General features: G+C 60.0%; 399 protein-coding genes, 5 tRNA genes, 3 rRNA genes and 10 pseudogenes (1 of these 417 only partly in view). 221 read left to right on the top strand and 196 right to left on the bottom strand.

What is annotated here, in order from left to right:
- The 4 genes from QCL65_RS04045 to dksA all read right to left on the bottom strand — a co-directional run.
- Positions 1–1,219 carry the 5' end (the start) of a sensor histidine kinase gene (locus tag QCL65_RS04045; protein ID WP_407315012.1) on the bottom strand. It extends 1,730 nt beyond the left edge of the window, so the window shows 1,219 of its 2,949 coding nt (coding positions 1–1,219); the start codon lies at positions 1,217–1,219; its stop codon lies off the left edge, out of view.
- A complete protein-coding gene (locus QCL65_RS04050) occupies positions 1,209–1,385 on the bottom strand; it encodes a hypothetical protein (RefSeq protein ID WP_226507069.1) in 177 nt (58 codons plus the stop codon). The genes QCL65_RS04045 and QCL65_RS04050 overlap by 11 nt, the downstream gene beginning before the upstream one ends.
- Positions 1,386–1,483: 98 nt before the next feature.
- Positions 1,484–2,380 (bottom strand): tRNA glutamyl-Q(34) synthetase GluQRS, encoded by an 897-nt coding sequence (gene gluQRS, locus QCL65_RS04055; RefSeq protein ID WP_407315013.1) that lies wholly within the window; start codon positions 2,378–2,380, stop codon positions 1,484–1,486.
- 68 nt (positions 2,381–2,448) lie between these two features.
- Positions 2,449–2,889, bottom strand: a complete 441-nt coding sequence (gene dksA, locus QCL65_RS04060) for an RNA polymerase-binding protein DksA (protein ID WP_407315014.1) — start codon at positions 2,887–2,889, stop codon at positions 2,449–2,451.
- A 255-nt stretch (positions 2,890–3,144) separates the two neighbouring features.
- Between dksA and QCL65_RS04065 the strand changes: the two genes are divergently transcribed.
- Together QCL65_RS04065 and sfsA are read left to right on the top strand one after the other, a co-directional pair.
- Positions 3,145–4,320 carry a pyridoxal phosphate-dependent aminotransferase gene (locus QCL65_RS04065; RefSeq protein WP_407315015.1) on the top strand — a complete coding sequence of 392 codons (1,176 nt, stop codon included), beginning with the start codon at positions 3,145–3,147 and terminating at the stop codon, positions 4,318–4,320.
- The gene (sfsA, locus tag QCL65_RS04070; RefSeq protein WP_407315016.1) at positions 4,317–5,030 is read left to right on the top strand and encodes a DNA/RNA nuclease SfsA; all 714 of its coding nucleotides are present in this window, start codon (positions 4,317–4,319) and stop codon (positions 5,028–5,030) included. Before QCL65_RS04065 ends, sfsA begins: the two co-directional genes overlap by 4 nt.
- On the opposite strand, the gene QCL65_RS04075 is transcribed toward sfsA, so the two are convergent.
- The 5 genes from QCL65_RS04075 to QCL65_RS04095 all read right to left on the bottom strand — a co-directional run bounded on the left by QCL65_RS04075 (position 4,996) and on the right by QCL65_RS04095 (position 8,836).
- A complete protein-coding gene (locus QCL65_RS04075; protein ID WP_407315017.1) occupies positions 4,996–5,346 on the bottom strand; it encodes a Rieske (2Fe-2S) protein in 351 nt (116 codons plus the stop codon). The two genes, sfsA and QCL65_RS04075, sit on opposite strands and share 35 nt — an antisense overlap.
- Positions 5,347–5,605: 259 nt before the next feature.
- The gene (locus QCL65_RS04080) at positions 5,606–6,400 is read right to left on the bottom strand and encodes a Crp/Fnr family transcriptional regulator (RefSeq protein WP_407315018.1); all 795 of its coding nucleotides are present in this window, start codon (positions 6,398–6,400) and stop codon (positions 5,606–5,608) included.
- Between the two features lie 39 nt (positions 6,401–6,439).
- A complete protein-coding gene (locus tag QCL65_RS04085) occupies positions 6,440–6,712 on the bottom strand; it encodes a TfoX/Sxy family protein (protein WP_407315019.1) in 273 nt (90 codons plus the stop codon).
- A 133-nt stretch (positions 6,713–6,845) separates the two neighbouring features.
- Positions 6,846–7,190 (bottom strand): pentapeptide repeat-containing protein, encoded by a 345-nt coding sequence (locus tag QCL65_RS04090; protein ID WP_407315020.1) that lies wholly within the window; start codon positions 7,188–7,190, stop codon positions 6,846–6,848.
- Positions 7,191–7,282: 92 nt separating this feature from the next.
- A complete protein-coding gene (locus tag QCL65_RS04095) occupies positions 7,283–8,836 on the bottom strand; it encodes an AAA family ATPase (RefSeq protein ID WP_407315021.1) in 1,554 nt (517 codons plus the stop codon).
- A 117-nt stretch (positions 8,837–8,953) separates the two neighbouring features.
- Here QCL65_RS04095 and mrcB point away from each other — a divergent pair, with 117 nt between their 5' ends.
- Genes mrcB through QCL65_RS04110 form a run of 3 tightly spaced genes read left to right on the top strand, consistent with a single transcriptional unit; the run spans position 8,954 to position 12,377 of the window.
- Entirely contained in the window at positions 8,954–11,278 is a 2,325-nt protein-coding gene (mrcB, locus tag QCL65_RS04100) for a penicillin-binding protein 1B (protein ID WP_407315022.1), read from the top strand.
- Between the two features lie 11 nt (positions 11,279–11,289).
- Entirely contained in the window at positions 11,290–12,048 is a 759-nt protein-coding gene (locus tag QCL65_RS04105; protein WP_407315023.1) for a tetratricopeptide repeat protein, read from the top strand.
- Positions 12,048–12,377, top strand: a complete 330-nt coding sequence (locus QCL65_RS04110) for a YqcC family protein (RefSeq protein WP_407315024.1) — start codon at positions 12,048–12,050, stop codon at positions 12,375–12,377. Before QCL65_RS04105 ends, QCL65_RS04110 begins: the two co-directional genes overlap by 1 nt.
- A gap of 8 nt (positions 12,378–12,385) precedes the next feature.
- Here QCL65_RS04110 and QCL65_RS04115 read toward each other — a convergent pair whose 3' ends face one another.
- Positions 12,386–12,832, bottom strand: a complete 447-nt coding sequence (locus QCL65_RS04115) for a DUF4124 domain-containing protein (RefSeq protein ID WP_407315025.1) — start codon at positions 12,830–12,832, stop codon at positions 12,386–12,388.
- A 391-nt stretch (positions 12,833–13,223) separates the two neighbouring features.
- Here QCL65_RS04115 and QCL65_RS04120 point away from each other — a divergent pair, with 391 nt between their 5' ends.
- The 14 genes from QCL65_RS04120 to QCL65_RS04185 all read left to right on the top strand — a co-directional run bounded on the left by QCL65_RS04120 (position 13,224) and on the right by QCL65_RS04185 (position 28,661).
- Positions 13,224–14,948 carry an acetolactate synthase 3 large subunit gene (locus QCL65_RS04120; RefSeq protein WP_407315026.1) on the top strand — a complete coding sequence of 575 codons (1,725 nt, stop codon included), beginning with the start codon at positions 13,224–13,226 and terminating at the stop codon, positions 14,946–14,948.
- A 2-nt stretch (positions 14,949–14,950) separates the two neighbouring features.
- A complete protein-coding gene (gene ilvN, locus QCL65_RS04125; RefSeq protein WP_057008762.1) occupies positions 14,951–15,442 on the top strand; it encodes an acetolactate synthase small subunit in 492 nt (163 codons plus the stop codon).
- A 51-nt stretch (positions 15,443–15,493) separates the two neighbouring features.
- Positions 15,494–16,510 (top strand): ketol-acid reductoisomerase, encoded by a 1,017-nt coding sequence (gene ilvC, locus QCL65_RS04130; RefSeq protein WP_407315027.1) that lies wholly within the window; start codon positions 15,494–15,496, stop codon positions 16,508–16,510.
- Between the two features lie 145 nt (positions 16,511–16,655).
- Entirely contained in the window at positions 16,656–17,525 is an 870-nt protein-coding gene (gene pssA, locus QCL65_RS04135) for a CDP-diacylglycerol--serine O-phosphatidyltransferase (protein WP_407315028.1), read from the top strand.
- 67 nt (positions 17,526–17,592) lie between these two features.
- The gene (msrP, locus tag QCL65_RS04140; protein WP_407315029.1) at positions 17,593–18,606 is read left to right on the top strand and encodes a protein-methionine-sulfoxide reductase catalytic subunit MsrP; all 1,014 of its coding nucleotides are present in this window, start codon (positions 17,593–17,595) and stop codon (positions 18,604–18,606) included.
- Positions 18,606–19,220 carry a protein-methionine-sulfoxide reductase heme-binding subunit MsrQ gene (gene msrQ, locus QCL65_RS04145; protein WP_407315030.1) on the top strand — a complete coding sequence of 205 codons (615 nt, stop codon included), beginning with the start codon at positions 18,606–18,608 and terminating at the stop codon, positions 19,218–19,220. Before msrP ends, msrQ begins: the two co-directional genes overlap by 1 nt.
- A gap of 523 nt (positions 19,221–19,743) precedes the next feature.
- Positions 19,744–21,280, top strand: a 16S ribosomal RNA gene (locus QCL65_RS04150).
- Positions 21,281–21,387: 107 nt separating this feature from the next.
- Positions 21,388–21,464 (top strand) — tRNA-Ile (locus QCL65_RS04155).
- 30 nt (positions 21,465–21,494) lie between these two features.
- A tRNA-Ala gene (locus QCL65_RS04160) sits at positions 21,495–21,570 on the top strand.
- A 245-nt stretch (positions 21,571–21,815) separates the two neighbouring features.
- Positions 21,816–24,708: ribosomal RNA gene (locus QCL65_RS04165) — 23S ribosomal RNA — on the top strand.
- 139 nt (positions 24,709–24,847) lie between these two features.
- A 5S ribosomal RNA gene (gene rrf, locus QCL65_RS04170) occupies positions 24,848–24,963 on the top strand.
- The 16S, 23S and 5S rRNA genes sit together here with 2 tRNA genes alongside, the layout of an rRNA operon.
- Positions 24,964–25,089: 126 nt before the next feature.
- Complete coding sequence (locus QCL65_RS04175; RefSeq protein ID WP_407315031.1) at positions 25,090–25,749, top strand: paraquat-inducible protein A; 660 nt, start codon at positions 25,090–25,092, stop codon at positions 25,747–25,749.
- Complete coding sequence (locus tag QCL65_RS04180) at positions 25,736–26,359, top strand: paraquat-inducible protein A (RefSeq protein ID WP_407315032.1); 624 nt, start codon at positions 25,736–25,738, stop codon at positions 26,357–26,359. Before QCL65_RS04175 ends, QCL65_RS04180 begins: the two co-directional genes overlap by 14 nt.
- On the top strand, positions 26,352–28,661 hold the full coding sequence (locus QCL65_RS04185) for an MlaD family protein (protein WP_407315033.1): 2,310 nt from the start codon (positions 26,352–26,354) through the stop codon (positions 28,659–28,661). The genes QCL65_RS04180 and QCL65_RS04185 overlap by 8 nt, the downstream gene beginning before the upstream one ends.
- A gap of 76 nt (positions 28,662–28,737) precedes the next feature.
- On the opposite strand, the gene mksF is transcribed toward QCL65_RS04185, so the two are convergent.
- From mksF to mksB, 3 genes are read right to left on the bottom strand one after another with little or no spacing between them, the layout of a single operon-like run.
- Positions 28,738–31,560, bottom strand: coding sequence for an Mks condensin complex protein MksF (gene mksF / locus QCL65_RS04190; RefSeq protein ID WP_407315034.1), 2,823 nt, complete (start codon positions 31,558–31,560; stop codon positions 28,738–28,740).
- Positions 31,557–32,270, bottom strand: a complete 714-nt coding sequence (mksE, locus tag QCL65_RS04195) for an Mks condensin complex protein MksE (RefSeq protein ID WP_407315035.1) — start codon at positions 32,268–32,270, stop codon at positions 31,557–31,559. Before mksE ends, mksF begins: the two co-directional genes overlap by 4 nt.
- Positions 32,260–33,549, bottom strand: a complete 1,290-nt coding sequence (gene mksB / locus QCL65_RS04200) for an Mks condensin complex protein MksB (protein WP_407315036.1) — start codon at positions 33,547–33,549, stop codon at positions 32,260–32,262. The genes mksE and mksB overlap by 11 nt, the downstream gene beginning before the upstream one ends.
- 156 nt (positions 33,550–33,705) lie before the next feature.
- On the opposite strand from mksB, the gene QCL65_RS04205 reads away from it, so the two are divergent.
- Positions 33,706–34,488, top strand: coding sequence for an energy transducer TonB (locus QCL65_RS04205; protein ID WP_407315037.1), 783 nt, complete (start codon positions 33,706–33,708; stop codon positions 34,486–34,488).
- Entirely contained in the window at positions 34,481–34,933 is a 453-nt protein-coding gene (gene rimI, locus QCL65_RS04210) for a ribosomal protein S18-alanine N-acetyltransferase (RefSeq protein WP_407315038.1), read from the top strand. Before QCL65_RS04205 ends, rimI begins: the two co-directional genes overlap by 8 nt.
- 85 nt (positions 34,934–35,018) lie before the next feature.
- Here rimI and QCL65_RS04215 read toward each other — a convergent pair whose 3' ends face one another.
- Positions 35,019–35,423 (bottom strand): serine kinase/phosphatase, encoded by a 405-nt coding sequence (locus QCL65_RS04215; protein ID WP_407315039.1) that lies wholly within the window; start codon positions 35,421–35,423, stop codon positions 35,019–35,021.
- A gap of 139 nt (positions 35,424–35,562) precedes the next feature.
- Between QCL65_RS04215 and can the strand changes: the two genes are divergently transcribed.
- Together can and sodC are read left to right on the top strand one after the other, a co-directional pair.
- A complete protein-coding gene (gene can, locus QCL65_RS04220) occupies positions 35,563–36,201 on the top strand; it encodes a carbonate dehydratase (RefSeq protein WP_407315040.1) in 639 nt (212 codons plus the stop codon).
- 136 nt (positions 36,202–36,337) lie between these two features.
- Positions 36,338–36,862, top strand: coding sequence for a superoxide dismutase [Cu-Zn] SodC (sodC, locus tag QCL65_RS04225; protein ID WP_407315041.1), 525 nt, complete (start codon positions 36,338–36,340; stop codon positions 36,860–36,862).
- A 123-nt stretch (positions 36,863–36,985) separates the two neighbouring features.
- Here the strand turns inward: sodC and QCL65_RS04230 are convergent, their stop codons facing one another.
- From QCL65_RS04230 to QCL65_RS04250, 5 genes are all read right to left on the bottom strand, one after another.
- The gene (locus QCL65_RS04230; protein ID WP_407315042.1) at positions 36,986–38,119 is read right to left on the bottom strand and encodes a hypothetical protein; all 1,134 of its coding nucleotides are present in this window, start codon (positions 38,117–38,119) and stop codon (positions 36,986–36,988) included.
- A gap of 116 nt (positions 38,120–38,235) precedes the next feature.
- Positions 38,236–39,174 carry a 2-hydroxyacid dehydrogenase gene (locus QCL65_RS04235; protein ID WP_407315043.1) on the bottom strand — a complete coding sequence of 313 codons (939 nt, stop codon included), beginning with the start codon at positions 39,172–39,174 and terminating at the stop codon, positions 38,236–38,238.
- Positions 39,175–39,240: 66 nt separating this feature from the next.
- Positions 39,241–47,364 (bottom strand): M10 family metallopeptidase C-terminal domain-containing protein, encoded by an 8,124-nt coding sequence (locus QCL65_RS04240; protein WP_407315044.1) that lies wholly within the window; start codon positions 47,362–47,364, stop codon positions 39,241–39,243.
- Between the two features lie 175 nt (positions 47,365–47,539).
- Complete coding sequence (locus QCL65_RS04245; RefSeq protein ID WP_407315045.1) at positions 47,540–48,586, bottom strand: DUF1176 domain-containing protein; 1,047 nt, start codon at positions 48,584–48,586, stop codon at positions 47,540–47,542.
- 152 nt (positions 48,587–48,738) lie between these two features.
- Positions 48,739–48,815: transfer RNA gene (locus QCL65_RS04250), tRNA-Met, on the bottom strand.
- 414 nt (positions 48,816–49,229) lie between these two features.
- Here QCL65_RS04250 and QCL65_RS04255 point away from each other — a divergent pair.
- Positions 49,230–51,287: a methyl-accepting chemotaxis protein gene (locus QCL65_RS04255; RefSeq protein WP_407315046.1), complete on the top strand. Its 2,058-nt coding sequence runs from the start codon at positions 49,230–49,232 to the stop codon at positions 51,285–51,287.
- Between the two features lie 71 nt (positions 51,288–51,358).
- On the opposite strand, the gene zapE is transcribed toward QCL65_RS04255, so the two are convergent.
- A complete protein-coding gene (gene zapE / locus QCL65_RS04260) occupies positions 51,359–52,402 on the bottom strand; it encodes a cell division protein ZapE (RefSeq protein ID WP_407315047.1) in 1,044 nt (347 codons plus the stop codon).
- Positions 52,403–52,508: 106 nt separating this feature from the next.
- Between zapE and QCL65_RS04265 the strand changes: the two genes are divergently transcribed.
- Positions 52,509–52,949, top strand: a complete 441-nt coding sequence (locus QCL65_RS04265; protein WP_407315048.1) for a YqaA family protein — start codon at positions 52,509–52,511, stop codon at positions 52,947–52,949.
- 342 nt (positions 52,950–53,291) lie between these two features.
- On the opposite strand, the gene uraH is transcribed toward QCL65_RS04265, so the two are convergent.
- Together uraH and QCL65_RS04275 are read right to left on the bottom strand one after the other, a co-directional pair.
- Positions 53,292–53,702, bottom strand: coding sequence for a hydroxyisourate hydrolase (gene uraH, locus QCL65_RS04270; protein WP_407315049.1), 411 nt, complete (start codon positions 53,700–53,702; stop codon positions 53,292–53,294).
- A gap of 10 nt (positions 53,703–53,712) precedes the next feature.
- Complete coding sequence (locus QCL65_RS04275) at positions 53,713–54,216, bottom strand: GlcG/HbpS family heme-binding protein (RefSeq protein WP_407315050.1); 504 nt, start codon at positions 54,214–54,216, stop codon at positions 53,713–53,715.
- Between the two features lie 149 nt (positions 54,217–54,365).
- Here QCL65_RS04275 and QCL65_RS04280 point away from each other — a divergent pair, with 149 nt between their 5' ends.
- Positions 54,366–55,037 (top strand): heavy metal response regulator transcription factor, encoded by a 672-nt coding sequence (locus QCL65_RS04280; protein ID WP_407315051.1) that lies wholly within the window; start codon positions 54,366–54,368, stop codon positions 55,035–55,037.
- Positions 55,034–56,407 carry a heavy metal sensor histidine kinase gene (locus QCL65_RS04285; protein ID WP_407315052.1) on the top strand — a complete coding sequence of 458 codons (1,374 nt, stop codon included), beginning with the start codon at positions 55,034–55,036 and terminating at the stop codon, positions 56,405–56,407. The genes QCL65_RS04280 and QCL65_RS04285 overlap by 4 nt, the downstream gene beginning before the upstream one ends.
- 107 nt (positions 56,408–56,514) lie before the next feature.
- Here the strand turns inward: QCL65_RS04285 and ychF are convergent, their stop codons facing one another.
- The 8 genes from ychF to QCL65_RS04325 all read right to left on the bottom strand — a co-directional run bounded on the left by ychF (position 56,515) and on the right by QCL65_RS04325 (position 63,346).
- Positions 56,515–57,615 (bottom strand): redox-regulated ATPase YchF, encoded by a 1,101-nt coding sequence (ychF, locus tag QCL65_RS04290; RefSeq protein ID WP_407315053.1) that lies wholly within the window; start codon positions 57,613–57,615, stop codon positions 56,515–56,517.
- Between the two features lie 21 nt (positions 57,616–57,636).
- A complete protein-coding gene (gene pth / locus QCL65_RS04295; RefSeq protein WP_407315054.1) occupies positions 57,637–58,221 on the bottom strand; it encodes an aminoacyl-tRNA hydrolase in 585 nt (194 codons plus the stop codon).
- Between the two features lie 76 nt (positions 58,222–58,297).
- On the bottom strand, positions 58,298–58,909 hold the full coding sequence (locus QCL65_RS04300; RefSeq protein WP_407315055.1) for a 50S ribosomal protein L25/general stress protein Ctc: 612 nt from the start codon (positions 58,907–58,909) through the stop codon (positions 58,298–58,300).
- A 140-nt stretch (positions 58,910–59,049) separates the two neighbouring features.
- Positions 59,050–59,991, bottom strand: coding sequence for a ribose-phosphate pyrophosphokinase (locus QCL65_RS04305; RefSeq protein ID WP_407315056.1), 942 nt, complete (start codon positions 59,989–59,991; stop codon positions 59,050–59,052).
- A 47-nt stretch (positions 59,992–60,038) separates the two neighbouring features.
- Positions 60,039–60,113 (bottom strand) — tRNA-Gln (locus QCL65_RS04310).
- 36 nt (positions 60,114–60,149) lie between these two features.
- The gene (gene ispE, locus QCL65_RS04315; protein WP_407315057.1) at positions 60,150–61,001 is read right to left on the bottom strand and encodes a 4-(cytidine 5'-diphospho)-2-C-methyl-D-erythritol kinase; all 852 of its coding nucleotides are present in this window, start codon (positions 60,999–61,001) and stop codon (positions 60,150–60,152) included.
- Position 61,002: 1 nt separating this feature from the next.
- Positions 61,003–61,620 (bottom strand): lipoprotein insertase outer membrane protein LolB, encoded by a 618-nt coding sequence (lolB, locus tag QCL65_RS04320; protein WP_407315058.1) that lies wholly within the window; start codon positions 61,618–61,620, stop codon positions 61,003–61,005.
- 4 nt (positions 61,621–61,624) lie between these two features.
- Positions 61,625–63,346, bottom strand: coding sequence for a tetratricopeptide repeat protein (locus QCL65_RS04325; protein ID WP_407315059.1), 1,722 nt, complete (start codon positions 63,344–63,346; stop codon positions 61,625–61,627).
- 163 nt (positions 63,347–63,509) lie between these two features.
- Between QCL65_RS04325 and hemA the strand changes: the two genes are divergently transcribed.
- The 6 genes from hemA to QCL65_RS04355 all read left to right on the top strand — a co-directional run bounded on the left by hemA (position 63,510) and on the right by QCL65_RS04355 (position 68,875).
- Entirely contained in the window at positions 63,510–64,787 is a 1,278-nt protein-coding gene (hemA, locus tag QCL65_RS04330) for a glutamyl-tRNA reductase (RefSeq protein ID WP_407315060.1), read from the top strand.
- On the top strand, positions 64,784–65,866 hold the full coding sequence (gene prfA, locus QCL65_RS04335; RefSeq protein WP_407315061.1) for a peptide chain release factor 1: 1,083 nt from the start codon (positions 64,784–64,786) through the stop codon (positions 65,864–65,866). The genes hemA and prfA overlap by 4 nt, the downstream gene beginning before the upstream one ends.
- A 3-nt stretch (positions 65,867–65,869) precedes the next feature.
- Positions 65,870–66,700, top strand: coding sequence for a peptide chain release factor N(5)-glutamine methyltransferase (gene prmC, locus QCL65_RS04340; protein WP_407315062.1), 831 nt, complete (start codon positions 65,870–65,872; stop codon positions 66,698–66,700).
- Complete coding sequence (locus tag QCL65_RS04345) at positions 66,694–67,449, top strand: molybdopterin-synthase adenylyltransferase MoeB (protein ID WP_407315063.1); 756 nt, start codon at positions 66,694–66,696, stop codon at positions 67,447–67,449. Before prmC ends, QCL65_RS04345 begins: the two co-directional genes overlap by 7 nt.
- Positions 67,442–68,242 (top strand): glutamate racemase, encoded by an 801-nt coding sequence (murI, locus tag QCL65_RS04350; protein ID WP_407315064.1) that lies wholly within the window; start codon positions 67,442–67,444, stop codon positions 68,240–68,242. The genes QCL65_RS04345 and murI overlap by 8 nt, the downstream gene beginning before the upstream one ends.
- 114 nt (positions 68,243–68,356) lie before the next feature.
- Positions 68,357–68,875: an acyloxyacyl hydrolase gene (locus tag QCL65_RS04355; RefSeq protein WP_407315065.1), complete on the top strand. Its 519-nt coding sequence runs from the start codon at positions 68,357–68,359 to the stop codon at positions 68,873–68,875.
- 80 nt (positions 68,876–68,955) lie between these two features.
- Here the strand turns inward: QCL65_RS04355 and phrB are convergent, their stop codons facing one another.
- The 5 genes from phrB to QCL65_RS04380 form a co-directional block, all read right to left on the bottom strand.
- Entirely contained in the window at positions 68,956–70,380 is a 1,425-nt protein-coding gene (gene phrB, locus QCL65_RS04360) for a deoxyribodipyrimidine photo-lyase (protein ID WP_407315066.1), read from the bottom strand.
- A 34-nt stretch (positions 70,381–70,414) separates the two neighbouring features.
- Complete coding sequence (locus QCL65_RS04365; RefSeq protein WP_407315067.1) at positions 70,415–71,326, bottom strand: MerR family transcriptional regulator; 912 nt, start codon at positions 71,324–71,326, stop codon at positions 70,415–70,417.
- The gene (locus QCL65_RS04370; protein WP_407315068.1) at positions 71,316–72,284 is read right to left on the bottom strand and encodes a YbgA family protein; all 969 of its coding nucleotides are present in this window, start codon (positions 72,282–72,284) and stop codon (positions 71,316–71,318) included. Before QCL65_RS04370 ends, QCL65_RS04365 begins: the two co-directional genes overlap by 11 nt.
- A 109-nt stretch (positions 72,285–72,393) precedes the next feature.
- On the bottom strand, positions 72,394–72,621 hold the full coding sequence (locus tag QCL65_RS04375) for a TIGR02450 family Trp-rich protein (protein WP_407315069.1): 228 nt from the start codon (positions 72,619–72,621) through the stop codon (positions 72,394–72,396).
- Complete coding sequence (locus tag QCL65_RS04380; RefSeq protein WP_407315070.1) at positions 72,618–73,604, bottom strand: NAD(P)/FAD-dependent oxidoreductase; 987 nt, start codon at positions 73,602–73,604, stop codon at positions 72,618–72,620. The genes QCL65_RS04375 and QCL65_RS04380 overlap by 4 nt, the downstream gene beginning before the upstream one ends.
- Before the next feature lie 382 nt (positions 73,605–73,986).
- On the opposite strand from QCL65_RS04380, the gene QCL65_RS04385 reads away from it, so the two are divergent.
- On the top strand, positions 73,987–74,889 hold the full coding sequence (locus QCL65_RS04385; protein WP_407315071.1) for a TIGR01777 family oxidoreductase: 903 nt from the start codon (positions 73,987–73,989) through the stop codon (positions 74,887–74,889).
- A gap of 27 nt (positions 74,890–74,916) precedes the next feature.
- Positions 74,917–75,942 carry a ferrochelatase gene (gene hemH, locus QCL65_RS04390; RefSeq protein WP_407315072.1) on the top strand — a complete coding sequence of 342 codons (1,026 nt, stop codon included), beginning with the start codon at positions 74,917–74,919 and terminating at the stop codon, positions 75,940–75,942.
- A gap of 40 nt (positions 75,943–75,982) precedes the next feature.
- Here the strand turns inward: hemH and QCL65_RS04395 are convergent, their stop codons facing one another.
- Together QCL65_RS04395 and upp are read right to left on the bottom strand one after the other, a co-directional pair.
- Positions 75,983–77,245, bottom strand: coding sequence for a uracil-xanthine permease family protein (locus QCL65_RS04395; RefSeq protein WP_407315073.1), 1,263 nt, complete (start codon positions 77,243–77,245; stop codon positions 75,983–75,985).
- A 2-nt stretch (positions 77,246–77,247) separates the two neighbouring features.
- A complete protein-coding gene (gene upp / locus QCL65_RS04400) occupies positions 77,248–77,886 on the bottom strand; it encodes a uracil phosphoribosyltransferase (RefSeq protein WP_407315074.1) in 639 nt (212 codons plus the stop codon).
- 158 nt (positions 77,887–78,044) lie between these two features.
- Between upp and QCL65_RS04405 the strand changes: the two genes are divergently transcribed.
- The 4 genes from QCL65_RS04405 (at position 78,045) to QCL65_RS04420 (ending at position 81,310) form a co-directional block, all read left to right on the top strand.
- Positions 78,045–78,602, top strand: a complete 558-nt coding sequence (locus QCL65_RS04405) for a hypoxanthine-guanine phosphoribosyltransferase (RefSeq protein ID WP_407315075.1) — start codon at positions 78,045–78,047, stop codon at positions 78,600–78,602.
- 86 nt (positions 78,603–78,688) lie between these two features.
- Complete coding sequence (locus QCL65_RS04410; RefSeq protein ID WP_407315076.1) at positions 78,689–79,159, top strand: hypothetical protein; 471 nt, start codon at positions 78,689–78,691, stop codon at positions 79,157–79,159.
- Positions 79,160–79,225: 66 nt separating this feature from the next.
- Positions 79,226–79,513, top strand: a complete 288-nt coding sequence (locus QCL65_RS04415) for a PA4642 family protein (RefSeq protein WP_407315077.1) — start codon at positions 79,226–79,228, stop codon at positions 79,511–79,513.
- A 168-nt stretch (positions 79,514–79,681) separates the two neighbouring features.
- Positions 79,682–81,310 (top strand): methyl-accepting chemotaxis protein, encoded by a 1,629-nt coding sequence (locus QCL65_RS04420; protein ID WP_407315078.1) that lies wholly within the window; start codon positions 79,682–79,684, stop codon positions 81,308–81,310.
- 85 nt (positions 81,311–81,395) lie between these two features.
- Here QCL65_RS04420 and mqo read toward each other — a convergent pair whose 3' ends face one another.
- Positions 81,396–82,913 (bottom strand): malate dehydrogenase (quinone), encoded by a 1,518-nt coding sequence (gene mqo, locus QCL65_RS04425; RefSeq protein ID WP_407315079.1) that lies wholly within the window; start codon positions 82,911–82,913, stop codon positions 81,396–81,398.
- Positions 82,914–83,520: 607 nt separating this feature from the next.
- Positions 83,521–83,754 carry a hypothetical protein gene (locus QCL65_RS04430; RefSeq protein WP_407315080.1) on the bottom strand — a complete coding sequence of 78 codons (234 nt, stop codon included), beginning with the start codon at positions 83,752–83,754 and terminating at the stop codon, positions 83,521–83,523.
- A gap of 166 nt (positions 83,755–83,920) precedes the next feature.
- Between QCL65_RS04430 and QCL65_RS04435 the strand changes: the two genes are divergently transcribed.
- Positions 83,921–84,505 (top strand): YajG family lipoprotein, encoded by a 585-nt coding sequence (locus QCL65_RS04435; RefSeq protein ID WP_407315081.1) that lies wholly within the window; start codon positions 83,921–83,923, stop codon positions 84,503–84,505.
- 48 nt (positions 84,506–84,553) lie between these two features.
- Here QCL65_RS04435 and QCL65_RS04440 read toward each other — a convergent pair whose 3' ends face one another.
- The 4 genes from QCL65_RS04440 to QCL65_RS04455 form a co-directional block, all read right to left on the bottom strand.
- The gene (locus QCL65_RS04440; protein WP_407315082.1) at positions 84,554–85,414 is read right to left on the bottom strand and encodes a shikimate dehydrogenase; all 861 of its coding nucleotides are present in this window, start codon (positions 85,412–85,414) and stop codon (positions 84,554–84,556) included.
- Positions 85,415–85,515: 101 nt separating this feature from the next.
- Entirely contained in the window at positions 85,516–86,934 is a 1,419-nt protein-coding gene (locus QCL65_RS04445) for an MFS transporter (RefSeq protein ID WP_407315083.1), read from the bottom strand.
- Positions 86,935–86,991: 57 nt separating this feature from the next.
- A complete protein-coding gene (gene trmA, locus QCL65_RS04450) occupies positions 86,992–88,086 on the bottom strand; it encodes a tRNA (uridine(54)-C5)-methyltransferase TrmA (RefSeq protein WP_407315084.1) in 1,095 nt (364 codons plus the stop codon).
- On the bottom strand, positions 88,083–89,378 hold the full coding sequence (locus tag QCL65_RS04455) for an NCS2 family permease (RefSeq protein ID WP_407315085.1): 1,296 nt from the start codon (positions 89,376–89,378) through the stop codon (positions 88,083–88,085). Before QCL65_RS04455 ends, trmA begins: the two co-directional genes overlap by 4 nt.
- A gap of 342 nt (positions 89,379–89,720) precedes the next feature.
- Between QCL65_RS04455 and QCL65_RS04460 the strand changes: the two genes are divergently transcribed.
- Complete coding sequence (locus tag QCL65_RS04460) at positions 89,721–90,020, top strand: response regulator transcription factor (RefSeq protein ID WP_407315086.1); 300 nt, start codon at positions 89,721–89,723, stop codon at positions 90,018–90,020.
- 210 nt (positions 90,021–90,230) lie between these two features.
- On the opposite strand, the gene QCL65_RS04465 is transcribed toward QCL65_RS04460, so the two are convergent.
- Complete coding sequence (locus QCL65_RS04465; RefSeq protein ID WP_407315087.1) at positions 90,231–90,359, bottom strand: hypothetical protein; 129 nt, start codon at positions 90,357–90,359, stop codon at positions 90,231–90,233.
- Between the two features lie 402 nt (positions 90,360–90,761).
- Here QCL65_RS04465 and QCL65_RS04470 point away from each other — a divergent pair, with 402 nt between their 5' ends.
- The 6 genes from QCL65_RS04470 (at position 90,762) to QCL65_RS04495 (ending at position 96,449) form a co-directional block, all read left to right on the top strand.
- The gene (locus QCL65_RS04470) at positions 90,762–92,198 is read left to right on the top strand and encodes a cytochrome ubiquinol oxidase subunit I (protein ID WP_407315088.1); all 1,437 of its coding nucleotides are present in this window, start codon (positions 90,762–90,764) and stop codon (positions 92,196–92,198) included.
- Positions 92,199–92,201: 3 nt separating this feature from the next.
- The gene (gene cydB / locus QCL65_RS04475) at positions 92,202–93,209 is read left to right on the top strand and encodes a cytochrome d ubiquinol oxidase subunit II (RefSeq protein WP_407315089.1); all 1,008 of its coding nucleotides are present in this window, start codon (positions 92,202–92,204) and stop codon (positions 93,207–93,209) included.
- 20 nt (positions 93,210–93,229) lie between these two features.
- Positions 93,230–93,391 (top strand): DUF2474 domain-containing protein, encoded by a 162-nt coding sequence (locus QCL65_RS04480; RefSeq protein WP_407315090.1) that lies wholly within the window; start codon positions 93,230–93,232, stop codon positions 93,389–93,391.
- 216 nt (positions 93,392–93,607) lie between these two features.
- Positions 93,608–94,552: a nucleoside-specific channel-forming protein Tsx gene (locus tag QCL65_RS04485; protein ID WP_407315092.1), complete on the top strand. Its 945-nt coding sequence runs from the start codon at positions 93,608–93,610 to the stop codon at positions 94,550–94,552.
- A 26-nt stretch (positions 94,553–94,578) separates the two neighbouring features.
- Positions 94,579–95,616 (top strand): purine-nucleoside phosphorylase, encoded by a 1,038-nt coding sequence (locus QCL65_RS04490; protein ID WP_407315093.1) that lies wholly within the window; start codon positions 94,579–94,581, stop codon positions 95,614–95,616.
- A 128-nt stretch (positions 95,617–95,744) separates the two neighbouring features.
- Positions 95,745–96,449, top strand: a complete 705-nt coding sequence (locus QCL65_RS04495) for an OmpA family protein (protein WP_407315094.1) — start codon at positions 95,745–95,747, stop codon at positions 96,447–96,449.
- Between the two features lie 209 nt (positions 96,450–96,658).
- On the opposite strand, the gene QCL65_RS04500 is transcribed toward QCL65_RS04495, so the two are convergent.
- The 3 genes and pseudogenes from QCL65_RS04500 to QCL65_RS04510 all read right to left on the bottom strand — a co-directional run.
- Positions 96,659–97,570, bottom strand: coding sequence for an acyltransferase (locus QCL65_RS04500; protein ID WP_407315095.1), 912 nt, complete (start codon positions 97,568–97,570; stop codon positions 96,659–96,661).
- Between the two features lie 3 nt (positions 97,571–97,573).
- Positions 97,574–99,670 carry a phosphate acetyltransferase gene (gene pta, locus QCL65_RS04505; protein ID WP_407315097.1) on the bottom strand — a complete coding sequence of 699 codons (2,097 nt, stop codon included), beginning with the start codon at positions 99,668–99,670 and terminating at the stop codon, positions 97,574–97,576.
- A 153-nt stretch (positions 99,671–99,823) separates the two neighbouring features.
- Positions 99,824–99,940: pseudogene (locus tag QCL65_RS04510) on the bottom strand (DUF3565 domain-containing protein); the annotation flags it as partial.
- Here QCL65_RS04510 and QCL65_RS04515 point away from each other — a divergent pair.
- The gene (locus tag QCL65_RS04515; RefSeq protein ID WP_407315098.1) at positions 99,909–100,394 is read left to right on the top strand and encodes a peptidylprolyl isomerase; all 486 of its coding nucleotides are present in this window, start codon (positions 99,909–99,911) and stop codon (positions 100,392–100,394) included. The pseudogene QCL65_RS04510 and the gene QCL65_RS04515 overlap by 32 nt on opposite strands.
- 143 nt (positions 100,395–100,537) lie before the next feature.
- Complete coding sequence (locus tag QCL65_RS04520) at positions 100,538–101,020, top strand: glutathione peroxidase (protein WP_407315099.1); 483 nt, start codon at positions 100,538–100,540, stop codon at positions 101,018–101,020.
- Between the two features lie 10 nt (positions 101,021–101,030).
- On the opposite strand, the gene QCL65_RS04525 is transcribed toward QCL65_RS04520, so the two are convergent.
- On the bottom strand, positions 101,031–102,227 hold the full coding sequence (locus QCL65_RS04525; protein WP_407315100.1) for a glycosyltransferase family 4 protein: 1,197 nt from the start codon (positions 102,225–102,227) through the stop codon (positions 101,031–101,033).
- A gap of 78 nt (positions 102,228–102,305) precedes the next feature.
- The gene (cysZ, locus tag QCL65_RS04530) at positions 102,306–103,034 is read right to left on the bottom strand and encodes a sulfate transporter CysZ (protein ID WP_407315101.1); all 729 of its coding nucleotides are present in this window, start codon (positions 103,032–103,034) and stop codon (positions 102,306–102,308) included.
- Between the two features lie 240 nt (positions 103,035–103,274).
- On the opposite strand from cysZ, the gene QCL65_RS04535 reads away from it, so the two are divergent.
- Both QCL65_RS04535 and trxB read left to right on the top strand, forming a co-directional pair.
- On the top strand, positions 103,275–103,874 hold the full coding sequence (locus tag QCL65_RS04535) for a peroxiredoxin (RefSeq protein WP_407315102.1): 600 nt from the start codon (positions 103,275–103,277) through the stop codon (positions 103,872–103,874).
- 21 nt (positions 103,875–103,895) lie between these two features.
- On the top strand, positions 103,896–104,858 hold the full coding sequence (trxB, locus tag QCL65_RS04540; RefSeq protein ID WP_407315103.1) for a thioredoxin-disulfide reductase: 963 nt from the start codon (positions 103,896–103,898) through the stop codon (positions 104,856–104,858).
- Positions 104,859–104,903: 45 nt separating this feature from the next.
- Here trxB and QCL65_RS04545 read toward each other — a convergent pair whose 3' ends face one another.
- From QCL65_RS04545 to QCL65_RS04570, 6 genes are all read right to left on the bottom strand, one after another.
- Complete coding sequence (locus tag QCL65_RS04545; RefSeq protein ID WP_407315104.1) at positions 104,904–105,242, bottom strand: HopJ type III effector protein; 339 nt, start codon at positions 105,240–105,242, stop codon at positions 104,904–104,906.
- Complete coding sequence (locus QCL65_RS04550) at positions 105,235–105,531, bottom strand: DUF1244 domain-containing protein (RefSeq protein ID WP_407315105.1); 297 nt, start codon at positions 105,529–105,531, stop codon at positions 105,235–105,237. Before QCL65_RS04550 ends, QCL65_RS04545 begins: the two co-directional genes overlap by 8 nt.
- A gap of 18 nt (positions 105,532–105,549) precedes the next feature.
- Positions 105,550–105,921 (bottom strand): dihydroneopterin triphosphate 2'-epimerase, encoded by a 372-nt coding sequence (gene folX / locus QCL65_RS04555; RefSeq protein WP_407315106.1) that lies wholly within the window; start codon positions 105,919–105,921, stop codon positions 105,550–105,552.
- A gap of 76 nt (positions 105,922–105,997) precedes the next feature.
- A complete protein-coding gene (gene folM / locus QCL65_RS04560) occupies positions 105,998–106,705 on the bottom strand; it encodes a dihydromonapterin reductase (RefSeq protein WP_407315107.1) in 708 nt (235 codons plus the stop codon).
- A gap of 59 nt (positions 106,706–106,764) precedes the next feature.
- On the bottom strand, positions 106,765–107,337 hold the full coding sequence (locus QCL65_RS04565; protein WP_407315108.1) for an antibiotic biosynthesis monooxygenase: 573 nt from the start codon (positions 107,335–107,337) through the stop codon (positions 106,765–106,767).
- Positions 107,338–107,636: 299 nt separating this feature from the next.
- Positions 107,637–108,242, bottom strand: a complete 606-nt coding sequence (locus QCL65_RS04570) for a hypothetical protein (protein ID WP_407315110.1) — start codon at positions 108,240–108,242, stop codon at positions 107,637–107,639.
- 173 nt (positions 108,243–108,415) lie between these two features.
- Here QCL65_RS04570 and QCL65_RS04575 point away from each other — a divergent pair, with 173 nt between their 5' ends.
- Positions 108,416–108,877 carry a flavodoxin gene (locus QCL65_RS04575; RefSeq protein WP_407315111.1) on the top strand — a complete coding sequence of 154 codons (462 nt, stop codon included), beginning with the start codon at positions 108,416–108,418 and terminating at the stop codon, positions 108,875–108,877.
- A 19-nt stretch (positions 108,878–108,896) separates the two neighbouring features.
- Here the strand turns inward: QCL65_RS04575 and QCL65_RS04580 are convergent, their stop codons facing one another.
- On the bottom strand, positions 108,897–109,649 hold the full coding sequence (locus tag QCL65_RS04580) for an IclR family transcriptional regulator (RefSeq protein ID WP_407315112.1): 753 nt from the start codon (positions 109,647–109,649) through the stop codon (positions 108,897–108,899).
- Between the two features lie 141 nt (positions 109,650–109,790).
- Between QCL65_RS04580 and hmgA the strand changes: the two genes are divergently transcribed.
- Both hmgA and fahA read left to right on the top strand, forming a co-directional pair.
- On the top strand, positions 109,791–111,080 hold the full coding sequence (hmgA, locus tag QCL65_RS04585; protein WP_407315113.1) for a homogentisate 1,2-dioxygenase: 1,290 nt from the start codon (positions 109,791–109,793) through the stop codon (positions 111,078–111,080).
- Positions 111,077–112,369 carry a fumarylacetoacetase gene (gene fahA, locus QCL65_RS04590; RefSeq protein ID WP_407315114.1) on the top strand — a complete coding sequence of 431 codons (1,293 nt, stop codon included), beginning with the start codon at positions 111,077–111,079 and terminating at the stop codon, positions 112,367–112,369. The genes hmgA and fahA overlap by 4 nt, the downstream gene beginning before the upstream one ends.
- Before the next feature lie 7 nt (positions 112,370–112,376).
- Here the strand turns inward: fahA and QCL65_RS04595 are convergent, their stop codons facing one another.
- Complete coding sequence (locus QCL65_RS04595; RefSeq protein ID WP_407315115.1) at positions 112,377–113,183, bottom strand: transglutaminase family protein; 807 nt, start codon at positions 113,181–113,183, stop codon at positions 112,377–112,379.
- A gap of 135 nt (positions 113,184–113,318) precedes the next feature.
- Here QCL65_RS04595 and QCL65_RS04600 point away from each other — a divergent pair, with 135 nt between their 5' ends.
- Positions 113,319–114,338 carry a Leu/Phe/Val dehydrogenase gene (locus tag QCL65_RS04600; RefSeq protein ID WP_407315116.1) on the top strand — a complete coding sequence of 340 codons (1,020 nt, stop codon included), beginning with the start codon at positions 113,319–113,321 and terminating at the stop codon, positions 114,336–114,338.
- Here the strand turns inward: QCL65_RS04600 and QCL65_RS04605 are convergent.
- Positions 114,335–114,601: a YebG family protein gene (locus QCL65_RS04605; RefSeq protein ID WP_407315117.1), complete on the bottom strand. Its 267-nt coding sequence runs from the start codon at positions 114,599–114,601 to the stop codon at positions 114,335–114,337. The genes QCL65_RS04600 and QCL65_RS04605 overlap by 4 nt on opposite strands.
- Before the next feature lie 275 nt (positions 114,602–114,876).
- Between QCL65_RS04605 and QCL65_RS04610 the strand changes: the two genes are divergently transcribed.
- Entirely contained in the window at positions 114,877–115,350 is a 474-nt protein-coding gene (locus QCL65_RS04610; protein ID WP_407315118.1) for a phosphate-starvation-inducible protein PsiE, read from the top strand.
- Positions 115,351–115,366: 16 nt separating this feature from the next.
- Here QCL65_RS04610 and QCL65_RS04615 read toward each other — a convergent pair whose 3' ends face one another.
- The 11 genes from QCL65_RS04615 to QCL65_RS04665 form a co-directional block, all read right to left on the bottom strand.
- A complete protein-coding gene (locus tag QCL65_RS04615) occupies positions 115,367–115,687 on the bottom strand; it encodes a DUF3509 domain-containing protein (RefSeq protein ID WP_407315119.1) in 321 nt (106 codons plus the stop codon).
- A 223-nt stretch (positions 115,688–115,910) separates the two neighbouring features.
- Positions 115,911–116,321 carry an HPF/RaiA family ribosome-associated protein gene (locus tag QCL65_RS04620; RefSeq protein ID WP_407315120.1) on the bottom strand — a complete coding sequence of 137 codons (411 nt, stop codon included), beginning with the start codon at positions 116,319–116,321 and terminating at the stop codon, positions 115,911–115,913.
- A 203-nt stretch (positions 116,322–116,524) separates the two neighbouring features.
- Positions 116,525–118,870 carry a TonB-dependent Fe(3+) dicitrate receptor FecA gene (gene fecA / locus QCL65_RS04625; protein ID WP_407315121.1) on the bottom strand — a complete coding sequence of 782 codons (2,346 nt, stop codon included), beginning with the start codon at positions 118,868–118,870 and terminating at the stop codon, positions 116,525–116,527.
- 102 nt (positions 118,871–118,972) lie between these two features.
- Entirely contained in the window at positions 118,973–119,953 is a 981-nt protein-coding gene (locus QCL65_RS04630) for a DUF4880 domain-containing protein (RefSeq protein WP_407315122.1), read from the bottom strand.
- Positions 119,950–120,456 carry a sigma-70 family RNA polymerase sigma factor gene (locus tag QCL65_RS04635; protein ID WP_407315123.1) on the bottom strand — a complete coding sequence of 169 codons (507 nt, stop codon included), beginning with the start codon at positions 120,454–120,456 and terminating at the stop codon, positions 119,950–119,952. Before QCL65_RS04635 ends, QCL65_RS04630 begins: the two co-directional genes overlap by 4 nt.
- 181 nt (positions 120,457–120,637) lie before the next feature.
- On the bottom strand, positions 120,638–121,612 hold the full coding sequence (locus tag QCL65_RS04640; RefSeq protein ID WP_407315124.1) for a 2-hydroxyacid dehydrogenase: 975 nt from the start codon (positions 121,610–121,612) through the stop codon (positions 120,638–120,640).
- Positions 121,613–121,700: 88 nt separating this feature from the next.
- Entirely contained in the window at positions 121,701–122,633 is a 933-nt protein-coding gene (locus tag QCL65_RS04645; RefSeq protein ID WP_407315125.1) for a LysR family transcriptional regulator, read from the bottom strand.
- A 114-nt stretch (positions 122,634–122,747) separates the two neighbouring features.
- Positions 122,748–123,212 (bottom strand): multidrug transporter, encoded by a 465-nt coding sequence (locus tag QCL65_RS04650; RefSeq protein ID WP_407315126.1) that lies wholly within the window; start codon positions 123,210–123,212, stop codon positions 122,748–122,750.
- Positions 123,213–123,395: 183 nt separating this feature from the next.
- Positions 123,396–124,847 carry a mannose-1-phosphate guanylyltransferase/mannose-6-phosphate isomerase gene (locus QCL65_RS04655; protein ID WP_407315127.1) on the bottom strand — a complete coding sequence of 484 codons (1,452 nt, stop codon included), beginning with the start codon at positions 124,845–124,847 and terminating at the stop codon, positions 123,396–123,398.
- A gap of 102 nt (positions 124,848–124,949) precedes the next feature.
- The gene (locus QCL65_RS04660; protein ID WP_407315128.1) at positions 124,950–125,618 is read right to left on the bottom strand and encodes an alginate O-acetyltransferase AlgF; all 669 of its coding nucleotides are present in this window, start codon (positions 125,616–125,618) and stop codon (positions 124,950–124,952) included.
- 36 nt (positions 125,619–125,654) lie between these two features.
- Positions 125,655–126,800 carry an alginate O-acetyltransferase gene (locus QCL65_RS04665; protein WP_407315129.1) on the bottom strand — a complete coding sequence of 382 codons (1,146 nt, stop codon included), beginning with the start codon at positions 126,798–126,800 and terminating at the stop codon, positions 125,655–125,657.
- A gap of 246 nt (positions 126,801–127,046) precedes the next feature.
- On the opposite strand from QCL65_RS04665, the pseudogene QCL65_RS04670 reads away from it, so the two are divergent.
- A pseudogene (locus QCL65_RS04670) lies at positions 127,047–127,118 on the top strand (hypothetical protein); the annotation flags it as partial.
- 179 nt (positions 127,119–127,297) lie between these two features.
- Here QCL65_RS04670 and QCL65_RS04675 read toward each other — a convergent pair.
- The 10 genes and pseudogenes from QCL65_RS04675 to yaaA all read right to left on the bottom strand — a co-directional run.
- Positions 127,298–128,362, bottom strand: a pseudogene (locus tag QCL65_RS04675) (MBOAT family O-acyltransferase); the annotation flags it as partial.
- Between the two features lie 140 nt (positions 128,363–128,502).
- The gene (locus QCL65_RS04680; protein WP_407315130.1) at positions 128,503–129,624 is read right to left on the bottom strand and encodes a mannuronate-specific alginate lyase; all 1,122 of its coding nucleotides are present in this window, start codon (positions 129,622–129,624) and stop codon (positions 128,503–128,505) included.
- Positions 129,625–129,632: 8 nt separating this feature from the next.
- The gene (locus tag QCL65_RS04685; protein ID WP_407315131.1) at positions 129,633–131,087 is read right to left on the bottom strand and encodes an alginate O-acetyltransferase; all 1,455 of its coding nucleotides are present in this window, start codon (positions 131,085–131,087) and stop codon (positions 129,633–129,635) included.
- A gap of 11 nt (positions 131,088–131,098) precedes the next feature.
- Entirely contained in the window at positions 131,099–132,697 is a 1,599-nt protein-coding gene (gene algG / locus QCL65_RS04690) for a mannuronan 5-epimerase AlgG (protein WP_407315132.1), read from the bottom strand.
- 27 nt (positions 132,698–132,724) lie between these two features.
- Positions 132,725–134,194 (bottom strand): alginate export family protein, encoded by a 1,470-nt coding sequence (locus QCL65_RS04695; RefSeq protein WP_407315133.1) that lies wholly within the window; start codon positions 134,192–134,194, stop codon positions 132,725–132,727.
- Entirely contained in the window at positions 134,191–135,594 is a 1,404-nt protein-coding gene (gene algK / locus QCL65_RS04700) for an alginate biosynthesis TPR repeat lipoprotein AlgK (protein ID WP_407315134.1), read from the bottom strand. Before algK ends, QCL65_RS04695 begins: the two co-directional genes overlap by 4 nt.
- Before the next feature lie 46 nt (positions 135,595–135,640).
- Complete coding sequence (locus tag QCL65_RS04705) at positions 135,641–136,804, bottom strand: PilZ domain-containing protein (RefSeq protein ID WP_407315135.1); 1,164 nt, start codon at positions 136,802–136,804, stop codon at positions 135,641–135,643.
- A gap of 36 nt (positions 136,805–136,840) precedes the next feature.
- On the bottom strand, positions 136,841–138,322 hold the full coding sequence (gene alg8 / locus QCL65_RS04710; protein ID WP_407315136.1) for a mannuronan synthase: 1,482 nt from the start codon (positions 138,320–138,322) through the stop codon (positions 136,841–136,843).
- A gap of 112 nt (positions 138,323–138,434) precedes the next feature.
- On the bottom strand, positions 138,435–139,751 hold the full coding sequence (locus tag QCL65_RS04715) for a nucleotide sugar dehydrogenase (RefSeq protein ID WP_407315137.1): 1,317 nt from the start codon (positions 139,749–139,751) through the stop codon (positions 138,435–138,437).
- Between the two features lie 818 nt (positions 139,752–140,569).
- Positions 140,570–141,349, bottom strand: coding sequence for a peroxide stress protein YaaA (yaaA, locus tag QCL65_RS04720; RefSeq protein ID WP_407315138.1), 780 nt, complete (start codon positions 141,347–141,349; stop codon positions 140,570–140,572).
- 243 nt (positions 141,350–141,592) lie between these two features.
- On the opposite strand from yaaA, the gene QCL65_RS04725 reads away from it, so the two are divergent.
- Both QCL65_RS04725 and QCL65_RS04730 read left to right on the top strand, forming a co-directional pair.
- Positions 141,593–142,738 (top strand): polysaccharide deacetylase family protein, encoded by a 1,146-nt coding sequence (locus tag QCL65_RS04725; RefSeq protein ID WP_407315139.1) that lies wholly within the window; start codon positions 141,593–141,595, stop codon positions 142,736–142,738.
- Positions 142,739–143,052: 314 nt separating this feature from the next.
- A complete protein-coding gene (locus QCL65_RS04730) occupies positions 143,053–144,447 on the top strand; it encodes a PhoH family protein (protein WP_407315140.1) in 1,395 nt (464 codons plus the stop codon).
- An 82-nt stretch (positions 144,448–144,529) separates the two neighbouring features.
- On the opposite strand, the gene QCL65_RS04735 is transcribed toward QCL65_RS04730, so the two are convergent.
- A complete protein-coding gene (locus QCL65_RS04735) occupies positions 144,530–144,763 on the bottom strand; it encodes a hypothetical protein (RefSeq protein WP_407315141.1) in 234 nt (77 codons plus the stop codon).
- Positions 144,764–144,947: 184 nt separating this feature from the next.
- Between QCL65_RS04735 and moaC the strand changes: the two genes are divergently transcribed.
- The 3 genes from moaC to moaE are packed head-to-tail and all read left to right on the top strand — an operon-like array spanning position 144,948 to position 146,111.
- Entirely contained in the window at positions 144,948–145,418 is a 471-nt protein-coding gene (moaC, locus tag QCL65_RS04740) for a cyclic pyranopterin monophosphate synthase MoaC (protein ID WP_407315142.1), read from the top strand.
- Positions 145,418–145,660, top strand: a complete 243-nt coding sequence (locus QCL65_RS04745) for a MoaD/ThiS family protein (protein WP_407316661.1) — start codon at positions 145,418–145,420, stop codon at positions 145,658–145,660. Before moaC ends, QCL65_RS04745 begins: the two co-directional genes overlap by 1 nt.
- A 1-nt stretch (position 145,661) precedes the next feature.
- Positions 145,662–146,111, top strand: a complete 450-nt coding sequence (gene moaE, locus QCL65_RS04750; RefSeq protein WP_407315143.1) for a molybdopterin synthase catalytic subunit MoaE — start codon at positions 145,662–145,664, stop codon at positions 146,109–146,111.
- A gap of 121 nt (positions 146,112–146,232) precedes the next feature.
- Here moaE and rhlB read toward each other — a convergent pair whose 3' ends face one another.
- Together rhlB and QCL65_RS04760 are read right to left on the bottom strand one after the other, a co-directional pair.
- On the bottom strand, positions 146,233–147,660 hold the full coding sequence (rhlB, locus tag QCL65_RS04755; RefSeq protein WP_407315144.1) for an ATP-dependent RNA helicase RhlB: 1,428 nt from the start codon (positions 147,658–147,660) through the stop codon (positions 146,233–146,235).
- A gap of 119 nt (positions 147,661–147,779) precedes the next feature.
- Positions 147,780–148,451 (bottom strand): alpha/beta hydrolase, encoded by a 672-nt coding sequence (locus QCL65_RS04760; RefSeq protein WP_407315145.1) that lies wholly within the window; start codon positions 148,449–148,451, stop codon positions 147,780–147,782.
- Between the two features lie 470 nt (positions 148,452–148,921).
- Here QCL65_RS04760 and QCL65_RS04765 point away from each other — a divergent pair, with 470 nt between their 5' ends.
- The 6 genes from QCL65_RS04765 (at position 148,922) to QCL65_RS04790 (ending at position 154,924) form a co-directional block, all read left to right on the top strand.
- On the top strand, positions 148,922–149,950 hold the full coding sequence (locus QCL65_RS04765; protein WP_407315146.1) for an amino acid ABC transporter substrate-binding protein: 1,029 nt from the start codon (positions 148,922–148,924) through the stop codon (positions 149,948–149,950).
- Positions 149,951–150,015: 65 nt separating this feature from the next.
- On the top strand, positions 150,016–151,197 hold the full coding sequence (locus QCL65_RS04770; protein ID WP_407315147.1) for an amino acid ABC transporter permease: 1,182 nt from the start codon (positions 150,016–150,018) through the stop codon (positions 151,195–151,197).
- Positions 151,198–151,207: 10 nt separating this feature from the next.
- Positions 151,208–152,305, top strand: a complete 1,098-nt coding sequence (locus QCL65_RS04775) for an amino acid ABC transporter permease (protein WP_407315148.1) — start codon at positions 151,208–151,210, stop codon at positions 152,303–152,305.
- A 10-nt stretch (positions 152,306–152,315) separates the two neighbouring features.
- Entirely contained in the window at positions 152,316–153,080 is a 765-nt protein-coding gene (locus QCL65_RS04780) for an amino acid ABC transporter ATP-binding protein (protein WP_407315149.1), read from the top strand.
- Positions 153,081–153,192: 112 nt separating this feature from the next.
- A complete protein-coding gene (locus QCL65_RS04785) occupies positions 153,193–154,401 on the top strand; it encodes a CynX/NimT family MFS transporter (protein WP_407315150.1) in 1,209 nt (402 codons plus the stop codon).
- 43 nt (positions 154,402–154,444) lie between these two features.
- The gene (locus QCL65_RS04790; protein WP_407315151.1) at positions 154,445–154,924 is read left to right on the top strand and encodes a nuclear transport factor 2 family protein; all 480 of its coding nucleotides are present in this window, start codon (positions 154,445–154,447) and stop codon (positions 154,922–154,924) included.
- On the opposite strand, the gene QCL65_RS04795 is transcribed toward QCL65_RS04790, so the two are convergent.
- Positions 154,900–155,775, bottom strand: a complete 876-nt coding sequence (locus QCL65_RS04795) for a halovibrin HvnA (RefSeq protein ID WP_407315152.1) — start codon at positions 155,773–155,775, stop codon at positions 154,900–154,902. The genes QCL65_RS04790 and QCL65_RS04795 overlap by 25 nt on opposite strands.
- Before the next feature lie 161 nt (positions 155,776–155,936).
- On the opposite strand from QCL65_RS04795, the gene QCL65_RS04800 reads away from it, so the two are divergent.
- Together QCL65_RS04800 and QCL65_RS04805 are read left to right on the top strand one after the other, a co-directional pair.
- On the top strand, positions 155,937–156,260 hold the full coding sequence (locus tag QCL65_RS04800; RefSeq protein ID WP_407316663.1) for a GIY-YIG nuclease family protein: 324 nt from the start codon (positions 155,937–155,939) through the stop codon (positions 156,258–156,260).
- 69 nt (positions 156,261–156,329) lie between these two features.
- The gene (locus tag QCL65_RS04805; protein WP_407315153.1) at positions 156,330–157,265 is read left to right on the top strand and encodes a glutathione S-transferase family protein; all 936 of its coding nucleotides are present in this window, start codon (positions 156,330–156,332) and stop codon (positions 157,263–157,265) included.
- Between the two features lie 9 nt (positions 157,266–157,274).
- Here QCL65_RS04805 and yejK read toward each other — a convergent pair whose 3' ends face one another.
- Positions 157,275–158,282: a nucleoid-associated protein YejK gene (yejK, locus tag QCL65_RS04810; protein WP_407315155.1), complete on the bottom strand. Its 1,008-nt coding sequence runs from the start codon at positions 158,280–158,282 to the stop codon at positions 157,275–157,277.
- A gap of 399 nt (positions 158,283–158,681) precedes the next feature.
- Between yejK and QCL65_RS04815 the strand changes: the two genes are divergently transcribed.
- Positions 158,682–158,963: an HU family DNA-binding protein gene (locus QCL65_RS04815; RefSeq protein ID WP_226503026.1), complete on the top strand. Its 282-nt coding sequence runs from the start codon at positions 158,682–158,684 to the stop codon at positions 158,961–158,963.
- 71 nt (positions 158,964–159,034) lie between these two features.
- Here the strand turns inward: QCL65_RS04815 and rlmF are convergent, their stop codons facing one another.
- The 5 genes from rlmF to QCL65_RS04840 form a co-directional block, all read right to left on the bottom strand.
- Positions 159,035–159,958, bottom strand: coding sequence for a 23S rRNA (adenine(1618)-N(6))-methyltransferase RlmF (rlmF, locus tag QCL65_RS04820; RefSeq protein ID WP_407315156.1), 924 nt, complete (start codon positions 159,956–159,958; stop codon positions 159,035–159,037).
- A gap of 76 nt (positions 159,959–160,034) precedes the next feature.
- The gene (locus QCL65_RS04825) at positions 160,035–162,881 is read right to left on the bottom strand and encodes a valine--tRNA ligase (protein WP_407315157.1); all 2,847 of its coding nucleotides are present in this window, start codon (positions 162,879–162,881) and stop codon (positions 160,035–160,037) included.
- A gap of 101 nt (positions 162,882–162,982) precedes the next feature.
- Positions 162,983–163,327 (bottom strand): DNA polymerase III subunit chi, encoded by a 345-nt coding sequence (locus QCL65_RS04830; protein ID WP_407315158.1) that lies wholly within the window; start codon positions 163,325–163,327, stop codon positions 162,983–162,985.
- An 8-nt stretch (positions 163,328–163,335) separates the two neighbouring features.
- Positions 163,336–163,764 carry a DNA polymerase III subunit chi gene (locus QCL65_RS04835; protein WP_407315159.1) on the bottom strand — a complete coding sequence of 143 codons (429 nt, stop codon included), beginning with the start codon at positions 163,762–163,764 and terminating at the stop codon, positions 163,336–163,338.
- 63 nt (positions 163,765–163,827) lie between these two features.
- On the bottom strand, positions 163,828–165,318 hold the full coding sequence (locus QCL65_RS04840; RefSeq protein WP_407315160.1) for a leucyl aminopeptidase: 1,491 nt from the start codon (positions 165,316–165,318) through the stop codon (positions 163,828–163,830).
- A 253-nt stretch (positions 165,319–165,571) separates the two neighbouring features.
- Between QCL65_RS04840 and lptF the strand changes: the two genes are divergently transcribed.
- Both lptF and lptG read left to right on the top strand, forming a co-directional pair.
- On the top strand, positions 165,572–166,690 hold the full coding sequence (gene lptF / locus QCL65_RS04845) for an LPS export ABC transporter permease LptF (RefSeq protein WP_407315161.1): 1,119 nt from the start codon (positions 165,572–165,574) through the stop codon (positions 166,688–166,690).
- A complete protein-coding gene (lptG, locus tag QCL65_RS04850; protein ID WP_407315162.1) occupies positions 166,683–167,744 on the top strand; it encodes an LPS export ABC transporter permease LptG in 1,062 nt (353 codons plus the stop codon). Before lptF ends, lptG begins: the two co-directional genes overlap by 8 nt.
- A gap of 87 nt (positions 167,745–167,831) precedes the next feature.
- Here lptG and QCL65_RS04855 read toward each other — a convergent pair whose 3' ends face one another.
- From QCL65_RS04855 to gap, 9 genes are all read right to left on the bottom strand, one after another.
- The gene (locus tag QCL65_RS04855) at positions 167,832–168,044 is read right to left on the bottom strand and encodes a cold-shock protein (protein WP_407315163.1); all 213 of its coding nucleotides are present in this window, start codon (positions 168,042–168,044) and stop codon (positions 167,832–167,834) included.
- A 377-nt stretch (positions 168,045–168,421) separates the two neighbouring features.
- Positions 168,422–169,546 (bottom strand): glycine cleavage system aminomethyltransferase GcvT, encoded by a 1,125-nt coding sequence (gene gcvT / locus QCL65_RS04860; protein WP_407315164.1) that lies wholly within the window; start codon positions 169,544–169,546, stop codon positions 168,422–168,424.
- Between the two features lie 23 nt (positions 169,547–169,569).
- Positions 169,570–170,946, bottom strand: a complete 1,377-nt coding sequence (locus QCL65_RS04865; RefSeq protein ID WP_407315165.1) for an L-serine ammonia-lyase — start codon at positions 170,944–170,946, stop codon at positions 169,570–169,572.
- 131 nt (positions 170,947–171,077) lie between these two features.
- A complete protein-coding gene (gcvP, locus tag QCL65_RS04870; RefSeq protein ID WP_407315166.1) occupies positions 171,078–173,933 on the bottom strand; it encodes an aminomethyl-transferring glycine dehydrogenase in 2,856 nt (951 codons plus the stop codon).
- Positions 173,934–173,941: 8 nt separating this feature from the next.
- Entirely contained in the window at positions 173,942–174,319 is a 378-nt protein-coding gene (gene gcvH, locus QCL65_RS04875; RefSeq protein ID WP_407315167.1) for a glycine cleavage system protein GcvH, read from the bottom strand.
- Positions 174,320–174,587: 268 nt separating this feature from the next.
- Positions 174,588–176,105, bottom strand: a complete 1,518-nt coding sequence (locus tag QCL65_RS04880; protein ID WP_407315168.1) for a sigma-54-dependent transcriptional regulator — start codon at positions 176,103–176,105, stop codon at positions 174,588–174,590.
- Positions 176,106–176,192: 87 nt separating this feature from the next.
- Complete coding sequence (locus QCL65_RS04885) at positions 176,193–176,591, bottom strand: YbaN family protein (protein ID WP_407316665.1); 399 nt, start codon at positions 176,589–176,591, stop codon at positions 176,193–176,195.
- Between the two features lie 20 nt (positions 176,592–176,611).
- Positions 176,612–177,220: a biliverdin-producing heme oxygenase gene (locus QCL65_RS04890; RefSeq protein ID WP_407315169.1), complete on the bottom strand. Its 609-nt coding sequence runs from the start codon at positions 177,218–177,220 to the stop codon at positions 176,612–176,614.
- A 238-nt stretch (positions 177,221–177,458) separates the two neighbouring features.
- A complete protein-coding gene (gap, locus tag QCL65_RS04895) occupies positions 177,459–178,460 on the bottom strand; it encodes a type I glyceraldehyde-3-phosphate dehydrogenase (RefSeq protein WP_407315170.1) in 1,002 nt (333 codons plus the stop codon).
- Positions 178,461–178,732: 272 nt separating this feature from the next.
- Between gap and edd the strand changes: the two genes are divergently transcribed.
- The 9 genes from edd (at position 178,733) to QCL65_RS04940 (ending at position 189,690) form a co-directional block, all read left to right on the top strand.
- On the top strand, positions 178,733–180,559 hold the full coding sequence (gene edd, locus QCL65_RS04900; RefSeq protein ID WP_407315171.1) for a phosphogluconate dehydratase: 1,827 nt from the start codon (positions 178,733–178,735) through the stop codon (positions 180,557–180,559).
- The gene (locus QCL65_RS04905; protein ID WP_407315172.1) at positions 180,556–181,512 is read left to right on the top strand and encodes a glucokinase; all 957 of its coding nucleotides are present in this window, start codon (positions 180,556–180,558) and stop codon (positions 181,510–181,512) included. Before edd ends, QCL65_RS04905 begins: the two co-directional genes overlap by 4 nt.
- 66 nt (positions 181,513–181,578) lie before the next feature.
- Entirely contained in the window at positions 181,579–182,304 is a 726-nt protein-coding gene (locus QCL65_RS04910; RefSeq protein ID WP_407315173.1) for a response regulator, read from the top strand.
- Positions 182,305–182,326: 22 nt separating this feature from the next.
- The gene (locus QCL65_RS04915; protein ID WP_407316667.1) at positions 182,327–183,730 is read left to right on the top strand and encodes an ATP-binding protein; all 1,404 of its coding nucleotides are present in this window, start codon (positions 182,327–182,329) and stop codon (positions 183,728–183,730) included.
- Between the two features lie 149 nt (positions 183,731–183,879).
- Positions 183,880–185,172, top strand: coding sequence for an ABC transporter substrate-binding protein (locus QCL65_RS04920; RefSeq protein WP_407315174.1), 1,293 nt, complete (start codon positions 183,880–183,882; stop codon positions 185,170–185,172).
- A gap of 126 nt (positions 185,173–185,298) precedes the next feature.
- The gene (locus QCL65_RS04925; RefSeq protein ID WP_407315175.1) at positions 185,299–186,207 is read left to right on the top strand and encodes a carbohydrate ABC transporter permease; all 909 of its coding nucleotides are present in this window, start codon (positions 185,299–185,301) and stop codon (positions 186,205–186,207) included.
- Positions 186,200–187,045, top strand: coding sequence for a carbohydrate ABC transporter permease (locus tag QCL65_RS04930; RefSeq protein WP_407315176.1), 846 nt, complete (start codon positions 186,200–186,202; stop codon positions 187,043–187,045). The genes QCL65_RS04925 and QCL65_RS04930 overlap by 8 nt, the downstream gene beginning before the upstream one ends.
- A gap of 4 nt (positions 187,046–187,049) precedes the next feature.
- A complete protein-coding gene (locus QCL65_RS04935) occupies positions 187,050–188,207 on the top strand; it encodes an ABC transporter ATP-binding protein (RefSeq protein ID WP_407315177.1) in 1,158 nt (385 codons plus the stop codon).
- Between the two features lie 121 nt (positions 188,208–188,328).
- Positions 188,329–189,690, top strand: a complete 1,362-nt coding sequence (locus QCL65_RS04940) for a carbohydrate porin (protein WP_407315178.1) — start codon at positions 188,329–188,331, stop codon at positions 189,688–189,690.
- 121 nt (positions 189,691–189,811) lie between these two features.
- Here QCL65_RS04940 and hexR read toward each other — a convergent pair whose 3' ends face one another.
- The gene (gene hexR, locus QCL65_RS04945; RefSeq protein WP_407316669.1) at positions 189,812–190,672 is read right to left on the bottom strand and encodes a DNA-binding transcriptional regulator HexR; all 861 of its coding nucleotides are present in this window, start codon (positions 190,670–190,672) and stop codon (positions 189,812–189,814) included.
- 211 nt (positions 190,673–190,883) lie between these two features.
- On the opposite strand from hexR, the gene zwf reads away from it, so the two are divergent.
- Genes zwf through QCL65_RS04960 form a run of 3 tightly spaced genes read left to right on the top strand, consistent with a single transcriptional unit; the run spans position 190,884 to position 193,744 of the window.
- Positions 190,884–192,353 (top strand): glucose-6-phosphate dehydrogenase, encoded by a 1,470-nt coding sequence (gene zwf / locus QCL65_RS04950; protein WP_407315179.1) that lies wholly within the window; start codon positions 190,884–190,886, stop codon positions 192,351–192,353.
- The gene (gene pgl / locus QCL65_RS04955; RefSeq protein WP_407315180.1) at positions 192,340–193,053 is read left to right on the top strand and encodes a 6-phosphogluconolactonase; all 714 of its coding nucleotides are present in this window, start codon (positions 192,340–192,342) and stop codon (positions 193,051–193,053) included. The genes zwf and pgl overlap by 14 nt, the downstream gene beginning before the upstream one ends.
- 16 nt (positions 193,054–193,069) lie before the next feature.
- Positions 193,070–193,744 carry a bifunctional 4-hydroxy-2-oxoglutarate aldolase/2-dehydro-3-deoxy-phosphogluconate aldolase gene (locus QCL65_RS04960; protein WP_407315181.1) on the top strand — a complete coding sequence of 225 codons (675 nt, stop codon included), beginning with the start codon at positions 193,070–193,072 and terminating at the stop codon, positions 193,742–193,744.
- A 79-nt stretch (positions 193,745–193,823) separates the two neighbouring features.
- Here the strand turns inward: QCL65_RS04960 and QCL65_RS04965 are convergent, their stop codons facing one another.
- Positions 193,824–194,042, bottom strand: a complete 219-nt coding sequence (locus QCL65_RS04965; RefSeq protein ID WP_407315182.1) for a DUF3820 family protein — start codon at positions 194,040–194,042, stop codon at positions 193,824–193,826.
- 205 nt (positions 194,043–194,247) lie between these two features.
- Here QCL65_RS04965 and QCL65_RS04970 point away from each other — a divergent pair, with 205 nt between their 5' ends.
- Positions 194,248–194,703, top strand: a complete 456-nt coding sequence (locus QCL65_RS04970; protein WP_407315183.1) for a ferritin-like domain-containing protein — start codon at positions 194,248–194,250, stop codon at positions 194,701–194,703.
- A gap of 46 nt (positions 194,704–194,749) precedes the next feature.
- Here QCL65_RS04970 and QCL65_RS04975 read toward each other — a convergent pair whose 3' ends face one another.
- The 3 genes from QCL65_RS04975 to QCL65_RS04985 form a co-directional block, all read right to left on the bottom strand.
- A complete protein-coding gene (locus QCL65_RS04975) occupies positions 194,750–196,249 on the bottom strand; it encodes a sensor domain-containing diguanylate cyclase (protein WP_407315184.1) in 1,500 nt (499 codons plus the stop codon).
- Positions 196,250–196,481: 232 nt separating this feature from the next.
- On the bottom strand, positions 196,482–199,583 hold the full coding sequence (locus QCL65_RS04980; RefSeq protein WP_407315185.1) for a multidrug efflux RND transporter permease subunit: 3,102 nt from the start codon (positions 199,581–199,583) through the stop codon (positions 196,482–196,484).
- Positions 199,580–200,722 (bottom strand): efflux RND transporter periplasmic adaptor subunit, encoded by a 1,143-nt coding sequence (locus QCL65_RS04985; RefSeq protein ID WP_407315186.1) that lies wholly within the window; start codon positions 200,720–200,722, stop codon positions 199,580–199,582. Before QCL65_RS04985 ends, QCL65_RS04980 begins: the two co-directional genes overlap by 4 nt.
- 282 nt (positions 200,723–201,004) lie before the next feature.
- On the opposite strand from QCL65_RS04985, the gene QCL65_RS04990 reads away from it, so the two are divergent.
- Positions 201,005–201,292 (top strand): hypothetical protein, encoded by a 288-nt coding sequence (locus QCL65_RS04990; protein ID WP_407315187.1) that lies wholly within the window; start codon positions 201,005–201,007, stop codon positions 201,290–201,292.
- 27 nt (positions 201,293–201,319) lie between these two features.
- On the opposite strand, the gene QCL65_RS04995 is transcribed toward QCL65_RS04990, so the two are convergent.
- The 3 genes from QCL65_RS04995 to norR all read right to left on the bottom strand — a co-directional run bounded on the left by QCL65_RS04995 (position 201,320) and on the right by norR (position 204,383).
- Positions 201,320–201,826 carry a GNAT family N-acetyltransferase gene (locus QCL65_RS04995; protein WP_407315188.1) on the bottom strand — a complete coding sequence of 169 codons (507 nt, stop codon included), beginning with the start codon at positions 201,824–201,826 and terminating at the stop codon, positions 201,320–201,322.
- A gap of 6 nt (positions 201,827–201,832) precedes the next feature.
- A complete protein-coding gene (locus QCL65_RS05000) occupies positions 201,833–202,732 on the bottom strand; it encodes a chemotaxis protein (protein WP_407315189.1) in 900 nt (299 codons plus the stop codon).
- Positions 202,733–202,826: 94 nt separating this feature from the next.
- A complete protein-coding gene (gene norR / locus QCL65_RS05005; RefSeq protein WP_407315190.1) occupies positions 202,827–204,383 on the bottom strand; it encodes a nitric oxide reductase transcriptional regulator NorR in 1,557 nt (518 codons plus the stop codon).
- A gap of 146 nt (positions 204,384–204,529) precedes the next feature.
- Here norR and hmpA point away from each other — a divergent pair, with 146 nt between their 5' ends.
- The 8 genes from hmpA (at position 204,530) to alaC (ending at position 213,221) form a co-directional block, all read left to right on the top strand.
- Positions 204,530–205,684 (top strand): NO-inducible flavohemoprotein, encoded by a 1,155-nt coding sequence (gene hmpA, locus QCL65_RS05010; RefSeq protein WP_407315191.1) that lies wholly within the window; start codon positions 204,530–204,532, stop codon positions 205,682–205,684.
- Between the two features lie 144 nt (positions 205,685–205,828).
- Positions 205,829–206,341, top strand: a complete 513-nt coding sequence (locus tag QCL65_RS05015; protein ID WP_407315192.1) for a disulfide bond formation protein B — start codon at positions 205,829–205,831, stop codon at positions 206,339–206,341.
- Between the two features lie 555 nt (positions 206,342–206,896).
- Positions 206,897–207,835: a ubiquinol oxidase subunit II gene (gene cyoA / locus QCL65_RS05020; RefSeq protein ID WP_407315193.1), complete on the top strand. Its 939-nt coding sequence runs from the start codon at positions 206,897–206,899 to the stop codon at positions 207,833–207,835.
- 3 nt (positions 207,836–207,838) lie between these two features.
- Entirely contained in the window at positions 207,839–209,854 is a 2,016-nt protein-coding gene (gene cyoB / locus QCL65_RS05025) for a cytochrome o ubiquinol oxidase subunit I (RefSeq protein WP_407315194.1), read from the top strand.
- A gap of 3 nt (positions 209,855–209,857) precedes the next feature.
- Positions 209,858–210,481: a cytochrome o ubiquinol oxidase subunit III gene (locus tag QCL65_RS05030; protein WP_407315195.1), complete on the top strand. Its 624-nt coding sequence runs from the start codon at positions 209,858–209,860 to the stop codon at positions 210,479–210,481.
- Positions 210,481–210,813 carry a cytochrome o ubiquinol oxidase subunit IV gene (cyoD, locus tag QCL65_RS05035; RefSeq protein ID WP_407315196.1) on the top strand — a complete coding sequence of 111 codons (333 nt, stop codon included), beginning with the start codon at positions 210,481–210,483 and terminating at the stop codon, positions 210,811–210,813. Before QCL65_RS05030 ends, cyoD begins: the two co-directional genes overlap by 1 nt.
- 11 nt (positions 210,814–210,824) lie before the next feature.
- On the top strand, positions 210,825–211,712 hold the full coding sequence (gene cyoE, locus QCL65_RS05040; protein WP_407315197.1) for a heme o synthase: 888 nt from the start codon (positions 210,825–210,827) through the stop codon (positions 211,710–211,712).
- 261 nt (positions 211,713–211,973) lie between these two features.
- Entirely contained in the window at positions 211,974–213,221 is a 1,248-nt protein-coding gene (alaC, locus tag QCL65_RS05045) for an alanine transaminase (RefSeq protein ID WP_407315198.1), read from the top strand.
- A gap of 10 nt (positions 213,222–213,231) precedes the next feature.
- On the opposite strand, the gene QCL65_RS05050 is transcribed toward alaC, so the two are convergent.
- The gene (locus QCL65_RS05050) at positions 213,232–213,915 is read right to left on the bottom strand and encodes a hypothetical protein (protein WP_407315200.1); all 684 of its coding nucleotides are present in this window, start codon (positions 213,913–213,915) and stop codon (positions 213,232–213,234) included.
- Positions 213,916–214,270: 355 nt separating this feature from the next.
- Between QCL65_RS05050 and QCL65_RS05055 the strand changes: the two are divergent.
- Both QCL65_RS05055 and QCL65_RS05060 read left to right on the top strand, forming a co-directional pair.
- Positions 214,271–214,957 (top strand): annotated as a pseudogene (locus tag QCL65_RS05055) (PAS domain-containing protein); the annotation flags it as partial.
- A 105-nt stretch (positions 214,958–215,062) separates the two neighbouring features.
- Positions 215,063–215,494, top strand: a pseudogene (locus tag QCL65_RS05060) (methyl-accepting chemotaxis protein); the annotation flags it as partial.
- 11 nt (positions 215,495–215,505) lie between these two features.
- Here the strand turns inward: QCL65_RS05060 and QCL65_RS05065 are convergent.
- Genes QCL65_RS05065 through QCL65_RS05095 form a run of 7 tightly spaced genes read right to left on the bottom strand, consistent with a single transcriptional unit; the run spans position 215,506 to position 222,024 of the window.
- The gene (locus QCL65_RS05065) at positions 215,506–216,546 is read right to left on the bottom strand and encodes an ABC transporter substrate-binding protein (RefSeq protein ID WP_407315201.1); all 1,041 of its coding nucleotides are present in this window, start codon (positions 216,544–216,546) and stop codon (positions 215,506–215,508) included.
- 15 nt (positions 216,547–216,561) lie between these two features.
- On the bottom strand, positions 216,562–217,695 hold the full coding sequence (locus QCL65_RS05070) for an NAD(P)/FAD-dependent oxidoreductase (protein ID WP_407316671.1): 1,134 nt from the start codon (positions 217,693–217,695) through the stop codon (positions 216,562–216,564).
- Positions 217,696–217,697: 2 nt separating this feature from the next.
- Positions 217,698–219,059, bottom strand: a complete 1,362-nt coding sequence (locus QCL65_RS05075; RefSeq protein ID WP_407315202.1) for an FAD-dependent oxidoreductase — start codon at positions 219,057–219,059, stop codon at positions 217,698–217,700.
- Complete coding sequence (locus tag QCL65_RS05080; RefSeq protein ID WP_407315203.1) at positions 219,056–219,346, bottom strand: (2Fe-2S)-binding protein; 291 nt, start codon at positions 219,344–219,346, stop codon at positions 219,056–219,058. The genes QCL65_RS05075 and QCL65_RS05080 overlap by 4 nt, the downstream gene beginning before the upstream one ends.
- Positions 219,347–220,141 carry an ABC transporter permease gene (locus QCL65_RS05085; RefSeq protein WP_407315204.1) on the bottom strand — a complete coding sequence of 265 codons (795 nt, stop codon included), beginning with the start codon at positions 220,139–220,141 and terminating at the stop codon, positions 219,347–219,349. It abuts the gene before it with no gap.
- A gap of 3 nt (positions 220,142–220,144) precedes the next feature.
- Entirely contained in the window at positions 220,145–220,999 is an 855-nt protein-coding gene (locus QCL65_RS05090) for an ABC transporter permease (protein ID WP_407315205.1), read from the bottom strand.
- On the bottom strand, positions 220,996–222,024 hold the full coding sequence (locus QCL65_RS05095) for an ABC transporter ATP-binding protein (protein WP_407315206.1): 1,029 nt from the start codon (positions 222,022–222,024) through the stop codon (positions 220,996–220,998). Before QCL65_RS05095 ends, QCL65_RS05090 begins: the two co-directional genes overlap by 4 nt.
- Positions 222,025–222,255: 231 nt before the next feature.
- Between QCL65_RS05095 and QCL65_RS05100 the strand changes: the two genes are divergently transcribed.
- Positions 222,256–223,086, top strand: coding sequence for an IclR family transcriptional regulator (locus QCL65_RS05100; protein ID WP_407315207.1), 831 nt, complete (start codon positions 222,256–222,258; stop codon positions 223,084–223,086).
- Between the two features lie 69 nt (positions 223,087–223,155).
- Positions 223,156–223,833 (top strand): type 1 glutamine amidotransferase domain-containing protein, encoded by a 678-nt coding sequence (locus QCL65_RS05105; protein ID WP_407315208.1) that lies wholly within the window; start codon positions 223,156–223,158, stop codon positions 223,831–223,833.
- A gap of 15 nt (positions 223,834–223,848) precedes the next feature.
- Here QCL65_RS05105 and QCL65_RS05110 read toward each other — a convergent pair whose 3' ends face one another.
- Together QCL65_RS05110 and QCL65_RS05115 are read right to left on the bottom strand one after the other, a co-directional pair.
- Positions 223,849–224,154: an ArsR/SmtB family transcription factor gene (locus tag QCL65_RS05110; protein ID WP_407315209.1), complete on the bottom strand. Its 306-nt coding sequence runs from the start codon at positions 224,152–224,154 to the stop codon at positions 223,849–223,851.
- 76 nt (positions 224,155–224,230) lie between these two features.
- The gene (locus QCL65_RS05115; protein WP_407315210.1) at positions 224,231–225,355 is read right to left on the bottom strand and encodes an alkene reductase; all 1,125 of its coding nucleotides are present in this window, start codon (positions 225,353–225,355) and stop codon (positions 224,231–224,233) included.
- Positions 225,356–225,537: 182 nt separating this feature from the next.
- On the opposite strand from QCL65_RS05115, the pseudogene QCL65_RS05120 reads away from it, so the two are divergent.
- From QCL65_RS05120 to QCL65_RS05135, 4 genes and pseudogenes are all read left to right on the top strand, one after another.
- A pseudogene (locus tag QCL65_RS05120) lies at positions 225,538–226,305 on the top strand (MCP four helix bundle domain-containing protein); the annotation flags it as partial.
- A gap of 129 nt (positions 226,306–226,434) precedes the next feature.
- A complete protein-coding gene (locus QCL65_RS05125; RefSeq protein WP_407316673.1) occupies positions 226,435–227,163 on the top strand; it encodes a methyl-accepting chemotaxis protein in 729 nt (242 codons plus the stop codon).
- Positions 227,164–227,252: 89 nt separating this feature from the next.
- On the top strand, positions 227,253–227,873 hold the full coding sequence (locus tag QCL65_RS05130) for a LysE family translocator (RefSeq protein WP_407315211.1): 621 nt from the start codon (positions 227,253–227,255) through the stop codon (positions 227,871–227,873).
- Positions 227,874–227,907: 34 nt separating this feature from the next.
- Entirely contained in the window at positions 227,908–228,612 is a 705-nt protein-coding gene (locus tag QCL65_RS05135; RefSeq protein ID WP_407315212.1) for a tRNA (adenine(22)-N(1))-methyltransferase, read from the top strand.
- Here the strand turns inward: QCL65_RS05135 and QCL65_RS05140 are convergent.
- Positions 228,609–228,815, bottom strand: coding sequence for a hypothetical protein (locus QCL65_RS05140; protein ID WP_407315213.1), 207 nt, complete (start codon positions 228,813–228,815; stop codon positions 228,609–228,611). The two genes, QCL65_RS05135 and QCL65_RS05140, sit on opposite strands and share 4 nt — an antisense overlap.
- Before the next feature lie 72 nt (positions 228,816–228,887).
- Here QCL65_RS05140 and QCL65_RS05145 point away from each other — a divergent pair.
- Positions 228,888–229,913: pseudogene (locus tag QCL65_RS05145) on the top strand (methyl-accepting chemotaxis protein); the annotation flags it as partial.
- A 141-nt stretch (positions 229,914–230,054) separates the two neighbouring features.
- Positions 230,055–230,768: a methyl-accepting chemotaxis protein gene (locus tag QCL65_RS05150; RefSeq protein WP_407316675.1), complete on the top strand. Its 714-nt coding sequence runs from the start codon at positions 230,055–230,057 to the stop codon at positions 230,766–230,768.
- Positions 230,769–231,234: 466 nt separating this feature from the next.
- On the opposite strand, the gene QCL65_RS05155 is transcribed toward QCL65_RS05150, so the two are convergent.
- Both QCL65_RS05155 and QCL65_RS05160 read right to left on the bottom strand, forming a co-directional pair.
- Positions 231,235–232,479, bottom strand: a complete 1,245-nt coding sequence (locus QCL65_RS05155; RefSeq protein WP_407315214.1) for a hypothetical protein — start codon at positions 232,477–232,479, stop codon at positions 231,235–231,237.
- Between the two features lie 280 nt (positions 232,480–232,759).
- Positions 232,760–232,844 (bottom strand) — tRNA-Leu (locus QCL65_RS05160).
- Positions 232,845–232,953: 109 nt separating this feature from the next.
- On the opposite strand from QCL65_RS05160, the gene queA reads away from it, so the two are divergent.
- The 6 genes from queA to QCL65_RS05190 all read left to right on the top strand — a co-directional run bounded on the left by queA (position 232,954) and on the right by QCL65_RS05190 (position 239,040).
- On the top strand, positions 232,954–234,018 hold the full coding sequence (gene queA / locus QCL65_RS05165; RefSeq protein ID WP_407315215.1) for a tRNA preQ1(34) S-adenosylmethionine ribosyltransferase-isomerase QueA: 1,065 nt from the start codon (positions 232,954–232,956) through the stop codon (positions 234,016–234,018).
- A gap of 14 nt (positions 234,019–234,032) precedes the next feature.
- On the top strand, positions 234,033–235,148 hold the full coding sequence (gene tgt / locus QCL65_RS05170) for a tRNA guanosine(34) transglycosylase Tgt (RefSeq protein ID WP_407316677.1): 1,116 nt from the start codon (positions 234,033–234,035) through the stop codon (positions 235,146–235,148).
- Positions 235,149–235,194: 46 nt separating this feature from the next.
- Positions 235,195–235,530, top strand: a complete 336-nt coding sequence (yajC, locus tag QCL65_RS05175; RefSeq protein ID WP_407315216.1) for a preprotein translocase subunit YajC — start codon at positions 235,195–235,197, stop codon at positions 235,528–235,530.
- Between the two features lie 62 nt (positions 235,531–235,592).
- Positions 235,593–237,461 (top strand): protein translocase subunit SecD, encoded by a 1,869-nt coding sequence (secD, locus tag QCL65_RS05180; protein WP_407315217.1) that lies wholly within the window; start codon positions 235,593–235,595, stop codon positions 237,459–237,461.
- A gap of 9 nt (positions 237,462–237,470) precedes the next feature.
- On the top strand, positions 237,471–238,382 hold the full coding sequence (gene secF / locus QCL65_RS05185; protein ID WP_407315218.1) for a protein translocase subunit SecF: 912 nt from the start codon (positions 237,471–237,473) through the stop codon (positions 238,380–238,382).
- 121 nt (positions 238,383–238,503) lie between these two features.
- Complete coding sequence (locus QCL65_RS05190; RefSeq protein WP_407315219.1) at positions 238,504–239,040, top strand: glycine zipper 2TM domain-containing protein; 537 nt, start codon at positions 238,504–238,506, stop codon at positions 239,038–239,040.
- A gap of 65 nt (positions 239,041–239,105) precedes the next feature.
- Here QCL65_RS05190 and suhB read toward each other — a convergent pair whose 3' ends face one another.
- Positions 239,106–239,921, bottom strand: coding sequence for an inositol-phosphate phosphatase (gene suhB / locus QCL65_RS05195; RefSeq protein ID WP_407315220.1), 816 nt, complete (start codon positions 239,919–239,921; stop codon positions 239,106–239,108).
- 145 nt (positions 239,922–240,066) lie between these two features.
- Here suhB and trmJ point away from each other — a divergent pair, with 145 nt between their 5' ends.
- The 20 genes from trmJ to QCL65_RS05295 all read left to right on the top strand — a co-directional run bounded on the left by trmJ (position 240,067) and on the right by QCL65_RS05295 (position 257,871).
- On the top strand, positions 240,067–240,840 hold the full coding sequence (gene trmJ / locus QCL65_RS05200) for a tRNA (cytosine(32)/uridine(32)-2'-O)-methyltransferase TrmJ (RefSeq protein WP_407315221.1): 774 nt from the start codon (positions 240,067–240,069) through the stop codon (positions 240,838–240,840).
- Positions 240,841–241,641, top strand: a complete 801-nt coding sequence (cysE, locus tag QCL65_RS05205; RefSeq protein ID WP_407315222.1) for a serine O-acetyltransferase — start codon at positions 240,841–240,843, stop codon at positions 241,639–241,641. It abuts the gene before it with no gap.
- Positions 241,642–241,805: 164 nt separating this feature from the next.
- Complete coding sequence (gene iscR / locus QCL65_RS05210; RefSeq protein WP_407315223.1) at positions 241,806–242,300, top strand: Fe-S cluster assembly transcriptional regulator IscR; 495 nt, start codon at positions 241,806–241,808, stop codon at positions 242,298–242,300.
- Between the two features lie 36 nt (positions 242,301–242,336).
- Positions 242,337–243,551: an IscS subfamily cysteine desulfurase gene (locus QCL65_RS05215; protein ID WP_407315224.1), complete on the top strand. Its 1,215-nt coding sequence runs from the start codon at positions 242,337–242,339 to the stop codon at positions 243,549–243,551.
- 47 nt (positions 243,552–243,598) lie between these two features.
- Positions 243,599–243,985, top strand: coding sequence for a Fe-S cluster assembly scaffold IscU (gene iscU, locus QCL65_RS05220; protein ID WP_043186545.1), 387 nt, complete (start codon positions 243,599–243,601; stop codon positions 243,983–243,985).
- 33 nt (positions 243,986–244,018) lie between these two features.
- The gene (gene iscA / locus QCL65_RS05225; protein WP_407315225.1) at positions 244,019–244,342 is read left to right on the top strand and encodes an iron-sulfur cluster assembly protein IscA; all 324 of its coding nucleotides are present in this window, start codon (positions 244,019–244,021) and stop codon (positions 244,340–244,342) included.
- An 8-nt stretch (positions 244,343–244,350) separates the two neighbouring features.
- Complete coding sequence (gene hscB, locus QCL65_RS05230) at positions 244,351–244,872, top strand: co-chaperone HscB (protein ID WP_407315226.1); 522 nt, start codon at positions 244,351–244,353, stop codon at positions 244,870–244,872.
- A 41-nt stretch (positions 244,873–244,913) separates the two neighbouring features.
- Complete coding sequence (hscA, locus tag QCL65_RS05235; protein ID WP_407315227.1) at positions 244,914–246,776, top strand: Fe-S protein assembly chaperone HscA; 1,863 nt, start codon at positions 244,914–244,916, stop codon at positions 246,774–246,776.
- A 3-nt stretch (positions 246,777–246,779) separates the two neighbouring features.
- Positions 246,780–247,121, top strand: coding sequence for an ISC system 2Fe-2S type ferredoxin (gene fdx / locus QCL65_RS05240; protein ID WP_407315228.1), 342 nt, complete (start codon positions 246,780–246,782; stop codon positions 247,119–247,121).
- 15 nt (positions 247,122–247,136) lie between these two features.
- Positions 247,137–247,337 carry a Fe-S cluster assembly protein IscX gene (gene iscX / locus QCL65_RS05245; protein WP_407315229.1) on the top strand — a complete coding sequence of 67 codons (201 nt, stop codon included), beginning with the start codon at positions 247,137–247,139 and terminating at the stop codon, positions 247,335–247,337.
- Between the two features lie 89 nt (positions 247,338–247,426).
- Complete coding sequence (gene ndk / locus QCL65_RS05250) at positions 247,427–247,858, top strand: nucleoside-diphosphate kinase (RefSeq protein WP_407315230.1); 432 nt, start codon at positions 247,427–247,429, stop codon at positions 247,856–247,858.
- A gap of 23 nt (positions 247,859–247,881) precedes the next feature.
- Positions 247,882–249,030, top strand: coding sequence for a 23S rRNA (adenine(2503)-C(2))-methyltransferase RlmN (rlmN, locus tag QCL65_RS05255; protein ID WP_407315231.1), 1,149 nt, complete (start codon positions 247,882–247,884; stop codon positions 249,028–249,030).
- 16 nt (positions 249,031–249,046) lie between these two features.
- Positions 249,047–249,802 carry a type IV pilus biogenesis/stability protein PilW gene (pilW, locus tag QCL65_RS05260; RefSeq protein ID WP_407315232.1) on the top strand — a complete coding sequence of 252 codons (756 nt, stop codon included), beginning with the start codon at positions 249,047–249,049 and terminating at the stop codon, positions 249,800–249,802.
- Positions 249,802–250,806 carry a RodZ domain-containing protein gene (locus QCL65_RS05265; protein WP_407315233.1) on the top strand — a complete coding sequence of 335 codons (1,005 nt, stop codon included), beginning with the start codon at positions 249,802–249,804 and terminating at the stop codon, positions 250,804–250,806. The genes pilW and QCL65_RS05265 overlap by 1 nt, the downstream gene beginning before the upstream one ends.
- Positions 250,807–250,809: 3 nt before the next feature.
- Positions 250,810–251,919 carry a flavodoxin-dependent (E)-4-hydroxy-3-methylbut-2-enyl-diphosphate synthase gene (gene ispG / locus QCL65_RS05270; RefSeq protein WP_407315235.1) on the top strand — a complete coding sequence of 370 codons (1,110 nt, stop codon included), beginning with the start codon at positions 250,810–250,812 and terminating at the stop codon, positions 251,917–251,919.
- A 19-nt stretch (positions 251,920–251,938) separates the two neighbouring features.
- Entirely contained in the window at positions 251,939–253,228 is a 1,290-nt protein-coding gene (gene hisS / locus QCL65_RS05275; protein ID WP_407315236.1) for a histidine--tRNA ligase, read from the top strand.
- A gap of 31 nt (positions 253,229–253,259) precedes the next feature.
- The gene (locus QCL65_RS05280) at positions 253,260–253,901 is read left to right on the top strand and encodes a YfgM family protein (RefSeq protein WP_407315237.1); all 642 of its coding nucleotides are present in this window, start codon (positions 253,260–253,262) and stop codon (positions 253,899–253,901) included.
- Positions 253,894–255,045 carry an outer membrane protein assembly factor BamB gene (bamB, locus tag QCL65_RS05285; protein ID WP_407315238.1) on the top strand — a complete coding sequence of 384 codons (1,152 nt, stop codon included), beginning with the start codon at positions 253,894–253,896 and terminating at the stop codon, positions 255,043–255,045. Before QCL65_RS05280 ends, bamB begins: the two co-directional genes overlap by 8 nt.
- Positions 255,046–255,164: 119 nt before the next feature.
- Positions 255,165–256,625, top strand: coding sequence for a ribosome biogenesis GTPase Der (der, locus tag QCL65_RS05290; RefSeq protein ID WP_407315239.1), 1,461 nt, complete (start codon positions 255,165–255,167; stop codon positions 256,623–256,625).
- 97 nt (positions 256,626–256,722) lie between these two features.
- The gene (locus QCL65_RS05295; protein WP_407315240.1) at positions 256,723–257,871 is read left to right on the top strand and encodes a pyridoxal phosphate-dependent aminotransferase; all 1,149 of its coding nucleotides are present in this window, start codon (positions 256,723–256,725) and stop codon (positions 257,869–257,871) included.
- 124 nt (positions 257,872–257,995) lie between these two features.
- On the opposite strand, the gene leuA is transcribed toward QCL65_RS05295, so the two are convergent.
- The 3 genes from leuA to xseA form a co-directional block, all read right to left on the bottom strand.
- Positions 257,996–259,666 carry a 2-isopropylmalate synthase gene (gene leuA, locus QCL65_RS05300; RefSeq protein WP_407315241.1) on the bottom strand — a complete coding sequence of 557 codons (1,671 nt, stop codon included), beginning with the start codon at positions 259,664–259,666 and terminating at the stop codon, positions 257,996–257,998.
- 365 nt (positions 259,667–260,031) lie between these two features.
- Complete coding sequence (locus QCL65_RS05305) at positions 260,032–260,853, bottom strand: peptidoglycan DD-metalloendopeptidase family protein (RefSeq protein ID WP_407315242.1); 822 nt, start codon at positions 260,851–260,853, stop codon at positions 260,032–260,034.
- 3 nt (positions 260,854–260,856) lie between these two features.
- Entirely contained in the window at positions 260,857–262,236 is a 1,380-nt protein-coding gene (xseA, locus tag QCL65_RS05310) for an exodeoxyribonuclease VII large subunit (protein ID WP_407315243.1), read from the bottom strand.
- Positions 262,237–262,344: 108 nt separating this feature from the next.
- Between xseA and QCL65_RS05315 the strand changes: the two genes are divergently transcribed.
- From QCL65_RS05315 to QCL65_RS05335, 5 genes and pseudogenes are all read left to right on the top strand, one after another.
- On the top strand, positions 262,345–262,896 hold the full coding sequence (locus tag QCL65_RS05315) for a sugar ABC transporter ATPase (RefSeq protein WP_407315244.1): 552 nt from the start codon (positions 262,345–262,347) through the stop codon (positions 262,894–262,896).
- A gap of 93 nt (positions 262,897–262,989) precedes the next feature.
- Complete coding sequence (guaB, locus tag QCL65_RS05320; protein WP_407315245.1) at positions 262,990–264,459, top strand: IMP dehydrogenase; 1,470 nt, start codon at positions 262,990–262,992, stop codon at positions 264,457–264,459.
- Between the two features lie 108 nt (positions 264,460–264,567).
- Positions 264,568–266,145: a glutamine-hydrolyzing GMP synthase gene (guaA, locus tag QCL65_RS05325; RefSeq protein ID WP_407315246.1), complete on the top strand. Its 1,578-nt coding sequence runs from the start codon at positions 264,568–264,570 to the stop codon at positions 266,143–266,145.
- Between the two features lie 298 nt (positions 266,146–266,443).
- A pseudogene (locus tag QCL65_RS05330) lies at positions 266,444–267,587 on the top strand (tyrosine-type recombinase/integrase).
- A 329-nt stretch (positions 267,588–267,916) separates the two neighbouring features.
- The gene (locus QCL65_RS05335; RefSeq protein ID WP_407315247.1) at positions 267,917–268,822 is read left to right on the top strand and encodes a hypothetical protein; all 906 of its coding nucleotides are present in this window, start codon (positions 267,917–267,919) and stop codon (positions 268,820–268,822) included.
- Positions 268,823–269,104: 282 nt separating this feature from the next.
- On the opposite strand, the gene QCL65_RS05340 is transcribed toward QCL65_RS05335, so the two are convergent.
- The 5 genes from QCL65_RS05340 to QCL65_RS05360 form a co-directional block, all read right to left on the bottom strand.
- On the bottom strand, positions 269,105–269,827 hold the full coding sequence (locus QCL65_RS05340) for a hypothetical protein (protein WP_407315248.1): 723 nt from the start codon (positions 269,825–269,827) through the stop codon (positions 269,105–269,107).
- Complete coding sequence (locus tag QCL65_RS05345) at positions 269,827–270,945, bottom strand: AAA family ATPase (protein ID WP_407315249.1); 1,119 nt, start codon at positions 270,943–270,945, stop codon at positions 269,827–269,829. Before QCL65_RS05345 ends, QCL65_RS05340 begins: the two co-directional genes overlap by 1 nt.
- A gap of 1,395 nt (positions 270,946–272,340) precedes the next feature.
- The gene (locus QCL65_RS05350) at positions 272,341–276,117 is read right to left on the bottom strand and encodes a hypothetical protein (RefSeq protein ID WP_407315250.1); all 3,777 of its coding nucleotides are present in this window, start codon (positions 276,115–276,117) and stop codon (positions 272,341–272,343) included.
- Between the two features lie 718 nt (positions 276,118–276,835).
- Entirely contained in the window at positions 276,836–277,219 is a 384-nt protein-coding gene (locus QCL65_RS05355) for a cupin domain-containing protein (RefSeq protein WP_407315251.1), read from the bottom strand.
- Positions 277,220–277,223: 4 nt separating this feature from the next.
- Positions 277,224–277,814 carry a LysE family translocator gene (locus QCL65_RS05360; protein ID WP_407315252.1) on the bottom strand — a complete coding sequence of 197 codons (591 nt, stop codon included), beginning with the start codon at positions 277,812–277,814 and terminating at the stop codon, positions 277,224–277,226.
- Positions 277,815–277,929: 115 nt separating this feature from the next.
- On the opposite strand from QCL65_RS05360, the gene QCL65_RS05365 reads away from it, so the two are divergent.
- Entirely contained in the window at positions 277,930–278,769 is an 840-nt protein-coding gene (locus tag QCL65_RS05365) for a LysR substrate-binding domain-containing protein (RefSeq protein WP_407315253.1), read from the top strand.
- Between the two features lie 91 nt (positions 278,770–278,860).
- Here QCL65_RS05365 and QCL65_RS05370 read toward each other — a convergent pair whose 3' ends face one another.
- Complete coding sequence (locus tag QCL65_RS05370; RefSeq protein ID WP_407315254.1) at positions 278,861–281,758, bottom strand: dermonecrotic toxin domain-containing protein; 2,898 nt, start codon at positions 281,756–281,758, stop codon at positions 278,861–278,863.
- A 179-nt stretch (positions 281,759–281,937) separates the two neighbouring features.
- Here QCL65_RS05370 and QCL65_RS05375 point away from each other — a divergent pair, with 179 nt between their 5' ends.
- Positions 281,938–283,311, top strand: coding sequence for a multicopper oxidase family protein (locus tag QCL65_RS05375; protein ID WP_407315255.1), 1,374 nt, complete (start codon positions 281,938–281,940; stop codon positions 283,309–283,311).
- 2 nt (positions 283,312–283,313) lie between these two features.
- Positions 283,314–283,811, top strand: coding sequence for a tRNA adenosine(34) deaminase TadA (tadA, locus tag QCL65_RS05380; protein ID WP_407315256.1), 498 nt, complete (start codon positions 283,314–283,316; stop codon positions 283,809–283,811).
- A gap of 8 nt (positions 283,812–283,819) precedes the next feature.
- Here tadA and mltF read toward each other — a convergent pair whose 3' ends face one another.
- Positions 283,820–285,280 (bottom strand): membrane-bound lytic murein transglycosylase MltF, encoded by a 1,461-nt coding sequence (gene mltF / locus QCL65_RS05385; RefSeq protein WP_407315257.1) that lies wholly within the window; start codon positions 285,278–285,280, stop codon positions 283,820–283,822.
- A gap of 163 nt (positions 285,281–285,443) precedes the next feature.
- Here mltF and purL point away from each other — a divergent pair, with 163 nt between their 5' ends.
- Together purL and QCL65_RS05395 are read left to right on the top strand one after the other, a co-directional pair.
- Entirely contained in the window at positions 285,444–289,343 is a 3,900-nt protein-coding gene (purL, locus tag QCL65_RS05390; protein ID WP_407315258.1) for a phosphoribosylformylglycinamidine synthase, read from the top strand.
- 18 nt (positions 289,344–289,361) lie between these two features.
- A pseudogene (locus tag QCL65_RS05395) lies at positions 289,362–289,674 on the top strand (NGG1p interacting factor NIF3).
- Between the two features lie 5 nt (positions 289,675–289,679).
- Here the strand turns inward: QCL65_RS05395 and QCL65_RS05400 are convergent.
- From QCL65_RS05400 to QCL65_RS05415, 4 genes are all read right to left on the bottom strand, one after another.
- Positions 289,680–294,248: a hemagglutinin repeat-containing protein gene (locus QCL65_RS05400; protein ID WP_407315259.1), complete on the bottom strand. Its 4,569-nt coding sequence runs from the start codon at positions 294,246–294,248 to the stop codon at positions 289,680–289,682.
- 26 nt (positions 294,249–294,274) lie between these two features.
- Positions 294,275–295,945 carry a ShlB/FhaC/HecB family hemolysin secretion/activation protein gene (locus QCL65_RS05405; protein WP_407315260.1) on the bottom strand — a complete coding sequence of 557 codons (1,671 nt, stop codon included), beginning with the start codon at positions 295,943–295,945 and terminating at the stop codon, positions 294,275–294,277.
- A gap of 135 nt (positions 295,946–296,080) precedes the next feature.
- Positions 296,081–296,608: a murein L,D-transpeptidase family protein gene (locus QCL65_RS05410; RefSeq protein ID WP_407315261.1), complete on the bottom strand. Its 528-nt coding sequence runs from the start codon at positions 296,606–296,608 to the stop codon at positions 296,081–296,083.
- 19 nt (positions 296,609–296,627) lie between these two features.
- A complete protein-coding gene (locus QCL65_RS05415) occupies positions 296,628–297,188 on the bottom strand; it encodes an NUDIX hydrolase (RefSeq protein ID WP_407315262.1) in 561 nt (186 codons plus the stop codon).
- Positions 297,189–297,353: 165 nt separating this feature from the next.
- Here QCL65_RS05415 and QCL65_RS05420 point away from each other — a divergent pair, with 165 nt between their 5' ends.
- The 5 genes from QCL65_RS05420 (at position 297,354) to purT (ending at position 300,468) form a co-directional block, all read left to right on the top strand.
- Entirely contained in the window at positions 297,354–297,950 is a 597-nt protein-coding gene (locus QCL65_RS05420; protein WP_407315263.1) for a CoA pyrophosphatase, read from the top strand.
- Positions 297,951–297,962: 12 nt separating this feature from the next.
- Positions 297,963–298,487, top strand: a complete 525-nt coding sequence (locus QCL65_RS05425) for a gamma carbonic anhydrase family protein (RefSeq protein ID WP_407315265.1) — start codon at positions 297,963–297,965, stop codon at positions 298,485–298,487.
- The gene (locus QCL65_RS05430) at positions 298,484–298,687 is read left to right on the top strand and encodes a DUF1289 domain-containing protein (protein WP_407315266.1); all 204 of its coding nucleotides are present in this window, start codon (positions 298,484–298,486) and stop codon (positions 298,685–298,687) included. The genes QCL65_RS05425 and QCL65_RS05430 overlap by 4 nt, the downstream gene beginning before the upstream one ends.
- Positions 298,688–298,747: 60 nt before the next feature.
- Positions 298,748–299,215, top strand: coding sequence for a preQ0 transporter (locus QCL65_RS05435; RefSeq protein ID WP_407315268.1), 468 nt, complete (start codon positions 298,748–298,750; stop codon positions 299,213–299,215).
- 71 nt (positions 299,216–299,286) lie between these two features.
- Positions 299,287–300,468: a formate-dependent phosphoribosylglycinamide formyltransferase gene (gene purT / locus QCL65_RS05440; protein WP_407315269.1), complete on the top strand. Its 1,182-nt coding sequence runs from the start codon at positions 299,287–299,289 to the stop codon at positions 300,466–300,468.
- 17 nt (positions 300,469–300,485) lie between these two features.
- Here the strand turns inward: purT and QCL65_RS05445 are convergent, their stop codons facing one another.
- The gene (locus tag QCL65_RS05445) at positions 300,486–301,700 is read right to left on the bottom strand and encodes a transporter associated domain-containing protein (RefSeq protein ID WP_407315270.1); all 1,215 of its coding nucleotides are present in this window, start codon (positions 301,698–301,700) and stop codon (positions 300,486–300,488) included.
- Between the two features lie 12 nt (positions 301,701–301,712).
- Complete coding sequence (locus QCL65_RS05450; RefSeq protein ID WP_407315271.1) at positions 301,713–302,525, bottom strand: inner membrane protein YpjD; 813 nt, start codon at positions 302,523–302,525, stop codon at positions 301,713–301,715.
- A 166-nt stretch (positions 302,526–302,691) separates the two neighbouring features.
- Between QCL65_RS05450 and ffh the strand changes: the two genes are divergently transcribed.
- The 12 genes from ffh to QCL65_RS05510 all read left to right on the top strand — a co-directional run bounded on the left by ffh (position 302,692) and on the right by QCL65_RS05510 (position 314,404).
- A complete protein-coding gene (gene ffh / locus QCL65_RS05455) occupies positions 302,692–304,074 on the top strand; it encodes a signal recognition particle protein (RefSeq protein ID WP_407315272.1) in 1,383 nt (460 codons plus the stop codon).
- A gap of 241 nt (positions 304,075–304,315) precedes the next feature.
- A complete protein-coding gene (gene rpsP / locus QCL65_RS05460; RefSeq protein ID WP_407315273.1) occupies positions 304,316–304,567 on the top strand; it encodes a 30S ribosomal protein S16 in 252 nt (83 codons plus the stop codon).
- A 5-nt stretch (positions 304,568–304,572) separates the two neighbouring features.
- The gene (rimM, locus tag QCL65_RS05465) at positions 304,573–305,109 is read left to right on the top strand and encodes a ribosome maturation factor RimM (protein ID WP_407315274.1); all 537 of its coding nucleotides are present in this window, start codon (positions 304,573–304,575) and stop codon (positions 305,107–305,109) included.
- Between the two features lie 3 nt (positions 305,110–305,112).
- Positions 305,113–305,862, top strand: a complete 750-nt coding sequence (gene trmD, locus QCL65_RS05470) for a tRNA (guanosine(37)-N1)-methyltransferase TrmD (protein WP_407315275.1) — start codon at positions 305,113–305,115, stop codon at positions 305,860–305,862.
- A gap of 42 nt (positions 305,863–305,904) precedes the next feature.
- Positions 305,905–306,255, top strand: coding sequence for a 50S ribosomal protein L19 (gene rplS, locus QCL65_RS05475; protein WP_407315276.1), 351 nt, complete (start codon positions 305,905–305,907; stop codon positions 306,253–306,255).
- Positions 306,256–306,528: 273 nt separating this feature from the next.
- On the top strand, positions 306,529–307,812 hold the full coding sequence (locus QCL65_RS05480; protein WP_407315277.1) for a sugar MFS transporter: 1,284 nt from the start codon (positions 306,529–306,531) through the stop codon (positions 307,810–307,812).
- Positions 307,813–307,917: 105 nt separating this feature from the next.
- Positions 307,918–308,814, top strand: a complete 897-nt coding sequence (xerD, locus tag QCL65_RS05485; RefSeq protein WP_407315278.1) for a site-specific tyrosine recombinase XerD — start codon at positions 307,918–307,920, stop codon at positions 308,812–308,814.
- Between the two features lie 143 nt (positions 308,815–308,957).
- Positions 308,958–309,692 carry a disulfide isomerase DsbC N-terminal domain-containing protein gene (locus tag QCL65_RS05490; protein WP_407315279.1) on the top strand — a complete coding sequence of 245 codons (735 nt, stop codon included), beginning with the start codon at positions 308,958–308,960 and terminating at the stop codon, positions 309,690–309,692.
- 116 nt (positions 309,693–309,808) lie between these two features.
- Positions 309,809–311,113: a homoserine dehydrogenase gene (locus QCL65_RS05495; RefSeq protein ID WP_407315280.1), complete on the top strand. Its 1,305-nt coding sequence runs from the start codon at positions 309,809–309,811 to the stop codon at positions 311,111–311,113.
- A gap of 57 nt (positions 311,114–311,170) precedes the next feature.
- Positions 311,171–312,580, top strand: a complete 1,410-nt coding sequence (gene thrC / locus QCL65_RS05500) for a threonine synthase (protein WP_407315281.1) — start codon at positions 311,171–311,173, stop codon at positions 312,578–312,580.
- A gap of 181 nt (positions 312,581–312,761) precedes the next feature.
- Positions 312,762–313,982, top strand: coding sequence for an EAL domain-containing protein (locus QCL65_RS05505; protein WP_407315282.1), 1,221 nt, complete (start codon positions 312,762–312,764; stop codon positions 313,980–313,982).
- Between the two features lie 131 nt (positions 313,983–314,113).
- Complete coding sequence (locus QCL65_RS05510; RefSeq protein WP_407315283.1) at positions 314,114–314,404, top strand: DUF3509 domain-containing protein; 291 nt, start codon at positions 314,114–314,116, stop codon at positions 314,402–314,404.
- Between the two features lie 155 nt (positions 314,405–314,559).
- Here QCL65_RS05510 and QCL65_RS05515 read toward each other — a convergent pair whose 3' ends face one another.
- Positions 314,560–315,354, bottom strand: coding sequence for a TIGR02285 family protein (locus QCL65_RS05515; protein WP_407315284.1), 795 nt, complete (start codon positions 315,352–315,354; stop codon positions 314,560–314,562).
- A gap of 182 nt (positions 315,355–315,536) precedes the next feature.
- Between QCL65_RS05515 and QCL65_RS05520 the strand changes: the two genes are divergently transcribed.
- From QCL65_RS05520 to QCL65_RS05530, 3 genes are all read left to right on the top strand, one after another.
- Positions 315,537–316,079 carry a YaeQ family protein gene (locus QCL65_RS05520; RefSeq protein ID WP_407315285.1) on the top strand — a complete coding sequence of 181 codons (543 nt, stop codon included), beginning with the start codon at positions 315,537–315,539 and terminating at the stop codon, positions 316,077–316,079.
- Between the two features lie 44 nt (positions 316,080–316,123).
- A complete protein-coding gene (gene recJ / locus QCL65_RS05525) occupies positions 316,124–317,833 on the top strand; it encodes a single-stranded-DNA-specific exonuclease RecJ (RefSeq protein WP_407315286.1) in 1,710 nt (569 codons plus the stop codon).
- Positions 317,834–317,974: 141 nt separating this feature from the next.
- Complete coding sequence (locus QCL65_RS05530) at positions 317,975–319,081, top strand: NADH:flavin oxidoreductase/NADH oxidase (protein WP_407315287.1); 1,107 nt, start codon at positions 317,975–317,977, stop codon at positions 319,079–319,081.
- 68 nt (positions 319,082–319,149) lie between these two features.
- On the opposite strand, the gene QCL65_RS05535 is transcribed toward QCL65_RS05530, so the two are convergent.
- The 3 genes from QCL65_RS05535 to oxlT form a co-directional block, all read right to left on the bottom strand.
- Positions 319,150–320,766 (bottom strand): glucan biosynthesis protein D, encoded by a 1,617-nt coding sequence (locus QCL65_RS05535; RefSeq protein WP_407315288.1) that lies wholly within the window; start codon positions 320,764–320,766, stop codon positions 319,150–319,152.
- A gap of 197 nt (positions 320,767–320,963) precedes the next feature.
- Positions 320,964–322,553: a gamma-glutamyltransferase family protein gene (locus tag QCL65_RS05540; protein ID WP_407315289.1), complete on the bottom strand. Its 1,590-nt coding sequence runs from the start codon at positions 322,551–322,553 to the stop codon at positions 320,964–320,966.
- 11 nt (positions 322,554–322,564) lie between these two features.
- Entirely contained in the window at positions 322,565–323,839 is a 1,275-nt protein-coding gene (gene oxlT, locus QCL65_RS05545) for an oxalate/formate MFS antiporter (RefSeq protein ID WP_407315290.1), read from the bottom strand.
- A gap of 306 nt (positions 323,840–324,145) precedes the next feature.
- On the opposite strand from oxlT, the gene QCL65_RS05550 reads away from it, so the two are divergent.
- The 10 genes from QCL65_RS05550 (at position 324,146) to lysS (ending at position 336,208) form a co-directional block, all read left to right on the top strand.
- Positions 324,146–324,871, top strand: a complete 726-nt coding sequence (locus QCL65_RS05550) for a tellurite resistance TerB family protein (RefSeq protein WP_407315291.1) — start codon at positions 324,146–324,148, stop codon at positions 324,869–324,871.
- 111 nt (positions 324,872–324,982) lie between these two features.
- Positions 324,983–326,605, top strand: a complete 1,623-nt coding sequence (locus QCL65_RS05555) for a methyl-accepting chemotaxis protein (protein ID WP_407315292.1) — start codon at positions 324,983–324,985, stop codon at positions 326,603–326,605.
- A gap of 23 nt (positions 326,606–326,628) precedes the next feature.
- Entirely contained in the window at positions 326,629–327,126 is a 498-nt protein-coding gene (locus tag QCL65_RS05560) for a chemotaxis protein CheW (RefSeq protein ID WP_407315293.1), read from the top strand.
- A complete protein-coding gene (locus QCL65_RS05565) occupies positions 327,123–328,400 on the top strand; it encodes a CheR family methyltransferase (RefSeq protein ID WP_407315294.1) in 1,278 nt (425 codons plus the stop codon). Before QCL65_RS05560 ends, QCL65_RS05565 begins: the two co-directional genes overlap by 4 nt.
- On the top strand, positions 328,397–329,080 hold the full coding sequence (locus QCL65_RS05570) for a chemotaxis protein CheW (RefSeq protein WP_407315295.1): 684 nt from the start codon (positions 328,397–328,399) through the stop codon (positions 329,078–329,080). The genes QCL65_RS05565 and QCL65_RS05570 overlap by 4 nt, the downstream gene beginning before the upstream one ends.
- Complete coding sequence (locus QCL65_RS05575; protein ID WP_407315296.1) at positions 329,077–331,359, top strand: hybrid sensor histidine kinase/response regulator; 2,283 nt, start codon at positions 329,077–329,079, stop codon at positions 331,357–331,359. Before QCL65_RS05570 ends, QCL65_RS05575 begins: the two co-directional genes overlap by 4 nt.
- Positions 331,356–332,414 carry a chemotaxis response regulator protein-glutamate methylesterase gene (locus QCL65_RS05580; protein ID WP_407315297.1) on the top strand — a complete coding sequence of 353 codons (1,059 nt, stop codon included), beginning with the start codon at positions 331,356–331,358 and terminating at the stop codon, positions 332,412–332,414. The genes QCL65_RS05575 and QCL65_RS05580 overlap by 4 nt, the downstream gene beginning before the upstream one ends.
- A complete protein-coding gene (locus tag QCL65_RS05585) occupies positions 332,411–333,436 on the top strand; it encodes a diguanylate cyclase (protein ID WP_407315298.1) in 1,026 nt (341 codons plus the stop codon). Before QCL65_RS05580 ends, QCL65_RS05585 begins: the two co-directional genes overlap by 4 nt.
- Before the next feature lie 114 nt (positions 333,437–333,550).
- Positions 333,551–334,646 (top strand): peptide chain release factor 2 gene (gene prfB / locus QCL65_RS05590; RefSeq protein ID WP_407315299.1). Its coding sequence is split into 2 segments (ribosomal slippage): positions 333,551–333,622 and positions 333,624–334,646, totalling 1,095 coding nucleotides; the frame shifts between segments, so codons are not numbered across the junction.
- A 59-nt stretch (positions 334,647–334,705) separates the two neighbouring features.
- A complete protein-coding gene (lysS, locus tag QCL65_RS05595) occupies positions 334,706–336,208 on the top strand; it encodes a lysine--tRNA ligase (protein ID WP_407315300.1) in 1,503 nt (500 codons plus the stop codon).
- A gap of 75 nt (positions 336,209–336,283) precedes the next feature.
- Here the strand turns inward: lysS and QCL65_RS05600 are convergent, their stop codons facing one another.
- Positions 336,284–337,366 carry an aminotransferase class I/II-fold pyridoxal phosphate-dependent enzyme gene (locus QCL65_RS05600; RefSeq protein ID WP_407315301.1) on the bottom strand — a complete coding sequence of 361 codons (1,083 nt, stop codon included), beginning with the start codon at positions 337,364–337,366 and terminating at the stop codon, positions 336,284–336,286.
- A 268-nt stretch (positions 337,367–337,634) separates the two neighbouring features.
- On the opposite strand from QCL65_RS05600, the gene QCL65_RS05605 reads away from it, so the two are divergent.
- Genes QCL65_RS05605 through QCL65_RS05625 form a run of 5 tightly spaced genes read left to right on the top strand, consistent with a single transcriptional unit; the run spans position 337,635 to position 341,426 of the window.
- On the top strand, positions 337,635–338,348 hold the full coding sequence (locus QCL65_RS05605) for a TetR/AcrR family transcriptional regulator (protein ID WP_407315302.1): 714 nt from the start codon (positions 337,635–337,637) through the stop codon (positions 338,346–338,348).
- A 33-nt stretch (positions 338,349–338,381) separates the two neighbouring features.
- Positions 338,382–338,951: a hypothetical protein gene (locus tag QCL65_RS05610; RefSeq protein ID WP_407315303.1), complete on the top strand. Its 570-nt coding sequence runs from the start codon at positions 338,382–338,384 to the stop codon at positions 338,949–338,951.
- Between the two features lie 19 nt (positions 338,952–338,970).
- A complete protein-coding gene (locus QCL65_RS05615) occupies positions 338,971–340,248 on the top strand; it encodes a flavohemoglobin expression-modulating QEGLA motif protein (RefSeq protein WP_407315304.1) in 1,278 nt (425 codons plus the stop codon).
- Entirely contained in the window at positions 340,220–341,131 is a 912-nt protein-coding gene (locus tag QCL65_RS05620; protein ID WP_407315305.1) for an alpha/beta hydrolase, read from the top strand. Before QCL65_RS05615 ends, QCL65_RS05620 begins: the two co-directional genes overlap by 29 nt.
- Positions 341,124–341,426 (top strand): hypothetical protein, encoded by a 303-nt coding sequence (locus QCL65_RS05625; protein WP_407315306.1) that lies wholly within the window; start codon positions 341,124–341,126, stop codon positions 341,424–341,426. The genes QCL65_RS05620 and QCL65_RS05625 overlap by 8 nt, the downstream gene beginning before the upstream one ends.
- A 65-nt stretch (positions 341,427–341,491) precedes the next feature.
- Here the strand turns inward: QCL65_RS05625 and QCL65_RS05630 are convergent, their stop codons facing one another.
- The 3 genes from QCL65_RS05630 to QCL65_RS05640 form a co-directional block, all read right to left on the bottom strand.
- Positions 341,492–342,277, bottom strand: coding sequence for an OmpA family protein (locus QCL65_RS05630; protein WP_407315307.1), 786 nt, complete (start codon positions 342,275–342,277; stop codon positions 341,492–341,494).
- Positions 342,278–342,336: 59 nt separating this feature from the next.
- The gene (locus tag QCL65_RS05635; RefSeq protein WP_407316679.1) at positions 342,337–342,750 is read right to left on the bottom strand and encodes a DUF4398 domain-containing protein; all 414 of its coding nucleotides are present in this window, start codon (positions 342,748–342,750) and stop codon (positions 342,337–342,339) included.
- A gap of 204 nt (positions 342,751–342,954) precedes the next feature.
- The gene (locus tag QCL65_RS05640; RefSeq protein ID WP_407315308.1) at positions 342,955–343,302 is read right to left on the bottom strand and encodes a pilin assembly protein; all 348 of its coding nucleotides are present in this window, start codon (positions 343,300–343,302) and stop codon (positions 342,955–342,957) included.
- Between the two features lie 152 nt (positions 343,303–343,454).
- On the opposite strand from QCL65_RS05640, the gene ppc reads away from it, so the two are divergent.
- From ppc to QCL65_RS05670, 6 genes are all read left to right on the top strand, one after another.
- Positions 343,455–346,094, top strand: coding sequence for a phosphoenolpyruvate carboxylase (gene ppc, locus QCL65_RS05645; protein WP_407315309.1), 2,640 nt, complete (start codon positions 343,455–343,457; stop codon positions 346,092–346,094).
- A gap of 286 nt (positions 346,095–346,380) precedes the next feature.
- Positions 346,381–347,028, top strand: coding sequence for an adenylate kinase (gene adk, locus QCL65_RS05650; RefSeq protein ID WP_407315310.1), 648 nt, complete (start codon positions 346,381–346,383; stop codon positions 347,026–347,028).
- A 78-nt stretch (positions 347,029–347,106) separates the two neighbouring features.
- Complete coding sequence (tsaB, locus tag QCL65_RS05655) at positions 347,107–347,778, top strand: tRNA (adenosine(37)-N6)-threonylcarbamoyltransferase complex dimerization subunit type 1 TsaB (RefSeq protein WP_407315311.1); 672 nt, start codon at positions 347,107–347,109, stop codon at positions 347,776–347,778.
- A 165-nt stretch (positions 347,779–347,943) separates the two neighbouring features.
- Positions 347,944–348,234: a hypothetical protein gene (locus tag QCL65_RS05660; protein ID WP_407315312.1), complete on the top strand. Its 291-nt coding sequence runs from the start codon at positions 347,944–347,946 to the stop codon at positions 348,232–348,234.
- Between the two features lies 1 nt (position 348,235).
- Positions 348,236–349,108 (top strand): DUF72 domain-containing protein, encoded by an 873-nt coding sequence (locus QCL65_RS05665; protein ID WP_407315313.1) that lies wholly within the window; start codon positions 348,236–348,238, stop codon positions 349,106–349,108.
- 84 nt (positions 349,109–349,192) lie between these two features.
- Positions 349,193–349,888: an extensin family protein gene (locus QCL65_RS05670; RefSeq protein WP_407315314.1), complete on the top strand. Its 696-nt coding sequence runs from the start codon at positions 349,193–349,195 to the stop codon at positions 349,886–349,888.
- Here the strand turns inward: QCL65_RS05670 and QCL65_RS05675 are convergent.
- Positions 349,885–350,496, bottom strand: coding sequence for an energy transducer TonB (locus QCL65_RS05675; RefSeq protein ID WP_407315315.1), 612 nt, complete (start codon positions 350,494–350,496; stop codon positions 349,885–349,887). The two genes, QCL65_RS05670 and QCL65_RS05675, sit on opposite strands and share 4 nt — an antisense overlap.
- A gap of 97 nt (positions 350,497–350,593) precedes the next feature.
- Between QCL65_RS05675 and QCL65_RS05680 the strand changes: the two genes are divergently transcribed.
- Positions 350,594–351,373 (top strand): class I SAM-dependent methyltransferase, encoded by a 780-nt coding sequence (locus tag QCL65_RS05680; protein WP_407315316.1) that lies wholly within the window; start codon positions 350,594–350,596, stop codon positions 351,371–351,373.
- A gap of 110 nt (positions 351,374–351,483) precedes the next feature.
- On the opposite strand, the gene QCL65_RS05685 is transcribed toward QCL65_RS05680, so the two are convergent.
- The 4 genes from QCL65_RS05685 to QCL65_RS05700 form a co-directional block, all read right to left on the bottom strand.
- Positions 351,484–352,719: an OprD family porin gene (locus QCL65_RS05685; protein WP_407316681.1), complete on the bottom strand. Its 1,236-nt coding sequence runs from the start codon at positions 352,717–352,719 to the stop codon at positions 351,484–351,486.
- A gap of 252 nt (positions 352,720–352,971) precedes the next feature.
- A complete protein-coding gene (locus QCL65_RS05690) occupies positions 352,972–354,420 on the bottom strand; it encodes an AdeC/AdeK/OprM family multidrug efflux complex outer membrane factor (protein WP_407315317.1) in 1,449 nt (482 codons plus the stop codon).
- Positions 354,417–357,566, bottom strand: a complete 3,150-nt coding sequence (locus QCL65_RS05695; RefSeq protein ID WP_407315319.1) for an efflux RND transporter permease subunit — start codon at positions 357,564–357,566, stop codon at positions 354,417–354,419. The genes QCL65_RS05690 and QCL65_RS05695 overlap by 4 nt, the downstream gene beginning before the upstream one ends.
- Before the next feature lie 3 nt (positions 357,567–357,569).
- Positions 357,570–358,721, bottom strand: a complete 1,152-nt coding sequence (locus QCL65_RS05700) for an efflux RND transporter periplasmic adaptor subunit (protein WP_407315320.1) — start codon at positions 358,719–358,721, stop codon at positions 357,570–357,572.
- 251 nt (positions 358,722–358,972) lie between these two features.
- Between QCL65_RS05700 and QCL65_RS05705 the strand changes: the two genes are divergently transcribed.
- Together QCL65_RS05705 and QCL65_RS05710 are read left to right on the top strand one after the other, a co-directional pair.
- Positions 358,973–359,605, top strand: a complete 633-nt coding sequence (locus QCL65_RS05705; RefSeq protein WP_407315321.1) for a TetR family transcriptional regulator — start codon at positions 358,973–358,975, stop codon at positions 359,603–359,605.
- Between the two features lie 115 nt (positions 359,606–359,720).
- Positions 359,721–360,605: a DMT family transporter gene (locus QCL65_RS05710; RefSeq protein ID WP_407315322.1), complete on the top strand. Its 885-nt coding sequence runs from the start codon at positions 359,721–359,723 to the stop codon at positions 360,603–360,605.
- Here the strand turns inward: QCL65_RS05710 and QCL65_RS05715 are convergent, their stop codons facing one another.
- Positions 360,606–362,057 carry an MDR family MFS transporter gene (locus QCL65_RS05715; RefSeq protein ID WP_407316683.1) on the bottom strand — a complete coding sequence of 484 codons (1,452 nt, stop codon included), beginning with the start codon at positions 362,055–362,057 and terminating at the stop codon, positions 360,606–360,608.
- A gap of 114 nt (positions 362,058–362,171) precedes the next feature.
- A complete protein-coding gene (pobA, locus tag QCL65_RS05720; protein WP_407315323.1) occupies positions 362,172–363,356 on the bottom strand; it encodes a 4-hydroxybenzoate 3-monooxygenase in 1,185 nt (394 codons plus the stop codon).
- A 178-nt stretch (positions 363,357–363,534) separates the two neighbouring features.
- On the opposite strand from pobA, the gene QCL65_RS05725 reads away from it, so the two are divergent.
- Positions 363,535–364,455 (top strand): helix-turn-helix domain-containing protein, encoded by a 921-nt coding sequence (locus tag QCL65_RS05725; RefSeq protein ID WP_407315324.1) that lies wholly within the window; start codon positions 363,535–363,537, stop codon positions 364,453–364,455.
- A gap of 222 nt (positions 364,456–364,677) precedes the next feature.
- Here the strand turns inward: QCL65_RS05725 and QCL65_RS05730 are convergent, their stop codons facing one another.
- On the bottom strand, positions 364,678–365,589 hold the full coding sequence (locus QCL65_RS05730) for an AraC family transcriptional regulator N-terminal domain-containing protein (RefSeq protein WP_407315325.1): 912 nt from the start codon (positions 365,587–365,589) through the stop codon (positions 364,678–364,680).
- A gap of 295 nt (positions 365,590–365,884) precedes the next feature.
- On the opposite strand from QCL65_RS05730, the gene QCL65_RS05735 reads away from it, so the two are divergent.
- Together QCL65_RS05735 and QCL65_RS05740 are read left to right on the top strand one after the other, a co-directional pair.
- The gene (locus tag QCL65_RS05735; protein ID WP_407315326.1) at positions 365,885–366,199 is read left to right on the top strand and encodes a putative quinol monooxygenase; all 315 of its coding nucleotides are present in this window, start codon (positions 365,885–365,887) and stop codon (positions 366,197–366,199) included.
- Between the two features lie 36 nt (positions 366,200–366,235).
- Complete coding sequence (locus QCL65_RS05740; protein WP_407315327.1) at positions 366,236–366,466, top strand: hypothetical protein; 231 nt, start codon at positions 366,236–366,238, stop codon at positions 366,464–366,466.
- Between the two features lie 13 nt (positions 366,467–366,479).
- On the opposite strand, the gene QCL65_RS05745 is transcribed toward QCL65_RS05740, so the two are convergent.
- From QCL65_RS05745 to bglX, 6 genes are all read right to left on the bottom strand, one after another.
- A complete protein-coding gene (locus tag QCL65_RS05745) occupies positions 366,480–367,103 on the bottom strand; it encodes a flavin reductase family protein (protein ID WP_407315329.1) in 624 nt (207 codons plus the stop codon).
- Between the two features lie 117 nt (positions 367,104–367,220).
- The gene (locus QCL65_RS05750) at positions 367,221–368,540 is read right to left on the bottom strand and encodes an MFS transporter (protein WP_407315330.1); all 1,320 of its coding nucleotides are present in this window, start codon (positions 368,538–368,540) and stop codon (positions 367,221–367,223) included.
- A gap of 175 nt (positions 368,541–368,715) precedes the next feature.
- Positions 368,716–370,704: a methyl-accepting chemotaxis protein gene (locus QCL65_RS05755; protein WP_407315331.1), complete on the bottom strand. Its 1,989-nt coding sequence runs from the start codon at positions 370,702–370,704 to the stop codon at positions 368,716–368,718.
- A 106-nt stretch (positions 370,705–370,810) separates the two neighbouring features.
- A complete protein-coding gene (locus QCL65_RS05760) occupies positions 370,811–372,148 on the bottom strand; it encodes a sigma-54-dependent transcriptional regulator (protein ID WP_407315332.1) in 1,338 nt (445 codons plus the stop codon).
- Positions 372,149–372,151: 3 nt separating this feature from the next.
- The gene (locus QCL65_RS05765) at positions 372,152–373,891 is read right to left on the bottom strand and encodes an ATP-binding protein (RefSeq protein WP_407315333.1); all 1,740 of its coding nucleotides are present in this window, start codon (positions 373,889–373,891) and stop codon (positions 372,152–372,154) included.
- A gap of 71 nt (positions 373,892–373,962) precedes the next feature.
- On the bottom strand, positions 373,963–376,260 hold the full coding sequence (gene bglX / locus QCL65_RS05770) for a beta-glucosidase BglX (RefSeq protein WP_407315334.1): 2,298 nt from the start codon (positions 376,258–376,260) through the stop codon (positions 373,963–373,965).
- Between the two features lie 256 nt (positions 376,261–376,516).
- On the opposite strand from bglX, the gene QCL65_RS05775 reads away from it, so the two are divergent.
- Complete coding sequence (locus tag QCL65_RS05775) at positions 376,517–377,731, top strand: class I SAM-dependent methyltransferase (RefSeq protein WP_407315335.1); 1,215 nt, start codon at positions 376,517–376,519, stop codon at positions 377,729–377,731.
- On the opposite strand, the gene QCL65_RS05780 is transcribed toward QCL65_RS05775, so the two are convergent.
- A complete protein-coding gene (locus QCL65_RS05780; RefSeq protein WP_407315336.1) occupies positions 377,728–378,735 on the bottom strand; it encodes a DUF4917 family protein in 1,008 nt (335 codons plus the stop codon). The genes QCL65_RS05775 and QCL65_RS05780 overlap by 4 nt on opposite strands.
- 117 nt (positions 378,736–378,852) lie before the next feature.
- Here QCL65_RS05780 and QCL65_RS05785 point away from each other — a divergent pair, with 117 nt between their 5' ends.
- The 4 genes from QCL65_RS05785 (at position 378,853) to QCL65_RS05800 (ending at position 381,954) form a co-directional block, all read left to right on the top strand.
- Positions 378,853–379,932 (top strand): glycerophosphodiester phosphodiesterase, encoded by a 1,080-nt coding sequence (locus QCL65_RS05785; RefSeq protein WP_407315337.1) that lies wholly within the window; start codon positions 378,853–378,855, stop codon positions 379,930–379,932.
- Positions 379,933–380,096: 164 nt separating this feature from the next.
- On the top strand, positions 380,097–380,627 hold the full coding sequence (locus QCL65_RS05790; RefSeq protein ID WP_407315338.1) for a DUF3455 domain-containing protein: 531 nt from the start codon (positions 380,097–380,099) through the stop codon (positions 380,625–380,627).
- A gap of 65 nt (positions 380,628–380,692) precedes the next feature.
- Entirely contained in the window at positions 380,693–381,253 is a 561-nt protein-coding gene (locus tag QCL65_RS05795) for a sigma-70 family RNA polymerase sigma factor (RefSeq protein ID WP_407315339.1), read from the top strand.
- Positions 381,250–381,954 (top strand): anti-sigma factor domain-containing protein, encoded by a 705-nt coding sequence (locus QCL65_RS05800; RefSeq protein ID WP_407315340.1) that lies wholly within the window; start codon positions 381,250–381,252, stop codon positions 381,952–381,954. Before QCL65_RS05795 ends, QCL65_RS05800 begins: the two co-directional genes overlap by 4 nt.
- Here QCL65_RS05800 and QCL65_RS05805 read toward each other — a convergent pair.
- The 11 genes from QCL65_RS05805 to QCL65_RS05855 form a co-directional block, all read right to left on the bottom strand.
- Positions 381,941–382,159, bottom strand: a complete 219-nt coding sequence (locus tag QCL65_RS05805) for a hypothetical protein (protein WP_407315341.1) — start codon at positions 382,157–382,159, stop codon at positions 381,941–381,943. The genes QCL65_RS05800 and QCL65_RS05805 overlap by 14 nt on opposite strands.
- A 63-nt stretch (positions 382,160–382,222) precedes the next feature.
- On the bottom strand, positions 382,223–384,046 hold the full coding sequence (locus tag QCL65_RS05810) for a carbamoyltransferase (RefSeq protein ID WP_407315342.1): 1,824 nt from the start codon (positions 384,044–384,046) through the stop codon (positions 382,223–382,225).
- A gap of 12 nt (positions 384,047–384,058) precedes the next feature.
- Positions 384,059–385,303, bottom strand: coding sequence for an MFS transporter (locus QCL65_RS05815; RefSeq protein WP_407315343.1), 1,245 nt, complete (start codon positions 385,301–385,303; stop codon positions 384,059–384,061).
- A gap of 100 nt (positions 385,304–385,403) precedes the next feature.
- Positions 385,404–386,441 carry a ketoacyl-ACP synthase III family protein gene (locus QCL65_RS05820; protein WP_407315344.1) on the bottom strand — a complete coding sequence of 346 codons (1,038 nt, stop codon included), beginning with the start codon at positions 386,439–386,441 and terminating at the stop codon, positions 385,404–385,406.
- Complete coding sequence (locus tag QCL65_RS05825; protein ID WP_407315345.1) at positions 386,438–387,763, bottom strand: trans-sulfuration enzyme family protein; 1,326 nt, start codon at positions 387,761–387,763, stop codon at positions 386,438–386,440. Before QCL65_RS05825 ends, QCL65_RS05820 begins: the two co-directional genes overlap by 4 nt.
- Positions 387,756–389,093 carry a SidA/IucD/PvdA family monooxygenase gene (locus QCL65_RS05830; protein WP_407315346.1) on the bottom strand — a complete coding sequence of 446 codons (1,338 nt, stop codon included), beginning with the start codon at positions 389,091–389,093 and terminating at the stop codon, positions 387,756–387,758. The genes QCL65_RS05825 and QCL65_RS05830 overlap by 8 nt, the downstream gene beginning before the upstream one ends.
- Before the next feature lie 63 nt (positions 389,094–389,156).
- A complete protein-coding gene (locus tag QCL65_RS05835; RefSeq protein ID WP_407315347.1) occupies positions 389,157–390,527 on the bottom strand; it encodes a diaminobutyrate--2-oxoglutarate transaminase family protein in 1,371 nt (456 codons plus the stop codon).
- Entirely contained in the window at positions 390,524–391,249 is a 726-nt protein-coding gene (locus QCL65_RS05840; protein ID WP_407315348.1) for a glutathione S-transferase family protein, read from the bottom strand. The genes QCL65_RS05835 and QCL65_RS05840 overlap by 4 nt, the downstream gene beginning before the upstream one ends.
- Before the next feature lie 64 nt (positions 391,250–391,313).
- Positions 391,314–392,360 (bottom strand): GlxA family transcriptional regulator, encoded by a 1,047-nt coding sequence (locus QCL65_RS05845; protein ID WP_407315349.1) that lies wholly within the window; start codon positions 392,358–392,360, stop codon positions 391,314–391,316.
- Between the two features lie 333 nt (positions 392,361–392,693).
- Complete coding sequence (locus QCL65_RS05850) at positions 392,694–394,193, bottom strand: diguanylate cyclase (RefSeq protein ID WP_407315350.1); 1,500 nt, start codon at positions 394,191–394,193, stop codon at positions 392,694–392,696.
- A gap of 63 nt (positions 394,194–394,256) precedes the next feature.
- Positions 394,257–396,521, bottom strand: a complete 2,265-nt coding sequence (locus QCL65_RS05855; RefSeq protein ID WP_407315351.1) for a putative bifunctional diguanylate cyclase/phosphodiesterase — start codon at positions 396,519–396,521, stop codon at positions 394,257–394,259.
- Positions 396,522–396,858: 337 nt separating this feature from the next.
- Here QCL65_RS05855 and QCL65_RS05860 point away from each other — a divergent pair, with 337 nt between their 5' ends.
- Positions 396,859–397,872 carry a GlxA family transcriptional regulator gene (locus QCL65_RS05860; RefSeq protein ID WP_407315352.1) on the top strand — a complete coding sequence of 338 codons (1,014 nt, stop codon included), beginning with the start codon at positions 396,859–396,861 and terminating at the stop codon, positions 397,870–397,872.
- Positions 397,873–397,905: 33 nt separating this feature from the next.
- Here QCL65_RS05860 and QCL65_RS05865 read toward each other — a convergent pair whose 3' ends face one another.
- The 7 genes from QCL65_RS05865 to QCL65_RS05895 all read right to left on the bottom strand — a co-directional run bounded on the left by QCL65_RS05865 (position 397,906) and on the right by QCL65_RS05895 (position 404,877).
- Complete coding sequence (locus QCL65_RS05865) at positions 397,906–398,727, bottom strand: ABC transporter permease (protein WP_407315353.1); 822 nt, start codon at positions 398,725–398,727, stop codon at positions 397,906–397,908.
- On the bottom strand, positions 398,724–399,584 hold the full coding sequence (locus tag QCL65_RS05870) for an ABC transporter permease (protein ID WP_407315354.1): 861 nt from the start codon (positions 399,582–399,584) through the stop codon (positions 398,724–398,726). The genes QCL65_RS05865 and QCL65_RS05870 overlap by 4 nt, the downstream gene beginning before the upstream one ends.
- 441 nt (positions 399,585–400,025) lie before the next feature.
- Positions 400,026–401,642, bottom strand: coding sequence for an ATP-binding protein (locus QCL65_RS05875; protein ID WP_407316685.1), 1,617 nt, complete (start codon positions 401,640–401,642; stop codon positions 400,026–400,028).
- A gap of 223 nt (positions 401,643–401,865) precedes the next feature.
- Complete coding sequence (locus QCL65_RS05880) at positions 401,866–402,489, bottom strand: response regulator (protein WP_407315355.1); 624 nt, start codon at positions 402,487–402,489, stop codon at positions 401,866–401,868.
- A 272-nt stretch (positions 402,490–402,761) separates the two neighbouring features.
- Positions 402,762–403,883, bottom strand: a complete 1,122-nt coding sequence (locus tag QCL65_RS05885; protein ID WP_407315356.1) for a hypothetical protein — start codon at positions 403,881–403,883, stop codon at positions 402,762–402,764.
- 1 nt (position 403,884) lies between these two features.
- A complete protein-coding gene (locus QCL65_RS05890; protein WP_407315357.1) occupies positions 403,885–404,262 on the bottom strand; it encodes a hypothetical protein in 378 nt (125 codons plus the stop codon).
- 72 nt (positions 404,263–404,334) lie between these two features.
- On the bottom strand, positions 404,335–404,877 hold the full coding sequence (locus tag QCL65_RS05895) for a DUF4189 domain-containing protein (RefSeq protein ID WP_407315358.1): 543 nt from the start codon (positions 404,875–404,877) through the stop codon (positions 404,335–404,337).
- A 292-nt stretch (positions 404,878–405,169) separates the two neighbouring features.
- Here QCL65_RS05895 and QCL65_RS05900 point away from each other — a divergent pair, with 292 nt between their 5' ends.
- The 10 genes from QCL65_RS05900 (at position 405,170) to QCL65_RS05945 (ending at position 418,019) form a co-directional block, all read left to right on the top strand.
- The gene (locus tag QCL65_RS05900) at positions 405,170–405,535 is read left to right on the top strand and encodes a hypothetical protein (protein ID WP_407315360.1); all 366 of its coding nucleotides are present in this window, start codon (positions 405,170–405,172) and stop codon (positions 405,533–405,535) included.
- Positions 405,536–405,867: 332 nt separating this feature from the next.
- Positions 405,868–406,650: a YfaP family protein gene (locus QCL65_RS05905; RefSeq protein ID WP_407316687.1), complete on the top strand. Its 783-nt coding sequence runs from the start codon at positions 405,868–405,870 to the stop codon at positions 406,648–406,650.
- 36 nt (positions 406,651–406,686) lie between these two features.
- A complete protein-coding gene (locus QCL65_RS05910; protein ID WP_407315361.1) occupies positions 406,687–408,462 on the top strand; it encodes a DUF2138 domain-containing protein in 1,776 nt (591 codons plus the stop codon).
- Positions 408,459–409,097, top strand: coding sequence for a DUF1175 domain-containing protein (locus QCL65_RS05915; protein WP_407316689.1), 639 nt, complete (start codon positions 408,459–408,461; stop codon positions 409,095–409,097). The genes QCL65_RS05910 and QCL65_RS05915 overlap by 4 nt, the downstream gene beginning before the upstream one ends.
- Complete coding sequence (locus QCL65_RS05920) at positions 409,094–413,668, top strand: alpha-2-macroglobulin family protein (RefSeq protein ID WP_407316691.1); 4,575 nt, start codon at positions 409,094–409,096, stop codon at positions 413,666–413,668. The genes QCL65_RS05915 and QCL65_RS05920 overlap by 4 nt, the downstream gene beginning before the upstream one ends.
- Before the next feature lie 82 nt (positions 413,669–413,750).
- A complete protein-coding gene (locus tag QCL65_RS05925; RefSeq protein ID WP_407315362.1) occupies positions 413,751–415,289 on the top strand; it encodes a DUF2300 domain-containing protein in 1,539 nt (512 codons plus the stop codon).
- Between the two features lie 156 nt (positions 415,290–415,445).
- Positions 415,446–415,970: a hypothetical protein gene (locus QCL65_RS05930; protein WP_407315363.1), complete on the top strand. Its 525-nt coding sequence runs from the start codon at positions 415,446–415,448 to the stop codon at positions 415,968–415,970.
- A gap of 53 nt (positions 415,971–416,023) precedes the next feature.
- Entirely contained in the window at positions 416,024–416,416 is a 393-nt protein-coding gene (locus QCL65_RS05935; RefSeq protein ID WP_407315364.1) for a hypothetical protein, read from the top strand.
- A gap of 6 nt (positions 416,417–416,422) precedes the next feature.
- Positions 416,423–416,893, top strand: a complete 471-nt coding sequence (locus QCL65_RS05940; protein WP_407315365.1) for a DUF192 domain-containing protein — start codon at positions 416,423–416,425, stop codon at positions 416,891–416,893.
- Positions 416,894–417,038: 145 nt separating this feature from the next.
- The gene (locus QCL65_RS05945) at positions 417,039–418,019 is read left to right on the top strand and encodes a hypothetical protein (RefSeq protein ID WP_407315366.1); all 981 of its coding nucleotides are present in this window, start codon (positions 417,039–417,041) and stop codon (positions 418,017–418,019) included.
- A 571-nt stretch (positions 418,020–418,590) separates the two neighbouring features.
- Here the strand turns inward: QCL65_RS05945 and QCL65_RS05950 are convergent.
- The 6 genes and pseudogenes from QCL65_RS05950 to QCL65_RS05975 form a co-directional block, all read right to left on the bottom strand.
- Positions 418,591–419,067: a hypothetical protein gene (locus QCL65_RS05950; RefSeq protein WP_407315367.1), complete on the bottom strand. Its 477-nt coding sequence runs from the start codon at positions 419,065–419,067 to the stop codon at positions 418,591–418,593.
- Positions 419,067–419,468: a hypothetical protein gene (locus tag QCL65_RS05955; RefSeq protein ID WP_407315368.1), complete on the bottom strand. Its 402-nt coding sequence runs from the start codon at positions 419,466–419,468 to the stop codon at positions 419,067–419,069. The genes QCL65_RS05950 and QCL65_RS05955 overlap by 1 nt, the downstream gene beginning before the upstream one ends.
- Positions 419,465–420,199: a hypothetical protein gene (locus QCL65_RS05960; protein WP_407315369.1), complete on the bottom strand. Its 735-nt coding sequence runs from the start codon at positions 420,197–420,199 to the stop codon at positions 419,465–419,467. Before QCL65_RS05960 ends, QCL65_RS05955 begins: the two co-directional genes overlap by 4 nt.
- 92 nt (positions 420,200–420,291) lie before the next feature.
- The gene (locus QCL65_RS05965) at positions 420,292–421,092 is read right to left on the bottom strand and encodes a hypothetical protein (RefSeq protein ID WP_407315370.1); all 801 of its coding nucleotides are present in this window, start codon (positions 421,090–421,092) and stop codon (positions 420,292–420,294) included.
- 652 nt (positions 421,093–421,744) lie between these two features.
- A pseudogene (locus QCL65_RS05970) lies at positions 421,745–423,112 on the bottom strand (DUF3999 domain-containing protein); the annotation flags it as partial.
- Complete coding sequence (locus tag QCL65_RS05975) at positions 423,109–425,895, bottom strand: DUF2339 domain-containing protein (protein ID WP_407315371.1); 2,787 nt, start codon at positions 425,893–425,895, stop codon at positions 423,109–423,111. The gene QCL65_RS05975 and the pseudogene QCL65_RS05970, both read right to left, overlap by 4 nt.
- Positions 425,896–426,156: 261 nt before the next feature.
- Here QCL65_RS05975 and QCL65_RS05980 point away from each other — a divergent pair, with 261 nt between their 5' ends.
- The 7 genes from QCL65_RS05980 to QCL65_RS06010 are packed head-to-tail and all read left to right on the top strand — an operon-like array spanning position 426,157 to position 433,658.
- On the top strand, positions 426,157–427,173 hold the full coding sequence (locus tag QCL65_RS05980; RefSeq protein WP_407315372.1) for a 3-oxoacyl-[acyl-carrier-protein] synthase III C-terminal domain-containing protein: 1,017 nt from the start codon (positions 426,157–426,159) through the stop codon (positions 427,171–427,173).
- Entirely contained in the window at positions 427,173–428,180 is a 1,008-nt protein-coding gene (locus tag QCL65_RS05985) for an NAD-dependent epimerase/dehydratase family protein (protein ID WP_407315373.1), read from the top strand. The genes QCL65_RS05980 and QCL65_RS05985 overlap by 1 nt, the downstream gene beginning before the upstream one ends.
- Positions 428,177–429,031, top strand: a complete 855-nt coding sequence (locus QCL65_RS05990) for an MBL fold metallo-hydrolase (protein ID WP_407315374.1) — start codon at positions 428,177–428,179, stop codon at positions 429,029–429,031. The genes QCL65_RS05985 and QCL65_RS05990 overlap by 4 nt, the downstream gene beginning before the upstream one ends.
- Positions 429,021–430,379 (top strand): F390 synthetase-related protein, encoded by a 1,359-nt coding sequence (locus QCL65_RS05995; protein ID WP_407315375.1) that lies wholly within the window; start codon positions 429,021–429,023, stop codon positions 430,377–430,379. The genes QCL65_RS05990 and QCL65_RS05995 overlap by 11 nt, the downstream gene beginning before the upstream one ends.
- A complete protein-coding gene (locus tag QCL65_RS06000; protein WP_407315376.1) occupies positions 430,367–431,521 on the top strand; it encodes an ATP-grasp domain-containing protein in 1,155 nt (384 codons plus the stop codon). The genes QCL65_RS05995 and QCL65_RS06000 overlap by 13 nt, the downstream gene beginning before the upstream one ends.
- Positions 431,518–432,660, top strand: coding sequence for a hypothetical protein (locus QCL65_RS06005; protein ID WP_407315377.1), 1,143 nt, complete (start codon positions 431,518–431,520; stop codon positions 432,658–432,660). The genes QCL65_RS06000 and QCL65_RS06005 overlap by 4 nt, the downstream gene beginning before the upstream one ends.
- The gene (locus QCL65_RS06010; protein ID WP_407315378.1) at positions 432,657–433,658 is read left to right on the top strand and encodes a Rieske 2Fe-2S domain-containing protein; all 1,002 of its coding nucleotides are present in this window, start codon (positions 432,657–432,659) and stop codon (positions 433,656–433,658) included. Before QCL65_RS06005 ends, QCL65_RS06010 begins: the two co-directional genes overlap by 4 nt.
- 60 nt (positions 433,659–433,718) lie before the next feature.
- On the opposite strand, the gene QCL65_RS06015 is transcribed toward QCL65_RS06010, so the two are convergent.
- From QCL65_RS06015 to QCL65_RS06030, 4 genes are all read right to left on the bottom strand, one after another.
- Positions 433,719–435,503 (bottom strand): DUF4344 domain-containing metallopeptidase, encoded by a 1,785-nt coding sequence (locus QCL65_RS06015; protein ID WP_407315379.1) that lies wholly within the window; start codon positions 435,501–435,503, stop codon positions 433,719–433,721.
- A gap of 56 nt (positions 435,504–435,559) precedes the next feature.
- On the bottom strand, positions 435,560–435,946 hold the full coding sequence (locus QCL65_RS06020; RefSeq protein WP_407315380.1) for a hypothetical protein: 387 nt from the start codon (positions 435,944–435,946) through the stop codon (positions 435,560–435,562).
- Between the two features lie 262 nt (positions 435,947–436,208).
- Entirely contained in the window at positions 436,209–436,913 is a 705-nt protein-coding gene (locus tag QCL65_RS06025) for a DUF3142 domain-containing protein (RefSeq protein WP_407315381.1), read from the bottom strand.
- A gap of 12 nt (positions 436,914–436,925) precedes the next feature.
- Positions 436,926–439,100: an outer membrane assembly lipoprotein YfiO gene (locus QCL65_RS06030; protein ID WP_407315382.1), complete on the bottom strand. Its 2,175-nt coding sequence runs from the start codon at positions 439,098–439,100 to the stop codon at positions 436,926–436,928.
- 221 nt (positions 439,101–439,321) lie between these two features.
- Between QCL65_RS06030 and QCL65_RS06035 the strand changes: the two genes are divergently transcribed.
- The 3 genes from QCL65_RS06035 to QCL65_RS06045 all read left to right on the top strand — a co-directional run bounded on the left by QCL65_RS06035 (position 439,322) and on the right by QCL65_RS06045 (position 441,870).
- The gene (locus QCL65_RS06035; RefSeq protein ID WP_407315383.1) at positions 439,322–439,726 is read left to right on the top strand and encodes a hypothetical protein; all 405 of its coding nucleotides are present in this window, start codon (positions 439,322–439,324) and stop codon (positions 439,724–439,726) included.
- 71 nt (positions 439,727–439,797) lie between these two features.
- The gene (locus QCL65_RS06040) at positions 439,798–440,310 is read left to right on the top strand and encodes a DUF6393 family protein (protein WP_407315384.1); all 513 of its coding nucleotides are present in this window, start codon (positions 439,798–439,800) and stop codon (positions 440,308–440,310) included.
- A gap of 291 nt (positions 440,311–440,601) precedes the next feature.
- On the top strand, positions 440,602–441,870 hold the full coding sequence (locus QCL65_RS06045; RefSeq protein ID WP_407316693.1) for an OmpP1/FadL family transporter: 1,269 nt from the start codon (positions 440,602–440,604) through the stop codon (positions 441,868–441,870).
- A gap of 77 nt (positions 441,871–441,947) precedes the next feature.
- Here QCL65_RS06045 and QCL65_RS06050 read toward each other — a convergent pair whose 3' ends face one another.
- Positions 441,948–442,457, bottom strand: coding sequence for a hypothetical protein (locus QCL65_RS06050; RefSeq protein ID WP_407315385.1), 510 nt, complete (start codon positions 442,455–442,457; stop codon positions 441,948–441,950).
- 391 nt (positions 442,458–442,848) lie between these two features.
- On the opposite strand from QCL65_RS06050, the gene QCL65_RS06055 reads away from it, so the two are divergent.
- From QCL65_RS06055 to QCL65_RS06075, 5 genes are all read left to right on the top strand, one after another.
- On the top strand, positions 442,849–443,325 hold the full coding sequence (locus QCL65_RS06055) for a hypothetical protein (protein ID WP_407315386.1): 477 nt from the start codon (positions 442,849–442,851) through the stop codon (positions 443,323–443,325).
- A 15-nt stretch (positions 443,326–443,340) separates the two neighbouring features.
- Entirely contained in the window at positions 443,341–444,954 is a 1,614-nt protein-coding gene (locus QCL65_RS06060) for a hybrid sensor histidine kinase/response regulator (RefSeq protein ID WP_407315387.1), read from the top strand.
- 47 nt (positions 444,955–445,001) lie between these two features.
- A complete protein-coding gene (locus QCL65_RS06065; protein ID WP_407315388.1) occupies positions 445,002–446,129 on the top strand; it encodes a saccharopine dehydrogenase family protein in 1,128 nt (375 codons plus the stop codon).
- 3 nt (positions 446,130–446,132) lie between these two features.
- Positions 446,133–446,627 carry a DUF2269 family protein gene (locus QCL65_RS06070; RefSeq protein WP_407315389.1) on the top strand — a complete coding sequence of 165 codons (495 nt, stop codon included), beginning with the start codon at positions 446,133–446,135 and terminating at the stop codon, positions 446,625–446,627.
- A 148-nt stretch (positions 446,628–446,775) separates the two neighbouring features.
- Positions 446,776–447,294, top strand: a complete 519-nt coding sequence (locus tag QCL65_RS06075) for a hypothetical protein (protein ID WP_407315390.1) — start codon at positions 446,776–446,778, stop codon at positions 447,292–447,294.
- 10 nt (positions 447,295–447,304) lie between these two features.
- Here the strand turns inward: QCL65_RS06075 and QCL65_RS06080 are convergent, their stop codons facing one another.
- From QCL65_RS06080 to QCL65_RS06095, 4 genes are all read right to left on the bottom strand, one after another.
- Positions 447,305–447,607, bottom strand: coding sequence for a hypothetical protein (locus QCL65_RS06080; RefSeq protein ID WP_407315391.1), 303 nt, complete (start codon positions 447,605–447,607; stop codon positions 447,305–447,307).
- A complete protein-coding gene (locus QCL65_RS06085) occupies positions 447,604–448,221 on the bottom strand; it encodes a hypothetical protein (RefSeq protein WP_407315392.1) in 618 nt (205 codons plus the stop codon). The genes QCL65_RS06080 and QCL65_RS06085 overlap by 4 nt, the downstream gene beginning before the upstream one ends.
- A 121-nt stretch (positions 448,222–448,342) precedes the next feature.
- Positions 448,343–448,828: a DUF4189 domain-containing protein gene (locus tag QCL65_RS06090; protein WP_407315393.1), complete on the bottom strand. Its 486-nt coding sequence runs from the start codon at positions 448,826–448,828 to the stop codon at positions 448,343–448,345.
- Positions 448,829–449,136: 308 nt separating this feature from the next.
- Entirely contained in the window at positions 449,137–450,501 is a 1,365-nt protein-coding gene (locus tag QCL65_RS06095) for a DUF1963 domain-containing protein (RefSeq protein ID WP_407315394.1), read from the bottom strand.
- A gap of 252 nt (positions 450,502–450,753) precedes the next feature.
- Here QCL65_RS06095 and QCL65_RS06100 point away from each other — a divergent pair, with 252 nt between their 5' ends.
- Complete coding sequence (locus QCL65_RS06100) at positions 450,754–451,416, top strand: hypothetical protein (protein WP_407315395.1); 663 nt, start codon at positions 450,754–450,756, stop codon at positions 451,414–451,416.
- A gap of 183 nt (positions 451,417–451,599) precedes the next feature.
- On the opposite strand, the gene QCL65_RS06105 is transcribed toward QCL65_RS06100, so the two are convergent.
- A complete protein-coding gene (locus QCL65_RS06105; protein ID WP_407315396.1) occupies positions 451,600–452,697 on the bottom strand; it encodes an NADH:flavin oxidoreductase in 1,098 nt (365 codons plus the stop codon).
- 229 nt (positions 452,698–452,926) lie between these two features.
- Between QCL65_RS06105 and QCL65_RS06110 the strand changes: the two genes are divergently transcribed.
- Positions 452,927–453,277, top strand: coding sequence for a winged helix-turn-helix transcriptional regulator (locus QCL65_RS06110; RefSeq protein ID WP_407315397.1), 351 nt, complete (start codon positions 452,927–452,929; stop codon positions 453,275–453,277).
- An 82-nt stretch (positions 453,278–453,359) separates the two neighbouring features.
- Here the strand turns inward: QCL65_RS06110 and QCL65_RS06115 are convergent, their stop codons facing one another.
- The 3 genes from QCL65_RS06115 to QCL65_RS06125 all read right to left on the bottom strand — a co-directional run bounded on the left by QCL65_RS06115 (position 453,360) and on the right by QCL65_RS06125 (position 456,193).
- Entirely contained in the window at positions 453,360–454,286 is a 927-nt protein-coding gene (locus tag QCL65_RS06115; protein WP_407315398.1) for a sugar ABC transporter substrate-binding protein, read from the bottom strand.
- Positions 454,287–454,385: 99 nt separating this feature from the next.
- A complete protein-coding gene (locus QCL65_RS06120; RefSeq protein ID WP_407315399.1) occupies positions 454,386–455,174 on the bottom strand; it encodes a TIM barrel protein in 789 nt (262 codons plus the stop codon).
- Positions 455,171–456,193 (bottom strand): Gfo/Idh/MocA family oxidoreductase, encoded by a 1,023-nt coding sequence (locus QCL65_RS06125; RefSeq protein WP_407315400.1) that lies wholly within the window; start codon positions 456,191–456,193, stop codon positions 455,171–455,173. Before QCL65_RS06125 ends, QCL65_RS06120 begins: the two co-directional genes overlap by 4 nt.
- Positions 456,194–456,241 lie beyond the last annotated feature (48 nt).

Genomic DNA, 456,241 nt, shown 5'->3' on the forward strand with positions numbered 1-456,241 from the left:
TGGCGACAAAGGCGACAATACCCAGGCTCGCCAGGCTTTTACGATCACCCAGCACCAGGTAGAAGGTGTAGCCGGCCAGGATGATCGCCACGATCAACGCGCGGCGCGTCCATTTCAGCCAGCGGTAGATATTGCCCTCCGCAGGTGGCTGATACAGCGGCAGCACCAGGTGGTTGAGCATCATCCCCGAGAGCGCCAGGGTCGTGACGATCACCAGCCCGCTGGACGCTGAAAGCCCGCCCACATACGCCAACAGCGCCAGTAGCGGCTGATTGGCCGCCATGCCCAGGCCCAGGGTGAAATATTCGGGGCTAGTGCTGACCCCCAGGCGCAAGCCCGCCCACAGCACCAGGGGGACCGCCAGGCTCATGAGCAGCAGCACCAGCGGCAGCCCCCAGCTGGCGCTCACCAAGGCACGGGGGTTGAGGTTTTCGGTGAACACCATGTGGTACATGTGTGGCATGACAATCGCCGAGGCGAAGAACACCAGTAACAGAGTGCGCCAGGGGCCTTCTTGCAGGGGGGTATGCAGGTTGGCCAGTGCCGCCTGGTTTTGCATTAGCCAGACTTCGAGGTCATGGGGGCCATCGAACACCCCGTACAGCGCATAGAGGCCGACACCGCCCAGGGCTACCAGCTTGATGACGGATTCGAACGCGATCGCAAACACCAGACCTTCGTGCTTTTCCCGCGTTGCGATATGCCGCGAGCCAAAGAAGATCGTAAACAGGGTGATCAGTGCGCAGAAGGCCAACGCAACCCGGTTGAGTACTGGCTCACCAGTGAGTATGCCAATCGACTCAGCCACAGCCTGGATCTGCAGAGCCAGCAGCGGTAGCACGCCGACCAGCATAAACAAGGTGGTCAAGGCGCCTGCCCAGGTACTGCGGAAACGGAAGGCGAACAGATCGGCCAGGGACGACAGTTGATAAGTGCGAGTGATTTTGAGGATGGGGTACAGCAGCACCGGGGCGAGCAGGAAGGCCCCCGACACCCCAAGGTAGCAGGCCAGAAAGCCATACCCATACTGATAGGCCAAACCCACCGTGCCGTAGAACGCCCAGGCACTGGCATAGACGCCGAGGGACAGGGTGTAGGTCAACGGGTGGCGAATGATTGCACGCGGGATCATCCCCCGCTCGCTTACCCAGGCGACGCCGAATAGTACGGTCAGGTACCCGGCGCTGATCAGGATCATCTGGGTGAGGCTAAAGCTCATCGGCGTCTCGCTGGCTCTGCAGAATAAAAGTCACGACGATCAGGATCAGCCACAGCAGATAAGGGCGATACCAGGCACCGCTGGGTTCTATCCACCAATCCATAATGGCGGGGGAGAACAGGTAGATGCCGACGACCAGCAGCAGAACCAATCGGTAGATGTACATGCGGACCTCTCGCGTGAACCGCGGCGTCGCCGAGTGGCAGTGAGCAGGGGTAAAAAAGAGCTGCGATGGTAACGGATTTTACGACCAGTCGCTGCCCCTCAGGCGGGTTTGCGCAACTGCGCTTCGGCCAGCGCGCGCACCTTGGGGATGGCCTCCGGTGCCCAGTGAGCAATTGCCCAACGCATGACGTCGGCAGGGCTAGCTTGCGCCAGGTGCGGGTCGATGCTTTGGCCCAGGGCTAGCAACGCTCTGACCAGCAGGGGCGCGGCCTGGTCGGCGGGCAGTGGCGGGGAACGGTAGCTTTTGCCAAGCTTGTTGCCATCGGGTTGGATGATCAATGGCACGTGCAAGTAGCGCGGTGCCGGCAAACCCAGCAGTTCCAGCAGGTAGAGTTGCCGTGGCGTGGAGTCCAGCAGGTCGGCGCCGCGCACGATATCGGTCACGCCCTGCCAACTGTCATCCAGTACTACCGCCAGTTGGTAGGCGTAGAGGCCATCGCGGCGTTGGATCACGAAATCGCCTGCGTCCTTACCCAAGTGCTGTTCCACGTGGCCCTGGACGCGGTCGCTGAAGGAATACTTGAGCTCTGGCACGCGCAGACGAATGGCGGCATCACGGCGTTCGTGGCCCAGGTTCCGGCACAAGCCTGGGTAGACGCCTTCGTAGGGTTCCAGCTGCTTGCGCGAACAGGTACAGGCGTAGGCCAGCCCCTGTTGGAACCAACGCTCGATCACGCTGGCGTAGGCGTCGTGGCGCTGGCTTTGGTAAACCACGGGGCCATCCCACTCAAAACCGTAAGCTTCCAATGCTTGCAGTATGGCGGCCTGGGCGCCCGGGGGTTCGCGTGGGGGGTCGAGGTCTTCCATGCGCACGAGCCACTGGCCGCCCACGGCCCGAGCGTCCAGATAAGACGCCAAGGCAGCCACCAATGAGCCGAAGTGCAAAAAGCCACTGGGCGTGGGTGCAAAGCGGCCTATGTAGGCAGGTGAGTTCATCAGGGCGGGGCTGTGTGAGGAGGGCGAAAAGGACAGCGGGGCGTGTAGGCCGCTCCGCTGCAGGCCGGTTACTTGCCGACCTGTTTTTCCTTGATTTCTGCCAGCGTCTTGCAGTCTACGCACATGTCGGCGGTGGGACGGGCTTCGAGGCGGCGAATGCCGATCTCCACACCACACGACTCGCACCAGCCGTACTCTTCGTCTTCGATCAATTGCAGCGTTTTGTCGATCTTTTTGATCAACTTACGCTCACGGTCGCGGGCGCGCAGTTCGAGGCTGAATTCTTCTTCCTGGCTGGCACGGTCTGCCGGGTCCGGGAAGTTAGCCGCTTCGTCCTTCATATGATCGACGGTGCGGTCGACCTCCTGCATCAAGTCCTGTTTCCACTTGTTGAGGATCTTAGTGAAGTGCATGCGCATGGGCTTGCCCATGTATTCCTCACCCTGGGCTTCTTTATAGGGTTCGAAACCGCTGATGGGCTGCGTTTTTTTAACTTCATTGGTGGGCATGAATTGACCGCCTCTCGCTCTTCTAATCCATTGCGCAGAATGATCCGTCTCCGACACCTGTCGGCCTGCGACTGCAAGCCGGCGAACTTATCAGAACAATTCAACGCGCGCTACTCCCGGTTGTCGAGCCCGGATGGGCGTGGCCTTTATATCGCCATCCGCACATTGCCAGTAGCTGGCAACGTTGCCAGGGCAGGGGCGCGCAATTGGCCGGGGTTCGGTAGACTCACACGCTTTGCCCGTTCAGGAATCATCATGGCCCAGCCTTACAGCGCGCGCAGCCGCGCGATCGAACCTTTTCATGTGATGGCGCTGCTGGCCCGCGCGAATGAATTGCAGGCAGCCGGCCATGATGTGATCCACCTGGAGATCGGCGAGCCGGACTTCACCACGGCGGCTCCTATTGTGGCTGCTGGCCAGGCCGCCCTGGCGGCCGGGCACACCCATTACACGGCGGCGCGCGGCTTGCCTGCCCTGCGCGAGGCTATCGCCGGGTTCTATCAGCAGCGCTACGGGGTGGCCGTCGATCCGCAACGAATCCTGGTCACCCCCGGCGGCTCCGGGGCGCTGCTGTTGACCAGCAGCCTGTTGGTCGACCCCGGTAAACACTGGCTATTGGCCGACCCGGGCTACCCGTGCAATCGGCACTTTTTGCGCTTGGTCGAAGGCGAAGCGAAGTTGGTGCCCGTAGGCCCGAACGAACGTTACCAACTGACCGCGCCGCTGGTGGCCGAGCATTGGGACGAACACAGTGTCGGCGCGCTGGTTGCCTCGCCAGCCAACCCCACCGGGACCTTACTGGCCCGTCACGAGCTAGCCGAGCTGTCGGCGGCAGTCAAAACGCGCCAAGGTCACTTAGTGGTGGACGAGATTTACCACGGTCTGACCTATGGGCAGGACGCCGCGAGCGTACTGGAAGTGGACGACCAAGCGTTCGTCCTTAATAGTTTCTCAAAATATTTCGGAATGACCGGCTGGCGCCTGGGCTGGATGGTTGCTCCCAGCGAAGCGGTCGGTGAATTGGAGAAACTGGCGCAAAACCTCTACATCAGTGCCTCCAGCATGGCGCAACATGCGGCGCTGGCCTGCTTCGAGCCCGCCACCCTGGCTATTCTTGAGACGCGCCGTGAAGCATTCCGCCAGCGTCGCGATTTTCTCCTGCCCGCGCTGCGGGAACTGGGCTTTTCCATAGCCCTGGAGCCCGAAGGCGCTTTCTATCTTTATGCCGATATCAGCGCGTTCAGCGACGACGCTTTCGCCTTCTGCCGGCACTTTCTGGAAGTGGAGCACGTGGCCTTTACCCCAGGCTTGGATTTCGGCCGGCATGGGGCGGGCCATCACGTGCGCTTCGCTTATACCCAGAGCCTGCCGCGCCTGCATGAGGCCGTGGAGCGCATCGCCCGTGGCCTGCGGCGCTGGAGCGGGCAATGATCTTCCAACCGGCGCTGGAAGAAGGGCGCCTGTTGCAGCGTTACAAGCGCTTTCTCGCGGACGTCGAGTTGGCCAGCGGCGAGCGCCTGACCATTCACTGCCCCAACACCGGCTCCATGCTCAACTGCATGGCGCCGGGAGGGCGGGTTTGGTTCAGCCGTAACCATGATCCCAAGCGTAAGTTACCGGGCACTTGGGAAATCAGTGAAACCCCGCAAGGGCGCCTGGCGTGTGTCAACACCGGGCGTGCCAATACCCTGGTCGAGGAAGCGTTGCGGGCGGGGATCATCACCGAGCTGGCCGGTTTTGTCGGTCTCAAACGCGAGGTGGCTTACGGCGAAGAGCGCAGCCGTATCGATTTTCGCCTGCAATACCCTGCCGGCATGGCCTTTGTCGAGGTCAAGAGCGTCACCCTGGGTTACCCCGACAGCTCGGTGGCGGCCTTCCCCGATGCCGTGACCCAGCGCGGCGCCAAGCACTTGCGCGAATTGGCGAGCCTGGCCCGGCAAGGTGTGAGGGCCGTGCAATTGTATTGCGTGAACCTGACTGGCATCGAGGCGGTGCGGCCTGCCAAAGAAATCGATGCAGCCTATGCTCAGGCGCTGCAAGTGGCCGCTGAGGCGGGGGTCGAGGTGCTTGCCTATGGCGTTGAACTGGACGCCCAGGGCGTACGGATCAATCGGCGTCTGCCGGTGCTTCTGGGCGGGTGATGGGTAACAGCCAGACGCCTTGGTGGTCTTCGTGACAGGCCAGCGCCTGCAACTGCTCCCCTGCACAAGGGCCTGCCACGCACTCGCCACTTTCCACCAGAAACAAGGCCCCATGGCGTGCGCAGCGGATCAGGCTGGCGCTGTCATCGAGGAATTGGTCGGGCTGCCACTCCAGAGAGATGCCTCGGTGGGGGCAGCGATTGCGGTAGGCATACACGCGGCCGTCACGGCGTACCGCCAGTAGATGCAGCCCGGCCACGTTAAAGCCAAGGCTTTGCGCCTCGCCAAGTCGATGTGATTCACAGAGCCAGTGCATGGTCAGCCTTGATGGGGGGATGTGCCCAAGGCTACAGGGAGATAGGGGCTTTCCTCCAGGCAAAAAAAGACCCGGCAAAAAGCCGGGTCAAAAACCGTGATTAGCCTGATGAGGAGATAATTTGAAAGTCCGAACCAAGGGCCTTTCAATTACCGGCTGATCTCGCGACCAGTTGTGATAATCATAACGATTCTCATTTAATAGTCAACCCATCCAGTTAGTTTTTTCAATGGGGGCGATTAAAACGGCCGCGGCGTGGTCAGCCTTCATTGCGTTGTTGGGTGACTTGCCGGTTGAGTGACTCAATGCGCCTGGCCATGCTTTCGATCAGGCTATGGGCTATGCGCGGGTTACTCTGGGTGAGGCTCAGGAATTGATCCTTGGGGATCAGCATGACGGTGCAGGGCACGCTGGCTATCACCGTCGCGCTACGTTTCTCTGAGGTGAATACGGCCATGGCGCCGAAGATTTCGTCCTTCGGCACGTCGCCCACCTTGTGCCCATCGACAAAGGCTTCAGCGTGCCCGTCGGTAATGATGAAGACGTGGTCGGCGTCATCGCCCTGGGCGATCAAGGTTTCACCCGCGGCGACCCGCTTGAAACCGTTCGAGCTACGGAACTCCGGTTGTTTCAGGCGGGTGATGGCGTCGCACAGCAGCAGGGTTTGCCCTTGCAGGTACTCGATCAATAGCGCCTGCCGCTCGGCGCTGGCGCTCAGGTGCGCCAACAGCTCGGCACGGGCGTAGGGCACCAGTGACACGGGCGCCTCAGCGCTCAAGCGGGGTTTCGCGTAAAGCTCGTGACCCTGGTTCAGCCCCAGCAGGTCGCCGTCTTGCAGGTAGAACAACGCGCGTTCGTTCAGGCTGGCTTTGATCAGCCCACTCTCGACCCAATAAACGCAGGCTTCGTCGAGCAGTTGCGCTAGGTCGTCCCCGGGTTCGAGTTCACGCTTGGGCAGGCACTGGGGCAAGTCTTGCAGCAGTTGCCCAGCGATGCTCTGAAGCCGATTGACCCACGCGTCGGCATAGGCGGGTTGCTCCCCTAGTAAATACATTGTTCGGATCTCTCGGCGACCTGGCTGGAATATGAACGATCAGTTCTTCTGGCGTGAAGATATCGTTTCCAGATGTTTATTCAAGGCCTCTTTGCGCTCGTCGGGCACATCGTTCCAATGAATATCCGCTAGTGCGCCCTCTATGGCGTAGAGCAACACTTTGGAGGCACGGAAGCCGCGCGCCTTTACTGCCCGATAGGCATCCACTGCGCCCAAGCGGCGTAAATCCGACTCAGTATGAATGCCCACTGCATGCAACCACTGCACGAACGTCTTACCCAGATTCTTCAGCTGTAGGAGCTCATCGTTCATCGGGCCTCCTGGCACTGGCTAAACGCTGGGGGCGCATGAAGGAAGTGTAGCGGCACTTTGAGAATGTGCGCGCAATTGCCGCGACCGTGCCCGCGGCCCCGTGCACACCAGGGCCGCCGCAAGGGATGCCAGATTAACGGGTGCGGTAGCGCAGGCGCGTACCGAAGTTAACCGACATGAGTATTTCGTCGGCACTCAGCTCTGGGGGGAAGTAGGCCCCGGAGATTTGTGCATGGGCCAGGCTGGCGCCTTCCATTTTACTTTCGCGCAGATCCAGGCCGCGCAGGTCGGCGGCGCGGAAGTAGGCGTCGGTGAAATCGATGCCGCTCGCATTCAGCAAGCGCAGGTCGAGGCCGCGAAAATCACCGCCACGGAAGTCGATCTGACTGTCTTGCGGGCGTTCGTTGTTGAAGCCACGGACGTTTTCGCCGTGCACGAGTGCGTAGAGCGGCGAGTCGAGTTGTTTGGGCTGGCTCATGGAACCGACTCCTTTTGGTAAAGTGGCGCCACTATAGTGCCACTATTTCATGAGATTAAACTGTGCGCTAATTCACGGACCTGAGTTTTCCTTCAAAGGCCTGGCAGGCGTTGCCGGATCTGCTCCACCAGCTGGTCAAGGCTACCGCTTTCGTTGGTTTCAACCCGTTTGACATGCAACGCTTCGGCCGCGCTCAGCGCCTCACGCTGCGCTTGCTGCGCCTCGATCACCTCAAGCGTAGCATCTGAGGGGTCATTGTTTGCGCTCTGACGCTGTTGCAACCAACTGGTAATCACTGCCATGGGGGCATTGCAGTCCAGAATCAGGAAGGGGACGCCGGTGGCTTCGGCCACCTGAGCGGCGCTGTGGCGTTGCGCGCTTTTCAGGTATGTAGCGTCGATGACCACCGGAAAACCCGCTTGCAGGACTTGGCTGGCTAGCTCATTAAGGCGCGCGTAAGTGTCGGCGCTGGCGGTTTCGCTATAAATCCCTTCGCCCACCCCCTGAGTGGACTCTGCACCGAACAGGCGCTTGCGTTCGACGTCCGAGCGCAGGCGCACGGCGCCCAAGGCTTCGACCAAGCGCATCGCCACCTGGCTTTTGCCGACGGCAGACACGCCGCTGGTGATGGCCAGAAAGCGCGACGGGATGGCGCTGTAGCTCTCGGCGAGGTTCGCGTAGTTGCGATATTGCTTCAGGGCTGTGGCGCGCTGGATGCCCGTCGCCTCGGCCGGCATGCTGAACAGTGCGATCTTGCCCCGCACCATTGCGCGGTAGGCCTTGTAGAAGTTCAGTAACTGCAGGCCTTGGTAGTCGCCGGTCAGTTCCAGGTATTGGCTGATAAAGCGCCGAGCCAGGGATTTCAGACCGCGGTCTTCCAGGTCCATGGCCAGGAAGCCGGCGTCGGCGTAGACGTCGGTGAAGCGGAACGGTTCGTTGAATTCGATGCAGTCGAACACCACCACCTGGTCATCGATAACGGTGGCATTGCCCAGGTGAATATCACCATGGCACTCGCGGATAAAACCGTTGGCTTTGCGTTGCTCCAACAACGGCTTGAGGCGTTCGAAGCTGGCGTTGGCCCACGCTTGCAAGGCGTCTAGCTGAATCAGGTCGGCTTTATCGGAGAGAAACGGGCGGATCTGCTCGAAGTTCTGCGTGACCGGTTCCATCACCGCCTCGGGGGTGCCCTGGTGATGGTCCTGGGGCACATGCGGTGCATTGAGATGGAAGTGCGATATCTGCTGGGCCAGGCTATCAATGTGGCTACTTCCCAGTTCCCCGTTGGCCTGCAGGGTGCTCAGCAGTTGGCTTTGCGGGAACTGACGCATCTTTAATACGTACTCGATGGGCTCCCCTGGCCCGCCCAGTACCGGCGCTTGCAGGCTACCGGTGATCGGCAGCACTTCAAGGTAGAGGTCCTGGGTCAGGCGCTGATTCAAACGCAGCTCTTCAGCGCAGAAATGCCCACGTGACGCCAGCTCGGAAAAATCCAAAAAACCAAAATTGACCGGCTTTTTGATTTTGTAGGCAAACGGGCCCGTGAGCAGCACCCACGAGATGTGCGTTTCGATAACCTGGAAATCGTCAACCGCGTGCGGGTACAAGGCTGGATTTTGCAGGGCGGCGATCAGGGTTTGGCTCACGGGTGATCCTTCAAATGGAAGTGATTGCTAAGGGGCTATTATGGTCATTGAGGGCTGCGATGCAAACCGCTGAAGCGTGTCTGCCCAGGTCAAATAAAGTGCGTATAATCCGCCGCCATGACTCGTACCCGATCTTCTCGCAAACCCTCAAAACGTCCCTCATCCGGGCTGCGCCCCTGGCTTGGCTGGGCCCTTAAACTGGGCCTGGTGGGCCTGGTCGTGCTGGTCGGCTTTGCCGTCTATCTGGACGCTATTGTCCAGGAGAAATTTTCAGGCAAGCGCTGGACGATCCCCGCCAAGGTCTATGCCCGGCCGCTGGAGCTGTTCGTTGGGCAAAAGTTGGCCAAGAGCGACTTTCTCACCGAGTTGGACGCCTTGGGCTACCGCCGCCAGACATCGGTCAACGGCCCTGGCACTGCCTCGGTGAATGGCAACGCGGTGGAGTTGAACACCCGGGGCTTTCAGTTTTATGAAGGGGTCGAGCAGGCGCAACCGGTCAGAGTGCGGTTCTCGGGGGACTATGTCTCCGAACTTACCTCTGCCCAAGGTGCGAAGGTCTCGGTGGTGCGCCTTGAGCCTTTGCTCATTGGCGGCCTTTACCCGAAAAACCTGGAAGATCGCATCCTGATCAAACTCGATCAGGTGCCGCCTTACCTGCTCGATACCCTGATTACCGTCGAAGACCGGGATTTCTACCACCACTTTGGTGTGTCGCCCAAATCCATCGCCCGAGCGTTTTGGGTCAACGCGTCTTCCGGTTCGATGCGCCAGGGCGGTAGTACTCTGACCCAGCAGTTGGTCAAAAATTTCTACCTGACCAACGAGCGTCGTTTAAGCCGCAAGTTGACTGAAGCGATGATGGCGGTGCTGCTGGAGCTGCATTACGACAAGCAGGAAATTCTCGAGGCTTACCTGAACGAAGTCTTCATCGGTCAAGACGGTCAGCGCGCGGTGCATGGTTTCGGCCTGGCCAGCCAGTTCTTCTTCAGTCAGCCGCTGTCGGAGCTCAAGCTGCACCAAGTGGCGCTGCTAGTCGGCATGGTCAAAGGGCCTTCTTCCTATAACCCTCGGCGTAACCCAGAGCGGGCGCTCGAGCGGCGTAACCTGGTACTTGACCTCTTGGCCCAGCAAGGCGTGGCGACCCAGGAAGCAGTGGACGCCGCGAAGAAAATGCCCCTGGGGGTGACGGCGCGTGGCAGCCTGGCGGACAGCTCTTTCCCAGGCTTCCTCGACCTGGTCAAACGCCAGTTGCGCGAAGACTATCGCGATGAAGACTTGACCGAAGAAGGCCTGCGGATCTTCACCAGTTTCGACCCGATCCTGCAAATGAAGGCCGAAACTGCAGTGACGGAAACGTTTAAACGCCTGGCCGGCCGCAAGGGCGCCGACGAGGTGGAGGCCGGCATGGTGGTCACGAACCCGGAAAGCGGGGAAGTGCAAGCCGTGGTCGGCAGTAAGGTGCCGGGCTTTGCGGGCTTTAACCGTGCTTTGGATGCGGTGCGGCCGATCGGCTCGTTGATCAAACCGGCGGTCTACCTAACGGCGCTTGAGCAGCCGAGCAAGTACACGCTTACCAGTTGGATACAGGACGAGCCCTTCTCGGTCAAAGGCGCCGACGGGCAGATCTGGAAGCCGCAGAACTACGAACGCACGGCCAATGGCACGGTGTTCTTGTACCAGGGGCTGGCACATTCTTATAACTTGTCGACGGCCCGCTTGGGCTTGGACGTGGGCGTACCGAATGTGCTGAAAACCTTGGGTAGGCTAGGGGTTGAGGTCGACTGGCCGGCGTATCCGGCCATGCTGCTGGGGGCCGGCGGCCTTTCGCCCATGCAGGTTGCGACGATGTATCAGACCCTCGCCAATGGCGGCTTCAACACGCCAATGCGGGGTATTCGCAGCGTGTTGACCGCCGAAGGCGAACCGCTCAAGCGCTATCCCTTCCAGGTTCAGCAGCGCTTCGACCCGGCGTCTATTTATTTGATTCAGAATGCGATGCAGCGGGTCATGCGCGAGGGGACCGGGCGCTCGGTGTACAACGTGCTGCCTTCCTCGCTGAACCTGGCGGGTAAGACCGGCACCAGCAATGATTCGCGTGACAGCTGGTTTGCAGGCTTTAGCCAGGACATCCTGGCGGTAGTCTGGCTAGGCCGCGACGATAATGGCAAGACGCCGTTTACCGGTGCCACGGGGGCGTTGCAGGTGTGGACCCAGTTTATGAGCAAGGCCGACCCATTGCCGTTGGACATGCCTCAGCCCGACAACATCGTACAAGCCTGGATCGATGCTAAGACCGGCCAGGGCTCCGATCAGGGTTGCCCTAATGCCGTGCAGATGCCGTATATTCGTGGCAGTGAGCCGCCACCCGGCGCCGCCTGTGGGGGTAGTCAGGCCCCGGGAGGCGCGGTGATGGACTGGGTTAAAGGCTGGTTGAACGAGTGAGAGGGTACTAAGTGAACAAGTGGTTGTTTCCTGCATTGACGGCGCTGGCGCTGCTCAGTGGCTGTGCCAGCGTCCAGCGTGGCTCGATCCCGGTGGTGGACTCTGGGTCTGCGGTGTCCAACGGCGAGCGCGTATCGCGCACTGGCGGCGGCTATCGCCAGCCCGTGCCAGTACAGCAGCAGGCGCAAAGCCTGCCTGAAGACTCTGGCGTCGTGGTGATGATTCCTGGCGGCGGCGGTTCCCAGCCGATCCAAAGCTACCCGGCCGGCGCTGGCAGCAGCATGCCGATTACCCCTGGCCCTGTTTCCTCCGAGCCGATTACACCAGGCCCGAGCAGCTCGGCGGGCGCTTACGCGAGTGCGCCGTCCACTAGCTATTCAATGCCTCCCTCCAGTGCGCCGAGTGGTATTCCTTCGGCCGGCGGCGGCTTGGCGGCTGACGAACAACTGGACGGTCCAGTGCTGTCTCTGTTGACCACCGCCCAGCAACAGCAAAGCGGCGGTGACCTCAACGGCGCGTCCTCGAGCCTCGAGCGTGCACAGCGCATTGCGCCACGTGAGCCGCAAGTGCTTTATCGCCTGGCTCAGGTGCGTTTGGCCCAAGGCGATGCCGCCCAGGCTGAGCAGCTCGCGCGTCGAGCTTTGACCTACGCCAACGGCCGTCCAGACCTGCAGTCAAGCCTGTGGAATACCATTGCCCAAGCTCGCGACCGCCAGGGTGACGCGGCCGGCGCTGCGCTGGCGCGTCAGAAAGCTAAGGTTAGCGGTTGATGGATAAACGTTTTCCCGAGTTGGCCGAGCAGTTGTTGCTCATCGAGCGTGAGTTGCGCCAGCAGGGCTGGTGGCAGGAAACTCCACCCAGTCCGCAGGCGCTGGCCAGTGTCGAGCCGTTCAGCATCGATACGCTGGACTTCGATCAGTGGCTGCAATGGGTGTTCCTGCCGCGTATGAAGCTAATTCTGGAGCAGGACCTACCCTTGCCCAATGCTTCGGGCGTACTGGCAATGGCTGAAATGGTTTATGCCAACGACGCCAAGCGCAGCCAGGGCCTACGGGCGCTGTTGGCGCGCTTCGACGAGTTGATCACTCAGGCCGGTTGAGTCAGGGCCTAAGGTTTCGGCGCGCCAAGCCCCTTACAGTTGTTATCGATCAGGGCTTGCACCTCATCGATCTTGGTTTGGCGTTCTTCCTGGGTAAGGAACTTGTATTCGCCGTCCACCTCCATGCGGATCCTCGGGTTGTTTTTCAGCGTAGCCAGATTGGTGCGCACGCCTGTGCAGAATTTGCGGTCCCTGGCGGTGTTCTCGGCCACTTGGCGTTTGACCTTGGCGTCGATAGCGCGCTGCTCCACGTCACCGTCGCTGTCGCCGACGGCCGGCGCGCCTGGTGGCGGCACCGGCTTGGCGGGCTGTACGGTGGTCGCCGGGCGCCCAACGGGCGGTTGGGCGTCGAAATGGGTCACCCCTTGGGCATCGACCCATTTATAAATCTGGCCCGCCATCAGCGTGGGGCTCACGGCAAGCATCAGGCTTGCCAGCAGGGTTGTGCAGCGCATGTTCGATCCTTAGTGGTCCTGGCCGAGAAATTACCACATTCGTCGCCAGGCGAACCTTTTGTCATGGTTCTAGCGGCTATCTGTGCAATAAAACGCACGGATGACTTGACTTGTCGCTGGCTAATCAGAACAATTCAAAGTCCGCTGTAATGGGATTGCCAGAAGCAGGCCCATTCAGCAGAGCACAGGCGCACACCCGCGCCGACCTGTTACACCCGCAACGCGTTACCTCGCGCTGGGTGGGAAAACCCCGCAACATTTGGGGCATCCCAATACTTGCTCAGTCAGTGCTGACGTAGTCGGCGACCACCGTCGCTCATGCTCTGCTGGCAGTAAACCTAAAAGACCCGCTCCCCTTGAGCGGTATTCTGGCGTTTTAGAGGTGAACAACGTGGAGCTTTTATCTGGCGCTGAGATGATCGTCCGCTTTTTGCGCGACGAAGGCGTTAAGCACATCTATGGGTACCCCGGCGGTGCCCTTCTGCATGTTTACGATGCCTTGTTCAAAGAGCCTGAAGTGGAGCACATCCTGGTGCGTCACGAGCAGGCTGCTACGCATATGGCCGATGGCTATGCGCGCGCGACAGGTAAAGCCGGGGTGGTTCTGGTGACTTCCGGCCCGGGGGCGACCAACGCCATTACCGGTATCGCCACCGCCTACATGGACTCCATTCCCATGGTGATTCTGTCCGGCCAGGTCGCGAGCACCCTAGTGGGTACCGATGCATTCCAGGAAACCGACATGATCGGTATTTCCAGGCCTATCGTGAAGCATAGCTTCATGATCAAGCATGCTTCGGAAATCCCTGAAGTCCTGAAAAAAGCCTTTTATCTGGCTCAGTCCGGTCGGCCAGGCCCAGTGGTCGTGGACATTCCCAAGGACATGACCAACCCGGCTGAGAAATTCGAATACCTGTACCCCAAGAAAGCCAAGCTGCGCTCCTATAGCCCAGCGGTCCGCGGCCATTCCGGGCAGATCCGCAAGGCCGCCGAAATGCTCCTGGCCGCCAAGCGGCCGGTGATGTATGCCGGTGGCGGGGTGATCCTGGGCGGCGCGTCGGCGCATTTGACCGAGTTGGCGCAAATGCTCAACCTGCCGGTGACCAATACTCTGATGGGGCTCGGCGCTTACCCTGGTATGGATCGGCAGTTCGTCGGCATGCTGGGCATGCATGGCAGCTACACCGCCAACCTGGCGATGCACCACGCCGACGTGATCCTGGCCGTGGGCGCGCGTTTTGACGACCGCGTGATCAACGGTGCGAGCAAGTTCTGCCCGAACGCCAAGATTATCCACATCGACATCGACCCAGCTTCTATTTCCAAAACCATCAAGGCCGACGTGCCGATCGTGGGGCCGGTGGAGAGCGTGTTGAGCGAGATGGTCGCGATCCTCAAGGAAATCGACCAGGCGCCTAACAAAGAAGCCGTTGCCAGCTGGTGGAAGCAGGTGGACGAGTGGCGCGGTGACCGCGGCCTGTTCCCCTACGACAAGGGCGACGGGTCGATCATCAAGCCGCAGACCGTTATCGAGACCCTGTGTGAAGTGACCGAAGGCGAGGCCTACGTGACCTCCGATGTTGGCCAGCACCAGATGTTCGCTGCCCAGTATTATCGGTTCAACAAGCCTAACCGTTGGATCAACTCCGGCGGCCTGGGCACCATGGGTTTTGGCTTTCCAGCCGCCATGGGCGTGAAGATGAGTTTCCCAGAGGCGCACGTTGCCTGTGTCACTGGTGAAGGCAGTATCCAGATGAACATCCAGGAGCTGTCGACCTGCCTGCAATATGGGCTGCCGGTGAAAATCATCCTGCTCAACAACGGCGTACTGGGCATGGTCCGCCAGTGGCAAGACATGAGCTACGGTGGGCGCCACTCGCACTCCTATGTGGAGTCGCTGCCAGATTTCGTCAAGCTGGTCGAGGCCTACGGCCACGTGGGCATTCGTATTACCGACCTCAAAGATCTCAAGCCGAAAATGGAGGAGGCGTTCGCTATGACGGACCGCCTGGTTTTCCTTGATATCCAGGTCGACACCAGTGAGCACGTCTACCCGATGCAGATCAAAGATGGGGCGATGCGCGACATGTGGCTGAGCAAGACGGAGCGTACCTAACCATGCGGCACATTATTTCCTTATTGCTGGAAAACGAACCGGGCGCGCTGTCCCGGGTCGTTGGGTTGTTTTCGCAACGCAACTACAACATCGAAAGCCTGACCGTTGCGCCGACCGAAGACCCGACCCTGTCGCGTCTGACGTTGACCACTGTGGGCCATGATGAGGTGATCGAGCAGATCACCAAGAACCTCAACAAGTTGATCGAAGTGGTCAAGTTGGTGGACCTGTCGGAAAGCGCCCATATCGAACGCGAACTGATGCTGGTCAAAGTGAAGGCCACGGGGGCTCAGCGGGCGGAAATCAAGCGCACCACTGATATCTATCGTGGGCAGATCGTCGACGTCAGCGCCAGTGTCTACACCGTTCAATTGACCGGTACCAGCGACAAGCTGGACAGCTTCATTCAGTCCATCGGCACTGCCTCGATTCTCGAAACCGTGCGCAGCGGCGTCACCGGGATTGCCCGTGGCGACAAAGTGCTGAGCGTTTAACCAATCAATTTCTACGGCCCTTAGCGGGCCTGCTAACTGGGGATATATTTCATGAAAGTTTATTACGATAAAGACTGCGACCTCTCCATCATCCAAGGCAAGAAAGTCGCCATCATCGGTTACGGTTCCCAGGGCCACGCCCAAGCGTGCAACCTGAAAGACTCCGGCGTAGACGTCACTGTTGGTCTGCGTAAAGGTTCGGCCACTGTCGCCAAGGCCGAGGCCCATGGTTTGAAAGTCGCTGATGTCGCCACCGCCGTTGCCGGCGCTGACCTGGTCATGATCCTGACCCCGGACGAGTTCCAGTCCCAGCTGTACAAGAACGAAGTCGAGCCAAACATCAAGCAAGGCGCGACACTGGCGTTCTCCCACGGTTTTGCGATCCACTACAACCAAGTCGTACCGCGCGCCGACCTCGACGTCATCATGATCGCGCCTAAGGCCCCTGGCCACACAGTGCGCACCGAGTTCGTCAAAGGTGGTGGTATCCCTGACCTGGTCGCGGTTTACCAGGACGCTTCGGGCAATGCCAAGAACGTTGCCTTGTCTTACGCTTCGGGCGTGGGCGGCGGCCGCACCGGTATCATCGAAACCACCTTCAAGGACGAGACCGAAACCGACCTGTTCGGTGAGCAGGCCGTACTGTGCGGCGGTACCGTTGAACTGGTCAAAGCCGGTTTCGAAACGCTGGTAGAAGCGGGCTACGCGCCAGAAATGGCCTACTTCGAATGCCTGCACGAGCTGAAGCTGATCGTTGACCTCATGTACGAAGGCGGCATCGCCAACATGAACTACTCGATCTCCAACAACGCCGAGTACGGCGAGTACGTGACGGGCCCGGAAGTGATCAACGCCGAATCCCGCCAGGCCATGCGCAATGCTCTCAAGCGTATCCAGGACGGCGAGTACGCCAAAATGTTCATCAGCGAGGGCGCCACTGGCTACCCATCGATGACCGCCAAGCGTCGCAATAACGCTAACCACGGTATCGAAGTGATTGGCGAGAAGCTGCGCTCGATGATGCCTTGGATCGCGGCGAACAAAATCGTCGACAAAGCCAAGAACTGATACAGATTCTTGGTGTGAAAACGCGGCCTTGGCCGCGTTTTTTCGTTATGGTGTTCAGCTTCTGGTATAACGCTGCAACGTTTGCAGACGAACCCTCGGCGCAGACGTTTGTCGAAACTTTCCACACCGTTGCAAGGTACTGTCCATGACCGAACGTCCCGAAGAGCCCAACAAGGCTTCTGACGCCGAAAGCCTACTGCCAATCGATGAGCATGTCGAAGAAGGGCATGACGCTGAAGGGCGCAAAGTCCGGCATCGCGGCATCTATCTGCTGCCTAACCTGTTCACCACGGCCAACCTGTTTGCAGGTTTTTACTCGATCATCAACTCGATCAGCGCCCAGAGCGCCCTGAGCGCAGGCAACCCGCTGGAGGCCAGCAAGTATTTCGCGTTTGCCGCGATCGCGATTTTCGTTGCTATGGTGCTCGACGGCCTGGATGGGCGTGTCGCTCGCATGACCAATACCCAAAGTGCCTTCGGTGCGGAATATGACTCGCTGTCCGATATGGTCGCCTTTGGCTTGGCGCCTGCGATCCTGGCCTTTGGCTGGGCGTTGAGTGATATGGGTAAGGTCGGCTGGATGGTCGCCTTTATCTACGTGGCCGGTGCGGCTTTGCGTTTGGCTCGGTTCAACACCCAAGTGGGCAAGGCCGACAAACGTTATTTCATCGGTTTGGCCAGCCCGGCTGCTGCAGGCGTAGTGGCGGGCACCGTATGGGCGTTCAGCGACTACGGCGTTCAGGGCGTGAAGATGACCTTCTTCGTGTCTTTCATGGTGGCTGTGCTGGTAGCGGCGGCAGGCATGCTGATGGTCAGCAACATCAAGTACAACAGCTTCAAGGAGCTGGACCTAAAAGGGCGTGTGCCGTTCGTGGCCATCCTGGCGGTGGTACTGGTGTTTGCAGTGATCTTCAGCGACCCGCCACGCATCCTGCTGCTTATCTTCCTGGGTTATGCGGCGTCCGGTCCGATTCAGTATTTGTTACGTATGCGCCGGCATAAAAGCGTGGAATAGTCCGTAATTTCGCGCACACTCCGTAGTCTATTGATGAATCCCAACTCGTCAGTAACACGGAGTGGTCATGCTCATAAAGCTTCCCAAAGCCTCAGACTGCAACGAGTCTGAGGTTACCCCCCAATCTGTTTATCTGTCCCGGCGGGCTTTGCTCGGTGGCTCAGCCGCTGCGTTAGCCGTGGCTGGTCTGCCACGCTGGGCGAACGCAGCTACCGCATCCCAATATGCCGAGGTTACGCCAAGCGCCGCGCCCGCGTGGCTCAGTGACAAGATCGCTGCGGCCCAGTGGCAAGCCATGACGGTGCCAGGCGAAGCGATTACGCCTTTCAAGGACGCCACCCACTACAACAACTTTTACGAGTTCGGTACCGACAAGGGCGACCCGGCGGCGAACGCTGGCAGCCTGAAGACCGAGCCTTGGTCGGTGGTGATTGACGGGGAGGTCGGTAAGCCTGGGCGTTATGCGCTGGAAGACTTCATGCAGCCCTACGCACTGCAAGAGCGTATTTACCGCCTGCGCTGTGTGGAGGCTTGGTCCATGGTCATTCCTTGGCTAGGCTTTCCCATCTCCGCGCTGCTCAAGCAGGTGGAGCCCACCAGCAAAGCCAAATACATTCGTTTCGAAACCCTGAAAGACCCGCAAAGCATGCCCGGCCAGCGCTCGAATTTCGCGCTGATCGACTGGCCTTATGTGGAGGGGCTGCGTTTGGATGAGGCGATGAACCCGCTGGCCATTCTGGCCGTGGGTATGTATGGGCGCGAACTGCCTAACCAAAACGGCGCGCCCTTGCGCTTGGTGGTGCCGTGGAAGTATGGCTTCAAGAGCGTGAAGTCCATCGTGCGTATCTCCCTGACCAGTGAGCAGCCCAAGACCACTTGGCAAAGCATCGCGGCCAACGAGTATGGCTTCTATGCCAACGTTAACCCGGCGGTGGACCACCCGCGCTGGACCCAGGCTCGTGAGCGGCGCTTGCCCAACACCCTGTTCAAACCGAACGTACGTGAAACCTTGCCTTTCAATGGCTATGGCGATGAGGTCGCTGCGCTTTATCAGGGCATGGACTTACGGAAGGACTATTAATGCGTTATCCGTTGTGGCGCTTCGGCGTGTTCCTAATTATTGCTGTTTGGCCACTGTGGTGGTTGTACCAGGCATGGATATTTGCCTTGGGGCCAGACCCAGGCAAGGTATTGGTCGATCGGTTAGGCCTGGGAGTGTTGGTGCTGTTGCTGATCAGCCTATGCATGACGCCGTTGCAAAAGCTGAGCGGGTGGCCAGGATGGATCGCCGTGCGGCGGCAATTGGGCTTATGGTGCTTCGCCTATGCCTGCCTGCATCTGGCGGGCTATTTGTTTTTCATCCTTGGCTTGGATTGGGCGCAGTTAGGTGTGGAGTTGCGTCACCGGCCCTACATCATCGTCGGCGCGCTGGCATGGTTGTGCCTGCTGGCTTTGGCGGTCACCTCTAATCGCTACAGTCAGCGGCGGCTGGGCAGCCGCTGGAAGAAACTGCATCGGCTGAGTTACTGCATTCTCGGGCTAGGCCTGCTGCATTTTCTGTGGATTGTGAGGGCAGACCTGGAGGAGTGGTTTGTCTACGCCTTTATCGGAGGGCTGCTGCTTATAGTGCGCTTGCCTTTCATTCAGCGCCGTATCCCACGCTTAACTAGGCCTAAGGCTGGAATTTCAAAATAGGTGAGTATTAGGGCTTGACGGCAAATCCAAACGCTCTATAATTCGCCCCACTTCCGGCGCAGTCGAAACGGAAAACTCCTTGAGAATCAATGCTTTATCTCAAGTAGAGTGGTAATAAGCTGTGCTACGAAGGGTTTCGATGAGTTGATCGAAAGCGGTTTAAAAAGGTGGTTGACAGCGGTTTTAAACGCTGTAAAATTCGCCTCCCGCTAACGAGTGATCGAAGCGGTCAAGTGGTTGAAGTTGCTAGAGATTCTCTGGAAAGACTTCAAAATAAACGCTTGACAAGATGCAAGGCTAGCGTAGAATGCGCGCCTCGGTTGAGACGAAAGAATCAACCCACCGCTCTTTAACAACTGAATCAAGCAATTCGTGTGGGTGCTTGTGAGCTCAGACTGATGTCAACTAGATTATCAGCATCACAAGAACTCCACGAGAAATCAAAGAGTTACCTCGATCCTTCGGGTTCGAGTTTGCGATTGCTGAGCCAAGTTTAGGGTTTTTACAAAACCCATGCAGTATTGAACTGAAGAGTTTGATCATGGCTCAGATTGAACGCTGGCGGCAGGCCTAACACATGCAAGTCGAGCGGTTGAAGGGAGCTTGCTCCCTGATTCAGCGGCGGACGGGTGAGTAATGCCTAGGAATCTGCCTGGTAGTGGGGGACAACGTTTCGAAAGGAACGCTAATACCGCATACGTCCTACGGGAGAAAGCAGGGGACCTTCGGGCCTTGCGCTATCAGATGAGCCTAGGTCGGATTAGCTAGTTGGTGGGGTAATGGCTCACCAAGGCGACGATCCGTAACTGGTCTGAGAGGATGATCAGTCACACTGGAACTGAGACACGGTCCAGACTCCTACGGGAGGCAGCAGTGGGGAATATTGGACAATGGGCGAAAGCCTGATCCAGCCATGCCGCGTGTGTGAAGAAGGTCTTCGGATTGTAAAGCACTTTAAGTTGGGAGGAAGGGCATTAACCTAATACGTTAGTGTTTTGACGTTACCGACAGAATAAGCACCGGCTAACTCTGTGCCAGCAGCCGCGGTAATACAGAGGGTGCAAGCGTTAATCGGAATTACTGGGCGTAAAGCGCGCGTAGGTGGTGTGTTAAGTTGAATGTGAAATCCCCGGGCTCAACCTGGGAACTGCATCCAAAACTGGCACGCTAGAGTATGGTAGAGGGTGGTGGAATTTCCTGTGTAGCGGTGAAATGCGTAGATATAGGAAGGAACACCAGTGGCGAAGGCGACCACCTGGACTGATACTGACACTGAGGTGCGAAAGCGTGGGGAGCAAACAGGATTAGATACCCTGGTAGTCCACGCCGTAAACGATGTCAACTAGCCGTTGGGAGCCTTGAGCTCTTAGTGGCGCAGCTAACGCATTAAGTTGACCGCCTGGGGAGTACGGCCGCAAGGTTAAAACTCAAATGAATTGACGGGGGCCCGCACAAGCGGTGGAGCATGTGGTTTAATTCGAAGCAACGCGAAGAACCTTACCAGGCCTTGACATCCAATGAACTTTCTAGAGATAGATTGGTGCCTTCGGGAACATTGAGACAGGTGCTGCATGGCTGTCGTCAGCTCGTGTCGTGAGATGTTGGGTTAAGTCCCGTAACGAGCGCAACCCTTGTCCTTAGTTACCAGCACGTTATGGTGGGCACTCTAAGGAGACTGCCGGTGACAAACCGGAGGAAGGTGGGGATGACGTCAAGTCATCATGGCCCTTACGGCCTGGGCTACACACGTGCTACAATGGTCGGTACAGAGGGTTGCCAAGCCGCGAGGTGGAGCTAATCTCACAAAACCGATCGTAGTCCGGATCGCAGTCTGCAACTCGACTGCGTGAAGTCGGAATCGCTAGTAATCGCGAATCAGAATGTCGCGGTGAATACGTTCCCGGGCCTTGTACACACCGCCCGTCACACCATGGGAGTGGGTTGCACCAGAAGTAGCTAGTCTAACCTTCGGGAGGACGGTTACCACGGTGTGATTCATGACTGGGGTGAAGTCGTAACAAGGTAGCCGTAGGGGAACCTGCGGCTGGATCACCTCCTTAATCGACAGACTCAGCTGTTTCATGAGCACCCACACGAATTGCTTGATTCATTGAAGAAGACGATAGAAGCAGCTTTAAGCCTGGCTCAAAGCTACAAGCTCGAAATTGGGTCTGTAGCTCAGTTGGTTAGAGCGCACCCCTGATAAGGGTGAGGTCGGCAGTTCGAATCTGCCCAGACCCACCAATTTTGTGTGGGAAATGCCTGTAGTTATACGGGGCCATAGCTCAGCTGGGAGAGCGCCTGCCTTGCACGCAGGAGGTCAGCGGTTCGATCCCGCTTGGCTCCACCATTACTGCTTCGTGTTATAGAGCTTAGAAATGAGCATTCCACCAAACCGGTGCTTGAATGTTGATTTCTAGTCTTTGGCTAGATCGTTCTTTAAAAATTTAGGTGTGTGATAGAAGTATAGACTGAAGGCCACTTTCACTGGTGGTGTTCAGGCTAAGGTAAAATTTGTGAGTTGCTCTCAGGAGCAAGTGCGAATTTTCGGCGAATGTCGTCTTCACAGTATAACCAGATTGCTTGGGGTTATATGGTCAAGTGAAGAAGCGCATACGGTGGATGCCTTGGCAGTCAGAGGCGATGAAAGACGTGGTAGCCTGCGAAAAGCTTCGGGGAGTCGGCAAACAGACTGTGATCCGGAGATGTCTGAATGGGGGAACCCAGCCATCATAAGATGGTTATCTTGTACTGAATACATAGGTACAAGAGGCGAACCAGGGGAACTGAAACATCTAAGTACCCTGAGGAAAAGAAATCAACCGAGATTCCCTTAGTAGTGGCGAGCGAACGGGGACCAGCCCTTAAGTTGGTTTGAGATTAGCGGAACGTTCTGGAAAGTACGGCCATAGTGGGTGATAGCCCTGTACGCGAAAATCTCTTATCAATGAAATCGAGTAGGACGGAGCACGAGAAACTTTGTCTGAATATGGGGGGACCATCCTCCAAGGCTAAATACTACTGACTGACCGATAGTGAACTAGTACCGTGAGGGAAAGGCGAAAAGAACCCCGGAGAGGGGAGTGAAATAGATCCTGAAACCGTATGCGTACAAGCAGTGGGAGCAGACTTGTTCTGTGACTGCGTACCTTTTGTATAATGGGTCAGCGACTTATATTCAGTGGCGAGCTTAACCGAATAGGGGAGGCGTAGCGAAAGCGAGTCTTAATAGGGCGTTTAGTCGCTGGGTATAGACCCGAAACCGGGCGATCTATCCATGGGCAGGTTGAAGGTTGGGTAACACTAACTGGAGGACCGAACCGACTACCGTTGAAAAGTTAGCGGATGACCTGTGGATCGGAGTGAAAGGCTAATCAAGCTCGGAGATAGCTGGTTCTCCTCGAAAGCTATTTAGGTAGCGCCTCATGTATCACTGTAGGGGGTAGAGCACTGTTTCGGCTAGGGGGTCATCCCGACTTACCAAACCGATGCAAACTCCGAATACCTACAAGTGCCGAGCATGGGAGACACACGGCGGGTGCTAACGTCCGTCGTGAAAAGGGAAACAACCCAGACCGTCAGCTAAGGTCCCAAAATCCTGGTTAAGTGGGAAACGATGTGGGAAGGCTTAGACAGCTAGGAGGTTGGCTTAGAAGCAGCCACCCTTTAAAGAAAGCGTAATAGCTCACTAGTCGAGTCGGCCTGCGCGGAAGATGTAACGGGGCTCAAACCAGGTACCGAAGCTACGGGTATCATCTTAGGATGATGCGGTAGAGGAGCGTTCTGTAAGCCTGTGAAGGTCAGTTGAGAAGCTGGCTGGAGGTATCAGAAGTGCGAATGCTGACATGAGTAACGACAATGGGTGTGAAAAACACCCACGCCGAAAGACCAAGGTTTCCTGCGCAACGTTAATCGACGCAGGGTTAGTCGGTCCCTAAGGCGAGGCTGAAAAGCGTAGTCGATGGAAAACAGGTTAATATTCCTGTACTTCTGGTTACTGCGATGGAGGGACGGAGAAGGCTAGGCCAGCTTGGCGTTGGTTGTCCAAGTTTAAGGTGGTAGGCTGAGATCTTAGGTAAATCCGGGATCTTAAGGCCGAGAGCTGATGACGAGTGTTCTTTTAGAACACGAAGTGGTTGATGCCATGCTTCCAAGAAAAGCTTCTAAGCTTCAGGTAACCAGGAACCGTACCCCAAACCGACACAGGTGGTTGGGTAGAGAATACCAAGGCGCTTGAGAGAACTCGGGTGAAGGAACTAGGCAAAATGGCACCGTAACTTCGGGAGAAGGTGCGCCGGTGAGGGTGAAGGACTTGCTCCGTAAGCTCATGCCGGTCGAAGATACCAGGCCGCTGCGACTGTTTATTAAAAACACAGCACTCTGCAAACACGAAAGTGGACGTATAGGGTGTGACGCCTGCCCGGTGCCGGAAGGTTAATTGATGGGGTTAGCGCAAGCGAAGCTCTTGATCGAAGCCCCGGTAAACGGCGGCCGTAACTATAACGGTCCTAAGGTAGCGAAATTCCTTGTCGGGTAAGTTCCGACCTGCACGAATGGCGTAACGATGGCGGCGCTGTCTCCACCCGAGACTCAGTGAAATTGAAATCGCTGTGAAGATGCAGTGTATCCGCGGCTAGACGGAAAGACCCCGTGAACCTTTACTATAGCTTTGCACTGGACTTTGAATTTGCTTGTGTAGGATAGGTGGGAGGCTTTGAAGCGTGGACGCCAGTCTGCGTGGAGCCAACCTTGAAATACCACCCTGGCAACTTTGAGGTTCTAACTCAGGTCCGTTATCCGGATCGAGGACAGTGTATGGTGGGTAGTTTGACTGGGGCGGTCTCCTCCTAAAGAGTAACGGAGGAGTACGAAGGTGCGCTCAGACCGGTCGGAAATCGGTCGTAGAGTATAAAGGCAAAAGCGCGCTTGACTGCGAGACAGACACGTCGAGCAGGTACGAAAGTAGGTCTTAGTGATCCGGTGGTTCTGTATGGAAGGGCCATCGCTCAACGGATAAAAGGTACTCCGGGGATAACAGGCTGATACCGCCCAAGAGTTCATATCGACGGCGGTGTTTGGCACCTCGATGTCGGCTCATCACATCCTGGGGCTGAAGCCGGTCCCAAGGGTATGGCTGTTCGCCATTTAAAGTGGTACGCGAGCTGGGTTTAGAACGTCGTGAGACAGTTCGGTCCCTATCTGCCGTGGACGTTTGAGATTTGAGAGGGGCTGCTCCTAGTACGAGAGGACCGGAGTGGACGAACCTCTGGTGTTCCGGTTGTCACGCCAGTGGCATTGCCGGGTAGCTATGTTCGGGAAAGATAACCGCTGAAAGCATCTAAGCGGGAAACTTGCCTCAAGATGAGATCTCACTGGAACCTTGAGTTCCCTAAAGGGCCGTCGAAGACTACGACGTTGATAGGTGGGGTGTGTAAGCGCTGTGAGGCGTTGAGCTAACCCATACTAATTGCCCGTGAGGCTTGACCATATAACACCCAAGCAATTTGACTCGAGAGAGCGGATTGCGGTGTTGTGAAGACTGCAGAGTCCGAAAATTTGCACTCACAAACCACCGATATCACACACCTGATTTGCCGAGACGCGTAAGCGCATCGGTACCCGAATTTCTTGACGACCATAGAGCCTTGGAACCACCTGATCCCATCCCGAACTCAGTAGTGAAACGATGCATCGCCGATGGTAGTGTGGGGTTTCCCCATGTGAGAGTAGGTCATCGTCAAGATTAAATTCCGAAACCCCCATCTGCGTAGGCAGGTGGGGGTTTTGTTTTTTCTGCTAAAACCTTAGCGATACGTTTGTGCTTCGCAGCTGATAGGATACTTCGATCTTGTCTCTGCCAGATCACTCCATGCCTGATCCTGCTGGTATGTCTCGCCTCGCTGCCCTGCCACTCGATAAACTCATCGCCTGCCACGACTGCGACCTGCTTTTGTCGCCCCCCGCATTGTCTTCCGGGGAGAAGGCGGTGTGCCCGCAGTGCGGCCACGAGCTTCACGTGCAGCGCCATAATGTTGTGATGCGTAGCCTGGCCCTGGTCATTGCCGCCTTGGCGCTGTACATCCCGGCCAATTTCCTGCCCATCATGCATCTGAACCTGTGGGGGCAAAGCTCCAACGAAACTCTCTGGAGCGGCGTGCTGGGCCTGTATAACAGTGGCATGCAGGGGGTGGCCCTGGTGGTCTTCCTTTGCAGCATGGCCATTCCCTTGGTCAAGTTGCTGTGTCAGCTAGTGGTGCTACTGAGTATTCGCCTGAACTGCGGCCGCTCGCTGGGTGTGCGGCTCTATCGGTATTACCACCACCTGCGTGACTGGGGCATGCTCGAGGTCTACCTCATGGGCGTATTGGTGGCTATCGTCAAGCTGGCCGATATGGCTCAGTTGAGTCTGGGCATTGGCCTGGCCTGCTTTGTCGGGTTGTTGCTAACCCAAGTGTGGTTAGAGGTTTGTATGTCGCCGCAGCAGATATGGGGCGCACTGTCACACCAGGGGGCCTATGCGGGCGATTGATGCCGGTATCCTGATCTGCCTGGACTGCCATCAACTCAACCGGCAGGCACCCGGTCCCGATGGGCAGCCCTGTAGCCGCTGCGGCGCCCCAGTGTATCGCCGCCGGCCCAACAGCCTGGCGCGTACCTGGGCGCTGTTGATCACCGCCGCTATCCTATATCTACCGGCTAACCTGCTGCCCATCATGACGGTGAGTTCGCTCGGGCAGGGCAAGCCGGACACCATCATGTCTGGGGTCATCACGCTGATGCAGCACGGCATGCTGCCGATTGCCGCTGTCGTGTTCATCGCCAGTATTCTGGTCCCCACGTTCAAATTGGTGGGGCTGGGTTTACTGTTGTACTCGGTGCAACGCCGCCAGCCCCTTTCCGCCCGCCAGCGCGTGGTGATGTACCGCTTTATCGAATTCATTGGGCGTTGGTCGATGCTGGATATATTCGTCATTGCCATTCTGGTGGCGGTGGTCAATTTTGGCCGAATCGCCAGTGTCGAGGCCAATCTCGGGGCGGTGGCTTTTGCCAGTGTGGTCATCTTGACCATGCTGGCCGCTGTTACTTTTGACCCACGGCTAATTTGGGATAACACGGAGTCGGACCACGATCATGAATGATCTGCCTAATGCCAATATTCGCCCGGCGTCCAATTGGTCGGCTATTTGGGTTCTACCGATCATTGCCCTGATCATCGGCGGCTGGCTCGGCTGGCGTGCCTACAGCCAGAGTGGCATCGAAGTCCAAGTGCGCTTTCTCAGTGGTGAGGGGATTCAGGTCAACAAGACCCAAGTCATCTACAAAGGTATGTCGGTGGGCAAGGTCACCGCGCTGGAGCTAGACGAAGCTGCAGGCAATACCGGGGTCATTGCCACCCTGGAGATGGCCAAGGCGGCTGAACCCCATTTGCTGGCTGGCACGCGCTTTTGGCTGGTCAAGCCCAGCGTGACCCTGGCGGGTATTACCGGCCTCGAAACCCTAGTGTCGGGTAACTACATCGCCATAAGCCCTGGCGAAGGGGAGCCCGCACGGTCTTTCAAAGCCCTGTCTGAAGCGCCCCCGCTGTCCGACCGAACGCCGGGCTTGCACATTACCCTCAAGGCAGAGCGGCTGGGCTCGCTAAACCGCGACAGCCCGGTGTTCTATAAACAGATCCAGGTTGGCCAAGTCAAAAGCTACACGCTGTCTGAAGACCACAATACGGTGGAGGTGAAGATCTTCATTCAGCCGCCTTACGCCAGCCTGGTGCGCAAACATACGCGTTTCTGGAACGCCAGCGGCATCAGCGTCGATGCCAGCCTTTCGGGTTTGAAGATCCGTAGTGAGTCCCTGGCCAGTATCGCGGCGGGCGGTATTTCTTTTGCCACCCCTGAGCATCGTAAAGACAGCCCGCCCACCGACCCTAGCCTGCCGTTCCGGCTCTACGAGGACTACGACGCGGCCCAGGCCGGCATTAAAGCCAAGGTTAAGCTTAGTGAGTTCGAGGGCCTGCAGGCAGGGCGTACGCCTGTTATGTACAAAGGTATCCAAGTGGGTTCATTGAAGGACCTAAAAGTCGATGCCGACATGTCCAGTGCCATGGCCGAACTCACCCTAGACCCCCTAGCCGAAGATTACCTAGTGGAGGGCACGCAGTTCTGGCTGGTCAAACCTTCTCTGTCACTGGCGGGCATCACCGGCCTGGAAGCCTTGGTCAAGGGTAATTACATCGCAATACGCCCCGGCGATAAAGGCGCCAAACCGCTGCGCGAATTCGAGGCGCTGGCTAAGGCTCCCCCGCTCGACTTGCGCTCGCCGGGCCTCCACATGGTGTTGCTCAGTGACACCCTCGGTTCGCTCGACGTGGGCAGCCCGATTCTTTACCGCCAGGTCAAAGTCGGGACGGTGCAGAGCTACCAGTTTTCGCGCACGCGCCAGCAATTGGTCATAGGTGTCCATATCGAGCAGGAGTACGCCAGCCTGGTGAACGGTTCGACGCGTTTCTGGAATGCCAGTGGCGTTACATTGAGTGGAGGCTTGACCACTGGCTTGCAGATCAAGAGTGAGTCGTTGTCCAGCCTGATGGCCGGGGGCATCGCATTCGACACGCCGCAAGCGAATGTCGCCCTGAAAGAACGCATTCCCCAATTCCGCCTTTTTGCCAACCGCGAAGCAGCGCAGCAGTCTGGTACGGCCATCACGATCAAGGTCGAGCGCGCCGATGGTATCCAGGCAGGCACGCCGATTCGTTTCAAAGGGCTGGAGGTCGGCAAGGTCGAAGCGGTCGATTTGAGTGCTGACCTGCAGTCTGTAGTCCTCAAAGCCCGTATCAGCGAAGTGTCCGAGCGTATTGCCCGAGCCGGCAGCCAGTTTTGGGTCGTGCGGCCTGAGCTGGGTATCAGCAAAACCGCCAATCTGGAGACCCTGGTGACGGGTCCATATTTGCAAGTGATCCCTGCCGGCAAAGGCGCGGCGCGTCAGTCCGAATTTACCGCCCTGGCTCAGGCGCCCGACCTCGCCGCCCGCGAGCCCGGCCTGAGCTTGGTACTGAGCACACCACGCCGCGGTTCCATCAAGCCAGGCGTGCCCGTGACCTACCGTGAAGTGCCAGTTGGCAAAGTGACTGGGGTTGAATTGGGGCAAAACGCCGATCGGGTATTGGTCCATGTGCTCATCCAGCCGCGCTATGTGCCGCTGGTGCGCAGCGGCAGTCGGTTCTGGAGCAGTAGCGGGGTGGCGGTGGATTTCGGCTTGTTCAAAGGCCTTTCGGTCAATACCGAGTCACTCGAAACGTTGGTCAGTGGCGGTATCGCCTTTGCTACCCCTGAGGGCGAGCGGATGGGGGCGGTCGCTAAATCACAGCAAACCTTCGCCTTATTCGATAAACCTGAAGAGGAGTGGCAGCAATGGGCGCCGAAAATCCCCTTGGGCAGTGCGCCTTGAGGGGTTAGAGCTTTCCGTCAGGGCCGCCCAGCCCCAATAACGCCCCTGAGGCCGCGAACGGCCCAGGGGCGCCTACTCAAGCGTTTTCGGTGGCAGGGTTGGTGGCTTTCGCCTCATCGTGGCGGCGGATGTACTTCCAGTCGGCTTCGTCAATGTAGATCCCATTGGGGCCGCTACCGCCTTCCAGGTCAATCGCTACCCGTGCCGACACCTGCGGTTTCACACTGGCCAGGATGGGCACGAAGCCCAACTGCAAACTGGTCTCCAGCAACGCCGCCTGGTTGCGTTCATCGATGTCTGCCGCTTCGTCGAGGTAGTACGGTAGGCGAACGCGCCCGGCCAGGTCGCGGTCCATCAAATGCAGCAACAAGTACATGTTGGTCAGTGCCTTGATGGTCATGGTCGTGCCATTGGAGGCGGCACCGTCGATGTCGGTATGGATCACTGGCTGGCCGTTGACTTTGGTGATTTCGAATGCCAGTTCGAACAAGTCCTTCAAGCCCAGCTGGTTGTGGTTGGCGGCCACCAGGCGCGCCAGGTACTCCTTGGCTTCCTCGTTTTTGTTGTCCTGCTCGGCGCTCTGGCTCAGGTCGAATACCGACAGGGTTTCGCCCTCTTCGTACTGGCCTGCGCTATGGATGATCTGGTCGATATGTTTGAGCGCTTCCTTGTTCGGCGCCAGGACGATCCGAAAGCTTTTCAGGTTGGAGACTTGGCGTTTGTTGATCTCCCGGTTGAACAGCGCCAATTGGTGTTCCAGGCTGTCGTAGTCGCTGCGGATGTTACGCAAGGTGCGCGCAATGTCGGTCACGGCGGCACGGCGCGCTTTGCCCAGGGTCAGCGCTTCGTCCTGGCGGTGGGCGTAGGCATTGATCAGCAACTGCAGGCGACGCTCGACGTCGTCCTCGCTGTCGAACTTCGCCACCCCTTTCAGACGTACTTGGGCATATAGCGCTTCGATCTGCCCATCGACGCGCAACAGGCTCTGCCAGCTGTCCTGGTAGTCGTTAAGCAACGGCAGCAGGTTGTCCATCGAGTCGTCCACCGGCTCCATGAACGGCGTTCCGAACGGCAAGTCCGCTGGCAGCAATTGACGCCGCCGTAGGGCGTCATCGAGAGTGCGCTGCTTGGCTTCCATATCGGCAATCTGGCGGCCGACCAGTTGCAGCTTGGCCGACAATTGCTGGACCCGCTCGGTGAAGGCATCGCTGGAGCGCTTGAGTTCGTCTTGCGCTGCTTCCAGTTGCGCCAATTGCTCGAGTTTGTCTCCCTCTTCGGCACTTAGGGTCTGGCTGCGGCGGTAGTCTTCCAACGCTTTTTGCGCATCCAGTACCTGCTGGTACAAGGCTTCAGTCTGGGTTTTGCTGGCCGCGCGATCGGCGGCCACCGCTTGCTGGGTCTTGAGCTGCTTGAGTTCTTTTTCCAGGCGTTCTTTCTGATCACGCAAGGCAGCGCGGTCAGCCAGCGCTTGAAGCGCCGGAGGCTCGATATGGGTGAGGTCGATGGCAATGCCCGGCGCTTCGAAGCGCTCACCTTTGAAACCATCCAGAATGGCTTCCAGGGATTTAACCCAGGCGTCGCTGTCATCCAGGGCAATACCCTGTTCGCCCAAGGGCAAGCTGAACAGCGCGCTGTTGAATAGGCGCATCAGGCGTTCGACGTCTTGTTGCGAGAATTCTTCGCGCAAACGGGCGTAGCTGTTGTTGTCGGCGTGGTCGAGTTGCTGCTTGACCGACTTCAAGCGTTTTTCCAGGTCGCGCAGACGTTCCTCCAAGTCCTCAGCGGTGAACTGGCGTGACTGCGCCAACGCACCCGCCAACTCGTCGTGGGCATCTTTGGCGACCAGCAGTTGCTGCTCCAGCACCCGCACGTCATCGACCAGGGCAAAGCGCTGCTTGAGCACCGCAAGCTCACCGATCCAGCGCTGAATCCCACTGACTTCGCGCTCCAGGCGCATCAATTCTTGGGTACCACCGCGTTGGTCCTGTTGCAGCGAATCCTGTTCGTGGCGGTAGTGTTCGGCCTGTATCGTCAGTTCTTCCTTGCGCGCGCCGGCGTAGTCTTGCCAGGTGCCCAGCAGCGAGTCGAGCAACGGCGAGATACGGTGCAGTTTGCCGCGCAGCAGGTCGCGTTGATGCACGCCATTGGCCAAGGCTTCGACCAACGGCCCGGCAGCCACCAGCGCTTGGTAATCCTGTTCCATGCGCCTAACGTCGCGGAAGGCTTCTTCGCAGGCGGCGATGTAGTCGACGCTGCCCGACCGCAAGCTGTGTTCGAAGGCGTCGAGAAACAGCTGTTTAAGCTTGGCGGCGGTGATCTCGCGCATATGCAGCAGGTTGATGAACAGCGCGCGGAAGGTCTTCAGGCTTTGCTCGCTGGTGGACCGCAGCGGGATCAGCGTGAGGTCCAGCGGGATGGAGGTGTGGCCCCCCACGAGCAGCCGCCGCAGTTCATCGGGTTTGAGCTCGTAGGCTTTCAGGCCGTTGCGTTCGAGGTTGCTGAACAGCTCTTTCTGCCGCAGGCAGGTATCGTCTTTTTGATAATGCGCCAGGTCCAACTCACCTGCATAAGCGAAGAACTGGTGGCCGAAACCGCCGCCAGGGCCGCGCCCGACCACGCCGATGACGTGGCGGCCGTGGGGCAGCGCCACCTCGCACAAGATGTAGCTGGTGTCCGTGGCGAAGTAGAAACGGCGTGACTGTTCCAGGCTGTATTTGCCGAAGCTCATGTCCGACATGCGCGCGAGAATCGGGAACTGTAGCGCGTTGATCGAAGCACTCTTGCCCAGGTTATTGGCGCCGTACACCGACAGCGGGTGCTCCAGCGGGAAAAGCCCCAGGCTGTAGCCTGCTGTGTTCAGCAGCGCGAAGCGGCGGATGCCATAGCGTTCCTGGCTCATACGTCGATCTCCTGGCGGCGTTCTTCGGCAATGGCCCGGGCCAGCGCGTCTTCTTCGGTTTCGTCGGCTTCCTCGAATGGGCTCAGGTCGAGGGGGTCATCGGTTTCCAGCAATTTTTCGTCGCTGTCGTCATCCACCAAAATGGGCGCAGGCAGGGGCAGGGCACTGTGTACGCTGGCGGCTAGGTCGCGGTCTTGTTGGACCGACAGGCAGACGTCGAGGAATCGATGCATGGGCGGTAGAAACCGGTAGATACCGTTTTCTTCGCTGGCAAAACCCAGTTGGGTCATGCGGCGCATGATTTTTTCTTCCAGTTCGTCCTGGGTCTGTACTTCGGCCTGGAGAAACAGGTCGCGGTATTTGTCCAGCATCGACGGCAATTCGTCGCGGCCCAGGCTGCCGCCGTCGAGCACGGCCATAGGGTCGCGACCCTGGTCGGCCAGGTGCTCGACCAGAATGAAGGTGAACAGCGAGAGGCGCTGGGCGGTCTTGTTGACCTGCGCGGCGGCCAATTCAGGGACGAAATAATAAAAACCGCGGGTGTCGCAGACCAGTTCGAAGCCCAGGGCTTTGAACAAGCCGCGGTAGGCGTCCTGGCAGTTCGACAGTTGCGCGTAGAGCTCGGGGTCACGGCGGCTGATGTGAAAGCCCTTGAACAGCTCGCGGAAGATCGGCGCCAGTTGGCTCAGTTCGGATAAATCAAGATGCATGTGGGGTGCTCGCAGAGGGTTCCAGCGGTGCGGCAGTGGCCGCCTCGGCGCTGGAAAGCAGGGCGAAGGAGCGCAGGCTGACCTGATGCTCGTGGGTGGAGTAGTCGCGCCGGGCCAAGCGCTGGCGGGTGAAGCGTTTGTCCCGCGAGAGGCGGGAAAACCAGTAGAGCAGCTCATCGGTCGCGCCATTGGGCTCTTGCTCCAGCAGCCAGACCATGAGGTCTGGCAGGGGCAGGGCGTCTTCGCAGCGTTCGAGCATTTCTTTGACCGTGCGCGGTGCCCGGGGCGTTTCGCCCTTTTGGGTCTTGTGGGCGCGCGGAAACTGCGCCGGCTTGGCCTCGAAACGGGCCAAGGCATAGACATAGGCTTCGACTTGGCTGGCGCTGCCCAGGAACGTACTCTGCGGCCGGGTGAACAAAGGCATGGCTGCCTGGGGTACGGCATCGAGCCCCTTGCGACGGATGGCCGACAAGGCCAACGCGGCGCCGCGGGTCACGGCATTGTGCCGGCGCGCCTCTTCACGCAGCGGCAGCAGCAGTTCGCGCGCATGGCGCAGGGTGAGCTGGGCGCTGGTCTGCATTTCCAGGATCCGCGCATGGGTGCGCAGCAGCATGTCGTCATCCACCAGGTGGCCCAGGCGTTGTTGCTCACTGAGCAGACGCAGCAGGACATTCTCCACTTTGCGCACGCCCTGCTCGAAAGCACCGTCGGCATTGACCAACTGAATCATGGGTTCGACGTATTCGTCCCACGTGGCCAAGACCTCGGCGTAACGCTGGCGCAGCGGAATCTGGCGATCGCTGGTTTTGGCCCGCTCGGCCACCGCGACCAGAGCCTGCTCGTCGTTGGCGAGTTTTTTCAGTACGTCGCGCACGCGCATGTCGAGCAAGCGCAACTGGCGGGCCAGGTCGGCGCCGTCGCGAATATCGAATGCGTCCTGAATGTGCCCGGCCAGGCGCTCCAGGTGGCGTAAATAGGCTTCGATCTCCAGGCACAAACCCAGCCGGTGCTCGCGGCGCAGGTAGGCCAGGAAGTCGTGGATCTGGGCGTTCAGCTCAAACCGGTTTGGGCTTTTTGCCACAGGGACCAAAATGTCCAGGCGTATCCACACATCCAATAGATGGGTGATGTCCTGGGGGGTACTGTCCAATTGCTGGGCGGCCAATTGCAGGCGCAGTTCGCTCAGGCTCAGGGTGCCTTGGTCAAAGTGCTCGCACAGGGGCTCGAGCAGCGCCCAGTGTTCGGCGAGGGCGCGCAAGACGCGCTTGGGTTCGATCATTGGCTGGTCGACTCATTGCCAGGTAAAAGGGGCAATTGTACTGCATCGGCGCCTTGTCGATTGAGCCCTGATCGACGAGTTGAGTGATCGGGGGCGGCGCGCACCGTCGAACAGCGGTAGAATCGCCAGCTTTACTCCTGCACAGATGGCTGACCTTTGTTGAACGAGCCCCGCCGCCGCGCCTATCTCGATGCCATGCAAGTGGTGCATTGGCTACCGCGTGCCGAATTGCCCTTTGCGGCCCCTTCGCGGCCCGAGTTGTTGCAACCGCTGGCCCCCGTGATTGCCCCCCAGGTGCAGCCAGAGGTACAGCCGGCGGCCGCTGCGGAGCCGGTCGCGCGCTTGCCAGCACGGCCAAAGGTCGAGGTGCCCCGGCCTGCGGCGTTGGCGCGGCCAGCCCCCAAGCCGGTAGTCGCAGAAGAGGCACCAGAGCCCGCCGCCAAGCCCGCGCCGGTACCGTTACCCCGGTTTTCCCTGCAACTGTTGCGTGCTGGCCATTGCCTGTTGCTGGTCGAGTTGCCCACCGGCGAGCCGTTCCAGAGCCGCGACCCGGCCTATCTCCTGCTCAAAGATATGTTGCGTGCCGCAGGCCTGCCCGATAGCCCGCAGATTATCGGTGAGCCCGTGCGCTGGCCGTTATTGCAGCGCGGTAATATGGAGCAGGGGCCGGAGGCCGCCCGCGATTTCGTGCAGGGTTTCATCCTGGCCCGGCTGGAAGAGGCGCCCTGTGCGTGCCTGTGGTTGATCGGCCGTAACGCCGTGCGCTATGCCGGCGAGGCGGACGAACTAGCGTTCAACCGCGAATTGCAAGTTGAAGGCCTGGGCAGCGCCTGGGCCCTGCCGGGTTTGGAATTGTTGATGGACGAGCCCGAGCGCAAAGCGCTTGTGTGGCAAGCCATGCGCCGGCTGATGACGCGCTGGAAGCCTGCCAATGAGTGATGCAATCAGTTTCCGCCGGATGACCGAGGCAGACCTCGACGCCGTATTGAAGATCGAGTACGCCGCGTACAGTCATCCCTGGACCCGCGGTATCTTCCTCGACGGCCTGAAGTCCTATGAAATCTGGCTGATGTTCGAGGGTGCTCAGCAGGTGGGGCATGGTGTGATCAACGTGATCATCGACGAAGCCCATTTGCTCAACATTACGATCAAACCGCAGAGCCAGGGCCGCGGCCTGGGCCTACTGCTGCTTGAGCGTTTGATGAAGCGGGCCTATGAAATGAATGGCCGCGAGTGTTTTCTCGAGGTGCGTTCCAGTAACACGTCGGCCTACCGGCTGTATGAACGCTACGGGTTCAACGAGATTGGTCGCCGCCGGGATTACTACCCCAGTGCAGGGGGGCGCGAGGACGCGCTGGTGATGGCTTGCACGTTGTTCGATTAAAGGATCGGGGGCGAGCCCCCTCATACGTTGACCGTGGGGGCTTGCCCCCGATCTTTTAATACAAACGCCCCGCGAATGCTTGCGCCTAAGGCTTGCCATCCAGCGGATCGATCAGCGCCAGTTCCTCTTCGTCCAAGCCATCCCCGCCGCCGACTTCATCTTCGTCCACCACGCTGAAGTCCTGGTCCGCTGGCTTGCCAGCGCCGGGCTCGCTAGGTGAGCGGGCACCGTCTTCGTGAATCAGTGTCTCGGGGCTGAGGTCATCGTCGGTGGAGTGGTGGTCGGCGGTGGATGCGCCGGTCATGCCCGCTTCGCGAGCCCGCTGTGGCGACAGTGCCTGCTCACGTTCATCCTGCGGCAGTTCGTCTCCGGTGCGGCCGTTGCGCTCGTCTTCGTCGAAATCCAGCTCTTGCATCGAGCCCATGCGGTCTTGGATATCGTCAATCTCTTCCGGTTGGGGGGCGTCGATCGGGCGGCGTGAATCTGTCATGGTAAATCCTCATGGTTGGGGCCTTAATAAGGTGGACCCGCTGTGGCGCTGAAGATTCAAGCGCGCTATCTGCGCCACCGGCGTGACCCCAACCGCGCATCGCCAGTCAAAGCTGCGCACCGTACTTGAGGCTTGAATAATGAACGATCTACAAGAACTGATTGATAACAACGCACGTTGGGCCGAAGCGATCAAACAGGAAGATCCCGAATTCTTTGCCAAGCTGGCACGCCAGCAAACCCCAGAGTATCTCTGGATCGGTTGCTCGGACGCACGCGTGCCGGCCAATGAAATCGTCGGCATGTTGCCCGGCGATCTGTTCGTCCACCGCAACGTCGCCAACGTGGTGCTGCATACCGATTTGAACTGCCTGTCGGTCATTCAGTACGCAGTGGATGTGCTTAAGGTCAAGCATATCCTGGTCACCGGCCATTACGGTTGCGGCGGCGTGCGCGCGGCCATGCAGGACCGCCAGCTGGGCTTGATCGACGGCTGGCTGCGCACCATCCGCGACCTGTACTACGAGCGTCGTGATGAGTTGGCGCTGTTGCCCACCGAAGAAGAGCGGGTCGACCGTATGTGCGAACTCAACGTGATCCAACAGGTGGCCAACGTGGGTCACACCAGCATCGTGCAGAACGCTTGGCACCGTGGGCAGAGCTTGTCCATTCACGGTTGCATCTATGGCATCAAGGATGGTCGCTGGAAAAGCCTCAACACCACCATCAGTGGCTTCGAGCAATTGCCGCCCCAATACCGTCTGCGGCCTGCGGGTTGATAAAGCGCGTAATAGTTGCTCACCGGGAATAAGGAACAGATCGCTATTCATCCTGTCCGCTATAGGTAAGGTCGCTCGCCACACCAGTGGCGGCTACCCCCCTTATAACGCTCAGTCCAAGGCTCAAGGAGACACGATGAAATCTTATGGCTGGTTAGCGCTCATGGCAGTATTTGCCGTCGGCAGTGCACAGGCGGCATCCAAGGAAGTTTCGATCAACCTGGTCAGCGCCGAAGGCGCGCCCAAGCCAATCGGCCAGATCAAAATCGAAGAGAGCGAATATGGCCTGATCTTCACCCCTGACCTGAAATCCCTGCCAGCGGGCGTGCATGGTTTCCATGTGCACCAGAACGGCAGCTGCGACGCCGCCATGAAGGATGGCAAGCTATCGGCGGCGGAAGCAGCCGGTGGCCACTTCGACCCGAAGAAAACCGGCAAGCACTTGGGGCCTTACGATGATAAAGGCCACTTGGGCGACCTCCCGGCGATCTATGTGAATGCTGACGGCACGGCAACCTACCCGGTGCTGGCACCGCGCCTGAAGAAAATTTCCGAGATCAGCGGACACGCCCTAATGGTGCATGCGGGCGGAGACAACCATGCCGACACACCCATGCCGCTGGGCGGCGGTGCCGCGCGGATGGCGTGCGGGGTAATCTGAGCCCATAAGGATCTGTGTAGGAGCGAGCTTGCTCGCGAAGAACTCACAGGCGCTGCGTTCGTGCAGAACACCGCGTTACCGTTGAAGTTTTTCGCGAGCAAGCTCGCTCCTACACAAAGCGGCTTAACCGCGCAGTTCGCGTAGCGCGCGGGTGGTGGGGCCGGTGTTGCATTTAGTCTTGGCCTGGGCATCGGTGTATTTGCGCACCGACGTGTAGAACAGCTCGCAGGTCTGCTTACTCGCCGTTACCTGCCATTTCTGCGTGCAGCTGGCCAACGTGGCCTTGGCATCCGCTGCAGGCTTCTGGCCCATACCCGCCTGCCAGCAGGCGGCGCTAAGATCTTGGCCCATGACCTTCAGGCCTGCCTGGTCGGCCTTGTCCTGGTCCCCGCCGTAGTTACTTTTGTCAGCCGCATACCAAATATAGCTCGGGTGGTTGGAGCCCAGTACGTTCACAGCTTTACCCGCGCCGGGTTGGATACTTGCCAGACCTAGGACGTCGACGGTGGCGCCGTACTGTTGTTTGAGCCAATTGCGCACCGGAGCGCCGAAGGCGACCATCGGCAACGCAGAGCCGTCGCTGCCGATGCTGATTTCCTTGACCATACGCGTCTGGTAATCGTTGAAATAACCGTAGACCCCCTCCAACTGGCTACCCGCATTGGCGGGGGCGGCGATGGGTGCGATATCGATGATGGTCTGGTAAGCCGGTGTCTGGTCGTTAGGCACGCCATTGACGGTCAGTAGTGTCGCCCAGCGATCAGTGGTGGCCGAGCGCAAGTAGTCCTGCGCCTGAGTGAGGGAATAGTCGGGTGGGAAATGCAGCAGCTCGACGCTACGGCGGTTGTCCAGCGCCATGCCCAGAGGCAAGAAGAGGTACCAGTTGTAGGCCCACTTGCCGTCGGCGTTGAGCTTGCTGGCACCGTTGTACGCCAGGTCACCGCTATCGAGCAGTTGGCTCAAAGGTTTGCCGTAGCCGTCAGGTACGCCGCTGATCGCCGCTGATAGCTGATCGCCACTGCGGCTGACCTGCACTTTGGCGCTGGCGTAGCCATCACGTTGCACGCTTTGCGTAAGGTAGTGCTGGACCGTTTGCTCCAGAGTCCAGTCGCGAAAACAGATGACATTGCAATTATTGGGGTAGGCAAACAGACGCGTTACCCGCTGGGCATCGCCAAGCGGGATTTGAACATCGGCCTGGGCGCCGTTGGCCAGTGCCAGGGCGGCGAGGGTGATGGAAAGCGAGGCTTTGAGCATGGGCAACTCCTTGTCATCGTCGAAGCGTGATCATGGAGTATTAGGCGCAGCTGCGGGAGAGCGGGAGCAGGTGTTTTGCGATATTTTTCTGCCGTCCATGGCAGGGCGTATTTCGATCACTGCAAGACCGGCGTTAGCACAGCCAGCCCGGCGCAGTGGGCCTGCAGGTTCTGTGCGACCAACCGCACTGTGCCTTCACTGGCTTCAGGCGAAAGGCCGGCCACGTGGGGCGTCAACACCACGTTGCTAAGCGCTTTGAGGGCATCGGGTACGTTCGGCTCGTCGTCGAATACATCCAGGGCGGCCCCGGCGATGCCCTGCTGCTTTAGGGCGTCGAGTAGTGCTTGGGTGTCTACCACGCTGGCGCGGGCGATATTAACCAGAAACCCGGTGGGCCCAAGGGCACGTAACTCGGTTTCGCCGATCATGGCCTGAGTGCCTGCGCCGCCGGGGGTCGCGATTATCAGAAAATCACTGGCTGCGGCCAGTTCGGCTGCGCTATGGCAATAGGCGTAGGGCACGTCCTCACGGGCGCGACGGTTGTGGTAACTCACGCTCATGGCAAAGCCCAGCGCTGCACGTTGAGCAATCGCCAGGCCAACGGCGCCCAGGCCAAGTATCCCCAGGCGTTTACCGGCCAGGGACGGACGCATCGCCTTACGCCACTCGCCGCGCCGCACCGAGGCATCGGCCCCAGGAATATCGCGAACCAGCGCCAGCAGCAGGGCCATGGCGTGGTCTGCCACCGAGGCAGCATTGGCTCCCGCGCCATTGGTCACGGTCAAGCCGCGGGCAATGGCCGCCGGCACGTCGACGCGCTCGTAGCCAGCGCCGATCACGCAAATGATCTGCAGGTTGGGCAGAGCGTCCATATCATGCGCCTGCAAGCCAACCGGGCCGCGGGTCAGCACCGCCGTTATCGACTCGGCGTGCTCACGCAGCGCGGCCTCGCGAAGGGCTGGGGTATTGCCAAGAATAAGGCGAAAGCCCTGTTCTTCGAGAATATGCAGGTAGTCGCCGACCGTCTCGACCAACACCAGAACAGTTGCCGTCATGGGAACCTCCAAGGCTATATTGGAGGTTAGCTTACAACTGCCTGGTGTATTTTCCGACAGGGATAATTAAGCGATCAGTTGGCTGGCGTTGAAAGTGCTGACACCGAGCAATTGGATCTCGAAGTCGGCATCCAGGTTGCCGTTGACGTTGCCGTACAGCACATTCTCGAAAAACCGCAGTTGGCCCGCCGCCGTGAAAGCGTCGCTGCCGATAAAGCTAAACGCATCGAATGGCCGCGTCAGTACGTTGGCATCGAGCCGTGAGAAGTCCAACTTGTCGCCCGCCAGGCCGTCGAAGTCGGTGATCACGTCACGCTGGTCGCCTTTACCCATTTCGGCCAGGGCGTTGAAGACGAAACGATCAGCGCCCGTGCCGCCGGTGAGCATATCTCGGCCTAAGCCGCCGATTAGCGTGTCATCACCGCCGCCGCCGCTGAGTGTGTCGTTACCCACGCCGCCGCTCAGGGTATTGCTCGCGTCATTGCCCACCAGTTCGTTGGCCAGGGCGTTGCCAGTACCGTTGATGGCCTCGTTGCCCGTTAGGGTCAAGTTTTCAAGGTTGGCGCCCAACGTCCAGCTCACCGAGGCCTGAACGCTATCGATTTCGGATGCCAAGGTACTGCGCTCAACTATCGTATCTTTGAGGTTATCCACCACATAGATATCGTTGCCCAGACCACCGACTAGGGTGTCGGCACCTGCGCCACCGTCTAGCAGGTTATTACCGGCGTTGCCGGTGATCAGGTTGGCCAATGCGTTGCCGCGCCCGTCTAGGTTCCCAAGGCCGGTCAGCGTTAGGTTTTCCAGGTTGGCACTGAGCTCGTAGCTGGCCGATGCCAATACTGTGTCAATTTCCCTGGCCAGCGTGCTGGTCTCGATAATGACGTCGTTGCTGTCGTCCACTACGTAGGTGTCGTTGCCCAGGCCGCCGATCAGTGTATCGATCCCGGCGCCGCCGTTGAGGATGTTGGCACCGGCGTTGCCAGTCAGCGTGTTGGCCAGCGCGTTACCGGTAAGGCTTAGAGCCCCAGCGCCCAGTAACAGGCCGTTTTCGACGTTGTCGGTCAGTGTGTAGCTGATCGCCGTGCGTACTAGATCGGTGCCTTCGCTGTCCGCTTCGATCACACGGTCACCGGCGTTCTCGATCAGATAAATATCGTCGCCGGTACCGCCGATCAAGGTATCAGCCCCGGCACCGCCATCAAGCAAGTCATCGCCCGCGCCGCCATCGAGGGTGTTGACCGAGGCGTTGCCGGTCAGGGTGTTGGCGAGATTATTGCCAACGACATTGAACAGGCCTGCACCCAGCAAGGTGACGTTTTCAAGGTTGCGCAACGAGGCGTCGTTGAGGTCGACAGTATTGGCGGTAGTGCGAGAAGGGTTGGCGTAGGTGATCCGTAACGTATCGTTGCCTTCGTCACTCAGCTCGGTGAGCAGAGCGAGTTCTTCGGCGCGGTCAACGATATAGGTGTCATCGCCCAAGCCACCGGCGAAGGTGTCGATACCGGCTTTGCCATCAAGTATGTTGTTGCCGTCGTTGCCGGTCAGGATGTTGGCCAGGGCATTGCCGGTGGCGTTGAGGTTGTCGCTACCAGTGAGTGTGAGGTTTTCTAAGTTGGCGCCGAGCGTCCAATTGACCGATGCCCTGACGAGATCGATTTCGCTGGCCAACGTGTTGGTCTCACTCACGATGTCGCGTACGTCATCGACCACATAGGTGTCATTGCCCAGGCCGCCGATCAGGGTGTCGATACCCGTGCCGCCATCCAACACGTTATTGCCCGCGTTGCCAGTGATGCGGTTGGCCAGGGCATTGCCGGTGCCGTCCAAGTTGTTGCTACCGGTCAGGGTCAGGTTTTCCAGATTACTGCCCAGGGTCCATGACACGGACGCCATGACGGTGTCCACTTCCCGAAGCAATGCGCTGTCTTCGATGATCACGTCATCGGCGTTATCGACTACATAAGTATCGTTACCCAGGCCGCCGATCAGTGTATCGATCCCGGCGCCGCCGTTGAGGATGTTGGCAGCGGCGTTGCCAGTCAGCGTGTTGGCCAGCGCATTACCGTTCAGGTTTAGAGCTCCAGCGCCCAGTAACAGGCCGTTTTCGACGTTGTCGGTCAGTGTGTAGCTGATCGCCGTGCGTACTAGATCGGTGCCTTCGCTGTCCGCTTCGATCACACGGTCACCGGCGTTCTCGATCAGATAAATATCGTCCCCTGCGCCGCCGATCAAGGTGTCCGCTCCGGCACCGCCGTCGAGCAAGTCATCGCCTGCGCCCCCATCAAGGGTGTTGGCTGAGGCGTTGCCGGTCAGGGTGTTGGCGAGGTCGTTGCCAACCACATTGAACAGACCGGCACCCAGCAAGGTGACGTTTTCGATGTTACGCAACGAGGCGTCGTTGAGGTCGACACTGTTGGCGGTGGTACGGGAGGCGTTGGCGTAGGTGATACGTAGCGTATCGGTACCTTCGTCGCTCAGCTCGGTGAGCAGAGCGAGTTCTTCGGCGCGGTCAACGATATAGGTGTCATCGCCCAAGCCACCGGCGAGGGTGTCGATACCGGCTTTGCCATCGAGGGTGTTATTGCCGTCGTTGCCGGTCAGGATGTTGGCCAGGGCATTGCCGGTGGCGTTGAGGTTGTCGCTACCAGTGAGGGTGAGGTTTTCAAGGTTGGCGCCCAGGGTCCAGCTTAGAGATGCCTGTACTGTGTCGATTTCACTGGCCAATGCACTGCTTTCGACGATCACATCCCGTAGGTTGTCGACTACGTAGGTGTCATTGCCCAGGCCGCCGATCAGGGTGTCGATACCCGCACCGCCGTCCAGCACGTTATTACCCGCGTTGCCAGTGATGCGGTTGGCCAGGGCATTGCCGGTGCCGTCCAAGTTGTTGCTACCGGTCAGGGTCAGGTTTTCCAGATTACTGCCCAGGGTCCATGACACGGACGCCATGACGGTGTCCACTTCCCGAAGCAATGCGCTGTCTTCGACAATCACATCGTTGATGTCATCCACTACGTAGGTGTCGTTGCCAAGGCCACCGATTAAAGTGTCGGCACCTGCCGCACCATTCAACGTATTGGCAGCGGCGTTGCCAGTCAGCGTGTTGGCCAGCGCATTACCGGTCAGGTTTAGAGCCCCAGCGCCCAGTAACAGGCCGTTTTCGACGTTGTCGGCCAACGTGTAGCTGATCGCAGTGCGTACTAGATCGGTGCCTTCGCTGTCCGCTTCGATCACACGGTCACCGGCGTTCTCGATTAGATAAATATCGTCCCCTGCGCCGCCGATCAAGGTGTCCGCTCCGGCACCGCCGTCGAGCAAGTCATCGCCTGCGCCCCCATCGAGGGTGTTAGCCGAGGCGTTGCCGGTCAGGGTGTTGGCGAGGTCGTTGCCAACCACATTGAACAGGCCGGCACCCAGCAAGGTGACGTTTTCAAGGTTGCGCAACGAAGCGTCGTTCAGATCGACAGTGTTGGCGGTGGTACGGGATGCGTTGGCGTAGGTGATACGTAGTGTGTCGGTACCTTCGCCGCTCAGCTCGGTGAGCAGAGCAAGTTCTTCTGCGCGATCGACGATATAAGTGTCATCGCCCAAGCCACCGGCGAGGGTGTCGATACCGGCTTTGCCGTCGAGGGTGTTATTGCCGTCGTTGCCGGTCAGGATGTTGGCCAAGGCATTGCCGGTGGCGTTGAGGTTGTCGCTACCGGTGAGGGTAAGGTTTTCCAGGTTGGCGCCCAGAGACCAGCTTAGAGATGCCCGTACTGTATCGATTTCACCGGCCAATGCACTGCTTTCGACGATCACATCCCGTAGGTTGTCGACTACGTAGGTGTCATTGCCCAGGCCGCCGATCAGGGTGTCGATACCCGCACCGCCGTCCAACACGTTATTGCCCGTGTTGCCAGTGATGCGGTTGGCCAGGGCATTGCCGGTGCCATCGATACTGGTGGTACCGGTCAGGGTAAGGTTTTCCAGATTACTGCCCAGGGTCCATGACACGGACGCCATGACGGTGTCCACTTCTCGAGCCAACGCGCTGTCTTCGATGATCACGTCATCGGCGTTATCGACTACATAAGTATCGTTACCCAGGCCGCCGATCAGTGTATCGATCCCGGCGCCGCCGTTGAGGATGTTGGCAGCGGCGTTGCCAGTCAGCGTGTTGGCCAGCGCATTACCGGTCAGGTTTAGAGCCCCAGCGCCCAGTAACAGGCCGTTTTCGACGTTGTCGGCCAACGTGTAGCTGATCGCTGTGCGTACTAGATCGGTGCCTTCGCTGTCCGCTTCGATCACACGGTCACCGGCGTTCTCGATCAGATAAATATCGTCGCCCGTACCGCCGATCAAGGTATCAGCCCCGGCACCGCCATCAAGCAGGTCATCGCCTGCGCCGCCATCGAGGGTGTTAGCCGAGGCGTTGCCGGTCAGGGTGTTGGCGAGGTCGTTGCCAACCACATTGAACAGGCCGGCACCCAGCAAGGTGACGTTTTCGACGTTACGCAACGAGGCGTCGTTAAGGTCGACAGTATTGGCAGTAGTGCGAGAAGGGTTGGCGTAGGTGATACGTAGCGTATCGGTACCTTCGTCGCTCAGCTCGGTGAGCAGAGCGAGTTCTTCGGCGCGGTCAACGATATAGGTGTCATCGCCCAAGCCACCAGCGAGGGTGTCGATACCGGCTTTGCCATCGAGGGTGTTATTGCCGTCGTTGCCGACTAGGATGTTGGCCAAGGCATTGCCGGTGGCGTTAAGGTTGTCGCTACCAGTGAGGGTGAGGTTTTCAAGGTTGGCGCCCAGGGTCCAGCTTAGAGATGCCTGTACTGTGTCGATTTCACTGGCCAATGCACTGCTTTCGACGATCACATCCCGTAGGTTGTCGACTACGTAGGTGTCATTGCCCAGGCCGCCGATCAGGGTGTCGATACCCGCACCGCCGTCCAGCACGTTATTACCCGCGTTGCCAGTGATGCGGTTGGCCAGGGCATTGCCGGTGCCATCGATACTGGTGGTACCGGTCAGGGTGAGGTTTTCCAGGTTTGCGCTTAATCCATAGCTGGCTGAAGCCAGTACGTTATCTATTTCGTTAGCAAGTGTGCTGCTTTCAATAATGACGTCTGCGCTGTTATCCACAATATAGGTGTCATTGCCCGCACCGCCGATCAGTGTGTCAGCACCCGCGCCGCCATCCAGTGTATTGGCGGCACTGTTACCGGTCAGGGTATTGGCCAAGGCATTGCCGGTCAGGGCCAGTGCGCCAGGGCCCGTCAGGGTCGCATTTTCGATGTTGTTGCCCAGGGTGTAACTGAAGCCGGTACGCACCTCGTCGATGCCCGCATTGAATTCTTCGAGCACCGTGTCATTGGCGCTATCGAGCACGTAAGTGTCATCGCCCAACCCGCCAGCCAGGGTGTCATTACCTTTGCCGCCGTCCAGCCAGTTGTTGCCAGCGTTGCCGATGATCAAATTGTTCAGCGCGTTGCCGGTACCCGTCAGATCATCGCTACCGGTGAGGGTCAGATTTTCCAGGTTGGCGCCCAGGGTCCAGTTGAGCGAGGCCCTTACGGTGTCGTTCTCGCTGGCCAGCGTGCTGGTCTCGATGATGACGTCGCCGACGTTATCAACGACGTAGGTATCATTGCCCAGGCCGCCGATCAGGGTGTCAGCGCCGCGGCCACCGTCCAGAACGTTGGCGGCGGCGTTGCCGGTCAGTGTGTTGGCCAGGTCGTTGCCTGTCAGATTGATGGCCGAAGCGCCGAGCAGTACGGCATTTTCCAGATGGTTGCCTAGGGTGTAGCTCACGGAGCTGCGGACCAGGTCAGTGCCCTCGTCGGCGAGCTCGACGATCACGTCATTTGACTGGTCGACCACGTAGGTGTCGTTGCCTTTGCCGCCGGCCATGCTATCGGCGCCCAGTCCACCGTCGAGAATGTTGTTCCCGACATTGCCGGTTAGGCTATTGGCCAAGTTATTACCAGTGGCCTTAAGGTTGTCGCTACCTGTGAGCGTGAGATTCTCCAGGTTGGCGGCCAGGGTCCAGTCCAGTGAAGCCATGACCGTGTCATTACCTTCCTGCGCGTTCTCCTGGATAATGTCCCAGATCGAATTGACGATGTAAGTGTCATTACCCGCGCCGCCAATCAGCGTGTCACTGCCCCACCCACCATCGAGTATGTTGTCACCCGCATTACCTGTAATCCGGTTGCTCGCGGAGTTGCCAGTCCCGTTGATATGACCGCTGCCGGTCAGAATCAGGTTCTCGACTCTCTCCGCCAGGGTGTAGCTGATCGAGGCTTTAACCGTGTCGACTTCTCTGTAATTAAAGTCCGTTTCAATTACGACATCGCCCACGTCGTCGACGATATACGTATCGTTGCCGTCGCCGCCTACCATCCGGTCGGCCCCAGTGCCACCGTCCAGAACGTTGGCGCCGGCATTACCGGTCAATACGTTGGCGAGCGAATTGCCGGTCAGCGTCAGGGCTTGGTTGCCCAGTAGCAGGCCATTCTCGACATTGCCCGCCAGGGTGTAATTGATCGTAGCGCGGACGAGGTCGGTGCCTTCGCCCTCGTTTTCGACGATCTCGTCTGCTGCGTCATCGACTACGTAAGTGTCGTCGCCCATACCGCCGATCAAACGGTCAGCCCCCGCTGCGCCGTCCAGCACGTCGTTGCCCAGGCCGCCTTGAAGAACGTTGGCCGCAGTGTTGCCAACCAGACTATTGTCCAGATCGTTACCGGTCAGGTTCAGGGCCTGATCGCCCAGTAGCAGGCCGTTTTCGAAGTGGTCAGCCAAGGTGTAGTCAAAGGCTACGCGTACTTCGTCAATGCCTTCGTCAGCCAGTTCTATCAGTGTGTCCAGTTCGTCGATAATGTAGATATCGTTGCCAACACCGCCCACCAGATTATCGGCACCGCCGCCGCCGTCTAATCGGTCGTTACCGGCTCCCCCGCTGAGGGTGTTGCTGGAGGCATTGCCGGTCAGGGTATTGTCGCCGCGGTTGCCCACGACATCGAACAGGCCGGTGCCAAGGACGGTCAGGTTTTCCACGTTGACTGGCAAGCTCGAGGCCAAGTCGAAAACTATCGCGGTATCAGCGGTGTTGCTGTAACCAATAGCTAAGGTATCGCTACCTTCGTTCACCAGTTCCTTGATCAAAGCGATTTCATCGACCTGGTCAACGATATAGGTATCATCGCCGCGGCCACCGATCAGCGTATCCCTGCCAGCACCACCGTCCAGTACGTTGTTTAAGGCGTTGCCGATCAAGATGTCAGCGAATGCCGAGCCTATGGCGTTTTCGATTTTAGCGCCGTAGGCGATGGCCAGGCCTGAATCCATGACGCTCGGGTTGCTTCTTGACGTGTTGTAGTTGAGAAATGTTTGGCCGATCTTGCTGAATTCACCCTCATTGAGGTTGATCCGCACCGACGCCGCTTGATTGCTCGCATCGATAGTGTCGTTGCCGCCACCGTCCCAGATCGTCTCGAACACCGACTTTTCAGGGGCCCAGCTGTACGAGGTATCCCCAGCGTTGTACGCCATATTGGCGCCATATAAATACTGGATAGCCTGGATATCCAGCAACATCGGCGTGGTCGGCGAATAGCTGTAATCGTTGGTGTAGCTCATCAGGGTATAGCGAGCGTCGTCGTACGGGTCGCGCAAAATCGACCGGTTCAACCACGAGGTTTCAAAGGGGTGCTTTAACCCTAGCGCATGGCCGATCTCATGAACGAAGGTCATGTAGTCGTAAGAGCCGGCGCTCGGCGTATCCACATTGGTATTGGGACCAATCCATACGTCGCCGGCACTTGGCCCGCTCCCGGGCATGTAGGCCCAGGCGGCGGAATCGAGGTCCATGAAATAGTAGCCACCAAAGCGCAGATCGCCCGCGGTGGTCGTTGAGTCAGTCACTTGCGTGAACTGCAGATTTGCCACCGCGCTCCAGGACGCCAAGGCACTGACTGCCGCGCTTTCCTGCCCTGCAGTTAATGTGTAGCTATAGTCTGGCTCGTCATCCGCGCTGTAGTCGCGGGCAAAATAGGAGTTGTCGGACAGAAAGCTGTAAGTCAGTTGGGTAGTGCCCGAGCCGCTTGGACTCCAATAGATGCCGTACAGCAGGGAAGAAAAATTCTCTCGGCTGGAGAAACTGTACGCATAGCTGTAGGGCGTGGTGCTGAGCGGGCCGGACATGGTGTTTTCCGAAACTGGGCTGCGGACCTCCTTGTGTGTCCGCAAGGACACATAAATAATGCCTTATTAATGACGTCAGTTCTATGGCGAAACATCCGGCCCCACATTTCTCCGGATGACTGGTCGCAGGATCGCTACTCAGTGGTGGCTCTCGCCATAACGCACCTACCTTCCCTTATTCCTGACTGCGCCACATCGTCGGCCAATACTGCGACGGCGTACCACTACAGGTTGCCATCATTTCCATGGACCTGAGCTCGAACGCTTTGCCATTGAACCGCCAGGTCTGATGAGTACCGCAATCGCCAATTCCGCGGCCTTTGTCGAAACTTTCCAGCACACCTGTTAGCGGGTCGTAGCTGACCGAGCCGCTCACCGCGCTGTCGCTGCCCTGCCAGGGTAGCGGCTGGATAGTGGGAGGCTGCGGTTTGACGGGCAACGCCCGCGGCGTTTGGTACAGGGCATAAGCGCAATTGTAGGCGCCGCACGAAGTGCGGATCAGCACCAACGCCGTTTTGCTGTCCAATGCATACACACTGGCTTCGGGCGGTTGTTGTTCTTCGAGCTCCTGGTCCCATTCATGCTGGGTCGCCTTGATCACCAGGCCGCCCAGTTTTTGCGCTTCCTCAGCCCCCATGGCCTGGGTTTTCGGAAACGGCGCCAACTTGGGCGCAGCCACTGCGGCAGGTACGCTTTTTTCTTCACGCTTGCCTTTCTCGGCCAGCGCGCCAGGCGTGCCGACCCGGCCTTGCACCGAGTCCATCAACAGCAGCGCCGCGTTCAGCCCTTGTAGGGACGCGCTAACGGGGCCATCGGCGAGCGGCATCGACAGACGGGTGCCATTGCGAACCTCGCCTAGCCAGGCCTGGGCATTGGCCCCTGAAGTTTGGTATTGGCCCTCGCGGTTTTTTTGCAATGCACTATTGATCGGCTGGCCGTCCAGTTGTGGCGCGCCTGTGGGGGCGACATTCGCGGCCAGGGTGACTTGTAGGGCGCCGTCAATACCGGCCTCGCGGGTCACTTGAACAATCAGCCCGGCCCCTTCGGTTTGCTCCTCGGCAGCCAGGGCGGTGCAGCGGCGGGTGTTGTCGCAACCCACCGCCCAGTCGTCGAAGGTTTGGTAGAGGGGGGCATCTTCAGGCTCGGCAGCGAGCACTGCGCTCGGTACGGCCAGGGCTAGCGCTGTCAGTGCATAGGTGGGGAAGTGTAAGAGAGCACGCATCGCAGGTGAGCCTCGGGGCTGGAAAGCCCTGATGCTAACCGAATGACTGACGGGATGCGTAGAGTGGTGACGCGCAGAAACAAGAAAGCCCGCACAAGGCGGGCTTCTTGATTTGATTCACAGATTGCTACAGACATCTGTGAATCGGTACTTGGTGGCTACACAGGGACTTGAACCCCGGACCCCAGCATTATGAATGCTATGCTCTAACCAACTGAGCTATGTAGCCAAGTGGCGCGCATTATTCGTGGATATCGAAAATGTGTCAACCCTTAACCCCAAAAAAATTCTCCATGTGATCAATTGCTTAGCTTTTCCCTGGCTTCGGCCGTCGAAACACCATCGCCCATTATCGCTTCAGTCTGCCGCTGGTCGGCCGATGCCCTATGCACGCCCGTACCACCGGACTCTGTCGTTTCCATCAGTGACGCTTAATAGTGCAGGGTCGCGCCCTGTTGTGGGTCTCGTGCACTGCGTTGGAACGCTGATGCCCCGGTATGGCGGCTGCGCGACGCTTTTGCTATTAGGCAACCGGACGCAGGTCTAAATCTTGCTTGCACAATGGCATATTGCCGGTATCGGCACCTTAGGGTCGATCCTGTACAACGGGCGACCCTCGAAGTGTTCAGAGGAGTAGTTGAACATGCATGGCCTTTTATCCCCAGGAATCCGTCTGCTCGGCCAGTTTGGCTTTGCGCGCAAGTTCCAGCTGCTGTTTCTGTTGTTTATGCTGCCACTGGCGGCCAGCTTGTGGATGCTGGGTGATCATTTTCGCGAAACGTTGGTGGTGATTGCCAAAGAGCGCTCCGGTGTGCAGCAATTGCTGGCGCTGGATCGGGTCGACTCACTGGTGTCTGCTCAGCGCAACCTGGCCGCGCGTTGGAAGGCTGTGGATATCTTGCGCGCCCCTGGCCCCGAGGCGTTGCAGGCCATCGCAGCGCTGGAAGCGTCGGCGCCGGTGCTGACTAAAGCGATCGACGACTTGGCCGCGCAACTGCGTGAGGCCAACGCTGCCGCCGAGGTGCAGGCCCGGGTGCAAGATTTACAAGCGGCGGTGCCAAGCTTGCAATTGGCCAACCTGCGCACTGTGGGTTGGTGGCCAGATGGTTTTGATCGATTCACTGCGGTGCTCGGCTTGTTGCAGGGCCTGCGTGAGCAGATCGCAATGGACAGCGGGTTGACGGTGGACCCATCGAAGGAAGGCTATTTGCTGATGCAAATCGCCACCCAGCAAGCGCCGGATCTGATCGAGCGGGTAGGGCGCCTGGCCAGTGTGGGCGAGTCTTCCGTGGCGGCGGGGCAGTTCAGCATGCAGAGCCGCCTGCAGATGCGTGACCTGCGCGGCCGTATCAATGATGCCCGCGACCAAATGAATAAAGCCGGCTCGGCCCTGCAAGCGAAACTTGCGCCGGAGTTGGCCGGTTGGGCCAGCGAATATGCCAGCGCTCAACAAAAATTGGACAGCGACCTTAAGGTGCTGGACGACGGCGTGTTCGGCGGCAGCATCACCCTCAAGTCGGCCGATTTCCAGCGCACCATCGACGGCCTTTTGCAGACCTTGGCTGATTTACGCGAGCAGTCGCTGGGCTCGCTGGATACGCGCCTGGGCTATTACCACGATCATGCGATCCGCCAGGCGGTGCCGGTGATCGCCATGTTCACCCTGTTGTTACTGGCCGCGCTGTACCTGTTCGTTTGCCTGCAAAACTCCATCCGGCGCAGTACGCGGGGCATCACCACCCTGGCCCAGTCATTGCGCGACGGCAACCTGCGGGTAGAGGTCGAGGTGCAGGGGCGAGATGAGCTGGCAACCATCAGCACCGCGCTGAATGCGGCCGTGGTGCAGCTGCGCGCCAGCCTGTTGGGCGTCAACCAGGAAACCGTGAAACTGAGCGAAGCGGTGATCACGCTAAACGCGCACTCCAACGACACCCTCGGTGAAGTTGAAGCCCAGCAACACCAGATAAGCCAGATTGCCACAGCCGCCACGGAGCTGGCAGCCACTTCACAGGGGGTGTCGAAAAGCTGCGAATCCGCTTCGGCCAGCGTGCGCCAGACGCGTTCTATCGCTGAGGTCAGCCAGCGAGACAGCGAACGCACCACCAGCAGCATTCAAGCCCTCAATCGGCGCCTGGGCGAGACGGCAGCCGCGTTGGGGCGGGTCAGCGAGCAGGGGCAACAGATCCAGTCGGTCGTGGATGTGATTCGTGGCATCGCCGAGCAGACCAACCTGTTGGCCCTCAATGCCGCCATTGAGGCCGCCCGCGCGGGCGAACAGGGGCGCGGGTTTGCCGTGGTGGCCGATGAAGTGCGCAGCTTGTCCCAGCGTACCCAAGCCTCGACTGCGCAGATCGCCGGGACCGTCGAAAGCCTACGCACGACCCTGAGCGATGCCGTGGAACTGATGGAGGCCGCCTGTGGCCAAGCGCAAAACGATGCGACCGCCGTCACCGGGCTCGGCCTGAGCCTGGTGGAGATCGCCACCGCTGTGCAGGGGGTTAGTGACACGTTGGCGCATATCGCCACGGCGGTGCAAGAGCAGGCGGCGACGGCGGATGAGGTGAGCAGCAATATCCAGCAGGTCGACCAGGCCGCGATGCGCCTACTGGACGGCGCTCGCGCGGTCAATCAGGCGGCGGATCAGCTCAGTTCCGGCAGCCAGGCGCTGAATGACAATACCTCACGGTTCCGCCTAGCGTAGGAGGGGCCTGGGCCCCGATCTCTTGATCTTCGCCGCGCACCGCCTAATTACCAAGGCCCAGGGTGGCCGCGTTATGCACAGATCTGGCGCAGCTGAGAAAGCCGGCTGCGAGTGCGCACGATATCGGCGATATCGCTACGGTCGATGGCACCGTCCAGCGGCCATTGGCTGATCATGAACAGCGTGCAGCGGTTGTCATAGAGCACGTCGACCAAATTCAAAAAGCGCTGCTGGGCTGCCACCGTGGTGGTTGAAATGGGTGGAACCGCGTCGATGATCCAACGCGAGCAGGTTTGCACCAGCGCTAGATAGTCCATGGTTGCCGTAGGCGCGTCGCAGATGTCGGCGAAGCTCACGTGCACGGTGCCCTGGCCAATGGAGCCCACTTGTAGCTGCCGATGATTGAGCGTAATGGCCATGCCGTGGGTTGGGTACTCGGGGATGCCCACCTGTTGGCGCTGCTCGGGGCTACCGGGGGAAATAAAGGCGCCCTGGTTGAACGGTTCGCCATTGCTATTGGCCAGTTGCCGGTAATCCGTATCTCCCGCAATGGCCAGCACGTCCATATGGGCTTCGATCAAGCGAATGGTCGGCAGAAACCGTTCATGGTAAAGCGGGTTGGGCAGCAGTTCGGCGGGGGGGTAGTTGGAGGTTGTCACGAGCACGCAGTCGCGGGCGAATAGCGCTTTGAACACGCGGCTAATTAGCATGGCGTCGCCGATGTCGTGCAAATGAAACTCGTCGAAACACAATAGTCGGCAGCCCCCCAGTAAGGCCTGCAGCGCATCCTCCATGGAGGTTCGGCTACCGGCACGGCGGAAAATTTCTTCATGCAATTGGCGAAAAAACGCGTGGAAATGCACCCGTTGCTTGGCCTTGATGGGCACCGATTCAAAGAAAGTGTCCAGGACAAAACTCTTGCCGCGCCCCACAGGGCCCCACAGGTAAAGACTCCGCGGTTGGCCGCGACGAAACAGACGGCGTTGGGTCAGGTCTTCGGCCAGTTGGCCGAGGCGCTCGATGGCTACCCTTTGCTGAGCGTCCAGGGTGTAGCCGCGCGCTTGAGCTTTGGCCTGCATCGTGTCGCCGAGGTCGTTCGCAAAAAAGCGCGGCATGCATTGATCTCTGGTGGGGTCGGTGCTCTCTATAGCAAAATCGGTGGGGTGGCGTCGAGGTGGCGATTGGCTGCGCATCCGTCATTCAGTCAGGGGCAGTGCGCGAGTGTTCGAGTTTTCTAGCTACTTGGGGCTGTTCTTCGCGGCGTTTGGCGCCGCAAGCTTGCTGCCCCTGCAATCCGAGGCTGTGTTGGTGGCCATGCTGCTATCACACGCGTATAGCGTCGGTGCGCTGTTGCTGGTCGCCACGCTAGGTAACGTGCTGGGCTCTGTGCTCAACTGGGCGCTGGGCGGCGCGGTAGAGCGTTTTCGCCACAAACGCTGGTTTCCCGTGAGCGAGGCGCGGCTTGAGCGAGCCAAAGGGGCCTACCAGCGCTACGGCCGCTGGTCGTTGCTGCTCAGTTGGGTACCGATTTTAGGCGATCCCCTGACCCTGGTGGCCGGCATCATGGGCGAGCCGCTGTGGCGGTTTGTGCTTATCGTTACCCTGGCCAAAGGGGCCAGGTATCTGCTTCTGGCCGGTATCACGCTGGGCTGGGCCGGCTGATTCCGGCCCAGGTAGTAACCGTTTGTCGGCCGTGAGATTGCCGCTGAGGCATTCTACTGGTACTGTTTATTCATACAGTATATCGCCAGGGAAGTACTCGCTATGTCCATGCTCGCCTTCCAACAACATTCGACAACCTCGCGTCCTGTGGCTGACCCACACTGGATGGCTCGGGAAGACTACCTCGCGCTGGTCAGGCGGCTGCGGCAGCTGCCCGTGCCTCCCCTGGAGGGCAGCACGATGTCTGTCCATGAGCAGCGCATGACTCGAACAATGGCTGTGGAGCAATCCCTGGGTTGCCCCGTCCCGATCTAAGTGCGGCTGTTAGTACGCGCTAGCCCATCAATTACCGCGGTAAGTGGAAAACCCGTACGGGCTTAGCAGCAAGGGGATGTGATAGTGGGCAACAGTGCCGTCCACTTCGAAAATCACAGGCACTTCCGGAAAAAAGCTTGCGACTTTATGGGTCTTGAACCATTCGCCGGTTTTGAAGGTGACCCGGTAGATGCCTTTTTCGAGCGTCTTGCCCTGTGGATAAAACTCGGGGATGCGGCCTTGTTCGTTGGTCGTTGCGCTGTTGAGTAGGCTCCAGTCGCTACCGTGCTGTTCTTCCAGAGTTACTTTCACATCCGATGAAGGCAAACCGTCCTGTAGATTCAGTACGTGCACGCTTAACGGATTACCTGTGGCCAGTGCCAGCGAAGAAATAGCGCTCAATACAGCGCCAACAAACAAACTTTTCAATGCAGTCATAACAGCTTCCTTATTTAGTGGTGGGTAAAACCTGTTCGATAGCTTTAAGCGCGCAACCCTCATCGTTCGCAGCACCGCCTGAGCCCGCGACGCCGATTGCGCCGATTGTTTCTCCCCCGACCATCAAAGGTACGCCGCCGCCCAGCAGCAATAGCTCATTGAGGGTGTTGAGGTTCTCTGCATCTGGTGTGGTACGAGCACGTTCGGCCAGCAATCTGCTCGGCGTCTTGGTCGAAAGAGAGGTGTAGGCTTTACGTTGGGCCGCCAGCGTGTTGTGCGGGCCAACATTGTCATCGCGTTGTAGAGCGACCAGATTGCCGCCACGATCGACCACTGCTGCAACAGCCGTTCTGCCGTCAGCATGACAGGCTGCCAACGTGGCATTGAGCAGATCATTGGCCATTGCCAGTGTTACATCGCTTCGTTTGGCAACTTGGGTGTGAGTTGCTGCGATTGCGATTGCAGGGCCCATCGCCAATATGATCAGCAATGACGCAGTGCGGGTCATGAGCATATCTTTTCCTCCGGATGAACTTGGCTGAACAATTACGACGCATGCTCTCGCAATCAACCCGTCAGAAAGATTGCCTATTGATTACCAATTTGTAATGTCAGCGCGCGGCAGGGCGGTTTAGCCTATACCCCCGGATTTGGAGGAAAACCATGCGTATCCTGGTCGTTGAAGATGAGCCGAAAACTGCAGACTACTTGTCCAAAGCCTTGAGTGAGTCGGGGTATCTGGTTGAGGTCTCGCTCAATGGTCTGGATGGTCAGCATTGGGTGCAGGAGAGTGAGTTCGACCTGATCATTCTCGACGTCATGCTGCCGGGGCTGGATGGTTGGCAACTGCTGAAGATTATCCGACGCAAGTGGCAAACCCCTGTGCTGTTTCTGACCGCACGGGACTCCATAGACGATCGGGTCAAAGGGTTGGAGTTGGGCGCCGACGATTATTTAGTCAAACCCTTTTCCTATGCGGAGCTGTTGGCGCGCGTACGTACATTATTGCGACGGGGGCCACCACGGGAGGTCGAGCAGTTTTCAGTGGCTGATCTAAGTGTCGATTTGTTAAGGCGCAAGGTCACTCGCAATGGCGAGCGCCTCACCCTGACCAATAAAGAGTTTGCCTTGTTGCACCTGCTGGTCAGTCGTGAGGGCGAAGTGTTGTCGCGCTCTCTAATCGCATCACAGATCTGGCAGATGAACTTTGACAGCGACACCAACGTCGTTGACGTTGCTGTACGCCGTCTGCGAGCCAAGGTCGATGATCCTTACCAGTGCAAATTGATACACACGGTTCGAGGTATCGGTTACCTGCTCGAGGTGCAGCCTTGAACATTATTCCACGGTCCCTGAGCCTGCGCCTCGCGGCCATGTTCGCTTTGGTCAGCGTGCTGCTATTGGGGGCTATTGGCTTTTATTTGTATCAGTCCTTGGAGCACGAGATTGCATTTCGCGATGACCAGGCTCTGCTCGGACGCGTGCAGCGTATGCAAGCCTTGATCGGCGATGGCGAAAGTATTGAGGCCCTTCGCGCCCGGCCCACACTCTACGAAAACATGTTGGGCAATCGCGATAATCTGCTGTGGATCGTCGACGGCGCCGGCCAGGTGCTGATCCAAATAAACCCTGCGCAATTGCCGTTGCCCAGCTTGCCAGCCTCCACTGAAGCCCGCTTGGTGGACGGTGAATATGCACAGCCTGTGCGCCTGGCTTGGCAGGATGTAAGCCAAGAAGGCAGAGCATTGACGCTGATTGCCGGGAAGTTGCTGAGTGAGCGCGAACAGATGTTGGGGGATTATCGACTCAAGCTATGGATGGCCCTGTCGGTCGCCGCCCTGCTCGCTTTTGTGCTGGGTGGGTGGGTGAGCCAGCGCGGGTTGCGTCCGGTCCGGCTGCTGGCAGCGCGCGCCGCGAGGATCGATGTGCAGCATTTGCATGAGCGCTTGGATGAATTCAAAGAGCTACGCGAGCTCCAAGTGCTCAGCCATGCGCTCAATCACATGCTGGCCCGGCTCGAAGATGGGTTTGCCCAGTTATCGCGTTTCTCTGAAGACCTCGCCCACGAGATGCGCACGCCGCTGAGTAACCTGATGGGGCATACCCAGCAAAGCCTGAGTCGCACTCGTACTGTCGCGCAGTATCAGAATCTGCTGGTGTCCAACCAGGAAGAATATGAACGCCTGGCTCGAATGATCGACAGCATGTTGTTTCTTGCTCGCACAGAACAGTCCCACATTTCTATCAACATTGAGCAGATCGACCTCCGCGAACTGGCCGAGCAGCTATGCGACTATTTCGAAGGCCTGGCACAGGATTACAACGTTCAACTCATCAATCAGGCGAGCCATACGGTGGTGGCCGATGCTGTTTTGTTACGCCGGGCACTGGCCAACCTTCTGGCTAACGCATTGCGCTACGCCACCCCAGGTAGCGACGTGAATATCCGCAGCGCGACAGCCGGCGAGTGGTTGCTACTGAGCGTACATAATCGCGGTGAGCCAATTGCTGCGCAGCACCTACCGCGAATATTTGAGCGATTTTACCGGTGCGATCCCTCGCGCAATCAGCCAGATGATTCGGGTGGCTTGGGCCTGGCAATCGTTCGTTCGATTATGCAAACCCACGGCGGCCGTGTGAGTGTGGAAAGCTCGGAAAGGGGGACTGAATTCCGTTTGGAGTTTCCTATTGAGAGTCTCAGGTAACACCGAAGGACATCATGAAACGAAAAGGCCGCGAGAGTACGCGGCCTTTAAGGGGTTTTGCAATTTCCGTGGCGTTTGATGAAACGCCACGAAAGCCGCTAGTTCAATCAGACGTTAAACCGGAAGTGCATCACATCGCCGTCTTTAACGATGTACTCCTTGCCTTCCAAACGCCATTTCCCCGCTTCCTTCGCTCCCGCTTCACCCTTGTACTGAATGAAGTCTGCATAGGCGATCACTTCAGCACGAATAAAGCCTTTTTCGAAGTCAGTGTGAATCACGCCTGCGCCCTGGGGGGCCGTAGCGCCGACTTTAACGGTCCATGCGCGGACTTCTTCTACGCCGGCGGTGAAGTAGGTTTGCAGGTTGAGCAATTCATAGCCGGCGCGGATTACCCGGTTCAGGCCAGGCTCTTCGAGGCCGAGGGCTTCGAGGAACATGTCCTTTTCTTCACCGTCGTCGAGCTCGGCGATTTCGGCTTCGATCTTATTGCACACTGGCACCACCGGGGCGCCTTCTTCGTCAGCGATAGCACGGACGATGTCGAGCAACGGGTTATTGTCGAAGCCGTCTTCGGCGACGTTAGCGATGTACATCACCGGCTTAGTGGTGAGCAGATGAAAGCCACGGATCACGGCCTTTTCATCGTTACCCATGGTGCGCATCAGGCTGCGCGCCGGCTTGCCTTCAGTGAAGTGGGCGATGAGTTTTTCCAGCAGGCCTTTTTGCGTCACCGCGTCTTTGTCGCCGCCCTTGGCGTTGCGGGTGACTTTCTGCAGTTGCTTCTCGCAGCTGTCGAGGTCGGCGAAAATCAGCTCCAAATCGATGATTTCGATATCGCGCTTGGGGTTGACGCTATTGGCGACGTGAATCACGTTCTCGTCTTCGAAGCAGCGCACCACGTGGGCAATGGCGTCCGTCTCGCGGATGTTGGCGAGGAACTTGTTGCCCAGGCCTTCGCCCTTGGAGGCGCCTTCGACCAAACCCGCGATGTCGACGAACTCCATGGTGGTCGGCAGGATGCGTTTAGGCTTGACGATGGCTGCCAGTGCTTCCAGGCGCTCATCGGGCATCGGCACGATGCCGCTGTTCGGCTCGATGGTGCAGAACGGGAAGTTTTCCGCCGCGATACCGGATTTGGTCAAGGCGTTGAACAAGGTGGACTTGCCGACGTTAGGCAGGCCGACGATACCGCAGTTGAATCCCATGGTGCATCCCTCTTTGAAGAGTCAGGCCTTTTGGCTGTGCAGGTTTTTCATCGCGCGATTCCACTCGCCGGCGAAGATATCCGGCAGCACACCAAGGGCAAAATCGATACTGCTATCCAGTTTTTCTTGTTCGGCGCGCGGGGCGCGGCCAAGGACGAAATTGGACACCAGCTTGCTGTCACCCGGGTGGCCGATGCCAAGCCGCAGGCGGTGAAAATTGTTGTTGTTGCCTAGCTGCGCGATGATGTCGCGCAAGCCGTTATGCCCGCCGTGGCCGCCACCCTGTTTGAGTTTGGCAACCCCAGGGGGGAGATCGAGTTCGTCGTGGGCTACCAGGATCGCTTCGGGCGCGATGCGAAAGAAGTTCGCCAGCGCCGCTACGGCTTGGCCGCTACGGTTCATGTAGGTGGTAGGCACGAGCAAGCGCACGTCGTGGCCCTGATGGCTGATACGCGCCGTCAGGCCAAAATATTTACGATCGGCTACCAGGCTGGTGCGATGTGCCTGGGCGATGCGTTCAACGAAAAGAGCCCCTGCGTTATGCCGGGTCTGTTCGTATTCGGGGCCGGGGTTACCCAGGCCAACGATCAGTTGTATGGCGGTCACGTCAGGGGCTCTTCCTTTTGAGTTGGGGGGTTCTATCGCGGGCGATAGTACCCCCAACTCGGCGCGCGAGTAAAAGTTACTCGGCAGCGCCTTCTTCGGTGGTGTCGTCTTCGTCGGCAACGATACGCGGAGCGTGAACGTTGGCGATTGCCAGATCTTTACCGTGTGCCAGTGCGACGAACTCAACGCCTTTCGGCGCCTTGACGTCGGACAGGTGAACGATGGTGCCGATTTCAGCGTCGATCAGGTCGACTTCGATGAACTCAGGCAGATCTTTCGGCAGGCAAGTCACTTCCAGCTCGGTCTCGGTGTGCGAGATCTCGCCGCCTTTCTTGACTGCAGGCTCTTGGTTCATGAAGTGCAGCGGCACGATAGCGGTCAGTTTCTGGCCGGCAATGACGCGGACGAAGTCAGCGTGCAGCACGTGGCCTTTAGCTGGGTGACGTTGCAGCGCCTTGATCAGGACGTTCTGCTTGGTACCGCCAACGTTCAGCTCGATCACGTGGCTGAAGGCAGCCTCGTTTTCCAGCAGTTTGGTAACTTCCTTGGCCAGCATGCTGATGGACTCAGGGGCTTTGTCGCCACCGTAGACTACAGCTGGAACCAGGGAGGCGAGACGACGCAGGCGGCGGCTCGCACCTTTCCCCAGGTCGGAACGCACTTCAGCATTCAGGGTAAATTCGTTCATGTGTTTCTCCAAAATAACCATGCCCGCCCCAGCGTTTGCGACCAGCGCTAAAGGCGGTATGGGCAAAAAAGCCCCGCCCCGACAGTGTGTGCCGGGGCGGGGCGCTTTTCGTCAGTGCGTGTTCCAGAAGGGCAGGGCCCTTAACGGAACATCGCGCTGATCGATTCTTCGTTGCTGATGCGGCGAACCGCCTCGGCGACTACCGGTGCGATATCCAATTGACGGATACGGTCACAGGCTTGTGCTGCAGCGGACAGCGGAATGGTGTTAGTGACCACCAGCTCGTCCAGCACGGAATTTTCGATGTTCTCGATTGCACGGCCCGACAGTACCGGGTGTGTGCAATAGGCAAATACCTTGGCGGCACCATGCTCTTTCAGGGCCTTGGCGGCGTGGCACAGAGTGCCAGCCGTATCGACCATGTCGTCGACCAGGATACAGGTACGCCCTTCGACGTCGCCGATGATATGCATCACTTCGGAGTGATTGGCTTTCTCACGGCGTTTGTCGATGATCCCGAGGTCGACGCCCAGCGATTTGGCAACGGCTCGTGCACGCACGACGCCGCCGATATCGGGGGATACGATCATCAGGTTTTCGAAGCGTTGGTCTTCGATGTCATCCACCAGTACGGGGGAGCCGTAGATGTTATCTACTGGGATATCGAAGAAACCCTGAATCTGGTCCGCATGCAGATCGACCGTCAGAACCCGGTCGATGCCTACGACAGTCAGCATGTCAGCCACCACTTTAGCGCTAATTGCCACACGGGCAGAGCGCGGACGGCGGTCTTGACGAGCGTAACCGAAGTAAGGAATTACAGCAGTGATTCGGGATGCTGACGAACGGCGGAAGGCATCAGCCATCACTACCAGTTCCATCAGGTTATCGTTGGTCGGCGCGCATGTTGGCTGAATAATGAATACGTCTTTACCGCGGACGTTTTCATTGATCTCAGTGCTGATTTCACCGTCGGAGAATTTACCGACAGAGACGTCACCCAGTGGGATATGCAGCTGACGTACAACACGCCGAGCCAGATCGGGGTTGGCGTTCCCCGTAAAGACCATCATCTTGGACACGCGCAGTACCTGCCGGCTGAGGGTATACCTGGATGAGTATAGGAAAATGGCAGGGGCGGCTGGATTCGAACCAACGCATGGCAGGATCAAAACCTGCTGCCTTACCGCTTGGCGACGCCCCTGTAGATGTAGCAAATCAAGTGCCGAGCACTTGGTTCCTAGAACAGATTTTGTAGCTTGCGATGCAACATCGAGACGTTGCTTCCCTTGGCTACGAACCCTGTAAGGGTCTCTGCAAGAAGGTGCGAAACTCTATCAGCTTCCGCTTTGTTTGGGAAGGCCCCAAACACACAACTTCCAGTTCCGGTGAGTCTAGCATCAGTAAATTTGCTAAGCAAATTCAAAGCGTTACGTACAGCTGGGTAACGACGCTCTACCACTGGTTGGCAGTCATTTCGACTGTTTCCCTTGAGAACGGGGCGCACTTTAATGGGAGGAGAGTCACGTGTCAACAGCGGATCTGAAAAAATTTCTGCTGTACTTACAGATACTTGCGGGACAAGCACTAAATACCAGGGTTCTTCCGGTTCTACGGGGGTCAGTTTTTCTCCCACGCCCTCGGCGAAGGCCGCGTGGCCACGGACGAAAACCGGTACATCGGCGCCCAGGGCAAGGCCCAGTTCGGCCAGTTGGTCCAGGCTGTAGCCCAGTTGCCACAGGTGGTTCAAAGCCAGCAGGGTGGTCGCGGCATCCGAGCTACCACCGCCTATACCGCCGCCCATGGGCAGGACTTTGCGTAGCCAGATGTCGATCCCCAGGGTGGCGCCCGAATCGCTTTGCAGTTTTCGTGCGGCCTTGACGATCAGGTTGGTCTCGGGCGGCACCCCAGGGATATCGGCATGCAGATGGACCTCACCGTCGGTGCGCAGCTGGAAATCCAGTTCATCGCCGTAGTCGAGAAACTGGAAGACCGTTTGCAACTCGTGATAACCGTCTGCCCGTCGACCGAGAATGTGCAGCATCAAATTGAGCTTGGCAGGGGCGGGCAAGGTCAAGCGTGCTAGGGTCATGTCACTGCCCCAGTTGCCGCGGTTGCCACTCTTTGAGTACCAGGGTCACGTCCAGCTGTTGCCCGTGCAGCTTCATGCGCTCGGGCAGCCAGTAGCCGTTTTGCTGGGTATAACTCAAGTATTCGATGGTCCAGCCATCCTGGGCCAGGCCCGAAAGGCGACTGTCGGTGTCCAGGGTCAGCTCACTTTTGCTGTCGGGGGCCGGCAGGCCGCGCACCCACCAGACCAAATGGGACACGGGCAGTTTCCAGCCCAGTTGTTCTTCGAGCAGTTCTTCGGGGCTCTGCGCCTCGTAGCGACCCTGGTTCGCCACTTCCAGGCTGACATGGCCAGGCCGGCCAGTCAGCCGTGCGGCGCCACGGCCGAGGGGGCCTGAGAGGCGGATATCGTAGTAGTCCTGGCGTTGCAGCCAGAACAGCGTGCCGCTGCCGGAATCCTTAGGGGCGCGAATGCCGACCTTGCCGTTGATCTGCCAGCCATCGAGTTGGCTCAGTTGCTCTTTGTGCTGGCGCCATTGCTGCGGGTCGCCCTGGCCCTGAACGGATTCCCGGCTGCTGAAACCGGCGCAGCCGGCGAGAAGGGCGATGAGGCTAAAAGCGATGACATGGCGCATAAACATGGAATTAGAGGGTCTCGGATCCGGTCAGGCGCAGCAAGGTGCTACGCAGAATTGGGCTGTCGGGTTGATCTTTGAGGGCCTTGGCCCACACCTCGCGGGCCTCGCGCTGCTTGCCATTGGCCCACAACACTTCGCCCAGGTGCGCGGCGACTTCGTGGTCTGGAAAGCGCTCGAGGGCCTTGCGCAGGTAGCGTTCGGCGTCATCCAACTGGCCCAGGCGATAGTTGACCCAGCCGAGGCTGTCGAGCACGGCCGGGTCTTCCGGGTTGATGCGGTGGGCTTTTTCGATCAGCGCCTTGGCTTCGGCGTAGCGCGTGGTGCGGTCGGAAAGCGTATAGCCCAGCGCATTGAGCGCCATAGCGTTGTCAGGCTCGCGCTGGATGATGGCCCGCAGGTCGGTTTCCATTTGCGCCAGGTCGTTACGTTTTTCCGCAAGCATGGCGCGGCTGTATAGCAGGTTGAGGTCGTCCGGGAACTGCTTCAACGCCTGTTGCAGCACTTGCCAGGCTTGATCCTGACGATTGTTGTTGATCAGGCTCTCGGATTCGATCAGGTACAGCTGAATGGCGTAGTCGGGCTGGCTGTCGCGTGCCGCTGCCAGGCGCCGCGAGGCTTCGTCGGTGCGCCCGTTGGCCATGAGGATGTCGGCCTGGCGCAATTGAGCTGGCAGGTAGTCGTTGCCTGCACCCACCTGAGCGTATTCGTCCAGCGCGCCCTGCGGGTCGTTGCGCTCTTCTGCCACACGGCCCAGGTTGAGGTGGGCCGAGTCGACATGGCTACCCCGTTCGACCAATTGCTCTAAGTAGGTGGATGCTTCATCCCAAGCCTGGGCTTCCAGGCTGACCAACGCCAGGGAGTAACGCAGTTCGTCGTCTTCAGGGTATTGCTGCACCAGGCTGGCGAACTGCACCTTGGCGTCGTCCATGCGGTTCTGTTCCACCAGCATGCGTGCGTAGGTCAGGCGCAAGCGCTTGTCGTCCGGGTACTGACGCATGCTTTTTTCCAGCAGCGGCAGGGCATCGGCGCCGCGCCCGACAATTTGCAGCAAGCGTGCACGCAATAGCAGGGGGGCTATTTCGCCCTCTTGCGGCGGGTTGTCTTCCAGCAACGTCAAGGCGGCCTGTGGGTCGCCGTCTTGCTGCAGCAGCAAGGCCTTGCCGAAAATCAGCTGGCCGTTGGTGGGGTACTTGGCCAGCAAGCGGTCGAAGCTTTTCAGCAGGCCGGTGCGGGTTTCTTGGTCGGTGTCGGCTGCCGACAGGGCGAGAAAGTCGAAATGAGTGTCGCCTTTGCCCTGCAAGACCTTTTCCATGTAAACCATGGACTCGTCATAGCGTTCGTTGCGCGCCAGTTGAATGGCGGCCGCTCGCTGAGCATCGAGGTTTTGCCCATCGTACTTGGCCCAGGTCAGGGCAGCGTCAAGGCTGGCCTGGTCGTCGCCAACGTATTCGGCGATGCGGAACGCACGTTCCGCGACCCCAGGGTCGCGGGTCTTAGCGGCCTGGTCGGCGTAGTTGGCCATGGCGATGTCGAAGCGATTGCGTTGGCCCGCCAGCTCGGCGGTCAGCAGGCTGTAGACCGTTTCTTCGCTGAATGAGCCGTAAACCTGAGGCTTGCTCTGGGCAGCAGGCGGCGCGGCAGGGGGTGTCGCGTCCGGCTTGGCGGGGGGCCAGGTTTGGCACCCGTTGAGCAAGACAAAGGCGAAGAGCAACGCGGACGATCTATTCATATAGGCGATTTGGCGACTAACCTGCGGTCCGATCATGATGACACAAGCCACAGGGCAAACCCATAACTCGGCGCGGACTATTAGGACAATAGAGAACGGTGGTTGTTCTGAATCTGTCGAAGTAGGACAATTGGCGGCTCAACGAAATCACCAGCGATCATGAATGGCCTTCCTTGCCCTCGGTATCAACCATAAGACTGCTTCGGTCGACGTTCGCGAGCGCGTGGCGTTTACCCCCGAGCAGCTGGTAGAGGCCCTGCAGCAGCTGTGTCGGCTGACCGACAGCCGTGAAGCAGCGATCCTTTCGACCTGCAACCGCAGCGAGCTGTACATCGAACAGGACCACCTGGCCGCTGACGCCGTACTGCGTTGGCTGGCCGACTACCACCGTTTGAGTGTCGATGAGCTGCGCGCGAGCGCTTATGTGCATGAAGAAGATGCGGCCGTTCGTCACATGATGCGGGTTGCCTCGGGGCTGGATTCGCTGGTGCTGGGCGAGCCACAGATTCTCGGCCAGATGAAATCGGCCTACGCCGTAGCGCGTGAGGCCGGCACCATCGGCCCACTGCTGGGGCGCTTGTTCCAGGCCACGTTCAGTGCGGCGAAACATGTGCGTACCGACACGGCCATTGGCGAAAACCCGGTTTCGGTGGCGTTCGCCGCCGTGAGCCTGGCGAAACAGATTTTCAGCGACCTGCAGCGCAGCCAGGCCCTGCTGATCGGTGCCGGTGAGACCATCACGCTGGTGGCCCGGCACCTGCACGAGCAGGGTGTCAAGCGGATCGTAGTGGCTAACCGTACCCTGGAACGCGCCAGTACCCTGGCGACGCAGTTCGGCGCCCATGCCGTGTTGCTGTCCGACATCCCCCAAGAACTGGTCAACAGCGATATCGTGATCAGCTCCACCGCCAGCCAACTGCCGATTTTGGGCAAAGGCGCGGTGGAAAGCGCGCTGAAGTTGCGCAAGCACAAACCAATCTTTATGGTCGACATCGCAGTGCCGCGCGATATCGAGCCCGAAGTGGGCGAACTGGACGACGTTTACCTGTATACCGTGGATGATCTCCACGAAGTCGTTGCGGAAAACCTTAAAAGCCGCCAAGGCGCTGCCCAGGCGGCCGAAGAGCTGGTCTCGCTGGGGGCCAGCGATTTCATGCTGCGCTTGCGTGAATTGGCCGCAGTCGACGTATTAAAGGCCTACCGCCAGCAAAGCGAGCGCCTGCGTGACGAAGAACTGCAAAAAGCTCTGCGCCTGCTCGCCAACGGCAGCAATGCCGAAGAGGTGATGGTGCAACTGGCCCGCGGCCTGACTAACAAATTGCTGCATGCGCCCAGCGTACAGCTGAAAAAGCTGTCCGCCGAAGGTCGCCTAGATGCGTTGGCCATGGCCCAGGAACTCTTCGCCCTCGGTGAGGGCCCCACGGATAAATCGCCGCAATGAAAGCGTCACTGTTGAATAAACTGGACATTATCCAGGACCGTTTCGAAGAACTGACCGCCCTGCTGGGCGACGCTGAAGTCATTTCCGACCAGACCCGTTTTCGCGGCTACTCCAAAGAGTATGCCGAGCTTGAGTCGATCGTGGCCGCCTATCAGCAATGGCTGAAGGTGCAGGTCGATCTGGAGGGTGCCCAGGCGTTGCTCAAGGACAACGACCCGGACATGCGCGAAATGGCCGTCGAGGAAGTGCGCGAGGCGAAAGAACAGTTGACCGAGTTGGAAAGCAACCTGCAGCGCATGTTGTTACCCCGCGACCCCAACGACGGGCGCAATGTGTTTCTGGAAATCCGCGCCGGTACGGGCGGCGACGAGGCGGCAATCTTTTCCGGCGACTTGTTCCGCATGTACTCGCGCTACGCCGAGCGGCGCGGCTGGCGGGTCGAGATCCTCTCCGAGAACGAAGGCGAGCACGGCGGTTACAAAGAAGTCATCGCTCGGGTCGAGGGCGACAACGTCTACGCCAAGCTCAAGTTCGAGTCCGGCGCGCACCGCGTGCAGCGCGTGCCGGAAACCGAATCCCAGGGCCGTATCCATACCTCGGCGTGCACCGTGGCCGTGCTGCCCGAGCCCGACGAGCAAGTGGCGATCGAGATCAACCCCGCCGACCTGCGGGTCGACACCTATCGTTCCTCCGGCGCTGGTGGCCAGCACGTCAACAAGACCGACTCGGCCATTCGGATTACCCACTTGCCCAGCGGCATCGTGGTGGAATGCCAAGAAGAGCGCTCCCAGCACAAGAACCGCGCACGGGCCATGTCTTGGCTGTCGGCCAAGCTCAATGATGTGCAAACCAGCGCCGCGCAGAACGCTATTGCCAGTGAGCGCAAGCTACTGGTGGGTTCTGGCGACCGTTCCGAGCGTATCCGTACTTACAATTTCCCCCAGGGGCGGGTGACCGATCATCGGGTTAACCTAACCTTGTATTCCCTGGATGAAGTGCTCGCCGGCGGGGTCGATGCGGTGATCGAGCCGTTGCTTGCCGAGTATCAGGCTGACCAACTGGCGGCCTTGGGTGAATAGAACATGACCATCATTGCCAGTCTGCTGCGTTCGGCGCAGTTACCCGAGTCGCCCACCGCGCGTTTGGACGCCGAGCTGTTGCTGGCTGCCGCGTTGGGCAAGTCCCGCAGCTTCCTCCATACCTGGCCTGAGCGCATTGTCAGCAGCGAGGCGGCGCGCACCTTTGCCGATTACCTGCAGCGCCGGCAAAACGGCGAGCCGGTGGCCTATATCCTCGGGCAACAGGGTTTCTGGAAACTGGATCTGGAAGTGGCGGCGCATACCCTGATTCCCCGCCCGGACACCGAACTATTGGTGGAGACCGCTCTGGCCCTAGTGCCGGCCGAGCCGACGCGAGTGCTGGACCTGGGCACCGGCACCGGCGCGATTGCCCTGGCCCTGGCCAGCGAGCGCCCGGCGTGGCAGGTCACGGCGGTCGATCGCGTGGCCGAAGCCGTGCAACTGGCCGAACGCAATCGCCAGCGCTTGCGGCTGAACAACGCCAAGGTCGAGCTGAGCCATTGGTTCAGCGCCCTGGCGGGCAATACCTATGGGCTGATCGTCAGTAACCCGCCCTACATTGCCGCCGCTGACCCGCACCTGGCTGAAGGGGATGTGCGTTTCGAGCCCGCCAGTGCGTTGGTCTCCGGGGCCGACGGCCTGGACGACCTGCGCGCGATCATCGCTGCGGCCCCCGAGCACCTGGATGCCGGTGGCTGGCTGCTGCTCGAGCACGGTTATGATCAGGCCGCCGCCGTTGGCGAGTGTCTGCTGGCACGCGGTTTCGACGCCGTGCAGAGCCGTAAGGACCTGGGTGGCCACGAGCGTATCAGCCTGGGGCGCTGGCCGTGCTGAATGACAGCGAATTGCTGCGCTACAGCCGCCAGGTGTTGTTAAGCCAGGTCGACATCGACGGGCAATTACGCCTCAAAGGCAGCCGTGCGTTAATCGTCGGCTTGGGCGGCCTCGGCTCGCCGGTTGCCCTGTATCTCGCGGCGGCAGGGGTGGGCGCCTTGCACCTGGCGGATTTCGATACGGTGGAGTTGAGCAACCTGCAGCGCCAGGTGCTACACGACACTTCCGGCATCGGCTCGACCAAGGTCGACTCGGCCTTGCAACGGCTCGCGGCGATCAACCCGGACATCGAGCTGGTCGCACATCGCCAAGCCCTCGACGCCGACAGCCTGGCCAGTGCCGTAGCCGCGGTAGACCTGGTGCTCGACTGCTCAGACAACTTCAGCACCCGCGAGGCGGTCAACGCGGCTTGTTTCGCCCACGCTAAGCCGTTAGTCAGTGGCGCGGCTATTCGCCTGGAAGGGCAGCTGTCGGTGTTCGACCCGCGGGTGCCTACCAGCCCTTGCTATCACTGCTTATACGGCCATGGTAGCGAGGCCGAACTGACATGCAGTGAAGCGGGCGTATTGGGCCCGGTGGTCGGCCTGGTGGGGAACTTGCAGGCACTGGAAGCGCTCAAATTGCTGGCTGGTTTCGGCGAGCCGTTGGTGGGCCGCTTGCTGTTGGTCGATGCGCTGACCACGCGCTTTCGCGAGTTGCGCGTCAAGCGGGACCCCGCCTGCGCCGTGTGCGCTTGCCGACATGCCTGAAGCGGGCAGTGCGCCAGTCGGCGTATTCGACTCCGGGGTCGGCGGGCTGTCAGTGTTGGCTGAAATCGAGCGCTTGCTGCCGGCTGAATCGCTTTTGTATGTGGCCGACGCCGGTCATATTCCCTACGGCGAAAAGAGCCCGGAATTCATTCGTGAACGCTGCATTCTGGTGGCCGAATTCTTTCGGGCCCAGGGAGCTAAGGCCTTAGTGGTGGCGTGTAACACCGCCACCGTGGCGGCGGTCGCCGACTTACGCCAGCGCTACCCTGCGTGGCCTATTGTCGGTATGGAGCCTGCCGTAAAGCCGGCCGCTGCCGCCACGCGCAGCGGCGTGGTAGGGGTGCTGGCCACCACCGGCACCTTGCAAAGTGCCAAGTTCGCGGCCCTGCTTGACCGGTTCGCCAGCGATGTCCGGGTCGTCACTCAGCCTTGCCCCGGGTTGGTGGAGTTGATCGAGACCGGAGACTTGCACAGTGACACGCTGCGCGAGCTGCTGTCGGGTTATGTCGCGCCGCTGTTGGCGGCAGGGTGTGACACGATCATTCTGGGCTGCACCCACTATCCGTTCCTCAAACCAATGCTCGCCACCCTGCTGCCGCCAGAGGTGGTGCTGATCGACACGGGGGCGGCGGTGGCTCGGCAACTGCAACGTTTGCTTACACAACATGACCTGCTTGCCAGTGGTCCGGCTGGCCAAGTGCAGTTTTGGACGAGTGCTTGTCCGAAAAGCCTGCGAAACATCCTACCTAAGCTATGGAAAAATTCTGAGAGTGTGCGAAGCTTCGAGATGTAAAAAAAGTGTGAAAAACATTTTGTATCTCTGAACTTACACTGATTCGCTGATTTCTATAGCTAGAGTGTTGAGTTGTATAAAAATCTTACAATTGCTAATGAATGGGATGTTCTCATGCAGAGACTGCTCACTTTGGCCGCGCTTGCGGCTGTTACCCTGGGGCAAGCGTTTACCGCACAGGCGGCCGACGTATCGCTTTCAGTCGGCCAGACGGGCGACTCCACGATGGTTTACCGCTTGGGCCTGCAGTCGAACTGGGACAAGAGCTGGATGCAAACCAGCGTCGGTCGTGTCACCGGCTATTGGGATGGCGCTTACACGTATTGGGACGGCGACACTACGTCGAGCAACCATAGCCTGTCGTTTAGCCCAGTGTTCGTTTATGAATTTGCCGGTGGCTCGGTGAAGCCGTTCATCGAAGCCGGTATCGGTGTTGCGGCGTTCGCCCACACCCAGCTTGAAAGCAACAACCTGGGCTCTTCGTTCAACTTCGAAGACCGTCTGGGCTTCGGCTTGCGCTTCGCCGGTGGGCATGAGTTGAGTGTACGTGCCATTCACTACTCCAACGCTGGCATCAAGCAGCCGAACGACGGGGTTGAGTCTTATTCGCTGAACTACCGTATGGCGCTTTAAAAGATCAAGAGCTCGGGGCCGAGGCCCCTCCTACGTTCACCCTCCCGTAGGAGGGGCCTCGGCCCCGAGCTTTTTGCATTCTAAACATGCCGCGGCAAATTCTTGAAAGCCGTCAATGCGCGCTGGCGGCTCTTGCCTAAATCGACGATCGGCGGTGGATAATCCACGGTTGCAAATAATCCGCCCTGTAGCGGTGGGTTGTGGATATCTTTGGCGCTGAGCTTGGCCAATTCCGGCACCCATTGTTTGAGAAAGACCCCCTGCGGGTCGAACTTCGCCGACTGGCTGACCGGGTTGAATACACGGAAATAGGGCACCGAATCGGTCCCGCTGGACGCGCTCCACTGCCAGCCACCGTTGTTGGCAGCCAGGTCGCCATCGATCAGATGCTGCATGAAAAAGCGCTCGCCCTCGCGCCAGTCGATCAGCAAGTTCTTGCTCAAAAACATCGCCGTAAGCATGCGTAGGCGGTTATGCATCCAGCCGATCTCCACCAGCTGGCGCATGGCGGCATCGATGATAGGTATGCCGGTACGCCCTTCTTTCCACGCTTGCAGGTCTTCGGGCGCATCACGCCATGGTACGGCTTCGTATTCGGGGCGAAAGGCGCGGTGTTTGGAGACCCGTGGGTAGCCCACCAGAATGTGTTTGTAGAACTCGCGCCAGATCAATTCGCTGACCCAGGTCACCGCGCCCACGCTGCCACTCTCGAATTCGCCACGGTTGCTGGCCACGGCGGCATGCAGACACTGGCGCACCGAAATCACCCCGGCGGCCAAGTACGCCGATAGCTGGCTGGTGCCAGGCCGGGCTGGCAGATCGCGTTCGGTTTTGTAGTCATCGATGCGTTGGTCGGTGAACTGCTCGAGCCGCTCCTGAGCCTCCGCTTCGCCGGCAGGCCACAGCGCCTGCAGCGCCGACGTTGGTGGGGTATAGCCGGTGACGCCAGTGGGCACCGGGTCGGCGGTGATGCGCAGGGGCTTTTGCAGCGCCGGTTTCTGCACCAGGGCGGGCAGCGAATGGTGCAAGCGTTCATAGCACACCCGGCGAAACTGGCTGAATACCTGGAAATAGGTACCGCTCTTGGTCAATACCGAGCCGGGCTTGAATAACAATTGGTCCAAGTGTGCCGTGAACCCGATACCGGCCTCGGCCAAGGCATCTGCAACCGCCGCGTCGCGGGCACTCTCGTTCACGCCATACTCTTCATTGCAGTGCAGCTGTTCTATGCCGTGCTTCTGGCACAGCTCGAGCAGCACCTGCGGCGCGTCGGCCCAGGTGGCGCTGTCGCGGATCAACAAGGGAATATGCAGGGCCTTGAGCGCCTGGCTCAGCTCCTTGAGGTTGCGTAACCAGAAGTCGACTTTGCTCGGCGCATCATCATGGCTGAGCCACTGCTGCGGGCTAAGCAAATAGACCGCCACGGTAGGACCTTGGGCGCAGGCGGCGGCCAGGGCGGTATTGTCGTGCAGGCGCAAGTCGCTGCGAAACCAGATCAATTGCATGGGCTTACCCGGGTCAGAATTCATAAGGGCAGGGCTAGAGCAGCCCCGCCTGTTGCAAGGCTTGCAAGGCGGCCAGTGGTGTTGGCGCCAAGCTCAGGCCGGCCATGTCGTCGCCCGCCGGGCCCGCCTCGTTACGATGCAGCACCACTGCCGGGCCGACCAACCAAGCCGGGCTGCTGCAACTGCTCGCCAGCCGTGCCAGCACGCCCGGGCCGACCACCTTGCGCGAATAGAACAGCACCGCGCGGGCCTTCAGGCGTTCGCTGGCCAGGGCGAGTTCGCTGGGCGGCAAAGGCCAATCGAGGACGGTCACCGGGCAGTTGGCGCTGCTGACCAGCCAGGCCGTCAGCCATAGGTGCGGTTCCAGCGGCAGGTCGGATTGGTTGATCAGCAGCACGGGGGCGCCACTGAGCTGGCGGTTGTTGTGATACAGGCGGGCGCCGAACTTGCTGCGCAGCCAAGTGAAGAAGAACACCCGTTCCATTTGCGCGCCAAACTGGCTCTGCCAGCGCTGCTCCAGTGCTTCAAGCAGCGGCAGTAACAACTGCTCGCAGAGGGTGACCGGCGGGTAGATGGCCATGGCCTGGTTGAACAGGTCGTCGACCCGGCGTTCGGCCAGCGCCGCGATGGCTTCAATCAGTTGCTCGCGCAGTGGCAACCACTCGCTTTCGATAGGCTCGCCTTTGAGCGATTGCGGCGCATCCAGCAACGCTTTGACCTGGCTGACGGACACCCCGCGGCTAAGCCAGGTCACCACCAGTTGCACCCGGCGCACGTGCTCGGCATCGTAAAGGCGATGCCCCTTGGCCGTGCGGTGCGGCACGATCAGCCCGTAACGCCGTTCCCAGGCGCGCAGAGTGACAGGGTTAACCCCGGTTTGGCGCGCCACTTCACGGATGGGCAGCCAATGGCCCCCAGCCGGTTCGACAGTCGGGTCAGATTGCATTGCGCAGGCTCAAGTTCTCGGGATGGGGTTGCAAATACACCTGGCGCGCAATGTACGGATCGGGATACAGGCGGAACAGGTGCTTGAGTAGGGTCAAGGGCACCACAAGGGGCACAATGCCTTCGCGGTACTGGGTAATCAGGTGCAGCAACTCGCGTTTGTCTTCGGTGCTGATGGATTGCTTCAGGTAACCGCTGATGTGGAGCAGCACATTGGCATGGGTACCACGGGTGGCGCAGCGCTTGAGCGCGGCCATTAGCTTGCTGAAATACGCAGGGCCAACCCGCGCGGCGTCTTCGCTGCCCATGTTGCCCAGGCGCTTGCCCAGCGCCTTGTACTGCAGCGGGTTGTTGGCCATCAGCTGGTACTTATAGCGGGCGTGAAATTCCGTCAGGCTGCGCCGGGTCAGCCCTTCGGCCAGCAGGCGTTGCCAGTCGGCATAGGCATAGACCCGCACCAGAAAGTTTTCCCGCAACACGGCGTCGCACAGGCGGCCTTCTTCTTCCACCGGAAGGTCGGGATGGCGCTCACAGAAAGCCTGCGCATAAATGCCGCGGCCGCCGTCGCGTTGGGGCACGCCATTGGCGCCGTACACCTTGACCCTTTCCAGCCCACAAGACGGAGACTTCTGCATAAAAATATAGCCGCAGATATCCCCCAGTTCACCGGCCATTTTTTCGCCGTAGGCGGCTAACGGTGCGGTGACATTAAGCTCGGGGTGGACCGTGCCTACCGCTTCGGGCCGCTGGCTTTCGCCGACCAGCCGGATGGGCTCGCGGGGGATGCCCAAGCCAATGGCGACCTCTGGGCATACGGCAACGAAATCGAAGTGCTCATTGAGTTGCCGGCTGCACAGGCGTGACTCTTTATGGCCGGCATTGAAGCGCACTTCCTGGCCCAGCAGGCACGCGCTGATGGCGAGCTTGGGTTTGGCGGAAATAGGGGTTGAGTCTGGCAACGCCGACCTCCAGCAGAGAAATTCTTGTACAGGCCAATTTGCCTGTACAACATGATTTCATCATAGGAGCTAACCTGTACAAGTCAATTCATTTGTACAGCTTTGCGATTTACTTCCAGCCCATCAACCAACTGTCGGCGTCGCGCAGGGCTTGCCAGGGCAGGCGCTGCACGCGCTGGTTGAGCACCGCTTGCAGCTCGACCTCAAGGACCGTGCCGTCTTCGTCGGTGACGAGTTGGGTCACCAGGAAGTGTTTTTCCCGATTGAGCGGCCGGGTTGCCGTCCATTTCGACAGCAACAGCTTGCGCGGGTTGAGGCGATGACCGGCGGCGCTCACTGCAAGTGCTCCAATAAGCGCCGAGCGGCATCGTGGCCGCTTAGCCAAGCGCCTTCAACCCGCCCTGACATGCACCAGTCGCCACATGCATACAGCCCCAGGTGGGCATCGGCCAGCGCGCCGAGATCGCGGCCACCGGCGGGGCGGGCGTAGAGCCAGCGGTGGGCCTGGCTGAACGAGGGTGCCGGCATGGCGCAGTCGAGGATCTCGGCGAAGGCGCCGTGCAGGTGGTCGATTACGGCCTCCTTGGGCAGGTCCAGGTGTTCTTTGCTCCAGGCGCTGGTGGCGTGCAGTACCCAGGTATCGCGGGCATCATCACGCCCTGGCTTACTGCGGTTGCGGGCCACCCAGTCAAGCGCGCTGTCTTGCACGAAGCAGCCCTGCATCGCGGTGTTCAAGGCCTCGTCGAAGGCCAACGCGACCGCCCAGGTGGGCTCCATCTGCACCCCGGCGGTGACGGCGGCAAGTTTCGGCGCGGTGGCCAGCAGCGCCGTGGCCTGGGCCGGTGGTACGGCAATGACCACGTGGCTAAAGGGGCCGTGTTGGTTGCCTTCGGCGTCGAGTAAATGCCAAAGGCTGGCGCCGTGGAACACCTCGGTGATGCGGCAACTAAAGGTGCTGGGCAGCTCATCGAGCATGGCCCTGGCGATTGCGCCCATGCGCGGCGTACCGACCCAGCGGGTCTGTTCGTCGGGCGAAGGGCTAAGTTGCCCGCCTTTGCAGTTGTACAGGGCCGGTTTCCATTCGGCGACGTGGCCGGCCTCTTTCCATTGCTGCACTTGGGACACGAAGCGGCGGTCACGGGCGGTGAAGTATTGCGCGCCGAGGTCGAGGGCGCCGGCTTCGCTGCGTTTGCTCGACACACGCCCGCCAGGGCCGCGTGCCTTGTCGAAAAGCTGGACCGCATGGCCAGCCTGGTGCAGCGCCTGGGCTGCGGAGAGTCCGGCGATACCGGTACCGATAATAGCGATAGGTACTGTCATAGTGGCCTCGTTACGTCTGGCCGAAGCATGCGGATCACACCTGCGATGCACACTCACGGCCCGCTGTTCACAGACTACGCTCTAGAACAAACCTGTACAATGTACACTTTTCGTATAACTTGGGCGTTGCGCCACGCCAGGTTGTCCTATGATCTATGTATAAGGGGGCCTAGGTTCTGTACGTAAAGTCGCCGAGCGGCGATCAGGCAAGGCAAAAACGGGCGAGGAAGCGGAGTTGACTGGTTGTCAATGAGCATTCCGAGCCTGTTTTTAACGCAGCATGGTCGACGCGCAGGCACTTTACGTACAGAACCTAAAGAAACCCCTTGCTGTACTAGGTAAGACTAGCCAATCACTGCCAACGCCACACGAGGAACGAGTCATGCACATATTGCTGACCGGCGGTACCGGTTTGATCGGGCGCGAGCTCTGCAAACTATGGCTCACCCAGGGCCACCGTTTGACGGTTTGGAGCCGACGGCCGGCCGACGTTTCGCGTTTGTGCGGCGCCGGGGTCAAGGGCATTGCCCGGCTTGAAGAGTTGGGTGACGAACCCCTGGACGCCGTGGTCAACCTGGCCGGGGCGCCTATCGCGGATCGGCCTTGGACTGGCAAGCGCCGCGCCCTGTTGTGGGCCAGCCGCATCGGCCTGACCGAGCAGTTGCTAACGTGGTTGCAAGGCCGCACGCAAAAGCCTGCGGTATTTATCTCGGGTTCGGCAGTGGGTTGGTACGGCGATGGTGGCGAACGTGAGCTGAACGAAACCTCGCCGCCGGTCAAAGAAGATTTCGCCAGCCGCTTGTGCATCGCCTGGGAAGAAACCGCCCAGCGCGCCGAGGCTATGGGCATGCGCGTCGTACTGGTACGCACCGGGCTGGTGCTGTCCAGCGAAGGCGGTTTCCTCAAACGCCTGCTGCTGCCCTTCAAGCTTGGCCTGGGTGGCCCGATCGGCGACGGGCGGCAATGGATGCCGTGGATTCATGTGGCAGATCAAATCGCCCTGATCAATTTTCTCTTGCACCATACCGAAGCCGGCGGCCCCTATAATGCCTGCGCGCCTGGGGTGGTCCGTAACCGTGAATTTGCCCGGCGCCTGGGCAAAACCCTGCACCGCCCGGCGGTGATGCCGCTGCCGGCGTTTGTCTTGCGCACAGGGCTCGGCGAGTTGTCCGGGCTCTTGCTCGGCGGCCAGCGCGCGCGCCCGGTGCGCCTGAGCGAAGCAGGCTTTGTATTTCGCTACACCGATCTGCAAATGGCCTTGGATGAATTATCCAGCCGTTTGTAAACACTGGTTTCGCTAATAGGACTGTGCATGAACGATCATGCTTTGCTGCTGGTCAACCTCGGCTCACCGGCCTCCACTTCGGTGGCCGACGTGCGCCGCTACCTCAACCAGTTTTTGATGGACCCCTACGTCATTGACTTGCCCTGGCCCGTGCGCCGGTTGCTGGTGGGCTTGATCCTGATCAAGCGGCCCGAACAGTCAGCCCATGCCTACGCTTCCATCTGGTGGGACGAAGGCTCGCCGTTGGTGGTGCTTAGCCGGCGCTTGCAGCAGGCCATGACCCGCGAATGGACGCAGGGCCCGGTGGAGCTGGCGATGCGTTACGGCGAGCCCTCCCTCGACACCGTTTTGCAACGCCTCACCGCCCAGGGGATACGGCGCGTGACCTTGGCCCCGCTGTATCCGCAGTTCGCCGACAGTACGGTGACCACGGTTGTCGAAGAAGCTCGCCGGGTCGTGCGCACCCGCAAGCTCGATGTCGAGTTCTCCCTGGTGCAGCCCTTCTACGACCAACCCGAATACATCGAGGCGCTGGTGGCCAGCAGCGCGCCGCATCTGCAGCAAGGCTTCGACCATCTGCTGTTGAGCTTCCATGGTTTGCCTGAGCGCCATTTGACCAAGCTAGACCCCACCGGCCAGCATTGCTTGCAGAACGCCGACTGCTGCCGTACGGCACCGCCAGAAGTCCTCGCGGTGTGTTACCGCGCCCAATGCTTGCGCAGCGCTGAAGCGTTCGCCAAGCAGATGGGGTTGGCCGAAGGGCAGTGGTCGGTGTCGTTCCAGTCGCGCCTGGGCAAAGCCAAGTGGATCGAACCCTACACCGAGGCCACGCTGGACGCCCTGGCTCAACAGGGGGTGAAAAAACTGCTGGTGATGTGCCCCGCGTTCGTCGCCGACTGCATCGAAACCCTGGAAGAGATCGGCGACCGCGGCCGCGAGCAGTTTTGCGCTGCGGGGGGCGAGGAGCTGGTGCTGGTGCCATGCCTGAACGACGATGCCCATTGGGCACAGGCGCTCAATACCTTGTGCGAGCGTGCGCCAGCCCTGGCCTGACACCGGCGCCTGAGCAAGCCCCAGGACGGGGCTTGCGGGTTTATTCCTGGAGGTTTTTCTTCCAGTCGCCATGCCCTGGCAACAACAGGTTCAAGGCAATCGCTACCACGGCACACAGGGCGATGCCTTTGAGGCCGAAATCATCTGGGCCGGTACCGGTGCCGATCAGTACTCCGCCAATGCCAAACACCAGGGTCACCGAAACGATCACCAGATTGCGCGCTTCGCCCAGGTCAATCTTGTGGCGAATCAGCGTGTTCATGCCCACTGCCGCGATCGAGCCAAACAACAGGCAGAGAATCCCGCCCATGACTGGCACCGGTATGCTCTGCAGCAGCGCACCGAACTTGCCGATAAAAGCCAGGCTGATGGCGAATATCGCCGCCCAGGTCATGATCTTCGGGTTGTAGTTTTTGGTCAGCATCACCGCACCGGTCACCTCGGCGTAGGTGGTATTGGGTGGGCCACCGAACAGGCCGGCGGCCGTGGTGGCGATGCCGTCGCCCAGCAAGGTACGGTGCAGGCCTGGTTTTTTCAGGTAGTCACGACCGGTGACGCCGCCCACGGCGATCACCCCGCCAATGTGTTCGATGGCCGGCGCCAGTGCCACCGGTACGATGAACAAAATCGCCTGCCAGTTGAACGCTGGCGCGGTGAAGTGGGGCAGGGCCAGCCACGGCGCGGCGGCGATCTTGGCGGTGTCGACTACGCCAAAAGCGAACGCCAGGGCAAACCCCACCAGCACACCGGCGATGATCGGCACCAGGCGGAAAATCCCCCGACCATAGACCGCTACGACTAACGTGGTCAGCAAGGCGGGCATGGAGATCCACATGGCGGTGGCGTAGTGGATCAACTCACTGCCGTCAGCGGCTTTGCCCATGGCCATGTTCGCCGCGATGGGGGCCATGGCCAAGCCGATGGAAATGATCACCGGGCCGATCACCACCGGCGGCAGAAGGCGGTCGATAAAGCCGCTGCCTTTGATCTTTACCGCCAGCCCCAGGAAGGTATAGACAAAACCGGCCGCCATTACCCCGCCCATGGTCTCGGCCAGGCCGAACTGGCCCTTGGCGAGGATGATCGGGGTAATAAAGGCAAAGCTGGAAGCCAGGAACACCGGCACCTGGCGGCCGGTCACCAGTTGGAACAGGAGAGTCCCGAGGCCTGCGGTAAACAACGCGACATTAGGGTCCAGCCCTGTGATCAGCGGCATCAAGACCAGTGCGCCGAACGCCACGAACAGCATCTGCGCACCGGACAATACCTGGCGCCAGAGCGGCTCGTTGAAGTCGTCCTGCATGCTCAGGCGTCCTTTTGCTTGGTGCCGAAGATCTTGTCCCCGGCATCGCCCAGGCCCGGAATGATGTAACCCTGTTCGTTCAGGCGCTGGTCGATGGACGCGGTGTAGATCTGCACGTCCGGGTGGGCTTTTTCGACCACAGCGATGCCTTCGGGCGCTGCCACCAGTACCATGGCGCGGATGTCTTTACAGCCGGCTTTTTTCAGCAGGTCGATGGTCGCTACCATTGAGCCACCGGTGGCCAGCATGGGGTCAATGATCATCGCCAGGCGCTCGTCGATTTCCGAGGCGAGCTTTTCCAGGTAGGTGTGGGCCTTGAGGGTTTCCTCGTTGCGGGCCACACCCACGGCGCTCACTTTGGCCCCGGGGATCAGGCTGAGCACGCCTTCGAGCATGCCGATACCCGCACGCAGGATGGGCACGACGGTGATTTTCTTGCCGGCGATTTTTTCCACTTGAACCGTACCGGCCCAGCCTTGGATGTCGTAGCTTTCCAGGGGCAGGTCTTTGGTCGCTTCGTAGGTCAGCAGGGCGCCCACTTCCTGAGCGAGCTCGCGGAAGTTCTTGGTGCTGATGTCGGCGCGGCGCATAAGGCCGAGCTTGTGGCGGATCAGCGGGTGGCGGATCTCACGGATGGGCATGGGGATAACTCCGGCGGGCAAAAAAACGGGGCTAGATTAATCTATTCGTGGTGGCTGTCCTATAGACAGACTGCACGGTAGTCCAAAATGCTTGATCTGTTCCCGGCGGGTGCGTACCTTTGCCGGCTTTTCTGCAACCACCCCTATTGGAGCGCGCTATGTCCGCTGATCTCGAGCACATCCGTCAAGTCATGCGAGAGGCTGACTGCCTTTACCTCGAAGCGACCGTCGAGGCGGCCATTGCGCGTGTGGGCGAGCAGATCAATGCGCAACTGGCCGAGCGTAACCCGGTGGTGTTTTGTGTCATGAATGGCGGGCTGATTTTCGCCGGCAAACTGCTGACGCACCTGAACTTCCCTTTGGAAGCGTCCTACCTGCACGCCACCCGCTACCGTAACGAAACCCGCGGTGGCGACCTGTTCTGGAAAGCCAAGCCGGAAATATCCTTTATCGACCGCGATGTGTTGATCATCGACGATATCCTCGATGAAGGGCACACCCTCAGCGCGATCATCGATTTCTGCAAGCATGCTGGCGCCAGTGCGGTGCACACCGCTGTGTTGATCGATAAAGAACACGATCGTAAAGCCAGCCCAGACCTCAAGGCCGATTTCGTTGGCTTGCCCTGCGTCGACCGCTACATCTTTGGCTACGGTATGGACTACAAGGGTTACTGGCGCAATGCTGCAGGCATCTACGCCGTCAAAGGTTTGTAATATCTGCGGGCAGGCCAGCCGTTCGCGCGGTTGACTGTTCCCCTGGGTTGCCGGAGAGTGCTCGCCTGCCTATTTCGGAGCCTGCCATGCGCCTTCCCGTTACTGCCCTCGCCCTTGTGCTTAGCCTGCCGTTGGCCGCCGCGCCGATGCATGGGCAGTTCCTGCCGCCCGATGAGGCGGCGCTGCGCGAGGCGGCGCCTGAGCAGCAACAACTGTTGCAGGTGACCGAGTTTACCGCGGTCATGGGCAACCAGCGGCTCTCCAACCAGCAGCCGATCCCGGTTACCGCACCGTTATCGTTGTTACTCAAAGGCAAGCCGCTGAACAAGGGGGCTACCTTGAACCAGGTGTTCATCACCTTCGATGCCGAAAGCAAAAGCCTGAAAAAGCCCGTTTACGACGCGGCCAGCAAGACGTTGACCCTCAATTACCCGCTGGTGCAGTACCGAGTGATCCTCGACCTACTGCGCAATGACACGGTATACGTGCAGTTTCTGACCTACGCCAATGGGCATGTCTGGGCTGACCTACACACCGGTGCTGTACGCGCGCGTTGAGCCCGGCGCCTTGCCAGGGGTAAACTGCCCGCCCCGTGATATCGCCATTGCCAGTTGGAAACCGCCATGCGTAAAGATAAAAAACAGTTGATTGGTGACGAGATCGGCGACGCCCAGATCAAATTGTTTCTGGACTTCGAACCGGTAGACGCCACCTCGCCGTCGCTGCACAAGTTGATCAAAGCCTACCGCGGCCTGCGCGTGGACGATTTCGAGCGCTTCCTGGTTTTCTTCAAGGAGGCCGGCTACGACCTCGACGGTCGTGACGAGCAAGGCAACGACTTCGTTGCCCTAGTCCGCGATCAGCGTAATGCGCCTGAGTACATTGAGCTCATCGAGAAAGCTCGCGTCTGATATACCCGCCCTGGCTAGCCTGAACAATGCACCCCAGGGTGATCCGGATCCGGTGGGGGCTGGAAAAAGACCTTTCGTCCGTCTATTAAAGTGCCCACATCACGCGTTCAGGCGCGGAGCCGATAGCGATCTCAGTAGATGCCATAATTCCTCCTGAGATTCGCCATCATGAGCTTACGTAAACTCAACCTTGCGCCCCGTTCTGCCCTATGCTTCGGTTTTTTTTGTGCCTTGATCGTCGCATTGGGCGCTTTTGCCGTACGGCAAGCGTCGGTGCTGAATGAGGCTGAGAAAAAAGTCGAGACCAATATCGTTCCCAGTTTCAAGGTGCTGGGGGTGTTGGATCGGGAGTTTGTCAGCGTGCGTAACAGCAATAGCAAGTTGCGCAACGCCAGCGAAAGTGACGCCATCAGGGCTCAGAGTGAAGAAGACGCGCGCAAATCCCAAGCCCTGATCAAGCAGAACCTCGATGAGCTGTCCGGGTTGATTGTGACCCCGCAGGGGCGAGTGGCATTCGATGCGATGAAAGAAGCGGTCAGTGCTTTCGATGTGGTGCAGGCCAAGTACGTAGCATTGATCGTGGCCAAGGATTTTCCTGCTGCCATGGCGTACTCGGACCAGAGTGTCAGGGCGGCGTCCACGCAGGTGGCTGCCAATATCCAGAAACTCAAAGAGATCAATGACGCCAAGGCCAAAGCCGCTGGCGAAGACGCTGATCTGGCCTACAGTCAGACGCTCACCCTGGTTGTGGTGTTCGTGGCTATCGCGCTGCTCGCGACCCTGCTGGTGGCGTGGCTGTACACAAACAGTGTGATGGCCCCCATGCGTCACTCCCTCACGATTGCCGAGCGTATTGCCGCCAACGACTTCAGCCACGACGTCAAGCCTGATGCCGGTGATGAGATGGGCCGTTTGATTGGTGCTTTGGCCACGATGCAAAGCAACCTGCGCAGTACCATCATCCAGATCAGCGACTCTTCCACTCAACTGGCGGCCACCTCGGAAGAAATGCACGCCGTGACCGAGGACGCTTCTAAAGGTCTGCTGCGGCAGAACGACGAAATTGAAATGGCCGCTACGGCCGTCAACGAGATGAGTTCGGCGGTCGATGAGGTGGCCAGTAATGCCGCAGGGGCGTCGACCGCCGCTGCACAAACCAGCAAAACGGCAATGGCCGGGCGTGGCAAGGTGGATGAAACGGTCAGCGCGATCAACCTGATGGTCAGCAATGTGGAGTCTACCTCCACCAGCGTGCGCGGCTTGGCTGGTATGGCCACCGATATCAGCAAGGTGCTCGACGTGATCCGCGCGATCGCCCAGCAGACCAACTTATTGGCGCTGAACGCGGCCATCGAAGCGGCCCGTGCTGGTGAGGCAGGCCGTGGTTTCGCGGTGGTAGCGGACGAAGTACGGGCGTTGGCCCATCGCACTCAGCAGTCGACCAGCGAGATCGAGCAGATGATCTCAACCATCCAGACCGGTTCTAACGAAGCGGTGACCTCTATGGATCAGACCAGTCAACAAGCGGGCAAGACACTGGCCCTGGCACAATCGGCAGGCCTGGCCCTGCTCGAAATTACTGAGTCGATTGGGCATATCAACGACCGCAACGTACAGATCGCTACGGCTGCAGAAGAGCAATCTCAAGTGGCCAGGCAGGTCGATCGCAGCCTGGTGAGCATTCGCGACTTGTCCACACAGTCGGCAGCGGGCTCGCATCAGACGTCGGTGGCCAGCGGTGAATTGTCGAAGTTGGCGGTGGACCTGAACCATTTGGTGAAACGGTTTAAGGTTTGACGGGAACGTTAGAAGCTCGGGGGCAAACCCCCTCCTACGATTGTGCGTGACGTAGGAGGGGGCTTGCCCCCGATCTCTTCAACGATTAAACCGGCTCGAAGCGCGTAGCCTCGCTGTGCTGCTCGACCAGTTCCAGCCCTTCATCGCTCTTGGTGCGCACGCGATGGTATAGCTCGGCATCGGTCTCTAGCGCTTTTTCCCGCGCAGGGAAGATCTCTGCCAGTTTTGCTGTCCAGGCTTCGCTACGGTAGCGCTCGGGGAAGCAGCGTTCGAGCAGTTCGAGCATGATCGATACGGTGACCGATGCCCCCGGAGAGGCACCCAGCAGAGCGGCCAACGAACCATCGCGGGACGCCACCAGCTCGGTACCGAATTGCAGCACGCCGCCTTTCTTTGGGTCTTTCTTGATGATTTGCACGCGCTGGCCTGCAATCTCTAAACGCCAGTCCTCAGCCTTCGCCCCTGGGTAGAAACGCCGCAGCGATTCCAGGCGTTGCTCCATGGATTGGCGCACTTCGCTCATCAGGTACTTGGTGAGGTCCATGTTGTCACGGGCCACCGCCAGCATTGGGCCAATGTTGGCCGCGCGTACCGACAGCGGAAGATCCAGGAACGAACCATGCTTGAGAAACTTAGTGGTAAAGCCGGCGTAGGGCCCGAACAGCAAAGACTTCTTGCCATCGACCACACGGGTGTCCAAGTGCGGCACCGACATGGGCGGCGAACCCACGGCCGCCTGGCTATAAACCTTGGCTTGGTGCTGCTTGACGATCTCTGGGTTGTCGCAACGCAGCCACTGGCCACTGACCGGGAAGCCGCCGAAGCCTTTACCTTCTTCGATACCCGACAACTGCAACAAGGGCAGGGCGGCACCGCCAGCGCCGAGGAAGACGAAACGTGAGTCGATTTCACGGCTGTGGCCGCTGTCGACGTCTTTGATCGTCACCGACCAGCCGCTGCCCTTGCGAGCCAGGCCAGTCACCTTGTTACGGTATTTGACTTGAACGTCAGGGGCGCTGCTCAAGTGGGCGAGCAGTTTGTTGGTCAAGGCGCCGAAGTTGACGTCGGTACCGCCCATGATGCGAGTAGCCGCCAGCCGTTGATCTGCTGGCCGGCCAGGCATCATCAGGGGCATCCACTCGTTCATCACGGCTTTGTCTTCGGTGTATTGCATGTCGGCGAAGGCGTGATGATGCTTGAGTGCTTCGTAGCGTTTTTTCAGGAAGGCTATGCCTTTGTCGCCCTCGACGTAGCTCAAGTGCGGCACAGGGCAGATGAACGAGCGCGACGAACCGAAGGTGCCTTTTTGGCTCAGGTACGCCCAGAACTGCTTGGATACCTCGAACTGCGCATTGATATGCACAGCTTTCTGAATATCGATGGAGCCATCGGCTGCCTGGGGGGTGTAGTTCAGTTCGCACAGCCCGGCATGGCCGGTGCCCGCGTTATTCCACGGGTTGGAGCTTTCTGCGGCCCCCGAATCCATGAGCTCGACCACTTCCACGCGGATCGCTGGATCGAGCTCTTTGAGCAGTACGGCCAGGGTGGCACTCATGATGCCTGCGCCTACCAGTACTACGTCGACTGCTTCGTTTTGCGCCATGTTAACGCGTCTCCAAAATCTTCAGCATCCAATTGACAGCATAGAACCCAGTACGTTGTGCAGGCTGGGGATCACTATGTCCGACGCTTCGCTATGTGTTGCGGCAGCGGGCGGCTTGAGATAACAGGCATCAACTCACTTTTCTGCCTGCCTGGCCATTCGACCATGGTCAATACGCCCACTTCCCGGTGTCAAACCGAGCTAGCCGCCCGTGTACATACGCTCAGATATCGAGGCGTGAAGAATTCTTTGCAGGTCGATGGTGCCTGTTTCGCTACGGAACTGTTCATTTGCTCGCCACACTCTTGTGAAGTAGTGAAAACCCGTTTTTCACGCTCTTTTGGAGTCGTAAACCTCAAAGGCTCTACCAGTGAGACACCGGCAGCGCGGTCAGATTCAGCGAAGCGGTAATGTGCCGGCAACAGCGAGGCACCGCGACTTCACAGGCTCTGTGTGGGCGGCTCTCTGTGGGCAATGCGGGGGTCAGTACAGCGCACTGACGGCGATGCGAGGCCCGATCAGGAGACGTCCTTATAATCGGGGGGTGAGTATAGCGATGAAACGAGAGGAATTGATCTTAATTAATGGACTTTTGTTGGCCTTGCATTTATGCGGACAGTGCGTGTGCCCTGCGACATTCGCGCGCAGGCTGGCTAACCCGGGCATTGGCAGGCAGGCTATGGCCCAGCCAGCCCAAGCGCATTTCGCTGACTTCTACCCAACCCGGTGCGGCCGGCGGCTGCGCGCATTGCTTGAAGGCCTGGCAATGGCCATTGGCATCTAGGTGGGCGAAGGTGCGCAGGGGGCTGGGTTTGAAAAGCCAGCGCAGCAGTGGGGGCATGGCGAGTGAACTCTGCAGAAGGTATGTAGGCAGTGTGCGTGGAAAGCGTTACAAGGGCATGACAGGAACCGCCCGGGCTTGCCCCAGTCAAAGCTGAACTGGTTCGGCGCGGCCCCGGCCCGCTATACTGCTGGCCACTGATGCCTATTTCCTGGAGATGATGAGCATGCTGCAACGCTTGGTGTTCGCTATGATCGCTGTGACTGGCCTGGCCCTGGCCGGCTGCGCCAATAGCCCGCAACAACTCAGCCCGCAACCTAAGCTGACCTCGCAACTGGCCGCCGTGGGGCGTGGCCAGCCGGTGGTGGTGCGGGTGGTCGATGGGCGCCCATCGCCGACCTTGGGCACCCGTGGTGGCCTATACCCTGAGACCAGCGGCGTTAGCGTCGCCGCCAATGATATCGTGCCCAAGCTGCAGGCTCAGGCTGAAGCCGCCGTGCGTTTGCTTGGCTTTACGCCAACCGCCAATGCGTTCAACGCCCCGCAGTTGACCATCACCCTGGCCGACCTGAAGTACCAGTCGCCCAAGGACAAGATGTACGTGACTCAGGCGACCATCAGCGCCAACTTCCGCGCCGACGTCGCGAACGCCAGCCAGCGTTACACCGGCCGCTACGGCGCTTCCCTGGATCAGCGCTTCGGCATGGCGCCGAACCAGGAAACCAACACCAAATTGGTCAGCGATGTGCTCAGTGACGCGCTGACTCGGGTCTTCAAAGACGCCACCATCGGCCAGACCCTGAATCAGTAATGGGCAAAGGGGGCGGCCTTGCGCTGCCCCCTGAACTTCCGCCCGCTATCAGGCTGTCATCTCGGCAAAATGCGCCATCATGCGTTGAGCGTCCGCCTCCACGCCGCTGAATAATTCGAACGCTTTAACCGCCTGGAACACGGCCATGATGCCGCCGTCCAGCGTTTGGCAGCCGAGTGCGCGAGCGTTACGCAGCAGTTCGGTTTCCAACGGGAAGTAGACAATCTCAGCCACCCATAAAGCCGGCCGGAGCAATTCCAGCGGCACCGGCATGCCCGGCAGCTTGGCCATGCCCATGGGGGTGGTGTTGACCAGGCCGTCCGCCTCGGCCATGGCGCTCGGGAGGTCGCTGCCGACCTTGGCCCGGTCACCCGGGAAATGCTGGTTGAGGTTATCGGCCAGGGCCTGGGCGCGGCTGGCGTCGACGTCGAAAATACTCAGTTGCTGCACGCCTTCGATCAGTAGCGCGTGGGCCACTGCCGCCCCCGCACCCCCGGCCCCCATTTGCACGACCCGCGCGCGCGGTACGTCGGCCATGCCACGGCGAAAGCCTTCGGCGAACCCCAGGCAGTCGGTGTTGTGGCCCACGCGTTTGCCGTCTTTGAGGACCACGGTATTGACCGCGCCGATGCCACGGGCTTCGGCCGACAGCTCATCGAGTAGCGGGATGATTGCCTGTTTGCTCGGAAAAGTAATGTTCAGCCCGGTGAAGCTCATGCGTTCGGCGGCGGTCAGTAGCTCGGGCAGAGCGGCGTTGTCGAGTTGCAGTTTGTCCAGGTCGATCAACCGATACAGGTAGCCGAGGCCTTGGGCGGCACCCTCATGCTCATGCAGTGCCGGCGTACGTGAGGCCTGAATGCCCGCGCCGATCAGGCCGGCCAGGATGCTGGGGTGGGATTGCTGGAGCATGGAAATCACCTTGTTATTGTTGGAATGAAGCCACGGGGCTCATGCCTAATAAATTGTACCAACCGGTTAATTTGGTCAAATGGTTTTCGTCAGATGGCCGCTCAGGGGGCTTTGGGCAAGATATGGCCCGAGACGTGCGCGCCCGCTTCGCGGGGTAGGCGGCGCAGGTCTAGCATCGACGCCAGGGTCAATACGCCCACCAGGGCAAAGGCCACGTGGTAGGCAGCCAGGTCGTTGGCGGCAGCGCCCAGCAGTGCCTCGCTGGCGCGCAAAAAGATCACCGCCAGCGCAATGCCCAGGCCGAACGCCAACTGTTGGGTCATGCTGAACAGCGTGTTGGCCGAGGCCATCAAGGGTTTAGGCATGTCGGCGAAGGCCAGGCTGCTGTAGGCGGTAAAGCCCATCGAGCGGGCCATGCCGGACACCAGCAACACCGGTAGAAGCACGGCCCAGGGCGTGTCGGGTGTCATGGTGGCGCAAGCGAAGGTGCAGAGGGTCAGCACCGAGCCGCTGCCAATCAAGGTATTGCGAAAACCATAGCGGCGCAGCACCCAGCCGGTCATGGGTTTCATGCCGATGTTGCCGGCGAACAGCGTGAGCACCATCAACCCCGCCGTGACCGCGTCGTAGCCAAACCCCAACTGGAACATCAATGGCAGCAAGAAGGGGTGGGCGCTGACCATGGCCCTAAACAGTGAGCCGCCCTTGAACGTAACCGCGTAGGTCGGGATGTTCAGCGCATCGAGCCTCAGCAGGGGCGCGGGGTGGCGGCGCAAGTGCCGCGCCAGTAGCAGGACCAGCCCGGCGCTGGCCGCAAGCAACAGGTAGGCCGGCCATTCGCGTGGCGCTTGGCCGAGGTGTTCAAGGCCGTAGAGCAACCCCCCACACGCCAGGGCACTGAGCACGAAGCCTCGACGGTCAAAAGCCCCTGGCGCTTGCTCGGCCGCGCGCTCGGGCATCAGCTTCCAGGCAAAAGCCAGGGCCAGCAGACCTAAGGGCACGTTGAGCAGGAATATCCAATGCCAAGAGGCATAGGTGGTGACAAACCCTCCTAGCGGCGGGCCCAGCACGGGCGCCACCAGGCCAGGCCAAGTGATCAGCGCGATGGCTTTGAGCAGGTCGGATTTTTCCGTATTACGCAGCACCACCAGGCGCCCCACCGGCACCATCATGGCGCCGCCGATGCCTTGGAGTACGCGAGCCGCCACAAACTGCCAGAGTGTCTGCGAGATGCCACACAGAATTGAAGCCAGAATAAACACCGCCAGCGCGGCCATGAACACCCGGCGATGCCCCCAGCGTTCGGCGACCCAGCCACTGGCTGGAATAAATACTGCGAGTGTCAGCACATACGCCGTGATGCCGATATTCACGTCGACCGCCGCGGCATTGAACGAGCGCGCCATGTCGGGCAGGGCGGTCACGATGACCGTGGCGTCGAGGTTTTCCATGAAGAAGGCGCCTGCCACCAGCAACGCGATGTAGCGCGAGCGGGCGGCGGGCAAGGTGGCGGCGGTCAAAGCGAATCTCCAGGGCGCGGGCGTGTGCCTTCACGTTAGCCCAGTGCGGCGCTGGCGTCAGCCGTCGCGGCGCACCAACAGCACCCCAGACTCCATATGGTGGGTGTAGGGGAACTGGTCGAACAGTGCGCAGCGCTCGATGCGATGGGTATCGTGCAGTTGTGCGATGTTTGCCGCGAGCGTTTCCGGGTTGCAGGAGATATACAGAATATTGTCGAAGCGCCGGGTCAGCTCACAGGTGTCAGGGTCCATGCCGGCCCGCGGCGGGTCGACGAATACGCTGCCAAATTGATAGCTCTTGAGGTCGATGCCTTGCAGGCGACGGAAAGGCCGCACTTCATTGAGCGCTTCGGTCAACTCCTCGGCTGACAGCCGCACCAGCGTCACGTTGTCGACGCCATTGTCCGCCAGGTTATTCAGCGCTGCCGCCACGGAGGTCTTGCTGATCTCGGTGGCCAGCACTTTGCGCACCCGGGTGGCCAGCGGCAGGGTGAAGTTGCCATTGCCGCAGTACAGCTCAAGCAAATCATCTTCACGCGGGCCCAGGGCGTCGTAAGCCCAGTTAAGCATCTTCTGGTTGACCGTACCGTTGGGCTGGGTGAACGCCCCTTCGGGCTGCTGATAGCGGAACGTGCGGCCCGCCACGCTCAATGCTTCCTGGGCGTAGTCCCGCCCGATCACCACCCGCTTGCCTTTGGAGCGACCGATCACGCTCACCTGTAGATCCTCGGCCAGTTGCTCGGCGGCGGCCTGCCAATCGGCGTCTAGAGGGCGGTGGTAACACAGAGTGACCATGGCATCGCCGGCCAGGGTGGTGAGGAACTCCACTTGAAACAGCTTATGGCTAAGGGCCGAGCTGGCCTGCCAGGCGGCTTTTAACTGCGGCATCAAGGCATTGATGCGGGCACTGGCGATGGGGAATGAGTCGATCAGGATCGGCACATGCTTCTCGCCAGGGGCGAACATGGCGTAGTGACGCTGGTTGTCTTCGCGCCACAGGCGGAACTCGGCGCGCAGCCGGTAGTGCTCGCGGGGCGAGTCGAACACCTGCGCCGGCGGTGCGTCGAACGGCGCTAGCAGCTCACGCAGACGCGCTGCTTTTTCATCCAACTGGTGGGTGTAGCCCTGGGGGTCGAAAGCGACGGCGCTCATGCGTTGAACCAGCCCAATTTGATCACGAACAGAATGGAAAGAATCACCAGCGCCGAATTCAACTCATGGCGCCGGCCAGACAGCAGTTTGATCGCGGTCCAGGCAATGAAACCGAAGGCGATACCATTGGCGATGGAGTAAGTCAGCGGCATGGCCAGCGCGGTGATCAGCACCGGGGCGGCTTCGGTGATGTCATCCCAATTGATCTCGGCCAGGCCGCTGGCCATTAGCACGGCGACGAACAGCAGCGCGGGGGCCGTGGCATACGCCGGCACGCTGCCAGCCAGTGGCGCGAAAAACAACGCCAGCAGAAACAACAGCGCCACCACGATGGCGGTGAGCCCGGTACGGCCACCGGCACTGACACCCGCCGCAGATTCAATGTAGCTGGTGGTGGTGGACGTACCCAGCAGCGAACCGGCCATGGCGGCGGTGCTGTCGGCGATCAGCGCACGGCCCATCTTCGGCATGTGCCCGTCTTTGCTCATTAGGCCCGCCCTTTTGGCCACACCGATGAGGGTGCCGGAGTTGTCGAACAGGTCCACGAACAGAAAGGCGAAGATCACGCTGACCAGGCCCACATCCAGCGCGCCTTTGATGTCCAACTGCAGGAACGTCGGCGCCAGGGAGGGCGGCATCGACACCAGGCCGCCGAATGGGCTAAAGCCCAGCAGGATCGAAGCCAGGGTCACCACCAGAATACCGATCAGCACCGCGCCGCGAATTTTCAAGGCTTCCAGCGCGATGATCAGAAAGAACCCCAGGGTCGCCAGAATCGGCGCCGGTTGCTTGAGGTCGCCGAGGCTGACCAGCGTGACCGGGTGGCCCACGACGATTTTGGCGTTTTGCAGGGCGATCAGCGCCAGGAACAGGCCGATACCCGCCGCGATCCCCGAACGCAGGGGCAGGGGGATGCTGTTGACGATCCACTCACGGATACGCAACACCGAGAGCAGGAAGAACAGCACCGCAGAAATGAACACCGCCCCCAAGGCCACCTGCCAGGTGTGGCCCATGTGCAGCACCACGGTGTAGGTGAAGAAGGCGTTCAGGCCCATCCCGGGGGCGAGGGCGATCGGGTAGTTGGCGATCAGGCCCATGGTCGCCGAGCCAATGGCGGCGGCCAGGCAGGTGGCGACGAACAGCGCACCTTTATCCATGCCTGTTTCGCCGAGGATGCTCGGGTTGACGAACAGGATATAGGCCATGGCCAAAAACGTGGTGACACCCGCGAGTATCTCGGTGCGCACGTTGGTGTTGTGTGCTTTGAGTTGAAACAACCGTTCCAGCATGCCCAGTCCCCGTGGCGCGCGGTGGCGCCTTGTTGAAGTGTCGACCCGAATAGCAAAGCACATTCGCGCCGTAAAAAAAGCCGCGCATCATACCAGTCGGGCCGCTGGGGGTGAATGCGCAATGCGCGACGGCCGACATACTGTTCTGGAGCATGGTCGCGAAAGCCACGAGGCAGGATGCGCAAGGGATCAATGAGCGAAGCAAATAAAGAAACTTCCTACAGCATTTTGGGATCGCTCAAGGTTGACCTGCGTCTCAGGCGGCGCGCTAAAGTGGCTTCGTTACATTTAGCTCGCCATCCGTCCGTATTTGCCCACAACGCATCGACCAAGGGGTCGCCTATGTACAAGCCCGAGGGCCCAGGATGGGCAGCTCCCTCCACAGGGTGTGAACGCAATATTGCCACCCATGAACTTTCACGCCGTGAACTTGAAGTCTTACACCTGGCCAGCCTTGGTAATACCTACAAGGAACTGGCCCTGGTCATGGGCATCAGCCCCAATACCGTGAAGTTTCATATGAAAAACATATTGCTCAAGCTTCACTGCACCAATAGCCGCCTGGCGGTGGCCAAAGGGTTGCAACTGGGCTTGGTCAAGCTGGACGCCCCACAACAAGCCCCGACCTACCCATCGGGGTAGTTGTAGTGCCACTAACGGCAGGCCACTATTTAGTTGCCCAGCCCCTCTAGTACTGGGTAATCCGTTACAGACACTCTGTTGAAGTGTTTGCGCCTGCCCAGGGATGGGCACCTTACTTTCCATCCGCGTTGCCGCGCCCCTTTATCATTTGCGCTCTCTTGCAAGGGACGCTTGTCTACGATTGCTCCAATGGCCGCATCCACCTACCCATCAGGGTAGTTGTCCGCCCTTGGCAAACGCCCGATGATTGAGTTGCCCGCTGCTGCCGAGTAGCGGGCGGGGCCGATGCGGCTCCTGGGCATAGTGGCCGGCATCGGTAATGGAAGTCTTATTGCCCATGGACGGGCCCCCCTCTCCCCATCCAATCCCCAGCGGCCAATAAACAGGCGGCCCTTACGCCTGGTGCCGCTGGCTGCCCAAGCTTGCTGCAAAGCGGTGCGCCCTGTGGCATGGTTTTCAGTACAGCTTGCCTTCGCAAACGCCGTAGCAGGCAAAAGTAAAGCGGGTGAGGCAACAGGTCGCGCGGCACTAAGCCACACGGCTGTTGTCGCTGAATAGGTCTACTCTTTTACTGAACCTTGATCCATGTCAATCCGTCACGGTACGACATGGTGGCCACCCGGCCATTTGCCACGCGAAACCACTGCCTACAGAACGGAATCTACCCGTCATACGCCCTGACTTCGCGGGGTCCATGGTGCCCGCCACGGGTGCCACTCCCACCTGATTAGAGGAAACCCTATGTTCGGCTTAGAGGCACTAGATCTCGCCCGAATTCAGTTCGCGTTTACGGTGTCGTTCCATATTCTGTTTCCTGCCATCACCATCGGCCTGGCCAGTTACCTGGCAGTGCTCGAAGGCTTGTGGTTGCGCAGCGGCAATAACACCTACAAAGATCTGTACCATTTCTGGTCGAAGATCTTCGCGGTCAACTTTGGCATGGGCGTGGTCTCGGGCTTGGTCATGGCCTATCAGTTCGGCACCAACTGGAGCCGGTTCTCCGACTTCGCGGGCGCCGTGACGGGCCCGTTGCTGACCTACGAAGTGCTCACCGCGTTCTTCCTGGAAGCAGGGTTTTTGGGCGTCATGCTCTTTGGCTGGAACCGGGTGGGCCGTGGCCTGCACTTTTTCGCCACGGTGATGGTGGCCATCGGCACCTTGATTTCGACCTTCTGGATCTTGGCCTCCAACAGCTGGATGCAAACGCCCCAAGGCTACGAAATCCTCGATGGCCGAGTGATTCCCGTGGACTGGTTCGCCGTGGTGTTCAACCCCTCGTTCCCGTACCGCCTGATGCACATGTCGATCGCCGCCTTCGTGGCCACGGCATTCTTCGTCGGCGCCTCGGCGGCCTGGCACCTGCTGCGCGGGCGCGACAACCCGGCCGTGCGCAAAATGTTCTCCATGGCCATGTGGATGGCACTGGTCGTGGCGCCGGTGCAGGCCTTTGTCGGTGATATGCATGGCCTCAATACCCTGGAGCATCAGCCGGCGAAAATCGCCGCGATCGAAGGGCACTGGGAAAACCATGGCGACGAGCCCACCCCGCTGATCCTATTCGGCTGGCCCGACATGGAAGCGGAAAAGACCCGTTTCGCGGTCGAAATCCCTTACCTGGGTAGCCTGATCCTGACTCATAGCCTGGACCGGCAAATCCCCGCGCTGAAGTCGTTCCCGCCGGAAGATCGACCCAACTCGACTATCGTCTTCTGGTCGTTCCGGGTGATGGCTGGCCTGGGCATGTTGATGATCTTCGTCGGCTTGTGGAGCGTATGGCTGCGCAAGCGCCAGACCCTTTACACCTGCAAGCCGTTCCTCTACCTGACCCTGTGGATGGGGCCGTCTGGGCTGATCGCGATTCTGGCTGGCTGGTTCACCACTGAAATCGGTCGTCAGCCGTGGGTGGTGTACGGCTTGATGCGCACCGCCGACGCATCCTCGAACCACAGTGTGGTGCAGATGAGCATCACCCTGGTGATGTTCGTCGTGGTGTATTTCTCGCTGTTTGGCGTGGGCCTGGGCTACATGATGCGCCTGGTTCGTAAAGGCCCTGTGCCCCATGTCGACCATGGTCACGACGGTGGACCTGGGCAGAAACGTACGCCGGCACGCCCGCTTTCGGCAGCCGACGACGACAATGACGTACGTTTTCAAGACAGCTTGAGCAAGGGGAACTGAGCCATGGGTATCGATCTTTCACTCATCTGGGCCATCATCATTATCTTCGGCATCATGATGTATGTGGTCATGGACGGGTTTGACCTGGGCATTGGCATCCTCTTTCCGTTCATGAAAGACGAAGGCGACCGCGACGTGATGATGAACACCGTCGCGCCGGTATGGGACGGCAACGAAACCTGGTTGGTGCTCGGCGGGGCGGCGCTGTTCGGCGCCTTCCCGCTGGCCTATGCCGTGGTGCTGTCTGCCTTGTACCTGCCGCTGATCTTTATGCTGGTTGGCCTAATCTTCCGCGGTGTTGCTTTCGAGTTCCGCTTCAAGGCCCGCCCTGAGAAACGCCATATCTGGGACAAAGCCTTCATCGGCGGTTCTCTGGCCGCGACCTTCTTCCAAGGTGTGGCGTTGGGCGCCTACATCGATGGCATTCCCGTGGTCGACCGCAGCTACGCCGGGGGCGGCATGGACTGGCTGACACCGTTCAGCGTGTTCTGTGGCCTGGCGTTGATCGTGGCCTATGCGTTGCTTGGTTGCACCTGGTTGATCATGAAAACCGAAGGCAGCCTGCAGAAAGCCATGCATCGCTTGGCCCGCCCATTGACCCTGCTGCTGCTGGTGGTCACCGGTATCGTCAGCCTCTGGACGCCATTGGCCCATGACGATATCGCCACACGCTGGTTCAGCACGCCCAACCTGTTCTACTTCTTGCCGGTGCCGATTCTGGTGCTGGTGACGGTGGTCGGCCTGATCCGGGCAGTCGCGCGCAAGGCCCACTACACGCCGTTCCTGTTGACCCTGCTTCTGGTGTTCCTGGGCTACAGCGGATTGGGGATTAGCCTGTGGCCCAATATCGTGCCACCGGCCATCAGCATCTGGGACGCCGCGTCCCCGCCGCAAAGCCAGGGCTTTATCCTGGTTGGCACCCTGTTCATCATCCCGATCATTCTGGTGTACACCTTCTGGAGCTACTACGTGTTCCGCGGCAAGGTGACCCATGAAGACGGTTACCACTAGTGGCTACGGAGGAACCGAGCATGAGCGGTAGAAGCCCATTGCCCAGTGAAGGTGAGAAAAAGCCGCTGTGGAAGCGCCTTGGGTGGCTTGTCGTGATCTACGCGGGCAGCATCGTGGCGTTGGGTATCTTCGCCATGTTGATCCGGCTGTTCATGACGGCCGCAGGTATGAAGTCCCACTGACGGCAGGGAATTGATCGGGCGCTGCGCAAGGTAGCCCCGATCTGCCTCGCTACCTGTTCTGGCACTTGCTGTTACCGGACGCACACTATCTGTGCGTTTTTCTGTCTGTTCCGTCATGTTTTTCGCAAAAAACTTTAATCTTTCAAAGGTTTGAAATTCCTGGTACGGCTTGTGCAAACGTTTGCGCTGGGCCCCTACCTTAGAAAAGGAGTTTCAATGCCTGCGACCTCGAAAACCCGCTCCGCTCGGTTATTGCCGTTGCTGTTTGCCGCGACCTCCATGGCTTGCGCTGCAGCCCCGGCTCAACCGGCCTCGCCGACTGACTCTGCGCAAGGCGAAAGTTTAAGTCCGCCTGCCGAGCCAACGTCCAGTAAAAGCGCGTACTTCTCCGACTGGTTCAACCAAGACCTGACCTTGATCGGCAGCAAAGACATCAGTTTCGGCCCGCAGCCGGTCGACGATGTTTATCTGGAGTACGAGTACTTCGGCCGCAAGGGGCCATTCGAGTTGTACGGCTATGTCGATGTGCCGAAAATTCTCGACATCGGTAACCGTAATGACAAAGGGGTATGGGACCACGGTTCGCCCTTGTTCATGGAACACGAACCGCGCGTATCCATCGACTACCTGGCAGGCCGTAGCCTGGCGGTGGGGCCTTTTAAAGAGTGGTACCTGGCCTTTGACTGGATCTACGACCACGGCAGCAACTCGGCCAACCGTGCCAATACCCTATACAGCGGTTTTGGCACCGACATCGACACCCATTCGCGGGTCAACTTGTCGGCCAACCTCTACGCCCGTTACCAGTGGGACAACTACGGGGCCAGTAACGAGTATTCGTGGGACGGTTACCGGGCCCAACTCAAATACGTGGTGCCGATCGCCAGTTTCGACAACGGCGCATCGCTGACTTATATCGGGTTTACCAACTTCGATTTCGGTTCCGACCTCAAAGAAGATCCGGCCCGCACCGCCAACTCCACAGTCGCCACCAACGTGTTGCTGTATGCCTTCACGCACCTGCGCTTCACCTTGGTTGGGCGTTACTTCCACAACGGCGGCAACTGGCAGGACGGCAGCGAGCTGAACTTTGGCGACGGTAACTTCCGGGCCCGCTCGGACGGCTGGGGTTACTACGCCGGTATTGGCTACCAGTTCTGATCTTTATTTTTCCTACAGGAGTTTCCATGAAAAACACCACCCGTACCGCCGTCTGTGCCGCCCTGGCGCTGCTATGCCCAGGCGTTTGGGCCGCTACTGCGCCCGCCGCCGCACCGATAACCCCAAAAGTCATGCTGATCGCGATGTTCGCCCCCGAGGCGCAACATTGGATCGACCGTTTGAAGCTGACCAAAGAAGTGGCCGTGCCTGGCCTTTCGGCCGAATACCCGAACATCCGTTGTAATACACAGGACACCTGCCTGCTGGTCACCGGCATGGGCCAGACCAACGCGGCGGCCTCGACCTTGGCGCTGGCCTTGTCGCCCCAATTCGACCTGCGCCATACCTATTTCCTGGTAGCGGGTATCGCCGGCATCAACCCGCACCATGGCACCCTGGGTACCACGGCGTGGGCGCATTATCTGGTGGAGTTCGGAACCCAGTGGGAGCTGGATTCGCGGGATGTGCCGAAAGATTGGCCGACCGGCTACCTCGGCATCAACACCAAAGGGCCTAACGAAAAGCCACCACTGGACTACAAGACCGAGGTCTTCGAGCTCAACCCTAAACTTCAGGCCAAGGCGTTCGCGCTGTCGCAAAAAGCGACCCTGAGCGAAAGCAAAGAGTCCGCCGCCTGGCGCGTAAAGTACCCCTACGCCCCGGCCAATCAGCCGCCCCAGGTGACCCAATGCGACACCCTGGCGGGCAACACGTGGTTCTCGGGGACGCGCTTGAGCGAGCGGGCGGAAGTCTGGACGCGCCTGCTCACCGACAACAAAGGCGTGTATTGCACCACCCAGCAGGAAGACAACTCCACTTACGAGGCGCTGCTGCGGGCGAGTAAAGCAGGCAAGGTCGACATCAACCGCCTGGCCGTGGTGCGTGCGGGCTCCGACTTCGACCGGCCGTACCCCGGCTACAGCGAAGTGGATAACTTGCTCAAGTACGCCGATCAGGGCGCCTTCGTCCCCGCCTTGGAGAACCTCTACCGCACGGGCTATCCGTTGGTTCAGGCCATTCTGAGTGACTGGAAAAATTGGGAGAAAGGCGTCCCGCCGTTGTAACAGCGTATGTGCAGGCTCCCTCGGCCGAGCGTAAATGAGCGAGACTTCCCCTCAGTGCATAGCGGGAATCTTTGTGCCCCTCTATGCTCAAAAGTCGAACTCGTATCAAAGTAGTAGGAGCCTGCCCCATGTTTACATCCCGTCGCCTGATCATCGCTGCCACCGCCGTCGCTCTGTTGTCTGGCTGTGCTACGCAGCAGAACCCCTATGACAATCAGGGCCAGGCACAGAATACGTCCGGTGGCATGAGCAAGACCGCCAAATACGGTGGTATCGGCGCACTGGCCGGTGCCCTGGCCGGCGCTGCCATCGACCACAACCACCGCGGTAAAGGTGCGCTGATCGGCGCCGCCGTGGCCGGTGCGGCGTCGGCGGGGTATGGTTACTATGCGGACAAGCAAGAAGCCGCGCTGCGCGAGAGCATGGCCAATACCGGCGTGGAAGTGCAGCGCCAAGGCGATCAGATCAAACTGATCATGCCCGGTAACATCACCTTTGCTACGGATTCCTCGGCAATTTCCAGCAGCTTCTACTCGCCGCTGAATAACCTGGCCTCATCGTTCAAGCAGTTCAATGAGAACACCATCGAAATCGTCGGCTATACCGACAGCACCGGTGCGCGTCAGCACAACATGGACCTCTCCCTGCAACGCGCCCAGGCCGTGAGTACTTACCTGACCTCCCAGGGTGTGGACGCAACGCGAGTTTCAGTGCGCGGCGCCGGCCCCGACCAGCCCATCGCCAGCAACGCCGACGCCAACGGCCGCGCGCAAAACCGCCGGGTAGAAGTGAACCTCAAACCGATCCCGGGCCAGCAATATCCACAACAGTAACCTCTGCGGGTTTTTCTGAACGCGCCAAGGCACTGCTGCCGCCGGGGCGCGCTGACAATTTGGGTTTGTAGGGGCAAAAGATCGGCGACGTATGCAATATCCGATAAGCCGCCGCCCGTAGGAGGGGGTCTTGCCCCCGAGCTCTTGATCTCCGGCGAGCGCCTTGCAGCTGGAGAGCTCGGGGGCAAGCCCCCTCCTACGAGCCCCTCCTACGAGTGGGCTTGGTATTGTTTGTGCAGCTGCTCTAGCAGATGGTCCTTCTGTGCCCATAATTCATTGACCCACTGCTGAAACCGCGCGCGGTAGGCCTCGTCCTGATCGTAGCTTTTGCCGATGAAATCGGCGGGGATAGGCAGCTCTTCGAAGTGCACTACGATGTCGTGCACTCGGCCGCAGAGCAGGTCCCAGAAGCCGGGGTTGCCCCCTGGGTAGTGAATGGTCACGTTGATGATCGATTCAAGTTGCTCGCCCATGGCGTCCAGCACGAAGGCGATGCCGCCGGCCTTGGGTTTAAGCAGGTAACGAAAGGGCGATTGCTGCTCGCGGTGTTTGCCCGGGGTGAAGCGGGTGCCTTCGGCGAAGTTGAAAATACCGGTGGGCTTGCCGCGAAACTTGGCGCAAGTGCGGCGGGTGGTGGCCAGGTCCTTGCCTTTCTTCTCCGGGTGTTTGGCCAGGTAGGCTTTGCTGTAGCGCTTCATGAAGGGGAAGCCCAGCGCCCACCAGGCCAGGCCGATCACGGGCACCCAGATCAGCTGTTGCTTGAGAAAAAATTTCAGCGGCCGGATGCGTCGGTTGAGCACGTACTGCAGAACCAGAATGTCGACCCAGCTTTGGTGGTTACTGGTCACCAGATACGAGTGCTGATAGTCCAGCCCCTGCAGGCCGCTGACGTGCCAGCGCGAACGGGCCAGGTGGTCGATCCATAGGTTGTTGAGGCTGATCCAGCGTTCATGGATACGCCGCAACAGGTCGTCGGCGACACGCTGGGCGCTTGCAAACGGCAGGCACAGTTTGAGCAGGGCAATGATAAACAGCGGTATGCAGCAGGCTATGGTATTCACGCCCAGCAGCAGGGCGGCGATAACCCCGCGCAACGGGGCCGGGAGGGGTGAGGGCGACATGGTTTAGAGGTCCACTGTTCGGTTGGCTTGGATGGCCGTGATCGCGATGGTGTAGACGATGTCGTCCACCTGGGCGCCACGGGGCAAGTCGTTGACCGGTTTGCGCAGGCCCTGCAGCATCGGCCCCAGGCTGACGCAATCGGCGCTGCGCTGTACGGCCTTGTAGGTGGTGTTGCCGGTGTTCAAATCGGGGAATACGAACACCGTGGCGCGGCCGGCCACTGGGCTGTCGGGGGCCAGTTGGCGGGCGACGTTCTCGTTGGCGGCGGCATCGTATTGCAAGGGGCCATCGATCAGCAGGTCGCGTTGGCTTTCCTGGGCCAGTTGCGTGGCAGCACGGACTTTTTCCACTTCTTCGCCACTGGCCGAGTTGCCGCTGGAGTAGCTGATCATCGCCACTCGGGGTGCAATGCCGAATGCCTGCGCCGAATCAGCGCTTTGCAGGGCGATTTCTGCCAGTTCTGCGGCGCTGGGGTGGGGGTTCATTACGCAATCGCCATACACCAGCACCTGGTCTGGAAACAGCATAAAAAATACTGAAGACACCAGGGTGCAGCCCGGTGCGGTCTTGATCAATTGCAGGGCCGGGCGGATGGTGTTGGCGGTCGAGTGAATGACCCCGGACACCAGGCCGTCCACCTCGTCCAGCGCGAGCATCATGGTGCCCAGTACCACACTGTCTTCGAGCTGCTGCTCAGCCATGGGGGCGTTCAGGCTTTTGCTTTTACGCAAAGCCACCATGGGCTCGACGTAGCGTTCACGGATCAGCTCAGGGTCGAGGATTTCCAGGCCCCCGGGCAGTTCGATGCCCTGGGCACGGGCCACTGCGTGCACCGCCTCGGGCCGTGCCAGCAGCACACAACGGGCGATCCCGCGGGCCTGGCAGATCGCGGCTGCCTGGATGGTCAACGGGTCGTCGCCTTCGGGCAGAACGATGCGCTTGTTGGCCTGTTGCGCACGTTGGATCAACTGATACCGGAACACCGCCGGCGACAAACGCAATTCGCGCGGGGTGCCGCAGCGCTGGTGCAGCCACTGGGCGTCCAAATGCGTGGCGACGAAGTCGGTGATGATCTCCGCGCGCTCACGGTCGTCGATGGGGATCTCTTTGTTCAGTTGATGCAACTGGGTGGCGGTGTCGTAAGAGCCGGTACTGACTGATAGCACGGGCAGCCCAGCCTCCAGCGCACCCCGGCATAGCTCGAGAATCCGCGGGTCGGGCACGCTGTCGCTGGTCAGCAGCAAGCCGGCCAGTGGCACACCATTGAGGGCTGCCAGGCTCACGGCGAGGATAATGTCGTCACGGTCGCCAGGGGTCACCACCAGCACCCCGGCCTTGAGCAAGGGTAGGGTGTTGAGCACGGTTCGGGCGCAAATGATGATCTTGCTCATGCGCCGCTGCTCGTAATCACCGGCATTGATGACGTTGGCGCCCAGCAGGTCGGCGACGTCTCGCGTACGCGGGGCGTTCAGCTCGGCCTGGTAAGGGATGCAACCGAGCAGGCGAAAGTCGCCGCTGCGCAGCAGCGGTGAATGTTCACGCACGCGGCTGGCATAGGCCTCGATGCTCTCCTCGGTACGCACCTTGTTCAGAATGACCCCGAGCACTTTCGGGTCCCGTGGCCCGCCGAACAGCTGTGCTTGCAACTCGACGCGGCCCGATAGCTCGCCGAGCACTTCGTTATCGGCAGCCGAGACCAGAATCACGTCAGCGTCCAGGCTTTTCGCCAGGTGCTGGTTGACCCGTGCGGCATAGCTGGCGTGGCGGGTGGGCACCATGCCTTCGACGATCACCACGTCTTTGCCCACGCAGGCTTGCTGGTACAGGGTGATGATTTCTTCCAGCAGTTCGTCCAGTTGGCCGTCGCCCAGCATCCGTTCTACATGGGCCAGGCCCAAGGGTTTGGGTGGGGTCAGGCCGTGGGTGCGGGCAATCAGTTCGCTGGAGCGTTCTGGGCCCTGGTCGCCAGGGTGCGGCTGGGCGATGGGTTTGAAAAAGCCCACTTGCAGGCCGGCACGTTCGAGAACGCGTACCAGCCCCAGGCTGATGGAGGTCAGGCCTACGCCAAAATCGGTCGGCGCGATAAAAAATGTTTGCATGTGAGCTTCTCAGGTGAGCTTTGCAAAAATGCGCGGCGGCTTTGCCTCGGGCGCAATCTGGCGCCAAGGGTATCCTTATCCGGCCCCTGGGCGCACGTGCCGACGGTAAAGCTTTAGGGAATATTTCGCGGTGGTATAGAACACCAGAGTGGGCCGTCCGTCTGGGTTGCGTTCGCTTTCGGTCCAGCCCTTGGTTACACTTACTCGTTCTACATTCTTTTGCAAAAGGTCTTGCCTCATGCTGATCGCCGCCAACAAGGCTGTCTCCATCGACTATACGCTCACCAACGACGCGGGTGAGGTCATCGACAGCTCCGCCGGCGGCGCGCCGCTGGTCTACCTGCACGGCGCAGGTAATATCATCCCAGGCCTGGAAAAGGCCCTGGAAGGCAAACAAAGCGGTGACGAGCTGTCCGTTGCCGTGGAACCTGAAGATGCCTATGGCGAGTACTCGGCCGAACTGGTCAGCACCCTGAGCCGCAGCATGTTCGAAGGTGTCGACGAGCTGGAAGTCGGCATGCAGTTCCATGCCTCCGCGCCTGATGGGCAAATGCAGATCGTGACCATTCGCGATCTGGATGGCGACGACGTGACTGTCGATGGCAACCACCCCCTGGCAGGCCAGCGCCTGAATTTCCAGGTGAAGGTCGTCGAGATTCGCGATGCCAGCCAGGAAGAAGTTGCCCATGGCCACGTGCATGGCGAAGGCGGCCACCACCACTGACAGCTGCAGCTACGCTCAGATAGCCAATGAGGCGTCCGGGCAGGTGGGGTGTTGGCTTCCTGCAAGTCATGCCAACCTGCACGGGCGCCTTTGTCGTTTGTGGGCGATGGCCAGCGAAGATGAATTTGTAACCGGAGTACGTCATGAGTGCCTTTCACGACATAAAGCTTGCGGCCCTAAACGGTGAGGAGCTGTCTTTGGCTCCCTACAAGGGCAAGGTAGTACTTGTAGTCAATGTGGCGTCCAAGTGTGGGTTAACCCCTCAATACGCGGCGCTCGAGAACCTCTACCAGCAGTACAAGGGCCAGGGTTTTAGCGTGCTGGGGTTGCCATGCAATCAGTTCGCCGGGCAAGAACCGGGCAGCGAGGCTGAAATTCAGTCGTTCTGCAGCCTCAATTACGGGGTGACTTTCCCATTGGGGGCCAAGCTCGAAGTGAATGGCCCGCAACGGCACTCTCTGTATCGTTTGCTGGCCGGTGAAGGCGCAGAGTTTCCCGGCGACATCACCTGGAATTTCGAAAAGTTCCTGGTGGGTAAAGACGGCCGCGTACTCGCCCGATTTTCCCCGCGTACGGCACCGGATGATCCCACCGTATTGCAGGCGATCGACAAAGCTCTGGCCTGACCCGCCAGGCTTATCGCGTCGTTGAGCCCGATTTGAGCGCCAGCGGCGCCGCGCTGCTGGGCTGTGCGGCCGTCTGGCGAGCGTTGTACAGATGTTCTTCAAAGGCCGCGACGATGGGCGCCCAGCCCTGATGGCAAGCGTGGTGGCGCGCATTCAAGCGCGCCCGCCGCAGGGCCTCCGGGTCGTCGAGCAACCATCCGGTTGCTTCAATGAACGCGTGTTCGTCACCCGACATGGCCAGGGCGCCGCTGTGACCGTGCTGGATATGCTGGGCCGCCGCCGCTTCGTCGTAAGCCACCACGGCCAGCCCTGAGGCCATGGCCTCAAGTACGACGATACCGAATGTTTCGGTGAGGCTCGGGAACAGAAAGATATCGCCACTGGCGTAATGGCTGGCAAGAATTTCACCTTGCTGCGCGCCGCAAAATATCGCCTCGGGCAATTCACGCTCTAACGTAGCCCGCTCCGGCCCGTCCCCCACCACAATCAACTTAAATGTTCGCGACGGTTGCTTGGCTTGCAGCGTTTCGAAGGTGCGGCGCAGCAGGCCCAGGTTTTTTTCCGGGGCCAGGCGGCCGACGTGGATCAAGGCGATGTCATCGGCCTGCAAGCCCCAGTGTTCACGCAAGGCGCTCGACCGCCGGGCGGGGTTGAACAGCTGGCTGTCGACACCCCGTTCAAGCAAGGCCAGCCGTTCGAAACCGCGCCTTTGCAGGGCGGTGCGCTGGCTCAGGCTCGGCACCAGAGTGAGCTGGGTGCGGTTGTGAAACCAGCGTAGGTAAACCGTGGTCAGGCGCTCCATCAACCCCAGCCCATACTGGCTGGCGTAGGCCTGATAATTGGTATGGAAGCAGCTGACGACCGGGATCTTCAAGCGCCGTGCGGCGCGCAAAGCGCTTAGGCCAAGGGGCCCCTCGGTGGCGATGTAAATGACATCCGGACGCTCTTGCCGCCAGCGCCGCAGCAGCTTGTGCACCGAGGCTTGCCCCCACTGCAGGCCAGGATAGCCTGGGATGGGCCAGCCGCGGCACAGCAGCAAGTCGGCTTGCGTAGAGTGGCGCGGGTCTTGCGGCTGGCGCGGGCGGATCACCGCCACGCGATGGCCGCGTTGGCGCAGACCGCTGCTCAGGTGGCCGAGGGTGTGGGCCACGCCGTTGATTTCAGGGGCGAAGGTTTCGGTGATCAGGGCAATGTGCAGTGTGTTCATGCTCACCAGTATCCGGCGACCCGATTGCGCCGCCGTGAACACTTGGTGATGGATTGATGACAGGCCCCAAGGGCCGCCTCAACCGCGCTCGCGCACCCAGAACAATGTAGCGCCGGCCACCGCAGCCGGCATCATCAGCAGGTTGAGCACGGGGATCAACAACACCGCATAGACGATGCCGCCGAAACCCAAACTCTGCCAGCGCTTTTGCCGCAGCCAGGTGAGCATGTCTTGCCAGCTCATTTTGTGGTTGTCGGCGGGGTAGTCGATGTATTGGATAGCCATCATCCAGACGCCGAACAATAACCACAGGGGCGCGGCGACGATGTTCACCACCGGGATCAGCGACAACACGAACAGGCCCAGGGCCCTGGGCAGGAAATAGCTGAGCTTGCGCATTTCCCTGCCGAGTGTGCGCGGCACCATGGCCAATAATTCGGCCCAGCTAAAGGGGGGGAAGTCGTCGGTGCCGCGTACCACTACTTCGACTTTCTCCGAAAGAAAGCCGTTGAACGGTGCAGCCACGATGTTGGCCAGCATGGTGAAGGTGAAGAACACCATCAGCCCCACCAATACCACGAACAGCGGCCAGAGGATGTAGGTGAGAAAGCTCAGCCAGCTCGGCAGGCTGGGCATCAAGTGGTCGACCCACAGGCTGAACTGATGACCGGCGAAGTAGATCAAGGCGCAGAACAGGATCAGGTTGATACCCAAAGGGAGCAGAACGAACAGGCGCAAACCAGGGCTCAAGACTAGCTTGAGCCCCTCGCGCAGGTATTGTGGGCCGGACAGTACGGGGGCGCTCATGCAAGGCTCCGAATAGGGGACAAGCCGCTGACATTACCGGCTTTGACGCCCAGGCGATAGTACGCAGAGGCGGGTGACACAGGGCGTAACCAATACAGCCAAGTGCCGTCCTTGGTAGTCGTATAGAGCATTGCTATGGTCCGGATTGCGAATGGGCATTTCCTTTCTGCCAAGCACCTCGCTAAGCTTGGCTCCATTAATTTTTAACCCTTCCTACCCTTAAGACTGCAAGGAGCCATTATGAGCATTCTGGTCAACAAATCTGCCCCTGACTTCGACGCTGCCGCCGTTCTGGGCGACGGTTCGATTGTCGACAGCTTCAAGCTGTCGTCCCTGCGCGGCAAATACGTGGTCCTGTTCTTCTGGCCACTGGACTTCACCTTCGTTTGCCCATCGGAAATCATCGCCCACAACAACCGCATCGGTAAATTCCGTGAGCTGGGCGTTGAGGTCGTGGGCGTGTCGATCGACTCGCAGTTCACCCACCACGCCTGGCGCAGCACGCCGGTCGAGAAAGGCGGCATCGGCGCAGTCGAGTTCACCATGGTGGCCGACGTCAAGCACGAGATCACCCGTGCCTATGGCATCGAGCACGAAGACGGCGTGGCGCTGCGGGCCTCTTTCTTGATCGACCAACAAGGCGTGGTGCAGCACCAAGTGGTCAACAACCTGCCCCTGGGCCGCGAAGTGGACGAAATGGTACGCCTGGTCGAGGCACTGCAATTCACCGAGCAGCATGGCGAAGTCTGCCCTGCCGGCTGGCGCCCAGGGCAAAAAGGCATGAAGGCAGACGCTAAAGGCGTGGCCGACTACCTGGCCGAAAACGCCAAAAGCCTGTAACCCCCATTTTAGGAGTCTGTCATGTCTGAAGTCCGTCATTCCCGCGTGATCATCTTGGGCTCTGGCCCTGCGGGTTACAGCGCTGCGGTGTACGCCGCCCGCGCTAACCTCAAACCGCTGCTGATCACCGGCATGCAGTCCGGTGGCCAGTTGACCACCACCACCGAAGTCGACAACTGGCCGGGCGACCCCCATGGCCTGACTGGTCCGGCGTTGATGGACCGGATGCGCGAGCATGCCGAGCGTTTCGAGACTGAGATCGTTTTTGACCACATCAATGCGGTCGACCTCGCGGCCAAGCCTTTCACCTTGACCGGCGATAGCGGCACCTTCACTTGCGACGCACTGATCATCGCAACCGGCGCCAGCGCCCGTTACCTGGGGCTGCCTTCGGAAGAAGCATTCATGGGTAAAGGCGTGTCCGCTTGTGCCACCTGCGATGGCTTTTTCTATCACAACCGCGAAGTGGCCGTGGTGGGGGGCGGTAATACCGCAGTCGAAGAGGCGTTGTACCTGGCCAACATCGCCAGTAAGGTGACCTTGGTCCACCGTCGCGAGACCTTCCGTGCGGAGAAGATCCTCATCGACAAACTGCACGCCCGCGTGGCCGAAGGCAAGATCGAGCTTAAGCTCAACGCCACCCTCGACGAAGTGCTGGGTGACAACATGGGCGTCACCGGTGCCCGTTTGAAAAACAACGACGGCAGCAGCGACGAGCTGAAAGTCGACGGCGTATTCATCGCCATTGGCCACACCCCCAACACCTCGCTGTTCGAAGGCCAGTTAGCCTTGAAAGACGGCTACATGGTGGTGGCCGGTGGTCGTGAAGGCAATGCCACGGCCACCAGCGTCGAGGGGGTGTTTGCCGCGGGCGACGTGGCCGACCACGTCTACCGCCAGGCAATTACCTCGGCCGGTGCGGGCTGCATGGCCGCTTTGGACGTCGAACGTTACCTCGACGGTTTGGCTGACGCTTCGTTCTGATCGCTACAAAGGCCAGGAGCTCGTTCAGAGCCCCTGGCTTTACGCCTATTTACGCCGCAATGGCTCCCCGCTGAACTTCACACCCGCTAGCCCGTGTTCGATCAGGTTGCGAATATTCCCATGGTCAGTGCCTTGGGGCGTTGCCAGCACCGCACGGTAATGCTCGCCAAACGCCAACAATGCCTGCTCATCCGTAAAGCCCTCCAGCAAAGCCAGGCCTAAGGTCTTGCACGAGCCTTCGTTCTGACCGGCCAGGTTTTCCAAGCTGCCATTACGAAAGGCCTGGGGCTGATAGTCATAGTGCTGGGCAATAAACGCCAGGGTGTCCGCGAACAGATGGCTACCGCTATCGAGGCTGGCACGCAGGGTATTCAAGTCACTCATTGGGTTTTCCTTTGGCGAACGCCGCCTGTTGTTCGGCGCTGGCTTCTTGCTGGTACTGGGCTTTCCACTCGGCGTAAGGCATGCCGTAGACCGCTTCACGGGCATCATCCAGGCTGATGTCTACCTGCTGCTCGTCGGCGGCGGCTTTGTACCACTTGGACAGGCAGTTGCGGCAGAACCCTGCCAGGTTCATCAGGTCGATGTTTTGCACGTCTTTGCGTGCATCCAAATGCGCCACCAGGCGGCGAAAGGCCGCCGCTTCGAGTTCGAGGCGTTGTTGATCGTTCATAGGGGCTCCGATTGTGCGTCAGCGGCGGTTGGCCAGGGTGATCGAGACCGATTCGGCAAAACGCAGGGCATGGGGTTTGTCGACTTCGACTTCGGCATACAGCACGGCGGGGTGGCTCATGACTAAGTCGAGCAACTCCTGGGTCAGGCGCTCGAGCAAGGCAAACCGGTTACCCTCGACATGCTGGATCACAGCCTTGGTGATGGTGCGGTAATTGAGCGCGTGATCGATGTCGTTATCGCGCACGGCATCTTGGGCGGCGTACAACACGGTCAGGTTGATCAGCACGTCCTGTTTGTTGAGGATTTCATCCTCGTTGATTCCGATGAATGTGCGCAGGCGCAGGTCTTTGACCCGAATGCGCGCCATTCCAGGTTCCAGCTGTGACATCGCTACTTGCTCCATCCGCTCATTGGCATCTGGGCAATATACGCCAAGCGACCCGGTTCAATGAAGCGCCACGGGGTCACTTGAGGTGGCGCCCACCGTTGACCGCCAGGGTTGTACCCGTGACATAGGGGTTGTCGAGCAAGTAGCGCAGGCTCTGGTAGACCACCTCGGCGCCAGGCTCGATACCCAGGGCGGACTTGGCCAGGGTCTGTTCGCGGTATTGGGCGTCGTCCCCAGGGTTGAACAGGATGAGCGCAGGCGCGATGCCATTGACTTTGATAGCCGGGGCGAAGCGAGCGGCGAACGACAGGGTCAGGCTCTCCAGGCCGGCCTTACTGGCGCAGTAGGCCAGATGCTTAGCACTGCCGCGGCGGGTCGCGTCGTCGCTGATGTGTACGATGTCCGCCGGGGTACTGGCCCGCAGCAGCGCTTCGCAGTGCAGGTTGATCAAGTAGGGTGCCAGCATGTGGACGTTGACCATCTGCGTAAAGGTTGCTGAGTGGTCGTCACCTTGCTCGGCGAGCCAGGTCGAAGCGTTATGGACGATGGCCCGTAGCTCGGTGGTATGGGCTTTTAATGCATCGATAAAAGCCAGGATGCCGGCTTCCTGGCTGAAGTCGGCGAACAGCAGGGTGGCGCCCAGCTCGCGCAGCTGTGCCAGCCCCGGGCGCTCGCTGCGGTAAGTGACGATCACCTGGTGGCCGTCGGCGATCAGGCGTTGTGCGCAGTGCAGGCCGAGCCGTTGGCTGGCACCGGTGATCAGGATGGGGGCGCTATGGGGCATGGCAAGGCTCAGCTTCGGCGGTCGTGGGCGGTTTATATCACAGCCACGGGCGCGCCGGCTTAGCGCGCCTGCACCGCGGCCTTGCCCGGCACACGTTTAACGGGCGAAGGGTGCAGCCAGTTATGCAGCCAGCGAGTAGACAAGGGAATAAAGAAAAACACCATCAGCGGCGTCAGCACTAGCGTGCTCAGGGCGATACGCGGTAGCAGTGTGAGCTCGGCGAGCCATGGCCCGAACAGAAAATTAAAGGCCAGGGATACCGGAAAGAATGCCAGCCAGATAGCCACTGACTGTTTCCAGCGGGGCGGGCGTTGCTGGCCGGTGTCACCGAACCAGCCATCGATTCCGCGTACGCGATGCTCGTGGGGCTGGGCAAACAGGCCACTGCCGCGGGACAACCAGGCGGCTCTGGAAGCAGAGTGCTCCCATGCGTCCATGGTGGCTTCATCGGCAAAGCGGAAAATAATCTGAAATTCATCGTCGCCGGGCGGCGGCGCCAGCACCCCTGAACCCAGGTAGCCGGGAAAATCGGTGGCGAGCTGTTCGCCTTCATGCAGCCAAGCGATCAGGTCGTGATAACGGCCATGGGCAACACGCCGAGCGACCATCAGAGTGACGGGTGAGGTAGACATTGTATATCTCCAAACATGATGAGCGCGCCGGGTAGGGGGCTCATGGGGCGCAGCGCCGGGGTGGTGGCGGGCGTCTTTATGGCAAGCAAGGATTATTCCTGATTCAGCGCACCCCCGCCAATGCTGGGTGCGGGAAACCGACGACAGGCCCTCGGGAGCGCACTTCATCTTCGGGCCAGAATTAGGTGAATGCCAAAAGATCGGGGGCACGCCGATTGTAGGAGGGGCCTTGGCCCCGATCTTTTGTTCCAATGCCGGCCGAAGATTGAAATGGTGCCCCTTGGCAGGGCACAAAGTGCTCAAGTGTGCAGATTAGGGTGCGCCAGGCGATGCTGCTGCAAGAGGTATTGGCGCAGGCGCTCGGTTTCCGAGGCGTTGGCTTCACTGAGGCGGTAGGCCGCATGGCCGGCCTGGTTCATGCGCTCGAAGCTGCCCTGCAGGGCGATGGGGTCGTGCCCGGGGGGGTGGAACATAAGGGCGAAGTGCGCGGGGGCTGCAGCGTGCTCGCGTAGTTCAAGGAGTACGCCTTTGAATGACAGCTCGATTACCCACAGGTCAGTACTGTTGCCGTCGTGGTCGAGCAGCGCTAAGGGTACCTCCAGCGCCATGCGCCATGGCCGCACCATGGGGCCGTCCTCGAAAATACTGGGCGCGCCCACATGCAGGTGCACGGCATGGAATTCGTCTTCTACCAGCTCCAGCGGAAAGCTCATCTGCTGGTTCTCGAACTGCGCCTGGATGGTCACGTGTTCGTTGGCCATTAACCGAGTGAGGAGGTCTTTGACCTGCGCGCCGCTGTCTACGGTCATGCTCGACTGAACTTCGAGCGGATTCGCAGGCGCGTTCTGCTGCATGTTACGGATGAAGTCGAGTTCATCCTGGGTGAGCAGTGCATCAGGTGGCATGGTCGAGCTCTAGCATCCGTTTGGCGAGTAAAGTCGAAGTTATCGAAGAATTATAGCGGGTTGTGATTTTTCCGCTGTTCATTTTTTAACCTCATGTTGCATGCAGCCCGGTCCGAGTGGGGCTCGGGCGCAGATTTGTTAGTATTCGCGTTTTCACCTGCCAGGGACTCCCCATGAAAATCGCCATCTTGTCTGCCACCGTGTATGGCAGCGCTGAAGAAGTTGCCCGCCACGGCGCGGCCCGTTTAGAGCAGCAAGGCCATGTCATTCATCACTTTCCTCGCGCCACGTTGGAGCAACTGCTCAAGTTTGCCCCTGAAGCCTTGCTGGTCGTGACCTCGACCACTGGCATGGGCGAGCTGCCCGACGACATCCAACCGCTATACAGCGAGGTTCGTGACCAATTGCCGGCGGCTTGGCGCGGCTTGCCAGGTGGGGTGATTGCCTTGGGCGACGCCAGTTACGGCGATACCTTCTGCGGCGCTGGCGAGCAGATACGCGAGCTGTTCGCGGAGCTGGGGGTGCTCGAAGTCCAGCCCATGCTGCGCCTGGACGCCAGTGAGTCCGTCACCCCGGAAACCGACGCCGAGCCTTGGCTCGATACTTTTGCCGCCGAGCTGGCGAGCCGGCAGTGATCAGCCGACTTCGCGTTTTTCAGGCGTCATAGCCCATTCGATGGCTGATGTCTGCAACCGTCGCCTTCAAGCGCTGTGCTGCTGGCCCGGCTTCATCGGCGTGAAACGACGAAGCCGCGCCGACCACCGTCATCACTGCGGCGAGTTTGCCGCTGGCATCGAAGATGGGCGCCGACAGGGCGTCCACGCCGGGCATCAACAGCCCGTGCACTGAGTACACGCCGTTGGCCCGGATCTGCTCCAACAAGTCGTTTGGCAGTGGTTGCGGGCCTAGCTCGGCGGTTGCCCGGGCAGGCAAGTAGGCGTTGAAGACCCGGCCCGTAGACGAGCCCTGTAGGGGCAGCACCGAGCCAATTTGGGTCACCAGGGTGACCGCGCCCATGGCCGGCTCTACGTTAACCACCGTGGGCCCATGATTGCCCCACACCGCCAGGAAGCATGTGACGTTGAGTTCGTCGCGCAGTTGCGCCAGGGGCCCGGCGGCGAGTTTCAGCACGTCGATACTGCCCAGGGCGGCCAGGCCTACCCGTAAAGCCTCACGGCCCAGCCCATAATGCTGGGTGCTCGCATTTTGCACAGCGAAACCGCTGGCGATCAACGCTTGCAGGTAGCGGTGGACTTTGCTCGCCGGCATTTGCATATGCTCGGCCAAACGCGACAGGCTGGTCGCTGGGGTTAGTTCAGCCAGGGCCTTGAGCACATCGGTACCGACTTCAGCCGAACGCACCTTCTGGCGAGGGGCGGCCTCTGGCGGGGGGAGGGGGTGGGTCATGGATCTGGCTATCCGCTGCGCGAGTGGGCACCCTTTATAGCTTGACGCTGTAGGGGGGATCAAATTACGTTAATCGTAACTGAGTTACGTATAACAATAATACTTCAGCGCCCGCTCTGCCCGCGGCGCTCAGGAGGCTCGATGAGCAATGAGTTGGGTTATCAGTCCGGCTTCGGTAACCAATTTTGTAGCGAGGCGTTGCCTGGGGCGCTGCCTGCCATGCAGAACTCCCCGCAAGCAGTCCCCTATGGCTTATACGCCGAGTTATTCTCGGGCACTGCATTTACGGTGCCCCGCGCAGAAGCCCGGCGCACCTGGCTGTACCGTATCTGCCCTTCGGCGCGGCACCCGCCCTTCAAGCGCCTGGCCCGCCAACTCAACCCCGCAGGCCTGGCAGCGCCGACCCCCAACCGCCTGCGCTGGGGCCCGCTGCCTGAACTGATGGAGCCCACGGATTTTATCGACGGTTTGCAGGCACTGGCCTGCAGCGCCGAGCCGGACAAGGCCGAGGGCGTCAGTGTGTACCTGTACGCCGCCAATCGTTCGATGCAGCGGGTGTTCTTCAACGCCGACGGCGAGCTACTGGTGGTGCCACAAGAGGGGCGGCTGCGGGTCTGTACCGAGCTGGGTGTGCTGGAGGTCGGGCCGTTGGAGATCCTCGTGCTGCCTCGCGGCATGAAGTTTCGCCTGGAGTTGCTCGATGCCCAGGCCCGGGGCTACGTGGCCGAGAACCATGGGGCGGCTTTGCGTTTGCCTGAGTTAGGCCCGATTGGCAGCAATGGGCTGGCCAACCCACGGGATTTTCAGGCGCCCGTGGCATGCTATGAAGACACCCAAAAACCGGTGCAATTGGTGCAGAAATTTCTCGGCGAGCTGTGGGGCTGCGAACTGCCCCGTTCGCCCCTGGATGTCGTGGCCTGGCATGGTAACAACGTGCCTTACAAATATGACCTGCGCCGTTTCAACGCCTTTGGCAGCGTCAGCTACGACCACCCCGACCCTTGCATTTTTACCGTATTGACGGCACCAACGGCAGAGCCGGGGGTGGCCAATATCGACTTGGTTGTGTTCCCGCCGCGCTGGCAGGTGGCCGAGCACACGTTCCGGCCGCCGTGGTTTCACCGCAACCTGATGAACGAATTCATGGGCTTGATCGAAGGCCGTTACGATGGCAAAGCCGAGGGTTTCGTTCCGGGTGGCGCCTCGCTGCACAGTTGCATGAGTGCCCACGGCCCGGATGCGGACACCTACGCCCGCGCGTTGCTTGCGCCCTCGCAACCGGCCAGGCTGGAAGGCGCAATGGCCTTTATGTTTGAAACCCGTGCAGTGTTGCGCCCCACCCACTATGCGCTGCAATGCCCTGAACTGCAGACCCGCTATGATGATTGCTGGGCCTCGCTGCCTATAGCATTCGATCCGGAGCGCCTATGAAACCCGCTACACCTTCTCGCAGCTGGGTAGAGTCTGCCCATGAGCACCCTGACTTTCCTCTGCACAACTTGCCCCTGGGCATTTTCAGCCAGGCGGGCAGTGTGCCCCGGGTAGGTGTCGCCATCGGCGATTGCGTTCTGGATATGGCCGAGGCCTTGGCGCGCGGGCTGTTGCAGGGGCTGCCTGAGGAGGTTCTGGAGAGTGTGTCGCAGGGTTCGCTGAACGCTTTCTTCGCCTGCGCTGCCGACGCGCGGTCGGCGTTTCGCCAACGGTTGTTGCACATGCTGGGTAAGGACGCGCCGTCACGCGTTGAGGTGCGCGCCTGCCTGCATCAGGCGCGCCACTGCGACATGCACCTGCCCGCAAAGGTAGGGGATTACACCGATTTCTACGCCGGTATCGAACACGCCACCCGGGTGGGTAAGCATTTAAGGCCAGACGCCCCGTTGCTACCCAACTATAAATATGTGCCGATCGGCTACCACGGCCGCGCTTCGACTTTACGCCCTTCCGGCGTACCGGTGCGGCGCCCCAAAGGGCAGATGCGGCCGTCGGGGCAGCATGAGCCGATAGTTGGCCCCACCCAGAAGTTGGATTTCGAACTTGAACTGGGCATCTGGATTGGCCAGGGCAACCCCTTGGGTGAGGCGATCCCCATAGGCCAGGCAGCAGAGCATGTGGCCGGGTTCTGTTTGCTTAACGACTGGTCGGCGCGGGACATCCAGGGTTGGGAGTACCAGCCGTTAGGGCCGTTTCTGTCCAAGAGTTTTATGACCACACTGTCGCCGTGGGTCGTCACCGCGCAGGCCCTGGCGCCATTTCGCTGCGCCCAGGCACCTCGCCCGCCTGGGGACCCGCAGCCATTGGCGTACCTTTGGGACGATCACGACCAAGCCACCGGTGCTTTGGATATCGAGCTGGAGGCCCTGCTGCTCACCGAACACATGCGCACCCGTGGCCTGCCCGCCGAACGCCTGGCGGTGAGCAATAGCCGTTGTATGTATTGGACGGTGGCGCAGTTGGTGAGCCACCACAGCGTCAATGGCTGCCAGTTGCACAGCGGTGACCTGTTCGGCTCGGGCACGCTTTCAGGGCCGGGCGCGGACCAATGCGGCAGTCTGTTGGAAATTACCCAGGGCGGCTCTCAACCACTGTTACTGGCGTCTGGGGAGACCCGGCAATTTCTGGCTGACGGCGATGAGATTATTTTGCGGGGCCGCTGCCATGCCAACGGCATTGGCTCGATCGGTTTCGGCGAATGTCGTGGGCGGGTGCTACCGGCGCTGTAAACGCGGTTCAGTGCACCGAAGGTGACAAAGGCGGCAGTAACTGCAAGCGCTTGGCCAAGCGTAATTGCTGGAGGGGGTCATCGCTGAGCATAAGTGCATGCTGCAGGTCGAAGCGTTCTGCCTGGGGGCAACCCAGGCGCTGATACAGCCCGGCACGGGCCAGGTAATCGCTGGCCACTGGCTGGCCCAGTTCGAGTACCCGTTCGGCATCCTTCAAGGCGCCCATCTCATCGCCCTGGCTGGTATGCAACTCACGTAAATTACGCGAAAGCCGCTGCAGCATCTGCCGCGGTGAGGCCTCATTCAGGTGTTGTGCCGCCAGTGGCAGTTTGGGACCAAATTGCCGCGTCAGCAGTTCGCGGCAGTCGGCGGGGTACAGGCGGCGCCCGCCACAGGGGTCGAGTTGGTGATCGGCCCCGGGTACGCGCAGCAAAAAGTGCCCCGGAAAATTGACCCCGACCAGTGGAATATCCAGACGCCGAGCCAGCTCCAGGGCCAGCAAGGCCAGGCTCAGCGGCTGCCCGCGCTTGCGCTCCAAGACCTTGTCGAGCAAGGCCACTTGAGGCCGTAGGGGAATGAATTCTTCCTGCTGGAAGCCCAAGGTGTTCAAACGGCGCAGCAGCGGTTGGGCGAGTTCAGCGGCAGGCAGCAGGGGCATCCCCAGGCTGACCTCCATTTGCAGTTCGCGCAGTTGGCTCAGGGAGATCGCCGGTTGCACGGAGGGGTCGTGTTCGGCCGCGATCCATAATGCTGCCTCGAAGGTCGCCGCAGGGCGCTGTTCGAGGCAGGCAAGGCAGGCTTGGCGTGGGTCCATGGCAATCTCCGCGTGAGCCCCATGTTTTAGCCCTGTCAGTGGTATTCGTCCAGTCCCTGTTTGTGTATCAGCAAATGTCAGCATGTTCGGGATGAGCTGCTACGCTCAGAGAACTCATAATCGCGGAGCGTTGCGATGTTTGCGCTCATGCAAAGCACTGGTACCGAAGCCCTGCACTTAGTGGTCGACCGCGACAGTGGGTTGCGCGCGGTGATCGCCATCCACAATCGCCAGGCCGGCCCGGCCCTGGGCGGCTGTCGCTTCCTGTCTTACCCCGATGACGCCAGCGCCATGGCCGATGCCATCCGCCTCGCCCGCGGCATGAGCTATAAGGCGGCCCTGGCTGGCCTGCCGTTTGGTGGCGGCAAGGCCGTGGTGATCAGGCCCGCTCATGTGGCCAACCGCGCGCCTTTGTTCGAGGCCCTAGGGCGCTTTATTCAAAGCCTGGACGGTCGCTATATCACGGCGATCGAGAGTGGCACCTGTACGGCCGACATGGACTGCATCGCCCGGCATACCGAGCATGTCACAAGCACCACCGCGGTGGGTGACCCGGCCCCGCATACCGCGCTCGGGGTGTTCTCCGGCATCCGCAGTACGGCCATGGCGCGCTTGGGCAGTGATAACCTGGAAGGGTTGCGCATTGCCATCCAGGGGCTCGGCCATGTTGGCTATGCATTAGCCGAACATTTGAGGGCGGCGGGGGCTGAGCTGCTGGTCAGCGATTTGAACCCGATAAACGTGCAGCGCGCCATGGAGCAGTTGCAGGCCCGGCCCGTGGCTTGCGAGGCGTTGGCCGCAACGCCGTGCGATATTTTCGTTCCCTGCGGCCTGGGGGCGGTGCTCAATAGCCAAAGTGTCGCCCAGTTGCGCTGCGCGGCCGTGGCGGGAGCCGCCAATAACCAACTCAGCAGCTTGGACGTGGCCGACCAGTTGGAAGCCCGAGGTATCTTGTACGCCCCCGATTATGTGATCAACTCGGGTGGTTTGATCCACGCAGCCCTTAGCTACCAAGGCCAATCGGCTGAGGCGATCCACGCCCACCTGGGGCGTATTGGCCGGCGCCTGACCGAAGTCTACGCCCATGCCCAGGCAGAAAAGCGTTCCCCTGCCAAGGTCGCCGAGCTGTTAGCCGAGCGGATACTCAAGCCTTAGCTTTCTTCGGCGGGCGCTTGAGTCAGTTCGGCCAGGGCGCTGGCATTGCTCTTGAACGCTGCCGCGAATACGGCGCGGTTTTTCGCCATGTAGATGCTGGCATCTTCGGCGTGCTTCTCGCTCAAGCCTTTGACGTTTTTCAGCAAGACCTCGGTCAGGGACTCGGCGAGTTCGAGCATCTGGTCATGGGCGTCAGCAAGTTTACGGTCCACGAAGGTCGTCTCCATGTCGCGGGTACTGCGATATAGGGTTTCAACAGCCATGTTCGGCCTCGTCGTCAGGTGCAGTAGTGGATGGCTATAAGCAATCACTGGATATTCATACAGCTAGATAATAGGGCAAAATCTCCTCCTTGCAAACCCTTTCCTGAGGTCGCGTCCCTTAACCTCGCTCACAAGAGCGGCGCTACCCGCTAGGCTGCGACGTCATGCCACCCTGGCAAATCAGGCGCTGGCCTTTTTTCTGCATGCAACACAGCCATAATGTCGCTTTGGCATGATCTGCCGCGTGCCCATCCATCGTGTCGAGGAGTAGACAAATGCAAACCAAATGGCCAGACAAATTGCGCAGGACGCTGCACGCGCAGGCCGACTCAGTGGGCAACTTGTGTGTGGAGGCTTTCCATTACTTGGCGCTGTTCGGGATCGGCGCGATCACCGCGTGGGCTGCGGTGGTGGCGTTTCTAGGGATGGTCGAGAAGGGCAGTGTGAGTGTCGACGATATTCTGCTGCTGTTTATCTACCTGGAGCTGGGGGCGATGGTGGGGATTTATTTCAAAACCAACCACATGCCGATCCGCTTCCTGCTCTACGTCGCAATCACCGCGCTCACGCGCCTATTGATCGGTGATGTGTCGCACCACAACGCCCCTGACCTGGGCATTATCTACCTGTGCGGCGGGATATTGCTGCTGGCGCTGGCCATTCTAGTGGTGCGTTATGCATCTTCCCGGTTTCCGTCGGTGAAGATTTCTGACTTCACCATCGATTCCAAAGAAAGCAGCGAACGCTAGGGCCAGTGGGCCTCGATTAGAGGCCTGCGCTTGGGCTTGGCCAGGTGCTGGTGGGCTGCGTCAGCAGCACCTTGGGGTTGTCGCTGTCGGTCATGGCCGCGAGCAGTTTTATGGCGCTGTCGCCACGTTCGATGGCAATGCCGAACTTGATGCTCTCGATCAGGCGTTTGAGGCGCTTGGGGTCGTTGCGCTGGGCGGCGCTGAGCATGCGCTTGGCGACCACGCCCGTGTGGTTGGACAAGGTCAGCATGATGCTGCCGTCCAGGCGCTGAATGCTCAGGTTCACGCGGTAGTCCGGTTGAAACGCTTCGCTGATGGTTTGAAAGGGGTTATCCATGGCGCGTACCTGGCTGTTAAGACGTGCATACAATTGACTGGGCGTGACTGCAATTAGTTCGCCGCTCCAGACCACTGGCGGTCTTTGGCTTCTTCCTGAACATGTTGGGTTGCCACCCGATTGTCCGTAGCAAGGGCCATGCCGAAAACCAAATTTTTTGGCGCCAATGAAAAAGGCGAGCCGCTTGGCTCGCCTTTATAGGGGTCATGGTGTAACACCGGTGTTACTTGGTGGCGGACAACGCCTGCTCGTTTTCCAGGAATTCTTCTTCCAGCAGCGCATCGGCGCTGCCTCCTGCTTCATTCTGGTTCGTTCCCGCGCGTTTACTGCGCAGCTTGCCGAACATGTGTTCCAGCGCATTGTTCAATTTGGTCGCGGCGCCTTCGACGGCCTGATCCAGGGTGTCAGCTTTGTGCGTGACAGAAATCGGTTGATGGCCTTTTGGCCGTGCTTCCATTTGGCAGCGCATATCGTGAGGGCCTGGCTTGTCGCCATTTTCGTCGCGTAAATGAACTTCGACCCGGGTGATGTCTTCCTCGAAGTGATCGAGCGAGGATTCAACGGTGGTACGGACCCAATCCTCCAGACGTATGCTGCTTTCAATGTGGTTATCGGTGTTGACTTGAATTTGCATAGTCCATCCCTTATTCGGCTAGCTCGCAAAAGAGTCGTTGGCTAGGAAACCACGCCCTCTTGACTACAAGGTCAGGCACTTGGCCGGACAATTCAAGCCCTGATTGAATAAAAATATCCCGACACATTGCTGAGGGGAAATTCATGCCATCAGGGGAACAATATCGCCGCCAAACGTACGGCGGCGAAGGGGGTTGATGGCTATCAGAATGCCACGCTGGTCTGCACGTAGACGGTGCGGGGCTGCCCGGCATATTTGCCGCGATTGTTGTCGTCAAACGAGCGGGTGAAGTACTCATGATTGAAGATATTTTTCACCCCCACTGCCACGTTCAGGTTTGACAACTGGGGGCCGAAGTCATAGGCCGCGCGGCTGCTGAACAGCATGTAGCCGGGTATCCGCCCAGTGCTGCCATTGGCGCTCTCGGCGCGGGTGTTGGCGTTGTCGGCGAACTGGTCGCTTTGGTACGAGCTGTCCAGGTTGAGCTTCCATGCGCCTTGGGTATAGCCCACACCTAACGTGCCTTTGTGTTTCGACGAAAACGGCACCCGGTTGCCCTTGTTCGGGCCATCTTCACGAATGGTGGCGTCGACGAATGCATAGGTGGCGTACACGTCAAAGCCCGCCAGGGCCGGGTCCAGCCCCTCAAGGGCGTACTTGACGCTGGTTTCCAGGCCCTGGTGGCGGGTTTCGCCACGGGCAATGACGGTGTCGTTGGTTTGATTGCTGTCGTACTGGTTATCGAAGTTGATCAGGAAGGCGCCGATCTCTGCCTGGAGGTCGCCGTTATCGTAGCGAGTGCCGACTTCCCAGGTTCGCGCCTTCTCTGGTTTCACTTCGTCGCCACTCACGCGGTTGGGCATCTGGCTGTACTGCACGCTGCCAAAGGAGCCCTCGGTGTTGGCATACAGGTTCCAGTTGTCGGTCAGGTGGTACAACACGTTCAATGCTGGCAACGCGGTGGTGTAGTCGCCCTGATACTTGTCTTGGGTCAGGTTGTTGTTCTGTTGCGTGTCGATCATCTCGTAACGTATGCCGGGGGTGATCGTCCAGCGGCCGATGTCGATGCGGTCATCGATGAAAAACGCGTGGGCCTCGGTGGCGCCACGGGTGTCTCGGTCATTTCGGCTGTCGCTGGTGGGGAACTGATTATTGGCGATCGGTTCGCGGTAGCGCAGCTCGTGCCCGGCTTCGTTGACGTAGCGGTAACCTACGCCCACTTCGTGGCGACTGTCACCCAACGCAAAACCTTGGGAGAAACGCGTTTCAACCCCGCGCACCCAATATTCCCGTGGGGACAGGGAAAGAAAAGTGCCCTGGTCGAGAAAGCCACTGCGTAGGGTCTTGGTGAAAAAGCTGTTCACCGTGAACTCGCGGGCGTCCTCTTGATAACGGTAGCCGACGTTGAACAGGGTGCGCCGGCCCCAAAAGCTGTCCTTTTGCCGCGTCGATTGAAAGCGGTCGGCGTTGTAGTCAGCCACGCTCAGGCCACCCGGCATATCGGCTTCGCCTTCGTAATACTGGGCTTGCGCGGTCAGACTGTTGGCATCGTCGATCTGATATTTGCCCTTGAGGATCAGGTCGTCGATCTGGCTGTCGCTGTGTTCGCGCCAATCGCCACCGCGGCTGCCGGAGTACAGCAGCGCCCCACCCAGGCCATTGGCGGCAGTGCCACCAGCCAGCAGGTTGGCGCTTTTCTTGAAGCCATCCTGGCTCGATGAAGGCGCGACTTCGGTTTGGAAACCGCCTTTGACGGTCGGCTCATCGGGGATAGCGCGGGTTACGAAGTTAACGATACCACCGACGTTCTGCGGGCCGTAGCGTACGGCCCCGCCGCCGCGCACTACGTCCACGGCATCCATATTGCCCATGCTGATGGGCGCAAACGACAGCTGCGGTTGGCCATAGGGAGCGAATGGGACGGGGATGCCGTCCATCAACACGGTCGAGCGCGAAGCCAGGCGCGGATTGAGCCCACGAATGCCGAAGTTCATCGCCATGTCGTGGCTGCCGGTGCCATTGTTCTCCGGCGCATTGACCCCCGGTATGCGGTTGAGCACCTCACGGGCACTGGTGGCACCGGTGCGCTCGAACTCTTCGCGGCGGATCACATCGCGGGCACCGGCGTGGTCGAATACCCGCGTTTGATCGGCAGTGCCGAGCCAGTCGCCGACCACGGTGGACGTGCCCAGCTCGATCGGCCCCTGGGCGGCCACTGGAGCCGGTTGCAGGCTGTAGGCGTTCGCGCCTTCGGCCCGGGCTTGCAGGCCGGTGCCTTCGAGCAACGCGGCCAGGCCCTGCTCGGCGGTGTATTGACCCTGCAGGCCGCGGCTCTGGACGCCGCTGGTGACCTGGGAGCCGAACGAGATCATCACCCCGGCTTCGCGCCCGAACTGGTTCAAAGCGCTCTCCAGCGACGCTGGTGCGATGTGGTAGACGCGCGGGAGGGCGTCGTCGGCCACTGCCAGCGGTATGGCGCTTAGGCTAAGGCTGGCGCCGAGCAAAAGGCAGCGCAGTGAACGGGCGAGTGGGGTGAGTTGGGGTGACATTGGCGGGTTGTCCTGTCGCAGAGTCAAGGTGAGTTAACTCTCTGTCACCCGAGCTATGCAAAACGGCTCACTTTTTTTTGCCGAGTGCGCCAGTCGATGGGATCAGCTCGCGGCCCGGGGTTCGAACTTGACCCAATAGCGGGTCAAGCGGCGAGCCTTGACGGGCAACGCAACTTCCAGCAGGTCGAGGATCTTATCCGTATCGCCCAACGGGTAGCTGCCTGAAAGCAGCAGCCCGGCCACGGCTGGGTCGCAGTTCAGCTGGCCCCGCCGGTAGCGCGCGACCTCTTGCAGAAATTCGCCCAGGGGCATGTGGGCGGCCACGAGCATACCGTCCACCCAGGCGCTGCGGTTGGGGTCCAGGGCTGTGGGTTGTGCCCAGTGGCCGCGGCTAAACTCCATCTGCTGGCCGGCTTTGAGAAGCAACGGATAGCCGCGCAAATGTTGCGGGCGTATGTCAGCTTCCCCAGCGATCAAGCCCACCTGCGTCAGGGCTGCCATTTGCCGGACATTCAGCCGAGCCTGGCCCTGGGCCTCAATGGCGCCTTGCGCGGTGACCAGTTGCAGCGGTCGCGGGTCAGGGGCGAGGGTGAGTTGCAGTTCGCCTTCGAGCAGGCGAATCCGCCGGCGTTGGGCATCGAATTGGACGTCTACCGCCGTGCCCGTATTAAGGCGTAGCTGGCTGCCGTCGTTGAGCTGGTGGACCTGGCGTTCGCCCACGGAGCTGCGGTAGTCGGCCAACAAGGGGGTGAACACCGCCTGGCGTTGCCAGCCCAGGCCAAGCACCGAGCCCGCGCCGAGCACCAACAAGGTTTTTAAGACGCGACGACGGCCTGGCCCTCGTGGCGCTTCCAGGGTGCCATGGGCCAGGGCCGGGGACAGCCCGCGCAAGCGCTGATTAACCCGCTGAATGTGCTCCCAGGCGCGCTGATGCTCAGGGTGTGCGTTGAGCCAGTGCTGCCAGTCTTGATGCTGACGCGCACTCAGTGCGCCACCTTGCATCTCGACCAGCCAATGCACGGCCTGCTCAGCCACTTGGTTGGAAAAACCTGGCCCATTGAGGGGCTGCGCCGAGCTGTTCACAGGGCGAAGTAACAGCGTAAGGCTGCTTTGTTCAGGTGGCGCTTGACCGTCGCCACAGAGATCCCCAATTCCTGGGCGATCTGGCCGTAGCTGAGGCCATCCACCTGGGCTAGCAAAAACGCGCGCTTGACCTTGACCGGCAAGCCGTCGAGCAAGCGGTCGAGCTCCATCAGCGTTTGCAAAATGATCGCCCGGTGCTCTTCCGACGGGACCAGCGGTTCCGGCAGTTGCGCCAAGGCCTCCAAGTAAGCCCGTTCCAGGTCTTGGCGGCGATAATGGTTGAACAGGACGCGTTTGGCGACGGTGGTCAGGAACGCCCGTGGCTCGTGCACCTGGGCGGGCGTTTCGCGGGCGCTGAGCAGGCGCATGAAGGTATCTTGGGCCAGGTCAGCCGCGCTATGGGGGCAGCCGAGTTTGCTGCGCAGCCAGGCGGTCAGCCAATTGCGATGGTCTAGGTAGAGGCCCTCGACAAGGCGCGAGGCTTCAAGGCTGGCATGTGGCACCGCGAACGCTCCGGCGCCATGGAATGCGCAACAGAATAAGAATTGTTCGCATTATAGGGGCGGCGTGGGTTGTCGGCAATCTTCTTGTATCCGTTTGTATGCATTAAAAAGATCGGGGCCAAGGCCTAAAGAGATCGGGGCCAAGGCCCCTCCTACGGGGCAGGGGTCTTGGCCGAGCTTTTTAGGCCTTATAAACCTGCGGGTTGACCAGGTCTTGTGGGCGCTCGCCGCGCAGGGCGCTGGTGAGGTTCTGGATGGCACGGTTGGCCATGGCTTCGCGGGTTTGCGTGGTGGCTGAACCGATGTGCGGCAGGGTCACGGCGTTGGGGAGTTGGAACAGCGGCGAATCGGCCAGGGGTTCCTTTTCGTAAACGTCTAACCCGGCGCCGCGAATGGTGCCGGCGCGCAGTGCCTCGATCAGTGCGGCCTCATCCACTACCGGGCCTCGGGAGATATTGATCAGGAACGCGCTGGGTTTCATCTGGCGTAGCTGTTCGGCGCCGATCAGGTGCTTGGTTTTTTCGCTCAATGGCACCACCAGGCAGACGAAATCGGCTTCAGCGAGCAGTTCCGGCAGGCTGCGAAAGCGTGCGTCCAATTCGGCTTCCAGGTCAGCCTTGCGGCTGTTGCCGCTGTACAGAATCGGCATATTGAAGCCCAAGTGGCCGCGGCGGGCGATGGCCGCGCCGATATTGCCCATGCCCACGATGCCCAAGGTTTTGCCATGCACGTCGCTGCCGAACAGGGCAGGGGGGATGCTGGCTTTCCATTGGCCTGCTTTGGTCCAGGCATCCAGCTCGGCAATGCGGCGGGCGCTGCTCATGATCAATGAAAAACCCAGGTCGGCGGTGCTTTCCGTGAGCACGTCGGGGGTATTGGTGAGCATGATGCCGCGCTCATTGAAGTAGTCCACAGCGTAGTTGTCGTAACCCACCGAAACGCTGGAAACCACCTGCAACTGCGTGGCCGCGGCCAGTTGTTCCCGGCCCAGGGGGCGGCCGGCGCCGATCAGGCCATGGGCACGTGGTAGCGCTTCATCGAACTGTTGGGCGACATCACCGTGTTTGGGGTCTGGCACGATGACTTCGAATTCCCCCTGCAATTGCTCGACCATGGCAGGGGTGATGCGGCTAAAAGCGAGTACAGTTTTTTTCATTGGAAGGTGCTCGACGGTTCGCAGGGAATGTAAGCACGCTATCATTCTCAGCCGCGAGGCACAAACCAGGCGATGAACAACCCTGGGGCTACTGGGTTTTGCCCAGGTCCACCTCATGGGCGGCCAGCAGGTCCGGTAGTGAGCCGCGCAGGTATTCCACCCATGTTTTGATCTTTGCATCCAGGTATTGCCGAGAAGGGTAGATCGCATACAGGTTCAGCTCCTGTAGACGGTACTCCGGCAACACCCGCACCAATGTGCCGTTGCGCAGGCCATCGATGGCGGCGTAGATCGGTAGCACGCCAATGCCCATGCCGCTGCGGATGGCGGTCTTCATGGCATCGGCGGAATTGACCTGAAAGGGCGCCTCCTGGATGTTGACGGTCTCCGGCCCATTGGGCCCATCGAACGTCCATTTCTCCAATTGCACCACTGGGCTGACCAACCGCAGGCAGGCATGCTGCAGCAGTTCAGCGGGGCGGCGCGCCAGGCCGTTGGCGTTGACGTATTCGGGCGAGGCGCAAACGATGCTGTAGGTGATCCCCAGGCGCTGGGACACGAAACCGGAGTCGGGCAATTCAGTGGCCAGCACGATCGACACGTCATAGCCTTCGTCGAGCATGTCTGGCACGCGGTTGGCCAGGGTCAGGTCGAAGGTCACGTCGGGGTGGCTCTTGCGGTAGCGGGCGATGGCATCGATCACGAAATGCTGGCCGATGCCGGTCATGGTGTGCACTTTCAACTGCCCTGAGGGCCGCGCGTGGGCATCGCTGGCCTCGGCCTCGGCCTCTTCGACATAGGCCAGGATCTGCGCGCAGCGCAGCAAATAGCGCTTACCCGCTTCTGTCAGGGCAATGCGCCGGGTGGTGCGGTTGAGCAAACGGGTTTGCAAATGGGCTTCAAGGTTGGACACCGCCCGCGATACGTTAGCTGTGGTGGTGTCGAGCTGCGCAGCGGCGGCGGTAAAGCTACCCGCTTCGGCCACGCAACTGAAAGCGCGCATGTTTTGCAGAGTGTCCATGGGCATTCTCGAGATAGATGCAAAATTGTCGCATGAAGCGACAATGCCGTCTGCGCTGGACGGGGGATTCTCTCAGGTTTTGTAATGAAGATTCATGATGCGCGCCAACCTCCCTCACCCCGAAAAACTCCCCTGCACCCGTTCCGCGCGAAAATCCAGGGTTTGCGGCCGGTAACCTGGGCGCAGGCTGGGCAGGGGCACGCACTCCTGCCAGCTGGCGCCGGGTTGCAGCACACCGGGGCCGCGGTAGCGTGGGGCAGAGTAGAGGTCTTGGGAGAGGTTGGCGGTAGCGCCTGGGGCGTAGGCAGCGACCTGCCATTGCAGTTCGGTAAGGGGCACAGGGTTGCCGTTTTTCAAGGTGACGCTCAGCGGGCGGTCGGCCGGGCAGGTTTGCGGCTGGTAGGTCAGGCGCAGTTCCAGGCGGGCCAGTTGCTGATTTTCGCGGGTATCCATCCAGGCCACCCACAGGCCCACGAGGCCTAGGCCAAGCAGCGCGGCCAGGGAAATGGGCAGGGCTTTGGCGGGGTAGCGGATGAGCAGGACCAGCCAGGTCAGGACAAGCAGTACGCCGACGAACATCGCACCAGACTCTTGGAGAAAGTGAGCCTCCATCCTAACCAATGGTGCGGTTTGGCACCCAGGCTTTTCGTTTCACCTTATCGGTTGCCAAAAAAAAGGCCCCTGGCCAACCCACCGCGGATAGGGGACGCGGTGGGCAAGCCTTGAGGCCTTGCAAAACCTTGCGGTTATTGCGTTACCGACTTACTGAGCGATGGTCTTCACCGACACGCCACGTTCGACCGGGGTCGAGCGGCCGTAGATGTCTTCGAAGCGCTCGATATCGTCTTCACCGAGGTAGCTGCCAGACTGAACTTCGATGATTTCCAACGGGATCTTGCCTGGGTTGCGCAAGCGGTGGACCGAGGCGATCGGGATGTAGGTCGACTGGTTCTCGGTGAGCAGGAACACGTTCTCGTCACAGGTCACCTCGGCGGTGCCCGATACCACGATCCAGTGCTCGGCACGGTGGTGGTGCATCTGCAGCGACAGGCAGGCGCCCGGTTTGACCGAGATGTGTTTGACCTGGAAGCGGCCACCCATGTCGACGGAGTCATAAGAACCCCAAGGACGGTAAACTTCACAGTGAGTCTGGGTTTCGCTACGGCCTTGTTCGTTCAAGGTGGCGACCATCTGCTTGACGCCCTGCACCTTGTCTTTGTGGGCAATCATCATGGCGTCTTTGGTTTCGACCACAACGATGTTGTCCAGACCGATCACCGAGACCAGCTTGCCGTTGCCATGGATCATGCAGTTGCGGCTGTCTTGAATCACCACGTCGCCTTTGGCCACGTTGCCGTTGGCATCTTTGGCGTGCACGTCCCACAGCGAAGCCCAGCAACCGACGTCGCTCCAGCCAGCGCTCAACGGCACGACGCAGGCGCGTTGGGTTTTTTCCATCACGGCGTAGTCGATGGAGTTGTCTGGGCAGCAGGCGAAAGTGGCTTCGTCGATTTCAATGGCATCGCCATCGTGCTTGCTGCGCTCGAGGGTCAGCATGCAGTTGTCGTAGATGTCCGGATCGTGCTTTTTCAGCTCTTCCAGGAAGCGGCTGGCGCGGAACAGGAACATGCCGCTGTTCCAGAAGTAACCGCCGGCATCGACGAATTCGGCAGCGCGTTTTTCGTCAGGTTTTTCGACGAAATGCGAAACGCGGCTCACGCCTTCAGGCAGCAAGGCATCGTTGGTCGACTTGATGTAGCCGTAGCCGGTTTCTGGACGGGTCGCCGGAATACCGAACAGCACCATCTCGCCACGCTCGGCGGCCACGGTGGCCAGGGCCAGGGCGCGCTGCAGGGCTTTCTGGTCTTCGATCACGTGGTCGGCGGGCAGCACCAGCATCAGGTCGTCGCGGCCTTCATTGACCAGCTTCATAGCGGCCAGGGCGACGGCTGGGGCGGTGTTGCGGCCGAAGGGTTCCATCAGGATGCCCTGGCATTCCAGTTTCAGGTTGGCCAGTTGCTCGTTGACGATAAAACGGTGGTCTTTGTTGCAGACCACGATCGGTTGGTCCATGCCTTCGAACACCAAGCGCTTGAGCGTTTGCTGGAAGAGGGTGTGTTCGCCGGTCAGGGCGAGGAATTGCTTAGGGAATTGCTTGCGCGAAAGCGGCCACAGACGTGAGCCACTACCACCTGACAAGATCACCGGAATCATGTTGTTTCTCCAAGATTTCTAAAATGGGTTGACTGCTGTTATTGCCGTTTCTGTCTTGTTCTTATTCCATGTCGGCCGCCCGAAGGCGGCCGAGCCCAGTTCTTAGCGCGTCGACACAGGGCGCTTGACCCACACTGGCGAGAGGCTGCTGCCTTCACCGGTGACGTACAGCACAGCGGCTTCACCGCGCTCAAGCGCAACGGGTTTCAGGTCGCTGACTTTCTTGTCGCCCTGGTACAACGCCAGGCTCACTTTCACGGGGTTGATTTCGCGCTCGCCACGGCCCTTGGCCGCAACCTCTTTGACCACGTCGGTTTTACCGTCGGCAGTTTTCAGGGTCAGCGCTTTGTCGCTCAGGTTCTGTACGCGGACCAGCGACTTTTGCTTGTTCTTGAACGGCGGCTCTTCCACCAGTTGTGGCTGGCCAGCGGTGTTGTTGACCAGGGTGTAGTAGTGGTCCGAAGCCAGCTTCACCGGTACGGTCTTGCTGCCCAGCTTGGCGCTGTAGTCGCCCTGGGGCATGAAGCTGAAGTCGCTGCTGCCCATCGGAGCGATTTCGGCCATGTTGGTGTTACCCACGCTGGCGCTGATTTCCTGGTTGGAGGCGTTGTACACGCGCACGAAGGTCGAGCCTTTCGGGGCGGTTGGGCCGTACAGGGCAGCGTCGCCGGCGAAGGCCGGGACCGACAGCAGGCTCATGCCAGCGGCCAGGGCGCAGGCTTTGGCGAGACGGGTGGCAGCAGTACGGCGAAGGTTCATCATCGAAGTCATTATTTAGTTTCCTCTCTGTTTCCGTCCGAAGACGTATCAGTGGTTTTGGCCAACGGCCAGGTTCTGTTGATTGCTGGAATTCTTCAGTTGCGAAATCCAGGTTGGGTCGAATTCGCTCAGATCGTTTTTCATCGGCAGGTAGCGTTCCGGGAACTCCCAGATCAGCACCTGCGGCGCGCTATTCTTGAACGCGTCGGTTTGCAGATACTTGAGCATTGGCACGATCGGACCGTGTCCATCTTCTGCGTAGTTAACGACATCGCTATGCAGCGCTTGTTGCAAGGCACCGACAAAATTCCAGTGCGGGTTGGCGCTATAACTGGTGCCGACCAAGGCCACCGGGATCTCGCTGTCGGCGAACAACGCATCGCCACCTTCACCGTCAGCCTGGGCTGCGGTGGTGGTGCGCTGTTGCAGTTGATCCGGCTGTGGCAGCAGGTTAGTGAACAGCGGGTCCAGCGGCAGGAAGGTGGTCAGGTCGCCTTTGTAGGGCTCCGCCGGTTTGGCTTCAGTCACGTACTTCTGTGGCTCACCGCTGAGCGGGGTTTTTTCGGCAATGGTCTTGCCCAGGTTCTGCGCGACCACTTCGGCGCCCATGGGCGTCCAGTGGGTGTCGGTGCGCAGGAACATCTGGGCAGCGTTCTTGCCCTGCTGCATGGGCGCTAGCAGGTCTGGCGCGATAATCCCGGCCTGTTGCACCTGGGCATGGAACTGCTGGTAGAGGTCAGCGTGCAGGCTGGCAGGCGCTTCTTCACCGATATGCTCAGGGTAGAGTCGGGCCTTGGCCGGCAGGATCGCCAGCACCAGTTGCACGCCTTGTTTCTTCAGCTGTTCCTGGACGCCTTTGATGATCGCCAGGTTTTCCGCTTCGTACTGCTCGCTCTTGGCGATGGGGTTGAATTCCTCATCGCTGAACAGCCACTGGTCGCGGCCGAGCACGACGCCCGGGCGGCCTTCGTTGAACAGCTTGTAGTCCAGGGCGGCCCAGAGGTTAGTACCCAGGCGTTTGATCGGAAACTCATCGTCGTAATGGGTTTCTACCGCCTTGGCCAGCTTGCCGTTGAGCACGGTCATCTGCTCGGTACGGCTGAAGCTGCCGAAGCTGCCCAGCGACCACAGGCCCAGGCACAACAGCAGGGCCAGGAAGATCGCGATGTAGAAGATGCGTAATGTTCGGGTCATGGTCGGCTCGCTCAGAACTGGAAGTAAAGGAATGGCGAGAAGCTTTGTGCCGAGAGCTTCAGAATCGAAGCCACGAACAGCAGCAGAACCAGGGCACGCATCACATAACGCGACCAATCGACCGTCCAGTACGAGGCTTGCACCTGGTGACCCTGGGCGTGGGCCGCCAACACATTAGGCTGGTCACCGGGCGTTGCGCGGTACAGGCCAGGTTGTGCGGTCGCAGGGCCATCGGCTTCTGCCACTTCGGTTTTGGCCTTGGGCTTGGGTGGGTTGGTGTACAAGTCACGCAGGCCAAAGAAGGCCAGGGTGGCATAGGCAACGACCAGGGTCGCCACTTGCAGGCCAGTGAGGTTGGCGCGGTTGAGTTCCGACAGGCCCCATTCACCGAAGCTGAACATGGCGCCGTACATACGACCGGCAACGTGCAGGTTTTCTGCGCGGAAAATCACCCAGCCCATCACCACCAGAAGGAACGTCAGCGCCCAGCGAATCGGGTTCAGCGCCCGTGGCGTGGTGTTGATGCCCAGGGCTTTTTCGATGGCCAGCCAGGCACCATGCCAGGCACCCCAGATGATGTAGGTCCAGTTAGCACCGTGCCACAGGCCGCCGAGCAGCATGGTCAGGAACAGGTTGCGGTAGGTCTTGAGGGTGCCGCCGCGGTTGCCGCCCAGGGTGATGTACAGGTAGTCACGCAACCAGGTCGACAGGCTGATGTGCCAGCGCCGCCAGAACTCGGTGATCGACTGGCTGATGTACGGCTGCTTGAAGTTCTCCATGAAGCGGAAGCCCATCATCAGGCCCAAACCGATGGCCATGTCGCTATAGCCGGAGAAGTCGAAGTACAACTGTGCGGTGTAGGCCAATGCACCCAGCCAGGCGTCCCCGGTGGTGGGGTTCTCCAGGGCGAAGCAGTGGTCGGCGACCACGGCGAGGGTGTCGGCGATAAACACCTTCTTGATGAAGCCTTGCATAAACCGGGTGGCACCCTCGGAGAATTTGTCCAAGGTATGCGTACGGTTGTTGAACTGATCAGCGAGGTCTTTGAAGCGCAGCACGGGGCCGGCAATCAAGTGGGGGAAGATCGCCACGAACGCTGCAAAGTCGATCAGGTTGCGGGTCGCGGGGGTATCACCACGGTACACGTCGATGATGTAGCTGATGGACTCGAACACGTAGAACGAGATACCGATCGGCAGCAGAATATGGGTGAGGATGAACGGTTCGAGACCGTACGACGTCATGATCGCGTTGATGCTGTCGACGCCGAAGTTGGCGTACTTGAAGTAACCCAGGATGCACAGGTCGACCACCACCCCAAGCAACAGCCAACGCTGCGCCGGTTTGGTCCGCACGCCGGCGGCACCCACCTTCAGGCCGATCCAGTAGTTCCACACGGTGACGCCCGCGAACAGCGCGAGGAAGTCCACACGCCACCAGGCGTAGAACACATAACTTGCAATCAGCAACAGCAGGTTGCGATAACGGTTTCCGCTCAGGTAGTACAAGCCGAGAAAGATCGGCAAGAACAAGAACAAAAACACATTGGATGAGAAAACCATCCCGATCTCTCCGTGTTAAAACTTCAGTCCAGGGGCCAAGCCCCCCCCAACCCCCCCATTGAAATGGGGTGGTTTCATCACATCCAACGTTCCAGCTTCAAGCGTTGGCAGGCGCCCGTAGCCACCTGCCAGGCTCGTTCTTAGCTACCGCCTTTGTCATGGGCGGGGTCAAATACTCGGGTCAAGTCGCCACCGAGGCGGAACGTCTTGAACGGCTGGCCTTCACGCTTGCGCTCGACCACGTCGGGCGGGCAGGTGTAGAGCTGGCAGTAGGGTTCCAGCCACGCCCATTTGCTCTCCACTTCCAGGTCATCCATGTTCTGCTTCTCGCCGTTACGGTCCTTGACGATCTCAGGGTCCTTGGCGCCCTTGAGCACCATCTGGCCAAGGCGTTGCAAGGCGCCGTTGTTTTCCGGGCGCACATCCACGCCGTTGACCTGGGCGAAGCTGGCAATCATCGTCAGCGGCGGCAGGGCATAGTTGTGGTAAGCCAGCGCGCGTTGCTTACGCTTCATTTCGTTGGGCAGGAAACCCTGCGCATCGATCTGGTTGGCCGCTACGCGGTATTCCTTGATCGCCCAATCGAACAGGTCGCGACGGTCGGTGACCACGGCCGTGGCCATGACCGACCAAGCTGCCCAGTACGAGTGGTTGTTGATTTTTTCCAGCGGCAGGTTGCTCCAGTCGCTGACGGTCTGGTCGGCGAGTTTGCTGAACCATCCCTCGATGCGCTGGGCTTGCTCAGGATGTTGGGCCAATGCCTGGCCCGCGCCGAACTTCAAGCGCAGGTAGGCGGAAGACATACTGCCCAACGCCCATTTACGCATCGACTTACCGGTGTGGTTGAAGTCGGTAGACTCCAGCGCCCCGGCCTGAGCCCACGTGTCCATCCAGTTCAGCGCACAATCGATCTGCTCTGGGCGACCGTCACGCATGTACTGCATGACCATCTTGCTGATGCCACGCTCCATCGTGGTGATGTCTTTAGTGGCATCGCGGAACGCTTGTTCGGATTTAACGTTCAGCGTGGCCCGGGCTTTATCAGAACCCTCATATTTACTGCGAAATTGCAGACTGTCGGTGTACGGCTTCGGTACGGCCTCGCAGGTGAAATTGTTTTCACCGGTTTTGACCTTTTCCACGCCGGCGGTATAGCCCGGTGGGGGTACCAGGCCCGCTGCCTGCGCGGCCGGGCCGAACATGGCCAGGGCGAGCAGGGTAGGGGCTAGCATTTGTCGAACGGTTTTGCCTGAAGTCTGCATGATTAGCCTCATAGCCCGGCTTGCGCGGTGTGCTGCGTGACGCCGGGGAAAACGTTGCGTTTGCATACTTTCGCTTCGACTTTCTGTGGCGCGGTGCCCGCTTCAGGACCTTGAATCTCCATGGCCAGCAGGGTTTGCCCTGCCCAGTCCTGGTCATCGCGCAACTCAAAGGCGAAACGCCCGTCAGTATCTGATGTTTCCGGTTTCTCGATTTTCAGGTCCTCGTGGCGCCCGTTGAGGTACCAGAGGGTGGCTTGCAGGGTCTTGACCGATTTATCTTCGAATTGCACATCGATCTGATGGTTGCCGTTACGCAGGTCTTTCAGACCATTGCGACCATTGACCAGCACTTCGTTCTTGCCCGGTTTGAGCGATGTCTGGGCGCTCAGCTCGGCGGTCTTGCCCTCACAGCCGTTGTCCAGCAGCGCCATCATCTGGCGGAAAATGGTTTCCTGGTCCAAGCGGTACAGCGGGGAGAACTCCCAAACCAGGATCTTCGGCGGGCTCTTTTGGAATTCCTCACTGCCCAGATACTGGATCATGGCGCCTTCCAAACCACCGCCGGGGAACGCTACGTTGAGAATGTCCGCCCCCATGTACTGTTGCAGGAAGCCGGCGAAGTTGTAGTTCTTACCACTGTGACTGGTACCGACCAGGGTGATTTCCGGGTTACCGGATTCACCGAACAGGTCGCCGTCACCGGCCACGCCCTTAGGCTCGGTGGTGAACTGGTCCATGTACTGGATCGCATAGCTGGTCCCGCACAACTGACCGGCCATATTGTGTAATGTTCCGGTCTTACCCATCCGTCCGGATACTTTGGTCTCGTATTCTTGTTTCGGGATGTTTGCAAATTCAGGCAGGGTCTTGATCTTCGCCGCTACGATGCGCGCTGCACGCTCGGCGCCGTAAGGCGTCCAGTGCTGGTCACCGCGGAAGTAGAAATCATGGCCTTTCTGATCGGCCGGCAGTTTCTCGTCGGTCAATGGCGAGAGGTCGGCGACCGAATAACCCATTTTCTCGAAACGGCCGAGCATCGCTTTGTAATTACGCAGGGCTTTGTCGTAATCGTACGAGGCCTTTTCTTCCGGGCTGAGCATCTCGCGGTTTACCAGGCCACGGGTCGGCTGGTACACCACAACCAGTTCAACGCCCTTGCTCTTGAACGCATCGTGCAGTTGCTTCATGCGCCGATAGCCTTCGGGGGTAGTGTCGAACTCGGTACGCAAGTCTTCCTGGGTACGGAACAGCCAATCGCCCTGGGCCTGTACCAGGGTCGTGAAGTTCTGCTGGTAGCGGCTGACGTAGTTTTTTGCATCGGCAGCGGCGGGGCACAGGTTGCAGCACGGCTGCGCAGTGAACGTCGGCGCTTGTACGTCAGCGGCGCGGGCAGTGCCGCTGGCGGCGAGGATCGCTGCGGCCAAACCGGACAGGCTGAGTAGTTTGATCAATTTCGGGTGCATGAATATGGTCCTCAGTCCTTCATTTCGACTTGGCTTTCGACAGGGTCGATCAACACGGCTTTCTGCTGGCGCACCAGCAAGTCGAGGATTTCTTCCTGACGGTCGCCGAGCACACCGTTGAAGGTAATGCCGCTGCTCTTGGTCGGTGCCAGCATCGATACGCGATACAACTCAACGCTCAAGGGTGAGTCGATGGACAGCGGGCCCGTGCCGTTGCCGGCCAGTTCACCGCCGACCACGATCATCGACACTTCGGCGTCGAAGGGGTCCAGCTCGATGTTGCGGTCGGTATCGCTCAGGTCTTTGATGTGCCCGTACAAACCGGTCAGGCCGTTGGCCATCGAGACGTTCTCGTACAGCCGAATGTTCACGCTGTTGCGAATACGAATGCCGTGGCGCTGGTTGCTGATCACCTTGTTGCCCCAGATCAGGTTATCGCCGCTTTCGTACAGGGTGATGCCGTCGGTGTGGTTGCGATAAATCTCGTTGTAGGCGATCAGGTTGTTAACGCTGTTACGGTCGATGACCACGCCGGACAACTTGTTGTCATGGCTGCGGTTATTGATGATCCAGCTGTCGTTCACCTCACGGGAAACAATGATCCCGTGTTTTTTCTTGGTCCCGTACACGTCGTTGTCGGCGATGATCAGCCGGTGCGAGCGGTCGTGGGGGTCGATGCCGTAAATGATGTTGTCGCGGTAGGTATTGCTCTTAACCACGAAGTCGCTGGTTTCATAGCAATAGAAGCCGTACCACATGTCCGAGAACTCCGAACCGATGATCCAGCCAGTGGGCTCGGAGCGGCCCATCTGCTTGGTCATGTTCGGCGTGTACTGGGAAATACTCACGCCGTATGACTTACTCTGGTTGTAGCCAAAGCTCGCCATCTTGGTGTTGACGATGTAAGTCTCGGTGCCACCCCAGGACAGCAGGAACGGGCGGAATTCGTTGGGCGTCTTGAACGTCGACGGGCCGTTGCTCGCCTCACGCCAGCCGGTCACTTTGGTATCGGTGACGAACAGCTTGTTATCGTTGACGATAAACGAACCGCTTTCCTGGGACAGGCGCAGCTCTTTGGTTTGTTTATCGATCTCCAGGATACCTTTGCGCCCCACCACGATGGGCAGTTTGGCCAGATAGACGCCTGGCTCCACTTCCCGCAGGTACTTGGGCTGAGCCTTGGCGACTTCCTTGAGGTTGACATGGCCGTCGTCGACGAAGATGGCTTGCGGGATACCGCGCTGGCGCACGACCCATTCGGCCATGCGGTTGTTACCGCCGATAAATTCCTTCAGCACGTCTTCCTGCAGCATGCGCCGTACCGAGACCTTGCCGTGTTGACGGCGGTCGATCTTGGTTTGCACGGCCGCAGCGGTATAGCCGCTGAGGTCGGGCAGTTTCGGCGCTTCCAGGTTCAGCGGCTCGATGGGGGCGCTGGTGACCGTGTAGGTCTGGGCCTTCTGCAGGCCCTTGGCAACGGTCGGCGCTTTTTCGCTAGCCGCCGGTGCCGGAGCAGTATTGGCCAGGGCCATGCCGCTGGCCAACAGCAAAGCGCTGGCCAGGGCGGCGAGGCCCGGAAACTTATGCCCATTGCTCAGTAGATTACTCATCTCATCGCACTCCATTGGCGGCTTGCATCAAAAACGCCAGATCACGTCGACGAAGGCGCGGTGCATCAACGAATCCACCTGGTTGCCGTAAGCGTCACCGGGCTTGAATACGCCGGCACGCAAGCGCACCAGAGCCGAAGGTTCGTCGATCGACTGGCTCAGTGCCGCTGGCAACAAGCCCTGTTTGAAGTACTTGGTGACCACCAGGTCGAGTTCCTGGCCGAGGTCTTTTTCACCGTCGAGCAAGGGCAGCGAGGTGCTGGTCAGCACAGCGCCGGTACCGTCGGTAGTATTTTGAGCGGCGTTAATGCCGCTGCTGCCGATGCGCTCGTTGCCATCTACGCGCCAGAAACGGTGGTAGATCAGGCTGGCATCGTATTCGTCGCGCAGCTGCCACGAGGTGAACAGCGAAGCGGTTTGTACGTTAGCCATTTCTGCTTGGAAGGCTTCACCGAAGCGATGCACGCGGCTGCGGGTACCGGTCCAGTTCGAGCGGTTGCTTTCCAGGCCATTCTGTTCGTAGTCCTTGCTGGCACGGGCATAAGCAGCGCCCACTTGCCACGCCTGATCGAGGCGCACGCGCAGGCCGAAGTCAGTGGCCCAGGCATTGACGTTTTCACTTTGTTTGGCCGCAGCCAGGCCATTGGCGTCAGAGCTGACCGTGTCACGGTCGCCGTTGAGCCAAGTCAGGCTGCCCCAGTAGTTGATCTGGTTGAGGTTGCGGTGGTTGTACGCATCGCTGTTGGCTTGCAGGCCCAACCAGGTCAGGTCGCCGTTGCTGGTCTTGTCCATCTCGTCGATGGCCACACCCTGGCGGGCCAGCTTGCCGTCGTCATGGGTGTGGTGAGCGCGAACACCGGCCCATTGCCCAGGCATCCACTGGTACTCGGCGTCGCCGTACACGTGCAGGCGATCTTCATCGTCCGGTGCCAGCTCGGTGAGGTCCGTGCGGTATTCGCTGAAACGTTCGGCGGTACCGACATTGGCGCGCAACAGCGTGGTGTCGAAGGTCCAGTTGATGGCTTCGATATTGGCATCGCGCCATTGGCCGTCGTCATTGCGCAGGCGCTGCCGACCGACCTTGAAAATCTCGCCAGGGTAGGGCGTGAAGCCGCTGTAACCGACCCAGAATTCGCGCATGGCCAGGTAGTTCTTATCGGGCTCGCGGGCATCGCTGGAACTGGTGTTGGTGTTAATATCACTGGCCTGTTGCAGTGTATCGGTCTGGATAATGTCGGTGGACACTACCGCCTGGCCCATGGCATAGGCGCTCCAGTTACCCCACTCGCCGTACGCCCATGGGCGCACGTCCAGGCCCAGGCCGCTGACGTCGCCACCCCCACGGGTGCCCAGGTCGCGGTCATCCTCGGACTGGTAAGTGCCTTTGACTTCGAGGCCGAAGTTTTGCTCGGCGGTCAACGCCGCCAGCGTCGGGCACGACCACAACGCAGCACAGCCCAAGCCGATACCGGCCTTCATCCAATGGTTCAGCTTCATAGCGATTCGTCCTCACCGACTTCTTCTTCTGGCAGGGCATGCATGGCCAGGTTATTGGTCTGGGCCATCGCTCCACGCGCTTGTTGTTCCTGCAGGGCCAGCTTTTGAGCCTGGGCGCGCTGTTCAGGGGTCAGTTGTGCTTCCAATGTGGTTGCCAGTTCCTGCACCTGGGGTGCGGGCTCTGGTTGCAGCTTGGCCAGTTGAATGAACGCGTAGGCGTTCACCGGGTTGGGCATCGTGCCGCGCCCGCCCGAGTACAACTGGGCCAGGGCGTAGTCGGCGCTGGCCTGACCGCTGCGCGCGGCGATCAGCAATTCGTTGACCGCATCTTGCGGATAAACCTGGCCCAGGTAGCCACGGCGATAAATCTGACCCATGTAGTAATGGGCGCTGATCTCGCCACCGGCCGCGGCTTTCTTCAAATGCTCGAGGGCTTTGCCGGCATCCGGGATGACCAGCTTGCCTTCGTAATAAACCTTACCCAGCAGCAGCTCGGCGCGCGGTTGCGCGGCTTCGCGGCCTTTGTCCAGGTACTCCATCATTTTGTCGACGTCACCCAACTCGGGGAAGTCGTACAGCAACTGCGCCAGGCTGACCCACGCCGCCGGGTAGCCCGGGGCGATGTTCTCCAGCAAGCTCTGGGCGGTCTTCTCGTCGGTCTGGCCCAGGGTCGAGTCGCTCAGCACCCGCGCGACGCTGTCGACCCGGTTGGGGGTGACCGCGCCGCTGCTGTAGCCGCTCTTCAACTGCTCGATCAACGCCGCTTGTTGCTCGGTCTGGCCGCGCTTCTGGTAGACAGTGGCCAGCTCGACATAGCAGACGTCGGTGGTGGCCAGGGCCGCCTTACAAATGCGTTCGACGTCGTCCAAGTGTTGGTCATAGGTGTTCTGGGTGCGATACAGCAGCACCTGCGCCAGGCCAGCTTCGGGGTAACCCTGGGCTTGCCATTGGCTGATCTTCTCTTGCGCGTTCACCGAAGGGAAACTCTGCGGGTATTGCAGGTAGAGCATCGCCAGCGGGATCAATGTATTGCCTTCACCGTTGGCGAAGGACTTCTTCAGCAAGCCTTCGGCCTCATGGCGTTCGGCTTCGGTCGAATTCGGTTTGGCCACCAACAGGCGGCCAAGGCGGGACTGAGCCCGTGGAGAAACAGCCGCCGCGGCCCGGTAAGTGGCCTCGGCTTTTTTCATTTGTTCAGGGTCACGCGTTTCAACCTGGATATCGGCCAGGCCGACCTGGGCTTCGCTGTAGCCCAAGTTAGCCAATTGCTGATAGTTCTGCTGAGCCAGCTGCGTGTCACCGCGCTTGAGCGCTTCATTGGCCAAACGCTGGTCGGGCAGGCCGGCGCAACCGGCCAGGCCGATTGCGATGGCCAGGCCCAATAGCGCGGGTCTGTTCATGGTTGTCGTGGGGCTAGGCACAGTCGGTGTCCTCCAGGTCTTCAACTTAGAGGCCGTGGGCCATGGCTTTATTGATGAACCAGTTCATCGACGGGCCGCGATCGCTGTTCACTTCTACCGGACGGCCAGCCAGGCTGCTGGACAGAGGCTCGTCAGGCTTGATCTGCACGCGCAGGTCAGACGACAGGTCGGCGCTGCTCAGGCTAGTGCTGCTGATGATTTCGCCTTGGCGAATCTGGTCTTCACCGGCCACCTGGAAGTTAACGCGGGTGCCTGGGCGAACCTGGCCGAACTGGCGGTAGCTGAAGCGCGCTTCGATCGAAGCCTGGCTGTTGCGTGGCACCAGTTGGAAGATCACGTCGCCTTTGCTGGCGTACTGGCCGTCAGAAACCAGTTGCTGAGCCACCACGCAATCGCAAGGCGAGGTCAGGGTACCGGTCATTTGCTTGCCAAACAGCTCGGTGACTTTTTCTGGGGACAGTTGATCTTCGTCCAAGTGACCTTTGAGCACGTCCAGCATGCTGGTGCTAAAGCTGGCAATCGGAGCGCCTTTAGGAGCGTCGCCATTGGCGCCCAGCAGGCTTTGTACGGTGCCGTCACGGGGCATGGTCACGTTCATGCCCGGTACGCTGACCAGGCCGGCTTCGGCGTGGCTGACGAAGTACAGGCCGTAGACCGACTTGAGAACAAACCCAAAGGCGGCCAGGCCGACGATGAAGATACCCAAGCTGAAGGTCACTGCACGCAGGCGGCCCAGCGCGCTCATGCCACCGGTGCCGTCTTTGCGCTTGCGTGCTTTGGTGAAGTTGTCGCGTTGCAGGGTGCCCAGCACATCACCCATGTTGACCAACTCACCGGAGAGGTGAGAAGTGATCAGGTGACGCAAGGTCGCGATGTCCTGCTGTTCCAGGTTCTGGAACTGGCAGCCGACACGGCCGTCGCCTTCGATCGAGCGCACCTGAAACTCGACGTCCATGGCCAGGCCAAGGTTGTCGATCACGAACATCAGGCGGCCTTTGTAGACTTCGCCTTGCTTGAGCGGCTGCTTGGCGTGGAAGGCGAAGCCCCCTGCCGACAGATCTTCGATGCGCGCTTCGGTGGTTTCACGGTTCGGCCCCAGGTAGCGCAACTTGGCCGGGATCTTGACCCGGGCGTGTTGGCGTTGGGCTTCGGATTCATGCACAACATTGACATTCACGGCGTTATTCATGGCGATTCTTCCTACTTAATCTATTCGGGTTCCGGCTCAGACCATCACAAACAGCACAGCAACGAAGATGCTGGCGGCTGAGAAGGTCATGGTCCGGGACGACCAGGTGTTGAACCATTGTTGAAAACTGGCGAGGTCACGTTTCAGCGTGGTGGGCTGGCGTGTCCAAGACTGCTTGTCGAGGCGGAAGAAGACGTAGATCTTCATCATTGCCCCCACGATCTGGTTGTAATAGAGGATCGCCGGGTACGCCGGGCCGATGGAGTGGCCCGAGCACATCAGCATGATGGTCAGGATCAACCGCGTAATGCCGATCCACAGCAGGTAAACCATGAGGAAACCGATGCCGAACTTGAAGCTGGCGATGATCGAGGCGGTCAGGCCGAGCAGGCTGGTCCACATCGAAACACGCTGATCGAACAACACCAGGCTGGTGAACGCCCCCAGGCGGCCTAGGCCCAGGCCCAGTGCGCGGGAGTTCTGCCGCAGGTTGTTGCCGTACCAGCGGTACATAAGCTTACGGCTGGCCTTGAGGAAGCTCTTCTCGGGCGGATGCTCTACGGTGTTGATCGCCGCATCCGGCACGTAAAAAGTGTCGTAGCCCAGGCGCATCAGGCTGAACCAGCTGGACTTGTCGTCGCCGGTCAAGAACTTGAAACGGCCCAAACGCCAGTGTTCCAGCGAATCGCTTTCAACGTCGGCGATGAAGTCCGGGTTGGTCACCACGGAAGCGCGGAATACCGACATCCGCCCGGTCATGGTCAATACGCGCTTGGACAGAGCCATGGAGCACATGTTGATGTGACGCTGGGCGAAGCGCAGTTTGTGCCACTCGCTCATGATGTAGCCGCCACGTACCTCGCAAAACTCGTTGGTGGTCAGGCCGCCGACATTGCCGAACAGCCTGAACCAAGGCACGGTTTTGCGCACAACGCCTTCGCCAAGCACGGTGTCGCCGTCAACCACGGCCACTACTGCGTTTTCGTCGGGCATGTGGCGCGAGATAGCACGGAAGCCATAGGCCAGGCCGTCACGCTTACCAGTGCCGGCAATGCGTACGAAGTCGAGGCTGACGCGGTCAGGCGGGGCCATCTTGGCCCACAGGCTTTTCACCAACATCTCATCGGACATTTCCACCAGCGAGCACACCACGGTGGTCGGGAAGCCACAATCGATGGCCTCACGGATGACCGAGCTGTACACCTGGGCGGTGGTCAGAGCGTCGATACGGAAGCTGGTGACCATCAGGAAGACGTGGGAAGGGTCTGCATCGGTGCCCAGCTTGCGCACTTTGCGGCGCAGGTGTGGGTAAACGATGTAGAGGAAGATCATGCCGCGCACGAAATGCGTTGCACCCATCGAGTAGCGCCAGATACCAATGGCACCAATCAGGAATATGAAGTCTTTCGAGTTGGAATCGAAAATCGTTGTTGGCAGCATCATGGCGAGCGCCATCAACAAGGTCAGGTAAAACAGCCAACCGGCGGCCTGGAGGAGGCCATTTCTTAGCCTGTGCATGATCTGCATCCGTCCTGTTATCGGGCACGTAGAAACGGGTCACGAAGCCCGAAGTTTGTTAAGGCAGGCAGTAAAACCCGCAAGAGGCGCGAACCTCTTGCGGGCGGGGCTGTTACCAGCAGATGCCTTCGTTGCGGTCTTCTACACTCGTGGTGCGTGGCATGAAGCCAACCAGGTCAAGCACTTGCTTGCCCTGAGGTACAGCGTCGACCAGGGCGCGGAACTTCTCGTCGCGGTTGCCCACGATGATGATGTCCGAGTGGCCGATCACGGCGTCGAAGTCCGAATCCAGCAGGGAGGAGACGTGCGGGATCTTCGACTCGATGTAGTCCTTGTTAGCGCCGTGAACACGTGCGTATTCGACGTTGCTATCGTAGATCTTCAGGTCGAAGCCTTTACCGATCAGCATTTCAGCCAGCTCGACCAGCGGGCTTTCACGCAGGTCGTCGGTGCCTGCCTTGAAGCTCAGGCCCAGCAGGGACACTTTGCGCTTGTCGTAGCCGGAGATGATGTCGAACGCGTTCTGTACCTGGGTCACGTTGCTGCGCATCAGCGAGTTCAGCAGCGGAGCTTCCACGTCCAGGGAACCTGCACGGTAGGTCAGGGCGCGTACGTCTTTGGGCAGGCACGAGCCGCCGAAAGCGAAACCTGGGCGCATGTAGTACTGGGACAGGTTGAGGGTCTTGTCCTGGCATACAACGTCCATGACTTCACGGCCATCGACGCCGCAAGCTTTGGCAATGTTGCCGATTTCGTTGGCGAAAGTGACCTTGGTCGCGTGCCATACGTTGCAGGTGTACTTGATCATCTCGGCGACTTCGATGTCCTTGCGGATGATCGGCGCGTCGAGTTCTTCGTACAGCGACTGCAGGGCGTCGCCCGACAGGTCGTCGAATTGACCGATCACGGTCATCGGCGGGTGGTCGTAGTCTTTGATCGCGGTGCTTTCACGCAGGAACTCTGGGTTCACCGCAACGCCGAAGTCTTTACCGGCCTTTTTGCCAGAGCAGTCTTCAAGAATTGGGATGACCACGTTTTTCACGGTGCCTGGCAGAACGGTGCTGCGCACGACAACGGTATGGCGAGTGCTCTTGTCACGCAGGACCAGGCCGATCTCGCGGCAAACCGACTCAATGTAGTTGAGTTCCAGGTCGCCGTTCTTCTTGCTCGGGGTACCGACGCAGATCATCGACAGGTCGGTGTCGCGGATGGCTTCCGAGAAATCGGTAGTGCCGCGCAGCTTGCCGGTTTTGATCCCTTGGTCGAGCAACTCACCCAGGCCAGGTTCGACAATCGGCGATTTGCCGCTGTTGATCAGGTCGATTTTGGCTTTGGAAACGTCCACGCCAATAACATCGTGGCCACGTGCAGACAGGCAACCGGCACAGACTGCACCGACATAGCCCAAACCGAAAATGCTGATACGCATGCATTCACCTCATGTGTTTACGCGCCGGCTATCGAGTATCGAAGCCAACAAGGGTTAATTAACTCGCTGCACTCAGGCGCCAAGACAGGCGGCAATAACTGCCGAACTGACCGTGCGCAGGCATATATGTATGGAGTGCACTAGCGTGTGCACTCAAGTTGGGCGCTACTTGGACGTGTATTAAACAGTCGCCCTGAAATGTAGCCGGCCTTTATTACAAAACGACTCTACAGCTGGACAGTACCTATTGTGGCTATTGGAGTTATATCCATTCAATCAAGTACTAAGCCGCCTTGCACACGCACCCAGTGGGTACCATGGCCTGGCTGTTATATGTGCTGTTGGTGCTGCTCTCCCTGAGATCGGCCGCTGTGTACGCTACGTACCAACGGGCCGGATATGCCTGGACAACCACCAGGCCCTTCTGCATTCCATTTGTAGGTCATCTCTCACACTGCGATGAGAATCGCTACGGGTGGTATGAGCCACTGATCTCCCGATTAGTTCCTGGGCGGCGGGCGCCCCATGAAAAATTTTTTAGGCTGATGAATAGGATGATCGCCATCATTTTCGCCACTGAACGCCGGTTTACCCTTGCAGGTAAAGGACTTGCTTGAAGCTGTTGGCTTATTGCCATCATTGGAATTTTTTTGAAAAATTTCGAAAAAAAATGCTGAACGGTCGAACTTGGTTTTTACCCAACTAGGGCAAACGACATAACTATGACGCTATAAAAATGTCACTGGCTAGTGTGGCGACTTATCGGGAACTGCTTAAACAGGCAGCGGTCGTTGCAACCGCTGCACTGGACGGGCGCATTATTGGTCTTGCGGCTCGCGTATAAACACCAGGTGATCGGCCTTAGAGCGGTCGCTGTCATAGCGGTAGCCGTCAAGCTCGAAACCCTTGAGTTTTTCTGGTTGTTCGATGCGTTCTTGAATAACAAAACGGCTCATGAGGCCGCGTGCACGCTTTGCATAGAAGCTGATGATCTTATATTGGCCATTCTTTAGATCGCGGAACTCGGTATTAATCACTCGCGCCTTAAGCGTCGAATGTTTGACGGCGGAAAAGTATTCGTTGGATGCCAGGTTCAGTAGGATGTCGTCACCCTGTGCCTGGAGCGCCTCGTTGAGCCATTGGCTAATGTGCTCGCCCCAAAATGCGTACAGGTCTTTGCCACGAGCGTTAGCCAATTTCGTGCCCATCTCCAGCCGATAGGGTTGGATCAGGTCGAGTGGGCGCAATAAACCGTAAAGCCCGGATAACACCCGCAGGTGTTTTTGCGCAAAATCGAAGTCGCGCGCGCCTAGGGTGTCGGCATCGAGCCCGGTGTACACATCACCGCGGAAGGCCAGTAACGCCTGCTTGGCGTTGTCCTGGGTGAAGGGTGGCTGCCAACTGCCAAAGCGTGCGGCGTTGAGGCCAGCCAACTTGTCCGACAAATGCATGAGTTCGCTGATTTGCGCAGGAGTGAACTCACGCAATAGGCTCATCAATTCTTCGGAGTGCTGCAAATATGCAGGTTGGGTAAACTTTTTAGTGACGGGGGGATTTTCAAAGTCCAGGGTCTTGGCCGGCGATATCACCATGAGCATAAGCGCGTCTCCTAGGTACTGTAGGTAAAGTGCCTGCGCGGCGACCGGGCAGCGTTAAACAGGCTAGGCCGCACAGTTTACGGGTTGTCCAGATGCCTGCCGAGCCGTTTTCGCAGCGGTGTTCTGCGGGCGGCCGCGTACGCGGTGCATGGGTGATAGCGCCCAGTGAATAGCTCTATACTCGCCAGGCATTTTTGCGGGGGCGCGCGGTAGGGCGGTCTCGTGCTGACTAGGAGGTTACCCTTGCGCTTTGCTCTACTGCTCGCTTTAGCGTTAGCTGCGCCGTTGGCTCAGGCGGCAGCGCCGGTGCCGGCGACGGTCGACCGCAGCCAGTGGCCCGAACAGTTGAACAGCCCGGTGCTGTTCGATGTGGCTTCGCGAGCGGAGATCCTGGGGTTTGCCCGTGCGCTGCGCGACAGCGAGCGGCTGGCTGAGGCCGAATTAGCCCTGCGCCTGGGCTTGCGCCAGATCAACCTGGCGTCGATCAACACACTGCGTGAACGGCTGTGGCAGCGCCTGGCGCAGAACTATGCCGCGGCCAGCCAAAGTTGCAGCCAAGACGCTTCGTTCTGCTATGCCATCGAGGACCTCGCTGGCCTTCGCGAGCAAGCCGGCGAGTATGCGATCGGGGCTGACTCGTTCTATGCCCAGTGGGCAGCGCCCAGCGCGATGTTCCACCAGCGCTACCTGGACGAGCTGCTGCACATGGCTGCGTTGTTCCCGCAGATCAGCAGCGAAATCGAACGTTTTTCGGGGCTGGAGCGAAACGGCGATGAGTTAAAGGATCGGGTGTTTCTACTGACCTTCGAGGGTGGCCCAGCATTAGCCAGTGGCAACACTGAATGGCTGGCCGATTACCTGCGCCGGCAACAGCTGCGGGCGACGTTTTTCGTGCTGGGCAACAATTTGCAAAAGCGCCGCGATGGCAGCCAGGGCGGGGACCTGCGCGCCATTTACCGTGACCAGTGCGTAGGCGTCCAAGGCTGGGAGTACCGTTCCCATAGCCAATGGCTGGACTGGCAGAGTTCGGTGCTGCGCAGCCTGGCCCTGGTTCAGAATGAACTGCCGCGCAGCTACGTGGCGCAGTTCCGGCCACCCTACGGGCAGCGGCGCTCGGACAGCCAGGAATTCTTCGCCAGCCAAAGGGTGCAAGTGGTGCTGTGGGACATCGACTCGCTGGATGGCGACCCGCGCGTCAGTGCCGACCAATCGGCGCAACGGGTGCTGACGCTGATGCTGCTGTGGCGCAAAGGGATCATCAGCTTTCACGACAGCGAAGCCAAAGCCCAGGCCGCAGTGCCTTGGTTACTGCAGCGCACGGCGCAAAGTGGGATCGCTTGGGAAGATTGCCGAGATTTCGACGAGATGCCCGGTTTTGCTGGGCATTGAGGCTGGAGGGGGGAAAATTTGGCGCGCTGGCGGGGCCGGTTGACTTCCGACTGTAACGGCGCGGGGCGAGCGCGCCAAGCGTTATTCGTCACACAGAAAAATAAACTTCAAAAAACTGTCAAAGTACTTTTTTCGGTAATGGGTTTTGCGGTATTACGAACACAGACCGCCGAACCCTGCGACACAGGTGGCGTCCTGACACGGCCCATTTTCTGTCTGCAGTCCCTGCTCCCCGGTGCGGGTTTTGGCGGTCACTTCGCGGCGCAGCACCGCTCAGGTATTGCGTCGACAGGCTCCCACAAAGGTGACCGAGTATGGATGAAAATGGACGCAGCCCCTCTTCCCACCAGCCAATCCTTTACGTGCTCGATACCAATGTTCTGATCCACGATCCCAACGCATTGCTGAATTTCGAAGAACATCACGTTGCTATTCCCATGACCGTTCTGGAGGAACTGGACAAACTCAAGGCCGGCAAGCACTCAGTGGCGGCCGAATGTCGCCAGGCCATTCGCCTGATCGATAAAACCCTGGGCGATGCGTCCCCGGCCGATGTCGAGCGGGGCGTGCCGATCAGCCGAGGCAAGGGCGAGCCCAAGGGCTTTTTATCGATTCTGATGGACAAGCGCGGCGAGCCGTCCGCGTTGCTTCCAGCGCATTTGAACGACAACATCATCATCAACCAGTTGATTGACCTACATGCGCGCAACCCGGCGCTCAGCGTCATTCTGGTGACCAAAGACATCAACATGCGCCTGAAGGCGCGCGCCTGCGGTATTGAAGCCGAGGACTATAGTACCGACCAGTTGGTGGACGACGTTTCCCTGTTGTCCCGTGGCTATCACACCCTGACCGGCTCGTTCTGGGACCGCGTGAGCAAGGTCGACACCCGCCAAGACCATGGCCGTACCTGGCACCGCGTACAGCTCGCGGAAATGCTGCCGGCCGTGCACATGAACGAGTTTATCGTCGACGAGCAGGGCTTCGTCGGCTGGATCAAAGGTATCAAAGACGGCGAGCTGATGATCCTCGACTTGCATCAGGAGCCGTTACTGCATCAGGAGGCCTGGGGGCTCAAGCCTCGGGACATTTACCAGGGGCTGGCCCTGTTTGCCTTGCTCGACCCCGATATCCATCTGGTCAACCTGTCGGGCGCCGCAGGCTCTGGCAAGACTATTCTTGCCCTGGCAGCGGCGATCGAGCAGACCATGGTCAGCAAGCGCTACCGCCGGATCATCGCCACCCGCAGCGTGCAGGGGCTGGATCAGGAGATCGGCTTTCTGCCGGGCACCGAGGCGGAAAAAATGGAGCCCTGGCTGGGGGCTATCACCGATAACCTGGAGGCTCTGCACATGGATGATGAAAACACCCATGGCAGCGTCGACTACATTCTCAGTAAAGTGCCGTTGCAGTTCAAATCCCTCAACTACATTCGCGGCCGCAGTTTCCAGCAGAGCCTGATTCTGATCGATGAATGCCAGAACCTTACCCCGCACCAGATGAAAACCATCATCACCCGTGCCGGTACCGGGTCTAAAGTGATCTGCCTGGGCAACCTGGCGCAGATCGACACGCCTTACCTGTCCGCCACCAGCTCGGGCCTCACCTACCTTACCGAGCGCTTCAAGGATTTCCCCAACGGCGTGCACATCACCCTGCAAGGGGTGCCACGGTCGATCCTGGCTGAATACGCCGAAACCCACCTATAGCCCAGAACCCGCAAACACCAAGGCCAGGCTCGTGAGAACCTGGCCTTGGTGTTTGCCCCGCGAGTGCGGGATAGCCTCAGCTTTACTTGAAGGTATCTTCAGTGGGGCGCACGATGATGCTAATGATTTTCTGGTGCTCATCCAACATCAGCAATGCTCTTGTGTCACCGTAGTGACCTACGAAGCCGGCTTTTATACCATCGACCCGCAACATGCCGCTTTTCTCTTCAATCTGCTCGCCCAGCGTTTGGGTGAAGGTCTGGCCGATATAAGCTTTGCAAACCGTCACGGCTTTTTCGTATTCGTCTTTGGTCATGATTGAATTCCTGTTCTGATCATGGGTTACGTACCTTCTTGGCACCGGGTAAGGATCTGCTTATTCCATTGGGCCCGTGCACTACACTGTTACTGAGTTGAGCTGAGCTGCTGCCTTGGCTCGGCTGATCGCCTTGGCGCGTGCTGCAGGTTTACAATGCCGTATTCGAAACAGGAGCAAGTCTGTGCTGACGCATCTCGATTCCCAAGGCCGTGCCAATATGGTCGATGTCACCGATAAAGCTGTGACCTCCCGCGAAGCGCTGGCCCAGGCGCGTATTCGCATGCTGCCAGCGACGCTGCGCATGATCGTCGACGGCGAGCACCCCAAGGGTGATGTGTTTGCGGTGGCACGTATCGCGGGTATTCAGGCCGCGAAGAAAACCTCCGATCTAATCCCTTTGTGCCATCCGCTGATGCTCACCAGCGTCAAGGTCGAGCTGCAGGCCGAGGGTGATGACGCAGTTGTGATTAACGCCCGCTGCAAGCTGGCAGGGCAGACTGGCGTGGAAATGGAGGCCCTCACCGCCGCCAGCGTCGCCGCCCTGACGATTTACGACATGTGCAAGGCGGTGGACCGCGGCATGGTGATCGAAAACGTGCGCTTGCTCGAAAAGCTGGGTGGTAAGAGCGGCCATTTCCAGGCAGGTGAATGATGAAGTTCAAGGTGCTGTATTTCGCCCGCTACCGCGAGGCGCTAGGGCTGGATCAGGAGAGCGTGGAAGGTGAGTTCGCCACAGTAGATGCCTTGCGCCAATTCCTGATCATGCGCGGTGACCGTTCAGTGCTTACCGAACAGACCCTGATGTGTGCACGCAACGAAGAGCTGTGTTCGCTCGATGAGCCGTTGTTCGACGGTGATGAGTTGGCATTTTTTCCCCAAGTCACAGGAGGTTGAAATGAACATCCGCGTGCAGACCGCAGCGTTCGACCCTGGCGCCGAGTTGAATGCTCTGCATTTGGCCAACACGGGCGTAGGCGCGGTGGTGGGTTTCGTCGGCTATGTGCGCGATTTCAACGACGGCCGCGATGTGGCAGGCATGTTCCTGGAACATTACCCGGGGATGACCGAAAAAGCGTTGGCCAAAATCACCTTTGAAGCCGCTCAGCGCTGGCCGCTGTTACGCCTGGAAGTGCTGCATCGAGTCGGCGCCCTGGCGCCGGGTGAGCCTATCGTGTTCGTCGGAGTGGCCAGCGCCCATCGGCAGGCCGCGTTCGAGGCCTGCGACTTTGTGATGGACTATCTGAAAACCCGCGCGCCGTTCTGGAAGAAAGAAACCACCGAAGACGGCCCACGCTGGGTCGAGGGCCGCGACAGCGACCAGCTCGCGGCCCAACGCTGGGTCTGACCTGCGTCATACCGGCCGCTGGCGCAAAAGATCGGGGGCAAGACCCCCTCCTACAACAATGTGAAACATTGTAGGAGGGGGCCGGGCGGCGCTCCGCTTGCCCCCGAGCTTTTTGCCCTTGTTACACCGGCCGCTTGCGCTGAACAGGCTTGAGCAATTCAGCTGATGGCATTTCGAAATTGATCTTCCGGCCCAGCAACGCCTCGATCGACGGCAGTTGATAAGAGTCGTCCTCGCCCGCGAAACTGATCGACACGCCGCTCATGCCCGCACGCCCAGTACGGCCGATGCGATGCACATAGTCGTCAGGCACTTCAGGCAGGGTGAAGTTGATCACATGGCTGATGCCGTCGATGTGAATCCCGCGCCCGGCCACGTCGGTGGCCACCAGCACGCGTACCTTGCCTTCACGGAAGTTCTCTAGGGTCTTGATACGTTTATGCTGAGGCACGTCACCTGACAGCTGCGCGGCGTTGACGCCGTCACGCACCAGGCGCTCTTCGATGCGGCGTACTTCGTCCTTGCGGTTGGCGAAGACCATGACCCGTTCCCAGTCATTGGTGGTCACCAGATTGTAGAGCAGCGTGTATTTGTCAGCCCCGGCGACCGCATACACATGCTGTTCCACCGTATCGCTGGCAACGTTCTCGGCGTCGATTTCAACGATGGCGGGGTCTGTGGTCCACTGTTTGGCCAGGTTCATCACGTCGTCGGTGAATGTGGCGGAGAACAGTAAAGTCTGACGTTCATTCTTCGGCGGGGTCTGGCGGATAATCTGACGGACCTGCGGAATAAAGCCCATATCTAACATGCGGTCGGCTTCGTCGAGCACCATCACCTCGACCATGTCCAGGTGCACTTCGCCCCGTTGGTTGAAGTCGAGCAGGCGCCCCGGGGTCGCTACCAAGATGTCGCAATGCCGCGCTTCAAGCTGCTTGAGTTGCTTGTCGAAGTCCATACCACCGACGAACGTCATGACGTTCAGGTTGGTGTATTTGGTCAGGTTGGCGGCGTCCTTGGCGATCTGCACCACCAGCTCGCGGGTGGGCGCGATGATCAGCGCCCGCGGCTCGCCCATGTAGCGCTCTTTGGGCGCGGGGGTTTGCTGCAGTTGGGTGATGATTGAAATCAGAAACGCGGCGGTCTTGCCGGTGCCGGTCTGCGCGCGGCCGATGGCGTCCTGGCCTTTGAGGGTAAAACCCAAGACCTGCGCCTGGATCGGCGTGCAATAGGGGAAGCCGAGGTCGTGGATGGCGTGCATCAGGTCGGCCGACAGCTTGAAGTCGTGGAAACGAGTTTTGCCTTCTTGGGGCGCAACTTCGAAATCTTCCAGGCGCCAGGGCGCTGCCACTGGCTTGACGCGGGGCGCAGGGCGCGGCGGTTCGGGCCTGGCCACAGACGCTGAGACTGGCTCGGCAATGGCGGCGATCTCAGGCAGGCTCTGGGCAGGGTAGCCAGTAGGCTCCAGGCTGGCTACGGGAGTAGGGGTTTCGGCTGCGAGCGGCTCAGCCTCGCTTTTTCCGAAAATCTTCTTGAGTGCTTTGAGCACGGTCATCTCATTAGTGGGTTAAGGAATGTACAGCGGGCAGTGTAATGCAAGAATCGGGCGCGGCGTAGTGTCCTGGCAAAAGGGCTACAGGAAAAGCGCCTGTGGCCCTGTGCCAGAGGTTACGCTGCGGCTGCAGTCAGGCGCTTAGCTAGCCAATCGCCGATATCTTGGATCTCTTCAAGCGTCACTTCATGGGCCATATCGTACTCGCGCCATTGGCAGGTTACGCCCCACTGTTCAAGGTGGTCGTAGGCGGCGCGCCCCATGGGTTTAGGCACCACCGCGTCGCGCTGCCCATGCAGACACAAGGCGGGGATCCGCTGTTGGCTGGCAGACAATTGCACGTCCTGGCTAAAGGTTGGCGCATAAGTCGACAGTGCAAGTACCCCACCCAGGGCGCCTTCCCAAGCCAGGTAGGCGGTGTGCAGAACTACGGCGCCGCCTTGGGAGAACCCGGCGATAACGATCCGCAAGGGGTCAATGCCCTTGGCTTTTTCGCCCTCGATCAATTGCATCACCATGGTGGCTGAGGCCTCCAACTGCGCGCGGTCGATAGCGCGGGCTTCGGACGTCAGCTGGAGGATGTCATACCAGCTGGGCATGGACATGCCGCCGTTGATGGTCACCGACTGATCTGGGGCCTGGGGCAGCACGAACCGAGTAGTGGTCAGGGTCTTCTGCAGCATCTGCGCAACGGGTTGGAAGTCGTCTTGGCCTGCACCCAGACCGTGCAGCCAAATGACGCATGCGTCAGCGGGAGTGTGGGGCTCTAGCACGAGAGGTTGGGTCATATATGCTCCATTGAAGGGCGCTCGCTCTGAATGAGTGCATCTAAAAAGGGCGATGTAAGCGGCGCATAGGTGAATGTAGGAAGAAGATGTCGCAAGGCTACAAGTTTTCCTCTTGACGTGCACTGAAACGCTTCCGTTAGCCACTCTGGTACGCGCTTTGCTATACAAGTGGATACTGCGGGCGTGTTCTCCGGGCGGTAACACTTTAACGTGTTTACTGGGTGGGGGAGGGCAATCACCCGTCCCGCAGGCAGGTTCACCGATGACTGATGGGGGGGAGGCGGTTAAAGTGCCACCATTCGTTCAGGGAAAGGGAAACCGTCCGTTTTAGCCCTGCCTGGCGCACACCGGGCAGGATCATGACTTGCCACGCCGCTTGACCCAAAAAAAAGCCAGCACGGGTCGAGGTCGCCTCATAAGGGTGCGGCGCTGTTCAAGCACAGACACAACAAGAGCACTGGAGGTTTTGAATGAAGATGTTGAAATCCACCCTGGCCGTACTGACTGCAGCCACTGTTCTAGGCGTTAGCGGGTTTGCCCAGGCAGGCGCCACTCTGGATGCGATTCAGAAGAAGGGTTTTGTGCAATGTGGCGTCAGCGACGGGCTGCCAGGCTTCTCGGTGCCTGATGCCAAGGGCAAGATCCTCGGTATCGACGCCGACGTTTGCCGCGCGGTAGCCGCTGCCGTATTCGGCGACGCGAACAAGGTCAAATTCAGCCAGTTGAACGCTAAAGAGCGTTTCACCGCTTTGCAATCCGGTGAAATCGACGTGCTGTCGCGTAACACCACCTGGACCAGCTCCCGTGACTCGGGCATGGGCCTGGTGTTCACCGGCGTGACCTACTACGACGGCATCGGCTTTCTGGTAAACAACAAGCTGGGCGTCAAAAGCGCCAAGGAACTGGACGGTGCGACCATCTGCATCCAGGCCGGTACCACCACCGAGCTGAACGTTTCCGACTACTTCCGCGGCAACGGCCTGAAGTACACCCCGATCACCTTCGACACCTCCGATGAAAGCGCCAAGTCGCTGGAATCCGGCCGTTGCGACGTACTGACCTCGGACAAATCGCAGCTCTACGCACAGCGCAGCAAGCTGGCCGCGCCGAACGACTATGTCGTACTGCCGGAAACCATCTCCAAGGAGCCCCTGGGCCCTGTCGTACGTAAGGGCGACGAAGAATGGTTCAGCATCGTTAAGTGGACCTTGTTCGCCATGCTCAACGCTGAAGAAGCGGGCGTGACGTCGAAGAACGTCGAAGCCGAAGCCAAATCCACGAAAAACCCTGACGTCGCTCGTTTGCTGGGCGCTGATGGCGAATACGGCAAAGACCTGAAATTGCCGAAAGACTGGGTCGTGCAGATCGTCAAGCAGGTCGGTAACTACGGTGAGATGTTCGAGCGCAACCTCGGCAAAGACACCCCGTTGAAGATCGACCGTGGCCAGAACGCTCTGTGGAACGCTGGCGGCATTCAATACGCACCACCCGTGCGCTGATGGACCTGTCACCCGGCGGGTAAGCCGCCGGGTGATGTTCTGTTCCATTCTTCCTGGGGCAATTCATGCAAAATCATATCGGCGCACCTAAGCAGAGGCTGTCCCTCAGCGATCCACGAGTGCGTGCGTGGCTATTTCAGATCATCACGGTTGTCGCGGTGGTCTCGCTGGGCTGGTTCCTGTTCGACAACACTCAAACCAACCTTCAGCACCGGGGCATTACCTCCGGCTTCGACTTTCTGGAGCGCAGTGCCGGTTTCGGCATCGCTCAGCATCTTATCGATTACACCGAGGCAGACAGCTACGCCAGGGTCTTCCTGATCGGCTTGCTGAACACCCTATTGGTGTCGTTCATTGGTATCGTGCTGGCCACGATCCTGGGGTTCATCATCGGCGTGGCGCGGCTTTCGCAAAACTGGATGGTCAGCAAAATGGCCACCGTTTATATCGAAGTGTTCCGCAATATTCCGCCGCTGCTGCAAATCCTCTTCTGGTACTTCGCGGTGTTCCTGACCCTGCCGGGGCCACGGGCGGCCCATGGCTTCCTGGACATGTTCTATGTCAGTAGCCGCGGCCTGAATATGCCGGCGGCCTTGGTAGCCCCCGGCCTCACCGCGTTCGCCATCGCCGTGGTCGTGGCGATCGTGGCTGTGGTGCTGCTGTGCCGCTGGGCCAACAAGCGCTTTGAAGCCACTGGCCAGCCATTCCACAAGTTCTGGGCCAGCCTGGCGATCTTGTTGGTAGTGCCGGCCCTCAGCGCATTACTGTTCGGCACCCCAGTGCACTGGGAAATGCCCGAGCTGCGTGGCTTCAACTTCGTCGGTGGCTGGGTGATGATTCCCGAGCTGCTGGCCTTGACCCTGGCGTTGACGGTGTACACCGCTGCGTTCATTGCCGAAATCGTGCGCTCCGGGATCAAATCTGTCAGCCACGGCCAGACCGAAGCCGCCCGCTCGCTGGGGCTGCGCAATGGCCCAACACTGCGCAAGGTGATCATCCCCCAGGCCATGCGGGTGATCATTCCGCCGCTGACCAGCCAATACCTCAACCTGGCCAAGAACTCCTCGCTGGCAGCCGGTATCGGCTACCCAGAAATGGTTTCGCTGTTCGCCGGCACCGTGCTCAACCAGACGGGGCAGGCGATCGAAGTGATTGCGATCACCATGAGCGTGTACCTGGCGATCAGTATCAGCATTTCCCTGCTGATGAACTGGTACAACAAGCGCATTGCGCTGATCGAGCGGTGAGGATACGCGCATGAGTACTCATACTTTTAAACCCGATATGCCGCCACCGAGCAAAGTCTTTGGCCCGATGGCGTGGATGCGGCAGAACCTGTTCAACGGGTGGTTGAACACCCTGCTGACCCTGTTCGCCGTCTACCTGATCTGGCTGATCGTGCCGCCGTTGCTCAACTGGTCGATTTTCGATGCCAACTGGGTCGGTACCGAACGCGCCGACTGCACCAAGGCAGGCGCCTGCTGGGTGTTCATCGAGCAGCGCCTGGGCCAGTTCATGTACGGTTACTATCCGACCGAGCTGCGCTGGCGGGTAGACATGACCGTGTGGCTGGCGGTCATCGGCATCGCGCCGTTGTTCTTCGCCAAATTCAAACCCAAGGCGGTGTATGGGCTGAGCTTTATCGTGCTGTACCCCATCATTGCCTACTGCCTGCTGCATGGCGGGGTATTCGGCCTGGACACTGTGCCCACCAGTCAATGGGGTGGCTTGATGCTGACCCTGGTGATCGCCACGGTGGGTATCGCCGGGGCCTTGCCGCTGGGCATCGTGCTGGCGCTGGGGCGGCGTTCGAACATGCCGGCGGTGAAGGTGGTCTGCGTCACCTTCATCGAGTTCTGGCGTGGCGTACCACTGATTACCGTGCTGTTCATGTCGTCGGTGATGCTGCCGTTGTTCCTGCCTGAAGGCATGAACTTCGACAAACTGCTGCGCGCACTGATCGGGGTGATCCTGTTCCAGTCCGCCTATATCGCCGAAGTGGTTCGGGGCGGTATGCAGGCCATCCCTAAAGGCCAGTATGAAGCGGCCGCCGCGATGGGCTTGGGTTACTGGCGCAGCATGGGCCTGGTGATCCTGCCCCAGGCGCTGAAGATGGTTATCCCCGGTATCGTCAACACGTTCATTGCTCTGTTCAAGGACACCAGCCTGGTGATCATCATTGGCCTGTTCGACCTGCTAAACAGTGTCAAACAAGCCGCTGCCGACCCGAAATGGTTGGGCATGGCCACCGAAGGCTACGTGTTCGCCGCCCTGGTTTTCTGGATTTTCTGTTTTGGTATGTCCCGCTACTCCATGCATCTGGAGCGCAAGCTGGACACCGGCCACAAGCATTAGGAGTTTTCCCATGAGTGAAGCGATAAAACAGCCGGTGGGCGCCGAAGGCATTATTCAGATGCAGGCCGTGAACAAATGGTATGGCCAGTTCCACGTGCTCAAGGACATCAACCTGAACGTGAAGCAGGGCGAGCGTATCGTGCTGTGCGGGCCATCGGGCTCGGGCAAGTCCACTACCATCCGTTGCCTGAACCGTTTGGAAGAGCACCAGAAGGGCACCATCATTGTCGATGGCGTGGAATTGACCAGCGACCTCAAGCAGATCGAAGCGATCCGCCGTGAAGTCGGCATGGTGTTCCAGCACTTCAACCTGTTCCCGCACCTGACCATCCTGCAGAACTGCACCCTGGCCCCTATGTGGGTACGCAAGATGCCCAAGCGCCAGGCCGAGGAAATCGCCATGCATTACCTGGAGCGCGTGCGCATCCCGGAGCAGGCGCACAAGTTCCCTGGCCAGCTCTCGGGCGGTCAGCAGCAGCGTGTGGCTATTGCCCGTGCGTTGTGCATGAAGCCCAAAATCATGCTGTTCGACGAACCCACCTCGGCACTTGACCCGGAAATGGTCAAGGAGGTACTCGACACCATGATCGGCCTGGCGGAAGACGGCATGACCATGCTCTGCGTCACTCACGAAATGGGCTTTGCCCGCACCGTGGCCAACCGGGTGATCTTCATGGACAAAGGTGAAATCGTCGAGCAGGCTTCGCCCAACGACTTCTTCGATAACCCGCAAAGCGACCGTACCAAGATGTTCCTCAGCCAGATCCTGCACTAGGTTCTGTAAGACCAAGGGCTCGCGCCATCGCTCGAGCCCTTGGTCTTTTCCATTTGCCACCCCGCCATCCCGGGCAGTACTCTTGCCGGCCGCCTTCGCGACCGAAAAGCCCATGTCTGTGCTCAAATCCGCTACCGTTCCCCGCGCCTGGCTGCTGCTGGTTGGCTTAGTGCTGGTCGCGCTGAATCTGCGCCCAGCGTTGTCCAGCATGGCGCCGTTATTGGCCGACGTTTCCCACAGCCTGGGTCTGTCCGCGGCCAGCGCAGGGCTGCTGACGACGTTGCCGGTACTCTGTCTCGGCTTATTCGCGCCCCTGGCGCCGATGCTGGCTCGGCGCTTCGGCAGTGAGCGGGTGGTGTTCGGCATTCTCTGGCTACTGGCGCTGGGTATTCTTCTGCGTAGCCAGCTGGGTGTACTGGGTCTGTTCACTGGCAGCCTGTTGGCGGGGGCCAGTATCGGCATCATTGGGGTGCTGTTGCCGGGGATCGTCAAGCGCGATTTTCCCAAACAGGCGGGCACCATGACCGGTGTTTACAGCATGGCCCTGTGTCTAGGCGCGGCGCTGGCGGCGGGGGCCAGTGTGCCCCTTAGCCATTATTTTGATGACCGCTGGGCCTGGGGCCTGGGGTTTTGGTGCATAACCGCGGTGCTGGCTGCTCTGGTTTGGTGGCCGCAGACGCGCCAAACGCACGCTACCCGCCCGCCGGCCGTGCGCGTGCGGGGCCTGTGGCGCGACCCACTGGCCTGGCAAGTCACCTTATTCATGGGCCTGCAATCATCTTTGGCTTACATCGTGTTTGGCTGGCTGCCGTCGATCTTGATGGGGCGCGGGCTTTCCGCGGTCGAGGCCGGGCTAGTGATGTCAGGCTCGATCATCGTGCAATTGCCCAGCGCCCTGTTGGCACCCTGGCTCGCCACCCGTGGGCGTGATCAACGCCTGGCGGTGTTGCTGGCGATGGCGTTGAGCCTGATGGGTTTGATGGGTTGCCTCTACGCGCCCCTAGGTGGGCTATGGGCCTGGGCGGTGATATTGGGCCTGGGCCAGGGTGGGGCGTTCGCCCTGGCGCTGACCCTGATCGTGCTGCGCTCACGGGATGCCCACGTCGCCGCCAATCTTTCCAGCATGGCCCAGGGCGTGGGCTATACCGTGGCGTCCATGGGGCCGCTGGCGGTGGGCCTGGTGCACGGTTGGACCGGTAGTTGGGGGCCGGTGGGCTGGATCTTCGCCGTGGTTGGCGTGGCCGCAACGGTGGCTGGCCTGGGCGCTGGACGTACCCTGTATGTGCAGGCAAGCAGCCAAAAACTTGGTCAAGTGGCCTGAGGCCAGCTATCTTAGCGGCTCCCAAATCCCAGGTGGCCTGGCCATGAGCGAACTCAACACTGCCTTGATCAATCGTTTCTATCAGGCATTCCAGCGCTTGGACGGCCCTGCGATGGCCGCCTGTTATGCCCCTGATGTGGTGTTCAGTGACCCGGGTTTCGGCACCCTGCGCGGACGCGATGCTGGCGACATGTGGTGCATGCTCACCGCCAGGGCCAAGGCCCTGTCCGTGCGCGTCGACTCGGTGCGCGCCGACGCGCACAGCGGCGCCGCTCACTGGGTGGCCACATACGCCTTTGGCCCTAGCGAGCGCACTGTGGTCAACCGGGTACAAGCCCGGTTCGTGTTTCGCGATGGCCTGATCCGCGAACATCATGACCATTTCGACGCCTGGGCCTGGTCACGCCAAGCCCTGGGCCCGGCCGGCGTGCTGTTCGGGTGGTCGCCTTGGTTGCGTAACAAGATTCGCCGGCAAGCCCTGTTGGGGTTGAAAAAGTATCAAGACGGTTCGGGTACCGCCTGATCATCGGCGCGATAGCGGAACTCTGCGTCTTGCTCGCCCTGGGGTAAGGTGATTTCAATGATCGGCACGAATTTGCCCGTGGTCTCGTACCAGTCGCGCTGATCGTGCTGGGCCTGTTGCAGTCCGCCATAAAGGCCGCTGATATGGAAAAACGACTGCACGGGTAAGTCCGATGAGCGTGATTCGTCCCAGGTCTGAAGAATAATTTCGTTCCAGGGGAAAGGCGGGTTAGGCAGCAGGTTCATGGCCCTGAGTGCCTCGTTGAAAGCCACAACCGCAGCCTCTCCTTGGGTTTTAGCCACATCGAAGGCGCATTGAGCGAAATACTTTTTGTTCTCGGGCCCAGGCGTGGCTTGGTAATGGGCGATCCATTGTTCGGCAGTGTCGATGCCTTGTTGATGGCATCGCTGCTCAATGGTGTCGGTCTGCGAGTTGTCGCCGCAGCCCGCCTCGTCGCGGGTCCAGCTGTCGCCGTCGGTGGGGTAGGCGCAGAGTACCTGGTAGGCCAGTTCCCCCGTTGCGCGCTGCTGTACCGGCTTGAGCGTATAGCCGCTTCTGGCGTCCTCGGCCAGGCCGCTGATGCGCGCGTCGGCGCGTAGATAGGAAAAGGCCACGCCGCCTTTCTTGCGGCTGTTGGGGCTGTTGTTCCAGGTGTGGTAGTGGGGCGAGGGTCGGGTTGTTCGTAGCAGTATCCCGGAGCAAGCGAACGCTGGGGCGTCTGCGCAGCTTTGCGCGGTGGACTGGTACAGCTCGGCCATGTGGCGGGCCGTTTCGTCGCCGATACTTGCGAAAGCGCCACTGGCGAACGCCAGCGATAATAAAGACAGCGCGAATCGATGGGGGGTGGTCATGTCAGTGCCTCCTGGCTTGATAAGAGCCCCCACCGTATTTATTTCAGGTTTTTGCGTCTGTCGTCGCCAGTGTTGATTGCGCTGGAAAACTCGCCGCGACAGGTCAGAACTTGGCCGCTTATCCGCCGCTTGGTATGATCGCCAGTCTCCTCGAAACTGGTATTGCTGGCGTGACCGAACCCCTGGCCGAGCTTGGCGATGCGCTAGCCAAACCCTGGTATGTCTACCTGGTGCGGGCCGCCAACGGCGCGCTTTATTGCGGCATCAGCGACAACCCCGAGCGCCGTTTCGCTAAACATCAAAGCGGCAAGGGCGCGCGTTTTTTTGCCTCCAGCCCCGCGGTCGCTCTGGTGTACACAGAGCGCTGGGCAGACAAGCGCGAAGCCTTGCGCCATGAGCGGCTGATCAAGCAATTGCGCAAGTCGGCGAAAGAGCGGCTGGTGGCGGCGTATCGGCCGCAGCCGGCGCCGCTGGCGCCAGCATAGGTCCGCCTGGGTAGGTCTTTGTCGCCCCTGGGGGTAAGCTAAGGGTTCATTTCCTGCGAGGCCTCGCCGATGTCCGAACTCATCTTGCATCACTACCCGACTTCGCCTTTCGCTGAAAAAGCCCGCCTGATGCTGGGTTTCAAGGGGCTGTCCTGGCGCTCGGTATTGATCCCGCCGATGATGCCCAAGCCCGACCTGACGGCCTTGACCGGCGGCTATCGGCGCACCCCCGTGCTGCAGGTCGGCGCCGATATCTACTGCGACACGGCATTGATCGCGCGGCGTTTGGAGCAGGATAAAAGCGGCCCAGCCTTTTTCCCTGTGGGCCAGGAATTGACTGTCGCCAGTTTCGCCGCGTGGGCCGACTCGGTGGTGTTCCAGCACGCAGTTAGCCTGGTGTTCCAGCCACAATCAGTGGCCGCGCGCTTCGCCCGCCTGACCCCCGAGCAGGTCAAGGCCTTCGTGGCCGACCGTGCCGCGCTGTTCTCCGGGGGCTCGGCGACTCGTTTACCCATTGAGGTTGTGCGCCACCAATGGCCAGTCTTTATGACGCGTCTGGAGCAGCAATTGCAAAGCGGCCAGGGCGACTACCTATTTGGTGATGCCAGCATTGCCGATTTCTCCCTCGCCCACCCGCTGTGGTTCCTCAAGGGCACACCGGTGACTTCCCCGTTGGTCGACAGCTACCCGGCGATCCATGCCTGGTTAGGCCGGGTGTTGGGGTTCGGCCACGGGACGCCCAGCGACCTGAGTGCCGAACAAGCGCTGCAGATCGCCAACAGCAGCGCCCCGGCCGACCTGCCCGACGAAGACTTCGCCGAGCCCAGCGGTTTCAAGCCCGGTGATCGGGTGGCGATTTCGGCCATCGATTATGGGGTCGACCCGGTGCACGGCGAATTGCTGTTCGCCGGCGTCGAGGAGCTGATCCTCAAACGCGTCGATGACCGCGCCGGCGAGGTGCATGTGCACTTTCCGCGGCTGGGGTTCCAGATCACCGCTGCTTGAGGGTAGGGCTCAGTCCTTGCGGCGTTTCAACTGGTCGGTCAACTGAGTAGGCAAGCCCTTGATGATCAAGGTGCCAGCCTGCTCGTCGTACTCGATTTTAGAGCCCAGCAAGTGCGCCTCGAAACTGATCGACAGCCCTTCGGCGCGGCCCGTGAAACGGCGAAACTGGTTTAAAGTGCGTTTGTCGGCGGGGATCTCTGGGGACAGCCCATAATCCTTGTTGCGGATATGGTCGTAGAACGCCCGTGGACGGTCTTCGTCGATCAACCCTGAGAGCTCCTGCAGGGTCACGGGCTCACCCATCTTGCTCTGGCTGGTGGCGTAGTCGACCAGGGTCTGGGTTTTCTCCCTGGCGGCCTCTTCGGGCAGGTCTTCGCTCTCGACGAAGTCACTGAAGGCTTTGAGTAGCGTACGTGTTTCACCTGGCCCGTCGACGCCTTCCTGGCAGCCGATAAAGTCGCGGAAATACTCGGACACCTTTTTGCCGTTCTTGCCCTTGATGAACGAGATGTACTGCTTGGACTGCTGGTTGTTTTTCCACTCGGACATATTGATCCGTGCGGCAAGGTGCAGCTGGCCCAGGTCTAGGTGACGAGAAGGGGTCACGTCCAGGTCAGAGGTCACCGCCACGCCTTCGCTGTGGTGCAGCAGGGCAATGGCCAGGTAGTCGGTCATGCCTTGCTGATAGTGGGCGAACAGCACGTGGCCGCCTACCGACAAGTTCGACTCTTCCATCAGCTTTTGCAGGTGTTCCACGGCTACCCGGCTGAAGGCCGTGAAGTCACTGCCGCCGTCGAAGTATTCCTTCAACCAGCCGCTGAACGGGTGCGCACCCGACTCGGCGTGAAAGAAACCCCAGGCTTTGCCTTGCTTGGCGTTGTAGCTGTCATTGAGGTCACCGAGCAGGTTCTCGATGGCGGTGGACTCACTGAGTTCGGAGTCGCGGGCGTGCAGGACGGCAGGGGTGCCATCGGGTTTCTTGTCGATCAAATGGACGATGCAGTGACGAATCGGCATGGGCTTCTCGGCGGTTCGAAAATGGGCGGCCGCAGGCTGGCCTGCAAAGGCGCCCAGTGTAACGTAACTGGCCAGCGCAGCAGCTCTGAGCAGCGGTGCAGAGGTGATTGGATTTGGGGTTTTGTCTGTTTTTCGACCAAACGGACAATAAACCCTAATAAATACGGGCACAGGGGCGGATATTTATGCGGCGCTGTGCTAGTTTTGCCCCGTCTTGCGGCCCACGAGGCTGTAAAGCCCGCCGTTGGCAGCTGTCAGGTCGAACCAAAGCGCATTTCATGCATCTACATACGCGAATGGCTCGATTGCGAGGCGAGTGCCGGATACCCGCCGATTGGCCTCGAACACTGACGTTGCGAACTGCAATCCAACTGTATTTGATAGGGAAGGAACACCACCATGGCATTAACCAAAGACCAACTGATCGCCGACATCGCCGAAGCTATCGACGCGCCAAAAACTACCGCGCGCAATGCTCTCGAGCAACTGGGCCAGATCGTGGCTGATCAGTTGGAAAATGGCAGCGAAATCACTCTGCCAGGTATCGGTAAACTGAAAATCACCGAGCGCCCTGCGCGCACCGGCCGTAACCCTTCGACCGGCGCTGCCATCGAAATCGCTGCCAAGAAAGTCGTTAAGTTCGTGCCAGCTAAAGTGCTGACTGACTCCGTTAACAAGTAATTGTAAACGCGTCGAAAGAAAAGCCGCGCCTCGATCAACCGAGGCGCGGCTTTTTTATGCCCGTTAGCACGCTAAGGGCGCCAGTGTTGGCGGGCCGCAGTGTCCATGTAACTCCAGGCCACGAAGCGGCTTTGTTTCTGGCCCTGGCCCATCTCCCCGACCCGCACCTCCAGCGCTCCGGCTTTCTTCAGCGCCGTGTGGATGGCTGGCAGGTTGCTCGCCTTGGACACCAGCGTGCTGAACCACAGCACCTGCTGCGCCCACTCGCTGCTCTCGCTGATCAGTTGGGTGACGAAACGAATCTCCCCGCCTTCGCACCACAGCTCGTTGTTTTGCCCACCAAAGTTAAGCACCGGTAGTTTGCGTTTGGGGTCGGCTTTGCCCAGGGCGCGCCATTTACGCTGGCTACCGCGGGTGGCTTCGTCGAGAGAAGCGTGAAATGGCGGGTTGCACAGTGTCAGGTGCAACCGGTCCTGCGCGTTCAGCACGCCCTTGAGGATATGCCGGGGGTTCGCTTGCAGGCGCAGGGTAATAGCCTTGTCGAGCTTGTTGGCCTGGACGATCGCCTTGGCTGCTGCGAGCGCCTTGGGGTCGATATCCGAGCCAATGAACTGCCAGCGATAGTCGCTGTGCCCCAGCAGCGGGTAGATCACGTTAGCACCTACCCCTATGTCTAGCACACGTACGGCCGGGCCGCGCGCAATCTCACCGGCGTGGTCGCTGGCCAACAGGTCGGCCAGGCTGTGCACATAGTCCGCCCGCCCCGGAATGGGCGGGCACAGGTAGTCCGCCGGAATGTCCCAAAACGCGATGCCATAGTGGGCCTTGAGCAAGGCCCGGTTGAACACGCGCACCGCTGCCGGGTCGGCGAAATCGATGCTGGGCTTGCCGTAGGGGTTGGTGATCATGAAGGCGCCCAGTTCAGGACTGCTGGCGATCAGTTGGTGGAAGTCGTAGCGGCCTTGGTGGCGGTTGCGCGGGTGAAAGGTGAGCATGGTAGGGTCCGCTGGACGAGATCGGGGCCCAGGCCCCTCGCAGCGTCGCGAGGGGCCTGGGCCCCGATCTTATAGGTCAAAGGCTGGAGATACGGGCGTGCTGCTCAGCCAGCTTGGCCAAGGCCTGCTCGGCTTCTGCCAGTTTCGCGCGTTCTTTGTCGATGACCGCCGGGGGGGCTTTGTCGACGAACGCCGCGTTGGCCAATTTGCCGCCGACGCGCTGTACTTCGCCTTGCAGGCGCTGGATCTCTTTGTCGAGGCGGGCCAGTTCCGCGCCCTTGTCGATAAGCCCGGCCATCGGCACCAGCACTTCCATTTCCCCGACCAGGGCGGTAGCGCTCAACGGCGCTTCGGCGCCTTGTTCCAGCACCGTAATGGCTTCGAGCTTGGCGAGCTTTTTCAGCAGGCTGTCGTTCTCGCTCAAGCGGCGCTGGTCTTCGCTGCCGGTGTTGCGCAAGAACAATTGCAGGGGCTTGCCCGGGCCGATGTTCATCTCGGCGCGAATGTTGCGCACGCCCAGCATCAGGCCCTTGAGCCATTCGATGTCCTGTTCGGCCAAGGGGTCGATGCGGCTGTCATTGGCCTGCGGCCAGGGCTGCAGCATGATGGTCGGGCCTTGGGCACCGGCCAGTGGCGCCAGGCGCTGCCAGATTTCTTCGGTGATAAACGGCATGAACGGATGCGCCAGGCGCAGCGCTACTTCAAGCACGCGCACCAGGGTACGGCGGGTGCCGCGCTGGCGTTCGACGGGCGCATTTTCGTCCCACAGTACGGGCTTGGACAGTTCCAGGTACCAGTCGCAGTATTGGTTCCAGATAAACTCGTACAGAGCCTGAGCGGCCAGGTCGAAACGGAACTGGTCGAGTTGGCGGGTCACTTCGGCTTCGGTGCGTTGTAGCTGCGAGATGATCCAGCGGTCGGCCAGCGACAGTTCGTAGGCTTCGCCGTTCTGGCCGCAATCTTCGCCTTTGTCGAGAACGTAGCGAGCCGCGTTCCAGATTTTGTTGCAGAAGTTGCGATAGCCTTCGACGCGGCCCATGTCGAACTTGATGTCACGGCCGGTGGAGGCCAACGAACAAAAAGTGAAGCGCAGGGCGTCGGTGCCATAGCTGGCGATGCCTTCGGCGAACTCGGCGCGGGTCTGCTTTTCGATGCTCTTTTGCAGTTTAGGCTGCATCAGGCCGCTGGTGCGTTTTTGGACCAGGGCTTCGAGCTCGATGCCGTCGATGATGTCCAGCGGGTCAAGCACATTACCCTTGGACTTGGACATTTTCTGCCCTTGGCCGTCACGCACCAAGCCATGCACGTAGACCGTCTTGAACGGCACCTGCGGGCTGCCGTCGGGGTTCTTCAACAAGTGCATGGTGAGCATGATCATCCGGGCGACCCAGAAGAAAATGATGTCGAAGCCGGTCACCAATACGTCGGTGGGGTGGAACGTCTTGAGGAATTCGGTTTGCTGGGGCCAGCCGAGGGTGGAGAAGGTCCACAGCCCGGAGCTGAACCAGGTGTCGAGCACGTCGTTGTCCTGGTTGAGCACTACGTCGTCAGCCAAACCGTGCTTGCTGCGCACTTCTGCTTCGTCGCGGCCGACGTAGACCTTACCAGCCTCGTCGTACCAGGCCGGAATGCGGTGGCCCCACCACAGCTGCCGGCTGATGCACCAGTCCTGGATATCGCGCATCCAAGAGAAGTACATATTCTCGTACTGTTTGGGCACGAACTGGATGCGGCCATCTTCTACTGCAGCGATCGCCGGTTCCGCCAACGGCGTGGTGGACACGTACCACTGGTCAGTCAGCCAAGGCTCGATGACGGTACCGGAGCGGTCGCCCTTGGGCACTTTCAGCGCGTGGTCATCGACACTCACCAGCAAGCCGGCGGCATCGAAGGCGGCAACGATCTGCTTGCGTGCTTCGAAACGGTCCAAGCCGGCGTATTCGCTGGGCAGACGCCCGTCGACCGCTTCGTTGAGGGTGCCGTCGAGGTTGAACACTTGAGCCGTCGCCAGCACTGCAGCGTTCTTGTCGAAGATGTTGATCAGGGGCAACTGGTGGCGCTTGCCGACTTCATAGTCGTTGAAGTCGTGGGCTGGGGTGATCTTCACACAGCCAGTGCCGAACTCGGGGTCGCAGTAATCATCGGCAATGATCGGAATACGCCGGCCAACCAAAGGCAGCTCGACAAACTGGCCGATCAGCGCCTGGTAGCGTTCATCATTGGGGTTAACCGCCACTGCCGCGTCGCCCAGCATGGTCTCGGGGCGCGTGGTGGCGACCACCAGGTAGCTCAGCCCTTCGGCTGTTTTCGCGCCGTCGGCCAAGGGGTAGCGCAGGTTCCACAGGAAGCCCTTGTCGTCGTGGTTTTCCACTTCGAGGTCGGAGATTGCCGTGTGCAGTTTGGTGTCCCAGTTGACCAGGCGTTTGCCGCGGTAGATCAGGCCATCTTCGTGCAGGCGCACGAAGGCTTCCTTGACCGCTTCCGACAGGCCGTCGTCCATGGTGAAGCGTTCGCGGCTCCAGTCCACCGACGAGCCGAGGCGGCGAATCTGCCGGCTGATGTTGCCGCCGGACTGTTCTTTCCATTCCCAGATTTTGTCGAGGAACTGCTCGCGGCCCAGGTCATGGCGGCTCTGGCCTTGCGCTTCTATCTGACGCTCTACCAGCATCTGCGTAGCGATCCCGGCGTGGTCGGTGCCCGGCTGCCACAGCGTGTTGCGGCCCTGCATGCGGCGGAAACGGATCAAGGCATCCATGATCGCGTTATTGAAACCGTGGCCCATGTGCAGGCTGCCGGTGACGTTCGGCGGCGGGATCATGATGGTGTAGGCGTCGCCCGCGCCTTGCGGGGCGAAATAGTTCGAAGACTCCCAGGTCTGGTACCAGGAAGTTTCGATAGCGTGCGGCTGGTAGGTCTTATCCATGCGCGGCGGGACCCTTAGAGGCATTTATTCAGGAAAGCCGGTAAGTATAACGGTAGGAGGGGCGTTGCGCACAGCCGTCGCTAGGCGCCGAAGGTAAAGTGCTAGGCCTTGACCAGCAGCCGCTCAAGCCGAGCTTCGAGCCTTCGCTTGATTTCGGTTTCGATATGCGGGGTGAAGTCGTCGATGACGTCTTGCATGATCAACTGAGCGGCGGCGCGCAGTTCTTTGTCCAGGTGCAGCAGGGTGTCCTGGCGGTTCTGCTCCGGCGTTGCGCTAGGCGCAGGCGTGGCCGCGGCGGGTTCGAGCAGAAGCGGGATCTGGTCTTCGCCGGCAACGGTATCGGTCAGCAGCGGCGGGTTCAGTTGCTCATCGCCCAGCAGTTGGCGGATCGACTCCAGGTCGTCCAGCAGGTGGGCGGATTTGGGGCGGGAAGCAGGCGTGTCCATTGGGGGGCTCAGAGTCGCTGTAGACGGTGGTCTTGCAAAGGATAGCCGTGTTCACGGTAGAAACGAAAACTCTCCCGTGCGGCCTGTCGGATTGCCGGTTCTTCGACCACGACCTCGGCCACACGGGCGAAGTCTTTGAAGAAGGGCGGTACGCTTAGTGCCAGGTTGACCAACAGGTCATCGTGGCCGCTGCAACTGTCACCCAGGCCCAAGGCCACCGGTGCATCGCGGTCGTCCTCGGCGCTGCCGTGGGGCACAAAGCTTTCACCTTTGAAACTCCACAAGCGGGCATCCAGGGCTTCGCGCTGGCTGGCATCAGTGCAGTGCACGTACACACGGTGGCCCAGGCGCCAGGCTTTTTCCGTGAGTTTGCAGGCGAAGTCCAGGCGTGCCTCGGGGGAGGCGCTGGGCAAGATATAGAAATCGATTTTAGTCATGGCTGTTTTTCAGGGGCGCCCCTTCGCGACAGGCTTGGCCCGGCGCGAAGGGGATCAGCCGCTTTATACCGCAGCGCGGTCGATCAAGTATTGAGTGAGCAGGGGCACCGGCCGCCCACTGGCGCCTTTGTCTTTGCCACCGCTGACCCACGCAGTGCCTGCGATGTCCAGGTGCGCCCAGTGGTAGGCCTTGGTGAAGCGTGACAGGAAGCAACCGGCGGTGATGGTCCCGGCCTTCGGCCCACCGATGTTGGCGATGTCTGCGAATGGGCTGTCCAGCTGTTCCTGGTATTCGTCGAACAGGGGCAATTCCCAGGCGCGGTCGTCGGCTTGCTTACCGGCGCTGAGCAGTTGCCCCACCAACTGATCGTTGTTACCCATCAGGCCCGACGTATGGGCGCCCAGGGCGACCACGCAGGCGCCGGTCAAGGTGGCGATATCGATCACAGCTTGGGGTTTGAAACGCTCGGCGTAGGTCAGGGCATCACACAGCACCAGGCGGCCTTCGGCGTCGGTGTTGAGGATCTCCACGGTCTGCCCGCTCATGGTTTCGACGATGTCGCCAGGGCGAGTGGCGCCACCGCTGGGCATGTTCTCGGCGCAGGCCATCAGGCACACCAGGTTGATCGGCAGTTCCAGCTCGACCACGGCACGCAGGGTGCCGAACACGCTGGCGGCGCCGCACATGTCGTACTTCATCTCGTCCATGCCGGCGGCCGGCTTGATGCTGATACCACCGGTGTCAAAGGTGATGCCTTTACCCACCAATACGTAAGGCGCGTCGGATTTTTTACCGCCCTGGTAGTGCAGCTCGATCAAGCGCGGCGGCTGGTCGCTGCCCTGAGCCACGGCGAGGAATGAGCCCATGCCCAGTTCCTTGAGTTTTTTCTCGTCGTGAATACTGACCTTGAGGTTCTTATGGGCCTTGCTCAGGCTCTTCGCCGCGTCCGCCAGAAAGGTTGGGTGGCACAGGTTTGGCGGCAGGTTGCCCAGGTCACGGGTGAAGCTCATGCCACCGGCGATGGCCTTGGCCTGGGCCACGGCGCGCTCGGCCAGGGCCGTGTTGGCTTTGCTGGTGATCAGGGTGATTTTCTGCAGGGCCCGGGGCTCGGCTTTTTTACTTTTGAAGCGGTCGAAGACGTACAGGCCATCCAATAGCGTTTCAGCCAGCAGGCGAGTTTTACCGGCGGTGTCGCGGCCTTTCACAATAAGGTCGTCGAAGGCCAATACGGCATCGGCGCCGCCCAGGTTTTTAAGGGCGTTCAACGTCGCGCTGGCCAGTTTGCGCCAAGGGCGGTCGCCCAGTTCGGCGTCGCTGCCGCTACCGACCAGCAATAGCCGTTCGGCCTTTAGGTTGGGCAGGCCGGTGAGCAGAAGGGCCTGGCCCGCTTTGCCGGTCAGGTCGCCGCGCTTGAGGGCAGCGCTCAGGGCACCACCACTGAGGGTGTCGAGCTTGCTAGCCAGGGCGCCCAGTGGGCGGTTTTCACCAATGGCGACGACCAGGGTCGCGGTTTTCAAGGTTTCGGCGTTGACGCTCTTTACAACCAGTTCCATTTTCCGGGTCCCCTCATGATCGATCGCTGCGCATACTAAAGCCGCCTCGCGAAAGCCCCCAGTTTGACCCTACCTGTGCGAGCCTGACAACCCTCCTCTGGTGCGGGGTTGAGCGTGCCAAGTGACAGGCAGGCGCAATCACAGGATAATGCGCCAACTTTTTCGCGCGTTCGCCGGCGCGAGCCGGCCCTTGTCGTGGCAGTTGTACCCCATTGTTCGGCTTTCTGAGCCCGGCAACCCTGGAGTGTCTGGTTTGATCGTTTTCCGTTATTTGTCCCGTGAGGTCATGATCACCCTGAGCGCCGTCAGCGCGGTGCTGCTCGTGATCATCATGAGCGGGCGCTTCATCAAGTACCTGGCCCAGGCCGCCTCGGGCGCGCTGGACCCCAGTGTTCTGTTCCTGATCATGGGCTTTCGCCTGCCGGGCTTTTTGCAACTGATCCTGCCCCTTGGGCTGTTCCTTGGCATTCTCCTGGCCTACGGGCGGCTGTACCTCGAAAGTGAAATGACCGTGCTGTCGGCCACGGGCATGAGCCAGCAGCGCCTGCTGGCCATCACCATGGCGCCTGCGGCGGTGGTGGCTTTGGTGGTCGCCTGGTTGAGCCTGAGCCTGGCGCCCCAGGGCGTCGCGCAAGTGGCGCAGATCATCAACCAGCAAGACGCCATGACCGAATTCGACACCCTGGTACCGGGGCGTTTCCAAACGCTGCGCGACGGCACCCGAGTGACCTACACCGAAAGCCTGTCGGAAAACCGCGTCGACCTCGGCGGTGTGTTCATTTCCGAAAAGCGTTTGTCCCAGGACAAATCCAAGGATCGCGGCATTTCCGTACTGGTCGCCGAGAAAGGGCGGCAAGAAATCCGCCCCGATGGTAACCGTTATCTGATCCTCGAAAACGGCTTCCGTTATGACGGTAACCCAGGGTCGGCCGATTACCGTGCCATTGCGTACGACACCTACGGGGTGTTGTTGCCCAAGCCTGAGGTCAGTGAAGACATCTCTGACCGCGAAGCCATCCCCACTCGCGATTTGTGGGGCAGCACTGACCCGCGGCCGCGGGCCGAGCTGCAATGGCGCCTGTCATTACCGCTGCTGGTCTTTATCGTGACCCTCATGGCGGTGCCGCTGTCGCGGGTCAACCCGCGCCAGGGTCGTTTCCTCAAATTGTTACCGGCGATCCTTCTGTATATGGCTTATCTGACCATCCTGATTGCCGCCCGCAGCGCCATGGAAAAAGGCAAGTTGCCGGCTTCCCTGGGGCTGTGGTGGGTGCATCTGCTGTTCCTCGCAATTGGTCTGGGCCTGATGTACTGGGAGCCGCTGCGGCGGCGCCAGGCAGCACGCCGTGCCCAGGGGGTGAGCCATGCGTAAGCTCGATCGCTACATCAGCCGCAGTGTGGTCATCGCGATTCTGGCAGTGCTCGGGATCATCCTCGGGTTGGCGTCGTTGTTCGCCTTCATCGATGAAATGAACGACATCAGCGAAACCTATACGTTACTAGACGCCTGCTCCTACGTGCTGCTCACCGCGCCTCGGCGGCTCTACGACATGCTGCCCATGGCCGCTTTGATCGGTTGTCTGATCGGCCTCGGCAGCCTGGCCAGTGCCAGTGAGCTGACCATCATGCGCGCCGCCGGGGTGTCCATTGGGCGCATCACCTGGGCGGTAATGAAACCCATGCTGGTGCTGATGATCGTGGGCGTGCTGATCGGCGAGTACGTGGCCCCGGCCAGTGAGAATCAGGCCCAGGCCAATCGGTCCCTGGCCCAGGGCGGCGGCGATGCGCAAAGTGGTAAGCATGGCCTGTGGCACCGCCAGGGCGATGAGTTCATCCATATCAACACGGTCCAGCCCAACGGCTTGTTGTATGGCGTGACCCGTTACCGTTTCGACGATCAGCGCAACATGCTCAGCGCAAGTTTTGCGCGCAAGGCCACCTACGACCAAGGTCAATGGCAGCTCGCTGAAGTGACCACCACCTTGTTCCATGGCGACCGCACCGAGGTGGTCAAGGCTGACAACGAGCAATGGGGCGTATCGCTCACACCCCAGTTGCTCAGCACGGTGGTATTGGCGCCGGAGTCGCTGTCCATCAGCGGCCTGTGGAGCTATATCCATTACTTAGCGGATCAAGGCCTGAACAACGGTAAATACTGGCTGGCGTTCTGGACCAAGGTGCTGCAGCCGCTGGTGACCGCGGCGCTGGTGCTGATGGCCATCTCCTTTATCTTTGGCCCGCTGCGCTCGGTGACCCTGGGCCAACGGGTGTTCACCGGTGTGCTGGTGGGGTTCACCTTCCGCATCATCCAAGACCTGCTGGGGCCGTCCAGCCTGGTGTTCGGCTTCTCGCCGTTGTTCGCCGTGTTGGTGCCTGCGGCGGTGTGCGCGGTGGCGGGTGCCTGGTTGCTGCGCCGAGCTGGGTGATCGTTTGCAGGGGCCGCCTGACCCTAAACAAACAGGCACAAAAAAGCCCCTGCCGTTAACGGTAGGGGCTTTTTTTATCGTGGGGGATCAGCCCTCCGCGATGACCTCGTCTGCCTGCAGGCCTTTCTGGCCTTGCACGGAAACGAAAGTGACTTTCTGGCCTTCTTTCAGGCTCTTGAAGCCGTTGCCCTGAATGGCGCGGAAGTGCACGAATAGATCCGGGCCGCTCTCAGGCGTAATGAAACCAAAACCTTTCTCGTCGTTGAACCACTTCACTGTACCGCTCTGACGTGTAGACATAGCTTATTTCCCTTGAAACTTGGAATTGATGACCGGCTCTTTCAAATGAAAGATCACTGGGCTGGGTTGCAGGAAAGTAAGAGACGTCGAACGGGTTGTAGCGAAACGCAAGCTACTGCCCAGGTCACGAACCATAGCGACCCATGCAAACACAGTGGGGAAACTCTACGCCAACTCTGCGGAGAAAAACAAGCCCCGAAACTGTAGCCTTTTATGCCTTTTTAGGGTTGTTTTCGGGGCTTTTGGCCACCGTTGATCCACGATCGTGCACAAAAGATTTTTCGACCCGATATGGAGCGATTTCCCGCTATAAGTTAGAGCGACAGCGTGACGATGCCATGACCTTTGTGCTGCCAGGCCATGACGTCGTCGCGTGCTCAACCGCGGTAGTAGCGCTGGTCAACGAAGGGCGTTTTGCTGACTTTCATCGCGACAGGTTTGCCGCGCACCATGGCCCACAGAGGCGTGTCCACCGCTACGAACGCGCTGTCCACATAACCCATGGCCACCGGGGCATTCAGGGTAGGGCCGAAGCCGCCACTGCAAACCTGGCCCACCACGTTGTTATCGGCATCGATAATTTCTGCACCTTCACGTACGGGCGTACGCTCCAGAGGCAACAAACCCACGCGTTTGCGCTGCACGCCCGCCTGTTGCTGGTCGAAGATCACCTGCGCACCCGGGAAACCACCGGCGCGGTTGCCACCTGGGCGACGCGCCTTGGAGATCGCCCACAACAGGCTGGCCTCGATCGGGCTGGTCTGGCTGTCCATATCGTGGCCGTATAGGCACAAGCCGGCTTCCAAGCGCAGGGAATCCCGGGCACCGAGGCCGATGGGTTGCACTTCGGGTTCGGCCAGTAGTCGGCGCGCCAAGGCTTCGGCAGTGGCAGCCGGTACAGAAATTTCAAAGCCGTCTTCGCCCGTGTAGCCCGAGCGGCTGACGTAGCAGTCGACCCCCATCAGCGACACTTCGGCAAATTGCATAAAGGTCATGCTCGCCACCTGCGGCGCCAGGCGTGCCAGCACCTGAACCGCAGCCGGGCCTTGCAAGGCGAGCAGGGCACGCTCTTCGAACAGCGGCTGGAGCTGACAGTGAGCATCCAGGTATTGGCTCAAGTGGGCCAGATCCTGGTGCTTGCACGCGGCGTTAACCACCAACAACAGAGTGTCGTTGCCCAGGTTGGCAACCATCAGGTCGTCGAGGATACCGCCCTCTTGGTTGGTAAACATGGCGTAGCGCTGCATGCCCACGGGCAGATCGACGATGTCCACCGGCACCAGGGCTTCCAGCGCTTGTGCCGCGCCGGCACCCGCCACGCGGATCTGGCCCATATGGGAGACATCGAACAGCCCGGCCTGGGCGCGGGTGTGCAGGTGTTCTTTCATCACGCCCAAGGGGTACTGCACGGGCATCTCGTAACCGGCGAAAGGCACCATGCGCGCACCGAGTTCAAGGTGCAGCGCGTGCAGCGGAGTTTTGCGTAGGCTTTCAGTAGACATTGAGGGCTCCTGGAAAAAGGTGGTCAACATTCAATGATGTTGACGGCCAGACCGCCGCGAGCGGTCTCTTTGTATTTGCTTTTCATGTCGGCGCCGGTCTGGCGCATGGTGCGGATGACTTTATCCAGCGAGACGAAGTGCTGGCCGTCACCGCGTAAGGCCATCCGCACTGCGTTGATCGCTTTGACTGAGCCCATGGCATTGCGCTCGATGCAGGGCACCTGGACTAATCCGCCGATGGGGTCACAAGTCAGCCCGAGGTTGTGTTCCATGCCGATTTCGGCGGCGTTCTCGACCTGCTGGACGCTGCCGCCCATCACTTTGCACAACGCCCCGGCGGCCATGGAGCAGGCCACGCCTACTTCGCCTTGGCAGCCCACCTCGGCGCCGGAAATTGATGCGTTTTCCTTGTACAAGATGCCAATGGCCGCGGCTGTGAGCAGAAAGCGCACCACGCCGTCTTCGTTGGCGCCGGGCACAAAGCGCATGTAGTAATGCAGCACCGCTGGGACGATCCCCGCTGCGCCATTGGTGGGCGCGGTGACCACGCGGCCACCGGCGGCATTCTCTTCATTGACGGCCAGGGCATACAGGTTGACCCAGTCCAGCACCGACAAGGCGTCGCGCAGGGCCGCTTCCGGGTTGCTACACAGTTGCCGATGCAAAGCGGCAGCGCGCCGTTTGACCTTGAGCCCGCCCGGTAGAATGCCCTCGTTCTGACAGCCCGCGACCACGCAGGCTTGCATCACCTGCCAGATATTGAGCAAGCCGCTGCGGGTCTCGGCTTCGCTGCGCCAGGCCCCTTCGTTGGCCAGCATGATCTGGCTGATGGACAACTGCTGCTCGGCGCAATGGGCAAGCAGTTCCCGGCCATGTTTGAAAGGGTAGGGCAGAGGCGTGCTGTCTTCGACGATACGGTCGGCGCCGGCGGCGTCTTCATCGACCACGAAACCTCCGCCCACCGAGTAATATTCGCGGCTGCGGATTTGCAGGCCGGCGCCGTCCATGGCGCGGAAAATCATCCCGTTGGGGTGGAAGGCCAAGGGCTTGCGGATCATCGCCAGGTGCTGTTTTTCGATAAAAGCGATGCAGTGCTCGCCCAGCAGGTTGACCTGACCACTGCCGCGGATCTGCTGCAGCCGTGCGCTGACGCTGGCGGTGTCCACCGTATCCGGGTGTTCGCCCTCCAGCCCGAGTAACACGGCGGTGTCACTGCCATGCCCTTTGCCGGTGGCGCCGAGGGAGCCGTAGAGCTCCACCTTCACGCTGGCTACGCTGCTCAACAGCCCGTCGCGGCGCAACCCCTCGGCAAACCGCGCGGCGGCCCGCATGGGCCCGACCGTGTGGGAGCTGGACGGGCCGATACCGATCTTGAACAGGTCGAACACGCTGAGGGACATGATGGCTCCGGGTGGGCTGGGGAAGATCGGCGCGTAGGAGGGGCCTTGGCCCCGATCTTTTGATCTTCAGCGGCTGTTTGCCCGTGAAAGATCGGGGGCAAGCCCCCTCCTACCTGCGCGTGCGGGGGCGATCAAGCCTCTTGATATGCCTCGATCGATGGGCAGGCGCAGACCAGATTACGGTCGCCGAACACGTTGTCGACCCGTCCGACCGGCGGCCAGTATTTGCTTTGGATCAGGCTCGGCAGTGGGTAAACAGCTTGTTCGCGGCTGTAGGGGTGGGTCCAGTCACCGACCAGTTCAGCGGCGGTGTGGGGCGCGTTTTTCAGCGGATTATCGAGTTTGTCCAGGCTGCCGTTTTCCACCGCGCGGATTTCTTCGCGGATACAGATCATGGCATCGCAGAAGCGATCCAGTTCTTCTTTGGCTTCGCTTTCGGTGGGTTCGATCATCAGGGTGCCAGCCACCGGGAACGACATGGTCGGGGCGTGGAAGCCAAAGTCGATCAGGCGCTTGGCGACGTCGTCGACGCTGATCCCGCTGCTGTCCTTGAGTGGCCGCAGGTCGAGAATGCACTCGTGGGCGACCAGCCCGTTGCTGCCGCTGTACAGCACGGGATAGTGCTCTTCCAGGCGGCGGGCGATGTAGTTGGCATTGAGAATGGCCAACTGCGAGGCGCGTTTGAGGCCGGCGCCGCCCATCATACGAATGTACATCCAGGTGATCGGCAGGATGCTCGCGCTGCCGAACGGCGCCGCACACACCGCGCCTTCTTTGCGCTGCATGTTCGCATGGCCGGGCAGGAAGGCCGCCAGATGCGCCTTGACGCCAATCGGGCCGACCCCTGGGCCGCCGCCACCATGGGGGATGCAGAAGGTCTTGTGCAGGTTGAGGTGCGAGACGTCGCCGCCGAATTGGCCAGGGGCACACAGGCCGACCATGGCATTCATGTTGGCGCCGTCGATGTACACCTGGCCGCCGTTGTCATGCACGATGGCGCAGATGTCGCGGATGCCTTCCTCGAACACGCCGTGGGTGGACGGGTAGGTAATCATCAGTGCGGCGAGCTGGTCGCGGTGTTGCTCGGCTTTGGCGCGCAAGTCTTCGATGTCAACGTTGCCACGGGCGTCGCAAGCGGTGACGACCACACGCATACCGGCCATGTGTGCGGTGGCCGGGTTGGTGCCGTGGGCTGACGAGGGGATCAGGCAGATATCGCGACGTTCTTCGCCACGGCTCTGGTGGTAGGCGCGGATGGCCAACAGGCCAGCGTACTCACCCTGGGAACCGGCGTTGGGTTGCAGCGACACCGCGTCGTAGCCAGTGGCGGCGCACAACATGGCTTCCAGTTCGTCGGTCAGGGCTTGGTAGCCCTGGCTTTGTTCGGCGGGCGCAAACGGGTGCAGGTTGCCGAATTCAGCCCAGGTGACCGGGATCATTTCGCTGGCGGCGTTGAGCTTCATGGTGCACGAACCCAGTGGGATCATGGTGCGGTCCAGGGCCAGATCTTTGTCGGCGAGGCGGCGCAAGTAACGCATCAGCTCGGTTTCCGAGTGGTAACGGTTGAACACCGGGTGTTCAAGGATCGCCGACTGGCGCAACAGGCTGGCGGGCAGGTTGCTGGAAGTGGCGTCGGCCAGCGCCTGGAAGCTTGGCTGGGCGCCGGAGAACAGCGCCCAGAGCGCCTCGACATCCGCCTGGCGGCTGGTTTCGTCGAGGGAAATGCCCAGGTGGTCGTTATCGATTTCGCGCAGGTTGATCTCGGCAGCCCGGGCGTTGATGTGCACCTCACCGGTGGCACTGCCCGTGGCCAGGGTCAGGGTGTCGAAGAAGTGCACGGGCAATACATTCACGCCCATCGCCTTGAGGCCCGCTGCGAGAATGGCGGTCAATTGGTGGGTGCGCCGGGCAATCTGCTGCAGCCCGGCGGGGCCATGGTACACGGCGTACATGCTGGCGATGTTGGCGAGCAGCACTTGAGCGGTGCAAATGTTGCTGGTGGCCTTTTCACGGCGAATATGTTGCTCACGGGTTTGCATCGCCAGGCGCAGCGCACTTTTGCCGTGGCGGTCGATCGACACACCGACCAGGCGGCCGGGCATGTCGCGCTTGAATGCGTCGCGGGTGGAGAAATACGCCGCGTGTGGGCCGCCGAAGCCCAGCGGCACACCAAAGCGCTGGGCGCTGCCGATGGCCACGTCGGCGCCGAATTCACCGGGCGCTTGCAGTAAGGTCAGCGCCAGCAGGTCGGCGGCCACGGCGACCAGCGCATTGCCCGCGTGAAAACGTTCGACCAGCTCGCGGTAGTCAAACACGTCGCCATTGCTGGCAGGGTATTGCAGCAGGGCGCCGAAGAACACACTGAAGTCGCTGACTTCGCGTTCGTCGGCCACCACCACTTCAATACTCAGGGGCTCGGCGCGGGTGCGCAGTACATCGAGGGTTTGCGGGTGGCAGTGGGCCGAGGCGAAGAACTGCTGGCTGCCTTTGTTCTTGCTCAGACGTTTGCAGAAGGTCATGGCTTCGGCCGCTGCGGTGGCTTCATCCAGCAGCGAGGCGTTGGCAATCGGCAGGCCGGTAAGGTCGCTGATCAGGGTCTGGAAATTCAACAGCGCTTCCAGACGGCCTTGGGAAATTTCTGGCTGGTAGGGGGTGTAGGCGGTGTACCAGGCCGGGTTTTCCAGCAGGTTGCGCAGAATCGGCGCTGGGGTATGGGTGTTGTAGTAGCCCTGGCCAATGTGGGTCTTGAACAGTTTGTTGCGCCCGGCGATGGCTTTGATCGCGGCCAGGGCCTCGGCTTCGCTCTGGCCGTCGGATAGGCCAAGCACGCTGCTGCCCTTGATGCTCTCGGGGATCACGCTGGCGCTCAGGGCCTCCAGGTCGTCGAAGCCCAGGGTGGCGAGCATGGCATGTTCGTCTTCGGCGCGCGGGCCGATATGGCGTGCGATGAATTCGTTAGCGGTGTGCAGCGCAGTTGTCGTAGTCATGGAATTCCTCAGCCCTGGGCCGCGATCAGGTTGTCGTAGGCCTGCTGGTCGAGCAGGGTGTCGAGTTGCTTGTGGTCGGCTGGCGTGAAACGGAAAAACCAGCCCGCGCCGAGGGCATCTTCGTTAACCAGCTCGGGAGATTCGTTCAGTTGGGCGTTCACTTCGACCACTTCACCGTCCAACGGCATGTTGATGCTGCTGGCGGCCTTGACTGACTCTAGCACTGATACTTCGGCATCTCGCTGATAGGGGAGCAGTTCGGGCAACTGTACGAACACCACATCACCCAGCGCGTTCTGGGCAAAGGGGGTGATGCCAACGGTTACGCTGCCATCGGCTTCGGCGCGCAGCCATTCGTGTTCAGGGGTAAAACGCAACTCGCTCATGCATCATCCTCAAAGCCAATCATTCGCGCGCTCAAGGCGCCGCGTGTTTGAGGTGTACCTAGCAAGTTCACTGCCAAGTGAGCGGACGGCAGCGGGCTGGGGGCTGTGTCGCAATTGGGCTAAAGCGTGTCGTAAAGAAACCGCTACAGGTTATGTGAACTGTGCAGCGGTGTGCCTGTTTCAAGCCCATTAAACAGGCATTCCATCGGATGTATCGAAACCTTTACGCTGTAACGGTTTGCGTACGATTGTCGCGTAACCTCTGCGCCTAGGGCTCTAAATGCTTAGCGGGTATGCCGTATTTGCGCAGGCGGTTAGCGATCGCGGTATGGGAGGTTTGCAGTCGATTAGCCAGTTGGCGGCTGGAGGGATAGCGCGGGTAGAGTTTCTCCAAGAGGGTCCTTTCGAAGTCATCCACGGCCTGTTCCAGGCTATCGACTTCGGCATCGTTCTGCCGAGCGACGGCGGTCCCAGCGATGTCCAGGTCACCGATGTCGACCACATTACTGTCACAGATCGCTGCGGCCCGGAAAATCACGTTTTGTAATTGCCGCACGTTGCCTGGCCAGCGATTGCCCAGTAGAGCGGGGTAGGTGCCCGGCACCAGCCGGCAAACCGGGCGCTGAATCTGCGTACACGCTTGCTGCATAAAATAGCGGGCCAGCAGCAGGATGTCCTGGCCGCGTTCGCGCAGTGGCGGCACCTCCAGGTTAAGCACGTTCAAGCGATAGAACAGGTCTTCACGAAACGCCCCCTCGGCGACCATTTTCTCCAGGTTACGGTGGGTCGCACTGAGAATGCGCACGTTGACCTTCACTTCGCGATCGCCGCCGACTCGGCGAAAACTGCCGTCGTTAAGAAAGCGCAGGAGCTTGGCTTGCAGGTAGGGCGACATTTCGCCGATCTCATCGAGAAACACCGTACCTTGGTTGGCCAGCTCCATGAGCCCTGGCTTACCGCCGCGCTGCGCCCCGGTGAAGGCCCCTGGGGCATAGCCGAACAGCTCGCTTTCGGCCAGGTTTTCCGGCAGCGCGGCGCAGTTCAGGGCCAGGAATGGCGCGCTATGGCGGGCGCTGATGGCGTGGCAGGCGCGCGCCACCAACTCTTTGCCGGTGCCGGTCTCGCCCTGGATAAGCAGCGGCGCATCCAGCGCGGCGACCCGTTGCGCTCGCGCTTTCAGCGCGCGGATAGCAGGGGAGTCGCCGAGCAGGGAATCGAACCCTTCGGCATGGTCGTGGTGCAAGGCGGCCAGGCGCTCGCCGATCCGATTGGGCGGGTAGAGGGTCAGCAGTGCACCGGCGTCGGTGATGGGGGTGGCATCGAGTAGCAAGGTCGCGCCGTTCAGGGTGACTTCCCGCAAGGGCAGGCGAAAGCCGTGCTCCAGCAGGGCACCGAGCAACTCGCTATCGGCGAACAATTGCGCGACCGATTGCCCGGCCGGGTCGCGGCCATACAAGCCGATCAAGGCCGGGTTGGCCAGCAGCACGTCGCCGGCGCTGTCCAGGGCCAGTACGGGGTCGGTCATGGCGGCGAGCAAGGCATCGAGTTGCAGGTGGCGGCGCTGCCCGGGCAGGATATCCACCACCGTTACGGCTTCGACGCCACGCACGTTGAACAAGGCGCCACGCAATTCTTGCAGAACCTCGGCACTGAGGGTCGGCGCATCGATGTAGACGTTCGGCGGTACCATTTCGACCGCGTCGAGGTTCAGATGGCGCGCCCCGAGCAAGGCCAGGACTTCCTGGGTGATACCGACACGGTCTATGAAACTGACATGAATGCGCATGGTGAGCGTAGGAATAATGGGCGGACAGGGCGCGCAGTATGCCTTGCCGGGGTGCGGCCTGTCAGTTTGCGCGCAGTTGAGCCGGGCTTAGCGACGGGGCGATTCAGGGCGCGACCAGATCCACAGGTTGACCACCACCATCAAACCAATCGCGGTGTAGATAGGCCAGTAATGCTTGAGGGTCAGCCACATGACCACCGAGCACAGCAGCATGCTCACGGTCGCGCTGACTTTCGCTTTGCGGGTGATGACCTTGCCGTTGCGCCAATTGCGGATGATCGGCCCAAACAAACGGTGATTTTCCAGCCAAGCGCTCAGGCGCGGCGAACTGCGCGTGGCGGCCCAGGCAGCGAGCAAAATGAACTCGGTGGTGGGCAGCCCAGGGATGACGATAGCGATCAAGCCGATCGCCAGGCTCACGTACGCAAGCGCGCCATAGAGGCAGCGCGAAAGTTTCGAGCGAACGATGGGCGGCGGCGTGTCCATGGGCTCCGGGGTGTCTTGCTTCAAGCCTTTACTGGCTCCGGCTGGTCGGCATAGGTATGGCGTAATAAAACATGAATGCGCGCGAAGGCTGCATTGGCGGCAAGGTCGGCTTCGGTTTCTTCGGCTGCGCTGAACGGCAGGGCGTCGAAGGTTTCGTTGAAGGCTTTCCAGGTTCGGCCGCGGCCCCCTTCGGGTTCTGCCAGGTGGCGGGCGCCGAACGTTTCGCTTAGGCCTAGCGCCTGTGCGCGTTTGATCAAAATGGCGGCGCCCAGTTTAGAGCCTTCCGAGACGCGAATCCAGGTCAGGGCGGTGGCGCGGCTAGGCTTTTGCAGGGCTCCAGGGACGGGCGTTGGCAACGCCAGGCCGAGGTCTTGCAGGTCGGCGCGGGCCGCGTCGGCACGGCAGCGGGTGGGCAGGTCGGGAAACAGCGCACACAGCTGCGGGTCGGTGTACAGCCCTTGCAGTTCTGACTGGAACAGGTACTGCATCTGCAAAAAGCGCCCGTAGCTTTCCAGGCTGTCAAAGGGTGCATGGCCGCCGACGGCGTGCTCGAGTTCGTCATGCAGGGATTGGCTGATGGCACGCAGGCGCGCCGAACGAAGAGGGGGGGTGTGTTCGATAGCAGTCATGGCAAACCCTTGCGAGGCAGTGTTGTATAGAAGACGAACGAGCAGTGGCAAACCATAAGAATGCGCGGCCTGGGTCAGGGTTTCCTTGTCGTACAGTGCCATGTTCAGAGGCTGCGCACCAGATTGCCAGGCAATGTTGCAGCCTGCAGAGGACGTTTTAGCGGTGCAGCGAGGGTGATGGCGAGCGTAGCCGTCAGGCGCGCTGGGCGCTGACGGCTGCGTCGAGAGAGAGGCGAGGCTACTTGGCGTTACAGAGGGCCAGGCAGTTGTCCAGCATGCGGTTGGAGAAACCCCACTCGTTGTCGTACCAGGCCATCACCTTCAGCAATTTGCCATTAGCCTTGGTGTGGTTGGCGTCGAAAATCGACGACAGCGGGTTGTGGTTGAAGTCGCAGGACACCAGCGGCAGCGTGTTGTAACCCAGGATGCTGGAGCCTTCGCTGGCCTGCTTCATCAGCGCGTTGACCTCGTCGGCGCTGGCTTCTCGCGACAGGTTAAGGGTCAGGTCCACCAACGAAACGTTGATCACCGGCACGCGCACTGCCATACCGGTCAGCTTGCCGGCCAGTTCAGGCAGCACCAGGCCCACCGCTTCAGCGGCCCCGGTTTTGCTCGGGATCATCGACTGGGTGGCCGAACGCGCCCGGAACGGGTCGCTGTGGTACATGTCGGTCAGTACCTGGTCGTTGGTGTAGGCGTGAATGGTGGTCATCAGACCCTGCTCGATGCCCAGCTCGCGGTGCAGCACTTGGGCCACCGGGGCCAGGCAGTTAGTGGTGCAGGAGGCGTTGGAAATGATCTGGTGCGACTGACGCAGAATTTCATGGTTGACGCCATACACCACAGTGGCATCGGCGCCCTTGGCAGGCGCTGAGATGATCACTTTGCGAGCGCCAGCGGTGATGTGTGCAGACGCTTTTTCGCGGTCGGTGAACAGGCCTGTGCACTCGAATACCACATCGACGTCGGCCGCTTTCCACGGCAGCTCGGCCGGGTTGCGAATGGCGCTGACGGAAATACGGTCGCCGTTGACGGTCAAACCTTCCTTGTCATGCTCGACAGTGGCGTCGAAGATGCCGTGAACGCTGTCGTACTTGAGCAGGTGCGCGTTCATGGCGCTGTCGCCCAGGTCGTTGATGGCGACGACCTGCAGGTCTCGACGGTAATCTTGGGTATACAGTGCGCGGAGTACGTTACGGCCGATGCGGCCGAAGCCGTTGATTGCGATACGAAGAGTCATTGGCAGTACCTGCTGTCAGATTGTGAGAGGGTCCCCTGTGGGGGCTGGCCAGAATAATGAGTCACAGAATCTGTTTTGTTGTTGGAATTACAAGATTATTCCCATAGAAATAGAAAACAAGCCTTTTTAATGGCAATATTTTGTTCAATCTACAACGAGTGACCGGTACAGCGATTCCTTTCGTGTTAAAAAACGCCTGAATACAGCCTAGGCGCGGATTGCCGAATTGGGAAATCGCTGCAGAGGCCACCCCCATAGCCTGGAGTCTTCACATGCATCCCCGCGTTCTTGAGGTTACCGAACGGCTGACAGCCCGTAGTCGTGCAACGCGCGAGCGTTACTTGCAATTGATTCGTGGCGCGGCCAGCGATGGGCCGATGCGCGGCAAGCTGCAATGCGCCAATTTCGCCCATGGCGTGGCGGGCTGTGGCAGTGAAGACAAGCACAGCCTGCGCATGATGAACGCTGCCAACGTGGCCATCGTGTCGGCCTATAACGACATGCTGTCGGCGCATCAGCCCTACGAACATTACCCGGAGCAGATCCGCCAGGCCCTGCGCGAGATTGGTTCGGTCGGCCAGTTCGCTGGCGGTGTGCCCGCCATGTGTGACGGCGTTACCCAAGGCGAGGCGGGGATGGAGTTGAGCCTGGCCAGCCGCGAGGTGATCGCCATGTCGACGGCCGTGGCGCTGTCGCACAACATGTTCGACGCCGCCTTGATGCTGGGGATTTGTGACAAAATCGTACCGGGCTTGATGATGGGCGCCCTGCGCTTCGGCCATCTGCCGATGATCTTCGTACCGGGCGGGCCCATGCCGTCGGGCATTTCCAACAAGGAAAAAGCCGACGTACGGCAACGTTACGCCGAAGGCAAAGCCAGCCGCGAAGAGCTGCTGGAATCGGAAATGAAGAGCTACCACAGCCCCGGCACTTGCACCTTCTACGGTACCGCCAATACCAACCAGTTACTGATGGAAGTGCTGGGCCTGCACTTGCCCGGCGCGTCGTTCGTCAACCCCTACACGCCCTTGCGCGATGCCCTGACCACCGAGGCCGCGCAGCAGGTGACGCGCCTGACCCGGGCCAATGGCAACTTCACCCCGATCGGCGAGATCGTCGACGAAAAATCCCTGGTCAATTCCATCGTCGCCCTACACGCCACGGGTGGTTCGACCAACCATACCTTGCACATGCCCGCCATCGCCATGGCCGCCGGGATCATCCTGACTTGGCAGGACATGGCCGACCTTTCCGAAGTGGTGCCGACGTTGTCCCACGTCTACCCCAACGGTAAGGCGGACATCAACCACTTCCAGGCCGCAGGCGGGATGTCGTTCCTGATCCGCGAGCTGCTCGAAGCCGGTCTGCTGCACGAGGACGTCAACACCGTGGCCGGCCGCGGCTTGAGCCGGTACACCCAGGAGCCGTTTTTGGTCGACGGCAAGTTGGTCTGGCGCGAAGGCCCGATCGAGAGCCTGGACGAGACCATCCTGCGCCCGGTCGCGCGGCCGTTCTCACCCGAAGGTGGCCTACGGGTGATGGAAGGCAATATTGGCCGGGGCGTCATGAAGGTTTCGGCGGTGGCATTGGAAAACCAGGTGGTCCAAGCCCCGGCGCGGGTCTTTCAAGACCAACAGGAGCTGGCCGACGCGTTCAAGGCCGGCGAGTTGGAGCGCGACTTTGTCGCGGTCATGCGCTTCCAGGGGCCACGCTCCAATGGCATGCCCGAACTGCACAAGATGACCCCATTTCTGGGGGTGTTGCAGGACCGTGGGTTCAAGGTGGCGCTGGTCACCGATGGGCGGATGTCCGGGGCGTCGGGGAAAATCCCGGCGGCCATCCATGTCAGCCCCGAGGCCAGCAGTGGCGGGCCGATTGGCTTGGTCCAAGACGGTGATATCATTCGCGTCGATGGTGTCAAAGGCACCTTGCAGGTGATGGTCAGTGCCGATGAACTGGCCACCCGTACCGCGCCAGCCGGCTTGCTCGGCAACGGTGTAGGTTGCGGCCGCGAATTGTTCGGCTTTATGCGAGCAGCGTTCAGTTCTGCCGAGCAAGGGGCCTGCGCCTTTACTGGTGGGTTGGAGATATTGAAATGAATTTGGCGCTGGTGGGTGATATTGGCGGTACGAATGCGCGTTTTGCCTTGTGGGAAAACGCTGCACTGCATTCGGTAAGGGTCTTTGCCACGGCCGACTACACCAGCCCTGAGCAAGCGATTGCCGTTTACTTGGCCGACCTTAAACTGGGCAAGGGCGATATTAAGTCGGTGTGCCTGGCCGTGGCAGGGCCGGTGAGCGGCGACGAGTTCCGTTTTACCAACAGCCACTGGCGCATCAGCCGCGAAGCATTCTGCAAAACCCTGCAGATCGAACGCTTGCTGTTGATCAACGATTTCACTGCCATGGCCCTGGGCATGACTCGCCTGCAGCCGGGTGAATACCAGAGCGTGTGTGCTGGCCACCCCGAGCCGCTGCGCCCGGCGGTGGTCATAGGCCCCGGCACTGGGCTGGGGGTCGGCACCTTGTTGGACCTTGGCGCTGGGCGTTACATGGCCTTACCAGGGGAGGGTGGGCATGTTGATCTGCCTGTTGGCGACCTGCGCGAAGCTCAGGTACGCCAGCACCTGCAAAACGAAATCGGCCATGTGAGCGCCGAGACCGTGCTCAGCGGTGGCGGCCTGTTGCGCCTTTACCACACCATCTGCGCCCTGGACGGGCATGTGCCCAACCTCAATTCACCCGCCGAAATCACCACCGCCGCCCTGGCCGGTGAGCCCGTGGCCAAAGACGTTATCGAGCAGTTCTGCCGTTTTCTCGGGCGGGTGGCCGGTAACAACGTATTGACCGTCGGCGGCCGTGGCGGGGTGTATATCGTCGGCGGTGTGATTCCGCGCTTTCTTGAGTTGTTCCTGCAAAGCGGCTTTGCCGAAAGCTTTGCCGACAAAGGCTGCATGAGCGAATACTTCAAAGGCATTCCGGTGTGGGTGGTGACCGCCGAGTTCTCTGGCCTACTTGGCGCCGGTGTGGCCTTGCAGCAAGCCCTGGCTTGAGGGTCTAATCGGCGCTAACCGAGCCGGGCATCGACGCCCTCGCCAATAATAAAAAGGGATGCCCCAGTGAGCACTGCTGGCAGATCGATACTGCTGGTCGACGACGACCAGGAAATTCGCGAATTGTTGGACACCTACTTGAGCCGTGCGGGCTTTGTGGTCCGCACCACGGCTGATGGCCGGGACTTTCGCCAGGCACTCAATGCCGAAGAAGTCACCGACCTGGTGATACTCGACGTCATGCTGCCCGATGAAGACGGTTTTAGCCTATGCCGCTGGGTGCGCCAGCACCCTCGCTGGGCGCAGGTGCCCATCATCATGTTGACCGCCAGTTCCGATGAAGCCGACCGCGTGATCGGCCTGGAGCTGGGCGCCGATGACTACCTGGGCAAGCCTTTCAGCCCGCGCGAATTGCAGGCGCGCATCAAGGCGCTACTGCGCCGCGCTCAGTTCGCCCACGAGCGCGGCGCCAGCGAAGTGTTGGCGTTCGATGAATGGCGGCTGGATACCGTCAGCCATCGCCTGTTTCACACCGACGGTGAAGAGGTATTTCTTTCGGGCGCCGATTTTGCCCTGCTCAAGCTTTTTCTCGACCACCCGCAACAAATCCTCGACCGCGATACCATCGGCAATGCCACCCGCGGTCGTGAACCCATGCCCCTGGACCGTATCGTCGATATGGCCGTCAGCCGTTTGCGCCAACGCTTGCGCGATACCGAAAAACCCTCTCGGCTGATTCGCACCGTGCGCGGCAGCGGCTACCTGTTGGCGGCCAGTGTTGCGCCTGTTTAAACCGCGTTCACTGCTGGGGCGCATGCTCCTGCTCACTCTGCTTGCCGTGCTGCTGGCGCAAAGTTTGTCGAGCATCATCTGGCTGTCGCAGCTGCGCGCCAGCCAGTTGGAAGGCCTGGTCACCAGCGCTCGCAGCCTGGCCCACTCCATGGCGGCAAGTGTCAGCTATTTTCGCTCGCTACCCTTGGCCTATCGGCCACTGGTGCTCGATCAATTGCGCAGTATGGGCGGCACGCGTTTTTTCGTTTCGCTGAACGACAAGCCCCTGGGCATGCAAGTGCTGGAGCCGACGCCACGCAAGTCGGCGGTGATCGAGGCGGTGGCGGATGTGCTGGGAGGGCAGTTGGGCGAGCAGATCGATATCTCCGTGGCCTTTGTCAGCCCGGACGAGCTGCGCATTTTCAACAGCGGGTTGAAGCTTGATGAGCTGCCACGCTCCTGGGCCCACTACGCCTTGACCCTGGAGCCGGTCAACCCGCCGGTGCTGGTGACGCAAATCCGCCTGGCGCCGGGCGAGTGGCTGTACATCGCCTCGCTGATGCCAGAGCCCTACACCAGCCTAGAGGAGCAAGGTCTGCCGGCCCAGCAAGTGTGGTTCATTGTGCTGACCAGTGGTTTTCTGTTGCTGTTCATAGGCCTGCTGGTGCACTGGCAGAGCCGCCCGCTCAAGCGCCTGGCGCGGGCAGCACGCGACCTGTCCCTGGGCGAAGTGGCGCACCAGCCGCCGATGGAAGGCGGCGGTAGCGAAGTGGTTGAGGTGGCGCGCGCCCTGAATGCCATGCGTGAGCGCATCAGCCGCTACCTCACCGAACGCAGCCAGCTGTTCAGCGCCATATCCCATGACCTGCGCACTCCCATCACACGCCTGCGTCTGCGCGCCGAGCTGCTTGAAGACGAAGCCTTGCAAGTGAAGTTCAACCGCGACCTGGACGAACTCGACCTACTGGTCAAAGGCGCGTTGCAGTGCGTGAAAGACACCGACATTCACGAGAACATCGAGCGGGTGGACCTCAACCACCTGCTCGACTGCCTGGTGGAGCCGTACCTCGCCCCCCTGGGCAATGGCCGGGTCACCGTGGCCGGCAGCAGCCGCGCGCCATACCCTGGCAAACCCCTGGCTTTACGCCGCTGCGTGGGCAACCTGATCGACAACGCCCTAAAGTACGGAGAAAAGGCCCACCTGTTGATCGAGGACAACGCGCAAGCGTTCGTGCTGCACGTCGACGACGAAGGCCCCGGCGTGCCAGAGCAGCGCCTGGAAAAAGTCTTCGAACCGCATTTCCGCCTGGCCGGGCAGCAGCAGGGCTACGGCTTGGGCCTGGGCATCGCGCGCAATATCGCCCATAGCCATGGCGGTGAGGTGACTTTGCGCAACCTGCGTGAAGGGGGGTTGCGGGTGACGTTGGTATTGCCGCGGGGTCAGTAGCGCTATCGGGGCTGTGGCTGGGAATGTCACCAACCCGTGACATTTCTCCATCCCTTCGTTACTTCCATTCCCCCACCCTCTGGTTAAACTCCGTGCAGCGCAAGCACCAGACTTGCAGTTGCATAACAACAAAAAAACAAGGATTTCGCATGAATGCCATCACCCGTCTCGCCACTGTCATTTCCCTCGCCACACTGTTCCCCCTGGGCGCTCAAGCCGCCGACCCTAAAGGTACTGTCGAAGTCGTGCACTGGTGGACGTCCGGTGGCGAAAAAGCCGCTGTCGATGTGTTGAAGGCGCAAGTCGAAAAAGACGGTTTTATCTGGAAAGACGGCGCGGTCGCAGGTGGTGGCGGTTCCACTGCCATGACCGTGCTGAAAAGCCGCGCGGTGTCCGGCAACCCGCCCAGCGTTGCCCAGATCAAAGGCCCGGATATCCAAGAGTGGGGCTCTCTGGGGCTGCTGAGCACCGACACCCTGGCCCCTGTGGCCAAGGCTGAGAAGTGGGACAGCCTGCTGTCGAAGAAAGTCTCGGACACGGTCAAATACGAAGGCGAGTACGTGGCTGTGCCGGTGAACATCCACCGGGTCAACTGGCTGTGGATCAACCCTGAAGTTTTCAAGAAAGCCGGTATTGATAAAGCGCCCACCACCCTTGAAGAGTTCTACGCCGCTGGCGACAAACTCAAGGCCGCAGGCTTTATCGCCCTGGCCCATGGTGGCCAGCCGTGGCAGGACAGCACGGTGTTCGAAGACGTCGTACTTTCGGTGATGGGGGCTGACGGCTACAAAAAAGCCTTGGTCGACCTCGATCAAAAGACTCTGACCGGCCCGGAAATGGTCAAAACCCTGACCGAATTGAAAAAGCTCGCCACCTACATGGACGCCAATCGCGCCGGGCGTGACTGGAACGTTGCCGCTGCCGATGTGATCAACGGCAAGGCCGGTATGCAGATGATGGGCGACTGGGCCAAGAGTGAATGGACCGCAGCCAAGAAGATCGCGGGCAAGGACTACCAGTGCGTGCCATTCCCGGGCACCGATAAGGCCTTTACCTACAACATCGACTCCCTGGCGGTGTTCCAGCTCAAGGCCGAAAAAGAAGGGGATATCGCTGCCCAACAAGACCTGGCCAAGGTCGCGCTGGGGGAAAATTTCCAGAAAGTGTTCAGCATCAATAAAGGCTCGATCCCGGTGCGTACCGACATGTTGAACGACATGGAAAAACTCGGTTTCGACGCTTGTGCCCAGACCGCCGCCAAGGACTTCCTGGCCGACGAGAAGACCGGTGGCTTGCAGCCAAGCATGGCCCATAACATGGCGACCACCCTGGCGGTGCAAGGGGCGTTTTTCGATGTGGTAACCAACTACATCAACGACCCTAAAGCCGACCCGGCAGACACCGCGAAGAAGCTCGGGGCTGCAGTCAAGTCTGCGCAATAACCTTGTAACCGACGCGAGCCTGGCTCGCGTGTTCACCCTGACCCGCCTGCAGCAGCCCTGCTCATACCTTGAGCAGGGCTGGCGGCTGGGCAGGATTCGTTAGTTTCTCCCTGCGGGTTTTTATCGATGAGCTCAGTTGCTGTGATGGGCAAAGCGGCGCCCCTGGATGTGCTGCAACGCTGGCTGCCCAAGCTGGTATTGGCGCCGAGCATGCTGATCGTACTGGTCGGCTTCTACGGCTATATCCTGTGGACCTTGGTGTTGTCGTTCACCACGTCCAGTTTCATGCCCAACTACAAATGGGCCGGGCTGGCGCAGTATGCCCGGTTGATGGACAACGACCGGTGGTGGGTCGCCAGTAAGAACCTGGCGTTGTTCGGTGGCATGTTCATCGGCATCAGCCTGCTGCTTGGGGTGTTCCTGGCAGTGCTGCTGGACCAGCGCATTCGCCGTGAAGGCTTTCTGCGCACGATTTATCTCTACCCCATGGCCCTGTCGATGATTGTCACCGGCACAGCCTGGAAGTGGCTGCTCAACCCGGGCCTGGGCTTGGACAAAATGCTCCGCGACTGGGGCTGGGAAGGGTTTCGCCTGGACTGGCTGGTGGACCAGGACCGTGTGGTCTATTGCCTGGTGATCGCCGCGGTGTGGCAGGCCTCGGGCTTTGTCATGGCGTTGTTTCTGGCGGGCTTGCGCGGGGTCGACCAGTCGATCATTCGCGCGGCCCAGGTGGACGGCGCGAGCCTGCCGACCATCTACCTGAAGATCGTCCTGCCGAGCCTGCGCCCGGTGTTTTTCAGTGCCTTTATGATTCTTGCGCACATCGCGATCAAGAGTTTCGACCTGGTCGCGGCCATGACCGCAGGCGGCCCTGGGTATGCCTCAGACCTGCCGGCGATGTTTATGTACACCTTTACCTTCAGCCGTGGGCAGATGGGCCAGGGTTCGGCCAGCGCCATTCTGATGCTGGGGGCCATTCTGGCGATTCTAGTGCCGTACCTGTATTCCGAACTGCGGGGTAAGCGCCATGAATAACGCATTGCCTAAACCAGGCCTGAGCCTGAGCCGTATTGCTATCTACACCACCTTGCTGGTGGCTGCGGCACTCTACCTGGTGCCGTTGGTGGTGATGCTGCTGACCAGCTTCAAGACGCCAGAAGATATCAACACCGGCAACCTGCTCAGTTGGCCAGACCTATTTACTGTGATCGGTTGGAGCAAAGCCTGGGAGGCGGTAGGTGGCTACTTCTGGAACTCAGTGAAAATCACCGTGCCTGCGGTACTGATCTCCACCTTCATCGGCGCCATGAACGGCTACGTACTGTCGATGTGGCGCTTTCGCGGCTCCCAATTGTTTTTCGGCCTGCTGCTGTTTGGCTGCTTCCTGCCGTTCCAAACCGTATTGCTGCCAGCCTCGTTCACCCTGGGCAAGATGGGCCTGGCCAATACCACCGTCGGCCTGGTACTGGTGCACGTGGTCTACGGCCTGGCCTTTACCACGCTGTTTTTCCGCAACTACTACGTGAGCATTCCTGATGCGCTGGTTAAAGCCGCGCGGCTGGACGGCGCTGGTTTCTTCACCATCTTCAATAAGATCCTGCTGCCCATGTCGATTCCCATCGTCATGGTCTGCCTGATCTGGCAGTTCACTCAGATCTGGAACGACTTCCTGTTCGGCGTGGTGTTCGCCAGTGGCGATGCGCAGCCGATTACCGTGGCGCTCAACAACCTGGTGAACACCAGTACCGGGGCCAAGGAATACAACGTTGACATGGCGGCGGCGATGATCGCCGGGCTGCCAACATTGCTGGTCTATGTACTGGCGGGTAAGTATTTTCTGCGCGGCCTGACGGCTGGCGCGGTCAAGGGGTAGAGACATGGCAACGCTCGAATTACGCAACGTCAACAAGACCTACGGCGCTGGTTTGCCGGACACCTTGAAGAACATTGAGCTGAAAATCGATTCCGGTGAGTTTTTGATCCTGGTCGGCCCTTCGGGGTGCGGTAAGTCCACCCTGATGAATTGCATTGCCGGCTTAGAGCAAATCAGCGGAGGCGCGATCCTGGTGGACGGCGCGGACATCAGCCCGATGACCCCCAAAGACCGCGACATCGCCATGGTGTTTCAGAGCTACGCGCTGTACCCCACCATGACGGTTCGCGAGAACATCGCGTTCGGCCTGAAGATCCGCAAAATGGCGCCGGCAGCGATCGACGAGGAAGTCGCGCGGGTGGCCAAGCTGCTGCAAATCGAGCATTTGCTCAAGCGCAAGCCGGGGCAACTCTCCGGTGGTCAGCAGCAGCGGGTCGCCATGGGCCGCGCGTTAGCTCGGCGCCCGAAGATCTACCTGTTCGATGAACCGCTGTCCAACCTCGACGCCAAGCTGCGGGTCGAGATGCGCACCGAAATCAAACTGATGCACCAGCGCCTGCGCACCACCACCGTGTATGTCACCCATGACCAGATCGAGGCGATGACCCTGGGCGACAAGGTGGCGGTGATGAAGGACGGCATCATTCAGCAGTTCGGCACGCCACAACAGATCTATAACGACCCGGCCAACCTGTTCGTGGCCAGCTTCATCGGTTCGCCGCCGATGAACTTCATTCCCCTGCGTTTACAGCGCAAGGACGGCCGCCTGGTGGCGCTGCTGGACAGCGAACAAGGGCAGTGCGAGTTGCTACTGGACACCCGCGATGCCGGTTTGGAGAACCGCGATGTGATCCTGGGCCTGCGCCCGGAGCAGATCGTGCTCGCCGGCCAGGACGCCGGAATGCCAACCGTTTTGGCGCAAGTGCAAGTCACCGAGCCGACCGGCCCCGATACCCTGGTGTTCGTGACCCTTAACCAGACCAAAGTGTGTTGCCGCCGGGCGCCCGACATGGCGCCACAGGTGGGGCAAACCCTCAACCTGCAATTCGACCCGGCCAAGGTCTTGCTGTTCGACGCTGCCAGCGGTGAACGCTTGGGCGTGCAAGCTCAGCCTCTGGCGCCTGCCCAGCCGGAACTGGCCGCGCAATTGAAGAATTACTGAGTGGATAACGGGTGGCCTGTCGCCCGTACGGAGTGCTGTAAAAAATAGGCGCGGCGCCAGGCTTAGCTTTTGCTAAGGCCCTGGAAAGCAGCGCCAATAACAATAAAAGAGGACGCATGGAATGAAGAGCAAAGCAGTGATGAAACCCACCCGCGCCCGGCTGCTAGGTCAGCTGTCGGTACTTGGGGCATTGGGCCTGGCTGGCAGCGCACACGCTGCCGACGCTTTCGATGCCAGCTCACCCTGGATGCTGGGTGACTGGGGCGGTACGCGTACCGAGTTGCTGGAAAAAGGTTACGAGTTTTCCTTCGAGTACGTGGGTGAAGTCGGCAGTAACCTCAAGGGCGGTTACAACGATGACACCACTGCACGCTACAGCGACCAGTTCGCTTTGGGCGTTCAGATGGACCTGGAAAAGATCCTTGGCTGGAACGATGCCGAGTTTAAAGTTGCGGTGACTGAGCGCAGTGGGCGCAATATTTCCAATGACCGCATCGGCGACCCGCGTGCCGGCACCCTCAGTTCTTCCCAAGAAGTGTGGGGCCGTGGGCAGACCTGGCGCCTGACCCAGTTGTGGGTCAAGCAGAAGTACTTCGATGGCGCGTTGGACGTCAAAGTCGGCCGCTACGGCCCCGGCGAAGACTTCAACAGCTTCCCCTGCGACTTCCAGAACCTGGCCTTCTGCGGCTCGCAAGTGGGTAACTGGGCCGGTAGCATCTGGTACAACTGGCCGGTCAGCCAGTGGGCGCTGCGGGTTAAATACAACTTCAATCCTGAACTGTTCGCGCAAGTGGGCGCGTACGAACAGAACCCGTCGAACCTCGAAGTGGGCAACGGTTTCAAACTCAGTGGCAGCGGCACCAAAGGCATGATCCTGCCTGTGGAATTGGTGTGGTCACCCAAGGTCAACTCGCTACCCGGCGAATACCGCGTAGGTTACTACTACAGCACGGCCAGTGCCGATGATGTCTACGAGGGTGCGGATGGGCAGCCCCAGGCTAACTCCGGCGGCGCATTCCGTTCCCGCAGCAGCAAGCATGGTTGGTGGGTCGTGGCGCAGCAGCAGGTCACCGCTCACAACGGCGACGTCAACCGCGGCCTGAGCCTGTTCGCCAACCTCACTGTGCACGATAAAGACACCAACTACGTGGATAACTACCAGCAAGTGGGCGCCGTGTACCGTGGGCCGTTCGACAGCCGGCCCAAGGATGACATCGGTGTGGGTATCGCCCGGATCCACGTCAACGATGACGCGCAGAAGCAGCGCCGCTTGGTCAACGATCTGAACAATGTCGATGACTACGACAACCCAACCTTTTTGCCGATCCAGAACACCGAATACAACGCCGAGGTGTATTACGGTTTCCACGTCACCAACTGGCTGACCGTGCGGCCTAACCTGCAGTACATCAAGCACCCAGGGGGGGTTAGCCAAGTAGACGACGCGATCGTTGCCGGGTTGAAAGTGCAGTCCAAGTTCTGACCCGTATGCAGATGTAAAAGATCGGGGGCTTGCCTCCGATCTTTTGATGTTTTGCCTTTGGGCGTGAAATGCGCCTGTGGGCGTGGAACGTTAAGAGCTCGGGGGCGAGACCCCCTCCTACCTAATCTAGGCCGTCGCCTGCCGGGTAGCGGCTGGCGTTCAAGCTTTCCTTGATCTTGCGCAGGTGTGGCTGGAAATCCACGCCGCGGCGTAAGGTCATGCCCGTGGCCAGTACATCCAGCACGGTCAGTTGGATGATGCGCGAGGTCATCGGCATATAAATATCAGTGTCTTCGGGCAGCGGTATGTTCAGGCTCAGGCTGCTGGCCTTGGCCAGGGGCGAGCCGGCGGCCGTCAAGCCCAGCACCGACGCGCCATTTTCCCGCGCCAGGCGCGCGACTTCGACCAGCTCACGGGTGCGCCCCGTGTAGGAAATAATCACGAACAATTCGCCAGTATGGGCCACCGAAGCCAGCATGCGCTGCATCAGCACGTCAGCGTGGGCCGACACGGCCAGGTTGAAGCGGAAGAATTTGTGCTGAGCATCCAAGGCCACCGGGGCCGAAGCGCCCAGGCCGAAAAAATGGATCTGCCGGGCTTGTATCAGCATGTCCACCGCGCGGCTGACCAGTTGCGGGTCCAACTGTTGGCAGGCACTGTCGAGGGAGGCGATGGCACTGCCGAATATTTTTTGCGTATAGGCGGCCGGGTTATCGTCGGCTTCTACCGCACGGCTCACGTAAGCGGCGCCGCTGGCCAGGCTCTGGGCCAGTTGCAGTTTCAGTTCGGGGTAGCCACCCACGCCAAATGAACGGCAGAATCGGTTGACCGTCGGTTCGCTGACCTTGGCCGCCTGGGCGAGCGCGGCAATACTGAAGCGCGTCGCCTGCTGGGGGTTGAGCAGAATGACTTCGGCCACTTTGCGCTCGGCCTTGTTCAATTCGTCGAGCCGACCCTGGATTTGCTCCAGGAGGTTTCGCACACGATCCATGGTTTTTCCTTGGGTCTGCCACAGCCAGCTAACCTTGTCTGGCAACGCGGTTTTAGGGGTGGCCTATCCTACTGTCGGTAGTTAAGTTGCACCACTCGAATCTGTTTAGAGGGTTGAATGTTGTGGTTATTACTACATTCGGCCTTGAATCGCCCCCTGAAAAAGGGTATTTCTAGTCCATCTTGATAGAAGAACAAACATCATGCCATCAATGACCGCAGAATCCTGCACCTTCGCCCTGTTCGGCGCGTTGGGCGACCTGGCACTGCGCAAGCTGTTCCCGGCCTTGTACCAACTCGATCGCGCCGACCTGCTGCACGTTGACACGCGCATTCTGGCCCTGGCCAGAGAGCTTGGCGACGAACGGCAGCATCTGGCGGCCATCGAGGCCGGTTTGCGTAAGTTCGTGCCTGATGCCCTGCTGGAGGAGGTGCACGTGCAGCGCTTCCTCGCCCGGTTGAGTTATGTCCACGTGGATTTTCTCAAGGCTGAGGACTATGTCGTTCTGGCCGAGAAGGTCGGCGATGCTGAGTTGATGATTGCCTACTTCGCCACCCCGGCGTCGGTGTATGGCTCGATTTGCGAAAACCTCGACAAAGTCGGCCTGACCGCGCGTACCCGGGCGGTCCTGGAAAAGCCCATCGGCCATGACCTTGCGTCCTCGCAACGGGTCAATGATGCGGTGGCGCAGTTCTTCCCGGAAAATCGGGTCTATCGCATCGACCACTATTTGGGCAAAGAGACTGTTCAAAACCTTATTGCCCTGCGCTTCGCCAATAGCCTGTTCGAAACCCAGTGGAACCAGAATTACATCTCCCACGTGGAAATCACCGTGGCAGAAAAAGTCGGCATCGAAGGGCGCTGGGGCTACTTCGACCAGGCCGGGCAATTGCGCGACATGATTCAAAACCATTTGCTGCAGTTGCTTTGCCTGATCGCCATGGACCCTCCGGCCGACCTCTCGGCCGACAGTATCCGCGACGAGAAGGTCAAGGTGCTCAAGGCCCTGGCGCCGTTCTCCGCTGAAGGCCTGACCACCCAAGTGGTGCGCGGCCAATACATCGCCGGCTACAGCGAAGGCCGCCCCGTGCCGGGGTATCTGGAGGAAGAGAACTCCAATACCCAGAGTGATACCGAAACTTTCGTCGCCTTGCGCGCCGACATTCGTAATTGGCGCTGGGCTGGCGTGCCGTTCTACCTGCGCACGGGCAAGCGCATGCCGCAGAAGCTGTCGCAGATCGTTATTCACTTCAAAGAACCGCCGCATTACATCTTCGCTCCGGAGCAGCGCCTGCAGATCAGCAACAAGCTGATCATTCGCCTGCAACCGGATGAGGGCATTTCCCTAAGGGTCATGACCAAAGAGCAGGGCCTGGACAAGGGCATGCAATTGCGCAGCGGGCCACTGCAGTTGAATTTTTCCGACACTTACCGCAGCGCCCGTATCCCGGACGCCTACGAGCGTTTGCTGTTGGAAGTGATGCAAGGCAATCAAAATCTATTCGTGCGTAAAGACGAAATCGAATACGCGTGGAAATGGTGCGACCAATTGATCGCCGGCTGGAAGAAGGCGGGCGATGCGCCCAAGCCTTACGCGGCGGGTTCTTGGGGGCCGATGAGCTCAATTGCACTGATTACTCGCGATGGGAGATCCTGGTATGGCGATATCTGAACTCGAATTACCCAGCGGTGTACGCGCCCACGACTTCGTGAGCCCGCCGCTGTTGGCTGAAGGCCTGAGCACCCAAGTGGCCGAGCAGTTACGCGACGCCATTGAGGCCCGTGGGGTGGCGACCCTGGTGGTGTCTGGCGGGCGTAGCCCCGTAACGTTTTTCCAGTGCCTGGCGCGCCAGCCATTGGATTGGTCGAAGGTGGTGATCACCCTGGCCGACGAACGCTGGGTGCCTGAAGAGCACGTGGACAGCAATGCCGGTCTGCTCAAGCGCTACCTGTTGGTAGGCGCGGTGGCCAAGGCGAAATTCATCAGCTTGTACTGCAGTGCTACCAGCCAGGAAGAGGCGGCCGAACAGGCCGACGCTGCCCTGGCTGAACTGCCCGCGATTGACGTACTGGTATTGGGCATGGGCGACGATGGCCACACCGCTTCGCTGTTCCCGGCCAGCCCCAACCTTACTGAAGCCCTGGCCGCCGACAGTTCGCGCCGTTGTTTGCCCATGATGGCGCCCAGCGTGCCGCACCAGCGCCTGAGCATGAGCCGTGCGCTGCTGGCCAGTGCGCGCTCGCCCATTCTGTCCATCCAGGGCCGGAGCAAGCTGGATACGCTGCGCGCGGCCTTGGCTGGCGATGACTTGGCGGAGATGCCGATTCGCGCATTTCTGCAGACTCCGTTGACGATTTACTGGTGCCCCTGAGCAAGGATTGACCGCTATGACGACGCTTGAACAACAACAGCTCGCCGCTCGAATGACGGACAAAATTGCCCGAATCGACGCGTTGGCAGCGCAGGCGAAGATTCTTCCGGTCATCACCATTGCCCGTGAAGAAGACATTTTGCCCCTGGCCGACGCCCTGGCCGCAGGCGGTCTGACCTGCCTTGAAGTGACCCTGCGCTCGCCGCTGGGGTTGACCGCCATCAAACTATTGCGCGAGCAGCGCCCTGAGCTGTTGGTGGGGGCTGGCACCGTGTTGGATCGGCACATGCTGGCGGCCACCGAAGCGGCTGGCTCGCAATTTACCGTCACTCCAGGGGTGACCCAGGACATGCTCGAAGCCGGCGTCGACAGCCCGATCCCGCTGCTGCCGGGTATCAGTAGTCCGTCTGAACTGATGATGGGCTACGCCCTGGGTTATCGGCGCTTCAAACTGTTCCCCGCCGAGGTGAGCGGTGGTGTCGCCGCCATCAAGGCCTTCGCCGGCCCCTTCGGCGAAGTACGTTTCTGTCCAACTGGCGGTGTTGGGCCAGGCAACCTGAAAAGCTACATGAGCCAACCCAATGTGATGTGCGTGGGGGGTTCGTGGATGCTCGACAGCGCCTGGATCAAGAACCGTGACTGGGGCCGTATCCAAGAATGCAGCGCCGAGGCGCTGGCTTTGCTGAGCTGAACCTTCTTCGTTGTGCAGCCTTACGGCTTTTTAGTGCGCTCGGTCGGCGCACTTTTTTTTGCCTGATAGAAAGGGCGCCTCACTGGTGCTTGGCACGCAGGGGCAGTAAGAGGTCCGATAGGCCGTTGTGATCGATTTCCTGCATCAGCGCTAATAGTGCACCGAGCTCGCCTTTAGGAAAGCCTTCGCGAGCGAACCAATTCAAATAATGACCCGGTAAGTCAGCCAGCAAGCGGCCTTTGTACTTACCGAAGGGCATTTCACGGGTAACTAGAAGTTCAAGTTTTTCGGGATTCATTAGTGCGCTAAAAAAGAGTAGGCGAAGAGTCTGATTATTACATGCATTTTGCATGGAGGCCAATTGACAGATCATGCAGAAGGCGCGAAGGGCAGAGTTCAATATATTTTAAACTACTGATTTATATGGTTTTTAATCTACTCAGTGGATTGGCATGATGCCTGCAAACTTCTCTATATCTTCCACTCAATGAAGGAATAGAGACATGAGCGACCACGCTAAGAAAGTTATCTCGACACTGAACGACTTGATCGAGACTTGCAAAGACGGCCAAGAAGGCTTCAAGAGCTGCGCAGAAGATGTGAAGAACCCTGAACTCAAAGCACTGTTCCTCAAGCACTCCCAGGAATGTGCAGCCTCGGCCAGCGAGCTGCAGGCTGAAGTCCGCGCCTTGGGCGGCGATCCGGAGACCTCGACCAGCGTTGCCGGTGATTTGCACCGCCGCTGGGTTGACGTTAAATCCGTATTTACCGGCAAAGACGAAGAAGCTGTGTTGAACGAAGCCGAACGTGGTGAAGACGTCGCCCTCAAGGCTTACAAAAAGGCTTTGGAAGAGGGTTTGCCTGCGAATATCCTCACCATCGTTGAGCGCCAACTGCAGGGTGTTCAGCGTAACCACGATCAGGTCAAAGCACTGCGCAATGCCGCCCGCGCTAGCTGATCGATTCAAGCGTAAAGTGAAACGCCAGCCTTTGCTGGCGTTTTTTTTAGCCGGCGGTCACCACTCGGTTGCGGCCATTGCGTTTGGCGCTGTAGAGCGCGGCGTCTGCTGCGCCAAGTAGGTCGGCCAGGCGATTATGATCACTGACCCGCAGGGCGCTTACACCGATACTTACAGTGATCGGTTGGCTTGCATCGGCAAACGGTGGCATGGCCTCTACGCTCTGTCGCACCGCTTCTGCCAGGGCCAGCGCTCCAGCAACGTCCGTATTAGGCAGTACCACCAAGAACTCTTCACCGCCGTAACGCGCCGCCAGGTCCCCAGGTCGGCGGATGCAGCCTTCGATCGTCGCCGCGACGCTCTGCAGCGCCAAGTCACCGCCCTGGTGGCCGTGTTGTAAATTGAAGGCTTTGAAATGATCGACGTCGATCATCAGTACGGCTAGGGATTGACGATTGCGCACCGCCCGTGACCACTCGTTCTGCAACGTGAGGTCCAGACGCCGGCGGTTGGCCAGGCCGGTCAGGCTGTCGGTGGCGGCCAGTGTCGCCATTTCCTGCTCGGCGCTGTGACGTAGGCGCAATTCCCGCCCCAACAGCAAACTCAACCACAAGATGCCGAGGCACAGCAGCCCGGTTGCCGTGCCGACCACGATCGCCGTGCGCCCCCACGAGGCGTACACCACCTCCGGCGCCAGCCCGGCGACGACAATCAACGGCAGCTCGCCGACTTTGGAAAATACATACTGGCGCTGCTTATGAGTTATTTCCGAGAGTGTGCTGAAGCTGCCGATACCCTCTTTCAGCACCCGCTGAAAATTGGCCAGTGGGCTGAGGTCACGCCCTATGGCGTAGACATCGGGGCTGGCGGGCTGCCTCGCGAGGATGATCCCGTCTTTATTGAGCAGATTAACGCTGCTGTCCTCGCCGATATTCAGGCTATTGAACAAGTCATCGAAGTAGGAAAGCCGCAGTGCGCCCGAAGCGACCCCGGCGAATTCGCCAGACGGGCTGGAAATACGCCGACTGAAGCTAATGCACCAGCCCAGGTTGCCCAGCTTGTCCTGAAACGGCGCGCTGATCATCAGGCCTTTGTCCGGGTCTTGGCGGTGGCGCAGAAACATCGGGTCGTTGGCGAAGTTGACGCTGCGGGTACGCGGCGCTACCGAGTCTGCGAGCACATCGCCATTGGCGTCGATCCACAGCAGATCGCCGCGAGAGGGGGTGATGATGGAGCGATCGAACAATACCCGGCGGCGCACGTTGTCCGGCAGGTTGGACAGCGCAGGGTTCTGTGCTACCTCGACGATACCCTTGAGGGCGACGTCATAGGCTTCGACATTACGCTGCACGTCGGTGTCTATCAGCTGCACGATATTACTGGCAGAGCGCGCCGCAGCCAACTCGGCACTGCTGCGCTCGCGCACCAGCAGCGTTGCCACAATGCCCATGATCGCGAAGACGGCCAAGGCCGAACCTATTCGCAGAATACGTTCCGGTCGGCGCGCGCGTTGCAGGGGGGGAAGGCGGGAAGGGCGCAGACTCATGGGCGGATTCGATTACCGTGCTATCAGGAAGGCCGTCATATAAACCGGCGGCTATGGTATAGAACCGCAGTGAGGCGATTTCTTATGGGTCGATCGGCGCGGCGGTATTCTAGGTGGGCACTGCCACCGGAGCAAGCGATCGGCGGGTCGTTTAGATAATTTGCTTATTAAGCCATTTATTCACCGCCGGGTGAAAGTCGCGCACTTCAAATGAATGCGGGACACCCGCCTGTTAATTATTAACCACAGGGGAATTAGCAGAGTGTTTGGCGGCCTCGGAATGAAACAACCGTTCTAACTGCAAATATACGACGGGGGTTGTGAATAAGGTTAAGAGTTGGCTGATCAATAGCCCCCCGACCACCGCCACGCCCAAGGGTTGGCGCATCTCGGCCCCGGCGCCTTGCCCGAACATCAACGGCAAGGCGCCGAGCAATGCCGCGAGGGTGGTCATGATGATCGGGCGAAAACGCGTCAAACAGGCGTTGCGGATGGCCTCGAAGGGGGGCAAGCCTTCCTGGCGCTGTGCCTGCAAGGCGAAGTCGACCATAAGAATGCCATTCTTCTTCACGATACCAATCAGCAGCACTACGCCAATCAGTGCCATGATGGAGAAGTCCAGCTGCCACAGCCAGAGCAGCAACAGAGCGCCGATCCCCGCCGACGGCAGCGTCGAAATAATGGTCAGGGGGTGGACGAAACTCTCGTAAAGCACCCCAAGGATGATATACACCGCCACCAGCGCCGCCAGGATCAACCAAGGTTGGCTGGACAGTGAGCTTTGGAAGGCTTGGGCCGCCCCCTGGAAGCTGCCGACGATACTGGCCGGCATGCCCAGTTCGGCCTGGGTGCGTTGGACAATCGCCACGGCTTCACCCAAGGACACACCGGGCGCCAGGTTGAATGACATGTTGGCGGCGGGGAATAATCCATCGTGGGCAATCGACAGCGGTCCAGTGCTGGGCGGCTGGACCTTGGCCAGCGCCGTCAGGGGCACCATCTGCCCACTGAGCGGCGAACGCAGAAAGAAGTAGTTCAGGCTTTCGGCTTTGCCACGCTGGCGCGCATCCAACTCCAGAATGACCTTGTACTGGTTGGTCTCGGTCTGGAATTCACTGATTTGGCGTTGGCCAAATGCGTCGTAGAGCGCCTGGTCGATATCGTTGGTGGTCAGGCCAAAACGCGCCGCCGCCGCCCGGTCAATGTCGATGTGAGTCACACTGCCGCCCAACTGCAGGTCATTGGAGAGGTCGCGCAACGCCGGGTTGCCGCGCAGCTTTTCGGTGAGCCGCTGGGTCCACAAGTTGAGGGCGTCGCCGTCGTTGCTCTTGAGTACATATTGATATTGGCTGCGGTTTGGCCCGGCACTCAGGTTGATATCTTGCCCGGCCCGCAGGTACAGCACGATGCCCGGCAGCTTGGCCAGTTGCGGGCGTAGGCGATCGATGAATTGGCTGGCCGACACGTCCCGTTCGCTACGGTCTTTGAGGGCGATCCAGAAACGCCCGTTGGCGATCGTCAGGTTGGAGCCGGTGACCCCGACCGAATGGGAGAACGCCCGCACGGCGGGGTCCGCTTCGATAATGCGAGCCAGGGCTTGGTGCTTGGCGAGCATGTCAGGGTAGGAAATATCCGGTGCGGCTTCACTGGTGCCCAAGATGAAGCCGGTGTCTTGCACCGGGAAAAACCCCTTGGGCATAAGCACGTAGCCGGCGCCGGCGAGCAGCAGGGTCAGGCCGAACACGCCCAGCGTCAGGCGCTGGTGGGCCAGGGCGCGGTCGAGCCCGCGGGCGTACCAGCCCTGCAGGCGCTGCCCCAGATTCGGGCCTTTGGCCGAGTGCAGCGGGCGATTCATAAATAGCGCGCATAGGGTGGGGGCCAGCGTTAACGAAACGACGACGGACACCAGGATGGTGCCGGTGGCAGTCAAGGCGAACTCCTTGAACAAGCGACCCACCACGCCGCCCATGAATAGCAGCGGGATGAACGCGGCGATCAGCGAGAAGCTGATCGACACCACGGTAAAGCCGATTTCGCTGGAGCCCTTGATCGCCGCTTCACGTCGGCCTTCACCGGCCTCGAGGTGGCGGTGAATGTTCTCTACGACAACGATGGCGTCGTCCACCACAAAGCCTACCGCGACGACAATGGCCACCAGGGTCAGGTTATTCAGGCTGAAGCCCAGCACGTACATCAGGGCGAAGGTGGCGACCAGCGAGACCAGCAACACGCTCGACACAATCAACGTCGCCGACAACTGGCGCAAGAACAGCGCCATGACCGCGATCACCAATAGAACGGCGATGCCTAGCGTCAACTCCACTTCATGCAATGAGGCGCGGATGATCTGGGTGCGGTCGTTGAGTACAGAGACCTCCACAGAAGCCGGGAGCATGTTTTGCAGCTCCGGGAGCGCCGCCACTACCCGGTCGACGGTCTCGACGATATTGGCCCCTGGCTGGCGAAAAATCGTCAGGTTCAGGCCCGGCTGACGTCCAGACCAGGTTTGCACGTAGGCGTTTTCTGCGCCGTGGATCACCGTCGCGACGTCTCGTAAATGCACCGGCGCACCGTCGCGGTAGGACACGATGAGTTGCTCGTAGTCCTTGGGATAGAACAGTTGGTCGTTGGTGGCCAGGGTGGAGACGCTGGCATCGCCATACAGCGCGCCTTTGGCCAGGTTCAGGCTGGTCTGCTGGATGGCCACGCGCAGATCGGCCAGGGTGAGGCCCAGTGCCGCGAGTTTCTGTGGCGCGGCCTGAACGCGGATCGCCGGGCGCTGTTGGCCAGTGATATTGATCAAGCCAACGCCTTGGATTTGGCTCAGCTGGCGGGCCAACAGCGTCTCGGTGACATCGCTGAGGGCGTTGGTGGCCATTTGTGATGAGCTGACGCTGACAATCAGCACCGGGCTGTCGGCGGGGTTGACCTTGCGCCAGGTCGGTAGATTGGGCATGTCCTGGGGCAGGCGCCCGGCGGCGTTATTTATCGCTGACTGGACTTCCTGGGCGGCGGTATCGATGCTTTTGTCCAGGCTGAATTGCAAAATCAGCAGCGTTGAGCCCAGGGCGCTGGTGGAGGTCATTTGGGTCATGCCGGGGATTGCGCTGAACTGCACCTCCAGCGGCGTGGCGACCGAGGACGCCATGGTCTGCGGGCTGGCACCGGGCAACTGGGCCGAGACTTGAATGGTGGGGAAGTCAGCCTCCGGCAACGGCGCGATAGGCAAGCGTGGGAAGGCAATGGCCCCCAGCAGGACCAGAGCGAAAGTCAGCAGCAGGGTGGCCACCGGGTGATCCACGCACCAGGCGGACACGCCGCGGCCAGGCTTCATGGTTGCGCAGCCTCGGCGGTGCGCACTACCTCGACCTGCACCCCGGGTTTGAGCCGGGATTGGCCATCGCTGACCAACTGATCACCGGCACTGACACCGCTGATGATATTCAAATGGCTGTCCTGGTAAACGATGTTCACCGGCACCGACTCCACTCTATTGTCGACCACCCGGTAGACGTAATGCCCGTCGATGCCGCTTTGGACCACCTGTAGGGGGACCACGAGGGCCTGGCGCTCGGTGGCTACCTGAAGGGTGACGCTGACCAACTGGCCGGGCCACAACGCTTGGCTCGGGTTGTTGAACACCGCTTTTGCACGCAGGGTGCCGGTGGTGGCGGAGATCTGGTTGTCGATCAGGGTCAGGTGGCCTTCACCGACCAATTGCCCGGTGTCTTGGTCGCCGTTGACATAGGCACGCACCACCGCCGGGGCGGCGCTGTCGAGTAACGCCTGCAGGGTAGGTAACGCTTGTTGGGGAAGGGAAAATTCAATCCCGATGGGGTCGACCTGGGTCACGCTGAACAAGCCCTGGGTATCGCTGACGCGCAGAAAGTTGCCTTCATCCACCGAGCGAATGCCCACCCGACCCGCCACCGGCGAGCGTATCTGCGTATAGGACAGCTGCACCTGAGCCGCATTGATCGCGGCCTGATTGCCTAAAACGCTGGCTTTCAATTGGTCGTACAGGGCTTGTTGCTGATCCAGGGTTTGCCGCGAAACACCGTTGTCCGTGCTTAGCAGTTTGTAACGTTTGAGGTCGTAACCGGCTGACTGTAATTGGGCTTGGCTCTGCGCCAGTTGAGCCCGCGCTTGTTCCAGGCTGGCTTGGATCGAGCGGTCGTCGATGGATGCAAGCATTTCGCCCTTTTTGACCTGTTGGCCCTCACGTACCCAGATACGGATCAACTGGCCATCCAGTTGCGGTCGAATCGTCACGCTGTGCAGTGACAGCACCGAGCCAATACCGCTGAGCGTGCGAATGACGTCCTGCTGCGCGACCTGCACGACGCGCACCGGAACCGGTAGCGACTGCCTGACGGCGTTAGGTGTCGAAGGCGCCGGGCGCCACCAGAAGAAGGCACCGGCCAACGCCAGTGCGCAAACGGCCACGAGGGTAGCGGTGGATTTCTTTCCCATGCAGAAGAGGCACCGAAGCAAAGTAGGGCGAGGGCGGGCAAGCCCTGCCTTTATACCTTGCCGCCAGCGGAAGAAGAATCATCAATTAATGAATGTTCACTTCATGCTTTTCTTAAAAGATGACACGCATGGGTGAAAGGTCGTACGCCCTAGTGGATGTATAGATAAGGAATTCACAAAACCAGAGTGTTTTCCTACAGATATTTAGGAAGCGGCTAATAGCGCAGCGCTTAGCTAAGGCCAGAGACTTGCCCGCCTACCGGTCTAAAACGAGGCATTTCCGTGCTGGGTACCTATTACAAAAGACACTCACGCGCCGCGTGGCGGTTGCTGCTGATTCCCGCCCTGCTGCTAATGACCTGCGTGCCGCCTTGGCCTTCGGCCTTCAAGGCACTGGGTGTCGGCCTGCTGCTGGCAGTGGGCGGTATCCAAGCCGTGACCCTGAAAAACCCCTGGCTGAAGGGGGCGCTATTGGCGATTGTGTCAGGCGGTGTCGCGTGGTTGGTGATGGTGGACGAAGCACTGAGCTTCACGGTCATTACCGCACTGTATGTATTTATCTGGCTTTGATGGCGGGCGCTATTATGCCTTGCGCCATCAATAAGTATGAGCGGGGGGTTGTTTCCAGCTGTATCGTTTCACCTCGTACATCCCTGCGCTGGCATACAGGTCCCGCGCGGCGTTATTGCCCTGCAGCACACGCAAGTCCAGGTAGCCTTCGCCGCGCCCAGCGAAGTGGGCGAAGACATGCTCCAGCAGCCGGCGGCCGACGCCCCGGCGGCGAGCTCGCGGGTGGACGACCAACTCTTTGAGGTAGGCACTGGTCCAACCCTGAGCCAGCGCCACCGGGCCGTGTTCATCCAGCACGATAAAACACAGGGCCAGGTCGAATTCAGGGTCTTGGGCAAAGCAGCGTGCCCACGTGTGTAGGGGCGCAACCGGCTCGTCGCTGGTAGGCCCAGCCAATTGCAGCAGGCCGTGGGCGGCATGCATCAGGTCCTCCGAGAGCGCCAGGCAGCGGTAGCCGGGTGGCCACTGAGGGTACTCGAGCTGCGAGCTCAGTGCTTTGCGCAGCAGCAGGCTGTCGCTGCCTGATTCCCCCACAGGGCTTCAGCCGCTTTGTTCGGCGACCGTGCGCGCGGCACGGATCAGGCACTGGGTCAGTTCGGGCGACGAGAACTTGGTCAGCACGGCGTTCGCTCCGGCGATCTTGGTTTTTTCGCTGTTCATGGCGCTGTCCAGCGACGTATGCAGCAAAATGTACAAGTTTTTGAAGTCTGGCGATTCACGCAAGGTTCGGGTCAGGGCATAGCCGTCCATTTCCGACATCTCAATGTCAGACACCAAAATGTTGATCTCACGCGCCGTGCCCTGCAACTCCATCAACCACTCGATGGCCTCTTTGGCGCTGCGCGCGGTGTGGCATTCGATGCCCAGATTACGCAGGGTGATCACCGATTGTTGCAGCGCGACCTGGCTGTCGTCGACCACCAGAATTCGGGCGCCGGCGAGCAATGCCACTTCTTCTTGGCTCAGGTGCCCGGCGGTGGCCTCAAGCCGCGCCGGGGTGATGCCGTGAATGACTTTTTCGATGTCCAGCACTTGCACCAGCGAGCCATCGACCTGGGTCACTCCAGTGATGAATGACTTGGCCCCCGATCCGTGGGGCGGTGGCCGAATGTCCGTGGTCAAGCAGTGGATAATCTTGCTGACGCTCTGCACATGCAGGCCTTGCTTGGAACGGCTGACATCCGTGACGATCAGGCAGCCGCCATTGGGATCGACCAACGGCTGTTCGCCGATCGCGCGGCTCAGGTCGATGACCGACAGCGACGCGCCACGCAAGGTGGCCACGCCTTTGACGTGGGGGTGCGACTCGGGCAAACGGGTCAGGGCAGGGCAAGGGATAATCTCGCTGACTTTCAACAAATTGATCGCCATCAGCTTGCCGCTGCGCAAGGTGAACAGCAACAACGAGAGCGAGTCTGCGCGGGCATTTTCAGACGCCATGGAAACCTTCTGTTTCGGAGCAGGTGGTTGAGACGGACGCGCCGTGTTCGAGTTCTTGACTGGTTATCGACCTGCTGCCTGCAGGCTTTAACCGTTACCTTAACCCCAGCCGTTTCGCCAGACGATTGAGGTTGGCCCGGTCTAGGCCCAACTCGCGGGCGGCGCTGGCCCAATTGTGCGAATGGCGCGCTAGGCACGCCTCAATCACCTGCCGTTGATAACCCTCGGTGGCGCTACGCAAGTCTCCGTTGGCCACCGGCGTGGCGGGTGCAGGCAGGGTGCGCTCGTGCATAGCGTGGGCACCGTCAGCGTCGGGCAAACCGAGGTCTTGCACGCTTAGGCTCAACAGGCGCCGCCGTTGCGGGTTGCGCCCCAGCGCCTTGAGCGCACTGCGGGCGATCAGATGCTCCAGTTCGCGAACATTACCGGGCCAATCGTACTGCTCCAGCGCGCGCTGCGCCTCATTGCTCAGGCTGAGCCCGTCCAGGCGCAGGCGCGAGCGGTTCTGTTCAAGGAAGAAACCGCTGAGCAACAGTACATCGCGGCCGCGTTCGCGCAGGGCCGGCACATTGAGCGGATAGACGCTCAGCCGGTGGTAAAAATCCGCCCGGTAACGCCCCGCGCTGACTTCTTCGGCCAGGTCTCGGTTGGTCGCGGCAATCAGGCGTACGTCCACCCGGTGCTCCTTGTCCGAGCCCAGGCGCTGCAGTTGGCCACTTTGCAGCACCCGTAACAGCTTGGCCTGAACCGCCAGGGGCAGCTCGCCGACTTCGTCAAGAAACAACGTACCGCCGTTGGCCAGTTCGAACTTGCCGCGGCGTTCTGCCGTGGCGCCCGTGAAAGCACCACGCACATGGCCAAACAGCTCGCTTTCCACCAGGGTCTCGGGCAGCGCGGCGCAATTGAGGCTGACCAGAGGCCGTTGAGCTCGAGCTGACGCGCGATGGATTGCCTGGGCCACCAGCTCCTTGCCTACGCCGGTTTCGCCGGTAATCAAGACGGTCAGTTCGCTGGCGCCGACCACCGCCACTTCTTCGAGCAACTGTTGGAAGGCCGGGCTTCGCCCAATCATTGGCTGGTCGTACTGGCGGCTGGTCTGGCGATAGACCTCGGCAGACTGGCGCTCATCTTCCACGCGCCGGGCCAGGCGCTCGATGTGCTGGCTGACACTCACTGTGGCCGCCGCCAAGCTGGCGAAGGCCTCCAGGGTTTCTACCTGCACCGTGTCAAAGCATTGTGGGTCTAGGGCATCCAGGGTGATCAGGCCCCAGGGCTGGTCTTCGACCCACAACGGGCAACCCAGGCAATCGTGCACGGTGAGGTCCTCGTGCAAGCCGTCGACCAGGCCGTCATAGGGGTCAGGCAGCTCGCTATGGCGGTCGAACCGGGTAGGGCTAGCGCTGCTAAGCAGAATCTCGAAGCGCGGGTGCTCGCTGACCTTAAAGCGTCGCCCAAGCGTGTCCAGGCTCAAGCCATCCACCGCAAGCGGCACCAGCCATTCGCCCTCCAGTTTTAGCAGCGCGGCAGCATCGCAGGGCAACAAGGTGCGGATGGTCTGCAGCAGGCGGCGATAACGTTCAGCTTGCAGCAGATCCCGGGACAGGTCGGTGACCAGGGGCAGTAATGCGGTGAGTAACAGTTTTGCGGTCATAAAGACTCCATCAGGTCATATTGACTATAGGAGCTGGCGAGTCGATATGACCATAGGAATTTTAACCAATTGATTATTAAGGTTTATTTTTCTGGCACGAAAGCTGAATTAGCGAAGCCAACGTTAGTTCTATTCAGGAGATGAATATGCTTAGCCAGGCCCATCGCGATATTGTCAGAGATACCGTGCCGTTGCTGGAAACCGGTGGCGAAGTCCTCACCACGCATTTTTACGCCATGATGTTGCGCGAGTACCCCGAAGTGCGCCCGTTGTTCAACCAGGCCCACCAGGCCAACGGCGATCAGCCCCGGGCCTTGGCCAATGCCGTGTTGATGTATGCCCGCAATATCGAGCGCCTCGATCAATTGGGTGGGTTGGTGTCGACCATCGTCAATAAGCATGTGGCGTTGCAAATTCTCCCTGAGCATTACCCTATCGTAGGTAAGTGCCTGCTACGGGCTATCGAAGAGGTTTTGGGTAAAGAGGTTGCCACGCCAGCCGTAATCGCCGCCTGGGCGGCAGCGTATGGCCAGTTGGCTGACATTCTCATGGGTGTAGAAGAGCAGGCTTATCAGGAGAAGGCTGACACGCCGGGAGGGTGGCGCGGCGCACGGTCTTTCCGCCTGGAGCGGCGCGTGGTCGAAAGCGCGGAAATCAGCTCGTTGTACTTCGTGCCCGTCGATGGCGACCCAGTGCTGCGCCATCAGCCTGGGCAGTACCTGGGCCTCAAGTTACTTATCAATGGGCAAGAGCATCGGCGCAATTACTCCCTCAGCGCCATGGCCGACGGCGTTCGCTACCGCATCAGCGTCAAGCGCGAGCCCGGCGGCGTGGTATCGAATTTTCTCCATGATGATCTAGCCATTGGCGGCGTTGTCGAGGTGTTTCCGCCTTCGGGCGAGTTTGTCCTCGCCCCCGGCGATAAGCCCGTCGCGCTGATCAGTGCAGGGGTAGGTATCACGCCGACACTGGCCATGCTTGAAGCTGCCCTGCAAACCTCACGGCCGGTTTACTTTATCCACTGCGCCCGCAGCCGCGCAGCACAAGCCTTTGCGCCATGGTTGCAAAGCCTGGCGGCGCAGCACAAGCAGTTACGCTGCTTCTACCGCTATGAGGATGAGGACGGCCGGCTCGACGACGCGGCGTTGGCTGACTGGCTGCCGCGCGAGCGCAACCTTGATGCTTACTTTCTAGGGCCTAAAGGCTTTATGGCGGCGGTGCAGACCAGCTTGCGCGCCCTGGGTGTGCCGCAGGAGCAATGCCGCTATGAGTTCTTCGGCCCGGCAGCGGCGTTGCACTAATGCGCAGGCGCTTGGCGTTAATTCACCTTTAATCGGCCGCCGGTCTAATCGGCGAAGACACTGCCGGTAATGCGAGGCCGCTTCGGGCGCCTCGCTGTGCGTGTAAACTGGCGGCCTACGGCAATATTTCTTAAGGGAAACTGAATGAACGACCAAACGCTGCGACTGGGCCGGGAAAAACGCTATCTGGTGTTGCTCGGGGTAATTTGCCTGGCGCTGATTGGCGGCGCGCTGTACATGCAGGTGGTGCTTAACGAGGCCCCTTGCCCATTGTGCATCCTGCAACGCTACGCATTTCTGTTGATCGCCGTGTTTGCCTTCGCTGGCGCAGCAATGCCGGGCCGGCGCAGTCTGAGCGTTTTCGAGGCGTTGGTAGTGGTCAGCGCGCTAGGTGGCATTATCGCGGCGGGGCGGCATGCTTACATTCTGGCCAACCCCATGGAAAGTTGCGGCATCGATGTGCTCCAGCCCATTGTCGATGGCCTGCCGTTGGCTACGTTGTTGCCCAGCGTATTTTCGGTCCAGGGTTTCTGCTCCACGCCGTACCCGCCCGTGCTGGGATTGTCCCTCGCGCAATGGGCGTTGGTCGCATTTGTACTAACTGCCGTGTTGGTGCCGCTGGGAATCTATCGGAACCGTCAGCATCGTCTATCATGAATCATGCCTGTTACACTTCTCGCCGGATTCAATCCTGCTTCGAGTGTCGCTCGCACTTGACCGGTTGGAGCGATTTCAAGGCTTAAACCCGGGCTTTAGAAGGGTTTTAGTGGGGTGTGACATCGTGTCGCACGAGCTTGAAATAGTGTTGGATTGTTGCATAATCCGAAAGTAACTGTTGCTTGATTAGTCATAGTCAATGGGGGATCAGCTCTCTACAATCGCGGCAATTTCAGCCGGACGACGTGCCTTGAGAGGCCGGATAGACTGAGCCACGGCTCATTCTGCAGGCATTCGCGCACATCGTTTAGAAGCTGTCAGGTTCTTGGAACCTTCCGTTGATTTCCCGTGCCAAAAGGAGTTGGTCCGCTATCAGGCGCTCTTGCCTGCGAAGTCGAACAAGAAGTATCGCGTCACGCAGGTACTGCCTAACAGCCACTGCTGGTTTCGAGGCATCCCTGTATCCGATCCTGATAATTGCTGGCGCTTGGCAGGACGAAGTGTTGGCTACCAAAACACTAAATTGCATTGAAGCAAGCTGCTAGAGGTCGTGAGATGAGTAAAAAGCGTTACCCCAGACTGTTTGGCATATTGCCCTTGTTCGGCATGCTTTTTCTCAGCGGGTGCAACTGGACTCTGCTCGATCCAAAAGGGCAGGTCGGCATCGACGAGAGAAACCTGATTCTGATCGCGTTTGGCCTGATGCTGCTGGTGGTGGTCCCTGTGATCGTCATGGCATTCGTCTTCGCCTGGAAATACCGCGCATCGAACAAGGACGCCACCTACGCGCCCGAGTGGGCTCACTCCACCAAGATCGAAGCGACTGTCTGGGGCATCCCACTGCTGATCATCATTGCATTGGGTTGGGTGACTTATACCTCCACCCACGCACTTGATCCGTACCGACCGCTAGACCACGAAAACAAGCCGGTGACCATTCAAGTGGTCGCACTGGACTGGAAGTGGCTGTTCATCTACCCGGAACAGGGCATTGCCACGGTCAACAAGATCGTCTTCCCGGCCAACACCCCGGTGAACTTCCGTATCACCTCTGACGCCGTGATGAACTCGTTCTTCATCCCTGCGCTGGGTGGCCAGATCTACGCAATGGCCGGCATGCAAACCCAGCTGCACCTGATCGCTAACGAAAACGGCGAGTTCGACGGTATTTCCGCGAACTACAGCGGCGCGGGTTTCACTGGCATGAAGTTCAAGGCCACCGCTACCACTCAGGCCGACTTCGACGCCTGGGTCAGCGAAGTCAAGAACTCGCCTAAACAGCTCGATGCTGCGACCTACGACGCATTGGCCAAACCTAGCGAGAAAAATCCAGTCGAGCTCTATTCCTCGTATGCCCCGAACCTGTTCCAGACCATCATCGACAAATATGAAGGCATGAACCCAGGTAAAGGCATCCATAAAGAGGAGAAGGAAACCGCCTCGATGGAAGGGATGGACATGGGCAAGAATTCAGCTGCTGGGGCAGAGGAGTAAGAGATGTTCGGTAAACTTAGTTGGGAAGCGGTACCGTTTCACGAACCGATCGTGATGGTAACGCTGGGCGTCGTCGCGGTCTTGGGCTTGGCCATTTTCGCTGCGCTCACCTACTTCAAGAAGTGGGGCTACCTGTGGTCCGAGTGGTTGACCACGGTCGACCACAAAAAAATTGGCGTGATGTACATTCTGGTCGCGATGATCATGCTGCTGCGCGGTTTTGCCGACGCCATCATGATGCGCTCCCAGCTCGCCGTCGCTACGGCGGGTTCCGAAGGCTTCTTGCCGCCGGAGCACTACGACCAGATCTTCACCGCCCACGGTGTGATCATGATCATCTTCATGGCTATGCCATTCATGATCGGTCTGATGAACATCGTCGTGCCGCTGCAGATCGGCGCACGCGACGTGGCGTTCCCGTTCCTCAACTCCTTGAGCTTCTGGCTGTTCGTCGCTGCCGTGCTGCTGGTAAACATCTCCCTGGGGGTCGGCGAGTTCGCCAAGACCGGGTGGGTGGCTTATCCGCCGCTAGCGGGGTTGCAATACAGTCCGGGCGTAGGGGTCGACTACTACATCTGGGCACTGCAGATATCCGGCTTGGGTACCTTGCTCACAGGGGTGAACTTCATCGTCACCATCCTGAAGATGCGCGCCCCAGGCATGACCCTGATGAAAATGCCGGTGTTCACCTGGAACTGCCTGTGCACCGCTGTTTTGATCGCTGCATCGTTCCCGATTCTCACCGCTACACTGCTGCTGCTGTCGCTTGACCGTTACTTGGGTATGCACTTCTTCACCAACGAGCTTGGTGGCAACCCAATGATGTACGTCAACCTGTTCTGGGCCTGGGGTCACCCTGAGGTTTACATCCTGATTCTGCCGGCGTTCGGCATTTTCTCGGAAGTCACCTCGACCTTCTGCAAAAAGCGTCTGTTTGGTTATGTATCGCTGGTATGGGCAACCATTGCCATTACCGTACTGTCCTTCATCGTTTGGCTGCACCACTTCTTCACCATGGGGTCGGGGGCCAACGTCAACGCCTTCTTTGGCATCATGACGATGGTGATCGCGATCCCGACGGGTGTGAAAATCTTCACCTGGCTGTTCACCATGTACCGTGGGCGCATCGAGTTCGCGACCCCGATGCTGTGGACCGTTGGTTTCATCGTGACCTTCAGCATCGGCGGTATGACCGGCGTACTGTTGGCCATTCCAGGTGCTGACTTCGTACTGCACAACAGCTTGTTCCTGATCGCTCACTTCCATAACGTGATCATCGGTGGTGCCGTATTCGGTTACCTGGCCGGCTTCACTTTCTGGTTCCCGAAAGCGTTCGGTTTCAAACTCAACGAGCGTCTGGGCAAGTACTCGTTCTGGTGCTGGTTGATCGGCTTCTATCTGGCCTTCATGCCGCTGTACGCACTGGGCTTCATGGGTATGACCCGTCGCCTGAACCACACCGATAACCCAGAGTGGACACCGTGGCTGATCGCAGCCTTCGTCGGCGCGTTGTTCGTGGCCGCAGGTATCTTCTTCCAACTGCTGCAGGTCTATGTATCGATCCGCGATCGCAAGCAGAACATGGACCTTACCGGTGACCCATGGGACGGCCGTACTCTGGAGTGGTCGACTTCTTCACCACCACCGTTCTACAACTTCGCCGAGCAGCCTGCCGTTGCCGATCTGGACGCCTACTGGGGCATGAAAGAACGCGGCGAAGCGACCGCCAACACGGCTGACTACAAGAAGATCCACATGCCTCGCAGCACAGGTGTGGGTGTGGTGATGGGTGCGTTCAGCCTGGTATTGGGCTTCGCCTTGATCTGGCACATCTGGTGGTTGGCGGCGGTTGGTCTGGTCGGGATGATCGCGTTCCTGATCATTCGCAGCTACGACGATGACATCGACTACTACGTCCCCGCTGAAGAAGTGGCACGTATCGAAGGTCAACGCTTGGCAGCACTGGCCCAGGCCAATGCGGCTGAAACCCGTCTGAACTCCTCGGTGGAGAAGGCTTAAACAATGTCCAATGCAATCTTGAACGGCGAAGTCGCCCATGCCCATGAGCATGGTCACGATGACCACCATGACGCCGGGGCCATGACGGTCTTCGGCTTCTGGATCTACCTGATGACCGACTGCATTTTGTTCGCGTCGATCTTCGCCGCGTACGCAGTACTGGTTAACAACGTTGCCGGTGGCCCGTCGGGCCACGAGATCTTCGAATTGGGCTATGTGGCGGTCGAGACCGGCCTGCTGCTGCTCAGCTCGATCACCTTTGGCTTTGCCATGCTGGCCATGCACGCCCATAACAAGAAGGGCGTGCTGACCTGGTTGGCCGTCACCTTCCTGCTGGGCCTGGGCTTCATCGGCATGGAGATCAACGAGTTCCACCTGTTGATCTCCGAGGGCTTCGGCCCGCAGCGCAGTGGCTTCCTGTCAGCGTTCTTTACGCTGGTCGGTACCCACGGTCTGCACGTAACCAGCGGTCTGTTGTGGATGGCGGTGCTGATGCTGCAGATCCGCAAGAAGGGCCTGACTGAAACCAACAACACCCGCATGAGCTGCCTGAGCCTGTTCTGGCACTTCCTGGATGTGGTCTGGATCTGCGTGTTCACCGTTGTCTACCTGATGGGGGCCCTGTAATGGCTAACGCTCATACCACTGCCGCCGGTAGCAGCCACGGCAGTTACAAGTCTTACGTCATCGGTTTCGTGTTGTCGGTCATCCTCACCGCGATTCCGTTTGGCCTGGTCATGCACCCGGTTCTGCCGAAAGACATGACCCTGCTGATCGTGCTGGCACTGGCGGTCATCCAGGTGGTGGTTCACCTGGTGTACTTCCTGCACCTTGACCGCAGCTCCGAGCAACGTTGGAACGTGATCGCGTTCATCTTCTCGGCCATCATCATCGCGTTCCTGGTCGGCTTGTCGCTGTGGATCATGTTCAGCATCCATCACTTCATGATGGCGAAGTGAGGAAGCCCGGCATGTCCGTAAAGCACCTTATCCAAATCACCAAACCGGGGATCATTTTCGGTAACGTGCTTTCTGTGGCAGGCGGGTTCTTTTTAGCCTCGCAAGGACATGTCGACTTCGGCCTGTTCCTTGCCACGGTCATCGGCACTTCGCTGGTGGTTGCTTCGGGTTGTGCGTTCAACAACTGCATCGACCGCGACATCGACATCAAAATGGAGCGCACGAAAAACCGTGCGCTGGTTCAGGGGCAGTTGTCGGTGCAGGTCGCTTTGGCCTTCGCCACCGTGCTGGGCGTTGCAGGCCTGGCCATGCTGTATGTGCTGGCCAACCCGCTGGCGGCTGCGGGTGGGTTGATCGGCTTCCTGATCTACGTAGTGCTCTACAGCCTGTACCTCAAGCGTAAGTCAGTACACGGTACACTGGTGGGCAGCCTGTCCGGTGCCATGCCTCCGGTGATTGGCTACGTGGCGGTGAGCAACGAGTTCGATCTCGCGGCCCTTACGCTGTTGGTGATGTTCAGCCTGTGGCAGATGCCTCACTCGTATGCCATTGCGATTTTCCGCTTCAACGACTACCTGGCCGCGTCCATTCCGGTGCTGCCAGTCAAGCGTGGGATCGGCGTGGCGAAGAAACATATCCTGCTGTATATCATCGCCTTCGTGCTGGCGACCTTGATGCTGACCCTGGGCGGTTACGCCGGGCTCAGTTACCTGGCGGTCGCGGCGGCCATGGGCATGTACTGGTTGTACATGGCCTGGACCGGCTACAAGGCGGTGGACGACCGGGTATGGGCGCGCAAGTTGTTCGTGTTCTCCATCTTCACGATCACCGCTCTTAGCGTGATGATGTCGCTGGATTTCAAAGCACCCACTGAGCTTCTGCTCACCTACGCCCATTGATCCTAGTGGGCTGGGCAAGCGGAATTGACCGCTGACCCCGCTGCTTTGACGAAACGCCCCAGGCTAACAAGCCCGGGGCGTTTTTTTTTGCCTGGCATAACTGAAAAAATCAGAAAAAACAGGGGAATGTCCCGTAAGCCAAAGTTTTTTTAGTGAGTGCTATGGACAGCGGGCCCATCACCTCGTTATGGTTCGCGCACGGTCACCGCAGTGGCCGACGTCGCTCGGACGGTTCCGGGCGCTTACGTTTTCGAGGTAGTCATGGCCGAACCCCGTTCGCCGCGCCGTTTTGCGCGCATAGATCGTCTTCCCCCCTATGTATTCAATATCACTGCCGAGCTGAAGATGGCCGCGCGCCGTCGTGGCGAAGACATCATCGACTTGAGCATGGGTAACCCCGACGGCGCCACGCCGCCGCATATCGTAGAAAAACTTGTCAGCGTCGCTCAGCGTGAAGACACCCACGGCTACTCGACTTCGCGTGGCATTCCAAGGTTGCGCCGGGCTATTTCGCGTTGGTACGCCGACCGCTACCAGGTGGAGATCGACCCTGAGAGCGAAGCGATCGTCACCATCGGCTCCAAAGAGGGGCTAGCGCACCTGATGCTCGCCACCCTCGACCAAGGCGATACCGTCCTGGTGCCCAACCCCAGTTATCCGATTCATATCTATGGCGCGGTTATCGCGGGTGCTCAGGTGCGTTCGGTACCTTTGGTCCCGGGCGTAGATTTCTTTAACGAGTTGGAACGCGCCATTCGCGAGTCCATCCCCAAGCCTAAGATGATGATCCTGGGCTTCCCCTCCAACCCGACCGCCCAGTGTGTGGAGCTGGATTTCTTCGAGCGGGTGGTGGCGCTGGCCAAGCAGTACGATGTACTGGTGGTCCACGACCTGGCCTATGCCGATATCGTCTATGACGGCTGGAAGGCGCCGTCGATCCTGCAAGTGCCAGGGGCCAAGGACATCGCCGTAGAATTTTTCACCCTATCCAAGAGCTACAACATGGCTGGGTGGCGCATCGGCTTTATGGTGGGTAACCCTGAACTGGTCAACGCTTTGGCCCGGATCAAGAGCTATCACGATTACGGCACCTTCACGCCGTTGCAGGTCGCCGCCATTGCAGCGCTGGAAGGCGATCAGCAATGCGTCGTCGACATTGCCGAGCAATATCGCCAGCGGCGCAACGTGTTGGTCCGCGGGCTCCACGAGATCGGCTGGATGGTCGAGAACCCCAAGGCTTCGATGTACGTCTGGGCGAAGATTCCCGAAGCTTACGCGCACCTGGGCTCGCTGGAGTTCGCGAAAAAACTGCTGGCGCAGGCCAAGGTGTGCGTATCCCCAGGCATTGGCTTTGGTGAATACGGTGACGACCACGTACGCTTTGCCCTGATCGAAAACCAGGATCGTATCCGCCAGGCCGTACGCGGCATTCGCCAGATGTTTCGGGCCGACGGGTTCGAGGCCGGGCTGCCACAGAAGCCGCGCAAACCCGCGCGCGAAGAAGGCTGACAATGCCTTTTCAGGTGCAGTAACGCTCACTCAACCGGGCCAGTTCATCGGCATGGCGGGCCACCCAGCCATGCTTGATGGCCCAGCTACGTACCCGTTCACCTTCCAGCTGAAACCCGCTAGCCCTCAGGCTGCGTAATACCCGTATGGCCAGGTCTTTGTCATTGGCGTTGGCGAGCCCGGTGGACAGGTTGATTACGCGGGTCAGCCTTTGCAATTCGTCTTCTACCTCGCCCGGCAACACCCAGGGTTTCACTACCCAGGAGCACGGCCCCCATGGGGTTGGCTGCCAGGTGGCCATCCAGTTTTTTCCGTCTTCTTCGGTCCAGGGCAAATAGGCGATGGCCGCGACTGCAGCGGTGGAGTCCAGCAGCCCCATATCGCTGCGTGACAGGTATGTGGCCATGACCAAGCCGTAGCCGCCGTTGTGCTTAAGGTTGCGTGGGGTTTCCAGAGCCAGGCTCAGGCCGGTCACGATATCGACCGATTGCCCTTTACTCAGCGCCCGTGTGGCCTGGGCGCCCAGATAGTGGGCGATGATGCTGTGGGGGAACTGGCCCTTGGTGGGCACGACCAAGGTCAGCCGGGTTAAACCCTGTTTGAGCGCATAAGCAGCGGCCGTGCCGATCAGGACCCTGACAGCTTGCTGATCCTCGCCCTGATTCTCCACAATAAAACGTTGAGTGCTGTTCATCCTTGGCCTCGTCGTCAGTGTGTGCCGAGAGGCCACTATAAAAAATCGATGCTGGAACAAAAATAAACAGAATTGAACAAAAATCCATACAGATGGAATTTCGACCATCCGAGGCTGATCTGGGCTGAACCAAGACAAGGTTTGCATCCGGCCTAAGGCCGGTCATCTCGAGCGAAAGCCGCTCATCGGAAATGGGATCCAGCACTATCAACAATCCAACATTGAGTCGATATGCTGGCATAACGGATTGATTTTAGGTGACAGGATGTTCAACTCGCGTATGAAGCAGGAACTGGCCGCGCTGCGTGCTGAAGTTGCCCAATTGCGGCAAATGCGCGACGGGATGCAAGGCGAGATGCTCGCGTTGACCCTGGACGGCGAGGGCCGTATTGCCGACGCGAATGCTCTATTTCTCGCCCATATGGGCTACAGCCGAGACGGCCTGTTAGGCCGCAGTATCGACGATCTAGTGCCAGCCTACGTCAAGCAGCTCGACTGCTACCGCAACCTCAAAAAAGCCATCGCCAACGGCGACCACATCAGCGACGTCTATCGCCTGCTGCGCGGTGACGGCCGGGAAAACTGGATGCGTGCCGTGTGGCAGCCGGTGCGCGATGAGCATGGCCAGGTTTGCCAGGTGCTGTGTTTTGCCATTGACGTCACGGCCAGTGTCGAAACCGCCAAAGAAAACGAAGGCATGATCGAGGCGTTATTGCGCTCGACCGCGGTGATCGAATTCAACCTGGCGGGTGAAGTGCTCGCCGCCAATAGCGGTTTTCTGAACGCCATGGGCTACAGCCTCGGGCAAATCCAAGGTAAGCATCACAGCCTTTTCTGCGACCCCAAGGATGTAGCCCAGGCGGAATACAAAGCCTTTTGGGCAACCTTGAACCGCGGCGAGTTTGTCGCCGGGCGCTTCCGCCGTCTCGATAGCCATGGCCGAGAGGTATGGCTCGAAGCTTCCTACAACCCAGTGCTGAACACCCGCGGGGAAGTCTACAAAGTGATCAAGTTCGCTACCTTGATTACCGAGCAAGTGCAGCGCGAAGCCGAGGTCAATCAGGCCGCCAGCATCGCCTTCGCCACCTCGCAGCAAACCGACATCAGCGCTCAACGCGGCGCCTCGGTGGTGCGCGAAACCGTGGAAACCATGCACAAGATTGCCGGGCAGATGGCCTCGGCGTCCGAAGGGATCAGCGCGTTGGGTAAACAGTCGGTGCTGATTAACTCGATCGTGCAAACCATCAGCGGCATTGCTCAGCAAACCAACCTATTAGCCCTTAACGCGGCCATTGAAGCGGCCCGTGCGGGCGAGCAGGGCCGCGGCTTCGCTGTGGTCGCCGACGAAGTACGGCAACTGGCCGGGCGCACCAGCTCCGCCACCGAAGAGATCGTCAGCGTTGTTCAACTGAACCAGAAGCTGGCCAACGAGGCGGTGCACGACATGGTCAACAGCCGGTCCCAGGCAGAGCAGGGCCTGCAGTTGGCGAACCAGGCCGGCGAAGTGATCGTAGAAATCCAGGACGGCGCGAAAAAGGTGGTCAGCGCGGTTGGCCAGTTCGCTAACCAGCTGCGCTGAGCCAGGTTCTCCTAGCGTTCGATCGAGCGGCTCCAACGTGAATTCCAGGCAGGCCGCTGCTGGTTGATCTGATCCCAGTCCAAGGACACCGCTGTTTCCAGGTATTTGGCCATTTCGGCGACCGGTGCATGGGTACGGGCGCTGGTGGGGGTGGTCGGGTTGGACGGGATCTGGTCGCCCTCTTCCAACGCCGGGGCCTGGGCTTCGGCGCTCAGCAGGTAGGCGGCCAGTTTCTGGGCGAGTTCGCTTTGGTTGTTCTTGGCGATCACACATTCAGCGACATTCAAGACCACCGCGCCTTCCTTGGGCTGGGCGTACTCCACCGGCACGCCGCGCATTTTCAACGCGGTCACTTGGGTGGGGGTGAGGGGAAATAGCGCGGCTTCGTCGGTCTGGACCATCTCGGAAATCTTCGCCGAGCTGGCGATGTATTCCAGCACGTTCGGCCCGACCGTCTTCGGCCAGGCGGTAAAGCCGGGTTCGACATTGGTTTCGCTGCCGCCCTGCAGCCGATTGAACATCAAGAAACCGTGCAGGCCAAAGGTCGACGAGGCAAGGGACTGGAACACCAGTTTGTCCTTGTAGCGCGAATCGGCCATGTCCATCCATGAGGTGGGCGGTGCCCAGCCTTTCTCCTTGAACAACCTGGCGTTATACGCCAGCCCCGTCACACCCAGGCTGACAGCTGCGGCTTGCTCCTTGATTTTTGCCTTGGCTGGCAGTTCGGCCAGGGCCGGGCTGGGCTGCAAGGTGTCGCACAGGCCCATGGCGATGGCGCGGTACATGATGCCGTCGTCGAGGAACATCACGTGCATTTGCGGGTTGTCTTTGCTGGCCTGAACCTTGGCGAGGATGTCCGACGAGGTGCCGGGGACGATCACCACTTTGACGTTGTTGGCTTTCTCAAAGGCCGGTAGCACTTTATCGGCATACAGGCGTTCCATGGTCCCGCCGTTCATGCCCAGGTACAAGGTTGGCTCGGCGTGGGCCTGGGTGCTGGCCAGTAGCACTGCAAGGGGGAGGGTACAGGCGATGCGCTTGATATTTTTCACGGTGGCGACCTTCCTCTAGAGCTGAGAGTGCACTGTGGCAGGGGCCACAGGCTGGAAACGACGGATGGAAAACGCGCTGATGGGTTGGCCGCTGGTGCCACTGACGACCAGCTCGGCCAGCGCCTCACCTACGGCCGGGCCAAGTTGAAAGCCTGCCCCGGCGAAGCCGAACCCGTGTAACAAACCGGGCTGGGTACTGCTGGGGCCGATTACCGGCTCGCGATCGGGTAAGTAACCTTCAGTGCCACTCCAGGTCCGAATCGCCTGGGCGCCGTGCAAGAAGGGGTAAAGCTCGGCGGCGTTACGCAGGATGTCTAACACTGCTGCCTGGCCGGGCCGGGCGCGCGTCGGGTCTTGGGCGAAACCCTGGCCACCGCCCAGTACACAGTTGCCCCGGGCCACCTGACGGGCATAAATGCCTCCGCCTTCGACGCCGGTGCTGACGTCCATCACCAGGGGCAGCGGCTCGGTGACCAGCATGGCGGGGTGCCCGCTGACCAAGGGCAGGGCTTCGCCAAATTGCTCGGCCAAGCGCCCGGCCCAGGCGCCGGTGCAGTTAAGTAACCAGGGCGCCCGCAGGCGCAGGCCATTGGCCGTTTCTACGCTAAATACCTGGCCGTTGTGGGCCACCGCCGTAGCCGCAGCCTGTTCGAACACCTGCGCGCCTTGGCGCCGGGCCGCCTGGGCAAAAGCGGGCGAGACCAGGCGCGGGTTGGCGTGGCCATCCTGGGGGCATAGGGATGCGCCCACCGCGACATCGCCCACCCAGGGGAAGCGTCGACGAAGCTGCTGATGGTCGAGTAGTTGCAGGTCCAGGCCGAAGCCTTTGGACGCGCTGGCGTAGTCGTGCAGCGCCGCGAGATCGGTATGGCTGCGCGCCAGTTTCAGATGCCCCGAGCGCAGGTATTCGCCGTCGATACCGATCAGCGCCGGCAGCTCGGCCCATAGCTCGTGGGCCCGCTGGGCTAAAGGTAGTTGCACCAGGGAGCGGCCTTGGCGGCGCACTCCGCCATAGTTCACGCCACTGGAGTGGGTGCCGCAGAAGTCACGTTCCAGCAACGCCACGCGCTGGCCTTGGCGGGCCAGCATCAGCGCTGCACTGGCGCCGACGATGCCACCGCCGAGTACGATCACGTCGGTCTCGATCAGCTTCACGGGGCGCTCTCCACACCGAAGGGTAATGGCTTGATCGGGGCTTGCCCGCGCAGCCTGCCGATTTGCTCCAGGTCACGACCACTGCGCTGGGCGATCAGCTCGGCGGCGGCTGCGCCGCACATGCGCCCTTGGCAGCGGCCCATGCCCACCCGGCACATGGCTTTAACGCGGTTGATTTCCCAGTGGCCGTCGTCGACCACGGCGCGGATCTGCCCGGCGCTCACCTCTTCGCAGCGGCACACCGGCAGCGTGTCGGGCGCTTGCGCCGCCCAGCTTTGCGGGAACGGAAACGCACGTTCCAGGCCCCTGCGAAACGCCTCGATGGTGGCTAGCCGACGCTCCAGCGCGGCGCAATGTTGGGCGTCGACCGCGTGCCCCAGGTCTTGCAGCAAGGCCAAGGCGGCTCGTTCGCCAGCCAACTCGGCGGCGTCCGCGCCCATGATGCCGGCACCGTCACCGGCCAGATAAACGCCCGGCACCGAGCTACGCCCGGCACTGTCCCGGCGCGGCAGCCACGCTCGGTTCAGCGGGCTCCAGGCGAATTCGCAATCGAGCAGGTCGGCCAACTGGGTTTCACTGCGCAGGGCATGGGCGAACGCTACGGCGTCGCAATCCATGTGCCACGCCTGGCCACTTTGCTCCCAGGCGATGGCTTGGGTGCGCCGTTGGCCTTCGATGCGGGTGAGCGTCGCGCCCTGGTGCACGGCAATGCCGTGGGCGGTTAGCCAGGCTCGGTAGTACAGGCCCTTTGCTAGAGTCGTGGGTTGGCGCAGCAGGCTGGGCACGGCGCGGCACTGGGCACTGAAGGGCGCACTGTCGAGCACGGCCAGCACCTTGGCGCCGGCTTTGGCATATTGGTAAGCCACCAAGTAGAGCAATGGCCCGCTGCCGCAGAAGACCACTCGCTCACCAATGCTGCAGCCCTGGAACTTCAGCGCGATCTGCGCCGCTCCCAGGCTGTAGACGCCCGGTAAGGTCCAGCCTGGAACCGGCAAAATGCGGTCGGTAGCCCCGGTGGCGATGATCAGCCGGGGCGCCGCCAACTGGCCCACTACGCCCTCGCACAAGGTGTCCAACTGGCCGTTTTGCGCATTCCACACCAAAGTATTGGGACGGTAATCCAGCTGTGCTGCCAGGGTGTCCATGGTGGCGTGAAGGGCCTGCGCTTTGCCCGCCTCGAAGCCATACAGTTGCCGACCTGGGCGCTTAAAGTTAGTTGGCTGGCGGCGGTAGATTTGCCCACCCGCGCGCGCGGCTTCGTCCACCACGCAGGGCGTGAGCCCGTGGGCCAGCAACGTTTCGGCGGCGCGAATACCGGCCGGGCCGGCGCCGACGATCACCGCGCAAGGCGCGCTCACAGGCGCCTCCCGGGGTCTCGGCTGACCACCATGCCAGCTTCCAAGGCCGTGGCGCAGGCGCGCACCCGGCGCCCGTCGCCCAAGCGTACCCAGCAGTCCTGGCAAGCGCCCATCAGGCAAAAACCGGCGCGCGGTTCGGCGCTGAAGTCACTGCCGCGCAGGTGCTCTTCAGTCAGCAGCACGGCTGTTAGCAGGGTGTCGCCCAGCAAGCCTGAGGCGGCCTGGCCGTCGAGGGTGAAGGGCAGGGGCGGGCGGTCGAGCTCAACCAAGCGCTTGAACAGGGCCATTTAATGTTTTCCTACCAAAACCCGATCCAGGCCATACACCCGGTCGAGCAGAATCATGGTCAGTGCGGTGAGGGCGATGACCAGGGCCGACACGGCGGCCATCATTGGGTCAATGGACTCGGTGGCGTACACATACATGCGTACGGGCAAGGTTTGGGTCGCAGGCGAGGTGACGAAAATCGACAGAGTCACCTCGTCGAAACTATTGATGAACGCCAGCAACCAGCCGCCTGCCACGCCGGGCAGAATCATCGGCAGGGTGATCTGGCGAAACAGGGTAAAGCGGCTGGCACCCAGGGATTCGGCGGCTTGCTCGGCACTGCGATCGATACCAATGGCGGCGGCGATCACCAGGCGTAGTACATAAGGGGTAATGACCACCACATGGGCCAGGATCAGCCAGGCGAAGCTGCCATTGACGCCCATCAGCGCGAACAGTCGTAGCATGGCCACCCCCAGCACCAGGTGCGGGATGATGATGGGCGAAAGGAACAAGCCGTTGAGAAAATCGCGGCCTGGGAACTGATAGCGGGTTATCGCCAACGCGGCGGGCACGGCGATCAGGGTCGCCAGGCTGGCAGAAAGAAAAGCCAGCAGCAGGCTGTTATAGAAAGCGTCGATAAAGTCTGCCCGCTCGAAGACTGCCTTGAACCAGCGCAGGGAAAACTCGCCGGTGGGCAGGCTCAGGGTGTTCTCTGGGGTAAACGCCACCAGGCACACCACCACCAGCGGTGCCAGCATGAACACCACCACCAGGGCATGGAAGCCAAGCGCCAAAGGGCCGTTTCTGGACATCGATCATTCCCCCAGGGTTTTCTTGTAACGGCCTTCGACCAAGCGGTTCCAGGACAGCATGATCAACAGGTTGGCCAGCAACAGGACCACCGCGATGGTGGCCCCCATGGGCCAGTTCAGCTCAGAGAGGTATTGGTCATACACCACCGTGGCCACCATCTTCAGGCGCCGGCCGCCGAGCAAACCAGGGATGGCGAACGAACTGGCCGCCAGGCCGAATACGATCAGCGTGCCGGAGAGCACCCCGGGCATGATCTGCGGCAGCACCACCAAGCGCATCACCTTCGCCTGGCTGGCGCCCAGCGAGTGCGCGGCCTGCTCGGCGGCGGGGTCGAGCTTTTGCAGAGAGGTCCAGACCGGGATGATCATGAACGGCAGCATCACGTGCACCAGGGCGATGATCACGGCGAATGGGGTGTACAGCAGTTTCACCGGCCGCCCCCCGAGGGCGGCAATGCCTTGATTGATCAAGCCGTCGGCGCCCAACAGTAGGCTCCAGCCGAAGGCCCGCACGACCACCGAGACCAGCAAAGGCGTGAGGATCAGAATCAGAAAGATGGAGCGCCAGGGGCTGCCCATGCGGCTCAGGATGTAGGCTTCCGGCACGCCGATCAGTACGCACAGCAGCGTCACCAGGGCGCTGATCCAGAACGTCCGCCAGAAGATCTCGTAGAAATACGAGTCGCTGAACAGCGTGGCGTAATGGGCGAAAGTGTACTCAGCGCTTTTCACCCCTACCGAGTAGTCGAATACGTTGAACGACAACACCAACGTTAACCCCAGAGGCAGTACCAGCAGCCCAACGAACAAGGCCAGGGCGGGCGCCGACAGCAGGTAGCCGCGGGCTCGCTGGCTCATGCCGGCACCTCATCGGCGGCCAACACCCGCAGCAACTGCGCCGACCAGTCCAGCCCCACGGCGGCGCCAATGGCCAGGGGCGCTGAGCCATCGTTACGGCGTACCACAGTGATTTCACCCAACCCCGTGGTGACGCGATACAGCCACTGGCTGCCGAGAAAATAGCGGCTGCTGAGCTGGCCCTGCAGACGCCCGCTACCGGCTTGCACCAGGTCGATCTTCTCTGGACGCAAGCTCAGGCTCAGCACAGCGGTGTCCGGGTGCTGCGCCACCTGCGGGATGCCCTGCGTATCGACGGCGCCAGGCAGCAGGTTGGCCTTGCCGACGAAGCTTGAAATAAAACGCGTGCGCGGATGTTCGTAGAGGTTGTAGGGCTCGTCGATTTGGGTCACGCGGCCGGCTTGCATCACCACCACGCGATCGCTGATCGACAAGGCTTCGGATTGGTCGTGGGTCACCATCAGCGTGGTAATCCCCACCTCGCACTGGATGCGGCGGATTTCGAATTGCATTTCTTCGCGCAGGTTGGCGTCCAGGTTCGACAGCGGTTCATCGAGCAGCAATACCGGCGGTTCGATCACCAAGGCGCGGGCCAGGGCCACGCGCTGCCGTTGACCGCCGGAAAGCTCCCGCGGGTAGCGCTCGGCATGGGCGTCCAGGCGCACCAACTGCAATACCCGGTCGACCCGGCGCTGCAGGTCGGCGGCCGCCACCTTGCGCATCTTCAAACCGAAAGCGACGTTGTCGCGCACGCTCATATGGGGGAACAACGCGTAGCTCTGAAAAACCACGCCCAGGCCACGGCTGCTGGGTTTTTCATGGGTGATGTCACGACCGTCGAGGACAATGCGCCCGGCGCTGACGTCAACGAAACCGGCGATCATTTGCAGAGTGGTGGTCTTGCCGCAGCCCGAAGGGCCCAGCAAAGATACGAATTCGCCTTTGGCCACGGCCAGGTCGGTCGCAACCACCGCGTCGATGGAGCCATAGCGTTTGCACAGGCCTTGAAGCTGGAGAAATGCCATCGTCACCTTCCACCGGTCGTTGTCGAGTGTCATGGGCAGGTGCGAAGCCAGCAAGGTGGTGCAGGTGCGTGGCGCTCGATCTGAGTCGGCTGCCTTTCGAATTGTCTGATTCGCCCCTTGTGGACTCAGCCTACGCCGAAGCTTAGGATGCGCGAAAGATAGAATTTCACTGAGCGGTGATCTATTTTGATATTTATTCGCTGAATGAATTTAATCCCAGGTTTAATCGATATGGATTCCACTGAGCGAAATAACACGCAACAGGAAACTGGGGTTAGCAGCGTCTCGCGCTTGTTCGCCGTGCTCCGGCAGTTAGGGCAGGCGCCCCTGGGCGGCGAGCGGGTCACCCAGCTCGCCGAGCACATCGGTTTGTCGCAACCGACCACCCACCGGCTATTACGCAGCTTGGTGGACGAGGGCATGGTGGAGCAGGACGCACGCAGTAAACGCTACCGCTTGAGCCTTGAATTCTTTGCCCTGGCGGCCCGTGCAGGTAGCCAGGGCAGCTTGCGCGAACTGGTGCGCCCCAGCCTGTTGCGCCTATCGGCGTCCCTTGGCGATTCCCTGTTTTTGTTGGCCCGCAGCGGATTCGACGCGATTTGCCTGGACCGCAGCGAAGGGCCTTACCCGATACGCACCTTCACGGGCGACATCGGCGGCCGCGTAGCTTTGGGCGTCGGCCAAGGCAGCCTGGCGATCCTCGCGTTTCTGCCGCAAGCAGAGCGCGAGACGGTGATGCGCTACAACTTGCCGCGGTTGCGCGATTTCCATTTGTACGACGAGGTGTTTTTGCGCTCCGAAGTGGAGCAGGTGCGGGCCTTGGGTTACGCCGCCCGTAACACCGGGGTGTTGCCTGGCATGGCCGGCCTGGCCGTGCCGATCTTGAACCGGGAAGGTTACGCGGTGGCCGCCTTGAGCGTCGGTACCATTACCGACCGTCTAGGCCCTGACCGGCTGCCCACGGTGGTCGAGCTACTCAAGCGCGAGGCCGCTGAGATCGGGCCGAAAATCAACCCGTTCGATCCCACCCTGCGGCGCCCCTCGCAAAGCTTCGGGGCCTGATGCAGGGCACCAACGGCGTGATCACCTGTCAGACAGTATCTGCAACTTCCTTCACCCCGCGAGGACAGCATGAAGATTCTGATGGTTTTGACTTCCCACGACCAACTCGGCGACACCGGTAAGAAAACCGGTTTCTGGCTCGAAGAATTCGCCGCGCCGTATTACGTCTTCAAAGATGCCGGCGCGCAGCTGACCCTGGCATCGCCCAAAGGTGGCCAGCCGCCGCTGGACCCAAAAAGCGACGAGCCCGATGCGCAGACCGCCGCCACTGAGCGCTTTCGTAAAGACACCGACGCCCAGCAGGCTCTGGCCAACACCCACGTATTGGCTGAGATCAAGGCTGAGGGCTACGACGCTGTGTTTTACCCAGGCGGCCACGGCCCGCTGTGGGATCTGGCTGAAGATGCCCATTCCATCGCATTGATCCAAGACCTCTACGCGGCGGGCAAACCGGTGAGCGCGGTGTGCCACGCACCTGGCGTACTGCGCCACGTGAAGGCGGCCGATGGCAGCCCGCTGGTCAAAGGCAAGCGGGTCACCGGCTTCAGCAACACCGAAGAGGAAGCGGTGCAGTTGACTGACGTGGTGCCCTTCCTGGTGGAAGACGCGATGCGTGAAAACGGCGCCGAGTACTCCAAAGGCCCGGACTGGGGCAGCTATGTCGTCGCCGATGGTTTGCTGTTGACCGGGCAGAACCCTGGCTCGTCGGAAGCGACCGCCCAAGCGCTGCTTAAACTGCTTAAGTGAGTGGCCCGGCCAGCGCTACACGCGCTGGCCGAACTCGAGCAGCAACTGCTCGATGACCCCTTCGTTGCGCTTGTAGTAGGTCCATGGGCCGATGCGTTGCGAAGTCACCAGCTTTGCCCGTTGCAGGGCGGTGAGGTACAGCGACACGGTGGACTGCGACAGCCCCACCTTTTCCTGAATGATACTGACACAAACCCCGGTCACCTCAGGGTCGATCTCCTGGGTCGGGAAATGCACGCGCGGGTCTTTCAACCACGTCATGATCTGCAAACGTGTAGGGTTGGCCAGCGCTTTCAGCGCTTCGTGTAGGTCAAAGTTCATGGGGCGAGCCGGATTGAGATACCTGGGTATCAAGATATGCCGATCTCAACCATTTCACCAGCGCGCCCCTGTTCATTTAGCCTGTGTACACCGGGTAGTCGGTGTAGCCCACAGCGGTGCCACCGTACATCGACGCTGCGTCCAGCGGCTCCAATGGCCAGCCATTGCGCAGCCGTGCGGGCAGATCGGGGTTGGCGATAAACCAGCGACCGAAGCCCACTAGGTCGGCCCAGCCGGCTTCGATCACCTTGGCCGCGCGTGGGCCATCGTACTTGCCGGCGTACATCAACAGCCCGCTGAACGCTTCGCGTGCCGCCTGGCGGAAGCTGTCCGGCAGGGCGGGGGCGGCGTCCCAGTCGGCCTCGGCCATGGACACGTAACCAATGCCGATGGCCTGCATCGCCTTGATCGCTTCGATGTAGGTTTCATGGGGGTTGGCCTCGACCAGGCCAAGGTACACCCGTGCTTCGTCGGTACTGCTGAACAGAGGCGCAAAGCGCACGCCCACGCGTTCTTTACCCACGACATCCGCTACGGCCTGCGTGATTTCCCGCAGAAAGCGCAGACGATTGTGCAGTGAGCCGCCGTATTCGTCGGTGCGCTGGTTGCTATGGGCGCTGATGAATTGGTTCACCAGGTAGCCATTGGCGCAGTGCAGTTCGACACCGTCGAAACCGGCTTCCAGGGCGTTGCGTGCCGCCTGTGCGTACAGGTTGACCAAGTCTTTGACTTCGGCGGTGCTCAGCGCTCGCGGCGCGGAAGGTTCGGCCAGGGCGCCGGTGCCCGGCCCGGTCTCGATAAACACGCTGACGTTCTCGGCACGTATGGCCGAAGGCGCAATAGGTGCCTCGCCTTGGGGTTGCAATGAGGTATGGGAGACTCGGCCCACATGCCAGAGCTGAGCGAAAATCGGTTTGCCTTGCCCATGCACCGCAGCGGTCACCTGCTTCCAGCCGTCGATTTGCGCTTGGGAGTGCAGGCCTGGTGTCCAAGCATAACCCTGGCCGCGGGGTTCGATCTGAATGCCTTCGGTGATCAGCAAGCCGGCCGTGCTGCGTTGGCGGTAATACTCAGCCATGAGCGCGTTAGGAATATTGCCTGGCTGGCTACTGCGCGAGCGGGTCAGTGGGGGCAGCACCAGGCGGTTTTCCAGGGTCAGTGGGCCCAATTTGATCGGGGTCAATAGTGTTGTTTCGTACATGGGAAGTAGCCACGTGAAGAATGTGGGTTCGATAGTATTCTAATATTGAGATATATCAATATTATGATTTGCGGCGATTTGTCGCAGCTCGCTAAGTTGGATCCTCTCAAGAAGGCTCTATCTCGGCCGAGAAAGCCTTTACACCCTTGATCTCGCCGCCCTATCCATTCAGGTGCCCCCCAATGAATTTAAGACGTTTGAACATCGCCAAACGGACACTCATGTGTTTCGGTCTCATGGTGATCGTCATCCTCGCGTTCGGTGCGTTCAGCCTGATGCAACTGTCTAGCGTGCACGATGAGGGGTTGCGCATCGAGACCGACGCATTGCCCGGCGTCGGCACGGGGGATGACATTGCCATGGCTTTCGCCATGAGTCGCTTTCGCTCGGTCGAGCTGATCGCAATGCCTGAACCGGCGCAGTTGGAAACCAATTACACCCTACTGAAGAAAGAGCGCCAGAACTTCGCTGAGGCTATCCAGCGTTATCGGCCGCTGATTACCGCCAGTGACGAAAAAGCCCTGGTCGACAATATTGAACAGGCCTACGCCCAGTACATCCAGCTTTCCGAACAAGTTTACGGGTTGGTCAAAGCCAATGACCTGGCGCCTGCGCGCCTGTTGGTCAAAGGCGAAATGAGCAATGTTGCCAAGCAACTGACGGACCTCCTCAGCCAGCTGGAAAAACTCAACGACGATTCTGCCAACAACTCGGGCGAAGTCGCTGCGGCCGCCTACGGCAGTGCACGCTCCGGGGCGTTTGTCTTCATCATGATTACAGTCGTGCTGACGTTGCTCCTGGCCTGGCGCCTGACCCTGTCACTGGCAGTTCCTCTGAAGCAGGCGGTCGGTGCGGCCCAGACCATCGCCCAGGGCAACCTCACCGGGGCGATCGATACCAGCGGCAGCGACGAGCCGGCCCAACTGCTGCAATCGATGGCGCTGATGCGTGACAACCTGCGCAACACCCTGCAGCAAGTCGCCGGTGCGTCCAGTCAGTTGTCCACGGCGTCATCGCAGATGACCTCGCAAATGCGCCAGAGCGCTTCGGACCTGCACCAGCAGCATCAGGAAATCGAAATGGCCGCCGCCGCCGTGACCGAAATGAGCCAGGCCGTAGAGGAAGTCGCCAGTAACGCGGTGGCCACTTCGACCGAGTCCAAGGCTTCGGCCAAGTCCACCCAGGACGGCCAGGCCCAGCTCAACCTGACCCTAGGCTCCATCGACGCCTTGACCCGCAATGTCGAAGAAGCCGCCGACCAGGCCAAGGCCCTGGCCATGCGTACGGCCGATATCACCAAGGTGCTGGAAGTGATCCGCGCGGTCTCTGAGCAGACCAACCTGTTGGCCCTCAACGCCGCCATCGAAGCCGCACGCGCCGGTGACGCCGGGCGCGGCTTTGCGGTGGTTGCCGACGAAGTGCGGGCACTGGCCCAACGCACGGGGGAATCGACCCGAGAAATCGAAAGCATGATCGGCAGCATTCAGCAGGGCACCAAACAAACCCTCGATGCTCTGCAAAGCAGCACCGACAGTGCCAAACAAACCCAACGCCAGGCCGAGTCGGCCAGCGCAGCCCTGGGTGTGATCGCCGAGTCGGTGCTCAAAATCGATGAGCGCAACACCGTGATTGCCAGCGCCGCCGAAGAGCAAGCGCAGGTGGCGCGGGAAGTCGACCACAACCTGGTACGCATCCGCGACCTGTCGGTCAACACCGCCGCCGGTGCGCAGCAGACCGACGCGTCCAGCCAGGCTTTGGCTGGGCTAGCGGTGGAGCTCAACGGCGCTTTACGGCGGTTTGTGATGTAACGCAGCGCACTGCGGGCGCGGCTCGCCGCCGATCTGCTAATCTGGGCGGCGATGCATCCGCTGCCCCAGAAGAGCTCGATAGGCCCCCTATGAACCTCGCCACCCTTGCGCTGTTTCTCCCCGCCTGCTTCGCCCTGAACATGGCCCCCGGGCCGAACAACCTGCTCTCGATCAGTAACGCCAGCCGCTACGGCTATCGCATGGCCTGCCTGGCGGGTGGCGGGCGCCTGTTGGCGTTTACCGGCATGATTGCCCTCGCGTCCGTAGGGTTGGCGGCGGTGTTGCAAGCCTCTGAATTACTGTTCTACGGGATCAAAATCGTAGGGGCCGGGTATTTGTTTTACCTTGCCTATCAACTTTGGAACGCCGCCCCGAACAGCCAAGCCCATGCGACGGATGCTCCAGTGAAGCTTTTGGGCCTAGCCCGCCAGGAGTTTCTGGTGGCGGCGGGCAACCCCAAAGCCATCTTGATCTTTACCGCATTCCTGCCGCAATTCGTCGACCCAGCCCAGGCCATGACCGCGCAATTCGCCACCCTCGGCGCGCTATTTCTGCTGCTGGAATGGGTTGCCATCAGCCTCTATGCCTACATGGGCTTGCACATGCGCCGGTGGTTCGCCACACCCAAGGGCCAGCGCCTATTCAACCGTTGCTGTGCAGGGTTATTGGCGGCGGCGGCTTCCGTTTTATTGGCGGCCAAGCGCACGTGACGCCGGCCTGCCGCCGTTTGCACAGAGGTTATCGTTGAATCCACAGACACTGTCCGCACGCCTGGAACGCGTCGCCGCGCTCGTACCGGCCGGCGCACGCTTGGCCGACATCGGCTCGGACCACGCTTACCTGCCCGTGGCGTTGATGCACCGCGGGGCGATCACTTTCGCGGTGGCGGGGGAGCTGGCGCTGACCCCATTTCACGCGGCTGAACGCACCGTGTACGACAATCAACTGGGTGAGCGCATCAGCGTACGCCACGCCGACGGCCTGGCGGCCATCCAACCCCAAGACCAGATCAGCGCGATCAGCCTCTGCGGCATGGGCGGCGAAACTATCCGCGACATCCTTGACAGCGGCAAAGCGCACCTCAGCGGCCTAGAACGCTTGATCCTGCAACCCAACGGCGGCGAACAACCCCTGCGCCAATGGCTGATGGACCACAACTATCGCATCCTCCACGAAGACGCCCTGCGGGAAAATCGCTTCGACTACGAAATCATCGTCGCCGACCGCACCGGGCCAGTGCGCTACAGCCCCGAGGAACTCTACTTCGGGCCCCTGCAACTGCAAGCGCGCACCCCGGCGTTTTTGCTCAAGTGGCAGCGGCGGTTGCGGCTCAAGCAGAAGACTTTGGCCCAATTTGCCCGGTCGCGCCAAGGCGTGGCGCAGGAGAAAGCGCAGGGGGTAGCGCGGGAGGTGGGGTGGATTATGGCGTTGTTGGGGGAGGGGGACTAGTTGCACAGTCGAGCCATTTGCCGCTTGGCTGGTGTTTGCGGCGGTGCAGAAATCGCCCCTAAAAGACTCACTGGATCAAAAAAGTGAACTTTTTGCCAGTCTTTTTGTATGCGGAAAATTGATCGACCTAATAGCGGTTTGTCAACGGTTTTGCTTAAAGTTTTCCTCCAGTCCGCCGATGTTTTGAGCTGTAGCAATGGCATGGAGTCGCCCCTTGCTGCGTCGAAAATCGATAACTCTGAGAGGGCGGCATGCTAAAAAGTTTATTAGTTAATATGAGCGTTAAGTCGAAACTTATACTCGGCTTCACTTTGGTGATCATATTCACGCTACTGATCGCCTTGACCGGCTGGAGAGGCATCTCCTCACTGAGCGAACGTAGCCAGCGCGTGTCCGACATCGCGCAACTCACCACGCTCACGCGGGACATGCGTATCGCCCGGTTGGTCTATAGCCTGAGCTCGGACGAGGCCAATGGCGCCAGTTGGTTGAAGGCCTATGACAATCTCGACGGTCATCTGGCTTATCTGCGCGAGATCCTCGATTCCGATGTAAATACTCCCCATGTGAAAACCGCGACGGCAGCGATGACCGTTTACAAAGGTTTCTACAATGACGTCATCAACGCGACCCGCGCTCGTGAGGCGAGCCGAGCCTTGTTTGTTGACTTAGGAGACCAAGCCACGGAGAAGTTACAACAACTGGATACCCTGGCCAATTCGCCGGATGGGTCAGTGTCTGAGCGCGACGCTATCAGGCAAACGCTGATGCTATTTCAGAAAATGCGCTTGGATGTCCGCGGCTACACTTACACGCTAAAACCCGATGCTCAGCAGGTGGCGATGGCCTCCGTTGCGACGTTCATTGATAGTCTCAATGCGTTGGAAACCGCTGGATTCGCCACCGACGCCGTGAAGAGTCTCGGCGATACGCTGGGTAAATATAAGGCTGCCATTAATAAATTTTCAGACGATCAAGTCGCAATCAACCAAGGGCAGGCCGGTATCACAAAAACCATCGAAATCTTGCTGGGCGCTGCCGATCAGCTAGCCAAGAACCAAGTTTCGCTGCGTATCGAGGATGTGAGTCAAGCCGGCAAAATGCTCATCCTGTGGCTCAGTGTCGCGCTTATCCTCAGCGCCTTGGCCGCGTGGGTCATCACCCGCCTGATCGTCGGCCCACTCCATGAGGCGCTGCGATTGGCTGACCGAGTCGCCAATGGTGATTTGACGTACAACGAAGTCACGACCCGGCGTGATGAGCTCGGCTTGCTGCAAAACAGCATGGCTCGAATGACCACCAACCTGCGACAGCTGGTCGTCGGCCTGCGTGACGGCGTGACTCAGATAGCCAGCTCGGCCGTACAGTTGTCGGCCGTGACCGAGCAGACCAATGCAGGGGTCAATAGCCAGCGCAGCGAAACCGATCAGGTGGCAACGGCCATGAATGAAATGGCTGCCACGGTTCAGGAAGTCGCGAGAAATGCCGAGCAGGCCTCCCAGGCAGCCGTTAGCGCTTCGAAAGAAGCCCGAGACGGCGACGAAGTCGTTGCTAAAGCGGTGCTTCAGATCGAAAAACTTGCTACCGAGGTCGGCCACTCGAAGACGGCAATGGATGAATTGAAGCAAGAGAGCAACAAGATCGGCGGCGTGCTGGACGTCATCAAGGCTGTCGCCGAGCAAACCAACTTACTGGCCCTCAACGCCGCCATTGAAGCCGCACGCGCGGGTGAAGCCGGGCGGGGTTTCGCCGTGGTGGCGGATGAAGTCAGAAGCCTGGCGCAGCGTACTCAAAGCTCCACCGAAGAAATTGCGACATTGATCGGTGGTTTGCACAGCCGAACCGCACAGGTGGCTACCACCCTGGAAAACAGCCGCCTGCTGACCGATAACAGCGTCGCATTGGCGCGCGATGCCGGCGCCTCGATCGGCAACATCAGCCGCTCGATCTCAACCATAGAATCAATGAACCAACAGATCGCAGCCTCAGCTGAAGAGCAAAGTTCGGTAGCTGAAGAGATCAACCGCAGTGTGCTCAGCGTGCGGGATATCTCCGAACAAACCGCTTCTGCCAGTGAAGAAACAGCTGCTTCTAGTGTTGAGTTGTCACGCTTGGGTGTGCATTTGCAGGGGCTGGTTAGCAAATTTACCGTATAAGCGCGCTGAGGCAGTGATCGTTGATCGGCGATCGGGCCGGGGCGGGGGGCCGCCCGCTCGCCTACTACGGTCGAGCGGAGTTTTCATGTGAGGAGCGCTGGATCAGGCTTCAGGCAGTACATAGTCTGCACCGCAATAGGTAGATGACTTTCCAGCGGTTCCCATTGCGGTGACGGGGGTATGTCTGGCTGTCAGCCAGGTGCAGACCCCTCCTTGGGCTGCTACATCATCATTTGCAGCTCTTTTGCTGGTGAGCTCGGCATTTATCAAGAGGATTATCACTAGGAGCGTTGGCGCATAAGCCACGTTTTTCATGGCGTGCAGCAGGTTTAGGTGCGCCCTTTTTTCCAGCGGAAAGAGAAGAACGCAGGTTGGCGCAAGAAATGGCCAAGGGGGAAGTCCTAATCTTCCGACTTTTCTCGAAGATCCGTCGCGCTAAATACGGTTGGGCGCTATCTGTACTCGTTCAAAGGCCAATCGCACATTTGCGCTGACGGGATATGGGCCGAGGTATTTGGGTCTGCACGGGAGCAGGAACTAGGCATTCGGCGGCGGGCATACTTATAGAGAGCTTCTTGGCGATCTCGGAGAACCTTACTTTAGAGGCTGTGATTGATACGCAGACCTCAGCATAAGTCTCAACATATTTAAGTTTTACCGAAGCATGCTGGCCAGGGCACAAAAGCAAGATATCACCAAACTGAAACTGCCTGAACGCAAATACTTTGTAGAGCTCAGTGTCATCGATGAGTGGCGTTGTTTTCCACTGGGTATACGGGAACAACGACTTGGGGTAGTCTTTTTTGTCCAGGGTATACTCGAACGGACGTGGATCCCGAATTTTGAGAAGGTGTGCGCCCGAAAAAACGCCCAAGTCGAATACGGATGGAAGTAGTATTACGTTAATTATCATAACTCCCGCCAAGGCGCGCATTGCATAGCGTAGCCGAGTATCAAACGGTTTGTTTGAGATAAAAAACACCAGCGGGGCCACTAGGCTACTGCTCATCAACAATATGAAATAACCACCGACCTCCAACATTGCCATTAGCCCTTCTTCAGCGCCGCGCCATGTCAGGAGGATGATCTGCGCGGGAAATAAACCCACCATGGATGTTGTCCACGCGAGGCAACCAACCCCTATCACCCGGTCCCACTTATACCCCCATGGGTCTATGCCATCAACCGGAGCCTTGCGGAAAACCGCCTTCCCGGCGGCTGAAGTCTGACGCGATAATACCGCTATGCCGAGTGCAGAAATCAACGCCAAGCCTATGATTGCAATCCAGGGATGGCTAAGTTGTGAAGGTATAAACAGTATGTAAGCCATTAGTGCTACGAACGCGATCATCACGATTGCCGCTAATCCTCTAGCTACATCAGCACGGTGATGTTCATCCGGTGAAGCCGTTTGCATTGAGAATATGAAAAAAACAGTTGGAATAGAAAGTGTTAGATACAGCAGAAAAAAGCCCAGAACGGCAAAGGCCAGCCAGACGAACAACGCTGATGGACTCCCAATAACGCTAAGCAATAGCTCAGGGTGGCCGACAGCCCAGAGATATCTAGCAAACAACATGATTGAGCTAATAATGGCCAGCGGAGCGAACCACCATTTGTTTTCATTCAGCGCTTTAAGTGCTGACTTCCAGGTTGGCTCCTGCGAAGCGATGGGCATGCTTGTAGCGGTAGAGCTTGGTGTGCTTGACATGGTCAATTCCTTTTGGTTGCAACAAGTGAATGCCTTTCATCTCGAATTCAGGCAGGCCGGCAATGCATGGCTTGTACATCGCATGCAGTATCAGCTCCGTAACCTAGTTTTTTTTATTACTGGAGGTATTGGGAATCTATGCAGCCAAGCTTTTAGCGCGCTGGCCGCGCGCGCAAGGAGGACATTAAGCTGGCTCAGGCCATGAGCCTCGGAAAGCTTAGCCTCTGGCCTTTTTCTGCAGCCGAAAAAAAACCTTGCCAGTGCAAGGTTTTTTAAATTTTGGTGCCCCGAGGGAGACTCGAACTCCCACTCCTTTCGAAAACGGATTTTGAATCCGCCGCGTCTACCAATTCCGCCATCAGGGCTGACAGGCGGCGAAGTATAGAGAGGCTACGACCGTTGGTCAATCATGTTTCGTGGTGAAATTTGAAGAAATTTGCTAGACTTTTCAACCCTGTCGAACCGAACCTCATCATGCTTGTCTCCGATTTCTCCTTCGAACTCCCAGATTCCTTGATCGCCCGCCATCCCCTGGCCGAGCGCCACGGCAGCCGGCTGTTGGTGCTCGATGGCCCCAGTGGGGCGTTGGCGCATCGTCAATTTCCCGATTTGCTTGAGTATCTCCGGCCGGGCGACCTGATGGTCTTTAACAATACCCGGGTGATTCCGGCGCGGGTGTTTGGCCAGAAAGCGTCGGGCGGCAAGGTGGAGATTTTGGTGGAGCGGGTGCTGGACAGCCATCGGGTGTTGGCCCATGTGCGTTCGAGCAAGTCGCCCAAGCCTGGCTCGATGATTGTGCTGGAGGGTGGTGGCGAAGCGCAGATGCTGGCGCGGCACGATACGTTGTTCGAGCTGCGTTTTAGTGAAGACGTGCTGCCGTTGCTTGACCGCGTCGGGCATATGCCGTTGCCTCCTTATATAGACCGCCCGGACGAAGGTGCGGATCGCGAGCGCTACCAGACCGTTTACGCCGAGCGTGCCGGGGCGGTGGCAGCGCCGACGGCGGGGCTGCACTTCGACCAGGGGCTGTTGGAGCAGATCGCAGCCAAGGGGGTCGAGACCGCGTTCGTGACCTTGCACGTGGGCGCGGGCACCTTTCAGCCGGTGCGGGTGGAGAAGCTGGAAGACCACCACATGCACAAAGAGTGGCTGGAGGTCAGCCAGGCGGTGGTGGATGCGGTCGTCGCCTGCAAGCAGCGCGGCGGGCGGGTCATCGCGGTGGGTACGACCAGCGTGCGTTCGCTGGAGAGCGCGGCGCGCAGTGGCCAACTGCAGCCGTTCAGTGGCGACACCGATATCTTTATTTTCCCAGGCCGGCCGTTTCATGTGGTCGATGCCCTGGTGACCAATTTTCATTTGCCCGAGTCCACGCTGTTGATGCTGGTCTCGGCGTTCGCCGGTTACCCGGAGACGATCGAGGCCTACCGGGCTGCCGTTGATCACGAGTACCGCTTCTTTAGTTACGGTGATGCCATGTTCATCACCCGCAATCCGGCGCCGCGCGGCCCACACGCCAGCGCGCCAGGGGAAACCGCATGAGTCGCACTTGCCGTATGTCGTTTGAGTTGCTGGCCACGGACGGCAAAGCCCGTCGAGGCCGCCTGACCTTTCCCCGTGGCGTTGTGGAAACCCCGGCGTTTATGCCGGTGGGCACCTACGGCACGGTCAAGGGTATGTTGCCGCGGGACATCGAAGCCACCGGCGCGCAGATGATCCTGGGTAACACCTTTCACCTGTGGCTGCGGCCCGGTACCGAGGTGATCAAGGCCCACGGCGACCTGCACGACTTCATGCAGTGGAACGGGCCGATTCTGACCGACTCCGGCGGCTTCCAGGTGTTTAGCCTGGGCGCGATGCGCAAGATCAAAGAGGAGGGCGTGTATTTCGCATCCCCGGTCGATGGCGCCAAGGTGTTTATGGGGCCTGAAGAATCCATGCAGGTGCAGCGCGATCTGGGCTCCGACGTGGTGATGATTTTCGACGAATGCACGCCGTACCCGGCCGACGAAGACGTGGCGCGGGTGTCCATGGAGCTGTCGCTGCGTTGGGCATTACGCTCGAAAGCGGCCCACGGTGAAAACACTGCGGCGTTGTTCGGCATCGTCCAGGGCGGCATGCACGAGAACCTGCGCATGCGCTCCCTCGAGGGCCTGGAAGAGATCGGTTTCGACGGCCTGGCCATCGGTGGGCTGTCGGTGGGTGAGCCCAAGCATGAAATGATCAAAGTGCTCGACTACCTGCCGGGGCGCATGCCCGCTGACAAACCTCGTTACCTTATGGGGGTAGGCAAGCCTGAAGACTTGGTCGAGGGTGTTCGCCGCGGGGTCGACATGTTCGACTGCGTGATGCCTACGCGCAACGCGCGCAATGGGCATTTGTTCATCGACACGGGCGTGCTGAAGATCCGTAACGCGTTCCACCGTCATGACAACTCGCCGCTGGATGCCAGTTGCGATTGTTATACCTGCCAGAACTTCTCCCGCGCTTACTTGCACCATTTGGACAAGTGCGGCGAAATGCTCGGCAGCATGTTGAATACGATCCATAACTTGCGTCACTACCAGCGCCTGATGGCTGGTTTGCGCGAGGCTATTCAACAGGGTACATTGGCCGCCTTTGTCGAAGCCTTCTACGCCAAACGCGGGCTGCCTGTGCCGCCTTTGGAATAAGTTTCAACCCCTTCAAGCGTCAACTTTCTAGTCATTGGAGCACTGAATGAGCTTTCTGATCCCTGCCGCTTTCGCGGATGCCGCCGCCCCGGCTGCCGGCCCTGCCGGTTCTGGTTTCGAGTGGATTTTCCTGGTTGGTTTTCTGGTCATCTTTTACTTGATGATCTGGCGCCCTCAGGCCAAACGCGCCAAAGAGCAGAAGAACCTGCTCGGTGGTTTGCAAAAAGGTGACGAAGTGGTCACTTCCGGCGGTATCGCGGGCAAGATCAATAAGGTCACCGACGACTTCGTGGTCATTGAAGTGTCCGACACCGTTGAGCTGAAAATCCAGAAGGGCGCTATTGCCGCGACCCTGCCCAAGGGCACGCTCAAAGCGATCTAAGCAGTAGACTTTTACCATCGTCGGGGCGCGCAAGGCGCCCCGCGTCTTGAATGGGCGGCGTGATGCTGAACAAATACCCTCTGTGGAAATACATACTGATCCTGGCGGTGCTAGCGATCGGTTTTATTTATTCCGCACCGAATCTTTACCCTGATGACGCGGCCATTCAGGTCAGCGGCGCGAGCACGGCGCTGCAGGTCAATCAGGCTGATCTGGAACGTGTGAGCAAAGCGCTCACCGACGCCGGCATTCAGGTCAAGGGCGCTTCCCTGGCCGAAAATGGCAAAGGCGGCTTGCTGCGTCTGGTCAAGCAGGAAGACCAATTGCCGGCCAAGGACGTGGTGCGCAAAGCGCTCGGGGACGACTACGTCGTGGCCCTGAACCTGGCGCCGACCACTCCGCAGTGGCTGCGCAGCCTGGGTGCCAGCCCGATGAAGCTGGGCCTCGACCTTTCCGGCGGTGTGCACTTCCTGCTTGAAGTCGACATGGACAAAGCGCTCGATGCGCGCATGAAAGTCTATGAAGGCGAAGTCAAAACCCTGCTGCGCAAAGAGAAAGTCCGTTATCGCAGCCTGCCGCAACAAGGTGGCGCCATTCAGCTGGGCTTTAGCGATGATGCGTCTCGCGACCAGGCCCGCGACCTGATCCGTAAAAGCTTCACTGACTTCGAACTGACCACCGACACCCGTGGTGGTCTGTCGGTGCTGCGCTTGGCCATGACCCAAGCGAAGATCGCCGAGATTCGTGAATACTCGATCAAGCAGAACCTGACCACCGTGCGTAACCGGGTCAACGAGCTTGGCGTTGCCGAGCCGCTGGTCCAGCGTCAGGGTGCCAACCGCATCGTGGTCGAGTTGCCAGGTGTACAGGACACGGCGGAAGCCAAGCGGATCCTCGGCAAAACGGCCAACCTGGAGTTCCGTTTGGGCGCTGGCCCGGACGACTCCCGCGCCACCACTGAAATGTTCGAGTTCCGCGAAGGCAATCGCCCTGCGGCGGCGGTCGAGCGTGGTTTGATCATCACCGGTGACCAGGTTACCGACGCCCAGGCCAGCTACGACGAGCACGGCCGCCCGCAAGTGAACATTCGCCTGGATGGCCACGGCGGCGACCTGATGAGCCGTGCCACGCGCAGCAACGTTGGGCGCAGCATGGCGGTGATCTTCATCGAGCAGCGGCCACTGACCAAGTACGTCAAGCAAACGGTTAATGGCGTCGAAAAAGACGTGCCGGTGCAAACTTTCACCGAAGAGAAGAAGATCATCAGCCTGGCGACCATTCAGTCGCCATTGGGTAGCCAGTTCCGCATCACCGGGCTGGATGGCCAGGGTGAGTCGTCCGAGCTGGCGCTGCTGCTGCGAGCGGGCGGCCTGGCCGCGCCGATGTACTTCGCCGAAGAACGCACCATTGGCCCGAGCCTGGGTGCGGACAACATCACCAAGGGTGTCGATGCGTCGTTGTGGGGCATGCTGTTCGTGTCGCTGTTCATCATGGCCATCTACCGGTTCTTCGGTCTGATCGCAACGGTCGCCCTGGCCTTCAACATGGTCATGCTGCTGGCGCTGATGTCCTTGCTGGGGGCTACACTGACCCTGCCGGGTATCGCCGGTATCGTCTTGACCATGGGTATGGCGGTGGACGCCAACGTGCTGATCTTCTCGCGGATCCGTGAGGAAATCGCCAATGGCATGTCGACCCAGCGGGCGATCCATGAAGGCTTCGATCGCGCCTATTCGGCGATCATCGACGCCAACCTGACCACCTTGCTGGTCGGCGGTATTCTGTTCGCCATGGGCACCGGCCCGGTTAAAGGGTTTGCGGTGACCATGTCCCTCGGGATCTTTACCTCGATGTTCACGGCCATCATGGTGACCCGCGCAATGGTCAACCTGACTTTTGGCGGGCGTGACTTCAAGAAGTTGTGGATTTAAGGGGCTGCCATGTTACGTACCATCAACTTCATGGGCGTGCGCAATATTGCGTTCGCCATTACGGTTCTGCTGACCCTCCTGGCCTTGTTCAGTTGGTTTCACAAGGGCTTGAACTACGGTTTGGACTTCACTGGCGGTACGCTCATCGAGCTGACTTACGAGAAGCCGGCCAACTTGCAGGAAGTGCGCGACGAGCTGTCCCGGGGCGGCTACCACGAAGCGGTAGTGCAGAACTTCGGTGCAACCACTGATTTACTCGTGCGCATGCCGGGTGAAAACCCGCAGTTGGGCACTGAAGTGGCCGAAGTGCTGCGCAAGGCCGGCGGGGATAACCCGGCGACCATCAAGCGCGTAGAGTTCGTCGGCCCGCAAGTGGGTGAAGAGTTGCGCGACCAAGGCGGCCTCGGCATGCTCCTGGCGCTGGGCGGCGTACTCATTTACCTGGCGTTTCGCTTCCAGTGGAAGTTCGCGGTGGGGGCGATTATCTCGCTGATCCACGACGTGGTGGTTACCGTGGGTATCCTGTCGTTCTTCCAGATCACCTTCGACCTGACGGTACTGGCGGCAGTGCTGGCGATCATCGGCTACTCGCTGAACGACACCATCGTGGTATTCGACCGGGTCCGGGAAAACTTCCGCGTGCTGCGCAAGGCAACGCTGATCGAGAACATCAACATCTCGACCACCCAGACGTTGCTGCGTACGGTCGCCACTTCGGTATCGACCCTGTTGGCGATTGCCGCGCTGCTGTTCTTCGGCGGTGACAACCTGTTTGGCTTCTCCATTGCGCTGTTCGTCGGTGTCATGGCGGGTACTTACTCGTCGATCTACATCGCTAACGTGGTGCTGATCTGGCTGAACCTGAACAGTGAAGACCTAATTCCGCCGGCGACTACCGAAAAAGTAGACGAGTTGCCGTAATGGCATAGTGATGCCGCTGGTCCGGTGAGAAGGCGCGAGAATTGAACTCGCGCCTTTTTTTTTGCTCCAAGGCTGGGAGATACGCGGGCGAGTGCCCGTGACCGATGGTCAGGAGGTTCACGTGAACAAGTCGTTGCTGGTTGGTGCAGTATTGGGTGCTGTCGGTGTGACTGCCGGGGGTGCTGTTGCGACCTACAGCCTCGTTAAAGGCCCTGAGTACGCTGAAGTGTTGGCGGTGGAGCCGGTTAAAGAACAGATCAAAACGCCCCGCGAAGTCTGCAAAGACGTCGCTGTGACCCGTCAGCGTCCGGTCAAGGATGAGCATCAGATCCTGGGTAGCGTACTGGGTGCGGTCGCCGGTGGCCTGGTGGGTAACCAGATCGGCGGCGGTAACGGCAAGAAGATCGCTACGGTTGCGGGTGCGGTCGGCGGTGGTTACGCGGGTAACAAGGTGCAGGAAAACATGCAGAGCAATGACACCTACACCACTACACAAACCCGCTGTAACACGGTTAACGATATCAGCGACAAGGTAGTTGGCTACAACGTCAAATATCAGTTGGACGGCAAAGTCAGCCAGGTCCGCATGAAAGATGACCCAGGGTCGAAGATCCCGGTAGGTAAAGATGGCCAGTTAATGATCGGGCAGAATCAGTAAGCAATTGCCCCCGGCCATAAAAAAAGCACCCTGATGGGTGCTTTTTTTATGGCTGTAACGCGCTATCAGCGCTTGAGCGAGGCCGGCAAGTGCGGCTGGATCGCCGTCAGCACGGCTTTGAAGCACTTGGTGTTACCCGCGACCACGTGGCCTTTTTCAAGGAAATCGTGGCCACCGGTGAAGTCGCTCACCAGGCCGCCGGCTTCTTGAATCAGCAGGGCGCCAGCGGCCATGTCCCATTCCGACAGGCCGGATTCCCAGAAGGCATCGAAACGGCCGGCCGCTACGTAGGCCAGGTCCAGGCTGGCGGCGCCGGCGCGGCGGATGCCAGCGGTTTGGCCGACCAGGCTGCGGAACATCGCCAGGTAGTTGTCGAGGTTGTCCATTTGATCGTCGCGGAACGGGAAGCCCGTGCCCAGCAGCGCGCCATCCAGGCTGGTGCGGCCGCTGACGCGCAAGCGCCGGCCATTGAGCTGGGCGCCACGGCCACGGCTGGCGGTGAATTCTTCCTGGCGTACCGGGTCGAGCACCACGGCATGTTCCAGGCGGCCGCGGTATTTGCAGGCGATGCTCACGGCGAAGTGGGGGATGCCGCGCAGGAAGTTGGTGGTGCCGTCCAATGGATCGATGACCCACAGGTAGTCTTCACCTTCGCCGCTGCCGGCGTGCAGGCCGGTTTCTTCGCCGAGAATGCCGTGGGTCGGATACGCTTTGCGCAGGGCATCGATGATTTTCTGCTCGGCCGCGCGGTCGACTTCGCTGACGTAATCCTTGGCGTCCTTCTCGTCGACCTTGATGGTATCCAGGCGCTCGATGGAGCGGAAGATCAATTCACTGGCGCTGCGGGCGGCGCGCAGCGCGATATTCAGCATGGGCTGCATGGACGTTTCACCTGGGTCGTTAAAGAAAGCCGATCATTCTAGCAGAAAAGTTCCGGACAAGAAGGGGGCGAACAGCATTCGTGGCGTTAGTTCAGCACCTTCTGTAAGATTTGCCACCCTAGAGTCGCCACTGTGAGCGTTTGCCTTGCTGCAGAATATCCGTGTCGTGCTGGTCAATACCAGCCACCCCGGCAATATCGGTGGGGCCGCGCGCGCCATGAAGAACATGGGCCTGTCGCGCCTGGTGCTGGTCGATCCCCAAGGCTTTCCGTCCCACGAGGCCGACGCCCGGGCGTCCGGTGCCAGCGACGTGCTGGAGTCGGCGCAGGTGGTTGCGACCTTGGAAGACGCCCTGGTGGGTTGTAATCTGGTGCTCGGCACCAGCGCCCGCGACCGGCGTATACCCTGGCCGCTGCTGGACCCCCGTGAGTGCGGGCAGAAATCGGTGGAGGAGGCTGGCCAAGGCATCGAAGTCGCCTTGGTGTTTGGGCGTGAATACGCCGGCCTGACCAACGAAGAGCTGCAGCGCTGCCATTACCATGTGCACATTCCGTCCGACCCGCAGTTCAGCTCGCTGAACCTGGCCGCAGCGGTCCAGGTGCTCGCTTATGAGGTGCGCATGGCCTGGCTGGCCGCCCAGGGGCAGGCGCAGCGCGCGCTGAAACCGGAAGTCAATTCGCTGCGCAGTGTCGAGCTGGCCACCAGTGATGAGATGGAGCGGTTTTACGCCCACCTGGAAAATACCCTGGTGCAGATCGGCTTTCTCGACCCCGCTCAGCCCAAGCATTTGATGGCGCGCCTGCGCCGCCTGTATGGGCGCAGTTCGGTGAACCGCTCGGAAATGAGCATTTTGCGCGGCATCCTCACCGAGACGCAGAAGTTCGCCCGTGGCGAGGCGCATAAGCGCAAGGATCAGTAAATGTTCGAGCGTCTACGCGAAGATATCCAAAGCGTCTTTCACCGTGACCCGGCCGCGCGCAACGCGTTCGAGGTGCTGACCTGCTACCCCGGCATGCACGCCATCTGGGTGCACCGGGCCAGCCGTTGGCTGTGGCTGCGTGACTGGAAGTGGCTGGCGCGCCTGGTGTCTAACTTCGGCCGCTGGTTCACCGGTATCGAGATCCATCCGGGGGCGAAGGTCGGGCGGCGATTTTTTATCGACCATGGCATGGGTATCGTGATCGGCGAAACCGCCGAAATCGGCGACGATGTCACCCTCTACCAGGGCGTCACCCTGGGTGGCACCAGTTGGAACAAAGGCAAGCGCCACCCGACGCTGGAAGATGGCGTTGTGGTAGGCGCGGGGGCCAAGGTGCTGGGCCCATTCACCGTCGGTGCCGGCGCCAAGGTGGGCTCCAATGCGGTGGTGACCAAGGCGGTGCCGGCCGGTGCGACGGTCGTCGGTATTCCCGGGCGGATCATCGTCAAGGCGGACAGCGAGCTGGACGCGCGGCGCAAAGCGATGGCGGAAAAGATCGGTTTCGACGCCTACGGTGTCAGCGAGGACATGCCGGACCCGGTCGCCCGTGCCATTGGCCAGCTGCTCGATCACCTGCAGGCCGTCGATGGTCGCCTGGAAGGCATGTGCGGTGCGTTGACCCGCCTGGGCAGTGACTACCGCGGCAAAGATCTGCCCGAGCTGCGCGATGAAGACTTTGAGTGCGTGCAGGGCAAAGAGCAACCGTGCGAAGCGGCGAGCAGCGCCACAGAGCGGCGTTGAGTATTGGGCGGTGGCTATTTTAAGAGGACGCCAGCGCCCGTCGCTGCTACCATTGCGCCGCCCATTTTCAGCTAAACCCGAGTAACCCAGTAGGTCTTATAGTTGACTTATTTACTCGGGAATAGCATACTCGCCCCCATTCCGAACCCCTTGTGGTACTTGCCATGCGACTGACAACCAAAGGCCGATACGCTGTGACTGCCATGCTTGACCTGGCATTGCATGCGCAACGTGGCCCGGTCTCCCTGGCCGATATTTCCGAACGTCAGGGGATCTCGCTGTCCTACCTCGAGCAATTGTTCGCCAAGCTGCGTCGCAGCAACCTGGTGTCCAGTGTACGCGGGCCGGGTGGTGGCTATCAGCTTTCGCGGGAAATGGAAGGTATTCAGGTCGCCCAGGTGATCGACGCGGTCAACGAGTCGGTCGACGCCACCAAGTGCCAGGGGCTGGGTGATTGCCATGCCGGTGACACCTGCCTCACGCACCATTTATGGTGCGATCTGAGCCAGCAAATTCATGAGTTTTTAAGCGGTATCAGCCTGTCCGACCTTGTCACTCGCCGTGAGGTACAAGAAGTCGCTCAGCGCCAGGACCTGCGCCGTTGCAACAACGGCAAGACGCAGCGTCTGGATAAGATCGAAACGTCTGCCGTCGAATGAGAATGACCAGGTTGCCTGCCTGATAGGAGATTTTCAATGAAGTTGCCCATTTACCTCGACTACTCCGCGACTACGCCGGTTGATCCGCGCGTTGCGCAAAAAATGATCGACTGCCTGACCATGGAGGGTAACTTCGGTAACCCAGCCTCGCGCTCCCATGTGTTTGGCTGGAAAGCCGAAGAATCGGTTGAGAACGCCCGCCGCCAGGTCGCCGACCTGGTCAATGCCGACCCTCGCGAAATTGTCTGGACCAGCGGTGCTACCGAGTCCGACAACCTTGCGATCAAGGGTGCCGCGCACTTCTATGCCTCTAAAGGCAAGCACCTGATCACCAGCAAGATCGAGCACAAAGCCGTGCTGGACACCACGCGCCAGTTGGAGCGTGAAGGCTTTGAAGTCACCTACCTGGAGCCGGGCGAAGATGGCCTGATCACCCCAGGGATGATCGAAGCGGCCCTGCGCGACGACACCACGCTGGTGTCGATCATGCACGTCAACAATGAAATCGGCACCATCAACGACATCGCGGCCATCGGCGAGCTGACCCGTTCGCGCGGCGTGTTGTTCCATGTCGACGCGGCCCAGTCCACCGGCAAGGTAGAAATCGACCTGGCGGCCCTCAAGGTCGACCTGATGTCGTTCTCGGCCCACAAAACCTACGGCCCAAAAGGTATCGGCGCGCTGTACGTCAGCCGCAAACCACGGGTGCGCATCGAAGCCACCATGCACGGTGGCGGTCACGAACGCGGCATGCGTTCCGGTACCCTGGCTACTCACCAGATCGTCGGTATGGGCGAAGCTTTCCGTTTGGCCAAAGAAGAAATGGCCGCTGAAAACGTCCGCCTCAAAGCCCTCAGCGACCGCTTCTACAAGCAGGTCGAGGCCCTCGAAGAGCTGTACGTCAATGGCAGCCTTACCGCCCGTGTGCCGCACAACCTGAACCTGAGCTTCAACTACGTCGAAGGCGAGTCGCTGATCATGGCACTCAAGGACCTGGCGGTATCGTCCGGTTCGGCCTGTACTTCGGCCTCCCTGGAGCCGTCCTACGTGCTGCGCGCCTTGGGCCGCAACGACGAATTGGCCCACAGTTCGATCCGCTTCACCTTCGGCCGTTTCAGCACCGAAGCAGAAATTGACTACGCCGCGCAGAAGGTTTGCGAGGCTGTGACCAAGCTGCGAGCGCTTTCGCCGCTGTGGGATATGTACAAAGACGGTGTCGACATTTCGAAAATCGAGTGGGCGGCGCACTAAGCAGTCGCCGCCAAGAGCGACTCTCTGATGAGTGAGGATTAAGTACCATGGCTTACAGCGAAAAGGTCATCGACCACTACGAAAACCCACGCAACGTCGGCAAGATGGATGCCGAGGATGCAGACGTCGGCACCGGTATGGTCGGCGCCCCCGCTTGCGGTGACGTGATGCGCCTGCAGATCCGGGTCAACGAGCAAGGCATCATCGAAGATGCCAAGTTCAAGACCTACGGCTGTGGTTCCGCCATCGCTTCCAGCTCCCTGGCCACTGAGTGGATGAAGGGCAAGACCCTGGACGAAGCGGAAACCATCAAGAACACTCAGCTGGCCGAAGAACTGGCCTTGCCGCCGGTGAAGATCCACTGCTCGGTGCTCGCCGAAGACGCCATCAAGGCGGCGGTGCGGGACTACAAGCAGAAGAAAGGTTTGCTCTAACGTTCACTGCCTGCGGGCAAGTAAGGAGTCACGATGGCTATCAGCATGACAGAAGCCGCTGCCAACCATGTCCGGCGTTCCCTCGAGGGGCGCGGCAAGGGCGACGGTATCCGTTTGGGTGTCCGTACCACGGGCTGTTCCGGCCTGGCCTACGTGCTGGAGTTCGTCGATGAGCCTGCTGCCGAAGACCAAGTGTTCGAGAGCCATGGCGTAAAGGTGATCATCGATCCCAAGAGCCTGGTCTACCTGGACGGCACCGAGCTGGACTTCGCCCGCGAGGGCCTGAACGAAGGCTTCAAGTTCAATAACCCTAACGTACGTGGCGAATGTGGCTGCGGCGAAAGCTTCAACATCTGAGGCTGGCCGTGGGTACTCCTTGTCATTTTGCGCTGTTCGATCTTCAGCCGAGTTTTCGCCTGGACCTCGAACAGCTTGCCACGCGTTATCGTGAACTTGCCCGTGAAGTCCATCCGGACCGTTTTGCCGACGCTTCCGAGCGGGAGCAGCGGGTGGCGCTGGAGCGCTCGGCCGGTTTGAACGAGGCCTACCAGACCCTTAAGGCCGCGCCCAAGCGCGCACGTTATCTGCTGTCCATCAAAGGCCAGGAAGTGCCCCAGGAAGTCACGGTGCACGACCCTGAGTTTCTGCTGCAGCAGATGCAATTGCGCGAAGAGCTGGAAGACCTGCAAAGCGCCGCCGACCTGGCGGGCGTTGCCACCTTCAAGCAGCGCCTCAAGCGTGCCCAGGATGAACTGAACGACAGCTTCGCCGCCTGTTGGGACGATGCAGCGCAACGCGAGCAGGCCGAGCGCCTGATGCGGCGCATGCAGTTCCTCGACAAGCTTTCTTACGAAGTGCGCCAGCTCGAAGAGCGCCTCGACGATTAACCCAGTGCTGCTCCGGCCGCACGCCTGATATTCAGATAAGCATGGCCCTACTGCAGATCGCCGAACCCGGCCAAAGTCCCCAGCCCCATCAGCGTCGTCTGGCGGTTGGCATCGACTTGGGCACTACCAATTCTTTGGTCGCTGCATTACGCAGTGGTCTCTCCGAAACCCTGGCTGACGCGCAGGGGCAGGTCATCCTGCCGTCTGCCGTACGCTATCACGCCGACCGCGTCGAAGTCGGCGCTGCCGCTAAAGCAGCCGCTGCCAGCGACCCCCTCAATACCGTGTTGTCGGTCAAGCGCCTGATGGGCCGTGGCCTGCAAGACGTCAAGCAATTGGGCGAGCAACTGCCTTACCGTTTCGTCGGTGGCGAGTCGCACATGCCGTTCATTGACACCGTGCAGGGCGCGAAAAGCCCTGTTGAGGTGTCTGCCGAGATTCTGCGAGTGCTGCGTCAGCGCGCCGAAGAAGCCCTGGGCGGCGAACTGGTCGGTGCGGTAATTACCGTGCCGGCTTATTTCGACGATTCCCAGCGCCAGGCCACCAAAGACGCCGCGCGCCTGGCCGGTTTGAATGTCTTGCGTTTGCTTAACGAGCCCACGGCGGCTGCGGTCGCTTACGGGCTCGACCAGCATGCCGAAGGCCTGGTCGCCATCTATGACCTGGGCGGCGGCACTTTCGATATTTCTATTCTGCGCCTCACTGGCGGCGTGTTCGAAGTCTTGGCTACCGGCGGCGACAGCGCCCTGGGTGGCGACGATTTCGATCATGCCATCGCTGGTTGGATCGTCGAGCAAGCCGGCCTTTCCGTGGATCTAAGCCCCGGTGCCCAGCGCCAGTTGCTGCAAGTAGCCTGTGCCGCCAAAGAGGCGCTAACCGAGACTGAGCAGGTTGATGTGGTGTATGGCGACTGGTCGGCGCCGTTGACCCGCGCGGCTTTTGACGGCCTGATCGCGCCAATGCTAGCGGCCAGCCTGAAAGCTTGCCGCCGTGCGGTGCGCGACTCGGGCGTCGAGCTCGAAGACATCGCCGCTGTTGTCATGGTCGGCGGTTCGACCCGCGTGCCACGGGTGCGCAGCGCTGTGGCCGAATTGTTTGGGCGTGCGCCCCTGACCGATATCGACCCCGACCAAGTGGTTGCCATCGGCGCGGCTATCCAGGCCGATACCCTGGCCGGTAACAAGCGCGATGGCGGCGAGCTGCTGTTGCTCGACGTCATTCCATTATCCTTGGGCCTGGAAACCATGGGCGGGCTGATGGAAAAAGTGATCCCGCGCAACACCACGATTCCCGTGGCGCGTGCGCAGGAATTCACCACCTACAAAGACGGCCAGTCGGCCATGATGATTCATGTGCTGCAGGGCGAGCGCGAGTTGATCAGCGACTGCCGCTCCCTGGCGCGTTTCGAGTTGCGGGGCATTCCGGCGATGGTCGCGGGTGCGGCGAAGATTCGCGTAACGTTCCAGGTGGATGCCGACGGCCTGCTCAGTGTTTCGGCGCGGGAGTTGGGGGTTGGCGTCGAAGCGAGCATTCAGGTCAAGCCGTCCTACGGGCTGACCGACGGCGAAGTGGCAAAGATGCTCAAGGATTCCTTCCAGTATGCGGGCGACGACAAGGTGGCGCGGCAGTTGCGCGAGCATCAGGTCGACGCCGAGCGTTTGCTCGAAGCCGTTGAGGGGGCCCTTGAAGCGGACGGCGAGCGCTTGCTCGATGAAGATGAGCGCTTGGCCATTGGCCTGCAAATGGATGAATTGCGTGAACTGATCAAGGGCGCCGACGGCCCAGCGATTGAGCAGCAGACCAAGCGTTTGTCCCAGGTTACCGATGCTTTTGCCGCCCGCCGCCTGGATTCGACGGTGAAAGCCGCGTTGGCGGGGCGCAACCTGAATGAGATTGAGGAATAACTGATGCCGCAGATTACTTTTCTGCCCCACGCCACCCATTGCCCGGACGGGCTGGTGGTGCAGGTCGAGCCGGGCAAGTCGATTCTTGAGGTCGCCCACGACCACCATATCGAGATCGAAAGTGCGTGCGGTGGCGTATGCGCCTGCACCACGTGCCATTGCGTGATCCGCCAGGGCTTCGATTCCCTTGAAGAAGCCGATGAGCTGGAAGAAGACTACCTCGACCGGGCCTGGGGGCTGGAAGCACAGTCGCGCCTGAGCTGCCAGGCAGTCGTCGGAAATGAAGACCTCACGGTTGAAATTCCCAAGTACTCGCTTAACCATGCCGCCGAAGCGCCGCACTGATCAAAGGTGGACGGTATGAGCATGAAGTGGACGGATGTGCAGGAAATTGCGATCCAGTTGCACGAACAGATGCCTGACTTCGACCCCCGGGTCGTGAATTTCGTCAAGCTGCGCAACCAGGTGATGTTGCTCAAGGACTTTGACGATGTACCGGAGCGCGGTGGCGAGAAAGTTCTTGAAGCAATTGTCTCGGCATGGATCGAAGAGCTCGACTAAACCTATCTTGCGGTTAGGCAATACACAGGAACCCGCGTATAATTCGCGGGTTTAATTTTTCGCTTCACTCACAGTTTCTGGAGTTTCAAATGGCTGTTCAACGTACTTTCTCCATCATCAAGCCTGACGCTGTCGCTAAAAACGTCGTTGGCGAAATCGTTTCGCGCTTCGAAAAGGCCGGCCTGCAGGTCGTCGCTTCGAAAATGAAGCAACTGTCCAAAGCCGAAGCTGAAGGCTTCTACGCTGAGCACAGCGCCCGTGGTTTCTTCGGCGAGCTGGTTGCATTCATGATCTCCGGCCCAGTTGTGGTTCAGGTCCTGGAAGGCGAAAACGCCATTGCCAAAAACCGCGAACTGATGGGCGCTACCAACCCTAAAGAAGCCGCTGCCGGTACCATCCGCGCTGACTTCGCAGAATCCATCGACGCCAACGCTGTGCACGGTTCGGACTCCGAAGCCGCTGCTGCCCGCGAAATCGCTTACTTCTTCGCAGCTACCGAAGTCTGCGCACGCATTCGCTAAGCCGAATGAGTGAAGGTGAAACCATGACTGCATCTATCGGCAAGACCAACCTGTTGGGCCTGACTCAACCGGAAATGGAAAAGTTCTTCGACTCGATCGGGGAGAAGCGCTTTCGTGCCGGTCAGGTCATGAAGTGGATTCACCATTTTGGCGTCGATGATTTCGACGCCATGACGAACGTCGGCAAGGCCTTGCGCGAAAAGCTCAAGGCTTGTGCCGAAATTCGCGGTCCTGAAGTCGTCAGCGAGGACATTTCCACCGACGGCACCCGTAAATGGGTGGTGCGCGTGGCGTCCGGCAGCTGCGTCGAGACCGTTTACATCCCCCAGGGCAAGCGCGGCACGTTGTGCGTCTCGTCCCAGGCTGGGTGTGCGCTGGATTGCAGCTTCTGCTCCACCGGCAAACAAGGCTTCAACAGCAACCTCACCGCCGCCGAAGTGATCGGCCAGGTGTGGATTGCCAACAAATCTTTTGGCAGTGTCCCGGCGACCGTCGACCGTGCCATCACCAACGTGGTGATGATGGGCATGGGTGAGCCACTGCTGAACTTCGACAACGTGGTCGCGGCCATGCACCTGATGATGGACGACCTCGGCTACGGCATCTCCAAGCGCCGGGTGACCCTGTCCACCTCTGGCGTAGTGCCCATGATCGACGAACTGGCCAAGCACATCGACGTGTCCCTGGCCCTGTCGCTGCACGCGCCCAACGATGCCCTGCGCAACGAACTGGTGCCGATCAACAAGAAGTACCCGCTTAAAGTGTTGCTCGCGGCCTGCCAGCGTTACATGTCATCCCTGGGTGAAAAACGCGTGCTGACGGTCGAGTACACCTTGCTCAAAGACGTCAACGACCGCCTCGAGCATGCCGTAGAGATGGCCGAGCTGCTCAAGACGGTGCCGTGCAAGATCAACCTGATCCCGTTCAACCCGTTCCCCCACTCGGGTTACGAGCGTCCGAGCAATAATGCAATACGCAGGTTCCAGGATCATTTGCACCAGGCCGGTTTCAATGTCACGGTGCGCACTACCCGTGGCGAAGACATTGATGCCGCATGCGGGCAATTGGTCGGGCAGGTGCTGGATCGCACCCGCCGCAGCGAGCGCTACATCGCCGTTCGGCAGCTCAATGCCGACAGCGAAATACCGCTTGGCACCGTCAATCGGAACTGACTCAGAGAGGAACTTCATGCCCCTGCGCGCTGCGCTGCTGGTTCTAGTTGTCGGCCTGTTATCAGGCTGCGTTTCGACGGGCAAGGTCAACCCGATGGACACCGGCAAGGGCCGCGAAGAGGCGCGCAAAGCGTACGTGCAATTGGGTTTGGGCTACCTTAAGGAAGGCAATACCGAACGCGCCAAGGTGCCGCTCAGAGGGGCATTGGAGCTGGACGCCTCGGACCCGGACGCCAACGCCGCGCTGGCGCTGGTATTTCAGGCTGAAGGTGAACCCGAAGCCGCTGAGAAAGCCTTTCGCAAGGCGCTGTCCAGCCGCGACGACGCACGTATTCGCAATAACTACGGCGGTTTCCTGTTCGAGCAGAAGCGTTATCAGGAAGCCTATGAGATGTTTGAGAAAGCGGCGGCCGATAACCTGTATCCTGAGCGCTCGCGGGTGTTTGAAAACCTCGGTATGACCAGCCTGGCCCTTGGTGACAAAGAGCAGGCGCGGCAACACCTCGAGCGCGCGCTGCGGCTCAACCGTCAGCAGCCGCGGGCGTTGTTGGAAATGGCAGAATTGTCTTACGCTGACAGGCAATATGTACCCGCCAAGGACTACTACGACCGCTTCAGCCAGCTCAGTGAACAGAATGCCCGAAGCTTACTCTTGGGCGTGCGGTTGGCGAAGATATACGAAGACAAGAACAAGGCAGCCAGTTACGGCTTGCAACTGAAAAGACTCTATCCCGGTACGCCGGAATATCAGCAATACCTGTCGGAGCAATGATGAAAGCGGCGCATCCCGAAGTTGTAGCAGCGACTCGCGTAAACCCCGGTGAAACCCTGCGGCAGGCTCGTGAAAGCAGAGGTTGGACCCTGGCCGAAGTGGCGACGAAGCTCAACCTGACCCAGGTTTCCCTGAGCAACCTGGAAGCGGGCGCGTTCGATAAGTTGCCAGGGCATACCTTTGCCCGTGGCTATATTCGTGCCTACGCCAAGCTGCTCGACCTCGACCAGACCGCTCTGGTGCAGGGGTTCGACCACATGACCGGGACCAACTCCCAAGGCAGCAGCGTGCACGGCCTGGGCCGCATCGAAGAGCCGGTGCGCCTTTCCCACAACATTTTGCGCATCGTCAGCCTACTGCTGTTGGTGGCGGTGATCGGCGGCGGCTTTTTCTGGTGGCAAGACCAGGCCAACCTGCGTAGCAAAGACCAAGCCGGCCTGGCCATGGAGCATGTCGAGGTCGAAAGCGCCGACGGCACCACCCAGATCCACCCCCTGGACGAGCCTGAAGATCAGGCCGTGGTCGCGGCCAAAGAGGGCGAGCCTACTCAACTGAGCCTGGGTCAGGGCCAAGCGCCGGTCGACCCCGCGACCACTGGCACCCCGGCGACCACACCGCCTGCCAGCGCACCTGGGCCAAACACCAGCACGGCGGTCACCGCCGCGCCAGTCCCTGCTCATACTCCGGCAACCACGCCTACTCCTACGCCAGCGGTTCCGGCACCGCTGCCCACGGAAGCGCAAACAGCCGCCCCGGTGGCCGGTGCCGGCCAGGTAGGCCTGACATTCGTCGCCGATTGCTGGACTCAAGTCACCGATGCTACCGGCAAGGTGCTGCTCAGCGGCCTCAAACGCAAGGGCGACACCGCGCAGCTCAGTGGCAAACCGCCGTTTGCGGTGCGCTTGGGTTACGCCCGTGGCGCGCAGGTGACCTACAATGGCCAGGCCGTAGACCTGGCGCCATTCACCTCTGGCGAAACCGCTCGCCTGAAGCTGGGGCAATAAGTCATGCACGGTGAATCCCCGATCAAACGGCGCGTATCGCGCAAAATTTGGGTTGGCTCGGTACCGGTGGGCGGTGATGCGCCGATCTCGGTACAGAGCATGACCAACACTGATACCAACGACGTCGACGCCACCGTGGGCCAGATCCAGCGTCTGGTCGACGCGGGCGTCGATATCGTGCGGGTATCCGTCCCGGACATGGACGCGGCCGAGGCGTTTGGCCGGATCAAGCAACGGGTCAGCGTCCCCCTGGTGGCGGATATCCATTTCGATTACCGCATCGCCCTGCGCGTCGCTGAGCTCGGGGTCGATTGCCTGCGCATCAACCCCGGCAACATCGGCCGAGAAGACCGAGTACGCGCCGTGGTCGACGCGGCCCGCGACCGCGGTATCCCGATTCGCATCGGGGTCAACGCCGGTTCCCTGGAAAAAGACCTGCAGAAGAAATACGGCGAGCCTACTCCGGCGGCGCTGGTGGAGTCGGCCATGCGCCATGTCGACCACCTGGAGCGCCTCGACTTCCAGGATTTCAAGGTCAGCGTAAAAGCGTCCGACGTGTTCATGGCCGTCGAAGCCTACCGGCTGCTGGCCAAGCAGATCATTCAACCGCTGCACCTGGGCATCACCGAAGCCGGTGGTTTGCGCTCAGGGACGGTGAAATCTGCCGTAGGCCTAGGTATGCTGCTGGCCGACGGGATCGGCGACACCATTCGTATTTCTCTGGCGGCCGATCCGGTCGAAGAGGTGCGGGTAGGTTACGACATCCTCAAGTCCCTGCGCCTGCGTTCGCGCGGTATCAACTTCATCGCCTGCCCGAGCTGCTCGCGGCAGAACTTCGATGTGGTGAAGACCATGAACGAGCTGGAAGGGCGCCTGGAAGACTTGCTGGTGCCCTTGGACGTTGCGGTGATCGGCTGCGTGGTCAACGGGCCGGGCGAAGCCAAGGAGGCCCATGTTGGCCTGACCGGCGGCACCCCCAACCTGATCTACATCGACGGCAAACCGGCGCAGAAACTGACCAACGATAACCTGGTGGACCAGCTGGAAAGGCTGATTCGCCAGAGGGCGGCCGAGAAGGTCGAAGCCGACGCGGCGCTGATCGCCCGCGGCTAACTGTAACCAAGGACATTTTGTGAGCAAGACTTTGCAAGCCATTCGTGGCATGAACGACATCCTGCCAGAGCAGACGCCCCTCTGGCGCTACTTCGAAGGCACCGTCGCCGGGCTGCTCGATACCTACGGGTATCGGCAGATCCGCATGCCCATCGTCGAGTTCACTGAGCTGTTCAAGCGTTCCATCGGTGAAGTCACCGACATCGTCGAGAAAGAGATGTACACCTTCGAAGACCGCAACGGTGACTCCCTCACCTTGCGCCCCGAAGGGACGGCCGCCTGTGTCCGGGCCATGCTCGAACACGGCCTGACCGGCGGTGGTCAGGTGCAGAAACTTTGGTACAACGGCCCGATGTTCCGCCACGAGCGCCCGCAGAAGGGCCGTTACCGGCAGTTCCACCAGATTGGCTGCGAAGTGTTCAACCTGGACGGGCCGGACATCGACGCCGAACTGATCGTGCTCACTTGGCGCCTGTGGGGCCAGTTGGGCTTGCGCGATGCAGTCAAGCTGGAGCTCAACAGCCTCGGCACCAGCGAAGCCCGGGGCCGCTATCGCGAGGCGTTGGTGGAGTTCCTCAGCGCCCGTTTGCAGCAACTGGACGAAGACAGCCAGCGCCGCCTGAAAACCAACCCGCTGCGCGTGCTCGACACCAAGCACCCCGAGACCCAGGCCCTGCTGGTGGATGCGCCGAAACTGGCCGACTACCTCGATGAAGAGTCCCGTGTACACTTCGACGGCTTGAAGGCACGCCTGGACGCTGCCGGCATCCCCTATGTGGTCAACCCCAAGTTGGTCCGCGGCCTGGACTACTACAGCAAGACCGTATTCGAGTGGGTCACCGACCAACTGGGCGCCCAAGGCACCGTATGTGCTGGTGGGCGCTATGACGGCTTGGTCGAGCAGATGGGCGGCAAGCCCACCAGCGGCGTCGGCTTCGCCATGGGCATCGAGCGGCTTATCCTGCTGCTGGAAACAGTCGGTCAGGTGCCTGAATCCATTGGCCGGCAGGTCGATGTCTACCTGTGTGCATTCGGTGAACAGGCCGAGTTGGCCGGGTTGGCGCTGGCCGAGCAAGTGCGCGACCAGTTGCCCAACCTGCGTTTGCAGGTCAACGCCGGTGGCGGCAGTTTCAAGAGCCAGTTCAAGAAGGCCGACAAGAGCGGCGCTTTGTATGCGCTGATCCTGGGCGACGACGAGCTGGCGGCTCGCGTGGTAGCTTTCAAACCCCTGCGTGGCCAGGGCGAACAACAAAACATTGCCTGGGATGCGCTGCATGCGCATCTGGCGAACTGCGTCGTGCAGGGCTGAAGCAAGTATTTGCGAGAATAGGAGTATTGGGGTGTCGAGTAGCGATGACGAACAACTGGGCGAACTGAAGGACTGGTGGCAGCGCAACGGCAAGCCGCTGGTAACCGGTGGCCTGCTGGCATTGGTGATCGTGTTTGGCTGGCAAGCCTGGACCAAGTATCAGGCCAGCCAATCCCAAGGTGCTTCCAGCCTGTACCAGCAATTGCTGGAAACAGCCCTGACGCCCAACGGCAAACCCGACCCTGCCGCCGTCGCCGACCTGGCCGGCAAGCTGAAGAACGAGTACGGCGGTAGCGCCTACGCGCAGTACGCCAGCCTGTTCGTGGCCAAGGTCGCGGTGGATGCCGGTAAGCTGGACGACGCGGCCAACGAGCTGCGCCCAGTGGTCGACAAACCGAAAGACGAGACCCTGGGCGAGATCTCCCGCCAGCGCCTGGCGCAGGTATTGGCTGCGCAAGACAAAGCCGATGAGGCTTTGAAACTTCTGGAAGGCGATACCGAAAAGGCCTATGTGGCCAGTCGGGAAGAGCTCAAGGGTGACCTGCTGGCCCAATTGGGCCGCCGTGACGACGCCCATGCTGCATACCTGAAGGCCAAGGCCGCGTTGTCCGATGAGGCGGCGGTCGGTGGCCTGCAAATCAAGCTCGACGACCTGGCCAAAGGGGATGCGTGACGTGATCCGTTGGAAACATGCAGCATTGCTGGCCCTGGCCTTGTTGGCCGCGGGTTGCAGCAGCAACAGCAAGAAGGAACTACCACCGGCCGAACTCACCGACTTCAAAGAAGAAGTGGTGTTGCAGAAGCAGTGGAGCCGCTCCATTGGCGATGGCCAGGGCGAGACCTACAACATGCTGGTGCCCGCCGTCGAGGGCGAGCACATTTTTGCGGCCGACGTGACCGGTGTGGTCATGGCCCTGGATCGCAACAACGGCGACGTGGTCTGGAAGCAGGACTTGGAGCTGCCGGTGTCCGGTGCGGTTGGCGTAGGCTATGGCCTGGTCATGCTCGGTACCTTGCGCGGCGACGTGATTGCCCTGGATTCCGCCACTGGCGAGAAAAAATGGGAAGCCAAGGTCACCAGCGAAGTGCTAGCGCCACCGGCCAGCAATGGCGACGTGGTGGTGGTACAAACCCAGGACGATCGCTTGATCGGCCTGGACGCGGCCACTGGCGCTCAGCGTTGGCAGTATGACAGCACCCCAGCGGTGTTGACCCTACGCGGTACCGGCGCGCCTCTGGCAACCAATCGCCTGGCGATTGCGGGCCTGTCCACGGGTAAAGTGGTCGCGCTGGATATCAGCAACGGCGTACCGGTTTGGGAAGCCCGTGTGGCCGTGCCCCAGGGCCGTTCCGAGCTGGATCGGGTAGTGGACATCGACGGCGGCTTGTTGCTGTCCGGTGGCACGCTTTACGTGGCCAGCTACCAAGGCCGTATGGCCGGCATCGACCTGGAAAGCGGTCGCGTGCTCTGGCAGCGCGATGCATCCAGCTATGCAGGTGTCGCCCAAGGCTTCGGCAGCGTCTACATCAGCCTGGCCAGCGGTACCGTAGAAGGCGTGGACGAACGCTCGACCACCGCCCTGTGGAGCAACGACTCCCTGGCGCGCCGCCAATTGTCGGCACCGGAAGTGTTCTCCAGTTATGTGGCTGTCGGTGACATGGAAGGCTACGTTCACCTGTTGAGCCAGGTAGATGGCCGTTTTGTCGGCCGTGAGCGGATCGACAGCGACGGGCTGCGCGCTCGCCCACTGGTGGTTGAGAACACCCTTTACCTGTATGGCAACAGCGGCAAATTGGTAGCGCTGACCATCAAGTAAGGTTTTGACTATGCTTCAGGCCTATAGGGCCTGAAGCCGCCCCTCACCGGGCGCTTCGAACTTCGGCCGCTGCCTGCAGCGGCCTTTGTATTTTCTGAAATAACGCAGTGGAGAGCCGCATGGTTCCCGTAATCGCCCTGGTGGGCCGACCGAACGTCGGCAAGTCCACCATGTTCAACCGCCTGACCAAGAGCCGCGACGCGATTGTCGGCGACCTGTCTGGTCTGACCCGTGATCGCCAATACGGTGAGGCGCGCTGGCAAGGGCGTTCCTATATTTTGGTCGATACCGGGGGTATTTCCGGTGACGAACACGGCATGGACGAAAAGATGGCCGAGCAGTCGCTGCTGGCCATCGAAGAAGCTGATGTCGTGATGTTTCTGGTCGACGCGCGCGCGGGTTTTACCGCCGCTGACCAAATGATTGCCGAGCATTTGCGCAAACGTAACAAGCGTTCGTTACTGGTGGCCAACAAGGTCGACAACGTTGACCCGGAAATGGCCCGCGCCGAATTCGCCCCGCTGGGCATGGGCGATGCCATTCCAGTCGCCGGTGCCCAGGGGCGCGGGATCAACGCGCTGCTGGAAGCCGCTTTGAGCGAGTTCCCCCGCGACGAAGAAGAAGTCGACCTGGAGAACGTCGCTGAGGGTGAAGAGGCGCTACGCATCCCTGGCCCGAGCGAAAAGGATGGCATCAAAATCGCCATCATCGGTCGCCCCAATGTCGGCAAGTCGACCTTGGTCAACCGTATGCTTGGCGAAGACCGAGTGATCGTGTACGACCAGCCTGGTACGACCCGCGATAGCATCTACATCCCGTTCGAGCGCAACGACGAGAAGTACACGTTGATCGACACCGCCGGGGTGCGCAAGCGGGGCAAGATCCATGAGGAAGTAGAAAAGTTCTCGGTGGTCAAAACCCTGCAAGCGATCAAAGACGCCAACGTGGTGATCTTCGTCATGGACGCCCGGGAAGGGGTGGTCGACCACGACCTCAACCTGCTGGGCTTCGCCCTGGAGACCGGCCGCGCCATCGTCATCGCTCTGAATAAGTGGGACGGCATGCAGCCCAGCGAGCGTGACTTCGTGAAGATCGAGCTGGAGCGTCGGTTGTTCTTCGTCGACTTCGCCGACATTCACTTTATTTCTGCTTTGCACGGCACCGGCGTGGGCAACCTGTATGCCTCGGTGCAGGCTTCGTTCAAGTCAGCCATCACTCGCTGGCCGACCAACCGCCTGACCCAGATCCTCGAAGACGCGGTGCAAGAGCACCAACCGCCGATGGTCAATAGCCGCCGCATCAAGCTGCGCTACGCCCACTTGGGCGGGGCCAACCCGCCGTTGATCGTGATCCACGGTAACCAGGTGGAGAAGGTGCCGAAGTCTTATGTGCGCTACCTGGAAAACACCTATCGGCGTGTCTTGAAACTGGTCGGCACGCCGATCCGTATCGAGTTCAAAGGCGGCGAGAACCCGTACGAAGGCAATAAGAACACCTTGACTGACCGCCAGGTCAACAAGAAGCGTCGCTTGATGTCGCACCACAAAAAGGCTGACAAAAAGCGCCGCGACAAGCGTTGATCTTCAGCCCCCTGGCGCTCTGCCAGGGGGCGCGCCTGATCTTTTCCCCAGCGCTGCCAATGGGCTATCCTGCCGCATCACTTTTCAGGACCGGCCCATGATCAGCAGCAAGTTGCCGAATGTCGGCACGACCATCTTCACCACCATGTCGCAATTAGCTGCACAGACCGGTGCGTTGAACCTCTCCCAAGGCTTTCCCGACTTCAACGGCCCTCAAGGGCTGCTCGAGGCGGTAGGCCGCCATATCGCCCAAGGCCACAACCAATACGCGCCCATGACTGGCCTGCAAAGCCTGCGTGAGCAAGTTGCGGCGAAGATCGCTCGCAGTTACGGCGTCGCCATTGACCCCGACAGCGAAGTCACCATTACTCCAGGGGCGACCGAAGCGATCTTCTGTGCGGTGCAGGCGGTGGTGCAGGCGGGCGATGAGGTGATCGTGTTCGACCCCTGCTACGACAGTTACGAACCCTCGGTCGAACTGGCTGGGGGCCGTTGCGTGCACGTACAGCTGAGCGCTGACGGCTTCGCCATCGACTGGCAGAAGCTCAGCGATGCGATCAGCGATCGTACCCGCCTGATAATCCTCAACAGCCCGCACAACCCCAGCGGTGCCTTGATCAGCCGGGCCGACCTTGACCGCCTGGCTGCACTGATTGGCGAACGGGATATTTACCTGATCAGCGATGAAGTGTATGAGCACTTGATTTTTGATGGTGTGCAGCACGCCAGCGTACTGGCCCACGAACAACTGTTGCGGCGCGCTTTTGTAGTTAGCTCGTTTGGCAAAACGTACCATGTCACTGGTTGGAAGACTGGCTATGTGGTTGCGCCACCCGGCTTGACCCTTGAACTGCGCAAGGTCCACCAATACGTAAACTTCTGCGGTGTCACACCTTTGCAGTGGGCGTTGGCCGACTATATGGCGAGCAACCCCGAGCACGTCGAAGAGCTGCCAACGTTCTACCAGGCCAAACGGGATTTGTTCTGCGACCTGCTGGCGCCTTCGCGCTTCACCTTCACGCGCACGCCGGGCACCTACTTTCAGTTGGTCGATTATGGGCAGATACGCCCTGATTTGAACGATGTGGAGATGTCGCTGTGGCTGACCCGTGAGCACGGAGTCGCCACGATCCCGGTGTCAGTGTTTTACCAGAACCCCATCGCTGAACAGCGCCTGGTACGCCTGTGCTTCGCCAAGCGTGAGGACACCCTGCGCGCTGCAGCGCAGAAATTGGCGGCTATTTAAACAGGTACACCCAACCCGCTGTAGGAGCGAGCTTGCTCGCGAAAACCCTTAACGATGGCGCGCTATGCCTGAGCCAACGCGCCGTCTGTGGGTTTTTCGCGAGCAAGCTCGCTCCTACAGGGTATCAGGCGGCTTTTACGTTCTGCTGGCTCAACGACCGGTTCAAGGCACTGAACAGGGCGCGAAAGCTGGCGGTGGTGATGTTTTCGTCGATGCCTACCCCGTGCACTGGGCGTTCGCCGGCCACGCGCAGCTCGATATAAGCCGCCGCCTTGGCATTGGTGCCCGCGCCTATGGAGTGTTCGTTGTAGTCCATAATCTCCACGCCAATCGGCATCGCCGACGCCAGTGCCTCTAGGGCGCCATTGCCTTTACCACGCCAGTGGTGGGTTTCGCCATCACTGTGGACTTCGGCGTCGACCGCACTGCTGCCGTTTTCTTCCTGCAGTTTGTGGCTTACCAGAGCGTACGGCGTGTTCGCCTGCAGGTACTCTTTGCGCAGCAAGGCGTAGATCTGTTGCGCGGTCATTTCCAGGCCGAGGCGGTCGGTTTCACCTTGCACCACTTGGCTGAACTCGATCTGCATGCGCCGCGGCAGGCTGATGCCGTATTCCTGTTCCAGCAAATAAGCGATGCCGCCTTTGCCCGACTGGCTGTTGACGCGGATCACCGCTTCGTAGCTACGGCCGATGTCGGCAGGGTCGATAGGCAGATAGGGCACTTCCCACAAGGTGCCTTCTTGCTGCTGGGTGAAACCCTTGCGGATCGCGTCTTGGTGCGAGCCCGAGAACGCTGTGTGCACCAAGTCGCCCACGTACGGATGGCGCGGGTGTACCGGGATCTGGTTGCACTCTTCGACCACCTTACGCACGCCGTCGATGTCCGAGAAGTCCAACAGCGGGTCGATGCCCTGGGTGTACAGGTTCAGGGCGAGGGTCACCAAGTCAACGTTGCCGGTACGCTCGCCGTTGCCGAACAGGCAACCTTCGACCCGATCGGCGCCAGCCATCAGGCCCAGCTCGGTAGCCGCTACCCCGGTGCCACGGTCGTTGTGGGTGTGCAGGCTGATCAGCACGCTGTCACGGCGGTTGATGTGGCGCCCGAACCACTCGATCTGGTCGGCATAGATATTGGGCGTCGACACCTCGACGGTGGCCGGCAAGTTGAGGATGACCTTGTTCTGCGGCGTCGGGTTCCAGACCTCGATCACGGCGTCACAGACTTCCTTGGCGAACTCAAGCTCGGTAGCGCTGAAGGTCTCGGGCGAGTACTGGAAGGTCCACTGGGTTTCTGGCTGCTGGGCGGCGTATTTGACGAACAACTGGGCGGCATTTACCGCGATGTCTTTGACGCCCTGTTTGTCCTGGTTGAAGACAATTTTGCGGAAGGACGGCGAAGTAGCGTTATACAGGTGGACGATGGCTTTTTTCGCGCCCTTGAGGGACTCGAAGGTGCGCGCGATCAGGTCTTCGCGGGCCTGGGTCAGCACTTGAATCGTGGTGTCGTCAGGAATGTGCTTGTCTTCGATCAAGGTGCGCACGAAGTCGAAATCGGTTTGCGACGCGGACGGGAAGGACGCCTCGATCTCTTTCACGCCGACCGCCACCAGGGTCTTCCAGAAACGCAGTTTTTTCGCCGCATCCATAGGCTCGATCAGCGATTGGTTACCGTCGCGCAGGTCGGAGCTGCACCAGATCGGCGCGGCCGTGATGGTCTTGGATGGCCAAGTACGGTCGGGCAGGTCGATGGTGGGGAACGCACGGTACTTTTTCGACGGATCTTTGAGCATGGTCATGTAAACAATCCTTGAGTGAGCAGCCACTAAAAAGGGCCTGCCGCAAAATTCTAAAAAGAGGGGGAGGGCGAGGCGACGCGATTCAGCCCGGCAGTCGTGCGCTGACGAGGCAGAGGCTGCGGTGCTGGCGAAGCAAAATGAGCGTATGGGCGGTTTTCATGGCTTTACCCTAACCAATTGAGGTGAAACATGGCAAGGGTGTGAAGAAAATTGGTAGAAAGCTTGGGATATCGATTTTTATTGGAATTAAAAGGAAGCTTAGGTCTTTCTATTGACGATCGATTGCGCGGGGCTCGCACTCTGCGCAATCAGCCGGTCAGGGTGGTGAGCCCTGGGTAGCAGGGGGAAACAACCTCTCGGAAGGACTAAGGTTGAAAGGCGCCGATAAAGATAGCCGGATCGACCCGCGCGTCGTTCAAGCTAACGTTCCAGTGCATATGCGGCCCAGTGGCGCGCCCGGTGGCCCCCACACGACCTACCACGTTGCCACGGGTCAGGTTGTCGCCGACTTTTACGTCAATCTTCGACATATGGCAGAACATGCTGATAAAGCCCTGACCATGGTCGACGAACACGGTATTGCCATTGAAGAAGTAATTACCCACCAGAATCACTTTGCCGTTAGCTGGCGTCTTGATAGGCGTGCCGGCGGGTACGGCGAAGTCCAGGCCAGAGTGCGGGTTGCGCTCTTCGCCATTGAAGAAGCGGCGCACGCCAAACTTGCTCGACAGCGGCCCATTGACCGGCTTGTCCAACAGCAGGTTGCTCGGCGTGCCCGGGCTGAAGCTGCGGTAGGCGCGCAGTTGCTCCGCCAGTTCGGCATCGATGCGTTTGATATCGGCGGGGTTTGGGTTGACCTGGCGGGTGTTTTTCAAGGTGATGCGTTGTTCCGGGTATTGTTTGCTACCCACGGTAAAACTGCGGGCCTGGCCGCCAACGCTTAGGGTTTGCTGGCCGGGCTTGACCGTCAGTGGCAAACCTACGATGGCACGCCAGGTCTGCTGCTCGCGCACCACCAGCACGGGCTTGCCGTCGTACAGCGCCTTGGGCGGCTGCGTGGCATTGCCCAAGTCAATTACGGCCACACCGCCGGGGACAGGTTTGTTCAACAGGCGGGTAATGTAGCTGTCGGCCTGGGCGCCCAGGGATACACAGAGCAGCAGGGTAAAAGCGAGCAAGCGGGGCATGAATCAGTCCAATAGTGAGAGCGTGACAGGCGTGAGGTGATTGTCTTCGACACGCACGTCCAGTTCGCCGTCGCCGAGTCGAGCCTTCAGGCGTTGGCCGGTGCGGGTCTGTTCAGCGCTACGGATGGCCTGGCCGTGGTCGTCGAGCAGGATGCTGTAGCCGCGGCCCAAGGTCGCCAAGGGGCTGACCACGTGCAGGGTTTGCATTTGCCCTTGAAGCAATCGCTGGCGCGTTTTCAGTTGCTCGCCCATGGCCCGCGGCAGCCGTTGGGCGAGGGCGTCGAGACGTTGCTTAAGCATCGCCAAGACCCTCCCGGGGTGCTGCCCGGCCAGGCGCGTTTGCAACTGTTCGAGGCGATGACGGCGGCCGATCAGGCGTTGCTCGAAGGCCCGGCGCATGCGCATGTCCAGGTCGTCCAGACGCTGCGCCTGTTGGCGCAGGCGTTCGCCGGGGTGGCGCAGACGCCGGGCCAGGCCGTCCAGACGCAGGCGGTCGTGGGCCAGGCGCCCTTGCATGCGCATGACCAGGCGCCGCTGCAGGGTTTCCAGACGGCGCAGCAGGTCGCCGGAGTCCGGTGCCAGCAGCTCAGCGGCCGCCGACGGCGTCGGGGCGCGGACGTCGGCGACGAAGTCGCTGATAGACACATCGGTTTCATGGCCGACGGCACTGACAATGGGCGTGACGCAGGCATCCACGGCGCGGGCGACCGCTTCTTCGTTGAAGCACCAGAGGTCCTCCAGTGATCCACCACCACGGGCCAGGATGATCGCGTCGAAACCCCGTGAGTCTGCCAGCTGCAAGGCTCGGACAATCTGCGTGATGGCCTCGCGGCCTTGCACGGCGGTGGGAATCAACGTCAGTTTGACCTGAGGCGCCCGGCGCCGGAACACACTGATGATGTCGCGGATTACCGCACCGGTCGGCGAGCTGACGATCCCGATATGCTGCGGGTGAGCGGGCAGGGGGCTTTTGCGTTCGCTGCTGAACAGCCCTTCGCTGCTGAGTTTTTCTTTCAAGGCTTCGAAGGCCAGGCGCAACGCACCGTCACCGGCTGGCTCGACCGTATCGAGGATCAACTGGTAGTCGCCGCGGCCTTCGAACAGCGAGACCTTGCCGCGCACCTTGACCGCCAGGCCGTCCTTGAGCGCCTGCCGTACGCGCTGGGCGTTCTGCCGGAACAGCGCGCAACGCACCTGGGCGCCGCTGTCCTTGAGGGTGAAATAAATATGCCCAGAGGCGGGGCGCGCCAGGTTGGAGATTTCACCCTCCACCCAGATATGGCTGAACACGTCTTCCAGCAACACACGGGCGCGGCCGTTGAGCTGGCTGACGGTCAGGACCTCGCGGTCCAGGTTGAGTCGAGCGAAAGGGTCTTTAATCATGCAGGCATCATAAAGGCAAACCGCGCGGCCGACGATCCCAAAGCAACCCTTGACCTAACCGGTCAGGGGATTAAGCTGCGCTCTCCTTTTATATACCCAGGCCGTGTCATGAGCTCGCAGAGCATTATCGTCCCGCAAATCTCCAGTTTTCCCGGGCACGAAGGCGCCGCCAGGCTGATGCTGCGCTGGTTGGTGCAAAAGAATATCGTCGAGCCGCAGCTCAGCACGTGCGGGCTCACGGGCAACCGCATGGGCTATGCCATCGCCGAGGGCGCGCGGCAGGTAGTCGAGCAGCCCGAAGCCTTGCCCTTTGGCCAGCCGGTCAATGGCCTGGAGATCATTACCCAGCGCTGTATCTTTATGCCGGAGGCCGGGTTTCTCGAAGAGGCCGGCTGCCCGGAGTGCCAAAAGGAAGTGGGGCCGGTGTTGTTCGAGAGCCTGGATGACTGGTACCCCGGCCACACTGACAACTTCATCTGCCCGGAATGCGGCCATGAAGACGACATCAACGGTTTTATCTTTCTGCAGCCCTGCGGTTTTTCCGACCTGGGTTTTATCTTCAATGGCTGGGGCGAGGCGACGTTAAAGCCAAGCTTCGTACAGGCATTCGCCGAGCGCCTGGACTGCAAGGTCAGGCTGGTGGAAGTAGAAACGCTGTAGCGGGTTTTCGATTAGCCCGATCTTTACCTTTCGCCGGGCCCCATGTCTGGGTATAATGGCGCGCTTCCATTTTCCCGCTCGGGAGCCCCCGCGATGCTGCGTATCAGCCAAGAAGCTCTGACCTTCGACGACATTCTCCTAGTGCCCGGTTATTCCGAGGTACTCCCTAACGAAGTCAGTCTCAAGACCCGTTTGACCCGTGGCATCGAGCTGAACATTCCGCTGGTTTCTGCCGCCATGGACACCGTTACCGAAGCCCGGCTGGCCATTGCCATGGCCCAGGAAGGCGGTATCGGTATCATCCACAAGAACATGACCGTCGAGCAGCAAGCTGCCGAAGTGCGCAAGGTCAAGAAGTTCGAAGCCGGTGTGGTCAAAGACCCTATCACCATTGAAGCCGACGCTTCGGTGCGCGACCTGTTCGAACTCACCCGCCTGCACAATATCTCCGGCGTGCCCGTGCTGCACGATGGCGAGCTGGTCGGCATCGTCACTTCCCGTGACGTGCGTTTCGAAGCCCGCCTCGATATTCCGGTTCGTGAAGTGATGACGCCCAAAGAGCGTCTGGTCACCGTCCGTGAAGGCGCGAACAAGAACGAAGCCCGTGACCTGCTGCACAAGCACCGCATCGAAAAAGTCCTGATCGTCAACGAAGCGTTCCAGCTCAAGGGCATGATGACCGTCAAGGACATCGAGAAAGCCAAGGCTTATCCGCTGGCCAGCAAGGACGACCAGGGTCGTCTGCGCGTGGGCGCGGCGGTGGGTACCGGCAAGGACACTGGCGAGCGGGTTTCCGCGCTGGTGGCCGCTGGGGTTGACGTGGTGGTGGTCGACACCGCCCACGGCCACTCCAAAGGTGTGATCGACCGCGTGCGTTGGGTCAAGCAGAACTTCCCGGACGTCCAGGTCATCGGCGGCAACATCGCCACCGGCGCTGCCGCCAAGGCTTTGGCTGAAGCCGGCGCCGACGCAGTGAAGGTCGGTATCGGCCCTGGCTCCATTTGCACCACGCGCATCGTCGCCGGTGTCGGTGTGCCACAAATCAGCGCCATCGCCAACGTGGCCGCCGCGCTGGAAGGCACCGGCGTGCCGCTGATCGCCGATGGCGGTATCCGCTTCTCCGGTGACTTGTCCAAAGCCATCGTGGCCGGTGCCCACTGCGTGATGATGGGGTCGATGTTCGCCGGTACCGAAGAAGCACCGGGCGAAATCGAGCTGTTCCAGGGCCGCTCCTACAAAGCTTACCGTGGCATGGGTTCGCTGGGCGCCATGTCCCAGGCCCAGGGCTCTTCGGACCGCTACTTCCAGGACTCCTCGGCCGGTGCCGAGAAACTGGTCCCCGAAGGCATCGAGGGGCGGGTGGCCTACAAAGGCGGCCTGACTGCCATCATCCATCAGTTGATGGGCGGCCTGCGTTCCTCCATGGGCTACACCGGCAGCGCCGATATCGCTGAAATGCGCACCAAGCCCGAGTTCGTTCGCATCACCGGCGCTGGCATGGCGGAATCCCACGTGCACGACGTGCAGATCACCAAGGAAGCGCCCAACTATCGCGTAGGTTGATAGTTGCTCGGCGCCAGCCCTCGGGGCGGGCGTCGACTACCCTAATTTAGCGGGGCTGTTGATTGCAGCCCCGTGTCGTTTCTGAATCACCACCGACGAGAATGAGTCATGGCCCTCGACATTCACGCCCACCGTATCCTGATCCTCGATTTCGGTTCCCAGTACACTCAGCTGATTGCCCGCCGCGTGCGCGAGATCGGTGTGTATTGCGAACTGCACCCGTTCGACATGGACGACGACGCCATTCGCGAGTTCGCCCCGCGTGGCATCATCCTCGCCGGCGGCCCCGAGTCGGTGCATGAAGCCGATAGCCCGCGCGCGCCCCAGGCCGTGTGGGACTTAGGCGTGCCGGTGTTTGGTATCTGCTACGGTATGCAGACCATGGCCGAGCAGCTCGGCGGCCGCGTTGCCGGTTCCGACCTACGTGAATTCGGTTACGCACGGGTCGATGTGGTGGGCAAAAGCCGCATCCTCGATGGCATCGAAGACCACGTCGACGCCGATGGCGTGTTCGGCCTGGACGTGTGGATGAGCCATGGCGACAAAGTCACAGAAATCCCGGCCGGCTTCCACCTGCTGGCCAGCACCCCCAGCTGCCCAATCGCCGGCATGGCCGACGACACCCGTGGTTACTATGGCGTGCAATTCCACCCAGAAGTCACCCACACCAAGCAAGGCGGGCGCATCCTCTCGCGCTTTATCCTCGACATCTGCGGCTGCGAAGCGCTGTGGACGCCATCGCGCATCGCCGACGACGCCATCGCCCAGGTACGTGCCCAGGTCGGCAGCGACAACGTATTGCTCGGCTTGTCCGGCGGGGTCGACTCCTCAGTAGTTGCGGCCTTGTTGCACAAAGCCATCGGCGACCAGCTGACCTGCGTATTTGTCGACAACGGCCTGCTGCGCCTGCACGAAGGCGAGCAAGTCATGGCCATGTTCGCCGAGAACATGGGCGTTAAAGTCATCCGCGCCAACGCCGAAGCCCAGTTCCTCGACAACTTGGCCGGCGAGTCGGACCCGGAGAAAAAACGCAAAATCATCGGCCGCACCTTCATCGATGTGTTCGATGCTCAAGCCAGCCAATTGCCCAATATCAAGTACCTGGCCCAAGGCACCATCTACCCGGACGTGATCGAATCGGCCGGCGCCAAAAGCGGCAAGGCCCACGTGATCAAGTCCCACCACAACGTCGGCGGCCTGCCCGAGGAAATGAACCTCAAACTGGTCGAGCCGCTGCGCGAACTGTTCAAAGACGAAGTCCGCCGCCTCGGCCTGGAACTGGGCCTGCCGTACGATATGGTCTACCGCCACCCATTCCCCGGCCCAGGCCTGGGCGTGCGGATCCTCGGCGAAGTGAAAAAGGAATACGCCGACCTGCTGCGCCGCGCCGACCACATCTTCATCGAAGAACTGCGCAAAGCCGACTGGTACCACAAAGTCAGCCAGGCCTTCGTCGTGTTCCAGCCAGTCAAATCAGTCGGCGTCGTCGGCGACGGCCGCCGCTACGCCTGGGTCGTGGCACTGCGCGCCGTCGAAACCATCGACTTCATGACCGCCCGCTGGGCCCACCTGCCGTACGAGCTGCTGGAAACCGTGAGCGGGCGGATTATCAACGAGATCGAAGGGATCTCGCGGGTGACGTATGACGTGTCGAGCAAGCCGCCGGCGACGATTGAGTGGGAATGATTGGACGTCCGGCATTGTCCGGCACGATCTAGCAAGAAATGCCCTGGAGCCCGCGTAATTGCGGGCTTTTTGGGTCTGGCAAGTTCAGGTAGCGTTCTGCATCGCCAAGCATGATTTTTTTATGGCATGGTACGGGGTACCAACTGCATCTGATGCCATGCATAACGCTTGATACCATGTCCCTTGTTTCAGGATGGGCATGGTATCGATACAGCCAAGAGGCCCAGTTTTACTGGGGTAAGCCCAATTCTTCCGCGCTTTTCAGAGCATGGTATTTTTCATGGAATAAATGGAAGCCATGCTCACTGATACCAAGCTCCGAAACCTCAAGCCGCAAGACAAGCTCTACAAGGTGATTGATCGTGACGGCTTGTACGTCGCCGTCACCCCAGTTGGCTCTATCTCCTTTCGCTACAACTACTCCATCAATGGCCGGCAGGGGACCGTTACCTTCGGTCGTTATGGCTTAGGTGGGATCACCTTGGCGGAGGCGTGCGAGCGGCTAGGGGAAGCGAAGAAGATAATTGCCGCAGGCAAATCGCCTGCTAAGGAGAAGGCGCGCACCAAAGGTGCTGAAACCTTATGATTGGGCTGAAAAATGGCTGCGCGGCTATCAGGGGGCGGACTCGACACTAGATATGCGCCGGTCAGTCTATGAGCGCGAATTGAAGCCGAAGTTTGGCAATCAGAAGCTGGCTGAAATCACTCATGAGGATCTGCGAGCGCTGACTGATGCGATAGTGGAGCGGGGTGCACCTGCAACCGCCGTCCATTCGCGGGAGACTGTGCTGCAGGTCTTTCGTTGGGCCATTGAGCGTGGTCAGAAAGTTGAAAACCCTGCGGATCTAGTAAGGTCTGCCAGCATCGCTAAATCCGAGCCACGCGACCGGGCGTTGACGCCTGATGAAATTGCGCTGATGTATCAGTACATGGACAGGATTGGTACCGCGACGTTGGGTCGAGCCGTAGCCAAGCTTCTGCTGCTGACGATGTTGCGCAAGAGCGAGCTGACCAACGCGACGTGGAGTGAAATCAACTTCGGCGAGGCGCTATGGACGATCCCCACAGAACAGATGAAGCGCCGAAGACCTCATTTGGTGTTTCTGTGCCGGCAAGCATTGGATTTCTTCATTGCGTTCCAGACTCTGGCTGAAGGTACTGAGTACGTTCTGCCGTCACGCTACGACTCCGACATGCCAATGAGTGCAGCCACGATCAACCAGGTACTGACACTCACCTATCGCCTTGCTCATAAGGAAGGTTTGCCACTTGGCAAGTTCGTTCCCCATGACTTGCGACGCACGGCCAGCACGCTGCTGCATGAGGCGGGCCACAACTCGGAGTGGATCGAGAAGTGTCTCGCACACGAGCAGAAAGGTGTGCCCGCCGTCTATAACAAGGCCGAGTATCGGGATCAGCGTCGTGCGATGTTGCAGGATTAGGCAGATGTTTCTGATGAGTGGACACTTGAGAAACCTCGGAAAACAAATCAATAGCTTTCGTGGTAACAGCTCATTTCAGCGAATCGCATGAGAGAAAGTCGCCATGCACTTGATCGATAGGTTTCACTGATACTGGACGAATCGCATGCATGGTTGAGGGTGGGCAGTAATTAACGACTGATCGCTAGCTAGCGGTCAAAAGAATACCATGGACAGGATTTTAAGGACTTTGTAATGTTGGTGGAAATTATGCGTTTCCTCTTCTCGCCTTTGGATATCCGCGGTGAGAGCTTCTACCTCCCTCTTATCCATACTTTAGAGTTCAAGTGATGTACCCGTCGACTCAAAATGCTGTCTGCTTTGAACGCTTAAAGTCTGCGGCTTTGTACTTTGATAGCGTTATTCCTGTCGCCTTCCATTCTCTACAAGGGCGCGGCGAAGAGATTGACGTCATGTTGAAGCTTCCGGAGGAAATTCCAGGGGATGCTCTTGTGAATCTCGTATTTGGTGTGACGCCTGCAAGTAATCGTGAGAAATGGACGCTGCTTGGGCGATACATCGACACCTGGACAGCTTTTCAGAAAGCAATTCGTCCCGCTTTGGGGGGACTCTCGGATGCCAGTTACGACGATGTGAAGGTAGCCTACCTGCAAGACTCTGTAATAGGTTCCAACTCTAGTGTTCGATCCGAGTTCGTTAAGCTGGCAGAAACGCTTGGAAAGCAGTACTCAACGGTTCTAGTGCCTAACCGCGCTGAAGTCGATGGGCAAAATGCATATGCTTGTTTAGTGCTATCAAACATTCCACTCGTGGATACGGCTCGTATGTCGTGGGAGCAAGTCCTAGATTTGAGAAAAGATCCGGAAGCACGCGCAGCACTGAGAAACCTTCGACTCTTCTTCTATTCTAACTACAATGGTAAACCCTCATCATTTGTCGCGGATGATCTTGCGCGCCGCCTCGACGAATACAGCTCTACTCGTAAAAGAATGGGCTTTGAATCTATAACTGGCAGCATTTCAGACTTGATCGAAGCCAAGAGTGTGCATAGTGCTGCCGCTATGGGGCTCGCCGCTGGGCTCGCCGGCGGACCCCTTATAGGACTAACCTCCGCAGCACTCTTAGAGGTGAGCGGTATGGCTCTTGAATTCGCGAAGAGGCGATTCGCAATCACAGAATTCGAGAAGCACCACGACCTGGCTTATCTGATCCAAGCGCAAAAGAAGGGCGATTAGTTCTAATAGATCGTCCGCACATATGTACCGGCCGACTCCAACCTTAGACTCCTCCGCATGCGAAGGAAGTGCGATGCAATTACCTACCCCATGAAATGGTGTCTGGGTGAATCAGTGCCAAGCTTTGCAAAATGGATGGCTCATCTGTCATCAGGTTCAACACCATGAAACCACAGCATTCGGTCAGGAGGTAAAGTCATAGTTTTGAGAGTTATTAATTAGCGGACGATGATTCTCGGGGGGGGCGCTGATTGTGCTTTAAAAAATTCTAAAGCTTGCCGTCTACTTCTGAAAAACATCAAGCCCAAAATAATCGGCGAGAAAAATAGGAAAAGCACTTAGTACTGATAATGGATCTCGAAGCGATCCATTGTTTAGTTGCGCATCTGCAATAGATGACTGATTATTCACAATATTCAGGTTGTTGTTCCCGGAAATTAACAAGTTGGCTTTTCTAAGGTTGGCCTCTATTAGGAATCGCCATCCTTGCCTATCAATTTTTTTCGCGTCTTGATAGATGTGGTTTCCGCGCTGAGCAGAAAGTTTTTTATAGACTGCGCCCCTGCAGTCAGATAGATATATAACTCTTTCTAAGTACTCATCAATATCATTAATATCTCTGATCGCCTCAATCATGGGGTAACTTATAAATAGTTTTCCATGCTCCGTCTCATTATTAAAGCGTCGTAGCATATCAAGTAGAATTCTGCCCGAAAAATTCTGGTCATTTGGCTCGAGGTCAAAGAAAAGATAAATTTGCCCAACTTGATCGCGCCTTAAGTTTTTTAGGACTTCGTCTTTGCTGGCAATTGGGTTCAGCTCTTTGATTAGTTCAAAAACATCTAGATCTTCATCAGCCGAGATTTGCGTATAGAGTTCGTAAAGATCATTCTGAAAAGTCACCAATAGTCTGCCTTCTTCATCAGAGAAAAAAGCTCGCTCTAGACTTTTAAAATAATTTTTTTCGGCTTTTTCTCCCTCGAATACAAATACTGTACGCTCCATTAACTGGACAGTCCTTTATAAATTTTTTCTAAATTATGGGCCTTGCGAAGCTCCTTTTCTGTCAGCTCGGTGAGTGGTGAAATCTTCTTGTCCAACACAAAGTAGCAGTCAGGCCGCAAAAGATCGTTACTCATAACTCCAGTATTATGTGTGGTCATTATGGTTTGAGCTTGCGACGTAGTGATTTTTTCAACAATGGCTGAAGCTAACGCGTGATGATAAAAAGCATCAAATTCATCGATATACGCAAATTTCACCTCTCCTTTATTTAGTCGAAGCCACCAAAAATAAAATATTCCAAGAGATAGTGTTCCTGTGGAGGCTGCCGTGCCAAACTCAAGTTTTATTTCGCCAAAGTTAAAGTATATAGACTTGTTGCCGCTGGCATTTGGGTTGATATCCACAACTAAAGAGCACTCTATACCGGCATCATTAAGAAATCTCTCGAAATCTTCGATGGAGTCGCTTTCAATGATGCTTTGCGATAACTGCTTTACACCAATGTCCTTGCCAACATACTCTCCTTTGTTTGTTGCGTTTAAGGATCTAAAGAAAACCATTCCCTCAATAAAGTCAAGCAGTGCTAGGAAAGTTTCATTTATGGCTGTGTCATCCAGTATGGCATTACTTTTAACATATTTAAGTAGAGATATCCAGGAGTCACCTACATCATTCTTTAGAGTTTCTGCTCCGTTTAAGGCAATACTTGCTAGCGTTGATTTTCGGCGGTCAACATAAAGGACGTTAATTTCATTTATGGTCAAGTGCTCGTAGACGAGCTTATCCCAAGCTTTCTTTCCGTATTTGTATACAACCTCAGCATCACCAATACGGAATTCAAAAATAAATTCTGCAATTTGAGCGCTTGAGCGTCCATTGAGATAGTTATTGTTCAGTGAGGGGAAGTAACTAGGAGAGTCAACCAAGTGCAAAACCGGGTCGACCATTGCGAGGCCGAGATTTGACTTGCCTCCACCATTAGGACCATAAATCATTGCATGTCTTACGATGCCTTTATTAACTGCAATTTCATTAAATTCGTATTGCTGGCTAGTAAGATCAAAACACAGCCAATTTGTGAAGTTTCGAAAGTTTTTCACTGAAAATTTGCGTAGCATCGGGGTAACCCCTTCAGATCGATATAGTGAGCTTACCAGCTTTGGATGCTGCCGTAAAAAAACTACGGCTCGAGAGATGTATCGATAGATTATGGCCACTCAGAGTGGAGAGAGCCCCGGTTTCGTAGACAGCCTCCGTCAGTTGACTACCCCCGCTCCGGTAGACATCCCGGTTTATCAGAAAGGCGCCCCAAGAAAGCGGCAGAGTTATTGAGGAGGGTGGCCGTTTGCTGCCAGTCATGAGAGCTGTTTTCGCCCCTAGCCATGCGATAGACTCGTCGAATCCAACCGTTTGGTCATGTGCATAACGACGCAGCGAGGCACATTCATGCTGATGGGAGTCGAAAGGTCTCAGGAAATGAGCGGAGAGCTTTGGATGCTGCCTGGTGCTCGATCTCCAGCCTTCGCGCAATTTCTGACTGGTTGAAACCGAGTTTCTGGAGCACAACAATTTGCTTCTTTCGGTCAGAAAACCGTGTGTCGACCATGTGGCGGACGATATTTCTGAGCTCTGCCTCATCTGCCACCTGAACCGTCAGGCTAAGCAAGTACTGAAAGAAGTATGAGTCGACAAGCTCGTCACCTGATTTCGCCTGAGGCTCAGCCCGCATAGCGCATTGGCCGGACAGCTCAGAGCAGACCCTGCATATGCAGCTGAATTGCTCGCTGATGTAATACGCGAAGGCGACCCAGCAGAGCTGGATATTTTGTTGCGACAGCTAGCCTTCGCGGTTGGAGCGTACGATCAGACCAGCCACGAATAGTGGCTGTGCAGCATCCTCTCATTTTCCAACAGGCGCTGATTCCAAACTTCTTGCTGCTTCCTTGAGCGGCCTCAATGCGCTTGCAGTTCGTAATGGGAGCCTAGAGGGGGCTGGGTGTTCACAAAACGGTGGTTTCCTGAACACGCTAAAAAATGGCATCCGAGGCCATCGGAACCCCTATTGGCGAGTTAATATTCTGGTCAAGTTTTCAACGTCCCGGTTGTATCAATGAAACAGCGAATCGGCCACGCATGGGGCTCCACAGAGGACCATCACCTGGACTTGCAGCGCGGCGCTTCGGAAGCCCGGGTGCCATCTCATCTATGAAGAAGCCGCGAGCGGAAAGAACGCATCGCGGCTTGAGTTTAAGCAATATCGAAAGGCCCTCCGCGACGGGGGCACTCTATGGCTCGGAGCTGAGGCGTAGAAATAGCTGATGGTTACGCGGGGTTAGCTGTCGACCAGCTTAAGCCGTTCGCCTATCGTATTTTGAATGGCTGTTCCCCCAAAACTAGCCATTCGCCCTGCGCGAAGCCGTCAGGCAGAAATGCAAAGGGCGGCGGGCCTAGCCTAAGACTCCGCGAAAGCTGTGATCAGCGTCAGAGCCCCGTGGGGATGCACGGATCGGTGGCTATTCGAAGCTCTGTTCGCCTTCCCGATCGCGCTCGCTTTCATGTTCGATCCTGCGTTCGAGTTCGGGCAACATGTCGGTGACCCATTGCCGAACCTCGCCTCCAACATTGTCACCCAGCGTGGTGATAGCCGTGCGACGCCGAACCAGGATATCGGCGAGCGAGCCACTCCAGCTGCGCGGATGCAGCCGTGACCAGATATCACCGAGGAACGCCCGCTTGTCTGGCGCGTGGCCCAATATTTCCAGGAAAAGCGTGGAGACACCATTCTCCTCTTCGCCCTGCTGCCGCTTGAACATGGGGATGCTTTTGCCAAGCAGCGTATAGCGCCGATCCGGATCGACATTCGCCCACTGAACAAAGGTCTCGGCGCCGACATCCTCCACCGGCGTGCCAGACCCAAAATCCCCCTCAAACAGCCCCCGATTTCTCGGCCTGAGTTCGGGGAGCAGGAATTCGTCTAGCGCGATCAGGGGATGGGTCTCGAAGAGCGCCTTCAGGACATAACCAAGATCGTAGGACGAAAGATAGACGGTCTCCAGTCCGGCCCGGAGGCGGGCGCAGATTTCCCGCAATGTCGCCTCTCCATCGGGGCCGGCGCAGCAGACCCGAATAACGTTATGCAGCCCAAAATCGCGCAACGACTGCTTCTTTCTGAAGTCAGCGAGCAGTAGCAGCTCACGGCCAACAGCGATCAAGGATGGCGCACGTTGGCGGCCTTCATCCCGATCGCGGTAGAAGTGCATGTGCAATATATCAAGCGCGATTTCGACGCCGTCGGGCAAATTGCCGATGTCGGTGAGTAGCAGGCCAAGCGCGTCGGGTGGAGACTCCCCGACACTGCCATTGGCGATGCTTTGAAAATTCCACGCCGAAAGGACGCCACGTTCGATCGCACGCCGAAGCCGCGCTATGCCTTGGGTATCGATAGCAACACGCGCCTGCAGATACGGCAGACTCGCGGCAAGATCGGGATTCTGGATCACATTCTCTAGCGTAGCGTTGGCAAAGGCCGAAGCCTTGGCGTGCGCGCCGTGGATGAATCCGCCCAGCACCGTCGCATTCCGGCTGTCCGCCTCGGCGGCGGAGAACAGGTCCAGCAGTTCACACCACATCGCATCAAGATCGGCGGCACCATCCGACAGACCAATGCCGCATTCATAGGCGCGCTGCGGATTTTGTTCGACGAGCAGTTCGGTGATGAAGGCAGCGCGCGTCTCCGGGTCGTGCGCGAGTGCGGTGCCGATCTCTTTCGCCTGCTGGGAGGCGCGCTCATAGGGTTTCATGACGTCGCCGTCATCCGCGTCGCCATCAGCCACATCCCAACCGAAACTGCTGCGCCCTAGTACGACCGCACGGGCCTGGTGGAGAAGATCGGTGGGTTTCAGGCGTTCGATGAGCGCAATGAGACGGGCGCGAACCTCATCCGGCATCGCGTCGCCCTCGAAGCGCAGCGCTGTGCGGAAGCCGATCCACCCTTCGATCCAAGGTCGCTCGGAAGAAAAATGGGTCGCTGCCCGTTCGAGCGCATCGTGGCAGGCGCCGAAGTGCCACAGCATTCTTACGCTGTGGGCAAGATGGTCCCTGACGTTTTCGATGATTGGCGATAGCTCGACCGCCAGGTCAACCGCGCCGTTGTACCAGGCCCAGATGTCACCATAAGTCGGCGGGTGCCAGCCATAGTCTCGTGGCCGGGCGCCAAAGTCGAAATCGCTGGATGAACTGAAATGGTGCGCCTTCAGTAGCGCATCAAGGGCGATGCCGGCGCAGCGTGCCAAAGCCGGATCACCCGATTGCACGAGCCGGCGTACGAGCGCTCGCCGCTGATCTGGTAAAGCCTTGGTGCCGGACAGGTGCAGGTGATACAGCTCTGCGAACATGCCCGACGCCGAGCTGTTATGGTGATCGGGCGATTCAGCGGAAAGGAACCGCGCAAGCAAGGTTGCCGCGCGGTCGAACAGCGGCGGATCGTAAGCGAGGAGCTTGATCAACCGTATCCATTGCCACCGGTTGCTCGACTGCGGATCGATGATTTCGCCGCCATCTGGGCCGGCAATATCACGCTCGATCCTCGCGAGCACGACATCAGGTGCAACCGGGGCGATGTTGGCGATGATATGAAGGCCGTCTTCTCCCAATGCCGCGAGATCGCCGAGTGGCCCGTCGGCACGGAGCCAGCGCTCTACCGCGGCCCGCGCCTCGGCGCTGTCGTGCAGATAGCCGAGGCGGCGCGAAAGGGATTTCTGCATCCGCGTTGTAAGCGACGCGCAGAAGCGATCAAAATCGGCCGGCGGCATGCGTTCAAGGGCGAAGCCGGCGAGCGGGTTGGCGATCGCATGCGGCAGGATAGCGCGCCACCGTCCCCGCAGCTGCGCGATCCCCCGCTGTCGAAGCGTATTCAGCGCAGCATATATCCTTGCTACGGGAACACCGCGAATAGCGGCGACCCGCGCAAGTTCACCGCCTTCCGAGGTGTCCTCGCCATCGATCGAATAGAACAGGGCAAGGTCCTCGGCAGCGGAAAGCAGATCCCGGTCAGGATCGTTGCGCTGATCAAAAATCCGCCCGAAGAGGTCGCGGCTCTTGAGCTTTCCCAGGGTCTCGCCTTTTCCGAGCGTATCGGCGAGAGCGCGCGCCACGCGGAAGTTGCCGTCGCTGAACCCTGATATGGTTCGCCGGTCGATCTGCGTCACATTGGGGAAGGTCTTTTCCAGCCACAGTTCCACCATTTCAGGCGATGCTGATTGCAAGCGAAAGACCTCGGTACGCTCGGGCTCGTCGTCGCGAACATCATATTCGACAGTTAAGAGACTGACTTGGCTCCCCGCTTCCGAACAGATGCGGGCCAGTTCGCTGTGCGTCGCCGGGTTGCAGTTGTCGACGATCAGGATCGCACGGTGCCGTGCGATCACCAGTTGGCGCGCCATTTCGCGTGCGGTCGGGTCAGTCTCCGCGGAATAGTCGGTATAGACGGCGAGCCCCGGATCGAGCGGCACCTCGCCCACACCATCCTCGAACAGTGCATGCACCAGACGAGTCTTTCCGAGACCGGACAAGCCGATCAACCGGATACATTGGCGAGCTTTGGCCAGAGAGACGCGAAGCCGGGCGATACCCTCGCCGATCGTGAGTTGCTTGCGGTCGCTCGTTCGCTCATCGGTTAGGCAGGCCTTATCGTTGAAGAGATAGGGCGTCTCCTCGCTCACGCCGACGCCACACCAATCGCCGATGCTGCTCCAGCCCGACATGCCGATGCCGAGCCGCGTGCGGACCCAGGCGGCAATTCCGGGATGGTGATTGACCCATGTCGCCAGCCGGTCGCGATCGTAGAAGTCGCTATGCAACTGCCCGGCCTCAGGCAGATCGTCGAGTTGCGCCCGGATCGCATCGCGACGATCTCTCAGCGGCTTGTCTGCGACCGACCCTTGCGCGCTAACGATGATGTAGGCGCCCGAGCGAGCGGCGAGTTCAGCGATGACCGGCCGTAGTACGCCGCCAGGACGCATCTCATCGCGGATTGCGCTCGCCGGCATGTCGGGCTTTTTCACCTGAAACCCTGTGTGCTGGCGCGGCACGAAATCCGGCATCAGCAGTGCGGACGGGCACTCGATCCGGACATCAAGCCCGCCATCGGCCGCATCCTGATTGCCGCCAGCCGTGACCGACGAACTGGGGCAACCCTGCGCCCGTAATTCTGCCAAGGCGAGACGTGCGACGAGTGTCCGCAGATCGGCGTCATTGAGGTCGGCGATTTGTGCGCCAGTAATTTCGAACATCGTCCCCAACCCCCTTTTATCAAATATTGGATAACATGCGGGACAACAAAGAGCAGTCAAGCGATAGTTGGTCCGCCACGGACGCGACCGAACTGCCAGTTGATCCAACGCCACGCATGATACCGGCGACTGGCTTGTCGAGCTGGCGCTCCAGCGCCAGTCGCTACGGCACGGGCGTGAACTCGCGCGACCCGGCGAAGATGCTGTTGAGCCGACATCCGCGTGATTTCTGCTAGGTGCGGAGCACCTGAATCGTCTTGAGATACTTGAGCGCCGCGCTTTCCAGTCCGTTCGTGAAGAAGAAAGCCCGGGCCTTTAGTTCGAAGTATGGTATCAATCATGGCATTTCTGGTTGATTGATTTATAACTCATTGATAGATATGAATTTTATATGGTTATAAATATCGAGTGGGATGGGACGTCCGGCATTGTCCGGCACGACCTAGCAAAAAATGCCCTGGAGCCCGCGTAATTGCAGGCTTTTGGGTTTTTGAGTCTGGCAAATTCCGGCTACCCTGCAACTTTTGATTTAGTTAGCAGCTATTCGCGAGGTCTGCCACCAAGCAATAGCTAAAACGCTCCGCACTGGTGCCTGAGCGGTTCTGCAGTCCACCCAGCGATAGCCCCTACCGCAATTGCCGCGGCCCCCGTACTCCAAGTCCCACCAAACCACAATCTTCAACAAACAACTTCTCCCAACCCCAGACGTTATCGCGGATCAGCCCAGCTGTTGCTCCAAAGTTTTCGTAAGAGGCGAATGCACATCGCCGGTATGTAAGGTGTCCACCGGTTCGATCAGCACGATCCAGCATTCTTCTTCCGCCACTGGATTATGCATAACGCCTTTGGGGATAACATGCATCGACCCTTCGGCCAGCTCAACCGTTCGGCCAGCTTCGTACTCGATCCTTAAATGCCCTTTGACGACATAGAACAGTTCGTCCTGTGTGGCGTGGTTGTGCCAAACCAGTTGGCCGTGCACTTTGGCCACCTTGACGTATTGGTCGTTCACTTGCGCGACGACCCGAGGTGACCAGTGTTCCGAAATAGAGTTGAAGCAAGCCTTGAGGTCGAAGGACTCAGCAAATGGCAGAGAGGGCATTTTTTTATATCCAGGTCGGGATGATGGACAGAATGAGCAGTGTGGCCATTGAGAGGTTGAAGCGACGCCAATGCTTCGGGGTGCGCAGTAGGCGGCTTAATAACATGCCTGCGCAGCACCAGAGTGTCAGCGATAGGCAGGCGGCGATACCAAATGATATTCCAAGCAGTGCCGCCAGGCCGTATGGACTGGTCGATAACGAGGAGAAGGTGGCGGCTGCGCTGACGGCCATGGCCCAACTTTTCGGGTTTAAGAACAACAGCAGCATCGCTTGGGGCATACGCAAGGGTTGGGTGATATCGGTGCGGGGTGCCGGTGCGCCGCTGTGAGCGATTACCCAGCCTAGCCACAGCAGATATGCAGAACCCACTAGTTTGACGATCAGCTCCAGCACCGGCTCGGCAGCTATCAGTTCGCCGAGCCCTAACGCCGAGAGTGCCGCTATGGTCATCAGCGCCAGCGCGATACCCGCTATCAAAGGCAGCGAGCCGATCAGGCCGAATCTTGCGCCTGAAGCGATGGCCAGTGCGGTCGCTCCGCCAGGGGACAGGGTGGAGGCAGCGACAAAAAACAGTAGAGGGGCGAGAGCGGTCACCGGTGTTTGTCCAGAAGTTGAATACCCATGACGCTACCGGCTCAACTTGGATTAGAAAATCGAATATCCTTAATGCCTTGCATTACATTCGGTAATTCAAATCGTGAACCGTAACTTGGATATCGCCCTGATTCGCACCTTCGTGGCCGTTGTTGACCACGCAAGCATGACAACTGCCGCCAATTTGCTCTTTATGACCCAAGGCGCTGTCAGCCAGCAGGTCAAGCGTCTTGAACAAAGCTTGGGGTGTAGCTTGCTGATCCGTAAGCCCAAGCAGCTTGAGTTGACCAGCCAGGGTGAGCTGTTTTTGGCCAAAGCCCGTCAGTTGCTGCAATTCAACGATGAGATTTGGGCGCAAACGGTGGGCAGCCCGGTGCGTGGATATTTGCGTATTGGCGCACCTCCCGACTTGATCACATCGCTCGCCCCGGCGATGAAAACATTCTCAGAGTCTCACCCTTCGGTAGAACTATCGATGAAGTGTGCGACATCGCTTGAGCTACACGAGGATATTAAGGATGGGCGCCTGGATATCGCGCTTATCGAGTACCTTGCGAGCAGTCCGCAGGGCGAGGTTATTCGCACTGAGCCGCTCGTTTGGGTAGCAAGCGCTACGAGTGATATCTGGAAGACCCGGCCTCTGCCTTTATCTCTCGTTGACGAGCGCTGTGTATTCCGCCCGTTAGTGCTTGGGGCATTGGCAAAAGAGGGCATTGCGTGGCGGGCCATTTTTGAAAATGGAAGTTTTGAAGCGACGGCGTCCACTGTGCGCGTCGGTCTGGCAGTCACAGCGTGGCTGGCGTCAACGGTGCCGGCAGATCTGATAAAAATCCCCGAGGCGGCTGGGCTTCCTGACCTCCCGGAGTTCGCCGTTTGCCTGCGTATGTCATCCGTGGCGCAACGGGTAGTTGAGGATTTTCGCCTTTGCTTGCTGGACGTCTTGCTTAAAAACTAATCAGATTCTGCAGCGTTAGTCGTTGGAGGCGACGCTATCGCGCCACGTCGCCAAAAGGGGCATTCCAACATCGGTCGAATGCCCCGCCACATCAACCGACAAACTTCATCCCAAGCACCTGCAACGCCGTTACCAGCTCTTTCAAGCTGTCAAAGCGCCGGTCACTCACGAACGCCCAGCGCGGCCGTTTGATGTAGTAGTACGCGCCGTCCCGTTGAATCGGGGTGTAAACGAGGCTTTGGTCGCCGCTGCGGTGGATGATCTGTCGGCGCCTTTCGTCGATGCCGAACATTCCTGGCTTGTCCAAGCGTTGTTCCAGGAGCTTGGCGGCTGCGGGGTCGCGCAGGGTGGCGGATTGGTAGAGGAGGTCATTTTTGACGAATACCTCCTGGGCGGCTGCGGAGTTGCCAGGGGCGTGTACGCCAGGGTCGGCTTGGATGCTGCTAGGAGCGTTCAGAGGGACGTCGTCGATGCGCAGGCCGATGGCACCTTCCAACTCGGCGACTCCAGGCACGCCCTCGAAGGTATTGGCGTGCGTGTTGCCGACCAGGGCGACCCATTTGCTGGTACCGCGCAGGGCTTGATCGGCGCGGATCACCCGGCTGGCGAAGAAATTCATCATCTGCTGTCGAGTGGTCCCCTGCAGGTCGAGCATGCCGGCCTGACGGTAACTGGCCATGCAGTCAATGGCTTGCACGCGGATGTGGTGCCGGCCAGCGCTTTTGACCAACTCGAGGAAGTTGTAGCGCCCACTCGGGTCGGTGTTGAACCCGACATCCAGGTAGCGCAGGTAGTTCTCCAGTTTTTCCGAGAGTTTACCGGTACGGGCGAAGGCGTCGAGGTCGACTTGCTGGAAGTCGGTGAGCAGGTGTTCCATGTAGACAGTGCGTACGCCTTGCTTTGCCAAGCGGGACATGTTGTCGATCAGAAATTTCTTGCTGGCGATGCAAGCGTGGTCTTCACCGATCACCACACCCGGGCTTTCTTTGAGTAACTCGGTGATCATGGTTCGCTCGTTGGCGGCGTTTTCCAATGCCGGAAAGTTGGGCCGGGCGGGCAGTTCGGCTTCGGCGAAGAACTTTGCGGCATCGTCTGCCAAGGATTGACGCACGCTCCTGAAATGCTCGAATGGGTCGACCTCGCCGGCCCCCCGTATTACGCCGAAGTCGCCAGTCAATACGTTGTCGGCCAGCCCGTTGGCGGCCTTTTCCAGTTCCCCGCGCATGGCCTCTGGCATGTCGTAGGCATAGGTCGGGGTCAGTGTGACCGGGGCTTCGGCGGGTGTGGCGCTGCCCCACGGGCGACGCCCGAAGAAGCGAATGCCGCCTTTTAAACCGGCCCGCGGTAATACTTCCCATGTTCCTTGCTGCGTTAATCGGACCGGAACGTTGCGGTAGAAGGAGTAGGGGTTTTCAGGGTCGACGATCACCCAGGTCTGCATGTCAGAGACATAGCGTACCTGGTACACCATGCTGTCGATCTCGATGACGGTGGTGCCTTGGTCGTTGACCTGTATGCCGCGCATCCGACCTGATGCATCCGCTGTCGCGGGGCCTTCGACGATGTCGTTGGTCTCGAAAGGGGCCAGGGTTTCTTGTAGGGGCGAGGGCCTTAGCGGTTCCGGTAGCAGGGGTTCGACTTCGGCGCTGATTACGCCGGTTTCCAAGGGCTTGAATTCGGGCTTGGCTTCGATCGTCTGCGTTTCTTCGGCGATCACTCCTGCTTTGAGCAAGAACAGGCTGTTGAACAGCGTATCGATACCCGCCCAGATAGCCCCCGAGACGCCCGCTTTGCGTTCAGCGGTGGTGTGGCCGTTAATGGCTTGGTCAATGTTCAACCCCATTTCCGCCAACCCGGCTCCGACCACCGCCAGGGCGATGGGCCAGTCCAAGGCGGCGAAACCGGCGAAGCTCCGGGAAAACGCGCTCAAGTAGCCGATCCACATTTGTTTGCGCAGGTCGGCATTGGAACGCAGGCTGAAATCGGCGTCGGCGTGCATGCGGCTGCGCGTCGACTGGGTCAAGAAGTCGAACGGGTCCTGCTCGATGGCCTGGGTGTTGTGGCAGACCGGCTTGGCCTCGTGGCCACCGTGATAACACAGCAGGTCGAGGGCATGGTTGAGGCCCACGCCTTTGCCTTCTCCGTGGGTCGACAACGGGAAATGGGACATAAAACGTGCGCGGTTCTCGGCGCCATTGGTTTCGTTGAGCACCCAGCCGTAGAGGTCATGCTCGTTTTCAAAGCAGTGAAAAGCATCGACCTCTCCTGGTACATAGAGGTATTGGCGCTGATGCGCGTCGACGATGCGCAAGATGTCGGTGGCCGTGTAGCCCAAGATATCGAAGGCGTAAATTGCACAGTTTGCCGGCTGCGGCGCGCGGGCGTTGAGGGTGGCCAAGGTCACCGGCCAGGTGAATTCGCCGGCCACGGCTTCGGTCAGCAGCTTCAGTTGCTCGCTGGAGATGCGTTTGGCGACGCGGTCTTCCAGCGCCTTGGCCAGGTAGTTGACCTTGGCCAGGGTGCGAAAGCTTTCGCTATTCGACGCCCAGTAATCGGCCATGTGCTTGCGAAATTGGCCGGCGAAGTCGATGGCCCAGAAGTCCCTTAGGACATCGGCGGGCAAGAGGCGGACTTCGTTGTGTTCATCGAAGAGGTTGGCGTGGGGGCCTCCAGTATAAAAGCCAGCCATTTGCTGAAGGTTATCCGCGTTGTCCTGATCCGACGCATTGAAGCGGTGTATCACCAATTGCGGCAGGGTCATGGATTCATAGGGGACACCGATGTGCTGCCAGCCGGTGAAAGTCCTGGAACTGCTGGCGCTGGAGCGCCAGCGATGCCACCAGACATGGTCCGGCTCGAGCTTGCCGAGGCCATATTTGGCCAGTTCAGCCTGAGCGTACTGGCGGGCCAGCTCCCGGAGATCGGGGCAGGTGTCGGCCAATTGTGTGGCGAGGGTTTTCAAAGCGAGCGAATCGGTCGTATCGGGCATGGGGCTGCTCCAAGTGGCGGAAGCGGCAGGATGCGCAGTGCTGGGTGGGCCCAGGCGGTAGATAAATGTGCGACCCCACAGACGATTTCATGTTGGGGTGCTTAATCTAGAGGGGCAGTGCGTGTATCGTGGGCGCCTTTGATTCGTTCTCGTTTCGGTCTAGCCAGGTGTCCGCTGTCATGTCGTTTACCCGTCGCCAAATTCTTGCAGGCCTCAGTGGCTTGGCCATCGTCGGCCTGGGCGCGGGCGCCACCTCGCGCTACTGGCTGGGGCGGCGCGATGGCCCGGCGGGTCACGATTACGAACTGATCGCCGCCCCCCTGGACGTCGAGCTGGTGGCCGGGCAGCAAACCCCAGCCTGGGCGTTCGGCGGCTCGGCGCCCGGGCTGGAGCTACGGGTGCGCCAGGGCGATTGGCTGCGGGTGCGCTTCATCAACCACCTACCGGTGCCGACCACCATTCACTGGCATGGCATTCGCCTGCCACTGGAAATGGACGGTGTGCCCTACGTCTCGCAGTTGCCCGTGCTGCCGGGGGAGTTTTTCGACTACCGGTTTCGCGTCCCCGACGCCGGCAGTTATTGGTATCACCCCCACGTCAACAGCAGCGAAGAACTGGGCCGTGGCCTGGTAGGCCCATTGATCGTGGAAGAGCGTGAGCCCACCGGCTTTGCCCACGAAGCCACCCTGAGTTTGAAGAACTGGCACGTTGACGAGCAGGGCGCCTTCGTCGCGTTCAGTGTGCCCCGCGAGGCGGCGCGTAACGGCACCCTGGGGCGCCTGTCGACGATCAACGGTGTACCACAAGCGACGATTGACTTGCCCGCCGGGCAGATTGTTCGCGTGCGCCTGCTGAACCTGGACAATACCGCCACTTATCGCCTGAATTTTCGCGGCAACGCGGCCATGCGCCTGTATGCCCTGGACGGCAACCCCATCACGCCGCGGCCGTTCGGTAAGGATTACTGGATGGGCCCGGGTATGCGGGTATGCCTGGCGATCAAGATGCCCGCCGCCGGGGAGGAGATTGCGGTGCGCGATGGCCCGGTACGGCTCGGTACCCTGCGTTCGGTAGCCAGTAACGCCACGCCTGGCGACTGGCCCCCGGCGCTGCCCGCCAACCCGGTGGCCGAGCCAGACCTGGACAACGCTGAGAAGCTCAATTTCAATTTCGAGTGGGTAGGGTCGGTGTCCGAGTCGGTCGGCGACAAACCGCCCAGCCTATGGCAAATCAACGGCGTAGCCTGGGACATCACCGACAAGACCTGCGCGGACCGCCCTATAGCCACGTTGAAGCAGGGCAAAAGTTACATTTTTGAACTGAAAAACATGACCCAGTACCAGCACCCGATCCATTTGCACGGCATGAGTTTCAAAGTGTTGAGGTCAGACCGGCGCAAGGTCATCCCGTACTTTACCGACACCTTTCTGCTGGGCAAAAACGAACGCGCGCAGGTGGCCCTGGTGGCCGATAACCCTGGGGTATGGATGTTCCACTGCCATGTGATCGACCACATGGAAACCGGGCTGATGGCCGCTATCGAGGTGGTTTGAGCATGCGCCAGCCACCGATCTTCGACCGCAGCCGCGATGGGTATTTCATGGGCGAAGCTCTGGCCCTGGCTGCTCAAGGGGCGGCGCTGGGCGAGGTGCCCGTGGGCGCCGTGGTGGTGGTGGCGGGGGAAATCGTTGGCCGGGGTTTCAACTGCCCGATTACGGGCAGCGACCCCAGCGCCCACGCTGAAATGGTCGCCATCCGCGCGGCAGCCCAGGCGGTGGGCAACTATCGCCTGCCTGGCAGCACCCTCTACGTGACCCTTGAGCCCTGCAGCATGTGTGCAGGGCTGATTGTGCATGCGCGCATTGCGCGGGTAGTGTTCGGCACGCTGGAGCCCAAAGCCGGGGTCGCGCAAAGCCAGGGGCAGTTTTTCACCCAGGGTTTTCTCAACCATCGGACGGTGGTGGAGGGCGGCGTCATGGCGCAGGAGTGCGCCAGCATGCTGCGCGAGTTCTTCAAGGCGCGGCGCGCCTTGGCTAATACCAGTAACCCGTAGGTCGCGCGCTAGAGAGCGGGCGCCTGCTCCGCCGGCTTGGTTTTATCGACGCCGGGCACGTGCAAATTGCCATCGGCTACCTGGCTGCCTTCGAGTTGCGGCTGCGTGACCCAGGTCAGAATGTCGTAATAACGGCGGATGTTGGCCACGAAGTGCACCGGTTCGCCGCCGCGGGCATAACCGTAGCGGGTTTTGCTGTACCACTGCTTCTGCGACAGGCGTGGCAGCATTTTCTTTACGTCTAGCCACTTGTTGGGGCTCAAGCCCTCGTTCTGGGCCAGTTTGCGCGCGTCTTCCAAGTGGCCGCTGCCGACGTTATAGGCGGCCAGGGCGAACCATGTGCGGTCGGGCTCCTGGATGTCTTTGTCCAATTGCTCTTTCACGTAGGCAAAGTATTTCGCGCCGCCCTTGATGCTTTGTTTAGGGTCCAGGCGGTTGGCCACGCCCATGGCCTGGGCGGTGTTCTGGGTCAGCATCATCAGCCCGCGCACGCCGGTCTTGGAAGTGACCGAGGCCTGCCACATCGATTCCTGGTAGCCGATGGCCGCTAATAGCCGCCAGTCGACCTGTTCTTCCTTGGCGTAGGTCTGGAAATGTTTTTCATAACGCGGCAGGCGTTGTTGCAGGTGCTGGGCGAAGGTATAGGCACCCACGTAACCCAGTACGTCGACATGGCCGTAATAGCGGTCTTTGAGGCGCTGCAGGCTGCCGTTTTGCTTGGATTTATCGATGTAGGCGTTGATTTCGTTGAGCAGGCTGTTGTCTTCCCCGGCGGCCACGGCCCAGCGCTGGTCACGGGCGTCGCCCCAGTCGAAGGCCACCCGTACGTTGGGGAAATACACCTGATTCATCGCCACTTCGTTGGAGTCGACCAGGGTCAGGTCGATCTGGCCTTCGTCGACCATGCGCAGCAGGTCGACTACTTCCACCGCATCGGACTCTTCGTATTGCAGGTCGGGGTGCTGTTTTTTCAGCTCGGCCAACTGTTCGGCGTGGGTGCTGCCTTTGAGCACCATGATGCGTTTGCCGATCAGGTCGGCGGCATCGGTCGGGCGCGGCTGGCCGTTGCGGTAGATCACCTGGGGGGTGACTTCCAGGTAGGGGTGGGAGAAGCGCACTTCTTGCTTGCGTTTTTCGCTGTCCACCAGGCCAGCGGCGGCCAGCACCGGGCCTGAGGGCTGGCCCAGGCGGGCGAAGATTTCGTCGAGGTTGTCGGCGGTCTCGATTTTCAGCTCCACGCCCATGTCGTCGGCGAAGCGTTTGACCAGCTCGTACTCGAAACCGGTTTCACCGTTGCGGTCCTGGAAGTACGTCGCCGGGCTGTTGCGGGTGACGACGCGCAGGACACCGTCCTCCTTAATACGCTCCAGGGTGCTGGGTTTATCAACGCAGCCGCTGAGCATCAAGAGGAGTCCGGTAGCGATGAGCCATTTAGCGCACCGCGGACGTAAGACGGTTTGGGCGAACATGCAGCGCAGTATACGCAAAGCCGGGCCAGTGCCATATCTCGACATAACGTAGGTTGTCTGCTAGCACGCTGTAGGCACTCGGCGTATTTGGGGTGCCCTGGCGCACGCTTTACGCTAGAATGCACGGCCTCCAAGCACACCCCCTTCCGAGGCTGTCCCGAAGATGTTGATCCTGCGCGGTGCTCCTGCCCTTTCTGCCTTTCGCCACGGTAAATTACTCGAGCAATTGAGCCAGAAAGTTCCCGCTGTCAGCGGTTTGTACGCTGAATTCGCTCATTTCGCCGAAACGCGCGGGGACCTGACTGCCGATGAGCAGCAGGTGCTGGCTCGCCTGTTGAAGTACGGCCCGAGTGTGCCGGTACAGGAACCCACTGGTCGCTTGTTCCTGGTCATGCCCCGTTTGGGCACCATTTCGCCGTGGTCCAGCAAGGCCAGCGATATTGCCCATAACTGTGGTTTGGCCAGCGTTGTGCGGCTTGAGCGCGGCATCGCTTTTTATGTGTCGGGTGATTTCAGCGATGCCCAGGCCCAGCTGATCGCCGACAGCCTGCACGACCGCATGACCCAAGTGGTGCTTGGCCAACTGGAAGAGGCCGCCGGGCTGTTCCGCCACGCCGAACCCAAAGCCCTGAGTGCCGTCGACGTGCTCGGCGGTGGCCGAGCGGCCTTGGAGCGCGCCAACGTTGAGCTGGGACTGGCCCTGGCCGAAGACGAAATCGACTACCTGGTCACCAGCTTCCAGGGGCTGGGGCGCAACCCTCACGACATCGAACTGATGATGTTCGCCCAGGCTAACTCCGAGCATTGCCGCCACAAAATCTTTAATGCCAGTTGGGACATCGACGGCCAGAGCCAGGAAAAAAGCCTGTTCGGCATGATCAAAAACACCTTCCAGATGCATGGCGAAGGTGTGTTGTCGGCTTATAAAGACAACGCCGCAGTGATTGTCGGTAATGTGGCTGGGCGCTTCTTCCCTAATCCTGAAACCCGCCAATACGGCGCGGTGCAGGAGCCGGTGCACATCCTGATGAAGGTCGAGACGCACAACCACCCGACCGCCATCGCACCATTCCCAGGGGCCGCCACCGGTTCCGGGGGCGAGATTCGTGACGAAGGCGCTACCGGGCGTGGCGCCAAGCCTAAAGCCGGCCTCACCGGTTTCACCGTGTCGAACCTGAATATTCCAGGTTTCGAACAGCCTTGGGAGAAGCCCTATGGCAAGCCCGAGCGTATCGTCACCCCGTTGGCCATCATGCTCGATGGGCCACTGGGCGGCGCGGCCTTCAACAATGAGTTCGGGCGCCCGGCGCTGACCGGTTACTTCCGTACCTTCGAACAAAGCATCAGCACCCCTCGCGGCGACGAAGTGCGTGGCTACCACAAGCCGATCATGCTCGCCGGTGGCATGGGTAATATCCGCGCCGAGCACGTCCAAAAGGCCGAGATCACCGTTGGCTCGAAACTGATCGTGCTCGGTGGCCCGGCCATGCTCATCGGCCTTGGCGGCGGCGCTGCCTCCTCCATGGCCACTGGCACCAGCTCGGCCGACCTGGATTTCGCCTCGGTGCAGCGGGAAAACCCGGAAATGGAACGGCGCTGCCAGGAGGTCATCGACCGCTGCTGGCAGTTGGGCGATGCCAACCCTATTAGCTTTATTCACGACGTCGGCGCGGGTGGTTTGTCCAACGCGTTCCCTGAACTGGTCAACGACGGTGGCCGTGGTGGCCGTTTCGAGTTGCGTAACGTGCCGAACGACGAGCCAGGCATGGCGCCGCTGGAAATTTGGAGCAACGAGTCCCAGGAACGCTACGTCATGGCGGTCGACGCCGCCGACTTCGAGCGCTTCAAGGCTATCTGCGAGCGTGAGCGCTGCCCGTTCGCGGTGGTGGGTGAAGCCACGGCCGAGCCACAGTTGACCGTCACCGACAGTCACTTTGGCAATAACCCGGTAGACATGCCCCTGGAAGTGCTGCTGGGCAAAGCGCCGCGCATGCACCGTTCGGCGGTTCGCGAAGCAGAGCTGGGCGATGACTTCGACCCTAGCCGGCTGGACCTTGCCGATTCCATCGAGCGCGTTCTGCACCACCCGGCAGTGGCCAGCAAGAGCTTTTTGATCACCATCGGCGACCGCACCATCACCGGCCTGGTCGCTCGCGATCAAATGGTTGGCCCGTGGCAGGTGCCGGTGGCCGACGTTGCCGTGACCGCTACCAGTTTCGACGTGTACACCGGCGAAGCCATGGCCATGGGTGAACGCACCCCGCTGGCGCTGTTAGACGCCCCGGCGTCCGGGCGCATGGCCATCGGTGAAACCCTGACCAACATTGCCGCTTCGGCCATCGCCAAGCTCTCCGACATCAAGCTGTCGGCGAACTGGATGTCCGCCGCCGGCCACCCAGGCGAGGACGCGCGCCTGTACGACACGGTCAAAGCGGTGGGCATGGAGCTGTGCCCAGAGCTGGGCATCACCATTCCCGTGGGCAAGGACTCCATGTCCATGAAGACCCACTGGAACGAAGACGGCCAGGACAAAACGGTCACCTCACCCCTGTCGCTGATTGTCACCGGCTTCGCCCCGGTGGTGGACGTGCGCCAGACCCTCACCCCCCAGTTGCGCATGGATAAAGGTGAAACGGACCTGATTCTGATCGACCTCGGCCGCGGGCAGAACCGCATGGGCGCGTCGATCCTGGCCCAGACCCACGGCAAGCTGGCACGCCAGGCCCCCGACGTGGATGACCCGGAAGACCTCAAAGCCTTCTTCGCGGTGATTCAAGGGCTCAACGCCGACGGCCATCTGCTGGCTTACCACGACCGCTCCGACGGCGGCCTGCTGACCAGCGCAGTGGAAATGGCCTTCGCCGGCCACTGCGGGCTGAGCCTGCACCTGGACACCGTCGCGCACACCCGAGAAGAAATCGCTGCGGTACTGTTCAACGAAGAACTCGGCGCGGTCATTCAAGTTCGCCAAGACGCCACGCCGCTGGTGCTGGCACAGTTCAGCGCCGCAGGCCTGGGCAACGACTGCGTCGCGGTCATCGGCAAGCCCCTGAACAATGGCGACATCGGCATTCACTACAATGGCCAAGAAGTGTTCGCCGGCCAGCGCCGCCTGCTGCAACGCCAGTGGGCCGAGACCAGCTATCGTATCCAGCGCCTGCGCGACAATGCCCAGTGTGCCGACCAGGAATTCGACGCTCTGTTGGAAGAAGACGCGCCGGGGTTGAGCGTCAAGCTCAGCTATGACGTCAACGACGACATCAGCGCGCCGTACATCAAGAAGGGCGTCCGCCCGCAAGTGGCCGTGTTGCGCGAGCAAGGCGTGAACGGGCAAGTGGAAATGGCCGCAGCGTTCGACCGCGCCGGGTTCAATGCCATCGACGTGCACATGAGCGACATCCTCGCTGGCCGGGTAGACCTCAACGAGTTCAAAGGCCTGGTGGCCTGCGGTGGTTTCTCCTACGGCGACGTGTTGGGTGCCGGTGAAGGTTGGGCCAAGTCGGCGCTGTTCAACAGCCGTGCGCGCGATGCCTTCCAGGGCTTCTTCGAGCGCCAGGACAGTTTCACCCTGGGCGTGTGCAACGGCTGCCAGATGCTCTCCAATCTGGCTGAGCTGATCCCGGGCAGCGAGTACTGGCCGCATTTTGTGCGCAACCGCTCCGAGCAGTTCGAGGCGCGCGTGGCCATGGTGCAGGTGCAAGAGTCCAACTCCATCTTCCTGCAAGGCATGGCCGGCTCCCGCATGCCTATTGCCATCGCCCACGGCGAAGGCCATGCGGAATTTGCCAATGAAGCCGCGCTGGTTGAAGCGGACGTGTCCGGTTGTGTGGCGCTGCGTTTCGTCGACGGCCACGGGAAGGTCACCGAAGCCTACCCGGCCAACCCGAACGGCTCGCCGCGCGGGATCACCGGCCTGACCAGCCGCGACGGCCGCGTGACCATCATGATGCCGCACCCGGAGCGGGTATTCCGCGCCGTGCAGAACTCATGGCGCCCGGATGACTGGGAAGAGGACGCCGCGCTCATGCGCATGTTCCGTAACGCCCGGGTGTGGGTCAACTGATCCCGAGGGGGCGAAGGCGTGTATAAGCTGGCGTTTTTCGTCCCTGCCGAGCAGTTGGAAACCGTCAAGGCGGCGGTGTTCGCTGCCGGCGGTGGGCGCATCGGTGCGTACGATTGCTGCGCCTGGCAAACCTTGGGTCAAGGCCAGTTTCGCCCCTTGCCCGGCAGTCAGCCGTTCGTGGGGCAGACGGGCAGGGTGGAGCAGGTGCAGGAGTGGAAGGTCGAGCTGGTGGTGGCCGATGCCCTGATCGAAGCAGTGGTGAGCTGCGCTCAAGCGCAGCCACCCCTATGAAACGCCGGCCTATGAAGTGTGGCGGCTGCTGGATTTATAGGTCGCTCAAGGCTGTTTGGCCTCTATGGTCGCCTCCAAGCGTTGCGAGTTGTTGAACCCCCCTGTACGAATCAAGCCCAGATCACTGCTGGCATTGTCACTCTTAGGCCGTCCGGCCGCATTCAGCAAACTTTCGATCAAGTCTTTTGGGGCATTGCTCAGGTCGATCCCGGCTTCTGCACGGTAGTCGGTGCCGCTGAGGGTGCTCTGCTGGGCCGGGCTACCGCCCAGGTCGACCTGCCCTTGACTGGATTTCAGCTGCGCGCCGACCAGGCGTGTGGCGCCGTCGACGTTCAGCACGATCGCATCGCGGCCCCTGAGGTGGCTGGTTTGGCCAGCCGTGTCGCGGTCGAACTTGGCCACCTCCAGGTTGACGCTGGGCGTCAGGCCGGTGTCCAGGCGTTTGATCTGCTCGCCGGCTTTTTCCTTCAGCTTGCCACCCAGCGGCCCGGCCAGGGCGCTGGCCCCGTTGAGTAAGCCCGAAGGGTTTTGCTCGCCGCTGAGTTTGCCGTCCACGCTGACCTTGACGCCGTTGACCTGGTCGCGAGGGCTGCTCACCAGCAAGTCGCCGCCGATCTGCCCGGCTATTCGTTGCGCGTCGATTTGTACGCCGGACAATTGCGTCTCCAGGCGGCTGTTTAAACCGACTTGCTCGGCGCGCAGGCGGCTGACTTCATGGGTAATGCTGTTCAACTGGTCGAGGTCGAGTTTGGCTCGACCATAGACCGCCGAGGCGCTCTTGCTCGGGTCTTCATGGCTACTGCCGTTCAGGCCCAGGCCCACGGCCACGGCTTTGTTGTTACGCCGTTCGGTGGACTGTGCGGCCTCCACCAAAGTGCCGCCCTGGCTGGCGTCTAGCTGCAGGTCGCCGCCGTTGGCCTGTAAGCCTTGGACGTGAATCGCCTCGGCGTGGCTCGCACCGCTGGCCAGTCGGGTGCTACCGCTGTTGTGCCATTGCGCGCCTTTTAGGGTGCGCGAGGCTTCGTCGGTCTGGCCCCATTCGACGTGCCCGCCCAGGCCTGCCCCTTGGCCCTGGCTGCCTTGGGCGGCGTTACGGCTGAAGGAGGCTTGCAGGCCGCCGCCATACCGAGCGCCATCGGCCTGGTGAGTATCGGTCGCCGCGAGCACCTCGACCCTACCGTCGGCAGAGCCTAGGTGAACATTGCCGGCTTTCTCGGTAGGGGCGCCAATGTGGCTGCCCTCAAGGCGTACGCCTTTTTTGCCAGTGAGCGAAACATCGCCCGGGGTCTGGAATTGGCCGACTACGGCTTGGCTGTCTTCACGGTGGCTACGTTCATAGGCGCCGATCGCACTGCCACCCATGCTTTTGCCGGCGGCCGGGCTAGTGCCGCCTTTGGCCCAGGCGCTGCCAGTGATCGTCTGCTCGCGCTGTTGCTGGCGGTTATTGGCCTGAACGAAGTCCAGTTTACCCTGCGCCTGGACCTGGATCGGGCCCTCGGTGGTTTTGAAGGCAGTGCCTTCATAGCGGCCGTCGGTGCCCAATTGCACCTGAATACCGGTCTTGCCCGAGAGGCTGCCGACCACCGCCGTGCTGCTGCTTTGGACCTTATGCTGGGAGCCGCCGCTGCCCACGATTTTGGCGTTGATATCGCTGCCCGTGTTGGTGTCCACGCGCAGGTTCGTGTCGGCTTCGACTCGCTCCAGGCGGCTGCTCTCAGTGTTTTCAGCAGCCTTGAGCAGATGTTGCCCAGCGTGGATCTGCACGGCGCCGGTGTCAGCGGTGTAGCGGGTGCCGGTGTCGCTCAAGGTGTTTTCCACGTCCACCGCCAGCGTGCCGCCCTTGATCTCGGCGACCTTCGCCGTGCTGGTGTCCTGGCCAGTGGCGCGGCCCACGTGGGCCACGCTAAGGTCGCCCCCCAGGCTCGGCGCGGCCAGGGCATCTTCGACGTTGGGCTGCTGAAAGCGGCTTTGGTCGCGCCCTTGCACGACTTTTTGAATGGGCCGGGTGAGGTCGGTGTACTCCCCGCTAAAGCCCAGGCTCACGGAGGTGTCCTGGCTGTCGTGGCGGGTGCTGCGGGTGTCGGCAACGGCGCGGTTGTCGACGTCGCGGGCTTTGATTGTGGTGGTGTTGGCCCCGGAGATGTGCGCCGCCTCGTTGACCAGGGTTTCGGCGCTCAGGGTCACCTGTTGCTTGGCGCTGATCTGCGTCGGCTTGGCGCTGCTGCGGGTGTCGCTTTCGGCACTGGCCTGGTAGCGCCCATTCAAGGCGCTGCCCAGGCGGTCGATCCCGGCGGTGACGTTCAGGCCGCCGCTGGCCGTGCTGGTTTGTTCCTTGGTTTGCTGGGCCTCGCGGCCGGCCAGTAGCTCAATGCGGGCGCCGCTCATTTCGACATTGCCCTGGGTCGCGGTTACCTTGGCGCTGTCCAAAATGACCTTGTCGCCACCCGCCAGGGTGACCGAGGCGCCCTCCAGCGAGCTAGGGTTAAGGGTGCGCTGGCTCTGCTGGCTGGCCTGGTGGCTGACCGCAAAATTGACCCCGGCCTCCCATTGCTTGGAGCCGTCCTTGCCGTCTTGGGCCTGTTTGGTTTCCCTGGCCAAAGCGTTGAAATCAGCCTGGCGGGCCTGGGTATCGATGCGGGTGTCGTCGCTGCTAGGGCGTACTTCAATGCCCTGGCCGGCCTGCACCGCCAACTGCCCCTGGGCGCTGGCGGCCGAACCGCGAATGGCGACGGTCTGCGGGCTGGTCAGGCGCAGGTTGGTTTGCGAGGCCACCTGGCTGGGGTGCTGGCGGGTCTGCTGCTGTTCTTTGGACGATTGGTCGGTGAATATCCAAGCGAATTTATTGTGCGCCCGGTCGCTGCTGCTATTGCGTTGCGCTTCGACGCCCTCGACCACCAGGTTGCCCCGTTCGCTGATGACCAGTGCGTCCTCTTTGCCCATCACCTTGCTGCCTTTGATAACTAAGTTGTCCGAGCGAACCTCCAGCTTGCCGTCGACCAGCAGTTCGCTGCCGTGGCGGGTGGTGCCAGACTCGTCGGTTTTCTCCCGTTTGCCGAAGAACGTCTGTTTCACCAGGTCGCCGCCGGCGCTATCGAAATGGCTCTCATCGACCAAGTCAGTGCTGTCGATCAGCACGCCGTTTTTGGCTTTCAATTGAGCGTCGCCGGTGCTTTTGACGCTACTGCCGAGCTGTTTGTAGCGGCCGCCGATTTGCAGATTGAGGCTTTGCCCCTCGACCTTGCTGGGCTCGACGGTTTCCTGGATCTGCCGATCGCTGCTATCGCGGCGCCACAAGTGCTTGCGGTGGTTGACGGTTTCCACCACCTCGGTGCGCCCGGTGGCCGCCACGATATCCAGGTCTGCGCCGGTCTTTACGCTGAACGGGCCCTCGCTGGTCAGGGTCGACCCCAATAGTCGACCGCCGCCGCCAGCTTCCAGCTCGACCCCTTCGCGGCCATGCAGGCGGCTGCCGGTGACCCGCGTATCGGTCTGGGTGCGGTCTTTGGCATATTCCTCAGTGGGAATAAACCAGGCGGACTTACTCCAGTTATCGTTTTTTTGCTGCACGCTCTTTTGCGTCACACCGTCGATGATTAGGTCTTTACCTGCTTTGACGCGCACCTGGCGGCCGTCGATCGACGTGCCACTGAGGTGTACATTGGCGCTGCTGAGAAGCTCCACATCGCGGCTGCCGCCCTTCATAAAGGCTTTGGCAATGCGCGTGCCAGCCCCGTCGCTAGCGGTTTGAATGATGTCGCCCCGTGCTTCGATTCGCACCCCATGCCGGCTCTCCAACTGGCTGCCGGGTAGGCGCACGCCAGCGCCTTCGGTGGTGCTGATGATACGGATGCGGTTTGCCCGCATGGCCCCGAATAGCTTTGCGTCCTGAGGCGGCAGCACAGCGCTGCTCGGTTTGATATCGCTGACGCTCAGGTCGGCATAAGCGACCCGCTGCTGCCCGAGGATGAGCTGGGTTTCGCCAGAGCTGTTAGCTGGCCCGCGTTTATCGATATACGGCGTGATCAGACTCAACGCTCCACCCGGGTTGCGCAGGCCTTCAGCACCGATCTCGAGCATGCCCGCAGCGTCTCGGGTGTTCAGGTGGGTCAGGCGGCCCTCGCTCAACTCGGGGGTGCCGACCAGAAACAGGCTGTGGGTGGCGTTGATCGCAGTGCCGCCGTTGATGCTGAAGCCATTGGGGTTGGCCAGGATGTAGTCGGCGGGGCGGCCAACAATTTCCTGTGGGCCGTTGACCCGTGAGAGGTCCTGGCCGATCACCTGGTTGAGAATAAGGTTGGCCGCCTGCCCGTGAAACTGTGGGTTGGCCTCGAGCTGGCCGGCCAGTTGCGAGTAGCCGGGCTGCAGGGCGTTATTGAGCACTACTCCGGCCTTATCGACGTTGTATTGCAAAAACATATTGTGGGAAAGGCCGTCCACCGGCGCCACGATATTCACGATGGGAACACCGTTGGTGGCGCCAATCTGCGCTGTGCCTCCGGGCCCGGGGGCCGCCTGCAGGGCATCGGCCGCACAGGCCAGGGAAGGGCTGAGCAAGGCCACGGAAATGGCCCAACGCAGTGGGTTGATAGCGAACAGGGGACTAGGTCGATGCATAGGGGTCTCTTTTATTGTTGTGTCGTTCAGTACTGCAGCGTCAGCTCCACCAGCCAAAAGCCGGGTTCCGGGCGCGCAGCGGCGTCGGTGAACAGTCCCTGTTGATAGTCGAGTTTGAGCGTACCTCCCAACCAGCCGAGGCTGGCGCCGGCACTGGCGCTGCCGGCGTAGCGTGTTTGTAGGGTTTTGGATTCATAGGTGTGCTGGCCCCAGCCCAGGTCGAAGCCCAAGTGCGGGGTCAGGCTCAGGCCTGGCGCCAAGGCCTGGGGGCTACGCCACGTTTGCCGCCACACCGCTGCGCTCGATGTCGCCAGCGTAGTGTCGCGAAACCCGCGCACACTGCCTTGGCTGGTCAGCGTGGCCTGTTCGGTGGCCGGTAGCGGGTCGGGGCTATATTGCAGCTCCAGCTGGTTATGCCATTGCAATGGCTGGCCCAGCACTCGGCCGCCGTGCAGGTGCTCGACACTGGCGCGGTATTTTTCGAAGCGCGGTTGCGGCGCACCGGGTGCGCTCAGGCGCGCCGAGGCCTGCCAGGCGCCCAGGCCGCGGGCATAGCCGAGGTAGCCACTCCACAGGCCATTGTCCAGGGTTTGCATTACGCTGATGCCGACCTCTGCCACGCTTGAGCGGACCTGTTGCACCGCCAGCGCAGGGCCGCTGAGTGCCGAGTCGACACTCTTGCGGTTGAGCCGCAGGCTGGCATTCCACAGGCTGTTCTGGTTGCGCCAGAGCGAGCGGCTCAGGCTCAGGCCCACATCTTCGGTCGTCGCCTGGGCAACGGCTCGACCACCGAGCAAATGCAACTCTTGCTCGCTGCGCGCCAGGCTGCTGGCCAAGGTCCAGGCGCCGTAGGGCAGGCTGTGGTGCACGAGCAACGATTGCGTACCTGAAGGGCGGTTGCCTCGGGTGCGGCCCAACATAACGACTAGCCCATCATTGAGGGCCAGGGGGCTGTCGACGCTCACGGCCAACTTGCCTTGGTGGCGGCCGCTCAGGGCGCGGCCGCCATTGTCGTAAACGGCACTCAAGCGCCAGAGCTTTTCTGGTTGGCGCGAGCGCACGACGATGCGCGATCCGCCGGCCAACTGGCCAGGTTCGATGTCGGCGGTGACGTCGAAGGCGCGCAACCGGTTTATCTGGTCGAGGCCGCGTTCCAGCTCACGCAGCTGCAATGGCGCACCCAGCAGGTCGGGAAACGCCGACTGCAGCGACACCCGCAGGTCGGGGTCCGCCAGCTCGATGGCCTCGACGAAGCCTTCGACGATGCGTATGTCCAGGCTTGCGCCAGCGCTGGGCGCCTGGGCCAGGTAGGCTCTGGCGGCAATATAACCGGCGTCCAAGTAGCGTTGCGTGAGCGCCGCCAACAGCTGGTTGATCTGCGCTACGCCCATGCATGCTTGCAGGTATGGCCGTGCGGCTGCCGCCAAGGGCGCTTGGCCCAGGCGCTGGTTGCCGCTGATCCGCAAGCCGTTGATGGCCAGGCAGCGCTGAGCCTGGGGCAACGGTGGGGCAGGGCGCGGTGGCGGCGTGGGGGCTGGCTGGCTGCGTTGCAACTGGCGCAAACGCTGGGTTTGCTCAATGCGCTCCAGTTGGCGCCGCTGCTCATCGGCGGCGCGCAGCGCCTCGTTGGCCGTGGTGGGTTCGGGCAGCAGGCTGAGGATGATTAATAACGCAACTGAAGAAGCACTGAAACGCATGGGAGAATAAAGCCCTGGATATCCAATCGGGTGGATTCTAGGCCTGGGTATTCCCGAATGAGTTAGTCCGTGTCCGCTCTGAGCGTAGGACCGAAGGAGAGACTTTGAAGGCTATTTCCTAGGACGTGGCACCGGTCAAGGCCGAATCTCGATCATGGTGCCGTCCTTGACCAAGTTCCAGACTTCGCGCATGTCGTCGTTTTTCATGGCAATGCAGCCGTCGGTCCAGTTCAGGGTATGGAAATACCACTCGGGGTACTCCTCGCTCACCGGCGTTCCATGGATCATGATCATGCTGCCTGGGTCGACCCCTTCGCGGCGGGCTCGCGCTGCATCACTGATATTAGGGTAGGAAACGTGCATGGCCAGGTTGAAACGTTCACTGACCTTGCGCCAGTCCAGCCAATAGAAACCCTCTGGGGTGCGTTTGTCGCCCTCGCGCTGCTTGGCCCCCTTGGGTTGTTTGCCCAGGGAAATGCGGTAGGTCTTGAGCGGTTCGCCACGGCTCATCAACTGCAACTGATTAGCCGACTTGAGCACCAGCACTTTGTCGATCAGTGGCGCACTCACCACCGCCGCGGTCGGCGGCACGATGGTTTGGGTAAAGGCTGCCGAGGCCGTGGAAGCGAAGCACAGGCAAAGCAGGGTCAGCAAGCAACGCATGAAGGCGGTATTCCTGGAATTAGGTCGACGGCGTGGGCAAAGTGCTGAGCAACGGTGGCAGGTACTCATTGCGGACGGGGAAGTGGTGCCCCGTACGGTCGGCGAAGAAGCATTCTAAAGTACGCCCCACGGTGCGGAAAGCCAGCTCGTCCCACGGAATATCGCTTTCGTCGAACAACTGCACTTCGAGGCTTTCAGGGCCGACGGCAAAATCGGTATCGGCCAGTTCTGCGCGGAAGAACACATGCACCTGGTTGATGTGGGGCAAGTCGAACAGGGTGTACAGGGCCAGGCCGGTGACCCGAGCGCAGGCCTCTTCGTCGGTTTCGCGGCAGGCTGCCTGCTCCAGGGTTTCACCGTTTTCCATGAACCCTGCGGGCAGGGTCCAATAACCCTTGCGCGGCTCGATGGCGCGTCGGCAAAGCAGGACCTGGCCCTGCCAGACTGGCACGCAGCCGGCGACGATGTTGGGGTTCTGGTAGTGAATGGTGTGGCAATGGTCGCAGACGAATCGCTCGCGATTGTCACCTTCGGGAACGCGCTGGCTGACGGCGTTGCCGCACTGACTGCAGAATTTCATGCTGGCTTTCCTAATGTACCGTGCGGGAAGTACGCTCCCTATCTTGGCGTGAGTCAGCGGCCCCCGCAAGCGGCCCGCTGCGGCATGTCTGCGTGCGACAGGGGGGGTTGGGCGACGCCCGGCTTTGGTGCATGATACAAAACAGTCAATGGACCGAGAGTCACCATGCTGGATGAGCTACTGCGCCGAGTGAGCAGCCATGTGCCGCGAACCCTGGAAACGGATCTACGTTTACCTGAAGCTGCGGTATTGCTGCCGATTACCCGCAGCGACCAGCCAGAGCTGATCCTCACCCTGCGCGCCCCCGGCTTATCGACCCACGGTGGCGAGGTGGCTTTCCCAGGTGGGCGCCGCGACCCGGAAGACCCCGACCTGATGTTCACCGCGTTGCGCGAGGCCGAAGAAGAAATCGGCTTGCCGCCCGGTCTAGTCGAAGTGATCGGGCCGCTGAGCCCGCTGATCTCCAAACATGGGCTGAAAGTCACGCCCTTCGTTGGCATCATCCCCGATTACGTCGAGTATCGCCCCAACGATGCGGAAATTGCCGCGGTCTTCAGTGTGCCGCTGGAGTTTTTCCGTCAGGACCCCCGCGAGCACACCCACCGCATCGACTACCAAGGGCGTAGTTGGTATGTGCCCAGTTATCGCTTCGAGGGCTACAAGATCTGGGGCCTGTCGGCGATCATGATCGTCGAACTGGTCAACCTGGTTTACGATGCCGACATCAGCCTGCACCGGCCACCGGTGCATTCCAGCGTTTAGAGGCCCGCACACATGAAATACCGTTTGGGGACAGCCCGTGTCGATTGCCACCCACAGAGCTGGGTGGCGCCCAATGCCACGCTGATCGGCAATGTGCGTTTGCAGGCCGGGGCCAGTGTGTGGTTCGGGGCGGTGTTGCGCGGTGATAACGAGCTGATCGACATTGGCGAGAACAGCAACGTCCAAGACGGCACGGTGATGCACACCGACGCGGGCGTGCCGTTGAACATCGGCAAAGGCGTAACCATTGGCCATAACGCCATGCTGCATGGCTGCTGCGTCGACGACTACAGCCTGATCGGCATCAACGCGGTGATTCTCAACGGCGCCAAGATCGGCAAGCATTGCATCATCGGCGCCAACGCGCTGATCGCCGAGGGTAAGGAAATACCCGACGGCTCCTTGGTGGTGGGCTCACCGGGCAAGGTGGTGCGCGAACTCACTGAGGGGCAAAAACGCATGCTGGAGGCCAGCGCGGCGCATTACGTGGCTAACGCCCAACGCTACGCCAGCGACCTGGCAGAGCAAGAGCAATGAACAGCCGCCCCCACGAACGGCCGGTGGCGTCGCCCTGTGTCAGTATTTGTGCGCTGGATGAGCAGGACATCTGCACCGGCTGCCAGCGCACCGCCACCGAAATCACCCAATGGGGCCGGCTGGACAACACCGCGCGGCGCGAAATACTTGCCCTGTGCCATGAGCGGGCGCGGGCGCAGGGGTTGTTGATCGGTGGTTGATGCAGGATTTTCCTCCAGCCTTACCGTATTCTGTGGCACCTCCAATCGATCGACGCTGCCATGCTTTTCCTGATTTCATATATCGCCAGCGTAGTGCTGATCAACTACGCCTTCTCGGCCGCGCCCCACCTAGACGTCATTTGGTCGGCTTGGGGTGGTTTGGTGTTCGTCCTGCGCGACATGGTGCAGACGCGTTTTGGCCATGGCGCAATCGTTGCCATGCTGGCGGCACTGGTGTTGTCGTATATCACCTCCGACCCCACCATCGCCCTGGCCAGTGCCACCGCCTTTGGCGTGTCCGAGCTGATCGACTGGTTGGTGTTCAGCATCACCCGGCGGCCGTTGCGCGATCGCTTGTGGATCAGTTCGGCGCTGAGTATTCCGGTCGACACTTTTATTTTCTTCGGCATGATCGACGCGCTGACCGCGCCGGTGCTGCTCACCGCGCTGGGCTCCAAGTTCATCGGGGTGACCTGCGTGTGGCTGGCGATGGTCTGGCGTGAACGCAGGAATGCTGTCGCCAATTGATGTAAAATGCCCGCCTTTATTGGGTTGCGTTGTTGCGGCCCGTGCCCCGTACTTGCCCTTGAGGACCTCAAATGACCCGTATCGGAACCCCTCTGTCGCCCACGGCGACCCGCGTGCTGTTGTGTGGTAGCGGCGAATTGGGCAAGGAAGTGGTCATCGAGCTGCAACGTTTGGGCGTTGAGGTGATCGCCGTCGACCGTTATGCCGATGCTCCGGCCATGCAGGTCGCGCACCGCAGCCACGTGATCAACATGCTCGACGGTGCGGCTTTGCGCGCGGTCATCGAGGCGGAAAAGCCGCACTACATCGTGCCAGAGATCGAGGCGATCGCCACTGCGACCCTGGTTGAGCTGGAAGCTGAAGGCTTCACCATCATCCCTACCGCGCGCGCCGCACAGCTGACCATGAACCGCGAGGGCATCCGGCGCCTGGCGGCTGAAGAGCTGGACCTGCCGACCTCGCCCTACCATTTCGCCGACACCTTCGAAGACTACCGCGCCGCAGTGGAAGATCTCGGTTACCCCTGCGTGGTTAAACCGGTGATGAGTTCGTCGGGTAAGGGCCAGAGTTTGCTTAAGGGCGTCGACGACGTACAAAAAGCCTGGGACTACGCCCAAGAAGGCGGCCGCGCGGGTAAGGGTCGGGTGATCATCGAAGGTTTCATTGATTTTGATTACGAAATCACCCTGCTGACCGTGCGCCATGCGGGCGGCACCACTTTCTGTGCGCCGGTTGGTCACCGCCAAGAAAAGGGCGACTACCAGGAGTCCTGGCAGCCCCAGGCCATGAGCCCAGTGGCCCTGGCCGAGTCGGAGCGGGTGGCCAAGGCGGTCACTGAAGCGCTTGGTGGCCGTGGTCTGTTCGGGGTTGAATTGTTCATCAAAGGTGATCAGGTGTGGTTCAGCGAAGTGTCGCCACGGCCCCACGACACCGGCCTGGTGACCCTGATTTCCCAGGACCTGTCGCAATTTGCCCTGCATGCCCGGGCTATTCTCGGCCTGCCTATCCCGCTGGTGCGCCAGTTCGGGCCGTCGGCCTCGGCCGTGATTCTGGTGGAAGGCCATTCCCAGCAAACCGCTTTCGACAACCTGGGCCAGGCCCTTAGCGAGCCAGACACCGCTTTACGTCTGTTCGGTAAGCCCGAGGTCAACGGCCAGCGGCGCATGGGCGTGTGCCTGGCGCGGGATGAGTCCATCGATGCGGCGCGGGCTAAGGCTACTCGGGCTTCGCAGGCCGTGGTGGTCGAGCTTTAACGCGAGCGCTGGGGCCGTTAGCGGCTCCAGATCAGCACCCGCGACGCACGGTTATCCTCAGTCTCGAGGATTTCCATGCGGTAGCGGCCGATCTTCAAGCACACCGCGCTTTTCGGAATGCTTTCCAAGGCTTCGGTGACCAGGCCGTTCAGGGTTTTCGGGCCGTCGCTGGGCAGGTGCCAGCCCAGGCTCTTGTTGAGGTCGCGGATCGATGCGGCGCCGTCTACCACAAAGCGGCCGTCCGCCTGGGGATGGATGTGCGGGTTGTCCTGCAACTGCTCGTCTTCGAATTCGCCGACGATTTCTTCAAGAATGTCTTCCAGGGTGACGATCCCCAGTACTTCCCCATACTCGTCCACGACGATCCCCAGGCGCCGCTGCTTCTTGTGAAAGTTCAGCAGTTGCAAATGCAGGGGGGTGCTTTCCGGCACGAAGTAGGCGTCGTAGCAAGCACCCAGCAGGGCTTCCAGCGTCAGCTCGCCGCGGGGCAGCAGATGGCTGATTTGGCGGGTATTGAGCACCCGTTCCACTTGGTTGATGTCATTGTGGAACACCGGTAAGCGGGTGTGACGGCTGATGATCAACTGCTCGGTGATGCTTTCGAGGCTGTCATCCAGGTCGATACCGTCGATTTCGTTGCGCGGCACCAGAATGTCGTTGACGGTGATTTTATCCAGCGCATGAATGCCGCCCAGCAGGTGCGGCTTGTTGGCCCGCGCCTCATTGGCCAGGCTTTCGAGGCGCGGATGGGGTGGGCCGTTGTGTTCCTGTTGGCGTACCGGCGTGGCGGGCGCTTTGAAGGGCAGCAACAGCACCCGGGCGGCGTTGTCGAGCAGCCAGGCCAGGGGGTAGACCAGCTTCAGCGGCGCGGCCAGCAGGGCATTGGCCGCTGTCAGCAAGCCGTGGGGGTAGCGCTGGGCGAGTTGCCGTGGCAGGTATTCGGCAAACACCAGTAATACCAGGACGGTTGCCACCGCGCCGATGACCACGCCAGTGAAGCTGAGCATCCAGATGCCGGCCAGTGACCCCAGGAACATGGCCAGGGCCTTGCCCAGGCAACTGAGCAGGATCAGGCTTTGCTCGGGGTAAAGGGCGCGCGGTCGCTCGCTGCGCGGGGTCGCCCGTTGGGCATTGACGACCTGTTGCGCGGCCTCGATGGCAGTGAAGAGCGCAGACCAGAAGATCGACAGAGCCAGTACTCCCAGTACCGGCGCGAGGGGCATATTGGCCATTTGTTCCGCCCGTCAGATGTGCAGGATGTATTCGCGCACCAGCTTACTGCCGAAGTACGCCAACATCAGAAGGCAGAAACCTGCCAGTGTCCAGCGGATTGCCTTGTGCCCGCGCCAGCCCAGGCGGTTGCGCCCCCACAGCAGCACACTGAAAACGACCCAGGCCAGGCAGGCCAGCAGCGTTTTGTGCACCAGGTGCTGGGCGAACAGGTTGTCGAGGAACAACCAGCCGGACAGTAGAGACAGCGAAAGCAGGGCCCAGCCGGCCCACAGGAAGCCGAACAACAGGCTTTCCATGGTTTGCAGCGGTGGGAAGTTGCGGATCAGGCCTGAGGGGTGTTTGTGCTTGAGCTGATAGTTCTGCAGCAGCAGCAACATCGATTGGAACACCGCGATGGTAAACATGCCGTAGGCCAGGATCGACAACAGGATGTGCGCCAGTATGCCGGGCTCTTCATGGATGAGCGGCACGGTGCCCGCCGGTACGAACTGGGCGATCAGAATAGTCGCGGTGCCCAGGGGAAACAGCAGCACTAGCAGGTTTTCCAGGGGCATGCGCAGGCAGGCGACGAGAATCAAGGCGATGACAGCAGCGGCGATCAGGCTGGCGGAGGTGAAGAAATCCAGGCTCAGGCCCAGGGGCGTGAGCAGTTGCATGAGCAACGCGCAGCCGTGGGCGCCTACCGCGAGGCCGCCGAGCAGATAAAGCAGACGTTTATCGGCCTTGCCGCCCTGGCCGAGACGAATGCCCTGATAGATCGCAGCCGCCGCATAGAGGAGGGCCGCAAGGAGGCTGGGTAGTAAACTGGGTGACAAGCTGAGCATAGATCCCGGGGCGCGAGCCGTATTAAGGCGCTGAGTTTGGCATACAAAGCCCATTCCACGAAAGACTGGGCAGGGCGAGGTGTGCGCAAGCCTTACACTTCGTTATAATCGCCGACCAACTCTGGCCGCAATAACCTCGGTTCCCAGGAGCCAGAAAGGATCGCGCATGTTTGAAAACTTAACCGACCGCCTCTCGCAAACGCTGCGCCATGTTACCGGCAAAGCCAAGCTGACAGAGGACAATATCAAAGACACCCTGCGTGAAGTGCGCATGGCGTTGCTCGAAGCCGACGTCGCGTTGCCGGTGGTCAAGGATTTCGTCAACAAGGTCAAGGAGCGGGCTGTCGGTACCGAGGTGTCGCGCAGCCTCACCCCGGGCCAGGCGTTCGTCAAGATCGTCCAGGCTGAACTGGAAGAAATGATGGGGGCGGCCAACGAAGAGTTGGTCCTCAACGTGACCCCGCCGGCAGTGATCCTGATGGCCGGCCTGCAAGGTGCGGGTAAGACCACCACTGCAGGCAAGCTGGCGCGCTTCCTTAAAGAACGTAAGAAAAAGACCGTCATGCTGGTCTCCGCCGACATCTATCGCCCGGCGGCGATCAAACAGCTGGAAACCCTGGCCAACGACATCGGGGTGACGTTCTTTCCGTCCGACCTGTCGCAAAAGCCAGTCGATATCGCCGCTGCCGCGATTCGTGAGGCCAAGCTCAAGTTCATCGACGTGGTCATCCTCGACACCGCCGGCCGTTTGCACATCGACGCCGAGATGATGGGCGAGATCCAGGCCCTGCATGCTGCGGTGAAACCGGCCGAAACGCTGTTCGTGGTCGATGCCATGACCGGCCAGGATGCCGCCAACACCGCCAAGGCCTTTGGTGATGCGCTGCCTTTGACCGGGGTCATCCTGACCAAGGTCGACGGCGACGCCCGTGGTGGTGCGGCGCTGTCAGTGCGCGCCATTACCGGCAAGCCGATCAAATTCATTGGTATGGGCGAGAAGAGCGAAGCGCTCGAACCGTTCCACCCTGACCGCATCGCTTCGCGCATTCTTGGCATGGGTGACGTGCTCAGCCTGATCGAGCAGGCCGAACAGACCCTCGACAAAGGTAAAGCCGATAAGCTCGCGAAAAAACTGAAGAAGGGCAAAGGCTTCGACCTCGAAGACTTCCGCGATCAGTTGGTGCAGATGAAAAGCATGGGCGGCCTTGGCGGTCTGATGGACAAACTGCCCAGCATCGGCGGGGTCAACCTGTCGCAAATGGGCAACGCCCAGGGCGCGGCGGAGAAGCAGTTCAAGCAGATGGAAGCGATCATCAACTCGATGACCCCCGCCGAGCGGCGCGACCCTGAGCTGATCAGCGGTTCGCGCAAGCGCCGGATCGCCATGGGCTCCGGCACCCAGGTGCAGGACATCGGTCGTCTGATCAAGCAGCACAAGCAAATGCAAAAGATGATGAAGAAGTTTTCCACCAAGGGTGGCATGGCCAAAATGATGCGCGGCATGGGCGGTATGCTGCCCGGCGGCGGTGGCGGTATGCCTAAGATGTAATACCCCCGTAGCGAGGGGCCTCGGCCCCGACCCTACTCTGTACCCCTATTACCACCCCGGCCTCTTGGCCAAACCCGTTGCACGCAACGGCCCCTACGCAAATCGGCAGTGCATGCTTTTGACCCATGGAAAAAGGCATTTGCAAATATCCGTGTATTCCTTGAGAATATGCGGCCTTTCGGGCACCCGTGTGCCCGCTGTGGATTATGATTTGCAGCACCGACTACAGGAACGATGTTCAATGCTAACCATTCGTCTTGCCCGTGGCGGCTCCAAAAAGCGCCCGTTTTACCAACTGACCGTGACCGACTCGCGTAACCCGCGTGACGGCTCGCACAAAGAGCACGTGGGTTTCTTCAACCCTGTTGCCCGTGGTCAGGAAATCCGTTTGTCCGTGAACCATGAGCGCGTCAACCACTGGTTGAGCGTAGGTGCACAGCCTTCTGAGCGTGTTGCTCAGTTGTTGAAGGAAGCTGCTAAGGCCGCGGCCTAAGCAATATGAACGCGACGCCAGATTCCGCCGACGACTTGATGGTCGTAGGCAAGATTTTCTCGGTTCACGGCGTTCGCGGCGAGGTGAAGGTTTTTTCCTTTACCGATCCGATTGACAACCTGTTGCAGTACCCCCGCTGGACGCTTCGGCGCGATGGCGTGGTCAAGCAGGTTGAGCTGGTCAGTGGCCGTTCCACTCAAAAGGACCTGGTCGCTAAATTGAAAGGCCTGGATGACCGTGATGAAGCCCGGCTTCTTTCCGGTTACGAGATTTGCATCTCGCGCAGCCTTTTGCCCGACCTGACCGAGGGCGAGTACTACTGGTACCAGCTCGAAGGTCTGAAAGTTGTCGATACCCAGGGGCAATTGCTCGGGGTGGTCGATCACCTGTTGGAGACCGGCGCTAACGATGTAATGGTGGTAAAGCCTTGCGCAGGCAGCCTGGATGACCGTGAACGCTTGTTGCCCTATACGGAGCAATGTGTGTTGAAGGTCGACTTGGGTGCAGGCGAGATGCAGGTGGATTGGGACGCGGACTTCTAGGCGATGGCGAGCCTTCGAGTAGAAGTGATTACGCTGTTCCCGGAGATGTTTTCCGCCATCGGCGATTACGGCATTACCAGCCGCGCGGTGAAACAGGGGTTGTTGCAATTGACCTGCTGGAACCCGCGAGACTACACAACGGATCGACATCACACAGTGGACGACCGGCCCTTCGGCGGTGGTCCGGGCATGGTGATGAAGATCAAGCCTCTGGAAGACGCATTGGCGCAAGCCAAGCAGGCTGCCGGAGACGCGAAGGTGATTTACCTGTCGCCACAAGGCCGCCCGTTGACACAAGGCGCGGTACAGGAACTGGCGAAGATGGAATCTCTGATTCTCATCGCTGGGCGATATGAAGGCATTGACGAGCGGTTTATTGACGCTCATGTCGATGAAGAGTGGTCGATAGGTGACTATGTGCTTTCCGGCGGTGAACTGCCGGCAATGGTCCTGATCGATGCGGTAACACGGCTGCTGCCCGGAGCGTTAGGGCATGCGGACTCCGCGGAGGAAGACTCCTTCACGAATGGTCTGCTCGATTGCCCGCACTACACCCGACCTGAGGTGTATGCGGATCAGCGTGTTCCCGACGTGTTGCTTAGCGGCAATCACGCGCATATCCGGCAATGGCGTTTGCAGCAGTCCCTTGGGCGGACCTACGAACGACGCGCCGATCTTCTGGAAAGCCGCTCGCTTTCTGGAGAAGAGAAGAAGCTGCTAGCGGAATACATTCGCCAGCGGGACGATAGTTAACGTATCGATGGTAAATCAGACGATTTGCCTTAGGAGCACAGCATGACCAACAAAATCATTCTGCAACTCGAAGCCGAGCAGATGACCAAAGAGATCCCGACCTTTGCCCCGGGCGACACCATTGTCGTTCAGGTGAAAGTGAAGGAAGGCGATCGTTCGCGTCTGCAAGCGTTCGAAGGTGTTGTTATCGCCAAGCGCAATCGTGGCGTGAACAGTGCCTTCACCGTGCGTAAAATCTCCAACGGTGTAGGTGTAGAGCGTACTTTCCAGACCTACAGCCCGCAGATCGAAAGCCTGGCCGTGAAACGTCGTGGTGACGTGCGTAAAGCCAAGCTGTACTACCTGCGCGACCTGTCTGGTAAAGCAGCACGCATCAAGGAAAAACTGTCCTGATCACAGGGCTTTTCCTGATGTAAGACGCCGCCTGGTGGACCGCGTGCAAACGCACCTCAGGCTGCCCAAGCAAACGCCCCGACTGGTTCGGGGCGTTTGCTTTTGTGTTGTTCCAACCACGTCGCAAAACCGCGTGCTAAAGCCTTTAGTTCGCGCTGGTCGCTGAACTTTCCCGCCTTCCTGGTTTCTGTTCATCCCAGGATGCCTTGGCCTTTGGCCTCCCCGTATTGATCCGTAAGGCTGAACCACTACTTTAAGAACAGGACCGCGGCCATGACGGATAGCACCGTTGCAGTATCACCGGAAAAAACGTCATCGGGCATCGCTAACGCGCAGCGCTTGAGCGTCTTCGTATTTGCGCTGTTTTTCATTTTTGGTGGCATTACCAGCCTCAATGACATTCTGATCCCCAAGCTCAAGAGCCTGTTCAGCCTCAGCTACGCCGAAGCGATGCTGGTGCAATCGGCGTTCTTCCTGGCTTATGCGATTGCTTCCATTCCCGCGGGTCTGCTGATCACGCGCATCGGCTACATGCGCGCGGCCGCCTTGGGGCTGGTGACGATGGCGACAGGTTGCCTGTTGTTTATCCCGGCCGCACTGGTAGGGGTGTTCGGTGCGTTTCTGGTCGCATTGTTTGTGTTGGCCATCGGCGTTACGGTGGTGCAAGTGGTCGCCAACCCGCTGATCTCCTTGCTCGGGCCGGCGCAAACCGCCCATAGCCGGGTGACGTTCGCCCAAGCGTTCAACTCCTTGGGTACCACCATTGCGCCTTACCTGGGCGCACTGCTGATCCTCGGCTCACTGAGCCAAGTCGACCCCGCCACGTTGCAAGGCTCGGCGCTGGTCGCTTACCTGGCCGAAGAGGCCAAAGTCATCAGCAACACCTATGCCGGTATTGCTCTGGCGCTGGTGGTGGTGGCTTTGCTGGTCTGGCAGCAACGCAAGCAGATGCCACAGTCCGGCGCCAACGAGGGGGCCAACCCGCTGTCGACCTTGAGCCTGCTCAAGCAACCACGGTTCGCCTTCGGCGCCGCGTGCCTGTTCTGCTACGTGGGGGCGGAGGTCGCCATCGGCAGCCTGCTGACCAACTTCCTGATGCAGGACTCCACCTTCGGTTTCGACGAACAGTTGGCAGGCAAGCACGTGGCCTATTACTGGGGTGGGGCGATGGTCGGCCGCTTCATTGGAGCGGCCCTGTTACGTACCTTCGCCCCAGGCAAGGTTTTGGCCGGTGCGGCACTGATGGTGATTGCGCTGATCGCCTGCGCGGCGACCAGCCACGGTGCGCTCGCCGGTTGGTCGATCCTGGCCATTGGCTTGTTCAACTCGGTGATGTTCCCCACCATCTTTGCCTTGGCCTGTGAGGGCCTGGGCAAGCGTGCGGCTGAGGGCTCCGGGTTGATCTGCTGCGCCATCGTGGGCGGCGCTATCGTGCCACCGCTGACCGGCCTGGCGGCTGACTTCAGTAGCCTGGCGGTCTCCCTCGCTGTGCCGGCGCTGTGCTATGCCGTGATCGCTGCCTACGGCTGGTATGCACGGCGCGCCGTTGCGGTCTAACATCCAGGGTTCAGCGTGGCGTTGCCCTCGAGGGGGCTGCCGCGCAGGCCTTGCTTACCTGTAGGATGGCCTGCCCAATTCGCTTCAGGTTCAGTGCACAGTCCCATGGCCGCCATCGATCACCCCCTCATCGACCAATACCTTGACGCTTTATGGCTGGAGAAAGGGTTATCCGATAACAGCCGCCAGTCCTACCGCAGTGATCTGGCATTGTTCAACGGTTGGTTGCAGGCGCAGGGTGTCGAGCTGGCGAGGGTAGGGCGCGAAGCCATACTCGATCACCTCGCATGGCGTGTCGAGCATGCCTACAAACCCCGCTCCACTGCGCGCTTTTTGTCCGGCGTGCGCGGGTTTTACCGCTACCTATTGCGGGAAAAACTGATCGCGGTGGACCCCACACTGCAAATCGACATGCCCCAGCTTGGCCGGCCGCTGCCTAAGTCGTTGTCCGAGGCCGATGTGGAGGCCCTGCTACGGGCGCCGGACCTCAGTGAAGCTATCGGGCAGCGCGACCGCGCCATGCTCGAGGTGCTGTATGCCTGTGGCCTGCGGGTCACCGAGTTGATTAGCCTGACCCTGGACCAAGTCAACCTGCGTCAAGGCGTGCTGCGGGTCATGGGCAAGGGCAGCAAGGAGCGCCTGGTGCCCATGGGCGAGGAGGCCGTGGTATGGGTCGAGCGTTATATGCGCGACGGCCGCGCCGAGTTGTTGAACGGCCGCCCCAGCGACGTGCTGTTCCCCAGTCAGCGGGGTGAGCAGATGACTCGGCAAACGTTTTGGCATCGCATCAAGCACCAGGCCCAGGTCGCAGGGATCAGTAAATCGCTGTCGCCCCACACACTTCGTCATGCTTTTGCGACCCATCTGCTGAACCATGGCGCCGACCTGCGGGTGGTGCAAATGCTCTTGGGCCACAGTGACCTTTCGACCACGCAAATCTATACCCACGTGGCCCGCGCGCGGCTTCAGGAGCTGCACGCCCGGCACCATCCGCGGGGTTGATGGGGACACATTTTGCGGTTTTCGCCTTGATGCTCGGAGTCGGCCCCAGGGGCCGACTGTGGTAGGCTTGCCCGGTTGGTAAAGAGGGGCTCGCCGCGATTGTTCTCCGTAGCCCCCTGACGTCCGTCGCCCCAGGAGTTCCCATGCGCGTGACCCGTATATTCGCTGCCGCAGCATTTGCGTTGGCCAGTACCTTTGCGGTGGCCGACCCGGCCGCCGAGCAAGCAATTCGCAAGACCCTCGACACCCTACAGTTAGAGGTGCCGATTGAAAGCGTTGCCGCCAGCCCCCTCAATGGCTTGTACGAAGTCAAGCTCAAGGGCGGGCGTGTCCTCTACGCCAGTGCGGACGGCCAGTTCGTGATGCAGGGCTACCTGTTTCAGATCCAGGACGGCAAGCCGGTCAACCTGACCGAAAAAACCGAGCGCCTGGCGATCGCCAAGACCATCAATGGCATCCCGGTCACTGACATGGTGGTTTATCCTGCCGTAGGCCCCGCCAAGTCGCACATCACCGTGTTCACCGACACCACCTGCCCTTACTGCCACAAGCTGCATGCCGAAGTGCCGGAACTCAACCGCTTGGGTATCGAAGTGCGCTACGTTGCATTTCCGCGCCAGGGCCTGGGCTCGCCAGGTGACGAGCAGTTGCAGGCGGTATGGTGTTCCAAGGACCGCAAAGGCGCGATGGACCAAATGGTCGATGGTAAGACCATCAAAGCGTCCAAGTGCGCTAACCCGGTCAGCCAGCAGTTCCAGATCGGCCAGTCGATCGGGGTCAGCGGCACGCCGGCTATCGTCTTGCAGAGCGGTCAAGTGATACCGGGCTACCAACCCGCGCCGCAAGTGGCCAAACTAGCCATGGCGGCACAAGAGTGAAACGCTTCATGGCCTGACGGGTTTTCCGCCAGGCCATCCAACGCAAGCCGCGGCCCAGTGTCGACGGCGTAGATCACGGCCGACCCTCACGTCGGCCGTTTCATGGGGAGTTCAGAGTGAAACCGGTCAAAGTAGGCATCTGTGGGTTAGGTACCGTCGGTGGCGGCACCTTCAATGTACTTCAGCGCAACGCCGAGGAGATCGCCCGCCGTGCCGGGCGTGGAATCGAAGTAGCCCAGATTGGCATGCGCTCGAACAACCCCAACTGCCAGATTACCGGTACCCCCACTACCGCCGATGTGTTCGCAGTGGCGACCAACCCTGAAATCGACATCGTCGTCGAGCTGATTGGCGGCTACACCATCGCCCGTGATCTGGTGCTGTTGGCTATCGACCACGGCAAGCATGTCGTCACCGCCAACAAGGCGCTGATCGCTGTGCATGGCAACGAAATCTTCGCCAAGGCTCGCGAGAAAGGCGTGATCGTCGCGTTCGAAGCAGCGGTGGCCGGTGGTATTCCGGTGATCAAAGCCATCCGTGAAGGTTTGTCGGCCAACCGTATCAACTGGGTGGCCGGTATCATCAACGGCACCGGTAACTTTATCCTTACCGAAATGCGCGACAAGGGCCGTACGTTCGAAGATGTCTTGGCCGAAGCACAGGCCTTGGGCTATGCCGAAGCCGATCCAACGTTCGATGTCGAGGGCATCGATGCCGCGCACAAGCTGACCATTCTGGCGTCCATTGCCTTCGGCATCCCGCTGCAATTCGATAAAGCCTATACCGAAGGGATTACCCGGCTGACCACTGCCGACGTCAATTACGCCGAAGCATTGGGCTATCGCATCAAGCACCTGGGTATCGCGCGCAGCACTGCCAGCGGTATCGAGCTGCGCGTGCATCCGACCCTGATCCCGGCCGACCGTCTGATCGCCAATGTCAACGGCGTGATGAACGCGGTCATGGTCAACGGTGACGCAGCGGGCTCGACGCTGTTCTACGGCGCCGGTGCGGGCATGGAGCCGACGGCGTCGTCGGTGGTGGCGGACCTGGTCGACGTCGTCAGGGCGATGACCAGTGACCCGGAAAACCGCGTACCGCACCTGGCGTTCCAGCCCGATTCACTGTCGGCTCATCCGATTCTGCCGATCGAAGCATGTGAAACAGCCTATTATTTGCGCATTCAAGCCAAGGATCATCCGGGCGTGCTGGCGCAGGTGGCGAGCATCCTCTCCGCGCGCGGTATCAATATCGAGTCGATCATGCAGAAGGAAGTCGAAGAGCATGACGGCCTGGTGCCGATGATCCTCTTGACTCACCGGGTTCGGGAGCAGGACATGAACGATGCCATTGCGGCCCTGGAAGCGTTGCAGGACGTCGTGGGCCCCGTGGTTCGGATCCGCGTAGAGCATTTGAACTAAATCAGCCATGAGCCGCGTGCTGCAGCGGCTCCCCGCTCCAATTTAAGGTTTGCATCCATGCGCTATATCAGTACCCGTGGCCAGGCACCGGCCCTGAATTTTGAAGACGTGCTGCTCACCGGGCTGGCCAGTGACGGTGGCCTGTATGTGCCAGAAAGCCTGCCGCGTTTTACCCAGGAAGAGATCGCCTCGTGGGCAAGCCTGCCTTACCACGAGCTGGCGTTCAAGGTCATGCGCCCGTTCGTCACCGGCAGCATCCCCGACGCGGATTTCAAAAAGATTCTCGAACAAACCTACGGGGTGTTTTCCCACAGCGCCATCGCCCCGCTGCGCCAGTTGAACGGCAACGAGTGGGTGCTTGAACTGTTCCACGGCCCCACCCTGGCGTTCAAAGACTTCGCCCTGCAATTGCTTGGCCGCCTGCTCGACTACGTGCTGGCCAAGCGCGGCGAGCGTGTGGTGATCATCGGTGCTACCAGTGGTGATACCGGCTCGGCGGCGATCGAAGGCTGCAAGGCCTGCGAGAACGTCGACATTTTCATCCTGCATCCGCACCAGCGCGTATCGGAAGTGCAGCGCCGGCAGATGACTACCCTGCATGGCGAGAATATCCACAACATCGCCATCGAAGGTAACTTCGACGACTGCCAGGAAATGGTCAAGGCCAGCTTTGCCGACCAAGGGTTTCTCAAAGGCACGCGCTTGGTGGCGGTCAACTCGATCAACTGGGCGCGGATCATGGCCCAGATCGTCTATTACTTCCACGCGGCGCTGCAATTGGGCGGGCCAGCCCGTTCCGTGGCGTTCTCGGTGCCTACCGGTAATTTCGGCGACATCTTCGCCGGCTACCTGGCGCGCAACATGGGGCTACCGATCAACCAATTGATCGTCGCCACCAATCGCAACGATATCCTGCATCGCTTCATGAGCGGCAACCAGTACGTGAAGGAAACCCTGCACGCCACCTTGTCGCCGTCCATGGACATCATGGTCTCGTCGAACTTCGAGCGCTTACTGTTCGACCTGCACGGGCGTAATGGCGCTGCAATCGCGCAATTGATGGCCAGCTTCCGCCAGGACGGCAGCTTCAGCGTCGAAGACGAGCGCTGGACCCAGGCCCGCAAGCTGTTCGACTCGCTGGCCGTGACCGACGCGCAAACCTGCGAGACCATCGCCGAGGTGTTCGCCAATACCGGTGAAGTGCTCGACCCGCATACCGCGATCGGCGTACGTGCGGGCCGTGAGTGCCGCCGCAGCCTGGATATTCCGATGGTGGTATTGGGCACGGCGCACCCGGTCAAGTTTCCCGAGGCGGTGGTACAAGCTGGCATTGGTCGCACCCTGGAACTGCCGTTGCACATGGTCGACCTGTTCCAGCGTGAAGAGAAATGCACGGTACTGCCCAACGACCTAAAGGCCGTCCAGGCTTTCGTTAGCCAGCATGGTAACCGCGGCAAGCCGTTGTAACGTCGCTTGAGCGATGCCGCACCCTGGGCGCAAAGCCCAGGGTGTAGGCCTAGAAACAGATCCTTTGCGTTTTAGCGAATATTCCTACAGCGATTCGGACGCGTCCTATGGGCGCATCCGGATGGTCTCTCTAGAGTGGTATGGCGACTGAACAGTCGATCAAGCCTGACGGAGGCCGACCATGCGCTCACTCAAAATCCTCATCCTCGAAGACAGCCCTTTCCAGCTGATGGCTTTGCACCAGATGCTCAATGCCACGGGCGTTTTCGATGTACTGACCGCCGACAGCGTGGCGCGCGCCAAGCAATGCTTGCGCCGCCGCGGGCCAGTGGATGTTGCCATCTGCGACCTGCAGATGGGCGGCGAAGACGGCCTGGCATTCATCCGCCACCTGGCGGCGCAGCAGGGGGCCGCGGCGCTGGTGATACTCAGCAGTGTCGAGCGCAACCTGATCGAAAGTGTCGCGCAGTTCGCTCGCAGCCACGGGGTCTGGGTACTGGGCGCGCTACAAAAGCCCGCCGCCCCGGCCATGTTGCACCGCTTGCTCGAACTCTACCTCAAGCGCGGCGCCAAGCGTGACCCAGGGCTACCCGTACTGGAGGCGCCGCCCTTGCTTGGGCTGAGCGCCGAGCACCTGCCGCAGTTACGCGAGCAGTGGGTCGCACACTTCCAGCCCAAGGTCACGCTCAACGCTGAGGTGGTGGGGGTCGAAGCATTGGTGCGTTGGCAGCACCCGGAGCGGGGGCTGCTGGCCCCGGCGCAGTTTTTACCCGAGGTGACCCGCGCCGGTCTGCTCGATGAACTGACCTGGCAGATGCTCGAGTCTGCCCTGGCGCTCAGTGCGCAAACCTGCCTGGACGACGGCCGTCCTTTACCGGTGGCGGTAAATATTTCGCCAAGCCTGTTGGCGAGGGGCGATTTCGTCGAGCGGATCATGCAGGCACTGCGCGACTATCAATTGCCCGCTGGGGTACTGACGTTGGAACTGGTTGAAAGCCACCAGGCAGTGTTCGAGCATGGCCAGATCGAAGCCTTGCTGCGCCTCAGGCTAGCGGGCTGCCAGTTGTCCATCGACGATTTCGGTACAGGCGAGTCGACCTTGCTGCGGCTCATGCAACTGCCATTCTCCGAACTGAAGGTGCCCGGCGAATTTGCCCGGGGTGCGGGCAGCGACGGTCGCAAGGCGGCCATCATCGCAGGCGCGTTGGTTATGGCCCGACGGATGGGCATGCGCCTGGTAGTGGAAGGGGTGGAAACCGCCGACGACTTCCGAGCGCTGAAGAGCCTGGGCATGCCAGTAGTCCAGGGCTTCCATATCGCACGGCCGATGCCTGCCGAGCAGTTGCAGGAATGGTTGCAGGAGCACAGGGTGCTGAATGACGCGCAGGATTGCGTTGCGTGATATTCCCTTGAATCCGTTCTGTCACATTACCCCGTCATGCTTTGTAACCAGGGTGTGATAGAACTTTCTTCTAACGCCAGAGGTCAGTGTCTTGCCTATTTGATTTTTACAGACCAGCGGTGGTGATCGGTATGGAACATATCAGCTTGTTGCTCAGCGAAGCGTTGACGCCTTACCAAGTCGATGTCGCATCTGCCGACACTTACGGGGCATGCCAGGTAACGGTTAGAAATACCGCCGGTGCGACGATTCTCCAACGCGCTGTACAGCGCTGGCAGTTCGACGACCAACGCTCGTTCACCGATGTCGTGGACGGCCTGCATCGCGATCTGCGGGTCGCTGAAGGGCGCCTGGAACCCTGCATGATCGCTGCAATGAGAAGTGCCGCACAGAATCAGACATTTTCTGCAAATCTGGCCTGAAACGGGAACCTTCCGCATCAGCCAGCCTCATATTTATTAAGGGCAGCGTACAAACATTGTGCTCCGGTGTTTGTTGCCTGCCATGGTGGCCTGATAGGCCATGTTGACCCCGAGAGGCCTCCCCACCTCCCGGGGTTTCTTTTTTTGTGCAGCCGCTAGCCGTTACTGTTAATCGCCTTCAGCTTCAGGTTGATCTTTTCGATAACGATGCGACCGCGCTCAGTGTTCGAACAAGCCATATAAAGTTGTTGCGTCTTCGCCACGCCGCTGATCGGCAGTGCATCCAGCGCACCCTCGGGTAAGCCCACTTTGGCCGCGTAGTAACTGGCCTCTTGGCGATAGCCCAGCACCCCTTCGATTCGCCCCACATGCTCCATTCTCAGCAGGCTGGCCACCGCGTCGTTGCCGTGGTGGGGCAGGGTGCTGGCTTCTGGCGCCTGTGCGATCAGGGTGTCCAGCGTGTCGCCATAACTGCGTTCTGCGACCACACCGACCTTAATGTCCCCGCCCGCCAGGGCAGCATGCAGGTCGACTCCGTCCGGGCGTTGAAAAGGTGCGAAGCGCTCGCGGTCGAGGGTTCGAATAATCAGTTCGCTACTGCGGGTCGTCATGCTGGGCGTCGAGTAGGTGAGTTGCTTTGAGCGCTGGGTGGTCCTCAGCAACATGGGGTCGCAGGCCAGCTCTCCCTCCTGGAGCCGCTGCATGGAGCGCGCGCGGTTGACCCGCAGCACCACATGCTCGTACTCCGGCAAACCTTCGATGATCTGTTCCAGCAAACGGTCAACCGTCCCTTGGCCTTGGTTAGGGCCGGTGGCGATGGTCAACGGTGGCGTGTCGCGCAGCAGCCAAAACAGCCGTTCTTTGCTTTGGACGGGGGCCGCGGCCCCTAAAAACGCGACCAGTAGGGCAGTGAGCAGGGCGTCTCGCCATCTTGAACAGCCAGTTGCCATTAGCGTAATTTCCTCCTTGAAGCTGGCGGCACGCCAGTTGTCGCCCCGGGTTATGGCGCGCTCAAGCGCATCTTTATCACAGCCATGTGTCAGCGCATAGCCGTAGCGAGTTCGGTGAACCTCGTTGAAGGGGGGCGCATCGGGTAGACTGGGCGACTTTCTCTGTTTCAAGAAGCGTCCTCATGGCCCAGCCTTCCACGACTTACAAGTTCGAACTGAACCTCACCGACCTTGACCGCAGTGTGTACCAGACGGTTAAGCAAACCATCGCCCGCCACCCGTCCGAAACCGAAGAGCGCATGACCGTACGCTTGCTCGCCTATGCGCTGTGGTACGACGAGCAGCTGGCCTTTGGCCGCGGCTTGTCGGACGTCGACGAGCCGGCCCTGTGGGAAAAAAGCCTGGATGGGCGGGTGCTGCACTGGATCGAAGTGGGCCTGCCCGATATCGATCGTTTGACCTGGTGCTCGCGGCGTACCGAGCGCACCAGCCTGCTGGCCTACGGTAGCCTGCGGGTGTGGCAAGGCAAGGTGGTGGATGGCATCAAACACCTGAAGAACGTAAATATCGCGGCGGTGCCCCAGGAGGTTCTGGAAACCTTGGCCAAGGATATGCCTCGGGTCATCAAGTGGGACGTCATGATCAGCGAAGGGACTGTCTTCGTCACCGACGATCGCGGCCAGCACGAAGTCCAACTGGAATGGCTGCTAGGCGGCCGAGACTGACCGCTGCCCCCCCGTATTCTGAGCTAAAGAGACCGTCCTGCCACATGCGTATCGAACCGCGTCAATTGCCTGCCACCCTACCGTTCCTCGGCGAATTGCCGCCATTGCTGACGCGTCTGTATGCCGCGCGTGGGGTCACCTGCGCCAGCGAACTGGACAAGAGCCTGGCGCGGCTGATCCCTTTTCAGCGCTTGAAGGGCATCGACGCAGCGGTCGAGTTGCTGGTGCAGGCCATTGATCAGCGCCAGCGCATCTTGATCGTCGGGGATTTCGACGCTGACGGTGCCACCGCCAGCACGGTGGGGGTGTTGGGCCTGCGCCTGTTGGGCGCCGCCCATGTCGATTACCTGGTGCCCAACCGCTTCGAGTATGGCTACGGCCTGACCCCGGAAATCGTCGAAGTAGCCTTGCAGCGTGAGCCACAGCTGTTGCTGACTGTCGATAACGGCATTTCCAGCGTAGAGGGTGTGGCGGCGGCCAAAGCGGCGGGGCTGACCGTGCTGGTTACCGACCACCATTTGCCCGGCCACGAGTTACCGGCGGCCGATGCGATCGTCAACCCCAACCAGCCTGGCTGTGAGTTCCCCAGCAAGGCGCTGGCCGGAGTGGGGGTGATTTTCTATGTGTTGATGGCGCTGCGCGCGCGCCTGCGTGAACTGGGCCGTTATCGCGAGCAGCCGCAGCCCAACATCGGCGAGTTGCTCGATTTGGTCGCGTTGGGCAGCGTGGCCGACGTCGTACCCTTGGATGCGAACAATCGTATTCTGGTACACCAGGGGTTGGAGCGTATTCGTGCGGGCCGGGCACGGCCTGGCATCAAGGCGATTCTGGAAGTCGCCCGGCGTGAGCCCTCGCGAATCACCTCGACCGACCTGGGCTTTATCCTGGGGCCACGGCTGAACGCGGCCGGGCGCCTGGATGACATGAGTCTGGGCATCGAGTGCCTGCTCAGCACCGACCCTCAGCACGCCCGCGATATCGCCGAGCAGTTGGAGGGTTTGAATCAGGACCGCAAGTCCATCGAGCAGGGCATGCAGCGCGAAGCCTTGGCGCAGCTCAAGGACCTGCCCCTGGAGGCCATGCCCTTCGGCCTGTGCCTGTTCGAGCCCGACTGGCACCAGGGGGTGATCGGTATCTTGGCGTCGCGCCTGAAGGAGCGCTACCACCGGCCGACCATCGCATTCGCCGATGCGGGGGAGGGCCTGCTCAAGGGCTCGGCCCGTTCGGTGCCGGGGTTTCATATCCGTGACGCCCTGGACGCCATCGCCGCGCGGCACCCGCAGTTGATCAGCAAGTTCGGCGGCCACGCCATGGCTGCCGGCCTGTCGCTGCCTCAGGAGCACTTCCCGGCATTTGCCGCCGCCTTCGACGAACAGGTGCGTGAACAGCTGCAAGAGGACGACCTGACGGGCCGGCTTTTGTCCGACGGCAGCCTGGCGGTCGAGGAGTTTCACCTGGAGCTGGCCCGCGCATTGCGCAATGCCGGGCCATGGGGCCAGCACTTCCCCGAGCCCCTGTTCCACGGGGTGTTCCAATTGAGTGAGCAGCGGGTGGTGGGCGAGCGGCACCTGAAAGTCGTGCTCAAGACCGAGTGCGGTACGGTCAGCCTGGACGGCATTGCCTTCGGTGTCGACCGTGAGGTCTGGCCGAACCCCACGGTGCGCTGGGTACAACTGGCCTACAAACTCGAGCTCAATGAGTTTCGCGGGCGCGAAACCGTGCAGTTGCTGATCGCCCACATCGAACCGCGCTGAGCCCGTCTGGCGGGGGATCGGTGGGAACCGGCGGCCGTGCGGGGTTGTCGACTGATCTCTGCTCTGTTGTGGTGACCCCTTAAAACTCGGTTGCGACACTCACCGACAGGGCACCTGCCTATTTGCCTCCAGAGGTGCACCGTGAGTCTGCTACTAGAACCCTATACGCTCTGCCAATTGACCTTACGCAACCGCATTGCTGTGTCGCCCATGTGCCAGTACTCCAGTGAGGACGGCTTCGCCAACGACTGGCATTTGGTGCACTTGGGCAGCCGTGCAGTCGGCGGGGCGGGCCTGGTCTTTACCGAGGCGTGCGCCGTCACCCCAGAAGGGCGTATCACCCCGCAGGACCTCGGGCTGTGGAAGGATGAGCACATCGAGACACTGCAGCGCATCACCCGTTTTATCGAGGCCCAGGGCTCGGTGCCCGCGATTCAATTAGCCCACGCTGGCCGCAAGGGCAGCACCTACCGGCCGTGGGTCAAGCCCCAGGGCAGCGTGCCGGTGAGCGAAGGTGGTTGGCAACCCGTGGGCCCTTCGGCCATTGCCTTCGACCCTCACCACGTGGCCCCTACGGCGCTGGACGAAGCAGGTATCGATACCATCGTGCAGGCGTTCGTCGACGGTGCCCGGCGCGCGTTGACTGCGGGCTTCAAGGTGGTCGAGGTGCACGCCGCCCATGGCTACCTGCTGCACCAATTCCTCTCGCCCATCAGCAACCAGCGCCAAGACCGTTACGGCGGCAACTTCGAAAATCGCATTCGCCTGACCCTCCAGGTCACGGCGGCCATTCGTGAAGTCTGGCCAGCGGATCTACCCGTGCTCGTGCGCGTGTCGGCCACCGACTGGGTGGAAGACGGTTGGAACGAAGACGAAACCGTGGAGCTGGCGCGCCGCTTGAAAGCTGTGGGCGCCGACTTGATTGACGTCTCTTCAGGCGGCACCTCGGCCAACGCGGAAATCCCGACCGGCCCGGGCTACCAGACGCGCTTTGCCGAGCGGGTCCGCAAGGAAGCCGGCATCGCCAGCGGCACCGTGGGCATGATCACCGACCCTGCCCAGGCCGAGCATATTCTGCGCACTGGGCAAGCCGATATCATTCTCCTGGCGCGCGAATTGTTGCGTGACCCGTACTGGCCATTGAGCGCGGACGAAAGCCTGGGCGGCCGCCAGGCCACTTGGCCGGCGCAGTATCAGCGAGCGACCCACCGCGACCAGCCGATCCATGAGTCCGACCTGCGCGACTGATTGGCCCGGCAAAAAAAAGCCCCACGCCCGACTGACACGGGCATGGGGCATTTTTTTGCCTTTTTTGCTTAGGTGTACTTGCGTTTCTCCGGCGCAGGCGGGAAGTACTGATACAGCCAGGTCTCGCTCAGGGTGCGGCCGTCGGTGCGCAGAAACAGGCGCATCTCAACAGGTTCGACGCTGTCGTTGGTGGGGTACCAGTCGAACAGGACGCGGAAGCCTTTGATGTCCGGCAGCTCCAGAATATGGAAGTCCTGCAACTTGCCATTGGAGGCCGTGGCAATGGGCTCGATGCCAGACTTCAAGGTTTCGATACCGCCACCGTGGAAATCCACCGCGAAGCGGCGTGCCCATTTTTCCGGGTAGTGCTCGCCCGGTGCCCAGCCTTCGGTGAAGCCGCCCATGCCGGAACGGGTGGCATGCACGCGGGCCAGCGGCGTACCCACCGGCGGCAAGGCGCTCCAGTACAGCTTGTAGCCGTAGTTGAGGTAATCCCCTTTGGCGACCGGTTTTTTCGGTGTCCAGAAGGCCACGATGTTGTCCATCGTCTCACCGGTGGTGGGCAATTCCATGAGGTCCACCGAGCCTTCGCCCCACTCAGTGGTGGGCTCGACCCAAAGGCTTGGGCGTTTGCTGTACCAGTCGACGGTATCTTGGTAATGGTCGAACTCGTGGTCGGTCTGGACCAGGCCGAAACCCTTCGGGTTGTTGTCGGCAAACGCGTTGAACTGCACCTTGGCCGGGTTGTTCAGTGGCCGGCAGATCCATTCGCCGTTGCCGCGCCACATGGCCAAGCGGTCGGAGTCGTGGATTTGCGGGTGGATGGTGTCGCACATGCGGCGTTCGTGGTTGCCGCAGCTGAACATGCTGGTCATCGGCGCCACGCCCAGTTGGCTGATGGCTTCGCGGGCATAAATATGCGCGTCGATTTCCATTACCACCTGCTCGGCCTGGCAGTCGATGTCGAAACGGTAAGCGCCGGTGGCGCTGGGCGAGTCGAGGAGGGCGTAGACCACGAAGCGGGTGCTGTTCTTGCTTGGGGTTTCGAACCAGAACTTGGTGAAGTCGGGGAATTCTTCCTGGCGCTTGGCATAGGAGTCAATCGCCAAGCCCCGCGCCGACAGGCCGTATTGGCCAGCTTTGTCGACCGCGCGGAAATAGCTGGCACCCAGGAAAGACACCACGTCGTTGCGGGTCATCTCTGGCGCTTTGAACAGCTTGAAGCCCGCGAACCCTAAGTCACCTTTTAGCTGCTTGGTGTCGACATTGGTGTTGTTGTCGTAGTTGAACAGTTCAGGGCGGAAATGCACTTCACGGGCTTGGCGCGTGCTCGGATCGACGCTATACATGCGCACCGGCTGTTTGAAACCCATGCCGACGTGGAAAAAGTGCACGTCCAACTGGCCGTTGATGTCCTTCCACAACGAGTGGTTGGCATCGTACTTGATGGCGTTGAATTGCAGGGGCGTCATGGTCGCCAGGGTAGGGGGCAATACTTGCTTGCCGCTCACATAGGCTTTGGTCGAGAAGGCCTTGGCCTGGGCTTGCAGTGTTTTGAAGTCGAAGTGTTCAATTTCACCGTCGGCGGTGGCGGCGAATGCCCGCGCCGCGAATAACCCGCTGGCCGACAGGCCGGTATAGGCCGCCAGGGCCATAGAGGCTTTGAGTAGGTTCCTTCGATGCATGTCTAAGCTGTCCCGTTTGAATCCTGGCCGCTCCAAGCGCCCATCCACGGATCGAAAAATGAGGTTCGGTCAAGCCTTCGTCCGAACCCGGCGAACTTTACACAGATGCCCTAAGGTCCATTCAGTTCGCAAATAAACTGTAAATATTTTTATCCTTCCCGATGGCTAGTAGCCATGTTTGCAACGGTGCGGGGCACTTAAAACCCCGCTGCAGCGCCATTGCTGCGGGGGTCGAAAGCCCCTTCGAAGGCGCCATTGGGCAAGCGCACCGCCGCCCCGGCGTGGCCCATGGTTTCGCTGAAATCCTCGAGTATTTCTACGTCATGGCCCAAGGCTTTGAGCGCCGCGACCTGCGCTGCACCGACCCGTGCCTCAAGTTTCAGGCTGTCGCTACTCTGCCCCCAGGTGCGCCCCAATAGCCAGCGAGGCGCTGTTACCGCCTGCTGCAAAGGCTGCCCGAACACCGCGTAGCGGCTGAACACGGCCGCCTGGGTTTGCGGCTGGCCATCGCCACCCATACTGCCGTAGACCAGGGTACGGCCGTCCTTTAGGCGGGCGGCGGCGGGGTTGAGGGTATGGAAGGGTTGCTTGCCCGGCTGTAAGGCCAGTAAGTGCGTGGGGTCGAGGCTGAAAGAAGCGCCACGGTTTTGCCAATTCAGGCCGCTAGCGGGTAGCACCACGCCGCTGCCGAATTCGTGGTAAATGCTCTGAATGAAGGACACCGCCAGGCCGTCGTTGTCGATCACGCCCATCCAGATAGTGTCCCCTGGGCCTTTACCCGCACCCCAGGTCGCCGCGTGAGTAGGGTCTATCTGGCTCGCCAGTGGGTCCAGGAAAGCTGGCTCCAGGCAGCTTTGTGGATCGATGCGCATGTGCGCGGGGTCGGTGATGTGGGCGTCACGCACCCCAAAGGCAAGCTTGGTAGCCTCTACCAGTAGATGAATGTGCTGCGCGCTATCGGGCTCACACTGGGCCAGACCGGCTCGCTCAGCCAGGCCGAGAATCAATTGCGAGACCAGCCCTTGGCTGGGGGGCGGCAAGTTGTAGACGGTGCCACTGCCGTGTTGCAAGTGCAGGGCTTTGACCCGCTTGGCGCGATACTCGGCCAGATCAGCGCGGGTGATGGGGCAGCCCAGGGCCTGCAGGTCGGCGGCGATGGAGTCGCCCAGGGTACCGCGGTAAAAACTGTCTAGCCCTTCACTGGCCAATGTGGCCAGGGTGTTGGCCAAACGTGGCTGGCGGAACAGGCTGCCCGCCGCGGGGGCGGCGCCTTGGTCGAGAAACGTCTCGGCGAAACCGGCAATGTCTTGTAGCTCGGCTTGTTTGGCGGCCGTGGCGCAATGCTGGGATTGGGTGACCGGAATGCCGTTACTGGCGTAGTGGATAGCGTCGGCCAGCAAGGCGCTAAGAGGCTGCGTTCCGCCCAGTTGCGCCGACACTTGCAGCGCTTGCTCCCAACCGCTGACCGTGCCCGCCACCGTCAACGCCGCCGCCGGGCCCCGGGTCGGGATCTGTGACTGGCCGCTGTAGTGCTGCAACGTCGCCAGGCTGCCGGCCGGGCCGCTGGCGTCAATGGCGATGGGCTCGCCTGCAGCGGGCACGATCAGCCAAAAACCATCGCCGCCCAGGCTGTTCATGTGCGGGTAAACCACGGCAATGCTCGCCGCGGCGGCAACCATCGCCTCAATGGCATTGCCGCCCTGGCGCAAGACGGCCAAGGCCGATTGCGCGGCCAAGCTGTGTGGGGCCACGGCAATACCGCGCGCGGCCAGAGTGCTATGAAGCATGCAGGGGTTCCTTATCGAGCGTGCCGCGCGAGCCACTGGCGGCGTACGCGCTTGAGCACAAACAGGGCTAGTGCGGCGGTGATCAGGTCCAGGCTGATAGCCACCGCGAAAACCGGGGTCCAACTCTCGGCATATTGATGCAAAAGGGCCGCCAAGGGGCCACCGAAAATGGCGCCGATCCCCTGAGCCATGTACAGAAAACCATAGTTGGTCGTGGCGTTTTTGCTGCCGAAGGTATCGGTAAGCGTTGATGGGAACAGCGAGAAAATCTCCCCCCAACCAAGAAACACCACCCCGGACAGCAGCACGAACAGTACTGGGTTATCGCTGGTCAGCAGCCATAGGGTCATGGCGATACCTTCAAAGAAAAACGCAAAGGCCATGGTGTTTTCCCGGCCCCAGCGGTCGGAGATCCAGCCGAACAGGGGGCGCGTCAAGCCATTGCAGATGCGGTCGATCGTCATGGCCAGGGGCAGGGCGGCCATGCCAAACACCATAACGCTGGTCATGCCGAAGTCTTTGGCGAAACTGGCCATCTGCGAAGTGACCATCAGGCCTGAGGTCGACATCATGGCGAACATGGCAAACATCAGCCAAAACACCGGGGTACGTAGCATCTGCTTGGGGCTGAAGTGCTGGGCAGAACTGGGCACGCTGGTTGCGGTGGGCGCCGCACTGGCCGCTGCTGGCGGTTGGCGCAGCACCTGCGAGGCGAGTAAACCCACCACACCGAGGATCAGGCCGAAGGTCACCAGGGTAGTTTCCATGCCGGCTTCACGCAGGCTATTGCTGATCGGAAAGGTCGTGAGCATGGCGCCCATGCCATAGCCCGCCGCCACAGCCCCGGCTGCCAACCCGCGGCGGTCTGGGAACCAGCGCACCATCAGGCCAATGATGCCGACATAAACGATCCCGGTGCCGACCCCACCCAGCAAGCCATAACTGAGGTAAAGGGCGGTCAGGCTATGGGCTTGGCTGGCCAATATCCAACTCAGGCCAGACAGCGCACAACCCAAGGCGATTAACTTGCGTAAGCCGAAGCGGTCAATCAAAAAGCCTTGTACCGGCGAGAAAAAAGTTTGCAGCACAATCAACAGTGAAAAGGTGACCTGAACTTGCGCCAATGAAGCGCCGAGCTTTTCGGCCAACGGCCCGGTGAATAGCGTCCAGACATATTGCGGGCTTGAAATGGCCATCATGCAGGTCATTCCGGCAATCATCTGGTACCAGCGCGTGCGGCTATTGGCCCGCGCAGAGGCTTGCAGTACAAGAGACTCGCTGGTCATGGGTGGTGCCCTCCCTCGTTGATATCCGTTTAACTTGAGAGAGCAATGGCTATGCCATACATGGGCAAAACTTATTCAATTAACCGGTATTAGCGCCTAACTTCCAGAAGGTATCGATTAACGGACAAGGCCATTGAATGAGTGCGGGGGGGCTTGCCTGTTTAAGGTGCGTAAAGCCACTCGGTGCGCTGTCATAGCCCTGCTTGAGCAACATTCCGAAGCAAATCCCCCCGCCCTGTTGTCTCTTATTGGCCTTATTCTGATCCCTTGGAAATATGTCCACAGCGCCGATGGAGGCCCATAGACATGAATACCCGTGGCTTGCTCGATCAACTGCTGAAATCCGGCCAAGACCTGCTGCAGAACAAAGCGGGCAATGGTCACTCTTCGTCCTCTGCGGGCGGCCTTGGTGGTTTGCTCAAGGGTGGCGCCGCCAGTGGCGCGCTGGGCAGCCTGCTGTCGGGCGGCAAGGGCGGTAGCGCTTTGGCCGGGGGCGCCTTGGGCCTTTTGATGGGCAATAAAAAGGCCCGCCAATATGGCGGTAAGGCCATTGCCTACGGTGGCCTGGCGGCACTCGGTGTGCTGGCTTATAAGGCTTATGGCAACTGGCAGGCCAAGCAGAGCACCGCGCCCCGTGGCGAGCCACAAACCCTCGACCGCCTGCCTGAAGATCAGGCCGAGGCCCACAGCCAGGCCATTCTCAAAGCGCTGGTCGCCGCGGCCAAGGCCGATGGTCACGTTGATGCGCGCGAGCGCGAATTGATCGAAGGCGAATTCACCCGCTTGACGCCCGACCCCGAGCTACAGCAATGGCTGCACGCCGAGCTCAATTCACCGCTCGACCCCAAGGCCGTAGCCCGCGCCGCCCGTACCGAAGAAATGGCCGCTGAAATGTACATCGCCAGCGTCATGTTGGTGGATGAGCAACACCCCATGGAACGCGCCTACCTTGACGAACTGGCCAAGCAACTGGCCCTGGACCCCGCCCTGAAAGTTGAATTGGAGGCCCAGGCGCGTAACCCAGAGGTGTAATCGCGGCCCCCTCAGCATCAGCGAAAGTACGCTAACGACGAAAATCGGTTAAGCCAAAGCTATACTCGGCCGATTAAGGTGTGTACCGATGTTGATTCCTGAGGGGAAATCGTGAAGAACTGGACCTTGCGCCACCGGATTCTGGCAAGTTTCGCCGTGATCATCGCCATCATGTTACTGATGGTGGTGGCGTCCTACGTTCGCTTGGAGAAGATCGAAACCAGCGAAAGCACGGTGCGCACCAATAGCGTCCCAGGGGTTTTTTATAGTTCGATGATTCGTAGCGCCTGGGTCGACAGCTACGTCTATACCCAGCAGTTGGTGGGCATGAGCGCGCGGCGCAGCATGACGCCCGCCGACGATGAACAATACAAAAGCTTCGCCGACCGCTTGATTGCGCAGATCGAAAACTACCGCGGCACCCTCGAAGATGCCGACGACCGTAGCCGCTTCGACGATTTCCTGCGCCTGCGTGAAGTTTATGAGCAGTCCATTGCCAAAGTAGTGGACGCCTATCGCAATGGCCGTTTTGATCAGGCTCAGCAACTGACCATCAACGAAATGAGCCCCGCCTGGGTGGCCGGCCGTAAAAGCCTCAACGCCTTGATCGATGCCAACCGTGCCTCGGCAGAGCAGGCCACCTCGGCCATCGACTCTGCTGTGACCGTCGCCAAGCTGACCATGTTGGTTTCCCTGTTCCTCGCTGTGATTGCCGCTGGCATCTGCGGGTGGCTGCTGTTGCGCGCCATCATGGCGCCTATGCAGAAGCTGGTGAAAATCCTTGAAGTCATGCGCACCGGCGACCTGAGTTCGCGCCTGAACCTGGGCCGCAAGGACGAGTTCGCTGAAGTCGAGCTGGGCTTCAACGACATGATGACCGAGCTGACCGCTCTGGTGTCCCAGGCCCAGCGCTCTTCGATCCAGGTCACCACCTCGGTCACTGAGATCGCTGCCACGTCCCGCGAGCAGCAAGCCACGGCCACCGAAACTGCGGCCACCACCACGGAAATCGGCGCGACCTCGCGGGAAATCGCCGCGACCTCCCGCGACCTGGTCCGCACCATGACCGAAGTAACCTCTGCCGCCGACCAGGCTTCGTTATTGGCCGGGTCCGGCCAGCAAGGCCTGGCACGGATGGAAGAAACCATGCACCAGGTGATGGGCGCTGCCGATCTGGTGAATGCCAAGTTGGCGATCCTCAACGAAAAGGCCGGCAACATCAACCAGGTGGTGGTGACCATCGTCAAGGTGGCCGACCAGACCAACCTGCTGTCGCTGAACGCCGCGATTGAGGCGGAAAAAGCCGGTGAGTATGGCCGAGGCTTTTCGGTCGTGGCCATGGAAGTGCGGCGTCTGGCGGACCAGACGGCGGTGGCCACCTATGACATCGAGCAGATGGTGCGAGAAATCCAGTCCGCGGTGTCGGCCGGGGTGATGGGCATGGACAAGTTTTCCGAGGAGGTACGCCGCGGCATGTTCGAGGTGACCCAGGTCGGTGATCAGCTTTCGCAGATCATCGCTCAGGTGCAGGCGCTAGCGCCGCGGGTACTGATGGTCAACGAAGGCATGCAAGCCCAGGCCACCGGTGCGGAGCAGATCAACCACGCCTTGACCCAATTAGGCGATGCCAGCAGTCAGACCGTAGAATCGCTGCGCCAGGCAAGCTCGGCCATCGATGAGCTCAGCCAAGTGGCGGCCGGCCTGCGCGGCGGCGTTTCGCGTTTCAAAGTCTGATGATTGGGGTCCAGACGGTAGCCATGCGCGGGGCCGAAAAGGTCGCCGCGCCGCATAAGTTGTTCCTGGTGTTCTACCTGGGCGGCGAGCGGTTTGCCCTCGATACCCTGGAGGTTGCTGAGGTCCTTGCGCGGCGCCCGCTCAAGCCCATCGCCCAGGCGCCGCTTTGGGTGGCTGGCGTGTTTGCCCACCGTGGCCAATTGGTGCCGGTGCTGGACCTGGCAGCCCTTGCCTTTGGCCAGGCCGCCGTGCTGCGCACCAGTACGCGCTTGGTGCTGGTGCATTACCGGGTCGACCCGCAGCAGCCACAGGCGCTACTGGGCTTGATTCTGGAGCATGCCAACCAGACCCTGCGCTGCGACCCTGAAGAGTTTCGCCCCTATGGCCTGGACCAACGGGCCACGCCTTACCTGGGCCCCGTGCGCGAGGATGCCCAGGGCCTGATGCAGCGTATCAGCGTTGCGCAGTTGCTCGACGACAATGTGCGTGAGCTGCTCTTCAGTGGGCAGACGCCGCCATGAGTATGCAGCCGCGGTTCTTCGACTTCTTGCGCGACCGCATCGGCCTCGACGTGGCCTCGGTGGGCGCGGCGATGATCGAGCGGGCGGTGCAACAGCGCTGCCACGCCGCTCAGTGCCCGGACCTGGAACGATACTGGGCGCTGTTGCAGGGCTCGGCCAGCGAGCAGCAGGCGCTGATCGAAGCGGTGGTGGTGCCGGAAACCTCCTTCATGCGTTACCCGGAAACCTTCAACGCCTTGGTCCAACTGGCCCGCGAGCGCTTGTCGGCAGCTCGGGGCGAGCGGGTGCTGCGCATTCTTAGCTTGCCGTGCTCCACCGGGGAAGAACCCTATTCCATCGCCATGAGCTTGCTGGACGCCGGTATGGCTGCGCGCTCGTTTGTCGTCGACGCGGTGGATATCAGCCCGCTGTCTGTGGAGCGCGCCCGCCGTGGGGTGTATGGGCGCAACTCGTTTCGCGGCCAGGCCCTGGAATTTCGTGATCGCCACTTCACGCCAGTGGCCGAGGGTTATCAGTTGCACGAGGCGGTGCGTCAATGCGTGCGTCTGCAGGTAGGCAACGTGTTGGACCCTGGCTTGTTGGCCGGCGCGCCGCCCTACGATTTTGTGTTTTGCCGCAACCTGCTGATCTATTTCGACCTGGAGACCCAGCAGCGCGTCTTTGAAGTTCTCAAACGCTTTACCCAACTCGATGGCGCGTTGTTCATCGGCCCCGCTGAGGGCAGCCTGCTGGGCCGCCTAGGCATGCGCCCGGTGGGCATCGCGCAGTCGTTCGCCTTCGTGCGCGGCGCCGCCCCAGTCTTGGCGGCGCCTGCCGCACCCCCCGTAAGCCAGCCACCGTTGCCTCCACGAGCCCGGGTCGAGGCGCCGCCGAGCAGCCGGCCGCCACCGCCTCGGCCAGTGGTGGGCAAGCCGACGCTGGCGGTCAGCCGCCCGGCCGGCGAAGACCCTGACACCCTGTTGGCCAGCATCGTGCGGCTGGCCAACGAAGGCCATAGCCAAGAGGCCATGGCGGCGTGCGAGCGCTATTTGCAACAACATGCGCCCCACGCCGAGGTTTTCTATTGGTTGGGTTTGCTTAACGACGTGGCCGGTAAAACCCAGGAAGCTCAGGGCTTCTATCGTAAGGCGTTGTACCTGCAACCGCAGCACTCGGAAGCCTTGGCCCATCTGGCCGTGCTGCTGGCGGCCCAAGGCGACAGCGCTGGCGCCAAGCGCTTGCAGGCGCGGGCGCAACGTAATGCGCAGTCGGGCGAACAGGAGCGTAAAGGATGAGTGGGGTCGTGGCGCTGAATTTGGTGGACAGTGCCGCTGAGGCGGTGGACGACTGCTGGAACCGCATTGGCATCACCGGTGATAAGTCGTGCCCGTTACTGGCCGAGCATATTCACTGCCGCAACTGCCAGGTGTACGCGGCCGCCGCGTTGCGCCTGCTCGACCGCTACGCCCTGGAACGCGAAGAACTCGCCGCCGAGCCCGCCGAGCTGCCCGCTACCGCCAGCCAGTCGCTGCTGGTGTTTCGGCTCAGGGACGAATGGCTGGCCTTGCCGACCCGTTGCCTTAGCGAAGTGGCTGCGCAGCAGCCTGTGCATTCCCTGCCACACCAGCGTTCCCGGGCGTTGTTGGGGGTTGCCAATGTGCGCGGGGCCCTGGTGCCGTGTCTGGATCTGGTTGACCTGCTGGGCATTGAGGCGACGGCGGCCTTTTCCCCGATCAATGCGCGGATTACCCCGCGCTTGTTGTTGCTGACCTTGCCGGACGGCCCCGTGGTGGTGCCGGTCGATGAGGTGGATGGCATCCATCGTATCGACCAGGCCCGCCTGGAGTCAGCCTCAAGCCCCGGCAGCCAGGCCGGCGCACGCTTTACCCGCGCGGTGCTGGCCCTGCATAACCGCAGCGTGCGGGTGATCGACGAAGCGCCGTTGTTGGCGGCCATGAGCCGGAGCCTGACATGACGCCCGAACAAATCCGCGACAGCTCACTGCTGGAACTGTTTGGCCTGGAAACCGAAGCCCAGACCCAAGTGCTTAACACCGGCTTGCTTGCCCTCGAGCGCAGCCCAGGCGATGCGGCCCAGTTGGAAGCCTGCATGCGCGCCGCCCACTCGCTCAAGGGCGCGGCACGGATCGTTGGCGTGGACGATGGCGTGCGCGTCGCCCATGTCATGGAAGACTGTCTGGTCGCCGCCCAGGAGCGTCGCCTGTACTTATCTCCTGAGCATATCGACGCGCTATTGCACGGGACTGACCTGTTGGTGCGCATCGGCGCCCCTGATGGCCAAGGCCCAGGCGCTGCTGCGATCGAAGCCTATCAAGTGCAGATGACCGGCCTCCTGTACCCCGATGCGGCGCCGCCGCTGAACCCACCAGCCGCCCATCCTCCGCCGCCGCCGAGCGCCGCCCCGGCGCCGCTGGCCGAGGCCGAGGCCGAGCCTGACAGCGAACCCAGTCAAGCCGCCAGTGGCCGTGGGCGCCGCGTCGAAGGCGGTGAGCGGGTGTTGCGGGTGACCGCGCAGCGGCTCAACAGCCTACTGGACCTGTCCAGCAAAGCCTTGGTCGATACCCAGCGCCTGAAACCCTATTTGGCCAGCCTGCAACGCCTCAAACGTATGCAAAGCCAGAGCATTCGCGCGTTGGACAGCTTGCGCGAGCAATTGAATGACGCCGGCCTGGACCCCCAGGTAGTCGACAGCGTGGTCCAGACCCAAACCCTGATGGTTGAAGCGCAACAACTGCTACAGCAACAAAGCAACGATCTGGACGAGTTCGGCTGGCAGGCCGGCCAGCGCGCGCAATTGTTGTATGACACCGCCCTGGCCTGTCGCATGCGCCCCTTCGCTGACGTATTGGGCGGGCAAGTGCGGATGGTTCGCGACCTGGGCCGCAGCCTCGGCAAGCAGGTCAGGTTGGACATCGAAGGCGAGAAAACCCAGGTCGACCGCGACGTGCTGGAAAAGCTTGAAGCCCCTCTCACGCACTTGCTGCGTAATGCCGTCGACCACGGTATCGAGAGCCCCGAACAGCGCTTGCTGGCCGGCAAGCCGGCGGAGGGTCGGGTGCTCCTGCGCGCTTCCCACCAGGCGGGCTTACTGGTGCTGGAAATCAGTGACGACGGTGCCGGAGTCGATCTGCAGCGCGTGCGCCGGGCGATCGCGGAACGCAAGCTCTCGACCGCTGAAACGGCGGCCGAGATGAACGAAGAAGAGGTCTTGTCGTTTCTCTTTCTGCCGGGCTTCAGCCTGCGCGGGCAGGTGACCGAAGTGTCCGGCCGCGGTGTCGGCCTCGATGCGGTGCAGCACGGGGTGCGTCAATTGCACGGTGCGGTGGAGCTGACCCAGCAGGCGGGTCAGGGCAGTTGCTTTCATATCGAGGTGCCGCTGACCCTATCGGTGGTGCGCAGCCTGGTGGTGGAGGTCGGTGGTGAAGCCTATGCGTTCCCCCTCGCGCACATTGAGCACAGCTTGGCCTTGGCGCCCGAGGAAATCGTCCAGTTGGAAGGCCGCCAACACTTCTGGTACCAGGGCCGTCACGTTGGCCTGGTCGCCGCCAGCCAGTTGTTCCAGCGCGCTGACAGCCAGGCCAGCCAGGACTCGATGCGCGTGGTGGTGATCCGCGAAAAAGACGCGTTCTATGGGGTCGCGGTGGAGCGTTTTCTGGGCGAGCGCACGCTGGTGGTGTTGCCCCTCGACGAGCGCCTGGGCAAGGTGCAGGACATTTCCGCCGGGGCCGTGCTGGACGACGGCGCGGTAGCCTTGATCGTCGACGTCGAAGACCTCTTTCGCTCAGTGGAAAAACTGCTCAATACCGGGCGTCTCGAGCGTATCGACAAGCGTGCCCGGCTCAACCAGGCCCAGGTGCGCAAGCGCGTTCTGGTGGTCGATGACTCCCTGACCGTGCGCGAGCTACAACGCAAACTGCTGACCCAGCGAGGTTATGAGGTGGCGGTGGCGGTGGACGGCATGGACGGTTGGAATGCCTTGCGCGCCGAGGCGTTCGATTTGCTGATCACCGACATCGACATGCCGCGCATGGACGGTATCGAACTGGTCACGCTGCTGCGCCGCGACAGCCGTCTCCAGTCGTTGCCGGTGATGGTCGTGTCCTACAAGGACCGTGAAGAAGATCGCCGCCGCGGGTTGGACGCCGGCGCCGACTATTATCTGGCCAAAGCCAGTTTCCACGACGACGCCCTGTTGGACGCGGTAGCGGAGTTGATTGGGGGAGCCCAGGCATGAGAATCGCCATCGTCAACGATATGCCCATGGCGGTCGAGGCCCTGCGCCGCGCCCTGGCGTTCGAGCCCGCCCACCAGGTGGTCTGGGTCGCCCACAACGGCGCAGACGCGGTGCAGAACTGCGCCAGGGATACCCCAGACCTGATCCTCATGGACTTGATCATGCCGGTGATGGACGGCGTCGAGGCGACTCGCCAGATCATGGCGAAATCCCCGTGCGCCATCGTTATCGTCACGGTCGACCGCCAGCAGCACATGCATAGGGTGTTCGAAGCCATGGGCTATGGCGCCCTGGATGTAGTGGATACCCCCGCCGTGGGCGGCGGCCAACCGAAAGAGGCCGCAGCGCCATTGCTGCGCAAGATACTTAACATCGGCTGGCTGATCAGCGCCAACGCCACGGCGGTGCGCGCGCCCCAGCCCACACCCCGTGCGGCGCAGCCTAAGCAAAAAATTGTCGCCATCGGCTCTTCCGCCGGTGGCCCGGCCGCCCTGGAAATACTCCTCAAGGGCTTGCCAGCGGACTTTCCGGCGGCCATTGTGCTGGTCCAGCACGTCGATCAAGTGTTCGCCGCCGGTATGGCCGAGTGGCTGGCCAGCGTTTCCGGCTTGCCGGTGCAGTTGGCGCGCGAGGGCGACACCCCGCGCAACGGCTCGGTGTTGCTGGCGGGCACCAACCACCATATGCGCCTGCTGAAAAACGGCACTTTGGCTTATACCGCAGAACCGGTGAACGAGATTTATCGGCCGTCTATCGATGTGTTTTTTGAAAGCGTGGCACAATACTGGCCAGGTGAAGCCATCGGTGTTTTATTAACCGGAATGGGGGGAGATGGCGCTAGAGGGCTGAAATTGATGCGCGATCACGATTTCTTGACCATTGCGCAAGATCAACACAGTTGTGCGGTATACGGGATGCCCAAAGCGGCGGCCGACATCGGTGCCGCCGTTGAAATTCGGGCTCTGGAGCAGATTGCGCCGAGGTTGATCGAAGCTGTTTCCCATATGAACCCGAGGCTGCGTCGCCCCGAGCAGTATCCAGGTGGAAATGTATGAAAGACCTGCAGATCGAAGATTTCAAAGACACGGACGCTTATCAGGCGATGGTCCTGCTGGTCGATGACCAAGCCATGATCGGCGAGGCCATTCGCCGGTCCCTGGCGCAAGACCTGAATATCGACTTCCACTTTTGCGCCGATCCGCACCAGGCCATCACCATGGCCATGCGCATCAAACCTACGGTGATCCTGCAGGATCTGGTGATGCCCGGCCTCGATGGCCTGAGCCTGGTGCGCGACTATCGTCAGCACCCGGCCACCCAGGACATTCCGATCATCGTGCTGTCGACCAAAGAAGACCCGGCGATCAAAAGCGCCGCGTTCGCCGCCGGTGCCAACGATTACCTGGTCAAGCTGCCCGATACCCTCGAACTGGTCGCGCGCATTCGCTATCACTCGCGCTCTTACCTGACCTTGCAGCAACGTGACGAGGCCTACCGTGCATTGCGCGTCAGCCAGCAACAGCTGCTGGAAACCAACCTGGTGCTGCAGCGCTTGATGAACTCCGACGGCCTGACCGGGCTGTCCAACCGCCGCCATTTCGACGAGTACCTGGAAATGGAGTGGCGGCGCGCCATGCGCGATAAGTCGCAACTCTCGCTGTTAATGGTAGATGTCGACTACTTCAAAGCCTACAACGACACCTTTGGCCACCTCGATGGCGACGAAAGCCTGCGCAAAGTGGCCCAGGCGATCCGCCAGAGCAGCAGCCGGGCGACCGATCTGGCGGCGCGCTATGGCGGCGAAGAATTCGCCCTGGTGCTGCCAGGCACCTCCCCGGGCGGCGCCCGGCTGGTGGCCGAGAAGCTGCGCCAAATGGTCCTGGGCCTAACCATCCCGCATACCACACCGGAGCCTGGTTCAAGCATTACCGTGAGCGTTGGCGTGGCGACCTGTTCGCCAGAGCAGGGCAGCGATTGCCGCGTGTTGATTTCTGCCGCCGACAAAGGCCTGTACATGGCCAAGCACGCCGGGCGTAACCGCGTGGTGGTGGGTGAGGTCGAGCCCGAGCAGGAATAAGCGCGCCACGGGTCTGCGGAAAAATCCCCGCGACACGCCGGGCGGGCTGCGATCCGATGTTGTCTGGGGTATACTCAGCGGCTTTTGACCCGCTACGCACGAGTGCCGCCCGCCATGGAAATCAACCCGATCCTCAATAGCATCAAGGACCTGTCAGAGCGTTCCGAAACTATTCGGGGGTATCTTTGACTACGATCAAAAGCATGAGCGTCTGACTGAAGTCAACCGCGAGCTTGAAGATCCGAACGTCTGGAGCAACCCTGAGTACGCACAGAATCTGGGCCGCGAGCGTTCGCTGCTGGCGCAGATCGTCGATACGCTGGATGAAATGAACAGCGGCCTGGCTGACGCCAAGGAGCTGTTGCTGATGGCGGCCGATGAAGACGACCAGACCGCGGTCGACGACGTCAGCGCTGAAGTCGAGCGTCTGCGCGAGTCCCTCGAAAAGCTGGAATTTCGCCGCATGTTCAGTGGCGAGATGGACCCCAATAACGCCTACCTCGACATCCAGGCCGGTTCCGGCGGCACCGAAGCCCAGGACTGGGCCAACATGCTGCTGCGCATGTACCTGCGCTGGGCCGACAAGCGTGGCTTCGACGCCACCATCATGGAGCTGTCGGCGGGTGAAGTGGCCGGCATCAAAGGCGCAACCGTGCACATTAAGGGCGAGTACGCTTTTGGTTGGCTGCGCACGGAAATCGGCGTGCACCGCCTGGTGCGCAAGAGCCCGTTCGATTCGGGCAACCGCCGCCACACCTCGTTCACCGCAGTGTTCGCTTCGCCCGAGATCGACGACAACATCGAGATCGACATCAACCCGGCCGACCTGCGCATCGACACCTATCGCTCCTCCGGGGCCGGTGGTCAGCACGTTAACACCACCGACTCGGCGGTGCGTATCACCCACGTACCGACCAACACCGTGGTCAGCTGCCAGAACGAGCGCTCCCAGCACGCCAACAAGGACACCGCGATGAAAATGCTGCGGGCCCGGTTGTACGAGCAGGAAGTGCAGAAGCGCAATGCCGCGTCCCAGGCGTTGGAAGACACCAAGTCCGATATCGGCTGGGGTCACCAGATTCGCTCGTACGTACTCGATGCCTCGCGCATCAAAGACCTGCGCACCGGCGTCGAGCGTAGCGATTGCGACAAGGTGCTGGACGGCGACCTCGACGAATACCTGATAGCCAGCTTGAAACAAGGGCTGTAAGCCAGCCCACCCCCGCGTGAAGGCGGGGGCAACGAACCCGTGATGGAATTTCTGAAGACATGAGCGACCAACAACTCGACCCGCAAGACCTGCAACAGGAAGAAAACAACCTGATCGCCCTGCGTAAGGAAAAACTGGCTGCAGTGCGCGCCCAGGGTCAGGCCTTCCCCAACGACTTCCGTCGCGACAGCTACTGCAACGACTTGCAGAAGCAATATGTCGGCAAGACCAAGGAAGAGCTGGAAGCTGCAGCGATTCCGGTCAAGGTGGCAGGTCGTATCATGCTCAATCGCGGCTCGTTCATGGTGATTCAGGACATGACCGGGCGTATTCAGGTATACGTCAACCGCAAGACTCTACCGGAGCAAACCCTGGCGGCGGTCAAGTCTTGGGACCTGGGCGACATCATTGCCGCCGAAGGCACCCTGGCGCGCTCGGGCAAAGGCGACCTGTACGTGGAGATGACCCAGGTTCGCCTGCTGACCAAGTCCCTGCGCCCGCTGCCAGACAAGCACCATGGCCTGACCGACACTGAAACCCGCTACCGCCAGCGCTACGTTGACTTGATCGTCAACGAAGAGGTACGCGACACTTTCCGCGTACGCTCCCAGGTCATCGCCCATATCCGCAGCTTCCTGGCCAAGCGCGACTTCCTGGAAGTCGAAACGCCGATGCTGCAGACCATTCCCGGTGGCGCCGCGGCCAAGCCGTTCGAGACCCATCACAATGCGCTCGACCTGCCGATGTTCTTGCGCATTGCCCCTGAGCTGTACCTCAAGCGTCTGGTGGTGGGGGGCTTCGAGCGGGTCTTCGAGATCAACCGTAACTTCCGTAACGAAGGCGTCTCGACCCGGCACAACCCCGAGTTCACCATGCTCGAGTTTTACCAGGCCTATGCTGACTACCAAGACAACATGGACCTGACCGAAGAACTGTTCCGCGAGCTGGCGCAGTTGGTGCTCAACAGCACCGACGTGCCGTATCAGGGCAAAGTGTTCCACTTTGGCGAGCCGTTCCAGCGCATCTCAGTGTTCCAGTCGATCCTCAAGTACAACCCGCAAATCAGCGCCGCTGACCTGGAAGACCTCGACACCGCCCGCGCCATCGCCAAGAAGGCCGGCGCGGCGGTCAAAGGTTTCGAAGGGTTAGGCAAGTTGCAGACGATGATTTTCGAGGAGCTGGTCGAGCATAAGTTGGAGCAGCCGACCTTTATCACCGAATACCCGTTCGAAGTATCGCCGCTGGCCCGTCGCAACAACGACAACCCGAACGTCACCGACCGCTTCGAGCTGTTCATCGGCGGCCGTGAAATCGCCAACGCCTACTCCGAGCTCAACGACGCCGAAGACCAAGCCGAACGCTTTATGGCTCAAGTCGCGGATAAAGACGCTGGCGACGACGAAGCCATGCACTACGACGCCGACTTCGTTCGCGCGCTGGAATACGGCATGCCGCCAACGGCGGGCGAGGGGATTGGTATCGATCGCCTGGTCATGTTGCTGACTGATGCGCCGTCGATCCGCGATGTGATTCTGTTTCCACATATGCGTCCGCAGGGTTGATTAACAGATCGGGGCACGTAGGAGGGGGCCGGGCGGCGCTCCGCTTGCCCCCGATCTTTTCCCGATCTCCCGATGCTATCCCATCCCTTGCAAAACGCGAAAAAACACCTCCTCAAACCGCCGCATCTGCGCGTCATCACCCACGCTGACGCGTATCCAGGTCGGCCAGCTCGGCCAAACCCGCCCCACCAACACCTGCTCACTGGCTAGCGCAGCGACCACCGGCGCAGCGGGCCGGCGTACGTCTACCATAAAGCAGTTGGCCTGGGAGGCCGTGCAGCGCCATCCTGCGCCGGCTAAGCGCCCCACTGTGGCGTCGCGCAAGTGTTGGTTAGTGCGTTTACGCTGCGGTACCACGGCGGCGTCCTGGAGGCTGGCCAAGGCACCGCGCAGGCTGGGCTCAGCGGCCACGTTATAGCCATCGAACGCTTCCAGCGCTTGCAGTAACGGGGCCTGCCCAATGGCCAGCCCTACGCGGGCACCGGCCATGCCGTACAACTTGGAGAAGGTGCGCAACACCAGCAAGTTGGGGTGATGTTTAACCAAACGGATACAGCTGGGGGCTTCGCTGAAGTGAATGTAGGCTTCGTCGACCACCACCACAGTGTTGCTCGGCGCCTTGGCGATCAGACGCTCGATCGCCGCCGTTGGCGTCAGCGTGCCGGTGGGGTTGTTGGGGTTGCACAGGTAAATCAGACCCGGCGCTTCATCGGCCGCCAGCATCGCGTCTACGTCATGGGCATGCCGCGCATCCAGCGGTACTGCGTGAACGGTGGCGCGGCGCGCCTGGGCCGCTTCGACCGGCCCTTCATAAGATGGCTCGGCGACCACCAGGCTAGCGGGGCCGGTAAAGGCGTGCACGGCGTATTGCAACGCTAGCTTGGAGCCACAAAACACCTGCACCTGGTCCCCGGCCAAACCCTGCTGACGGGCGAACACTTCGACCAACTGGTACTGCAAGGGGTACGGATAGCGGCCACAGCCAGCGATCCCTTCCTGCATGGCAACCCGGGCAGTTGCACTCGGGCCAATAGGGCTTTCGTTGTAGTTAAGGCGTATGGGTGTATCGGTAGGGGCCGACACGGCCCAGCTCACTTGGCTGAGCAGCGGTAGGGCAGCGCCCAGGCCCATCAGGTGGCGGCGAGATAAACCATCCATATTTTAGTCCCTCCACGGCGTTGTTTCTTGGAGGACGCCTGAGCGGTACGGGGCTTTACGGTGGCAAGGGGCCAGTTAGTGGTAGCCCCATTGGCTTAGTAACCGCGCCGACCGTTTTTCTGATGTTAGGCAAATCCTAAAGGCGTACCATATCGCCGATTGAGCACCGTCCAGCGTTTTAGCCTTCAACTACCGGGAGGCTGGCCGGTAAGCCACCTATGCCGCCGGATGCGGCAGTAGGTCGAACCCATAATTCCGAGGAACCTTCGTGACTCCCGCCATCGCTTTGCTTGGGGCGGCCGATACCGCCAGCGCCGTCGCCGAAAGTGTCCAGTATCAGGGCCGTAAGGCCAGCCGCCAGGGCAGTGAACAACGTCGCCAACAGATCCTCGATGCCACCTTGCGCATTATCGTGCGCGACGGCGTGCGGGCGGTGCGCCACCGTGCCGTAGCGGCCGAGGCCCAGGTACCATTGTCGGCCACCACTTACTACTTCAAAGACATCGACGACCTGCTCAGCGACGCCTTCGCCCAGCATATCGAGCACAGCGCGGCGTACATGGCCAAGCTGTGGGCCAGTACCGAGGCGCTGCTGCGTGAGGTGATGGCACGCCACGACGGCAGCCCTGCGTCACGGGCGCAATTGGCCGATGAGATTGCCCGCATGACGGCCGACTACGTACAGCGGCAGTTGCACGCACGCCGCGACTGCTTGATGGCCGAGCAGGCATTTCTGCAAGAGGCCCTCTTGAGCCCGCGATTGGCCCACCTGGTGCGGGCGCAGCAGGGCATACTGCTGCGCGGTGCCTGCCAGTTGCTGCAGGTTTTGGGCTCTCGTGAGCCGCAGCAGGATGCCAAGGTGTTGACGGCCATAATCGGCCGGATGGAATATCAAGCCTTGCTCGCTGGCACGTCTTCGCCCGACGAAGACATGTTGGCGATTTTAACGCGCTATATGCACTTGGTGCTGGCCTCGGCCTGAAGCGACGTGACCCATGGGTAGCGGGAGAATCGAATGAACGTCTGGCGCCGTCTGGCCATTGTCCTGTCTGTGCTGCTGCTCAGTGGCTGCCTGGTGACCTTCCCCAAGGCGCTGCCGCCGGAACAAGCGGCGCCCGCTAACCTGCTGGGTAAGTGGGCCAGCAAAGATGCCTGGGGCGAGCACCTGAATTTGACCATCAGCCGCGTCGGGCCCAACCGCTACCACGCCACCAGCCGCGCGCTGGAGTCCGCCGAGGTGGATAGGAAAAAGCCCAAGGTGAGTCTCGACCAAGTGGACTTCACCGTCGCGCGCCACGGCAGCCGCTGGTACGCCAGCGCGACGATGCCAAAGGAGTATGGTGGCCGTTATGCCTTGGCCGGTTTCGAACTGACCGAGGGTGGCGAGTTGGTGGTCTATAACCTGGACGTCGAGCAGGTCAAGCAAGCGCTGGAGCAAAAGGCCCTGCGCGGCGAAGTTTACGAGGCGCAGCAGAACGAAGGTGTGTTGGTCGAGAGCCCGTTGGAGGAGGTGTTCGCCTACCTGGACGACCCGGCCAATTCAGATGTGTTCATCGAAATCGCCCGCTACCAGCGGGCCAAATAACCGACAAGGAGCTTTACGGGTGGACGAGTATCAGCAGACGATACGTGCATTGTCCGACCGGATCGTGCAGGCGCAGACCCCCATCAGGGTGCTGGATGCGGTCAAGTGGGACGAGAATATCCGCCATGGGTTCCTTGAAGGCAAGGGCAAGCAAATGCCCGCCGTGGACCGCGACTATTACCTCAATCGCCCACTGGGCTTTGACTCCAGCGCCGTCAAACTGGAGTTCCAGAACATCGAGCGCGACCTGACGCGCCAGCTCGGCCAGTTCAACCCTGTCGGGCAGATCATGCGGCGCATGTGCAAGGAATACCGCATGGTCGTGCGCATGCTAGAAGCCCGTGGCACCGAGGACTTCGGGCTGATTTCCCAAGAGCTGTATGGCGCCGCCTCGGATGCGTTCCACGCCGGCGACCCGACCCTGGCCGACCTCGGGATGATGTTGTCGGACTACCTCAACAACATTGCCGGGCGCGGCGACCTCAAGGATGAAGCCAAGACCCTGACGGCCAAAGACGCCGTGGCGATGTTGCAAAGCCGCTTGAATAAAGTCTTCGGTGAAGCTGAAGAAACCATTCGCGTGTTCGAATCCGACGGCATCGTCGCGGATGCCGCTGCTGGCGCCGACTATATCAAGATCCGCAGCGACGCCCTGTTCAACGAGCGCGACGTACGCGCCCTGGAAGTGCACGAGGGCTTGGTGCATGTGGGCACCACCCTGAACGGGCTCAACCAGCCTATCTGCACCTTTTTGTCCAAGGGGCCGCCGTCTTCTACCGTGACCCAGGAGGGGCTGGCGATTCTGATGGAAGTCATCGCCTTCGCGTCCTACCCCAGCCGCCTGCGCAAGCTGACCAACCGCACCCGAGCGATTCACATGGTGGAGGAGGGGGCCGATTTCCTGCAAGTGTTCGAGTTCTTCCGGGAACAGGGTTTTGAAATGCCCGAGGCCTATGGCAATGCCAGCCGGGTGTTCCGCGGTTCGACCCCCACTGGGCTGCCGTTTACCAAGGATCTGTCCTACCTCAAGGGCTTCATCATGGTTTACAACTACATCCAGCTGGCGGTGCGCAAAGGCAAGCTGGAGCAGATCCCCCTGTTGTTCTGCGGTAAAACCACCCTGGAGGATATGCGCACCCTGCGCCTGCTGGTCGACGAGGGCCTGGTGGCACCGCCCAAATATCTGCCTGAGCAATTTCGCGACCTCAATGCACTGTCCGCGTGGATGTGCTTTTCTAACTTCCTCAACCACTTGAGCCTGGACCGGATTGAAGCCGACTATTCGAACATTCTGTAGAGCCCTGGGCGTTGCCTGCCTGCTGGTGGCGCTGGGCGGCTGCAGCTCGTTGCTGTTCTACCCGGAGCGCGGGCTGCCCTTCACCCCCGAAAAAGCTAAGCTCGCTTACCGTGACGTCGAACTGCGCAGCGCCGACGGCACACGCTTGCACGGCTGGTGGCTGCCCGCCAAGGAGGGCGTTGCCGTCAAGGGCACTGTCCTGCATTTGCATGGCAACGGCGGCAACCTGGCATGGCACCTGGGCGGCAGTTGGTGGCTACCCGAACAGGGCTACCAAGTATTGATGGTCGACTACCGGGGCTACGGCTTATCGGCCGGTGAACCGAGCCTGCCAGCGGTTTATCAAGACGTCGATGCCGCCTTCGCCTGGCTTGACCAGCAGCCGGAGGTACAAGGCAAACCTCTGGTGTTGTTGGGGCAAAGCCTGGGCGGGGCGCTGGCGGTGCATTACCTGGCGCAGCACCCGGCGCAGCTTGGGCGCTTGCAGGCACTGGTGTTCGACGGCGTGCCCGCCAGTTACCGCAAGGTGGGCCAGTTCGCGTTGAGCACCTCGTGGCTGACCTGGCCGTTCCAGGTGCCGTTGTCGTGGCTGGTGCCAGACGGCGACAGCGCGATCCGCTCGATCGGCACCCTGCAAGGCCCGCCCAAATTGTTCTTCCACAGCATCGACGACCCCATCGTGCCTCTGGAAAACGGCATCAGCCTGTACCAGGCGGCGCCGCCACCGCGGGTGCTCCAACTGACCCGCGGCGGCCATGTCCAGACCTTCGCCGACAAGACCTGGCGCCAGGTGATGCTGCGGTTTTTGGATGACCCGACGCACTTCAATGGCCTACGCCGCCTAGCCGAAGTGCCCAATTACCCTGAGCCGGCGGATGAGTGAGCCACGCAGCGGCGTGCCATTGATCCTGACCAGCTTGGCTAGCGTTTTCGTCACGGTGGGCTGCCTGTGGTACTACGGCTATGTGCATTTCGCCAAGCCAGAGGATGCGCGTTTGTTGGCCGAGTTCACGATGCTCAAAACCCTACCGGGCGAAACCTACCAAGCGTCGGCCGCACCGGCTCGCCAAATGGCGCAGTGTATTGACGGCAGGTTGGTGTTGTTCGATCAGGAGCAGCGGGGCTTGAGCGGGGTATTGGTGGACGAGCGAGGGCGGTTGGTGCGGTGTCTTCCGTGACGCTTTAAAACAAACGGGGGCAAGCGCTGTGGCGCTTGCCCCCGTGTTGTTAACGCCAGCGTGAATCAGTTGGCCATGGAAGACCGTGGCGCAACAGGCTGGTTGTCGTTGGAAATGGTCACTTCCACGCGACGGTTCATGGCGCGGCCCGAGTTGCTGGTGTTATCAGCCACTGGGTACTGCTTGCCATAGCCCACAGCGACGATGCGCGATGGGTTGACGCCGGCTTTGATCAGCGCAACTTGCACCGATTGGGCGCGGCGCTCGGACAGGCTCTGGTTGTAAGAGTCGGAACCGGTGCTGTCGGTGTAGCCTTCGACGATCACTTTGCGGTCTGGGTTTTCCTGAAGGAATTGCGCCAGTTTGCTGATGTTGACCATGCCGCCGGATTTCAGCTCAGCTTTGTTCAGGTCGAACAGCACGTCACCGAAGGTCACCAGGGTGCCACGTTCGGTTTGCTTGGCGTTCAGGCTGTCTTGCAGCTTCTTGATCTGAGCGTCACGGGCGTCCAGGCGAGCCTGGGCACGTTGAGCTGCGGCACCTTTGAGGTCTTCTTCGGCGCTGCGCAGCGCGATGGTCTCTTTGGCCACTTCAACGCGTTGGTTGGTCAGGTAAGCCAGTTGGTCGACTTTTTTCGCGTCAGCGTCGTCGCGGAAAGCCTTGTCAGCCTTGTCCAGCCACTCGGAAGCGTCTTTGGTTTCCAGGGCCGCCAGGGTGCTGGACTTGGGGTTGGTTTGCAGGCTGCTGAAGTTGGTGCGCGCCTGTTCCAGGTTCGGGTTAGGAGGTGTCGAGCACGCCGCCAGGCCAACGCTCAGAGCCAACAGGGCAGGGATCATCAGTTGTTTTTGCATGGTGTAATTCATCCTTCAATCAATATCGAATGGCAAGTGCAGGGCTAAGCCCACTGCAATCACTGCACGGAGCGCGACGCTTCATCACGCAGGTCGTTGACACCCTGGCGAGCGTCCTGCACAGCCTTCTCGGCCTTGGCGGCCTGGGCTTTGCGCTCAGCGACACGGGCATCCCATTCGGCCTGTTCAGCCAGGCGGCGGGCTTCGTCATACTTTTCGTCGTGCATGGCGATTTCGGCTTGCTTGAGCTTGTCTTGGGCCGCTTTCATTTCAACGGCGGCAAACTCGGTACCACCAGAGCTAACAGCGCTGTTGACCGCGGACTGGCTCACAGCGAACTGCTCCGAAGGTGGGTTGCCGGCACAACCGGCCAGAATAAAGCTGCTACCTAGCGCGAGGGCCGCCAGTTTCAGCCCGCGCATAGGGTTGGATGAGGCTTTGGCAGTGCTGGTCTTCATGATCTTCAACTCCAATAGGTAACTCTGGAAATACAACAAAAAACTTTTGAGCCAAACGCAGCCTTTAAGCTCGACGGCTTTTGGCGTCATGGCTATTGGGTCTGACCGGTGGCATTTTTGGATAGTTCAGAAAATATTCGGGGGGTGTGTAACGGCAGCGTTACTGTCCTTGCGTTGGCCTGCCGCCGGCCTCGCAGGCCGGGCGGGCAGAGCCGTGGATTAGTCTTCGCTGGGGGTGGTGCGGGTGCTGGAGAGGTCGTGCAGGTAGCGCCGCGATAGGGCAAGGAAGCGGGGAGTCGGGCCGATGTCCTCGAACATCGGGTCACCTTCTTCATCGGTCGCGATCACTTTCTGGCCTTTCACGTAGGGAAAGCTGCCTTCAAGTTCTTCCAGGGCGGCGCCGATCAATTCGCCCAGCAACTCTTCAGGGTGGTGCTTGGGGTACATCTCGGTCAGCGCGGCGAGCCGTGCGGCCGATTCCACGTCCAAGTGAATGTTGTAGCCAGTGTCGGTCAGGCGGCCTTTGGCGTTCTCTTCCCAGTGTTGCGCAAGCTCACGGATTTTCATACAGGCCTCGTCGTCAGAGCATGGAGCGTGCCCTTGAAAGAATCGATTCAGGTGGGCACTCTGCATTGGAGCCATTTCCCGTGTGCTTGTTCATTCGCGCTGCCAATCGGCTGGCGTTGGGCAAGCGGTCGTTCAGATCGGAGACAAAGCCGATGTCAGATATCGATGTGCGCTTGCGCGAAGACGTTCACCTGTTAGGCGAGTTACTCGGCAACACCATTCGCGAGCAATACGGCAATGGGTTTCTGGAAAAGATCGAGCGAATCCGCCGTGGCGCCAAAGCGGATCGGCGCAACAACCAGGCGGCCGGCGAAGAACAGCTGGGCTCCAGCCTGGCCGACCTTGGCGAAGACGAGCTGCTGCCGGTGGCGCGGGCGTTCAACCAGTTCCTCAACCTGGCGAACATCGCTGAGCAATACCAATTGATCCGCCGCCGTGAAGAAGCACAGCCCGCGCCTTTCGAAAACCGCGTACTGCCCGAGTTGCTGGCCCGGCTAACGGCCGCCGGGCACTCGCGCGAGGCGTTGGCGCGCCAGGTAGGGCGCTTGAGCATCGAGCTGGTGTTGACCGCGCACCCCACCGAAGTGGCCCGGCGTACTTTGATCCAGAAATACGATGCGATCGCAGCGCAGTTGGCCCTGCAGGATCACCGCGACCTCACCAGCGCCGAGCGTGAGCAGATCAAAGCGCGCTTGCAGCGGCTGATCGCCGAGGCCTGGCACACCGAAGAAATCCGGCGCAGCCGACCCACGCCGGTGGATGAAGCCAAGTGGGGCTTTGCCGTCATCGAGAACTCACTGTGGCACGCCGTGCCCAGCCATTTGCGCAAGGTCGACCAGGCGTTGCACGCGGCCACCGGGCTGCGCTTGCCCCTGGAGGCGGCGCCGGTGCGGTTCGCGTCGTGGATGGGCGGCGACCGCGATGGCAACCCCAATGTCACTGCGGCGGTCACCCGTGAGGTGCTGTTGCTGGCGCGTTGGATGGCAGCCGATTTGTTCTTGCGCGACGTCGATCACCTGGCCAGCGAGTTGTCCATGCAGCAGGCCAGCGACGCGCTGCGCGCCAAGGTGGGGGACAGCGCCGAACCGTATCGGGCGTTGCTCAAGCAGCTGCGCGAGCGCCTGCGCGTGACCCGTAACTGGGCCCAGGCCTCGCTGGCTACGAGTACACCGGCCGAGGCGGATGTGCTGCAGGACAACCGCGAACTTATCGAACCCCTGGAGCTGTGCTTCCAATCCTTGCATGAATGTGGGATGGGGGTGATTGCCGATGGCCCGTTGCTCGATTGCCTGCGCCGGGCCGTCACTTTTGGCCTGTTCCTGGTCCGCCTCGACGTGCGCCAGGACTCCACCCGGCACGCCGCCGCCTTGAGTGAGATCACCGATTACTTGGGGCTGGGCCGCTATAGCGATTGGGACGAAGAGGCGCGCATCGCCTTTCTGGTGCGCGAGTTGAATAGCCGCCGGCCTTTGTTGCCCAGCCACTTCAAGCCTGCCGCCGACACCGCTGAAGTGCTTGCCACCTGCCGTGAGGTGGTAGCAGCCCCATCGGCTTCGCTGGGGTCTTATGTGATTTCCATGGCGGGAGCAGCCTCCGACGTATTGGCCGTGCAATTGTTGCTCAAAGAAGCCGGGTTGCAGCGGCCGATGCGTGTAGTGCCGCTGTTCGAAACCCTCGCCGACCTGGATAACGCCGGGCCGGTGATCGAACATCTGCTGCAATTGCCGGGCTACCGTAGCCGTTTGCACGGCCCGCAAGAGGTGATGATCGGTTATTCCGACTCCGCTAAAGACGCCGGCACCACGGCGGCGGCTTGGGCGCAATATCGCGCGCAGGAAAACCTGGTGAATATTTGCCGCGCGCAAGATGTTGAACTGCTGTTGTTCCACGGCCGTGGCGGTACCGTAGGGCGCGGCGGTGGCCCGGCCCATGCGGCGATCCTGTCGCAGCCGCCCGGCTCGGTGTCCGGGCGTTTTCGGACCACAGAGCAGGGGGAAATGATCCGGTTCAAGTTCGGCTTGCCCGACATCGCCGAGCAAAACCTGAACCTTTATCTGGCCGCTGTGCTGGAGGCGACCTTGTTGCCGCCGCCGCTGCCAGAACCAGCCTGGCGTACGCTGATGGACGAGCTAGCCGCTGATGGGGTCAAGGCCTACCGCCAGGTGGTGCGGGAGAACCCGCAGTTCGTTGAATATTTCCGCCAGTCGACCCCTGAGCAGGAATTGGGGCGTTTGCCACTGGGCAGTCGCCCGGCCAAACGTCGAGCCGGGGGTATCGAAAGCCTGAGGGCCATTCCGTGGATTTTTGGCTGGACCCAAACCCGCTTGATGCTGCCTGCGTGGCTGGGCTGGGAAGCAGCGTTGAGTAGTGCGCTAGAGCAGGGTAAAGGTGATTTGCTGGCGGATATGCGCGAACGCTGGCCGTTTTTCCGCACGCGTATCGATATGCTGGAAATGGTTTTGGCCAAGGCGGACGCCGAAATCGCGCGGCTTTACGATGAGCGCCTGGTCAGCCCAGAACTGAAACACTTAGGCACGCATTTGCGCGACCTATTGTCGCAGGCCTGTAGCGTGGTGTTGAACCTTACCGGGCAGCAGCGCTTGCTTGCCCATAGCCCGGTGACCCTGGAGTTTTTCAATCTGCGCAATACTTACCTGGACCCTTTGCACTGGCTGCAGGCCGAGTTGCTGGCGCGCTCACGCAGCCGCGAGGCGAGCCTCGATAGCCCCCTGGAACAGGCGTTGCTGGTGAGTGTGGCGGGTATTGCCGCTGGGCTGCGCAATACCGGCTGAAGCCTCTGCTCGAAGCCCCGGCAACGGGGCGCAGCGGCGCTACCTGGCGTATCCGGTGCAACCTTCAAGAGTTGCACCTTGGCCTACCTAATTCGCCCTGGCCCAAGGGCGCAGGGTTCCTGCGACTTTCGGTGGCTTGTATGGCTTGTGCCTGCTGTGTATCTTGATCAGCCTTTTGGTCGTTTTACGGCCGTGACCTGTTTTTTCGAGCCCGCTGCTATTCGTCTTTTTTCTGTATAGGGCGGCGGTGCCGACGATCTTCCTATAAAAATTGAGGAGCATATCGATGCGCGTGATTCTGCTGGGAGCTCCCGGAGCCGGCAAAGGTACTCAGGCCAAGTTCATTACCGAAAAATTCGGCATCCCGCAAATTTCCACCGGGGACATGCTCCGCGCTGCCGTCAAGGCTGGCACCGAACTGGGCCTGCAGGCTAAAAGCGTGATGGACAGCGGCGGCCTGGTCTCCGATGACCTGATCATCGCCCTGGTCAAAGAGCGCACCGCGCAACCCGACTGCGCCAAAGGCTTCCTGTTCGACGGTTTCCCGCGCACCATTCCCCAGGCTCAAGCGTTGGTGGACGAGGGTGTGATGCTTGACCATGTGCTGGAAATCGCTGTCGACGACGAAGAGATCGTCCAGCGCATCGCTGGCCGGCGCGTCCACGAGGCCTCTGGCCGGGTTTACCACACTGTCTACAGCCCACCTAAAGTCGAGGGCAAGGACGACAATACCGGTGAGGCCTTGGTCCAGCGCAAGGACGACACCGAAGAGACCGTGCGCCACCGCCTGTCGGTCTACCATTCGCAAACCAAGCCGCTGGTGGAGTTCTATGAAAAGCTCGCCGCCACCCACGGCAAACCCAAGTGCAGCCATATTGCTGGCGTCGGTTCGGTCCAGGACATCACCACCAAGGTGCTAGCCGCACTGAGCTGAATAACCTGTGCCGCCAACGGCCCGCTTGCGGGCCGTTGGCGTTTATAATGTTGACCTTTTCCCCCATGGATTCGCCCGATGACCACCCTGCTGGCCCTGGACACTGCCACTGAAGCCTGTTCCGTCGCGTTGCTGCACGACGGCAAGGTTTCCAGCCACTATGAGGTCATTCCGCGCCTGCATGCACAAAAGCTGCTGCCTATGATCAAGGCCCTGTTGCAGCAGGCCGGTATTGGTTTGGGCCAGGTCGAGGCGATTGCCTTCGGACGCGGCCCTGGCGCCTTCACGGGTGTGCGCATTGCCATTGGCGTGGTCCAGGGTTTGGCATTCGCCTTGGACCGGCCCGTGCTGCCGGTGTCCAACCTGGCGCTGCTGGCCCAGCGCGCCTACCGCGAGCACGGTGCTACCCAAGTGGCAGCGGCTATCGATGCACGCATGGACGAGGTGTACTGGGGTTGCTATCGAGAAAATGCGGGGGAGATGCGCTTGGTGGGCGAGGAGGCCGTGCTGGCTCCGGCTGCGGTCAGCCTCGCCCCAGGCGGCGGTCAATGGTTCGGCGCGGGAACCGGCTGGGGCTATGGCGAGCGCCTAGCTGCGCAAGTAGCCCAGCAGGACGCCACTCTGCTACCCCACGCTGAAGACTTGCTCACCCTGGCGGGTTTTGCCTGGGCCAGGGGCGAAGCGCTGGCGGCGGACATGGCGCAGCCGGTCTATTTGCGAGACAAAGTGGCCACACCCAAGGCGCGTTAATGGCCGTGGTTTGGGCGAACTTCGTCGCAATCACATGACAATTCGTCGGTAAAACCCTGTTTGTCCTGAAACTTTTGCCGGTTATGTGGTCTAGTTATCACTCAGGCAATTGTTTGGCACAGGCAGTGCCGGTAGATTGCCACTATCGAAACCGAGTTAGCTCGTATGCGTATAGATGGATTTTCCTCGCAGTCCTACCCGATCAAGCGCAAACCCCGCAAAGGTTCGGCGGTGGTCGACGATAATGTCGAGGATATCGAAGGCGAACTCGTTCCCGCGCAGCCCCAGCGTTCGCGCAGCGGCGGCACGGTCAGCAACCTGCCAGCTCGCCAGCAGGACATGATCTTCCCACGCTCGATGAGCCGCCGCGCCGCCACGGCGTTGGCCAGCTACCTGAGCACTGCCGGTTTTGTCGAGTGGGACAGCCAAGTGTTGGGCCTGGACGTCCATATCTGACGTGAGCGGGCTGCCTTATTTCCTCGGATGCCCCTCCTGGAGCGAGCAGGCCTGGCGCGGTTCTCTGTACCCCGACGACGCCCGCCCCGCCGACCTGCTGAGCCACTACGCGGCGTTCTTCAATGCCGTCGAAGGCAATACCACCTTCTATGCCCGACCCGCCCCTGCCACGGTGGAGCGCTGGGCCGCAGCCATGCCCGAACATTTTCGCTTCACCGCCAAGTTCCCCCGCGACATCAGCCACAGTGACGACTTGCGCGGGCAACTGCCGGCCGCCCACAGTTTTATCGAGCTGCTTAAGCCATTGGGGCAGCGGGTGGCGCCGTTGTGGCTGCAGTTGCCGGCGCAGTTTCACCCCGGGCGGCTGGCCGAGTTGGCCCTGTTTATCGACGATATCGCGCAGCCTGTAGCTGTGGAAGTACGCCATCCGCAGTTTTTCGCCAAAGGCGACGAAGAGCGGGCGTTGAACCGTTTGCTGCTCGATGCCGGTGTCGAGCGTATCTGCCTTGACCCGCGTGCGTTATTCAGTTGCCAGTCCCGCGAACCCTCGGTGCTGCATGCCCAGTCGAAAAAGCCGCGGGTCCCGCCTCGGCCCACAGCGTTCACCCAGGCGCCACAAGTCCGCTTCATAGGCCATCCGCAGTTGGAGGCGAACGATACCTTCCTGCAACCGTGGCTGGACAAAGTCGCTGGCTGGATTGAAGAAGGGCGTACGCCCTATGTGTTTCTGCACACCGCCGACAACCTGCACGCCGCCGCGCTGGCGCAACGTTTCCACACGTTTTTGATGGAACGTTTACCCGGCCTGCCAGCCCTACCTGAGACACCGCGCGACCGGCAGCCCGCTCCTCAGCAGCAGCTCGGGTTGCTGTAGACGCGCGGCAGGCCTTGTTAGCCGGAGTGCATCTGTGGACCTGCAAACCTATCGCGCTGCTCCCTTCGTCCCAGTGCTGGCCTGATGAGGTGGCTGCGTTGGCTGTTGCCGCTCGCCTTGCTCATCGGGCCACCTTTTGCTGTGTGGAAGCAATTGCTTAACGTGCCACCGGCATGGAACCCCTGGGCGCCCCTCAACGTGCAAGACCCGCCCAACCCATTGACCCGTTACAAGCTGGGGCGTGTGCGGGACGACCCCGCGTTGTGCGCACAAGTGCTGGCCACGGCCAATTTGACCTACCGCCGCCAAGCCGACAGCCCGGCGTCTGCTCGCTGCCCGCTGACGGACGTATTACGTGTGCAAGGAGGCAGCGTGCGTTTGAGCAGTAGCTTTCTTGCCAGTTGCCCGTTGGCGGTGGCGTTCGCGTTATTTGAACGGCATACCCTACAGCCCGCCGCCCAGGCGGTGTATGGGCAGCCCGTGAGCCAGGTCGACCACTTGGGTAGCTTTGCCTGCCGTAATGTCTACAACCGCAGCAGCGGGCGGCTTAGCCAGCACGCCAGCGCCAATGCGCTGGATATCGCGGGTTTTCGCCTGGGCGATGGCCGGCGCATCAGCGTATTGCGCGATTGGCCAGGGGAGGGGGATAACGCGCGGTTCCTGCGTCAGGTGCGTGATGGCGCGTGCGAGAGCTTCAATGCAGTGCTGGGGCCCGAGTACAATGCTGCCCACCGTAACCATTTTCATTTGGACATGGGCCGTTGGGGCGTATGTCGTTAGGCGGCCAGGCGAAGGTTCTGCAGGACGATTGGGCGTGCCCAACCGTTGTCGAAGTCCAGTTGCTTCTGTTGCTCGACCAGGGTCGGGCCGTCGTAAGGCTTGGCCGGCTTGTCGAGTAAGTCCAGTTCGAACTCGGCGATGGGCAGGCGCAGGGGGCGCGGTTGTGGGGCGGGGCCAGGTTCGTGAGTTTGGCCAGCATTCAGAACGATGGGGCGCAACCAGCCATTTTCGAAGTCGAGGCCTTTCTGCTGGGCGAGCAATTCGTCGGCGGAAAAGGGCGGGGCGGCTTTGTCCAGCAGGTCCAGCTCGAATTCGGCGATGGGCAGAAACAAAGGCTCGGGTGGCTTGATTTCGGTTTCGGTGACGTTGCACAGGCGTTGCGAGTGAATATGTGCCAGCAAGTCGCTGCCAAAGGTAGGCTCGCCCTCGCTGCTCACTGGCAGCGCCGGTGCCGCCTCGGCCGGCTGTTCGCCCAGTTGGTCCGCCATTGCCTGGGCGAAGAAGTCTTGCCACAACTGGCTTACGCCGCTCAGCGCTTGGGTGTTACGCAGAGCGTAATCACCGACTGGCGAAATGTAATCTAGCGAGGCGTATTGAAGGTTCGACATGGCACTCGAAACACCTGGGCTCTGGCAAAATGCCTGGACATAAGCCTTATCGGCGGCAATGGCCGATCGTTTAGTTTTTTCATACAGGATTTATTCGGTGCAGCAGCTAGCAGGTGTTCGTATTCAGGTGCAGGCGCAAACTGCCGCACTGCAATCCCAGGCCGAGGCGTGGGCGCAGCGCCTTGGCCTGCCATTACAGGTGGGCGCTGCCGAGTTCGAGTTGCAGGTCACCGAGCACGGGCTGCAATTGCAACAGCTAGGCCCGCAGGCCCCGGGGGCGGTGCGGGTGGACTTCGTCGAAGGGGCGGTGGCCCATCGGCGCCTGTTTGGCGGCGGCAGTGGGCAGATGATCGCCAAGGCCGTGGGCGTGCAGCCCGGCGTGCGCCCGCAGGTGCTGGATGCCACGGCCGGATTGGGTAAGGATGCCTTTGTGTTGGCCAGTTTGGGCTGCGAGATGGGCCTGATCGAGCGCCAGCCGATCATTGCGGCGTTGCTCGCCGATGGGTTGGCCAGGGCTGAGGGCGACCCTGAGGTCGGCCAGATCGTGGCGCGGATGCGTTTGTACAACGGCAATGCCATTGAGGTCATGGGCACCTGGGCTGACGCGCCGCCTCAGGTGATCTACCTGGACCCCATGTTTCCCCATCGAGAGAAGAGTGCATTGGTCAAAAAGGAAATGCGCCTGTTTCGCCCATTGGTCGGTGATGACCTGGACGCGCCGGCGTTATTGGCCCAGGCCCTGGCATTGGCCACTCACCGGGTGGTGGTCAAACGCCCGCGTAAGGCGCCGATTATCGAGGGGGTCAAGCCAAGCCATAGCCTGGAGGGTAAATCGAGTCGCTACGATATTTACCCGAAAAAAGCGCTGAAGGGCTGATAACGCAGAAGGGATCGGGGCCAAGCGGAGCGCCGCCCGGCCCCTCCTACGGTTCAGCCGATTGTAGGAGGGGGCCGGGCGGCGCTCCGCTTGGCCCCGATCTTTTGACCTTAAAGAATGCTCAACGGGTAGCTAACGATCACTCGGTTCTCGTCGAACTGGTTGCTGTTGTAGTCACGGCGGATCGACGAGTTACGCAGGCGCAGGCTCAGGCTTTTCAGGGTGCCGCTCTGGATGACATAAGCCAGTTCGGTCTCGCGTACCCATTCCTTGCCATCGGTGACCGCGCCGACATGCACATTGCTGCCGCTGATGTAGCGGTTCATCAGGGTCAGGCCTGGCACGCCCCAGGTGGTGAAGTTGAGGTCATGGCGTAACTGCCAGGACTTCTCCTCAGCGTTGTCGAAGCTGGAGTTGTAAGAGTCGTTAGCCAGTGTGCCACCGCTGGTGCCGTTGACTCGCATCCAGGCGTTGTCGCCGGTGAGTTTTTGCAGGCCGACATAAAAGGTCTGGCTGCCGTACTTGGCCGACAACAGTGCTGAATAGGTATTGTTGTCCAAGTCACCCGCCAGGGCGCTGCCGTCTTCCTTACCGTGGAAATAGCCCAGGTTGGCGCCCAGCGTCCAGTCGCCGATGGGCTGACTGTGCAGCACTTGTACGTACTGCTGCTTGTAGATGTCTTCAAGCTGCGCGTTCCACACGCCGATCATCGTGCGCTTGTCGTTAAAGGTGTATTCACCACCGACAAAGTTAAAGCGGTCAGACGTGATCCCACCGCGGCCCTGCATGAACATGTCTTCCATGCTGGCGTCGTTGCGCGGGCTGTTGCCCTGGAACTGACCGCCGTAGAGCGTCACCCCGGCAATATCCTGGGAGGTGATCTGGCCGCCCTGGAAGGTCTGCGGCAGGGAACGGCCGTCATCGGAGCGCAGGATCGGCAACACCGGCATCCATTCGCCGACTTTGAGTTCGGTACGCGAAATTTTTGCCTTGAGGGCTACGCCCAGGCGACCAAAGTTGTCGGCTGGTTTGCCATCGGAGTGGATCGGCAGTAACTGGGTGCCGCCGGTACCGCCGCCGCCGTCGAGCTTCTGCGAATAGAGGCCCAATACATCCACGCCCACGCCGATGAAGCCCTGGGTAAACCCTGAGCGAGCGTCAAGAATGAAGTTTTGCGTCCACTCTTCGGCTTTACCCTGGGCGTTGGCCGGGTCGACGAAGTTGCGGTTGATGTAAAAGTTGCGCAGGTTCAGCGAAACCTTGGCGTCTTCGACAAAGCCTGACTCAGCCGCGAAGATCGGTAGGGTGCTGCTGCCAACGGCAACGGCAATGAACTGCGAGAGCATCCGAGGGGTACGGCGAGGAAAGTCGTGCATGCGAGAGACCTGTTTTTTATTGGTTTTTTTTTAGTCAAAGCCTGTGTCCGAAAACACCTTGTTACATTCAGGCTGAGGTTGGCGTTGTTAACCAAACGGTTCAATATGCCTTTTTAAAAAACGGGCGATAAACGAACACTAACTGGTTGGTCCATTGTAGTGGAGTTTTACTGCCCAAGAAAAAGCCCGCCATGGGGCGGGCTTCATTTTTCAGACTAGAGGCTAGCCCTGAGGCGCCGTTTTGCCGGCCTGAGCCTGGCCGGTGCGCTCATACCAGCCACCGCCCAGGGCTTTGTATAAATTGACTTCGCTGGTCAGTTGCGACAGACGGTCGGTAATTTGCGACTGCTGGGCACTGAACAGGGAGCGCTGGGCGTCGAGGAAGGTCAGGTTGCTGTCCACCCCAATACGGTAACGCCGCTCAGCCAAACGGTAGTAGTCCTGATTGGCCTGCACGCTGTCACGCTGGGCCTGCAGTTGGTCGACGTAGGTCTTGCGTGCGGCTAGCCCGTCGGAGACTTCCTGGAAGGCGGTTTGAATAGCCTTTTCGTAGTTCGCGACGTTGATGTCTTTCTGGATTTTCGAGTAATCCAGGCTAGCCCGCAGGTTACCGGCGTTGAAAATCGGCAGGCTGATGCTGGGGGTAAACAGCCAGCTACCGGAGCCGGCGTTGAACAGGCCCGAGAGGTCGGAACTGGACGTACCAGCGTTAGCGGTGAGCGTAATGCTGGGGAAGAACGCCGCCCGAGCGGCACCAATGTTGGCGTTGGAGGCCTTGAGGGCGTGTTCGGCCTCCAGGATGTCCGGGCGCCGGGTCAGCAGGTCGGAGGGCAAGCCGGCAGGCAGGCTGGCCAGCAGTTCTGCATCCAGTGGTTGCGGTTTGGCCAGGTTGTCAGGCAGGCCAGTGCCCAGTAGCAAGACCAGGTTGTTCTGGTCCTGGGCCACTTGGCGCTGATAGGTGGCCAGGCTGACCCGGGCGCTTTCCACTGAGGTGCGTGCCTGGGCCAGGTCGAGGGCCGAAGACACTCCCACTTCAGCGCTGCGCGACGTCAGCTTGAGGCTCTGTTCGAACGTTTGCAGGGTGTCTTGGGTGAGTTTGAGCAGCGCTTGGTCGGCCTGCCAAGTGAAGTAAGCGTTGGCCACGCTGGCCACCAGGCTGATCTGCGTCGAACGGCGCGCCTCTTCACTGGACAAGTAGGTTTCCAGTGCTTGCTCGCTAAGGCTACGAACTCGGCCGAACAGGTCCAGTTCATAGGAACTGACCCCCAGGGTTGCCGAGTACTGACTGGAGATATTGGTCCGCCCGGTTTGCGAGAGGTCGGCCGGGGTGCGCTGGCGGGTGCCGCTGGCGTCGGCCGAAATCGCCGGGAACAGGTCGGCCCGCTGGATGCGGTACTGCGCCCGGTAGGCTTCGATGTTCAGCGCTGCGACCCGCAGGTCGCGGTTGTTTTCCAGGGACGCTTGGATCAACTGCTGCAAGGCCGGGTCATTGAAAAAGTGCCGCCAGCCCTGTTCGGCTGCGGCGATGTCGGCCGCTTGGGCCGGATTGTACGCCGGCCCTTGCGGGTACTGCGCCGCGACCGGCGCAGCGGGTTGCTGGTAGTCGGGGATCAGCGAGCAACCGCCCAGCACAAAGGCGGCAACGGCGAGTGACAACAGGGACTTGGTCATTGCCCAGCCTCTTCATGTGGGGTTTCGGTTTCTTTGTTCTTGCCTTTGAACATTGACGAAACAAGGACGAAGAACAAAGGCACCCAGAATATCGCCAGGACGGTGGCGGTGATCATACCGCCGATCACGCCGGTACCAATGGCGTGCTGGCTGCCCGAGCCGGCGCCAGTAGAGATCGCCAGGGGCACTACGCCCAGGATGAACGCCATGGAGGTCATGATGATGGGGCGCAGACGCATGCGGCAGGCCTCGATCGCCGAGTCCATGATGCTCTTGCCCTGCTCATGCAGCTCTTTGGCGAACTCGACGATCAGAATGGCGTTTTTCGCCGCCAGGCCGATGGTGGTTAACAGCCCCACCTGGAAGAACACGTCGTTGTTCAAACCGCGCAAGCTGGTGGCCAGCAGCGCCCCGATCACACCCAGCGGCACCACCAAGATGACCGCGATTGGAATCGACCAGCTCTCATAGAGTGCCGCCAGGCAGAGGAACACCACCAGGATCGACAAGGCATACAAAGCCGGTGCCTGCGAACCAGACAAGCGCTCTTCGAATGACAGACCGGTGAACGAATAACCAATACCTTCCGGCAGCTTTTTGATCAGCGCTTCTACTTCAGCCATGGCGTCACCCGAGCTATAGCCCGGTGCCGGCGTACCGAGGATCTCCATGGCCGCCACGCCGTTATAGCGCGACAGCTTGGGCGAACCGTAGGTCCACTCGCCGCGGGCGATGGCCGACAGCGGCACCATGGTGCCGGCGTCGTTACGCACGAACCATTTGTTCAGGTCTTCCGGGGTCATGCGGCTGGCGGCTTCACCCTGTACGTAAACCTTCTTCACTCGACCACGGTCGATGAAGTCGTTCACGTAGCTGCCGCCCAAGGCGATGGACAGGGTCTGGTTGATATTGGACAGGGTGATGCCCAGCGCACTGGCTTTCTCGTCGTCGACGATCAACTGGTATTGCGGCTCGTCGTTCAGCCCGTTCGGGCGTACCCCGGCGAGGATCTTGCTCTGCGCCGCCATACCGAGGAACTGGTTACGCGCTTCGAGCAGTTTTTCGTGACCGACGCCACCCTGGTCCTGCAGGTAGAAGTCAAAGCCTGTGGCGTTACCCAGCTCCAGCACCGACGGTGGCACTACGGCGAAGGCCACCGCATCACGGAAGCTGGCGAAGTGCGCCTGGGCGCGTTGGGCGATGTTCGCCACGGCATTATCGGCGTCGCGTTCGTCCCAAGGCTTGAGCATCACGAAGGCTAGGCCCGAGCTCTGGCCACGGCCGGCGAAGTTGAAGCCGTTGACCGTGAACACCGACTTGACCCCCTTGCCTTCGCCATGTTCGGCGTCAAGCAGGTAAGCGCGGGCGTCATCAAGGACCTTCTGCGTACGTTCAGCGGATGAACCGGAAGGGGTCTGCACCTGAACGAAAATTACTCCTTGGTCTTCGGCCGGCAGGAAGTCGCTGGGAATGCGTGTGAACAGCCAGACCATACCTGCCACGATCACCAGGTAAACGATGATCGAGGGGACTTTGTGCTTGATCATGTTGCCCACACCGCGCTCGTAGCTCACCACGGTGCGGTCGAACGAACGGTTGAACCAGCCGAAGAAGCCACGTTTGGGCTGGCCGTGCTTCGCCGGGTCAATGGGCTTGAGCATAGTGGCGCAAAGGGCCGGGGTGAAGATCAGCGCAACCAGTACCGACAAGGCCATGGCCGAGACGATGGTGATCGAGAACTGCTTGTAGATCACCCCGGTGGAACCACCGAAAAACGCCATCGGCAAGAGTACTGCCGAGAGCACCAGGGCAATACCCACCAGCGCGCCCTGAATCTGCCCCATGGACTTTTTCGTGGCTTCCTTGGGCGATAGATGCTCTTCGGCCATGACCCGTTCGACGTTCTCCACCACCACGATGGCGTCGTCCACCAATAGGCCGATGGCCAGGATCATGCCGAACATGGTCAGGGTGTTGATGGTAAAGCCGAAGGCGGCCAGGATGCCGAACGTACCCAGCAAGACCACCGGCACGGTCATCGTGGTGATGACGGTGGCGCGGAAATTCTGCAGGAACAGGTACATCACCAGGAACACCAGCACGATGGCTTCGCCCAGGGTATGCACTACGCCGGAGATCGACTCGGTCACCACTGGGGTGGTGTCGTACGGGTACACCACTTTCATGCCCGGCGGGAAGAAAGGCTCGAGGTTGGTCACGGTCTCGCGGATCGCCTTGGCGGTGTCCAGGGCGTTGGCGCCGGAGGCCAGTTTGATCGCCATACCGGAGGCGGGGTTACCATTGAACTGAGCATCGACGCTGTAGTTCTGCCCACCCAGAGCGATCCGCGCAACGTCGCGCAGCCGTACCTGGGAGCCATCGCTGTTGACCTTGAGCAGAATGTTGCCGAACTGCTCGGCGGTCTGCAGGCGGGTTTTGCCGATGATGGTGGCGTTCAACTGAGTGCCTGGCAGCGCAGGCAAACCACCCAACTGGCCGGTTGCGATCTGTACGTTTTGCGCGCTAACGGCGGTACTGACATCCACTGGGGTCAGTTGAAAGTTGTTCAGCTTGGCGGGGTCGAGCCAGATGCGCATGGCGTACTGCGAACCGAACACCTGGAAGTCACCGACCCCAGCGGTCCGCGAGATCGGGTCCTGAATGTTTGAGACGATGTAGTTAGACAAGTCGTCCTTGGTCATGCTGCCGTCTTCGGACACCAGACCGATCACCATCAGGAAGTTCTTCACCGACTTGGTCACGCGCAGGCCCTGGGACTGCACTTCCTGCGGCAGCAACGGGGTGGCCAGGTTGAGCTTGTTTTGCACCTGAACTTGCGCGATGTCAGGGTTAGTACCCTGGTTGAAGGTTACAGTAATGGTCATGCTGCCGTCGGAGTTGCTGTCTGACGACACGTAACGCAGGTTATCGATACCGTTGAGCTGCTGCTCGATGATCTGCACCACGGTGTCCTGCACGGTCTGTGCGGAAGCACCTGGGTAGGTGACCTGGATATCGATAGCGGTGGGCGCAATGGCCGGGTATTGGTTGATCGGCAGCTTGAGGATCGACAAGCAGCCCACCAGCATGATCACCAGGGCGATAACCCAGGCGAAAATGGGGCGGTCGATAAAGAACTTCGACATGAATTACTCCCCTTTGCCATTGGCGGCAGGGCTGGCGCCCTCGGCGCCGGCAGGTTTGGCGTTGCTCGCCTCCTTGACCTGCACCTCGGCACCCGGCTTAACGAACTGCAGGCCTTCGGTAATCACCCGATCGCCGGCCCCCAAACCTTTCTCGATCAACCAGTAGCTGCCGCTGGTGCGGTTAGCCACCAGTTCACGCAACTCGACTTTGTTGTCTTTGTTCACCACCAAGGCGGTCGGCGTGCCTTTCAGGTCACGGGTAACGCCTTGCTGTGGGGCCAGAATGGCCGAGCTGTTGACCCCGGCTTGCAATTGCGCGTGGACGAACATCCCGGGCATCAGGGTGTGGTTGGGGTTGGCGAACACGGCGCGCAAGGTCACCGAGCCCGTTGCTTCGTCTACGGACACTTCGGAAAATTCCAGCTTACCGGCCTGGGGGTACTCGCTGCCGTCTTCGAGGGTCAGCTTGACGGCCGCCGCGTTGTTACCGGCTTTCTGCAACTTGCCGCTTTCCAGGTCGCGGCGCAGGCGCAGCATGTCTGCCGAAGACTGGGTGACGTCGACGTAGATCGGGTCGAGCTGCTGGATGGTCGCCATGGCGCTGGTCTGGCCATTGGTAACCAAGGCGCCCTCGGTCATCAGCGAGCGGCCAATGCGCCCGGAAATCGGCGCCAGCACCTTGGTGTAGCGCAGGTTGATCTGGGCGCTCTTGACCGAGGCTTCATTTTGCAGCTGGGTCGAGCGGGCGTTGTCGTATTCCTGGCGGCTCACCGCCTGCTCGTCGATCAGTTGCTTGTAACGGTCGGTCAGGGATTTGGCCGATTGCAGGCTGGCCTGGGCGCTGGCCAGGGTTGCCTCATAGACCGAGGGGTCGATCTGGTAGAGCTGCTGCCCCGCCTTGACGTCCGCGCCTTCAGTGAACAGGCGCTTGAGGATGATGCCGTCGACCTGGGGACGCACTTCCGCTACCCGGTACGCGGTGGTGCGCCCTGGCAGTTCGGTGGTCAAGGTGTAGGGTTGCGGTTGCAGGGTGACCACGCCGACTTCAGGTTTGGGCGGCGCTGCGGGCGCCGCTTCTTCCTTCTTACAGCCGCTGAGCAAAGTTGCCAGGGCGACGGCGGATACCAAGGCGGTAACAGCTGGCTTGAATTGCATGAAGATCCTCGGGGGCGTGGGCGCGCAAGACGCTCAAGAAGAATAGGTGGACGAATAGCTCGACTAGATTTGTAGCTTGCTAAGGAATATACTTACATTCATGGTTGTTTGTAAATAGGAAGAGGGACTGTTTCCCCCCGTATGCAGGCACCCCGAAACGTCCGGGCCAAGGCAACAACAAAAGCGTCGCCCGGCTCGAGCCTGAAGTCTGATTATCAGCTTCGGGTTCCTCCTAATGAGGTTGTACTGCCATGGTTCGTCGTACCAAAGAGGAAGCTCAGGAAACCCGCAACCAGATTCTGGAGGCCGCCGAGCGGGCGTTTCATGAGCGCGGCGTTGCACGCACGACGCTGGCAGATATTGCAGCGATGGCGGGCGTGACCCGCGGGGCTATCTATTGGCACTTTAATAACAAAGCTGAACTACTCCACGAAATGCTGGAAACCTTGGGCGAGCCCCTGGAGGAACTGGCCCGCGTCAGCGATAACGAAGACGAAATTGACCCGCTAGGCTGTATGCGTCGTCTACTGGTTAAAGTGTTTCAAGAAATTGCCAGCAACCCAAGAACGCGTCGTCTCAACGAAATTGTGTTTCATAAGTGCGAGTTCACCAATGACATTGCCGACTTCCGCATGCAGCGAGAAGCGGCCAATTCTGACTGCAATGTGCGCCTCGCCAAAGCCTTGACCAACGCCGTTAAAAAAGGCCAGTTACCCGAAGACCTCGACGCGCCTCGCGCTGCCATCGCTCACCATGCCTATGTGGAAGGTATTATCCGCCAGTGGTTGTTGGCCCCCGAGAGCTTTGACATTTATCAAGACGCCGAGCGCCTCACCGAGGCTAGCCTTGACATGCTGCGCTTGAGCCCGGCCTTGCGCAAATGATTCAAAATGTAAGGTTGTGTCACACCGCCATGGCGGGCGAAGATTCAGCTTGCCTCCCGACGCGTCGATAGTCAGCGAGTAGGCAGTATTTTCAGCTTCGATTAAGAGCCTATTAATGACCGCGCAAAAAAATCTGCTGAACGGTTCCGCGCAACCTCTTCGGGGGATCGCGCTGATCTGCCTGGCCGTGTTGTTGTTCGCCAGTCACGATGCCTTGGCCAAATACCTCTCGGGTTTTTATGCGATCGTCATGGTGGTCTGGGCGCGCTACGTGGTGCACACGCTGCTCATGTTGGTGATTTTCGTACCGCGTACCGGCCTTTCAGCGGTGGTGCGTACCAAGCGGCCAGGTTTGCAATTGGTGCGTGCCTTGTGCCTGATCGCCACCAGCGTGTTTTTCACCACGGGGTTGCGCTACATCCCGCTGGCGGAAGCGACTGCGGTTAACTTTCTGGCGCCTTTACTGGTGACGGCGCTGTCGGTGCCGTTGTTGAAAGAGACGGTCACGCGGGCGCAGTGGCTGGCCGTACTGGCCGGCTTTGTCGGTGTATTGATTGTGGTTCGCCCGGGCGGAGCGCTGTTCACGCCGGCGATTATCCTGCCTTTGTGCTCGGCCTTCTTTTTCGGTCTGTACCAATTGATTACCCGCAAGCTGGCGGAAGTCGACAGCCCGACCACCAGCAATTTTCTTTCCGGCATTTTTAACAGCTTGATCATGACCGCGCTGGTGCCTTTTTTCTGGAGCATGCCGAGTTGGGATCACGCGCTGTTCATGATCGGCCTGGGCACCTGTGGCATGTTGGGCCACATGCTGCTCACCGAGGCATTCCGCCATGCGGCGCCAGCCATGCTGGCGCCGTTCAGTTATGGGCAGATTATCTTCGCCGGCCTTTACGGCTATTTGATCTTTGACCACACCCCCGATATCTATGGCGTAGTGGGGATTATCGTGATCTGCATCAGCGGCCTGGCGGTGGCTTTCGCCCAGCGCCGCCGCTGATCAGGCCGGCGCCGGTTCACGGCCGCGCAGGCTGTGGTTCGGCATGCTCAGCGCTGCCGCCAACCCCAGCAACGAAATCGCTGCACTGACCAGCAACAGGTTGCGGAAGGTGGTCAACAACTCGCCCCGCAACGCCTCACGGGCAGCCCCTTCGGCGGCGTTCAGGCTGTCGAGCAGCAAGTTGCCAGATGCCCCCTCGTTGACTAATGCTCCCCCCACATGGCCCAGGCTGGAATGTTGCAGCATCGCCAGCAGCAACGCCGACATGCAGGCCACCCCCACCGCGCCGCCCAACGAGCGAAACAGGTTGGTGGTGCTGGTGACTACGCCCATCTGATGTTGCGGCGCCGAGTTCTGTGCGCCAACCAGTGACGTCGGAAATTGCAGCCCTGAGGCGATGCCGGTCAGCACCATGAATACAGCGCTGAGCCAGAACGCTTGGGGTGGGCTAAGGGCCATACCGATGATTGCGACAGGCATCAGCAGCGCCCCGCTGACGATGATCGGCTTGTAGCGACCGGTCTGTGAGGTGCGCCGGCCACCGAAGAAGGCGCCCAGGGGTAAGCCCATGGCCAAGGGCAGCAGGTGCAGGGCGGCGCTGTCGGCCCCGGCGCCGGTGACCGTCTGAAAGCGCAGTGGCATCAATACCGTCAGGGAAATCGCCTGGAAGCTGGTGAAAAATATCGTACACCAGCACAGCACGGCTGGGCGGTTGGCGAACAGATGCATAGGCAACAACGGTTCTCTGAAACGCCGCTCGTGCCAGACAAATATACTTAACCCCAGCAGCCCAACCAGTAACAGGCTGACCACCTCGGCGCTGCTCCAGGCATGGCCCTGGCCCACTTGGGTGATGGCCAACAGCAGGGAGGTCAGGCCGATAATCAGCAGTAGCGTACCCAAGTAGTCGATCACCGGTTTACGCTGCGGCGTCACTAGCCCGGCCAAGGTCCGGCGGATATACCACCACGCCGCCAGACCCAGGGGCAGGTTGATCAAAAACACCCAACGCCACGACCAGTATTCGGTCATGTAGCCACCCAGCACCGGCCCGGTGACGCTGGCCAGGGCATACATGCTGCTGAAATAACCCTGATAGCGCCCACGTTCTCGAGGCGGCACGACATCGCCGATGATTGCCTGGCTGACCGAGATCATGCCGCCTGCGCCAATACCCTGGATGACCCGCGCCAGCACCAGTTGCTCCATGCTTTGCGCAAGGCCGCAGAACAATGAAGCGGCGGTAAACAGCCCCACGCCCACCAGGATCATCGAACGGCGGCCAAACAGGTCGCCAAGCTTGCCGTAAATCGGCACCGCGACAGTCATGGCCACCATGTAGCCGGAGATCACCCAGGCCAGCAGTTCGACGTCGTGGAATTGGGCGGAGATGGCCGGCATCGACACCGCGACGATGGTTTGGTCAAGGGCTCCGAGAAAGATGGCCAGCATCAGCGCGGTCAGCACGCTGCGCAGGGCCGGTGGCGGCGTATTGGAGTCGGTCACAGTAGGCCTGGGGCAGTCAGAAGGGGAAGCCCCAGTCTACTCGATAGCTTGCTATCAGTTCTATTCGATCTTCTCGTACGGCAAGCCGACATAATTTTCCGCGATGGTCCGGCGTCCGGCTTCAGAGCCGACGAAATAGTCCAGCTCGGCCTGCTGGATGCGCTGGCTGAACGGGTCGGCGTCGGGAAAACGGTGCAGTACCGAGGTCATCCACCAGGAAAACCGTTCGGCTTTCCAAACCCGACGCAGGCACACCTCTGAATAACGCTCCAGCAGCTCGCTACGACCATTTTGGTAGGTTTCGCAGAGTAGGTCGAACAGGGTGCTGACATCGCTGGCCGCCAGGTTCAAGCCCTTGGCGCCGGTGGGCGGGACAATGTGGGCTGCATCGCCGACCAGAAACAGCCGGCCATACTGCATGGGTTCGACGACAAAACTGCGCAGTGGGGCAATGCTCTTTTCTATGGACGGGCCAGTGACCAAACGGCTTGCCAGGTCCTCGGGCAGGCGCAATTTAAGTTCGTCCCAAAAGCGCTCATCGGACCAGTCGGCGACCTGCTCATTGGCATCGACCTGCACGTAATAACGGGTGCGGGTGGCCGAGCGCATGCTGCACAGGGCGAAGCCGCGAGGGTGGCTGGCGTACACCAATTCTTCGTTCACCGGAGGCGTGTCAGCCAGCACCCCCAGCCAGCCGAACGGGTAGACCCGTTCGAAAATTTTCAGTGCCTCAGCGGGAATTGCCTGGCGGGCGATGCCGTGGAAACCGTCACAACCGGCGATGTAGTCGCAGTCCAGGCGCTGGACCTGGCCGTCCAGTTCGTAGGTGAGGTAGGGGGCGCTGGTTTTCAGATCATGGGGCTGCACCTCGTTGGCGCCATAAACCGTGAGCGCGCCTGCTTGTTCGCGGGCGGCCATCAGGTCACGGGTGACTTCGGTCTGGCCGTAGACGGTCACGGTGCGGCCGCCGCTCAGGGCCTTGAGGTCAATGCGCGCGCGCTGGCCATTGAGCGCCAGTTCGAAACCCTCATGGACCAGGCCTTCAGCCTCCATCCGCTGATGCACATTGGCTTTGCGCAGCAGTTCAACCATGCCGTGTTCCAAGACGCCCGCGCGGATGCGGCTGAGGACGTAGTCGGGGCTCTGGCGTTCCAGAATGACGTTGGTGATACCGGCGTTGTGCAGCAATTGGCCGAGTAATAGGCCAGAGGGGCCCGCGCCGATGATAGCGACTTGAGTCTTCATTGTTGTGGTCCCAGTGCAAGCTTCATGCAGGCGCTGCCGTGCATTGAAGGGGGGTTCTTATGAGTTGAAGAGTCTGTATTTTTCGCTTGTGCCTGCGCCATTGAAAGGGGATAAAAGCGCATTCACCGGTACTTTTCGCCAATTTGGGCGATTATCGTACAGCCCAGGAGTTTGCCCCGTGTCCCGCCACGCCGAGCCCTCGATTCCGGTATTCAAACTCTACGGGGGTCAGCAAGAGTGGCCCAATCTCGACCTGCTGCATTGCGAAACCATTTCCCAGCGCAGTCGCTTGCACCATTGGGACATTCAGCCGCATCGGCATGCCGACTTGTACCAACTGTTGTACGTGCACCGCGGGCAGGCCCTGATCGACGTCGAAGGGCGTCGGCAGACCCTGGTGCAGCCGGGGGTGCAGTGGGTGCCGCCGCTGTTCGTGCATGGTTTTCAATTTTCCGAACAGGTCGAGGGCTACGTGCTGACCCTGGCAGCGCCTTTGGTCGGGCAGTTGCAGGCGCACTGGGGCCCCACGGCGAATGCCTTGGCCGCCCCGGCGTTGTGCCTGGCGGGCCGCGAGCGTGGTCATTTATTTCGCTTGTTTTCCATGCTGCAGCAGGAGTACCTGGGCACGCAGCCGGGCCGCGAAGAGTTACTGCGCTCGCTGGTGGGGGTGGCCATGGCGTGGCTCAATCGGCAGGTTCAACAGCGTCGCGCGGCAAACCAGCCGGCCGAGCGGGGCCATGATTATTTCGCCCGCTACACGCGTTTGGTCGAAGCCCACTACCGGCAACATTGGAGCGTTGAACGGCTGGCCCATCAGGTGGGTATTTCAGTCGCACACCTGAACAGCGTGTGCCGACAATCGGCGGGGCAGACTGCTCTGCAGTTGCTGCATCAGCGCTTGTTGCTGGAGGCCAAGCGCAACCTTATTTACACCAGCATGAGCGTCACCCAGCTGGCCGAAAGCCTTGGTTTCAGCGACCCGGCCTACTTTGCCCGGTTCTTTCGGCGCCTGGCCGGTACTACACCCCGCGAATTCCGCCAGGCACAGCCCCAGGGGTTAGCGGAGCCAGTCGAAGGACGCATTGTGGGGCAGGCATAAAGCGGAGCTGCACTCGGGGTCCAGCCTGGGCAGGCTGCGCGATTGTTCGGCGCGGTAGGCAGCGGTGGCGTACAACACGATGGCCACTAACAGCAGGCCACCCATCATGCACCTTGTTTTTGTTTTAGTGCGCATTGTTCAGACCTCCAACCGGTGGATAAAGGCTCTGTACAAAGCATAGTCCAGCCTAACCGCCGCTGCGGGCTTTTTGGCCCGCTGACCTCAGCCGCGTAGGCGGGCCAGGTCCCGGCGTGGCGGTGCACCGAACAACCGGCTGTACTCGCGGCTAAATTGCGAGGGGCTTTCATAGCCGACTCGATAGGCGGCGGCCGAGGCGTCCAGGTTTTCGCTGAGCATCAGCCGCCGGGCCTCCTGCAGGCGCAGCTGTTTTTGGTATTGCAATGGGCTCATGGAGGTCATGGCCTTGAAGCGATGGTGCAGGGTCGACACGCTGAGGTTCACCTCGCGCGCCAGCTCTTCGATGCGCAGTGGTTGTTCGAAGCGTTCGTTGATCCACTGCACCGCCTGGCTCACGCGATGAGTCTGGCTGTTCGCCATGGCTATTTCATACAGGCGATGGCCCTGTTGCCCACGCATCAGCCGGTACAGGATTTCCCGGCGCATCTGCGCCGCGAGCATGGCGATGTCGCGGGGGGCGTCCAGCAGGTTGGCCAGGCGCAGTACGGCGTCGAGCAATACCGTGTCCATGTTTTCTACGTACAAACCACGCCCGCTTGGCCGGGCGGGCACTCCGATGGGGCCGGCCTCGGCGATCAAGCTGTTGACCTCAGCGGGGTCGATGTCCAGCCGCAGCGCTAGGCTGGGGTCGCCGCTGCAGGCATCCAGCAAGCGCCCGCTGATCGGCATGGCCACCGACACCACCATGTAGTTCAGCGGATCGTATTGGTAGGTCTCGTCGCCCAAGCGCACGCTCTTACTGCCATGGGCCATGATGCACAGTGCCGGTTGCGCCAGGGCGGGCAACGATTCCGCGCAGTGGTCGTAGCGGTGCAGGTGCAAGCCCTTGATCGAGGTTTCGACGTTGCCCAGGGTGGGTGTGTGCCGACGGATCAAGTCCGCCAGCGCCACGCGCTGGCACTCTAACTCTGGGGTCAAACGCTCGGGTGGGCGCATGGACGAACTCCTCGCTCAATTCATCGGGCCTAGCCTAAGATCGGGCAAGCTTTTCAGGATAGACGATTGCTGCCAAATGATTGCCTAATCCTGCCATAAGCACCGTTGCAGAGCGCATTCGCGCATTGCCAGCTTGCCTGACGGCTAACCCCAAGCCTGGGCCGAATCACTGGCGCCAGGTTCGATGGGGCAGAATCAGGCAAGCCTACAGCAGTAATCGACTACCCCACGCTGGCGCTCGCCCCGTACCTTGGTCAGGGTCAACGTCGTGTTTGTATAAGAAAGGAGTCAGCCAATGGACGATCGAACCACAGTAAGCCATAGCGCTTTCATTCAAGCCCGCCAGGGGTATTCCGCCGACCTCGGTGGTTGCCTCTCACGGCTACTGGCACCCTCGCGGGCCATGGCCGGCTGCCTGTACTTTTCAGTGCAGCGTTCGCAATGCGACGAACACCTGTGGCAAGTCGCCGGCTTCTGGCGCGACCAGGCCGCCATGGACGCCTGGCTGGCGTCCGAAGCGATGCAGGTCTTCAGCGATGTGGTGCAGTACCACATGATCAGCAGCGTCGACCTGCACACCTTCCGCGCTGCCAACGCGGCAGTGGCGTAAACTACGCGGCTTTCCAGTAGGGCTTAGGAGCCGAGCATGGCACGCAGGTTGTTTGCAGCATACGAAGCGGTGAGTGCAGTCGTACCGGGCGAGGGCGGTTATAGCGCCGCCATCGCCGTCAAAGCCCTGGTCGACGGTGGCGCGCCGCAGTTCCATAAGGTCCTGCCAGGGCAGACGTTCAGCACGGCTAGCGACGCCGATGAGGCTGCTGAAAGGGTGCTGGCCGAATTGGCCGATGTGGGCAGCGAAGGCCAACTGGTGTTCTGACCTTGCCCTGTTGTCAGCCTTTGGGCCGGTGCATTTGAAACAGTGCCTCAGGGCTGATTTCGAAATAATCCGCCGGGCCGCCGCCACGCAGAATAGGCTGCGCGGCGGCGGTGTCGTAGACGCCTTCCTTGAGCAAATGGCGGGCAATGTGCACCGCTACCACCTCACCGAGCACCAGCCAGGTAGGCACCGCCTTTTGGTCCGCGCCGTGCAACTGCACGATCTGGGTCACCTTGCATTCGAACGACACAGGGCTTTGCAATACCCGCGGCACGCTGATCAGCCGTGACGCCACAGGGGTCATGCCGCTCAAGGCAAACTCGTCGACCTCGGGGCCCACGGCGGCGCAGCTTTGGTTCATCTGCTCGGCCAGTGGCCGGGTCGCCAGGTTCCAGACGAACTCGCCGGTCTGTTCGATATTGTTCAGGCTGTCTTTGCGCCCGACGCTGCTGAAACCGATGATTGGCGGGATGTAATTGAAGGCGTTGAAGAAACTGTAGGGCGCCAGATTCAGGCGGCCTTGGGTGTCATGCGAGGAGATCCAGCCAATGGGCCGAGGGCCAACGATGGCATTGAAGGGGTCGTGGGGCAGGCCGTGGCCATTGGCCGGTTCGTAGTAGTACATGTCATCGGGCATTCGCACATCCTCGGGCCAGGTAATTAGGCGCCCAGTGTGCTGGCGGATGACACGGCTGTCACCCGCCCCTGCAAATAAAACCGGCCCAGCTCGCCCCTCCGACGAGCTGGGCGTGGGTCAATCGGTCTCGATACGCGAGTGTTTGCGGGTATCTTTCATGAAGACATACACCATCAGGGAGCAGGCGATACAGGCGGTCACGTACCAGTAGTAGCCGGTTTCCATACCGATCTGCTTGAACCACAGCGCGATGAATTCAGCGGTGCCGCCGAAGATCGAGACCGTCAGCGCGTAAGGCAGGCCCACACCCAGCGCACGGATTTCGGTCGGAAACAGTTCGGCTTTGACCACCGCGTTGATCGAGGTATAGCCGCTGACAATGATCAGCGCCGCCATGATCAAGAAGAACGCCCCCCACCAGGTATCGATGGTGTGCAGGGTGGTCAGAATCGGCACCGTAAACACCGTTCCCAATACGCCGAAGGCAATCAGAATTGGCCGCCGGCCGATTTTATCGGACAGCGCACCGATCACCGGTTGCAAGCACATGAACAGGAACAGGGTCGCGGCCGAGATAGTGGTCGAGTCCGACTTGCTCATGCCAACCGTGTTCACCAGGTACTTCTGCATATACGTGGTGTAGGTGTAGAAGGCCAGGGTACCGCCCATGGTCAGGCCAACCACGGTGAGCAGCTCCTTGGGGTGGCGCATCAGGGTGCGCATCAGGCTTTCTTTAGGCGCTTCCTTTTTACGGGTAAACGACTCGGTCTCTTCCATGCCGCGGCGCAGGTACAAGGCGACCACCGCACACAACGCACCAATGATGAAAGGCACACGCCAGCCCCAGGCGACCAGCTCTTCTTCGGTCAGGGTCTGCTGCAGGATGATCAGCACGCCCAAAGCGATGAGCTGACCGGAAATCAAGGTGACGTACTGGAAGCTGGAGAAGAAGCCCCGGCGCTCCTTGGTCGCCATTTCGCTCAGGTAAGTGGCGGAAGTACCGTACTCGCCGCCCACTGACAGGCCTTGCAGCAAACGGGCGAATACCAGCAGCACCGGGGCGGCCACGCCGATGGTGTCGTAACCTGGGGTCAAGGCGATGATCAGCGAGCCGAAGCACATCAGCAGCACCGAGGCCATCAATGCTGCCTTGCGGCCCTTGCGGTCGGCATACAGGCCCATCAGCCAGCCGCCCAACGGACGCATCAGGAAGCCGACGGCGAAGATCGCTGCGGTGTTGAGTAACTGCGCGTTCAGGTTGCCTTTAGGGAAGAACACCTGGGCGAAGTACAGGGAAAAAGCGGCGTAGACGTACCAGTCGTACCACTCGACCATATTGCCGACCGAGCCACTGAAAATGGACTTGAGGCGGCTACGGGTGGTTTTTGGGGCAGCGGCGGAGGTACCGCCGCCGGGCAGGGTGTTGGCGTTATCCATGTCGGATCCTTCTAGTTGTTTTTGTAGGCCGCGTCTGGCGCAACCTTACAACCTCAATAGCAGGAGCCGTGCCAGGTACCACAGGCCGGTTTTAGAGGGGGGTAAGCGATTTCGGTAGGCAAAAAACCGCTTATGTATCCGTAAGAATAAGCGGTTTTTTGCCTGTTTCGGTGTATCAGCGGATCTTGAAACGAGCCATCAGCGCACTGACGCGGCTGTTAGCTTGCAGCAAGTCGCTGGTGTTGCGCTCGGTAGCATGGCTGCTGCTTAACAGTTCGTCGACCATGGCGCGGATCTGCACCATGCTGCGGTTGATCTCCTCGGTCACCGAGCGTTGCTGTTCGGCGGCCGTGGCGATCTGCGTGCTCAGGTTGTTGATCTGGCCAACTGAACCGGCCATTTCATCGAGCCCGGTATTGACCCGCGCCGTGGCATCGGCGGCCGACTGGCAGCTGGCCTGGGTACCTTCCATGGCCGCTACTGACGAACTGACCCCTTTGGTCAAGCGAGCCAGCATTTCGTTGATCTCGCTGGTGCTGCTCTGGGTGCGCGCGGCCAAAGCGCGCACCTCATCGGCGACCACGGCAAAGCCGCGACCTTGCTCGCCCGCACGGGCGGCCTCAATGGCGGCATTGAGTGCAAGCAGGTTGGTCTGGCCGGCGATTGCACCGATCACCCCAAGAATTTCCGTAATGCCCTGGGCGTCCTGCTGCATATGGCTGACGCTTTGGGTCGCACTGGCGACTTCGTCGATCAAGGCCACCACACTTTGGGTTGCCGCGCTGACGATCACCCGCGAGCGGTCGGCGTGTTCGTTGGCGCGCTGGGTGAACGAAGCTGTCTCGGCGGCATTGTGCGCCACCGCGTCGGCGGTGGAGCTCATTTCAGTGATGGCGGTGACTGTCTGATCGGTTTCTGAGGCATGCCGGGTCAGAATCTGGTTGGTATGGGCCGATGTGCGCTGCAGTTCATTCAGGCTGGAAGCCATGTCGCCGGTGGCGCTGTTGACCTCGCCAATCAGATTTTGCAGGTAGCCAATGAAGCCGTTGACCGAGTGACCAATGGCCCCCACTTCATCTTCGGCACGGATATTGATGCGGCGGGTCAGGTCAGCATCGCCGGCCGATAGGCTGTCGATGTTCTGTTTCAACGCTTTCAAACGTCTCACCAACGTGCCAATGGCCAGCAATTGCAGAACCGCGAGCAGCACGAGCAGAGGGATTTGCAGCAAGGCCAGCGTGCTCAGCACATCGTCGCGCTGGGCGGTAATGGCGCTGGTAGGCAAGGCGGTAGCCAGCCACCAGGGGGTGCCTGCGATAGGGCGCAGGAAGAAGGTGCTAGCGACACCCTGGTTATCGAATTCGCTGCGCAAGGCGCCTTTGCCCTGCTGGGCGAGACCGGCCTTGATCTGCGCGGCGAACGCGGATTCATCCGCCAGGTCGGCGATATTTTTCAGCACCACGGGTTGGTCGATATGGGTACTGTTGCTGATGATCTTGCCGTCGCCCTCGACGATCAGCATTTGCCCGCCAATGGTTTTTTCTTGGCTGGCTACCAGATCGTTGAAAAAGCCCAGGGTCACATCGATGGTGGCCACGCCATAGGCGGCTCCGTCACGCTGGATCGCCATGGCACAGTTGGTCCGAGGTTCCTGGCTTGCGTCATCCTTGTAGGCGGCAGCCCAGGCACACTGGCCGCGGGGTGTGGCCATGCCACCCTTGTACCAGCTCTGATCGTAGTAGTTTGGCGCCTCGGCACTGTTCCAGAACGTGTTGACGGTCAACTGGCCCGCCGCGTTGCGATGCCAAAACGTGCTGTGTTTATTGCGCCCTGGGGTGCGCTGGTTCGGCAGTGGCCAGATCCCGCCCCCAAAAACCTTCAGCTCGCCGTATTGATCCACCAGCCCCGGTAACACCTTGTCGATGGCGTCGCTGTCTAGCAGGGGGATGGTCTGGGTGATGCTGCGCTGCTGTGCCTGGACCTTGTTCAGCTCGTTCTGAATTTGTTTGGCCACTTCGTCGATTCTGTTCAGCACCACCTGTTCTTCCGTAGCCCGTAACTTGGGCGCCACCAGTTGGCTGATACCCACCGCGGTCAGCACCAGCAGGAGCAGCATGGAAAAGATCAGGGCAAAGGTATAGCGGGCTTGAATAGTTCGCAGCATGGCGAGGGCCTTATGGGGATCGTTCTAGGTTTTGTTATGAGCTATCTGCGACATATCGCCGCAAACCCCCCAGGCTTTAGCTCGACCGGACCAACGGTCACCGTGGTCACTCGCCTTTAAGGAACACCTCGCGCAGCAAGCCATGGCGCTGCATTTTTTCGTTGAGGGTACGCCGCGGTAATTGCAGCTCGTGCAGGACCGCTTTGATATCCCCATGATGGCGTGCCAAGGCGGCGCGCAGGCAGTGGGCCTCGAAGCTCTCCTGTTGCGCCGCCAGCGACTGGCCAGAGACGGGTGGCAGGCTCTGCGCCGGGTCTGCCAGGCCCATGGCGTGGCGCTCGGCCGCGTTGGCCAGCTCGCGCACGTTACCTGGCCAATCATGGCTCAATAGCTGGCCCAACTGTGCGCCGGTCAGCGCCGCCGCGCTGCGGCCCAGGCGCTGGGCGCAGGCGTGGGCCAGGTGCTCGAATAACAGGGGGATGTCTTCGCGCCGTTCGCGCAGGGCCGGTAGGCGCAACTGGGCGACGTTCAGGCGGTACGCCAGGTCCTCGCGAAAGCGCCCGGCACGGGCTTCGTCGAGCAGGTCGGGCTTGGTGGCGGCGACAATCCGTACGTCGACCGCGATGCTGCGGTTAGACCCCAGGCGCTCTAGGGTTTGTTCCTGCAACACCCGCAGCAGCTTGGCTTGCTGGGCCAGGGGCATGCTTTCTATTTCGTCGAGAAACAGCGTGCCGCCGTGGGCGTATTCAAGCTTGCCGATGCGTTTGCCCTGGGCGCCGGTGAAGGCGCCACTTTCATGGCCGAACAATTCCGCTTCGAAAAGCTGCTCCGGGATCGCCGCGCAATTGAGGGCGACAAAGGCTTTGTCAGCCCTGGGGCCGAAATCGTGCAGACAACGCGCGACCAGCTCCTTGCCGCTGCCGGTCTCACCGCGGATCACCACATTGACCGGCAGTGCGGCGAGGTCCAGCACCTGCCGGCGCAGCTGTTGCAGGCCGCTGGAAACCCCGAGCAAGCGCCCCTCGAGTTCATCGCGGTGGCCCTCACGTTCCTGCAGTCGACGGTTTTCCAGTACCAGTTGGCGCTTATCCAAAGCGCGCCGCAGACTGGCCAACAGGGCTTCGGGGCTGAAGGGTTTTTCCAGAAAATCGTAAGCGCCATCGCGCATGGCCTGCACCGCCATGGGCACGTCGCCATGGCCGGTGAGCAGGATCACCGGCAGTTCCGCGTCGCGGGCCTGTAGCGCTTGCAGCAGGCCCATGCCGTCCATACCGGGCATGCGCACATCGGTAATGACCACCCCAGGGAAATGCCCTGGCAGATGCGCCAGGCAGTCCTGCGCCCGGGCAAACAGTTGCACGTCGAAGCCCGCCAGATTCAGCCACTGCTCGACGGCACCGCGAATACTGGCTTCATCATCGACCACAATCACCGAATTGAGCATGGGTCAGGGCGCCTCGGCCGCCGGGAGGGAAAGGGTGAATACTGCGCCGTTGGGCAGGTTGCTGGCGAGCAACTGGCCGTGCAGCTCTTCGACAATGGCGCGCGAGACCGCCAGGCCCAAGCCTAGCCCCTCGCCGACCGGCTTAGTGGTAAAGAATGGATCGAATATCGCGTCGAGGTCGGCGGCGGCGATACCGCTGCCGTTGTCGGTCACGCTCAACTGCCAGGTGTTGGCGTCGCGTACGGTGCTGATACGCAGGCGGCGCGTCGCCTGGCCGGCCATGGCGTCCAGGGCGTTGTGCAACAGGTTGATCAGCACCTGTTCCAGGCGGATTGCATCACCGCTGACCCAGGCAGGGCGCGCCAGTTGCAAGTCCACTTGCACGTGCTCGGCGCGCAGCCGCGGTTCCAGCAACTGCAACGCCTGCTCCACCACCAACGCCAGGTCCAAACGCTCGCGCAGCCCCCCCGGGCTTTTGCGAGCAAAGGTTTTCAGGTGGCCAGTGAGCGCTGCCATGCGCGTCAAGAGCTGCTCTAACGGGTCAAGGGCCCGGTGCGCTTCGTCGACCCTGCCTTGGCCGAGTAGCAGGCGTAGGCTGGCAAGGTGCATGCGCTGCGCGGTCAGGGGCTGGTTGATCTCGTGGGCGAGGGCGGCGGACATCTGCCCCAGGGCCGCCAACTTGGCCGCTTGCACCAGGCCATCTTGGGCGGTGCGCAAGTCGCGGGTGCGGGCTTCGACCAGTTGCTCCAGTTCTTCCCGGCTACGCCGACGCACCCGCGCCAACCGCCAGCGCTGGTTGAGAAACAACGCCAGAAACATCAGCGTCAACCACAGCCCCGCTGCCGCCAGGCCGGCGTACAGGGCATCGTCCTGGGCCAGGGTTGGCGTGCGCAACAAGTGCAAGGTCCAGCCGTTGTCCTGCAACGCCAGTGATTCCCACAGGTAGCGCTGCGGCCCGTCAAGGGTCTGGACTTCCACTAAATGGCTGTTGTCGCCGAATGGACGCAGGCGCTGGTAGGCCAGGGGGGTGAGCGGCTGTTTGTCGTACTGGCGGGTGATGCTCAGTTGCTCGAGGTCGGCGAGGTTCAGTTCGCGCAAGGCGCGGTAGCGCCAGCCGGGCCGGTTGGCAATGAACACGATGCCCCGCGCATCGCTGACCAATAACAGGTCCTCGCCCTGGCGCCATTGCTGCTCTAACTGCGGCAGCTCCAGCTTGACCACCAGCGCCCCGAGAAAGCGCCCTGCGGCATCGTTGACCGCGCTGGAGAGAAAGTACCCAGGGACACCGCTGGTCACGCCCACCGCGTAAAAACTGCCACTGCCATGGGCCAGTGGCTGCTGAAAGTAGGGCCGGAATGCGTAATTGTGGCCCACGTAGCTGGTGTCTTCCCGCCAGTTGCTGGCGGCCACGGCCTGGCCTTCGCGGTCCAGCAGTTGCAGGGTCGAGGAGCGCGCGGCGTCATTGATGCGTTCAAGCTTGCGGTTGAGTGCCGCCTGGGTGGCGGTCGTGAGCGGCGCTGCCAGGCCGGCGACCAGTTGCGGGTCGAGCGCGAGCACGGCGGGCAGGGCGCGGTAGCGTTCGATCAGGGTGTTCAGCGAATTGGCGTATACGCTTAGGGGCTGATGGAGGCGGGCGGCTTCGTCGGCCAGGCCCAGGCGCTCAGCATGACGCATGGCCGTGTGCGCACAGAGCAGTGCGCCGCCAACGATCAGCAGGGTGATGAGCAGTTGCCGTAGGCGCATGCAGGTCTCGAGGGGGATGAGCAGGTCGGGGGCGAGCTTATCGCCCCCTGGCGGCTCTCGCTACGAGGGCTTTATAACAATTCGAAACTTTGCTCTTTGACTGCTTGGGAATCCAGGCCGACCTGCACCTTGAACTCGCCCGGCTCGGCCACGGCCTTCAATTGGGCGTTGAAAAACTTAAGTTCGTTCTCGCCGATGTCGAAGGTCACGGTTTGTTCTTCACCCGGCGCCAACATCAGTTTGCGGAAGTTCTTCAACTCCTTGACCGGCCGCGCCAGCGAGGCGGCGACGTCGCGGATATACAGCTGCACCACGGTTTCACCCGCGCGCTGCCCGGTATTTTTCACGCGGATACTGGCCTGCAGCTTAGCGCCCTTTTTCAAGGTAGTGCTGGACAGGCTCAGGTCGGACAGGCTGAAGTCGGTGTAGCTCAAGCCAAAGCCAAAGGGAAACAGCGGGCTGTTTTCTTCATCGAAATACTGCGAGCGATAATCCGTCGGTTCCCCTGGCACTACTGGGCGGCCGACGCTCAAGTGGTTGTAGTAGCTGGGGATCTGCCCAACCGAGCGCGGGAAGGTCACCGGTAGCTTGCCGGAGGGGTTGTAGTCGCCGAACAGCACGTCGGCGATCGCATTGCCGCCTTCGGTGCCCGAGAACCAGGTTTCCAACACCGCGTCTGACCCCGCGAGCTCTTTGGCGATGGTGAGCGGGCGGCCGTTCATTAGTACCAAAACGATCGGCTTGCCAGTGGCCTTGAGCGCGTCGAACAGCGCGCGCTGAGGCTCAGGGATGTTTAAGTTGGTGCGGCTGGCCGACTCATGGGACATGCCCCGCGCTTCACCCAGCGCTGCCACGATAACGTCGGCCTTGCCCGCGGCGGCGACGGCTTCGTCGATCATCTGCTGGGGCGTACGCGGGTCGATCTCGACCTCTTCGCGGTCGCCACCCAGGTTAGCCAGAAAATGCAGGATCTGCGGGTTATCCGTGACGTTCGCGCCCTTGGCATACAGCACCTGCGCCTTGTCGCCCAGAGCGTTGTTGAGCCCGGCGCGCAAGGTGACCGCCTGGCCCGACCGAGCCGCTGCCGACCAACTGCCGAGCATGTCGATCGGCGCATCGGCCAGGGGCCCGACCAGGGCGATCGTGCCCTGTTTTTTCAGCGGTAGGGTCTGGTTCTGATTTTTCAGCAAGACCAATGTCTTGCGCGCCACTTCCCGGGCCGGCGCACGGCTGAGACGTTCTTCAGCGTAGGTGTCGGCGGGGTCATCGGCAGCCTGGCCAATACGCCGGTAGGGGTCGGCGAACAGGCCTAGGTCGTACTTGGCCCCGAGGATCTCGCGCACGGCGTTGTCGAGGTCGCGTTGCGACACTTCGCCGCTTTTCAGCAGGCCGGGCAGCTCTTTGCCGTAGACCTTGTCATTCATGCTCATGTCGATGCCAGCCTTGATCGCCAGCTTGGCCGCCTCGCGCCCGTCCTTGGCCACACCGTGGCGGATCAGCTCCAGCACGGCGCCGTGGTCGCTGACGGTCACGCCCTTGAAGCCCCAGTCTTTGCGCAGCAGGTCTTGCATCAGCCAGGTATTGGAGGTGGCGGGTACGCCGTTGATCGAGTTCAGGGCAATCATGACGCCCCCGGCGCCAGCGTCCACTGCGGCGCGATAGGGCGGCAGGTAGTCCTGGTACATGCGGGTCATGCTCATGTCGACCACGTTGTAGTCGCGACCGCCTTCCACCGCGCCGTAGACGGCGAAGTGCTTCATGGTCGCCATGATTTTGTCCTTGGCGGCGAGGTCTTTACCTTGCAGGTTTTCCACCATCACCGTGGCGATGCGCGAGACCAGGTACGGGTCTTCACCGAAACCCTCGCTGGTGCGGCCCCAACGCGGGTCGCGGGACACGTCGACCATGGGCCCGAAGGTCATGTCCAAGCTGTCGGAGGCGGCTTCGGCGGCGGCGACGCGGGCGCTGGTGGCGATCGCGGCCATGTCCCAGCTGGCGGCCAGGCCCAGGCTGATGGGGAATGCCGTGCGGTGGCCGTGGATTACGTCAAAGGCGAAAAACACCGGGATTTTCAGGCGGCTGCGTTTCACGGCGGCGTCTTGCATCGGGCGGTTTTCGGCACGGATCACCGAATTGAAAGTGCCGCCGATGCGCCCGGCGGCCATTTCGTCCTGGATCTGCTCATGGGTCATTTCTGGGCCGATGCTGATCAGGCGCAATTGGCCGATCTTTTCTTCCACGGTCATGCGCTTCATCAAATCACTGATAAAGGCCGCCTTGGTTTGCGCAGTAGTTGACTTGACGTCGGCAGCCAGCGCCGGTTGGAAGGCCAGGCCCACGACCAGGCCCAGTAGACACAGCTTGTTCATGTATTGGTTCTCTGGGCGGCCAATGCAGGCAGTACCTGCACGGCATCCAAAATGACGAAATTGATTTTGTCTAATGCCCGCACCTTTTAACGTATCGAGCCACGGCAATCCAGCGATGCGAAGGTTTTTATGGCCTTCTGATGCAGATCTTGCATCGGCCATTCACCGGCATTCTTGACGAAAAAATCCCGCCAGCGGCCGCTCAAGCCTAAAATGCTCGGCTATCGATGCCTTCGCGAAGTTTGAGACCCTTGCCATGCCTGTTACTGCCGTATCCCCGCCGCCAGACGCCCGCGCCGAGTTTCTCCAAGCGCTCGCCACCAGCTTGCAGCACAATGCCTTCGTCAAGCTGGTGTTGGCCAAGCCAGTGAGCGCTGCGCAGCAGTTGCAGAAAGTCATCGTGCACAGCGTTAGCATCAAAGGGCAGGCCTGCTTGTCGTTCGTCTACCGCTACCCTACCCGCGATATCACCAAGAACCTTGAGCTGGCGCAGGGCCTGGCGGCGATTGGCGAAGGCTTGCCCGCGGACTTTCGCAATGCCCACCTGCTGACCCTGAACGACGAGCTGCAACTGGAATTCAGCAAAAAGGCCAAGGCCAGCCTGCACCGCAACCAGGCCAAGGCCGCCCGGGTGGCGCCAGTGGGTGGGCATGACCGGGAAAAGAAACGCTACCTGGAATTGAGTCGGCCGTTTCTGCGTGACCTGGGCGTGACCGATGCGCGGCAGGCGCTGATCCCGGCAATGTCGCGCAAATGGAAGCAAATCAATAAATTTATCGAGGTGTTTTCCCACGCCTTTAGTGCCTCACCGATCCCCGCGGGCGATGCGGTGCGGGTCGCCGATTTCGGCTCCGGCAAGGGCTACCTGACTTTCGCTATTCACGATTACCTGGCCAATACCCTGGGGCGCGAGGCCCAGGTCACCGGCGTGGAGTTGCGTGAAGAGTTGGTCAGTTTGTGCAACAGCGCGGCCGGGCGTCTGGAGCAGGGCGGGCTGAAGTTCGAGTGCGGTGATGTGCGTACGGTGGTGCCCAGCGCGATTGACGTGATGATCGCCCTGCATGCCTGCGACATTGCCACCGATTACGCCATTCATACCGGGATCCGTTGCGGCGCAGCCATCATCATGTGCTCGCCTTGCTGCCACAAACAGATCCGCCCGCAAATGCAAACTCCGGCATTGCTCAAACCCATGCTGCAGTACGGCCTGCATTTGGGGCAGCAGGCGGAGATGGTCACCGACAGCCTGCGCGCGCTGTACCTGGAAGCCTGTGGTTACGACACCAAAGTGTTCGAGTTCATTTCCTTAGAGCACACCAACAAGAACAAGATGATCCTCGCGGTTAAACGGGCCGAGGCCCCGGCGCCCGAGGCGTTGCTGGCGAAAATCCAGGCATTGAAGGCGTTCTACGGGGTGCAGGAACACTGCCTGGAGACCCTTCTGCGCGGCGACCACTTGCTGCCCGCCTAACGCCGCTTGCCGTTCGCCACGCCCAGCTCTGGCCGGCCCAAGGGGTGGCTGGTGGCGTCGAAAAACTGCAACTGGGTTTCGCTGCCCTCGAACAGCTGGCTGTAACGGGCTTTCTGGCTGATGACCCAGGCATCGCTCAACGGAAAGATGGAGATCGCCAGGCGGGTGAGGCGAGCTTCGCGCAGGGCCTGGACGATGTGCAGGTCTTGCGTCCCCAACTGATGGCCGAACAGGCACATCGCACCCTCGTGTCGGCTCAATTGGGCGTTGCACCAGCTCAAGTAATCCGAGGCGCGGATCGTGCGCTGTTTTTCTTCGCTGGGCCCCTCGTTGACGAACAGCGGCACGTCGCCCGGTGTGTTGATGGCAAAACCGTCGAGCAGGCTGCTGCCTACCGCGCTGCGCATCCGCGTGGTGCCGGTGTTGTCGTGGACCAAGTGCAGCGCGCCGTGCAGGTAAAGCACGCGGCTGGCGGGGCTGCGGGTGTTGCGCAGGTCGAACGCCAGGTCGTCGCGCACCAATTCGTCGAACCCGTCAGGGTTGGCCTGCACGGCCCAGTGCAGCAACAAGTCGTAGTTAGTCGAGTAAATCGTCGTATAGGGCGCCAACGCCTGGTTGATTGCCTGCAAGTGGCTGCCGGGCAGGCGTTCCCAAGGGATGTGCACACTGCGCATGGCGTGTATCAGTGCTTCCTTGATGGAGTAATAGCGGTTAAGCGGCGCGGTCGAGCTGATCGCCAATGCCGCGTTCACCCGCACCGCTGCGTTCAGGTCGCTCAACACGCGGACAAAGCTCTGCGTGCCCAGGGACTTGAACAGCGCCAGGTCGGTCAGCCCCAAGGGGCGATTAGCCACACTGCGGGCCGTTTCAAACAGCGAGTCATAGGCAAAGTTGCGCCATACCGCACGGCTGGCGCCGTTACCCAGCAACAGGCCGGAGAATCCGCCGGGTTCGTGGAGGGCCGGCCAGTCGGCGAGCGTGGCATCGAAAGCTTGGGTTTTCATGGTGTCTCGGCTTGCTGGTGAATCTGGAAAAGCGGCGACTCTATCACGGGTCATGCCCCTGTCATCCGTAGACCCGACTATGCTGGGCTTTCCCCGCTGATTCTAGAAGGAGCACGCATGTTGGCAAATTGGAGCAAAACCCTGTGCATGGGCGCGTTGTTGATCGGCGCAATGGGCGCCAACGCGCAAACCCCCAACCCACAAGCCTTGGCTAAACAGGCCGGCATCCCCTGGCCGGCGGTGATCGCCCACCGAGGCGCTTCGTTCGATGCCCCGGAATCAACGGCGCCCGCTTATAAACTGGCGCGCGATTTGGGCGCCGACTACCTGGAACTGGACCTGCAGCGCACCCGGGATGGGGTCTTGATTGCGGTGCACGACGACACGCTGCTGCGCACCAGTGACATCGCCGCTCGGTTTCCCGAGCGTAAAGACAAGCCCGTCAGTGATTTCACCCTGGCCGAACTGGAAAGCCTCGACGCCGGCACCTGGTTCAACCAGGCCCACCCGGAGCGCGCGCGTAAGACCTACGCCGGCCTGCAGATCCTGACCCTGGACGAAGTACTGGACATTGCCGAAGGCAACCCGGCACACAAGCCAGGGCTGTACATCGAAACCAAAGTGCCTAAGCAGTTCCCCGGTATCGAGCAAGACCTGCAGCGCAAACTGAGCGAGCGCGGCTGGCTGGACGGTAAGCACAAGGTGGTCCTGCAGACCTTCGAGGCCGACAGCCTGGCTTTGCTCGACAAGGTCATGCCCAGCGTGCCCAAGGTGTTGTTGCTATGGGTCGGCGAAGGCAGTATCGAGCCAAAAACCAAGGGCACCTTCGCCGCCTCGGGTGAAACCGACAAAGCCGCCTGGTACGCCAAGCAGCAACCCAAGGACCGCGCCGAATTCGCGCGCTGGCTCGACATTGCCAAAACCCGTGGTGCCGTGGGCACTGGCCCATCGGCGGCGCTGACGGCCGGCGGGGATCAAAGCTACATGGACCTGGTGCAACCGTGGATGAACCAGCTGACCCACGAAAAAGGCCTGTTGGTGCATGTTTATACGGTGGACGATGCGGTCGACTTCAAAAAAGTCATGGACGCCGGCGTGGACGGTATTTTCACCAACCGCTCGGCCGAGTTGCTCAAGTACTACCAGCGCCCGGCTAAGCAATCGATCGATGCGCTGTTGAAAGCGCAGGGCTATTGAGCATTTGAGAAGCGCTATGGGGGCCCGGCCGCTGTGCGGTCTGGGCCACCGGCACAACTTTGGGATATTTATTTCAAGGCCACTGCATCCAGACGCGATTCTGGCGGGTAGTACTTATAACAGCGCTTACGCTGTCATGCCGATGATCCTTCTGGAGATGCCCCATGAATATTCGTCAACGCGTCAACGTCACCCTGGCCACCCTGTTGCTTGGCGGCGCTTGCGCCACCTCCGCCCTGGCCGCCGTGCCGGAGAGCATCCAGGTCCCTGAAGGCAACAAGATTGCCCTAGAGACCGTCGGTGTGGGTGAGATCACCTATGAGTGCCGCGCCAAAGCCAATGCAGCCAGCGAGATGGAATGGTTCTTCGTCGGGCCTAAGGCTGTATTGAATGACCGCAAAGGCAAACAAGTCGGCACCTATTACGGCCCCCCCGCCACTTGGGAAGCGAGCGATGGCTCGAAAGTGACCGGTACCCAGTTGGCCGTTGCGCCTTCCAGCGCGGGTAACTTGCCGTACCAATTGGTCAAGGCCAACCCGGCTGAAGGCAAAGGCGCTATGCAGGGTGTGACCTTTATCCAACGCGTGGCGCTTAAAGGCGGCGTGGCCCCAGCCAAGGCCTGCACCGCAGAACACAAAGGCATGAAAGAAGTGGTGAAGTACCAGGCTGACTATATTTTTTGGTCGGCTAAGTGATAGCTGTTGGCATTTTGGCTAAGCTGCAACACTCGCCCCTACGTTGACGGCAGGTCCGCTTGGTTTTGATTCCATCGCAGTTCGACCATGACGCGGCCTTGCTCGCATGCGCCCAGGGTGACCGTAGCGCTTTGCACAGGCTTTATGCCGAAGAGGGCGCACAGTTGCTCGGGGTGGTGGCGCGGATCGTAAGGGACCGTGCCCTGGCCGAAGACATCGTTCACGATGTCTTCATTCGGGTCTGGGCACGCGCTCACCAGTTCGACCCCCAGCGTGGGGCGGGCCGCGGCTGGTTGTTCAGCGTGGCGCGCAACCTCGCGCTCAACGCCATGCGCGACCGTGCGCGTGACGTTCAGCTCGATGAGCCGGCGCTGGCAGCGATGGACGCCGAGGCGGCGTTGGAGCAGTGGCAAGGCACCCGTGATGCCTTCGACTGGCAACTCGATGCCGGGCGTATCGAACATTGCCTGGGTAACCTGGAGCCGATACGGCGCAATTGTGTGCTGCATGCCTATTTGGATGGTTTGAGCCACGGGGACATCGCCGCCAAAGTCGGCGCGCCCCTGGGCACGGTCAAAGCCTGGATCAAACGCAGCTTGGCTAACTTGCGGGAGTGTCTCTCATGAAGCAGAGCGACGCCGAGCTGAATGAATTAGCAGGTGAATACGTACTCGGCACGCTGAGTGCGGACCAACGGGCTCAGGTCCAGCAGCGGCTGGCCCACGAGCCCGAACTGGCTGCAGCGGTACAGGCCTGGGAAGCGCACCTGCTACCGCTCACGGCCATGGTCGAGCCGCTGGAGCCTTCTGCGCACTTGTGGCAACGCATTCAGCGAAGCCTGTCCGAGGCCGTCAGCCTGCCGCGCCAGCCTACCTGGGTGCCCTGGTGGCAACGCCTGGCGCTTTGGCGTGGGCTGGCGGGTGGGGCACTGGCCGCGTGTGTGGTGTTGGCCGCGCTGCTGCTGGTCAAACCGGCGGGCGTGCCGGGCAATACCTACGTGGTGGTTTTGGTCGGCCCTCAGGACAAAGCCCCGGGGTGGGTGGTGCAAGCCTCCGAGCGCAACGAGATCCAATTGATACCTTTAGGCGATACGCCTATTCCCGCCGACAAGGCTCTGCAATTCTGGACTAAAGCCGATGACTGGCAGGCGCCGGTCTCGCTCGGCCTGGTCAAGCCAGGGCAAAGCCTGAGTGTTGCCCGCGAGCAATTGCCGCCGCTGCAAGCCGATCAGCTGTTTGAGTTGACCCTGGAAGCGCCCCAAGGCTCGCCCACGGGCAAACCGACCGGCGCTATTCAGTTCATCGGCCGGGCGGTCAAGGTGATATGAGTTCGCTGCGCAGCTGAGCGATGCCACGGTTTACGCAATCGGCATTGCGGTCGAGGGTTTCCAGGGCGCCGCGCACGTTATTGGCGGTGTCGTCGTCTTCGGCGCGTACCTCGATCCACAGCGCCAGCTCTTCAATGGCCGCCGCCATCGCCAACTGGTTTTCATAGAGTTTTTCCAGCACAGCGGGCAAGTGTTTTTCTTGCATCGGGATCTCCGGTGAGCGGCGGCGGGGTACCGCCTTGACCATGTTAGGCCATCGGCCCGGATTTCACGATCTTGACCGCTGATTGGCCCCAGGTTGCGCGCTTTTCAGCAAATAACACGAACCGATCACCAGGCAGTCCATGTCGGTCTGCATAAAACACCGATAGGCGTCGTCCGGGCTCTCCACAATGGGCTCGCCGGGGCAGCGCAGCGACGTATTGATCAGCACTGGGCAGCCCGTGAGGGCTTCGAAGCAGTTGAGCAGCCCATGGAACAAAGGGTTGTGCTGGCCGTCCACCGTTTGCACGCGGCTAGAGCTGTCCACATGGGTCACCGCTGGAATGCTCGAGCGGCGCAGGTGCAGTTGCTCCAGCCCCACATGGCCGTGGCGCTCGGGCACCGCCTGGCGCTGGTCCAGATGTAGCGGGGCCGAGACCAGGCAATAGGGCGAAGCCTGTTCCAGGGCGAACCAAGCTTGCGCTTTGTCTGCCAGCACCGCCGAGGCAAAGGGCCGCGAGGACTGACGCTGGCGCACCTTCAAGTTCATTGTGCTGTGCATCTGGTCGTTAACCGGGTTGCCCAGGATCGAACGATTACCCAGGGTATGGGTGCCGAACTCCATGCGCCCCTGAAACCAGCCCACGACCTGTTGCTCGGCCAGGGCGGTAGCCGTGCGTTGCAACAGCGTGGTGCTGTCCAGGGTTTCAAAGTGGGCGCCCAGGCGCCTCAACGCAGACTCCACCTGCCAAGGGTCATAGCCGCTGCCCAGGTAACCGCCCTGCATCGCGTCATCGCAATCGCCGGCCCAGCGCGGCCGACCGCTGGAGGCATGATGGCACTGCAGCGCGGCGCCCAACGCGGCCCCGGCGTCGTGGGCCGCCGGTTGAATGAAAATGCGCTCGAACAGCCCCGATTCGACCAGCTTGCGGTTGGCCATGCAGTTCAGCGCCATGCTGCCCGCCAGGCACAGATAACGTGCGCCGGTCAGAGCTTTGACCCGCTGCGCCAAGCCGAGGATGATCCGCTCGATCACCTGCTGTATGGAGGCAGCGAGGTTCAGTTCGCGTTGGCTCAAGGGCATACCGGGTTCACGCCTGGGGCCGCCGAAGAGGGTTGCGAAGGCTTTGGTGATCGGCGTATCGCTGTCTTCTTCATGGTTGAAGTAGTCGCCGTTGATTTCAAACAGGCCGTCCTGGCCGACCCTCACCAACTGCTCCAGAATGACCTCGGCGTACACCGGTTGCCCATAAGGCGCCAGGCCCATCAACTCATGCTCGCCGTGTTGCTGGGTATAGCCGCAGTAGTAGGCGAAGGCTGAGTAGAGCAGGCCCAGGGAGTGCGGGTAACGGATGTCGAACAGCGGCCTGAGCGTGGCGGACTCACCCCACCAGGCGCTGGTGGTCACCCATTCGCCGATGCCATCGACACACAGAACGGCCGCTTGCTCGAAAGGCGAGGGGAAAAACGCCGACGCCGCATGGCTGAGGTGATGCTCGCAAAAGTACACCACCGGGTAGGGCTCATCGCCGAAGGTCTGTTTAAAACCGGCCTTGATCAAGCGCTTGATGTCTTTGCGCATCAGGTAGCTGCCATAGCGCTCGGCAAAGCGCCGAGCGCCACGTGGGAACTGCTCTTTGTAGCAGCGGCAAATGCGCTCGAACTTTAGTTCGGGGTCTTCGTAGTAAGCGATGCGAGTCAGATCGCTCAAAGAAATACCCGCATGGCTCAAGCATGCGGCAATGGCCCGCACCGGGAAGCTGCGGTCGTGGCGCACCCGTGAGAAACGCTCTTCCTGCATCGCACAGATAATTCGCCCGTCCTTGATCAGCGCCGCAGCGCTGTCATGGTAGAACGCAGAGATACCGAGGATGTAGTTACTGCCGCTCACGGGGTCACCTCGTCAACTGGCTTGCGGTTTTTGTGCCGGAACGCTTTGTGGGCGGTTGGTGTACGCCCACCACAGGGTAATCAGGCTGCTGAGCAGGAGCAGGGGCAGTACCGCCAGGTTGAGGCTCTTCCAACCGATCAGGAAGAAAATCGGGCCTGCGGCGAGGGTCGAAAGGGCGGTGAAGGTGAACCGCAGGAACTCGGAGAGGGCCTGCACCTTAGCGCGCTCGGCCGGGGTGTAAGACTGCGTCAGCAGGGTGGTGCCGCCGATAAACATGAAGTTCCAACCAACGCCAAGGAAGAACAGCGCCAAGTGGTAAGACAGCATGGCGTCAGAGCTCACCGCCGTGACCACGCAGGCCAGGTTCAGCGCCACGCCTACCATAAGCATGCGTGGCAAGCCGATCAGCGCGATCAATTGCCCGGCCACCAGTGACGGCGCGTACATGCCCACCAAATGCCACTGGATGATGCTGGCGCCATCGTCGATGCCGTGGCCATGGCTCAGGGTGGCCAGGGGCACGGCGGTCATGATCAGCATCATCACCACGGCCGATACCAGGCTGTTGGACAACGCCGCCAGGTAAATCGGCCGGGTCAACACTTCACTCAGCGGGCGCGCCGGCGGGGCTTCAGGGCTATTGGCCTGGGCGGCGGGGGGCTTGGCGTCACGGTAGAAAAACGCCAGTGCCAGTACCGAGATCAAGCTTAAAAAAGCGATCATCAGGTAGGCACCGGCAAAATTGGAGGCGGGCAGGGCGTCCTTGCTCCAGCTGGCCAGCAGAGGGCCGACAATGGCCGCGATCACGCCACCAGCCAGTACCGTGGAGATCGCCCGCGCTTTGACCTCGGCGGCCACTGAGTCCGCTGCGGCGAGCCGATAGTACTGGGCAAACGCCTGGAACACACCCACGAATGAGGTGCCCACGCAGAACAGCCAGAAATCGCTGTGCACCACGGCCCAGGCTGAAATCAGCCCGCCGAGGCAGCCAAAACCGGCGCCAAGGGAAAACCCGGTGAGGCGGCCCAGGCGCTCGATGACGAACGAGGCGATCAGCGTGGTCAATGCGCTGGCCACAGTGATCAGGGCAAACGGCAGGGTCGACAGGTAAGGGGTGGGGGCCAGTTGGTAGCCGGTCACCGCGGTCATGGTCAGGTCGATCGCCACCGCGCAGGTGAACAGCGCCTGGCAGATCGACAACGTGCGTACTCGGGTTTTCGCCGCCTGGTTCAGGCGTTGGGTCAGCGCATCATTCATTGAAAGAGCCTTAAGCGTAAGTGCCTTTATGCTCAGTGATCGGCCGGTAGGGGTCAATTGATTCGGGCAATCACTAAGCGCCAAAAAGAAATCGTCACACCTAGCCACTGGATGCCTTGTCAGGCATCACTTCCAGCAGCAGGGCCGAGACATTCAAGCCATTGCCCGCGCCAATCAGCAGCAGTTGGTCGCCGGGTCGTAGCTGCCCACCCTGAAGCAGATCGGCCAGCCCAAGCAGTTGGTCGCTAACGCCGGTATGCCCGATACTGCGGCCGTAGCCCCAGTGATCGTGCTGGGCCAGGTCGGCGAACCAGCGGGTGTAGAGCCCGGCACTGACGCCCGCGCCGACGTTGGGGTAGACCACATAGCGCGCCGGCTGCCGCAGCAGGTCGTGCTTGGCCAGCAACCTGTCACGCAGGCGCCCGAGGGTCTGGTCGAACAGGGCCTGGAACCGCTCGCGGCCGTGCTGATCGAACCAGGCCCGCTTGGCGTCACCGATCTGGTGCAGGCTGTGGCTGCTCTCGGGCGTCTCCGGCAGTGCGCTGGCGTTGCGATACAAGCCCTCCAGGCCTGCGCCGGCCTCGATGTCGAGGAACAGGATTTTCAAGGGGCCCGGCTGCAGCGACAGGCGCACTGCGCTGGCACCGTCGCCGTAGAGCGTGCCGAGGTCAGAGTTCCAGCGGTCGAAGGCCGAGCCGTTGAAACAGTCGGCGCCAATCACCAAGGCTTCACCCAGCGCGCCGCTGCGCACCCCTGGCAGCAGGGTCTTGAATGCGGCAAACAACGCGTTACAGCCCTGATTCAGGGAAAACGCCAGGGCGCTGGGCGGCAGGCCCAGGGTGTCCTGCAAATAGCTGGCGGCAGGCCACAGGTGGTGAAAGCCATGGCGATGAATGGACGCAAAGATCAGCCCATTGACTTGGCTGACGTCGGCGTTGTGCAGCGCGTGCTGACCCACTTCGCGGGCCATGTCCATGGTCGTCCGGTGCTCCTCCACGGCCAGGGCGCTGAAGCCGTCGCGGCTGGCGCGTGCCTGGTCATAGCGGCCTGCGGCAATGGCGTCAGCCATACTGACCCGCCGCGCGGGCACATAGGCGGCCAGCCCGTGCAGGTACACCGCCGGTTCGAGCGCGCTCATGGGTTGGGCTCCAAGGCTTGTTGCAGGTCATCGAGGATGTCCTCGACATGCTCCAGGCCCACGCTCAGGCGGATGAGCTCGGCACTCACCGGCGCCTGCGCGCTGTCGGCGTCGTGGGCCTGTTTGTGGGTGGCGATGGCCGGGATGGTCGCGGTGCTTTTGACCCGGCCCAGGTCATTGGCGCGGAAGATCAACTGCAGGCGATCAAACACCTGGGCGCAGCGGGCAACGCCGCCTTCCACCCGAAACGACAGCAAATGGCCGTAGCGGTTGAGGGCCGGCCCGTCCAGCTCGCTGTCGACCAGTACCAGGTCACGCCGCGCGTTGCCATGGCTGGGGCTCGATTCAAGCCCTGGGTAGTACACCGGGCCGACCCCCGGGTGGTCGGCGAGAAACCGTGCCACGCGCAGCGCGCTGCTGGACATGCTGTCGATGCGGCTGCGCAGCGAGCGTAAGTCGCAGAGGATCAGGCCCGCGTTGAATGGGCTGAGGATGCAACCGAGGTCGCGCAGAGGACCTTTTTTCAGGTAGGCGGCGAAGTCGTCACAGACCGCTGGGCTGGCCCAACGGCTGCGGATAGTGTGGCGCGCCGACACCACGCCACCGATGCACAGGCCGCTGGCGCCCATGCCTTTGCTCAACGAGTGAACGACGATGTCGGCCCCCAGGCCAATGGGCCGTAACAGCGCCGGTGTGGCCAGGGTCGCATCGACGATCAGCGGCACTTCGTGGGCCGTGGCCAAGGTGGCCAGGGCAGCAATGTCGGGCAGCTCCAAGGTCGGGTTGGCGGGGGTCTCCAGGTACAGCAGACGGGTATTGGCATCCACCAGGGCGGCCCATTCGTCCACGGCCAATGGGTCGCGTACCCAACGGATGTCGATGCCTTGCTCCGCCGCGTAGCGTTGGTTGAACAGCATGAAGGTGCCGCCATAACAGGCTGCCGACACCACCATGTTGGGCCGCTCCCCTGCATGGCGGTGCAAAAAGGGCTGGGTGGCCATGAACACTGCCGTCATGCCCGACGACACCACACAGCTGGTCACCGGCTGAGCCTGCCCATAGCCTTCCAGGCTCGCCAGCACGCTCTCCAGATGGGTGATAGTGGGGTTGCCGATACGGGTGTAAATCCACCCGTCTTTTTCCCCGGTCAGGGCCAGGCGCATGTCCTCGGCGCTGTCGAAGTGTTCGGCCGACGCCAGGTACAGCGGCTCGCAAATTGCGCCCTGGTTACGCAGGGCTTCTGCGTGGTCGTAGCGGCCGCTGACCGCGAGGGTATCGAAGCGATAGCGAGCCTGGCGCTCGCGGCGTTTGGCTTCAAGCATCCAGGGCCACCTCTTGCAGCGGGGCGGGCGCGCTGTGCGCCAGCTGGTCATGGGCCTGCAACCCCGCCAGGATGCTGTCGGCGCGCAGCGATACCAGGCTCAGGGAGCCGCCGTCGCCCATGCCGTGGCTGGATTCGCACAGACCGTTGAGCACCACCGCGCCCTGTTCGGTGGGGGCGTTCAGGCGCACGCGGTAGTCCCGGCCGATCTGCATCGCCCCCGTGGCCGAGCGCTGCAGGCTGGCTTCCAGGTCGTGCAGCAGTGGCAGCGATTGCTGGCCGTCCTGGCCCAGGTTGGTGAAACCGGTGGCCAGCACCACCGCGTCAAAACGCACGTCACTGGGCAGTTGGGTCATCTGGTCGAACAGGCGCAGGTCGACGCCCTGCTCATCGACATTGACACTCTGGATGTCGGTCAGACGATGCAGGTGGATCTGCTGGCGGCCATGGAGTTTGTCGTAGTACATCTGTTTGTACAGCTCTTCCAGGATGTCCATGTCGCAGGCGCCATAGTTGGTGCGGAAGGCGTCGGCGTCGATGCGCGCTTTGGTTGCCTGGTCGGCGTTGTAATAGGCGTCGGTGAAGGTGGGAAAGAAAATCTCGCTCATGAACGGGCTGGTGTCTTTGAGCGGGTAGGCGTAGCGCCGAATGATCGAGTGGATCTGGGTGTCGGGCAGGGTCTTGCTCAGATGCATGATGATTTCCACCGCGCTCTGGCTGCTGCCGACCACGGCAATGCGCTTGGGCGCGTGCCGTTGCAGGTTGGCCAGGGCCGTGTTGTAGCGGCTTTGGTGGAACACCCGCTCGCTGTGCAAACCGCTGAACAGTTCCGGCAGGCGCGGGCTGCGCCCGGTGCCCAGGACCAAATGGCGGGCGTGGTACACCGAGCCATCGGCGCAGCTCACCCGGTACAGGTCCGGGCCTTCGGCCTGGGGCCAGCGTTCGATGTGCTGGACATCGCACGAGGTGCGCAGGCGCTCGCGCAGCAAGTCCACCACCCAGGCGATGTAGCGTGCGTAGTCCGGGCGCATGGGCATCAACATGTCCATGTTCAGGTGTTCGAAGAACAACCCGTTTTCATGCAGGTAATTGAGGAAGGTGTAACGGCTGCGCGGGTTTCTCGGGGTCACCAGGTCACGGAACGGAATGTTCTGAATATTCGAGTAGGTGTCCAGGCTGATCTCGAAGAGCATTTCGCCTTGCCACACCGGGTTGGCGGCTTTCTCCAGAAACAGGCTGTTGGGGTAGAGGCCTTTTTCTTCCATGGCAATGGCCAGGGCTATGTTGGCGGGGCCGAAACCGATACCGATAACGTCGTAGACAGGGTGCATGGGTGTACTCCAGGTTCGTCGCGAACCAAGTATTCAAAGGATATGCAGCAGGGTGCAGGGCAATCAGGCCGACAGGGCGGTGCGCTCTGCCAATACTTCGTCCAGGGCCAGTTGGATCAAATCTACGGCACTGGCGAGTTGCTCGAGGGTGATGGTCAGTGCGGGCAGCAGGCGCAGCACGGCGCCGTCGCGACCGCCGTTTTCGATCAGCAGGCCTTTATCGAAGCACCTCACTTTAACGCTTTGGGCCAGGGCGCCGTCCAAGGCCGGCAAGGCCTTGGCACAGGGGCTGCTGCGCGCGGGGTCGACTATTTCGATGCCCACCATCAAGCCACGCCCGCGGATTTCTCCCACGCAGGGGTGGCGCCCCAAGACTTCGCGCAGGCGCTCGAGCAAGAACCGGCCCTTGTCCCGAACGGCTTGCAGGACGTCGTGTTCGAGCAGGTAGTCGATGGTGGCGGCACCGGCGACCATCGCGATTTGATTGCCACGGAAGGTCCCGGCGTGGGCGCCTGCTGCCCATTGGTCATAACGCTTGTGGTAGGCCATGACCGACAGCGGGAAGCCGCCGCCGATGGCTTTGGACATCAGCACCACATCCGGCTCGATGCCGGCGTGTTCGAAGGCAAACATGTCGCCGGTGCGGCCAAGCCCGGTCTGGATTTCGTCCAGCACCAGGGGGATATCATGGGCCCGGGTGATCTCCCGTAAGCCTTGCAGCCAGCGCGCCGGTGCCGGGTTGCAGCCACCTTCGCCCTGGATGCCTTCGACGATCAACATGGCTGGTTTGCGGATGCCGCTCTCGGGGTCGCTCAGCACATGGTTGAGGTAGTGCAGGTTGGCGTCGATACCGGCTTCGCCGCCCAGCCCGAAGGGGCAGCGGTTGGCTTGGGGGAAGGGCATAAAGTGGGTTTCGGCACTGAAACCGCCCAGGGCCTGTTTGGGCTTGAGGTTGCCCATCAACGACAGCGACCCAAGGGTCATACCGTGGTAAGCGCCATGGAACGCGATCACACTATTGCGCCCGGTGGCGATCTTGCACAGCTTGAGCGCGGCTTCCACCGCATCCGAGCCCGAGGGCCCACAGAATTGCACTTTGAGGTTGTCGCGCATGCTTGGTGCAAACAGGTTGACCAGGCGCTTGAGAAATTCATGCCGCGACACCGTAGGAATATCCAGCGCCTGCAACAGATGCCCCGAGGTGAGAAAAGCCGCCACGCGCTCCATCACGAACGGCGGGTTGTGCCCCAAGGGCAAGGCCCCGGCACAGGCAAAACAGTCCAGGTAAGCGCGCCCGCTGACATCCCACAGCTGCGAGAGGCTGCCCTTTTGCAGCATCCGGTTGAACACTCGCGCGTAGGTTTTCGCGTTCGAGTCGTAGCGGTCGAAATGGCTCAGGGCTTCGGCGTGTTGCGTAGCGTCGTAGGTGGTCATCTGTCGGTACCGTCCAAGGCAGCAAGATGGAGTTGGATCGTGCCGCCGGTTATTGTCCGGTAAGGCTCTTCAGCGGGCACGAAGGTGTATTCCTGAGCGGCTCGCTCGGCCCAGTTGCGCAGGCTGGGGAGGGCCATTAACGCGTCTCGGTAAGGCCGCAGGGCCGCAGGCAGGGCAATCCCGTAGCTGCTGAGCCTGAACAGGTAGGGGGCGAAGAACGCGTCGACCGCACCGAACTGGCCGAACAGAAAAGGCCCTTCACTGTGTTGCACCAGCGCTTGCCAAAGGGCGAACAGTTCGTGCAGCTCTCGCTGCAGGGAGGCGTGCCCGGCCAAGGCCTGGCCGACCGCGCTCAGATCGACCCCGATATTCATGGGCAGCAGGCCACGAACGCTCAGGTAACTGCTGTGCAAATGCGCGCAGGCGCTGCGGGCTAGGGCTCGCTGAGCAGGGCTGGTGGGCCATACCGGTTTGTCGGGATAGCGCTCGGCCAGGTATTCGACAATCGCCAGGGAGTCCCACACGGTTATGGCCCCGTCTTGCACAATGGGCACTTTACCTGCGGGTGACAAAGCCCGTGTTCGCTGCTTGAAGGGCGACGTCTCTTGCAGGTCGTCAAAGCCGATCAGCTCTTCCTCGAAGGGCATCGCCAAGGCATCCATCAATAACCAGACGCGCAGGGACCATGAGGAATAACTTCTGTTTCCCAGATAGAGTTTCATCGCTGTCTACTGTCAGTAGGCGCCTGAACGGGGCGTTCGCGCCGGGTGTTTCGAAAGGACGGGCTCAGGCCTGCCGATTGAAGCGCGAGCGGTACTGGGCAGGGGTGACGCCAAGGTAACGGACGAACAGGCGGCGCATGTTTTGTTCATGGGAGATGCCGACGCGATCGGAAATCTTTTTCAGCGGCATGTCGGTTTGCTCCAGGTCCCGGCATACAGCTTCGATACGCATTTCCGAGATGGTCCGAGCGGGGGTCTTGCCGATCTTTTCTTTATACACCCGTGCGAACGAGCGCGCCGACATGCCGATGCGTTCGGCCAGACGCTCGATGGTGAGGTCGGCGGCCAGGTTGTTGGCGATCCAGGTGTGCAGGTCGTTGAAGCGGTCGGTGTCCAGGGACTGCGTGACCAGTGGCACGCTGAACTGCGATTGCCCGCCCGGGCGCTTGATAAACACCACCAGGTGGCGCGCGGTATAGATGGCCGCTTTGTGCCCTAGGTCTTCCTCAATCAGCGCCAGGGCCATGTCGATGCCCGCGGTGACACCGGCGGAGGTCCACAGGTTACCGTCCTTGATGAAGATCGGTTGGGCGTCGACGATAATCTCGGGGTGCAACGCCTGTAGCTGCTCAGCCCAGGCCCAGTGGGTGGCTACTTTACGCCCACGTATCAGCCCGGTACTGGCCAGGATAAAAGCGCCGGTGCACACCGAGCATAAGCGCGGCACCGAGCCGGCCTGGTTTTTCAACCACAGGGCGAGATCGGACGGGGTGTAGAAGGTTTGGCTGCGGCTGCCGCCGGGGACGATCAGGGTATGGATGGTGCGCGGGTCGATGCTGTCCAGCGACTCGGTCATGACTTCCAGCCCGCAGCCGGTGCTGATGAGGCCACCCTGGCAGGAGGCGACGACGGTCTTGTAGCGCGACTTGTAGTTCAGACCTTCCCAGCGATTGATGGTGGCGAAGGCCTGCAACGGCCCGCTGATGTCGACCAGATTGACGTCGTCGTACGCCAGGATGACGACAAACTTGGACGCTGCCTGCTGGTCGCTGAAGCGCTGCACGTCGGTTTTTACGGCGTTGGGGTCCGGCACCGAATTCCAGTTGTCCATGTCGTTTTTTCGCCTCCTTATCTGCAGACCGTGACCCAGCCATGCTGTGCCGGCCTTTCCAAGGTTTTGAAAAGATCGTCTGATGGCGGAAATATCATTGATTTCCCAGGCATCGTCAATGTAAACAGCCGTTCACTTTCTGCCAATATTATTCATTTCTTTCAAATGTTTATCCCCAAATACCAGCATTTTCATGGCCAGGGGGAGCGAGCATGGAAGGCGTTTTCAGCGATATTGCGCCCGATATCCCGAGTAGGCGGGAGGATCGCTGGAAAGTTTTCCAAAGATTGCCTTTGCGGTAGTTACGGAGCGTTGTGGGCAGGGGCCTACCCGCTAACCGGCATCTATACCATTTCGCCCCTGCTGCTTGGCTCGATAGAGGCGTTGGTCGGCGCTTTCCAGCAAGTCGTGGGTACTGGCCAGCTCGCTGACACCGGCGCTGAGGGTGAGCACCCCGAGGGGGCTGCCCGCATGCGCGTACTGGGAGTCGAACAACGCGTGGCGAATCTTTTCGGCCACGTTGCGCGCCCCGGCCAGGTCGGTCTCGGGTAACAACACCACGAACTCTTCGCCGCCATAGCGGGCTGCCACATCGGTAGGCCGGTTGACGTTAACCCCAAGCAGCTTGGCGACGTGGCGCAGCGCGGCGTCACCGTGCACATGGCCGTAGTGGTCGTTGTACTGCTTGAACCAATCGATATCCATCAGGATCACGGCCAGGGGGGAGCTATTGCGCCGGGCGCGGGCCAATTCTTTTTCCAGTGCCGTGTCAAAGTAGCGGCGGTTGGCCAGACCGGTGAGGCTGTCGGTCTGGGCCAGTACTTCGAGCGATTGGTGGGCGTGGGTCAGCTGCTGTTCGGCCTCGAGCCCGCGGCGAATCTGCAGGTAAAGCAACCAGCCGAGTAGGCTCAGGGCCAGGCAGATCAGGCCGACGATGGCCAACGAACGACGGGCATACTCGTGCCACTGAGCCAGCACGAACTCCCGCGACAGACCGGCCGCCGTGACCAGGGGCAGGCCCTCTAGCGAGCGGTAGGCATACACCCGCTCGATGCCGTCGACCACCGAGGTAATGATTGCCGTGCCGTGGTCGGCTTGGGGCAGATAACGGGTGAAGATATCGCCCTTGGCGATATTGGTGGTCATCAGGTTTTCTATCAGCGGGCGGCGGGCCAGCAGGTCGCCGTTGTTAAGGGCCAGAAAGATCACGCCCTTGTCATCGACTTCCAGGCGTTCGAAGAAACGCTGGAAATAAGCCACTGGCAGGGTCGCCAGGGCCACCCCGGCGAAACGCCCGTCGGGGTACTGCAAGCGCCGGCTAACGGGGATGACCGGGTCACCGGTAGTGCGGCTGAGGATGATCGAGCCAATGCGTATGGCCGAGCCGGGGTGCTCGCGGTGGAACACGAAATAGGCCCGGTCACTGTTGTTGAGCAAAGCCGGCTGCTCGGAAAATGAAGTGGCCAGCCAATCGCCATTTTCATTGTAGATAAACAAACCCTGCAGGCCTTCGATGGTCTGCACCTGGCGGCGCATCAGCCGCGCCAGGCGCACGTTTTGCGCAGCTCCAGTGCCGTCCACTTCGATACGTTCGGCTAGATCAGCCAGGGTGTTGGCAGCTTGGTGAATCGTGTCCTGGGCCTGTTGTTCGGCGGCCCTGACGATGTTCGATACCGCCACTTCGGCATTGGCGATGCGTTCGTTGGCTGACTGCTTGATTTGCCAGCCTGTGGCAGCCACCAAGGCTACACACACCAGCAAGACAAAGCCCACCAACCCGGCCAGCACCGCGCCGGGTTTTAAACGTCCAGAAAGTAAGTGCGAAGGTCGCATGCAGGGCTCGTCATCCATTTGACTGTGCGTAGCGCACTATGCATTTTTCGCGCCTGTGCCTGTCTATGGGTTCGCCTGGGCCTTCAGGCGTGCGGCAGTGATGAGCTTCACCAAGCCTTCAGGGCGTACCGGCGGGCTGAAAAAGTAGCCCTGGAAGTAAGGGCACTGCATATCGCGCAAGCGCTCGAACTGGGCGGCGGTTTCGATACCTTCGGCGGTGATGTCCAGTTGCAGGGCGCGGCCCAGGGACAAAATACTCTCGACGATGGCTTCGCTGCGCGGGTAGGACATCATCCGCGAAACGAAGGAGCGGTCGATCTTCACCGCATCGATGGGGAAACGGTCGATATAGCCCAAGGAGCTGTAGCCGGTACCAAAGTCATCCAGGGCCACCCGCACGCCCAGGCAACGGATGTCCTCCAGGGTGTGGGCCACCGACTCCGGTTGCTGCAAGAACACTGACTCGGTGACTTCGATCTGCAATTGCGTGGAGAGTAGGCCGGTGTCGCTCAGGATCTGCGCCACCTGGGCTGCGTAGCCTGGGCGATTCAACTCTTTACCAGAGACGTTGACGTTCAGCTTGAGGTCCAGGTCGGGGTAATCCTTGCGCCAGGTCTGCACTTGCGCGCAGGCCTTGCGCATCACCCAGGCGCCCAGCTCTTGGATCAGCCCCAGGTCCTCGGCAATCGATATGAACACGTCAGGAGCCACAATGCCCAGTTGCGGGTGGGCCCAGCGCACCAGTGCCTCGACGCCGATCAGCTGCGCGCCGCTGCCACAGTAAATGGGCTGGTAAAACACCAGAAACTCTTTGTGGGTCACCGACTGCCGTAAGGCGTTCTGGATGACCAGCGCATCGATCACTGCTTTGCGCATCGATGAGTCGAAAATACTCCAGCGCCCCCGGCCCTGTTTTTTTGCCGCGTACATGGCGACGTCGGCATCGCGCAGGAGGTCTTCGGGGTTCTCGTGGCTGGCGTCGGCAGTGACCACGCCAATGCTGCAAGAGATAAAAATGTCCTGGCCTTCCAGGCTCATCGGCGTGTGTAACTGGGCGACGATGCGCTTGGCCAGGTCGAGGGCCACTTGCGGTTGGTCTTCCCCCATCACCAAGATGGCGAACTCATCGCCGCCGATTCGGGCAAGTACGTCGGTGCTTCTAATGCAGGCTTGCAAGCGTCGTGCGACCCAGGTCAACAGTTGGTCGCCGGCCATATGGCCCAGGCTGTCGTTGACCAGCTTGAAGCCATCCAGGTCGAGAAACAAGATGGTCGCCCGGTCATTGGCCAGGGCCGGTTGGCTGAAGGTTTTTTGCAACTCGCTCATCAAGTAGGTACGGTTGAAGAGCGCTGTCAGCTCGTCATGAAACGCGATATAGGACAGTTCATCAGCGATGCGTTCGCGCTCTTCCAGGCGGCTTTGCAGGGCCAGCTTTTCTTCCCATTCGACACGTGCCTGCTGGGCGAACCGCTGGGCTTCCTTGCGCTCGGTGACATCCCGCTGCACCGAGACCCAGTGGGTAAACCAACCCTTTTCGTTGGCCACGGGCACAATACTGAGTTCGACCCAGAACCGGCTGCCGTCTTTGCGGGTGTTGATCAGCTCGACTTCCACAGGTTGCCAATGGGATAACGCGTGGCGGATCTGGTCCAATGTTTCCCGGCTGGTTTCAGCGCATTGCAGGATCCGCGGGGTTTGCCCAATCACTTCTGTTTCGCTAAAGCCAGTGACCTCCAGAAAGGCCGGATTGCAGTAGACAATCCGCGGCCCGGGGCGGTCGATGGGCTCGGCTTCGGTGATCAGGATTGCATCTTTCGCATTGATCACCACCGACTCCAGTAAACGCAGGCGTTCGACCGTGCGCTTGTCCTGCTCGATGGCTTCCGGGCGCAGGCTCGGCTTCAGATAGCCGCCCATGTGCGCAGCGTGGGTTTGCAGCGCGTAGCGCTGGGCTGGGCTGAGGTCTGCCGAAGTCGCCGGAGCGGTGAGCAGGAAAGCCCCCAACAGCTCTTGCTGAGCCCCACGAATGGCCACGCAGACGGCGATCTGGGCGGCGCCGTCATCCAGCTTGTGGGCTGGCATATCGACCCCCACCCGTACCACATCGCCGTAGGAAGTTGCCATCCTCAGCCAAGCTTCGGTGGGCATCCCCAGGTTAGCCTTGAGGTCGCCGCCGAAGCTGGTCACCTTGTCCCAACCCAGCGCGTCTCCGGCCATCAGCAAGCCACCCGCGCAACTCACTGCGTGCCCCGCCGCCTGCAAGACGTGTTCAAGGTCATCGCGGTTGGAGGGCAACACCCTGCCAGTGATATGAATCGGGTCATTCATGGGCTAATAGTTCCTGCGCTGGGTACGGAGATGTATCGGCCTGGGTGGTTATTTCCTGAGGTGTGCCGGTGGTCTTTTTCCTGGGCGCGCGGCCCCGTAGGAGGGGGCCTTGCCCCCGAGCTCTCGATCCATAGCCACGCCACGCGGCCTTCTGACGGTCCGTTTCGTGGTGTCTGGAAAATTTGTGTTTGCAGGGGCAAAAGATCGGGGGCAAGCCCCCATCCTACAGTCAGCGACATATATGATATTCAAATGTATCACTGAACGTAGGAGGGGGCCTCGCCCCCGAGCTCTTGACTATAATAATTATCGGACCTAAGGCCCGCAGGTGCCTTGCATGACAGAACGACGACAATTCAGCGGCGGCATGAAAGGCAAGAACCTGCGCTACCTGGAGGGGGAGTGCCGTGGCTTTTCCGGCCAGGCCAAGGTCGGCTTCCTTCTGCTCGAACATTTCTCGCTACCCGCCTTTACTCAGGCGCTGGACACCATCGTCACGGCGAACCTACTGCGCCCGGCGCTCTTCACTGCGCAGACGTTCGCCATGCAGGACGGGGAGGTGACCAGCGACCTGGGCCTGGTGATCAAACCCGACGCGCGCCTCAACATGGAGGGGCTGCACGGCCTTAACCTGCTGGTCATCTGCGGCGGCTACCGCACCCCCCTCAACGCCAGCCCCGAGCTATCGCACCTGCTGCGCAGCGCCGCCGAAGCGGATATCACCCTGGCCGGCCTGTGGAACGGTGCCTGGTTTCTGGGCATATGCGGATTGCTCGACGGCTACCGCTGCGCCATTCACCCAGAGCACCGCCCGGCCCTTGCCGAATTATCCAAAGTCGCCCACGTCACCAGTGAGCCGTTCGTAGTGGACCGCGATCGGCTGACCGCCGCCAGCCCGGCCGGCGCTTACCATATGGCGCTGGAATGGATCAAAACCCTGCACGACAAAGCCTTGGTGGAAGGTATCGAAGACATCCTGTCTTTCGAAGAGTCACGCTACCGGCGGATCAAGGCGTCGCCGCACCTTTCGGTCAGTGCGCCTTTGCGTGAAGTGGTCAAACTGATGGACGCCAACCTGGAAGAACCCCTGGAGATGGAGCAATTGGCGGCCTATGTCGGGCGTTCCCGGCGTCAGGTCGAACGCTTGTTCAAAGAACAACTGGGCACCACCCCGCAACGTTACTACTTGGAATTACGCATTACCGAGGCGCGGCGATTGCTGCAACACACCGAACTGTCCCAAGTGGAGGTGCTGGTGGCCTGCGGTTTTGTGTCGCCAAGCCATTTCAGCAAGTGCTACAGCGCCTATTTTGGCTATCGGCCTTCTAAGGAAATACGCCGGGTCAAATAAGCGCGCCTAGCGCATGTGCTTTGAAAAGAAGTTTCATGGCCTGCGTCCGCTGCCAATCATCAAGAGTGAAAGCACCGTGAGGAAGATCACCAATATCGGCAGTGCGAAGCTCAAAGGTGCGGCGGAGTAATACGGCATAAGCTGGGTGATCATGAGTCCAAGCTCCGCGGTGGGAGGGCTGACGCCTGCGCCCAAATAGGCCAGTGTTGCTAAAGCCAGGATGGCTGAAGCCGCAGCAAACGCCGAGGTGCTCACCAATCGTGATGACAGTTCAGGCCATACCTGGCGGCGTATCACATAGAGTGGGCCGTGCCCCGGCAGGTGGCTGTCTGCCACGGCAGGCGAAGCCAGCACTGTGCGTGTAAGTGCGCGCGTCATACGCAAGTATTCAGCCCATAACACCAGTACGACAGCGCCATATACTGCCAGAAGATTTCCCGGAGATATCGCGGCAACGAGTAACACCCACAGTAATCCGGGCAAGACGAGAAACAGCGCGGATAACAGGCTAAGACACTTATCTATAAAGCCGCCGGTCCAGCCAGCCAGGACGCCCAAAAGTATTCCGGGTATTGCAGCTGCGATCACACTCAAAAGCGCAAACCCTATTGACAGGCCTACAGCGGCGGCTAGCCGCGCGAGCATGTCACGCCCCAGTTCGTCAGTGCCTAGGGGATGTCCAGGGGTAGGACCTGACAGCAGCGCCGCGCGGTCCTGTTCCCCAGTGTCCACGCCCCAGATCAAGGGCACGAGTACCGCAAACAGTATCAGCGATGCGAGAATGGAGAACCCAATGATGCGGGGCAGGGCATGCATAGCAGGAAAGTTGCTCTTAACAGCGGCTTCGTGGCTCATAGGTTTCTCCGGCGAGAATCGATGCAGTGGTTTGCCAGGTCAACAATGGTTTTGAGGAGCACGAACATTAGCCCGATAGCCAAAGCGCTACCCTGCATCATTCGTGAGTCGCGCTCGACAATAGCGCGCACCAGTTCCAGGCCAATGCCAGGCCAGGCAAAAACCGTCTCAACGACAATGATGCCTTCCATCAGATACACGAGTTGGCCGCTAAGGCCGGTCACCAAGGGGCCTCTTATGGCGTGCCAGCCGTGCTGGCTGAACACGGTGAATGCGCTGAGTCCTTGAAGGCGTCCGGCCGCGTAATGGGGCGCTGAAGTGGCGGCTAAAGTGGCATCTCGCACGACACTTGAAGACACTGCCACCAAACCTACAGCGAGGGTGGCCGTTGGCAGGATCGAGTGAGCGAATGTGGCGTGCCCGTGAGGCGGAAGTACCGTCAGGGCCACGGCAAAGATCAATATAAGAATCACGCCCAGGACAAATTGCGGAATTGCCCGGATCGCGGTGGAGATGATAAGCAGTGCGCGATCCAGCCATCCACCCCTATGCAAGCCCGCCATGATCCCTAACGGTGTCCCGATCAACAAGGCAAGTATCACTGCGCCGAAGGCCAAGGGAATCGAACGCCCCAAGCCATGAATAACCGTATCCAGCACGGGTTTACCCGAGACCAACGAGTTGCCCAGCTCAACGCTCAGCAGTTCACCGATCCGGCCGAAATAAAGCAACATGACTGACTGATCAGGCGGCAAACTTGCATCGCTCTGAGCGATAATTGACAAAAAAGTCAGTGCCGCGACCAGTAATACAACCATCAAGGCCTGCAAAAGGCCAAGGCTCAACAAGCGAAACATACGGCGCACTCCTCGGCGAGATCAGGTTGAGGATTGCCAGTGGCCGGCTCTGTCGCAACTGGCGCCCGTTCGCCGAGGGGGGGATCGATAAGCATTGGATGTCCATGTCTTGAGAATAAGAAAGTCTGCTCGGCCCAGGCTCGAGCAAACGGTGCAGGTGGCAGTTAAATGGCATGCTGCCATGCACGTTTGACTTGGAAGTCTTCTGAATGCCTAAAGTAAATCAACGGCCAATATTTGAAATAGTACACCTGTACTATTTCTGCCTTGCGCGGGAAGTGTTAGGTTCAGCACATTAATCTGTGGCAGTCATGGCCCTTGAACTTTGCACGTTCCTCGGGTCTAGGGTTTATATAAAGCTTTAAGTTTGCAGTATTAACAACGGCAAGGCGCGCGCGTGTCTTCGGCGCCTATTGAAAGGGGGGGATTAAGCCTAGGACATCAGTTCAATGCAGGCGTCGCGTAATCCAAGTCTTGTATCTGGTTCATTTTAAAGCTGAGCAGTAAAGAGCGAAGTTCAGCGGGGCGCACGGGTTTGGACAGTATCGGAATATCCGGATCGTTGAGTGACTGCTGGACATGCTGTAGCTCATGACCGGTAATGACGATCGCAGGTATCCGACGGCCGTGCAGTTCGCGCAGATAAGCAATGCTGTCGGCACCGGTCGCGGTACGATCAAGATCGAAGTCGGTGACGACAAGGTCGCAATCCACGCGGTTTTGCGGGATCGCTGACGCTGTTTGCACATCGCAACCCCATTTTCGTAGCAACATCGCGGTCGCTTGCAGAACGTTGTGGTTATCTTCGATTAGCAATACACGTAAGCCACCGAGCAGGCGTTTGTTCCAGTCGATATCAGGCGCTGGAGCCACTGCATTGGCGGGCACGATGGGCAAGCCATGAATGATCACGGCTGTGCCACAGTCCGGGCGTGACTTGATGCTCAGCTGAAGTTTCAATAATCGGGCTATACGGCTGACAATGCTCAGTCCCAGGCCCACGCCCTCGATGTCCTGATCGCGCTTCTCGCGAACCCGATAAAACTCGTTGCACAAGTGCGGCAGGTGTTCCGCCGATATCCCGCGGCCAAGGTCGTAAACGCCAATGCTCAGTTGGCCTTTGTGCCGTCGGCAGCCAATTAGCACCGGCTTGTCGGGTGCATATTTGAAAGCGTTGGAAAGCAGATTCTGCACCAGGGTACGCAATAGCGCGGCGTCACATCGTACATGTTGGCGGCACGGCCGCAGTCGTACTTCAACCCCTGCCCAGTTGGCACCTTCACTGTTCTGACTCACCAGATTGCTCAGTAGTGCATCGACATCGATGGTTTGCAAATGTGGCTTCATATCGCCCTGATTAAGGGTGTAGATATCCAGCAGCGAGCGGAAGAGTTGCTCGACAGCGCTCAAGGCCCGGTCAATATTGTCGACCAGTCGCCGCTCATCATTACCCAATTGCCCGTCGCGCAGGCAGGCAGTGAACAAGCTGATGGAGTGAATCGGCTGACGCAAGTCATGGCTGGCTTGTGCCAGAAAGCGTGACTTGGCCTCATTCGCAGCCTGGGTTTCCTCAAGTGCGATATGCAAACGCGAGAGCAAGAAGTAAACGAATAACGGCAGCACCAGCATCGTCAAGATCATCATCACCGCCACGGCGGGGTGTTGCTGCAGGAAAGGTGTGAGTTGGATGATCAGCGCCAGGGAGGCCAGGGCGAAACCGGTGGCCAGCAACAGGTATGTGCGCCCGTAGCGCATGCCGTAGCCTACCGTCATGCTCAACATCACCGAATACACAGGCAGCATCGCTTCGCCCCCGACGGTAATCGTGACGATCCCGGCCATATTGTCGACCACCAGAGCAAACATCCTGCGCGGAGTCGAAGCGCCAGGTCTTTGCGCAATGCGTATGATCAACCCCGTGTTGACGATACCGAAGCCGAAGCAATAAGCCAGAATCACCCACATCCGCGTAGCCGTCATATCGTCCATTGCATAGGCGATCAGCGTGTACAGCGAGGAGGTGGCAATCACCGCCATGCGCAATAAAGCCTGAATCATCTCCAGGTCTTTGCATTTGGTGAGTATCGATATCATTGACATCGTTGCGCCTTATCCTGGTATTGACTGAAAGATTGCCAGGCTGGATCAAACACTACGGTTATAACACCGGACTCTTTTCTCTTCCCTTGAAGAGGTGGTCCGTATGCTTTTAGCTGCCATGCAGCAACCGGGCGGGCAATGGTCGTCTTAAACGTCGAGGCCGACCGGGAGTCAGCCTGCGTTAGCGGATAACCAGGCTGGAAAACTGAGCGGCGGCAGCTGAACGTGTCGGTACGCCCAAGACCTTGAGCAGGCTGGATACATGGATGCGCACAGTAAAAGGTGACACACCCAGTTCTTTGGCGATTTCTTTGTTGGTTTTTCCAGACGCCACCAGGCTCAGTACCTGCTTCTGGCGAGCTGTCAGGTGGCTGAGAATCTTCACGTCAGCATCGTTAAGGATCGAACCGCCGGGTTTGTATTTGACGACAATCTCGCCTTCACGAATAGCGAGGATGGATTCTGCAATTTCCTGGGGGTCGATGTTCTTGCCGATGAACCCGTCCGCGCCATGTGCCATGACCAGGTCGATAGTTTCCAGATCATCGACCATGGACACCACAATGATCGACGTGCGTTTGAATTCCGCGCGCAATTCGCTAATAGCCTGCATTGAACTCAAACCAGGGAAATGCAAATCCAGAAATAACGTATCAACTTCAATGCCGGATCGGGCCAATGCCAGCACCTCATCGAGATTGCTGGCTTGCTCTATGATCGACCCGGGCAGCAGCCGCTCGATGGTCCGAAACATACCTTCACGAAACAGCGGGTGGTCGTCAGCCACGATAATTCTGCACGACATTCGTCTGTCTCCGTGATCCAAGGGAGCATCATACATACGAGGGTGCGATCTGTATCAAAAAGGATACGCAATCAGAACGTGGTTTTATCGAAAAGTTGCAACGGGAAGGGGATTTTTCATCCAGATTTGCGCGTGGTTTACCTAAGGAGGGAGAAGGGGTGGGCATCGCCTGCCAAATAGGCAGTGGGGAGCGGATATCAAAAATGACTAGCAGGCGAAAGACCCGAGCTTTTTATCTCAAACCCCGGTCTTTGCCACTTGATGGCGTAGCTCTACTCGGCCTTCAAGGCATAGCTCGGGCCCCAGGCCGAATCGCCCTGGACTTCACGGGCTTTGATCTGGATTGGCCGATAAGTAAGCCCTTTCAGCGTCTCCGCCAGTTTAGGCATGCCCCAGTCAGCAGGGTTATCGGCTTTCCTGACCTCTTCGAGTTCCCCTAGCATTTGCACCAGGGAAACTTGTTTTAGCTCACAACGCATCTGCTCTTGATCCGCTTGCTTGCAGCTTTTGTTTTCGAACGTTGCGGCGGGTGGTTCTGCAAATAAACCGTCGATCAGAATGACTTCGCCAGCGGCGATATCGAACGTGGCAAATTCCTTGTTCAGCGCGACCTTGACCGAACGGGCTTCAAGGGTGTTCTGCTGGATGCTGGGTACCCAGCCAGCTTCGGAGGTCTGTTGCTTGACGTCATAAGATGATTTCCCCCAACTGGTGCATTCATTGTTAACCACGCGTCTTGAGGTGCAGTAATCCTCCTGCACTGTCTCATTGCGGTACGTTGCGTCTTGCCATTTTTTGCCGTGCTCGAACTCATCGATTGTGAAGGATTTGAGCATCGCATGGCCTAGGGGCGATGGGCTGATATTGCGCCCACCGGGGGTTTCAAAACCACGCGTTCGGGGCAAGTTGTAGCTCACACCGCTGATTGAGTAATGGCCTGGATCGACCAGGTAGATCTTGTACAGCGTCCGCCCGAAAACCACCTGAAAGTAAGAATGTTTCGGGTCGACCTCGTCGCCGCTGTTTTTGGCGTCGTACCCCACCTTGAACATCGAAGCGGGACGCGAAGTATTCGTCCATTCGGTGGTGCCTGAGCGCATTCTCAGGAAAACGGCGATGGAGTCGTTGTTCTGAAAGTCAGTGTGCAGGCTATCCAGGCTGGGGCTGGGCACAACAAGGATCGCTTTGCCTGCACTTTTGAACTGCGCAAGCATTTCATCTTTTGCGTTATTTTGGGCAAATCGGGAGGCAGGCTGCGCTGGAACTGCCTGAGTATTGCCGTACGGCGAGTAAGCCGCGTAGGGCGACGATGTCGCCGGTACGCAGCCGCTCAGCGCTACGCCACCTATACTGGCGCTAAACAGCAGGAGGACGTGAGTCGATAGCGTACTCATTTCAGCAACGTCCGGCAGCTTTCAACAATGCATTACAGTTTGCGGGGGCGGCGGCCGGTGCCGGAGCTTGGTTGCCGGTCTGCTTTGCAGAACCCTCGACAGGACCAGAACACAGCGTGTCCGAATCAAGGGCGACGAGGGTTGTGTAGTAGCAGTTGTAAACACCCTTGTTTGTCTGTGCTTTGAACTTCACTGAGTCGAGCTCGGCGCGCTTGTCAAAAATCCGCACTTTCTCAGGCGTGGTATTAAGTGTGACGGCTGCCTTTTCCTGCAGGCCGCTATCGCTGACCGTTTTCGACGCGATCATTCCGCAGCCTTGCAGTAACAGCACTGCCGTAACAGCGCTAAGTGCCTGGATCAGTGTTTTATTGGGGGCCATGATGTTCCACCTGTTTAGTTTTAGTTGCGCGTAAGGATGTGCAGAGGAATGTGCTCTGGAGTGAATCAATGCTTAAAATTTTTCAAATACGGGTTTGCTGCACTCGGCGAGTATCGTTCTGCAAGACTGCCCGGATGTCTTTTCACATGTTTCTTTTGCCAGTTCAGACGCTCTCTCCTTGCTACCCGCAACCGCAACACCGGTAGCGCCGGACGGCGGAGTCGCAGCAGCTACACATTGGTTGTAGATCACCTCAAAGACTTTACAACTTCCCGAATCGAACGACTCACAGCGTTGGACTGCTTCAGATTCGGCTTCTTTTTTAGAGTACTTTCCCATGGCGAATCCGACATCGCCGCCCGCATTTTTTGCCAAAGCCCCCCAGGTTTTAATCCATTCACCTGTATAGCGAGGGGCAGGCGGCTCACCTCTTGAGGTGCCTGAGTCAGGCCCGCACTGCGGACTGCCCGGCGCGACCCCGGCAGGGCACGCTGTCTGACCAACGGCGGAGTGAGACGCAAGAAGTGCAAGTAACCAACACAAATGGGTGCGACGCATTACATGACCTGTTCGAAGAAAAGTGAGGTAAGCGGCGCATCGATAGCGACGGTTCATTATTCAGAGTCGACGTTAGCGCGCGCTCAGTCACTGGGACAATAGTACACATGTGCTATTGATAAACGCTGACTAAGCGATCCACCATTAGAGAAGGAATTATCGGACCGAAGCACTCAAGTACGCACGCCCTTGTTTATTAATGTTTCGGACTTTAATGAATGACTGGCTGGTTGAATCAGTATGCTGAATACCTTGCAAGGGCAGGACTGAAATAATGGTAAAGATGGCAGTGGCAGCTTTAATAGTTATGTCTGTTTCGGGTTGCGTTAGCCTTCATCCAGAGCGCGAAATGATCAACCAGCTAATAGGCAAAGACGTCAATGAAGCAAAAGGTTTTTTGTTCTCTACCATGGGCAACCCCGTGTATGAGCCAACACCTGTGCCCAGCATCATTGCCGATTCCATTCCGGGCAGTGGCGGGGGGTTATACCAATGGGAAGCGCTGGCTTACTACGAAGACGTGCCGGTGCAAACAGGTTCATATCAGGATGTTGACTCGGGTCGTCCTATCATTGTTTACACCTACGACTACAAGCGTGTGAATCACTACTGCACGGTCAATCTCCAGGTCGACACCCAAAATATCATTAGAGAGGCGAAAGCGCTGGGCTCAGGGTGCACCCGTCTGTCGAAGAGCTGGTATTTCGGTAGTTGACACAGGTCTTATAACTATGTTGCCACAGGTATGGCAATCGAGTCGCAGCCCTGAACCTATCGTGAAGTCAGCAACCCCGATAAAACATAGTACATGTGTGCTATTGAAAGCTTGGCTGGCCTCCAAGAATAATGGCTGGCAATTGTTCCTGCGCTTTATACCCATGCGGGTGTCAGCACACATAAGATTTATTCGGCATTTCCGTGCCCCATTGCTCGGGGGCGCTGGCGTTGCGCGTTATGGACTTAGCGTTTAATTCGCATAAAAAACAGGATGCTTTCATGCGCGGGACCAGTGACAAGCTGTTTGGAAGCGCGCCGGTGAGTTGTGTGATGGCGCTCATGTTTACCTTTGCCTCGGTGACGACGGCTTGCGCCGAGTCATCTTCTGCACTCACGGAGCCCGTGGGTGGCTGGCGTTATAACGGCCTTCTGGATCGAAGTGAAACCCCACGAGTCGCGTATCCCACACCTCCCATCGACCGCGGCGGACAGCGCAATCGCACCATGATCGAGGGCCAGATCAAGGCTCTTGGCAAACAACGCGGCCCCAATGTGCTCGCGGTCAACGGCAACCCTTTGAACCTTTATACGGATGAGCAGGGGCGCTTTGCCCGGCCATACGCCTTTGGTGCGGGCTCCAACAGTGTCGAGGTGCGCAGCGCCGAAGGTAAATCCCTCAAGCGCGTGCAGTTTTATGAAGCCAACAACCAGCGCACGCCAGCACGCATCCGTGTCGTTCTGGGTTGGGATGATCCAAATGCCGAGCTCGACTTGCACATCGTTACCCCCGACGGCCAGCACGCGTTCTTCGCCCATCCAGTGCTGAGCAACGGCGGCGGTCTGGATACCGACAGCGTGGACGGACCTGGCCCCGAGATGTTCACCATGACGGCGCCGTTGCAGGGCACCTATCTGATTTACGTGAATTACTGGGGTAACTACAGCAGTGGCGGCGGTTACAACTTCGATGAAGCCAGTAACGAAAAAGAAGTGATCACGTCGCAGATCAACCTCGTGCTCAACGAAAACACCGTTAACGAAAAACGCGAGACATTCATCGTGCCTTTGCGGGGCATCGGTGACCTGCTCTTGGTCAAGACATTCAACTATTGAGCATCCCGTCCCACGGATGAATTGGGTTTTGTGAACATGAGCGATAACTCGACCTCAGCGACTTCCGAGCCAACTGGCGCACCCGTCGTCAAACCTGTCCGACGCTGGCCATGGCTGTTGGGCGGGCTGTGTGTGGTCGCCGGTGTTGCCGGTGCAATGGGCTGGTTCATGCACAAACCCAACGCGCCAATGGCGGAAATCGCCAGTGACAAACTGCGTTTGAGCCGCCCGGATGGTTTGTTGGAAACCACATCCTTGAGCCAGCTGCCTAAGGATTTGCTGGCGGTACCTTTCCTTAGGGACACACTGACCGAAGATTTCGTTTTCTATTACGAAACCCATGCTGATCGTCTCGGGTTGGTCGGTAGCCTGCGCAGAATCATCTACGAATATGAGCTGACCTTGCAGGACACTCTGATCGAGCAACTCCTCGATCAGCCTGCGGATATCGCGTTGTGGCGCGGCAAGGATGGTCGGCTCAAGGATTTCCTCATGGTTATGGATCGTGGCGGCATAGCCAAGATGCTGGAGCAATTGCTCAAGGTGCTCTACGACCCGCAGTTGAGCGAAATCGGTGTGGTAAAGATCGGCGCCGATGAAGTGCCGCTCTACCTTCTGAATTACAACGCCAGCAAGTCGCTGGCGTTCGCCTCCTATGGCGACAAGCTGGTGGTGGTGTCCAACCCTAATAAAATCGCGGGGCGTGATTCGACGCTGTATGGGCAAGCGCCTTCCAGCATGGGTCAGCCTGCGGGGCAGGCAACTGAACAGTCCGCCCTGGCGTCTGGCAGTATTTCGCCCGAGGCCCTCGCCGCGTTACTGCGTGGTGAAAAACTATTTACCGAAGCATTTGGGCTGCAGCCGCGCGCGCCGCAGGTCAAGCAACGCCTGTCAGTCAATGCCAGTGTTCTGGCCATGGGGTATCAGCGCTTCATTCCGAACTTCGCCGGCCTGCGTTTTGAAATGGACGAGAAGGGCTGGCACAGCTTTCTGGCGATGAACGAAACCGACCAGCAGCCAGGTTTTGATTTCAAGCCCATCTGGCAGGCGATGCCCATAGGGGCCAGCGCGTGCGTGGCCTTGCCCCTTGCCGCCGGGCAACAGAAACCGTTGCTGGTGAAGCTTGGAGCACAAGAGCCGGTGGCGCAAGCGCTCACTGCGCACCTCTCCGATGCAGCGGGTCTTTGCTGGTACGCCGATTCACGGTTGTACACGCCGTTGCTGGTTGCCCATCTGAGCGACCAGAACAGTGCCAGTCTTGACGGCGATCTGGGCAAGCTGTTCGGTTCTATGGTCGGCGCCTACGAAGCAAACGCCGAGGGTCATGTATTCCCGGTAGTCGAGAAGCAGCAGGGCGATAGCCATCAGTGGCAGCGCCAGGTCAGCACCCGTTTTGGTCCGTATCTGGCCAAGGAAGCGGAGAATCCTGACGCGGTCAGTGGCAATGCGTTCATGAAGGTCAGCCTGGCGCGTCACGGTTCGACATTGCTGTTTTCCCTTGACGACCAACTCGTGGACAAAGCTGTCGGCACCCTCGACAAACGTTTCCCGCCTCTGGCTGACGTGCTTCCAGGCGATCAACTGGTTCCGGTCTATTTCAACCCAGGCGCGATTGCGCAACTCCTCCAACGGGAATCACTGAGCAGCCTGCCCAAAGACATGGAGCCGGTTTTTTATAACGCTGCGCAGACTCATCTGATTCCGAAACTCAGGAGCCTCGGTGGTTACGGCAAGTACGCCCTGACATTGCCAAAAGGCGCTGAACCCGATGGCCTTTGGCAGTGGTTGCCACTGGAGTGGAAGCCGCTGTGATTGCGCTGGGGCGAGGTCTCGCTCTGCTGGCGATACTGCTCGGCAGCCCTGCGTTTGCCAGTGCGGTGCCAGCGCTCGACGCACAGCAGTCTCAGGTGTTTCGTGCCTGGTTTGTGCGCATTGCGCAGGAGCAATTGACCCAGGGCCCCAGCCCGCGCTGGTATCAGCAGGATTGCGCTGGCCTGGTGCGCTTTGCCAGCAATGAAGCGCTGAAGGTACATGACGATAAATGGCTACGCAGCAATGGTTTGTCCAACCGTTACCTGCCGCCCGAGATGCCACTGAGCGACGCTCAACGCGGGCTCGCCCAGCAATGGCAGCAAGGCGACGGACAAACCGGCCCCTACGTCAATGCGATCAAATTGATTCAGTTCAACAGTCATCTGGTAGGGCGCGACATGGCTCAGGCCCGACCGGGTGATCTGATGTTTTTCGATCAGGGCGACGACCAGCACCTGATGATCTGGATGGGCCGCTACATCGCCTATCACACCGGCACCACCACCCCTACTGACAACGGCATGCGCTCGGCAAGCCTGCAGCAACTCATGACATGGAAGGACACCCGATGGATACCCGACGCTGCCAACCCGAATTTTATCGGCGTCTATCGACTCAACTTTCTCTCCCAATGATCGGTGCCTGCATGCCGCGTATTTGCTCTCTGATTTCATTGTCCCTGGCGCTTTTGCTGCCTATGACCAGCGTCAGCGCCGATGATAGCGTCGAGCCCAGCGGCTATAGCGCAGTGCCGGGAGAAAGCTTTTTTCTGCTGGCCGACAGCGGTTTTTCCAGCGATGAGCAGGCCGCCGTACGTCTTGAGGCCCCGGGCCGAGACTATCGCCGGTTCCGCATGGAGCCTTACGGCGGCGCGGATATCCGTGTGTATCGCATCGACAAACCCATGGACTTCCTCAAGCGCCAGAAAAATCTGCATCGTGTGGTCAGTGAGGGGCAGTTCAAGGGAGAAGGTTTGTCCAACACCCTCTCGTACCTCTGGGACAGTTGGTATCGCCAGTCCCGGCGAGTGATGCAACGGGCGTTTTCCTATGAGTCCCGCAAGCAGGTGACAGAACAAGTACCTGAACTGAAGATGGGCAACGCGATGGCTGCGCCTACACCTTACGAGGCGCAAGCGCAGTTCGCACTGATTCCCGGTTTGCCTGTGGTCAGCCAGTTCCGCTACCCGATCTGGCAGGCAAAGCCGATCCAGCCACCGGCCGGGGTTGACCTGAACGGCTCGTCAAGCAAGTTCATTAAAGTCGTGCCCGGTAACGTCTATATCCCGCTAGGTAAGCTGAAACCCGGCCTGTATCTCGTGGAGGCGCTGATCGGCAAGTACCGCGCCACGACCATGGTGTTCGTCTCCAATACCGTAGCGGTGAGCAAGGTTGCCGGTGATGAGCTTCTGGTCTGGGCCGCCCGCAAAAACCAAGGCAGCCCGGCCGAGAAGGTCAATGTGCTGTGGACCGACGGCCTGGGCGTCATGAGCAGCGGCGCGACTGACGCGCAGGGTTTGCTCAGGCTCAAACACCAAAGCCCCGAGCGCTCATTCGTGATAGGTGAAGACCAGGAGGGCGGCGTTTTCGTCGCAGAGAATTTCTATTACGACAGTGAAATCTATGACACCAAACTCTTCGCATTCACTGACCGGCCGTTATACCGCCCCGGCGACTGGGTATCGCTGAAGATCGTTGGCCGGGAGTTCCAAAATGCTCGCGATTCCATTGCGCCCGCCGCTGCTGATGTTGATGTGACCATCCTGGATGCAACCGGTACGGCGCTGCAATCGCTGGCCCTGAAGTTTGATTCGAAGGCAGGCGCTCAAGGCCGTTTTCAACTGCCGGATAATGCCGTCGCGGGCGGATACGAGGTGCGTTTCAGCTACAGGGATCAAGCCTACAGCAGCGCATTTCGCGTTGCGGAGTACATCAAACCGCACTTTGAGATTTCCCTGAACCTGGCCAAGCAGGACTACAGCATCAACGAGCCAGTGCAAGGCAACCTGACCTTGCTCTATCCGGACGGCAAGCCGGTCGCGAATGCAAAACTGACCTTGAGCCTACGCGCTCAGCAGTTGTCGACCGTGGACAATGAACTGCAATACCTCGGGCAATTCCCGGTTGAATTGAAAAGCGCCGAACTCACCACTGACTCCAAAGGCAACGCAACCATCGACCTGCCCCCTGCTTTGAAGCCCAGTCGCTACATGCTGACTGTGTTTGCCAGTGACGGCGCGGCTTATCGGGTCAGGACCACGAAAGAAATACTGATCGATCGGGGCGCCGCCAGTTACCGCATTAAAGTTGCGCAACGATTCAGTGCCGTCGGTGAGAAAGTTGCCTTCAGCTATTGGAGTGAAAGCGCCAGCGAGCAAAGCAGAACCTCCACGCCTGCCAGCTATAAATGGGTGCGCCTGGAAGACCAGAGCAGCGGCGGTGACAAGCTCGTCGCGACGGACCAAGGGTTCAGCGTGACGTTTGAGCAACCGGGCACCTACAACCTGACGTTGATGGATGAAAACGGGCATTTGCTGGGGGCCACCGGGCACTCGGTGACGGGTAATGGCGTGAAGGCGGCGGCGGGCACCGTTGAGGTCATCTTCGATAAAGCCGAGTACACAGTCGGCGACGAAGCTTCGGCGCTGATCACTTTTCCTGAGCCCGTCAGTGATGCGTTGCTGTCTCTGGAGCGGGACAAGGTCGAAGCCACGGCGTTGCTGTCCAAAGGCGGCGACTGGTTGAAGCTGGAAAGGCTCAACGATACCCAGTACCGCGTACGCATTGCCGTGCAGGAGCATTTCGCCCCGAACCTGACTTTCTCGGTCCTGTACACCAAAGGTGGGCAGTACAGCTTCCAGAACGCCGGGATCAAGGTCGTTGCACCGCAGATCGACGTGGCTATCGCTACCGACAAAGACGCTTATCGACCGGGTGACACCGTGACGGTGGACTTGACCACTCAGTTCGCCGGCAAGCCTATTCCCGCGCACCTGACGGTCAGCGTGGTGGACGAAATGATCTATGCGCTGCAGCCGGAAATCGCGCCGGCTATCGACCAGTTCTTTCACCACCCGCGCCGCAACAACGTGCGCACCAGTGCCAGTTTGTCCTTCATCAGCTACGATGTCGCGCTGCCCGGCAGCCCAACGGCACCGGGCAAAGCCAACCGCAGTGATCGCAGTGTAAAAGTACTGGAGCGCCCGCGGCGTGAAGACGTCGACACCGCCGCGTGGGAGCCTGAATTGGTGACCGATGCCAACGGCAAAGTGCGCTTGACCTTCAAAATGCCGGACTCGCTGACTCGCTGGCGCATCACTGCCCGGGCCATCGATCAAACAGGGCAAGTTGGTCAGAAAAAGCAGTTCATACGTTCGGAAAAGCCGTTGTACCTCAAGTGGAGCGGGCCAACCCGGTTCCGTAACGGCGATCAACCGGGCCTCGGCGTGTTCGCCTTCAGCCAGGCCGACCAGCCGGTCAAGTCAGAGCTCGTGACCCATTACGGCGGTACCGAGCAGCGCCTACCGGTGACCTTGAACAAAGGCATCAACTACATCGCGTTGCCTGCATTGCCGCTGACCAGTGGCGAGTGGCGCGCCGAGCTGGTCCAGGACGGTAAAGTCGCTGATGCACTGGCCGTTAGCCTGACCGCCACCGGTGAGGGCTGGCAAGTCACGCAGAGCCAGAGTTTGGACGCAGTCAGTGGCGATACGCCGCTAACCCTGCCAGCCGACGCCACCGCCGTTCAGCTGCGCCTGGACGACAGCCCGCAAGCCTTGTTTCGCTCGGCACTGGATGACCTGCTGAGCTATCCCTATGGCGGTGTCGAGCAGACAGCCAGCCGTTTGCTGCCGCTCGGCATGGCGTACCCGGTGCTGTCATCTGACCCGCAAATCAGAGACCGTTTGCGCCTGATCATGCAAAACAGCCGTTTACGCCTGGTGCAGCTGGCAGGGCCGTCGGCGAGTTTTACCTGGTGGGGTTATAGCGGTGAGCCGGACGCGTTCCTTACGGCTTATGCCTACTACGCCGACTGGTACGCGAGCAAGGCGCTGGAGTTAGCGCTGCCGCCAGATCACTGGCAGCGTGTGCTGGATGTCTATGCCAAGCAGGCGGGTAAAACGCCGCTGTTGCAACGCGCGCTGATCCTCTCGTTTGCCAGGCAAATGCAATTGCCGGTCAATACGTTGCTCAGTGGCCTGATGGATGACCTGGCGAAAGCCGGCGAGGGCGCGCAGGCCACAGTGATGGATACAGAGGAGGGCAGCATTGTCATGAATGCCCCAGATTCTGCTGTGGGCCTTGCAGCGGCGCGGGTCATGACGGCTGCGCTGGCCAGACAGAACAAGGTGGTCATGCCGCAAGCGTTCAGTCTTCAGTTGCCGGCCGCGCAGCAGCGCCTGGATGTCAGTTCCGAGCCATTTGCCGAGGCTTTGAACCTGTCTCTCAAAGGTTTTGATCAAGCCCGTGCGCGTGCCTTGCTCCAGCGTTTACTGGCGCAGCAATCGACCCTAGAGCGTGCCTTGGCGTTGAGCTGGCTACAGCGCAGCATCGAGGAGGCGTCGCCGACCATCGCTCTGGCACCGGGCGAAGGCTGGAAGAAGCGCTACGGTGTCAGCGGCGAAATGTACTGGACCTGGGAGGGGCCACGCCCCGTGCCGGCATCGTTGTCGTTGGCCGGAGCCCAGGAGCGCCCGCTACGGGCGTTGCTCAGCTACCAGACCCGACAGTCCGCAGTGGAGCCAATGCCGGTGACCGTCACGCGGCGTCTTTCTCGCCTTGTACCGGGTACTGAAGCGTTAACGTTCACTCTCGAAGCCGTCGACGGCAAACCGCTTTCCAGTGACAGCCTCTATCTGGACGAAGTGATCATCACCAGCAAGGCTGCCAAACCTCTGCGCTACGGCATGACCGAGGTGCCATTGCCACCTGGCGCTGATGTCGAACCTACGACCTGGGGCATCAAACTCCAGGGCAAGGCGGGTACGCAAGCGGCGGCGCTGGAGAAGGCGCGCTTCGAGCCGGGACAGCTTGGCTACGCGATTGCGGTGGATGCATTGAGCGGCGAACTGCGCATGCGGCACCTGGTGCGCTTCTCGCAAAAAGGCCAGTTCAATCTGCCGCCAGTGCGCTTCACCCAGGTTTACGCACCGCAGCATCAGGCGCTTGAGCAAAAACCTGCATTCGGCTCGATCAAGGTCAACTGACGTGCGTTCACGCGGGCTCTGGCTGCTCCTGTTTTTACTCCCTGCGCTGGCCTCAGCGCAGGAGGATCAGGTTCTGGTCGCGATGAAGGGAGAGCTGTTGTCCCTCAACCGTAGCGGGCTTGTTTCGCGTGCTCCGCTGCCTGCGGATTTACAGGCTCCACTGGGCAGTCTGTGGAAGTTGTTCGTCTACGCCTGGCTGGTCGACACCGGCGCCACCGAAGCCGCCTACGAGTGTCGAGGGCAGTCCCACGAAGAGGTCTATTGCTGCACGGCCGGTGGCAGCATTGGCCGCGACCAAGCGTTGGTGAAGTCCTGTGGCTTGTATTTCGAGCCTCAGCGACTCGGCATTGCCGAGCCTGACTGGCGGGCCTATTGGCAGGCGCGCAACGCACCGCAATGGTTGCTCAGCACTGCCACACTGCAGCCGCAGACCCACGTCCCCGTGGCGCAATTGCTGGAAACCCTTGGCACGCTCGCGGCACAGGATCAAGCACGCCAGGTGCTGCTGGATGTAGTGCTAGGCGCGGGGGACAGCAACGTCATTGGCGCGCTGGGTGGTGTTCTGCGGATCAAAACCTGGAGCTGGTTCGCCGACCAAACGGCTACCCAACGTGAGGGCGGCTTTGCCGGCTGGAGCGTGGATGGCACACCCCTCTGGGCGCAGGGCCGCGGCACCAGCCAGACAGTCTTGCGCAATTACAGCGAGGCCCTGGCATCGGTACTGCCCGCAGGCTGGCCCGCCGAGCCGGGACTTTGCGTGGAGGTCGACCTGTTTTCACGCTACCCCATAGGTCACGTGCTCAAGGCGGGCCGCGCGGTTGAGCCAGGTCCCTTGCTGGGGGACTATCGCGTGGAGTTTTTGAATGGCAATCAACTGGATATCCACAGCGACGGCGAACTGTTTCTGGTGAAGGACCAGCTCGTCGCCCGGCTCGACCGCGAAGAGTACGTCGCCCGCGTATTGCAACGTGAAGCTCAGGCAGAACCTGCCGAAGCGGCCAAGGCGCTGGCCGTGGCGATTCGCACTTATCTGCTGCAAAACGCCGGCCGCACGGGGGAATGCCTGAGCATCGACGACAGCAGTAACCGACAGCGAGTCGCACCGCGCCCAGCGAGTGCCGAATCACGCGGTATAGCCGCGTGGACCAGCGACCTGATCTTGGTTGGCACCAATGTGACCTACCACGCGAAGCAACCGGGGGCCGATAAATTGTCCTGGCAGCAAGCGGTGGAGCAAGCCAATGCAGGTCAGCGCTACGACACTATCCTGTCCCACGCCTATCCACACGCGAGTCTCGGCCGCTGGGACAATCCGGTCGCGTCCTGTAGCGCATTGCCCGCCGCGCAGGAGTGGCTGCAAAAACAGCGCCGGGTCTGGCGTCAACGGCTCGAGGCGGAAGTTGGCTATAACGAAGTCAGCGCATTTGCCGTATGCCGTGTGGCCTTTGGAAATCCCCATGTTGATCGCGAACGCAAGCGGATCTACGTACGCGGCGTGCTGTCGCTTCAGGACCGCCTTGACCTGACACACGAGTACCTGCACCTGGCGTTCGAGGCGCATCCAAACGGCCAGGATGAAGCGTATATCGAAGGCCTCGCCCGGCGTCTTTTGCTCGAATAACAACCTGTTCTGATAACGGCTTGTTGTCACAACAAGCAAGCTGATAGTACACCTGTACTATCGAAAAGCTTTAATGAGTTGGCTATCATTTTTCGAGGCTATTTAAAACTTGCGTAGCGCCGCGCCGCCTACCCTAAAACTTGACTGAGACAACGTATGACTCGTTTGCACAATGAAATGGCTGAGCCGTTGGCGAGCGGCTTTGCTCCGTCTGGCGCGGCCAAATACGCAGCACTCAAGCATGCGCGGGTCGCTATTTTGTTGTCGGCCTTGGTGGGATGTACTTCGATTCCAAGTCAGGAACTCAGTAGTGTAAAAGATGCCAAGGGTAAAGATATCAATGAGGCCATCGCCAAACTTGCCCCGCTGATGGGCCGGCCGAAATCTGTAGAACCTGATCGTCAAAACCCGGAGAACACTATCTATCTATGGAACCGGTACAAGGGTACGTTTTCGGAAAATAAATACATGGGGTCTACCCATGACCGCAGCGCCGGGTACCTGCAAATTACCGATCAATACCGACAGAATACCTGGTCGGAATATTGCTCCGTCAAAATCATCGCTGACGCGCAAGATACCGTAGTGGATTACGAGGTGGAAAACTGTGGTTCCATGGACGGTTTTTTTGGGAGTGGTGAACTGACGAAAGACTGCTTTGTGTGTCAGCTGGCTAAGTAACCACGGTACAGAAAGCCCTAACTATCACGCTTGATTGAACCTAGAGACGCGCCGTGAACAAGGCTACCGTGATTTTACTCGCATCGTCTGTTTTGCTGGCTGCCTGCGGGCCCGACAAAATCGTTTACGACGTTCCTTCACCCAATGGCAAATATCACGCCCAGGTTCGCAGCTGTCCTGAAAACGGATCCATCACGTGGGGCGAGCAACTGGAGATCAACATCCTTGCTACGGGCGTAGGGGAAGACTGCCATTCGGCGGTGAAGTCCTTTACCGGCTTCACCGTGAGAGCGCCCGGATTGACAGTTCAACAGTTGCAACTCGAATGGCTGTCGGACACACAGTTCAGAGCGTGGTATCCGGGGCTGAAACCGAACGTGGCACCTTCAGGGTCTTACATAAAATACGACACGCCGGTCCAGATCTTATATCTGCCGAAGCCGTGACCTTCGATGATTGCCAACGCAGTGAAAAGCCTAGCGCTCAAGGGTGTGACGGGGTTGCTGCTGGCAGGGGTTCTAAACATGCCCCTGGCCGCTGGCGCTGAAGTCACCGAAGTATGCGACCTCACATTCACAGGAAACATCGAACTCCTGGACGTACCGGTCGCGCGTACCTGGGCGCAGCAATCCAAAGGGCTGTCCTATCTGGACGATGTGGGGCCCGGCATGCTGTTTGCCTACGAGTCAGCAGGAACGCTTTCATTTTGGATGCGCAACACGTGGGTGCCTTTGTCCATCGCTTACCTCGGTGAGGATGGCAAGGTATTCAAGATGGAGGATATGCAGCCGGACTCTGCTGACTATCACCTGTCTGAGCAGCCTGCCAAATATGCCCTGGAGGTTATGCAGGGGCAGTTAGAGCGAAAGGGCATTGCGCTGGGTTCAAGGCTTGAAAACATACAGTGCCGAGCCAAGCGTTAGCGCAGATGACGTGCGGTCTTTTGCAACCGTTAGTCATAGGTCTTTCAATGAAAAGTCATCCACCGCTAATGCTTCAGACACTTTCACTTTTCGCCTTAACGCTCAGGCGCAGCGCTCTTTGCGCGATAACGGTAGGAGATCGACAATGTTTGCGGGCATACCCGGTATTGCAAGACGCAGAACGCTCGCTGTACTGACGCTGTGGCTGAGCGGCGCGCTGGCTCCGGCTATGGCGTTGTCACCCGTAGACCAGCCCATTGATGCCATGCAAGCGCTTGAGGATTTGCGCCCAAAGAACCTTGCGTGGACATCGCCCGAAATGCGCGACTTCATGCAGCTATGGTTCAATGTCGGCGATCTGGACGAGGCGCCTTGTGCGCCCGCTGACGCGAAGTTATCGCCGATTACGACTGTCTGTGAATATAAATCAGGCAACCAGACTGATAATGCAAAGCCTCCACGGCTATTGCTGGGCATTGTCGGCAAAGACCCGAATACCGCCCGGGTAGTCAGTGTCGTCAGTGAGCGGGCGCTCAGAGAAACCTCCTGGAAGTGCCGTCCGTCGCAACCGGGCACCTTCGTATGCACGCCTGTGGGCGGCGACAGCGCTGAGGATGAGCGGTTATTTACCCAATGGGATAAATGGCTGCCCCGCACCGAAAGCGAGTGGTTCGCCTGGCACGCAACAGACCCTGAAATGAGATACATACAAAGTACACTCGCGTCAGGAGGAGCCATGCCAGCGGATATTCCGCGCTTGCTGGCCTGGAAAAACTGGCAGGGCGTGGCCATGAACACCGTAAGGCTCGAGCGGTTGGTCATGATTGGCCAGTTGTGCCGGGTGTTGGACCAGGCTGACGCTGACACCATTGTTCGCACTGCAAGTGCCCAACTGAACCAGAGTCGGTTTGCCTTGGCTGATCAGGACAGACGGCGTGCCAAAGAATGGTTGAAGGCTCTGCGTATGGGCGCAACCCAGTCAGCCAGGCTCTCTGACGTGACCGATGAGGCGTCTTGCCAGCGCTTTGCTGCGCCCTACGGAACCCTGGCAAAACTCCTGACCTGGACAGACAAACCCCAAGAGGCGAGCCCGGGCGTGAGAGCAAGCCCTTGGACGCTGCCCTGAGAACACGCCGATAGGCACATAGACCCCGCAACTGCATGAGAATCAAAGGCAGGAGGATTATTCAGAACAACCCTGCTCTTATCTTTTGCTCAATAATCTGACCTAACTCTCGCCCGGGTGATTGATAAAGCAATGAAGAATAAGGGCAGTGTGGCGCGTGTTTGAAGGGGTGAGGGTCGGTCAGGTGTTGTGAATGACCACAATGCTGGCAGTGTACCGACTCGCCCCTGAGCTTCCAGTGCTTGTTCCATGCCTGAAGTGGGAGATAAGGTATGGTCATCAGAGCCTGCCATCTATTGAGAAATGAGTCGCATGCGTTTAACTGAATTCATACGGTCGGCCATTTCGTCAATGTTGACGTCATGTGTAGCCGGTAGTTAACTCCACAGTCAATATATGCATTAATCCGCCGCGGAACGAACGAAAACGGTTCGTTTGTTTATGAATGTCAGGTTAAATTTCAACGACTGCATCACGCAATAGTACGGATGTGCTATGTGCCATGACGCTCATGAACTCCTGGGCAGTGTGATATGCACCAGTGTCCCTAGGCCCGCCCGACATTGTTCGATTAGAGTGAATCATCCTGAATGCGGTACAGCATCCAGCAGGCCTCCCGCTTGAAGAACAATGAGAGTTGATAACCCGTGTCGGCTTTGGTCAGTTTGATCACGGCCTGATCCGGCCCCTTGAGCCGCTTCGCAAGCGTCAACCCTTGATCGCGCTGCTGCTGATCACTGGGCATCAGCGGAAACTTCAGTTGGGACTTCTCCAGTAGCTCAGAGACAGGGCGAGGTTCCGGTTGTGCTTCAGGATCGATGTACTCGCTCTGCAATGGTGAGCTGACAAAGGCCTTCTGTAGCTCAATGTCGTTAGCGAAGCGCTTCAGAAATCCATCGAAATCCTGAGCCGGACAGGCCGCCACGCCTGCCGCTGGCGACTGAGACGCGGCGGCAAGGGGCGCCGGGCTTTGCAGCGTCGCCATGGCAATAATCGAAATGGCCACCAGGGTGGTTGCGCGGGGGCGCCAGTGAGTCAGCTTATTCATCATAGTGCCTGCGACCATTCTTTGTGGATAGCCGCGATGCGCGCCGCGTAAGCCACTGAGAGGCAGGCGGCATCGTTGCAGGCGTGGGCCAAGGCATCACGCCATTCTTTCTGCTGAGCGCCCATGGGGTCCAGCGCCTTACCCGTCTCACCATCGACGCCTTTGGTTTCTGCCCTTACATCCTCGACCAGCGACAACATTTTGTTGTCCTGCGCTCGAAGGCTCTCGCTTGAACAGGCGATATCTTCAAGCGTGGTCAACTTTGCACTTTCGTCATCACACCGCTCGGCATACCCGAAGTCGGAATAGCCGAGCGCAATATCGTAGGCTCCGGCATTAGCGTGAAAGTTCACGGCAAGGAGAAGGGCGCTGGGGAGGAATAGACCAAGGCTTTTTTTCATCTGTCAGCCTCTTTTGGCACGGGATACTGGTTACCGTCATATTCCAGCGTAAAGCCGGTAACCACTGGCTTGGCCGCTATTCTTTCGCACTCTTGGCCCTTGGGGCGGTTTTGCGTGTCGATGACTGTCTGCTCCACCCTCAAGGCCGCCAGACCTTTATTGCTTTGGTCCGAGATGGAGATTGTGCGTTGTGTATCGGTAAACTCGCCCGCGCACCGAGTGTCCCATTCCCCGGTGCTTCTGCTGACTTCCAGCCCGCTCATCAGCGGGCGTAATTGATCGCCTTGCAGCGCGGCGTACAGGTTAAGAACCTTACTTTCGAACGGGTTGGGGCGCGATGAGCCCCCATAGTTCACCCGCACCCCAAACGCTCGCAGCTTGGGTGACAACTGATAGCGGGCAGTATCCAACTCCAGCCCGTAAAAATAGATGGCGTCTGAACTGATCGCTCCCGCTTGATAGTGCCTGGCAATAATTTTGCCGGTAGTAGCGCTTGCGACTACTACCCCTAAGCCGTAGTCGCCCTGGCCATCCTGCGCAACATTCTCGGCAAAGGGCAGAGCGGCTAGAATCTGGCTGGTGTCGCCGGGGTTGATTTTGCACACCGCATGTTCGGCATCTAGCTGCAAATCTGGACGCAGCGTTTTTGCCCAATGCTGGATGTCATCAGTGCAATCGGCTGAGGCAAACAGGGGGAAACATAGCAGTAGCAAAACGGCAAGTTTATGCATCGAGCTGTCGTCCATTTTATAAAAAGGTGAAAAATTAGCCCCAGCACGGCGGATATCGCTCCGAGAACGGGCCATCCAGCGGTTATTTCAGGCTACCGATAAGGCATTCTTGTTTGAGTGCCCGCAATGTCAGTAAACAGGCGAAATGACACGGCCGTCAGCAGAATTTTCCAGATAAAGGCCTGGCTCCATAAGATGATCATACTGGCTGTAACGCCATGCTCCGGGGCAACCAGAATGTCTTGCATAAAACTTATGTATAGGTCGGGCGCCACAAACGCGATACTGTGGGTGATCAGCACATACGGAATGTATATCCACAAGAAACAACCCAGAATGTACCAGCCTTCCCCTTTGCTCATGCGAAAACTTTCACGTATGGCGCCCAAGCTGTTACGGCCTCTTAACATCACCAGGCACTGGCTGAGTATCAGCTTGATGGTGAGCCAGAGTACGAAAGGGAAGGTTAGAAATTCAACGGTTTCCCAGAGTTGTGCAGGCACGTAGTCGGCGGTCTGAAACATGAGCTGTTGCCATTGCTCTTTTCCCATGAACGGAAGGTCGCGGAGTAAGTAAAGCAACTCGGCAAGCACTGCAAGGACCGCCAGATGAGGCCAGCGCCGCAGGGCTATGGACAGTACCTCGGCTTGGGTTAATCGATCACCCCGGCTGCGTGCTTCGAACGTGAGGATCACCACCGCCGCGTAGAACGGGGTAAATACCGGGTTGACCAGAGCATCCCAGACCCATGGGCTGCCGACCCCGAATTGGCTTCTGATAATATTTTTTACGTACATTTCCAATGCCAGCAACGGCAGGCATAAAACCGCGATGCGCCCGGCATTTTTCCATAACAGGCCAAGGGAAGATTTTATAATGTCCAACGGTGCCATAGTGATGACTCCTCAGTGCTTGGCCGCTCGGCGACCACTGCATAAAAACGAAACACCACAAAGGTTGGGAAAGTTCTGCTACACCCGGATTGCCAGCGTTATGCAACAACAGGCAAAACGAAGCTGTCAGGAAGTTCAGAACCCTGATTAACGGCATTCGCAATGTTTAATCGGTTGAATTCGTTTGCCAGTAATACTTAAGGTCACGAGCAAAGCATTGCATTAGTTTTATAGGCAGGTCGGTCGAGAATTACGGCCCATAGCGCTCCAGTACCCTGTTTCTTATGCCAGGTTCATAAATGATAGATACACTTTCCACAGCCTCTGTGGCCTTGGCCAAAGCGAGGAATATAGAGCCATAGGTGTGTTGGCCCACCTTGACCTCGGCAAACGCTGAAGTTGCATCGAGTTTCCATACACAGCACGGGGCCTCGGTTTCATGATTCATTTCTGACCAGACGAAAACCGATGTTTCTGGTTTGCCATCGACGTCGAGGTGAACGCATTGGCCGACACGCGCGCCCTCAAAACGCGCTCGATAGAACCCCTCTAGTGCTTGCCACTCCCATTCGCCGGCGGGCCCTTTGCTGAAGACTAGGGGCGGTTCTGCAGGTTTGTCGCTTCCTGCGTTCGCGCTCGGCTTTGACGGCACGGCACGCAGCGTACTCAACGCCATCCAGCCCAGTAAAAGCACACCCAGCGCCAGCACCGACAACAGCCCGAGACGTTTCCAGTTCAGACCTGATACGTTGTCCGGCGACATCGGGATCAGCTTGATCTGGGTGTTTTCGGCCACGGCGGTGCCCAGGCTGCTCATCTTCTGCGCGCTGTAGTCGGGGATCAGCGTGGCAAGGGGCAGGTTGGCCGGTTTTGCTGCAGGGTTACCAATGGCTAGGGTAAACGGGCCGTCGCCACGGGCGAGGAAGACCACCTGAGGCGCGCGCAATGCGAAGCGCAAAGTTGGCGCTGAAGCGCCTAATCCGCCACCGCGCTCATCGAGTTCAAGTTTCACCTGGCGCACGATGGTGCCGTGGGTATCGACTTCATTCTGGACTAACTCCTTACCGTCTTGCGTCAGCCGGTAAAGCAGACCATGGCCGATCGCTTGCCAGGGTGCCTTGCTGTCCGTTCGGCCGTACACGCGGCCGGGGGCGATGCTGTTGGTCTGAGCCATGTCCACTTGCACGCGCTCGACAGGCAGGCCGGTCGGCAATTGCCAGATGTAGCTGCCTGGCTTTTCAAGGCTCCCGACCACTGGCTGCGACCAGGCAAGCGGCAACGCGGGGGCGTCATTGGCGACTGTCATAATTTGCGCTGACGTCAGCATCGGCGCGTGGGTGGTCGAGCTCCATAGCAGCCGCAGATAGCGTGCGGTGCGACCGGGCAGGGTGACGTCGCGCTGTTCAACCGTTTGATCGTCGAATGACAGCCGCGCCACCTGGCTCACGCCCCATGAGCTCCAGTTCTGTAAATCGTCGCTGGCTTCGATGCTGAAACGCTGAAAGCCGTCTTGAGCGCTATCCCAGTCGAGAATCAGTTTTTCCACAGGCCGCTTGATGGTGCTCATGTCCAGCAACCAGCCGCGCAAGACTTGCTCATCGGTGCCAGCGCCATCCTGCGGCGCAACCTCCACCAGCGTGCCGCTGGCGCTGCGCTCAACCTTGATCCTGGGCGATCTGTCGAGTTCGTTGGCACTGTTGTAAAGAGGGAACCACTTCACGTGCGTCGGCGTTGGCGCCGGCTGCGCCTGAACCGCCGTGTCGGTGATGGCATACGCTTGAGCCTGGCCCTGGGCGTTGAAAATGCGCAAATCGGCAAGCTCCCGCTGGCGCGAATTGAGCTGCACATTCATGGGCAGTTCAAGGCGGTACCAGGGGCCGTCACCGTTAAGTTGCAAGGGTGTCTGGCTGGCGAAATCCGCCAGGTTTTCATCAGCGCTGGCCAGTGTAGAGCCAAGCAATGCAACGCCACACAGGGCTAACCGGAACAGCTGCATACCACGCAAAAGTGTGCTCCTCATAGCGATGGATCCGGCTTGCCGGTCAGTGAATCAACTTTTTGTGTCGGGGTTTTTTTGGGCGGGAGAGGGGCGAAGTAACCCACCACCAATAGCAGGATGCCGACTCCAACGAAGGAGATGACCCGCGCCATGCCGCCCCGGTCGCTCAGCTCGACCAGGAACAGCTTGGCGACCACCACCCCGATCAGCACAGCCCCGGTAATCCATACGCCACGCTGCCTGCGAAGATGGCCGCCGATCATCAAAGCCAGTGCGGTCAGGGTCCAGACGATGGAAAGCGCCGCCTGCAGGAGCGAAGGATCAATGGGGCTGCGCAACACCATGCCGGTGATCAGGGCGAACAACGAGGCGCCACCCACGATGATCGCCAGCCGCTCGGCTTGCCGAGCCCCAAGGCCGAGTTGCGGCAGGTTATTGCGGATCCAGTTGACGATACCCATCAGCGCGAATAACAGGCCCAGTTCCAGAGGGTTGAGCACTGGCACATAGGGCAGAGGGTCGGCGTCGCCGTGGCTGTAGTAGTTCATCAACCAGAACCATCCGAGCAACCACAGGACAACAGGTACGGCCGCCCAAATGCGATAGACCTTCGGGTACCCGGCAACCGGCCAAGGCCAGGGTCGGTTCGCGGCCATGGAAATCAGATAAAAGCTGGGTATCAGTGAGCCTGCTAGAGAATTCCACGCACTGTAAATGGCATTGGAGTTGACCAGAATGTCTGCGCCGTAGGCCAGCTCGATGCTCAATAGCACGATGTATAGCCAGACCCCCAGCATGTGGGCTGCCGCCAGCATCCGGCTGGGCAGTAAGTCAGCCAGGCGACGCAATGAGAATATGTGCACGATCAGCAGTGCGGTCCAGCCCACCCACGCCCAGTTGGCGAACAGGTGGCGGTAGTCGGCCATGCAAACTAGCAGCAGGCCCCCGCCAGCCGGTATCAGCGCCAGGCATAGCGCGGCCAGCCCAGGCCAGCGCCAATGTGTCGCCAGCCATGTCCACAGACCCACGCTGATCGCCAGCGACAGCAGTAACGACGATGCCAGCAGGGCGTGAGGCAACAGATGCATGTGCGCGATAAGTAATGACACCCCCCACCAGGCACCGCCCCAGCCGAGCAACATCGCGCACAGTGCTTTTTCGTTTATGTATCGCAGAGTTTTGATGCGGTGGACCTGCAGCGCGCTGAACAAGCCGGCTAGGGCAATGACCATTGGCGTCCAGAAATCTCCCCCTGTTGTCGAGGGGAAATACCAGGTAGTCATCTCTCCGACAAATGCCACACCGGCAGCTATTTGCAATAACACACCGAAGCCGCGCGCCAGCAGTCGTTGCTGGCGCATGCCCAGCCAGAAAATCGCTGCGCCTTCGATGGCCCAGGCGTTGGTGGTCCATTTCGCGTCCAGCCCCAGCGCGATAGCGAAGGTGGCAAACACAATGCCGAGTGCCAGGCAGGTTTCTACCAGCAGCAAGGCACGCCCCGGTGCCCGGCCAGAAAGCAGGCGGGCGATGCCCATGTAAAGCACGCCCAACGCCAGGGCGCTGAACGCCGAGGCGAATTCGCGATCGGCGGTCAGTGCATATTGCAAACCGAAGCCCACCAGCGGGGTGCCAAACAGTAGTGTGCCGTCAACGTAATCACCCTGACGGCGGGACCATTGCAGCATCGCTTCGCGGCTGGTGTCCGTGGGGGCGTCGCTGAGCTCCTGGAGTTTGCGTCGGGCAAATAGAAGGCCGATGGCCAGATACATCAGAAAGAACAGAATCAGAAACGGTTCAACGCTCCAGAACAGATCCGGTGTGTACGAGCGCAATCCCCATGCCATGCCAACCCCGAACGTGGCAAAAAAACCTATCAGGTTCAGCAGACGCCAGGTCTTGAACCAGGCGATGGCAAACACCCCGACATTGAGCAGAGCAAAGTAGCTGAACAGCGTGACATGACTGCCCTGGCCCGTGGAGGACAGAATCGGCGCGGCAAAACCGCCCAGGGTTGCCGCACACGCCAGCGCCAGCGAGTTCTGGGTAATGGCGAGCATGGCGGAGAACAGCATCACGCCAATCAACAGTGCAAAGCCCAACGTCGGGTCCAGCAACTCGTGTACGCGAATGGCGCCACTCACTGTCAGGTACAGCACGCCGACGCCGGTGCCTTGCATCATCAGCGCGAAGGTTGGGTTGCGGCGGCGCAACCACCAGCCCAGCCCGAGTAATGCGATTGCGCTGCCAGCAACCCCCGCGTAGCGGGCTTCAATCGGGACCACGACGCCTTCGGTGGCGTAGCGCAATAAAAAGGCCAGGCCCATAAAGAGCACCACCGCCCCCATGCGAAGCACAGTGTTACCGCCCAATAGCCAGTTCTGCGCCGCTTGCAACGCGGCGCTTACGACCTTCGGCATGGCGGGCTTTGACGTAGCACGGCGGGCGCTCGGCTGGCTGGTACCAGGCGACGCTGCAGGCTTTACCGAGTCGTTCCAGGGCTGGGCAATGGACGTAGGGTCAGCAAGCGGTACGGACGCGGCAGTTGGCGCTGTTGAGCCCGTTGCCTGTGTCGGCGTCGACTCCAGCAGCAAGATACGCGCTAACAGACGCTCTATCTGCTGCTGCGCTTGCGCCAACTGTTGGCTTTGTCGTGCCGACTCCAGGCGCAGGGTTGTTACACGCCGATTGAGCCAAACGCCGAAGGCGAACAATAGCAAAGGCGCGCCAATGACCCAGATATAGGCCGGGTTATCATTGAGAAACTCGGCTATCCCCAGACCTATTTCCACAACAAGATATAACACTCAACAACATCCTTTTCGGTCAGGAACAAAGACGCAGTGATTGCTCACTATTGCGCGTCAGTGCAGGGGGGAGACGGGCAACGAATCTGCCAGTGGTCGCCTGAATGTTATGAGTAATCCTTAAGTTCGAAACCTGCACTTATTTTCAATAAATTAAAGTGTTTCTGGCGCTTAAAAAATAGTACACATGTACTATTTCGCCCTGCGCTACTGGGCCCGTATAAAGTCTTAGTATCCTGTTCTTCACTAAATGGAATTTGAATGCAAACTTCACTGCGGGCTCTGCCTCCACGGCCTGTGAGCATTATGGGTTCCGGGCATGCGCTGCCGGACAGGATAGTCACCAGCATTGCCCTCGATCATCGGCTGGGGCTGGCGGCGGGGAGCGTCGAGCAGATCAGCGGGGTTGTGCACAGACATGTCGCGTCCAGCATCGACACGGCCGCGAGCCTGGGCGCGAGTGCCGCGCGAAATGCCCTGGCGGCGGCCGGTATCGAGCTGGAGCAGATCGACTTGATCGCCTGTGCCAGTGGCACTATGGATCAAGGCATGCCGTGCAACGCCGCGTTGTTGCAACGTGAATTGGGCATGGGTCACTCCGGCATCCCGGCCATGGACATCAATGCCAGTTGCCTGGGGTTTATTGCTGCCCTCGACACCTTGTCATGGCCCCTGGTTGCTGGCCGCTACCGGCGTATTTTGCTGGTCTGTTCCGACATCGCCTCCTGTGGGCTGGATTGGCAGCAAGTGGAAGTCAGCGGCATATTTGGCGACGGCGCAGCCGCTGTTGTTCTGTGCGCGAGCGAAGGTGGGGCGAAGATCCTCGCTTCGAACCTGAAGACCTTTGCCGAGGGCGCTCATTTATGCCAGATCCCGGCCGGTGGATCGCGCTTTCATCCGCGTCGTATTAAGATCCCGTTCGAACCTCTGACCAGTTTTTCCATGCAGGGCAAAGGCGTATTCCGTCTTGCCGCCAAGCACCTGCCCACGTTGATGAATGATCTGCTGGATCAGGCCGGGCTGACTCAAGGGCAGATCGACTGGGTGATCCCCCATCAAGCCAGCCAGCAAGCGATGCAGCATGCGGCCAGGCGTATGGGCTTTGCCCCGGAGCAAGTCATCGACGTTTTTGCTCACCACGGCAATCAGGTGGCCGCCTCACTGCCAACAGCCCTGGACATTGCGATTCGCGACCAGCGCATTCAGCGCGGGCAGCTTCTGATGTTGATCGGCACCGGTGCAGGGTTATCGATCGGCGGCATGATCCTGGAGTATTGATGAAAATTCTGGTGACCGGCGGCACCGGTTTCATTGGTCGGCATATCGTCTGGCGACTTGCCTCCCAAGGTTGTGAAGTACTGTTCAGCGGACGCAACGCCGCGGCCGCGGCCGATGTCATTCGGCATAGCCCAGGGGCGGCTCAATGGCTTGCCTTGGAGCACGGTTCTGCAACGGCGGCCAATGCGCTGATTGAGGCGACGCGAGGCTGCGCGGCGATTGTCCATTGCGCAGCGTTGTCCGCGCCTTGGGGAACAGCAGAAGCGTTTGCGCAGGCCAACCTGGTGGCCACCGACGAAGTGCTGGAGGCCTGCCGCGTCAATCAGGTCAAGCGCCTTGTGCACCTCTCGACACCCAGCCTGTACTTTGCCTTTCAGGATCGAATCGATATCCATGAAAGCGAACCGTTGCCCGTCCCCGTCAATGAATACGCCCGCACCAAAGGGCTGGCCGAAATGAAGATTCAGGCGGCGGGCCTCGCCGAGGCGGTCATTTTGCGTCCGCGCGCGGTATTCGGCCCGTGGGACGCTACTTTGTTACCGCGCCTGTTGCGGGTCATGCAGCGCGGGCACATCCCGCTGATGCGCGGCGGCAGGGCCCAACTGGACCTGACCTGTGTCGATAACCTTGTCCACGCGGTGGAGTTGAGCCTCAATCAAGCCTTGCCACGTCCCGTCTGTACCTACAACGTGAGCAACGGTACGCCCCTGGCTGTGCAAGATCTGCTGCACTGCATCGCCGAACGATTTCAGCTGACCTTGCGCACCCGACGATTGCCATGGCGGTTGGTGGACGCCATGGCGCTGGCGTTGGAAACCAGCGCTCGACTGCGTCACAGCGGCGAACCTTTACTGACTCGCTATGGCGCTGGGGTCCTTGCCTTCAGCCAAACTCTTAACCTGGACGCGATACGTAATGAGCTGGGTTATCGCACGGTGATCACTCAGGAGCAGGGTATTGACCAGCACGCCCAATGGTGGCTCGCGCAACAGGGCTTGAAACAGTGACTCGCCCAGTCAGCCTCAACATACTGCGCGCCGGTTGGTGCCGACACCTGGCGTGCATGGCTGATCGCAGTGCCCGCTGGGCGCCGACGCAATTTCCTTCACTGTGCGGTTTGATTCGCCATCCCGATGTCGGCTGGATCCTGTACGACACGGGTTACGCCGAACACTTCTTCAAGGCCACCCAAACCTTGCCAGAGCGTTTGTACCGCACCGCCGTGCCGGTGCAATTGCCGATACAGGAGCAACTGGTCGCTCAACTGAATAACTTCGGCATTCAGCCGGAGGATATCCGCACCGTCATCATTTCGCATTTTCACGGTGACCATATCGCCGGGTTACGCGATTTCAATCAGGCTTCATTCATCGCGCTCGATGCTGACCGTGAGCACATTGAAAACCTGCGCAACTCGCGCTGGCGGGCCACCCTTGGCGGGCATTTGCCGGGCTTGCTGCCGGATGATTTCGCCGATCGCCTGATCCTCGCCGATCATTGCCGGCCGGCGACATTGCCTGCGTGGATGGCCCCGTTCACCCAAGGCCTGGACCTATTGGGCGATGGCAGCCTGATCGGCGTGCCGCTGCCGGGCCACAGCCATGGCCAACTGGGGTTGTTCATTGCTGATGCCCAAGGGCGCCCGGCGTTTCTGGTGGCCGACGCCTGCTGGTCAGTACCCGCTTGCCGCGCGGAGCGGCTGCCCGCGGCGCCCGCGTTGTGGTTTGCCGGTCACGATGCCAGGCAGTACAAACAGACCTATGCCAGCCTCGGCACGCTGATCCGCCGAGAGCCCGCCGTGGCGGTATTGCCTTCGCACTGCACGCACGCCTGGGAGGCGTTCAGTAATGCGCAATGAACGCTGGATCGGCAAGCTGCGCAGCGCTTTGAGCTTTCTCAACAGTCGCTACCGTTTGCGCTTCACGCGCAGAGAGCAATTGGAAGCGTGGCAGGCTCGACAGCTGCAGTTTTTTCTGAAAAACGTGGTGCCGGCCGCCGAGCGCTTCAAAGACCATCACTTCAGCCGGCTGGCGGACTTTCCGCTGATGGACAAAGCGACAATGATGAATGACTTTGCGGCGTTCAACACTCGCGGTCTTGGTCTGGATCAGGTTTTGCCCGTCGCGCGGCAAGCCGAGGAATCTCGCGATTTCAGCCCTACGCTGGGCGATATAACCGTAGGGCTTTCAAGCGGCACGTCCGGTAGCCAGGGTGTGTTTTTGGTCAGCACCCTGGAGCGCCAGCGTTGGGCAGGGATTCTTTTGGCGCGGACGTTGCCGGGGCGCTTGCTCCGGCGTTTGCTGTGCTTCTGGCAGGCGCCGCTGCGAATCGCGTTTTTCCTGCGGGCTAATAGCCGTTTGTACACCACATTGAGCAGTCGCCGTATCGACTTCGCATTTCACGACCTGACCCTCGGGCTCGAGGCGTCACTTGAACGGCTGCAAGCGCAGAATCCCGATGTGCTGGTGGCCCCGGCGACGGTGTTGCGGGGGCTGGCTGAAGCCTCATTGAACGGGCGTCTGGCGATACGTCCCACGCATATTCTGTCGGTGGCCGAGGTGCTTGAAAGCACGGATGCAGAGGCCGTGCTCAAAGCCTTCGGGGTTATGCCGCAGCAGATTTATCAGGCCAGCGAAGGCTTTCTTGGTTACACCTGCGAGCAGGGGACCTTGCATCTCAATGAAAGCCATCTGCACATTGAGCCGCAGTGGCTCGATAACGAACACACCCGTTTCCAGCCCATCATTACCGATTTCTCCCGGCGTACACAGATGATCGTGCGGTATCGCCTCAACGACGTGCTGCGGGTCAGCGCCGCTCCCTGCGCTTGCGGGCGGGTCGAGCGAGCAATCGCTGCCATCGAAGGGCGTGCCGACGACGTCCTCTGGTTGCCTGATGCGACGGGGCGCCAGTTGCGCGCGCTGTATCCAGATGTCGTACGCCGAGCCTTGCTGATGCACGGCGCAACACTGCAAGAATATGAGATCCACCAGACGCTTCTTAACTGGCAGATCAATGTGCAGGCCCGCGGCGATCATGATGCTCTGTGCCGGGCCATCCGCGCCAGCCTTCAACAGCTCTGTGCCGGGCAGGGCGTGCGTGCGCCGGTGTTCAGCTTCGGTCATTGGCAAGCACCGCCCACCCACGTCAAACGCCGACGCATGAAGCTTGTGCAAATGCCTGAGGGGCTGCCGTGCGTGTACTGATTCTGGGGGCTCGGGCACCGGCGTGTCTGGAGTGGGCGAGGGCCTTCAACCAGGCGGGCTGGAGCGTGAGCGTGGGGGACTCGCTGGGGCAGCCGCTGAGCCGGTTCAGCCGTTCAGTGCAGCACTTCGTTCGTTTACCTGAGCCCCGACTCGACCCGGCCGGCTGGATCGAGACCTTGGCCAGCGTGATCAAGGCGCATCGCATCGACGTTTTACTGCCCACCTGCGAAGAAGTGTTTTATCTGGCCCATGGTCTGGAGCGCCTCAGGCCATTGTGCAGAGTGCTGACCAGTGATTTTGCGCTGTTGCACCGACTGCATCACAAGGGGCAGTTTGCGGCCATGACCCAGGGCTGGGCATTGTCGACGCCGCAAACCCGCCTGCTGACGGATCACCAGGGCGTGCAGGCGCTAAGCACCGAGGCTGCGCAATGGGTGTTCAAACCGGCTTACTCGCGTTTCGCTTCGCAGACTCTGATCCGGCCCGACGCGAGCCTGTTGGGCCAGGTTCGGCCCAGTATCGAGGCGCCCTGGGTTGCGCAGCGCTTTATCCAGGGGCGGGAGTTTTGCAGCTTCAGCGTCTTGATCGCGGGCCAGTTGCGCGCGCACAGCGTTTATCAGCCGCGCTATCGAGTGGGCCGGGGTTCGGGGATCTATTTCGCCCCTGCGAGGCCGGAACCTGTGCGTTTATTCCTGGAGCAGTTCGGCCGTGAAACGGGTTACACCGGGCAGGTCGGCTTTGACTTCATCGAAGATCACGCTGGCCATTTCCATGTGCTGGAGTGCAACCCCCGGGCCACCAGCGGCGTGCATCTGTTCGACAATCAGCGCCAGGCACTGGTGAGCAGCCTTGGCGACGCATCCGCCAGCATGCTCGAACCCACCCAGGAACCGCGAATGATCGCACTGGCTATGCTGTTACTGGCTGCGCCTGCACGCGTGGTGAGCAGGGCGTTCTGGCGTGATTACCGCATGGCCCGCGACGTGGTCGTTCAGCAAGGCGATGTCCTGCCGCTGGCGGCGCAATGGCTGAGCCTGGGGGAAATCCTCTATCGCGCTGCTTCCCGGCGCTGCGGATTGCTGGCCGCATCCACCGCGGACATCGAGTGGAACGGGCAAGCGTTAGGGGACCCGCCGCAATGAAATTATTGTTCCAGGAGCAACTCCTTCAGGAGCCAGTGACTGCCAACGACAGCCCCGCCCGACAATACGTGCGGGGTTGGGCCGAGGCAGGGCTGATCGCCAATGTCAGCACGCGGATGGCGCTGCTCGATACCGGGACGCAGCAGCTGGCGGTGAGCATCAACGACGGGCATGACCCTGAAGACAACTGCTATGTGGTGTCGCCCCGTACCGCCTACAGCGGCTACGCCCGCGAAGAGCTCAAGCGCCTCGGCCGCCCGTGGCTGACCCGGCCGCTGAGTGCACTGACCCAAGGCGTCGACGCTTTGTTGAGTGCGGCAAAGGTCGACAAGCTGGTCCAGGTCAACAACTGGCTGCTGTCCACCAACCTGTATCCCGCTGACTGGGATCTGCACGAGCTGCCGCAGATCAGCGCTTTTTTGCAACGTCTGTTTCCTGACCATGCCCTGTGTTTTCGCTCGATCAATGAGTTCAGCAACTGGGAGCTGAAACAGCGTTTGCGAGCGCTGGGTTTTCTCAGTGTTCCTAGCCGACAGGTCTATCTTTTCGATGGTCGGAGCGGGCCGGATGCAGCGTTTTTGCGACATCACAACACCCGGCTCGACCGCACATTGTTGCGGCGTAGCCCCTATGAAGTGGTGCCTGGTGCTGCCCTGAGCGACAGTGATTTTTTACGGGTGGAACAGCTTTATAACCTGCTGTATCTGGACAAGTATTGCCGACTCAACCCGCATTACAGCGCCCGCTGGATACAGCGTGGTCAGCGCGAAGGCTGGCTGCAGATACGTGTGCTGCGCAACCGGGTGGATGGCCGTATCGACGGTGTGCTGGGCTGGTTCGGCAATGACTCGACCCTCAGCACTCCGATTGTGGGATACGACACCGCGTTGCCCCAAAAAACCGGGTTGTACCGGCAACTGACCTGTCTGTGCCTGCTTGAAGCCGTCGAACGGCGCACGGTGCTGAATTTCAGCTCTGGCGCCTCCGGCTTCAAACGCTTACGCGGCGGCCAGCCACAGATCGAATACAGTCTTATCAAGGTCGCTCATTTGCCTGGGCGGCGCCGCTGGATATGGCGCTTGCTCAGCGTTCTGCTGTATGGAATAGGTGTGCCCCTCATGAGAAAACTCAAACTGTGAATCGTCTTGCTCAATGGTGGCCGGTCGCACTGAGCCATGAACTGAAAAAAGCGCCGCTGGCGTGTCAGGTTCACGATATGCCGGTCGTGCTGTTTCGCGACGCCGATGGGCGTGCGGCGGCATTACCCGATCGCTGTCCGCATCGTTTTGCGCCATTGAGTCAGGGCCGGGTTCACGATGGCCATATCGAGTGCCCTTATCACGGTTGGCGGTTTGCAGCGGACGGTCGCTGCACTCGAGTTCCCGGCACGGAACACACCCCCACCAGCAAAGCACTGCTCAACAGCCTGGCGTGCTGCGAAGCCCATGGCCTGGTGTGGGTGTGCCCGAACGACCAGCGACCGCTTGATTTGCCGGTTGCCCCAGCCGAGCAGAGGCAGAAACTCGATACGTTCTGGATGACTGATCAAGTGCAGTGCTCATTGCAAGACGCTGCGGAGAATTTTCTGGATGGGTTTCATACCCATTTTGTTCATGCCGGCTGGATCCGGCACGACCAGCAGCGTCAACGCATCACGGCCAGGGTTCGCCCGCTCGATGACGGTATCGAGGCGATTTATAGCGGGGAGGGTAGGCAGTCCGGGCTTATCTCCCGCTTGTTCGAGGGCCAGCGGGGCGCGAGCATGGGCCGTTTTCGCCTGCCGGGTCTTGCGGAAATCGAGTACCGCGACGTCAACGATCATCTCAACCTGCTGGTCAGCGCCTGGATGACGCCCTGTGCCGAAGGGCACTTGCGGATTTTCGCGCGAGTGGCGACGACGCGAGGCAAAACGCCGGCCATGCTCAAACGTGCGGTATTGCGGCAAGCGTTCAAGGTCATCCTGCGCCAGGATCGCCAGATTCTTCAGCAGGTCAGCGCCAATAGGCGACGTTTCCAGCACCACCCGACCACGCCGCTGGATGGCCCACAGGACTTGCTCGGCCCCGGCATCAGGCATTTGCTTGAGCAGGGGCAACCACTGGTTTTCGACGAGCGCACGGTTAATATCTCGCTCTAAATAAACCAGGCCTTCAGGCAATCCTGTTCTATTCAGGCCTTGAGCTGTAGCCGAAAAAACTTACTGCCGACTCTGTGAATCCTGGCGGTTGATTGAATCGTTGGCGTCCTTCTGATAACGCGGCGCGAAGTGAGGTAGCAGTAACCGTGCCCAAGCGGAGACGATTTTGCTGGTCTCCTGCGGGCAGCGTGTAGCTCTCGATTTCGGTAGCAGCCCTTGCTCGACAATTGACGCGTATTCCTGAGGATTACGACCGTAAACCATGCAGAGCAGGTTGTAGTAACGCTGTTCATTCAACGAGTGCTCATCCGAGAACGCGTCTTTGTGCGTATTGCCATTTTGCAGTGATGCATTGTTTCTGAACCAGGTAGCCGCCATCGCCAGTACGCGAGTCAGCTGTTCAGGTGTCTCATCACGGTTGACGTGAAACAGAATCATGGTCGCCGCCATTTGATCGACTGCGTCTTCTTCACGCCCTGTGGAGGGCAGGTTGAGCAAGTCGATAAACGCATGGCCGGTTTCATGTAGCAGAATAAAACGCAGGTTGGACTTCACGTAATCAGTCGGGAAATCCGGGTCGTTGTTCACATTCAGTTCATCGGCCTGGTGCAGCAGGTGGTCGACCATCTCATAGCAGAGGAACACGGCAGAGTCTTTAGGGCTGTAGAACGCATTCACCATCCCGCACTCCATGGCCACGTAGTGCAGAGGGCGGGGCATTATGAACATGCCGTCCATGGCATCAATTTCTACATTACCGACCAGCAGGTCGGCCTTGCGGGTAAAACGGTAGGCCTGTTCCAGTCTGGCATCACGCGGAGCCTGATAGGTATAGGAAAAGCGTGTGCCCTTGCCATCCGAGACATCGGTTTTTCGCGTGTTCTGCGCAGCGGTTTGCTGTGGCGGGGGTTGTTGTTGTTGTTGTTGTTGTTGCACGGGTTGCTGTGCCGGTGGTGACGTAACTGCGTTATTTGCCGGCGGGTTGCCGCTGGTTCCATTATTTGCAGCCTGGGCCAGCCCGACAAGGTAGGAGTAGTCAGGCTCTGTGTTCTGGCGAGGGGGGTCGAAGGGCTCAAAGGTGTTTGAAATCAATACCGAGATCGGCTGCATCTCTGCGTCGCGGCTGCCGCTCCAGACCAGGTCATAACCACGGACTTCACCACCACGCTGTTCATAGCGGCTGTAGTATTTGCCGGTGCCGCGATCACCCGAGATGATGAATAAACTGCCTTTTCTGAACGAGTAAGTGACGGTGGATTTAGCGTTGCCGGTCAGATCGTTGTACAGCGTGTCGATGGCGTCGGGTTTGACGTTGTCGATACGTAATAGCTGGATCGAAACACTTCGATCCTCAGAATCGATATTGACGAAGTTCGGTTCCGGCTGGGTGGTCCTGGTCAGCAACTTTGCCGGGTAGGCCAATGTCACGCCGGATTTGGGTTCGGTGATAGTGGTCCAGCCATACGTCTTGCGGTTATTCAGCGCCATACCACCCAGATGCATGGCGAGGTCGGCATTGAGCATTCCGGTGCCAGGTTGCTTGTATCGCTGCTGTACACTGGCAATGGCGTCCCGGGTGCCTTTGCCAAACTGGCCATCAATCCAGCCGTTGTAAAAACCGCCCCAAATCAAACCTTCCTGAATCAGCTTTCGTTCATCGAAGTTGAGCGAGCCTTCTGTGTTGTCGGCATTCTGGGTGGCGTAAGGGTTCGCGGGTGCTGCGACACCTGCGAACACGCTTGCAGGCTGCCCAGCGAGCGTGGCGACCGCCGTAATGAACGCCACATGCAACAGGCGATTTTTCCAGCTCGTGGAGGTGCGGCTTGCTACAGTCCCTGTCGTCAATGGAATAGCCCCTGATGTGCGCTCGCCAGATAAAGTAAGTTCGTCATCGTTTCATTTCAGTTGTCAGGTACCGCGTCATAGCCTTCCAGTGCGTAGCCACTGATGCTCGTGCCCGTCAGATGGGCGTCATCGCACCGGTAACTGCGTTTTTCATAACTGTAGGAAGTCCGTATCTGATTGATATCGTGTATAAGCTGCCGGAATTGCCAGCCTTCCTCGACTTCGTAAGTCAGGTGTTTGTCATCGATGGCGATCACGCCGTCTGAGTAGATCAACGTCTGCCTCGATCCGTCGTCAGCGGGTAGCGGATGTGGGTCGGCTTTGTGCTGGTCGGTTCGCCAGGTCGTCTCGAGGAAAGCACGGCAGGCGCTGGCGCTGGGCAACATGCGGTCTTCGATCGTACTGGGTGGCAGCTGCCCACTGGCATGCGCGCAAACGGCCACTCCCAGAAGTACTAGTGACAGCATTAAGCCGGGCAAAGCTTTACCAGGTGTTGTTGCCCTGACGGATGCATTAGCCATACTTCGTGGTGATCCCTGATTGCTACACAGTCGACGCTTTTTAATGTCAGCTGCGCAGCCACGCTATCGGCAGAAACTGCAGAAGTTGGTTATTAATTATTTACGGGAAAACCGAAAGATGCCAATAGCACATCCGTACTATAGGCAGGCGCGCTTGAGTGAATATTATTATTGTGGTGACGCTCTATCGGGCGTTTTGCAGAAACACCACATACCCCAAAAAACCCTGGCTACGCTCCAGATAAGCCGGTGCGCTCCATTCGCCACCCTGAATCAGCCCCACTTTGAAAGGCAGCCCCAGGCGACTCAGGCGTGGTAGATAGGCTTTGTAATCCGGGATGCTGTGCCTGCCCTGATAGGTTTGAACCACCACCTCATCAATCACGCCCTGGAGCTGGCCGATGACCGAAGCGTCGGCGTTACTGCTCCAGTCCAGCAGGCCGGTAATGCTCAGCCGATAGTTGTCCGGAAGGCGACGACGCAGATCGCGCAAGAATTCCACATACTCGTCGAGGTAGCGCGTTCGGGCGTCAAAGTCGATCTGGATGCCTACAACCTGGTTCCCGGCCTGCTGCCATCGATTGAGCTGCCCGAGCAACTGCGTGTAGACAACGTCCGGCCAGCGCAGGGTATGTGCACGATAAACAATCCAGAGCCGTTCTTGAGGCAGCCTGGCTACTGCCATGCCCTGGGCGACCAAATTCACGCGTCGATGGCGCTCACTGCGTGTACTGCTGATTTGTCCCTGCAGCACATACAGCGTCTTGGCCTTGGCGAGCACCTCTTGCGATGACACTCCTGCCCAGAGCCAGAACGCATCGTATTCATCGGCCTTGACGGCGGCGGATGCCGTAGCAACAGGCAGCAAGCTGACCAGGGTCAGCCACAATAGCGAGCGCATTTACCAGTAATACTGTTGGGATTTAGCCCAGCGGGTATCCGCATATTTCTTCTTGAGGTCCTGAAACCAAAGCTTGCGGACGTTGGGTTCGACATCCTTTGCGCCGCAACTATTGATACCGGCCGGCCCATAGCAGTTGATGGCGCGATAAAGTGCATACGCGACATCAGTGTGTGCGGCCTTTGCATCGTTGATGACCGTGACATAAGCGCTATGACGCGCGAACGACTCGCCAGGGAAACCCGAGGGGCCGCTACCCAGCACACCATCAGTGGGCTTTTCATTGAGCGGCGCGGCATCCAGATGGTTGCGTAACATAAACTCGCCCATGCAAATCAACCCTTGAGAGTCGCTTGGGTTTTTGTCCAGCGCCGCCGCAGTTTCGGCCAGGCTTGGGCAGCGGTAACCGGAAGCTGCCTCGTTTCCGTTCCATTTGAACAGTGCCAGTGAATGACCCTGATCATATTGATAGCCCAGGCTGTAACTGAGTTTTGTGTCAGGCACCGAATCGGGCAGTTGCTTCAGGTCTTTGCCAAACGCTGCGTACTGCCCGTGCACCAATTGCTTGTAAAGCAGCAGGAAGAGGGCGGTGTCGCGTTCTGTTGTGCTGGGCCCTTGAGTAATTTGTTGACGCAACAGGTCGGCATTGGCCGATTTGCTGAGCAGGATATACCGTACTTTCTCGTTCTTGATCGGTGAGTCTGCGCGCAATGCTTCGGCCACTTGGTCGTTCCGCTCATAGTTCATGGCCAGCACCCACTGCAGTTGCTCTTGCTGCAAAGGCAATTGGGCCTTGCTCAATAAGTGTAGCCAGAGTTGCTGTGCCGTCTTGTCATCTTTGCTTGCCTCAAGTGCCAGGCCGCGTAACATCTGCTGGCTGAACGCGACATAACCAAGCGTGTCGGGCACCTCGGCAGGTAATAGCTGCAGCGCGCGGGTGGGATCTTTTTCGGTATAGAAAGCGACTGCCGCTTGCAGGTAGCTAAACAGTTCGGGCTGTTTAGCAAAAATGTCTTTCTGCTCAAGCAGGGCCGAGCTAGTCAAGGTGTTCGATATCCCCACGCGCATCCACATCAAGTCGTTGACCGCCGTGATCAGTGCCGAACTGATAGGCGCTTTGTTAGGCGTGATCAGCTTCAGATCCAGTTCACGAATCAGCGCATTGTAGGCAGCGCTGTCGGGTTGAGTGCCTTTGTCGATGTCGGCGAACAGCGCCTCGTACTGCGCCGCGAGCTTATTGGTGTCCTGTAACAGCCAGTGCACCCGGCGTAGCAGCCCGTTGGCGGTGGCGCAATACAAGCCAGACGGGGCGAGTTCGAGGTATTTGTCGAAGGCCTCTTCAGCGCGTCGTGCCGCCGCTTTATCGACCCGTTCTGGCTTCAGCTCGCCGTATTCAAAGGCTTTCTCCTGAGCCAGATTCAACTCACTGCGGCCGATCATGTACAGCGATGTATCTTTGAGCCAGGGGTTGGAATTATCCGCCAGTGACGTGAAGCCAGAGGTGGCTTCAAGGAAACGACCGCTGTAAAAATCGCTTGCCGCTTGCAGGTAGGTGGCAAAGGACTTGCTGGCAGCGGACTGCATATCACCAGGCAGCATGCTGGTAAATTGCTCTGGCTCCCAGGTGCAAGCCGCGAGCATACGCAAGCGGCTTGTGCCGAGTGCCGAGCGTTCAGCAGGGGATAAATCCGCGCTGTCGGCCAGCGCCTGCATGAAGTCGGCGGCCGTCTGCTCACTGTTGCTGCGGCAACGGCTGCCTTCGCCGTCGATCAGCGTCGAGCTGGCCACCTTGGCCTGTTCGCGCTTGATTCCCAGGCTGTTCAGCAACGTATCGAGGCTCTGCCCGGTTTTGCTCGCGGGAATGTCTGGCTCCACGTCTGACGGGGGCTGAAGACGATAGTGGGCAAACGGTACCTCACCATAACCTTGCGCGATGTCATCTTTGCCAAGGGGCGCCGGTGTCAGCGGCAGCTTGCCGGAGTCGGCCAATAACAGGCGCAAGTTGACAGTGCTGTCATTGCTGGGGCTGAGAAAAGGAAAATTGCTGCAAACGCTGAATTGATTCGTGTTGACCGACCAGGTCGGTGCGCAGGAGTCATCATCGCTCGCCTGAGCCTGGAAAGCAGTAATTGCACTGACAGCAAGAGCCAGCGTTGTTAGCAAGCGATGGTGCATAAACATCCTTTTGGTAACTAACAGATCAGCGTTGCGCATGAAGGGGGCTGTTATAAAGGCTATACCGGGGGCGTGTACGAACAAATAGCACACATGTGCTATTGAATGCTGGCTGGCATCAATGAATAAATTGACGTCACTGGCTACACCTTTTTTGAGGCCGGCTACCCAACGTCAGTCATGCCAGGCGAGCACTATCAGAATCCATGCAGGGGTTGCCCATGGAGTTAGCACTTACGCTGAATGTTAGAAAGTTCTTTCGACATGCAGTTATGTACGGTTTAGGGATCGCTATCGGAATTGCCATCGTGCTGATGTGGGATAGGGTGCGATCCTCGTCTTTGCTTACAGATGGATTACCCCTCTCTTGGAATGGTGCCTCTGCGCAATTCAACGGTCGTCTGCGCGCCCGTTTTCCCCTGGGTATGCCCATCGGCGATTTCATTCGCGAACTCAACCAGGAGGGATTCAAGCCCACGTGGTTTGAAAGTGCCGGTTATTACGGCGCTGTCCGCCGTGAGGGATGGCTACCGTGCAGGGTCACCGCCAGGGTCCGCTGGCAGCCCGGGCCGGGCAATACGCTGGCTTACATCGACGGTAATTATCGAGAAGAGGGCTGCCTTTAATCACGGCCAACAGGTTAACGGGAAGCATCAGGTCCAAGCATTGCATTGCAGGATTAGCAAGGAACCTCTGAATGAAGTACCCCGGTGTTGCAATTTTTTTGCTGGCTTTCACTTATCAGTATGCACAGGCGCGCCCCATGGATTGTAGTAAGGCATCCACCGCCGACGCGGCAATGGGTGAAGCCTATGCGGCGATCCTGAAGAGCCCCGATGATGCGAGCCTGCGCCACTGGATTGGCGCGAGAGATCAGAATCTCGGGGAGCTGCGCGACAGTGCCGACCTGGGTGCCATGTTTGGCGAAATTTACGCTTTGCCTAAACCCGTCGCATTCGAACGACTGGATGTCAGCGCTATCGTCACTCGATATTTTCCGCTGAATACTCCCAAGGCTGTGGTTACCCAAGCGTTTGCCCCGTCCGGGCCCTGGGCAATTGTCGAGGATCTACCCGACAGGCTTGTGGTTCGAAATGATCGGGGGCGGGCTTTGGTAGACCCTGATGCCAGTTCCGTTGTGATGACCTTCGTGTTCAGTACGGGCAGTACGCTCAGTCAGGTACAGGCGGTTCGTTTTAAAAGTCAGTAGAAAACCGGACCTTTGACAGCAGGTACGTTTGACTGTGGTTTGTCCGCGGCTGCGATTGGCCCCTTCCGCCTTTACCGCGGGTGACGGTTTCGCCAGCATGGCCATATAGTACATATGTGCTATTGAGCATGATTTCAGCGACTGATACGGTCGGTGGTTTGTCTTTACGCCGGCGCAGGCAACGAGTGCGCAGCGGGTGCCAGGCGCAGGGCATTTATTGCTGGAACACAAGGCCATCCTTGATGGGCCTCCGGCACTTTTCAATAACGGGTTCTGAAGAAAGAAATGACCATGCTCAAGACAACCCTTGGCCTCGCCGTTGCATTGGTATCAACTCAAGTTTTCGCCGGCGGCTTCGCCCGTACCGAACAAAGCATCAGTTCCATGGGCAGCGGTCAGGCAGGGCGCGCATCGGCTGCCAATGATGCCGGTACCGTATATGGAAACCCGGCGGGCATGGCGCGCCTCGAAGGCACGCAGATAACCGCGGGCGCTACGTTTATCGACGCCTCCACGGATATCAGCAATGTCAGCGGCCGTTCCAGCGGCAGTAACGACGGCGATATGGTGCCCTTCAGCACCGTGCCCTTTGGTTTCTACACGCACAAGTTCGATGAGCATTGGTCTTTTGGCTTTGGGGTCTATGCGCCCTTTGGGCTGTCGACTCATTACGAGAACGGCTTTCAAGGGCGCATGTTTGCCAGCAAGAGTGACATCAAGGTCATCACGCTACAGCCCACTGTCAGTTACGCCGTCAACGACAGATTGTCGATCGGCTTCGGGCCGACCTTCAACCGTATTGCTGGTACGCTTGAGTCAGACGTCACACTGAATCCGGCCATTGCTGACACCAACGTCAAGGTCAAAGGTGACGACACCGCGGTCGGCTTCAATCTGGGCATGTTGTTCAACGCCACTGATACCACCCGGGTCGGCCTGACCTACCACTCAAAAGTCGATTACAAGCTCGATTGCCACACTCAGGTCGCGACGGGCGCAGGCACCCCGGCGGCATTGCTCGCTAGCAACCGCTATGACTGTACCCTGAAAGCGACCACTCCAGAGTCTTACGATTTTTCCGTAACTCAGGACGTGACCGATGCCTGGCAGCTCTTTGCGAGCGCGACCTGGACCGGCTGGAGCAGCATGCGCGACCTAAGTCTGCGCAATCAACCGATCTCGGCGGCGCAGGGAGGCACGTTGGCTGGGGCGCTGACCGGTTCCGTCCAGGAAGGACTGAACTGGCATGACACCTGGACTTATGCCATCGGCACCGCCTACCAACTGGATTCGCAATGGGTAGTGCGCGCGGGGCTGACACTCGACCAATCGCCGACCAGCAACACCAATCGTTCGCCTCGAACGCCCACTGGCGATCGGCAGATATTCAGCGTCGGTGTCGGTTATAACGTGACGCCGCAATTGACGATTGATCTGGGGTATTCCTACCTCAAGGAAGAACGTGTCGACGTCAGCCGTTCCAATGCGTTGGCGAGTTACAGTGCGACTTATCAAAGCGACGCTAACCTGTTCGGGGTAGGCGCCACCTACCGGTTCTGACGCACGCTCGGGTGAGGGCGCTTCACCCCATGGGAACACCGATGCCTTTCAATATTCAATCAAGCATCGGTGATGCCTCAGTAGGTTCTGAAGTCGCGCACCACGTCTCCCCTGAAATCGATATACAGTCTTTTGATGTTTGCTTTTTGGCCAGGCGCGTTGCTACCGGTGACCGTGCCGGCGTCATCCATTATTTCCTGAGCTTCACCGGCTTTGATTTGCCCGCCAATGATGGTGCTACTGGCAGAGCTTCCGCCCGAGTAACGGCTGGTGTATTTATACGCCATGTCTGCAAGCTTGCCGATCTGGGTATCTTCACGATCATACAGCCATTCCGAGGAGTTGTTGCCCAGGTTGTCGGTCGCTTTTGAAGGGGTGCCGAATTTGTCTCGAATCTGTTGTTTGGTTGATTTGCCAACAACGATGTTGGATTTAATAAACTCCGGCGCGTATTTTCCCTCGCCGGTGAGAGAATCCAGCCCAGGTATTGAACTTCCGATACCACTTGAACAGGCCGTCAACGCGGCCATTAACATGGCGGCAGTCGCCAAGCCTTTGAATTTTGCCAGCTGGCAATAAGTGCCCATGCCTGTTACCTCTGATCTGAGAGTCGAGTGGTATTAATTCTTTTCGCGCGGGTGCTACTGCACAAGGCAGGCGACTAGCCATGTGGCGTGACCCTGCAACGCATATTTATTAACGGTGAGGCAGATTTCGTGTAGGGAATAGCTTAAAGGGGCCGTTTGAAAATCGCCTATAGTACAGATGTGCTATTGCTTGAATGTGCTAGCGAGCAATACCTTCAAGCCTCTACCATCAGGTTTGTATTGTTCAATAACAGCGATCACGGCCGGGGCGTGTCGACGTCAACTTTGTCAATCCAGAATTGGCAGCGCGCGTTGCATCGGGGGGCTTTCCTTGCTTAGAAAATTGCTAGCCGGTGCGCTCGCGGTTCTGGCAGTCGTATCCGGGGGAGTTGTGCTTTTCGTCGTGTTTGTGTTTACACAGTTCCCGACAGACCGCACGCCCAGCTATAGCGTAACGTTGGACATGCAGGGCCCAGCCAGTACAACCAATCTTGAAGTATGGGTAACGGAACCCGGTCATTATGCCGTGGCGCTGCGTTACCCCTACGGCGACGCCGTTGAGCGGGAGAAAGCCTGGGCCCTGGCGGGTGGGGATGCGCGGGTAGGGGATACCTGGAGCGAGCCAGGTTCCGCGTTAGTGTTCCACGTCCGCATTGAAGAGATCGAAAGTGGTATAGAAATGCTGAATCAGCAGGTCATGCACCCTAAATTAAACGCATGGGCGGGAAACTATCTGAATGCCGACTTGGTTAAAAGAAAACTTGAGACCGGCCATTATCAGGTGACTGTGCAGCGACAAGGACGCCTGGCCGACACGCCCCCAGCCCCACTCGAGATCCAGTTTGGCAGGGCGTATCAGGGAAAATGAACGGCAGGGTTACTCATGAAAGATCGGAAAAACGCTGAACTGGATCAGGCCACGCTGAGGTTAACCGTGGCAACGGCGGCGATCACTTATGTGTCGTTGATAGGTTTTTTGCCGGGGTACGATGTCGCGCAGTACGAACCGATCATTGCTTACTATGCCGGCTTTCTGGTGGTCTCGTTTATCTTGCGGCAATACATTATCACTCGTCCTGGGGTATTTCCGGCACGTCGGGTATTCGGGATGGTGCACGATTACACCGGGATTTCAGTAGGGCTGGTGGTGGGCGGCGAGGCGACACTGCCGATTTTCAGCGTCATGGTCTGGGTCACGCTGGGCAACGGTATGCGCTATGGCTCGCGCTATCTGGCGATTGCGGCATCCCTGGCATTGTTGGCGATCATGATTATTTATCAGCTGACGCCGTACTGGCGGGCCCAGCCGTTCATGGTACTGATGCTGGTGGCTGTCACCATTCTGGTGCCAGTCTACGCCCACATCCTGTTAGTCAGGACGCGCCAGGCGTCCGAGCAGGCCACGGTTGCCAATCAGGAGAAAGAGCGCTTTCTCGCCCAGGCCAGTCACGACCTGCGCCAGCCCATTCACTCCATCGGCATGTTCACCGCCTGCCTGCGATCGAGCCCCTTGGGGGAGTACGAGCGCAAGCTGGTGGACAACATCGATCGATCACTGCATAACGTGGCGCAATTGTTCCGCTCGATTCTTGATATCTACACATTGGACAGCGGCAAAGTTTCGGTCAAATCAGACGTGGTCAATCTCGGCGAGATGCTGGGTGAAATCACCCAGCAGAACATCGCCGCCGCGCGCTGGGCCGGCGTCGAACTCAGGGTCCGGCCTTGCAACCGCTGGGTCAGGGTAGATGCCACGCTGCTTGCCACGATGGTGCAAAATATACTGTCCAACGCCCTCAAATATGCCCCCAATCATCCCGTCCTGATCGGCGTACGCAGCCACCAGGACGGCCTCTCGATCAGCGTCCATGATCAGGGGCCAGGGATCGCCGCCGAGCATCTCCCGAAAGTCTGGGACGAGTTTTACCGAATCCGCCACGCGCGCGACAAGGACGTAGAAGGCGTTGGGCTAGGCCTGTCCATCGTTAAACGACTTAGCCAGATCATCGGCGTCCAGATCCAGATTGAATCCAGGGTGAACCGAGGGACAAGCGTGACCATCCGCGGGCTCGAAGAAGTCGCTGCCCCCCTGCAGCAACCGCGCAAAAAAATACTGGGGGATAGTTTGCTCAAAGGCGTCAAAATTTGTCTGGTAGAAGACGATAATAACGTCCTCATGGCCACCGCTGCTCTGCTTGAGCGCTGGGGGTGCGAAGTACAGACCGCCAGTTCGGCGCAGGGGCTGACCACCGACTGTGACATTATCGTGGCCGATTACGATTTGGGTACCAAAGCCAACGGCCTCGATTGCATCGACAGTATTCGCATGGCCCGGGGCTGGGACGTTCCTTCGCTCATTGTGACTGGGCGCGAATTGGATATGGTTCAAGAGGCATCACTGGCGCGGGATGTGTCTGTACTGTCGAAACCTTTGAGGCCTTCGGAACTGCGCCTGACCCTCTTGTCGATGTGTGAGAAACCCTCGGAGCGGGTCTGAACCCAATCGAGTCAAGGTGAACGGTATTAAAGACAGGAACGTTTTGAATGTCGCTTAGAGTCATGGTCGTTGGCGGATACGGAAATTTTGGCAGGATCGTTTGCCGACACTTGATCAACATGCCCAACGTTGTTCTTGTGATTGCAGGACGCAACGCTACAAAGCTCGCTGATAGCGTCGACACGCTGCACAGCCATTCGGGCATGCTGTGCGAGAGCTGGTGCGGTGATGCCATGGGGGCTGCGTTCGCTTCGATATTACGCAGCTTTGATATCCAATGGGTCATCCACACGGGAGGGCCATTTCAGAACCAGTCCTATGCCGTGGCCCAGGCGTGTATCGAGGCCAAGGCCAACTATTGTGATCTTGCTGACTGCCGCGCTTTCGTCAACGGTATCGGTATTCTCGACGCAGCGGCCAGGCAAGCGGGCGTGACGTTGCTCAGCGGCTGCAGCTCGGTACCCACGCTATCTTCGGCACTCATTGATCAGTACCGGCATCGCTTCAGCCGAATCGATGTCATTGAACACGGCATTTCTTCCTCGGCAAAAATGCCCGGATTGTCCACCGTTGAAGGTGTACTTGCGTACGCTGGCAAACCGATCAAGCAGCTGCGAGACGGGCAGGTCTACGAAGTTTCGGGCTGGCAGGATTTGACCTTACGCAAAATGCCGCATCTGGGGACGCGCCTACTGGCTAATGTCGACGTCCCGGATATCGACATCTTCGGCGACCGCTATGGCGCACGCACGCTACGCTTCAAGGCAGGCTCGGGCCTCAAGCTGGGCGGCGTAGCCAATTTCCTGTTGGCCGCTTCCCTACGCGCAGGACTGGTCAGGGACCGCGTCAGCTGGGCCGCGCGACTGCATCGCTGGGGCAGCCTATTTGAGCGATTCGGTGACGGGCGCAGTGCCATGTACATTGATGTCGAGGGGGTCGGCGATGACGGTAAGGCCCTGACCATGAATGTTCAGCTCACCGCGCACAATGACAAAGGCCCGGAGATTCCCAGTTGTGCCGCAGTAGCGCTGATGGCGAAAGTCGCTCGGCAGTACCGTCCAGAGCCAGGCGCCCGACCCTGCGTGGGGGAGATCAGCGTTGACGAGTACCTTGCCGCCATCAACGACCCGCACAACATAAAATTGGCCGTGCGCTTTTCAGATGAGCAGGGTTGATCGATGCTTTATCTGGCGCTGAAGTATCTGCATGTGATCGCGGCTATTTTCCTGTTCGGATTCGGCATGGGCTCGTTTCTCTATCTGATCGCGGCCAACCGCACGCGTAACCCGCAGGTCATCGCGCATGTCTGTGGGATGGTGGTGCGGTTCGATTCCTGGATTACCACACCCGCAGGCTTTCTTCAGTTGGGCACGGGCTACTTGCTTATGAAGCTCGCCGCGCTGCCGTTAGATTCGCCCTGGTTGCTGACCTCGCTGGTGTTCTTCATTGGCGTCGGTGCGCTTTGGCTACCCGTACTCGTGCTGCAAAAGCGTATGCATGGGCTGGCTTTGAGCGCGGTGGAACAGGGCTTGTCGCTGGATGATCGATACCACCATCGCTATCAGAAATGGTTGTGGGTGGGCATTTGCGGTTTTCTCGGCATGTTCGTCGTGGTGCTTATGATGACGACGAAGCTGACCCCGTGGCAGTGGCTGGAGATGTTGCTGGCCTGATCATTTACGGCAAATGGCTGAGTTTCAAGGAGAACTTGGTATTGAATAGTACAGGTGTGCTATTGAATGACATTTAGGGTATGAGATTATCAGCCTAGCCAAAAACTTGTTCGGTTCCTATTATCAGCAACTACGGGAGTAAACGCGGGTGCATAAATTCGCTTGGGTTCTGGCGGTCTTTTCTCCTCTGGTCATTTCTCCGAGCATCGCAGTTGCCGCAATGCCTGACTGGTGGCTAATCTTCGGAAGTGGGGATCAGCCAAAACGGGAAGTCCTCTATGCCGATGCTCTTTCCGTCGCAGAGACTCCGTCGAAATCAGCAGCAGAGCCCACTCGCTCAGTTGATGTCGTGCACGTTTTCGAAGAACAGGACAAGCCTCTTTTTATGCTGTACCGGATTGCTTTTCAGTGTAAGTCTGGCAACTACATTATAGAAGCAGCGGATGCCAAGATGCGTTCAGGCGAGGTCACCCAGGGACAAACAACAAACCAGTGGCAACCGGTTGCCCGCAGCATGCTGGAGCGGCCCTATGATTTCGTCTGTAAAGCCAGCGCTCGGCGAGCCAACGGCATGATCAAAATAGCTCGACCGGAGCTTGCGAATACGTTGCCGGAGTTCACCTATAGAGCGTTTTGGGGGCCTGCGGTTGATGCTCCAAGTCCGTGAATGGGTGATGTCAGGTCAGCGCCTGTGCTTCATGCCTGATCAAGAATTGCGGATAGTCATTCTTCACGCGCGTCAGAACAGCTTCTATGAGAGGGTGCGGCGTAGTTAACGGCAAGTCCGTGAGCAGCGACCACGGCCCATCGATCAGCGCGTGACCCGCTGGGAGGTCCGCAAGGTTATCCCGGCGTCGTAGTGCCAGGACGGCCAGTAACTCGATGGGGAAGACGCGATCAAAGTCGTCGTCGAATTCGTAAGTTTTCCAGCCTGTGCTGTATTGGCTCCGGTTGATATGGAATTCAGCGGCCTGGTTCATGTGTCGCGCCAAGGTGTTTTGGTTGGCGGTCCTCCAGTTATCCAGCAGCCCCGATAGGCATTAATCAAGGGCTTGCGTGGCTCAAACCGGGTTGACAGTGCATAGGCGTCGCAGAACAGGAACGTTAAAAACACATCGTGGGTGTTGTGGGCGATTCGACGAGACTCAGGCAACAGATTGAGCCGCGTATCTTTCTCCGCCATTTCCACAAAGCGCTGCGCGCTGACCTTGCCTCTATCCCAGCGCAACAGCACGGTGGGGCCTGCAGCGCGCAGGCTGTCTGAGTACTCTTTGGGCCAGTTACCAAGCTGTGGCTGCAGCTGACTGTGTAGCCCATCCCAGCACAGCAGCAGTGCTCGGCTTTCAATTGTCCACCTGAAGAAACGGGCTAGCTCCTCCAGGTCCGCACGAAAGTAAGCATCGCAAGCGGCGACGCTCCAAAAGTGGCTGATTCGTCCAAGCTGTGTTCCGACTTTGGGGCTAAGACGGCCGTGAGCTGCGAGATGAGCTTGTACAGCGCTTGTGTAGCGGTCGATATCCCCTGAGGTCCGTGCCCGATCAAGCCATTGCCGGCATTGCGGTATTAAGCGCTTCAATGAGGGCGACACATGCATGGCTGACTTCTCAACGTGAATCAGGGCTATTGTTAAGAGCTCGGGGGCAAGGCCCCCTCCTACGATTAGCGACATATCTCACATCATCCGTAGGAGGGGGCTTGCCCCCGATCTTTTGCCTTCAATATCTCCAGAATATCGGGTCTGTGCATTCAGAATACATAACCTTGCACGGGCCGCTATCGCTCGCTTCGCAGCTTTTCTTCGCCAGTTTAATCGAGCGCCGTTCAGAAACCGCCCCCTGAAAAAAGCTTTGTGAGTCTGAAGAAACAAGCGCAGCACATTGGTTGTGAAAAGTCAGGAACACCTTGCAGTCAGTCGTCCCCTCAAGTGCACATTGGCGAAGGGCAGCCTGTTCGGCTTCGCTTTCAGAGAGTTTGCCCACAGCACTTCCCGCTTCGCCCGTAGTGCTGGATTGAGCGATCGCGCCCCAGGTTTTGATCCATTCGCCGGTGGGCTGGGCAGGAGCGTTATATCCACCCTGTGGCTCGTCAGGCAGGCACTGCATACTCCCTGCCTGAGCACCTATCGGGCATCTTGTCTGGGCTTGCACCTGTAATCCGAAGAGCAGCAACGTGAAGCACCCGGCACAAAATATCTTTTTCATTTGTGGTGCGTCGCCTCAGTTTTTTACCTGTTGCTACGCAAGTACCAGGGCAGACGCTGTGAGCATCAGCAATGAAAACAACTTGCTGCGTAGCAGGGTAATAATTTTATTCAATGAACCTACAAAATGGGTTCAACCGAAAAAACAGTAATTGAGGTGCAGATTATTTTCCATAGCACAGGTGTGCTATTGATTTATACGTCGTCTAGTTTGATGAGTGGGGCAGGGACCATACGACCAACCCATAGACCAAGCACTGACTACAATTCGCTGATTGCGCAAGCGCTAAGAAAGCGCCTGGAAATAATTCAATTAGATTCAACCACCGCGGCCACACGATCAAAGTTCCGGGCCGCTAGATCTTCCCTGGAAATCCAGAAAGTCGCTTGGCCGCAATCGCCAAACCTCAGGTCGATGGCGGGATCCCAGGCGAGTTGCAACAGGCATACCGGCTCCCCTTCGATATCAGGCATGGCGCGCTGCAAAAGCGGAACATGCCCCAACATCCTATGGACTCTGGGCCTGGCACAGTACCTTCGTCCATCGGCATGCTTGCGATAACTTTCTTCATACGGCAAATGCTCGCCTTCAAGATCATTATAAAGCGGTAATGGAATCAACCTCGCGGCATCAGGTGAGCCAGCGACGTACGCAACAGAGGCCAGCAACCCGCTCGTGAAGACTTTGCCCATTTTTGCGTCGGTGAGGGTGGTGCCTTTGTGCTCGTCGCCGATTTGTTCAATGATCCAGTTTCTGAATGCCTCCCTCGTAGCCTCATCCGGGGTGTTGTCCAAGCCGATGCGGCCCGCGCGCTCTACCCAGTCCAGCACATCCCGATCCGCCGCAAAGTGGCGTGTTTGCTTGCTCCGGGCATTGCTTACAAGCCGTGCCAGGCGCTCGATCATAATACCCACCTGAGGGAAGTCGTACTGATAGCGCAGCCACTGGGCGGGGAACTTCCAGTCCTGGGACAGCGGCCGCTCCCATCGGAACACCGCGTCGCTATTGGGCATTAGTCCGGTAGCCGCCACTGCGGCTCCCAGGCTCAGTTCAGACCAGCGCTGGTGGTAGGCGGCCACGTCTGGCATGCAGCGGCCTTCCGATTTGGGCATATCGTATGGCCAGGTTTCAATCTGCCGGGCAACCAGAGGCCATTGCACATGCAGGCGTGGTCCAGTCTCCCCGGGCAGCAGCCAGCCGGGTTCTGTATACGGGCTGTTCGCTGCATTCACGTCCCGAATCGGACGCAGCTGTTCCGGCGCCTGGCGCTCGGGCTGGTCCGCTGGCACATCCAGGGCGTATAGCACCCGGACGCGCTCCTGGGGAGCATCTGTATCCCATATCTGTTCTTCGTCGTTTACAGCAAAGAAAAACAACATGCCCTGCGTTGGCATCATCGACTCGACGCGTGGCAACTCCGCGCAGTCGATCTGAGCAAGAAAATGCATGGGCGCCGACTTGCCGTAACTCACCCCTATAGGCCATTCAAAAGCCTGCGGCAATTGCGGCAGGCCGCCGAGTCGACTACGCACGCGGGGGAACGATGTAGGGGGATAAGCCCGCTGCAGCACGATGCCGGTTTTGCGGTGCGCGCATAAATAAGCTTCAAGCTCGGCTTCGGCCTGGTGGTCGCGCAGGCCAGCATCGTAAGGGGACTGAGTTCGAGCTTGCATTCGCTGAACCTCTACATTGCGAAGCTGTGCGATACGGTGGGCATTAACAACGACGAGAACAATAGTGCAGGGCCTTGAATCACTTTCATTAGTGAATCCATGAAGGGGAGCCTTGAAGTTTGAAAGTAATGGAGTGGTCGATGATTTTCGATAGCACAGGTGTGCTATTGAATTGCGGGAGTTCTTGGGTGATTTTTTGCTAAATGCCTTTCTGGATACTGGGCGATGGCGAATGGTTGTGGGGTATTCGCAGTGGAACCTGTATGGCCGGGTGGTAAACAGCTTACTCTGCGGCGCCAACTGCGTAGCGGCTTAGTTCTTTGCTGCGCGGTCTTGTTGTGGGCCGGTGTGCTACAGGCCTGTTTCGCGTGCCCACAGCCTGAAGTCATTCCTGCTACGGATGCGGTCGGGCAGACCGTGCTGGAGATGACCCCAGAGGCACTGGGGCAGCGCATTGTGCGATTAATCCTTTCGATCCATGGCAAGCAGGACATGGCGCGTTCAAAGGCAGAGAAACAATTTGGTGTAACGGTGAAATACAACACTACCGACCCGCAAGCGTTCTGGATTTCAGGCGAACTGGTGGGCGGTAGTCGCTACTCCCTGGAATCCATATCGGACGCCTATGGCCAACCTCCCAGCCGCCTGGACGTTGAGTTTTTCAGAAATGCTGATACGCCAGCCCAGGTAGGCTGCGCGCACTCCATGGCGCTGTATCGCCAGTCGTTGATCGAGGGCGGCTTCAAAGCACAATGGGTCGGCTCGCCGCGTCGTGGCAGCCCTGCCAGATGGCATTTCGAGCGTGGCAGTGTCGTGGTGACGGCTTTGACCGGCGCTGATAAGCGTGAGGATGACGCGCAAACCTGTGTGTCGAAGCTTATGGTTTTGGTTTTGTCTTCTGAGCGAGTTCCTTGACCGCCAGGGAGGAGAAAGCGCGACGGTGTCCCTTTCGCGTCGTAGAGCCGGATTCTGGTAGTCAGGCCCAATCTTTCCCGGCGCAGGAAGAGGCTCGGATTCCTTTCCGTAGAGGGCTGGAAACTTCAAAAAATTCCAGCTTCCGGGTATGCCGATTGGGCTTCTTGGCATTTCATTCAGAGCTTAACTCAATGTTTTAAAAGCACTAGGGTCGAACGCGCGCAATTCCTCAATACGCCCATCCCGCACCTTTTTTACCCAGTCGGGATCGCTAAGCAGAGCCCGACCTACCGCGACCATGTCGAACTCGCCGCGCACCATCCGTTCGTAGAGTCCGTCAATGGATCTTGGCTCTGAGCTCTCGCCGGCATATGCAGCCATAAATTCGCCGGACAGGCCTACCGATCCCACAGTGATCGAAGGCTTGCCGCTCAGCTTCTTCAACCATCCTGCAAAGTTCAGATCGGAACCTTCGAATTCCGGTTCCCAATAGCGGCGTTGCGATCCGTGCAGAGCATCGACTCCGGCATCGACCAGGGGCGTCACCCACGCTTCGAGTTCGGCCGGTGTCGCTGCCACCTTCGCCTCGTAATGCCCGATCTTCCACTGTGACAGTCGCATGATGATCGGAAAATCAGGACCGGTCGCTTCGCGTACGGCACGAACAATTTCGGCAGCGAATCGTGAGCGTCCACTCATGTTGCCGCCCCATGCGTCAGTGCGACGATTTGTGAACGCCCAAGCGAACTGGTCGATAAGGTGGCCGTGCGCCGCATGAATCTCAACGGTGTCGAAGCCTATGCGTTGTGCCTGCGCCGCGGCATTCGCAAAGGCGGCGATGGTGTCGGCAATGTCAGAGTCGCGCATCGGCTCGCCCAGCGGACTCCCAGAATTATCGAATCCGCAGACGCTGTCGATACGGCCTTCCGGCAACCAGCCAGTGATCGGATTTGAATTGGCTCCGAAGTGACCGATCTGCAGGCCGATCCGACCATTGGCCGCATGGACATCATCGGCGACCCGGCGCCAGGCGTCGAACGAAGCCTCTGAATTTAGCCGGGGCATTGCTGGGTCGCCGTGGGAAGCCTCACGATCGACAACGCTGAGCTCGGTCAGGATCAAACCCACGCCGCCCTCTGCACGCTTGCGATAATAAGCGCCTGTCTCAGGAGCAATGATGCCGTCTTTGGCAAAAAGGCGCGTCATTGGCGCCATGACAAAGCGATTGGGGAGAACAAGTTTGTTGATAGAAAAAGGTTCGAACAATGCTTCATAAGTCATGTGGTGAATTTCCTAATTCGCCAGCGCAGGTTTTTTCGCAGCGGCGAGCATGTTGGTTGATATCGCGGCGCAATGTTTGAGGGGCCTTATTGAGCACTTCTTTCATCTCAATCTGTCTGCAAGCAGCCAGAGAAAAGACCTTTATGTGGATGCGCAATAAATGGTATATGTTAGAAACCTAGTGTCAATTAGGAACTAGAAGTCTCCTAGGTATACATGAGGGAACTGCATGCTGGACGCTAAGAACCCGAATTCGGGAAATCGACTGCTTCTCGATCAAATCGCCGACAAATGGTCTATTTTGATCCTGTCGCAAATCTGTCAGGAACCGCTGCGGTTCAATCTTCTAAAGCGCAGTATTCCTGGAATCTCTCAGAAGGCTTTGACGCAAGCTTTAAGGCGGCTCGAGCGCAACGGCATCCTGGAGCGCGTCGTCATGGCGACGTCACCAGTAGCGGTGGAATACCGGGTGACGCCTCTCGGTAAGACGCTCAGCGGGCCGTTTTCAGCTCTTTTTGACTGGACTGAACGTCATGCGTCGGCTGTCGAAGCTGCCCAGAGTGCATATGATGCTCGCTAGGCGCTGGCGGCATTTAAGCTAAAAGCGAAAAAGCCGCTAAACCCCCACGAAGGAAAAGCGGCTTCGGTTTTACCGGGAGAGACTATTTATAATGTTGCTCAAACACGCTCACTTGTTCGGGTTTGATCAACTGAAAGGGCACCCAGACTTCCGTTTCGACGGGCTCGGCCTTGATCATTTTAATGGCCGCCTTCACGGCGGCGTTGGCTTGGGCTTTTGGGTCCTGGAAGACTGAAGCGGCCAGCATGCCCCGTTTGATCGCGGCCAGGCCGTCGGGCAGACCATCAATGCCGACAATCGCAACCTCGCCTGCGGTTTTGCCGGCTTGCTGCAAGGCCATTGCGGCGCCGATGGCCATCTCGTCGTTGTTGGCGACAATGGCGTCGAATTTGCTGCCAGCCAGCAGCCAGTTACTGGTCAGGTCCATGCCTTTGTTGCGTTGCCATTCGGCGCTTTGTTGTTCGACGATCTTGATCCCGGGATAGTCCTTGAGTACCTGTTTGACGCCTTCAGTGCGGTCGTGCGTGGCGTTTTGTGCAAGGTCGCCCATGATGATGGCAAGGGTGCCTTTGCCGCCAAGTTTTTCCGCCAAGTAGCGCATTTGCAGTTGCCCGGCCTCTATGTCATTGGACGCCACGGTCACTACGCCCTTGGGTAGAACACGTTCGTCCGGATGGCGGTTGACGTAGACCAGCGGCGTTTTCGCCTCAACGGCAGCGCGGGTGAGATTGGCGGTGGCGGCGGTGTCTACGGGCAGCACGATAATTGCGTCGACTTTCTGGTTGATAAAGCCTTGGACCTGATTGAGCTGGCGCACCACGTCGCCCTGGGCGTCCTCAAACTGGATCTGTACGTTTTCTTTTTGGGCAGCGTCCTCCAGGCCGCTGCGCACGTAAGTCATGAAGTTATCGTCGACCCTGGCGATGCTGACGCCGATGCGATAGCTGGCGCTGGCCCATTGGCTGAAGACAAGTAGTGCAGTGGCAAAAAGTAGTGTGCAGCGACGCATGATAGTTTTCCTTTTATTGTTATGAGACGAAACTGATCAGGATCAAACCTGAAGGCCGCTGGCGCGTTTTGGACCAAGTCCCGGGCGCGCCGTTGCCCCTCAATCCAGCGTGAAGGCTTGCCGAAAGCGTTCGAGTGCTGCTTCGCTATCGCCGCTGGCCCAGCCTTCGAGCCCGACGACACCGCTGTATCCCAAGCCAAACAACGCTTTGGCAATGGCCGGATAATGGATTTCACCGGTGCCCGGTTCCATGCGCCCGGGAACGTCTGCGACCTGGATTTCGCCGATGGCGCCGCCGGCACGCTGGATCAATTCGATCAGGTTTCCTTCGCCAATCTGCGCGTGGTAAAGATCCAGGTTCATTTTCAGATAAGGGCTGGCGACGGCCTCGATCAGCGCCAGAGTATCGTCGGCACGAGCGAACGGCGTGCCGGGATGGTCCACGTCTGTATTGAGGTTTTCCAGTAAAAACACGCGGCCGGAGTCTTCGCCCAGGCGGGCGATTTTTTCCAAGGTCTTGCAGGCGGTCAACCACATGCGGCCGCTGGTGTGGGCCACGGGTTTGACCGGCAGGCCCTGGTCGCCCAGGCCCGTGCCGTGCAGGTTGAGGCTTGGGCAGTTAAGTTGCGTGGCCACGGCCAGTGATTCCCGAGCGCTGTCGAGCAATTGCGCAATGCCATCGGGGTCGGTCAGGTTGCCCGAGATGTAGCCGGTCATTGAGGTGAAGTCCGCGCCGGTGGCGGCGAGTGCGGGAATGTCCTTGGTTGTCCAGCCCCAGATTTCGGCGCTGAACCCCAGCGCATGAATGCGTTCGACCCGCTCGATGAAGGGCAATTCGAGGAAGACCATTTCAGCACTGACGGCCAGTTTGAACGGCGTGAAGCTCATGACCGGCCTCCTTCGACGCGCACCACTTGGCCTTGCTGGAACGACTCGATACACGCGCGGGCAATTGCCAGCGCCGCCCGGGCATCTTCGCCGCTAGCCAGTGGTTTTGCCCCGGTACGCATGCAGTCTGCAAAATGATTGAGCTCGGCCACATAAGCATCACGCAGCAGGTCCGTGTCCAGGCGCTGGGTGTCGCCCTGGATGCCATTAGCCAGGTAGCGGACCAAGTCTGAGTCATTGACGCTGCCCATGGTCAGCATGCCTGCGCTGCCGAACACTTCGCCCCGAACATCGTAGCCATAGACCGCCTGAAAATTCGCTTCGGCCGTGGCGATGGCGCCGTTGTCGAAGCGGATCGTGACCACCGCAGTGTCGAGAAAGCCTTTGCTTTTGTAGTCCGGTGCAATTAGGGCATCGGCCATCACGAACACTTCGACGGCTTCGGCACCGGGGTTGAGGTAGCGCAGGGTATCGAAATCGTGGATTAGGGTTTCGAGGAAAATCACCCACTGCGGCGAGGCAGCGGGATTGTTCAAGGCCGGATCGCGGGTCAGCGAACGCAGCAGCTGCGGGGTACCGATACGCCCGGAGAGCACATCCAGGTGGGCACTGCGGAAGCTTTTCGCAAAGCGGCGGTTGAACCCGATTTGCAGTGTCACCTGCGCATCGGCTGCGGCGGCGATGGCGCGATCGGCTTCGTCCAGAGTGATGGCCATGGGTTTTTCACAAAACACGCTTTTGCCTGCCCGAGCTGCGCTGATCACTAACTCGGCATGACTGCGTGCCGGGGCGGCGATGAGCACGCCGTCGATATCCGGATCGTCGAGTAATTGCAGGGGATCGCTGTAAACCCGCTCGACACCCAGCTCGGCGGCGAGTCGAGCGACCTGTCCGGGCGTCGGGTCGGCGATCGCAGCCAGGCAGGCGCCAGGGATATGCCGTGCGGCGGTCTGACCGTGGAAGCTGCCCATACGGCCAGCGCCAATGAGACCGAGACGGAGCGTCTTGGATGCAGTCATGAAATCATTCCTTTTTATTCTTGTTCATTGGATAGGTGGTCACTGTCG

The sequence above is a fragment of the Pseudomonas sp. nanlin1 genome (genome assembly GCF_045571515.1).
Classification (GTDB): Bacteria; Pseudomonadota; Gammaproteobacteria; order Pseudomonadales; family Pseudomonadaceae; genus Aquipseudomonas.

What these genes read in the sequence shown, in the direction of transcription:
- QCL65_RS04535 (WP_407315102.1), top strand. Translation starts at nt 103,275, where the DNA reads ATGAGCATTCTGGTCAACAAATCTGCCCCTGACTTCGACGCTGCCGCC.
- guaB (WP_407315245.1), top strand. Translation starts at nt 262,990, where the DNA reads ATGCTGCGTATCAGCCAAGAAGCTCTGACCTTCGACGACATTCTCCTA.
- QCL65_RS06060 (WP_407315387.1), top strand. Translation starts at nt 443,341, where the DNA reads ATGAAAGATCGGAAAAACGCTGAACTGGATCAGGCCACGCTGAGGTTA.
- QCL65_RS04925 (WP_407315175.1), top strand. Translation starts at nt 185,299, where the DNA reads ATGAGCTCAGTTGCTGTGATGGGCAAAGCGGCGCCCCTGGATGTGCTG.
- ilvN (WP_057008762.1), top strand. Translation starts at nt 14,951, where the DNA reads ATGCGGCACATTATTTCCTTATTGCTGGAAAACGAACCGGGCGCGCTG.
- QCL65_RS04905 (WP_407315172.1), top strand. Translation starts at nt 180,556, where the DNA reads ATGAATTTGGCGCTGGTGGGTGATATTGGCGGTACGAATGCGCGTTTT.
- trmA (WP_407315084.1), bottom strand. Translation starts at nt 88,086, where the DNA reads ATGAGCGCCGTCGCTTTCGACCCCCAGGGCTACACCCACCAGTTGGAT.
- lptG (WP_407315162.1), top strand. Translation starts at nt 166,683, where the DNA reads ATGCGTAAGCTCGATCGCTACATCAGCCGCAGTGTGGTCATCGCGATT.
- cysZ (WP_407315101.1), bottom strand. Translation starts at nt 103,034, where the DNA reads ATGAGCGCCCCCGTACTGTCCGGCCCACAATACCTGCGCGAGGGGCTC.
- xerD (WP_407315278.1), top strand. Translation starts at nt 307,918, where the DNA reads ATGGCCGCCATCGATCACCCCCTCATCGACCAATACCTTGACGCTTTA.
- trxB (WP_407315103.1), top strand. Translation starts at nt 103,896, where the DNA reads ATGTCTGAAGTCCGTCATTCCCGCGTGATCATCTTGGGCTCTGGCCCT.
- QCL65_RS04980 (WP_407315185.1), bottom strand. Translation starts at nt 199,583, where the DNA reads ATGAAGCCTGGCCGCGGCGTGTCCGCCTGGTGCGTGGATCACCCGGTG.
- QCL65_RS04865 (WP_407315165.1), bottom strand. Translation starts at nt 170,946, where the DNA reads ATGTCCCTCAGCGTGTTCGACCTGTTCAAGATCGGTATCGGCCCGTCC.
- QCL65_RS05535 (WP_407315288.1), bottom strand. Translation starts at nt 320,766, where the DNA reads ATGCATCGAAGGAACCTACTCAAAGCCTCTATGGCCCTGGCGGCCTAT.
- QCL65_RS05420 (WP_407315263.1), top strand. Translation starts at nt 297,354, where the DNA reads ATGCTGGATGAGCTACTGCGCCGAGTGAGCAGCCATGTGCCGCGAACC.
- bglX (WP_407315334.1), bottom strand. Translation starts at nt 376,260, where the DNA reads ATGAACAAGCTGTGTCTACTGGGCCTGGTCGTGGGCCTGGCCTTCCAA.
- QCL65_RS04785 (WP_407315150.1), top strand. Translation starts at nt 153,193, where the DNA reads ATGTCTGTGCTCAAATCCGCTACCGTTCCCCGCGCCTGGCTGCTGCTG.
- QCL65_RS05710 (WP_407315322.1), top strand. Translation starts at nt 359,721, where the DNA reads ATGACCGCGCAAAAAAATCTGCTGAACGGTTCCGCGCAACCTCTTCGG.
- QCL65_RS05355 (WP_407315251.1), bottom strand. Translation starts at nt 277,219, where the DNA reads ATGCCCTCTCTGCCATTTGCTGAGTCCTTCGACCTCAAGGCTTGCTTC.
- QCL65_RS05505 (WP_407315282.1), top strand. Translation starts at nt 312,762, where the DNA reads ATGCGCTCACTCAAAATCCTCATCCTCGAAGACAGCCCTTTCCAGCTG.
- QCL65_RS05575 (WP_407315296.1), top strand. Translation starts at nt 329,077, where the DNA reads ATGACGCCCGAACAAATCCGCGACAGCTCACTGCTGGAACTGTTTGGC.
- QCL65_RS04765 (WP_407315146.1), top strand. Translation starts at nt 148,922, where the DNA reads ATGAAGATGTTGAAATCCACCCTGGCCGTACTGACTGCAGCCACTGTT.
- QCL65_RS05745 (WP_407315329.1), bottom strand. Translation starts at nt 367,103, where the DNA reads ATGCCCGATGACATGTACTACTACGAACCGGCCAATGGCCACGGCCTG.
- QCL65_RS05155 (WP_407315214.1), bottom strand. Translation starts at nt 232,479, where the DNA reads ATGTCAAGCACACCAAGCTCTACCGCTACAAGCATGCCCATCGCTTCG.
- QCL65_RS04885 (WP_407316665.1), bottom strand. Translation starts at nt 176,591, where the DNA reads ATGGACACGCCGCCGCCCATCGTTCGCTCGAAACTTTCGCGCTGCCTC.
- QCL65_RS04085 (WP_407315019.1), bottom strand. Translation starts at nt 6,712, where the DNA reads ATGAACGATGAGCTCCTACAGCTGAAGAATCTGGGTAAGACGTTCGTG.
- QCL65_RS05375 (WP_407315255.1), top strand. Translation starts at nt 281,938, where the DNA reads ATGTCGTTTACCCGTCGCCAAATTCTTGCAGGCCTCAGTGGCTTGGCC.
- QCL65_RS04455 (WP_407315085.1), bottom strand. Translation starts at nt 89,378, where the DNA reads ATGCTGGAACGGTTGTTTCAACTCAAAGCACACAACACCAACGTGCGC.
- QCL65_RS05815 (WP_407315343.1), bottom strand. Translation starts at nt 385,303, where the DNA reads ATGAATGATGCGCTGACCCAACGCCTGAACCAGGCGGCGAAAACCCGA.
- ychF (WP_407315053.1), bottom strand. Translation starts at nt 57,615, where the DNA reads ATGGGATTCAACTGCGGTATCGTCGGCCTGCCTAACGTCGGCAAGTCC.
- QCL65_RS04815 (WP_226503026.1), top strand. Translation starts at nt 158,682, where the DNA reads ATGGCATTAACCAAAGACCAACTGATCGCCGACATCGCCGAAGCTATC.
- QCL65_RS05880 (WP_407315355.1), bottom strand. Translation starts at nt 402,489, where the DNA reads ATGTCGTGCAGAATTATCGTGGCTGACGACCACCCGCTGTTTCGTGAA.
- iscU (WP_043186545.1), top strand. Translation starts at nt 243,599, where the DNA reads ATGGCTTACAGCGAAAAGGTCATCGACCACTACGAAAACCCACGCAAC.
- sodC (WP_407315041.1), top strand. Translation starts at nt 36,338, where the DNA reads ATGAAATCTTATGGCTGGTTAGCGCTCATGGCAGTATTTGCCGTCGGC.
- QCL65_RS05570 (WP_407315295.1), top strand. Translation starts at nt 328,397, where the DNA reads ATGAGTGGGGTCGTGGCGCTGAATTTGGTGGACAGTGCCGCTGAGGCG.
- QCL65_RS06050 (WP_407315385.1), bottom strand. Translation starts at nt 442,457, where the DNA reads ATGGGCACTTATTGCCAGCTGGCAAAATTCAAAGGCTTGGCGACTGCC.
- QCL65_RS05980 (WP_407315372.1), top strand. Translation starts at nt 426,157, where the DNA reads ATGCAAACTTCACTGCGGGCTCTGCCTCCACGGCCTGTGAGCATTATG.
- QCL65_RS05295 (WP_407315240.1), top strand. Translation starts at nt 256,723, where the DNA reads ATGATCAGCAGCAAGTTGCCGAATGTCGGCACGACCATCTTCACCACC.
- QCL65_RS05450 (WP_407315271.1), bottom strand. Translation starts at nt 302,525, where the DNA reads ATGCTCAGCTTGTCACCCAGTTTACTACCCAGCCTCCTTGCGGCCCTC.
- dksA (WP_407315014.1), bottom strand. Translation starts at nt 2,889, where the DNA reads ATGCCCACCAATGAAGTTAAAAAAACGCAGCCCATCAGCGGTTTCGAA.
- alaC (WP_407315198.1), top strand. Translation starts at nt 211,974, where the DNA reads ATGGCCGAACCCCGTTCGCCGCGCCGTTTTGCGCGCATAGATCGTCTT.
- QCL65_RS05790 (WP_407315338.1), top strand. Translation starts at nt 380,097, where the DNA reads ATGAATATTCGTCAACGCGTCAACGTCACCCTGGCCACCCTGTTGCTT.
- can (WP_407315040.1), top strand. Translation starts at nt 35,563, where the DNA reads ATGAACGATCTACAAGAACTGATTGATAACAACGCACGTTGGGCCGAA.
- pssA (WP_407315028.1), top strand. Translation starts at nt 16,656, where the DNA reads ATGACCGAACGTCCCGAAGAGCCCAACAAGGCTTCTGACGCCGAAAGC.
- QCL65_RS04695 (WP_407315133.1), bottom strand. Translation starts at nt 134,194, where the DNA reads ATGAAGCTGAACCATTGGATGAAGGCCGGTATCGGCTTGGGCTGTGCT.
- QCL65_RS05425 (WP_407315265.1), top strand. Translation starts at nt 297,963, where the DNA reads ATGAAATACCGTTTGGGGACAGCCCGTGTCGATTGCCACCCACAGAGC.
- pilW (WP_407315232.1), top strand. Translation starts at nt 249,047, where the DNA reads ATGCCCCTGCGCGCTGCGCTGCTGGTTCTAGTTGTCGGCCTGTTATCA.
- mksF (WP_407315034.1), bottom strand. Translation starts at nt 31,560, where the DNA reads ATGAGCCAGGAACGCTATGGCATCCGCCGCTTCGCGCTGCTGAACACA.
- QCL65_RS05030 (WP_407315195.1), top strand. Translation starts at nt 209,858, where the DNA reads ATGTCCAATGCAATCTTGAACGGCGAAGTCGCCCATGCCCATGAGCAT.
- QCL65_RS05000 (WP_407315189.1), bottom strand. Translation starts at nt 202,732, where the DNA reads ATGGCGTCTGAAAATGCCCGCGCAGACTCGCTCTCGTTGTTGCTGTTC.
- zwf (WP_407315179.1), top strand. Translation starts at nt 190,884, where the DNA reads ATGCCATCAATGACCGCAGAATCCTGCACCTTCGCCCTGTTCGGCGCG.
- iscR (WP_407315223.1), top strand. Translation starts at nt 241,806, where the DNA reads ATGCGACTGACAACCAAAGGCCGATACGCTGTGACTGCCATGCTTGAC.
- cyoE (WP_407315197.1), top strand. Translation starts at nt 210,825, where the DNA reads ATGTCCGTAAAGCACCTTATCCAAATCACCAAACCGGGGATCATTTTC.
- QCL65_RS05985 (WP_407315373.1), top strand. Translation starts at nt 427,173, where the DNA reads ATGAAAATTCTGGTGACCGGCGGCACCGGTTTCATTGGTCGGCATATC.
- pobA (WP_407315323.1), bottom strand. Translation starts at nt 363,356, where the DNA reads ATGAAGACTCAAGTCGCTATCATCGGCGCGGGCCCCTCTGGCCTATTA.
- QCL65_RS06005 (WP_407315377.1), top strand. Translation starts at nt 431,518, where the DNA reads ATGAAATTATTGTTCCAGGAGCAACTCCTTCAGGAGCCAGTGACTGCC.
- QCL65_RS05920 (WP_407316691.1), top strand. Translation starts at nt 409,094, where the DNA reads ATGATCGGTGCCTGCATGCCGCGTATTTGCTCTCTGATTTCATTGTCC.
- QCL65_RS04500 (WP_407315095.1), bottom strand. Translation starts at nt 97,570, where the DNA reads ATGTCGCCCTCACCCCTCCCGGCCCCGTTGCGCGGGGTTATCGCCGCC.
- QCL65_RS05750 (WP_407315330.1), bottom strand. Translation starts at nt 368,540, where the DNA reads ATGGATAACGCCAACACCCTGCCCGGCGGCGGTACCTCCGCCGCTGCC.
- QCL65_RS04835 (WP_407315159.1), bottom strand. Translation starts at nt 163,764, where the DNA reads ATGACTAAAATCGATTTCTATATCTTGCCCAGCGCCTCCCCCGAGGCA.
- QCL65_RS05960 (WP_407315369.1), bottom strand. Translation starts at nt 420,199, where the DNA reads ATGCATAAACTTGCCGTTTTGCTACTGCTATGTTTCCCCCTGTTTGCC.
- QCL65_RS05900 (WP_407315360.1), top strand. Translation starts at nt 405,170, where the DNA reads ATGATCAACCAGCTAATAGGCAAAGACGTCAATGAAGCAAAAGGTTTT.
- queA (WP_407315215.1), top strand. Translation starts at nt 232,954, where the DNA reads ATGCTTGTCTCCGATTTCTCCTTCGAACTCCCAGATTCCTTGATCGCC.
- fahA (WP_407315114.1), top strand. Translation starts at nt 111,077, where the DNA reads ATGAAACCCGCTACACCTTCTCGCAGCTGGGTAGAGTCTGCCCATGAG.
- QCL65_RS04640 (WP_407315124.1), bottom strand. Translation starts at nt 121,612, where the DNA reads ATGAAAAAAACTGTACTCGCTTTTAGCCGCATCACCCCTGCCATGGTC.
- QCL65_RS05715 (WP_407316683.1), bottom strand. Translation starts at nt 362,057, where the DNA reads ATGCTGGCCATCTTTCTCGGAGCCCTTGACCAAACCATCGTCGCGGTG.
- QCL65_RS04325 (WP_407315059.1), bottom strand. Translation starts at nt 63,346, where the DNA reads ATGAATAGATCGTCCGCGTTGCTCTTCGCCTTTGTCTTGCTCAACGGG.
- QCL65_RS05670 (WP_407315314.1), top strand. Translation starts at nt 349,193, where the DNA reads ATGAGGTGGCTGCGTTGGCTGTTGCCGCTCGCCTTGCTCATCGGGCCA.
- QCL65_RS05855 (WP_407315351.1), bottom strand. Translation starts at nt 396,521, where the DNA reads ATGAATGACCCGATTCATATCACTGGCAGGGTGTTGCCCTCCAACCGC.
- QCL65_RS04405 (WP_407315075.1), top strand. Translation starts at nt 78,045, where the DNA reads ATGTCCGCTGATCTCGAGCACATCCGTCAAGTCATGCGAGAGGCTGAC.
- ilvC (WP_407315027.1), top strand. Translation starts at nt 15,494, where the DNA reads ATGAAAGTTTATTACGATAAAGACTGCGACCTCTCCATCATCCAAGGC.
- QCL65_RS05930 (WP_407315363.1), top strand. Translation starts at nt 415,446, where the DNA reads ATGACTCGTTTGCACAATGAAATGGCTGAGCCGTTGGCGAGCGGCTTT.
- QCL65_RS04840 (WP_407315160.1), bottom strand. Translation starts at nt 165,318, where the DNA reads ATGGAACTGGTTGTAAAGAGCGTCAACGCCGAAACCTTGAAAACCGCG.
- QCL65_RS04790 (WP_407315151.1), top strand. Translation starts at nt 154,445, where the DNA reads ATGAGCGAACTCAACACTGCCTTGATCAATCGTTTCTATCAGGCATTC.
- murI (WP_407315064.1), top strand. Translation starts at nt 67,442, where the DNA reads ATGCCTGAAGCGGGCAGTGCGCCAGTCGGCGTATTCGACTCCGGGGTC.
- QCL65_RS05845 (WP_407315349.1), bottom strand. Translation starts at nt 392,360, where the DNA reads ATGGACAACTGGAATTCGGTGCCGGACCCCAACGCCGTAAAAACCGAC.
- mltF (WP_407315257.1), bottom strand. Translation starts at nt 285,280, where the DNA reads ATGTTCGCCCAAACCGTCTTACGTCCGCGGTGCGCTAAATGGCTCATC.
- QCL65_RS05860 (WP_407315352.1), top strand. Translation starts at nt 396,859, where the DNA reads ATGACAGAACGACGACAATTCAGCGGCGGCATGAAAGGCAAGAACCTG.
- QCL65_RS04515 (WP_407315098.1), top strand. Translation starts at nt 99,909, where the DNA reads ATGCTGATCGCCGCCAACAAGGCTGTCTCCATCGACTATACGCTCACC.
- gcvT (WP_407315164.1), bottom strand. Translation starts at nt 169,546, where the DNA reads ATGTCTACTGAAAGCCTACGCAAAACTCCGCTGCACGCGCTGCACCTT.
- QCL65_RS04965 (WP_407315182.1), bottom strand. Translation starts at nt 194,042, where the DNA reads ATGAATCCCGAAAAACTTGAACTTCTAGTTACCCGTGAAATGCCCTTC.
- QCL65_RS05115 (WP_407315210.1), bottom strand. Translation starts at nt 225,355, where the DNA reads ATGTACGAAACAACACTATTGACCCCGATCAAATTGGGCCCACTGACC.
- QCL65_RS05910 (WP_407315361.1), top strand. Translation starts at nt 406,687, where the DNA reads ATGAGCGATAACTCGACCTCAGCGACTTCCGAGCCAACTGGCGCACCC.
- rlmF (WP_407315156.1), bottom strand. Translation starts at nt 159,958, where the DNA reads ATGCTCACCTTTCACCCGCGCAACCGCCACCAAGGCCGCTACGACTTC.
- QCL65_RS04580 (WP_407315112.1), bottom strand. Translation starts at nt 109,649, where the DNA reads ATGACCCACCCCCTCCCCCCGCCAGAGGCCGCCCCTCGCCAGAAGGTG.
- ispG (WP_407315235.1), top strand. Translation starts at nt 250,810, where the DNA reads ATGCACGGTGAATCCCCGATCAAACGGCGCGTATCGCGCAAAATTTGG.
- QCL65_RS04595 (WP_407315115.1), bottom strand. Translation starts at nt 113,183, where the DNA reads ATGGACCCACGCCAAGCCTGCCTTGCCTGCCTCGAACAGCGCCCTGCG.
- ispE (WP_407315057.1), bottom strand. Translation starts at nt 61,001, where the DNA reads ATGACCCTAGCACGCTTGACCTTGCCCGCCCCTGCCAAGCTCAATTTG.
- gcvH (WP_407315167.1), bottom strand. Translation starts at nt 174,319, where the DNA reads ATGAGCGAGTTGCGTTTTACCCCTGAACACGAATGGCTGCGCGCCGAA.
- QCL65_RS05490 (WP_407315279.1), top strand. Translation starts at nt 308,958, where the DNA reads ATGCGCGTGACCCGTATATTCGCTGCCGCAGCATTTGCGTTGGCCAGT.
- thrC (WP_407315281.1), top strand. Translation starts at nt 311,171, where the DNA reads ATGCGCTATATCAGTACCCGTGGCCAGGCACCGGCCCTGAATTTTGAA.
- QCL65_RS04645 (WP_407315125.1), bottom strand. Translation starts at nt 122,633, where the DNA reads ATGGACACTCTGCAAAACATGCGCGCTTTCAGTTGCGTGGCCGAAGCG.
- QCL65_RS05660 (WP_407315312.1), top strand. Translation starts at nt 347,944, where the DNA reads ATGCGTATAGATGGATTTTCCTCGCAGTCCTACCCGATCAAGCGCAAA.
- QCL65_RS05675 (WP_407315315.1), bottom strand. Translation starts at nt 350,496, where the DNA reads ATGTCGAACCTTCAATACGCCTCGCTAGATTACATTTCGCCAGTCGGT.
- QCL65_RS05415 (WP_407315262.1), bottom strand. Translation starts at nt 297,188, where the DNA reads ATGAAATTCTGCAGTCAGTGCGGCAACGCCGTCAGCCAGCGCGTTCCC.
- QCL65_RS04215 (WP_407315039.1), bottom strand. Translation starts at nt 35,423, where the DNA reads ATGACAGATTCACGCCGCCCGATCGACGCCCCCCAACCGGAAGAGATT.
- QCL65_RS05335 (WP_407315247.1), top strand. Translation starts at nt 267,917, where the DNA reads ATGTACCCGTCGACTCAAAATGCTGTCTGCTTTGAACGCTTAAAGTCT.
- QCL65_RS05850 (WP_407315350.1), bottom strand. Translation starts at nt 394,193, where the DNA reads ATGCGACCTTCGCACTTACTTTCTGGACGTTTAAAACCCGGCGCGGTG.
- QCL65_RS05350 (WP_407315250.1), bottom strand. Translation starts at nt 276,117, where the DNA reads ATGTTCGAAATTACTGGCGCACAAATCGCCGACCTCAATGACGCCGAT.
- QCL65_RS06040 (WP_407315384.1), top strand. Translation starts at nt 439,798, where the DNA reads ATGAAGTACCCCGGTGTTGCAATTTTTTTGCTGGCTTTCACTTATCAG.
- QCL65_RS05950 (WP_407315367.1), bottom strand. Translation starts at nt 419,067, where the DNA reads ATGAATAAGCTGACTCACTGGCGCCCCCGCGCAACCACCCTGGTGGCC.
- adk (WP_407315310.1), top strand. Translation starts at nt 346,381, where the DNA reads ATGCGCGTGATTCTGCTGGGAGCTCCCGGAGCCGGCAAAGGTACTCAG.
- QCL65_RS04245 (WP_407315045.1), bottom strand. Translation starts at nt 48,586, where the DNA reads ATGCGTGCTCTCTTACACTTCCCCACCTATGCACTGACAGCGCTAGCC.
- hemH (WP_407315072.1), top strand. Translation starts at nt 74,917, where the DNA reads ATGAACGATCATGCTTTGCTGCTGGTCAACCTCGGCTCACCGGCCTCC.
- secF (WP_407315218.1), top strand. Translation starts at nt 237,471, where the DNA reads ATGTTACGTACCATCAACTTCATGGGCGTGCGCAATATTGCGTTCGCC.
- QCL65_RS05050 (WP_407315200.1), bottom strand. Translation starts at nt 213,915, where the DNA reads ATGAACAGCACTCAACGTTTTATTGTGGAGAATCAGGGCGAGGATCAG.
- QCL65_RS05700 (WP_407315320.1), bottom strand. Translation starts at nt 358,721, where the DNA reads ATGCAATTCAAGCCAGCTGTTACCGCCTTGGTATCCGCCGTCGCCCTG.
- QCL65_RS04090 (WP_407315020.1), bottom strand. Translation starts at nt 7,190, where the DNA reads ATGAGCCAGCCCAAACAACTCGACTCGCCGCTCTACGCACTCGTGCAC.
- QCL65_RS06030 (WP_407315382.1), bottom strand. Translation starts at nt 439,100, where the DNA reads ATGCACCATCGCTTGCTAACAACGCTGGCTCTTGCTGTCAGTGCAATT.
- QCL65_RS04470 (WP_407315088.1), top strand. Translation starts at nt 90,762, where the DNA reads ATGTTCGGCTTAGAGGCACTAGATCTCGCCCGAATTCAGTTCGCGTTT.
- QCL65_RS05130 (WP_407315211.1), top strand. Translation starts at nt 227,253, where the DNA reads ATGAACCTCGCCACCCTTGCGCTGTTTCTCCCCGCCTGCTTCGCCCTG.
- bamB (WP_407315238.1), top strand. Translation starts at nt 253,894, where the DNA reads ATGCGTGACGTGATCCGTTGGAAACATGCAGCATTGCTGGCCCTGGCC.
- folM (WP_407315107.1), bottom strand. Translation starts at nt 106,705, where the DNA reads ATGCCCCATAGCGCCCCCATCCTGATCACCGGTGCCAGCCAACGGCTC.
- QCL65_RS05080 (WP_407315203.1), bottom strand. Translation starts at nt 219,346, where the DNA reads ATGGCCCTGTTCAAGCGCTTGGTTGAGCTCGACCGCCCGCCCCTGCCC.
- QCL65_RS05965 (WP_407315370.1), bottom strand. Translation starts at nt 421,092, where the DNA reads ATGGCACCGTTGGACATTATAAAATCTTCCCTTGGCCTGTTATGGAAA.
- QCL65_RS04050 (WP_226507069.1), bottom strand. Translation starts at nt 1,385, where the DNA reads ATGTACATCTACCGATTGGTTCTGCTGCTGGTCGTCGGCATCTACCTG.
- QCL65_RS04915 (WP_407316667.1), top strand. Translation starts at nt 182,327, where the DNA reads ATGCTCCTGCTCACTCTGCTTGCCGTGCTGCTGGCGCAAAGTTTGTCG.
- QCL65_RS04610 (WP_407315118.1), top strand. Translation starts at nt 114,877, where the DNA reads ATGCAAACCAAATGGCCAGACAAATTGCGCAGGACGCTGCACGCGCAG.
- sfsA (WP_407315016.1), top strand. Translation starts at nt 4,317, where the DNA reads ATGATCTTCCAACCGGCGCTGGAAGAAGGGCGCCTGTTGCAGCGTTAC.
- QCL65_RS04665 (WP_407315129.1), bottom strand. Translation starts at nt 126,800, where the DNA reads ATGACCCGAACATTACGCATCTTCTACATCGCGATCTTCCTGGCCCTG.
- rpsP (WP_407315273.1), top strand. Translation starts at nt 304,316, where the DNA reads ATGCTAACCATTCGTCTTGCCCGTGGCGGCTCCAAAAAGCGCCCGTTT.
- moaE (WP_407315143.1), top strand. Translation starts at nt 145,662, where the DNA reads ATGAACATCCGCGTGCAGACCGCAGCGTTCGACCCTGGCGCCGAGTTG.
- QCL65_RS04465 (WP_407315087.1), bottom strand. Translation starts at nt 90,359, where the DNA reads ATGGGCAATAAGACTTCCATTACCGATGCCGGCCACTATGCCCAGGAG.
- QCL65_RS05110 (WP_407315209.1), bottom strand. Translation starts at nt 224,154, where the DNA reads ATGAACTTTGACCTACACGAAGCGCTGAAAGCGCTGGCCAACCCTACA.
- QCL65_RS04065 (WP_407315015.1), top strand. Translation starts at nt 3,145, where the DNA reads ATGGCCCAGCCTTACAGCGCGCGCAGCCGCGCGATCGAACCTTTTCAT.
- prmC (WP_407315062.1), top strand. Translation starts at nt 65,870, where the DNA reads ATGACCATCATTGCCAGTCTGCTGCGTTCGGCGCAGTTACCCGAGTCG.
- guaA (WP_407315246.1), top strand. Translation starts at nt 264,568, where the DNA reads ATGGCCCTCGACATTCACGCCCACCGTATCCTGATCCTCGATTTCGGT.
- algK (WP_407315134.1), bottom strand. Translation starts at nt 135,594, where the DNA reads ATGAACAGACCCGCGCTATTGGGCCTGGCCATCGCAATCGGCCTGGCC.
- QCL65_RS06120 (WP_407315399.1), bottom strand. Translation starts at nt 455,174, where the DNA reads ATGAGCTTCACGCCGTTCAAACTGGCCGTCAGTGCTGAAATGGTCTTC.
- QCL65_RS06095 (WP_407315394.1), bottom strand. Translation starts at nt 450,501, where the DNA reads ATGCAAGCTCGAACTCAGTCCCCTTACGATGCTGGCCTGCGCGACCAC.
- mqo (WP_407315079.1), bottom strand. Translation starts at nt 82,913, where the DNA reads ATGGCGCAAAACGAAGCAGTCGACGTAGTACTGGTAGGCGCAGGCATC.
- QCL65_RS05760 (WP_407315332.1), bottom strand. Translation starts at nt 372,148, where the DNA reads ATGCTCAATTCGGTGATTGTGGTCGATGATGAAGCCAGTATTCGCGGT.
- QCL65_RS05730 (WP_407315325.1), bottom strand. Translation starts at nt 365,589, where the DNA reads ATGCGCCCACCCGAGCGTTTGACCCCAGAGTTAGAGTGCCAGCGCGTG.
- QCL65_RS04180 (WP_407315032.1), top strand. Translation starts at nt 25,736, where the DNA reads ATGCGGGCGATTGATGCCGGTATCCTGATCTGCCTGGACTGCCATCAA.
- oxlT (WP_407315290.1), bottom strand. Translation starts at nt 323,839, where the DNA reads ATGACCAGCGAGTCTCTTGTACTGCAAGCCTCTGCGCGGGCCAATAGC.
- QCL65_RS04920 (WP_407315174.1), top strand. Translation starts at nt 183,880, where the DNA reads ATGAATGCCATCACCCGTCTCGCCACTGTCATTTCCCTCGCCACACTG.
- QCL65_RS04365 (WP_407315067.1), bottom strand. Translation starts at nt 71,326, where the DNA reads ATGCAATCTGACCCGACTGTCGAACCGGCTGGGGGCCATTGGCTGCCC.
- QCL65_RS04650 (WP_407315126.1), bottom strand. Translation starts at nt 123,212, where the DNA reads ATGTTCGTCGGCGTACTGCTTGTCCTGACCTGGCTGGTCCTGCTCATC.
- QCL65_RS04385 (WP_407315071.1), top strand. Translation starts at nt 73,987, where the DNA reads ATGCACATATTGCTGACCGGCGGTACCGGTTTGATCGGGCGCGAGCTC.
- QCL65_RS05755 (WP_407315331.1), bottom strand. Translation starts at nt 370,704, where the DNA reads ATGCTGCGAACTATTCAAGCCCGCTATACCTTTGCCCTGATCTTTTCC.
- QCL65_RS04185 (WP_407315033.1), top strand. Translation starts at nt 26,352, where the DNA reads ATGAATGATCTGCCTAATGCCAATATTCGCCCGGCGTCCAATTGGTCG.
- QCL65_RS05865 (WP_407315353.1), bottom strand. Translation starts at nt 398,727, where the DNA reads ATGAGCCACGAAGCCGCTGTTAAGAGCAACTTTCCTGCTATGCATGCC.
- phrB (WP_407315066.1), bottom strand. Translation starts at nt 70,380, where the DNA reads ATGCAATTGATCTGGTTTCGCAGCGACTTGCGCCTGCACGACAATACC.
- QCL65_RS04115 (WP_407315025.1), bottom strand. Translation starts at nt 12,832, where the DNA reads ATGCGCTGCACAACCCTGCTGGCAAGCCTGATGCTTGCCGTGAGCCCC.
- QCL65_RS04655 (WP_407315127.1), bottom strand. Translation starts at nt 124,847, where the DNA reads ATGATTCCGGTGATCTTGTCAGGTGGTAGTGGCTCACGTCTGTGGCCG.
- QCL65_RS04255 (WP_407315046.1), top strand. Translation starts at nt 49,230, where the DNA reads ATGCATGGCCTTTTATCCCCAGGAATCCGTCTGCTCGGCCAGTTTGGC.
- QCL65_RS05630 (WP_407315307.1), bottom strand. Translation starts at nt 342,277, where the DNA reads ATGCAAAAACAACTGATGATCCCTGCCCTGTTGGCTCTGAGCGTTGGC.
- QCL65_RS05340 (WP_407315248.1), bottom strand. Translation starts at nt 269,827, where the DNA reads ATGGAGCGTACAGTATTTGTATTCGAGGGAGAAAAAGCCGAAAAAAAT.
- QCL65_RS05315 (WP_407315244.1), top strand. Translation starts at nt 262,345, where the DNA reads ATGAGCTCGCAGAGCATTATCGTCCCGCAAATCTCCAGTTTTCCCGGG.
- msrP (WP_407315029.1), top strand. Translation starts at nt 17,593, where the DNA reads ATGCTCATAAAGCTTCCCAAAGCCTCAGACTGCAACGAGTCTGAGGTT.
- QCL65_RS04680 (WP_407315130.1), bottom strand. Translation starts at nt 129,624, where the DNA reads ATGCAGACTTCAGGCAAAACCGTTCGACAAATGCTAGCCCCTACCCTG.
- alg8 (WP_407315136.1), bottom strand. Translation starts at nt 138,322, where the DNA reads ATGCACAGGCTAAGAAATGGCCTCCTCCAGGCCGCCGGTTGGCTGTTT.
- QCL65_RS05105 (WP_407315208.1), top strand. Translation starts at nt 223,156, where the DNA reads ATGAAGATTCTGATGGTTTTGACTTCCCACGACCAACTCGGCGACACC.
- QCL65_RS05585 (WP_407315298.1), top strand. Translation starts at nt 332,411, where the DNA reads ATGAAAGACCTGCAGATCGAAGATTTCAAAGACACGGACGCTTATCAG.
- QCL65_RS04485 (WP_407315092.1), top strand. Translation starts at nt 93,608, where the DNA reads ATGCCTGCGACCTCGAAAACCCGCTCCGCTCGGTTATTGCCGTTGCTG.
- QCL65_RS04550 (WP_407315105.1), bottom strand. Translation starts at nt 105,531, where the DNA reads ATGAACGATCAACAACGCCTCGAACTCGAAGCGGCGGCCTTTCGCCGC.
- QCL65_RS05305 (WP_407315242.1), bottom strand. Translation starts at nt 260,853, where the DNA reads ATGCCCCGCTTGCTCGCTTTTACCCTGCTGCTCTGTGTATCCCTGGGC.
- QCL65_RS05695 (WP_407315319.1), bottom strand. Translation starts at nt 357,566, where the DNA reads ATGTCGAAGTTCTTTATCGACCGCCCCATTTTCGCCTGGGTTATCGCC.
- QCL65_RS04705 (WP_407315135.1), bottom strand. Translation starts at nt 136,804, where the DNA reads ATGAATAACGCCGTGAATGTCAATGTTGTGCATGAATCCGAAGCCCAA.
- QCL65_RS04975 (WP_407315184.1), bottom strand. Translation starts at nt 196,249, where the DNA reads ATGAGTCTGCGCCCTTCCCGCCTTCCCCCCCTGCAACGCGCGCGCCGA.
- QCL65_RS04805 (WP_407315153.1), top strand. Translation starts at nt 156,330, where the DNA reads ATGTCCGAACTCATCTTGCATCACTACCCGACTTCGCCTTTCGCTGAA.
- fdx (WP_407315228.1), top strand. Translation starts at nt 246,780, where the DNA reads ATGCCGCAGATTACTTTTCTGCCCCACGCCACCCATTGCCCGGACGGG.
- mksB (WP_407315036.1), bottom strand. Translation starts at nt 33,549, where the DNA reads ATGATCGAACCCAAGCGCGTCTTGCGCGCCCTCGCCGAACACTGGGCG.
- QCL65_RS04480 (WP_407315090.1), top strand. Translation starts at nt 93,230, where the DNA reads ATGAGCGGTAGAAGCCCATTGCCCAGTGAAGGTGAGAAAAAGCCGCTG.
- QCL65_RS04410 (WP_407315076.1), top strand. Translation starts at nt 78,689, where the DNA reads ATGCGCCTTCCCGTTACTGCCCTCGCCCTTGTGCTTAGCCTGCCGTTG.
- QCL65_RS04855 (WP_407315163.1), bottom strand. Translation starts at nt 168,044, where the DNA reads ATGTCTACACGTCAGAGCGGTACAGTGAAGTGGTTCAACGACGAGAAA.
- secD (WP_407315217.1), top strand. Translation starts at nt 235,593, where the DNA reads ATGCTGAACAAATACCCTCTGTGGAAATACATACTGATCCTGGCGGTG.
- tgt (WP_407316677.1), top strand. Translation starts at nt 234,033, where the DNA reads ATGTCGTTTGAGTTGCTGGCCACGGACGGCAAAGCCCGTCGAGGCCGC.
- QCL65_RS05095 (WP_407315206.1), bottom strand. Translation starts at nt 222,024, where the DNA reads ATGGCATTTCTCCAGCTTCAAGGCCTGTGCAAACGCTATGGCTCCATC.
- tsaB (WP_407315311.1), top strand. Translation starts at nt 347,107, where the DNA reads ATGACCACCCTGCTGGCCCTGGACACTGCCACTGAAGCCTGTTCCGTC.
- QCL65_RS05735 (WP_407315326.1), top strand. Translation starts at nt 365,885, where the DNA reads ATGGACGATCGAACCACAGTAAGCCATAGCGCTTTCATTCAAGCCCGC.
- QCL65_RS05945 (WP_407315366.1), top strand. Translation starts at nt 417,039, where the DNA reads ATGTTTGCGGGCATACCCGGTATTGCAAGACGCAGAACGCTCGCTGTA.
- QCL65_RS05955 (WP_407315368.1), bottom strand. Translation starts at nt 419,468, where the DNA reads ATGAAAAAAAGCCTTGGTCTATTCCTCCCCAGCGCCCTTCTCCTTGCC.
- QCL65_RS05520 (WP_407315285.1), top strand. Translation starts at nt 315,537, where the DNA reads ATGGCCCAGCCTTCCACGACTTACAAGTTCGAACTGAACCTCACCGAC.
- QCL65_RS05405 (WP_407315260.1), bottom strand. Translation starts at nt 295,945, where the DNA reads ATGCGTTTCAGTGCTTCTTCAGTTGCGTTATTAATCATCCTCAGCCTG.
- QCL65_RS05835 (WP_407315347.1), bottom strand. Translation starts at nt 390,527, where the DNA reads ATGACCACCTACGACGCTACGCAACACGCCGAAGCCCTGAGCCATTTC.
- QCL65_RS04825 (WP_407315157.1), bottom strand. Translation starts at nt 162,881, where the DNA reads ATGGATAAGACCTACCAGCCGCACGCTATCGAAACTTCCTGGTACCAG.
- mksE (WP_407315035.1), bottom strand. Translation starts at nt 32,270, where the DNA reads ATGCATCTTGATTTATCCGAACTGAGCCAACTGGCGCCGATCTTCCGC.
- QCL65_RS04600 (WP_407315116.1), top strand. Translation starts at nt 113,319, where the DNA reads ATGTTTGCGCTCATGCAAAGCACTGGTACCGAAGCCCTGCACTTAGTG.
- gcvP (WP_407315166.1), bottom strand. Translation starts at nt 173,933, where the DNA reads ATGACTACGACAACTGCGCTGCACACCGCTAACGAATTCATCGCACGC.
- QCL65_RS04490 (WP_407315093.1), top strand. Translation starts at nt 94,579, where the DNA reads ATGAAAAACACCACCCGTACCGCCGTCTGTGCCGCCCTGGCGCTGCTA.
- QCL65_RS06045 (WP_407316693.1), top strand. Translation starts at nt 440,602, where the DNA reads ATGCTCAAGACAACCCTTGGCCTCGCCGTTGCATTGGTATCAACTCAA.
- QCL65_RS04970 (WP_407315183.1), top strand. Translation starts at nt 194,248, where the DNA reads ATGAGCGACCACGCTAAGAAAGTTATCTCGACACTGAACGACTTGATC.
- iscX (WP_407315229.1), top strand. Translation starts at nt 247,137, where the DNA reads ATGAGCATGAAGTGGACGGATGTGCAGGAAATTGCGATCCAGTTGCAC.
- QCL65_RS05565 (WP_407315294.1), top strand. Translation starts at nt 327,123, where the DNA reads ATGAGTATGCAGCCGCGGTTCTTCGACTTCTTGCGCGACCGCATCGGC.
- QCL65_RS04080 (WP_407315018.1), bottom strand. Translation starts at nt 6,400, where the DNA reads ATGTATTTACTAGGGGAGCAACCCGCCTATGCCGACGCGTGGGTCAAT.
- QCL65_RS04570 (WP_407315110.1), bottom strand. Translation starts at nt 108,242, where the DNA reads ATGCCACCTGATGCACTGCTCACCCAGGATGAACTCGACTTCATCCGT.
- QCL65_RS04960 (WP_407315181.1), top strand. Translation starts at nt 193,070, where the DNA reads ATGACGACGCTTGAACAACAACAGCTCGCCGCTCGAATGACGGACAAA.
- QCL65_RS05885 (WP_407315356.1), bottom strand. Translation starts at nt 403,883, where the DNA reads ATGAGTACGCTATCGACTCACGTCCTCCTGCTGTTTAGCGCCAGTATA.
- QCL65_RS04280 (WP_407315051.1), top strand. Translation starts at nt 54,366, where the DNA reads ATGCGTATCCTGGTCGTTGAAGATGAGCCGAAAACTGCAGACTACTTG.
- QCL65_RS05480 (WP_407315277.1), top strand. Translation starts at nt 306,529, where the DNA reads ATGACGGATAGCACCGTTGCAGTATCACCGGAAAAAACGTCATCGGGC.
- recJ (WP_407315286.1), top strand. Translation starts at nt 316,124, where the DNA reads ATGCGTATCGAACCGCGTCAATTGCCTGCCACCCTACCGTTCCTCGGC.
- QCL65_RS06115 (WP_407315398.1), bottom strand. Translation starts at nt 454,286, where the DNA reads ATGCGTCGCTGCACACTACTTTTTGCCACTGCACTACTTGTCTTCAGC.
- QCL65_RS04605 (WP_407315117.1), bottom strand. Translation starts at nt 114,601, where the DNA reads ATGGCTGTTGAAACCCTATATCGCAGTACCCGCGACATGGAGACGACC.
- yejK (WP_407315155.1), bottom strand. Translation starts at nt 158,282, where the DNA reads ATGCCGATTCGTCACTGCATCGTCCATTTGATCGACAAGAAACCCGAT.
- QCL65_RS04935 (WP_407315177.1), top strand. Translation starts at nt 187,050, where the DNA reads ATGGCAACGCTCGAATTACGCAACGTCAACAAGACCTACGGCGCTGGT.
- algG (WP_407315132.1), bottom strand. Translation starts at nt 132,697, where the DNA reads ATGAGTAATCTACTGAGCAATGGGCATAAGTTTCCGGGCCTCGCCGCC.
- QCL65_RS04495 (WP_407315094.1), top strand. Translation starts at nt 95,745, where the DNA reads ATGTTTACATCCCGTCGCCTGATCATCGCTGCCACCGCCGTCGCTCTG.
- QCL65_RS05015 (WP_407315192.1), top strand. Translation starts at nt 205,829, where the DNA reads ATGAACGACCAAACGCTGCGACTGGGCCGGGAAAAACGCTATCTGGTG.
- QCL65_RS05820 (WP_407315344.1), bottom strand. Translation starts at nt 386,441, where the DNA reads ATGAGCGCGCTCGAACCGGCGGTGTACCTGCACGGGCTGGCCGCCTAT.
- prfA (WP_407315061.1), top strand. Translation starts at nt 64,784, where the DNA reads ATGAAAGCGTCACTGTTGAATAAACTGGACATTATCCAGGACCGTTTC.
- QCL65_RS05140 (WP_407315213.1), bottom strand. Translation starts at nt 228,815, where the DNA reads ATGCCATTGCTACAGCTCAAAACATCGGCGGACTGGAGGAAAACTTTA.
- gluQRS (WP_407315013.1), bottom strand. Translation starts at nt 2,380, where the DNA reads ATGAACTCACCTGCCTACATAGGCCGCTTTGCACCCACGCCCAGTGGC.
- zapE (WP_407315047.1), bottom strand. Translation starts at nt 52,402, where the DNA reads ATGCCGCGCTTTTTTGCGAACGACCTCGGCGACACGATGCAGGCCAAA.
- QCL65_RS06125 (WP_407315400.1), bottom strand. Translation starts at nt 456,193, where the DNA reads ATGACTGCATCCAAGACGCTCCGTCTCGGTCTCATTGGCGCTGGCCGT.
- QCL65_RS04110 (WP_407315024.1), top strand. Translation starts at nt 12,048, where the DNA reads ATGGATAAACGTTTTCCCGAGTTGGCCGAGCAGTTGTTGCTCATCGAG.
- QCL65_RS05685 (WP_407316681.1), bottom strand. Translation starts at nt 352,719, where the DNA reads ATGCTCTCGCAGTTCATTGCCGTTGCCGTTGGCAGCAGCACCCTACCG.
- QCL65_RS05090 (WP_407315205.1), bottom strand. Translation starts at nt 220,999, where the DNA reads ATGAGCCAGCGAGCCCGCGGCTACCTGCTGTCGGCGCCCGCCCTGGCC.
- QCL65_RS05805 (WP_407315341.1), bottom strand. Translation starts at nt 382,159, where the DNA reads ATGCAAGAAAAACACTTGCCCGCTGTGCTGGAAAAACTCTATGAAAAC.
- QCL65_RS04525 (WP_407315100.1), bottom strand. Translation starts at nt 102,227, where the DNA reads ATGAACACACTGCACATTGCCCTGATCACCGAAACCTTCGCCCCTGAA.
- QCL65_RS05400 (WP_407315259.1), bottom strand. Translation starts at nt 294,248, where the DNA reads ATGCATCGACCTAGTCCCCTGTTCGCTATCAACCCACTGCGTTGGGCC.
- QCL65_RS05800 (WP_407315340.1), top strand. Translation starts at nt 381,250, where the DNA reads ATGAAGCAGAGCGACGCCGAGCTGAATGAATTAGCAGGTGAATACGTA.
- fecA (WP_407315121.1), bottom strand. Translation starts at nt 118,870, where the DNA reads ATGTCACCCCAACTCACCCCACTCGCCCGTTCACTGCGCTGCCTTTTG.
- QCL65_RS05780 (WP_407315336.1), bottom strand. Translation starts at nt 378,735, where the DNA reads ATGAAAACCCAAGCTTTCGATGCCACGCTCGCCGACTGGCCGGCCCTC.
- QCL65_RS05870 (WP_407315354.1), bottom strand. Translation starts at nt 399,584, where the DNA reads ATGTTTCGCTTGTTGAGCCTTGGCCTTTTGCAGGCCTTGATGGTTGTA.
- QCL65_RS04930 (WP_407315176.1), top strand. Translation starts at nt 186,200, where the DNA reads ATGAATAACGCATTGCCTAAACCAGGCCTGAGCCTGAGCCGTATTGCT.
- QCL65_RS05150 (WP_407316675.1), top strand. Translation starts at nt 230,055, where the DNA reads ATGAATGAAATGGCTGCCACGGTTCAGGAAGTCGCGAGAAATGCCGAG.
- QCL65_RS05560 (WP_407315293.1), top strand. Translation starts at nt 326,629, where the DNA reads ATGCGCGGGGCCGAAAAGGTCGCCGCGCCGCATAAGTTGTTCCTGGTG.
- QCL65_RS05540 (WP_407315289.1), bottom strand. Translation starts at nt 322,553, where the DNA reads ATGCTTCATAGCACTCTGGCCGCGCGCGGTATTGCCGTGGCCCCACAC.
- QCL65_RS04760 (WP_407315145.1), bottom strand. Translation starts at nt 148,451, where the DNA reads ATGACCCAACCTCTCGTGCTAGAGCCCCACACTCCCGCTGACGCATGC.
- QCL65_RS06110 (WP_407315397.1), top strand. Translation starts at nt 452,927, where the DNA reads ATGCTGGACGCTAAGAACCCGAATTCGGGAAATCGACTGCTTCTCGAT.
- QCL65_RS05100 (WP_407315207.1), top strand. Translation starts at nt 222,256, where the DNA reads ATGGATTCCACTGAGCGAAATAACACGCAACAGGAAACTGGGGTTAGC.
- suhB (WP_407315220.1), bottom strand. Translation starts at nt 239,921, where the DNA reads ATGCAGCCCATGCTGAATATCGCGCTGCGCGCCGCCCGCAGCGCCAGT.
- QCL65_RS04240 (WP_407315044.1), bottom strand. Translation starts at nt 47,364, where the DNA reads ATGTCCGGCCCGCTCAGCACCACGCCCTACAGCTATGCGTACAGTTTC.
- QCL65_RS04735 (WP_407315141.1), bottom strand. Translation starts at nt 144,763, where the DNA reads ATGACCAAAGACGAATACGAAAAAGCCGTGACGGTTTGCAAAGCTTAT.
- iscA (WP_407315225.1), top strand. Translation starts at nt 244,019, where the DNA reads ATGGCTATCAGCATGACAGAAGCCGCTGCCAACCATGTCCGGCGTTCC.
- cyoB (WP_407315194.1), top strand. Translation starts at nt 207,839, where the DNA reads ATGTTCGGTAAACTTAGTTGGGAAGCGGTACCGTTTCACGAACCGATC.
- QCL65_RS04775 (WP_407315148.1), top strand. Translation starts at nt 151,208, where the DNA reads ATGAGTACTCATACTTTTAAACCCGATATGCCGCCACCGAGCAAAGTC.
- yaaA (WP_407315138.1), bottom strand. Translation starts at nt 141,349, where the DNA reads ATGCTCATGGTGATATCGCCGGCCAAGACCCTGGACTTTGAAAATCCC.
- QCL65_RS04830 (WP_407315158.1), bottom strand. Translation starts at nt 163,327, where the DNA reads ATGGACACGCCTGCTTCCCGCCCCAAATCCGCCCACCTGCTGGACGAC.
- QCL65_RS04430 (WP_407315080.1), bottom strand. Translation starts at nt 83,754, where the DNA reads ATGCCCCCACTGCTGCGCTGGCTTTTCAAACCCAGCCCCCTGCGCACC.
- ffh (WP_407315272.1), top strand. Translation starts at nt 302,692, where the DNA reads ATGTTTGAAAACTTAACCGACCGCCTCTCGCAAACGCTGCGCCATGTT.
- QCL65_RS05125 (WP_407316673.1), top strand. Translation starts at nt 226,435, where the DNA reads ATGGCCGCCGCCGCCGTGACCGAAATGAGCCAGGCCGTAGAGGAAGTC.
- QCL65_RS05925 (WP_407315362.1), top strand. Translation starts at nt 413,751, where the DNA reads ATGAAGGGAGAGCTGTTGTCCCTCAACCGTAGCGGGCTTGTTTCGCGT.
- QCL65_RS06080 (WP_407315391.1), bottom strand. Translation starts at nt 447,607, where the DNA reads ATGAACCAGGCCGCTGAATTCCATATCAACCGGAGCCAATACAGCACA.
- QCL65_RS04300 (WP_407315055.1), bottom strand. Translation starts at nt 58,909, where the DNA reads ATGAACGAATTTACCCTGAATGCTGAAGTGCGTTCCGACCTGGGGAAA.
- tadA (WP_407315256.1), top strand. Translation starts at nt 283,314, where the DNA reads ATGCGCCAGCCACCGATCTTCGACCGCAGCCGCGATGGGTATTTCATG.
- gap (WP_407315170.1), bottom strand. Translation starts at nt 178,460, where the DNA reads ATGACTCTTCGTATCGCAATCAACGGCTTCGGCCGCATCGGCCGTAAC.
- QCL65_RS04355 (WP_407315065.1), top strand. Translation starts at nt 68,357, where the DNA reads ATGCAGAGACTGCTCACTTTGGCCGCGCTTGCGGCTGTTACCCTGGGG.
- rimI (WP_407315038.1), top strand. Translation starts at nt 34,481, where the DNA reads ATGAGTGATGCAATCAGTTTCCGCCGGATGACCGAGGCAGACCTCGAC.
- QCL65_RS06070 (WP_407315389.1), top strand. Translation starts at nt 446,133, where the DNA reads ATGCTTTATCTGGCGCTGAAGTATCTGCATGTGATCGCGGCTATTTTC.
- QCL65_RS05775 (WP_407315335.1), top strand. Translation starts at nt 376,517, where the DNA reads ATGCCTGTTACTGCCGTATCCCCGCCGCCAGACGCCCGCGCCGAGTTT.
- QCL65_RS06035 (WP_407315383.1), top strand. Translation starts at nt 439,322, where the DNA reads ATGGAGTTAGCACTTACGCTGAATGTTAGAAAGTTCTTTCGACATGCA.
- hscA (WP_407315227.1), top strand. Translation starts at nt 244,914, where the DNA reads ATGGCCCTACTGCAGATCGCCGAACCCGGCCAAAGTCCCCAGCCCCAT.
- QCL65_RS04395 (WP_407315073.1), bottom strand. Translation starts at nt 77,245, where the DNA reads ATGCAGGACGACTTCAACGAGCCGCTCTGGCGCCAGGTATTGTCCGGT.
- QCL65_RS04175 (WP_407315031.1), top strand. Translation starts at nt 25,090, where the DNA reads ATGCCTGATCCTGCTGGTATGTCTCGCCTCGCTGCCCTGCCACTCGAT.
- QCL65_RS04380 (WP_407315070.1), bottom strand. Translation starts at nt 73,604, where the DNA reads ATGACAGTACCTATCGCTATTATCGGTACCGGTATCGCCGGACTCTCC.
- edd (WP_407315171.1), top strand. Translation starts at nt 178,733, where the DNA reads ATGCATCCCCGCGTTCTTGAGGTTACCGAACGGCTGACAGCCCGTAGT.
- QCL65_RS05430 (WP_407315266.1), top strand. Translation starts at nt 298,484, where the DNA reads ATGAACAGCCGCCCCCACGAACGGCCGGTGGCGTCGCCCTGTGTCAGT.
- QCL65_RS04795 (WP_407315152.1), bottom strand. Translation starts at nt 155,775, where the DNA reads ATGACCACCCCCCATCGATTCGCGCTGTCTTTATTATCGCTGGCGTTC.
- rlmN (WP_407315231.1), top strand. Translation starts at nt 247,882, where the DNA reads ATGACTGCATCTATCGGCAAGACCAACCTGTTGGGCCTGACTCAACCG.
- QCL65_RS05895 (WP_407315358.1), bottom strand. Translation starts at nt 404,877, where the DNA reads ATGAACCGTCGCTATCGATGCGCCGCTTACCTCACTTTTCTTCGAACA.
- QCL65_RS05765 (WP_407315333.1), bottom strand. Translation starts at nt 373,891, where the DNA reads ATGCGCCTACGGCAACTGCTCATCACCCTGCTGATCGTTGGCGGCGCA.
- cyoA (WP_407315193.1), top strand. Translation starts at nt 206,897, where the DNA reads ATGAGTAAAAAGCGTTACCCCAGACTGTTTGGCATATTGCCCTTGTTC.
- upp (WP_407315074.1), bottom strand. Translation starts at nt 77,886, where the DNA reads ATGCCCATCCGTGAGATCCGCCACCCGCTGATCCGCCACAAGCTCGGC.
- trmD (WP_407315275.1), top strand. Translation starts at nt 305,113, where the DNA reads ATGGCGAGCCTTCGAGTAGAAGTGATTACGCTGTTCCCGGAGATGTTT.
- QCL65_RS04545 (WP_407315104.1), bottom strand. Translation starts at nt 105,242, where the DNA reads ATGAGTGACTTGAATACCCTGCGTGCCAGCCTCGATAGCGGTAGCCAT.
- norR (WP_407315190.1), bottom strand. Translation starts at nt 204,383, where the DNA reads ATGACCGCAAAACTGTTACTCACCGCATTACTGCCCCTGGTCACCGAC.
- QCL65_RS04780 (WP_407315149.1), top strand. Translation starts at nt 152,316, where the DNA reads ATGAGTGAAGCGATAAAACAGCCGGTGGGCGCCGAAGGCATTATTCAG.
- QCL65_RS04575 (WP_407315111.1), top strand. Translation starts at nt 108,416, where the DNA reads ATGAAAATCGCCATCTTGTCTGCCACCGTGTATGGCAGCGCTGAAGAA.
- QCL65_RS05410 (WP_407315261.1), bottom strand. Translation starts at nt 296,608, where the DNA reads ATGCGTTGCTTGCTGACCCTGCTTTGCCTGTGCTTCGCTTCCACGGCC.
- QCL65_RS05085 (WP_407315204.1), bottom strand. Translation starts at nt 220,141, where the DNA reads ATGTCCAGAAACGGCCCTTTGGCGCTTGGCTTCCATGCCCTGGTGGTG.
- QCL65_RS05890 (WP_407315357.1), bottom strand. Translation starts at nt 404,262, where the DNA reads ATGGCCCCCAATAAAACACTGATCCAGGCACTTAGCGCTGTTACGGCA.
- yajC (WP_407315216.1), top strand. Translation starts at nt 235,195, where the DNA reads ATGAGCTTTCTGATCCCTGCCGCTTTCGCGGATGCCGCCGCCCCGGCT.
- QCL65_RS05580 (WP_407315297.1), top strand. Translation starts at nt 331,356, where the DNA reads ATGAGAATCGCCATCGTCAACGATATGCCCATGGCGGTCGAGGCCCTG.
- QCL65_RS04230 (WP_407315042.1), bottom strand. Translation starts at nt 38,119, where the DNA reads ATGCTCAAAGCCTCGCTTTCCATCACCCTCGCCGCCCTGGCACTGGCC.
- QCL65_RS05445 (WP_407315270.1), bottom strand. Translation starts at nt 301,700, where the DNA reads ATGGCCAATATGCCCCTCGCGCCGGTACTGGGAGTACTGGCTCTGTCG.
- QCL65_RS04275 (WP_407315050.1), bottom strand. Translation starts at nt 54,216, where the DNA reads ATGCTCATGACCCGCACTGCGTCATTGCTGATCATATTGGCGATGGGC.
- QCL65_RS06065 (WP_407315388.1), top strand. Translation starts at nt 445,002, where the DNA reads ATGTCGCTTAGAGTCATGGTCGTTGGCGGATACGGAAATTTTGGCAGG.
- QCL65_RS05785 (WP_407315337.1), top strand. Translation starts at nt 378,853, where the DNA reads ATGTTGGCAAATTGGAGCAAAACCCTGTGCATGGGCGCGTTGTTGATC.
- QCL65_RS04715 (WP_407315137.1), bottom strand. Translation starts at nt 139,751, where the DNA reads ATGCGTATCAGCATTTTCGGTTTGGGCTATGTCGGTGCAGTCTGTGCC.
- QCL65_RS05265 (WP_407315233.1), top strand. Translation starts at nt 249,802, where the DNA reads ATGAAAGCGGCGCATCCCGAAGTTGTAGCAGCGACTCGCGTAAACCCC.
- QCL65_RS04435 (WP_407315081.1), top strand. Translation starts at nt 83,921, where the DNA reads ATGCTGCAACGCTTGGTGTTCGCTATGATCGCTGTGACTGGCCTGGCC.
- QCL65_RS05515 (WP_407315284.1), bottom strand. Translation starts at nt 315,354, where the DNA reads ATGGCAACTGGCTGTTCAAGATGGCGAGACGCCCTGCTCACTGCCCTA.
- QCL65_RS06085 (WP_407315392.1), bottom strand. Translation starts at nt 448,221, where the DNA reads ATGCATGTGTCGCCCTCATTGAAGCGCTTAATACCGCAATGCCGGCAA.
- QCL65_RS05905 (WP_407316687.1), top strand. Translation starts at nt 405,868, where the DNA reads ATGGCGCTCATGTTTACCTTTGCCTCGGTGACGACGGCTTGCGCCGAG.
- QCL65_RS04415 (WP_407315077.1), top strand. Translation starts at nt 79,226, where the DNA reads ATGCGTAAAGATAAAAAACAGTTGATTGGTGACGAGATCGGCGACGCC.
- msrQ (WP_407315030.1), top strand. Translation starts at nt 18,606, where the DNA reads ATGCGTTATCCGTTGTGGCGCTTCGGCGTGTTCCTAATTATTGCTGTT.
- folX (WP_407315106.1), bottom strand. Translation starts at nt 105,921, where the DNA reads ATGTCACAGCTGGAACCTGGAATGGCGCGCATTCGGGTCAAAGACCTG.
- QCL65_RS05840 (WP_407315348.1), bottom strand. Translation starts at nt 391,249, where the DNA reads ATGAAACTCTATCTGGGAAACAGAAGTTATTCCTCATGGTCCCTGCGC.
- QCL65_RS05435 (WP_407315268.1), top strand. Translation starts at nt 298,748, where the DNA reads ATGCTTTTCCTGATTTCATATATCGCCAGCGTAGTGCTGATCAACTAC.
- ppc (WP_407315309.1), top strand. Translation starts at nt 343,455, where the DNA reads ATGTCAGATATCGATGTGCGCTTGCGCGAAGACGTTCACCTGTTAGGC.
- QCL65_RS05825 (WP_407315345.1), bottom strand. Translation starts at nt 387,763, where the DNA reads ATGCTTGAAGCCAAACGCCGCGAGCGCCAGGCTCGCTATCGCTTCGAT.
- QCL65_RS05510 (WP_407315283.1), top strand. Translation starts at nt 314,114, where the DNA reads ATGGAACATATCAGCTTGTTGCTCAGCGAAGCGTTGACGCCTTACCAA.
- QCL65_RS05550 (WP_407315291.1), top strand. Translation starts at nt 324,146, where the DNA reads ATGAATACCCGTGGCTTGCTCGATCAACTGCTGAAATCCGGCCAAGAC.
- QCL65_RS05740 (WP_407315327.1), top strand. Translation starts at nt 366,236, where the DNA reads ATGGCACGCAGGTTGTTTGCAGCATACGAAGCGGTGAGTGCAGTCGTA.
- QCL65_RS05625 (WP_407315306.1), top strand. Translation starts at nt 341,124, where the DNA reads ATGAGTGAGCCACGCAGCGGCGTGCCATTGATCCTGACCAGCTTGGCT.
- QCL65_RS04745 (WP_407316661.1), top strand. Translation starts at nt 145,418, where the DNA reads ATGAAGTTCAAGGTGCTGTATTTCGCCCGCTACCGCGAGGCGCTAGGG.
- QCL65_RS04890 (WP_407315169.1), bottom strand. Translation starts at nt 177,220, where the DNA reads ATGACTGCTATCGAACACACCCCCCCTCTTCGTTCGGCGCGCCTGCGT.
- rimM (WP_407315274.1), top strand. Translation starts at nt 304,573, where the DNA reads ATGAACGCGACGCCAGATTCCGCCGACGACTTGATGGTCGTAGGCAAG.
- QCL65_RS05995 (WP_407315375.1), top strand. Translation starts at nt 429,021, where the DNA reads ATGCGCAATGAACGCTGGATCGGCAAGCTGCGCAGCGCTTTGAGCTTT.
- hmpA (WP_407315191.1), top strand. Translation starts at nt 204,530, where the DNA reads ATGCTTAGCCAGGCCCATCGCGATATTGTCAGAGATACCGTGCCGTTG.
- QCL65_RS04685 (WP_407315131.1), bottom strand. Translation starts at nt 131,087, where the DNA reads ATGCACCCGAAATTGATCAAACTACTCAGCCTGTCCGGTTTGGCCGCA.
- QCL65_RS05610 (WP_407315303.1), top strand. Translation starts at nt 338,382, where the DNA reads ATGAACGTCTGGCGCCGTCTGGCCATTGTCCTGTCTGTGCTGCTGCTC.
- QCL65_RS05640 (WP_407315308.1), bottom strand. Translation starts at nt 343,302, where the DNA reads ATGAAAATCCGTGAGCTTGCGCAACACTGGGAAGAGAACGCCAAAGGC.
- QCL65_RS04880 (WP_407315168.1), bottom strand. Translation starts at nt 176,105, where the DNA reads ATGCGCATTCATGTCAGTTTCATAGACCGTGTCGGTATCACCCAGGAA.
- QCL65_RS04730 (WP_407315140.1), top strand. Translation starts at nt 143,053, where the DNA reads ATGGATGAAAATGGACGCAGCCCCTCTTCCCACCAGCCAATCCTTTAC.
- QCL65_RS06090 (WP_407315393.1), bottom strand. Translation starts at nt 448,828, where the DNA reads ATGAAAAAGATATTTTGTGCCGGGTGCTTCACGTTGCTGCTCTTCGGA.
- QCL65_RS04075 (WP_407315017.1), bottom strand. Translation starts at nt 5,346, where the DNA reads ATGCACTGGCTCTGTGAATCACATCGACTTGGCGAGGCGCAAAGCCTT.
- mrcB (WP_407315022.1), top strand. Translation starts at nt 8,954, where the DNA reads ATGACTCGTACCCGATCTTCTCGCAAACCCTCAAAACGTCCCTCATCC.
- QCL65_RS04235 (WP_407315043.1), bottom strand. Translation starts at nt 39,174, where the DNA reads ATGACGGCAACTGTTCTGGTGTTGGTCGAGACGGTCGGCGACTACCTG.
- ndk (WP_407315230.1), top strand. Translation starts at nt 247,427, where the DNA reads ATGGCTGTTCAACGTACTTTCTCCATCATCAAGCCTGACGCTGTCGCT.
- cysE (WP_407315222.1), top strand. Translation starts at nt 240,841, where the DNA reads ATGTTCGAGCGTCTACGCGAAGATATCCAAAGCGTCTTTCACCGTGAC.
- pta (WP_407315097.1), bottom strand. Translation starts at nt 99,670, where the DNA reads ATGCAAACATTTTTTATCGCGCCGACCGATTTTGGCGTAGGCCTGACC.
- xseA (WP_407315243.1), bottom strand. Translation starts at nt 262,236, where the DNA reads ATGATTAAAGACCCTTTCGCTCGACTCAACCTGGACCGCGAGGTCCTG.
- purL (WP_407315258.1), top strand. Translation starts at nt 285,444, where the DNA reads ATGTTGATCCTGCGCGGTGCTCCTGCCCTTTCTGCCTTTCGCCACGGT.
- QCL65_RS04615 (WP_407315119.1), bottom strand. Translation starts at nt 115,687, where the DNA reads ATGGATAACCCCTTTCAAACCATCAGCGAAGCGTTTCAACCGGACTAC.
- uraH (WP_407315049.1), bottom strand. Translation starts at nt 53,702, where the DNA reads ATGACTGCATTGAAAAGTTTGTTTGTTGGCGCTGTATTGAGCGCTATT.
- cydB (WP_407315089.1), top strand. Translation starts at nt 92,202, where the DNA reads ATGGGTATCGATCTTTCACTCATCTGGGCCATCATCATTATCTTCGGC.
- QCL65_RS04660 (WP_407315128.1), bottom strand. Translation starts at nt 125,618, where the DNA reads ATGACTTCGATGATGAACCTTCGCCGTACTGCTGCCACCCGTCTCGCC.
- QCL65_RS05345 (WP_407315249.1), bottom strand. Translation starts at nt 270,945, where the DNA reads ATGCTACGCAAATTTTCAGTGAAAAACTTTCGAAACTTCACAAATTGG.
- QCL65_RS04565 (WP_407315108.1), bottom strand. Translation starts at nt 107,337, where the DNA reads ATGTCTACCTCACCCGTCACTCTGATGGTCGCTCGGCGTGTTGCCCAT.
- QCL65_RS04985 (WP_407315186.1), bottom strand. Translation starts at nt 200,722, where the DNA reads ATGGGAAAGAAATCCACCGCTACCCTCGTGGCCGTTTGCGCACTGGCG.
- QCL65_RS05600 (WP_407315301.1), bottom strand. Translation starts at nt 337,366, where the DNA reads ATGGATGGTTTATCTCGCCGCCACCTGATGGGCCTGGGCGCTGCCCTA.
- QCL65_RS05705 (WP_407315321.1), top strand. Translation starts at nt 358,973, where the DNA reads ATGGTTCGTCGTACCAAAGAGGAAGCTCAGGAAACCCGCAACCAGATT.
- pgl (WP_407315180.1), top strand. Translation starts at nt 192,340, where the DNA reads ATGGCGATATCTGAACTCGAATTACCCAGCGGTGTACGCGCCCACGAC.
- QCL65_RS05370 (WP_407315254.1), bottom strand. Translation starts at nt 281,758, where the DNA reads ATGCCCGATACGACCGATTCGCTCGCTTTGAAAACCCTCGCCACACAA.
- QCL65_RS06105 (WP_407315396.1), bottom strand. Translation starts at nt 452,697, where the DNA reads ATGACTTATGAAGCATTGTTCGAACCTTTTTCTATCAACAAACTTGTT.
- rplS (WP_407315276.1), top strand. Translation starts at nt 305,905, where the DNA reads ATGACCAACAAAATCATTCTGCAACTCGAAGCCGAGCAGATGACCAAA.
- QCL65_RS05830 (WP_407315346.1), bottom strand. Translation starts at nt 389,093, where the DNA reads ATGCACCCTGTCTACGACGTTATCGGTATCGGTTTCGGCCCCGCCAAC.
- QCL65_RS05690 (WP_407315317.1), bottom strand. Translation starts at nt 354,420, where the DNA reads ATGACCAAGTCCCTGTTGTCACTCGCCGTTGCCGCCTTTGTGCTGGGC.
- lysS (WP_407315300.1), top strand. Translation starts at nt 334,706, where the DNA reads ATGAGCGACCAACAACTCGACCCGCAAGACCTGCAACAGGAAGAAAAC.
- QCL65_RS04520 (WP_407315099.1), top strand. Translation starts at nt 100,538, where the DNA reads ATGAGTGCCTTTCACGACATAAAGCTTGCGGCCCTAAACGGTGAGGAG.
- QCL65_RS04620 (WP_407315120.1), bottom strand. Translation starts at nt 116,321, where the DNA reads ATGCAAATTCAAGTCAACACCGATAACCACATTGAAAGCAGCATACGT.
- QCL65_RS05875 (WP_407316685.1), bottom strand. Translation starts at nt 401,642, where the DNA reads ATGATTCAGGCTTTATTGCGCATGGCGGTGATTGCCACCTCCTCGCTG.
- hmgA (WP_407315113.1), top strand. Translation starts at nt 109,791, where the DNA reads ATGAGCAATGAGTTGGGTTATCAGTCCGGCTTCGGTAACCAATTTTGT.
- QCL65_RS04770 (WP_407315147.1), top strand. Translation starts at nt 150,016, where the DNA reads ATGCAAAATCATATCGGCGCACCTAAGCAGAGGCTGTCCCTCAGCGAT.
- purT (WP_407315269.1), top strand. Translation starts at nt 299,287, where the DNA reads ATGACCCGTATCGGAACCCCTCTGTCGCCCACGGCGACCCGCGTGCTG.
- QCL65_RS05940 (WP_407315365.1), top strand. Translation starts at nt 416,423, where the DNA reads ATGATTGCCAACGCAGTGAAAAGCCTAGCGCTCAAGGGTGTGACGGGG.
- QCL65_RS05215 (WP_407315224.1), top strand. Translation starts at nt 242,337, where the DNA reads ATGAAGTTGCCCATTTACCTCGACTACTCCGCGACTACGCCGGTTGAT.
- QCL65_RS04940 (WP_407315178.1), top strand. Translation starts at nt 188,329, where the DNA reads ATGAAGAGCAAAGCAGTGATGAAACCCACCCGCGCCCGGCTGCTAGGT.
- cyoD (WP_407315196.1), top strand. Translation starts at nt 210,481, where the DNA reads ATGGCTAACGCTCATACCACTGCCGCCGGTAGCAGCCACGGCAGTTAC.
- leuA (WP_407315241.1), bottom strand. Translation starts at nt 259,666, where the DNA reads ATGACCATGCTCAAAGATCCGTCGAAAAAGTACCGTGCGTTCCCCACC.
- der (WP_407315239.1), top strand. Translation starts at nt 255,165, where the DNA reads ATGGTTCCCGTAATCGCCCTGGTGGGCCGACCGAACGTCGGCAAGTCC.
- QCL65_RS04420 (WP_407315078.1), top strand. Translation starts at nt 79,682, where the DNA reads ATGAGCTTACGTAAACTCAACCTTGCGCCCCGTTCTGCCCTATGCTTC.
- hemA (WP_407315060.1), top strand. Translation starts at nt 63,510, where the DNA reads ATGGCCTTCCTTGCCCTCGGTATCAACCATAAGACTGCTTCGGTCGAC.
- lolB (WP_407315058.1), bottom strand. Translation starts at nt 61,620, where the DNA reads ATGTTTATGCGCCATGTCATCGCTTTTAGCCTCATCGCCCTTCTCGCC.
- QCL65_RS04440 (WP_407315082.1), bottom strand. Translation starts at nt 85,414, where the DNA reads ATGCTCCAGCAATCCCACCCCAGCATCCTGGCCGGCCTGATCGGCGCG.
- QCL65_RS04460 (WP_407315086.1), top strand. Translation starts at nt 89,721, where the DNA reads ATGTACAAGCCCGAGGGCCCAGGATGGGCAGCTCCCTCCACAGGGTGT.